We start from the raw sequence: 461,373 nt of genomic DNA on the forward strand, positions 1-461,373 counted from the left end.
CTGGATCTGCTTGACCCCGGCGAGCGCCTCGGACCAGAGCTCCCCGAAACCGGCGACCAGCTGCCTGCCCACCAGCGCCAGGGATCCTGCGATCAGGCCGATGAAGCCCAGCACGGTGACGGCCACAGCCAGCCCGGACGGCAGCCTGTTTTTCTTGAGCCATCGCACCACCGGGCTCAGGAGCCCGGCGAGCAAGGCAGCCACCATGACCGGAATGATAAGGAAGCTGATCCTGCTCAGCAGCCAGACCAGCGCACCTCCCACCAGGAGGATCAGTCCCAGGCGCCAGGCCCAGGACGCCGCGATCCGCACGCCGTAGGGTATGTCGCGGTCCAGTTCACGGTCCGCAAGGACCCGCAGGGGCTGGTTCAATGCAGGCAGTTGCTGGCTTGGGGAAGGGCTGGGGGAGGTAACGGCATCCTCTGCTGGCGTCATAGCATAATACTTCCCCAGCCGGGGCTTATTCGGAAACCGCTACCCTTCGCTGCCCGGAGTGTAGTCAATCCCCCATTCGATGGTGAAGGACTCACCCGGGTTCAGCCAGCGCAGGCCGTCCCCGGAGTTGAAGGCGTTGGCCGGCCCGGTCATGGGTTCAACGGCCACCGCGCGGCTGCGTCCGGGATACTCGGTGCTGACGAAGACGTGGACGTATTGGCAGGCTTCGTCCTGCCAGAGGCTCACGTTCCTGCCGTCCTTCCCCGCGAGCGTGTGGCGGGCTTTCCCTGCTTCGAAGTGCAGGCCTGTCAGCGCGACGTCCACGGCGAGGGCCGCGATGTTCTGCCCGGCCCGGAAATCGGTCTCGCCCTGGACGGCTGCCGTGCTGCGCGGGATGAGGCGCTCGTCAGCCACCAGGCGCGTGTCGGCAGCAACGGTCAGCACCAGGTCCTCGACGGGCGTGTCACCCAGCCGCAGGTAAGGGTGGGCGCCCAGGACGAAGGGTGCCGGCTCCTTGGCATCGTTGAGCAGGGTCTGGCGGACCACCAGCCCCAGGTCATCCCCGAGCTGGTACTGCACGCGGTGCCGCGCCAGGAAGGGGTACCCGTGCTGCGGAAAGATGGTGGCCTCCAAGGTAACCGAGTGCTCTGACTCGTCCACTAGGGCATAGGCGGAATTGCGGAGCAGCCCGTGGCTGGCGTTGTTCCTGGCCACCTCGGTGATGTCCAGCTGCTGCTTTTTCCCGTTCAGGAACCACTTGCCGTCCTCCACGCGGTTGGCCCACGGCGCCAACGTAATGCCGGCAGCGCCGGGTGCGATCTGGTCGTCACGGTAGGTTTCCGTCAGGAGCGTTCCTCCCCTGCTGAAAGACCGCAGGCCGGCGGCAAGTTCGGTGACCACGGCCAGGGCATCGCCGCGGCGGAGCTCATACTGCCTGCCGGTGGCATAGCTCCGCAGGCCAGGCTCGCTGTTGGATTCATGGGGATAACTGGAAGTCATGGGCAACACCGTACCCCGGCCGGACACGTGCCCGCAGCAGGCTCGATGTTATATTTTGTTGTTAACTATTCTTTTTTGATCGAACGTGTCACACTTTTTTCATGACAGCTATCACGAGCACCATGCTCTCCGACGGCAGGGAGCTCATCTATTTCGATGACGCCGGGACTCCCAAGCCGCGAGCCGCCGAATTCACCACCGACCACCGGGGACTTCCCCCGAGGGGGGAACCGGGCGAGGTCCGCTACGACGCACTGACGGATGAGTGGGTTGCCGTCGCCGCGCACCGGCAGACCCGAACGCACCTCCCGCCGGCGGACCAGTGCCCGATCTGCCCCACCACCCCCAGCAACCCCTCTGAAATCCCGGCTTCGGACTACGACGTGGTGGTGTTTGAAAACCGTTTCCCCTCACTTGGCCCCGCGCTGGGCCCGATACCGGGCGAGGCATCGTGGGGTACCAAGGGTCCTGCGTACGGACGCTGCGAGGTAGTGGCGTTCACGCCCGCCCACACCGGATCATTCAGCGAACTGGGCGAAGAGCGGTCCCGTACCGTCATCGAGGCCTGGGCGCAGCGAACGCAGGCCCTGAGCGAGCTGCCCGGAATCAAGCAGGTCTTCCCCTTCGAAAACCGTGGGGCGGACATTGGAGTAACGCTCCACCACCCCCACGGACAGATCTACGCCTACCCTTACATCACCCCCCGCGCGGGCGTCCTCGGCGCCGCAGCACGAAGGTTCTACGATGCCCAGGGCGGCGGCGACACCCTCACCGGCTCACTGCTGCGTTCCGAGCGTGAGGACGGAAGCAGGATGGTCCTGGAAGGGGAGAACTTCAGCGCGTATGTTCCCTTTGCCGCCCGCTGGCCGCTCGAAATCCACCTGGTGCCCCACCGCCAGGTCCCCGACCTCGCGGCGCTGAGCGGCGAGGAGAAGGACGAACTCGCGTGCGTCTACCTCGATCTGCTCCGGCGGGTGGACGGCCTCTACCCCACGCCAACCCCGTACATTTCGGCCTGGCACCAGGCTCCCCTGGATCCGGTCCTGCGGCCCGCCGGCTACCTCCACCTCCAGCTGACCTCCCCGCGGAGGGCGGCCGATAAGCTGAAGTATCTGGCAGGATCGGAGGCTGCCATGGGCGCCTTCATCAATGACACCACCCCGGAAAGCGTCGCGGAGCGGCTGCGCGCGGTGACCCTTCCGCTTTCCACCACCCCCGCCGCCGCAGCGGCCGCACCCGAAGGAGCGCACGCGTGAACCTCGCACCGGATCCCCTGGCCACGGGCGCGCCTGCCGGGACCCAGGACCTTGCAGCACGGTTTTCGCGGGAATTCGGCGGCGCTCCGGACGGAATCTGGCAAGCGCCGGGCCGCGTAAACCTGATCGGCGAGCACACGGACTACAACGAGGGTTTCGTCCTGCCCTTCGCCATCGACCGCACCGCCCGGGTGGCCGTCAGGGTCCGCCCCGATTCCTCCGTGCGCCTGCTCTCCACCTACGGCGACCAAGGCATGGTAAGCACCACGCTGGATTCCCTGGAGCCGGGCTCCGCCAAAGGATGGACCAAATACCCGCTCGGCGTGATGTGGGCCCTGCAACAGCGAGGCATCGCTGTCCCGGGCGTTGACCTGCTGCTGGACTCGGATGTCCCCCTCGGAGCCGGACTGTCCTCCTCCCACGCGATTGAATGTGCGGTCATCTCGGCACTGAACGATCTGACCGGGGCCGGGCTCGAAGCCCGCGAAATGGTGCTGGCCACACAGCGTGCCGAGAATGAGTTCGTCGGCGCTCCCACGGGGATCATGGACCAGTCCGCCTCGCTCCGCGGTTCGGAAGGCCACGCGGTCTTCCTCGACTGCCGCGACCAGAACGTGCGCCTGGTTCCCTTCGAGACAGGGCCGGCGGACCTGGTGATGCTCGTGATCGACACCAAGGTCTCGCACTCGCATGCCGACGGCGGCTACGCCTCCCGGCGGGCATCCTGCGAACTCGGCGCGGAGGTGCTGGGGGTCAAGGCGCTCCGTGACGTGCAGGTGGGCGATCTGGAGGAAGCCGGCGGCCTCCTGGATGACGTCACGTTCCGGCGCGTCCGCCACGTGGTCACGGAAAACGATCGCGTACTCCAGACTGTGGAGCTCCTGGCAAGCCAAGGGCCAGCGGCCATTGGTCCCCTGCTGGATGCCAGCCACACGTCCATGCGGGACGACTTCGAGATCTCCTGCCCCGAGCTGGACCTGGCAGTGGACGCTTCCCGCGCCGGCGGCGCCATCGGTGCACGGATGACCGGGGGCGGATTCGGCGGGGCGACCATAGCGCTCACCCCGGTGGCCCTGGAGCAAAAGGTGCGTGACGCCGTCGCCACTGCTTTCGCGGATGCCGGCTTCAAGGCGCCAGACATCTTCGCAGTCTCGCCCGCGGCGGGAGCGCGGCGGATTGCCTAGCGCCGGCCCCAGTACGGTTAACTGCTGAGGGCCCCACCATACGGTGGGGCCCTCAGCTATTGGGAAGGTCCGACGGCGGTTGCCGCCTTGTGCGCTACTCTTCCCCGCGCAGGATGGACAGCAGGCGGATGATCTCCACGTAGAGCCATACCAGCGTGACCGTCAGGCCGAATGCGGCCGTCCAGGAGAAGCGCTGGGGAGCGCCATTGCGGACGCCCTCCTCGATGCTGGTGAAGTCCATGACCAGGGAGAATGCCGCGAGGCCGATGGCCAGGATGCCGATGGCGACGCCGATGATGCCGCTGCGCAGCCCGAAGGGTTCCGATGTCAGGCCGGTCATCATCATGACGAGGTTCACGACGGAGAAGAGGGCGTAGCCAACCAAAGCGATCATGAAGAACTTCATGGCCTTCGGGGTGGCGCGCACCTTGCCGCTCTTGAACAGGAGCAGCGTCACCGTGAACACGGACAGCGTGCCGAGCACAGCCTGAAGCCCCACTCCCGGGTACATGGTGTCCAGGACCCGGGTGAGGCCGCCGAGGAAGAGGCCTTCAAGGCCTGCGTAGGCAAGAATCAGTGCCGGCGACGGCTGCTTCTTGAAAGTGTTGACCAGGGCAAGCACGAAGCCGCCCAGCGCGCCAACGATCATCAGGAGCGAAGCCAGGCCCATGCTGACGAACATTGTCACCGCGGCACCGGCGAGCAGCACTCCGAGGCAGGCGGCGGTCTTGACGATGACGTCGTCGAAGGTCATCCTGCCGGTGTCCGCCGGGCCCGCAGCGGGCTGGCTGTACATCTGCTGCAGCTGCTCAGTGGTCATGTTCTGTGGCTGGCCGTATGCCTGCTGGCCGTAGGGTGCCTGCCCGTACGGCTGCTGGCCATAGGGCGCGTGTCCGTAGGGAGCCTGCGGGACAGGCGGTGCCTGGGTGGCTCCACGGAAGCTTTTTCCGTTGAAGATCGGGTTGCCGCCAAGTGCCATTGCTGGATTCCTCCATAGGGATGTGTTGAAACCTTAAGGTTTACGGTACCAATTCTCACGTAATTGCACCCGTGAAAGTTCCCCGCCCCCGTCAGGACGGCGGAGTTGTTATCCGATCGCTACCATCGGCGCCTGAACCTCGGCATTTCCCGCAACATCCGCGCTGTACCATAAGCCAAGCAGGGTGACGGAACTCACACACGTGCGGTGCCGCGCCAGATTGGCACCATCCCCTCCCTGCATCCGTTCGCAACGGCTGCAAAGGCGCAGCCGAGACCGCCCCCCAAGTGGAGGTTTTTCAATTTGAGAAGTACACCCCAAGGCCGGCCGGCCGGAGGACGCCGTGGGTTGCTGAGGTTAATGGGAGCCGTAAGCGCCTCCATCCTGGCAATCCTTCTCGTGGCAGCACCGGCATCGCAGGCCACTTCCCCGGCTCCGACACCATCCCCGTCGAACCAGACATTCCAAAACAACATCAGTGGATTTCTCCGCGATGACACCCGCGCACCCCTGGCGGATGTGACCATCACGGCCAAGAAGGACGGCTTCACCGGTACGGCCAAGTCGTCCGCGAACGGATCCTGGAACATCGGCGTCCCCGATCAGGGCACGTACACGGTGGAACTGGACGAATCGACCCTTCCCGAGGGCATCAAGCTGGCTGATGGCCAGGAGAATCCGCGCCAGGTGACCTTCAGCCAGACCTCAAACCTGTCTGTGATCTTCGCCTTCGGCAAGGGCATCGTGGTGCAGCAGCAGGACTTCGGCCAAAACCTGCTCAACCGCCTCGTGGCCGGCCTGAGCTTCGGCCTTCTCCTTGCCCTCGCCTCAGTTGGCCTGTCCCTGATTTTCGGCACCACCGGGCTCACCAACTTCGCCCACGGCGAGATGGTCACCCTTGGAGCGGTGCTGGTGTTTGCCTTTAACGCCATCGGTCTTCCCTTCTGGCTGGCCCTGATCCTGTCCCTGTTGGGCGGTGGCCTGTTCGGATATGCCCAGGACCGGGGCCTGTGGCGGCCGCTGCGCCGGCGCGGCACCGGCCTGGTGCCCATGATGATCGTCAGCATCGGACTTGCACTTGCCGTCCGGTACGTCATCCAGTTCTACTTCGGCGGTGCCACCCAGCAGCTGCCGTTCGCACAGAGCCCCGAAATCCAGCTGGGCCCGGTTTCCATCTCGCCCAACAACCTCTGGTCCCTCGGGATCAGCGCGGTGGTGATCGCCCTGATCGGCATCGTGCTGCTGAAGACCAGGCTGGGCAAGGCAACCCGTGCGGTAGCCGACAACCCGGCCCTTGCGGCCGCCTCGGGCATCGACGTCGACTCCGTCATCCGGATTGTCTGGATCACCGGCGGCATGCTGGCCTCCCTGGGTGGGATCCTCTGGGCGTACTACCGTCCCGGAGTCACCTTCGACATGGGCTCGGCCATCCTCCTGCTGATCTTCGCCGGCGTCACCCTGGGCGGCCTCGGCACGGTCTTCGGCGCCCTGATCGGTTCCATCATCGTGGGCATCTTCGTGGAGCTGACCACCGTGTTCGGCCTTGCCGCTGACCTTAAGTACGTGGGTGCCCTGTTCATCATGATCGTTGTCCTATTGTTCCGGCCGCAGGGAATCCTGGGCCGGCGCGAGCGCGTGGGTTAGGAGACAGCCATGGATTTTGGATTCATTCTTGCCAGCGCTGCAAGTGAAATTTTCAGCCCGACGACGGCCGCATACGCCCTGGCCGCCCTCGGGCTCGCCGTGCACTTCGGCTACTCCGGCCTGCTGAACTTCGGCCAGGCCGGCTTCATGGCGGTGGGAGCCTACGGCTTCGCCATCTCCACCCTCACCTTCGGTGTCCCGTTCTTCGTGGGACTGCTGATCGCCATCATTGCCTCCGCAATTTTTGCGCTGCTTCTCGGCATTCCCACCCTGCGGCTCCGGGCAGACTACCTCGCCATCGTGACCATTGCAGCGGCGGAAATCGTCCGGTACATCGTGACCACCAACCAGCTCACCTCGGTGACCGGATCGGCCAACGGGCTGGCGGCCTTCGAAGGCGGGTTCTACGCAATGAACCCGTTCCCTGAGGGCTCCTATTTCGGCATGAACAACCGCGACTTCTTCATCCGCGTGGTGGGCTGGGCACTGGTGGCCCTCTGCTGCACCCTGGTGTGGCTGCTGATGCGCAGCCCCTGGGGACGCGTCCTCAAGGGCATCCGCGAAGACGAGAACGCGGTCCGGTCCCTGGGCAAGAACGTCTATGCCTACAAGATGCAGGCACTCATTATCGGCGGCGTCCTTGGCGCACTCGCCGGCATGATCTTCACCCTCCCCCGCGGAGCGGTGCAGCCGGCCAACTACGGCACTGAGCTGACGTTCTTCCTCTACACCTGCCTCCTGCTGGGAGGCCTGGGCACCGTGCTCGGACCGGTCATCGGCGCGATGATCTTCTGGGTCGTGCTGTCACTGACCCAAGGCATCCTCTACGGCCTGATCGAGTCAGGGGCCATCACGTGGCTGAACACGGTCCAGGCCGGCCAGCTGCGCTACATCCTGGTTGGCGTCGCCCTGATGCTGCTGATGATCTTCAGGCCCCAGGGCGTCTTTGGAAACAAGAAGGAGCTGGCGTTCGCATGAGCATGCACAGCGAAGAACCCACACCGGCCGGTACGGGCGAGTTGGACTACATGACCGACACCCGGCCCATCGCGGCCGGAGAAGTGGGGCCCGGCTGCAAAAAGCGCGACCCCATCGTGGTGGCGGAAAACGTGACCCGCAGCTTCGGCGGCATCAATGCGGTGGACGTCGAGTACCTCGAAATCCCCCGCCACAAGATCACGGCGCTCATCGGCCCCAACGGCGCAGGCAAGACCACCCTCTTCAACCTGCTCACCGGCTTTGACACACCCAATACCGGTAAGTGGCAGTTCGAAGGCAAGAGCCTCGCCGGAGTGTCTCCCTACAAGGTGGCGCGGATGGGCATGGTGCGCACCTTCCAGCTCACCAAGGTCATGGGCAAGCTGACCGTGATGGAAAACATGCGCCTCGGTGCGGCAAACCAGCCCGGCGAGCGGCTGTCCAAGGCGCTGTTCAAAGGCATGTGGGGCGGCCGGGAGAAACAAATCACCGGCGAAGCCGACGTGCTGCTGGAGAAGTTCAAGCTCGACGCCAAGAAGGACGACTACGCGGCGTCGCTGTCCGGCGGCCAGCGCAAGCTCCTGGAGATGGCCAGGTCCCTCATGGTGCGGCCCAAGCTGGTGATGCTTGACGAACCCATGGCAGGCGTCAACCCGGCCCTGACACAGTCGCTGCTGGACCACATCAAGAACCTCAAAGCCGAAGGCATGACAGTCCTGTTCGTGGAACACGACATGCATATGGTCCGCCACATCGCAGACTGGGTTGTGGTCATGGCCGAGGGAAAGGTGGTCGCGGAAGGCCCGCCAGGCGAAGTGATGAAGAACCCTGCCGTCATCGACGCCTACCTGGGTGCACACCACGACGTCGACCTCGGTGACTCCGAAGGCCTCAAGGAGCTTGCAGCCGAACTTGTTGCGGACGAGGAATCGATCGTCGGAACGGAAAATGCGGGCATCATCTCGCTCGACGTTGTGGCCAAGGAGGCGGACGAGGACCGCCCGGGCGGGGCCCGGGGCCGCCACGGCAGCACGGACACAGGCAACACAGGGAAGGACAGCCAATGAGCAGCACCAGCGCGGCACCGGCCGCACACCCGGTCATTGACGGGGATTCGGTGGTCAAGGTCACCGACCTTGTGGCGGGATACCTGCCGGGAGTCAATATCCTCAACGGCTGCAGCATCGAGGCCCGCAAAGGCGAACTGATCGGCATCATCGGCCCCAACGGCGCCGGCAAGTCCACCCTCCTGAAGGCGATGTTCGGCCTGGTGAAGGTCCATTCGGGCACGGTGGTGGTCCGCGGCCAGGACATCACCGGGCTGAAGGCGAACAAGCTGGTGTCCCGCGGGGTGGGCTTCGTCCCGCAAACCAACAATGTGTTCGCCACGCTGACCATCGAGGAAAACCTGCAGATGGGCATGTTCCAGCGGCCCAAGGATTTCGCCGAACGGTTCGACTTCGTGGCCGGCCTGTTCCCGGAACTGGGCAAGCGGCGCGCGCAGCGGGCCGGCTCGCTCTCCGGCGGCGAACGCCAGATGGTGGCCATGGGCCGTGCCCTGATGATGGACCCGGCCGTGCTGCTGCTTGATGAGCCCTCCGCGGGCCTCTCCCCCGTCAAGCAGGACGAGACCTTCCTGCGTGTCCATGAGATCAACCGCGCAGGGGTCTCGGTGATCATGGTGGAACAGAACGCCCGGCGCTGCCTGCAGATCTGCGACCGCGCCTACGTCCTGGACCAGGGCCGGGACGCCTACACCGGCACCGGCCGCGAGCTGATGAAGGACCCCAAAGTCATCCAGCTCTACCTCGGGACGCTGGCCGACACCGTCGAATAGCACCACCGCGCAAAGGAGCCCCCGTCCTCTTGGACGGGGGCTCCTTTGTGTATCAGGCGGGGCTGTTAGAGCTTGCCGAACTCTTCCTTGACTGCCTTGTACTTGTTGTCATCCTGGTACTCGTAGATGCCGATGTAGGCTTCCGTCGGGTCACCGGCGTCAGAGAACGTCACCGGGCCGGACTGGCCGTCATAGTCCGCATCCTTGCCCGCACGGATCAGCGTGACGCAGGAGGCGTAGGACGTGCACTTCTCGCCGCCTTGAGAGACTTCCTTGAGCTTGGCTGCAATATCCACGCCCTTGGTGCTCTTCGCCGACTCGGCTGCCAGCGCGATCAGGTTGACGGCATCGTAGGATTCACCGGCGTAGCTGTAGTCCTTCAGGGCGGGGTCGATGGCCAGCAACTTCTTCTTGAAGTTCTCCTGGGCGAAGGTGCCCGGGATGGTGCCCCGCGCGCCCTTCAGGGTGCCCGCCTGGAAGTCCTTGCTGTAGTCGGAGGTGTTGCCGTCCACCAGGAACATCTGGGTGGGCTTGACGCCCTTGCCCGTCATCAGCGGGACGATGCTCTTGGCCTGGTCAAAGGTGATCAGGGCGATGGCATCGGGCTTGGCGGCAATGACCTTGTCCACCTGGCTGCTGAACTGGGTATCGCCCTCATTGAAGAGCTCCTCCGCCACAACCTGGCCGCCGGCCGATTCAAAGGCCGACTTGATGTTCTTGGCCAGCCCGGTTCCGTACGCGTCATTGAGGACGATCATGCCCACGGTCTGCGCGCCGCAGGTGGCCATGTAGTTGCCGAGCACTTTGCCCTGGAGAACGTCGGAGGGCGCTGTACGCCAGTACAGGCCCTTGTCATCCCACGTGGTGAAGTCCGGGGAGGTGTTGGCCGGTGAGAACTGGATGACACCGGCGCCGGTGATCTGGTTGATGACCGTCTTGGATACACCGGAGGACGCTGCACCGATGATGGCACTGACCCCCTGGCCCAGCAACGCGGACGTGGACTGCGTGGCGATGTCGGTCTTGGTGTCACCGGAGTCGCGGTGGATTACTTCGACCGGCTTGCCCAGGACGCCGCCCGCCTTGTTGACTTCCTCGATGCCAAGGTTGACGCCGGCGATTTCGGGCGGGCCGAGGAAGGCCAGCGAGCCGGTGGTGGGAAGGAGCGAGCCAATCCGCAGCGGGGTTTCAGTAGTGGCGGTTGACGGCGGCACCGAGGGGGTGTCGGCAGCCTGGCTGGCGGCCGCGCCTCCGCCGCCCTCAGCTGCCGGACACGCGATTCCTGCCGCAGATCCGGTGGCGGAAGATTCGGTTGCCGTGGGTGTGGACGAACCGCCGCATGCCGTTGCCATGAAGGCAACGCCGATGCCAAGCGCTGTCAGCTTGGCAACACGGGTTCCCGCCTGGGGGAATAAAGTCATTTACGAGCTCCTCGATCTAAAGGTGCGAACGGCCTTTGACACGAAAAAACCAGGTGTTCCTGATTTAGTTTCAAGCTAATGCATATACACGGGGAAGATAAGTGACTGAGGTCACATCCTTATAACAGTAGTTGCATATGTGGAATTAAACGCCGGAAGCCGCCCGCTGCGTGCGGACGGCTTCCGTTTCTTGGGCCCTTGGCCTGCTTTTGTACCCCAGGTGGGACTCGAACCCACAACACGCGGATTTTAAGTCCGCTGCCTCTGCCAATTGGGCTACTGGGGCGCCCGGTCAATGGTATCCCGTCAGACGCGCCTGAATGGTTCGGCGTACCGGAGGGTGCCGTGGACTCCACCCGGCCAGAGCGCGAGCGGCAGCAGCTGGAAGTGGTCTCCCCACGATTCCTCGGGCGGCAGGACCCCCAGCGACGTGGCCGGGACAAAACCAAACCGGGAGTAATACGCGGGGCTGCCAAGGAGGGCGATGCCGCTCTCCCCGGCAGCGTTCGCCCGGCTGATGGTCTCCTTCATGAGCGCCGAACCAATACCGTGCCGCTGGAGCCGCGGCGTGACCCCGAGGGGCCCCAGGCCCAGCAGCGGGTGGTCGCCCACCCAGCCCCGGGTGCTGATGACGTGGCCCACCACTTTGCCGTCCTGGACCGCCACCACACTGAACTCCGGCAGGTACTCCTCCGACTCGAAAAGCCCGCGCAGTACCCGCACCTCCACCGGCTCACCCTCCACGGGCAACCCCGTGACCGGCGAGACGGCGAAGGCATCAGCCGTGAGGGCCAGGATCGCTTCCCGGTCCTCCGGCGTTTCGTCGCGCAGCACCAGCTCCGACGGCGGCGCCGGCCGGCTCCGCGCGGAAAGCTCGGCAAGGACCTCCAGGGCCCGGGGCGCATCCGCCACCGGCACCAGCAGGTGGTCATGGTGGAAGCCGGCCAGCACGTTGCAGCTGATCCTTGCCTCGGTGAGCGCCTTGCTGACGGCGGCGGTGAGGCCTACAGCCTCCAGGGCGGAATGCACCTGCAGGGTGATCCACGCACCCACGAAGTCGTAGGGCAGGCCTTCCCTGTCCGCCACCGCCCGGGGCAGCACCACCGTCAGGCCTTCCGCCTCGCGGACTGCCGCCTCGATGCCCTCCACCAGCGCCTTCCCGTAGGGCCACAGCACGTAGACGTATTCGCCGTCGCGCTGTACCGGATGCATCCCGGCCAACAGTGCCTCGAGGTTTTTTTCGCCAGTCATGGTGCCAGTCTAGAAGCCGGGCAACGCCGTCGGCGGGAAGTGCGGCCGGCCCGGACACATCCTGCGGGGCCCACGCAAACGGCGGCTGCCCCCTGGAAGGGGACAGCCGCCGTCGGACGTTGCAGCGCAGGGCGCGGCGCAGGCGCTATTTGGCCTTGGCCGAAACGGTTTCCTTGGCTTCGGCAGCGGCAGGTGCCGTCGCCGTGGAACCGGATCCGGCGGGCACAGCGGCGGGCTCCGGAGCGGGTGCCGGAGCCGGCGCAGCCGCCGGCTTGGGTGCCGGGGCGGCTGCTGCCACGAAGGCGCCCCGGGGGTTGTCCAGGTCCATGAGCTGGGTGGTGTCGCGGCCGGCAAAGAAGGCGATGACCCAGTTCAGGATCACGCGGAACTTGCGCTCGAACGTGGGCATGGCGAGGCCGTGGTAGCCGCGGTGCGCAAGCCACGCGAGGCCGCCCTTGAGGCCGATGCTGCCAACCAGGTTGATGTTGGCGACGCCCTTCCACTCACCGAAGCCGGCTACAGCGCCCAGGTTCTTGTGCTTGTAGTCCTTGAGCGGCTTGTCCCAGCGGGAAGCCCACAGGTTCTTGGCGAGGCGCTTGGCCTGGCGGAGGGCGTGCTGGGCGTTGGGGACGCAGGTGCCGTCCGGGAGGCCCTTGCCGGTGAGGTCCGGAACAGCCGCGACGTCGCCGGCGGCCCAGGCGTTCTCGATGATGCCTTCGTCACCGGCGATGCGGAGGTCCGGCAGGACGCGGACGCGGCCGCGGGGCTCGAGCGGGAAATCGGTGGAGCGGACCATGGGGTTGGCCTGCACGCCGGCGGTCCACACGAGGGTGTCCGCTTCGAACTCCTGGGCCGGGGACTTGTCCGGAAGGTTGATGAGCTTGAGGGTGCCTTCGGCACTGTCCAGCGAGGTGTTCAGGAGCACCTCGATGCCGCGGCTGCGGAGGTGCTCCACAACCCACTCAGCCTGCTTGGCGGTGACCTCGGGCATGATCCGGCCCATGGCCTCAACCAGGACGAAGCGGACTTCCTCCTGCTTGATGCGCGGGTTGTTCCGGACGGCGGCCCGGGCGAGGTCCTCCATCTCGGTGATGCATTCGATGCCGGCAAAGCCGCCGCCGACCACCACGAAGGTGAGGGCCTTGGCGCGGGCAGCGGGATCGGTCATGGTGGAGGCCAGTTCGATGCGCTCCAGGACCTTGTTGCGGAGGGCAACCGCTTCCTCGATGGTCTTCAGGCCGATGCCCTTGTCCGCGAGTCCCTTGATGGGGAACGTACGCGTGATGGCGCCGGCCGCCAGGACGACGTCGAAGTACGGAACCTCGAAGGGAGCCCCGCCGTCGGCGGGAGCCACAACCGCGGTGCGGTTCTCGTGGTCGATCGAGGTAACGCGGCCCTGGATCAGTTCGGTCTGCTGGAGGTGCTTGCGGTGGGAGACCACAGCGTGGCGGGCCTCGATGTTTCCGCCGGCTACCTCAGGGAGGAAGGGCTGGTAGGTCATGTAGGGCAGTGGATCCACGAGGGTGACGATGCCACCGGCATTCGCGATCTTCTTCTGCAGTTTGAGTGCTACGTACAGGCCGACGTACCCGCCGCCGACGACGAGTACCCTGGGACGGTCCTGGAGCTCTGGGGTGGTTGCCATGGGTTTAAGAATACAACAGTTTGTGAAAATCTTCACTAACTGGGAGTTCGGCCCGTAATCTCGGGTTTTCCGCGGGATTCCACCCTTTGGACAGCCCCCGTTTCCGCTTCTTCACTGAGCAGGGCGGGGTTCCTGGCGGCCCGGCGCAGCTGGACCGCGGCGGCCGCGATGATCGCCACGAACAGCACGGCAAAGCCAATGACGACGGCGGCGCCGATGGCACTGTCACGCTTCGAGGGCGCCTCAGCTGCAGGCACCGTTGCTTCGGGCAGCGTGGGGACCGCGCTGGGAACGTCGGTGGTGGGCAGCGGCGCGGGAGAAGCCAGGTTTCCCCTGCGGTGGACCCGGATCCATTCGGCGATGGACCCGAGCGGGTTGCCGGTGACTTCCGGGACATCGTCCTTCAGCGCCGCCTCGGCGTTCAGCACGCCAAAGCCGTACAGCGGATCCTTCCCCGGCGCCCCGGCATCCTTGGCCGTGGACACAATCCTGTTGATCACCTGCTCTGCGCTCATGGCCGGCCACTTGGAGCGGATCAGTGCCGCCACGCCGGAAACAATGGGGGCACTGCCGGACGTTCCGGCCCATTCGGCGTAGCCACCGCCCGGAAGGCCGCCCAGCAGGTTCTCCGCCGGGGCGGCCACGCCGATACTGATGCCCTGGGAGGAGGCGTCAACGCTGGCCACGCCTTTGCGGTCCAGGCCGGCGACCGTGAGGACGCCGGGGATGGTGGCCGGAGCCCCCACCTGGATGTTGCCGCCCACCCGGTTTCCGGCAGCCGCAACGATGACCACGTCCTTCTGCTCGGCGTAAAGGAACGCCGCATCCCAGCTCTGGGGCCACTGCGGAGTAGTGCTGCCGAGCGAGATATTGATGACCTTTGCCCCGTTGTCCACCGCCCAGCGGACAGCTTCCGGGATCTGGTCCTGGTCGCTCTTGCCGGAGGGGTTGGTGGAACCCAGCCACGTGGAGACGGAGAGGAGCTGCGCCTCGGGTGCCACGCCTACGATTCCTTCCGGGGGCAGGCCGGCCGGGCCGGGCGCCGGGCTGGGGCTGGGGCTGGCACTGGCCGGCTGGTGTCCGCGTCCGGCAAGCATCGTGGCCACCAGGGTGCCGTGTTCCGGCTTCACGCCCACGCTTTTCTGTCCGTCCGGCTGGCCCGAGCCGGAGGCGTCGTAGCCGCCGATTACGGCGCCCTTCAGGTCAGGGTGCTGCGCGTCAATGCCGCTGTCGATGATGGCCACCTTGACCCCCGCACCCTTGGAAACTTCCCAGGCCTTGGTGATGCCGGACTCAGGAAGCCAGTACTGCTTGTCCCGCCATTCGTCCGCGTGCGCTGCGGGAGCGGCGAAAAGGCCGGTACCCAGGCAGCAGGCAGCCAGGAGCAGGGCAAGCAGCGCTGCGGCGGCACGGCGAAGCGGGGGCGTCGCCCGTGGAATGAAGTAGTGCATCCGCTCAGCCGATGCTCAGGGCGATGCCGTCGAGGATGTCGTGCTCACTGGCGGTAGCTGTGGCGACGCGGCCGCCGGTCAGCTCCCCCAGCTGTTCCAGGATGCGCCGCCACACCAGCCCTCCGGCACCGATCACGTCGACCCGCCCGGGGTGCATGTAGGGCAGCGCGGCCCGCTCCGACCTGGTCATCTCCAGAAGGCCGGTGGAGGCCGCCCGGACGGTTTCCAGGGGCAGTTCGGTGCCGTGGATTGCAGCCGGCGAGTACTCGGCCAGTCCGAGCGCGTGTGCGGTGATGGTGGTGATGGACCCGGCAACACCGACGACGGCGGTGGCGCGTTCCAGCGGCACGTCGCGGCGGGCGCGGGCGATGGCTGCGTCCACGTCCGCTTCGGCGTCCGCTATCTGTTGGGCAGTGGGGGGATCGTCCTGGAGGTGCCGCTCAGTTAGGCGGACGCAACCGATATCCACGGACTTTGCGGCCGTGACCCCGGCAGCCGTACCCAGGACGAACTCGGTGCTGCCGCCGCCCAGGTCCACCACCAGCACCTCGTGCCCGTCCAGGATGGGCAGCACGCTGCTGGCTCCGGCAAAGGACAAGGCGGCTTCCTCGTCGCCGGAGATCACTTCGGGCTCCACGCCAAGCAGGTCGCGGATCCCGTCCACGAAGACCTGCCGGTTGCGTGCGTCGCGGCTGGCCGAGGTTGCAACAAAACGGACCCTGGCGGCGCCATGGTCGCGGATGAGCGCAGCATAGTCAGCGGTTGCCGCAAACGTGCGCTCCAGCGCCTCCGGTGCCAGCTCGCCCGTTGCGTCCACCCCCTGGCCCAGCCGCACCACGCGCATTTCCCGCACCACGTCCTTGAGCGAGGTAGTGCCGTTGGTCCGTTCAACGTCGGCAATCAGGAGGCGGATGGAGTTGGTGCCGCAGTCAATGGCCGCAACGCGTGTCACTCCGCGGCTCCAGCCGTGTCGGCGGATTTCCGCACCGGGGCCGGCCGGCCCACGATGTCCGGCAGGCCCTGGGGCCCGTGGCGGCTCAGGTCCCTGGACGGTGCCTCGCCCGTGGTGTCCCAGGCGCCGTCGCAGTAGCACCTGTCCGCGGTCCACCATTCGGTGATGCCGGCCAGCGCCTGGTCCCCGAGCGGGTTGACCCCGGGCCCGGCGGCCAGGGAGTGCCCCACCAGGACGTGCAGGCATTTGACGCGCGTGGGCATGCCTCCGGCGGAGATTCCGTCAATCTCGGGGACAGCCCCGATGCCGGACCGCTCCCCGATGGCGTCGCGGGCCGCGAGGTAGTCTTCGTGTGCTGCGCGGTAGGCCGCGGACAGTTCTTCATCACCGGCCAGCTGTTCATTCATCTCGTTCATGACGCCTGCGGCTTCGAGCCGCGACACCGCTGAGGTGATGACCGGGTGTGTCAGGTAAAAGGTGGTGGGAAACGGAGTCCCGTTGCTGAGCCGGGGAGCCGTGGCGGCCACGAGCGGATTGCCGCAGACGCAGCGGGCAGGAATTTCCACCACATCACGGACCGGCCGTCCCAGCTGGCGGCTCAGGACTTCAAGATCGTGCGCTGATGGTTGGCGGGATTCGTCCCGGGCGGCTGCCGTGTTGTGTTCCACTGTGGCGGGCCGTCCTTCCTGTTGCGGTTCAGTCTGTAGCCGCGCGCGTGATGGACTCCCACAGGGAATCCACCCACGGCAGATCGGCGGGGTCTTGTGTTGCTGCACCGGCCTGGCTGCTGGTTTCTCCGGCCGGCAGATCGCTGCCGAAGACCCAGTAGCCGGTTTCTCCCGGCATAACCATGTTAATGCGGTCGCGGGCCTGCTGCTTCACGTAGTTGGGGTCCTGCCAGCGGGACACCTGCTGCCGCAGGGTGTCGCCTTCCGCCTGGCGGGCAGCGATATCGGCATTCAGCGCGTCAATCTCGGCCTTCTTGTCGAAGAAGATCTTCACTGTGGGCGCAAGCATGATGGTGATGGCAATCATCACCACGGCCAGCGCCAGCATCCGCCCGGAGAACGCCTTGGCCGGTACCGGCTGCTGGTCTTCGTCGTCTGCGGGAGCCGCCGGGCCTGCCTTGCCGTCGGTGGCGCTGCTGCCCTTGCGGCGGGCCTGTTCAGGCCCCTTGCGGGAGGCCTGGTCCCGGCGCCCGGCTGCGGTGCCGGCCGGTTGTGCGCCGGCCGCGTCTCCTGCCGTCGTGTCCTTGCCCGGGCCGAAGTCCGCGAGGATGACGTCCGCGCCCTCGGGGGCTTCCTTTGCGGCGCGGGATGGGGCGACCTTGGGAACTTTGGGACGGCGGGTAGCCATGACACTCCTGAAACGCGCAGCCTGCCTGGGCCGCCACTATCTGGGCTGAAACAAATGCTGCCGAAACAACAACGGTGGCTATGGTCTTTCAACCATAGCCACCGTTGTTTGCTTTACGCGGCTACTAGCCCTTGAAACGCGGGAACGCGCTGCGGCCTGCGTAGCGGGCGGCGTCGTCGAGTTCCTCTTCGATGCGCAGCAGCTGGTTGTACTTGGCCACGCGCTCGGAGCGGGCGGGGGCGCCGGTCTTGATCTGGCCGGCGTTGGTGGCCACCGAGATGTCGGCGATGGTGGTGTCCTCGGTTTCGCCGGAGCGGTGCGAGGTGATGGTGGTGTAGCCGGCACGCTGGGCCAGGCTGACGGCGTCGAGCGTCTCGGTCAGGGAACCGATCTGGTTGACCTTCACCAGGAGAGAGTTGGCGGTCTTGGTGTCGATGCCGCGCTGCAGGATGGAGGGGTTGGTGACGAAGAGGTCGTCGCCCACCAGCTGCACCTTGTCGCCGATGGAGTCGGTGAGGGTCTTCCAGCCGTCCCAGTCGTTCTCGTCCAGCGGGTCCTCGATGGAGACCAGCGGGTAGTCCGCCACGAGTTCGGCGTAGTAGGCGCTCATCTCGGCGGAGGTCAGGGACTTGCCTTCGAACTGGTAGGCGCCGTCGGTGAAGAACTCCGAGGAGGCCACGTCCAGGGCCAGCGCGATGTCCTTGCCCGGGGTGTAGCCGGCGTTCTTGATGGCTTCCTGGATCAGGTCCAGTGCTGCACGGTTGGACGGCAGGTTCGGCGCGAAGCCGCCTTCGTCGCCCAGGCCGGTAGCGAGGCCCTTTTCCTTCAGGACGGACTTGAGCGCGTGGTAGACCTCAACGCCCCAGCGGAGGCCCTCGGAGAAGGTTTCGGCACCCAGCGGCACAACCATGAATTCCTGGATATCGACGTCGGAATCCGCGTGGGAGCCGCCGTTGAGGATGTTCATGAGCGGCACGGGCAGGACGTGCGCGTTCGGTCCGCCGAGGTACTTGTAGAGGGGCAGGTCCGCGGAGGCGGCGGCTGCGTTGGCAACGGCCAGGGAAACGCCCAGGATGGCGTTGGCGCCCAGCTTGCCCTTGTTCGGGGTACCGTCCAGGTCCAGCATGGCCTGGTCGATGCTGCGCTGGTCGGTGGCGTCGAAGCCGGTCAGGGCCGGAGCGATCTGGTCGATGATCGCGTCCACGGCCTTCTGGACGCCCTTGCCGAGGTAACGGCCCTTGTCGCCGTCGCGCAGTTCAACAGCCTCGTGCTCACCGGTGGAAGCACCGGAGGGAACTGCGGCGCGGCCGATCTGGCCGTCGGAGAGCAGTACCTCAACTTCTACGGTCGGGTTGCCACGGGAATCGAGGATCTCGCGGGCGTGGATGGCATCGATAAGCGCCATGAATTTTGCTCCTTATGGGCGATTAACGGGGGGATCTTGCAGAAAGACTCGACGTACTCGTCACAGACCAGCGTAGTCGAGAGTGGTCCGGGTTACGGAAAACTATCCACCCCCGGACGTCATGATGGTGCGGCTAACTTTGTTGGTGCTGCTGCGGGACGTGCTGCTGGTAGTTCCGCACGGCCCCGCGGAGGGCGCGCTCAGCGTCGAATCCGTTGGCGTGTGCGGCGCGTACGACGGCGAGCAGCAGCTCGCCGAGTTCTTCTTCCGTTTCCGGGATGGGAGCCTGTGCAGGCAGTTCGACGCCTGCCCTTGCCGCGCGGTCGATGGACTTCTGCGCACTCGCGAGCGCCGGCAGGGCCAGCGGGATCCCTTCGAACGGATCCTGCCGCTCCGGCCGCTCCGCCCGCTTCACCGCATCCCACTTCTGCACGATCTCCTCGACCGTTGCGGGAAAGCTGTCCTGCAGTGAGCCGTCCGGGCGGAACACGTGCGGGTTGCGGCGGACCATCTTGGCACCCAGGCCGCGCGCGACGTCGTCGAACGTGAAGGCGCCGCGTTCCTCAGCGAGGCGGGCGTGCAGGACCACCTGAAGCAGGACGTCGCCCAGCTCGCCCTGGAGCTCGACGTCGAAATCCTTCTCCGCCGGCACGCCGGCCTCGATGGTCTCGGCCACCTCGAACGCCTCTTCCAGCAGGTATTCCACCAGGGAGGCGTGCGTCAGGGCGCCCATCCACGGGCAGTGTTCCCGCAGTTGCGCTATGACCGCCACCAGTCCTTCGGCGGGAGTTTCAGCCAAGGTTCGCGTAGGTGTCGTTGATGTACTCCACCAGGGCTTCCTTCTCCTCGAGCGGCAGGAAGGCAGCCTCGGCCGCGTTGAGCGTCAGCTCCAGCAGGTCATCGAGGTCGTAGTCGAAGGTTTCCACCAGCAGTTCGAACTCGTCGGTCAGGGTGACACCGCTCATCAGCCGGTTGTCGGTGTTGATGGTGACGTTGAAGCCGAGCTGGTAGAGCATGTCCAGGGGATGGCTTTCGATGCCCTCGCCGAACCCGGCAATCGCACCGGTCTGGAGGTTGGAAGAGGGGCAGATTTCCAGGGCGATGCCGCGGTCGCGGATCCAGCTGGAAAGGTCGCCCAGGGTGACCAGGCCAATCGTGTCCTCTGCATCGTCGTCGAACTCCACCATGATGTCCTCGGCAATCCGGACGCCGTGTCCCAGCCGCAGGGCGCGGCCGTCCACCAGGGCGGACTGGATGCTGTCCAGCCCGGCGGCCTCGCCGGCGTGCACGGTGGCCGGGAAGTTCTGCTGGGCCAGGTAGGTGAAGGCGTCCCGGAAACGGGAAGGCAGGAAGCCGTCCTCGGCTCCGGCGATGTCGAAGCCGACGGCGCCCTTGTTGCGGTGGCGGACGGCGAGTTCAGCGATCTCCTGCCCGCGGTCCGCGTGGCGCATGGCGGTGATGAGCTGGCCCACCTGGATCTCGCGTCCGCTCTCCCCTACGGCTTCGACGCCGGCTTCGAGTCCCTCCTGCACGGCCTCCACCGCCTGGTCCAGCGTGAGGCCCTTCTGGAGGTGCTGCTCGGGCGCCCACCGGACTTCGCCGTACACCACGCCGTCGTCAGCGAGGTCCTCAACGAACTCCTTGGCCACCCGGAACAGGCCTTCGTGGGTCTGCATGACGGCAACGGTGTGGTCAAAAGTTTCCAAGTAGCGGACCAGCGAGCCGGAGTTGGCAGACTCCCGGAACCATTCGCCCAGCGCCACGGGATCGGTGGAAGGCAGCGTGTGGCCAACGGCCTCGGCCAGTTCGATGATGGTGGCCGGACGCAGTCCTCCGTCCAGGTGGTCGTGGAGGGAGACCTTCGGCAGGTTCTTCAGGTCGAAATCGATGGCAGGGGCAGCGTCAACAATGGGCTCAGTCACCTTCCCACCTTAGGGTGGGCGGGAGTTCAAAGCCAGCCGCTAATTAGCGGCTGGCTTGCCGTCCCGGGCCGCCGGAGCGAGGATGGCCGAGCTGCCGTTACCGGGGCCCCGGGCGCCGGAGGGACCGCCGTCAAGCCACTCATCAACCTCTTCGGCGTCGTTGCGGGCAAGGTGCTTGTGCCACCAGCGCAGGACGTGGTCGATGAGGATGCCGAGCACGATGGCGAAGACCACGGCTATGCCCGCGCTGAGCAGCGGATTGTGGTGGAGCCAGGGGAACGAACTGGCCAGCAGGCCGATGCCAATCGAATAGCCCACCCACGTGATGCAGGCGAAGGCATCCAGCAGGAAGAAGCGCCGGTGGGCGAAGCCCGTGCTGCCGGCCACGTAGTTGACGGCCACCCGGCCCCACGGAATGTAGCGGGCAGTAAAGATCAGCACGGCGCCGCGCTTTTCGAGCTCGTAGCGGGCCCAGCCGAAGGCTTTCTGGACCTTGGGGCGGCGCATCCACTTCCACCGGTCCAGGCCAATCCGCCGTCCGAGCATAAACGCCATATTGTCCCCGGCAATGGCCCCAACCAGGGCTGTCAGGCCGAGGATCCAAAGATTGGGCTCCCCGCTGTGCCGGGAAAAGGCCGCCAGTGCCACGATCAGGGTCTCGCTGGGGACCACCATCGCGAAGCCGTCAACGAAGAAGAACACGAGCAGTATCGGGTAAATCCACCACTGACCAGCTGCATGGAGCACGGCCTCATTAATAAACTCCACGCGGGTCTTGCTCCTATGCAAAATGGCATAGCCGTAAGTGGCGCAGCCAAAGCGGAAATCGTTCCTAAGTGTCCCATGGCCAAGGCGCGATTCGCTACGCCCTGGCCTTCCTGGAACAACGCTTCAACTACGCTTCCGGTTCCTTCATCCGTTCCACCATCGGAGGTCGGCGACGGAGGCGGTTGATGCCCAGGTCCACAAGGATCCCCAGCGCCACGGCGCAGATGATGGCGATGGCGGCGCCCAAAAGGTGGTTGTCCTCGAACCACTGCCCGAAAAACAGCCCGATCCCCACGGAGTAGCCGGCCCAGAGGGTCGCGGACAGAACGGTGAGGCCGATGAAACGCACGTGGGGATAATGCGTGAAGCCCGCTGTCAGGTTCACTGCCACCCTCCCGATCGGAACGAACCTCGCCACGAGGATGAGCGAGGCCGGACGCTTCCGCAGTTCCCTGCCCGCCCACCGGAAGGCGCTCTGCATCCGGGGGTTACGCATCCACCCCCATCTCCTGGTGCCCACCTTGCGGCCGATCAGATAGGCAATGTTGTCCCCCGAGAATGCCCCCAGTGCAGCCACCAGCATCAGGACCCAGGGGTTGGGGACGTCCGCGGTGGCGGCAACGGCGGCGAGGCCCACCACCACCGACTCGCTGGGGATGGGCGGAAAGAAGCCGTCAATGACGCAGCAGGCCAGCACCAGGACCAGCACCCAGGGCTGCCCGGCTGCGGCGAGGATGAAGTCATTGATGGCCTGCATGGATCCCTATGCTATTCGGTCGATGATCAGCCGCTGCGCCGGCCGAGATCCCTCGGGCGCAATGACCACTGCGTGCTCCAGCGCCTCCTTCGCCCGCGCGAACCGTTCCGGGGTGTCCGTGAGCAGCGTCATCAGGGGCTCGCCGGCCCGGACCACGGCGCCGGGCTTGGCGTGCATCCGGACCCCGGCACCGGCCTGCACGGCGTCCTCCTTGCGGGCACGGCCGGCGCCCAGGCGCCAGGCTGCAACACCGACGGCCAGGGCATCAAGTTCCACGAGCACGCCGTCCGCCGGGGCGTAGACCACCTCGGACTCCCGGGCCGCCGGAAGCTTGGCCCGCGGATCGCCGCCCTGGGCTTCGATCATGCGGTTCCAGACATCCATGGCGCGGCCGTCCTTGAGGGCGGCGGCCGGATCTGCGTCGTTCACTCCCGCCGAGGCCAGCATTTCCTCGGCGAGCCTGACGGTCAGCTCCACCACGTCCTCCGGGCCGCCGCCGGCAAGCACCTCCAAGGATTCTTCGACCTCGATGGCGTTGCCCGCGGTCAGTCCCAGCGGGGTATCCATGTTGGTGAGCAGTGCCACGGTGTTCACTCCTGCGTCCTTGCCCAGCGCCACCATGGTCTCGGCAAGCTCCCGGGCCCTGGCCTCATCCTTCATGAAGGCGCCGCTGCCCACCTTCACGTCCAAGACCAGGGAGCCGGTCCCTTCCGCGATTTTCTTGCTCATGATGGAGGAGGCAATCAAGGGAATGGCTTCAACCGTGCCCGTGACGTCCCGCAGTGCGTACAGCTTCCGGTCCGCCGGGGCCAGGCCGGCGCCAGCGGCGCAGATCACCGCGCCCACGTCCTGGAGCTGGGCCAGGATTTCCTCATTGCTGAGGGAGGCACGCCAGCCAGGGATGGATTCAAGCTTGTCCAGGGTGCCGCCGGTGTGGCCAAGGCCCCGGCCGGAGAGCTGCGGTACGGCGACCCCGAAAACCGCAACCAACGGCGCGAGCGGCAGGGTGATCTTGTCCCCCACGCCCCCCGTGGAATGCTTGTCAGACGTGTACTTCAGGCCGCCGTCAGGCCGGCGAAGGCTGGAGAAGTCCATGCGTTCGCCGGACGCGATCATCGCAGCGGTCCACCGGGCGATCTCGGTGCGGTCCATGCCGTTGAGCAGGATGGCCATGTTCAGGGCTGCCATCTGTTCGTCCGCGATGGCGCCGCGGGTGTAAGCATCGATGGTCCAGTCGATCTGTTCCGGGCTGAGGGTGCCCTTGTCCCGCTTTACGCGGATGATGTCGACGGCGTCGAAGGGTTCGGCAATGTTGTCCACTGCGCGGGTCTCTGTCACCTTGTCAGTCATTATGTTTCCTTCAGGTGTTCGGGACCGAAGGCGTCAGGCAACACCTGGTCCATGGACTTGATGCCCTGGGTCGTCATGAGCTCCATGTCCGGGGCGCGGAACTCGTACAGCAGCTGGCGGCAGCGTCCACAGGGCATGAGGATGTTGCCGCTGCCGTCCACGCAGTAGAAGGCGCGGAGCAGCCCGCCGCCGGTCATGTGCAGGTTGCCCACCAGCGCGCACTCGGCGCAGAGGGTAAGGCCGTAGCTGGCGTTCTCTACATTGCAGCCGCTGACAATACGGCCGTCGTGGGTCAGTGCCGCCGCTCCCACCGGGAACTTCGAGTAGGGAACGTAGGCGTGGCGCATGGCGGCGACGGCGGATGCCTCCAGCGCGGCCCAGTCAACCGGCCGCGCGGCGCCCGCAGTGCTGTCCACGACGTCAGCCCTTGACATAGGGGATGCCGCTGGCCGCCGGTCCCCGGGATTTGCCCACCAGCCCGGCCACTGCGAGGACCGTCACCAGGTACGGGAGCATGGCCATGAACTGGCTTGGAACGGGCGTGCCGATGATCGTGACGATGCTCTGGAGGTTGTCCGCGAAACCGAACAGGAGCGCTGCGAAGAAGGCTCCGATCGGGTTCCACCGGCCAAAGATCAGGGCTGCCAGGGCGATGAAGCCGCGGCCGCCGGAGATCTCCTTGGTGAAGCTGTCGATGGCCACCAGGGTGAAGAAGGAGCCGCCGATGCCGGCCACGGCGCCGCCAAGGGTGACGTTCCAGAACCGGGTGGCATTCACGTTGATGCCCAGGGTGTCCGCGGCCTGCGGGTGTTCGCCCACGGCGCGCACCCGGAGGCCCCAACGTGTCTTGAACAGGCCCACCCAGACCACCAGGACGGCGATGTACATGAGGTAGCCAACCAGGGACTGCCGGAAGAGGATGGGGCCGATCACGGGGATGCTGGACAGGACGGGGATTTCGATGATGTCCAGCCCCGGGGGCGAGTTGAACTGCGCCTTGTTGGCCTGCATCACCGTGCTGAACAGAAACCCGGTCACACCCGAAACCAGCACATTCAGGACCACGCCGACGATGATCTGGTTCACCAGGTACTTGATGCTGAAGAGTGCCAGCACCATGGACACCACTGCACCGGCCACGGCAGCAGCCAGCAGCCCGATGAAGGGGTTCTGCGTCATGCTGGCCACAATGGCGGCGGTGAACGCACCGCCCAGCAGTTGGCCCTCAATGGCGATGTTTACCACGCCCACCCGTTCGCAGAGGACGCCGGACAGTGATCCGAACACCAGCGGAACGGCGAGGGTCACCGAGCCGGCGATGAGGCCGGCCAGCGAAATGTTCGGGGTGCGGGCGCCGCCCACCACCCAGATGAGGAAGGCGGCCGTAAACAGGACGATGAAGGTCACCGTCAGCCAGCCCGGGGCCGGCATGTCCTTGGTCTTGAGGTACACCGCATAGGCGGCGAGCCCCAGCAGGAGGACGGACAGCACGATGCCGCCGGCAGCCGCGTTGACCGCCAGGGCCGGCAGCTGGAAGAAGTCTTCCCCTGTGGAGATGCCGAAGCTGGCCGTCTGGTTGGGGGCCATCAGGCCGAAGAACACCAGGGCGATCAGGCCGAAGGCCGTGAGCATCGCCGGCGTCCGCCAGCTGACGGGTTTGCCGGAGAGGGCGGAACCTGCCTTCGCTGAGGCGTCCTCCGGCTGCGGTTTTCCGGAGCGGGGCGAGGAAACTGTTGTGCTCATGCTGCACCTCCGGTGGTTGCTGCCTTACGGGACTTGCCGGCTTTGGCCGGCTTCCTGCGCCGCGGGTTGAGGCCGAATACGGCCCTGACGAGGGGCGGTGCTGCAATGAAAAGCACGATCAGGGACTGGACCACCAGGACGATGTCGATGGGCGTGCCGGTCTGGATCTGCATCTGGACCGCCCCGGCCCGGAAGGCGCCGAACAGCAGGCCGGCTGCGAAGGTGCCCCACGGCGTCGAACGCCCCAGCAGGGCCACTGTGATGGCGTCGAAGCCATAGGTGGCGGCAACGCCGTCGGTAAGGACCTTCTCCGTGCCCGCCACCTGGGCGACGCCGGACATGCCCGCCAGCCCGCCGGCGAGTGCCATCACCAGGATGGTGGAGCGGGACACGTTGATGCCCGCTGTCTGCGCCGCCTTGGGGTTTGCGCCTACTGCGCGGAATTCGAAGCCCACGGTGGAGCGGTTGAGGAGCCACCAGACCAGGACGGTGGTGGCTATGGCCAGGAGGAAGCCGAGGTGGAGCCGGTACTGGGTGCCGAAGATCTGCGGGTAGACAGCGGTAGGGTCCAGGATGGGCGAGATGGGGTTCGACTCCCCCGGCCGCTGGAACGCCGGAGTGTTCAGCAGGTACCGCAGGAAGTACAGCGCGATGTAGTTGAACATGATGGTCAGGATGACTTCGTGGGCCCCCGTGCGGGCCTTGAGGAGGCCGACGAGCCCGCCCCAGAAGGCGCCGCCGATGATGCCTGCCGCCAGGACCAGGAGCAGGTGCAGGCCCACGGGAAGGTCGAGCGCGAAACCCACCCAGGCGGCCAGGATGCCGGCCACGATGATCTGGCCCTGGGCGCCGATGTTGAACAGCCCCGCGCGGAAGGCCAGCGCTACGCCCAGGCCGGCCGTGATGAGCGGGGTGGCGATGGTGAGGGTCTCCATGAACGGCGCGAACTGGGCCGCAACGCTGTTGCCGCGGGGGTTGAAGACCGAACCCTGGAACAGGGCGATGTAGGAACGCGTGGCCGCGTTCCAGACGGCGGACAGGAAGTCAGTGGGCCGTGCGAAGAAGTACGTGGAGGTGGTGGCCACCTGCTTGTCGGTGCTGGCGATCAGCAGCCCGCCGATGATGAGGGCCAGCAGGACCGCCAGGACGGAGACCATGCCGCTGCCGGTGAAGATTTTGCGCAGCAGGGTGTCGGGACCGCCGGGGATCTTTCCGCTTTGGGCGGTGGCCGGAACGGCGGATGGTTCCATGACCCCGCCGGCAGTATCAACGGCCACGACGGCGGCCGTCCGCTCGTCCGGGACAGCGGACTCCTGCGCCTCGGGGCCAGGCTCGCCGGCCGCGTGCTTGGGGGGATGCGTGTCAGACATGGTCGCCTCCTTCGGCGTCGGATACGGAAGCCGTGGTGGCGGCGGGATCCTGTTCACTGCCTGTCGGGGCCGTGTGTTCCTCCGGCGGGATGCCCGCCATCATGAGGCCCAGGACGTCGCGGCTGGTTCCGGCCGGAACCACGCCCACCAGTTTGCCCTTGTAGAGCACGGCGATCCTGTCGGCCAGTTCCATCACTTCGTCAAGTTCGGTGGAGACGATCATGACGGGCGTGCCCTGGTCGCGTTCAGCCACGATCCGCTTGTGCAGGAATTCGATGGACCCCACGTCCACGCCGCGGGTGGGCTGGGAGGCGATGAACAGGCGCAGCGGACGGGACAGCTCGCGGGCCATCACTACCTTCTGCTGGTTGCCGCCGGAAAGCGTTCCGGCGGCAAGGGCTCCTGAAGGGGTCCGGACGTCAAACTCTTCGATCCGGGAGGTTGCGTTTTCCAGCACCTTGGCAGGGCTCATGCTGATGCCCTTTGCGAAGGGGGCCTGATCGTACCGGTCCAGGATCAGGTTCTCGGCAATCGAAAAAGTGCCGATAAGGCCGTCAACGGAGCGGTCCTCGGGCACGAAGCCCACTCCTGCGTTCAGGACCTCTTTGACGCTGCGGCCCACGAGCTCCTGCCCGTCCAGCAGGATGGAGCCGTGGACCCGCTCCTGCAGGCCGAGGATCGCCTCCGTCAGCTCGGTTTGGCCGTTCCCCTGGACGCCGGCAATTGCAAGGATCTCTCCCCTGGCTATCTCAAAACTCAGGCCGTCCACGACGTGCTGGCCGTTGGGAGCGATGACGGTAAGGTCCCGGACCTCGAACGTCTTTTCCTTCGGCCGGGCCGGTGCTTTATCCAGTTTGAGGTTGACGGCACGGCCCACCATCATGGAGGCCAGTTCGGTAGTGGACGCAGCGGGGTCAGCCGTCCCCACCACCTTGCCGCGGCGGATCACCGTAATGGTGTCCGAGACTGCTTTCACTTCCCGCAGCTTGTGGGATATGAAGACGATGGACGTTCCGCCGGACTTGAGCTGGCGCATGATGTCCAGCAGTTCGTCCGTTTCCTGCGGTGTCAGGACGGCGGTGGGTTCGTCCAGGATGAGGACCCTGGCATTGCGGACCAGCGCCTTGATGATTTCCACCCGCTGCTGGACGCCCACCGGCAGGTCCTCCACCAGCGCGTCCGGGTCCACGTCGAAGCCGTACTGGTCCGAGATCTCCTTGATCCGGCGGCGCGTTTCGTCGAGGTTGAGGAAGCCCGCGGCCTTGGTGGGCTCGGCGCCCAACGCCACGTTCTCGGCGACCGTGAAGACGGGAACCAGCATGAAGTGCTGGTGCACCATCCCGATGCCCGCCGCCATGGCGTCTCCCGGTCCGCGGAAGGAAACTGGCGTGCCGTCAACCAGGATCTCGCCCTCAGACGGTTCGTAGAGCCCGTACAGCACATTCATGAGGGTGGATTTTCCGGCCCCGTTCTCACCCAGCAGGCAGTGGATCTGTCCGGATTCCACCACCACGTTGATGTGGTCGTTCGCCACCAGGGTGCCAAAGCGTTTTGTGATCCCTCGGAGTTCAAGTTTCAAAACTCTGACCAATCTCGAAGCGTCCAGTGATCGACCGGACGGGATATGTGGCTGCAGCACCAAGCCTAGTGGGTGCAGTCATGGGAAAGGCAGGCTGCGGCCAGGTGGGGGCAGCCAGCAAAAAAGCGCCACCGCCCGGCCAGTCGGTTACCGGCCGGGGGTGGCGCTCAGGCGGGGTCAGGCCTTGGGGCTTGCCGCGGACTCGACCTTCAGTTTCCCGTCGATGATGTCCTTCTTGATCTGGTCCAGCTCGGACTTCAGTTCGGCCGGGACCTGGGAGTCGAGGTCGTGGAACGGGGCCAGCTGGACGCCCTCGTTGGCCAGGGTGCCAACGTACGGCGTGTTGCTGAACTTGCCTTCCTTGTCCTCCTTGACGACTGCCTCCACGGCGTCGCCCATCTGCTTCATGACCGAGGACAGCATGATGTCCTTGTAGTCAGGTGCCGTGAGGAACCCGTCGGAGTCCACCCAGATCAGCTTGACGTCCTTGCCTGCCGCCTTGGCTTCCTTGAGCGCAGAGCCTGCACCCTTGCCTACCGGACCGGCCACGGGCATCACGATGTCCGCGCCCTGGTCCAGGAAGTTCTGGGTGAGCTGCTTGCCGACGTCCTGCTTCTCGAAGTCACCGGTGAAGCTGCCGTCCTGGGCTTCCTTGTTCCAGCCAAGGAGCTTGACGTCCTTGCCCTTCTTTTCGTTGTAGTACTTCACGCCGTCCGCATAGCCGTCCATGAAGATGGTGACGGTGGGAAGCTTGATGCCGCCGAAGGTGGCAACCGTTCCGGTCTTGGTGGTCCCTGCAGCGAGGTAGCCGGCAAGGAAGGCTGCCTGGGCGGTGTCGTAGATGATCGGCTTGACGTTGCTGATGGGCGTCGCGTAGCCGAAGTCGATGATGGCGAAGTGGCTGTCCGGGTTGGCCGTTGCCTGCGCCTTGGTGGCGTCGCCGAGCAGGAAGCCCACGGTGACGGTGAGGTCGCAGCCGGCCGTAACCATCGCCCTGAGGTTGGGTTCGAAGTCGTTGTTGGTCTTTGACTCCACCTGGTTGACCTTGATGCCCAGGTCCTTCTCGGCCTTCTTGAGACCCTCGTAGGAGGACTGGTTGAAGGACTGGTCATCGAACCCGCCGGAGTCGGAAACGATGCAGCCGGTGTAGTCGCTGGCTCCTGCAGTTGAGGTGCTTCCGGCTTCCGGGGCTGCGCCACAGGCGGTCAACACGAGCGCCGAAGCACCTAGGGTAGCCACGCCGGCCATTGAACCGCGCTTGAAACTTGCACGCAGTGATTCCTTCAATTTTCCTCCAGGATGAAGAGAGTGGCGCTACGGCTCGAATTCAATGAGTGTCCGTTTCTACACTGAAATTCTGTTGTCACTGAGGGCACGCAGCACTGCGCCGGAGCGCACTGATGGCACTCACTTTAGTGGCCTGCGCCACGTCCCGTAGCACAGCCGCAGGGTATCCCGAAGATTGTTTACAAGTTGTTACCAACCAGTAGGGGCACCGCCTGTTAGCGGCACCCCTATCGGTTGGCCATGGCGGCCGCAGGTCGCGGCGCCTGGCTAAAGGCGCACCAGCATCTTTCCGGTGTTGGCCCCGTCCAGGAGGTCCATGAACGCCTGCGGGGCGTTTTCCAGCCCGTCCACGATCGTCTCGTCATAGCGGACCGTGCCGTCAGCCAGCCAGCCCGCCATCTTTTCGGCGAACTCCGCGGCGTGTTGCCGCTGGCCGCCCACCAGGAACCCCTTAAGCGTGAGCTGCTTGCCGATGGCCAGCATCAGGTTGCGGGGCGCAGGCGTCGGTTCGGTGGAGTTGTATTGGGCTATGGCCCCGCACATCGCCACCCGCCCGCCAACGTTGAGGACGGCCAGTGCGGCCTCGAGGTGTTCTCCGCCCACATTGTCGAAGTAGACATCAATGCCGCCGAGGCCGGCGGCCTGTTCCAGCTGGCCGCGCACAGGCCCGTCGTGGTAGTCGAAGGCGGCGTCGAAGCCCAGCTCCAGGAGCCGTGCCACCTTGGCCGGGGAACCTGCCGAGCCGATGACGCGGGAAGCGCCCATCGCCTTCGCGATCTGGCCTACGAGCGAACCGACTGCCCCTGCGGCGCCGGAGACGAAGACGGCATCTCCCGGAGCGAACCGGGCAACCTTGAGCAGCCCGGCATAGGCGGTAAGGCCGGTCATGCCCAGGGCGCCGAGGAACGCGGACGCCGGGGCAAGTGTGGTGCGGGCAGGCGTGGCGGCCGCGGCGTCCACCACCGCATAGTCCCGCCAGCCGAGTGAATGCACGACGACGTCCCCCTCCTTTCGCTCATCGGAACGGGACGCGATCACCTCACCCACCGCGCCGCCGTCGAGCGCCTTGCCCAGGGCGAACGGCGCTGAATAGGACTTCACGTCATTCATGCGGCCGCGCATGTAGGGGTCCACGGAGATGAACAGGTTGCGCACCAGGACCTGTCCGTCACCAAGTTCAGGCAGCGGGGACTCGGCCAGCCGGAAGTTATCCGGGGTTGGCCGCCCTACCGGGCGGGAGGCGAGTTGGATTTCGCGGGTGCTGGCGGGCAAGGTTCCGGCGCTCATGCGGCGAACTCCAGAATCCTGATGTCCACACTGATGTTGCCGCGGGTGGCGTTGGAGTAGGGGCAGATCTCGTGAGCCTTGGCCACCAGCGCCTCGGCGGCTGCCAGGTCCAGGGCAGGGAGCGCCACCTCCAGTTCAGCGGCGAGTCCGAACCCGGCGCCGTCCAGCTGGCCCAGGTGCACCTTGGCCGCGACGGCGGAATCCGTCAGGTCGGCCTGCTCCTTGCGGCCCACCAATCGGAGTGCTGAGTGGAAGCACGCGGCGTAGCCCGCCGCGAAGAGCTGCTCGGGATTGGTGCCCTGGCCCGTTCCGCCCAGCTCCACGGGGCTGGACAGGGTAACGTCCAGCCTCCCGTCGTTCGTCCGCGCATTGCCGTCGCGGCCTTCGCCCGAAGCGAGTGCCTCGGCAGTGTATAGAGGTTTCACGGGTGGTATCCGTCCTGTAGGGGTTGAATAAGTTCTTTTGACTGAACTGTCAGTTCGCCTTGTGGAGGGCGTCCGTCAGCCGGTCCAGCGTGTTGCGCAGCTGATCCAGTTCCTCGGCAGTAAGTCCCGCGGCCTGGGCGAGGCGCTGCGGGATGGCGCCCGCTTTGCCGCTAAGCTTCCGCCCGGCGGAGGTGAGATGGATGGCGACACGGCGCTCATCCTCGCCAGACCGGCGCCGCTCACACAGGCCAAGGGCTTCCAGCCGCTTCAGCAACGGCGACAAGGTGCCGGAGTCCAGTCCGAGCTCCTCGCCGATCTCCTTCACGCCGCGCGGTTCGTTTTCCCACAGCACCAGCATCACCAGGTACTGCGGATAGGTCAGGCCCAGGTCCTCGAGGACCGGGCGGTATACGGCGGTGGCAGCCCGGGAGGCGGAATAGAGCGCAAAGCAGACCTGGTGGTTTAGCCGGGGTGCGTCAGTCATGACAGAAACGATAGTACACAAGTAAGTTGCGCACAACTTACTTGTTCCGGCCCGAAAGTGGTCTTGGGGGTGTGCCCGACGCAATCGGGCACACCCCGTTTCCCGGAATTAGATGTCGCGGATGGTGCGCAGCGCGGCTGCAGTGAGAACGCGGATTCCCAGTCCCAGGGCCCGCTCGTCCACGATGTAGTCCCCGCGGTGCAGGTCGTATTCCTCGCCGCCGGGAGTCTTGGTGCCCAAGCGCATCATGGCTCCGGGAAGTTCGGCAAGGAACCACGCGAAGTCCTCCCCGCCCATGGACTGCGGGGTCAGGACCACGGCGCTTTCCCCGATTTCGGCGCGTGCGGCCGCTTCGATGATGGCCGTCTCATGCTCCGAGTTCACTACCGGCGGCACTCCCCTGGTGTGCTCCAGCCGCACGTCCACGCCATAGGGCGCGGCCACCTGGTGGACCACCTCGTCCAGGAGTTCGCCGGCTTCGTGCCACGCGTCGCGGTCCAGGCACCGCATGGTTCCCGCCATGTAGCCGGTGCCGGGAATGGCGTTGGGTGCCGAACCCGCGGAGATCTGCCCCCACACCACGGACACCCCGCTGCGGACATCCAGCCGGCGCGAGAGCACCGCGGGCACGCTCACTGCGATCTGTGCCAGCGCAAAGACGAGTTCTTCCGTCAGGTGCGGACGGGACGTGTGCCCGCCGCGGCCGGACAGCTCGATCCGGATGGTGTCGGAGGCTGAGGTGATGGCGCCGATGCGCGTCCCGATCTTGCCCACGTCGATCCGGGGATCACAGTGCAGGGCCAGGATCCTCGGCACGCCGTCCAGGACGCCCTGCTCGATGCAGGCATGGGCCCCGCCGGGCATGGTTTCCTCAGCCGGCTGGAAGATGATGCGGACAGTGGCGCCGAGCGGCTCGTCCTGGTGCATCCGGTGCAGCACCAGGGCGATGCCCAGCATGGTGGTGGTGTGGACGTCGTGGCCGCAGGCGTGGGTGACGCCGTGGTTCTTCGAGGCGAACGGCAGGCCGGTCTCCTCGATGATGGGCAGGGCATCGATGTCACCGCGCAGTGCCGTGGCAATGGGCCCCTCCCCCACGTCCACCGTGAGGCCGGTGCCCTCCAGGCGGCGCGGCGTGAGGCCGGCAGCTTCAAGCCGCTCGGCGAGCTTGTCCGTGGTGCGGAATTCCTTGAAGGAGAGTTCCGGGTGTGCGTGGAGGTCCCTGCGGAAGTCGATCAGTTCCGGCAGGAGCGGCTCGAGCCACGGAGCCACCAGGGCGGTGGGCTCGGCTTCAGTAGTGTAATTGCGCACTGTTTCACTCTAGCGAGGGTGTCGGCATTAGCGGCCATCACGGTCGCCGCGTTACATCAGAGGACGTCGGTATCCCCGCTGGCTTTGAGGGCGTCGACGGCGGCCTTGACCCGCTGGGAGTTGGCCATGGTGGTCACCAGCAGCGCGTCCGGCGTGTCCACGATGACAACATCCTGGATTCCGATCAGGGCGATCACGCGCTTGGTGTCGGTGACCACCACGCCGCTGGAGTTTTCCGTGAAGACGCGCGCGCCTTCCCCCAGCACAGTGACGTCGTCAACTTCCTTGGCACTGTTGAGCCGGCCCACGGAGGCGAAGTCGCCGACGTCGTCCCAGCGGAAGGAGCCAGGCACGACGGCGACGTCCCCGGCTTCGGCGGCAGGCTCGGCCACCGCGTAGTCAATGGCGATCTTCGGCAGGGTGGGCCAGACGCGGGCGGTGACCTCGTCCCGCTCGGGAGTGTCCCAGGCCCGTGCGATTTCCTGCAGGCCGCCGAACAGTTCGGGCTGGTTGGCTTCCAGGTGCTTGAGCAGCAGCGCCACGGGCGCCACGAACATGCCGGCGTTCCATACGTAATTGCCGCTGTCCACGTACTGCTGGGCCACCTGCTCGTCCGGCTTCTCGACGAACTCCACCACGTCCTGGGCGCTCGGAGCACCGTCGATGTGAAGGGCCTGGCCGGAGCGGATGTAGCCGAACCCCGTGGACGGGTGGGTGGGCTTGATGCCGATGGTCACGATCTTGCCGGCAGCCGCAGTGTGGATTGCCTCGCGGACTGCCTCCTGGAAGAGGTGGTCCGGGCTGATCACCTGGTCCGCAGCGAAGGAACCCATGATCGTGTCGGGGTCGCGCTCGTGGAGGATCGCGGCGGCAAGGCCGATCGCTGCCGCGGAATCCTTTGGCTCGGACTCGAGGACGAGATCCGAATCCTCGAGTTCCGGAAGCTGGCGGCACACCGCATCGCGGTGGGCCTTCCCGGTAACCACCAGCACCTTGCTTCCGGCAAGCGGGTGCAGCCGGTCATAGGTGGCACGCAACAGGGTGCTGCCGGAGCCGGTGAGGTCGTGCAGGAATTTGGGAGCTGCGGCGCGTGACAGGGGCCAGAGGCGGGTCCCCACGCCGCCGGCCGGGATCACCGCGATGAAGCGGTCAAGGGGTGATGCCGGGCTTGTCACTTTGTCTGTACTCATCACCGCCTACTTTAGCGGAACGGGCAATGCACCCTCCGTCAAGCGGTTCAGGCCCCTGCCGGACGGCAAATTGGCAGCCATGCCCGGCACTGGCCGCGGCGAGTGTGTCCTTTGTCTCAAAATTTCGCGGGATCCGCGCCACTGCTGGTCACCAAGGAACTCCTAAATTGAATAAGCTGTCAGCGAAGCCTAGATTTAGGCCTGAGCTACGAGTGCTCTCGCAGCAGGCGTTCCCCCCGCGTGGATCTCATGCCAGCGCCGCTGTGTTGCAGGGAGGTTTATCAGTGCCGACAAAACCAGCTGGCACCTTGTACCGCGGCCGTGAAGGCATGTGGTCTTGGGTAGGACACCGCATTACCGGTGTAGTGATCTTTTTCTTCTTGTTGGTCCACGTTTTGGACACCTCCTTGGTGCGCGTGTCTCCAGAGGCCTACACCACCGTGATCGGTGCCTACAAGAACCCCCTCATGGCCCTGGGTGAGACGGGCCTTGTTGCCGCCATTGTCTTCCACGCCTTCAACGGCCTGCGGATCATCGCGGTTGACTTCTGGAAGAAGGGCGCCAAGTACCAGCGGCAGATGCTGTGGGCAGTCCTTGCACTCTGGCTTGTCACCATGGTCGCCTTCTCCATCCGCCACCTGTCCCTCGCCCTCGGAGGTCACTAAGCCATGAGTGCAACCATCGAAAGTCCGCGCAGCGGGCGGATCGCCCCGCAGTACCGCCGTCACGGCGGGAGCAAGGGCAACTTCGAGATGCTCGCATGGCTCTTCATGCGGCTCTCCGGCGTGGTCCTTGTGGTCCTGATCTTCGGGCACCTCTTTGTGAACCTCCTGGTGGGCGAGGGCATCCACGCCATCGACTTCGGTTTTGTGGCCGGCAAGTGGGCCGACCCGTTCTGGCAGTTCTGGGACCTCGCCATGCTGTGGCTGGCCATGCTGCACGGAACCAACGGCGTCCGCACCATCATTAACGACTACGCCGAAAAGGACTCAACCCGCCGCTGGCTGAAGACGGTCCTCTACTCGGCCACCGTCGTCATCATCGTCCTGGGCACCCTGGTGATCTTCACCTTCGACCCTTGCCCCGTCGTCGACGGCGTGCCCCTGCCTGGCGGATTCTGCCCTGCCTAGCACCGGCACCACCCCGGGCCCGCGGGTACAACCGCGGGCCCTGTTTTGCGGCGCAGGCCACGCCGGCCCGTTGTTTTATAGCGAATTTTGAGAGAAAGAGCATCTGGTATGCAGGTCCATAAGTACGACGTCGTCATCGTCGGTGCCGGTGGCGCTGGCATGCGCGCCGCGATCGAATCAGGTCAGCGCGCGCGCACAGCAGTACTGACCAAGCTCTACCCCACCCGCTCGCACACCGGTGCGGCGCAGGGTGGCATGTGTGCGGCCCTTGCCAACGTCGAAGAAGACAACTGGGAATGGCACACGTTCGACACCATTAAGGGCGGCGACTACCTGGTTGACCAGGACGCCGCTGAGGTCATGGCGAAGGAAGCCATCGACGCCGTGCTTGACCTCGAAAAGATGGGCCTGCCGTTCAACCGCACGCCCGAAGGCCGGATTGACCAGCGCCGGTTCGGCGGGCACACCCGCGACCACGGCAAGGCCCCTGTCCGCCGCGCCTGCTACGCCGCGGACCGCACCGGCCACATGATCCTGCAGACCCTCTACCAGAACTGCGTCAAGCACAACGTTGAGTTCTACAACGAGTACTACGTCCTGGACCTGCTGACGGTCGAAGAGGATGCTGTCCGCGCGGACGGTACGCCCTACAAGCAGAAGCGCGTTGCCGGCGTCGTCTCCTACGACCTCGCCTCGGGCGAACTGCACGTCTTCCAGGCCAAGTCCGTGGTGTTCGCCTCCGGCGGCGCAGGCAAGGTCTTCAAGACCACCTCCAACGCGCATACCCTGACCGGCGACGGCATGGGCATCGCCTTCCGCCGGGGCATCCCCCTGGAGGACATGGAGTTCTTCCAGTTCCACCCGACCGGCCTGGCCGGCCTGGGCATCCTCCTTTCCGAGGCTGCCCGCGGTGAGGGAGCCATCCTGCGCAACTCCGAGGGTGAGCGCTTCATGGAGCGTTACGCCCCCACCATCAAGGACCTGGCGCCCCGCGACATCGTGGCACGCTCCATGGCCAACGAGGTCCGTGAGGGCCGGGGCTGCGGCCCGAACAAGGACTACGTCCTCCTGGACCTGACGCACCTCGAGCCCGCGCACATCGATGCCAAGCTCCCGGACATCACCGAGTTCGCCCGCACCTACCTGGGTGTGGAGCCGTACACGGAGCCCGTCCCCGTGTTCCCCACCGCGCACTACGCCATGGGCGGCATTCCCACCAACATCACCACCGAGGTCCTGCAGGACAACGACACCGTGGTCCCGGGCCTGTACGCAGCCGGTGAAGTTGCGTGCGTGTCCGTTCACGGCTCCAACCGCCTCGGCACCAACTCGCTGCTGGACATCAACGTGTTCGGCAAGCGTGCCGGCATCGCCGCGGCAGAATACGCCAAGACGGCTGACTTCGTGGAACTGCCCGAGAACCCGCTGGCGTACACCACCGAACTGCTGGATATAGCCCGCAACGGCAGCGGTGACGAGAAGGTGGCTGTGATCCGCAAGGAACTCCAGGACACCATGGACGCCAACATGCAGGTGTTCCGCACGGCGGAGACGCTGAACCAGGTCCTCCGCGACATCGCTTCCTTCGAGGAGCGGTACAGGCGCATCAACGTCCAGGACAAGGGCAAGCGCTTCAACCTGGACCTGCTTGAGGCCGTTGAGCTCGGCTTCCTGCTGGAACTGGCCAAGGTCATGACCGTGGCCGCCCTGCACCGTGAGGAATCCCGCGGCGGACACTTCCGCGAGGACTTCCCCGAGCGTGACGACGAGAAATTCATGAAGCACTCCATGGCGTACAAGGATGACCACGCGCCGGCGGACGGATCGGCTGAGTCAATTGCCGGCATCCGCCTGGCCACCAAGCCGGTCGTCTTTACCCGCTACGAGCCGATGGTGAGGAAGTACTAAAGATGACCGCTGAAATCGCTGAGCCAGCCTCAAAGATTGAACTGCCTGCCGGCGTCGGCGGTGGCGGCGAGATCCCCACGTTCGATGTGCACCTGCGCGTCCGCCGGTACAACCCGGAGGTTTCCGAGGAAGCCACGTGGGACGATTTCCACCTGACCATGTACGGCACGGACCGTGTCCTGGACGCCCTGCACAAGGTCAAGTGGGAAACGGACGGCACGCTGTCCTTCCGCCGCTCCTGCGCCCACGGTGTGTGCGGCTCCGATGCCATGCGCATCAACGGCCGCAACCGCCTGGCCTGCAAGACGCTCCTCAAGGACCTGGACACGTCCAAGCCCATCACGGTGGAGCCCATCAAGGGCCTGCCGGTGGAAAAGGACCTCATCGTGGACATGGAACCGTTCTTCCAGTCCTACCGCGAGGTCATGCCGTTCCTCATCAACAAGGGCCACGAACCCACCCGGGAACGCCTGCAGTCCGCCGAGGACCGTGAGCGCTTTGACGACACCACCAAGTGCATCCTCTGCGCCGCGTGCACGTCCTCCTGCCCCGTGTTCTGGACCGACGGGCAGTACTTCGGCCCCGCCGCGATCGTCAACGCACACCGCTTCATCTTCGATTCCCGCGATGACGCCGGCGACATGCGCCTGGAGATCCTCAACGACAAGGAAGGCGTGTGGCGCTGCCGCACCACCTTCAACTGCTCGGAGGCATGCCCCCGCGGCATCCAGGTGACCCAGGCAATCGCCGAGGTCAAGCAGGCCATTCTCTCCCGCAAGATCTGACAAAGGATTTAGCTGACGACGGCGCCGTCCCCCACTTAGGGGGAGGGCGCCGTCGTTGTTTACAGGTTTAGACGCACAGCAGAAAGGGGACGCGGTGTCCCGCTCCGAAAAAGTAACCTTTGAAGGCTCAACCGGCGAGATGCTCTCGGGAATCATCGACGTTCCGGAGGGGCCCGTCAAGGGCTGGGGAGTGTTCTCCCACGGTTTCACGCTGGGAAAGGACAGCCCGTCCGCGTCCCGGATGTGCAAGGCACTGGCGGACAGCGGGGTTGGCATGCTCCGGTTCGACAACCTTGGCCTGGGCGGCTCCGCGGGAGAATGGTCCGCCGGCTCCTTCAGCCACAAGGTGGCGGACACTGTGAAGGCCGCGGAGTTCATGCGCAGCGAAGGGAAGCCGATTTCCCTGTTGGTGGGCCATTCCTTCGGCGGCGCCGCGGTCCTGGCGGCGGCCCGGGAAATTCCAGAGCTCGACGCCGTCGCTACCGTGGGTGCGCCGTTTTCACCGAAGCACGTGGCACATGTCTTCGACGCGGCTTTGGACAAGATCCTGAGTGAAGGCAGCGCCGAAGTGGACCTCGGCGGAAAGCGGGTGGAGATCCGCAAGCACTTCGTGGAAGACCTGGAGAATGCCGACCTGACGGACTGCATCAAACAGCTTCACAAGCCGCTGATGGTGCTCCACTCCCCCACGGACAACACCGTGGGAATCGAAAATGCCAGCACCATCTTCCAGACGGCCCGGCATCCAAGGAACTTTGTGTCGCTCGAAGGCAGCGACCACCTGCTGACCGGCAAAGGCCAGGCAGCCAGGGCCGCGCGCATCATTGCTGCCTGGGCCGACCAGTACCTCGACGCCGGGCAGTAGCCGGGAAGCCCGCATCAGGATGCACGGGCACCTTCCCGGGCTGCACCTGGCGGGCACCCCACGTGCCCTTGTCATGGCCGGCGGAGGTGCCGTGCAGGTCCGCCTCCCGAATCGCGGCCCAGCCGGCTGAGACCAGGTAGACCTGGCTCACCAAGTTGAACCAGATCAGCAGGCCGATGATGATCGCGAACGGCGCCAGGATGGGATTGCGCCCTGCCCCGGCCAGCAGTTCGGTGCTGAAGATCTGCAATGTGGTGGTGCCCAGTGCCGCCAGGATGGTGCCTTCCAGCAGGGCCCGGCGCTCCAGCTTCAGGCTCCCCGCGAGCCGGAACATGATGAGCGCGGTAGCCCAGTTCAGGACCAGCGGGACAGCGATCTTGATCGACGTGGTCAGCGGACCGGCAACAGCATCATCGAGCCGCAGGAAGTCGGAAACCCAGCCGGCGGCGGTTCCAAACACCAGGGAAGCTCCGGCGCTGATCACCAGGGCCACGCCCAGTAGCAGCAACGTGCCTGCATCCCGGAGTTTCATGAGTATGGGGTTGACCAGCAGCGGTGGCAGCTCCAGCACGCCGCGCAGCCCGTCCCGGAGGCCGGCGATCCAGCCCAGGGACGTGATGACCGTGACCACGGCACCGATCAGCGCCGTCCAGCCGAGACCGTCCGGGTTCAGCAGGTCCTGGGGGTCAACCAGGCCATTGCCCCCGTTTAGCTTCAAGAGTCCCGGCGCGCTTTGGGCGACGCTGCTGATGATCGTGTCCAGGAGTGCCGGCTGTCCGCGCAGGACCAGGCCGGCAATGGAGAAGCCGGTGGTGAGGAGGCCGGTGATGGAGAAGAACATGTTGAAGCCGATGCCGGCGCTCATCAGCGGGCCGTGCTGAAGTGTGTAGTGCCGGAAGGCGCGCATGGGACGAAGGGCGTTAAGGCGGGCCAGAAGCCACTGGACCATGGCCATCAGGCCTGCCAGGGGCCCGTTGCCGGCCCTCCGTGCCTTGTTCCACGCCATCTGCTTCTGGATGACCGCGAGCTTCAAATGGGCGTGGTCTGTGGGAAGGGGCTGCCGTTCGGGCTGCCTCGCCTGGTGCCGCAACGGGGTCCGTGAGTCAGGCGCCGCCGTCGTTGTCAGTTTGGGTCCCAAAATCCAGCTCTTCCCGTAGCTGCCAGATGCCGTTGGCATCGTGCTCGTAAAGTCCCATGCTAACCACGGGGAAGGTGGCTCTGTAGTTCCGCAGCACCGTTTCGGCTTCGTCGAGGCTTTCCGGGGCCACATCATGGGCGATGGTGACGTGCGGGTGGTAGGCAAACGGCAACTCGCGGTGCAGGGGACCCTGCTGGAGCTTTTCGTGCAAGTCGACGCAGTCTTCGAAGCCGTCCTCAACGTTGATGAACACCACCGGCGAGACCGGACGGAAAGTTCCCGTTCCCGCGATGGTGACGGTGAAGGGCCGCTGCCGGCGGGCGACGTCCCTCACGTGCTCGCGGGTGGCCTCCCAATCCTTCGTAGGGGTAGTGGTCACCAGGGTGATGTGGGCCGGAACCACGTCCGCGAGGGGATCACCGAAGGACGCCCGCCAACGCTGCAGCTCCGCCGCGACGTCGGCCGGAAAGCCAAGGATGACGCCGACGCTGATGTCCTCCGTCCGGGATGGGCGGGCATGCGGCGCAACGCGACGATCTGCTGGGTCTCCGTGGGGGTTGGCTGCTGTCCCCGCCGTCCGGCGGGGGGAACGGGTGCCTTCCCTAGCGGTGACTTTGCTGGAGGACATAGCGCTAGTGGACTCCGGCGAGGCTGAGGGACGGAAGGAAACCCATGCGCTCGTACACCTGGGCGAGGGTCACTGAGGCAATTTCCCGGGCGCGCTCTGCCCCGTGTGCGAGCAGCCGGTCCAGCTCGGCCGGATCCGCCATCAGCTCGTTGGTGCGGTTCCGCAGGGGCGTGATGAAGTCCACCATTACCTCCGCAAGGTCCACTTTAAGATGGCCGTACATCTTGCCCTGGTACTCGGCTTCGAGCTCGGCCACCGTTTTTCCGGTCAAGGAAGAGTAAATAGTGAGCAGGTTGGAGACGCCGGGTTTCTCCTCCGGGTCAAACCGGATTTCAGTTCCGGCATCCGTCACTGCCGATTTGATGCGCTTGGCCGCGATCTTCGGGTCCTCCAGGAGCTGGATGATCCCGTTAGGTGATTCCCCGGTCTTGGACATCTTGGCGCTGGGGTTCTGCAGGTCGTAGATCTTGGCGCTTTCCTTGACGATGGTCGCCTCGGGAACGGTGAAGGTGGGACCAAAGCGGGTATTGAAGCGCTGCGCCAGGTTCCGGGTGAGCTCCAGGTGCTGCCGCTGGTCCTCGCCTACCGGCACCAGGTCCGTCTGGTACAGCAGGATGTCCGCAGCCATGAGGGTGGGATAGGCAAAAAGCCCCAGGGTGGCGGCGTCGGCGCCGGACTTCTGGGTCTTGTCCTTGAACTGGGTCATGCGCGAGGCTTCGCCGAAACCGGTGATGCAGTTCAATGCCCAGGCCAGCTGCGCATGTTCGGGCACGTGGGACTGGACGAAAAAGATGCTCTTGTCCGGATCGATGCCCGCTGCGATGTACTGCGCGGCAACGATCCGGGTGCGCTTGGCCAGCTCGGCCGGATCGAAGTCCACGGTGATGGCGTGCAGGTCCGGGATGAAGAAGACGGCGTCGTACTCAGCCTGCATGTCCACCCAGTTGCGGACGGCGCCGATGTAGTTGCCCAGGTGCAGGGAATCGGCCGTGGGCTTGGCGCCGGAGAGGATGCGCTTCTTTGCGGCTGGCGAAGTTGGGGTAGTCATGTGGGAGGAAACCTTCGGGGCTTAGAGCTGGTAATCCACTACCAGCGGGGCATGGTCGGAGAAGCGGGTATCCCACGACGCCGCACGGTCCACCACCGCTGAGATCGCGGAGGCGGCCAGCGCCGGGGTGGCCAGGTGGTAGTCGATGCGCCAGCCGGTGTCATTGTCAAAGGCCTTGCCGCGCTGCGACCACCAGGTGTATGGCCCGTCAACCGGTCCAGCCAGGTTGCGGTGCACGTCATGCCAGCCGATTTCCTCGCCGAAGAACCTGTCAAAGTACGCGCGTTCTTCCGGCAGGTGGCCCGCCCTCTTGACGTTGGCTTTTGAGTTGCGGATGTCCAGCGGCGTGTGGGCCACGTTAAGGTCGCCCACCACCAGGGCGTGGTCGCTGTGCTTGGTCAGTTCCGGGAGCCTGGTGCTCATGACCTCCAGGAACCTGAATTTGTCATCCTGCTTCGCCGTGCCCACCTCGCCGGAGTGGACGTAGGCACTGGCCACGGTGAGCTGCACGGGTTCTCCCGCCGCATCCCGTAAGCGGAAGTCGGCCTCAACCCAGCGCCCGGCGGTGGCGAAGTAGTCGTCACCGATGCCGTTGCGGGTTTCCAGCGGCTCCTCACGCGATGCGATAGCGACGCCGGCCCGGCCCTTGGCCTCAGCCTCGGCGTGCAGGATGTGCCAGCCTTCGCCCAGCAGCTGGCGCACGATGGCGTCAGGGGCGCGGACTTCCTGCAGGCAGAGGATGTCCACTCCGCGCGGCTCCAGCCATGCCGCCATGCCGTTCTTGAAGGCAGCCCGGAGGCCGTTGACGTTGACGGATGCGATGCGAAGGTGGTCCTTGTTCAATGCCGAGCTCACCCGCTCCACTCTAGTCGATGATGGTTCCGGTGACCGGCTCTCCACTGCCGCCCGAGGACTTGATCATGTCCCTGGCGTTGGTGGCCGTGATCTCAATGGTTTCGAGTGCCCGGTGGATGGTGTCCTGGTTGGCGGCGGCACCCTTGGCGCGCTCCTCCTCCACCACGCGGACCTGGACCTGGACAATCTTGAATGAGTGGTCCAGCTTGAGGTCGCGGACCTCCTCAGCCTGGCTGCGCTCGGCAACAACCCGGGTTCCACCCTGGTCTGCTGCGGCGTAGGGGCCGCGCCCTGCAGCGGACGTGAACGCGTTCTGGGCTTCGCTGAGCTTGGCGCCGGCCCTCTTTGCCGCCTTCTGGATGCTGAACACCACAAAGCAGGCCAGCGCGAGCCAGAAGGCTGCGATGACCGCAACAACCCAGCCCACGACGTCGTTCTGGTTGGCGGCGAAGATCACGGCCACAACGAACGCGGTGACCAGGACCATCAGTCCCGGGCCGCTGATGCGGAACATGGAGAATCCGCCCCTGGCGGGTTTGGAGGATGATTTGGAGCTGCCCAGAGATTGCATGCACCCATTCTCTCAAACCCCCGGGTGTGCTCCTGCCGGCTTCCACCTCCGGCGAACAGCGCCCTTCCCTCCCAACTAGGTAGCGCCAAGTGTCGTTTTGAACCCCCAAAACGACACTTAGCGCTACCTAGTTGGGGGGGCTACCTCAGGAAGAGCTGGCGCAGGCGGACCGTGGTGAGCAGCATGCCGACGGCGGTCATCACCAGGTAGTAGCCGATGTGGACGGGGGTGGCAGCGGTGAAGGCGCCCACGCTGATCTGGCGCAGCAGTTCGACGCCGTGCCAGAGCGGCATGGCCTGGATGAGCCACTGGATGGGCTGCGGGTAGACGCTCAGCGGGTAGAAGGTGGCGCTGAACAGGAACATGGGCAGCATCACGAAGTTGATCCAATCCATCTGCTGGAAGGTCTTCAGGAAACTGGTGATCCCCATCCCGATGCTCGCGAAGCCGAAGGCGATCAGCACGGAGGCAGGCACCATCAGGAGCGCCCAGGGTGTGGTGATCAATCCCATGACCCCCATCACCGCCGTGAAACCCATGGCGTAGAGCAGGCCGCGCAGGAGCGCCAGGAAGATCTCCCCGAGGGCAACGTCCAGCGGCCCCAGCGAGGTGTACAGCATGCCCTGGTACAGCTTCGCGAAGTTCATTTTGAAGAACACGTTCCAGGTGGAGTCGTAGACCGCGCCGTTCATCGCCGAGACTGCCAGCAGGGCCGGGGCAATGTATGCGGCGTAGCTGATCTCCCCGCCGCCTGGGCCCTGGACGGAGCCCACGATTGCGCCGAGCCCCACCCCCATGGAGATGAGGAACAGGACCGGCTCGAAGAACCCGGAGAGCATCACCAGCCAGTTTGTGCTCCGGGTGGCCAGCAGGCCGCGCGAAATGACGGCCCTGGCGTTGCGCGAATACAGCGGCCCGAACGTCCTGCTACGGGCCTGGTCCGGCGCGCTTTTCACTGGCAGCCCGGCGCTCACCTGCCCATCCTTGCCGCGAACTGCCGCCGGGTCAGGAACCAGCCCAGCGCCGCCGGGGCCACGAGCACCACCGCGTGGAGGACGGTGAGCAGCGGCGGCTGCTGGTACCCGTAGCTGAACACCCGTCCCAGTTCGGTGCCATGCCAGATGGGCGAGATCCAGCCCACCCAGCGCACCGCCAGGGGAAGGCTGTCCAGCGGAAAGAAGGTCCCGGAGAACAGGAAGAGCGGCATCACGATAAACCGCATCACCAGCGCAAACTGGCCCTTGTCCTCGGTGATGGAGGCCGAGTACGCCATCAGCGGCAGGCCAAAGGAAAGGCCCGCGAGCGTTGCCACCAGGATGGTGGCCCAGCCCCAGCCGCCGGGCGCGGCACCGAAGAGGACAACAGCGGCGAAGTAGACGGCGGACTGCAGCAGGAGGCGCAGGGTCACCGCCATGATGTGGCCCGCCGCAATCTGCTGGGGAGTCAGCGGCGAGGCGTGCGGCCCGTAGTAGGTGCGGCGCCATTTGAACCCGTCCATCACGGGGAACGTGAACTCGTTGGTGGCCGTCATCACGGACGCGGACACCAGCAGCGCCGGGGCCACAAAGGTCACGTAGCCCACTCCCCCGAAGGCCTCCGCGCCCTGCGCGTCTACAAGGGTGGCCAGGCCCACGCCCATGGCAAACAGGTACGCCACCGGGTGGCCCACGCTGTACATGATGATGGACCAGCCGTAGCCCTTCATCACCCGCAGCACCTGCTCTGCGTAATAGAACGCGCCCCACCGCCGCGCCCTGGCAGCCGCAATGTCCGGGCTGTGGGCCCGCAACGCCTCCCTTGCCGTGCCGTCAGTCAACTAGGCTTCTGCCCGTCAACCGCAGGAACACGTCCTCCAGCGAGGACCTCCGCACCAGTGATGTCAGCGGCCGCAGGCCGCGGGACGCCACCTGCTCAAGGGTGGACTCGCCGTCGTGCGCGTAAATCAGCACCCGGTCCGGGAGGACCTCCAGCCGCTCCCCGATGCCCTGCAGCTCCGAGGCGATCGTGGTGTTCCGCTCGGATCCGAACCGCAGCTCAACCACCTCGCGGGTGGAGTGCTCGCGGATCAGCTGCGCGGGCGATCCCTCAGCCATGATCCTGCCCTTGTCCACCACGATCAGCCGGTCGCAAAGCTGCTCGGCCTCGTCCATGTAGTGGGTTGTCAGGATAAGGGTGACGCCCTGTTCCTTGAGCCGGAACAGGCGGTCCCAGAGGATGTGCCGGGCCTGCGGATCCAGGCCGGTGGTGGGCTCGTCCAGCAAAAGGATCCGGGGTTCGTTGATCAACGAACGCGCGATGGTCAGCCGCCGCTTCATACCGCCGGACAGCGCGTCCACTTTGGATTTCGCCTTGTCCGTCAGCTGCGCGAATTCCAGCAGTTCGTCGGCCTTCGGCTTCAGGTAGCTCATGGGCAGGCCGAAGTAGCGCCCGTAGACCAGCAGGTTGTCCCGGACCCGGAGCTCCTCATCCAGGTTGTCCTGCTGCGGCACCACGCCCAGGTGCGCCCGCACTTCGGGCCCGTGCGAGTCCGGGTCGAGGCCCAGGATGCGGAGGTTTCCGGAGGTGCGCCGGGTGACGCCGCCGATCATTTTCATGGTGGTGGATTTGCCGGCACCGTTCGGGCCCAGCAGGCCAAAGGACTCCCCCGCCGCGACGCTGAAGGAGATTCCGTCCACGGCGGCCACGTCGCCGTAGGTCTTGGTCAGGTTCTCTGCCGTAATGACCGTACGGTGGTCTTCGCTTCGCGGCCCGGCGGCAGGCTGGGCAGGGCCGACTGCTGCGCCCGGCGGCACGGCGGCTTTGTTGTGCACCCTCCGCAGACTAGTGGAGCTGCGGCGCAGGTGGAAGGGGAGTGCCACTTCTGCGCTTAAAAGTCCGACGGCGGCACGGCCGCTTCCGTGTGAAAGGTGCCGTGCCGCCGTCGTGCTTTGCTGTTTTGGCCTGGTGCTAGGCGCTTCCCGGGCCGCTCTTCTGTGCCACCTGGCGTTCCGCGGCTTCCACCACGTTCGTCATCAGCAGCGCCACGGTCATGGGACCGACGCCTCCGGGGTTCGGTGAAATCCAGCCGGCCACCTCGGCCACGGCGGGGTCGATATCACCGTAAACCCGGCTCTTGCCGGTCTCGGGATCGGTTTCCCGGGTGACGCCCACGTCCAGCACGGCCGCGCCGGGCTTCACGTCGGAGGCCTTGACGATGTGCTTGGCACCGGCCGCGCCCACAATGACGTCCGCCTGCCGCAGCAGTTCCGGGAGGTTCTCGGTTCCCGTGTGCGTCAGCGTCACCGTGGCGTTGACGGCGCGCCGGGTGAGCAGCAGCCCGATCGAGCGGCCGATGGTGACGCCGCGGCCCACCACCACAACATGTTTGCCTTTGAGGCTGTAGCCGTTGCGCTCCAGGAGCTCGATCACGCCGCGGGGCGTGCACGGCAGCGGCGAGGTGATCTCCCCGTTGACGTTGAGCACCAGCTTGCCAAGGTTGGTGGGGTGCAGGCCGTCGGCATCCTTGGCGGGGTCGATGCGCTCCAGGATCGCATCGGTGTCCAGGTGCTTGGGCAGCGGCAGCTGGACGATGTATCCGTGGCAGGCGGGGTCCGCATTGAGTTCGTCAATGAGGGCCTCGACCTGCTCCTGGGTGGCATCGGCCGGCAGCTCGCGCTGGATCGAGTTCATCCCGATTTCCGCGGACTGCTTGTGCTTCATGGACACGTACAGCTGCGAGGCCGGATCCGCTCCCACGAGGACGGTTGCGATGCCGGGCGTTACGCCCTTGGCCTTGAGTGCGGCCACGCGTTCGGCCAGCTCGGCCTTGATGGCGGCGGCGGCAAGCTTGCCGTCAAGGACCTTTGCGGTCTGGGTGGTTTCAGTCATGGGTCACCACTGCTCGTGCTGCGGGTACAGCGGGAAGTCGGCGGCCAGCTTGTCCACGCGCGCCTGCAGGGACTCGACGTCGGCACCGGTGCCGGCCTTCAGGGCGGTGGCGATGATCTCGGCAACCTCGGTGAACTCGGCGGCGCCGAATCCGCGGGTGGCCAGTGCCGGGGTGCCGATGCGCAGGCCGGAGGTGACCATCGGGGGGCGGGGGTCGAACGGAACGGCGTTGCGGTTCACGGTGATGCCCACCGAGTGCAGGAGGTCTTCGGCCTGCTGTCCGTCCAGCTGGGAGTTGCGGAGGTCGACAAGGACCAGGTGCACGTCAGTGCCGCCGGTCAGGACGGAGACGCCGGCGTCGGCGACGTCCGCCTGGTTGAGGCGGTCGGCGATGATCCTGGCGCCTTCCAGGACGCGCTCCTGGCGCTCCTTGAATTCCTCGGTGCCGGCGATCTTGAAGGCCACGGCCTTGGCTGCGATCACGTGCATCAGCGGGCCGCCCTGCTGGCCCGGGAAGACGCTGGAGTTGAGCTTCTTGGCCCACTCCTGCTTGGCCAGGATCACGCCGGAGCGCGGCCCGGCGAGGGTCTTGTGCACTGTGGAGGTGACGACGTCGGAGTGCGGAACCGGGCTCGGGTGCAGTCCGGCGGCAACCAGGCCGGCGAAGTGGGCCATGTCGGTCCAGAGAAGGGCCCCGACCTCGTCGGCGATGGAGCGGAAGGCAGCGAAGTCCAGGTGGCGCGGATAGGCGGACCAGCCGGCGATGATGACCTGCGGCTTCTCGGCGATGGCCTGTTCGCGGAGCTTGTCCATGTCGATGCGGAAGTTGTCTTCCTCAACCTGGTAGGCAGCAACTTTGTACAGCTTGCCGGAGAAGTTCAGCTTCATGCCGTGGGTCAGGTGGCCGCCGTGCGCCAGGGACAGGCCCAGGATCTTGTCGCCGGGAGTGATCATGGCGGACAGGGCCGCGGCGTTGGCCTGGGCGCCTGAGTGCGGCTGGACGTTTGCGTACTCGGCGCCGAACAGGGCCTTGACCCTGTCGATGGCCAGCTGCTCGGCAATGTCCACGTATTCGCAGCCGCCGTAGTAGCGGCGGCCCGGGTAGCCCTCGGCATACTTGTTCGTGAGGACGGAGCCCTGGGCTTCCATGACGGCGCGGGGGGCGAAGTTCTCGGAGGCGATCATTTCCAGGGTGCCGCGCTGGCGGCCGAGCTCCTGGTCAAGGACTGCTGCGATTTCGGGGTCGAGCTCGGCCAGCGGCTGGTTGCTGACGGCGGTAGTGGAGGTGGCTGTAGTCACGAAAGAACTCCTGGCTAGGCGTACGGGCACTGCTAAGGTCAGGCTACCGGCTGGCGCACCTTCACACCGCACTGATGACAGCGCGCTGGAAGCTGCAGGCATGGTGCTGCAGTACTGACGCAGGTGCAGCCCCAAATCCGGCAAGACATGACCCTCGGCCCAGGCGTACGATCCGTGGTCTTCGTGATTGCCGCTCCCTGGTGGTTAGCCACCCAACGCCAGTTGCGACCCTCTCAGCGTACCAAACCCGGGCGCCGCAGCGCGGGTAGGCTTGTACGCGTGAGTGAAGAGCAGCTGAACCAAGCCTACGTAGTTACCCTGTCCTGCCCGGACCGTCCCGGAATTGTCCACGCGGTGGCCGGCGCCCTGCTGGTGGCGGGCTGCAATATTACGGATTCGCAGCAGTACGGCAGCCCTGCCACGGGCAACTTCTTCATGCGGGTAGAGGTGACGACGGCGGCGGCCAAGTCCGAGCTGCGCGCTGCCCTTGAGCCGGTGGCCGAGGCGTTCGGGATGCAGTGGAGCCTCAACACCGTGGGCCAGAAAGTGCGCACCCTGGTCATGGCCAGTACCTCTGCCCACTGCCTCAACGACCTCCTGTTCCAGCAGCGCTCCGGGACGCTGCCCATCGAGATCCCCGCCATCGTTTCCAACCACCAGGACCTTGCCGGGCTCGCTGAGTTCTACGGCATCCCGTTCCACTACATCCCGGTCACCCCGGACACCAAGGCCCAGGCGGAGGACAAACTCCGCGCCATCATGGCCGAGCACGACATCGAGCTGACCGTCCTGGCCCGTTACATGCAGATCCTCTCCGATGAGCTCTGCACGGAGCTGACCGGCAAGGCCATCAACATCCACCACTCCTTCCTGCCGTCCTTCAAGGGTGCCAAGCCCTACCACCAGGCGCATGCCCGCGGTGTGAAGCTCATCGGCGCCACCGCCCACTACGTGACAGCGGCGCTGGACGAGGGTCCCATCATCGAGCAGGAAGTCATCCGGGTGGACCACGCGCGGACGCCGGAACAGTTCGTGCAGATGGGCAGGGACGTCGAAGGCCGCACCCTGGTCCAGGCGGTGCAGTGGCACGCAGAGCACCGCGTGCTCCTGGACGGCAACCGGACCGTCGTCTTTAACTGACGGCCGTCTTAAAGAAGGCGGGGAGGCGGGATGGATCCAGCCACTACGGATGCCGAGCGGCGCCTCGCCGACTTCTACAACCGCCGTGCAGCCTCCGGGGCTGACTACCCGCCGTCGCATAGCCGTGTGGAGCAACGCGACCGCTTTATTGCCCTGCTGAAGTCCGAAGGGCGGCATTCCGTCCTGGAAGTGGGGACCGGGACCGGGCTCGACGGCCTGAAGTTCGTTGAGGCCGGCATCCACTACACGGGCGTGGACCTCGCCGAAGGGCAGGTCCGCCGGGCCAGGGCGCGGGGCCTTGACGTCTCGGTGGCCAGCGTCCGGGCCCTGCCGTTCCCCAGCGGCGCCTTCCCTGCCCTGTGGACCATGAGCACGCTGCTGCACATTCCCGCCAGCGAGATCGATGCCGTCCTGGCCGAGCTGGTGCGGGTCGCCGCGCCCGGCGCCCCGATCGCCGTCGGCCTCTGGTCCGGTGAGGATGAAGAGGTGCTGAATCCGGAGGACGACGACGGCGAGCCCCGCTTTTTCAGCCGCCGCAGCGACGCCACGGTCCGGGAAGTCTTTGGCCGCCACGGCAGGGTCGAGGACTTTGTCACGTGGCCGGAGGGAACAGGCGCCGAGTCCGGCCCCGGCGCCGGGCACTGGACGCAGCACTACCAGTTCCTGGTCCTGCGCACCCCTCACCGCAGGTAACCCCGAACCCAACCAGGTAGCGCCAAGTGTCGTTTTGAGGTTTCAAAACGGACACTTGGCGCTACCTGGTTGGGGTGGGGCGTAGGTGTCCTAGGCTTGGCGCATGGCTCCTCTTTACCCTTTCGCCGGAAACACCCCGGCTGTCCACGATTCCGCCTTTGTCGCACCCACGGCGTCGATCATCGGCAACGCCACCCTCGCCCGGGATTCCAGCGCCTTTTACGGCGTCTCCGTGCGGGCTGACACCGCCGTCATCACCGTGGGCGAGGGCAGCAACCTGCAGGACAATGTGGTGCTGCACGCGGACCCAGGCTTCCCCTGCACGGTGGGCGAACGCGTCAGCGTGGGGCACGCCGCCGTCGTCCATGGCTGCACTGTGGAGGACGACTGCCTGATCGGCATGGGCGCAACAGTGCTCAACGGCGCAGTGATCGGCGCCGGCTCGCTGGTAGCGGCCGGCGCCGTGGTGCTCGAAGGCACCGTTGTCCCGCCCCGCTCGCTCGTGGCGGGCGTTCCGGGAAAGGTCCGCCGGGAACTCACCGACGAAGAGTACGACGGCGTCCGGGCCAACGCCGCACGCTACGTTGAACTGGCCCGGGCCCACCGGGAGCTGCACGCTTAATCGAGGCTGATCGGCCCGATCGCGTCCAGCAGCTCGCCCGGACCCGGGTTGCCCGGCGCTGACGAGCCGCCCAGGTGGTTCACCACGCCCCACACGGCGTTAAGGCCGGTGGTCACGGCGCCTTCCGCCCAGCCGGCGGTGAAGGAGACGTCGTCGCCGGCCAGGAAGATCCCGCGCTGGGAGGCCGGCAGCGCGTCCTGCTTGAAGTGGGTGAACAGCCGCTGCTGGTACCGGTAATGGCCGGGCAGGTTTGCCTTGAAGGCGCCCATGAAGTTGGGGTCGGCCTCCCAGGACACCGTAATGGGCTGGCCCACGATGTGGCCGGCAATGTCCACGCCCGGGTAGATCTGCTCGAGCGAGTGCAGCATCAGTTCCACGCGTTCGTCAGCGTCCAGCGCCAGCCACTTCAGTGCGTCGTCGTTCCACGTGTAGGAGAGCAGGATGACGGCGGGCTTGTCCGGGCCGTTGTCCAACAGGTAGGTGGCGCGGTTGAGCCGGTCGGTCAGCGTCATGGACAAGACCTCGTTGCCGGTGTCCGGGTCGATGTCCTTCCAGAACGGCCGGTCCACCATGACGAACGTCTTGGAGGACTGCATGTAGTGCGAGCGTTCGATCGCTGTCCACAGTTCGGCGGGGAACAGCGCCTCCTCGGTGTGGATGCGCGTGGACAGCAGCCAGGACTGGCATGTGGCCACCACTGCGGGGTAGGTGGCTTCGCGGCCCCACCGTTCGCGGATCCGCAGGTTGCCGTCGGCGTCGCGGCTGATCCGGCCGACTGCGCCGCGGGGCGAACCGGAGTGCAGGGAGGCCAGGGACGTTCCGTCCGGCCAGTGCACCATGCCCGACGGCGCGTGCTGCCACAGTGCCTCGGGCAGCCTCTGCGCTCCGCCGCTGATGAGGCGGTGCTGGTCGTCCGCGTCGGTGTAGACCACGCGGAGGATCTCCAGGATGGAGTTCGGGAAGTCGGTGTCCCATCCGCCGGTGCCGAAACCCACCTGGCCGAAGGCCTCCCGGTGTGCGAAGCCCGCCTCCTTGAAGGACTCGCTGGCCGCGATGAAGCCGTAGAAGGTCTGTTCGTCCATCAGCGGCAGCAGGCCGTTCCAGAGTTCCTTGATCCGGGCCGTGTCGCGGGCTCGGATGGCTTCCTGCATCTCGACGAACTTGGCGCCGTCGTTGACGGCGGCCTTCCAGGCGTCCGCCACTTCCCTGAAGAACGGCGGCAGGTCGCCGGGCTTTTCCGCATAGTGCTTCTTGCCGGCCAGCTCAATCACGGTGCTGGACGTGGCCGGGGACAGCGGGTTGGGGAACTCCTGGGTGTCCAGCCCCAGCAGGTCCACGTAGTGGTAGAACGCCTTGCCGGATTCCGGGAACCGCATGCCGCCGAGGTCCGCCACCACTCCGGGCGCCGCGGGGAATGAGGCGGTGCGGAGGCGCCCGCCGATCTGGTCCGCTTCATAGACCACCGGCCGCAGTCCGAGCTTCATGAGCTCGTAGGCGGCGACCAGGCCGGACAGGCCCGCCCCGATGACGGCCACCTCGGTCCCCAGCAGTTCAGGTGGAACAGAGCCCAGGCCGTCCGGGTGGGCCAGGTAATGGTCGTAGCTGAACGGAAAGTCCGGGTTCAGCATGGTGACGGGGCCGGCGGCGGCACCGTCTGCCGTAGGGCCGGCGGCCCGGGTGGCCGTGGTGCTGGACGGATCTGAGGCCGGCAGTTCGGTGGCGGTGGTCATGGAAGTTCTGCCTTTGACGGTTCGGGGGTGGGCTGTGGTGAAAGTTGCGGTCCGGCAAGTCCACGGTATTCCTCGTTGCTGAGGGCCGCCAGCCGCGAGTTCCGCCGGCCGTAGCCGAAGTAGGCGGCAGCGCCCACCAGCATCCAGAGGGCAAAGACCACCCAGGTGTCTGCGCCGAGGTTGGCCATCAGGTAGGCGCACATGGCGGCCCCGAGGATGGGCGTGAGCGGGAAGAGCGGCACGCGGAAGGTCCGCTCCAGCTCCGGCCGGGTACGGCGGAGGTAGACGACGGCGACGTTCACCAGTGCGAAGGCGAACAGGGTGCCGATGCTGGTGGCGTCCGCGAGCGCGCCGAGCGGCACAAGGCCGGCAGTGAGCGCGACGGCGATGCCCACCAGGAGCGTGCCGGCAACGGGGGTGCCGGTGCGGCGGGAAACGCGGCCGAAGATTTTCGGAATGAGGCCGTCGCGGGCCATCGACAGCAGGATGCGCGTCTGCCCGTACAGCACGGTGAGGACGATGCTGGCGATGGCCAGGACGGCGCCCACCGCGAAGACCAGGGCAATCCACGGCTGGCCTGTGGTTTCCTCAAGGATCTTCACCAGGGCGGCCTCGGTCCCGTCGAACCAGCCCCACGGCCGTGCGCCGATGGCGGCAACCGCAACCAGGACGTAGATGGTGGTGACGATCAGCATGGAGAGCATGATGGCGCGGGGCAGGTCGCGCTTGGGGTCGCGGGCTTCTTCGCCTGCGGTGGAGGCGGCATCGAACCCGATGTAGGAGAAGAACACCCGGGAGGCGGCGGCTGAGACGCCGGCTGCGCCCATCGGCAGCAGCGGCTCGAAGTTTCCGGCGTTGAACGCAGTGAAGGCTACGACGCAGAAGAACAGCAGGATGCCCACCTTCACCACCACGATGGACGTGTTGATCCAGGCGCTCTCCTTCGCGCCGCGGACCAGGAGGATCGTTGCGAGCACCACGATGACCATGGCCGGGACGTTGACCAGGCCGCCGTCCCCGGGCGGCTGGGACACCGCGTCCGGGAGGACGGAACCGAACACCGCCAGCGCTTCATTCACATACTGCCCCGCGCCCACGGCGACTGCGGCGACGGACACCGCGTACTCCAGCACCAGGCACCAGCCGCAGATCCACGCCATCCCCTCGCCCATGGTGGCGTAGGTATAGGAGTAGCTGGAGCCTGCCACCGGGACCATCCCTGCCATCTCGGCATACGAAACAGCGGACAGCAGCGCTGCCAGGCCGGCGATCGCGAAGGAAATCCAGATGGCGGGCCCGGCCAGCGGAACGGATTCGCCCAGGATCACCAGGATGCCGGTGCCAAGGGTTGCGCCCACGGAGATCATGGTCAGCTGAAGCACCCCGAAACTGCGGACCAGGCGGGGGCCGCCGTCGTTGCTTGCCGCCTCGCTGACCATCTGGGCGATGGGTTTGCGGCGCAGCAGTTGCGCGGCCAGGGTCGGGCGGCCGCTTGTTCCGCTGCTGCCGGCCGGTGCGTGACCGGAGAGTGTAGGCACAGTCATCGTTGACGTCCGTTCGTGTCGGTGAATGGTTGAACTGGTTTCCCCTCCCCCAGCGTAGGGTTGTGAGGAGCATCTCAACGATGTGCAAAGTGACCTATAGTCTTCATTCATGAGACGCAATGCACCATCCGCCAGTGACCGCCCGGACCAGCTGGACGCCGTAACGCTGGAACGGTTCCTGGCAGCCCTGCCGCGCGAAGTGGTGGTGCTGAACGACGCCGGCAACGGGCAGGCACCGCTGCGCTGGGTGGAACCCAGCGAACTGGAGGACCCCACGCCGTACCTGCTCGACGGCGAATTCGTCCTCACGGCCGGACTGCCCTTCCGTGAGGGCGGCGGCAGCGGCCCCGCGAGGGCGGATGAGTACGTCCGGCGGCTCGTGGCTGCCGGGGTTGCGGCCCTGGGCTTCGGCCTGGAGCCGTATTACGACGCCGTACCCGCCCACGTGGTGGCGGCCTGCCGGCAGCACGGGCTCACCCTCGTGGAGGTCCCGGCCACCGTTCCCTTCGCCGCCCTGGGCCTTGAGTTTTCCAAGCTCCTCGAATCCGGCAACGCGCAGGTGTTCCGCCAGTTGGCGGAGACCAACCGGCACCTCATGAGGGCGGTCCTTTCCGCCCGGCCGGAACACGAGCTGCTGGCGGCGCTGATCCAGCGTGTTCCCGTATGGGCCGTCCTTGTGGGCACGGACGGGAGGGTGCGCGCCCGGGCGGGGGCCGCCGTCGGGCTCTCCCAGCTGCAGCCGCTGCTCAAGCGGCTCCTCAGCGGCAGCGGCCCCCGCGTGGAGACGGAAACACTGGAAACGTCCGAAGGATCTACCTTGGTGTTCGGCCACCCGCTCCGGAGCACCAGGGACGCCACGCTCGGCAGCCTGGTGCTGGGCACGGGCAGGCCGCTCACCCCGGCGCAGAACAATGTGGTGTCCTCCGTGGTGGGCCTGCTGGAGTTGCTCGTGCGGCAGCGGACCAGCGGCTCCCTGGCCCCCAGCCAGCTGGCCACAGCCCTGCTCCTCCACCCGGAGAGCCTGTCCGACGGCAACAGCCGCGGGCTGGGCAGCCTTCAGGACTTGCTGGCCCAAAGCGTCTCGGGAACCAGGCAAGGCCAGGTCCGGGTGGTCCAGGGGGTCCGGGCACAGGCCGCTGCCGCCCCTGCAGCCGACGGGCCGGTGCGGGAGCTGCTCCAATGGCGCAGGCTGTTCGACACCAAAATGGTGGAGCTCACCGATTATGGGTTCACGGCCGTGACGCGGCTCAAAGTGGACGAGCCACTGCTGTCCGAGGTGGAACAGCTGGGCTGGCGGCTGGTGGTGGGTGAACCCACGGGGCTGCCAGGCCTCGCCGACGCGTACCGGAGGGCCAGCGCCCTGCGCCCGCGCGTGGCGGCGGCAGGAAGGAGCCTCAGGGAAGAGGAGCTGACGTGGTCCGTTACCGGCCTGCTGGGCAGCGATGCGGGCGCCCTGCTGGCCGCGCGCATTCTCGCGCCCGTCCTGGAGCTCGACGCCGAACGCCGGGCCTCGCAGCTACGGCTCCTTCGGTCCTGGCTGGCCGCCCACGGAAGCTGGGACGCCACCGCCAAGGACCTTGGGCTGCACCGGAACAGCGTGCGCCGCCAGATCAATGCCGTGGCGGAGCTGCTGGGCATGGATCTGGGGCAGGCCCAGGCCAGGGCCGAGCTGTGGATCGCGCTGCAGTACGCGGAGGACGCTGCACCGGACGGCCCGGTGCGGGACAGCGCGTAGCTGTGGGCCCGGTTCAGAGGCACCAGGACCGGTAGACGTCCGGGCGGCGCTCATCCAGGTACGGAACGGCCCGGCGCTCACGGGCGGCGGCGCCAGGATCCACCTCGGCGTAAAGAAGCTGCGGCTCCCCGCCTGCCTCCGCCAGCAGCCCGCCGTCGGGCCCTGCAACAACGCTGCCGCCGAGGAACCTGCACCCGTCCTCCTCCCCGGAGTGGTTGGCGTAGGCGATGGTCAGCTGGCTCTCGAGTGCCCGCGCACGGAGCAGGACCTGCGGGACGTCGTCGAAGCCGTGCGCCAGCGCGGTGGGGACCAGCAGCAGCTCCGCCCCGCCCACGGCCGCGGCCCGCACGGACTCCGGAAATTCGACGTCGTAGCAGATCACCATCGAGGTGGGTATCCCGTTGAAATCCACCACACCGGGCCGTTCCCCGGCGGGGCTGAAGGCCGCCCGCTCGTCGGGGCCGAACAGGTGCACCTTGCCATAGCTGAGCAGGTTGTTGCCCCTTGCGTCCACAAGGGTGGCGCCGATCTGCCAGTCCCCCTGCCCGGAGAGGCGGGGAAGGCTGTAGACCAGTGCGATGCCGTTGTCGCGTGCGATCCCGGCCAGCCGCTCCTGGAGCGCCGGCAGGAGGGAAGGCTCCAGTTCCGTGCGCACCCGGCGCGGGGCATAGCCCACGGGGAAGAGCTCAGGGGTGACCAGGACTGCCGCCCCACGGGCAGCCGCATCCCGGGCGGCAGCGGCGATCGTGCGGCAGTTGGCCTCAATGTCGAGGACCTTGGAGTTAGCCTGCAGAACTGCCAGCAGCACTGGCCCACCTTCCATATCCGGGGCCTCCGGGTGGGGCCCTCTGTCCAGAGTAGCGAGGCCTCAGCCGTGCCCCCAGGACTGTTTGCACCCTCCAGCACCCATCGGAGGGCGGATTGACTTACCCGTCCATAAAGGGATCAAATCCATCCGATGCGTTAACTTCTTGACTACAAGACTGGGGATAGGGCAATCTTCTTAGCATGTCCGCAATCCCGCGCTCAACGAGGAGCAAGCCCAAGAATCCCGGCTCCCAATCCGCCCTGCGGCAGCTGAACCAACAACGGATCATTGAAACCCTGATGGTCGGCCCCGCCACGCAGGCCGAACTTGCCCGGCAGACAGGCCTCTCCACGGCGACGGTTTCCAACATCGTCAAGATCATGCTGGATTCCGGCCTGGCATCGGCGGAACCTACCACCAGTTCCGGCCGCCGCGCACTGAACGTCCGGCTGAACAGCAACGGTGCCGTGGCCGTAGGCATCGACTTCGGGCGACGGCACCTCCGCGTGGTCCTGGCCTCGCTCAGTTACCACGTGATCGCGGAGGAATCCGTGATGCTTCCCCTTGGCCACCAGGCCGAAGAAGGGGTCCAGGCGGCAATGGCCCTGTTGGAGAAACTGCTGCGGGAAAGCGGTGTCGAACGCACGGCCGTGGTGGGTGCCGGCGTCGGAATTCCCGGTCCCATCGACCGGCGCACCGGGACGGTGGCGCAGGGGGCCATCCTGCCGGAATGGGTGGGCATCAACATCCTCCAATACCTTGAAGAAACGCTAAAAATCCCGGTTTTTGTTGACAACGACGCCAATCTGGGCGCCTGGTCAGAGGTGACCTGGGGGCACCATTCGGGGGTCAGTAACCTGCTGTTCCTCAAGATCGGATCCGGCATCGGTGCCGGACTTATCCTCAACGGCGCCCCCTACTACGGGAACGTGGGAATCACCGGCGAAATTGGCCACGCCACCATCCACGAACAGGGATTGGTGTGCCGCTGCGGCAACCGCGGATGCCTGGAAACCATCGCCTCCACCACCACCATGATCGAACTCCTCAGCCGCGGTGAAGACCGGCCGCTGACGCCCGCGGACATCGTTCGCAAGGCCCTGGCACGGGACTCCGCCACGCTCCGGGTGATCGACGATGCAGGCCTCGCCGTAGGCCGCGCCCTGGGCAACGTGGCCAACCTGATCAACCCGGAAGTGATAGTGGTGGGAGGCCCGCTGGCAGGCCTCGGCGACATTCTCCTGGACCCGATCAGGCGGGGTCTCATCAGGCACGCGGTGCCTGTCATCGGCGAGACCACAACCCTTGCCATGTCCTCCCTGGGGGACCGGGCGGAAGCGCTCGGGGCGGCCGCCCTGGTGTTCCAGCATGCCGGAATCCGCAAGACGTAGACCGTTTCGTTATGCCCGGTTTGCGTTAAAGACTTGACGACAACAGCAGTGATCCAGTTTACTTTTGGATCAGACGGCCCTGCGCTTTGCCGGCCGGACAAAGAAGTCATTGCATTGGAGGGTTAGGGTTCATGACGTCCCAGACCACGCAAACGGAACCGATCATCCTTGAGATGCGGTCCATCACCAAGGAATTCCCCGGCGTTAAAGCGTTGGACAACGTGAGCCTGCGCGTGAAGGCCGGGGAAATCCACGCCATCTGCGGCGAAAACGGCGCCGGCAAATCCACCCTGATGAAGGTCCTCTCCGGCGTCTACCCGTACGGCAGCTACGACGGCGACATCGTCTACCAGGGCCAGGTGCAGCAGTTCCGGGACATCCGGGCCAGCGAACATGCCGGCATCGTGATCATCCACCAGGAACTCGCGCTGATCCCGGAACTGTCCATTATGGAGAACATCTTCCTGGGCAACGAGCCCACCAAGCGCGGCGTCATCGACTGGGCAGAAGCGCGGCTTCGTTCCCTTGACCTGCTGGCCCGCGTGGGCCTGCGGGAGGACCCGGAAACGCCCATCAAGGAAATCGGCGTAGGCAAGCAGCAGCTGGTGGAAATCGCCAAGGCCCTGAACAAGTCCGTGAAGATCCTCATCCTGGACGAGCCCACGGCCGCTTTGAACGAGTCTGATTCCCAGCACCTGCTGGACCTGATGCTGGGCCTGAAAGCCAAGGGCATCACCAGCATCATCATTTCCCACAAGCTCAACGAGATCGAGCAGATCGCCGATGAGATCACCATCATCCGTGACGGCAAGTCCATCGAAACGCTGAACGTGAAGGCCGACGGCGTGGACGAGGACCGCATCATCAAGGGCATGGTGGGCCGCGCGCTCGAATCCCGGTTCCCGGACCACACGCCCAAAATCGGCGACGTGTTCTTCGAGGTCAAGGACTGGACCGTTGCACATCCCAATGTGCAGGACCGGCTGGTCTGCAAGAACTCAAGCTTCTTCGTCCGCCGCGGCGAGATCGTGGGGTTCGCCGGCCTGATGGGCGCGGGCCGCACCGAACTCGCCCGCTCCGTTTTCGGCCGTTCCTACGGCCGCTTCATCAGCGGCCACATCTACAAGGACGGAAAGGAAATCACCCTTAAGTCCGTCCGGCAGGCCATCGATGCCGGGCTGGGCTACGTCACCGAAGACCGCAAGTCGCTGGGACTGAACCTGCTGGACGACATCAAGACCACCACCGTGTCGGCCAACCTTCGCAAGATCAGCCGTAATTTCGTAGTGGACCCGAACCAGGAATTCACCGTGGCGGAGCAGTACCGCAAGTCGCTGCGCACCAAGACTCCGTCGGTGGAGGAAGGAGTCGCGAAACTTTCCGGCGGCAACCAGCAGAAGGTGGTCCTCGCCAAGTGGATGTTCACCGACCCCGACCTCCTGATCCTGGACGAACCCACCCGCGGCATCGACGTTGGCGCCAAGTACGAGATCTACGGCATCATCCAGCAACTGGCCAACCAGGGCAAGGGAGTCATCGTGATCTCCTCGGAACTCCCGGAACTCCTTGGCCTGTCAGACCGCATCTACACCATTTTCGAAGGCGCCATCACAGGTGTCCTGAACAAAGACGAGGCCAGCCAGGAAAGCCTGATGAAACTGATGACCTCCGCCCGTAAAGCCGCCTGATCCCCTGGATCATCCCAGAACCTTCCGGACACAAGGACTGACACCATGAACGCCCTCAAAAAGCTGTTTGGCGGAAACACCCGTCAATTCGGCATGATCTTCGCCCTGGTGGCACTGATCGTCTTCTTCCAGATCGCCACCGAAGGCCGGACCCTCACCCCCGGCAACGTCATCAACCTCTTCAACGGCAACTCCTACATCCTGATCCTGGCCATCGGCATGGTCCTGGTGATCATCGCCGGCCACATCGATCTTTCGGTGGGCTCCGTGGCTGCGTTTGTCGGCGTCACCGTAGCCCTGGCCATCCGCGACTGGGGCATCCCCTGGTACGCCGGCGTGCTGCTTGGCCTGGTACTGGGCGCGGTGATCGGCGCCTGGCAAGGCTGGTGGACCGCCTACGTGGGCATTCCGGCCTTCATCGTGACCCTGGCAGGCATGCTCCTGTTCCGCGGCTTCAACCAGTTTGTGGGCAAGTCCAACACCATTCCGGTCCCCGCCGATTTCCAGTACCTCGGCTCCGGCTACCTCCCCGAGGTGGGCCCCAACTTCGGCTACAACAACCTCACCCTGCTGCTGGGCATCGCGGCCGTCGCATTCGTAGTGTGGGGCGAGCTCCGCTCCCGGGCCCGGGCCAAGGCACTCGGCGCCGAAGTACCCGAAATGTGGGTCATGGCCCTCAAGCTGGTCCTGATCTGCGGCGCCATCCTCTACGCCACGTACCTGTTCGCCACGGGCCGTCCCGGCACTTCGTTCCCCATCCCGGGCCTGATCCTGGCCGTACTGGTACTGCTGTACGGCTTCATCTCCTCCCGCACCATCCTGGGCCGCCATGTCTATGCCGTGGGTGGCAACCGGCATGCTGCCGAGCTCTCAGGTGTCCAGTCCAAGAAGGTCAACTTCCTGGTCATGATGAACATGTCCATCCTCGCCGGACTGGCCGGCATGATCTTCGTGGGCCGCTCCACCGCTTCAGGACCGTTCGACGGCGTCGGCTGGGAACTTGACGCGATCGCCGCCGTTTTCATCGGCGGCGCCGCGGTGACGGGCGGCGTGGGCACCGTCGTCGGCTCCATCATTGGTGGCCTGGTCATGGCTGTACTGAACAACGGCCTCCAACTGCTCGGCGTCGGCGCGGACCTCACCCAGATCATCAAGGGGCTGGTGCTCCTGATCGCCGTCGCTTTCGACGTCTACAACAAGAGCCAGGGCAAGAAGTCCATCATTGGCCTGCTGATGAGGGGCGGCCGTCCCTCCGGCGGCGGCCCCAGCACCCCTCTCCAGCCCGACGAAACCACCTCCACCAAGGAAGCGATCGCCAGGGAAGCCTAGCAATTAAGCCTGAACAGCGTTACACCACTAAAAGAAAGAGAACCAACAATGCGAATGATTGGCAAAGCAGGGAAGGCAGCAGCAGTAGCTGCCATTGCAGCACTGGCGCTGACAGGCTGCGGACGGTCTGAAACCCCGACAGGCGGCGGCACCGCAGGCGCCGGCGGCTTCGAACAGAATTCCTCCATCGGTGTCGCGCTCCCGCAGAAAACCAGTGAAAACTGGGTCCTCGCCGAGAAGTTGTTCAATGACGGCCTTAACGGTGCCGGGTTCAAGGCTGACGTCCAGTTCGCCAACGGCGGCGTGTCCGAACAGCAGAACCAGATCAGCGCCATGGTCACCAAGGGCGCCAAGGTGATCATCGTGGGAGCCATCGACGGCTCGCAGCTGGGCACCCAGCTGAAGCAGGCCAAAGACGCCGGCGCCACGATCATCGCCTACGACCGCCTGTTGCTGAACACCGAGAACGTGGACTACTACGTGGCCTACGACAACTTCAAGGTTGGCGAGCTCCAGGGCCAGGCGCTGCTGGAAGGCCTCAAGGCGAAGAAGCCCTCGGGCCCGTACAACATCGAACTGTTCGCCGGCTCCCCCGACGATGCCAACGCGAAGGTCTTCTTCGACGGCGCCATGAGCGTCCTGAAGCCCAAGATCGACGACGGCACCCTCAAGGTGCTCTCCGGCCAGACCACCTTCGAGCAGGCAGTGACCCAGGGCTGGAAGGCTGAAAACGCCCAGCGCCGCGCTGACACGCTGCTTACCGGCAGCTACGGCAGCGCGTCCCTGGACGGCGTCCTTTCCCCGAATGACACCTTGGCCCGCGCAGTCCTGACTGCCGTCAAGGGCGCCGGCAAACCGCTTCCGGTGGTGACCGGACAGGACTCCGAGGTTGAATCCGTCAAGTCCATCATGGCCGGCGAGCAGTACTCCACGATCAACAAGGACACCCGCAAGCTCGTTGAACACGCCATCACCATGGTGAAGGACCTCCAGGCAGGCAAGACGCCTGAGATCAACGACAAGGACTCCTACAAGAACGGCGTCAAGACCGTTCCCGCATACCTGCTGGAACCGGTCATCGTCACGGCCGCCAACGTGAAGAGCGCCTACGTCGGCGATCCGGTCCTGGAACCGATCACCAAGTAAGCAACCTTTTTGCAGGAAAGCCCGGCCTCCACACGTTGGAGGCCGGGCTTTCCTGTGCCACAAGGGATACGGCTTCGTGGCACGCTCATAACAGCCGCTGACGGAGGAGCCAGTGCGCAGCCGGAGTGCCGTGCCCGCCACCCGCGAACCCCTTATCACTTTCCGCAGGTCATAGCGGATCCCTCCAGCACTGCAATGAGAGGATGGGCACCATGAGTGCGCCCATCGCGAAGCCGTGGTTGTTCAGCCAGCCAGACCAGGATCCCCGTTCCGCCACCGGAGCCCCCCTCCGCTGGGGAATCATCGCCACCGGCGGCATTGCCCGCTCCGTGTCCCAGGACCTGGCCTTGCTCGCAGATGCCGAACTGTATGCCGTCAGCTCGAGGGCCCAGGATACGGCCGACGCCTTTGCGGTTGCATATGACTTCGCGAAGGCCTACGGCGAGGACGGCGGTGTGCCCGGATACCAGCGGCTGCTCGCAGATGAGGAGGTGGACGTTGTCTACGTGGCGACGCCCCACGCGCAGCACTACGAAATGGTGCTTGCGGCGCTTAACGCCGGTAAGCACGTCCTGTGCGAAAAAGCCTTCACCATCAACGCCCGCGAGGCAGCCGAACTCATCGACCTCGCCCGAAGCCGCAAGCTTTTCCTCATGGAGGCTGTCTGGAGCCGCTTCCTGCCGAGCATGCAGCGGGCCTTTGAGATCGCAGCGTCCGGAGAGCTCGGCGAAGTCCACTGGGTAACCGCGGACCTTGGCTTTCCGGCCCCCTACTCCCCCACATCCAGGCTGTGGGCCAGGCAGGACGGAGGCGGAGCGCTGCTGGACATTACGGTTTATCCGCTGCTCTGGGCCCTGGGCACCCTCGGTTTTCCGCAGACGGTTAGCGCCACCGGCTTCATTAACGACGACGGCGTGGATGCCCAGAACGCCCTGACGCTGGGCTACAACCACGGAGCGCAGGTGCAGCTTACGTCCTCATTGTTGGCCCACGGTCCCCGGACCGCCACAGTTGCGGGCAGCCTCGGCTTCCTCCAGAGCGTGGGCTCCATCAATAACCCCGGGGAACTGACGGTGTCCACAGGTTGGGACGAGCGCCGGACCGAAGCTTTTGATGTGGTGGGCCGAGGGTACGCATACGAACTGCGTGAAGTAACCCGCTGCATCCAGCAGGGCTTGACCGAGAGCCCGGTCATGCCACTGGAGGACACGTTGAACACCATGCGGCTCTTTGACGGGGTCCGCGCGCAGCTCGGCGTCAGCTATCCAAATGACCGGCACTGACCAGCGCACACCGGGAACCCTTTGATCGCCGCGTCAACTCTGTGACCGGGCCGCGACCGTCTGTGATTCCTTCGACCTGAGGTTTTCGATTTTGTCGAGTTGTTTTAGCAGCCCCTAGACTTCCTGCAACATTCGGTCTTAGGCTATAGCCACTCGAATGCAATCAGTACTGGGGGTGGTACGCATGGCTGGTGATCGCTCGCCGTTGCGTGCCCTTCGGCCGGTGTTCCTTGCCGGTGCTGCCGCCCTCACGTGGCTGACGTTTTCGGCATCCACGGCTTCGGCCGATACCCTTTCGGACGCAACTACGCTGTTGGGGGGCGTCACCGGTTCAGTTTCGTCGGTGACGGAAAAGCTGCCTGTTGCTCCCGCACCCGCCACGCCCAAACCTGAGCCGGTTTCCTCACCGGGGCTGCTGACGCCCCTCGTGGGAGACGCCTCGGGCCTTGCAGACCAGCTGGTTTACTCGGTACCCGTTGTAAACCATGTGGTGCCGGCCGAGGCGGTATCGGTCATCTCCGTTCCTATTGCTCAGGCAGCCGACGCCGCGGCGGCGGAATTGACGGAGGCAGTAATTTCACCTGTCGCCGAGGCGCTGCCGGTGCTTGATCCTGTGCTGCAGCCTGTTTTGGACTTGGTAACAGGCTCGGCACCGCTGGCCGTTGAGCTTCCCGACCTGCCCCTCGTGAGCGGCGACGGGGAAAGTCCCGCCAGCGCCGGAACTGTCCCGGCAGGCGTCGAAGCTGCCTCCACGGCGCCTACGTCGGCCATTCCGTTTGTTGAGGCTGCTTTTGCTACTGGTGCCGCGCCTGTTGGTGGGGTTGCCCCTGCTTCTTCAGCGTCGTGGACGTCTGTTGACCGCCCCGATTCTGCCCAGGATCAGCCGACGGCGGACCCCTCGCCCGCCCCTTCCCAGGCTCCGGCCGTACCCGCTTCGGGCACGGGAAGCAGCGCGGCCTCCGTGGGATCGTACGGTGCGGCGGCCTGGTTAAGCGCCTTCAATTTTGACACTTCAGCGCCCGGCGCCATCCGCGCCGCGGATATTTCTGATCACGCTCCTGCACCGGTGTCCTTCGACCCCGGTTCCCGTCCTGACTAGTTGAGACCCGTCTGCCCTCTCGAGGCAGAACACGGACAACGCGGGTTGCTGTCCAAGCAGCCCGACACCTCAACTTCTTTCAGGAGACATCATCATGAGTGCGAACCTTCGCAGGGGGCTGCTTGGCACCCTCTTCGCCGGCGGGCTATTAGCCCTCGGCTGCACCGCGGCGAACGCCGCGGACACCACCAGCGGATCGGATCTCTCCGCATCCGCCCTTATCTCGGCGGCGGCCGCTGATTCGGCGTCGTTGGACCTGCTGGGTGGCCCAACGCCGTCCGATTCAACGGCCGTCGCCGCGGTCGTGGACGCGGCAGTCAACCTTGGAACGGTCACCGGAACCGACAACGGCACCACAACCGATCTCACTGCGGCAGCCGCCGTCGACCTTGGCACCGGCACCAACGGCACCGGCACAACCACCACCGATGTGGTTGTCGCCGCGGACGCAAGCCTGGGACTCGGAAACACCGCAACGGCCGACTCAACCACCGCGGACGTGGCCCTCGCCGCCGACGCAGCCCTCGGCCTCGGAACAGTCACCGAAACCGGCAACGGCACCGCAGACCTCACCGCGGCAGCCGCCGTTAACCTCGGCACCGGCACCACCGGCACGGATACGGCCGCAACCGATCTGGCCGTCGCTGCGGATGCCGTCGTCGTCCTCGGCACCGGCACAACCACTGCCGACGCGGCCCTCGCCGCAGAAGCAAGCCTGGGACTCGGAAACACCGCAACGGCCGGCTCAACCACCGCAGACGTGGCCCTCGCCGCCGACGCAGCCCTCGGCCTCGGAACAGACACCGAAACCGGCAACGGCACCGCGGACCTCACCGCGGACCTCACCGCGGCAGCCGCCGTCGACCTTGGCACCGGAACCACCGGCACGGATACGGCCGCAACCGATCTGGCCGTCGCTGCGGATGCCCTCGTCGACCTCGGCACCGGCACCAACGGCTCCGGCACAACCACTGCTGACGCGGTTGTGGCCGCAGACGCGGCCCTCGGCCTCGGAAACACCGCACCCGCCGACTCAACCACCGCGGATGTGGCCCTCGCCGCAGAAGCAGTCCTGGGCCTTGGAACAGTCACCGAAACCGGCAACGGCTCCGCGGACCTCACCGCTGCAGCCGCCGTCAGCCTCGGCCTCGGCACCACCGGCACGGATACGGCCGCTGCCGATCTGGCCGTCGCTGCGGATGCCCTCGTCGACCTCGGCACCGGCAACACCGGCACCACCGGCGGGCTCGCCGCCGCCATTGACGCAGCCGTGGACCTCGGCCTTGGCGGCAACAGCACTGAAGGCACCAGCGGTGGCCTCGACACCGTAGTGGATGCCGTCGTCGGCCTTGGCACCGGCGCCACCGGCGGAGCTGATGCCGTCATCGGCCTCGGCATCGACCTTGGACTGGGCGGTGGCAGCACCCCCGGAACTGACAACCCGGGCACCGTAGATCCCGGGACCGACGGCAACACCGGAGGCGCCGGCACCATAGACCCCGGCACCAGCACCCCCTCCACTGACACGGGCACGGGTACGGGCACGGGCACGGGTACGGGTACGGACAACGGAACCGGTGCCGGCACCTCCAACACCGATGGTTTCCCGGCAGCCCCTGCTGCCGGCTCCACGGCAGTTGGCGGCGTCATCGCCGTCGACACCGCAGCGGGCAGCACCGGTCTCCGCAGCGTCCCGGCCCAGGGCAGCGCCACCGCCCTGGCAAAGACGGGCGTGGACACCTCACTGGTCCCCCTCGCCCTGCTGCTCCTCGTGGCAGGACTCCTGATGTTCCGTAAGCGGAAAGTGTCCTGACCTGAACGCTCTGACGGTGCCTGCGCCACGCGCCTGAAGCGGCAGCAGCGAGCAGGCTGAGGGAAAGGAGGTGCGACAGGAAAGAACGCAAGACCTTACACAACATGTCTTCAGCACACATGTCCTTGTGACCGATGGTCCGGCAGCGAAAGGCTCGTCTTTCGCTGCCGGGCCGTCGGTGTGCCCTGCCGTGAAGCACGGCATTATCCCCGGCTGAACCAGCGCGCCCGTATAATTTGACGTACGAGAGTGCCGCAGCGCACCGGGAGGAACGGGACATGGTGGCGGAATCGCCTAGCTCCATCAAGAATGAAGTGGTTGGCGGACGTTATCGGTTGGGTGAGGTTATTGGCCGCGGCGGTATGTCATCGGTTTACTGTGCCCGGGACGAAAATCTGGGCCGGGACGTAGCACTCAAGCTCTTCGCACCGCAGGCCCCCGACGCCGACGAACTGAAACGCCAGGAAGCAGAAATCCGGCTTCTTGCCACACTGAACCACCCGGGACTGGTGACACTTTTCGACGCCGGGATCGATACCCGGATACCGGACGAACCGCGCCCGTTCCTGACCATGGAACTCGTGGAAGGCCAGGACCTCAGAAGCCGGATCCGGCACAGCACGGTTCCCCTTGATGAGTTGGCCGTCATCGGCGCGGGGATCGCCGACGCACTGGCCTACGTCCACGGACTCGGCATCATCCACCGGGACATCAAGCCCGGCAACATCCTGCTGGTTCAGATACGTCCCGGCGAACCCCTGCGGCCAAAGCTCACCGACTTCGGCATCGCACGGATTGTTGATTCAACCCGGCTGACCGCCACGGGAACCATGGTGGGCACCGCTGCCTACCTCAGTCCCGAGCAGGCACTGGGCCAGCCCCTTGCGCCGTCGACGGACATCTATTCGCTGGGCCTGGTGCTGCTCGAATGCATCAAGGGAACCGTGGAGTATCCTGGCAGCGCGGTGGAATCTGCCGTTGCACGGCTTCACCGCGCACCGGAAATTCCCGGGGACCTGCCATCAGAATGGGCTGACCTCATCCGGTCCATGACCGCCATAGAACCGCTTGAACGGCCGCATGCCGCGGACATCGAAACTGCCCTGCGGCAGGCCTTGGTTTCGCCCGCGTCAACGCCCGGGGAAATTGCGCCCGAAACCACGCGGGTACTGCCTGCCATGCCATTCCGCCCTCCCTCCATTACCGCCGAAGAATCGGTGGAGGAGATTCTGGAGGCCGCAGGGCCCGGTGCTGCCGGGGACCGGGAACGGGCCGGGGCAATGGACGCCCTGAACCGGGACCGCGCGAAAGGCATAAAGCCCAGGACCAAGCGGTTCTGGCTGGCAGCCATCCTTGGCCTTGTGGTGATTGTGGCCGCTATAGCGGCAGGGATCTTGACCTTGTCCACTCAGTCCACACCCGACGTCGTGCCCTATCCCACGGTGACCGGGGTCCTCGGCGAGCATCTGGAGCAACTCCAGAAGAGCGTGGAGCCGTGACGTTTCCTTCGGACCGCGGACGCCAGTCTGTGCTGGGATTTTCCGCGGTCCTGCTGGCTGCCGGACTGCTGAGCGGCTGCGGCACAGCGGATACGGGGCTTCAGCGTTCAGCCGCACGGCAACTGAAGGCCCGCGTGCTTGAAGTGACGCAGGCTTCGTCGCAGGACAACCCCGCCGCCGCACTGAAGGCACTCGAGGGGCTCGAGGCTGAGTTGGAAGCGGCACAGACCGGGGGCCGGATTTCGGAAGAACGGCGCCGGAGCATCACCACGATCGCCGCGGCCGTCCGGGCAGACCTTAATGATGCCGTTGCGGCGGCTGCAGCAGACAAGGCAGCGGCAGAGGAGCAGGCCGCCAAGGAAACACAGGCCGCCGAGACCCGAGCGCCCGCCGTCGAAACTCCTGCACCGGCTCCTGTACCCGAAACCAGCACCGGCAAGAAGGACAACGAGGGCAAGGGAAAGGGAAACGGCTGACGCGGAGGGTACTTGGCGCTGCCCGAGGACAACGGCTCAAGCCGCTCCGTGGGCGGCAGCGGCACCCGGCAGCGCCGCGGCCTTACCGGTGATCTGGTTCAGGACCGCGGCGAGCGCGGCCCAGGTACTGTTGCCGCACCGGGTACGGGCGTAGGCGCGCACGCGGACATCCGGGGAACTCAGCGGAACAAGGGCGACGCCGGCCCGCGGTTCCCGGTCGGCAGGCAGCAGCCCCACGCCCATCCCGGCCAGGATGAGGTCCTCAACCAGCTCGAGGCTGTCGGCCTGATGCCTCACCCGCGGCTCAAAGTCCCCCATCGATGCGAGCAGCCGGAGGACTTCCTCGTCCGCCCTGTTCCGTGAGTTGCCGATCCAGTCGCGGTCCCGGAAGGCCGCTAGGACCTCCGGAGCGGTGCCGGCAACGGGTGCCGCTGCCTCGGGGACGCCGAGGCTCCAGGGTGTGCTCCACAAGTGGATGGAATCGAAGGCGGCGCCGGTGCTGTCCGGGGCAAGGTTGTAGTCGTACGTCAAAGCCAGATCCACTGAATCGGCAGCAAGCAGCGCCAGGGCTTCGGCAGGCTCGTGCTCCCGGACTTCGAGTTTGACGCCAGGGTGGGTGACGGCGAGCTCCCCGACGATGGGCATCAGGATCTTACGGACAGCCGTGACGAAGCCGGCAACCCGGACTGTTCCGGCTGGCTCGGCACCCGGGTCGAGCTCGGCAGTGGCCGCATCCACCGCCGCCAGGATGGTCACCGCGTGATCGGCGAGCCGCCGCCCGGCAGGGGTGAGGCGCACGCGCCGGCCGGCGGGTTCGAGCAGCGCGGTGCCTGTTTCCCGCGCCAGCGCCGCGATCTGCTGGGAGACGGTCGACGTCGTCGTGCCCAGTGAGTCTGCCACGTTCCGCATGGAGCCCTGCCGGGCCAGTTCAAGCAGGACTTCCAAGCGACGCGTCTCCATACAGTTATTGTCCATATTTTATGGACAATATGTGAAGAATTATCACGTGGACGTAGACGTTTTACGTACGGTCTACTGGCTCCATGCCATTTTCACAACAACACTTCAACGGTGTGCGCTCCGGAACAGCAATGGCCGGCGCCGCCATGTGCTGCGTCCAGCTGGGCCTGGCCGCTTCAGTAGGCCTGTCCGACCGCCTCGGCTCCGACGGCGTGGCGTGGCTGCGCCTCATCTGGGCCGCTCTGATCCTGGTGGCCTTCACCCGACCGTGGCGCTCCCGGTTCAGCCGGCGGGGCCTGGTCACGTGCATCCTGCTCGGCCTGGTGACGGCGGGCATGACGCTGATGTACATGGCCGCCGCCGTCCGGATTCCGCTCGGCACCGCCACCGCCCTGGAGTTCCTGGGTCCCCTCTCCGTCGCAGTCCTCCGCGGACGCAAGGCGGGACGCTGGTGGGCGCTTGTTGCCGCTGCCGGCGTGGCCGCCCTGACCGAACCGTGGCACGGCGGGACAGACCCCGCCGGTGTCCTCTTTGCCTTGGGCGCCGCCGCATGCTGGGCAGGCTATATCCTCCTGACCCAGCGGGCCGGTGATGAAGTCAACGGCCTCCAGGCACTGGCAGTTTCCATGCCGGTGGCCGCAGTGGCAACCACGCTGCTTGTCGGGCCGGCTCCACTGGCGCATCTTGACTGGCCGCTGCTCCTGGTGGGAGCAGGCCTGTCCCTGCTGATGCCGGTGATCCCCTTCAGCCTCGAACTGCTCGCCCTGCGCCGCCTGAAGGCCTCCGCATTCGGAACACTGATGAGCCTGGAGCCGGCCATCGCCGTGGTGATTGGATTCCTGGTCCTGGGCCAGCTGCCCGGGCCGGCCGCCTTCCTGGGCATCGGGCTGGTCGTCGCGGCAGGCATCGGGGTGACGCTTCAGGCAGGCAGGGAAAGGCCGGCGGACATTGGAGTGATGGACGACGGCGGGCCGGTAGCGGCGAAGGGGGCGGCGTCCCGCTCCTGACCAAGCGACGCAAAAGGGGCGGCGTCCCGGAAGTTGAACATTTCAACTCCGGGGCGCCGCCCCTTTCGCAGTGCTGGTTCCAGGTGGGCTAGCTCAGCGTGGCGAGAACCTTGTTGAGCGTGGCGGACGGACGCATCACGGCCGAAACCTTGGCCTCGTCCGGGTGGTAGTAGCCGCCGATGTCCACCGGCGAGCCCTGGACCTCGGCCAGTTCGCCAACAATTGTTTCCTCCTTCGAGGAAAGCTCTCCGGCGATGGAACTGAAGGAGGCGGCCAGGTCGGCGTCGTCCGTCTGCTTGGCCAGTTCCTCGGCCCAGTAGCGGGCCAGGAAGTAGTGGCTGCCGCGGTTGTCCAGCTCGCCGGCACGGCGGCTGGGCGACTTGTTCTCCAGCAGGAAGGTTCCGGTGGCGCGGTCCAGTGTGTCGGCCAGGACCTGGGCGCGCTTGTTGTCCGTGGTGGTGGCCAGGTGCTCGAAGCTGACGGCCAGGGCCAGGAACTCACCCAGGCTGTCCCACCGGAGGTGGTTTTCCTTGAGCAGCTGCTGGACGTGCTTCGGGGCGGAGCCGCCGGCGCCGGTTTCGAAGAGCCCGCCGCCGTTCATCAGCGGAACAACGGAGAGCATCTTGGCGCTGGTGCCCAGCTCCAGGATGGGGAACAGGTCCGTGAGGTAGTCGCGCAGGACGTTGCCGGACACTGAGATGGTGTCCTCGCCCTTGCGGATGCGCTCCAGGGTGAAGGCGATGGCCTTGACCGGGGACATGATCTGGATGTCCAGGCCCTCGGTGTCGTGCTCCTTCAGGTACTCGTTGACCTTGGCGATGAGGTTGGCGTCGTGGGCACGCTCTTCGTCCAGCCAGAACACGGCGGGGGTCTGGGAGGCGCGGGCGCGGGTGACGGCCAGCTTGACCCAGTCGCGGATGGGCAGGTCCTTCGTCTGGCAGGCGCGCCAGATGTCGCCTTCGGAAACCTGGTGCTCAATCAGGACGTTTCCGGAACCGTCAACGATCTGGACGGTGCCGGCTTCCTGGATTTCGAAGGTCTTGTCGTGGCTGCCGTATTCCTCGGCGGCCTGTGCCATGAGGCCCACGTTCGGGACGGTGCCCATGGTGGTGGGGTCGTAGGCGCCGTTGGCGCGGCAGTCATCGATGACCACCTGGTAGATGCCGGCGTAGGAGCTGTCCGGCAGGACGGCCAGGGTGTCGGCTTCCTTGCCGTCCGGGCCCCACATGTGGCCGGAGCTGCGGATCATGGCGGGCATGGAGGCGTCCACGATGACGTCGCTGGGGACGTTCAGGGTGGTGATTCCCTTGTCCGAGTCCACCATGGCCAGGGCGGGGCCCTCTTCGAGGCCCTTCTTGATGAGGGCCTGCACGCCTTCGCGGACGTCCTCTGGCAGGTCCTCGAGGCTGCTCAGGATGGCGGCCAGGCCGTTGTTGGGGCTGATGCCGGCGGCGGAGAGCTGCTTGCCGTAGGTCTCGAAGAGTTCGGAGAAGTAGGCCTTGACCACGTGGCCGAAGATGATGGGGTCCGAAACCTTCATCATGGTGGCCTTGAGGTGGGCGGAGAACAGCACGCCCTCTTCCTTGGCGCGGGCAACCTGTGCCTTCAGGAATTCGTCCAGGGCGGCGGCGCGCATCACGGTGCCGTCGATGACCTCTCCGGCCAGGACCGGGAATGCCTTCTTCAGGACCTTCACGGAGCCGTCTTCCCGCACGAGCTGGATGGCGATGGTGCCCTCGGACCCGATGACAACCGACTTCTCGTTGGAGCGGAAGTCGTCCTGGCCCATGGTGGCCACATTGGTCTTGGAATCCGGGGTCCAGGCGCCCATGGAGTGCGGGTTCTGGCGGGCGTAGTTCTTGACGGACAGCGGTGCGCGGCGGTCCGAGTTGCCTTCGCGCAGGACCGGGTTCACGGCGGAGCCCTTGATCTTGTCGTAGCGCGAGCGGATGGCCGTTTCCTCGTCCGAGGACGGGTTGTCCGGGTAGTCCGGAAGGGCGTAGCCCTGGCCCTGCAGTTCGGCGATGGCTGCCTTCAGCTGCGGGATGGAGGCGCTGATGTTGGGCAGCTTGATGATGTTGGCTTCCGGCGTCTTCGCCAGCTCGCCGAGTTCAGCAAGGGCGTCACCGATCTGCTGCTCGGGGGTCAGGTAGTCACCGAAGACGGCGATGATGCGGCCGGCGAGCGAAATGTCGCGGGTCTCCACCTCCACACCTGCTGTCGAGGCGAACGCCTCGATGATGGGCAGGAACGAATAGGTAGCCAGCATCGGCGCTTCGTCGGTGTGGGTGTAGATAATCTTGGACATGCGCGGGCGTCTCCCTGTGGGTCGGCTTGGTTGTGAAAAATTCGGTCTATTTCACCATGTACAACTTACCCGAGCGCGCGAATTTCAACCCTACCGGAGCCCCTGCGTTACCCTCACGGTGAGCAGGATTACAGCGATGGAGAACCTACGACGCCGGGACGCACCAAGGGACCGGCCGCCGTCGCGCATTTCATGCCGCACCTGTCCGCCGCTGCGGGCGGCGGCCATACGTGATACGTCACTACTATTTACAAACTTGTCATGTAGCGATAAATTCGCAGGGTCACTCTGGGGCCTTCGGGGCCTTTCCACGTTCAGACAGGACAACAATGACACGCACCAGGTCCCTTGCTTCCGGCCTCCTGAGCCTCTCTGCTGCCGCCGTTCTGGCACTTACCTCTGCTGGCGGGGCCACCGCTGCACCGACCGCAACCGAGGATAACAAGAATCCCTCCGTGACCAGTGCGATCCTTGATACCAGCGGCGTGGCAGATTACTGGACGGCTGACCGGATGCGCAGCGCGGTCCCCGGAGATGTCCTGGCCGGCAAGGCCCTGGAACGGGGCAACCGGTCAAGCACCGACGTTGTGGAGAAGGGCAAGGACACCACGGTCAAGGCCACCAAGGGCAAACCCACCATCGCCCAGAGTGAGGCGCCGGTAAAACACATCGGCAAGGTCTTCTTCAGCATGGGCGGCTCCAACTACGTCTGCTCGGGCAATGCCGTTTCGTCGGGGAACAACAGCACCGTGGCCACCGCCGGCCACTGCGTGAATGAGGGGCCGGGCGCGAACGCCACCAACTTCATCTTTGTTCCTGCGTATGAGAACGGCGCGGCACCCTACGGCAAATGGACTGCCAAGGCCCTCTACTCCCCCACTGCGTGGAGCCGGGACGGGAACATGGCCTACGACACGGGCTTCGCCGTCATGAGCCCCTTGAACGGCAAGACCCTTACTGCCGTGGTGGGCGGGTCCGGCGTTGCCTTCAACCAGGCGTACGGCCTCACTTATAAGTCCTTCGGCTACCCGGCGGCAGCCCCATTCAACGGCGAGACCCTCAAGAGCTGCGCCGGCACGGCAACACGAGATACCATCAACCCCCAGTTTGGAACCCAGGGCATCCGCTGCGACATGACCGGCGGTTCCTCCGGCGGGCCCTGGTTCATAGGCACCAGCTCCGATGGCATACAGAACTCCATCAACAGCTACGGCTACAACCGCTCCGCTGTCATGTACGGCCCATACTGGGGAGCCGTTATCCAGGCGACTTACGCCAGTGCATCAGCATCCTAAGGACATTCCCGGCCGCGATTCCGTCAGCCACGTCGAGCTGAACCAGACTCACGAGGAGGTCCTCGAGTACTGGACAGAGGAACGGATGGCGGAAGCCAAGCCCCGGGAGCTGCGGCTTCCGGGAGAGGGTCCGCGTCTCAAGCAGGGGGACGCGGACACCGGTAAACCGGAGTCCGGGCCTTCTGACTGACACAGCCAGGAAATACTGACGGCGCCCGTCCCCTTCGCGGGGCGGGCGCCCTCGTCGTTAACTCATCGACTGCTCCGTAGGTGTCGTATTCACCCGGCAAAACGACACCTACGGAGCACTCGATTGGGGATCAGTGGAAGAAGTGCCGGGCGCCGGTGAAGTACATGGTGATCCCTGCGGCGTTGGCCGCCGCGATGACTTCCTCGTCCCGGACGGAACCGCCGGGCTGGACCACGGCGCGGACGCCGGCGTCGATCAGGATCTGCAGGCCATCAGCGAACGGGAAGAACGCGTCGGAAGCTGCAACGGCGCCGCGGGCACGCTGGGGTGCGCCGGCACCGCCGGTGTTGGTGGCACCCCCGGGTGCGTCGCTCCCGCCGGCACTGCCGGACTCCACCTCCACGCCCAGCGTGTTGGCCCGCTCCACGGCCAGGCGGCAGGAGTCCAGGCGGTTGACCTGGCCCATGCCGATACCGACGGCGGCGCCGTTCGAGGCGAGCAGGATGGCGTTGGACTTGGCGGCGCGGCAGGCCGTCCAGGCGAACGCAAGGTCCGCAAGGGTTTTCTCATCGGCGGCGTCACCGGCGGCGAGGGTCCAGTTGGCCGGGTTGTCGCCCTCGGCGTCCACCTTGTCGCTGACCTGGACCAGCATGCCGCCGGAGACCTGGCGGAACTCCGTGGGGTAGCGGCCGTAGCCTTCCGGCAGGGTAAGCAGCCGGATGTTCTTCTTCTTGGACAAAATTTCCACAGCTTCGGGTTCGAAGCCCGGAGCGATGACGACCTCGGTGAAGATGTCCTTGACGGTGTTGGCCATTCCAGCGGTGATGGTGCGGTTGGCCGCGATCACGCCGCCGAACGCGGAAACCGGATCACAGGCGTGGGCCTTGGCATGGGCGTCGGCGATGGGGTCGGCGGCATCTGCGGAACCGACGGCCACGCCGCACGGGTTGGCGTGCTTGATGATGGCTACGGCCGGTTCGCTGAAGTCGTAGGCGGCGCGGAGGGCGGCGTCGGCGTCAACGAAGTTGTTGTAGCTCATGGCCTTGCCGTGCAGCTGGTCGGCCTGGGCGATGCCCACGGGCGCGGCCTTGTCCACGTACAGGGCAGCCTGCTGGTGCGGGTTCTCGCCGTAGCGCAGCACCTCGGAGCGCTCCAGCGAAAGGCCGGCGTAGGCGGGCCAGTCGATGACGCCGTCGCCGTCCTCGTCCAGGAACTGGCTCGCCGTCCAGGTGGCCACGGCGTTGTCGTAGGACGCGGTGTGGGCGAACGCCTTGGCGGCCAGCCGCCGTCGCGTCTTCAGGTCAAAGCCGCCTTCAGCGGCCGCTGTGACCACCTGGCCGTAGAAGGACGGGTCCACCACAATGGCGACGGCGGCATGGTTCTTCGCAGCAGAGCGCACCATGGCGGGGCCGCCGATGTCGATCTGTTCGACGACGTCGTCCTGGGCCGCGCCGGACTTCACGGTCTCCACGAACGGGTAGAGGTTCACCACCACCAGGTCGAAGGGCTCGATCTCCATCCGGGTGAGCGTGTCCATGTGGGCTGCCACGCGGCGGTCAGCCAGGATGCCGCCGTGGACGCGCGGATGCAGCGTCTTGACCCGGCCGTCCAGCATCTCCGGGGAGCCGGTGACCTCCTCGACCTCCTGGACGGGAATGCCCGCCGCGGCGATCTTCTTGGCGGTGGACCCGGTGGATACAAGCTTGACTCCCGCTGCGTGCAGGCCCTGGGCGAGCTCCTCCAGACCGGTCTTGTCGTAAACCGAGATCAGCGCCCGGCGGATGGGAACACGGTCGATGGATACGCGCTCATGCTGCGTGAAGCTCACAAATGTCTCCGTCTTATCTCGCGGAACAACGCCGCGGTTGGTGGGGATAGGGCCCAGTTTATCCCGAAGCGGAGGTTGCCCCGCGAGTCGGGCTGAGTGTGAACGCCGGTGCGCCCGGCTAGAGTTTTCCCAGGAGGCTGCGATGAATACTTACACCACTGTGCCGAGCGGCGAACAGGTGGTCCAGGAACTGCCCTGGCGATGGAAAGTCCAGGGCAGGATCTTTCTGATCGGCGGCCTCGGCTTCATGTTCGATGCGTGGGACGTGACGCTGAACGGCATCCTGATCCCGTTGCTCTCAACGCACTGGGCCCTCACCCCGGGTGAAGTGGCATGGGTGGGCACATCGAACCTGATTGGCATGGCCCTGGGCGCGTTCGTGTGGGGCACCATCGCTGACACGATCGGGCGCAAGAAAGCCTTCACGGCCACGCTGCTGATCTTTTCGCTCTTTACCGTGCTTGGCGCGTTCTCCCCCGACTTCATCTGGTTCTGCGTGTTCCGGTTCATGGCCGGTTTCGGCCTGGGCGGCTGCATCCCCGTGGACTATGCCCTGGTGGGTGAGTTCACTCCTCGCAAGCAACGCGGGCGCGTCCTGACGGCCATGGACGGCTGGTGGCCGGTGGGCGCAGCCCTGGCGGGCTTCGTCTCCGCCGCACTGGTAGCCGCTTTCGGCGACTGGCGGCTGACCATGCTGGTGATGGTCCTGCCTGCCCTGTTGGTGTTCTGGGTCCGGCGCAGCGTGCCGGAGTCCCCGCTGTTCCTGATCCGAAAGGGCAGGCGGGAGGAAGCAGCCAACGTCATCGACGGCCTGGTGGCCGCGACCGGAGCGGAGGCCCGCGCCTACAGCCTGCCCGATGCCCAGGAGGTGCCACGGTTGTCGGCCGGCAGCGCCTGGCACCAGCTGCGCCTCGTGTGGCAGTACAACTGGAAGATCACGGCCGCGGCCTGGTCCCTGTTCTTCAGCATCCTGCTGGTGTACTACCTGTCCCTGACGTGGATGCCGCGGATCCTCATCGGCGCCGGCTTTGCCGAGTACAAGGCGTTTGTCACCACGGCGTCCATGGCGGCGGTGGGGCTTTTGGGCGTGATCGTGGCGGCCCTGCTGGTGGAGCGGGTTGGCCGCAAGTGGATCCTGGCAATCACCGGTCCGCTGTCCGCATTGACCCTGGTGATCGTGGCGATCGTGGTGGACATCCCCACGGCGGCCGTGTTCTGGCTGCTGGTGTTCGGGTTCGTGGTTCAGGTGGCCATTCCGGTGCTCTACGCCTACGTTTCCGAGCTCTACCCCACGGAACTGCGCGGCACCGGCTTCGGCTGGGCATCCACATTTTCACGGCTGGGCGCCGGGTTCGGGCCGTTGATCTTCGCCAACTACTTCTGGCCCGAACTGGGCCTGGCCACGAGCTTCGCTTTGGCCGGCGGGCTGGTGCTGCTGGCCGTGCTCTGGATGGCGTTCTTATCCCCCGAGACCAAACAGCGCCGCCTCGAATAACGCCCCCGCCTCGCCCAACTAGGTAGCGCCAAGTGTCGTTTTGAGCCCTCGTAACGACACTTGGCGCTACCTAGTTTTCATTCTTGGGGTACCAGCCCCGGCTCAGGAGTGCTGAACGGATTTTGGCCGTCGCCGGCCGGGCATCCCTCTCCATGTGCCGCTTCGAAATCCTCACCAGAATCCAGCCTGCCCGGACGAAGTCCTCCTCGCGGGTGATGTCCCTGATGATTTGGCCGGCCTCGGAGTGCCCGTCGCCGTCGTATTCCACCGCCACCTTCTGTTCCGGATAACCCAGGTCAGGTTGGCGAACGACGCCGGCTCCCAGTTCCGTGGGCAGGTTCAGCAGAGGCTCGGGCAGGCCCGCGTCCTCGAGCGCCAGCCGCAGCCTGGTCTCAGGGGCCGAGTCAGATCCCACCCGTGCACGCTCAAGGGCAACCCGCGCCTTCCTTATGCCCGGTGTTCCCTTGTGCCGGTCAAGCATGTCCTCGAGGGCCTCCCGGGTTGCATAGGGCTCGGACCTGCCCTCGAAGCCGGTCCGCGGAATGCGAAGCAAGTGGTCTGCAACCACGGTCAGCTCCTCGATGCTCATCTTGCGGGCGCAATCCAACCATGTCCTCACCCGGGAAGTGACCAGCAGTCCGGCAAGATTTTCGATCTCGTCCGCAAAGAACTGCCCGCGGTGTCCCTTCACACCGGGCCGACGCATGATGGCAACGGTGTCAGGTCGCGAGATGTGCAGCAGTGGCTCATCACTGCCCGGGAGGAAGCCTGGAAATTCCCAAAGGAGAAAGGCCGAGGCGTGCGACGCGGCGGCAAACTCAGTGACCAAAGTATAGGGACGGATGCGGGGGGCGAGGCGTGATGCATCGTCCCCGTCCGGCACCCGGACTCCCCGGCTTGGCCAGAGCAAACCAGGGTGGCGTAGGCGTCGGCGGCTGATTCCGGCGTCGACCGCTTCCTGGAAAGTAAAAGGGAGGGACGCCAACTGGTCGGGTAATTGACTCGGTACCTTCATCCGCCCATCGTGGCAGGCGGGGCGGGATGCCGCAGAGGTTATCCACAGGCCCGCCCGCCCATGCCCAACTAGGTAGCGCTAAGTGTCGTTATGAGCGCACAAAACGACACTTAGCGCTACCTAGTTGGGTGGGGAGGAGGGGTCAGGGGCGGCCGCGGCCAAGGCGGCCAGGGTAGACACCAGGAGCCGGCGTTCCACCACCTTGATGCGTTCGTGCAGGGTCTCCTCCGTGTCCGATTCCTCGATGGCCACGGCTTCCTGCGCAATGATGGGGCCGGTGTCCACGCCGGCGTCGGCCCAGTGCACCGTGCAGCCGGTGACCTTCACGCCGTAGGCCAGCGCGTCCCGCACGCCATGGGCACCCGGGAAGGCGGGGAGCAACGCGGGGTGCGTGTTGAGGTACCTGCCGTTAAAAGCCTCGATGAACTCCGGGCTGACGATCCGCATGAACCCCGAGGAGACCACCACGTCCGGCTCAAACCCTGCCACGGCCTCCGTCAACGCCGCGTTCCAGTGCGCCCGGTCCCGGTACGCCTTGAAGTCCACCACAAACGTGGGAATGCCGGCGGCGGCGGACCGTTCCACCCCGTACGTGCCCGGGCGGTCGGCCCCCACGGCAGCGATTTCCACGTCCAGATCCCCTGCCTTGACTGCGTCGATGACGGCCTGGAGGTTGGACCCGGTACCGGAGACGAGGACTACGATGCGCATGGCTCTAGCTTATGGGCAGGCTCGCGTAGGCTGGAAAACATGAACACCACACCGGGACCGGCTGGGCAGCAGCGGGCCAAACCGCGGCTCAGCGAGGCGGCCAAGGCCTCGCTCGCCAAGACCCACACCCTGTTCCGGATGTTCGTCGTCTCGGTGCTGGGCTCCTTCTTCGTCTACCAGCTGGACGTCACTTACCTGTGGCTGACGGGCGTCCTGACGGCCGCCAGCATCACGTTGGGAATCGTCCTGCTGGTGCGGGCGGCGCGCTTGAAGGAATCGAAACTGGTCCTGGTGGGCACCATCTCCGGCCTGGTGGTGTCCGCAATCATGGTGCTGCTGATCCTTGTCACGGCGGTGTTCTTCGACGAAGTCCGCGAATACCAGGCGTGTGTTGGCCGTGCGCTCACGGACAAGGCCCAGTCCGCATGCCGGATCCAGCTGCAGGATTCGCTGCCCCGGCAGATTCCCTAGCCGGGCCACGAGCGGCGGCAGCCTAGGAAACCAGCTCCTCTTCCCGTTCCTTTGCGGCGTGCTCACGTTCCAGCCATGGTCCGGCGGCGTATCCGATGACGACGCCGGCACCCACCTCCGCGGCCAGCCAGACTCCCGTCCAGAACGGGTCCGGCCCGATGTCCGTCAGGCGTCCAATTCCGGCTGACCCGCGGGCCAGCCAGGCCAGCCCAAAAGCCTGCAGCCCGGCGGCCACCCCGGTCAGCACCCCGAGCACCAGGGTGGAAAGGCTGGCCGTGAACCAGCGCGCACGGATCTTGATGGCCAGCCACTCGTCAAAATGGTTTTCACCCTCCCGCAGGAACCACCAGCCGGCCAGGACCCCGGCCAGCACCGGGACGATCAGGGCAACGAAGGCGTAGTCCAGGGGCCCGGAGGGAATGGCGGCCAGCACCGGGATGGAAGGCAGCGGTCCGACGGCAGTCCCCAGCGGGCCCACCTGGGAACCGGCGCCCATGGCAAAGCCTGCCCCGGATGTCCAGGCCAGGGCAAAGACCGCGAGGTTGGGCAGGAACCCAAGCTGCGCGATGGTCAGGGCGGCACCGCCGACTGCACCGGCGTCGAGCGCTTCATAGACGGCGACCACCAGGTTCCAGTGAATAAACAGGTCAACGGCCAGCAGCACCGCCGCCAGGGCAAGCGCCGAAACAGCTGCGACGAACCCTGCCTTCGCGGCGGAACCGAGATAGGAGCCGGCCCACCGCGAATGCTGGCTGGTGCGGGAGATCCAGTCCACTGCGTCGACGCCGATCAGCCGGCTCCAGGAACCGGCCTCGCGCCGCGCGCCGACCACCATGCCGAGCGCATAGGGAACAAGGGGTATGAACATGGCGTGCCAGGGATTGATGGCGACGTCGGGCGTGCGGCAGACGAAGCCGGTGGCTGTGCCGAAGGCGGCGTAGACAACCCATGAACCGAGCAGGGCCTGCCAAAGCTGGTCCGTGTAGGAGGCGCGGGCCAGGCGCCGGCCGGCCCGCCAGGCAAGCAGGAACGGCAGCAGGGTCAGGCCCAATGGGATGAGCGAAAGGACCCCGGAATTCCCGTTGGCCGCGGCGTTCGGACCCGCGGCAGTGAGTCCCAGCGGCACACCGTGGACCAGCAGCCAGGACTGCCCGGCCAGTCGGGCCAGGACATCGAAGGCACTGTCATGGAAACCGGCGGTTGCCCAGACGGCGATGATCGGGGCGATCACAACCAGTGCCGAAATGACGGCTGCCTGTGCCGTTTCAAGGGCGCCCTGCAGCCACAAGGGCATGGGAAGGCCACGGTCTCCGGTCTGGTCAGCACGCAGTTTCATCGTGCCCCATGGTGTCACGGCCAGCCCGCCCGGGCCGGGAACGACAGGCTCAACCGCCTGATCATGAGGAAACTTCAGGGGCGCCCGCACCGGCGCTTTTCAGAGGCGTCCGCCGTAAGATTTAACTGTCCACAACGAGTGGATTGGAGGAGAAAATGACTACCGCATCCCCACATGCACACGGCGTTCACTTTGGCCGGGCAGACGTCCAAAACGCGGGCATGGGAGTGGGAATTGTTTTGATGCTGGTGGGTATCCTGGGGTTCATCCCCGGCGTCACCACCCAATACAGCGAACTGTTGTTCCTCGGACCGGCGTCACACGCCATGTTCCTTGGACTGTTCCAAGTATCCATGCTGCTTAACATCGTGCAGCTGGCCATCGGCGCTACCGGCTGGGCAATGTCCCGCACCGAACATGGGGCACGGAACTTCCTCCTGGGAGCAGGCGCACTGTACATGGTCCTTGCCGTCTACGGCCTGATTGTCGGCGTGGGTTCAGCGGCGAACTTCCTCTCGCTGAACATGCTGGACAACTGGACCCACCTGGCACTGGGCGCAGTGATGATTGTTGCCGGCTGGCTGTTCTCGAGGAACCGGGCCGGCAGGACATAACCCGGAATCCGTAAGCCGGGAAACAGGAGCCGCGAATGAAAGAAGAACCTAAGTTCTGACGATATTCGTCCTACTGGCTGGTGCAGTCGCCGCCCTGAGCGGGGGCTGCACCAGCGTTTTAACCGGTTCGGCATGCAGAAACGACGCCGGGAGTCCCCAAGGAGGACTCCCGGCGTCGTTCGCTGTGCTGTTGCCTCGGCGCCGGTCCGTTCAGCGGCGCTTCAGCCTCCGCACTGCCTCGCTAGCGGCGCCCGTCCCGGTCGACGCCGTCAGCGTCGATGTGCTCCTTGCGGACTTCCTCATTGACCGTCACGTCGTCGTGGACAACGTCCTTGTCGAGGCGGACCCGCTCGACGGGAACGGCTTCCTTCTGAACCACGGGGCGTTCCTCATGCAGGACCACCTCATGCTCTTCCTCGCTGATGTCCGGTCCGCTGAGGGCCGAACCCCTGTTGGCATCTGTGATGGGCTCGCGTTCAAGCCGGACTTCTTCACGCTGCACGGGAACGGTCTTGGTGACGTTTTCCGTGGTGACGTATTTCCGCAGCCGTGCCCGGCCCGTGGTTTCCCGCTCGGTCCCGACGTGGAGCCTCTCCTCGGAGCGCGTCATGGCGTCATCCGTGGTGGGGCCTGAGGTGTCGTGGCCCACGGTGCCGCGGTCAGCGCGGCGGTCCGAATCGATACCTGCCGTGGGAGTGCCTGCGTTCAGGTCGGCGTCGCCCTGCAGGTCCACATCGTTTTGGGACTCGGAGTAGGTCCGGGCGCCGCGCTCATAGTATGTGTAGAGCCGGTCCTCTTCCTCGGGGGTGAGGTGGCCGTCCACGTCCACCCGCGGGGCGTCCTTGACGTGCTCCTTGCTGTAGGGCACCACCAGGTCGTCGCCCTGGCTGTGCGCACCCTCGACGGGCACGAAGGACTGGGAGGTGCCAAAAAGGCCGGTCTTGGCGGTGACCCAGGTGGGCTCGCCGGTGTCGTCGTCCGCGTAAAGCTGGCCGATGGAGCCGATCTTCTCGCCATCGGAGCCGATTACGTTGCCGCCCTTGGTGAGCAGGTTCTCAATATTTTCCCGGTTGAGCATGACGTCTCCTTGGATGTGTCGTTGCGCTGGGCTTAGCTAACCAATGGATGTACCGGCACGGCGTTCCCGTGGCGCGGCCTCCGCCCCGACTGCTTGAGGCTTCGCGTTAGCTGCCCCCATACCGTAAGCATGCTTAGCATCAAAAGGGAAGTCTACTTAGTAATTTTTTCGAAACGCGGCGGTTCCTGTTCACCCAGCCTTTTCCTGCGGGTAACGCTTTCTCCCCCGCCATTTCAAGCCCCCAGCCCATCGTGGAGGGGTGAGGATCGCAATTGTTGCTGAATCATTCCTGCCGCTGATGAACGGGGTCACCCATTCCATCCTGAGGGTGCTGGACCATCTCCAGGACCGGGGCGACGACGTCCTGGTCATCGCGCCCTCCGCGCAGGACGCCGAAGCGCCGGACCACGTCAAGGGCGCAGAGATCCACCGGCTGCCGGCGGTTCCGCTGGCCGGCTACACAAACGTCCGGGTGGCGATGGGCGGTGTGTACCGGGTCAAGCGAATCCTTGCCGACTACGCACCGGACGTCGTCCATCTGGCTTCGCCGTTCGTCCTGGGCTGGCGTGCCGTCCAGGCCGCCCACCAGCTGGGCATCCCCACCGTGGCGATCTACCAGACCGAGGTTCCCAGCTACGCGGGAAGGTACGGGGTCCCGTTCCTGGAAAACTGGGCGTGGAACCGGGTGGAGAACATCCATTTGCTCGCCTCCCGCACCCTGGTGCCGTCAACGTTCGCGCTGAACCAGTTGCGCGGCCGCGGCATTCCACGGGTGCGGATGTGGCGGCGCGGGGTGGACACTGCCAGGTTTTCACCGGAAAAGCGAGACGACGGGTGGCGGGCCGGGGTGGCTCCCGGCGGCAGGCGGATCATCGGCTACGTGGGCAGGCTCGCCATGGAGAAGCAGGTGGAGGACCTCGCGGCCCTGGCCGGCGTCCCGAACACCAGGCTGGTCATCGTGGGCGACGGACCGCAGCGTGCGGCGCTGGAGGAAGCCTTACCGGACGCGGTCTTCACCGGGTTCCTGGGCGGCGAAGAATTGGCACGCGCCGTTGCGTCCTTCGACCTCTTCGTCCACCCGGGTGAGTTCGAGACCTTCTGCCAGACCATCCAGGAGGCCATGGCATCGGGCGTGCCGGTGGTGGCCACCGGCCGCGGGGGCCCGCTGGACCTGGTGGAGAACTCGCGGACGGGCTGGCTCTACGAGCCCGGCGACCTGTCCGCCATGCGGAGCCAGGTTCTCGACCTGATGGGCGACGACGCCAAGCGCCGCGCGTTCGCCGCCGCGGCGCATGCCTCCGTGCAGGACAGGACCTGGCCTGCCCTCTGCGCCCAACTGGTCCGCCACTACGAAGACGCCATTGCCGGAGTCCCGGTTTCCCTGGGCTCTGGCACCACCGAAGGAGCAGCATTGTGAAAATCTCCGTGATTGGCTGCGGTTACCTCGGCGCCGTGCATGCCGCCACCCTCGCTTCCATGGGCCACACCGTGGTGGGGATCGACGTCGATCCCGGCAAGGTGGAGCAGCTGGCGCGCGGTGCCGCCCCCTTCCACGAACCGGGCCTGGACGAACTGCTGCGGGACGGCCGGCAAACCGGCCGGCTCACCTTTTCCACCAGCGCCGCCGCTGCGAAGGACGCGCAAGTGCACTTCCTGTGCGTGGGCACCCCGCAGGACAAAACGTCCGACGCCGCCGACCTCACCTTCCTGGTCTCCGCCACCGAAGCCCTGCTGCCGCACCTGGCGGCGGGCGCCGTCGTCGTCGGCAAATCCACCGTCCCCGTGGGCACGGTGCAGATGCTCCGCGGCGCACTGGCCCCCCGGCCGGACGTGCTGCTCGCCTGGAACCCGGAATTCCTCCGGCAGGGAACCGCGGTGAAGGACTCGCTGGTGCCGGACCGGCTGGTCTACGGGGTCGACGGCGGGCGCGCAGCCGCCTTCCACAGCGGCACCGGCGCGCCGCTCGGGGAGACAGCGGCCCTGGACACCGTCTACGAACCGCTCCTCCGGGCAGGCATTCCCCGCCTGGTCTGCAACTTTGCCACTGCAGAGCTCATCAAGTCGGCCGCCAACGCCTACTTGGCCACCAAAATCAGCTTCATCAATGCGGTGTCCGAACTGTGCGACGCCTCGGGCGCGGACGTGGCGGAACTCAGCGAAGCGATGGGGATGGACCCGCGCATCGGCGGACGGTACCTGCATGCCGGACTCGGGTTTGGGGGCGGCTGCCTGCCCAAAGACATCCGCAGCTTCCGGGCGCAGGCCGCGGACCTGGGTGTCACGGCCGTGGCCGACTGGATGCGCCTCGTTGATTCGGTCAACCTGGGCCAGCGCGAACGGACGGTCGGCCTGGCCGCCGAACTCTGCGGCGGCAGCGTCGCCGGCCGCTCCATCACCGTGCTGGGCGCTTCCTTCAAACCGGACACCGACGACATCCGGGACTCCCCCGCCCTGGACGTGGCCGACCGGCTGGCCGCGGCCGGGGCGCACGTCACGGTCACGGATCCCAAGGCGGTGAACCACGCCTGGCGGCGGTACCCGCGCCTGCGGTTCGAGGCCGCCGCCGGGCGGGCGCTCGAAGGCGCCGAGCTGGTCCTGCTGCTCACGGAGTGGGATGAATACCGGCGGCTGTCCCCTGAGGCTGCGGGTGCGGCCGTACGACGGCGGGTGGTGCTGGACGCGCGCAACGTGCTGGACGCGGCGGAATGGCAGGCCCACGGCTGGGTAGTGCGCGGCCTGGGCACCAGGGGCGCCGACGTGCCGGCTGTGGAGAGGGCCCTTCCCCGGGTTTAGTCCAGCAGGCCCAGCTCGGCGAAGGCGAGGGCCACGCCGTTGCCGGCCGGGCCGGCCGTAAACCGGTCGGCAACGGCCAGCACGGCAGGGTGCCCGCCTTCCACGGCGATCCCCACCCCGGCGTATTCAAGCATTTCAATGTCGTTGGCGCTGTCGCCGATAGCCACGATGTCCGCCCGGTCAAGGCCCAGATGCTCCTCCACCACCTGGATCCCCACCGCCTTGTGGGTCCCGGCCATGAAGATCTCCCCGGCACGGTCCCCCAGTGCGGAGAGGGAGCTGGGGATGAGCCCCACCTGCGGACCGAGAAGGTCCACCAGCTGCTGCAGGGGCACATCAGAATCGAAACAGGAGATCTTGGCGTAGGAGATGGCGCGGAGGTCGTCGCTGTACTGCATGGGTCCCAGGATGTCCTCAAGGGGATCCACATCGGTCCCGAGGACGCCGTCATGCTGCGGGCGGTCGGCAAAAATGGGCCCAAGCACCTCCCTCAGCCGCTGGTCCACGCCCGTGCGGCCGTGAAGGGATTCCGGGGCTTCGAGGATGTAGGCCACGTCATGGGCATCCAGGGCGTCAACGATGCGGCCGGCCAGGTCCTGGTCGAAGCGCGTGTCCTTGAGGACCTGGCCGTCCAGCTCCACCCTGGCGCCGGCGCCGGTGATGGTCCCGTCAAAACCAGCTTCAAGGATGTGGGCGGGGACCATGGCCAGCGGCCGGCCGGTGCACACAAAGACGAGGTGTCCCAGCCGGCGTGCGGTGCGGACTGCCTCCACATGGGCGTCCGGAGCGAGCCCATGGTCTGCGTAAGTGCCGTCGATATCGAGGAACACGGCACGCGGCCGGACGGTCTGCTGGCTGCACATGCGGGAGCTCCTTGGTAGATGGCGGGGTCACCCAATCCTATCGATACGGGAAAACTGACAGTCATCCCGTGACAATCAAACCCTTGCAGAGCAGTAAGCACACTGATTGAATTATGGAACCGGAAATGGGGGCCCGGCACAACTTACCGATTAAGGAGTGGCAACATGGGTATTCTCGGATTTCTCATTTTGGGCCTGATCGCCGGCGCCATCGCAAAGGCCATCTTGCCTGGCCGCCAAGGCGGAGGCTGGGTGGTCACCCTGGTCCTCGGCGTTGTCGGCGCCCTTTTGGGCGGCTGGATCGGCTCGCTGATTTTCGGCGGCGGACTGGCTGAATTCTTCGATCTCCGCACCTGGCTGCTGGCAATTCTTGGTTCAGTCATCGTGCTCCTGGTTTACGGTGCGGTTGCCAACCGCAGCGGCCGCCGGGTGTAGCCCAACATATTCCTCAACAGGAAAATAGCGCCGCCCCTCCGAGGGGGCGGCGCTATTTGCGTTCCCGGGGAACCCGGCAACCGGGCCGCACACAGGGCGCCGGCCGGCCTGTAACCGATTCCTGCTGTTCCGCCACCAATTCAGCATTCGCGCTTTATGATGTGCGAGGGGGGTGGCGCAATGACTGATGACTGGAGCCACAGAAAAAATCCGGCAGCACTGATGTTCGGCACGGTCCTGGACGCCAGCCCGGACGCTCTCCTGGCCATTGCGGCCGACGGCAGCATCACTATGGCCAACGCCGCCGCCGGGAGGATGTTCGGGTACGCCAGCGGGGACCTGGCCGGGCGGGACCACCGGACGCTCCTGGCCGAGGGCTTCCGCGGCGAGGTGGCGCAGCTTCTCGCCAGGCTCCTTGCCGGGCCCCGGGAACACCTCCCGCCGCGCGAAATCTACGGGGTGCGCAGGGATGGGACGGAGTTCCCCGCTGAAGCAGCGGGTTCCCTGGTGCCGGGATCCGACGACGTCGTTCCCGCCGGGCCGCTACTGCTGCTGTCCGTCCGGGGTACTTCCCACCGCCAAGACGCGGATGCGGACCTGCGGGAGGCGATGTCCCTGCTGACCGCCACGCTGGAGTCAACCGCGGACGGCATCCTGGTGATGAGCTCCGCCGGCCACGTGGCCGGTTTCAACGACCAGTTCCTCTCCATGTGGGGTATCCCGCCGGAGCTTATGGCGGGCGACAGCGAGGAACCGGTGATGGAGCTGGTCATGGCCCAGATCGCGGATCCGGTTGCCTTCACTGCCCGGCTCGCAGAGCTGGCGGACAGCCCTTCGGCGGAGAGCCATGATGTGGTGGACCTGACGGACGGCCGGACCTTCGAACGGTATTCGCGGCCCCAGCGGGTGGGCAATGACGTGGTCGGCCGGGTGTGGAGCTTCCGGGATGTGACGCCGCGGCGGAAGGCCCAGGAGCAGGCTCATCAGGCCATGGTGGATTTGGCGGCCCAGGCCGAGAAACTGCGCACGATGGCGTTCCAGGACCCCCTCACGGGACTGGCCAACAGGGCAGTGTTCAATGATGCACTGGCCGGTTCCGTGGAGGAGCCCCGGCTGAAGACAGTGGACGTCCTGCTCCTGGACCTGGACGACTTCAAGGAAGTCAATGACATCCTTGGGCACCAGGCCGGCGATGAGATGCTCATCGAGGTGTCCCGCAGGCTCCGCGGCTGCGCCCCGACTGCCGACGTCGTCGCCCGGCTGGGCGGTGACGAATTCGTGGTCCTGCTGACAGCCTGCCCGGACGCCGATGCCATTGCCGAATGCATTGTCCGGTGCCTGAACGTCCCGGTCACCATCCAGGGCACGGTCCTGCGGCCCAGTCTCAGCCTGGGGCTCGCCTCAATGGCCCGGGACAATGTGGGCGCCTCCGAGCTCCTGCGCCAGGCCGACATCGCCATGTACGCGGCGAAAGCCGCAGGCAAGAACCGATTCCTGCGCTTCCACCCGGACATGATGACTGCCCTGGTGCAAAGGACCTACATGGAGGGCGGGCTGCAGCTCGCCGTAGCCCGGAGCGAGATCTCGGTGGATTTCCAGCCCATCGTTTCCCACCGCATGGACCAGGTGGTCACGTTTGAGGCGCTGGCGAGGTGGGACTGCGACGGCACCCGCGTCCCGCCGTCGGTCTTCATCCCGCTGGCGGAACGCACGGGACTGATTAACGAGATCGGTGCCGAAGTGATGGCACGGGGCATGGCGGAGCTGGCACCCTGGCTGAGCCGGGACCCGTCCCGGTCGCTCGCCGTGAACGTCTCCGGCGTCCAGCTCCAGGACCCGGGTTTCGCGCAGACGGTCCTGGGGCTCGCGGAGGCCAAGGGCGTTGCCGCCTACCAGCTCGTCCTGGAGGTCACCGAGAGCGTGTTCTTCGACGCTGACTGCACCCTGATCAAACAGCTCAGCACCCTGCGGGACGCGGGCGCAAGGGTTGCCCTGGACGACTTCGGCACCGGCTATTCCTCGCTGGGCAGGCTTCAGGACCTGCCGGTGGACACTGTGAAGATCGACAGGACGTTCGTGTCCATGGTGCATACCGGCAATGAGCGGCTTCCCATCCTCAGCTCAATGATCAACATGGCCCACAGCCTTGGCCTGACTGTCACCGCGGAAGGTGTGGAAACGGCAGCGCAGGCGGACTACCTCACGGCACTGGAATGCGACACGCTCCAGGGGTACCTGTTCTCGCTGCCGCAGCCCGGCCCGCGGCTGGAGCAGGCGCTGCAGCACGCGGAGGAAGCCCTCAATGCCCTCAAGGGGCGGTAGCGCCGCCCCGGACAGGAGCGCCTTCCGCCCTGAGGGGATAGCATGGGAGGGCGTCTCCCGCCCAGGTCTCGGGCGGGCTCCGGTCTCGGTTTTTTCAGGGGTAAAGGCCTTCGGAGTACGGGCGCACACAGGGGGAGGTTCCGCGTGTCTCAGACTGGTCTCCCGCAGCGGCGGTCCGCCGGCGGCAGCAGCATGGCGCCGCTAAAATGGCCGGCGCTGTGCACGGCCGCAGCCTTGGCTGCGCTCGGGCTGTTCCTTGCCGTGAACAGCGGATCTCCGGCCGCCCTCGTGACCGGTGACTTCCTGATCCTCGCAGCTTCCCTGCTTGCCGGAGCAAGCTGCACCCGCGCCGCGCTGCGCGGGGGCGTCAATGCCAGGGCCTGGACCTTCATGGCTGTCGCGGCCTTTTTGTGGGCCGCCGGAATGGCCCTTTACGCCTTCTACGGCCTCGCGAACAACCACGTATATCCGTTCCCCTCCCTGGCGGATGCCCTGTTCATCGGTTACTCGGTGCCCGCAGTCGCGGCTCTTTTTGCCTTCAGGAGGCGCAGCGGCAACCACGCGGTGGCGCTGTACCGGGCGGTCATGGACGCTGCGGTGATTGCCGGTTCCGTCCTGGTGGTCAGCTGGTACATGGTGCTTGGGCAGGCCTTCGAGGCCGAGGGCGATCCGCTGGCGCGGCTCATCGGGATGGCCTACCCCGTGGCGGACCTGGTGATTACGTCCCTGGTGCTGGTCCTTGCCATGCGTCGCCAGCCGGGCGAGCGGCGGCCGTGGCTGTTCCTGGGGAGCGGCCTGCTGGTACTGGCCGTGACGGACAGCATCTACGTGCGGATGACGTTCGACGGCGTTACCGGCACCACCGGGTCGCCCCTCGCCCTGGGATGGATCATCGCCTTCCTCCTGATCGCCCTTGCCCCGCTGGCACCGTACGAGGAAAGCGCGGGGACGGACCGGACTGGCTACACCCTCGCCCTGGAGTTGCTGCCGTACGTCCCGCTCCTCATGGCGGTGGTGCTGTTCGCGGAGCCCCACATGGACGAACTCGAGCCGTTCCTGCTGGTGGTGGGCGCTGCCGTGCTGGTGTTTGTCCTGGTCCGGCAGGTGCTGATCATTTTTGAGAACATCACCCTCACCACGCGGCTGGAGGACGAGGTGGCCGTCCGCACAAAGGAGCTCGAAGCGGCCCGGGAGGCAGCGATGGAGTCCAGCCGCCTGAAGTCGGAGTTCCTGGCCACCATGAGCCATGAAATCCGTACCCCCATGAACGGCGTGGTGGGCCTGACAGCCCTGTTGCTGGAGACCCGGCTGGACCAGACCCAGAAGCAGTACGCGGAAGGCGTCAAGAGCGCGGGTGAGGCATTGCTGGCCCTGATCAACGACATCCTCGATTTCTCCAAGCTGGAGGCCGGCAAGGTTGACCTGGAGTCGCGTCCCTTTGATCCGCGCACGTTGGTGGAGGAGGTGGCCGGGCTCCTGGCGGAACCGGCACAGGCCAAGAGCCTGGAGCTGATCGCCTACTGCGAGCCGGACGTCCCGGTACGGCTGGTGGGTGACTCCGGCCGGATCCGGCAGGTCCTCCTTAATCTTGCCTCCAACGCGGTGAAATTCACGGCGTCGGGCGAGGTGTCCATCAGAGTCACAACGGAGAACCCCGGAGCGGCACCCGGAAGCACCGCCATGGCGTGCTTCGAGGTGCGTGACACCGGCATCGGGATCCACCCTTCCCAGCACCGCAGGCTTTTCCAGTCGTTCTCCCAGGCCGATGCCTCCACCACCCGGAGATACGGCGGTACCGGGCTGGGCCTTGCCATCTGCCGCCGCCTGGCCGATGCGATGGATGGCGAGATTGCCGTGGAGAGCGCTCCGGGGAAGGGCAGCACCTTCCGGTTCCGGCTGCCCTTGCCAGTGGCGCCGCCGTCCACGGACCCGGTTCCGGCGGCCGGCTTCCTGAGCGGCCTTCGGGTTTTGGTGGTGGATGACAACGCCACCAACAGGCTGGTCCTCGAATCCCAGTTGCGCGGCTGGCTGCTGCAACCGGAAGTATTCCCCGATGCGGCCTCAGCCTTGGTGCGTGCCCGCGAGGCGCACACCGCCGGGAACCCGTTCCACCTGGCGGTCCTGGACTTGTGCATGCCGGGCATGGACGGGCTGGCGCTGGCGCGGCGCCTGAAGGCCGAACCCGGACTGGCGGACATCGAATTGATTGTGCTCACGTCCACCATGCAGGTCAACGCGGCCGAGATCACGGATGCCGGGGTGCGCGAATGGCTCATGAAGCCGGTCCGGAGCTCGGAGTTCTACAACCGGCTGGTCCGGCTCATGTCCACGCACGAGCCTTCCGTTCCGGCCGCCGGTTCAGCACAGCCGGCGCCGGTGGCGGACGGGCCGTCGAAGGGACGCATCCTGGTGGTGGAGGACAACGAGGTGAACCAGCTCGTCGCCCGCGCAACGGTCAGCGGGCTCGGCTATGCCGTGGACGTGGTGTCCAACGGCGCCGAGGCCCTCAGCGCCACGGCGGATTCCAGGTACTCGGCCGTGCTGATGGACTGCCACATGCCGGTGATGGACGGTTTCGAGGCAACGCGGCAGATCCGCGGCAGGGCGGGCACCCATACCCGCCTGCCGATCATTGCCATGACGGCGGGGGCGCTGGACGGCGACCGGGAACGCTGCCTGGCAGCCGGCATGGACGACTACCTCGCCAAGCCCGTTGATGCCGCCGCGCTGGAAGCCACGCTGGCACGCTGGGTTCCGGAACCCGAGCCCCGGCCGGTCCCCCAACCTGCCCCGCACCCGCTTGCCGTCACCGGGGTCCGGGCTCCTGCCGCCCCCGAAGCCACTCCGGTCCTGGACCAGGACAGGCTTGCCATCCTGCGGGACCTGGGGCCCGGCGACGGCCTGGGCCTGCTGCCCGAGGCGGCGGCCGCGTTCAGGCGGGCGGTCCCCGGACGCCTCGCGGCTCTGAACGCAGCAGTAACCGACGGCGACGGGCCCGCACTTGCCAGTGCGGCTCACGCGCTGAAGGGGGCGGCTGCCAATATCGGGGCGGCACAAGTAGCAGGGACCTGTGCAGAACTCGAACGGATAGGTCGCAGCGGAAGGGACGGAGACGGCCCGGTACTGATCCGCCGTCTCGAGGCGGAACTGCGGCTGCTGGACGCAGGACTGGACGCGGCGTTGAAGGCGGCAACGTGAAGGTGCTGGTGGCTGACGACGATCCGGGATCGCTGATGGTGGCAAGGGCCGCCGTCGAGCGTTCCGGGCATGACTGCCTGGCAGCCGCCGACGGCGACCAGGCCTGGGCCCTGTACCTGGAGCACCAACCCGATGTGGTGGTAACGGACAGGGTGATGCCTGGAATGGACGGGTTGGCCTTGTGCCGGGCCATCCGGGAGCGCGAGGAGGACCTTTACACCTACGTCGTCCTGCTGACGTCGCAGGGGTCCCGCGAGGACATCCTGGCCGGGCTCAAGGCCGGGGCAGACGATTACGTCACCAAGCCGTTGGACCCTTTTGTGCTGCAGGCCCGGCTGCTGGTGGCGCTGCGCGTCACCACCCTCCATGCGGACCTGGCGCATTACCGCAGGGTCCTTGCCCGGCAGGCGCGCACAGATCCGCTGACAGGCCTGCACAACCGGCTGAAGCTCTCGGAGGATCTGGAACAGCTCCACCAGTGGAGCGTTCGGTACGGGGAAAGGTACAGCCTGGCCATGTGCGATGTGGACAACTTCAAGACCTATAACGACCTGTACGGCCACCCTGCAGGAGACCAGGCCCTGCGGGCGGTGGCGGAAGCGCTGCTCGGCTCCGTTCGCAAGAGCGACGGCGTGTACCGCTTCGGCGGGGAGGAGTTCCTGCTGGTCCTGCCCAAGCAGTCGGTATCCGGCGCGAAGACACTCATGGAGCGGGCACTGGATGCTGTTCGGAACCTGGCGATCGAGCACGCCGGCGATCCGTCCGGCCAACTGCGGCTCAGTGCGGGGATCTCCGCGTTCACGGCAGAGCACCGGGTGGATGCGGTTACCCTCCTGGGCGAGGCCGATGCGGCCCTGTATGCGGCCAAGGCCCGGGGGCGTAACCGGGTGGAACTGGCCCGGCAGTCCGGCTAGGCAGCTTTCTTGGAGCCAGGCTTCTGCTGGACCGGCGTCTGCTGTATTGGGCGCTGCTGTCCCGGCTGGTCCTGAACCGGCTGGTCCTGAACCGGCACGGGCTGGGCGGCAGATCCTTCTTCGGCTGGAACATCCGGCTCCGATGCCGGCGCAGCTTCAATGGCGCCCGATGCTTCAGCTGCGCCCGATGCTTCAGTTGTGCTGTTGCGCCGCCAGCGCCGGACCAGGTCGACGGCGGCCGCTGCGCCGGCGAGAGGGGTGAGCACCGCAGCCATGTAGACAAACAGCATCCAGGTGAGCGTTGTCAGCGGCGGCTGGTTGTTGTTCAGGAGGGACAGCCCGCCCAAGAGTCCCACGGCCCAGAAGAGCAGGACGGCAGTAAGGACTGCACCGGCCGGGAAATACTGGTTGGTCACGATTTTTTTCAGGGTTTCCATGCACTTCCTCCTGCCTGGCCGGGGTCGCGGCAACGGCCGCTCACCACAAGTATGGGGCCCGGAATCGGCGAAACCGCGCAAGACGCCGCGGCGAGTGACGAACGTAACTGGAGCGGCCGGCGTCGTGCATTCCAGCAGGGATCTTCCGCGTGGCGGGAGGGCGCACTAGCGTGGTGCCTGTCCACTCGAAAGCCACTCTGGAGGTCCCCATGCGCAAAGTCACTGCCGGCTTGTTCCACTCAGTGGACGGGGTGGTCTCCGATCCGTACAAGTTCCAGTTCGACAGCTTCGACGACGAGCTGGGAGCCGGCCTGACCACCATGATGGAAACAGTGGAGACGGTGGTGCTGGGCCGGGTCAGCTACCAGGAGTGGGCCGCCTACTGGCCAAACGCGTCCGTGGACGAGGACTTCGCCGCGTTCATCAACCCGGTGGAGAAGTTCGTGGCGTCCCGGACGCTGGCGGCGCCGCTGGAATGGCAGAACTCGCAGCTGATGGACGCGCCGCTGGAGGAGTTCGTGGCGGGGTTGAAGGAGCGCGACGGCGGCGAGATAGCCGTGTGCGGCAGCATTTCGGTGACCCGTCAGCTGCTGTTCGCCGGGCTGCTGGACTCGCTGACCCTCATGACCCACCCGGTGATCGCGGGAACCGGCCGGCGCCTGTTCCAGGACGGCGACCCCGCCACCCGGCTGGTACTGCAGGACGCGTCCCGGACCAGCAAAGGCAACGTGATCAGCACCTACGGGCGGCTCGGGGCGTAGGCCCTACTATCCGCACCGGGACTGTGAAAGGGTTTGAATATGGATGAAGAAGCCAACAATCCTGATGACGAGGTAGTCCCCGGTACCGGCGTCAACGACCACGCCTGGGAACGGGAGCACCGGCATCCCACCCCTGAACAGGCCCGGTCCATCGGCTACCGGCGCAGGGATGCCGAAGCGAAACTTGAGCAGCACCAGCAGGAGGCCCGGGAGAAGGCGGCACACGCGGAGGAAGAGGGCACCGAGGACACGAAGGACTGACCCGACTGGTTACGACACCGGCGCCAGGACCATGAGTCAGGACCACGGGGCCGGGTCCACGGCGCTCTCCGGGGTTGACGGATACCGGTCTGCTGGGTGGCCAGCGCCCGGTGGGACTCCGGTGTGGTGTGCGCCCTGCAGCACCTCGTTGACCGCCTGCGTTATGGTGAGGCTTCTTCCGCCAGCCCAGGCAAGGCCGAAGCGGATCGGGCCGGCTTCCGCCCGGACTCTTGCAATGATGGCTGCTACGCGTTTCCCTTCCTCCGCGTCCAGGGGCCGTACGTGATCCGTACGGTAAGCGTCAGCTGCCGCAAGCAACCTGATGGCGAACTCCAGGCGGTTCTGCCGGGCATAAACTCCGGCCAATGATTCAAGAAATGCAACGAGGTTGCCGTGGGCACCAAGTTCCAGCGACGCGTTGACAGCCTCCAGCAGAAGCCGTTCCGCTGCCTCGTAGTCGCCTTCCTGTTCGTTGCAGTCCGCAAGATTGATGAGCACCACACCCAGCAGCGACCGGTCACTGAGTGGCCGGCCGAGCTCTACGCACTGCCGGGACAACTCCAGTGCCCGCGCCCGCTCGCCAGCGTAGAAGGCCATGCGGGACAGGAGAATTAGTGCGTACAGTCGGGTGCGGTGGCTGGCAGATGGAGAGGACAACGCTTCCGCAGCAAGCCGCTCTGCGGCGACACTGTCTCCAAGGTATGCAGACTGAACGGCAAGGCACATGGTCGTCCAGGCGCTGGCAGAAGCGTTTGCGGTCTCGCGGAACGCGTTTAGCGCCAAGCCATGAAGGGTGGCCGCCTTGGCATAGCATCCCAAAGCCCAGCTCAAGGTAGCGGCCCCGCTTAGTGCCGGGCCTCGAAGCTCCGGTGGAGCATCCGGCACTGCCTCTACCAGCGCAACTGCAGTCCGCTGCTGTTCGGCAAAGTCTCCGGTGAGCTCCCAGTAGTGCCAGAGCTGACCCACAAGGCGAAAGGCCAGTTCCGTTGAACCATGCGGTGCTGCCGCCCACAGCAGTGCCGCACGGAGGTCGAGCGCATCGGAGTGCAGCGTCCGGAAAGCGTCCACCTGGTCCCGGCCCCACAACCGCGGGCATACGGCCTCGGCCAAGGCAACGTAGTGCTCGGCGTGCCGGCGCCGCACTTCAGGCTCTGCTGGAAGCAGCGCCAGCCGGTCGCGGGCAAACTCGCGGATGGACTGCAGCAGGGACACACGCCGCCGTCCTGACTGGTCCGTGTAGCGCCGCAGCAGGCTCTGGTCCGCGAGCGCGGACAGCAGTTCCTGCGTGGATGGCGCATCGGAGGGGACGGGGCCGCGCACAGCGTCGATCGCGGCCAGGGTTGGATCGCTGGCGAAAACACCGAGTTGGCACAAAAGCACGCGTTCCGCATCCGCCAGTAGTTGATAACTCCACTCCATCGTGGCTGTGAGGGTCCGCTGCCGGTCCGGAAGATCCTGGAAACTGGCCGGCAACGCAGCCAGGCTGACCTCCAGGTCGGCGAGGAGATCGTGTTCGCTGAGCTGCCGCAGCTGGGCCGCCGCCAGTTCGATGGCCAAGGGCAGGCCGTCCAGCCGGTGGCACAGGCGTGTTAACACAAGTGCGTTTCCGGGATCCACGGTGAAATGCGGGCGGACGGCCCTGCCCCGGCTCAGGAGCAGCTTCATAGCGGGCACCTCCCGCAGCTGCGCCGGCGGCAGGGGCGGGTCGAGGGGCGGCAGTTCAAGCGGCTCAAGCTCAAACTCGTACTCGGGACGCAACCCCAGCCGCCTCCGGCTGGTGGTAAGGATCCGGAGTTCGGGAGCTGCGGTGAGCAGGTCCAGCACCACCGGCCATGCGCCTTCCAGATGCTCGAAGTTGTCCAGGACCAGGAGCAGGGTTCGGGCTTGGAGAAACCGGGATGCGATTCTCAACGGGTCTTCGCCGGCTGGAGCCTCCAGTCCGAGTGCCGCCGTGATGGCACCCGGAACCTGCTCAGCCTGGGTGAGCGGGGACAGGTTGACCCAGCCCGCGCCGTCAGCCATGTGCTCGCCCAGGCGGCTGGCAGCCGCCATGGCGAGGCGGGTCTTCCCTGCCCCGCCCGCCCCCGTGACGGTGACAAGCCGGCACCCCTCGGAGCGGTAGAGCGAGCAAACCTCCCCCAGTTCAGCATCCCGGCCCACCATGGGGGTGAGTGCGGCAGGCAGGTTGTCGAGGCGCTGCCTGGTGCGGCGGTTTTCGTTGGCGGTGGGCGGCGCAAGGGAGGCATCCTGCCGCAGCACCTGGGATTCGAGCTCCTGCAGGCGCACGCCGGGATCAATGCCCAGCTCCGCCGCAAAGGTCTTCCGCGCCGTCCGGCATGCGGCCAGGGCGTCTGCCTGCCGGTCGGAGCGGTACAAGGCGAGCACCAGCGACGCCCACAGGCGTTCCCGGAACGGATGCTGCGATACTAGCCGCTGGAGCTCCCCCACCACGTTGGCATGCCGGCCCAGGGCCAGTTCCACGTCGAAGAGGTCCTGGCACGTGTCCAGCCGGGCCTCCTCCACCTCTTCCAGGTCCGGGACCAGCAGCTCAATGTCGGCCAGGTCAGGAAACGCAGGGCACTCGAACAGGTCCAGGGCCTGGCGCAGGCGGACCGCGCCGCCGGCAAGTTGTCCCGCTCCCACCTCATGCTCGCCGGCGGCAAGGTGCGCGCGGAACTGCAGCAGGTCGAGTTCGTCGTCGGCAACAGCCAGGAGGTAGCCGCCGGGCCTGCTGGCCAGGCGGCGCGAGGCAACCCCCTTGGGGCGGTTAGGCTCCAGCAAGTTCCTCAGGTTCGCCACGTAGACCTGGAGTTGCGGTCCGGGATGCGCCGGCGGATGGCCTTCCCACACAGCTTCAGCCAAAAAGTCAGCTGCTACTACCGAGTTTGCGCGCAGTGCGAGGCATTCGAGGACAATCCGCAGGTTGCGGCTGCTGACGGGAACCTGGACGCCGTCGGCAATCACCTGCAACGGACCCAGGGCCCTGATCCACAAAGCGCTCATCGGCAAGCCCCCTACTGACCGGCCACGGAAGCGGGACACTCCCGATCCTGTGGACTCCTCGACCAGCGGCCCCTAGCGCCCGCCATGCCACATGATGAGCCCCCTGGGGAACTGCATCAACCCCATCATGCTCCCGGGCACCCGGAGGGTCCATAGCTTGCGCCGTGATTAAGGCTCCCTTAAGCGCCCGGAGTCAGCCTGTACTTGCACGATCTGGTACACCTGAAAGGAAAATCCCATGAAAACCACCAGCATTGTTCGAAGCCTTGCCGCGTCCAGCCTGGCAGTCGGCGCCCTGGTGGCGTCGACGCAAGCCGCACATGCAGACGGCGCCATGACGTTTTTGGCCGGTGAGGCCTGTGACTTCAGCCTTGAATGGGCATGGTCTGGCGGCAACCTCACGACCAAGGAGTTCAAGGACGAAAATGGAAACCCTGTTCGAGTCCTGACGGCCGGTAAGGGCACGGTGAACACCTACACCAACCTGGGACCCGGCCCCGGCGAGGGCGAATCCATTTCCATCCGCACTGATGGCTCAGTAGCCCAAACGGTCTTTAACCGGGACGGCAGCTACACCGTTACAGCCACGGGCCACAACGGCCTCATCCTGTACCCCGGCGATGTGCCGGCGGGACCTTCCACTGTCCAGTACGTCGGCAAAATCGTCTACACGGTAGGAACAAACGGCGTGTGGACCCTGGTCAGTACCTCTGGAACCGCCGTCGACGTCTGCGCGGCACTGGCCGGCTGACTGCTAGGCCAGGTTCAGCTCCAGCATCCGGCCAATGATCCGGGCGCCTTCCGGGAAGGCGCCCGGATTCGTGCCGGAGTAGTTGAGCCGGACGAAAGGACCCGCAGGCTCAGCCGGGAACCACTCGTCGCCAGGGGCAATGATGACCCCTGCGGCTTCGCAGTCCCGGGTCAGGCGCGCCAGGTCCGTCCCGTCCGGAAGCCGCAACCACAGGTGAAGCCCGCCTCTCGGCACCTGCTCAAGGTGCGCCTGGGGGATGTGCTCCCGCACGCTGGTGACCAGCAGGTCCCTGCGGGATTCAAGCTGGTGGCGCAGGCTGCGCAGGTGCGTCTGCCACCCTGGCTGCGTGACGACGTCGAGCGCTGCGGCCTGCAGCAGTCCGCTGACGTACATCGATTCGGCGGCACGGTCCGCAAGGATGCGCTCCCGCGCCGGCCCGCGGGCAATAAGGGCCGCCACCCGGATGGAAGTGGACACGCTCTTGGTCAGCGAGCGCAGGTAGACGACGTGCCCGGAATCGTCGCGGGAAGCCACAGGCACGGGGCTGGAGGTGATGCCGAAGTCGTGTGCCCAGTCGTCCTCCACCAGGAACGCGCCCTTCGCGCGGACCACGTCCAGGACCTCGTCGCGCCGTTCCGGAGTCCACTGCGCGCCGGTGGGATTTGAATAGTTGGGCTGTGCGTAGAAAACCCGGGCGCCAGACTCGTCAAAGGCGCGGGCAAGCTCCCCGGCGTCCGGCCCTTCCGGGCCGCTGGGCACCGGGACAACGCGGACGCCCGCCTGCGCGGCCGCGAGGATGGCGCCCCAGTAGGACGGCGACTCCATCAGCAACGGCTGCCCCCTGCCCACCAGCGCGCTGAAGACGGAGCTCAGCCCGCTCTGGCTCCCGGGGAGTACGACGACGTCGCTTGGGTTCGGCGGCGAAATTCCGGCCGGCGTCGACGCGCCGAGCTCGTGGGCGAACCACGACTGCAGCTCCGGCAGGCCGGCCGCGGGCGGCCTGGACAGTGCCGCGTCACCGCGGGAGGCACGCGTAAGGGCTGCCCGCACCAGCCGCTCGGGGAGGAGCTCGCGGGCAGGATAGCCGGAGTGGAAGGCGATGGCCCCGAGCGGCACGTCCCGCATGGTGGAGGAGGCCGGCGGCAGCGCCACCAGCGGCGAGCGGAGCGCCGCCGTCTGCCAGCCGTAGTCGGACGGGCGCGCCATCCGGGCAGCCCGCACGAACGTCCCCACACCGGGGCGGCTCTCAATGAGGCCCTGCGCCGCGAGGGTCTGCAGGGCCTTCTGAACGGTGACCGGGCTGGCCTGGTACTCGGCCACCAGGGAACGGGTGGACGGCAGTTTCGCTCCCGGCGCGGCTGCGGACAGCCAGGATTTCAGGTGCGCCGCTATCCGCGAACTGCTATCGTTGTTCATGAAAGACAATAGTAGCGCTACTCATTCTTCCGGCACAGCGATACTGAGCCCGCAGCCATCCGGACTGCTGCTCGGCCTGGTTGGCGTGGCAGCCTTTTCGTTCACCGTACCGTTCACGAAGGTTGCCGTTGCCGGCCTGTCCCCGCTGTTCATAGGCTCCGGCCGGGCCGTGGTGGCGGGAGTCCTGGCGGCGTCCGCCCTGGCACTTAGCCGGCAACTGCTCCCCCGCGGGACGCAGTGGGTGCGCCTGGCGGTGGTTGCGGCCGGCGTCGTGATCGGCTTCCCGCTACTGACCTCCTTTGCCCTGACCAGCACCCCGGCAGGCCACGGCGCCGTGGTCATCGCCCTCCTCCCTGCGGCAACGGCCACGGCCGCCGTTATCCGCGGGCGGGAACGCCCGCCGCTTGCTTTCTGGCTGGTCAGCGGCCTCGGCGCCTTCGCGGTCATCGCCTTCGCGTCCCTGCAGTCCGCCGGCCTGGGTGTCCTGCACTGGACGGACCTGTTGCTCCTCGGCTCGGTGGTGGCTGCGGCTGTGGGCTACGCAGAGGGCGGCCTGCTGGCCCGCGAACTGGGATCCTGGCAGACCATTTCCTGGGCGCTGGTCCTCGCTTTGCCGCTGATGCTGGCCCTGGCCGCCGTCTCCGCCATCCAGCAGCCGCCGTCCGCAACCCCGGCGCAGTGGGCCGCCTTCGCGTACCTCGCCGTGGTGAGCATGTTCCTGGGCTTCTTCGCCTGGTACCGGGGCCTGGCCATCGGCCCCATCGCCCGCGTCAGCCAGATCCAGCTCATCCAGCCCGTGCTCACCATCTGCTGGGCGGCGCTCCTGCTGGGCGAAGCCCTGACATGGTCCACGGTCCTCGGCGGGCTGGCGGTCATCCTGTGCGCCGGGGCCGCCGTCCGGGTGCGGCTCAGGCCCGCGGCCGCCCACATTGCCGCCCTCCCCGGCCCCGTCCTCCAGCCAGCAAAGGATTAGCCATGTATGTTCCAGCCCACTTTGCCGCGGTCCCCGACACCGTCCAGGACCTCCTCACCCGCCCGGGAGCAGCGAACCTCGTCACCATGACCCCGCACGGCCTCATCGCCACGCTCCTGCCCTTCGTTTACGATCCCGACGCCGGCGAGCACGGCGCGTTGCAGGGGCACGTTGCGCGGACCAACACGCAGTGGTCCCAACCCGCCGTCGGGGACGCGCTGGCCATCATCCAGGGTGCGGACGCCTACGTTTCCCCGTCCTGGTACGCGTCCAAGGCCGAGCACGGACGCGTTGTGCCCACCTGGAACTACACCACGGCGCACGTGTACGGACGGCTGGTGATCCACGACGACCCTGCATGGCTGGACCGGCAGGTCCGGCGCCTCACCGGTGTGCACGAGGCCGGCTTTGACCACCCGTGGAGCGTGGATGACGCGCCTGGCCGGTACATCGCCGGGCAACTGCGGGCCATCGTGGGCGTCGAACTGGTCATCACCCGGATCGAGGCCAAGGCCAAGCTGAGCCAGAACCGGCCCGAAGCGGACGTGGACGGCGTAGTTGCGGGGCTTACTGCCCGAGGCCAGTCAGAGGCCGCGGCGGATGTAGAGCGCGCCCGCTGACGCAAATGCGTGACTTTTGGGCGCTGCAAGGAGCCAAGGCCCCGAAAGCACGCGGGCTCCGCCTACGGGAAACCCAAAAGTCACGCATTTCCGGCCCAGCCGGGCGGCCGTGGGCCTCTCAGGCAGCCACGAGCTCCTCGCTCTGCTCCCACAGGCCGCGCGCCAGTTCGGCGTCGTAGGCCTGGGGATTGGCCTTGGCCAGGGCGCGCTTGTAGTAGTACGCACCGGAGATCCAGTCCTTGCCCGCGGTGCCGTTGACCAGCCAGAGCAGGGTGTCTGCGCCCTGGTCCGGCGTGAGCATGAAGCGGTTCAGCAGCGTCTTGTAGGCGTGCCGGAACGGGCTGCTGGACTCGGCGGCGAAGTTGGTGCGGACCACGCCGGGGTGGAATGCCGCCGTCGTGATTCCCTGCTCGCCGAAGCGGCGGTGCAGCTCGGAGGTGAAGAGGATGTTGGCGAGCTTACCGGTGCCGTAGGCGCGGTTGGTGGAGTAGCCGTGCTCAGCCGTGAGGTCGAACAGGTCCAGCTTGCCGAAGTTGTTGGCGCCGCTGGAGGTGTTGATGACTTTGGCGTTGCTGGCAACCAGGGTGTCCATCAGCAGCGTGGTGAGCAGGAACGGCGCCAGGTGGTTGACCTGGAACGTGGATTCGTTGCCGTCCACGGTGAGGGTGCGCTTGCCCATGATGCCGCCGGCGTTGTTGGCCAGGACGTCGATGCGCGGGTAGTCGGACTTCAGCTGGGCGGCGAGGGTGCGGACCTGAGCGAGCTCCGCGAAGTCACTGACAAAGTAGTCGGTGTCCAGTTCCTTGGCCATGGCGCGGGTCTTCTCCGCGGAACGGCCGACGACGACCACCTGCTCCCCTGCCTTGGCCAGCGTCCGGGCGGCTGCTGCGCCGATGCCGTCGCTGGCGCCGGTGATCACGATGGTGCGAGGAGTCAAGGGGTGTCCTTTGGTTGGGGAAGTCGCGGCGCCCTGGCTGGGCGTGTTGCCTACCGGCACAACGACGGCGGCGCGGCAGGTGTTCCCCGGCGCGGATAAGAGGGCATATCCTGCACAGACCAGCCAGCTGAACCCGGGGGGAAAGCCATGGAGATGCCCAAAGCGTCAGACGCGGACAAGGAGCGCTTCCGGTCCCTGGTGCCGGACGGCCCCGGCGTGGTGGTGAAGCCGATGTTCGGCAACCTCGGTGCGTTCGTCAACGGCAACATGTTCGCCGGCCTGTTTGGCTCCACCGTCGGGATCAAGCTCTCGCCGGAGGACAGGCAGCAGCTCGAAGGCGGGGAGCGGACCGTCCCCTTCGGCCCGGCGGAGCGGCCCATGGGCGGCTACACGGGATTACCGGAAGTCTGGAACGAGGAAGGCGACGGCGACGACGCCCGTGCCAGGGCGTGGATCCACAAGGCCTTCGAGTACGTGGCGGGGCTGCCGCCGAAGGAGCCGAAGGCCGCGAAGTCCCAGGCAGGCAAGTAGCCGGTGGGCGGGTTCGAGGGGCCCGTACCAGGCAAGACAGTTTTGTCACGCGGTTAACCAGTCATTCATGCCGTCCTCAGCACCCGTCCAACCGGCCTCCCTACGGTGGGACGCATGGACAACATCTCACGCAGATCCCTCATTTCCGCCGGCCTCGGGGCCGGCCTCGTCGCCGCCCTGCCGGGTGCCGCAGTCGCCGTTTCAACAGCGGACGACGCCGGCCTCCGCACCGATCCGTTCATGCTGGGCATTGCCTCCGGCGAGCCGTGGCCGGACGGCTTCGTGATCTGGACCCGCCTGGCATTGGACCCCCTGGCCGAGGACGGCCTGGGCGGCATGCCCTCCCGCCAGGTCCCGGTGGCCTGGGAGGTGGCCGAGGACGAGGGCATGCGCACTGTGGTAGCCCGCGGCGTCGAACAGGCCGGAATCGAAACCGCCCACTCGGTGCACGTGGAACTGAAGGGCCTCAAGCCGGGCCGCGAATACTTCTACCGGTTCCGCAGCGGCCGCCACATCAGCGCAACCGGCCGAACCCTGACCGCCCCGGCGCTGCACGAGACGCCTGCCGCCCTGGCCATGGCGTTTGCCAGCTGCTCCCAGTACGAGCACGGCTACTTCACCGCCTACACGCGCCTTGCCGAGGACCACCCGGACCTGGTGCTGCACCTGGGCGACTACCTGTACGAGTACAAGAAGGGGAGCTACGTGATCGGCGGCGGCAATCCGCGCGACCACCAGGGCCCCGAGACTGTGAGCCTCGCCGGCTACCGCCAGCGGCACGCCCAGTACAAGTCCGACGCCGACCTGCAGGCAGCGCACGCGATCGCGCCGTGGCTTGTGGTGTGGGATGACCACGAGGTGGACAACAACTGGGCGGACGAGGTCCCCGAGAACCGCGACCCCAACCAGATGAACGACACCACGGAGCGTTTCCGGCAGCGGCGGGCCGCCGCGTTCCAGGCGTACTACGAGAACATGCCGCTGCGGGCCTCGTCCGTGCCGGCCGGGTTCGACATGAAGATCTACCGCACCATCCAGTGGGGCCAGCTCGCCAATTTCCACATGATGGACACCCGGCAGTACCGCGACGACCAGCTCGCCGGCGACGGCTGGAAGAAGAACGTGGCCGAGCGCCTGGCCGAGAACCGCACCATCACCGGTGCCGAGCAGGAGACATGGCTGCTGGACGGCTTCCGGAACTCCACCCAGCGCTGGGACATCCTGGGCCAGCAGGTCTTCTTCGCCGAGCGTGACCGCGCCCAGGCGCCGGAGATCGACGACGTCTCGATGGACGGCTGGGACGGGTACGCCGCATCCCGCCGCCGCATCACCCAAGGCTGGGTGGACGCCAACGTGCGCAACGCCGTCGTACTCACCGGCGACGTGCACCGCAACTGGGCCAACGACCTCAAGGTGGACTACAAGGACCCGGCCTCGCCCGTGGTGGGCTCGGAACTGGTGTGCACATCCATCACCTCCACCGGCAATGGCACCGGCTCCACCACGGAACCCACCATGGCGTGGAACCCGCACCTGAAGTTCTACAACGACAACCGCGGCTACGTGAACACCAGGATCACCAGGGACGCCATGACGGCGGACTTCCGGACGCTGGACTATGTCACGACGCCGGGCGCCCCCGTTTCGACGAAGGCCTCGTTCGCGATCCAGGACGGCGTGCCCGGGCTGCAGGCGCGCGGTTAGGCTCGAAAACCGGTTCCAGCGGAAGGTCCGGCCGGCACACCGGCCGGACCTTCCGGTGCCGGGTGTTCCGCTGCCGGAGGCTACGGGGCGACGACTTTCACGAGTTCTGACCGGCTTCCAGACTGCAGGTCCTCGGTGAGGACCAGCGCAGCGACCTCCGGGCAGTAGTACTTGTGCTCCCGGGCATTCTTTTCAAGGGGCGACCAGTCGTAAACCTTGACGCAGCCGGTGTAGGTCCGGGCCTTCGTGGAGACGGTCTCGCCGGTGGCCGCCGTGTCCCGCATATCTTCGGCATAGCCCGCGTAGAATTCCTGCCGGTAGGAATCCCCCACGCGCTGCTCGGCTTTCATCCAGATCCCCGCTTGTGCCCCGTCTTTCCCGTGGAGAAAGCTGCCGGAGTGGTTGATCAGAATCCCGTTCCAGAAGTTGTTCACGTCCTCGCCGAAATACCACACGTCGCCGTTTTTGTGCTGCGCCAAATAATCCCGGGTTTCCTCCACGAGCTGCCCGTTCTTGAATTCCTTGTCCAGGTAAATGACGGTCTCAACGCCCTCGATGGTCTTGGTCTCCTGCAGGATTTCGATTTCGATCGTCTCGGTGACCTTCCCCTGCTCAACGGTTTCATAGGTCAATTTCTTGCCCACCGGAAGGGCAAAGTATTTGTTCGTGATCTTGGTGCTGAAATCTGCGGGGTTGACCCGGGGGGTGTACTCGGCGGCCCTGCTCTTCCTGGTGCTTTCAGTGACGAAAAGTGCCACTCCTGCCGCTACGAGCAGCACGACGAGGACGGCCAGGAAAATCTTGGTTGGTTGATTCATGACCTTTCCCACTCCTTCTGAGTAGAAATTCCTATTGGGGTCCGAGCACCTTTGCTTGCCCATGGCCATAGGAGAAAGTTAGTGCAGTCCGTCGCCAACCTGAACCCCTTCGGCTACCCCTTACCAAGCAGGGTGAATCATCGAAAGCTGGGTATCTCCGGCACGCACTTAAAAAGCAAGTAGCGCCAGGTGTCGTTTTGGGGTTTCAAAACGACACCTGGCGCTACTTAGTTGGGGAGGGGCGCCATAGTTCGGCAGGCTAACCCGCCAGGCCTGCCACCAGGAAGATCACTGCGGCGATGGCAAAGCCCATCACGCCGATGAGGGTCTCCATGACGGTCCAGGTCTTCAGGGTGGTCTTGACGTCCATGCCGAAGAAGCGGCCCACCAGCCAGAACCCGGAGTCGTTGACGTGGGAGACCACCACGGAACCGGCGGCCACGGCAATCACCAGGGCGGCAACCTGCATCCCGTTCAGCCCCGCCAGGGCAACAGCGGGGGCGATCAGGCCGGCGGTGGTGGTCAGCGCCACGGTGGCCGAACCCTGGGCGATGCGCAGGATGGCGGAGATCAGGAAGCCTGCGAGGATGAGCGGGATGCCCAGGTCGCCCAGGACGTCGGCCAGTGCCTGGCCAATGCCGGAGGTGCGCAGTACGCCGCCGAACATGCCGCCGGCGCCGGTGATCAGGATGACGGAGCAGACCGGGCCCAGGGATGATTCGAGCAGCTTCTCGAGCGCACCCGCGTCCCTGCCCCGCCTGGCGCCGAGCACGAACATGGCCACCAGCACGGCGATCAGCAGTGCCACCGGAGTTTCGCCGAGGGTGCGCAGGACCTGGTACCACTGCTCCTTCTTGACGCCTTCGGCGAGTACACCGGAGGTAGCCAGGGTGTTCAGCCCGGTGTTCATGAAGATCAGGAGCAGCGGCAGGAGCAGCAGGCCCACGATGGTGCGGAAGCGCGGCGGGTGCGACTCGGCTTCGGCGGTGGCGTGGCCCAGGATTTCCGGCACGGGCAGGACCAGCTTCTTGCCGGTGTAGAGGCCGTACAGGTAGGCGGTGACGTACCAGGTGGGGATGGCGACGATGAGGCCGGCGATGGTCACCAGGCCGATGTTGGCGTCGAAGAAGGCCGCTGCGGACACCGGGCCCGGGTGCGGCGGCAGGAAGATGTGCATCACGGAAAATGCGCCGGCGGCGGGCAGGCCGTAGCGGAGCACTCCCCCGCCCAGGCGGTGGGCCACCGCGAAGACCACGGGCAGCATGACAACCAGGCCGGCGTCGAAGAAGATGGGGAAGCCGAAGATCAGCGAGGCCAGGCCCAGGGCGAACGGGGCGCGCTTTTCGCCGAAGACGCCGATGAGGTAGTCGGCCAGCACCTTGGCGCCGCCGCTGGTTTCGACGATGCGGCCGAGCATCGCGCCCAGGCCCACCAGGAGTGCCACCGTGCCGAGCGTGGTGCCGAAGCCGTTGATCAGCACCGGGACCACCTGGCTGGCGGGGATGCCGGTGGCGAAGGCAGTGGCGAGGCTGATCAGGATCAGCGCGACCAGGGCGTGCATGCGCAGCCTGATGATCAGGAACAGCAGGACGAGGATCGCTGCGGCGGCGATGAGCAGCAGCGGCCCTGCGCCCAGTGTTTGGGTCCATCCTTCGATGGTCATGGTTCTCCTTTGAAGCAGGATTTGTTGGGGGTCAGGGGTGGTCAGGACGCGCTGGGCGCCTGGCCGGAGGAAAGGTGAAGGGCCTGCACGACGGCGGCGACCAGCTGCCCGGGTGACTGCGCGATGTCCAGGCGGAGGCTGCCGGCGTCGAGCTCTTCCTGGCTGAGCGCCTCGAGGGTGGCCAGCTGGCTCGGCAGCAGGGCGGGCGGCATGAAGTGGCCCTCCCGGCCCTGCATGCGCCGGCTGATCAGGTCCGCGCCGCCGTCGAGGTGGAGGAAGATGACGCGTCCCTCCGCTTCGGACAGGAGCTGACGGTAGCTTTTCTTCAGGGCGGAGCAGGTGATGACCGTGCTGCAGCCGGCCTGGGCCTGGGCGCTCATCCAGGCCTGGATTTCCCGGAGCCACGGCCAGCGGTCCTCGTCCTGCAGCGGGATGCCCTGGGTCATCTTGGCGATGTTCGCGTCCGGGTGGAACTCGTCCGCTTCGGCGCAGGCCCATCCCAGCTGTCCGGACAGGGCCGCCGCCAGGGTGGTTTTGCCGGACCCGGCGACGCCCATCACCACAAGATGCGTGGGGGGATTCTGCATGTTCATACCTCCGGAGAAGACGTCTTTGGCTTTCGAAGAAGCTCGCTGCGTGCCCGTCGTTACGTGGGCTACGCCATAAGGTATCACCTTTGAGGCTAATAAATACTATCTTTGCGTGTCACAGGTCATACCTTACTGTTTTTGTTCGCTATTCTGGAGGTGCGCTCCGGCGCGGAGAGAGGCGGAAAATATGTCGACGGCGACAGGTGCGGGCGCGGATGATGCGCACGACGGCGGGGCCTCCCCCGCAATGCACGAGCGCGTTTTGGAGGCGGTCGGCGTCGCCATCGCCTCCGCAAAGCTGGCCCCGGGCAGCAGGCTCACCCTGGAAGGCCTACAGCAGGAGTACGGAATTTCCCGCACCGTTGCGCGGGACACCATGAAGGTGTTGGAGTCGATGAACCTGGTCTATTCGCGGCGGCGGGTTGGCATCGTGGTGCAGGAGCGCCGGTGCTGGAACGTCTTCGACCCCAAGCTGGTGCGCTGGCGGCTTGCCTCGGACCGGCGCGACGTCCAGTACAGCAGCCTCACGGAGCTGCGCATCGCCGTCGAGCCCATTGCCGCCGCAGGCGCCGCCCGCCGTGCCAGCGCCGCGGAACGGGCACAGCTTGTTGCCCTTGCGGCGGAGCTGCGGCGGCTGGGTGAGGCCGGCGACCTCCAGGGGTTCCTGGCGGCCGATATCGAGTTCCACCAGCTGCTGCTGCGAAGCTGCGGAAACGAGATGTTCCAGGCACTCGAGGGCATGGTGGCGGAAGTGCTCACCAGCCGGACGCAGCAGGGGCTGATGCCGTTCAAGCCCCGGAACGAGGCGCTGCAGGCGCATGAGGACGTGGCTGCAGCCGTGGCGGCCGGGGACACGGCGGTGGCGGAATCAGCAATGCACCACATCCTGGACGAGGTCCGGAACGCGATGGGGCTGCACTAGCGCCCCGGCGCCTCATCAAAGCCCTTCCCGGACACCGCGATCCTGAGTAGCCTTCAAAGTAGGGCTTACGCAAGGGGCCTTCAGCGCCATCCAGGAGATCTGCGAGGTGGAACGATGACCACTACCGGACATTCAGGTGAAGGGCTCGCCGCTACCGCTGCGCCGGCCGTGGTACCCCGGCGCAAGGGCAGCATCGTGGTCAACTGGCTCACCACCACGGACCACAAGACCATCGGGTACATGTACCTGATCACGTCCTTTGCGTTCTTCTGCATGGGCGGCGTGATGGCGCTGCTCATCCGGGCGGAACTGTTCGAGCCCGGCATGCAGGTGCTGCAGACGAAGGAGCAGTACAACCAGCTGTTCACCATGCACGGCATCATCATGCTGCTGATGTTTGCCACCCCGCTCTTCGCGGGCTTCGCGAACGTGATCATGCCGCTGCAGATCGGCGCGCCGGACGTCGCGTTCCCGCGGCTGAACGCGCTGGCATTCTGGTTCTTCCTCTTCGGTTCCACCATTGCGGTGTCCGGCTTCATCACCCCGCAGGGCGCGGCATCGTTTGGCTGGTTCGCTTACGCGCCGCTGTCCGATACCACCTTCAGTCCCGGCATCGGCGGGGACCTGTGGGTGTTCGGCCTGGCGCTGTCCGGTTTCGGCACCATCCTGGGTGCGGTCAACTTCATCACCACCATCATCTGCATGCGCGCCCCCGGCCTGACCATGTGGCGGATGCCGATCTTCACCTGGAATACCCTGGTGACGGCCATCCTGGTCATCATGGCCTTCCCGCCGCTGGCAGCAGCACTGTTCGCCCTCGGCGCGGACCGCCGCTTCGGAGCCCACATCTACGATCCGGAAAACGGCGGCGCCGTCCTCTGGCAGCACCTGTTCTGGTTCTTCGGCCACCCCGAGGTGTACATCATCGCGCTGCCGTTCTTCGGCATCGTTTCGGAGATCTTCCCGGTCTTCAGCCGCAAACCGATCTTCGGCTACAAGGGCCTGGTCTACGCCACCATCTCCATCGCCGCGCTGTCCATGACGGTGTGGGCACACCACATGTACGTCACCGGATCCGTGCTGCTGCCGTTCTTCGCGTTCATGACCATGCTGATCGCAGTCCCCACCGGCGTGAAGTTCTTCAACTGGATCGGCACCATGTGGGGCGGTTCGCTGACCTTCGAAACCCCGATGCTCTGGAGCATCGGCTTCCTGATCACCTTCCTGTTCGGCGGCCTGACCGGCATCATCCTGGCGTCCCCGCCGCTGGACTTCCACGTCTCGGACTCCTACTTCGTGGTGGCGCACTTCCACTACGTGGTGTTCGGCACCGTGGTGTTCGCGATGTTCGCCGGCTTCTACTTCTGGTGGCCCAAATTCACCGGCACCATGCTCAATGAACGCCTGGGCAAGATCCACTTCTGGATGCTGCTCGTTGGCTTCCACGGGACGTTCCTCATCCAGCACTGGCTGGGCGTCATGGGAATGCCCCGCCGGTATGCGGACTACCTGGTGGAGGACAACTTCACCTTGATGAACCAGTTCTCCACCTTCAGTTCCTTCCTGTTGGGCGCCTCCCTGATCCCGTTCTTCTGGAACGTCTACATCACCTGGCGGGCGGGCAAGAAGGTCACCGTGGACGATCCCTGGGGCTTCGGCGCCTCGCTGGAATGGGCCACGTCCTGCCCGCCGCCTCGGCACAACTTCACGTCCCTGCCCCGGATCCGTTCCGAGCGGCCGGCCCTGGACCTGCACCACCCCGAGATCCGGGTCCGCGAACATGAGCCGGTCCACAGCGCGGCGGCGGCAGCCCTGGGCGCGGCGGACATCGGTGAAAAGGACGTTCGGGAGCCGAACCCGGACAAGTAGCGGGCGGGCCGGTCCGCTGCTAAATGCAGCTGGGCTGGTAGGCCGGATCCGCCGGCCCTGACGCCCTGCCCAGGGCATGGGCGACGATCTGGTGCACCACGGGGTCGTTCGGCGTCTGGTCGTGCTCAAACACATCCGCCGGGCACTTGTCCTGGATGGTGATGTTGGTGACCTGCCGCGCCGGGCCGGAGAGGAACTGGCTGTTGTAGGGAATCACCACCTCGTCGTAGACGGTGGAGATCACGGTGTAGGACGGTCCGGCCACGGTGTCACCGATGGAGTTGAGTTCCTGCATGAACGGCGAACCTGCCTGCTGGTCGGCGCAGGCAGCGCAGCCGAGAGCCGTGTAGTTCGGGTCGGCCACGACGTCCGGCGGCGGAAGGATCACGCCTTCCGTGCCGTGGTTCGAGGGGGCGATTCCGACGAGCTGGTTGACGTTCTTGGCGCCGCCGAGGAAGCCCATGTAGTAGCGGGGCATCATGCCGCCCTGGCTGTGGCCCACGAGGTCCACCTTCTTTGCGCCGGTGGCTGCGCGGACAGCGTCGACAAACGGGGCGAGTTCCTTCGCGGAATCGGCTACCGGCGCGGTGGCGTAGACGCCGTTCGTCTCCCCGTAGTTGAGCGCAAAGACGCAGTACCCGGCGCTCTTGAGGTACGGCGAGAGGGTGGACCAGTTTTTTGCCATGCTTTCAAAGGTCCCGGGGACCAGGATGACAGGGTAGGGGTGCTCGGCGGACGGCTTGCAGGACCAGTCGTTGGCGCCGGGCGGGGATATTTCGACGACGTCCGCGTGGGCGGGTGCCGCGGTGAGGGAACCGGCGAGGACGGCGGTCGCGGCCAGGGACAGTGCCTTTTTGAGCAGTGACATAGAAACCTCTTCGTTTGCGTGTCAGCGGATGGGCCGGGCAGGAACCGGAGCCTGTGCTGCGGGCCAGGTTCCTCCCGGGGCTCTTCAAATGCTAGGCAGGACCGGGCGGCGGCGGCGGATTCTGCACAAACGTGCGGCCAGGACCGCCAGCCATTTGCGCCGGGTGCGGCGGCGGATTTGAAGGTTACTCCACATCGTTGTTACTGGTCAGTAGCCAGATTGTGGCCCCGGACCGGCGGCGCATCACCGTTCACTGCCGCTGCACATCCGTGCACGGACAGCCGTGGCTGTCAGCTCGCAGGACCGCCCGGAGAATGCCGGTCAGCGTCCCTGACCGCGATGAAGAACTTCACGCCGCCGTCGGTCAGCATTTGCCGGTGGAAAAGGTGGTCGCCGCGATCGAACACGCGCAGGCACATGAGGCTCCACAGCACACGCCGGTAGATGTCGGTGACCCACTCCTCGGGGATGCCGTGGCCGGACGGGGTAACGAATCCGGCGTCCTCCAGGGCCAGGCTGATCACATCCCTTTCAAGGAGCCGCGGCGGCGCAATGCCACTGAGGTACCAGTGTGTGTAGAGGCGCATGGCCAGCCGTACGGCGTCGTGCTTCGGATTGGCGATCACGTCCACCATGTAGTCCCACAAGTCGCCCGGCCGTTCGAGCGCCCGCCGGCCGCGGGGTGTGAGCACCAGCCTGCCTTTGAGCTTCCGTACCAGCTTCCACGCCAGGACATGCTCCCGGAGTTCACGGACCGGCAAGACATTCGCTTCACGGTTTCCCTTGCCCAGGACGGCTCCGTCCCAGCCGATTTCCTCCACGGCGCGCGCCACCAGGAAGGGTTTCAGGTACCCGTCCTTCGTCAGTTCCAGGCCATCAACCTCGGCATTCTCCAGGAACCAGCGCACGGGCTTCAGCACCGCATCGCGCTCGCCGTCAGTGAGCGGCTGCGGCCACCACTGGAGGCTGAGGATCCGCAGCCGGCGGTTGGCAGCGTCCACGTCGAAGCGGGTGGCGTCGAACCTCTGGCCAAACTCCCCGGTGGTCTCGAAGACCCATCTCCCGGCATCGCCATGCTCCGGATGGTGCCGGTCCGCGAGGATGCGGACCAGGTTGGCATATCCCTCCGGCCCGCCGGAATCCTCCACGGGACCACGGTTGGCGCCGCCCAGGCACTGGAGCTCGCCGTACGCCAGTTCCGCCGGCCCGAGCAACTCCACCTGGTGAGTCCAGCCGTCGCCGAAGTCGTACTCGTACTCGCAGGCCGTGCCCGGCTTCCGGGGATCCAACAGGTCCGAAAGGACGACGGCGGAGGCCGCCTCTGCGCCCGAGTCCTCCGTTGCGCCGCGGGGCCCTGCAACCACGCGCTGGTTCCCGCGGGGATCTACGCATCTGACGGCGTAAACGTGGCGGTCCTCCCAGCCGAAGGCCGCCTGCACGGCAAGATGGAATTCTTCCACTGTCAGGGCGGCGGGAACCCGCAGTCGGCGCCAGATCTCTGGCTCGGAGTCCTCAATGCTGATGCGGAGTTCAAAGGCGGGGACGCGTGCGGCGGACTGCATAGGGTCATCTTTCCAGAGCCGCAGGAGGTCCTGCATCGCTGATCTGGCAGCACAGCCGGGTTAAGCAAAAGCAGGGCCGGTCAGTGACCGGCCCTGCTTTTTCAAAATTCGAAACCCGAAGGCCCCAGATTCCCTAATGGATTAGAGTGCCTGGATGTTGGTGGCCTGGGGACCCTTGGGGCCCTGCTCGGTGTCGAAGGAAACCTTCTGGTTCTCTTCGAGGGAGCGGAAGCCGTTGGAGTTGATCGCAGAGTAGTGTGCGAAAACATCCTGTGAAGAGTCATCGGGGGAAATGAAGCCGAAGCCCTTTTCAGCGTTAAACCATTTGACGGTACCAGTAGCCATTATTTTTGTCCTTCGTGAAGGTGGAGGGAAAGTCCCGACTTTCGGGCCCTCCGGTGTGGGGTGTTCAAAACCGCTACTTCAGAAGAACGCGGACTTTCGACCGCGCGTACTGCCTGAACTACCAACTGCATAAACACAACAACAGGAACAACACTACAGGAGATTTGGAGCAGCACTTACCACGGCGCCCATCCGGGCATATCCTGCCAGCAGATCCAGTCCGCATCCTGACCTGCGGGAGCAAACCATGGAGATACCGCAACGGGTGAACACCCTGGTGATCGGAGCCGGGCAGGCCGGCCTGGCCACCAGCTACTGGCTGGCGCGGCACGGCGTGGAGCACCAGGTGCTGGAGCGGCGGGATGCCCTGGGCGGGGCATGGCAGGACCGCTGGGATTCGTTCTACCTGAACACGCCCAACTTCTCCTTCATGTTGCCGGGCCTGACCTACGACGGTCCCGAGCCTGACGCTTTCCTTCCCCGTGACGCCGTCATCGGCCTGTTCCGTGATTATGCCCAGCGGATTGCCGCGCCGGTGCTGCTGGACACGGAAGCCACCCGGATCGGCCGGGCTGACGGCGGATTCAGCGTGGAAACCACCGGCGGGCAGTTCGCGGCACAGAACGTCGTGCTGGCCAACGGGGCCTTCCAGCTGCCGCGCATCCCGGCGGCGTCGGCCGGCCTTCCCCCGCATGTGCTCCAGCTGCACAGCCACGACTACCGCAATCCGCAGCAGCTGCCGGGCGGTGCCGTGCTGGTGGTGGGCACCGGACAGTCCGGCGGGCAGATCACCGAGGACCTGCTGGCCGCCGGCCGGGAGGTGCACCTGGCCGTCTCAACTTGCCCCGAGGCGCCGCGCCGGTACCGGGGCCAGGACGTCTTCCACTGGATCCTGCAGGTCAACCTGCACGGCCCCGAGTACGGCATCAACGGTTTCCAGGTGGACCAGCTCCCCTCCCCCGCGGCGCGTTTCCTGTGCAATCCGCTGGTTTCCGGCAACGACGGCGGCCACAGCATCCGCGTGCGGGAACTGGGCCGCCGCGGCGTCCGGCTCCACGGCCGCTTTGAGGGAATCGACGACGGCGTCTTGGCCTTCAGCGACGACCTCCCCGAACGCCTGGCGATGGTTGAGGCAGGGTTCGGCCAGCGCCTGAAGCTGATGGCGGACGCCTACATCGCGGCGGCCGGCATTGATGCGCCGGCCCCGGAAACGCCGCGGACCGATTCATGGCTCCCCCCGGAATCCGGGGCACGGCTGGACCTGGACGCCGAAGGCATCACGGCGGTCATCTGGGCCACCGGGTACGGCCTGGACTTCAGCTTCCTGGACATCCCCGTGCTGGATGAGTGGAACTACCCCCGGCACTCCCGGGGCGTCACGGACGTCACCGGCCTGTACGCCGTCGGACTGCCCTGGCTGACGAGGCACGCCTCGGCCACCCTGGCACTGGTGGGCGACGACGCCAAATACGTGGCCGGCCACATCGCCGGCCTGGGCGGCTGAAGCCGTGCGGAAGCACCCCTTGCCAACGGCCGCCCCCGGCGTAGGGTTCCTTCCATGAAACCGATTCGGGTCATCCTGCTCCCGGGCTCCGTCCTCCCCGCCGATGAGGCCTACGGCCCGCTGATTGAAGCCCTGGGGCCCGATGTGCAGGCTGTCGCCAAGGACCTGGAGCTCTATGCGGACGACGAACCTCCCCCCGGCTGGAGCCTGGACACCGAGATCGACGGCGTGCTGCGGGAGGCCGATGCCCGGGGGTGGGACACCTTCCACCTTCTCGGGTACTCCGGCGGCGGCGCTGCTGCCCTGGCTTTTGCCGCAAAACATCCTGACAGGCTGCTCAGCCTGGCGCTGCTGGAACCCGCCTGGGCCGGGAACTGGGATTGGAGCCCCGCCCACACCGAACTCTGGAAACAGTACGAGCGGCTGGAAACGCTCCCGCCCGAGCAGTTCATGCCCGCCTTCATGAGGCTGGGAGTGAGGCACGACGTCGTCCTTCCGCCGCCGCAGCCCGGTCCCCCGCCGCCGTGGATGGCCAAGCGGCCCGCGGGTATCAAGGCGTTCCTGCGGACCTTCAAGAGCTACGACCTGGACAGGGCCCGTTTGGCCGCCTTTAAACCGCCCGTGTTCTTCGCACTGGGGGGCCTGAGCAACCCCGACGACTACGGCGAGATTGCCGCCCGGCTGGCACGGGTGTTCTTCCCTGACTTCCATCTGGAGGTGTTCCCCAAGCGCCACCACTTCGATCCTCCCCACCGGATCGAGCCCAAGCGTCTGGCTGAGTTGCTCCGGCGGCACTGGGAGAAGGCGGAAAAGAGCCTGGGCAGGCTTTAGGAAAGCCCTCCCGGGCACACTCCGGGCTCAAGCGCGCATGCGTTGGCGCCGCCGGGGGCGAACACGGAGACGGCGGCGCGGGCGTACCCGGACCGGCGCACTGAACCTGAAGGCGCGGCGGGAGAGGTGGTGGGAGTCCGGGCGGCGGCGGACGGCCACCGGCCCGGCGGGCAGCTTCTGGGCGGCGCGGGAGAAGAACCACCGCTTGGCGATCTCCACCAGCACCAGGTACACCGCGATCATGCCGAGCAGGGCCAGGAAGAACGGGACCGGCAGCGGGTCGAAGCCCAGCAGGCCCTGCAGCGGCGAGAGCGGCAGGTAGACGCCGAGCGCCACAACGCCCAGCGAGGCCGCGACCAGGCCGGCGGACGGCCGGCTGCGGAGGAACGGGACGCGGCGGGTCCTGATGGCGAAGATGATGAGGGTCTGGGTTGCGATCGACTCGATGAACCAGCCCGCCCGGAACTCCCCCGGCACGGCGTCGAATGCGAACAGCATCAGGGCGAAGGTGGCGAAGTCAAAGAGCGAGCTGATGGGCCCGAAGAGGAACATGAAACGCCGGATGAAGGCGATGTTCCAGTGCGACGGCGCCCGGAGCTGCTCCCGGTCCACACGGTCGCCCGGGATGGCGAGCTGGCCGGCGTCGTAGAGCAGGTTGTTGAGCAGGATCTGGCCGGGCAGCATGGGCAGGAAGCTCAGCACCACGGAGGCCGTGGCGGCGCTGAACATGTTGCCGAAGTTGCTGGAGGTTCCCATCAGCACGTACTTGATGGTGTTCGCGAAGATCCGCCGCCCCTCCATCACCCCTTCGGCCAGGACGCCGAGGTCCTTGTCCAGCAGCACGACGTCCGCGGCGTCCTTGGCGACGTCGGTGGCACTGTCCACGGAGATGCCGATGTCCGCCTTGTGCAGGGCCAGGGCGTCGTTGACGCCGTCCCCCATGAACCCGACGGAGCCGCCGCTCTGGCGCAGCAACGTGATGATGCGCGCCTTCTGCTCGGGGGAAACGCGGGCGAAGATGGTGGCGGTCCGGGCGGACGCGGCGAGGGCGGCGTCGGACAGCGCATCGACCTCGGCGCCGGTCAGCGTCCCGCCGGACAGGACGCCGACTTCAGCACAGACCTTTTCTGCCACCTTGGCGTTGTCCCCCGTGGCGATCTTCACCGAAATGCCCAGCGCCTCAAGCCGGTCAAGGGACTCCCTGGCCTTGGCCTTGGGCTTGTCCAAAAAGACCAGGAATCCGGCCAGTGACAGGCTGTGCTCGTCCGCCGGGCTGATTGCTGCCACGCCCGCAGCCGCCCGGGTGGCCACGGCGACAACCCGGGAGCCGGCGTCGAACTGTTCGTCCAGCATCGCCTGCACGGCGGGCGGGGTCGGGCCGCACAGGGCGAGGACGTCCTCCGGGGCCCCCTTGGTGACCAGGCGCGGGCGGCCGCCCGCCTCCCGCACCAGCACGGTGGTGCGGCGGCGCTGGTGGTCGAAGCCGATCAGGTCCAGCCGCTCGAAGCGGGCCGCATCGAAGGCGGCCGCGCCGGGGCTGTCCCACAGGGCCGCGTCCAGCGGGTTCTGCCCGGCGGAGGAGAGCTTGGCCTCGGCGTAGTCCGCCTCGGTGGCCAGCAGGCCCAGGGTGAGCAGGCCGCCGTCGGACGTCTCCGGGGCAACAGGCAGCATGCCGGTGAAGCTGATCCGCCCCTCCGTCAGGGTGCCGGTCTTGTCCGTGACCAGGATGTCCATGTCGCCCAGGTCCTCGATGCACACCAGGCGTTTGACCAGCACCTTCCGCCTGGCCAGCTGGCGCGTGCCGGTGGCCAGGGACGTGCTGACGACGGCGGGGAGCAGCTGCGGCGTGATGCCCACCGCGATGGCCAGCGAAAAGAGGAGCGATTCGATGAGCGGACGCTGCAGCAGCAGGTTGGCGATGAAGATCAGGGTGGTCAGCACGATGGCCACCTGCAGCAGCAGGAAGGAGAACCGCTTGAGCCCGAGCTGGAATTCGGTCTGCGGCTGCCGTTCGCCCAGGCCCAGGGCGATCCGGCCGAACTCGGCGCGGCCGCCGGTGGCCACCACCACGCCGGTGCAGCTGCCGGACTGGATGACGGTGCCCATGAACACGCAGGAGGCGAGGTCTGCCAGGGCGGCGCCGGCGGGCACCGGCGCGGGGTCCTTCGCGGCGGGAAGGGACTCCCCGGTGAGGATACTTTCGTCGCACAGGAGTCCGCTGGCCGTGAGGAGGCGGATGTCGGCGGGAATGATGGCGCCCAGGGAGAGGTGGACGACGTCGCCCGGCACCAGTGCGGTGACGTCCACTTCCCTGGTTGTTCCGCCGCGGAGCACCACCGCACGGTGCGTCACGCGGTCGTGCAGGGCCTCGGACGCCCGTTCGGCGCGGAATTCGTTGGTGAAGCCCAGGCCCACGCTGACCAGCAGGATCACGCCAATGACGATTGAATTGGTGGCATCGCCCAGGAACAGCGACAGCCCGGCGGTGATGAGCAGCAGGATCAGGATGGGGCTGGCGAACTGGCGCCCCAGCACGGCCCAGCCATTGGCGCGGTGGGTGCGCACGGCGTTGGGCCCGAGTTCCGCCAGGCGGCGTGCCGCCTCGTCCCCGGCCAGGCCCGCGGGGCTGGAGCCCAGCTGCTCCAGCACCTGCTGGGCTGCCAGGGCCGCCGCATCGCTGATGGGGAGCTGGAGCGGGCTGCGCAGCCGGACGTTCAGGTCAGTCATGCAGGACTACGCGGGGAAGCCGAAGCAGGGGTAGAAATCCTCCACGCCCGGCCGGGCCACTTCAATGCAGCGGGACTTCACCTGTTCCAGGAGCGCGCCGGTGTCCGTGCCGGAAGCGGCGACGCCGCCGACCGCCACTGACACCCCTGCCGTGGCGGTGCGCCGGAGGTTGTTGTCCGTGGAGTTGACGTTGCCCTCGCCGGGGTAGTTGTTGTGGACGTTCGTGGTCTGGTGCTCGAGCGGGCCCGTTCCGGTCCACGTTGCCGAGAGCCTGATGGTGACGGGATTGCCGTTGCCGTCCGTGCCCGGGATGTCAGTGCTGATGGAGGCGGCGGTCAGCCTTGGGTCAACCACCAGGGGCGCCATGTTCTGGCCGTCTGCCTGGAACAGCACCGCACCGCCCCCGGCGGCTGCGCTGACGCCGGATGCCTGGGCGCAGGTGTCGGTGACGCGGACAAACACTGCCGTGAGGCCCTGCTTGTTCACGGGGCCGGGCTGGCCGGCGTACATCGCCGTGCTTGAGGAGACGAAGATCTCGGTCTGCTCGCAGCCAACCGTGCTGACCACCACGGCGGCGCCGTGGGCGGACGAGATGGTGTGGTAGATGTTGGGCGGAGCCGCTCCGGCCGGTGTTGCGCCCGCAGCCACCATGGCCGCCGTGGACAGTCCCATGAGCAAGCGTTTCATGACAGCTCCTTAGTCCGCTTGCCCCCATTAAAGCCCCGGTGGCGGCAGCTCCAGTACGGGCTTTAGGCCCGGTTGCCGGGGTTACGGCTGGCGGACCGCCAGGTCGGCGTTGACGCGGCCGTGCGCCCAGTATGTTTCAGAGCCGGCCTTCATCTCGGCTGTTGATTCGACGTTAAAGCGGACTGAAGCGTTGGTGGCGCCGGCATGGGACTTCCACGCAAGGGCGGCCACCGCGGCAACGATGGGCGCGGCCATCGAGGTGCCGCTGCCGATGTCGTAACCGAGGGAGCGTCCGTACTGCCTCGCGATGGCGAATTTGTGGTTGGGGAAGGTGGAGTAGACGCTGACTCCCGGTGCTGCGACGTCCACCCAGGCTCCGTAGGTTGAGAATGAGGCCTTGGCGTCCTTGTTGTCGGTAGCTCCGACGGCGATGACGTTGGCATAGGCGCCGGGGTACATCATGGTTGTGTTGCCCCCGTTGCCGGCGGCGGCAACGAGCACCACGCCATCGCGCCAGGCGTTATTGACGGCGGTCTCGAGAGTGGTGGTCGCCCCCACGGCAAGGCTCATGTTAATCACCTTCGCACCGCTGCTGACCGCCCAGTTGATGCCGTTCGCGAGGCCTGAGCTGGATCCCATCCCGGTATCGTTGAGGACTTTGCCGGCCAGGATGGTGCAGCCCGGGCAAACGCCGGCGACGCCTATGGAGTTCTCCGACGTGGCGGCAACGATCCCGGCAACGTGCGTGCCGTGGCCGTAATTGTCCTCGTTGTTTCGTGCAGTGGTGAAGTTGGCCCGTGCAACGACCTTCGGGTTGATGTCCGGGTTGTCGGTTGCGACGCCGGAATCGAGGACGGCAACGCCTATCCCGCTGCCGGTGGTGACAGTCCACGCTTCCACGGCGTCCACGTCGGCGTCGGCGTATTTTGGGTCACCGCTGACAGTCACGGTGCCGGCGGTGTTGGTGAACGACTGGCCATCGTTTTGCAGGGCCTATTGGCGCGGAAAGTATTGATCGTTCGTGGCGGGCCTGACGATCTTGTCCGGCTCGGCGTACTCCACTATAGGATTCCGGCTGAGGGCTTCAATAAGTTGAAGTTCCTTCCCCTCCGGCACCTTTATTAGCCGGGCACCGGTGCTGCCGATTTCAGGGCCGTAGCTGAGGCCGTGCCCGCGCAGGGCGCCCGCCGCGGCGCCATCGTCACGGAATTTCACCATGATCTGGCCCGCGACGAATGAAGGCTCGGCGGCTGCGTTGCCCTGGGCCGCAAAAGCAATTCCGCTTATTCCCATGATTGCCGCCACGAATCCGGCGATGCCTGCTTTTTTCATGGGGTTATCTTGCTCCGATCACCACCGGCTGGATAGTGCCCGGGACAAATCTTTTTTAGCGCGCACCCATCCGTAATGCGATACAGCCCGAATTGCTGGCATAACCCTTTGGGCCGGCCGGTAAACATAACCGGCTAACCCATGAACCCCATATCGCATTCAGGAGAACACCATGGCAACACACACGCACACAGGCACGGCAACCCGCACCAACGTGCAAAAGGCATCACTGGCCGTAGGCGCAGTATTCCTGCTGGTCGGCGTCCTGGGCTTCGTTCCCGGCATCACGGCCAACTTCGAACAGCTGCACTTCGCCGGCAGCCATTCCGAGGCCATGCTGCTGGGCCTCTTCCAGGTCTCGGCCCTGCACAATATCGTCCACCTGCTCTTCGGCGCAGCCGGCATCGCCCTGGCCCGGACCGCCGGCGGCGCCCGTTCCTTCCTGCTCTACGGCGGCATCATCTACCTGGTCCTCTTCGTCTACGGCCTGGTGGTCCCCCAGGACTCCGCCGGCAACTTCGTCCCGCTGAACAGCTTCGACAACGTCCTGCACCTGCTGCTCGGCGTCGGCATGGTGGCCCTGGCCCTGGTGCTCACCAAGGGGCACAGCAAGGCCCGCGCTTAACGGCAGTTTCCGGCGGCAGCCCCGCCCCGCACAAAACGGCAATGCCCCTGTCCGCAGCCTCCCGCTGCGGCCGGGGGCATTGCCGTCCGCGCTCCCGGGCGCTACTTGAGGCTGAGCACCTCGTCGATGGGGCGGCCGTTGACGAACACCTGGGCACTCGTGGCCCCGGACGCAGCCATGGCGGTGTACACCAGCTGGCCCTTCGCACGCGGGATGTCGCACACGCCGCCCAGCATGAACTGCCCGGTGAGCCAGATGGTGATCGTGCTTCCGTTCAGCTCACCGCCCAGATAGCTGATGTTCGACTGGTACAGGACGTTCACCAGCCCCGACATCCCGACGTCGCGGCTCTTGTTCGCCAACAGCGCGCCGATGCTGGGGCCCACCTGGTCGGTGAAGCGCACGGGCGCGGTGGTGGTGGCGACAAGGCTGTCGCCGCAGCCGATCCTGGGTCCGGAGACGCCGTTGTCGTCCACCGCCACGTAGTAGATGGTCAGCGGCGCCACCTGTTCCGGGAGTCCGGTAGGGCTTGGTTCCGCCGTCGCCGGCGGGCTCGCGGGAACGGACGACGGCGGCGCTGTCGCCGTGGGGGACGCGGCCACCGGCGCGCTGGCCTCCGAGGTGGGGCTCGCCGTCGCGCTTGAAGCGGAGGGGCTCGGGGAGGCGGAGGTGCTGGTAGGCGCCGGGGACGGAGGGCCAAAACAGCCTGTGAGCATGAAAAGCGCGGAGAACCCCAGAACGCTGAGTGCCGACAGCCTCGGCCTGGCCATGTTGCCCCCTTGGGTGTGGACCCCGGTTTTTCGGGGAGCCACTTTCAAGCTACGCCTGAGGCTTCACCGTGGAACAGGGACTTAGGTCCGGGCCGGCGCGGAACGGCCGGCACAGGGTTGTTGTGCCCATCGCCGGATGCTGTGAAAGTGTGGAAGCATTCGGTGGGGCCGTTCCAGGTGCCCATGACAGCAGTTGGGGGCAAAATGGCGGGTCGGGCACAATCACGGCGGCACCTGCTGGCATCTGGTTTGATGCTGGGGACGCTTGCCGCGGCCGGCTGCGCGGCCCCCGACGGACCTGCCACCAAGACAAGCAGCGCCCCGCCGGTCACCAGCGCACCGGCATCCGTCGCGGACACTTTCCCCAGGTATGACTCCCTGCGGGCAGAGCTGATCGCCGCCTTGGAAGAGAAGCTGCCCGGCATCACCTGGGCCCGGGACAAGCCGGCCGCCCTGTCGCGGTTGGACGACGGCCGGTGCATGCTGTACCCGCAGACGATGAAAAGCAGTGCGGACGTGGTGGAACCCTCGAACCATTTCGCAGACATTTTCTCCGCTGGCGACCCCGTCCTGGCCAGGCACGGCTTCCCTGCCTTTGGCGGGACAGACGATGTCCCTGGCGGCTGGGTGGTGGCGCGCAGCACTGATGCGGCCGGCGCCACCCTGACCATCGAGTCGAAGAGCCCGGCCTACCTGCGCATCAGCGTGCCGGTGAACTCCGCGACCTGCGATCCGGCCGAGCTTCCCCAGAGCTGAGGGAAGTTCTGCCCATCGCACCAGTGGCCGCAGCAGGCCTAGGATGGCGCTGGTACGGCGTCGAAACGAGGGGGGACGGACGAATGCCCGGGTTTTACGGCGCAGACTTTGAACAGTTAAGGGCGCTGGCCAAGTCGATGTCCCAGCAGTCCGAAAAGATGGCCTCGCTGTCCGCGGAACTGGGCCACCTGCTTTCCAGCGTTCGCTGGGACGGGCGTGACGCCACGGTGTTCCGTGCGGCCTGGGATGCCGGGCACGGGCCCATCCTGAAGCGTGTGGCGGCGGACCTGCAGAGCCAGGCGCAGGACTTGTTTCGCGACGCGGACGAGCAGGCAAGAGCCAGTGCCGGTACAGGCGGAGGCGCGGCGACACCTGATGGTTCGGGGACGCCGGACTCCAACCCTCCCGGGGACCCGGGGCCGCTGGACCCCGACCGCCCCGACGTGGATGTGCCGGGCGATGTCCGCGAGGATCCGGATGCCGGCGATCCGGCCGACATCAGGCAGGGACAGATCGGTGACTGCTGGCTCCTGGCGGGGATGGGGTCGGTGGCCCAGATGCTTGAACGTGAAGGCAAGGTTGATGAGTTCCTGGCTGAACACCTGCGGCCGGTGGGTGATCCGCCCACGCACTGGGTGGTGACCCTGTACCAGGACGGCGAGCCCGTGGAGGTAACGGTTGAGGCCAAGTCCACCGAGGGCGGCGTCAGGGGTGCCGACGGTGCGCCCAACTGGCTGTCCATCTACGAACGCGCTGCCGCGGAACAGCGTGGCGGTTCCTACGAGGATATCGACGGAGGGTTCAGCGATGAGGCCATGGAGCTGATGACCGGCAAGTCCGCTGACCGGGACGGCGAGATGGACCTGGCGGGAATCGAGGACAAGCTCGGTGAGGGCCAGGCGGTGTCCGTGGGCAGCCAGGACGTCAAGGACGATGACTTCGACTGGTTCTGGGAGTCCGATGAGGTCAGCCGCACCGATGTGGTGCCCAACCATGCGTACATTGTGGTGGATGTGAAAACCAACGGTGACGGTGAAAAGGTGGTGGTCCTGGCCAACCCGTGGGGACCGTCGGGCGGCTACATGGCGGGCGATGACGACCAGAAGTCGGGCACCTTGGAATTGACCGAAGACGAGTACAAGGAAAACTTTGACTCGGTGTACTCAGTGGATCTGAAGTGAGGATGGCCGTGGAAGAGCTTGTTACAGTCCGGCAGGGCATGCAGCCCAACTTCGGCGGTGTGCTCGTGGGAATCGTGAAGATCGGGTTCACCGGCGGCGCCCCTGCCATCCAGGTCTGGATCCGCGCCGGGGGGCAGGAACGCAAGCAGGCTTTCCGTGAAGGGCAGTCGGTGGCCCTGCCGGGCGCGGGCACCCTCCGGTTCGATTCCATCCGGCCTGCTGACGGGGAGCGCACAGCGTCGGCGGACCTCACCTACGCCGCCTGAGCACAGCCGCCCGGGCGGAAACTGTCAGTAGGGTCCAAGGCCCGCCGCAGAGCCCCTTTCCCGCCATTGTGGCGGCGGCAGGGCGGGCGATACGATGCTCCCGGGGAGAGGTCCTGGTCTCGCGTGAGCACCGTTAGGGGACCATCCAGTGACCGACTTCTTCACCATGCAGCCCGGCGAAACCGCAGCACCCCTGCCGCCGGGGCCGGTCCTCTGCACCGGGACTGCGGCAATGCGGCGCATCCACCGTTTTTTCCTCTGGGCTTACGACGAGGCACCCGGCCTGGTGCGGTCCGTGGCGCGCGGCGATACCGGCCGGGCAGCGTACGTGGGTGAGGTGCTCGGCAACTTCGACAAGGTGCTCCACGTCCACCATGAGGGTGAAGACCTGCTCATGTACCCGCAGCTGGCGGAACGGGCACCGGCCTGCGCCCTGCACGTGGGGCTGATGCTCGAGCAGCACAAGCAGGTCACGCAGCGGCTTGAGGGCATTGAACCTGTCCGCCTGCGCTGGATGCAGAAGGCGGACGCGGAGGCGGGCGAGGAACTCGCCGGCCTTTACGAGGACCTCTCGTCCGTCCTCAAGGTGCACCTGCGGCGCGAGGTCACCGAGGTGATGCCCGTCGTGGACCGGGTGATGGACCAGAAGGAGATGGAAGGGGTGGGCCAGCACGGGATCGAGCAGTTCGACAAGAAGTTCATGGTGGCCTACCTCGGCATGGTGCTGGCCACCAATCCTCCCCAGGACCGGAAGGAACTGTTCAGGGAGATTCCACTGCCGGTCCGGCTTGCCTACCGCCTGGTCGGGCGCCGGATGTACCGCCGGCAGTATTCCACGCTCTTCCCTGGGCGCCCGATTCCCGAGACGCTCTGAAAGACAGCCATGGTGTTCCTCCGCTAGTCGGCTTCCTCATCGTTTGCGGTGGTCTCGACCCAGTCGATGGCCTCGTCAGGGAAATAGTGCCCCGGGGTTTCGCCCTGGCCGGCCCACCATGAATCGTCGCCGGCAGGTCCGCCGGCCTGGGCAATTTCGGCCACCACTGCCGGGGGCACCACGTCGCCGTTGTTTTCGATCAGCCACTCCTGCGTGGATGGCTGCAGCTTTGCCCACCACTGTTCGATGCCCATGACTGAAGTCTCCCACGCCAGCAGGACTCTGGAAGGGCCCGGTGAGATTCATTTTGGCGGTTTTGGCGGCGGACGCGGCCGGGGCTGCTCCTGTAAACTCCTTACGGCCACAACGTGCGGTTTCCTGAGCGGAGTCCAAGCGTCGGGAAAGGCCCCGGGCTCAGCCGGGTGTACAGGGGGGAAGCAGATTCATGCCATTGTCGAAACGACTCTTGGGCGCGTTTGGCGCCTTTGTGCTGGCGGCCGCTGTTCTGCCTGCAGCCGCGCCGGCTGTTGCGGCACCCTCTGCGGCCGCGTTCGAGCCGCAAAGTCCCGGCGGCAGCGAACGGTACCTGGTCAGCTTCGCCCCGGGCGCCGACGTCGCCAATGAGGCCCAGGGCCTACGCTCCCAAGGGGTGGCCGTGGGAAAAACCTTCTCTGCCGCGGTACGGGGTGCAGTCATCACAGCCACCCCGGGGCAGGCAGCTGCCCTCGCCCGTTCACCCCGGATCTCCGCTATCGCCCCGGATGCGCCCGTTTCCCTGTCCGAGACCCAGCAGTCGCCGCCATGGGGGTTGGACAGGATCGACCAAAAGGCGCTCCCGCTCTCCGGCACCTTCGCGCCGCCGTCCTCCGGGGCCGGCGTCAACGCCTACGTCATCGATACCGGCGTGTTCGCCGCACACACTGATTTTGGCGGACGGGTGACTGCGGGCTGGACCGCCGTTGCTGACGGCCTGGGCAGCGGTGACTGCAACGGCCACGGCACGCACGTGGCCGGCACCATCGCCGGGAAAACGTTCGGGGTGGCGAAGGCAGCCACCATCGTTCCGGTTCGTGTCCTCGACTGCCAAGGCTCCGGCTATGATTCGGACGTCGTCGCCGGTCTTGACTGGATAGCCTCCCACCATGCCGCGGGCACACCCGCCGTCGCCAACCTCAGCCTTGGCAGCGGCGCCAACAGCGTGGTGGACGCGGCCGTCCGCGGAGTCATTAGCGACGGCGTCACAACAGTTGTGGCTGCCGGCAACACCTCGATAGATGCCTGCACCCGGTCACCGGCACGGGTGCCCGAGGCGCTGACTGTCGCAGCCAGCGATTCCTCGGACCGCCAGGCGTGGTTTTCAAACTATGGAAGCTGTGTTGACCTGTATGCGCCCGGCGTCGGCATCCTGTCGGCCGGGCACACCTCGACGACGGCTACGGCCACCATGAACGGCACGTCCATGGCGGCCCCGCACGTTGCGGGTGCAGCTGCGGTTGCCCTGTCCCAGAACCCCGGGCAGACGCCGGCCGGGATCTCCGCCGAACTGACTTCAGCCGCCGCCGCGGGTGTTATCACCGGCGCGTCACCGGGCACCCCCAACCGTCTGGTCAACACGGGGCGTGAGGCGTGGCTGCCGGCTCCTGTTGCGGCAGAACGGGACTTTACCGGAGACGGCCTGCCCGACCTGCTGGCCAGGGACACCAACGGCACCCTCTGGACCTACCCCGGCACCGGCAACGGCCTCTTCGGCTGGCGCATCAAAGTCGGCGACGGCTGGAACGTCATGACCGCCATCAGCGCCGCCGGAGACCTCACCGGCGACGGCAAACCCGACCTCGTAGCCCGCGACACCAGCGGCACCCTCTGGACCTACCCTGGCACCGGCAACGGCCTCTTCGGCTGGCGCATCAAAGTCGGCGACGGCTGGAACGTCATGACCGCCATCAGCGCCGCCGGAGACCTCACCGGCGACGGCAAACCCGACCTCGTAGCCCGCGACACCAGCGGCACCCTCTGGACCTACCCTGGCACCGGCAACGGCCTCTTCGGCTGGCGCATCAAAGTCGGCGACGGCTGGAACGTCATGACCGCCATCAGCGCCGCCGGCGACCTCACCGGCGACGGCAAACCCGACCTCGTAGCCCGCGACACCAGCGGCACCCTCTGGACCTACCCTGGCACCGGCAACGGCCTCTTCGGCTGGCGCATCAACGTCGGCCCCGGCTGGAACGTCATGACCGCCATCAGCGCCGCCGGCGACCTCACCGGCGACGGCAAACCCGACCTCATCGCCCGCGACAGCGACGGCACCCTCTGGACCTACCCTGGCACCGGCAACGGCCTCTTCGGCTGGCGCATCAACGTCGGCCCCGGCTGGAACGTCATGACCGCCATCAGCGCCGCCGGCGACCTCACCGGCGACGGCAAACCCGACCTCATCGCCCGCGACAGCGACGGCACCCTCTGGACCTACCCTGGCACCGGCAACGGCCTCTTCGGCTGGCGCATCAACGTCGGCCCCGGCTGGAACGTCATGACCGCCATCAGCGCCGCCGGCGACCTCACCGGCGACGGCAAACCCGACCTCATCGCCCGCGACAGCGACGGCACCCTCTGGACCTACCCTGGCACCGGCAACGGCCTCTTCGGCTGGCGCATCAACGTCGGCCCCGGCTGGAACGTCATGACCGCCATCAGCGCCGCCGGCGACCTCACCGGCGACGGCAAACCCGACCTCACCGCCCGCGACACCAGCGGCACCCTCTGGACCTACCCCGGCACCGGCAACGGCCTCTTCGGCTGGCGCATCAACGTCGGCCCCGGCTGGAACGTCATGACCGCCATCAGCTAGCCAGCGGGCTTGATGAACCGGCGCACACGGTGGCCCCTATTTGGGTGCGGAACGCGTCCCTGAGTCCGTGCCCGGCCCCCGTGTTGCAATGAAGTTCCAGTCGAAGGAACCGTCATGGCGCAGTGTCAGCCGAAGGAACCCGTGGGTGTCGCTGAACCGGTTCTCGATATACCGCGGACTGCTGGTGAAGGGGCGGAGTCCAATGCCGCCAGTGGAAACCTGGAACGCCGTCATCCCGTCATCGACGCATTCGTCCCTGTTGTTCACCGGGCATGACCGCTCGTAGTTGTGCTGTGACCCCGACAGTGTCAGGCGCACCCGGTGCTTCCACATCACGTCGATCCACGGCTTGTGGTCAGCAGCCCGGTTGTGCTCGGACGTGTTCGACGTGAAGTAGGGCTCGTGGTGCACCACCGCCAGGTGCTGCCCAGCCGCCTTCGCAGCGGCGAGATCCTTGTCCAGCCACCTTGTCATCGCCCGGGCCTGTGCTGGGTTGTACCGCCAGTGCGCTGAGGACAGGAACGCGAAGTGCCAGTTCCCGAAGTCCTTCGAGTACGCCTCCCCGTTCTCGATGCGCCCACGCTCCCCGTTGACCGCGGCCTTCTCCGGAGCCCCCGGGCACTGGCCGTTCATGAAGTTGTCGAGGTCCTCATTGCGGCCGGGTTCCCAGTCATGGTTGGGGGCCGAAACCCAGTACAGCTTGGGCATCGTGCCACTCCACAGGGTCGCCCAGTAGTTCACGTAATCGTCGCAATAGGCGGTGTCGTACTGGAAGTCACCCAGACCCAGGAACGCGTCGATCTGGTTGTCCTGCACAAGCTGGCTTATCGCAGCAGCGTTCCGGCCGGACGGGCTGTCAGGGTCAGTGTTCCCTGCGTCGTTCATGTCGCCTACGGCAGCGATCCGGACATCAGGCGCAGGGGGCGCAAACCCGTTGGGAGGCCCCGGGGGTATCGGAGGGCCGGCGCAGCCCGCCGTGGACACCATCAGGACGGCCGCGGCAATCGCAGCCGCACTGCGAAAGGGTCTGCGACGACGGCGTGGTGACTGCATCCGATAACCCCCTGGAGAGGCCGAACCGGAGGTCAGCGTCCCCAGGAAGAAGCCGGGACCCGCCGGCAGTCTTGATATTCCTAAGTGCTGGACCGGCTGTCAAGGGCGCGCACTGCCATGGAAAATCTCAGCGCACGGCGTTGGTAGCGGAGCAACGGCCGACCCGTTGACGGAAGGGTTAATCCAACGTTAGGTTTTACCCACTGCGCGCTGGGGTGCCCGACCAAGATAGGGAAGGACCCCAAAATGAACCGTATGATCCGCCTCGTCCTCGCCTCCGGCGCTGGCCTGGCTCTCGCCCTCACCGCCTCGCCGGCCGTGGCCGCGCCGCCGTCTGACTCCCGCAGCAACCCCGCCCAGGTGGAACACGTCGAATACAGCTTCCCCAACGGTTCATCGTATGAGTACCGCGGCGCGACGCGCGTCACCGATGAGGGGTACTACACCACAAACACCCGCGATCAGATGACAGTGCAAAGCGACGGGGGCACTGTGTCGACGTTTGACTACAAAACGCACTACATGCTGAACGACAAGGTGACAAAAATGAACAGTTCGAGCACCTTTACCGAGGACGGCGACACCTGCCGCAGCGGTTCCCAGACCGTCACCACCAACGGGGAGACGCGCACGCACAACTCGCAGTCGAGCTGCTAGCACGCGGGTCCGCACGAGTTCGAAAATGACCTGGCCGGGCGGGTTTAGTGCAGCGGCTCTGCGGACTCCATGGCCGTGAGCCGGGAAGCGAGTCCGGTGAGCCCGGAGATGGTTGCCGGCCGGGAGTAGAGATACCCCTGGGCGTGGGTGCATCCGAGGCGCCGCAGGTGATCGCGCTGGGCGGCAGTTTCGACGCCTTCGGCCGTGGTGGCCAGCCCGAGTGCGTGGGCCAGCCCGACGACGGCGCCGACGATGGCGGTGTCCTCGGCGTCGGTGCCAAGGCCGGCCACGAAGGACCTGTCGATCTTGACCACATCCACCGGGAAGCGCTTCAGGTTGGTCAGCGAGGAATAGCCCGTGCCGAAGTCATCCAGCGCGATCCGGATGCCCATGGCCCGCAGCTGCCAGACGGTGGAGATGTTGCTGCTGTTGCTGTCCAGCAGGGCGGACTCAGTGATCTCAACGCACAGTGCGCCGGGCGGAAGCCCGGCCTCGCGAAGGGCACGCGCCACGACGTTCACCATGCCGGGTCTGCTGAGTTCAACGGCGCTGACATTGACAGATACGTGCTGCGGAGCGCGTCCGGGATCTTTGCGCTGCCATGCCGCGACCTGGCGGCAGGCTTCGGGGATCATCCAGCGCCCCAGGGGAACGATCAGCCCGGTTGTTTCCGCCACGTCCAGGAACTCGGCCGGCGCGAGCAGGCCCCGGTCCGGATGGTCCCAGCGCACGAGCGCCTCCACGGAGGCAAGGCTTCCGTCGGCCAGGCCAATGACGGGCTGGAAGAGAACGCGCAGTTCGCCGTTTTCAATTCCCTGCCGCAGTTCCTTCTCGGTGCGCAGCCGGTTGTCACGGATGGCGCGCAGGTTCCTGTCGTAGAACACGTACCGGCCCCGGCCTGCTTCCTTGGCCCGGTACATGGCGATGTCGGCGTTTTGCAGCAGGTCGGCCGCGGTGCTGTCCCGGCCGGACAACGCTATGCCGATGCTGGCGCTGGTCCGGAAGACGTCGCGGTCGATTTCGTACTGCCGCTCCAGCCCGTCCAGCAGGCGGCGGGCCGTGGCTTCAGCTGCGGCCCGGTCCTGGACGTCTTCGCAGAGCACCACGAATTCGTCTCCTGCCAGGCGGGCCACGGTATCGTCTCCGCGCCCCATGGAGCGCAGCCGCCGGCCTACTTCGATGAGGAGGAGATCGCCGGCGGCATGTCCCAACGTGTCGTTGACGGCCTTGAAGCCGTCCACGTCCACGAAGAAGACGGCCACATGCGTGCTGCGGTCCTGGGTCCGCGAAAGGGCATGGCTGATCCTGTCCATCAGCAGCACCCGGTTGGGCAGGCCCGTCAGGCCGTCATGCATTGCCTGCCGGGTGAGCAGCTGTTCAGCTTCGCGGCGGCCCGTGATGTCCTCGAACTGGGCAACCAGGTACAGGGGCACGCCACGGTCATCGGCCACCACCGCGCTTGTCATGGACGTCCAGACGATGGCGCCGCCGGCGTGGAGGAAACGCCGGGAAGCGGTGTACTCAGTGACTTCTCCGCGCAGCATCTGTGCCAGCCGGTGCCGGGCCGCGGACCGGTCCTCCGGCACGATGAAATCCAGGACACTGCCGGGCTCCACGTCCGAGGGCGTGCGCCCCAGGAGGGCGTAGAAGGCGGAGTTGGCCCGCAGCACCTTGCCCGCCTCTCCGGGGTCCAGGCTGAGGAGTGCGATGCCGATCGGGGCGTGCTCAAAGGCAAGCCGGAAACGTTTCTCACTGAGTTCAAGCTCTGCGGCGCCCTGCCGGCGCACAGCATTCAGCTCCGCTTCGGCTTCAAGTTCCGCCAGGCGCTGCCGCTCGATCAGGTCCTCGAAAATCGCCGGTCCCGCCAGCATGGATGCGTACGCCCGGCGCAGCGTCCAGTAGTAGACGCCCACTCCCGCCGTTGTCACCTCCCACAACGCGTCATGCCAGGAGATGCCCTCCCTGGAGGCGTGGCCCTCGAGGACGTCCAGCCCCAGGAAAGGCAGCAGCGGATGGACAGCGTGGAGGCCGTGCCCGACGGAGCAGGTAAAGAAGATTGCTGCCGTAGCAGTCCCCAGCCGGTTCCGGCGCACCTGCCCGGACCGGGCCAAGGGCACAATGATCGCCACCGAAATCGCCAGGTAAGAGACAGCCACCACCGTATTGGCCGCCGACGAGAGCCACCACCAGTCCACCCGCATCCCCCTGCGCCTAGACGGAACACGTGCGTATTCGGTTCCGTGGATCACTTGATACTGGATGGGTGGCAGCTTTTCGTCAACCATGGCGCTCGGCAAGGGCGTGGTCGCACAGAATTAACGCCCTGCCCGCACAGGCAGCAGCACCGCGCTTGTCCAACACACGCGTCCGACGTTGCACTAGGCTGGAATCCCCCGTACCGACTCCGGATCCACCCCAGACAAGCGAGGCATATCGTGCACCAGGACGCCGCCCGGTTCCTGTCCCAACCGGTGGCCGCCCAGCCCGGCGCTCCCCTGCGCGTCGCGGTGTACTCACGGATCGCCGCAGCCATCCGCAACGGCCTGCTCACGCCCGGGTCCATGATCCCCACCGAAACCGAACTCGGCACTGACATGAAGGTCAGCCGCACCGTGGTCCGCGAGGCCCTCATGCTGCTCGAGGAGGACGGTCTCATCAGGGCGCGGCGCGGCGTCGGGCGTTTCGTCTCGGACACGCTCCCCCGCATCGGCATCGAGCGCATCCAGCCGTTCGAGGACGTCCTCGGCAGCCCCGGCCAGCAGGTGGAGGTCAAGCGCACCCAGGTGGTCCGGCAGGCCGCCTCAGAATTCGTCGCCCCCGGCATCGGCGTCGAGCCCGGCACCGACTGCTGGCTTTGGGAATCGGTCCTGATCCGCGACGGCGAGGCGATCGCCCACCTGCAGGAAAACGTCACCGCCCAGCCGGTCAGCGTCGGCAAGGGCGCCGCCGCGCCCCTTGAGATAGAGGACGACGGCGGCGCCACCTTGCTTGCCGCGCTCAACAACCAGCTGGGCCGGCTGGCCGGGCCGGGCGAGTGCCAGATCAGCCTCAGCCAGGTGGGACCCAGCCGGGCGAAGCTGCTGGACCTGCGCCCGTCGGACCCGGTGCTGGTCCTGACGCAGTACGTGCGGAACGGCAACCGGCCCTTCTATCTGGCCAAGTGCCTGGTCTCGGCCCGGGCCGGCCACCTCTCGGTGATGCAGCAGTTCCAGTCCTGACTGACGCGTCACTCAAGGCTGTGCCAGCATGCAGGCCCCCCTTATGGCCCGGCTACCAGAATTTCCCCAATGGCGTCCTCGCAACCGGGGACGTGGGTGCCGGCGTGAACCTGCGCGAACCGGCTCACAACCTGGCCCGAATTATCGAAACCGTAGGCGTCAGCAGCATCCTTAACCTCATTGATGATGGCGGGAACGGCACCGGGACCGTCTGCCACGGCATGATCTGAAATGCCAAGTCCCGTGCAGGCAGCGTGTGCGTCGGCGATCTCGGCCGATGCCGGAACGGCGCCTGCAAAAAGAACAACGAATACGGCGGCGGCCACGGCAGCGGAAGAGCGTTTCACATTCATGGGTATCTCCTGAAAATAGGGCTTCGACGAAGCCCTATTTCCACGGCGGTGAGGATATAGAACCCCGCCAGTGAGGCCATTGTGCGCTTGCAGGGTGAACCCCGCAAGAGGCCATGGCGCCGCCCGGTTCCTGTCCCGGCCGGTGGCCTCTCAGCCCAGCCGGTCGGCGTCGGCAGCGGGGCCGCCGCGCCCCTTGAGATAGAGGACGACGGCGGCGCCACCTTGCGTCAAGCCGTGATTAGCGGAACCTCCACCCAGGCCTCTTTTGCAGCGGATTCGACAATCGCGTCGTCAATGAGGGCTGTCTGGTAGCCGTCTGCGAAATTGGGGCTCACGCTTCCGCCTTCCGCAATGGCTTTGAAGAAATCGTAGGCTTCGATGATCTTCGTTTCCCCGTAGCCGATGCCAAGGGCCGGAATGGGCCAGAGGCCTTCTCCGTAGGGATGGGCCGGGCCGGTGTAAACGGTGCGGAATCCGCGGCGGTCCCCTTGATCGGAGGCGAAGCAGACCTGGAGTTCATCGCGTCGTTCGTAGTTGAAGACGATGCTTCCTTCGGTTCCGTGGATTTCGAAGGTGATGTAGTTGTTCCGTCCATACGCATTGCGTGTCGCCTCAAGGGACCCCACGGCGCCGTTGGCGAAGCGGATCATCGTCATCACCTCATCGTCCACGTCAACTTCGCCACGCGGGCCCTCGCCGCCCCGCACCGTTCCGAGTGCGTCGGCACCGCCCGCTTGGAGCGGCCGCTCAGGAATCCACGTGGACAGGAGGGAATTGACGGCGCTGAACTCCCCCACAAGGTACCGGGCCATGTCAATGACGTGGGTGGCAATGTCACCAAGGGCGCCCGAACCTGCGATCGACTTCTGGAAACGCCAGGACAACGGGGAATTGGGGTCCGCACTCCAGTCCTGCAGGTAGGTACCCCGGAAGCTGAGGATGCGGCCGATGGAGCCTTCCTCAATGTATTTCTTGGCCAGCGCGACGGCGGGAGTGCGCCGGTAGTTGAAGGCGACCATGTGGACGATGTCGGTGTTCTTCACCGCGTCGTACATGGCTTTTGATTCTTCGCCTGTACGCGCCAGCGGCTTCTCGCAGATGATGTGCTTGCCTGCTTCGGCCGCGGCTATCGCAATTTCGGCGTGGAGGTGGTTGGGCGTGGCAATGTCTACGACGTCGATGTCCGGATCGTCGATGATGCTGCGCCAGTCCGAGGTGGAGTTCTCGAAGCCGAAGCGGCGGGCCGCTTCGGCAGCCAGTTCGGGGTTGGCCTCGGCGATGACCTTGCGGACCGGGAGGGCCGGGGCCGGCCAAAAGAACATGGGCATGGCGGCGTAAGCCAAGGAATGGGCTTTGCCCATGAAGCCGCCTCCGATGAGGCCGACATTAAGGTGCTGCATGTGAATCGTGTTCCTTTCGGAAAAGTCGGGAGTCGCCTGCGGTGGCTCTCCCTGGTGGTCAGGAGGGTCAGAGGAGTTTCTCGAGGTACTTCTTGCTGATCTCGGCGGCCTCCCGGGGATCCCCGTCGTAGCCGTCGAGTTCGACCATGAGCCAGCTGTCATATCCGCTTTCCCGGATTGCTGCGAGGATGTCCGGGAAGTCGAGTTCCCCCTCGCCCAGGGGGAGGAAGGAAAAGGGGTCTTGCCGGAGGTCCTTAAGGTGGACATGCCGGATCCGGTCGGGGTACTTCCGGATGACAGCTGCCGGATCTGCGCCGCCGGCCGCAAGATGGGCCGTGTCTGGGCAGAAACCGATCCGCGTGAGCGGCATGAGCTTGTCCAGCTCGTCCGGGCTCTCCACGATGGTGGTCAGGTGCGGATGGTAGCTCGCCGAGAGCCCGAAGCTTTCGGCGATGTCCGTGACGCTGTCGAGTGCCTTGCCGAGCCGGCGGTAGTCCTCTTCGGTGGTTCCGGCCGCGCGGCGTGCTCCCCCTCCAACCACCAGGCGTTCTGCACCGAAGTCTGCGGCCAACTCGGCAGCCCGGTGAATCCGGTGCAACTCGTCCGGAAGGATGTCGGCATAGATGAAGTTGGCGCCCGTGTACACGCTTGCCAGGGATACCCCGGAACTGGCGAGGATTTCTTTGAGCTCCTCGGGCTTTTCCGCGTATTCCGCGAGGTTTCCGTCGAACATCTCAACGCCCTCGTAGCCGACGGATGCGATGTCCCGGACGGCGTCCTTCATGGACCCGTGGGTCAGGTAAAAGAGGTCCTTGACGCTTGTCACGCCTTGGGCGTGGCCCACGACGCCACCCCAGGTGATGGAACAGTAACCAAGTTTCATTGCTTCTGCCTTTCAGGAGCCGAAGAAGGGTTGGGAGTCATGTGTGCTACTTCTTCCGGGCCATAGCGACGGCCAGGATGATGATTGCGCCGCGGACAACCTGCTGCTGGCTGCTGTCGAGCCCGGCGAGGATCAGTCCGTTGTTGATCAGGCCGATCAGCAGGGCGCCGAAGAGTGTGCCGATGATGGAGCCGAACCCGCCGAAGAGGCTGGTTCCACCCAGGATGACGGCAGCGATGGCAGAGAGTTCGTCTCCTGATCCCCACTGGAACCGTCCGGACTGGAGGCGGCCGGCGTAGAGCATGCCGGCGACGCTTGCCGCCATGGCCGAGATAAGGAGCACCTGGAATTTGATGCGCTTGGTGTTGATGCCGGTGAACTCTGCAGCGTTGCGGTTGCCTCCTGTAGCCAGGACCTGGCGGCCGAACCTGGTGCGGTTCAGCACGACGGCGCCGATGGCCACGAAGATGGCGCTCCAGACCACCAAGCCCGGAATTGGACCGAAGTTGCCGGATCCAAACAGCATGTTGAACGTGTCGTTCAGGATGGGCTGCGGCGCCGACGCGGTGATCCACTGGGCGACGCCGACCGCTATCCCCAGCATGCCGAGCGTCACCAGGAAGGACGGGATGCCGAGGAGGCTGACAAGCGCACCGTTGACGGATCCGACCACGAGCCCGACGGCGAGGCCCGCGAGGATGCCGGGAACCAGTCCCCACTGGGACAGTGCCATCGCGGTGCAGACACTGGAGAGGCCGGCCACAGATCCGACGCTCAGGTCGATCTCGGCGCATGCGATCACGTAGGTCATGCCCACGGCGATGACGGTGATAGTGGCGGTCTGCCGGAAGATGTTCAGCAGGTTGTTCGGCGACAGGAAGCCCTGGTCGCGCAGCAGAATGGCGAAGAAAAGGAAGACGACGACGAAGCCGATGTAGATGACGTAGCGCCGCCAGTCGAGTTCTTTCAGGACGGTGCCGAAATTGCGGGCCGCGGTGTCCCGGGGCGCGATGGTGTTTGCCTTGCTCACTGTTCAGACTCCCTGGACTGCAAGTTGGAGATACTCCTCGTCAGCGATCTCGCTGCGGGGAATGTCGCGGATGATGGAGCCGTCCCTGAGGACGAGGACGCGGTCGCTGACCGCGAGTAGTTCGGGGTACTCGGAGGAGATGACGATGACGGCTTTGCCGGCACTCGCCAGCTCACGGATCATGTCCAAAATTTCGCTTTTAGTGCCGATGTCCACGCCGGCCGTGGGCTCGTCCAGGATCAGGATGTCCGGATCGGTGCCCAGCCACTTGGCGATGACCACCTTCTGCTGGTTGCCGCCCGAGAGGAGCCGCACCGGGCGGTTGGGGTGGGCCACCTTGACTGCGAACCTCTTGATCAGTGACGAGGACAACTCCTTGCCCTTGGCGCCGTCCAGGAGGGGCCCCCGCTGGATCTGTCCGAGCAGCGGCAGCAGCAGGTTGTCCTGGACGGAATGCTCCAGCACGAGGCCTTGTGCCCTGCGGTCCTCCGGAATGAGGGCGATCCCGGCATTGATGGCCTGCTGGGGCGTGGCAAGGGTGACCTTTTTGCCCCGCAGGAGGACTTCCCCGCTGTCCACCTTGTCAATGCCGAAGAGGGCACGGGCGAGCTCGGTGCGTCCGCTTCCCATCAGCCCTGCCAGTCCGAGGATCTCGCCGGGCCGGAGCGTAAAGGAAACGTCCCGCACCCGGTGCCCGGCATTAAGCCCCCGCACCTCAAGCAAGGGCGCGCCGTCGTGCACCACATGGTCCCGCGCACGATAGGAAAGCTGGCCCTCGATCTTCTTGCCCACGATGCCTTCCACGATCTGTTCGGGAGTGACGTCGGTCAGCGGCGCGGTAAGGAGGTGGCGGCCGTCGCGGAGGATGGTGATCCGGTCAGCGAGCCTGTACACCTCGTCCATTCGGTGCGAGATGTAGATGATCGAGATGCCGCGCTGCTTGAGGCGGTCAATCAGTTCGAAGAGCGCTTCGGACTCGTGCCGGGCCAGGCTGGCAGTGGGTTCGTCCATGATCAGCACTTGGGCGTTTTGGGCGAGGGCCTTGGCAATCTCGGTCAGCTGCCAGTAGGCAGTCCCGAGCCGGGAGACCTCCGCGCGGGGGTCGACGTCGACCTCCATCTCAGCGAAGACCTCCCTGGCCCGTTTCACCGCGGTGCGGTCGTCAATGAGCCCGCCCCTGCCGAGCGGTTCGGCAGCCAGGAAGATGTTCTGGGCAACGGTCAGGCTCGGTACGAGGCTGAATTCCTGGAAGACCATCCCGATCCCGGCAGCCTTCGCGTCCTGGATCGAGTTAATCGCGGCTGGCTCCCCGCCTATGAAGATCTCGCCTGCGTCTGCCTGGTACACGCCCTGAAGGATCTTCATGAGCGTGGACTTCCCGGCGCCGTTCCCGCCTGCGAGTGCGTGGACCTCACCCTTTCGGACGTCGAAGCCGACGTCCTTCAGCACGGAAACGCCGTTGAAGCCCTTGGAGATCGAGCGCATTTCGACGACATTGTCTGTGGTGTTCATTGTTGCCCTTTCGGCGCGGCGCGGGGTGGAACCCCGCGCCGTCGGGTCTGGCTACTGCTTGTAGGAGTCCTGGATATCCTTCGGAGCGTCCTCGTGGTAGACCTGCTGCCAGGCTTCCAGGACGTTGGAGTGGTCAACCGGGAGGGCGCTCAGCGCCACATAGGCGGGCGCTTGCTTGCCGATGAGCGCACCTGCGGCCAGCCGGGCTTCCGTGACACCCTGGTCGAACGGCACCTGCGCTCCCAGGCCGACGACGAGTTCGTCCTTGGCCAAGGCGATGGCGACATTCTTGCCGAGGTCCTCCGTGGCGATCTTCAGGTCCGGACGGCCTGCGGCACGGGCTGCAGCCATGACACCCTCTGCCGGGACGTCCCACACCGCCCAGATGCCGGCGAGGTCAGGGTACTTGCTCAGCATGGCGTTCGCGGCAGCCTGGGCGTCCCCGGCGAAGTCCGGACCGGCGATGCCCTTTTCCTCGACGATCTGGATCTCCGGGTATTCCTTCGTGATCGTTTCCTTGAATCCGTCGTAGCGCTGCTTGGTCACGAAGAAGTCGGCCTGGTGGAAGACGAGCCCGATCTTGCCCTTGCCACCGAGCGCTTTGGCCATCTGGTGTGCGGAGACGACGCCGTTGCCGTAGTTGTCCGCGGAAACAACAGAGACGTAGTCCTTGCCGGCGGTCAGTCCCTGGGGGACGTTGTCCATGAAGACCAGCTTTGTACCGGCGTCGGCGGCTTTCTTGTACGCGGAGGCGGTGGCCACGGGGTCCGTGGGGATGGAAACGATGATGTCCGGATCCTGCGTCATGACGGTCTCGATGTCCGAGACCTGCTTGTCCGGCTTGAAGTTCGCGTCGGTTGTGGCGATGACCTTGATGCCGAGCTTCTCAAATTCGCTCTTAAGTCCGTTCACCTGGGCCGTGGCCCAGTCATTGCCGCCATAGTGCATCACGATTGCCGCTTTGGCGCTGAGTCCCTTGACCTTTTCGATCTCTTCGGGTGTCAGATCCGCGACGGACGCGGGCGAGGGCGCCTCGCCGTTGGGGCCCTTGCTCAGGACCTGCCCCTTGATCTTGTCGAGGGCCTGCTGGGCCTTTTCGGACACGCCGGCGTCGGGGGCGTTTGATGTGGCCGTTGTTGAACCGCTGCAGGAAGCGACGGAAAGTGACAGGGCTGCGGCCAGGGCCACGATGGGAAGCCTGCGGATCATCATTGTTCTCCAGTGCTTTGAGTGGATGGATGGGGTGGATGCCTGGGATGGATCAGGCGAGTGCTACGGCCAGGGCAGGGGGAACCGGCGAGAGGACGAGCCCGCCGGCGGCCGAGGCCGTGCGAAGGGCGGCGGCTTTGTCTGAAGCTTTCAGGAGCGCCTTTGCATGCTCTTTGTCGACGAAAAGACCCAGGGAACAGGGCCCGTGATGGGCTTGGACCCACCGCACCGCCTCGCCCGCAGCTTTGGCCATTTCCCCGCCGTTTTCGGCCAGCGGACCGTCAATGGTGGACACCGACGCGGGCGTGCCCGAGTTGTCGACGGAGACCACCAGGCTGGCCCAGAGGAGGTTGCCATCGAAGATTCCGACGACGGCCGAGGAACCGGCGGAGACGAAGGTGCGGACAGCGGCTGCGAGATCGTTAGGCGCTGTATCCTCCAGGAGCACTTCCAAATTTGCCCACTGGGCGTGGTCGACATTTCGAAGCCCAGTGCGGGGATCGAGCGCGAGTGCGTGGACGATGCTGTCAGCCATCCCGCTCCTTCCTCATTGAATGTGCCATCTCCGTAAGCGTTTACGAACTTACCGTGAACGTTTACGGAATCATCGTAAACGTTTACGGAGAGGGGTGTCAACCATCACATGCGGGAAGGTACCGGCCTGCGGAGAGTCGGGACGGACATAAGATTGAAAACGCACGGAACCCATTGGTTCGGTCCGGGAGGTTCAAGACAGGAGAGAACGTGGCAGGCACGGCGGTTCCCCGTGAGGCGAACGAGAAGCTACCGGATGCACCGCTGCGCCGGAAGCCCACAATCAACGATGTGGCCCAGGCCGCCGGAGTCTCTTTCGGAACAGTCTCGCGGGTACTCAACGACGCGCCGGACGTGAGCGCGGCTACGCGCCAGCGGGTTCTGCAGGTCATCAAGGACATCGGGTACCGCCGGAACCGGGCAGCCACCGCGCTGGTCACCAGCCGGTCCACTTCCATCGGCATCCTCTCGGACGGCTCTCCGCGGTTCGGCCCGGTGGGGACGCTCATGGCCCTTGAGAATGTCGCCCGCAAGAAGGGCTACGCCACAACCGTCATCAGTGTCGAACAACCCGACGAAGAGTCCGTGCAGGCGGCCCTGGACACCCTGGACGATACCGGCGTGGGGGGAATCATTGTCATTGCGCCTCTGGTGGAGATGGCAGCGGCCGTCTGGAATGCGTCATTCCGGGTGCCGGTGGAGATGATCGCTGCCGGAGCATCATCAACTCCCAACGTCTTCACCTATTCGGAAAACCAGGAACTCGGGGCGCGGCTGGCCACCCAGCACCTTATCGACCTGGGCCACACGGATATCGCCCACCTCGCCGGCTCCATGGACTGGTTCGACGGACGGGTGCGCAAGCGCGGCTGGGAGGCTGCGCTCCGTGACGCCGGGCTCAAGCCCGGGCTGTGCCTGGAGGGTGACTGGAGCCCCCGGTGGGCCTACGAGACCGGGCTCCGGCTCGTCCGGGAAGACAAGGTCCCCCAGGCCATCTTCGCCGCCAGCGACCACACCGCCCTGGGGGTCATACGTGCCTTCGCCGAAAACGGCGTCCGCGTCCCGGAAGATGTCAGCATCGTAGGCTTCGACGATATTGAAGGGTCGGACTACTTCCTGCCGCCCCTGACCACCGTGCGCCAGGACTTCAACGCCCTGGCGCTTATGAGCATGGAAGTGCTTCTTGGTGCGATGGAAGGACGGGACGTGGACCGTACGCCAATCGCACCGACCCTTGTTGTGCGTAACAGCTCCATCCACGCTGCCTCCCACAGCCGAAATGTGCCGCCTCTACCCGCCTCATAACGCCGGTGCCGGCGCGGCGGAGGCGAGTGCCGCCGTCGTGCGTTCAGCACCTGCGCCGAAAGGGAAGGCGAGCAGCGTCTCCACCAGGTGCGGCGCGAAGTCCTCCTCCAGCGCGAGGACCACACGGCACCGCGCGTCCGTCACCGGCGGGTAGCCCGCGTACAGCCCGCGCAGGTCGCAGACGGTCTGCCCGCGGGACGGCCCGTCGGAGGTGTCGACGGCGGCCCGCACCACGGGTGCCAGGGCAGGCTTGACGGCCCCGACGGCGAGCGCCGCCGCCAGAGGATCGTGCATCGCGGAGCAGGGCCGGCCGTAGATGCCCTCGTAGAACCGGAAGTAGTAGCCCAGCATCTCCCCCAGCGCCCGCGGCACCGCAGCGGAGGACGCCAGCAGCGCCTGCCGGTGCGGCTCCTCCAGCACCGAGGCCATGGTCACGTCCAGCGGCACCAGGGTCACGTCCCAGTCCGCGGCCAGCACCAAAGCGGCGGCCTCGGGGTCGTGCCAGATGTTCGCCTCGGCCACGGGCGTGATGTTCCCCGGCGCCAGCGCGGCCCCGCCCATCACCGTCACGGACTCCACCAGGGACGGCAGCGCAGGTTCCAGCCGCAGCGCCTCGGCGATGTTGGTCAGCGGGCCGATCGCCAGCACGCGCAGCGCGCCCGGATGGGAACGCGCCAGCCGGACCAGCATCTCCGCCGCGGACTCCGCGGCCAGCGGGGCACCGGAAGGCGCCAGGGAAACCTCCCCGATCCCGTTCTCCCCGTGAACCCACGGCGCCCCGCCGGCAAACGAGCCAACCAGCGGATCATGGGCGCCCAGAGCCACGGGGATGTGCGCGGCGCCGGCGAGCGCCAGCAGGTCAAGGGTGTTGCGGGCGCCGGCGGCGGCACTGACGTTGCCGCTGACGGCCCCGATGCCCACCACCTCTGCCGCGGGGGCGGCGAGGAGGTAGGCCAGGGCGAGGGCGTCGTCGATGCCGGTGTCGCAGTCCAGGTAAATAGGGGCAGTCACAATAGATTCCTTCGAATGGGATAAGGGGTCAGACGGTCTCGCCCTTGGGGGCGGCGACGAAGAGGCTGGTGATGAACGCGGCGGCGGTGATGCCCACCGAGATCCAGAGGGCGGTGGCGTACCCGGCGGCCGTGGCCTGCGCGGCGAACGGCGCCACGAGGACGACGCCGAGGCTCGCCCCGATGCCGAACGAGGCGCCGTTGATGCCGGGCAGCGCGGCCGGGGCCTCCTTGGGTGAGAGCAGCACCGAGAGCCCGTTGATGGCGGTGAGGAAGAAGCCGTTGTAGAAGATGCCCAGGGCCGCGACGGCCACCAGCACCGCCACCTGGCTGTCGGAGAACGCGGCGGCAGCGACGGCGCAGGCGAGGCTCAGCCCCGTGCCAAACCGGAGGGTCCTGATCCAGCCCCGGCGGTCGGCCAGCCAGCCGGCCAAAGGCGCGGCGAACACGCCGATCAGCGCGGCCGGGGTGAGGAACAGCAAAGCCGAGATGGAGGCACTGAGCCCGAAGCCGCCGTCGGGATCCTGGCTCAGCAGCACCACGGTGAAATTGATGATGGCGAAGATGCCGGCCAGGGTGAGGACGGTGGTGGCGATGACCGGCCACACCTGGCGGGAGCGCAGGTGGTGGACGGCGATCAGCGGGTGGCTGCGGCGCTTCTCGATCATCCAGAACGCGGCGAAGGAGGCGACAGTGCCGGCGAGCAGGGCCAGCGTGCCCGGCGCGGTCCAGCCCGCGGCGGATCCGCCGGAGACGAAATAGGTGGTGAACACCAGGAACAGGGAGAGGGACCCGGCGCCCCACCAGTCCATGGCGCCGCGCACGCCCTGCGGCCGGCCGGCCGGGACAATCCGGATGATGCAGCCGGCGGCGACGGCGGTGAGGACCAGGACGACGACGAAAATGGACCGGAAGCCGAGGGTCTCGGCCATGAGCCCGCCCACGTAGCCGTCCACGCCGCCCACTCCCCCATTGATGGCGGCGATGATGCCCACGGAGGTGCCGAAGAGTTTCGCATGCAGGTTTTCGCTGAGCACGATGTAGGCGAGGGCGAAGACCGCGCTGGAGACGCCCTGCAGGAACCGGCCGGTGACCAGCAGTTCAAGCGTGGGGGCGGTGATGCAGAGGACGGTACCGGCGCCCATGATCCCCAGGACCAGGAGCAGGGCGGCGCGGCGGCCGATGAAGTCGCTCCAGCGGCCGATGACCGGCCCGGCGATGGCGCCGGCCAGGAAGAACATGGACTGGACGGGGGCGGCGCTGTCCGCGCCCTGGCCGAACTCGGCGGCGATCTGCGGCAGCGCCGGGGTGACCATGCTGGCGTTGAGCTGGAAGGACAGCACGCCCAGCAGCAGGGTGGAGATCAGCAGCGCGGCGCGGCGGCCGGCGGCTTTCGGCGGGTCCGCGGGAAGTACGACGGCGGCGCCGCCCTGGGCGGGAGGCGCGGCTGCCGCGGGGGTTGGGGTGTTCACATCAAACTCCTTTGTTCGAGCAGAAGGGATCTTCTTTCATGGCGATTCGAGTTGTTATACAACCATGTATGACTCACAAGTACAACCATGCGCTACACTTTTTCGAAACCCCCGCCGCTTCCGGCCCTCCCCCTGAGAGAGTTTTCCCATGAACACAACACGACCTGCCGTCACCGTGGTCGGCAGCATCAACCTGGACCTGATCGCCACCGCCGAACGGCTTCCCACCGCGGGCGAGACCATCGGCGGCGCCGTGCTCTCCGAGCAGCCCGGCGGCAAGGGCGCCAACCAGGCCGCGGCAGCGGCGCGGCTGGGCGGCAGCGCGCGCATGGTCGGCGCCGTGGGCATTGACGCCCAGGGGCAGCGGATGCTGGACGCCCTGGCGGGTGCCGGCGTCGACACCGCCGGCGTGGCCGTCCTTCCCGGGGCCACCGGGACGGCGCTGATCGTGGTGGACCGCGACGGCGAAAACCAGATCGTGGTGTGCCCGGGCGCCAACTCGCACCTGTCGCTGGACGGGGTGGAGTTCGGCCCGGAGGAGACGGTGCTGTGCCAGCTGGAGGTGGGCCTGCCCGTGGTGCTGGAGGCCGCGCGGAAGACTCCCGGGTATTTCGTGCTGAACGCCGCTCCGGCCATGGACCTGCCGGCGGAACTGCTGGAGCGCTGCGACCTGGTAATCGTCAACGAGAGCGAATACACCCTGATCCCCGCCCTCGCCTCGGCCAAACTGGTGGCCGTGACGTACGGCGGGGACGGCTCGGCAATGTTCCAGCACGGCCGGAAGGTGGCCGAGGCTCCTTCCGTTGCGGTCACAGTGGCGAACACCGTGGGTGCCGGGGACGCGTTCTGCGCCGCCCTGGTCCTGGCGCTGCGCCAGGGGCTGGACTATTCGCGGGCGCTTGCCGTGGCGAACGCGGTGGGCGGGGATGCCGTGGGCGATCCTTCATCGCAGCCGGATTTGGCACGGCTGGGCCACTACGTGGAGCGGACTGCCCCAACCGGCGGCACGCGGTGAGCGTCGCACTCCGGCGGGCGGCGCCGTCGGACTTCCCGGAGGTCCGGCGCATTACGCGCGACGCCTACCTCCGGGCCGGGCATTTCGCCGCGGACCACCCGTACATGGGTGTGCTGGAGGATGTGGATCACCGCGCCGAGCATGCGCAGATATGGGTGGCGGAGACTGCGGGCCGGGTGGTGGCGGCGGTGACGCTGACGTTCGCCGGCCAGCCGTACAGCGAGATCGCCGCCGACGGGGAGCTGGAGTTCCAGATGCTGGCGGTGGACCCGGCGCACCAGGGCGGCGGCGTGGGCCGCGCCGTGGTCCGCGGGATCGTGGAGCACGCCCGGCAGCTGCCCGGCATCGGGGCGATCAGCATCACGAGCGCCACGTTTATGGAACGCGCACACGCTCTCTACGAGTCGCTGGGCTTCCGGCGGGCGCCCGAGCGCGACTGGTACGTGCCGGGCGAGGACGTGCTGCTGTGGGTGTTCACGCTCCAACTCGTGGAGGCAACGGTCCCTCTTCGGGAGATCCAGCCCTCCCGTTAGCTGCAGCCGGGCCCGCCGTGGGCAATGGTTCCTGAGACCCTTCGAAATTCACTTGCGCATTTCGCGCATAAGTAGTTGCGCTAAACGCGCATCTGACTCTATGATCCTTATCATGGTCGAAGCCGGGTGGCTCTCGATCCCCCTCTCCCCCGACAACAATGAGGTTGCAACATGCATGTCCCGATCAAGGCCACCATGGAAAAAGTTCCTGGCGGCATGATGCTGATCCCCCTTCTCATCGGCGCCGTCCTTGCCACCTTCGCGCCGGACTCCGCCAAGTTTTTCGGTTCGTTCACGGGGGCCCTCTTCACCGGCGGCACCACCATCCTGGCCGTGTTCTATGTCTGCATGGGTGCAAGCATCGACATCAAGGCCACCCCGTACATCCTGAAAAAGGGCGGTGTCCTTTTTGGCGCCAAGGTCCTGTTCGCGGTCATCATCGGCGTCATTGCCGGCAGATTCATGAGCGAACTTCCCATTGAGGGCGGGCTGCTTGCAGGCTTGTCCGTCCTCGCCATCCTGGCAGCCCTCAATGACACCAACGGCGGCCTGTACATGGCGCTCATGGGCCAGTACGGCAAGCCGAAGGACGTTGCCGCCTACTCCGTCATGACGCTCGAATCCGGTCCCTTCCTGACGATGCTGACGCTGGGCGTCGCAGGCCTGTCCGCCTTCCCGTGGCAGGCCCTGGTGGGCGCCATCATCCCCCTGCTCCTTGGCGTCCTGCTGGGCACCCTTGACCCGGCCATGCGGAAGTTCCTGTCCTCCGCGGCCCCCGTTCTTATTCCGTTCTTCGCCCTGGCCCTTGGCTTCGGCCTGAACCTCGAAAAGGTACTCAGCGCCGGCCTGCTGGGCATCGCGCTTGGCTTGTTCGTGCTGATCGCCGGCGGCGCTGTGCTCTTCTTCGCCGACAAGCTGAGCGGAGGCACCGGCCTTGCCGGTCTCGCCGCTGCCACCACCGCAGGCAACGCCGCAACTGTTCCCATGCTGGTGGCTGCGGCCAACCCTGCCTACCTTCCCGCCGCCGGACCCGCCACCGTCCTGGTTGCCGCTTCCGTCGTCGTGACCGCCATCGGCTGCCCCATCATCGTTGCCTGGTACGCCAAGCGCCTTAAAGCTAAGGAAGCCGCAGCAGCACCTGAGGTTGCGCACGCAGTATGAACACCACCACGCGCTGGGCCATCATCGCCGACGACCTGACGGGCGCGGCAGATGCTGCCGCGGCCTACGGTCCCACGCACACCAGCTCGGTAATGCTCGACGTCGGCAGCACCTGGCCGGAGGCGGAGATCCTTTCGATCAACACAGAGAGCCGCTACCTGGCGGCGGAGGAGGCGGCCGCGGCCGTCACCTCCGCCGCCGGGCGTGCCCTGAATCAGGGCCGGCGGGTCTTCAAGAAGATCGACTCGCTGCTTCGGGGCAATGTGGGCGCGGAGGTCGCGGCAGCACTGGCAACGGCTACCCAGGGCCGCGGCAGGGGCCTCGCCATTGTGGCTCCCGCCTTCCCGGCCACGGGCAGGACAACGCTGCGCGGCATTGTCCACGTGGGTGGCAGGCAGAACATCGAAGGCCGCTTCGGCGGCGTCGTCGGCGGCGCACTTGCCGCGGGCGGCCTCACCGTCGAGGTGCTGGCCGGGGAAGCCGGACGCACGCCGGAGGAACTGGCGGCGCACCTGCGCGACGTGCAGGAACGCGGGATTGACGCCGTCGTACTGGACGCCTCCTCGGACCAGGACCTGCAAGCCATCGCGGCCGCTGCGGACCTGCTGGACTTCCCCGCGCTCCTGGTGGGCTCCGGCGGGCTGGCGGCGCACATCGCTTCGCGCGAAGAAGGATCTGCGCGGAATGCGCAGGTGCGGCACGTCGGCCGGACCCTGACGGTGATCGGCAGCTACTCCAGCCTTGCCCGGCAGCAAACCGAGGCGCTGGTGGCCGCCGGCGCCGAGCACATCACGCTGGACCACACCGCCCTGGAGGGGCCAGCGGTTGCACGGCACGTCGCAGAGGCAATGACCCGGAACGACGTGGTGCTGACGCCGGACCCGATGGGGACGGTGGACAAGGCGCAGGCGCTTGTGGTGGCGGAGGCCCTGGCCCGCGCCACGGCAGGGGGCATCGGGCACTGCGACGCCCTCGTCATGACGGGCGGCGAAACGGCCACGGCGGTTCTGAAGGCCCTCGGCGCGGGAAGCTTCACCGTCCTCGGGGAGATCGAGCCCGGCGTCGTGATGAGCCTGCTGCCCGAGCCCCTCCCCCTGCTGGTCACCAAGGCCGGCGCGTTCGGAGACGCCGGTACGCTGGCCCGAACCATCCAATTTCTCACCGGCACTACAACTGAAATGAGTATCAAATAATGGGACGCCCGATTGTGGCCATCACCATGGGCGATGCCGCCGGCATTGGCCCGGAAATCATCGTCAAGGCCCTGGCCGACGCGGAAGTCCGGTCAAAGGCCCGCATGCTGGTCATCGGCGACCTCCGCCGGCTGCAGCTCGCCGCGGACATAGTCGCCAGCCCGCTGACACTGCGCAAGGTCTCCGAACCGTCGGAGGCGTTGTTCGCCGAAGGCACTATCGACGTGCTCGACATCGACTGCATTCCGGAGGACCTCGCATGGGGTGAGCTCTCCGCCGCAGCCGGCCACGGTTCGTTCCTCTTCATCGAAAAGGCCGTCGCCCTGGCCATGGACCGCCAGGTGGATGCCATCTGCACCGGGCCGCTGAACAAGGCAGCCCTCCACGCCGCCGGCCACAAGTACCCCGGCCACACCGAGCTCCTCGCCGAACTGACCGGCACCGAGGAAGTCTCCATGATGCTGACCGCCCCCAAGATGCGCGTCATCCACGTCACCACGCACATCGGCCTGATCGATGCGATTGCCAAGATCAATGGCGACTTGGTCTACCGGACCATCAAGCGCGGCTACGAACTGCTGCAGGCCTCCGGCATCGAAAACCCGCGGATCGCGGTGTGCGCCATCAACCCGCATGCCGGCGAAAACGGCCTGTTCGGCTACGGCGAAGAGGCGGAGAAGATCCAGCCGGGCATCGAGAAGGCGCAGGCGGAAGGAATCGACGCCTTCGGCCCGCTCCCGGCCGACACCCTGTTCTTCCTGGCCGGCCGCGGCGACTTCGACCTGGTGGTGGCCCAGTACCACGACCAGGGCCACGGCCCGGTGAAGGTCCTTGGCCTGGAGAACGGCGTGAACATCACCGTGGGCCTGCCCGTGGTGCGCACGTCCGTTGACCACGGCACGGCCTTCGATATCGCGGGCAAGAACATCGCGGACCACGAGTCCCTGCTTGAAGCATTGCGGCAGGCAGTGGACCTTGCGCCGGCTCGCGAGGAAGCTCGCTAAGAACCTGCAAGAGACAAACGGCCGGTCAGCGTAGAATTGCTGACCGGCCGTTTCGGTGCTTGAGACAGCCAAACCCCCTGGGCCCGTCCAATGGCTGGGACTGTTGAAACCACGGGCCGGAATAGCATGGGTACCACTGCCACGGGAAGGAAACCGGGAATGCTGAGCGCAAACGCGCGGCGCGAGGAGATCTACCACCTTGCCGTGACCACCGGCCTGGCCTCCGTGGAGGAACTGTCCGCCCGGTTCGAGGTGACGGCCTCCACCATCCGCCGGGACCTGGCGCTGCTGAACGGGCAGGGCCGGCTGGCCCGCACCTATGGCGGCGCCATGGCCCTGGGCGCGCACCCCGAGGCGTCGCTTCGGCAGCGCACCGGCGAGGCGTTCGAGCAGAAGCACGCCATCGCCCGGTGGGCGGCGGCCGTGATCAGGCCCGGCGAGAACATCCTGCTCGACGCCGGCTCCACCGTAGGCGCACTTGCGCACGAACTGCGCGGGTTCGAGAAGCTGTCCGTCACCACCCCGGGCATCAACACCCTGCAGGAACTGGCCGATTCCGAGGGCATCGAGGTGGACTGCCTGGGCGGCCGGCTCCGCAGCGTTTCGCAAAGTTTTGTGGGGCCGCTGGCCGAGGCGGCGCTGGAGCGGATGAGCTTTGACCGGGTGTTCCTGGGCGCCGACGCCGTCACCGCCGAGGACGGCATCTGCGAAGCCGACCACGCCCAGACCCGGCTCAAGGAACTCATGGCCAGGCGCGGCCGCGAAGTCTACGTGCTGGCGGACTCGTCCAAGCTCGGACTCCGGCCGTTCCACGCGTGGGCGCGGCTGGCTTTGCCCTGGACCCTGGTGACGGACGACGGCGCCGACCCCGCCCAGGTGCAGAAGTTCCGGGAGGCGGGGGTTGCGGTTGAGGTGGCTGACGTCAGCGTCGACGGCCCAACTAAGTAGCGCTAAGTGTCGTTATCAGGGGTCATAACGACACTTAGCGCTACTTAGTTGGGTGGAACCGATTACTGCGGGGCGGGCTGGCTGCTGTCATACCCCAGCGCACGGCTGGCTTCCATTCCTGCACGGGCAACCACCGGCCCCAGCCGCTCGACGTCGGCAGGCCCGATCCGCTGGGTCGGGAATCCCAGGCCGATGGCGCACGCGAGCCGTCCGGCGTGGTCGAAGACGGGCGCGCTGATGGAACCCACGTCCTCGTTCCGTTCCCCGAACGCCGCATAGAACCCCTGCTCCTTCGCCACCGCCGCCTGCTGCCGCAGGAGCTCCAGGGAGGCCGGCGTGTCGGGGGTAAAGCGGTCCAGGCCGTGCTCGTCCAGGGCGCCCCAGGCCTCGGGGTCGAACGCCAGGAAAATCTTCCCCGGGGCTCCGGCATGCAGCGGCATCACCATGCCCACCATGAACGGGCGCATCACCACGTGCCGGGTCTCGGCCACGGCAACGATGGTCCGGAACGCGCCGTCGCGGACGTACAGGCACGCCGTTTCGCCGGTCTCATCGCGCAGCTGCTGCAGGACCGGCTTCACCAGCCGGACCACGTCCAGCCCGAACGTCCCGGGGGTAGCCCAGCGGACCAGCCCGATGCCGATCCGGTAACGGTCGCCGTCGCGGTCCAGGAAGCCCTCCCGCAGCATGTTCTGCACCAGGCGCTGGCAGGTGCTGGACGGCAATCCGGTCTTCCGGATGATCTGCTGCAGCGTGGGCTCCGGCTCCTGCACCGAAAAACAATCCAGGATCTCCGCCACCTTGTGCAGGACCAGCAGGGGTGAGGCCCCGGCACCCGCTTCCGTTGCCACTGTCTTCAAATTTCCCTTCAGTACTTTTCCTCGAACAGCCTCCAGCTTAGTGAGCAGGAAGCAGGACCTGGGATGTGACCCGTTTGACATTAGACGCGAGCAACCCACATCATGGGATCAGAACCCACTCTATGGGTTGCACGCAAAATCCCCATCACAACGACGTGGAGAAACCATGAGCACCCCCGACATCACCTGCGAAACCGCTCCCGAGCCCAAGCGCCCCGGGACCAGCCGGGTGGGACTGATCGTCCCCAGCTCCAACACCACCATGGAGACCGAACTGCCTGAACTGTTCCGGCGCCAGGCCGAAGCGACCGGCCACAAGTACACGTTCCACTCGGCCCGCGCCGGCATGAAGAAGGTCACCCGGGAAGAGCTGCTGGCCATGGTGGGCAAGGCGGCCGGCTGCGCCGAAGCAGTATCCGACGCGGACGTGGACGTCATCGCCTACGCCTGCCTCGTTGCCGTCATGGCCCAGGGCCCCGAAGCCCACGAGGGCTCGGAGAAAGTCATCGCAGATGCCGCCGCCGGCAACGGGCACCCTGCCCCGGTGACCAGCAGCGCCGGCGCCCTGGTGCGCACCCTGCAGGAAATCGGTGCCGGCAAGGTGGCCATGATTACCCCCTACATGAAGCCGCTCACCAAGATGGTGGTGGACTACATCGAAGGCTCCGGCATCACGGTGCTGGACGCCATCAGCCTCGAGGTGGCGGACAACCTTGAGGTCGGCTGCCTTGACCCGCAGAACCTGCCCGCGCTTGCCCGCAGCCTGCAGCGCGAAGGCGCGGACGCCGTCGTACTCTCCGCCTGTGTCCAGATGCCGTCGCTGGCTGCGGTCCAGGCCGTGGAGGACGAGCTCGGACTGCCGGTCATCACGGCGGCCACGGCCACCACGTACGAGATCCTCAAGGCGCTCGGCCACCGGCCCGCCATCACGGGAGCCGGCAGCCTGCTGTCCGGCGCCGGCGTCCTCACTCCTGCGAATTCCTAGGCGGCCGGCACCATGTCTCTTTCAATCATCGCGTTCCTGGTCCTGGTGGCGGCCTTCGCCATCGGTTCCTTCACCAAGATCAATGCCGGCCTGCTGGCCACCGTTGCCGCGTTCGGCGTCGGCACCCTCCTTGCAGGCATGTCCATCAAGGACGTCATCGGGCAGTTCCCCGCCGGGCTCTTCTTCATCCTGGTAGGCGCCACCCTGCTCTTCGCCATTGTTCGGATCAACGGCACCATCGACCTGCTGGCCTACTGGGCTGAACGGCTCGCCGGCGACCGGAAGATCCTGGTCCCCATCCTGATGTTCCTGCTGACGGCCGCCCTGGCTTCGGCCGGCGCGTTCACCCCTGCCGCCATCGCCATCGTGGCCCCGGTGGGCCTGGCGCTGGGCATGCGGTTCGGCATCAGCACCCTGGCCATGGGACTGGTCATCGTCCAGGGCGCCAATGCCGGCGCCTTCTCCCCGGTCAACCCCTTCGGCGTGCTGGCCAACAAGATGCTGGACGGCGCCGGAGCCTCAGACGGTTCCTTCAAGCTCTACGCCTACTGCTTCGTCTTCAATGCCATCCTGGCCGCCATTGCCTACGTCCTGGTCCAGGCCATCATGAAGCGCCGCATGGCCAAGGCGGAGGCGCGCCTCCAGGCCGGTGAGACCGGCGGTGCAAAGCACGACGGCGGCGCTGCCGCTCCCGCTGTCAGCAGCGCTTCAGCTCCCTCCGGGTCCGGAACGGCTGTTCTCACCGCCCCGGCGCAGACCGTGGTGGCCGCCGGAACCAAGACCCGCCCCGAGAAGGTGGCCGCAACACCCATGCGCATCCTCACCCTGGTGGGCATCGCCTCGCTGCTGGTGCTCACCACTGTCCTGGGCATTGACGTCGGCGTCGCTTCGCTGGTCATAGCCGCAGTGCTGATCGTCCTGGACTCGAACGTGCAGAAGCCGGCAGTGGAGAGCATGCCGTGGTCCGCGATCATCCTGGTGACCGGCATCGTCACCTACGTGGGCATGCTCGAAAAGATGGGTGCGCTGAAGGAACTGCAGGAAGGCATCGCCGGCCTGGGCAACAGCTCCCTGGCCGCCCTGATCACCAGCTATGTGGTGGCCATCGTCTCGGCCTTCGCCTCCACCACCGGCACCCTGGGCGTCATCAGCCCGGTGGTCGCACCCATCGCCATGGATCCATTGCTCACGCCCATCGGGGTGGTGACGGCCATCGCCATCAGCTCCTCGGTGGTCGACGTGAGCCCGATGTCCACCAGCGGCGCCCTGCTGATGGCGAGCGCCCAGCCCAAGGACGAGCGGATGTTCTTCCGGGCGCTGCTGCTCTGGGCCATCGCAATGATCGGCGTGGTGCCGCTCCTCGTGTGGTTCGTGTTCGTCCAGTTGGGCCTCGGCTGATCACCGTCCATCTGAAGGGGAAGGGGTGTCCTGCGTGGCAGGGCATCCCTTCCCCTTCTTTACGCGGCCTCGCTTCGTTTGACGCGGCCTGGCTTCCGCCGGTTTCAGTCCTTCGGGCGGAACGGCCCCGGCCAGTCCTTGAGCCGGATCCGTTTGAGTTCCTGGACGGCGCTCTGCGTGCCCCACTCGTCCAGCCCCAGCCGGGACAGCGGCTCCAGCAGGTCAATCCGAGGGTGGCTTCCCTCCAGCACCTCGTCACTCACCGCTGCGTGCGTCACTTCGCCGAAAACCAGCGTGGAGTCCCCCATCGGCAGGACGGAATGGAGGCGGCATTCGAGCACCGCCAGCGATTCCTTGACCCGCGGCGCAGCCACGGTGAGGCTCGGCTCCCGGGTGAGGCCGGCGGCGTCAAACTCACTGACATCGGGCGGAAAATTGGTGCCGGTGGCGTTGACCTCCTCCAGCAGCGCTGCCGGGGCGAGGTTCACCACGAATTCTTTGGACTCGGTGATGTTGCGGAGCGAATCCTTCTCCCCCACCGAGGTGAACTGCACGATGGGCGGATTCGTGGACGCCACGGTGAAGAACGAGTGCGGGGCCAGGTTGTCAACGCCCTCCGGCGAGACGCTCGATACCCAGGCGATGGGCCGGGGCACCACCACCGCAGTGAGCAGCCGGTAGAAATCACCGGCGGACATGGTTGCGGGATCGAAATCAGTGCGCATACTGCCAGACTAGCGGTCAGGGAAGCTTGGGAAGGAGAGAGGACATGACGTTCCAGCCATACCGTTCACCGTCAACCGGGTGCGGGGTGCGCGCCGTCCTCTTCGACACCTTCGGCACGGTGGTGGACTGGCGCACCGGCGTCGCCCGGCAAGCGGCCGCCTTCGCCGCAACAGTTGGACAGGATCTCGACGCCGAGGCGTTCGCCGATGACTGGCGCGCCCTCTACCAGCCGGCAATGGAGGCGATCCGCACCGGATCCCGCGAATTCGCCACCCTGGACACACTCCACCGCGAAAACCTGGACCAGGTGCTCCGCCATCACGGCTTCGATCCGGACCGGCTGGACGCAGGAACCCTGGAGGAGTTGAACACGTCCTGGCACCGTCTGCCCCCATGGCCGGACAGCGTGGAAGGCCTGGCCGCCGTCCGCCGCAGCTACATCGTGGGTCCCCTCTCCAATGGCAACACCTCGCTGTTACTGGACATGGCCAGAAACGCCGGCCTTCCATGGGACGTGATCATCGGCTCGGACATGACGCGCACCTACAAGCCGCTGCCCGCGGCCTACCTTCGGACTGCGGAGTTCCTGGATCTCACACCGGGTGCCGTGATGCTCGTGGCCGCCCACAACAACGACCTGCGTGCTGCCCGTGAAGCCGGTCTGGCGACTGCGTTCATCGCCCGCCCCACCGAATACGGCCCCGGCCAGGCTGCGGATCTGAAGCCGGAGAGCGACTGGGACCTCTCGGCGTCGAGCATTCCGGAGCTGGCGGACCGGCTCAGAGCCTGAACCGGCTCAAACTGCTGAAGGGTTGCCGGTCTAGATCCGGGCCGGATCAGGCATCAAGCCGCTTGCGCAGGAGGCAGAACTCGTTGCCCTCAGGGTCTGCCAGGACGTGCCATGGCTCGTCGCCTGTCTGCCCGACGTCGGCCGGGCGGGCCCCGAGGGCAAGCAGGCGTTCCAGCTCGGCGTCCTGGTCCCGGTCGACGGGGTTGACGTCGATGTGCAGGGGGAGGCGACCGGTCCGCGGATTGCTGCTCGGGCTCAGGATGATGGTGGGCTGCAGGCCGCCGAACCCGGCGTCCGGCGGGCCGATCTCGATGGCACCGTCCTCCCGGCCGAGCTCGACATAGCCGAGGACATCGTTCCAGAACCCTGCCAGGAGTTCCGGATTGGCGCAGTTGAGGACCAGTTCGCTGATACGGGAGACCATGACCCCCAGTGTACGGAGGCCCTGGCCGCTGCGGGTGTTCGCGCTCCAACTCGTGGAGGCTGGCGTCCTCTCTTAGGCAGGTGGTTTGACCCTCCCCTTAGCGGCGGCCACGTCCGTAAAATGGACCATGGTGGTAATTTTCTCCGCGATCGGGCTGCTGTTGTGGATTGCCGTCCTGTTCGCCGCGATGGTCCTGTGCGGCATCATCTGGACGGGCTGCAAGCTGATTCTCTGGGCGATGGACCTGAAGCCCCTGCTCGCCGGGCCCGGAACCCGGCCAAAAGCGTTGGCCAGGCCAGCCGTGGGCAACGCACGGATGGTGGCGCGCGCACCCTCCCCGCCGAAGGTCCCCCGCGTCCAGGACCGGCCGCCGGCACAAGCGCAGCCCGCGTCCGGGATCTGGCCAAAATGGAGCCCGTCGCACAGGCTCTACAAGGCCCGCGAGTTGTCCCTGTGGCAGGAGCAGTTCGACGCCCTGGACTCCCGCAGCTAGGGGTCCGGTTTTCAGCCAGCCGGTTTCCCGGCGGATCCTCCGGCGCGGCCTCTGCGCCGGAGGACGAGCCGTGCGGTGACGGCTGCAATCAGGCCGGCGAGGGTCACCAGCTGCACTTCGTCAAAGGACAACCCGTCAATGTTCGGCTGCAGCTCCTCCTCGGTGGCCCAGCCGAACCAGACTTCGCTGACCAGGATCCCCGCCACGAAATAGGCCAGGGCCGAATAGAGCCAGAGCCAGCGGGCCACGTGCCAGCCCACGATCAGCTGCGCCACCAGGCCAAAGGCCAGCCCCATGGCCGCCAGCAGCGCCAGTCCGGCTATTCCCAAGTCCCAGCTGCTCATGCCAGCCACCTCCCTGCGTCCTCTCCTGCCACTAGCCTCCCCGGCCGGAGCACTGACGGTAAGGGGCGAAGGTCACCGGTGGTGCCGGATCCTGCCGCACGCCCGGGAGACACCCTGCAAACGGACGACGGCGGGTTGAGTCCCGGTGGGTACGCTACTTCTACAACGAGTGAAACCCCTGAACGAAACGGACGGACACCCATGCACGCCGTGCTTGAGTACACCTATGAGGACAACTATCTTCAGACCCGCGAAAAATACCGCTCGGACCACCTCAGGGCGGCGTGGGAAGCAGTGGGACGCGGCAAGCTTCTGCTGGGCGGGGCCGTTGGGGAAGGGCCCTTCAGCGGGTTGCTGATCTTCACAGGCGAGGACGCACTGGAGGAGGCAAGGGCTTTTGCAGCCGCCGATCCGTACGTCACCGCCGGAGTGGTGACGTCGTGGACCGCCCGGCCGTGGACAACGGTGGTGGGAAAAGAGGCGGCCACACCCGTCCGCCCCTGAGCCACATCAGCGCAGCGTCACCGCACGCAGGACCGGGCTACTCGGCGATGTCCTCGGCCCACAGGTCCGGGTTCTCGGTCTGGAAGGTGCGCATCATGTCCACGCAGCGCTGATCATCCAGGACCACCACCTCCACCCCGCGTGACCGCAGGAGCTCCAGCTCGCCGTCGAACGTGCGTGCTTCGCCCACCACCACGCGGGGGATCTTGAACTGGATGATGGTCCCGGCGCACATGGCACACGGGGCCAGGGTGGTGTAGAGCGTGGTGTCCCGGTAGCTCCTCTGCCGGCCGGCGGCGCGGAGCGCGGACATTTCTCCGTGTGCGATCGGGTCGTCCTGTTGGACGCGTTCGTTGTGCCCGCTGGCAATCACCACGCCGTCCCTGGCGAGCGCCGCGCCGATGGGGATGCCGCCCTCGGCCAGGCCTTTTTGGGCGGCCTGGTAGGCGGCTTCGAAGGCGGGGAGGTCGGTGCTGTCCGGTTCCGGCGCGGCGGACCGGTGCTGCTCGCGGGTCATGGCGTCATTGTTGCACGCGGCTGCGTCCCTTTCGGTGATGCAGCAGTTCCAGTCCTAGGACTTGACTTCCTCATTTGCAGCGACGGACTCGGCAATACGCTTGATTGCTGCGAGCGTTTTCGGAATGCCGTCCAGCGCCTGCCGGGTGCGGTCGGCGATCTGGGCGTCAGCCTCATCGCCGTACTTCTCCTCGAACATGGCTATTCCCTCCGGCAGGAATTCCCAGGACTCGCTCAGGATGGTTCCGTCGTCTGCCGGGGTGAGGGCGAAGCCCCAGCGGACAAACCTGCCGCCCACCACCCAGGCGAACTCGCGGCCGCGCTCGGCAGCCACCACCTGCGAGCGGGTCTCCCAGGACCGGTGCGGGAGCTCGTTACGGCCGGTGAACCAGGCACCGGGCCGGCCGGCGCTGTCCTCGTCGTCCCACCAGCACGACGTGCAAACCGGGCTCCACTCACCGGTGCGGGTGATGTCGGAGACCAGGTCGTACAGCGCCTCTGCTGATGCCTTGACCGTGACCGACTCCTGGTGGTGGCGGATGCTGTTCTGATTCATGGGTCCATCCTTACAGACAGTCACTTCTTCTGCCGCCGGCTGCCGCCGTGCCAGTCCTCCTGCTGACCGACTGCACCGGAGGTGACCCCGAGGGCCGGAAGCTGCGGCCGCTCCCGCAGGCTTCGCTTGAGCTCCGCGAAACCAGGGAACCGTGCCAGCCCCACCACGTGGTCCCACAGCTCGCCGGCCGACTGGTCGTCCGGCAGCCGGCTGATCACCGGCCCGAAGAAGGCCACGCCGGCGGGTGGTTCGAAGTGGATAATGGGCGTGCCCACGTCCTTGCCCGTCAGCCCCAGCGCCTCATCCGTCTCCTGCCGGATCTCCCAGTCCCAGGAGTCGTCGTCGAGCGCCTCCGCAAGCTCCAGGGGCAGGCCGGCCTGGGCGAGGACCGGCTCCACGAACTCCCGCGTCCCCCGTTCCTCACGCACCTCGGCCTCGCTGCGCTGGCCGGCCGTGTCCGGGGCAGCTTCGAAGATGTGGGTCCCGAACGCCTCGTACAGCCGGGCGATCGACTCGCGGCCATGCTCCGCCCGTGTCCGGGCCGCCACCCTCAGGAGCCGGAGCCCGGCCGTGTGTCCGGCCTCGTACTCAGGCGGGAACTGCGCGTCGTAGTCAACGTGGGCGTTGATCAGGCGCAACGAAATGAACCGCCAGTCCACGGTGTACTCGCGCTGCGCCTGCACCTGCCGCACCCACTTGCTTGTCATCCAGGCGAAGGGGCAGACCGGGTCGAAATAGAAGTTGATGTCGGCATTCACGCGTCCACCCTTGCACCTGTTTGTGACCTGCGTCTAATCGCCACGGGACGTCCTTTTGTACGCGGCCGAGCAAAACCCCGCAAGCCCTTGGTAACGGGTCCTCCACCGGGGTGCTGACCTCCCGGGCGAAACGCACTGGAGGCCGGGGCCGGGAGCCACGTGCGTCTCCTCCCGCCAAGAGTGGACGCGGAACCTCGGCAAAAACTGAGCTAAACCTGGGACACCGCCCGGCGTCCGGCCTATAGGATTCCCTAGTCATCCGGGGCCACGGGCCTCCGGCGAACTGAAAATTGGGGGTAATCAATGCCGGAACTCGGCCGTATCTACTGGACCCGGCAGGGGCTTCGCCTGGCGTACTCAGCGGTGATGGTTTGGCTCGCTGTCGCGGTGATGTCGGCGCTCATGTCGAAGACAACACCGGCCACCGGAGCGGGGCCGTCCGCCGCCGCGGGGGTTCTGCGCGGCATGGTGGAGAACGTCGTCGCCGCAGTTGCACTCCCCGGTGTGGCCGCCGTCGTCCTGGCTATTGCCGCTGCCGTCATCACCCGCCGGGACGTCCGGCGCCGGGATCCGGTGCGCCGTTTCACTCGCCAGCAGCGCCGTGAAGGGATGGCCCGGGCTGGCGGTGTGTGTGAACTGGAAGTCGGCTTCGGGCGCCGTTGCGGCCGACCGGCCGAGCACGGCGACCACTTTTACCCGTGGTCCAAGGGCGGCTCCACCAGCCTGCAGAACTTCGTCGCAGCCTGTGCCAGATGCAACCGCGCCAAGCGTGCCAGAATCCCGTCGCCGGGCCAGCAGCAACGGATGGAACGACGACGGCGGGAGTACCTGCCGCCGTCGGCCTCCCTCAGCGTGGGCGAACGGCAGCCCGTGCCCTGAGGCAGTGTCTTGAACTGAAACTTGCGGTCAGTCGGCTTCCGCTGCGTTGAATGGCGCCGGGTTACCGCTCGCCGTCTCCAGCCTTCGCGAGCGTGAAAATGCCATACCGCATCGCGCCGGTGCGGTATGCAAGGATCAGGCGGGGAATGCCCAGAAAGGAGTTGCGGTTGCGTGCGCCCAGGGCCAGGCGGCGGGTCTCGCGGTCGGTGAGCAAGGCCTTCATGAGCCGGCGAGCGCAGATCGGCCAGGTCCGGGCGACGCGGCGGCTGACATCCTCAAAGCCGATGAGTTCAAAGCCCGCCGCCGTTGCCATCGCCTCATACTCCTCGCGCGTGCCCATCGAGGGCAGGCGCCCCTCCCGGCAGATCGGCTCGAGCAGGTGGCGGACCTTCCAGCCGCTGGCATCGGTCCCGGCGAGCCAGGCGCAGATGACGAGGCGGCCGCCGGGCGACAGCACGCGGTGCGCCTCGGCGAAGAACCTGGGCTTGTCCACCATGTGCTCGCTCGACTCGATCGCCCATGCCGCATCCACCGAGGCGTCGGCCAGCCCGTTGGCGAGCCAGTCCCGGACCTGGATATCAACGCCGGGTTCGGGATGCGCATTGGCGTAGCGGTCCTGCTCGGCGGACAGCGTGAAGCCGGTGACGCGGACCCCGCGGGTCAGAGCGAGCCGCCGTGCGGTGGAGCCGTAGCCGCAGCCGATGTCGACGCACGCCTGTCCCGGTATGAGTCCCAGCCGGTCGCCGACCGTGTCCACCAGCGCCTCGACGGCCTCGCCGGGCGTCTCGCGGCCCGTCGCCCACAGCCCGTGATGGACATGCTCGCCCCACACCCGGCGATAGATGGGATCGAGCTCGTCGTAGTGATCCGCCACCGCCACGGCGTTCTGGGAGATATCGGGGACGATCACGCCCTGACCCTACAACGGCGCTCCGCAGCGAAGGAAGGGCGGGGACGACGGCGGCACTTGCTTGAGTTCTAGCGGTCGTCGTTCCTGACGGCCGCCCGCCCGCCAGCCCTACAGAAGCACCAGCACCTTCACCGCCGTGTCCTCTCACGCTTGGGCAGGCCCGGTAGGGACTTTTGATCGTGGAAATGAGCGAGGATTCGGGAAAGGGTGCATTAAATGAGAGAGCGTGAGGGTGACGACGGCGGCCTGCCGGTGGTTGAGCCCGTCGGCTTCCGGCAGGCTCAACCACCGCCGCTTCAACCCGCCGGCCGTCAGCGGATGTGGTGCGACGGCTGCAGTGCGTGCACCGGCGTGGCCAGCCCTTCCAGCCGGGCCACCGACTTCTTCACCATGCAGCCCGGCGAGACCGCTGACCCGTTGCCGCCGGGGCCCGTTTTGTGCACCGGGGCCGCGGGCATGCGAGCATTCACCGATTCTTCTTGTGGCGTTTGGCGAGGCGCCAGGGTGTTCAGGGTGCGCTCCTGCTGCACGCTGCCGTGGCGTCGAACCCTTACCGTCTTGTTGCGGGTCTCGCCGGGTGTTCCGATGCCGGGCGCGCGCTACCGCTGCTTCGCGTCTAAGACCTAATCTCTGAAGCGGCCTAACTACCGCGGCTTTGCCATCGGCTTTCGCAACTTCATCGCCATCAGGCTGAACGCGCCGACTCAGAACCCCGGCTGCACCCTCGACGGAAGCTCTCCCTTATGGAAGTAATAGGTAAGTAAAAATGGGTTTGACTTAAGTAAACAGATACTCTAAACTTATCTCATAAGGAGGTAAGCCTCCGATGACAGAAGGAGAATACGATGCCCGACATCACTGTTCCAGTCCCTGACGACCGTACTGCGGAGTTCTACCAGTTCTTCGGACTTTGGCTCGCAGGGTCTCTGACCCTCCCCGATGGAGGTTCGCAGAGTCTCCCAGAGGCTTCCGGAGACTCGAGCAAGCGCCGGAACTGGACCGGCTCGGACGATGACCGGGAGGACGCTAGGAAGCTTTGGTCCAAGATGACCAGCCGCGCGAAAGGCTTCTACAACCTCCTGATCGACGCCCCGGGAACCAAGTTCACGGGGAATCAGATCGCGAAGGAACTGAGCATCTCCAACGGTGCGAATGGCGTCGCCGGTGTGCTCGCCTGGCCGGGTCGGTACTGCCTTAACATGAACCGTAACCTGCCTCAGCATTGGAAGGACGGCGAGGTTGGTTCTCCGTCCGTGTACTGGATGGACGCTGACGTCGCGGCGCTGTTTGCAGCTGTGCGGTCTGACCTCGACGGCTGAGGCTGGCTAATCACGCTGTTGCCTCTCCGCTAGTACTCAAGTCGGCAAGCCCGATACTCCCTAATACACCGCCTTCCCCGCGTGCAGTGATGCGGAGGAAGGGTACGCTTGCACACGCTTTGCACTAGAGCTCGCCACAGAAGGGATCCCAGCCATGACAGATCAGATTCGCAAGCACCAAATGCACTATGACCCAGAGGTGAAAGGAGTCTGGAGCGGATTCGGCAGCGACCTGAACCCGGCGTGCCGCCAACGTGAGCAGATCGTGGTCACTAGCGTTGCTGAGGCGGTGGACTGCCTGAAGTGCGTTCACATTATGAAGCGGCCGTCTACCTGAGTCGGAAATTCCTAGGACATAGATGCCCACATGGGTGCTGTAGCCATGCCGGCCTACGGAGGCATGCCTTGCAGTGCCAAGTGTTCGGTGAAACCACATGGCTCAATTGCCTGTACTCGGCGATCGGCAGCGTCGAGTGTGAAGGGGCTCGCCACCGACACCCGGCCCATTGGATCGCGCGGCACCTCGGGACCCGAGGAGACGATCAATGGCCGCATCGAACACCTCCGCGGCTCGGCTCTCGGCTTCCGCAATCCAACCAACCACATCGCCAAGACCCGGCGAATTCAGCCCAGGCCACACCCCTGATTGAAGCCGCTAATCTTGGTGGACGATCTACTGATATTACGGAGAAAACTATGTCTGCAAAACTGGACAAGGCGGCCGCCTTGCTGAAGAACGGCGGAGCCAAGGCCAAAGCCAATGGCGCAAAGCTGCACTCGCTCGCCACGGATCCAGAAATGCAGGCAAAAGTAAGAAAATTAGCCTGCGAAGGCATGCGGGTATACAGGGCAGTTACGAGTCCAGAAGCCAAGCAAGCGTACCGACAGGCAGCGCAAATCCTTGACAAAGCCCGGAGGAAAAGTCCCCGACTCTAGCAGGCAGGCGCCTTGCTTGGCATGCGAGGAAGCATGGGCGCAGCAGCAGTTATCTAACCAGAGATTCAGGCAGGCGCCTCCACCTTCATTTACGCTCAGACTCTGGGCCGCCGCGTAGGACTTCCAAGCGTTTTGCTGAGCCACCGTGTGACAGAATGCCGATGTGATCGAATCATCTAAGGAAATCGGAATCCATGTCTCCGGAGGCGCAGCTGTCGTCGCAGGAGACCCCGATCTGATCGGAGCCCTCCTCGCCCGCTTGGACGTGGACGTAACGCAGATACAGTCGGCCGGCAGGGGAACTTTAGACCTAGTCGCTCAAGCCTCTGGGCTCGGGACGGTCTTGACCTCGATGGACGGAAGCTGGGTGCAACTCACCCCCGAGTCGCACCAACGACTCCTCGAGTTGGCGAAATTCAATCTTCCTCAGGGCGACGTATTCAGCGGGGTGCTCCGCGGAGCGAAGGGTCAAATCGATTCTTTTGCGCAGTTCACATCCGGCGGAATGAACCCGCTTATGATGTCCAACCTGGCGACCCTGACCGCGACTATGGCACTTCGCAGCGCTGTCGCGCAGCTAGAGGAACTGGCCCAGGCCATGGACGTGAAGCTGGATCGCCTCCTTGACGACAATAGGGCCCGGGCACTAGGCGATGTCCAGGGCCTCACTCAGGTACTCCTCCGCGCATTCGAGCTGTACGAGGAGACCGGCAAGATCACTGAAACTGCCTGGTCTCAAGTCGCAGGCCATGCAACGGCACTTGCGCAAGCCAGTTCGCATGCCTTGGCACAGATAGAGCTCCTGACGCGGTCCCTGGATGTTCGTTCTACGGCCGAAAAGGCCAGGGCGGCTGAGGCAATTGCCAGTAAAGAACTGCGTTCATGGCTCGTGATTCTAGCCGCGTGCCAGGCGAACCAGCAGCGCCTCGAAACGCTTGAGTTGGTTCATTTGCGTCAACGTGATCCAGAAGCGGTCGAGGCACATGCCGCGTCAATTCAAGGATCCGTTGCCAGACGGGAGGAAGCAGCGGCAAGCCGTTTGCAGTCGTTGCAGGATGCGTTGACCTCCGCGGCCAACATCAGCGATTTTAATCGTGTTCGAAGCCCCCAGAAGAGTCGTTCGCTTCTGGACTCCGCTGAAACCGCTGTCCGCCTGATCGGCCTATTCGCGCAAATTTACGGGCTGGAAGGGCTGCTTGAAGGAAAGGTTGAACGCGAGACGTGGCGCAAGTCGCTCTCCGATTTCGCCAAAACTTCTACAACGGTCGTTTCGTCCGCCGCCAAGGCAGTCCCGGTTGGGATCGCAAAGGTGGGCGGTGATGCGGTGATCCGTGCAGCGAGCCAAATCGAATCGAAGCGATCGCCGAGGGAAACTAAGCCCGAACTTTCTGAGGAAAAGTCGGAAGAGAGCACTGCAGAGAGTTCCCTCTGAGGCGGGCTCGTCTTACTTTGGCCTGGCTGGCGGCATCGCAGGTTAGACGGCATTGTGAAAGTGGCTTACGGACTGGGCCGTCGCTCTGAAGGGGCCCCACTCAAAACGGCCCGGTCCATGGCGCAGCGGTTACATCTATGGAACTCCGGCCGCCGATTCCGCCGCTGCCAAGGCCAGGGAAAACCTATCAACTGCAAGCTTGTAATCAGCCGGACTCCCAGCGGTTCTTTCTTGGTCGGCGGCATGCCTGGCGCTGTTCATGGCAGCGGTTGTCGGGAGGGAAGTGTCAGACATCGCAGGGTAATCGAACTGCAACTGCGGGTCCAACTCTTATTTGAGCCACCGCCGGTTCAGCAGATCGTGACGGTCGGCAGTCCTTCCGTGTTCCTTCACATCCACCAGGGAAAGATGCGCCAGCATCGCGGCGTCCGTGTTTGTAGCAAGGGACATTGTCCTGACTGCCTCACGCTGGCGGCCAAGAGCTTCTTCAGTCCCCAGGGCCAACGGGGTGACACCCTTCTGAACGAACTCGACGTTGAACTGGTAGGCCCGGATTTCCGCCGGCGTCATGAAGTCCAGGTCGCCGGGAGATTTCCTCGCCAGCTCTCTGGCGCCGTATGGGCTCGCCACGCTGCTCCGAGGAACCGGGTAGAAGTACTTTCCGCCGACAAACCCGCCGACGGCTGCAACCCAGAACAGCCAGTCAGGAGAATCTACCGACACTGCCCCGAAAGCTGCACCCAGTGTGCACGCTATATGGCCACGTGTCAGCAGGATCTTGGTGCGGCCGAGCCGGTAGACACGGCGGGGACGATCCAGTTGCTTCTCATGGAATGCTTTGAGCCTGACAGCCCATTCACTGGCGTTGCTCACCAGTCACGCTCCTCAGTCATGGTGACGGCAACACTGCCGTCGACGCGGACCCCGGCGACATGCTGCTGCTCGGCCTAGCCGCGCTCAACCCGAACACCGATGTAGGAGATGACCGGTACGCCCCCCTCAAGATACCTTTTCGGGGATAGTACGGAGCTCCGTAGGCTCGTCGGAGGCACTCTTGTGATTGCGGCATCAATGGCGACGCTCCGCCGTCGCCATTTCCAAAACGGACGACGCCGGCCTCCGCACCGATCCATTCCTGCTCGGAATCGGTTGAGGACGCGAGGCCCAGCTGGCCAACTTCCACAACGCCGTGGTCGTCGCCGTTGACCTGCACCGCAACGGGGCCGATGACGTCGAGGCGGGCTAACCAGGACCGGGCGATCCCGTGACGGCCTGGAACGCGCGCCTGAAGTTCTACAACGACAACCTCGGCTACGTGAACGCTCGCATCTACGAAGGAGGCGATGAGTTTAGGCTGACGTTCTTGTGGTGGTCGAAGTGGCCCTGATCAGAGCCGAAACGTCGAGGTTCTTCAGCCGGTCTACACAAAAGCGATCGCTTCTAAAGGTCGTCAACGAATTTGAGCAGGCCTTTCAGAATTTCATCTCGGAATTGAGTATCAGACCTGTCGACAAGGCTAGTCGCGACCATGTGGTAGCCACCTTCCCTCACTTGATACCAAGTTGGAACCTTTCGCAGGACCCACGTCCGTGTTGCGTTGTAGAGCGTTCCCTTAGTGTCGACTACAAACCGGCGGGTGGCATCGGTTCCCAGCGTGAACGACCATCCTTCACCGACACCGGCGGTGAACACCCATGGATGCCTGGTCTGGTCAGCACTGACGATGTCCTCCCTCTCAATTTTCCGGTTTCGACAAACCTGAACGAACACTTGCAGCGCGTCGGCGAGCACCGGATCTTCCATCATCAAAACCTACCTCTGAGATTCGCAATCTTGCCGCTGCGAGTGTCAGCCAGCCCCTCGGCTTTATCGCTCGCTTGAGCTAAACGGCTAGGTGCACCAATTCCCCGCGCAGTTCCAGGAGTTCTGTGTCCACCCCGTACTGCAGCCCTTCATTCAGCCGTGCCGTGACGCCGGCAGTCAGCCGTTTCCCACCGAACACCCGGATAGTGTCCCGGTGCAGCTCGGCGACCGAGATGCCGCCGGATGTCCGGACGATTTCGACCATGGCGTTGCGGAGCTCCACTACGCTGATGTGTTCCGGCTTACGCGCGGTCTCGGGACCGCTCGGGCGGAAGTCTTCCCATGCATCCCTGTCGACAGTGGCGTCCCACACGAAGCCGTCAGCATCGCGCTGATGAACCTTCCGGTCCAGCAGCCGGAGCACCGAGTTCATCCGCTGCGTATTCACCTTGTTGAGATTGAACGCGGCGCACGTCAGTTTCGCCAACCGCTCCACATGGATCGGCCCTTCAGCGTCAACGATTGAACGCATTGCCTCCCGGACGGCGGCGGCGGCCCGCTGAGACCCCAGGTTATCCAAGACGTCGACCGGCCCAAAGCTCCTGACAGCCCACGGCTTATAGCCAGCCCGGGTCTCTTTCAACGCAGCGTCTGCTGGCTGCCGCGGCTCAGACGCTTTGAGGAAAAGACCCGCGCCCCCAACAACCCGGTCTGCTGCCGGTTCTTCAGCATGAGGGCGGGCGTGGACATCAACTGACTCGACCGGACGCTCTTCCGCAACAGATACAAGTTCGAACGAATTCTTGGAAGAAGATGTTTCGGCCGCCTTCGTGAAAGCAGCCTCCAGCTTGTCCAGCACGGCATTCCGATCGTTGATCCACGCCGGAAGCCAAACCCTCTCAACAGCTGGCCAACGCATCATCCGGGTCAGCACGTCGCCGGGAAGTCCGTCGCGGTCTCCAGCTGTCCGGCGTGCTGCCCAGGCCGGACTGTCCAGCAATACGGCCATCAGTGGCCGGTCCGGCCTGTCGGAAGCGGCAAGACTGATGTCCACTTTGAAGTCCGACAGGCCCACATCTGTAGCCACCAGGAAGCCGCGGTCCCGCAACGCGTCCGCAATGTCTTCACGGTGGAGATCTACCGCAGCAGTGCGGCGCCCATCGTATGGCAGCGCACCCGTCCCTTGCTCAGCGAGGTCCAGATAAGACCGCAGGTGCTTGATACCCACGGAACTCGTCTCCTCGGCTCGCAGCTCGGAAGGGCTGAAGCTGGAGAACACGATGACCTGCCGGCGTGCACGAGTCACTGCGACGTTGAGCCGCCGTTCGCCTCCGGCACGGTTCAGTGGTCCAAAGTTCAACGGCAGGTAGCCCTTGTCGTTTTTACTGAACCCCGTCGAAAAGAGGATGACGTCCCGCTCATCGCCTTGGACGTTTTCCAGGTTCTTGACGAACAGGCCTTCCGGATCTTCATCGAGGGCTTTGATGATCCGCGTGTCGTCTGTGTCGCGGAGCAGCCCTTCGATCAAGGCCCGCTGCTGCAGGTTGAAGGTGACAACGCCAACCGAGGGCGAATCATAGTCGCCGTTGAAGCGCCTCCGCACTTCCTGCACGACGGCGGCCGCCTCCACCGGGTTTGTACGAAGCACCTTGGAGGGACCCGAGCGGTGGAACTGGCCGTTGACCCGGACGAAGTTCACGCCGTGCCCACCGAGTCCCGGATCCGGGGCCCCGTGGGAGGGACCGGGGAACGACGAAAGCTTGCTTTCGTAGTACTGCTGGTTACTGAAAGCAATCAGTGATTCATCCTGGCTCCGGTAATGCCATGAAAGCCACTGCCGCGGCACACGGGCCTCGACGCATTCGGAAAGGATTGATTCCATGTCCTCGACGGCGGTAATTTCGCTCTCCACTGCGTCCAGGGAATCGCTTGAAGTTTCGGCAAACGAGGTTGGCGGCATTTGCTTGCTGTCGCCGACAACCACCACGGAGGCGCCGCGTCCCATGGCACCTACCGCGTCAGCCACTCGGATCTGTGAGGCTTCATCGAAGACGACGATGTCGAACAGGTCGGCCCGTGCCGGGAAGAACCGCGCCACGGAGTCCGGGCTGACAAGCGTGCAGGGCATGATCTGCGTGATGAGGTCGGTATAACTTTCCATTAGCTTGCGGACTGTGAGGCCACCACGTTGCCTGGTCAGCTGACGCTGCAGCTCCCCCATGCGTCCTGACGTCGACGACGACGAGACGCGCCGGGAGTTTACGACCCCGGCGGCCAGGTTCCGTTTCAGCAGCTCGCGTACCAGTGCGGCTCGGGTGGTGAACCGGTCGATGGTCCGTTCGTGGGAATGGGCGTCAAAATCGTCCAGGCCGGTCGCGTTTTTCCGTTCATCCAAGGAGCTCTCTGCAAGCCCCCGTTCGAAGGCTGCAGCGGCGTCGTCGGCTTCCAGCGCCCCGTCTAGGATTGCTGACCGGGCATGGTGGAGGCCAACGGAACTGAGCGTCTCCACGTGGCGCAGGAGGTCGACCCAACGGTCCAGGCTGCGGGATCCTGTGCCGTCCAAGGCGCGTCCTGCGCGGGTTCTGGTCCACACTTCCAAGAACGTGGCGGCTCCTGTCCACCGTTCAAGCTCAGCACGGTCGACGGCGGGAATTTCCGTTAGCGCTTCCCACGCCGCTGCCAGCTCGTAAAGCCAAGCGATTACGTTTTCATGTACCGGTGGAGCGGCTTCGAGGAAAGCGCGCATCTGGGTCTGGAACGGTACTTCGCTGATTGAATTGGGCTGCACGGCCTGCGCTGCCCAACGCAGCCAGCTCAGGCGGTTGTTCAGAGCCTGTTGGTCCGACTCAGTCAGCGGGTTCCAGCCTGGCGGAACGGCCACACCGGGAAGGCCTTGGGCCTCTGCTCTAAGTCTGTAGATCTGTTGCTGGGCATTCGCGAGGTCCTGCAAGAGCGGCACAAGTTCCTTGTGCCGAATAGTGGTCCCCGGATGCAGAACGCTGTCGAGCTCAGCCGCCACAGCAAGCAGCCTCGTTTTCCGCCCGAAGAAGCCGCTGGCAGCCGCTTCTTCCGCGCGCCTGAGTATCTCCGGCAAAGGGAGGTCCATGGCTTCCGGCCGTGCTTTATCCAGACCCGGATGATTTACCGCCGCGAACGCTGCCACCACGTTTTCAAGGTGCTGCGCCCCGGCTGACCACTCACCCGCTCGAACGGCGTCTAGCGTCTCAACCGGCACAGTTCGGTCTTCAAGCAGCGCAGCAAGAACATGAAGCTCGGAGGGCGAGGTTGCTGAAGATACAACGTCGGACAGTCCCTCAACGGAAGCAACGGCGTCGAGCGCTTCGTCGATCCGGCGGCCCTCCCGCGTGATCCGAACGGCGTCAGCTGGATCCGGCGGTGCTGTGACGAACCGCCAGGGATGGTTCTCAGTGGGGCGTGCGTGATCTGTGTATTCAGGCAGTTCGCGAAGAGCTGCTCGCACACGTTCAAGGACTGCTTCGTTGGCAGCGGAGGTGAACGTCGTACTGAGCGGAAGCAGGGGGTCGTTCGGGTCGAAAGTCAGCGTCTTGGTTCGGGCGCTGTACAGCGAGAGACGGGCGCCATTTTCTTCATGCAGCCGGCTGGCGTAGCGGATGAGGCTGCGACGCGCGGAGGCCAGATCTGTGGAAGCCGTGTCAAGCTGTTGCCGGTCCGCGTCCAATCGGAGCTCCAGCGCGTGCTTGATCTGAGCGCGCACCATCGCTGGCTTGCTGCCCTTATCGTGAAGGTCAAGGGAGAACGGGCCCATGCCCACTTCCTCAAGCCGCTTCTGAACCACGTCAAGGGCTGCCCGTTTTTCCGCGACAAACAGGACACGCTTGCCCTCGACGATCGCGCGGGTGAGCAGATTGGTGATGGTCTGGGATTTACCTGTGCCCGGAGGTCCTTCCAGGACGAACGTCTGACCGGCGACGGCGGACGCGACCGCCTGCAGCTGGGTCGAGTCTGCGGGAATGGGACACTTCGCTGCAAGAGCGTCGAGATCCGTTTCCTCGCCTGCTTTCACCGGCTCATGAAAAAGCTCCGTCGGGCTGTTGATGAGGTGGTCCACCAGGCGGTTTTTTCCGAACTGTTCCCAGTTCTCGTCCAGATCCTTCCAGAGCCTGAACTTGGCGAACTGCAGCATCGACAGGTCCACGGTGTTCTCCACGCGGAAGGCCAAACCCTTGGCAGAGACCGCTTCCCTGACAGCATGGAAGGCGGCGTCCAGGTCGATGCCCGACCCGTCCTCGGCCGGTTCAGCCAGGCCGGGAATTTTGAGCCCGTGTGCCTGCGAGAGCTTCTCCAGCAGACAATAGTTGGGCGTAGATTGTCCGGTCTCGTCTAGTGCGACCCGATACAGCCCCTGCCTTCCGGCAGAGGCCAGGTTCACAGGCACCAGAACCAGCGGCGAGCGCAGTGTGCGGCCATCGAGTTCCCAAAGAAGGCTGCCGAGGGCAAGGTAGAGGTTATTGGCGCCGGTCTCCTCCAGCTGCGTTTTGGCTTTGTACGCCAGCCCACGCATCTTGGAGTTGTAAGCGTCCTCGGAGACCTCGGCGAAAACTGCCTTCTTCGAACTCAGCAGGGCAATCAGTTCGTCCTGAGGAAGATCCCTGCCGAAGCGGATACCCCGTTCCTGGTGGATGGCGCTCAGCTGGTTCGACGGAAGGAGGCTGACGGGAGTGCCGTTGTTGATGAGATCCTCAAACCGGCCCATCCACGTGCTGGGAACTGCGAGCGGGAACCGGGCTGTGTCGGTGAAGTTGATCAGGCGGTTGCGGAGGCTGAGATCCAGCAGGGCGTTCTTCCACTGAGTGACGCGGGGTGGAATGCTCGACGTCGAGCGGCCGGGCGCCGCTCCCCGTCCCCGTTTTTCGGGTGCTACTGGCGCAGCTTTGGCTTCCGGCACATAGTTGGTGACTACGGACGCACCGGTCTCGTTGGTTGTCCGCGCGGGCAGTGGGTAGATACCATCCAAGCGCGCACGCCGGACGTCGGTGACGGCTTGAATCTTGTCATGACCTGTTTCGATGTACTCGGCTTCAAGGCTGCTCCGCAGCATTGCCGGCGTGATCGGATGGCTGCCCGTGAGCATTGTGGTCTCCACCAAGCCTACGAAGCCGCGCTGGACGAGACTCACGAGTTCCAGGACATCGTCTGATGCCGCCGTCGGCAACGTCCTGTCTTCGCGCCAGTATCCGAGGAAGGCATGGCCGTCCACGACCCACAGGAGCGGCGCGATACCGCATGATTCCAGCGCTGCCGCCATCACCACAGCGGTATCGAGGCACGTGCCCAGCCGGCCTTCAAGAACTTGGGCTGGTGTGCGCACCTGCTGTCCCTGCAGGCCCCAGCTGGCAGGCGGCATGCTGTAGCGGATGTCGCGGTTGCTGGCTGCCTGAGCCAGAGCGAAGACGATTTCGTCTACGCGCTCGGCGTCTTCGGTGTAGCCGTCCAGGCTGCTCCTGCCCGTACCTTTTCCCAAGATATCCGCCGCTTCGGAGACGAGCGGGACTATCGCCGGATGATGCGGCTGGACGAACGCTGCCAGGAACTCATAGGAGACGAGTCCTTTGCCTGCGATCCAGAGCTGAGCCGGCAGTAGCTGGAGGCCCACTTCGGCCTTGCCGATTTCGGCGGCTTCTACACCCGTGGCGGCGGACTCAATAGTTACCACTACGCGCCCGCGTTGCTGATCACTCAGCTCATACATGGTCGTGGCGGACACGTGCACGTCTACATCGTCAAGGACCATGGCCTGGCCTGCCGCAAGATCGACGTATTGCTGGAAGTCTTCCGAAATCTTGCCTGCGCTTGAATGGACATTGATGCGGACTACGGCTCCGCGGATCTCAACACCGGGATTGGTGATCTTGATCTGCCGCACGAACTTGAAGCCGTTGTGCACCATGGCGTAGCTGAGGGACTCCGCCGCCGTGATCTCGACGCTCACCGTATGCTGCAGGATCTTGTTGTCCGCCACATCGAGTGGCAAGACAGACCCCTCTTCACCGCCGCCGGTGACCGGATCCGCGACTTCGGGGACCACCACAGTCTCGTCACGCTTTGTGAATTCATCGCGTAATGCAGCGAGCTCTGACGCCGCATCTTCAAGTTCCAATTGTTTGGCCAGCCGGCGGGCAGTATCCAGCGCCCGGTACGTGTCCGCATCGTCGAAGGCCTCATTGTGCGCCCAGAGGTTACGCACCTGGCGCAATTCGGACGCGTGACTACGAGCATCGTGTCCAAGGTTGAAGGGATAACCCAGCGAGCCCAGAGCCTCAGTCATGACCCGCAGTTGCACGCTCAGATCCGTAGGCGAGTAGCTGTTCGCCGTTCTGCCAGCGTTGGCGTCCTTGTGTTTAAGAATCTTTGTCCACGGAACTCCCGGGGCAACGCTTTCGAGAGAGGAAGCGATGTAAGGCTCAAGGCCTATTGCAAGCGTTTCCAGAGCACGACCAACATACTCTCGGTTAGAGAGGCCCATCTCTATTCCCCATTCTTTGGCATGCACTCCGCCATCAGTTCACAGTAGTGCGCCGTGGGATTTCTCCCAACCTTTTGGTAAGAATTAGCCCACCTTCATGAAGGCTAAACGGAGACACCGACAATTTGCTTGACTCTTCAGCAGAGGGAACCCCATCGTTCCGCTGCACCGGATGGCTTTGAACCTGAGTTTCCATCAGCGCGTACACGCTGCGGATGGTGCGGTGCACGGTCCAGGTGGCGGGATCACCGCTGGGAATGTCCGACGGCGGCCTCGCCGCCAGCCATCGTAGCGCCTCCTACAGGTGCACCAGCACCTTCACCGCCATGTTCTTATGGGTTAACCAGAGTGTTGAAGCCCTGTTCCACCAGGTCCACCACTGCGATCCAGCCACTGATGAATGGCTTGAGGTTCATCTTGCCCTCCTGCACCATTTTGATCACGGCGCGGTGGTCCTGTATGTAGCAGATGGTGCCGCGCAGGTCGATCTTCTTGAGCGCCACCTTCTGCATGTCCACGGTGGACTGCATCACCCCACGTGGCTAGGTTTACCGCTACTCCCCGGGCCCGACGGCGTGGAGCATGGTGTCCAGCACCGCGTTCACGCCGGCGTATTCGGACGCGACATCGGCCCGCCCCGCCGGTCAGTTACAGCACCGGCGCCGGGACGTTCGATGATCAGGCTATGCCAACGCGTGGCAGGCCAGTGATCGCAGTGTGCGCGGTCCGCGACGAGAAACATCCCAGCGCACGCGCTCGTGGAGCTGATCATTTAGGTCGGGTTGAAGCCGGTGCTGTGGATAGAATACGCGGGTGAAAGCGCCTCAGATGGTTATAGACCTCGATAGGAAATCTCGGGTGGTCCTCCGAGAGGGACGCCTCGTCGACCGCAGGGGTGCTGAGGTCACTGTTCTTTGGAGTGACGGGTCAACCGAAGATGTCAGACTCGGTGCTGATGGGGACCACATACTATTTGCCACCGCTACTGGTGGGCTACGGCACCGAAAGTATGTCGATCCGATTGGCACATTAGAGCTCGTGCGTTCGTCGCCTGCACAGGCTTTCGCGTTCGCCCTTCTCGACTCATCGAATCCGCTGTCGAGCAAAGACCTCATCGCGCGCGTCGCGGAGGTCTTCACCGGGGATGTCAGCGCCCTGTGGAAGCAGGCTCGCTTGACCTTCGAGACGAACGAGAATGTCAAGGCATCGGGTAAGGGGGCTAGCCGCAAGTATGTCTGGGTGGGGCAGGCTCCGCTCGATGCAGTTTCGACCGACATAGCCGCCCACATTGGCGAACGGACAGCCACGGACGAGAACACCGTGACGGTGGAACCCGAGGCCGGTAGCGCCGAGCGACGCGCTGACGCTGCTCCGCAAGTGGCCGATGGCGTTATCGGCGGGCCCGTGAACTCAGAAACTAACAACAAGGGCCGAGGCAGCGCACACAGTGCTGAGGACGGGCAAATACACCCGGCTGTCGAACTCGTCCGCGCGACTTCAGTCTCAGGCCAACTGCCTGAGAACTGGGCTGAGCTACTGGGCAGTGCCCTGCGTAATCCCTTGGCAGCTGGGCTCGCTGTAGAGTCGCTGTCCGATGATGCGCTTCAAGCGGCCGTTCCGGCGCTCGGTCGAGCTGCTTTGATCCTGCAGGCCGTGCCGAGGGACAGCAAGACGATCAACGCAATTGATCCGGTGCGATTGGCGGGACCCGAGAGTGCGGCCGCTCTGATAGATGCGGCGGACACCGAGTTGCGCGGTCTTGAGCCGGCGAATGCCAGAGCGCAGGAGCTGCGGCACGCCAAGGACTTCCTGATTCGGAGGCTGTTGAACTCGCCCTCGGTTGGTCTCCTCCGCCTGAACACTGTCCTTCGTGCCACCCGCGAGATGGAATCGCCGAAAGATGCTGCCAAGAAGGGTGAGTGGGTCGCTGAGGTTCTGGCGACCGTCATAGGCGCGATGGATGAGGGCTCCTGGAAGAATCTCTCGCTCCAGGACAAGTCGGCGGTGGCCCGGCGGCTCACCTCCGTTCCGCTGGATGCGACCGGCTCGAGAGCACGTGTGCTGGGTTGGATTTGGCGCAATCATCCAGCAGATCTCGCCGACGACATGTGGTGGCGGGGCGTGGAGTTTGATGATCTGGCCGCGGTCGCCACCACCCCCCTGGCCAGCGCGCTCGAGAGCGACGCCATAGCGTCCGCCGTAGTCAAGCCCATGGTGGTCAAGAGGCTCACGTCAGCCACCACGAGGCGTCAGCTGCTCACCTCGCTCGCCGCCCCCACTGCGCTTGCTCGCCTCATGGATGAAAGCGACGTTGACCGAGCGTTCGACCGAGTCTTGAGGGAGGACACTGTCGGCCAGGCATGGCTCGTGCGCCTCAGAAATGAGACACGGGTAGCCGAGCTTACTCACCAAATAGAGGCTCTCACTCACCAGGCGAGGGAAATGTCGGAACTGCTCGGCAACGCCCAGGAAGCCGTGCGGTTGCGTGATGACCGGCTGCACCGCATGGAGGCACGACTCGGCGAGGCCGCCGCGAGCACCAACGAGCTTCGCGAATCTCAGTCGCGCCAGATCCGGATTGATGTCATGCGCGCCCTTGCGGAGCTCTGCGCGTACGTCGACGGGGCAGCCGACAGTCAGTCCGCTCAGCGCGTCCGCGAGCGGGTCCGGCGGATGGCCGCCCGTGAGGGACTGACTCCGTCGGGTGTCCCAGGCCGGACGGAGCCCTATGATCCACAGCGCCACGATGTCATCGGGGAACCGCCACAGCCCAAGACACCAGTGACTGTCACGGGTATCGGATATACATGGGGCGAGGGGGCCGATGAGATAGTTCTCGTGCGCGCGCTCGTTGAACGAACAAATTAGGAGTTGGAGTGACTCGAGAGCAGTTTCTGGGTATCGACTTTGGCACGAGCACGACACTGATCGCGGAGAGCCTGCCGGCGGGCAGGCCGACGGTGGTCCCAATCGGTCACGCCGAATCGTGGATGCCCTCCGCTGCTGCGGTCAGCGGTGACGCCTTGGTGGTCGGCGAGGACGCACTGACTCACAATCCCGCCGCGCTGATCACTTCTGTCAAGCGCTGCATTACAGGACGCGCGGTAGTCGCGCGAAGCGCCGACGGTTCCGTCGAACGCGACGCCGACGAGGTCATAGGCGCGGTCCTTCGCGAGATCGCAAACCGTGCCCGCGCTGATCGCCTCCCCATTTCCGATAAAGGAGTCACTCGACTCGGCTGCCCTGCAATGTGGGACGCGGATCAGCGTGAAAGGTTGCTCGGCCTCGCCGAGACGGCGGGCTTCAACGTCGGCCCCTCGACCCTGATTGATGAGCCGATCGCCGCTGGACTGAACTGGATCGGCCACCGAACGGAACAGAGGGAGTACTTCGACGAAGAGCGCGTGCTCGTGTTCGACATGGGCGGAGGAACGCTCGACGTCGCCGTCCTTGACGTCACGACCGGCCCGCTCCGGGATCCCGAAATCTACGTCCTCGCCTCAGACGGCCTCAATGAGGCCGGTAACGTGCTCGACGAAACGATCGCCGCTGACCTGGAGATCGCTCTCCGCGACCAAGGGATCGAGCTCGTGGCGTTGCCCGACGCTGATCTCGCGAGGGCTTATCTGATGCGCGCAGCAGCTGAGGCGAAGGTTGACCTCTCGACAAACCAGGAGACGCAGGTGCATGTCGGCTATCAGGCCGGCAACCTGCCGAGCCTGCACTACACCCGCGAGCAGCTGGAGGATGCCATGCGTCCGCAACTGGAACGCGCCTGGTCCCTGATCCTCTCGACCCTGCGCGCGTCATACCTGACCCGTAACGAAGGTGCGGTCACATCTGCCCTGCGCCAGATTTCGGAAGAGAGCCTCACCTCAAACGTTCATCACGTTCTCCTTGCCGGGGGCATGAGCCGCGCGTCGGCGGTGGAGAAGTTCCTTAGCAGGAAGCTACCCACCGCCAGGATCCACACCCTCCCCGGCAGGAACGGTGCCCAGGAGGCGATCGTTGCGGGGCTTGCCGAGAACACTTCCTACGACCAGGTGAATCTGCATCGTCCCGCCTTCGACTTCGTGCTCGAGTTCTCGGCGGGAGGCGGGGAACTGACCCGGGTACCGCTCTACCGAGCACACACGAAGCTCTACGAATGGTGGCAAGCACTGAGCCGGGACCGGGTCAGGTACGAGTGGCCAGACGGTGCCACCGCGGTCAATCGCGATTCAGCTCGATCATTGCCCGCACTTGGCTACGGCCGCCTCGCCGTCTATGCGATGGACGGGACGCCGGTCGATCTGCGGCACAACGAGACCGACGTGCCTGGGTTGAAGGTTGCCTTCGGGCATGATGGTGTCCGTTTCGACCTGTCCACGGAGGGGCACGTCAATATCACCGATGGCCGTGGAACGAGTCAGTCATTCCGCGTCACGCGCTGGCCTGTGCTCACGGGGGGATTCGCCCGCCTTGCCCTTCCTGTCCAGGCGCCGGACTGGCAGCCAATGGAACGCCGTGACTGGGACGTCAAGTAGCAGGACCGACGAGCTCAATCACTGCGACCGTCCTGCGGCTCATCGAGAAGGCCCGTTTCTCCTCCAGCTCGGCCTCAAGCTGCTCAAGATCCTGACCGAGGTTGCGGATGCGACCTTCTGCCATCCGGATGACCCTCTGATCGCGTTCCCGCTCCATAACGACGTCCAACGTGGCTCTCGCCTTAAGGATCTTGACCTCAAGACTCGCCTTGCGCGCGTCGAGGCGGGCCCCTACCATCGCCTCGTTGTCCAAACGCCTGCGTGACTCCTCCTCACGGTGCCGAGCCCAGCTGACCTCCCTTAGCGATATGAGGAAGGGCTCCATCGGCGTTGGCGTCGCTCCAGTAGCGTCCTCCAGCGATCCACTCGCCACGGCCTCCAGCAACTGAACGCCGATGTCCGGCGCAACGGCCCCGGTCTGGATATCGATCGCCGTTGACCACAATTCCTTGGTCGGCCTCACTCCGGTCGACGCTACCAAGTCCACCGTGACGGCATAGCGAGTGCCAGGCGGCAGCGTTGCAAGCCTGCCTATGCCATACCGATGCAACCCGAGCCTGTCTTGTTCCAGTTGGTGCAGTGCCACATCAACGATGGGATGCCGGACAGATAAGAGTTCCACGTCTCGCGTGCTTGCCAGATCGGCGTCGAAGGTCACTTCGATTGGTTCTCCGTTGCTGATACGGCCTTGGAACAGTATCGCTGACCGCCGGCTCGCTCCCTGAGTGCCTCGAAAGCGATAGATGAGGTCGGAGAGCTCATTATTTCCCCGTAGTAGCAGGATGCCGGGATGCTCCGACTTCTCGAGCTTGCCTCCAGTGGCTCGCAGTATGTGCTCAATGAGGGTGCGCACTTCTGTCGTTCCGACATACCGCCCGTCCGTTGGCCCTGATTCTGAGAGGCCTTCCACCTGCATCTCATCAATCGTGGACAGAGTGGCGCGCTCCTCATTCAGCCGCCGAAGGTTCGCCGCCCTCGTCTCGATGGCCGTTGCGATTTCCTCCGCTCGCTGCCTTCGCTGGGAATCGTCTAGTCGCGGATCAAGGATTTGGTTAGCTAGGTCACGGAAGTCGTCCCTGAGGATGGGCTCGAGGTCTCCAATTGAGTTCTGAAATACGCCGATTCGGGTGTATAGGCGTTCCAAGATGTCGGACTCGATCGTCCCCGGCACATGCATGTTGAGGATAAGGACCTTCTCGTGCTTTTGGCCGAACCGGTCAAGGCGCCCGATTCGCTGTTCGACTCGCATGGGGTTCCAGGGCAGGTCATAGTTCACCAGTACGTTGCAGAACTCGAAGTCCAGACCCTCCGAGGCCACCTCGCTCGCAATGAGGAAGTCGAATTTCCCATCCCGAAAGGCATCGATGATCGGCTGGCGATCCGCCATGTGGATACCGCCGTGGAGCTGCTGGACCCGGAAGTCTGAACTCAGCCGTTCTGCCAAGTACGCGATGGTCCCCCGAAAGGTGGAGAAGATGAGTGCCTGACGCAAGCCTTGTTCGCGCAAGTGCGTGAGCTGCTGCAGCAGGGCTTCAAACTTTGAGTCCTCGCCATGCCACTCGAAGGATGTCCGGTCCTCGCGCATTTCCGCCAGGTCCTCTTCGCCGCATTCCTCGTCGTAATCTTCCACCGAGCGCGCGAAGTGGTCTGCGTTGGCAGAGAGTCGTGCCTGCATGGCGGGCAGGCAGCTCGCAACCTGTCGTAGCGGCATCTGCATGGCGAAGCCGGGTGGCGTTCCGTGCGCGCGAGCCCGGGACATGAAGTGGTCAACGACGCGGTCGTAGAAGCCCTTCTCGTCCGGCGACCAGTTGACGACTACCTGATGGGGTTCGCGCACTGCCTTGGCGTCAGGTACATCCACCTTGCGGGTCCTCGAGAGGACGCCACTCAAGGTGTTCAGCTCGGAAACGAGGCGTTTGACTTCGGCCCTTTGGCCCGCTTCCAGGGGTGCAGCATTGTCAAGAAGCTCCTCTAGGCGGGCGAAGTCCGGGCGGTTCGAGACGGCGCGGCCCAAGGGCAGTTTCTCGATCGACCGCAGATGGTGGCGCAGTTCTGAGCCGGAGGAGCCGTGAGAGATGCCGCGCTCGATTGCGTTGAGGTGCTGATTCGGCTCGAGCTGCATATGGAAGATTTGGGAGTCCTGGTACATGCCGTCGTCGAGCAGAGTCAGCAGGTTGTACAGGTCGTCAGAGCGCAGGTTGATGGGGGTGGCCGATAGGAACAACAGGTGATCCGCCCAATCGGACAGCAACCCGCCTAGCAGGTTCGACCTCGTGCCGGCATTGCGCAACACATGGGCCTCGTCGACGATGACCAGATCAAATCGCGGTCGGATCCGGGTCAGCTGCTCCAGCACGTCGCTGGCAGTGCGGAGGGACTCCACCGAGATGATCGCGTGGATTTCCGGGTCTCGACCGGCGAGGAGATCTTCGGCAAGGTCAGCCAGCTTGCCAGGCTTGATGACCTCGAGGTCACGGTCGAAACGCCGGCTCATCTCCATGCGCCATTTGTGAGTCAAGGAGGAAGGCGTGACCACAAGCGTGCGACGAAGCGGTGACCTCTGCTCCAGCTCGCTCCACACCAATCCCGCCTCGATGGTCTTTCCGAGACCCACCTCGTCCGCCAGAAGTAGCCGCCCCGTCGGAGAGTTAAGGATCTTGAGCGCAGGGATGAACTGGTAGGCACGAAAGACCGTTTTTGTCGCTCGGTAGGAGTACAGGGTGTTCGAGAGCGGCTCGCGCAACTTCGTCCACGTCAGAGTCATTGCAATCTCCCTTGCCGAAGCGGGGGCCGAGGTTACCCAGAAGGCAGGATCGCGTGGGTCTCCATCCAACTTCTGGAGGGATTCTGGCGCGACATGCTGAACCTCCCCGTCGACACTCACTTCAATCACGTAGCCAGCGCCCGTTCGAGTTACCCGCCGCACCCGACCAATGCGATTTGACCCGAGCACCTTCACGACGTCCTCGGGCGCAAACGAACTTGTGCCCATGAAGGGCTGACCGTCCTCCCACTGCTCAACCAGGTCCTCTCGGGCCTCCGCGAGGTGACGCATCCCTCCGTCTGCAGTGAATCGATGGCGGGCGGTTGCATGTGGCCTTTCTTGGCCCTCTCCACGGATGACAAAGGCCTCCCATCGACCCTTGCGGTAAACCCCGTACACACCGTTGAAGAGATTGCCGCCGGAATATTCGGGCGGGAGCTGACGGACTTCGGCGTCGAGCGCCTCCAACTCTTCGACTTCCAGCCTCGTTAGTTCACCTCTAACGAGGACCCGCTGGGCTTCGATCTCTTTCAGCAAAGCAAGCCCGGATTTCAGCCCTCGATAGACCAAGTCATCCATCGACATCAGACGCAGACCTCCCTGTAGGAATCTGTCCCGAGTTTGGTTGACCCTCGGGGAGTTGTTGGTAATCGGGCCGCTTCTGCGGCTGCCTAGATCATTTCAGACTCAACGGGGTGAGGATGTTGAGGAGATCGGTGTCGTCGTCTGATCGGCAATTTCCATGCAGTCATCTTCCTGCAGACCACTGAAAGCAATTTCGACACTGTCTTGTCTAAAGGAACATCTCCACCGCGTGGTGTGCCACGGACGATCAGCGTGTGACCCTCCTGCGGCTCGCTGACTACACAGTCGTGCCCTGAAGATCCCTTTCGGCTATAGAGGACTCCATCAGGCTGACGCCGCCGTTGGTAATCGATACCAGACCCCGCACAGTAGCCAACTCGATAGCCTTGTTGAAATGAGCAGAGAGCCCCTTCGTAGCTTTAGTGCGCCCGAAGGTCCTAAGCACTAGACGACGAAGTTCTTGAGCGGGAATCGCACCTTTTCGTTTCAGAATGTCAGTTGCTGCGTTGGCAATTTCGAGCGGGCTGATTTGCGTAAAAACTCTCGCATCGCCGAGTGAACTTGTGCGGTAGATCTTCCACTCGTGCGGATCTGTGTCTGCTGGCCAGACGAACTTCTCTTTATCTGTGAAACACGCGGAGCCGTTGATCTGAGCAACGATCTTCTTAGCACGAGCGTCGTGGACTTTTCCCAGGCCGTAGGTATATCCGACGAGTTTGGTGAGTCGGTCCCGGTGGATCGGACCCTCTAGATCCACGATCTCCTCGATGGTGGACCGAACCGATTCCTTGGCAGTTTTCTTCGGCAAGTTATCCAAGGTCTCAACGTTGCCCGTGACCACGATCTCCCACGGCTCAAACGCCGTCCGTACACCGCTGAAGCGTTCAAATGGTGCTTCCTGCTGTTTGGCTGGCTCTTGCTCCTCAGCCGATTCCGGTTTCTCAACAACGTCGGTCGCGTCGACGGGTTCGTCCTCGTCCATGTCGGATTCAGCACTAGGCTCCGCCACGAGCTCTTTAATCACTGAGCCGCGGAGAGTTGCCGCAGAACCAGCAGCTTCCTTGTCCCCAATATGAGTCAAGACGATAAACACAGTATCGGTAGCCCTCATGGCTTCCATCGCCGAGAACGTGTCCCCATGAGCCCACCGGTTGCGAATCAACCGGAGCTCGTTCCCATAAATGCTCATCAGTCTCTGGGGATCGTTGGCACTGAACGGGTAGCCCAAAGCGCCCAAGCGCTCAGTGATAATCCGCAATTGCGGTTGAACATCTGTGTGGCTGTAAACCTTTGGCGATTTCCCTTTGATTTTGTCAAGCTGGTGCAGCACGTCCGTCCAGTGCAACTCAGACTCCAGGTGAGGGGCCAGCACCTTTTCGATATGCAAGTTCAAGCTTTTGGACAGCAATTGCAGGGCTGATTGGACGACTGCTTCATTCGACGACACTAGTTGGAGCCTCTCGATAGCGAACTGAATATGGCTGGACCGACGGGGACTTCATGCACCTAGGGCTGGATTCATGCCCGAGGCCAGACCTGACATATTAGCGAAGTAATCTCCGCCGACCGGGCACAAATATCGTTCTCTGACCATTCGTCAGGGTGTTCATCAACTATCGCCTTGTTGATAGCCAAGATGCTGAACTTGTTCAGCATGGACCGTTTGCCCCTGCCGGCATCAACGCCTGTGGGGGCGACGTTTCTCGCCTCTTCGTCGGTCCAGGGGCGGTTGGAGAGCGCACTGTTGAGGGGTTGGGTAGTCAGCGTCAAATTGCCTAACGTATGGATGAGCTGATCGCGTTCCTGCTCGGCACCGGGTTCGAGCCGCAGAGAGGCCCGCCAGTGGGTACGCCATCCTCTTGGCATGATGTGTTCTACTTCCAGCCTGTCTGGAAGACTGACGTCCTCCAAGCGCCGATCACGCAACTTGGACTCCACGGCCGCGAGGATGACTCGTAAGCGGGACTGCCGGACATTCCCGTACAGTCTCACCGAGGGCAGTTCCGCCAACATCTGGCGATCCGTCGGCCATTCGCGAGAATCTGCACTTTGGTCTGCGAGAAAGTCTCTGACGGAGGCACCAGAGTTCTGGGTAGCAGCTGTGTCCAGCTCCTTGAGCAGGGTGACCATCATCTTGTTCACATCTTTGGTCGTTCGGCGCAAAAGCGTCCGGCGAACCACCCAGCTTTCAAGACTCGCCAACGCCGTCTCAACTTGGTCTCGCGGAACGTTGTGATTATCCGAGACGAACCACAGGAGCAAAGGGGTTGTAGCACCGAGTTCGAGGGCTTCGATAACCCTGCGATAGAACCTGCCCTCCGCCGTTTGGTCACCGATCTCCGCAAACGACCTAAACGTATCGGCGTCCCGTCGTAGCGCTTGGACAAACTGGGTTGCGGCATCGGCTTCGAGCATTCGCGACTTGGCATGCTCGCGGAATCTTTTAAAGACTAGTTCTGTGGGCACTTCTTCCTGGGTCCGCATTGTCAACCAGTACTGAAGGAAAATATCGATTCTGGATCTCAGGAGCCGACCTTGGTTAATCTGCTCGCGCCACCACTCCTCATCGAACTCGAGCCAATATTTCTCTGCCCAGAGGTCTACGTCCGCGCCCAGAGTTTCACCCTGTTGGAACATCCAATTCTTCACTAGGTCGGCCGCTAGCAGCGGAGTACCGCGATCATTAAGGGTCTCAAAAATTAGCTGATCATCATCCAAAACGCTAAGGTTGATAGCTACGACGAACAACCTGTCGCTCAAGACAGCGGTTAGTGCAGACAGCCGCTCAGTTGCGTTTTCGGTTCGCTCGTCGTTTCTTGACCACTCGCGGATCTCTTCCTGAAAGAACGCGTGCGCCTGCTGAATTCTGTGTCCTGCCTCCCAATCGTGACACGACGCGTCCATGGCGGCAGCGAAGGCCTCCCTGTCGGCCCGCGACGGCCACAACTTGAATCGTCGGTTCGTGCCGCGAAAGCGCTTTGAATCATTTACAACTAGTTCCTGCAATGCCTCGGCGTCATCGGCATCCCCCATCTCCTCAACCACCAACTGAGCCGCGTCGAGCAGCAATTGCAATGTAGTCATCCTCTGCTGACCATCGATGACCGAGGATCGAGCCAGGTCACCCGCGACGTTGGATATCTCCTTGATGACTACCGCGCCCAGAAAGTGGGGGCTTACTTTTTCGAGCTCATCTTCATCCGGCATGGCATCCAGATAAGACTCCGCCACCCGTCGAACATCAGCCCAAAGAGGCGACCACTGGTCTTCTTCTGTCCAGACGTATGGCCGTTGGAAGGCGGGGATTTCATATTGCACCTTTGAGTCAAACAAGGCGCGGGGCGTAACTGCATCAGCTCGCATCCTCGGTCTCCTTTCCAAAGCCCGTCGGCAGAACCAGAGTCCAGCAGACCAGGTGCACATCGTCAATGTCGATAAGTTCGAGCGGGGTGGGAGCTAAGGGCACAGTAAGCCCAAGAGTTTCGACGGCCAATTTCAGCCTGTCCACCTTCTGGGCATCCGTTAAATGGTTACCGCGGAGGACACCGCGGATCTCCCGTCTGATTCTCTCTGCATACTGTCCGCGCAGCTTCTTGATGAGGGTGTCTTGAGCCTCCCCCAAGTGCCCACCGTGGCTCGCCACCAGGTTTGCCGCGTCCCTAAGAGCCTTGTCGATCTGTGGTGAAAGATTTGCCGGATCGGTTTGGTACATCCACGAGTCGAAGACGTGCTGCTTGGCGGCCTCCCACGCCGAGTATGCCGCGAGCCGCATTTCAGGAGACATCTCGGCACCGTCGAGTTGTTGTCGAGGGTCCGCCGCATTCAAGCACCCCGCTGTGTCGTCGGAGACGATCGGTGCGCCGTCGGCGTGCAGAAGCACGGCCAGTGACGTATCAAGCGGAACCATCCTGAACCACGGTTCCTCATGATCAGCAATCTTCGCGCAGAATACGATCGCCGGTTGCGCACGATCTCGATGCAGGAGTGCGCCCGAGCCCCAGGGCAGACCGAGCACGTCACCCGCGGTCTCCTGGTGTTCCATCGCGGCGCGGAGCCGGTACCTGTACTCCTCACCGGACACGGACAACGCACCATCATCATTGAAAAGCATGGCGTCCTCGGCCCGGAGCCGTTCGATGGTCTCACGGTTCTCTGTGATGACGCGTTCAACCGCTTCGACGTCGGGCAGTACGGCGGAAATACCAACGGCAGCGGCCGCTTGCTTCAGTTTTCGTTGAAGCAGTTCTTCAAGCTTCAGCATCTTGTCGAGTCCCACTGATGGGAAGAAGCAACGCAGGGTGATCGACTTATGCGGTGAGCCGATTCGGTCGATTCGCCCGTGCCGCTGGACGAGGCGCATTGGGTTCCACGGCAGGTCGTAGTTCACGATGTGGCCGGCCTGCTGGAGGTTCACACCCTCCGCAAGAACATCCGTGGCCACGAGGATGTCAAAAAGGTCGTCATCCCCAGCCTTGCCGGCTGTTGCAGGGGCGAAGTGCGCGATGGCGTGTGTTTTAGACCCGCTGTCCGAACCGCTGACGCGAATGACCCGCCCTGCGTAATCGGCGAGGCGCGGATCGCTGGCCGTGAGTTTCTCGAGAGCCTCGGCGACGTACGCGGCAGTGTCCGCGAAGTAGGTGAAGATGAGTACCTTGCGTCTGTTGCGTGTGTCTTGGGTGCCAGTCCCCCTGAGTTTTGCCTGCTCCGCAATATCCGCCAGCTCGTCCGCGAGAGCCAAGATCTTGGGATCATCGTCCGCCGTTACGCCGCGGACTTCGGCGCGGAGTTCCTCTAGGAGTTTGATGTCGGAAGCGACGGCGCTGCTCAGCTTCTCGACGTCGTAGCCTGCAGCATGCTGCTTGAAATCGTCGTCAACCCCGTCAATCACGGATTCGATGTCGTCTGTGTCGGCTGCTACCCACTCCTTCAGCGCGTCTCCGGACAGCACGTAGCCTGCTTCGAGGGCTGAGAGGAAGTGCCGATGCGAGGCAATCATGGTCCCGAGGGTCCGCGCGAATGCTTCGCCGCTGGACTCGAAGCGTTTGAGCATTGCAGATCGCAGAAGCCCGGCATTCTGGCGCTGGTAACTCTCGACGCTGCTCCCCGCCAGGAACCGAGATGGCACGTAGCGAGCCATCGACAGCACCGTGCCCGGCTCTTCAAGGGCGACACCCGTGGTTTCCAGGTCATCTTCTGATGTCTCGGTGGCTCCCAGCGCGGCCGCCAGCTTGTCGAGGAAACCGGGGAGAGATTTTTCGAGATCGTAGTCGACCCGCTGCACCTTGGGCGTGGGAAAGGTGATGACAGTCGAGTGACCATTAAAATCGACAGCGTCGCCAGCATAGTGCTGCTTGACGAATCGTCTCGTCCGCCTGACCGCCACCGCGTCCAACACCGAAAAGAGCTGCTGCGGGGAAAGCTCGTCGGGATCCATGGCCATGGCAGCGCCGAAGTACTTCCCCAGGCTCGGAATTCCGATATCAGTGAAGGCTGCGTCGCTCGGGGCAAAATAGCTGATGAGGTTGTATAGGTCGAGCAGAGAGTTGTTGACCGGGGTTGCAGTCAACATCACGAGGTCCTTGGGTGCCCCGCCCCCCAGAAGTGCGCGCATTGCTTCTGATTTGAGGGCGTTGGCGTTGCGGAGCCCGTGCGCTTCGTCGACAACCACCATGGCGTAATCGTTCGGATCAATCCCCGCATTGCCGAGGGCCAGTTCGTCGAAAGAGACAACTTTGGCCGGGATGTTCTTTGACTCGAGAAAGGGACGCCATGTTGTGTCCCGTAGCGTTGCGGGCGCGACAACGAGGACTTTTTGGCGTCGTTCAAAAGTCGCCTTGAAGATCAGTTCGCCTGCAAGGTACGTCTTACCCAGGCCAACTTCGTCCGCAATGATGACACCGCCGCGCGTCTCGAGGATCCGTTCTGCACGCCACACGCCGTCTGTTTGAAAACGGGTCAGGCCGAGGTTTGATTTGTCTTCTTGGCCGGCGGGGAACTCTGTGCCGTATTTTTCCCAGAGCATACGAAGGAACACGGTAAGGGGAGAATGAGCGTCCCAGCGGCCGGAGTAAATCCCGGCGAGGTCGAAGGGCTGCGCCATCTCCCATTGTTCGTCGAACCAGTCGACAACCTTGCCGATGATGTGTCCCGAGTCGTGGCCAAGATTCAGCTCATTGTTCCTGGCGAGGCCTGCGTAGGTAAAATTGGATGAACCGGCGAGCACTCCTTCAGGCTGGCCGCCGTCGCGTTGGACAATGAATGCCTTTCCGTGCAGAAAACCCTTTTCATACCTACGAACTTGAACATCCGGATGAGTAGAAAGCCATTGGACGAGCCTTTGTGCGGTCGCGTCGGCTTCGATTGTGAACCCCAATAGGTCCCGGTCCTCCGCCAGTGCGCGAGCGTGGGCATCCAGCGCCTCTCGTAGTCTGGGATCGTTCCGTCTCGATGGTCGATCTACCTTCCGCCGAAGTGCATTGCGTTGGACATAGGCCTCGGGCTCGGCTCCGAGAAGAAGTCTGACAGGACCAGTCTGCTCCAGCTCGGGCGCCAGCAAATTGAAACCACCAGGATTGAAATAAGCCGTCGAAATGGAGATGCGTGGAAGCTCGGCTAGCTGCTCACGAGCCTCTCGGAGAACGTCGACGACAGCGTCGGCGACCCGCTCGGGCGGAGTAGCGTCCGGCCGGTTTGTGGCAAACTCTTGATCCGGGTTCACGCCTGGTCCTTCCAACTGTCGAAGTGGCGCAGAACCGCGTTCAAGCGCTCGGTGTAGTTCCAGCCACGGTGGAAGGTCTCGAAGATGTGGACGACGTCGTCACGGTCCAGTCCGTACAAGAGGCTAACCAGGGCATCCAGCTCGGCGACCAGCTCTTCCTTTTCTATCTGTGACGTCACCGATCCCACGGGGACGCCGGCTGACGCCGCCCAAGCGGAAAAGCGATCGTCTACGGCGGCCAATCGAGCCGCGTTCTCGATAACCCTTGGCGTCAGCGCGGACGTTTCATCAAACTTCGGGACTGGGAACGAGTTGAGCAGGTGAATATTCAAGGAAAGCTCGACGAACCGCCGCGCGTACCAGTCGAACGGGATGCTGGACATGATACCCAGCGTCCAAGCATCAAGCTTCGGTTCCGCTTTGGGGGCATAAAGCCACGGAGCCTTGTTGGTGAGGACTACTTCACCGGGAATCAAGGCAACCAGAACGGTCCGAGAATTGGTCGCATTTGTTATATCGCGGAAGACGAGTCGCGGTCGGTGCATGGGTAAAGTTGTGGCATCAGCTACCCAAGCCGGATCGGCACCGTAAAAAGCAGTGCGCTTGTTTCGGACCTGGTTCAGACGTTTTCGCTGAAGGGCAACCTCAACAACATGCGGATCCGCCCACGCGTAGTAAGTACCGGTGTCCGGGTTCCAGATATCGAAGCTCCTGCCGGTGAAAACCGGTATAGACCCCGGCCGACGCTCCCCGCCATCAAATGTTTTCCTGTCATTCGTCGCATGAAACTCAGTTACGGCTCTGTATCCGGATTGAAGATCAAATCGATCCGATGATCGGAGCTTACGGAAGGTCGCAGCCGACTCACTCGTTGGAAACAGAGGAAAAGCATAGTTCTTAGTCCAACTGGCAAACTCCTCAGCTCCAATTTCCTGCAAATCTTCGGCGTATTGCTCGAATTCGTCCAAGGAGTAGAACGGACCGCCAAAGCGGACGCCAACCTCTGATGGCCCCTTTCGCGTGACGGCCAGGACAACGGAGTAGCGTCCTTCTACCTCGTCGAAGACCCAGTTTTTAGAGTTCGTCAGTACCAAGATACGGTCAAAGGAACCCTCCGTAAGGACTTCTTTCCGCCACAGCGCAGACCCGTCGGCCTGCAGTGCGGTTCGGGGAAGAACGACCCCAGTTCGCCCGCGCGTGCGGAGAAGCTGCCATTGTCGCCAGCAGAAAACTCGGTACAAGTCCAAGTCGCCAGTCCCCAAGCCCGGGAAAGGGCCCGCCATGAGCACAGGTCGCATGGCATTGGCCGTAGCGCGCTCCTTCTCATATTGCACCACCATAGCCGGACGTTCAGTTCTGAGCTCCGCAATCATCTTCTTCTGCTGAGCAGGCGGTTTGCCCTTAAGACCCTTAATTTCACGATTCCAAAACTTTATTTCTTCGGCTTGAAGTTCTTCCCATGGGGGGTTACCCAGAAGAACATCGAAACCCGAGTCATCACGCATGAACACTTCAGGAAACTGGGCGGCAAAATGAACGGGTCTTAGCTCACCTAGTCGTTTCGCGATATCGCTCTGCTGGGCACGGGCCGAGATACTATGCGGATCTGCTTCGTTGGAGAGCCATCCGAGCCTGACGGCCACTGCGGCGTCCAACAGCTGTCTGGCCGGCTCGGCCTTCTCCAACGCCTCCGCGTACAACGCATGAGCTTCATTTGCCTCATCGATGGTCGCCTCCGCGACCAAGCCGAGTCTTGTGAGGTGAACTTTTGCAAGCGCGACAGATGACTCCAGCTGATCCGCGAACAGACTGTACTGCCCGGGCACACGTTGAGGCTCAAAGATCCCCAGCCCTTCTTCGAGGGTCCCAATACCCGTAAGGCTATTTCCCGCGACCAAAGAGTGGTCGAGAGAAGACATCGGAAGTCCAGGAACGAATGTATGGATCCACAACGCAACCCGAGCGAGCTCCACCGCAATTTCGTTGATATCAACGCCGTAGATGCACCGCTTTGCAATCTGGCGCCGGAGAAGTGACGCTCGTTCGATTTCGTGCAGTCCGGCGTGTGCGCCGAGGCTCTCCTTAGCTGACTGACCAAGCTTGTCCAACTCTTGATCAACCATCGGAATCGGGTGCTCCACCAGGAAGGCGGACATGATTGATTCCATGTGATCCACTGCGGCAACGAGGAAGTGACCCGACCCCATGGCGATATCCGCAACACGGAAGTCAAAGAACAGCGCTGCCGCGCCGGCGTCGTCGTTTGCCTTCAAAAGCTCGCGTACGCGGTCGAGGTGCTCACGCAGAGTGGGTTCCAGAGCCGTTCGAAGAAGGTGGTCCACCGCAAAGGGCTTGGTGAAATAGGAGCCGGTGGTCTTCCTAGCACCGGACGAGTTGTGGAGATACACCTGCCCAGCTTCGACAACCGTGGCCTGTCCGTCCGCCGCGGGAATGTACGACCCGTTCTTGTCGACGATGAGATTCGACTCTGCGAGTGAAAGTGAGGACTCCAACAGGCCCTCGTAGATCGTGCCGAATTCTCGGACGCTCAAGTCCCGGAAGTCAACGGGGCCGAGCTCATGGCCGTCCACCAGCAAGGCGGCCAGGGCGGGACCAAATTCCCCGTTGGTGAGCCGCAAATCGGAGAGTCGGCTCCCGGAGACGCGGGCAACGGCGTCGTCCCGGAACAATCCTCCGTTGTATGCCGGCACACCAAGATCGTCGTTACCCGAGTCAATAGCTGCCCAGACGGCAACCTGGTCGTCCCACAGGTCGGTGGCGTGATGGTCGAATGTCAGGGCCCCCTCGGACATCCTCGAGGAAAGAACTTGGGCCAGCTGCTTCAGCGACTTGGCGTTATACCTGGCGTCCGTCCGGTACGGCAACAGATCGCCGTCCTCGGCGTAGGCAATGAACAGCAGCCGGAACAGGACGATCATGCTGTGGTGGTAGGCATCTTCCAGCTGCGCAGGGGTCTTGGCATCGAGACGGCGGGCTACGGCTTGGGCGAGCACGGGAACGACATGTTCATAGACGCGCTGCCGCAGACGGTCACCGACTGAACTCGCGTGTTCAGTGGAGGACACCAGGAGGGTGCCGACAGAACCGCCGACTGAGAGAGCCTCCGGAGAGAACAGGAGAGGGAGGTACGCTCCCTCGTCCTTACCGAGCAGTGCCAGATCAACTTGGGTGAATGTCTCGGTCTCGCCCTTGCGGCCGACACCTACGCCGGGATCTGTCGAATAGAGCCGCAAAACTGAGTCATTGGCGACGACTACCCATTTGAGGCCCCGTTTCTTTGCCTCTGTGAGGCCGTGTGCCACGGGCGAGGCGGAGTTGAAGCGGCTTGAAGTTCTTTCGAACGTCTCGTTACTCTGCAGCAGAATTGCCACCGCGGTGAGGGTTTCCCCGCTCTTGAGCAGCGTTCCTGTCGAGCCGATCTCCTCGGTCGCCCATCCCAGGGCTTTGAGCAGATCTCTTCCAGATTTAGTCCGCGCGGATTCAGCTCGTCGGTTCGCTTCGGCCCAGCCCCCGAGTTTAGGGGCGTTTTTCGTCAGCGCGTAGGTCGAAAAGAGGCCGGAGTTCCAAAGCCCATGGTGCTCGCTGTCGAGACTCGACAACCGCTCCTGAATGGCACGCGCGGCCTGGATGGAGTCGCCAGAGTTCAACCCTAAGCGCGCGATCGCCTCGGCCACTTCCAAATCCAATTCCGGCACGAAAGCTGCGTCTTCCCCCAAACCATAGACGGAAGCCTTCACACCCTTCGAACTGGGATATGCCGCAACGAGAAGAACAGGTGCAGCACGGCGGTTCCACCGGGCCTTCCAAAGGTGCTCCACGGCGGCCTTCGTAGGTTTGGAAGATGTTTGGGCGAGCAGGACCTCCAGCGCGTCGGCACCGTTGCCAAGGAACACCAAATCAGGAATGACGCTGCTGCCGCCAGGAAGCTGCCACTCCACGGTTCGCTCATGTTCAGAAAGAAACGACTCCAGTGCCGCTTCCAATTGTGCTTGCTCGACGCTCATTTGATTCCCCATACTTTTGTCCACAAACATATTCATTCTGGCCGTATATCCGGCACCTACCGAGCTCAAGATTAGCTCGGCACTGGCCGTTCGAGGGATCATCGACGCCGGTGAGCCGCACCCACAAACCGAGTGCGATCGTAGCCGGCCCCCTATGGCCGGGGATCTCACCGAGGCCTGTTAGATTCTTCCTCGCACCCAGCACGCCATAGGGCCCCAGAAGCTGCTTGAAATTACTCGCGTTCGCCAGAATTTCGACAGGACGACTTGCGAGGCACACAATCCGGGTGGGACGGCTAACCCGCCGGGCGGTTTACTACTCAACAGACCGGCGAAACTCGTCATAGTGCAGGGCTAATATTCCGGTTATTTTCGCCTTCCGGGGCACTAATAGTTCCGTGCCATGCAATGCGACATAGCCCGGCACATGCATGAGATGAATGGAGAATTCAACGCGCCAGGATTTCGGGTTCACGGAAAGTAGCTTCCGATCGAACAGCGAGTGTAGATCCCGCCTCAGCAGCAACCCGGCGTTGAAGTCGTGCAATCCGTGCTTAGAGTAACTCACAAGGTGGGCAGCTTCGAGACCTGCGTGAGCGTTCGGCCCTGAGATCGCACAGTTCTCCCCGTACATCGCCATCAACTTGGCGCGAAAGCCTGCTTGACCCACTCGCGCCCTGACAATTGCCTCAGAGAAGCCTCCGGGGAGTTCAAGTTCAGTGGGCGCTAGACCCCTTTCGAGCTGACGGATGCCAGTTCCGAGCGACGTTTGATCCAGCGCGTCCACGAACAATTCCCAGTCCAGATAACGCAGACTCAGCTGTTCCTTCGGATTAACGCAGGCCGCCCGAAGTGCTCCACCGGGCAAAAGCCCCTGCAAATCGATCCACGCCGCGGCATGGTTGGACCGATAGGCAGTCACTTCTTTGTATGTCTCGTCCGGTTTATCAAATTCGTGGAAGCACGTGTGGCACCGCCATCTAGGGGATTTCGTGGATCGAGCTTTAAAGGTCTGTCCTGCACACCCGGGGCAGTGAAAGTAAACGTTTGTGCGCTGTTCGATGTCTATAGAGTCAATCCTTGATGCACCCAACAAAACAAACTTGTTCCACAGAACGACGATATCCCCGACTTTCGGGAGCGCATGACGCGGCACTGTCGAGTCCCAAGAGTAATGCTGCGCAGGCAGATCGTCATATCCCCCGTTCCCACCATGAACGCGCTGATCACCCGCCGCTAAGATCAACCAGGCGTTCACAGGAAGTAACCCGTGATCGTTGCCGTTTCCTCAGGTCCGAACCTTATGCGCCAAGTTTCGACTGTCATCAACTCCCCATTTACGGCTCCCAAAAGGAGCGTGCGGCCTGACCATAATCGGCACTTTATAGTATGGGCTTTTTGCACCACGACCTGACATACCACGGCGAATTTCTGAGCGGACTTCCTGAAGCCCTCAAGATGAGGGGTCGTTTAGTGATGAAACGACGGTAGGACTTAGGAGGCTAGTGTCCAGCCGTCCTCGGGACGTTCCGCTCGGTACAATCCTTTGGCGTTGACAGCCCAATTTGGCACCCAATTGTTGAGGTCCCGGAGAATCTCAACAATGGGCGTGTCATGTTAGGCGTCCACCAACGTCCGGTCAAGCCGCTCACTGATCGAGTCGAGGGCATCCCGCATCTGTTCCGAGGAGAGCCCGACGAGCTCGCGGTAGCCCGTCATGAGAATTACCTCTTTCATGAATTCACGGATGTAGTCCTCCCGCGAATAGGCCGCATCCTTCATGAAATGTTCTAGGAGAGCAAACCGCAGCTCCGGCATCATCCCACTGTCACGGTCAAAGATGGCGAGGAAGCGGTCCTCCTTTTCCATGGCGACCTTCGTGTACGCAAAGGGATCATCCGTTGCTTTTGACAGCGGCCGCTGACGACCTGGATCGTGGGTCAAGTTGGCAACCCACCACAACCTCGAAATAGAGTTCCTTACGAGCTCTGCACGGCCACCCCGCGGCATCAGCCACCGGTCAAGCACTCGATTTTGCCATTTCTCCCGGTCGAGAGACCACCTGTGGGACGTGTAGTCGAAGAAAGTCACAGTGCTCAGGTAGGTCCAGAGCCGGCGGTCGGATGCTTCGACCGGTGTCATGTCGCCCAGATAGCAAAAGACATCGATCGCGTTCTGAGCTTCGAAACCAGATGGAAGCCCATTTCCTGAACGGTCGTACCGAAGCTCCGGCACCTCGCTGTGGAATTTCCATTCCACCTCAAACCTGGAGTCGGCGTCGTCGGCTATAACTGAAATCGCGTGGACAAAGTCCACGGCACTCTCGGCTTCCCGGAGGCGGAGAATATGACGGTCCACCGCAGTTTCGTTGAAAAGCGTGAGAAGGTTGTTCTCGCTCATCAGTATTCCTCTCTATCCAAAGATTCCTCGCGGACGGCTCGCCCAATGGGATCCTCAAGAATTGCTTGTGCCTGCTCAACTACGGACTTGTTGTCGACTTTGTGCTTCTCGATCAGCTTTGAAAGGGCTTTATGCCAAGCACGCTCTTCTGCGAGGTCTTCCGGCTGCGCTTCGTGCTTCATGTAAGTGAGCGTGCCCATCAGGGCGGGAAGCATTACCGCTGCGATTTGAAAGTCAGGCCTCGACCGTAGGGCAACGAAGTCCCGGAAGGTTGCTGATGCGATCCAAACTACAACGTGATTCTGGTTAGAGAATTCCAGCTGGATACCGGAACGAAGTTGTTCGTCCTCCTTGAACTCGAAGCAAGACTCAAGCGGGGGTTGCATCGGGTCATAGAGTTTGCGGGCCTGCACCGTAGTGTACCCACCCAATGCCAAGACATCACCCGGTTGGATGCTGAAGGACGTGTCGCCGTAGTCCTCATTCTGCTTTGATAGCCGGTATTCAGGGATTGCGGCAGCTGCAACAATCTGCAACTCAAGATTCACGGGTCCATCAATCTCGTCCTGCGGTATCGCGACAATGTACTTTTTCGTCCGGGCCAGCTCCTGGGTCAGGTGAGGCATCACTTGACCCAGGCGAAAAGTCTCGGCGCAGCGCCATTTCATAACAAGATTGGCTTGTCCGTCTGCCAGAAGCTGGCGTAGATCCTCATCCGTCAGCAGCACCTCAAATTCGAACTGCATGGACTCGACAAGACTCATCATGCGGGTGTTAGCCATGCTGAATTCAGAGTCGACGTCGTCGCTTCGGTCCAAAACGGGATAAGGATATGAACCCCGGGTTCTAGCCATTCTTCACTCCTAGGCGATACCGGCCACCGTGTCCAAACGTGACCTGCAGATTAATTTTCTGGTTTCGGTCCAGCTTGAGTCCCCTGATCGTGGAGCCTTGGACGTCGAGTTCATGCATTCCGCTGGCAGTTCGCATCATGACCTTCTCAATTGGCACGTCGTACACGTCTGCGTTGCCAGCACCGTACGCTGAGAGTTCCAAATCTCCGTTGACATCTTCGAGGGCGGTGACGACAACAGTGCTTTGCCCGTCAGTATGTTCTGCAAAGCTCCGGAACTTTATGGTCCGGGGGAGAATACGGCTTCGGCCATCGCCAAGCACACCGCCGGAATCGGTGTCTTTGCGGTCACCATCTCCCGATGATGCAGACCCTGCCTTGTTTCCTCGCCGCCCCTCGGTTTCGGAGTCGCCATCGGCGGCTCCGTACTGCGAAACGGGAACACTTACTGCCCCTTGGTCACGCCAATCCAGATGATCGAGTTTCTCTGGACGGCCCAGACGGCGCGGGGATTCCTTTTCCGACGGAACACGATCAGACGAGCGGGTGCCCCCGATGCCTTTACCCTCCTCGGCTCCAAGGTCAATGGGCAGAAACTTTGCCAGGCCCTTGATCGATGCAGATTTCCCAAGTTTCTGGGGGATCATCCTCATGAGCTCTTCCCGAATGAACTTTCGGATTTCTCGGACTGCAGCTCCGTCTGAACGCGGGCCTCGGTCGTTCCAGCGGTCGTGAGTCGGCGGCTCGATTTCCCTTAGGCGGCTGTTCCCTGCGTCGTTTGCGCATATGAATATTGCGGCGTATGGGACATGAATCGTGTGGTTCAAGACGTCCACCTTCATTAAAGGTTTTCGCATGACCTGGGTTCCCAGCTTCTTCTCTAATGTGTCGTCCACGAACAGATAGAGCTCGACTTCGCCAACAGTTTTCAGGGTCGCGACGACAGGCTCGGATTCGGTGAGCGCGCGGTAGAAAGGCCTAGCTGACCGCACCAGGTGGTCGTCGGCGTCTATTGCCCCAGAGAGCGTTTCCGAATTCAGAATCCATTCGTGACCTTCGGTGCGGCCTTTCACGACAAGAGCTCCGCGGTGAATGGCGACCATGAAGTTCTCAACGGCAGCGCGCTTGACGTCTGCCAGCCCAGAATCTCGGCCGGCCTCTCGATAGTCAAAGATGAAAAGGTCCGTGCCATCCACCGACCGGGCGGGAAAGTGCCCGAAGGGCGCGGGATTACGCAAGTACTTGAAGTCATTCTCCAGCAGCGAAGTGTAGTATCCGGTGCCTTGGCGCCATTCGTTGTTGTTGTCCCGATGACTGGCCAGCTTGCTGATAGCTGCGAAGACAATGTGGTCCTCGTCAAAGGGCTTTGAAGTATAGGCAACGGTCCGCATCTTTGAGGCAAGGGGGCCCACGGCCGAGCCAATGCCAAATGATCCGCCCCGTGAGCCCTCGCTTGAGGACGCCCCCGTGCTCCGAGTTAAGGTGCTCAAGGGCGTGAGCGGGGTGTCTTTGGATTCGCTTCCCGTAAGACCCTTCGTTCCATAGTCTCCGATCCGAAGGACTGGAACCACGTCCGATTCGACCGAGTGGAGGGCCTCCGCTAAGTACTTCCGCCCTTGTAGGTCTTGGCTTGCTGCGAGAGCGGCTGCAATCGAATCTCGGAGTGTTTTGATTCCCGGGATTTCGTCAGTAGCTACCGCGCGCAGATCGAACTCTACGGTGACGCAGGATGAGTGCGCGGATTTCGCATCCATGGAGTTCTGGATGATCTCACGGGTTAGAGACTGTTCAAGGTCCTTGTTGGTGAAATACTCGCCCGAAGGATCGTTCGGACCTTGGTAGCCGGCGCGACCGGCTGCCTCAAAGTAGAAATCGTATTCCTGTGTGTCTGTCATGTTCAGAACTCAATCCTCCGTTGCCGTGACTTGTGCGCAAATTTCGAGCGGCAGTCCTTCAGCTCTGCCTCAATGGCGGCGAAAAGCTTCTGCACTTCTGTATCGCTGTATTCGTAGTTGCGTTGATTGGAGAGGTTGCCCAAGAGGGCGATCTCCTTGAGCACTCTGTCCCCCCTAGCGGCCGCCAACCTCCGAAACTTTTCGTTCTTCGTCTCGCCTGACATCTAGATTCTTTCCCTAGGAAGTCAATTCCATCTCAGTGTAAAAGAAAGTCACAATCTTGTCTACATATCCGGAATATAGTCTCTATGGGCAATCTTGGCGGCGCGCGGTAGACGACAAGCGCCCCTTGCAGCCTGCTCATTGTGAGCACCTGATGCCCACATGTGGCGTCATGAGGTCGCCGGACAATGCCAGAAGGAGCCGGGGCGCCGGCGGCATTCACGCAAGCGGCCCGGAAGGGAGCCAGAAGGTTCCAAGGAAATGTCACTGGTGGGTGCGAGCGTTGCTTGTGACCGATCTACGAACAGCCGAACCGAGTTGTTAGCTTGAAGTTAAGCAGCACCTCAAGCGGCAGAGCCATCGGCGTGGCGCCGTATCCGCGGGTCATCTATACGACAGAATGTCGGGTGAACAACCCAGATAGGACATCATGGACAACGCAAATATTCTCCTGGCCCAAGCCCGTGCTAGATACACACAGCGACAGCTTGCTGAGCAACTGCACGTCTCGCATCGGACCGTCGCTCGCTGGGAGAATGGCGAGACGCCGTGTCCCACAATGCTTGCGCCTGCCCTGAAGGAGCTACTGGGGGTCCGGCCGGCCTCCAGGGCTCAAGACTTTACGTTTATCGATCTTTTTGCCGGCATTGGTGGGATACGTAAGGGATTCGAGGCCCACGGCGGACGATGCGTCCTCACCAGTGAGTGGAACACTTATGCTCAGAAAACCTACTTGGCCAACTTTCCGGATGACCAAGAGGATGCTCATACTTTTGTCGGCGACATCCAGCCCTTTCCAGCGCGCGACGTACCCGACCACGACGTCCTGCTGGGTGGATTCCCGTGCCAACCGTTCTCCATTGCCGGCGTGAGCAAAAAGAACTCCCTTGGCCGGCTACATGGCTTCGAAGACGCAACCCAAGGCACGCTCTTCTTCGATGTAGCTAGGATCATCAACGAAAAACGCCCTGCCGCGTTCATGCTGGAAAACGTTAAGAATCTCCGTTCACACGACAAAGGCCGAACGTTCGCTGTGATCATGGAGACCCTGCAGGAGGAACTTGGTTACGAAGTCCACTACAGAGTCATTGACGGCATAGGCTTCACCCCACAGCATCGGGAACGCATCATCATAGTCGGTTTTCGCGAACCCACTGATTTCACTTGGGATGATCTTGAGCTCCCTCCAGTTGGCCCAAAGTTGCACACGATTCTGCACCGGACAGACGGTTCAGAACCGGTTCTCGAGTGGGACGGCGACCGATACTTCGATCATGACAATTGCGAAGTCCAGCCCAAGTTCACTCTCACTCCGAATCTCTGGGCCTACCTTCAGGCATACGCGGCAAAGCACAAAGCCGCAGGGAACGGGTTCGGATACGGCTTGGTCCACCCCTTCGGTACGACCAGGACGTTGTCAGCGAGATATTACAAAGATGGCTCCGAAATTCTCGTGTCCCAGGACGGCAACCGGCCGCGCCGACTGACCCCACGAGAATGCGCAAGACTCATGGGCTATGAGGACACTTTCCGGATTCCGGTTAGTGATACTCAGGCATACAAGCAATTTGGAAACAGCGTCGTGACACCGGTCATGCGCGAGGTTGCGCGAATCATGACTCCTCACGTGCACCAGATCGTAGAAGCGTCGACCGCGGGCGAGAGCTTGTCCGCCTGAACCTGTAGACGATGTAGCGTGGCGCGAAGTTCCTCTCGGCGCCACGCTACATTGTTGCCTAAGTAGGTATTTGGGCATCGAACATTTCTCGGGGGTATGACGTGGACTTCAGTAATTTGGCTGATCATTTTGAGGGTGTCGCTGCTAAAGTTCTCAGCACGGTCGAGACCGTGGGAAGAAGCTCCAACCAGCACGAGCTCGACGGCGTCAAGGCGCTGCAGAGTCTGTTCGGACGGCCTGCGAAAAAGTTGTCGATCCCCACACGCTTCTTCCACGTCAGCGATGAGATGGAGGAGCCTGTCGCCGAGGACGGGTCTCTAACCTATTACGACGCTCGAATCAACACACCTAATCGGTCCGAATACCGGCTCTACTACCCGGCGTCAGTCGATGCCATGAAAATGGCCCAAGCCGGTGACGTAGTCTTTATTGCAAAACGCAAGGATGGCAGCGCCCTCTTCATCGTCGCGCCAGGCAACTCCACTGTTGCCGCCCAGCTCGACTGGCTCTTCGGCACCGCCGTGCTAGAGCACTCTGGCTTTTCCGTTCGTTCCGGTATGGAAGCCGACAGGCTTCCCCTAACAGCCATGTATCTGCTCGACACACTCGGTGTTTCGTTAGAACCGCTTAATGACGACTGGCTAAACCTTGTGTTGGACCGATTTGGTCCAAGGTTCCCAACCTCAGCCGAGTTCGGTGCATTCGCTCGTTCCACTCTTCCGGAACTTCGGCCCAACGATGATCCAGATGGGGTCCTCATGGCTTGGCTGGAGCGGGAGGAACTCCTCTTCCGAACATTGGAGCGCCATCTGGCTGCCGACACGTTGGAAAACCTCTACAGCGAAGGACGCGTGGATCTGGACCGATTCATCGAGGTCTCCCTCTCGTTGCACAACCGCAGGAAGAGCCGAGCGGGCCGAAGTTTGGAAAACCATCTTATCGCCCTCTTCGCCGCAATGGACCTCCGCCACAGCTTCAACCCGATGACGGAACAACGTATACGTCCCGACTTCATATTTCCCAGCATCGATGAGTACCGTAACCCGAGATTTCCCGATGGGGATCTAACCATGCTGGGCGTCAAGACCAGCTGTAAGGATCGCTGGCGTCAGGTCCTCAGTGAGGCCAACCGAGTTCCCGAGAAGCACTTGCTCACATTGGAAAGCCCAATCAGCGTTGCCCAGACGGATGAAATGCGCGACCATCGGATCCAGCTGGTCATACCCCGCCCCCTGCACGAACCTTTTAAACCGCAGCAACAACATTTCCTGATGAGCCTGGCCGATTTCGCAGCATTGGCTCGGGAACGTGAGAGACGGGGACCAACGCAGCTGGCACTCCTGTGAAGGTCATGGTTGCCAACGGATGCACCAGATGCAGCCGCCAAAGCGAGCACGTTCTGGCCGAAGGTCAACGGTCGGGGTGGCGCTCCCGAGCAGCGCGCCGCCGGTTGCAAGCTGAACGCTCGGCCCTGGTTGCGTGAGTTCCTGAACAACCGTAGTGAGTTCGGCTATCTCCTCTTCGGCTGGCTTTGTCGCCAGACGATTCTTCGAGTAGTTGTTCGGTGACGGCAAGAACGGCCGTGTACAGGCGACTGCCTCGGGACTGGTTACGACTTTGAAGACCTTTGTAGCAGAATCCCGAGTGCCTCGGATGACCCTTTGCCGCATGTCTCGCGTGTGCCCCACTGTTCTCTCCTATGACTAGGGATGCGTGCTAAATGGCAGCCTACAAGCAGACAGGTGCTCCGGTCCGCACGCGTGCAAATCAACCCTGCCTCATATGGATTTTTTCGGGCGAGCACCCGTCCCCCTCCCTAGGAGGCGCCGTGCACGTTAGGCAGCAGCCCGCGCCCACAACCGTGACGGCCTCCCCCGCGTCCCGTCAGACATCTGACCCGTCCCGGTCAGCTTCGGCTCCATAAACCGGCGGAACGTGTCGCGCATCAACGGTGTGCCCGCCACCACCTCATGCAGTTCCCGCAGCTCCTTTAGCGTGAAAGGTTCATCCAGCAGCGCCCCAGGATCCGGCGCCTCCGCATAGGCAGCACGCAGCCACTCCACCGCATTCGCCACAATGTCCGCGTGTCCATAAGGCAGCCCGGCGATCAGCTCCGGTTCCCCGGTCACGGAAGCCAGCCGGACGCCGTCGGACGTCAATGCCTCCTCCAAAGCCGCCAGCGGCACAACGTCCACGTGCGCCACCGACAGGACCCAGCCGCGGTCATCGCGGCCGGGCTCGTCGAACACCTGCAGCTGCCGCGGCACCCGCCCGGAAATCCCTGCCTTCTCCCGCAGGCACCGCAGCACCGCGTCCGCCAGGGTCTCGCGCTCACGCAGGAAGGTTCCCGGCAGCGCCCACTTCCCGTGCTGGTGGTCCTCCGCGCGGCGCACCAGCAGCACGCACACGCTGCCCTCCGAAACGGTCAGCACCGCGGTATCGACTGCCACCGACGGCCGCGGGTAGTCGAGCAGGGAGGGGCCTGGGCTGTTCTTGGAGTCCTTCACACAACCATTTATCGCAGTATTGCGCTAAAGAAGCAACCCGTGCATACTGGAACCAATTAGCGCAGAAATGCGATAAATCAACTGGAGGTTCCCATGAAAGTCCCGCAGCTTCACGTCGGCGCCGGCAGCAGCCTCGGCCCGCTCAGCATCTTCCCCGTCTGGACCTCCGCCCCCGGAAGCCTCGGCATCAGCACCGGCACCCACGCCGACGTCGCCGTCACCGAACTCGCCGGCGGCGCCCAGGTGTCCCGCCTCACCGTCACCAACAACGGCCCGCACCCGGCACTGCTGCTGGAAGGCGAGCTGCTCGAAGGCGGCCAGCAGCACCGGACCTGCGCCCGCGACGTCGTCCTCGGCCCGGGCGAAACCCGCGACATCGATACGTTCTGCGTCGAGGCCGGCCGCTGGGAGGACGGGCAAACCAGCCACCGCCGGCAGGCACGGCGCGCTCCGCTGAACGTCTGGTCCGAGCTGGCCAACGGCATGAACGGGCAGCGGGGAGGGAACCGGCAGGACCGGATCTGGGAACGGGTCCGCCGCTTCGACGCCGCCCGGGGCGTCTCCGCCACCAGCTCCCTCCTCCAGCACCTGGACTGGTTCAAGGACGACAAAGAGGAACGCAACCGGTTCAGCGCCGCGGACGCGCCGGCCCCGCTGGAGGGCCAGCGCGGCGTGGTGATCAGCCTGGCCCGGCAGCCTCTGCTCCTGGAGGTGTTCGGCACCAGCACGCTGTTCCGCCGCCACTACCGGCAGCTGGTCGAGTCTGCCCTGCTGGACCTTGAGCTCCTGCCGCCCCAGGCGCTGGCCTCCGGGCCGATGCCCGGCCAGCGCGCCCGCGACTTCGCAGCCCGGGTCCAGGCGATGGACTTCGGCACGTTCGACGGCGACGCCGCGGGCGTCGAGGTACGGCACCACGGCTCCCTCCGGAGCCGCAACGTCACCCGCGCCGCCGGAGCGGTCACCGCCGCCGGCATCGCCGTCGCACTCCCCCAGCGCCGCCCGCAGCTGGCCCACCTGACCGGCTGGAACACCCAACACCCCCTGATGGAGATGGCATGAAACTGAACCCCCTACAGAATGACCGCGCGGCCGGCGTCCTCGTCGCCCTGGCCGCCGGCGACGCCCTCGGCGCCGGCTACGAGTTCGGTGCACCGCTGCCGGACGGCGCCGAAGTGACCATGAAGGGCGGCGGCCCGTTCGGGTTCGCGCCGGCCGAGTGGACCGACGACACCTCCATGGCCATCCCGATCGCCGAGGCCCTTTTGGAGTCCGCATCCGACGGCGGCCCCTCCTCCCCCGCGGCGCTCACCGTGGTGGTCCGGGCATGGACTGCCTGGGCCACTGATGCGAAGGACGTGGGGGCGCAGACGAGCGCCGTCATCGCCGCTGCACGGAGGCTGGCTGCCGCTGCTGGCCGCGAGGTTGAGGCCGCGGACTTCACTGCCGCGGCCGCTGACTTCCACGCCCGGACCGGCCGCAGCGCCGGCAACGGGTCGCTGATGCGCACTGCTCCGCTTGCGTTGGCTTACCTGGACCGGGAGCCCTCTGAACTGATGGCTGCCGCGGGTGAGCTGAGCGCCCTAACCCACGCCGATGCTGATGCCCGGGAGGCGTGTGGGCTGTGGTGCGTGGCGATCCGCCATGCAGTTCTCACCGGGCTGCTCGATGTCCGGGCAGGGCTGCCGCTGCTGTCCGCCGGACGGGCTTCCGTGTGGCTGGAGCGGATTGATGTCGCTGAGCGGTCCCGGCCCCGCGGCTTCACCCGCAACGGCTGGGTGGTGGAGGCGTTCCAGGGGGCGTGGAGCGCCATCCACTATGCGGGCCGTTCAGCTGTTGGCCCGGCCCACCTTCGGGCTGCTTTGGAGGATGCGGTGCGCGGCGGACGCGACACGGACACGGTGGCCGCGATCGCCGGCGGCCTGCTGGGAGCGGCCTACGGTTACACCGCGGTGCCTTTCGAGTGGCGTCAGCGGCTTCACGGATGGCCGGGACTGCGGGCCCGTGACCTGATGTTGCTGGGCATGGAGCTGGGCCGCGCCGAGGGCCTGCGGCCTCTGTCCTGGCCGCGGGCTGAACGGCACGACTACAGCATGTGGGGCCGCACCGACGCGCTGGTCCGGCATCCGCACGACGACGGCGTATGGCTGGGCGGCGTCGGCTCGCTTCAGCGGGTGGCTGAGCTGGGCATAGACGCGGTGGTGTCGCTCTGCCGGCTGGGCACGCTGGACGTGCCGGGCGTGGAGCCCGAGAACCATGCCACCTTCTGGGTGGTCGACTCCTCTGTTGAAGGCGACAACGCACACGTGGCCTTTGTCCTCGGGGAGGCGGCGGCCGCCGTCGAACGCTACCGCGCGGAGGGCAAGACTCTGCTGCTGCACTGTGTCCGGGCGGAGTCCCGGACGCCGACTGTGGCTGCTTTGTATGGTGCCCGCCTTTCTCAAATTTCTCCGCTGGAGGCGCTCGAGGACGTGCGGCGGGTACTGCCTAGTGCGCGGCCAAATCCTCTCTTCATGCAGGTGTTGACAGAAGCCGAAACCATCACCGACACGGCGGCCGGCGGTGCCACGCGCGCAGGTGCCCAATAATGTCCGAGGCTGCTGATAGGAATATGACCATGACAACAACTCCTGAACTCAGCCGGGAGCAGCGCGACGCCGCCATGGTTGAGCGCTACGCGGACGGCGAGACGCTGGACGCCATCGGCCAGAGCTTCGGCATTACCCGTGAGCGCGTCCGGCAGGTGATCGCCAAGGTGGGCGGTACGAACGCCGAAGAGTCCCGCAAGAACCGGATCGCGGCACGGGAGGCGGCTACACGCGCCGGGCATGAAGCCTTCCTGGCGGAGTACGGGGACCTCGCCCGCCAGATGGCCAAGCGTGGCGTGACCCGGCCCGATGCCGTGGTGAAGCTCCAGGCGCTGTACCCGGCGATCGACGTTGATCTGGCCGAAGAAGCCCTGAAGGGATCGTCCATTCTTTTCTCCAAGGCCCAGGTCGACGACATCTTCTCCCAAGAGGCGCTGGCTGCCGGGATCTGGTTCCTGCTGGGATCCGACCGGAATCTTGCGCCCGACCGTGAGTGGGCGGTTGTGAACCTGGACCTGTCCCTCATGAGTGAGCTGCGCGCCGCCCTGGAGTCCGCCGAAGCGTCGCCGGATGACGTGGCGACCATCCTGGGAGTTATTGGCGCCGCGCAGAAGCATTTATCGGAGGACCCGGCCGTCAGCATCACCGGCGCCCGTTACCAGGAGCTCCGCGACGAACTCGTTGTGGCCTTCGGCCTGGTCTCCCGGCAGGGAGCTTTCCCTTGGCCGCCTACTCGGCAAACCGTAATGAAGCGGTTCGGCGGCTGGAACGAGGCCTTGGAGGCTATGGGGATCGGGACCACTAAGCAGGGCCGATCCAAAGGACTGCTGAAGTTCACCCGCGAAGACTATGACTCTGCCGTACGGGACTATTGCGTCTACGCGTCGGCAGCGGAAACGAATGCGACGTTTGCCGGCTACGACGAGTGGGTAAAGCAGGAACTGACCGCAGGTCGCTCCCGCCCCTCCGGGGCTTCCGTGAGGAACATCTACGGCACTTGGGCGAACGCAATCCGCAGTGTACAGGAGTAGGCGGTCGACTTGGGGGAAGTGGACAGGGAAAACGTCAGCCAAGGCACAGGCCTCCCTTCCGAATTGCTGACCGGTCCGATCACTCATGCTTACCGCAGAGGTGATCCACTTCGTCTGATCGCAGCCAAGCATGGAACGGAGCTGCCAGCCCTTTACTCGCGGCTAGCTAGGGAGATTGGCGATGAAGACGAACTGGCGAGAATGCGCAGTACCCGGTCAAGGACTGCCGCAACCATGGAAGTCCTTGACAAGGAATCACACCTCATCTGGCGTTTAGTTGACTCCGGATTCTCAGTAGACGAAATTCCAACGGTACTAGGCGCTCTGGCAACATGCACCGAAGTGGACTCGGCGATCATGACCGAATTGCTCCAGTCCTTGGGACCCCGGGACCTCCGGCTTTGCCTCGACATGCCGGCACCGGAGACCCCCCGGCTGAGTGACAGCCTCAGCCTGATGTACGTCATCGGCAAGCATTACCGAATCGAACCGGACTATCAGCTGACACTGGGTCAAATTCCTTTGGACGAACTTGCCGAGCTGAGGCGGCTGAGTAGGGCCAACTGTCCCCCAAGGCGATTGGCTGAGGTCCTGGCAGTCGCTGAGACCACCAAGCTCGCCATCCGGGCACGAGCTGTCACATCCTTGTCGGTTGCGGATTACGCTCTAGCAGCAAAGGCTTTTGCAAGGCGATTCAACGGCTACATTATCGACGAATCGGCCACGTGGCCTGTCCCATCCTCGGACCTGATTCGCCGCCTGGGCGTCGGGTTCTGGGACCAAGCACTGAGGACAGTGGCATTGAACCCGGTACGGGCGGCTGACCGTTTTCAAGAAGAGGACTTCCCTCGGGCTCTTGAGGATTTCGGCAAAGAAGTTGCCCGTGGCGGCTTTCCGCCAAGCCCAGAAAACTATGACCGATGGCTTATCGCGGAAATAGCTCTACGCAGAGACCGGCCATCCGTTCTGGAGCTTCTCAAGCGCTATGGCCGCTGGGATGCAGCCCTCAGTGAAATTCTGGGCGTACCCAGCGACAACGGGCTCGGGGCTTCTACCAAGGGAGACGTTGATGACGTGGAGTTGCTCTTCGCGCTGCCTGATTCATCTCATGAAGCAGCATGGGTACGAGCCGGCGAATACCTTTGCGAACTTCTCGCACGCCTACCCCGCCGAAGGTCACTACATATCGAGTACGCGGAAATAGGGACTGGGACCTTTCGGCCTTATGCACGCGCCGGGCGCACAGCGAAAGGAATATGGTGTGAGATTTCACCGGAGCAGACCCACGCCAACGGAGCAGACCCTGTCGACACGGACCATTTGCACTACGAAGACTGGGCTGAACCGGACGATGACTCTCCGCACTGGCGGAAACAAGAGATGCCTTTCCAGGATTCAGGCCACCAGATTCTGGATGCCTTGCGGTACGGCTGGCATTGCCTCGACCCTTGGCAACTACGGTGGAGCACCCGACAGCCGATCAGCGGGCAGGGACGGAACAACGGAGTGACCATCGAAGATGCTCTGGCCGGCGATGTCCAGTCGTTGCGGAACGCCGGATAAGACCGATGAGATTTTGGACGCTCATTGCCGAGCTTGACTCTTACTACGACTATTGGGGGGCACACGATGACGGAACCAGATTCCAATACATCAATCAACGCTGAACGAGGGAACCCAACTGACCAGGCCGTGGCTTCATACGTTGCCGGTGACCCGCTGCGATGCATAGCCGCCTCACTGCAAATGGACAGCTACCAAGTCTTGCGTCTGCTGAGCACCCGCATAGCCGACAACGGGGAAAAGCAGCGGTCAAAAGCGCTCCGGAACCGTTGCTCCATTACCGCTGAAGTCCTTGGCGGGGAAATGGAACGGACCGAGCGGCTTTTGAGCGCTGGAATTGAGTCCGTGGACGTGCCCAAGGTTCTGGTGGCTTTTGGGGTGCCGCTAGATGTTGAGATCGCTGTCGAGTTGCTCCGGAGTCTTGAAATCTTCGAAGACATCTACCTCCGGGTGTCCCATGTCAGGAGCGACCATGTTCCGGTGGTGCGCTCAATCGAAATGCTCAGCTTGCTCTACATCATCGGACGGCATCGCGGCGTGGAGCCTGATTACCGCTTCGCGCTCGGGAAGATGCCGCTGCCGGGCATTGCAGAATTCCGTGAGCTTCAAACGGGGCGACTCCCTGCGTCTGAGATAGCCGAAGTGATTGCCACGGTTGAGAAAACAGCCGAGGCAATTAGAACGGGGAACGCGGCCGGAATTTCCTATTCGGAGTTCAGGGATACGACCTCACTGTTGGCAGAGGAAACAGATTATGGCGGACTTGGGTGGCTAGTTCCGGCTCGCGTTATTCGTGATCGGGTAGGCAGAGGGTCATGGTCGGTAACTCTTGAGGCCGCTGGCCTGGCGGCCCCAAGCCAGCAAGAACGATTCGAGCGGATTAACTATGAAGAGGCAGCACAAGATTTCTTGAACATGTACCGCTATTTCGGGTCGCCGAAGGACGTGGCCAGTTATGACAGTTGGGTGATCGCCGAAGCAGCTGCTGGACGCGACCGCCCGTCGGTGATCGCCATTCGCCGCCATTTCGGCGCCTGGGAGTCGGTGATCGGGGCGGCGATGCCCCCAGAAGTCGGCGTGGACGAGTTCGCCGGGCTCGTAGCGATGTGCAGGACCCAGAACGATGTGGAATACGACTGGGCCCGTGCGGGCGAACTGGTCAGCGAAGTGCTGGCCAACATGCCATGGAACTCATTTCTGAGCATCGACTACGGTGACGAAACTGACGGACCGAAGCGGCCTTACGCTCAGGCAAACCCGAGTGCAGACGGTGTTTGGTGCGAGATCGTGTCAGAAGAGTTCCTTTCCGCGAACCAGTGGCCGATTGACACCGACTATCTCATCAGGAACGGCTGGTCCGCGCCCGATGAGGAAGTGCCCAACTGGCACAAGCAGGGCATCGCGCCCCTTGAAGCCGGGCACCAGTTAATGGAGGGCCTTACGTACGGCCGGGACTGCCGTGATCCGCAGAAGGTCCGCTGGCACAGCGCAGAATTCCCCGGCGGTCCGGGACCCGGTGGTGGCCTCATCCTGGACTTTGCAGCTAGCGGCGTGAATCGAGACGTGCGGAGGGCAAGTTGATGCTTAGGCGACGGCTCGAATGAATTGTCTCGGGCTGGATCTACTCTGAAACCAGCCGGCCGGACACCGGGAAAGAAAGGAGCGTGACCGTGCCCAAACGTCGTCGCCATCGCCAGCCCGCTGACTTTTCGAGTGAGCTGAAGAGCACTGCAGAGGCACCCGCTACTGTCCTGTCAGATCTGGAACCAGACGATTTGGCAACTCTCCTGCTGGAACGGTCACGTGTGCGTCCTGTTGTAGTTATTTCCCGATTTGCCGAGGAAGATAAACCTCGTCTTGACGGCGATAGTATCGCCCGGGAATTGAAAGGTGTTGCCGACGTCGTAGTCGTAACCAACGGAACGTTCACCTATGACCTCGAAAAGCTGATGCCGGCAGACACGCAGATCTTTGGCAGTGCCGCCAGAGTCTATCCCCCGGGGCTGAAATGGACGGAAAACCCTTACAGAAGCCCGCTTCGACTAGTACAAAGCCGGGCTGACGTCGAGGCCGTGACCGCGCAAATTATCCGGGACGCCGAGGATCTCGCCTTCTCCGGCGGTTGGAAAACTGCGAGCCCCGCCAGTAGATCAGACACGCAGGAGTCCGGTCTAGTGAAAAGTATTGCCCCTGACGGCACAAGGGCGGTTCTGGAACTCAGTAATGGCCTGCAGGTTTTCCTACCTGCGGAGTCCACCGGGCTTGAAGTCCCGCTGCATTGGATCCTTCGGGAGGGCATGACGATTTCGGGCGCCTTCGATACCGCGAAGAGGATCTTTTCCATCGCTCCTATCCAACCGCCTGTCCCAGGCGCGGACCATGCCGACGGTGCCTTGGTACCTGCCCTCGTCCAGTCAGTTGGGGCGCAATCCGCCGACCTTTCCCTGGTTCCCGGTCACTCGCACACCCTGATTCTCAGCAGCATCTCCTCAAATGAGCTGGATTCAGTGGCTGACCTCCTGACGGAGGGCGAAGTTGTCGCCGTCAGGCTCCATCGGAGCAACGGGCACATAGCGCTGTCGATGCTCGACGTAGATGACACTGAACCTGTGCTGAGCGCTCCGCAGCTGGTGCCGGGTGGAGGGCCCTGGCTGGTCCCCGGCCGTGATCTTCTGCGGAACACGCCCGAGGCGTCGAGCACCAAAGTCACCGATAAGGTACTTGAGACGCGAAACGCGAGTCCGGTCTCGGGGGCAACAGCACTGAAAACGACGGAACTGGCGCTTGCCGCCGAACGCGGCAAGCGGGAACAACTTGAAACAGAGCTCAATGAACTGAGGTCTGCCAACCATCGGCACCAAGTGCACGAAGCCGAGCTGAGTGCTGACGTTATGCTCAGCCGTCAACAGACCGTCGAAATCGCTGATTTGCAGCAGGAAAGAGATCGCCTCCGCCGTGACCTCGCCGCTGCTAATACGCATCTCTCGGACCTGAGAAAGAAGCTACGCGGAGTCCGCAAGGAGGAAGCAACTGCAGAACGTGTGTTCCTGGACCCGGCAGAAGACTTCGACTTCAGACTCAACTTAACGTGGGCGGTGCAGATTCCCGCTGCCGACAAGAATCGGCTAGCGCTGGGCCCTTACCGGCTCGGCGAAGACTTCCTGCAGACGCTCCACGAGCAGCCGCAAGAAAAGCAGAGGAAGGCTCTTAAAGCCATTGTTGACCTCCTAGTTAAGGATCCAGCACGGCTTGGCTTGCGCGAAGCCCACCAGCTGAGAACACACGCCTCGGGAGGATCAGAAGCAGTCACCCGCAACAACGGCCAAGACGTTTGTTGGCGACTCTATATCGAACAGAACGTGCCAGCAGCAAGACGCCTCCACTATTGGAAATGCGCCGATGGAGTTATCGAACTCTCTAGGGTGGCTGTGCATGACGAAACCCAGGCGTAAGTTCCGGATCTGTGCTGGCCGTAACTGTCCGACCCCGAATTGGTCCCACGACACCAGCGGCTCAATGCAGAGCAGACCGAACAGGTCATGGCTGCCCTACGTTCCCTCCACTTAAGTGGGCCGAGGAGGCACGAATCGTGCCTTTGCGAGGCTCGGGGCGCCCGAGGGTCTGACCTCGTCCACATCCAACCGGCACCCGTGCAGTAACAGCGAACGGGCGAACTCAGGTCAACAACCCCACTTGGAAGGATTCCAGGTGGGGCCTGGGTGCCGTACTGTTCTCGCATGGACGAGGAGGCTTGGATTGTTCCCCCAAAAGCCACAGATATTGATGGTTCTGATCCGTTCGTTGGCGTTGATGCCACCGTCGCCGACTTTTGGAAATTCGCCTTGAGTGACCTACGGATGAACAATGCCCGGGGTTACCTCGCTGAGTTCCTTGTAGCGAAGGCTCTCGGGCTACAAAGCGTTCGCCGGGTTGAATGGGACGCCTACGACCTATTGCTGGATGGGATTCGTGTCGAGGTGAAGTCATCGGCTTACTTGCAGGCGTGGGAACAGCCCCGCCCCAGCCGGATCGCCTTCGGAGGGCTGCAGGGGACCCGGTACCACCCTCGTCACGGATACGATCCGGCAGGAAAGCAACTAAACGCGAATGTATATGTCTTTTGCGTACAAACTGCGAAGCGGCACGAGGACTACAACCCGCTGGACCTGGACCAATGGTCCTTCTACATCGTCAAGCGCAGCGCCCTGCAACGCCTCGGCTATAGCAGCATAGGTCTGGACACCGTCAGGACCCTCTCAAATGGGGAAACAGCTTGGTCAGATTTACGTGGTGCCGTGCTCGAGGCAGCACAAGGTGAAGATTTCACGGACACCCCTTGGTGGTCGGAATAACCAGAGACACATCGGCGATGAAGAATGCGAATTAGGCAGCCCGGCTAACGCTGAACCAAGGGACAGCCGGCAGTCGCGACCGGGGTCCACACCACAGCCCCTCTCCAAGATGGTTTTGCCGCGTCCCCGTGGAAGCCGCACACTTGAGCTGGACCATCCGGACGTCTCCCGGACAGTTCTGTCCGCCCAACTTGGCCATATTGCTTCGGCCCCTTCGGGACGGACCAAACTCTGCGGCCAACGGCCGCAGTTCTTACGCTGCATTAGGAAGATGGAACGTGCCATGGAAATGCTGAGTGGTGTCAGCGTCGATACATTCAAGAATCTCGTATGGCTCGCTGCCTTTATTGTCGGCGCTTTGTTTGTCATCGGCAGCCCAGTGTCTTCTCCACTGAAGATCGCCGCAAGGACCGTTAGTGCCCTGCTTGCGGCAACGGTGTCATTCGCTGCCGCCAATCTGGCAGTGGTGTTTTACATCCTTGCGCACCTCACTGACCCGCGCTGGTCTGTCGGGAAGGATCCAACACTTGACAGTCCCCAGCTGTCTGCCGGGCCGTTCTTCCAGCCAATCACCGATACTTTGAATGACATCCTGGGCAGCCTGACGGGAAGCCTGAACAATGCCATCGCATTGAAGAATGCATTCCTGACCATGCCGGACTTCATCATTGCGGCTGGCTGGGCTTTCCTGTTGCTGTTGCCGCTGGTGATCGCAGTTCGAATCACTGCTTGGTTCATCGAAAAAGAGCAGGTTCGGCAGATTGACCGGAATACGCGCGATCTGGCTGATATCCGCGCCCAGTTTGGACTTGCCGCTTTCAAAGACACCGCAAAGTGGCGCTCCTGACATCGGGAAATTTGACCTGTCCGTGTCGCCATGGTGAATCAGTCCCGCCCAGCTAACGTTGGATCAGCGCAAAACCGGGGAGCCGGTTTATCAATATGGGGGCGGCAATGAGGTGCATTCCGGAAGAACCGGAGTTCGGCGATGGACACCACGCGGAGAAGGCCGTCTGGACCGCCCTGCGGAACAGCCTCCCCGACGACTGCGTCCTGGCCCACTCGGTGCACGTCCGCGACGGCCGGAACGAATACGAAATTGACCTGCTGGTCCTCTGGCCTAATGTCGGCATGGCTGCGATCGAGGTCAAGGGCGGTCAGGTCAGCATCACGGACGGGCAGTGGTACCAGTCGGACCGCACCCAGAGACGCAGGATCCAAAGCCCCGTGGCGCAGTCCCAGAGCTCACTCCACGCCCTCAAGAACTGGCTGGAGAACCAGCTCGGTGCGCGCCTGAGCAGCCGCTGCGTCTACATGGTCAGCCTGCCCTACACCGACGTGCCGCGGGACTGGACCATGGCAGGCTGCCCGCGGTCGCTCATCCTCGACCAGACCGGCAGCAAGTCCCCCGCCGACCTCGTCCGCCAAGCCATCGAAAACGAAGGCGGCGGCGCCTCCCCGCTGGCCCCGGCCTTCCTGGAACGCATCGTCCGCAGGCTGGGCGGAAACCTGGACACCGCCGTCGTACCTTCCACCACCTCGCAGGAGGACGAAGCAGAGCAGGACCACCTCACGGAACGCCAGTCCGTGCTGCTCCAGGCAACGCGCTCACTCAACAGGGTCCGTTTCACCGGCGGCGCGGGCAGCGGAAAGACGTGGCTCGACGTCGAGAAGGCCAAGCTGCTCAGCAAGCAGGGCAAACGCGTAGGCCTCTTCTGCTACAACAAAGGCCTCGGGCAATACCTCCAGGACCGCGTCGGGACATGGAAGCGGCAAGCCAAGCCGGTGTTCACGGGCGAGTTCCACGAATACGTGCGCGGGCTGGGAGTCCCGGACGGCTCGGGGCAGGACTATTTCGACGTCGAGATGCCCCGCCTCCTGAAGGAGCTGGCAGCCGGACTGGAGCCGCACGAGCGGCTGGACGCCGTCGTCGTCGATGAAGCGCAGGACTTCGCGCCCCTGTGGTGGGACGCCCTTCTCGCGTGCACCAGCGACCCGGACGCGGGTGAGGTATACGCGTTCATGGACGACCGGCAGGACGTCTACCAGCGCTGGGGAGGCGCGACGGCGGACCTCACCAGCGGGCCGATGGCCACCTTCGTGCCCATCCACATCGACGATAACCTCCGGAATACCGTCAAGATCGCTGAGACGTTCAAGCCATTCGCCGGCGAATACTTCAAGCCCCGCGGAAGCACGGGCCTGCCCGTCCGGTTCGTGGACTGCCCAACCGAGGATGCGCTCGAGATCGCCGGGGACTGCCTGGATTCGCTGATCGACGAGGGCTGGGCGAACAACCAAATCGCGCTTCTCACCACCAAGGACCGCCACCCCATCCATTTGGACTACTTTAAGCGCGGCGCCACGGAAGAGTACTGGCGGGACTTCCACGCCAACGACGGTGAGTTCTACGGCCATGTGCTGGGTTTCAAGGGCCTGGAACGGTCTGTTGTTGTTCTTTGCGTGAACGGTTTCAAGGACATGGACCGGGCCCGGGAACAGCTCTACGTCGGGCTGTCCCGGGCACGCAGCCTACTGGTGGTTGTGGGTGATTCCGGGCTGCTGGAGGAGGCCGGCGGACGCGAACTCAAGCTCGCGCTGTCCCGGAGCCAGGCATGGAAGCCTGTGCTGGAAGACGGTTAGTGGCGCTGCTCACCTAAATTGTCGTTGCCCCGCAATACTCTTCAGGCACCAGATCAGAACCGTCCAATGGGGGATGAAAATGCCAGAACTAGCTGACGCCGGGTCCCACCCGGTCGCGACGCTTCCGCGGGTGCCCGTACAGGCTGAACCCGCGGCGGTGCCTGCCTCCTACGACTACGCCTTTCTGTATCCGTGGCAGCAGGAGGCGCTGAGGGCCTGGCACTCGAATGCGCGCCGCGGCGTGGTGGAAGCCGTGACCGGTTCCGGCAAGACGCGCGTTGGGATCGCCGCCGCTTTCGAAGCAGTGCGGCAGGGCATCAAAGTCCTGATCCTGGTGCCAACAGCCGAGCTGCAGCGCCAATGGCTGGTCTCCCTGCGCCGGGACCTGCCCGCCGCACGGCGCGGCGCCCTTGGCGACGGCCGGTCCGATTCCCTCGATGACGTGGACATCCTCGTCGCCATCGTTCACTCCGCGTCGAACCGGGAGACCCTCCGCTCGCACAAGGCCGGACTGATCATCGCTGATGAGTGCCACCGTTATGCAGCACCCATGTTCACCGGCGCTCTGCAGGAAGGGTACGCCTGGCGGCTTGGACTGACAGCCACGTTCGAAAGGGCGGACGGTGAGCACGAGAACCTCCTGACGCCCTACTTCGGCGGCGTCATCTACAACCTCTGGTACGACCGGGCGCTGAAGGACCAGGTCATCGCCCCGTTCGACATCGCTTTGGTCGGCGTTGATCTGACGCCGTCGGAACAGAATGACTATGACGAGTTCTCGATGGTGATGGTGGAGGCGGCGCGGAACCTGGAGACGTACGCCGGCATCCCGCGGCGGCCCTTCCCCCAGTTCATCACTGCCGTGGCCGCGCTGGCCGCTTCGGATTCGCCCAGCCGGGAAGCAACCATCGCGCGCAGGTACATGCGGGCAATGTCCTCGCGGCTCACCCTGCTGGCGGAAGCGAAGACAAAGTACCTGGCGCTGGCAGCTCTGAAGGGAACGGTTGATGGGTCCCGCGGGACCTTGGTCTTCACGCAGACCCAGGACTCAGCCCGGCGGGCACAGGAGCTGTATACGTCCCTCGGATCGACGGCGTCGGCCGTGTTCAGCGGCATGGCCAAGGACGACCGCCGGCAGGGCCTGGAGGATTTCCGCACCGGCGCATCACAGGTACTCACCGCGCCGCGGCTCCTCGATGAAGGCATCGACGTCCCGGAGGCCGACCTCGGGATCATCGTTGCAGCCAACCGCAGCCAGCGGCAGATGGTGCAGCGGCTGGGCCGCGTTATCCGCAAGAAGGCCGACGGGCGGCCCGGCCGCCTGGTTGTCCTCTACTCCAAGGGCACGGTGGAGGATCCGGACGTCCAGGGTGAGGAGTTCCTGGGCAAGGTCCTGCCCTTCGCCCGCAACGTGGGGTTCTTCGACATCAGGACGGACCAGGACGGGTTGCAGGAGTTCCTCCGCCAGGCCGAACCTGAAGAGGCCTCGGGCCCGAGCCTGGTGAGCCGACGGCGGGTACGCCCGGGGATGGCGCTGGACCGGAGATCGGCAGTGATCTGGAGTCGGCGGTGGAGCCTCCCGTGGAGGAGGACGACGAGAGCGCGCCTACGTCGTTTGATCTTGAAGACTCCGGCTGGGTTGAGGAACTCAGGGGCCTCGAGGGCTTCAGCGACGACGGGGTATCGGACTACCTCCAGCGGGCAGGCCGCGCGGACCTGCTGACAGCCGAGCAGGAAGTGGAGCTCGCCAAGGACATCGAGGCCGGCCTTTACGCCGCCCACCTGCTGGCGGAAGGCCCTGCCCGCGGGCGCCGCGAAACCCGGGAGCTCCGGATGATCGCCCAGATGGGCCAGCGGGCTGCAGACGCGTTGCTCGAGGCGAACCTCCGGCTGGTGGTGTCCATCGCAAAGAAGTACGTGTATCAGGGCATGGACCTGTTGGACCTGATTCAGGAGGGAAATATCGGCTTGCACCGGGCCGTGTGCAAGTTCGACTACACCCTGGGTTACAAGTTCTCCACCTACGCGACGTGGTGGATACGGCAGGCTGTCACCCGGGCGCTGGCCGACCAGGCTCGGGTCATCCGGCTCCCGGTCCACATGGTGGAGCAGATCCACAAAGTGCAGGCAATTCAGCGTGAAGCGGCCCGGAAGGGGCTCGAATACAACCTTGAGGAACTCGGCAAGCTCACGGATCAGTCGACTGCAAAAGTGGAGTATCTTCTGGCGCTGGACCAGCCCGTACGTTCGCTGGACTACCTCGCGCCGGACGGCAAGGGGGGCCTCGAGCCGCTGGCGGACCAGCTCCTCGATCCCTGGCACGTGGATGTCTTTGACCAGATCGCCAAGGAACAGCTGACGGCACAGGTGCATGCGGTCCTGGACACGCTGACTGAACGGGAGGCCGGAGTCATTGCGATGCGTTTCGGCCTGGACGACGGCGAAGAAAAGACCCTCGACGCCATCGGCAAGGCCTACGGCGTCACGCGCGAGCGCATCCGCCAGATCGAGTCGAAGACCATGGCTCTGCTCAGAGAACCAGAACGATCCCAGTCCCTACGCGAGTACAACTATGGTGGTGTTGCATGACCTGCACGATTTTCCCTTCGGTGAGTCTCGCTTTGGCCGAGCTGGAAGCATTGATCAGCCATGCCCAGGCCGCCGATCCGCTGACTCCCGTCACCATCCTGGTGCCTTCCCATGCCGCGGGCCTGGACGTGACCCGTTACCTGGGCAGGACCCTCAACGGGGGCGCCGGGAGTGTGGGGGTCAGGGCGTTCACACTCAGGGACCTCGCAACCGAACTTATCGCCGACGACGACGCTGTGAACGGGCGACGTCCCCTTCTTCCCGTCCTCCGGCTTGGAGCCGTGAGCCGGGTCCTGCTGGACGAACCAGGGCTTTTCAAGGATGTCGCCGACCAGCCCTCGACCGCCCGTGCGATAGCCCGGACAGCCGAGCTCCTCGACGCGGTTCCGGATCCCACCGACCCGGAACTGGCCGAGCTCATGCAGGAAGTGCTCCGGCTTCACGGGGCCGCAAAGGAGGCTCTGGGCCGGCGGTGGTTCACGGACCATGAGGCTTTTACCCTTGCCAGCAACAAGCTCGGGACCAAGACCGTGACGCAGCGGCTCGGCACCATTATCGGATTCATGCTCGGTACAGAAAACCGTCCCGGCGAGGCAATCTTCAGAGCGAGCCTCGACGGGGCCGGAATGCAGCATCTCACGGCGGCCGGCTCGGCAGAGAATGGCGTAACACTTCTGACAGCGTCCGACGCCGACGATGAAGCCCGCGCCGTGGTGCGCCTCGTCGTCGAGCGGCTTGCAGCAGGGACCCCAGGACACCGTATCGGAATATTCCACTCGGCATCCCAGCCCTACGCCGCGCTGCTCACCCAGCGCCTCAGCCAGGCCGGAGTCACTTTCGTCGGACCATCAGCCTACCGGCTCATGGACTCGCCCCTGGCACGCGGCCTCCTTCAGTTGCTGAAACTGGACCCGCAGGATCTCGACGAACGCGCCATCCTGAAAATCCATGCGGAGGGTGCCTTCTCCTGGCATGAGCAGAAACTGCCCAGTAGCGCAGCATGTGAAAGGTTCTATGCAAATCCACCCGCCGAAGAGGATTATGCAGGAGCAGACACCTCCGCCCACGCGGACTACCTTGAAAAGTTCCGGATTTTCCAGTCCTTCAAAGAGGCCCTTGCGGCACGGATAAGCCAGGTCCTAGCTTCTGCCTCATGGAATGACGCCTCCGCGTCGCTGATCTCACTTCTTGAGGACTTCATGGGTCCCAGGGGCGCTGGCGAACGTGCGGAGAAAAGCGCTGCCCGCGACGCGCTGGTCGAAGCCGCCTCGGATCTCCGGCATCTGGACCTTGTCGGCCCTTTGCCCCGCCCGGCGCTCCTACAAAGCGCCCTGGAAGACGGCGTAGCCTCAAAAGGCCGCTGGACCGGGAAAAGCGGCACGGGGATTGTCGTGGGCAGTTTCGCTGATGCGGTCGCCAGGGACCTTGATGTCGTCTTTCTTATGGGGGTTGCGGAAGGGCTTGCCCCAGCACGGACACGGGAGAACCCTCTGCTTCCGGACAGCGCCCGTGCCATGCTGGGCGGGAGTCTCCCAACGGTGGAGCAACGTGCCGAAGCCAGCAAGGAGCAGTTCTTTGCTGCCCTCGCTACAGGATCGGAACGGTTCATTACCAGCCCCCGCGGGGACCTGCGCGGCTCCGGGAGCTACGAAGTGTCACGCTGGATCAACCGCAAGCCTGAGCCACAGAACCAGCTGCGGTCCTTCGCCCACGGCATCGAGAACGGCGCACCCGCCTCCGACGCGCTGCCCCCCACAGCCCAGGAATGGCGGCTGCGTCGTATCCTTACTGCCGAGGAGCGCACCTCCGTATTGGAAGAGGACAGGGCGCTGCAGCATGCGCTGGCTGCAACCCGCGACAGGCGGGATGGCATTTTCTCCAGGTTCAACGGCAACCTCGGTGCATTTGCGGGGATCATCGCGGACCCCGAAAAGCCACTGTCCCCCACCCGACTTGAGGAATGGGTCACCAGCCCGTTCAGCTACTTCATGAAACACGTCCTGAAAGTCAGCATCTTGGAGGACTCGGCACTCGAAGTGCAGATTTCGCCGCAGCAACGGGGCAACCTAGTTCACCGAGTGCTGGAAGACTACGTCCGCAGCATCACGAAAGACGGCCTTCCGCCGTCGTCGGACCGCCTTATGGAGTTGGCAGACTCCGCTTTTGAGGACGTCGCAAATCCGGCATGGCTCAGCCACGTGTGGGACCGCAATCAGGCCATGCTCCGCCAAGACCTAAAGCGTGTGCTGGCGGACGACCAAGACAGCTTTACCGAAGGCTGGAAGTATCTCGCCGAAGAGGCGACCTTCGGGCCCGAGGACACGGACAGCCACCCGCCTGTTGAACTGACTCTCGACGACGGCACTACGGTTCGCTTCCGGGGAAAGGTGGACCGGATTGACCAGCATTCCGATGGCAGTGTCCGGGTGATCGACTACAAGACAGGCAAGTCGAAAGATTATGAGCCGCTCGCGAAGCACCCGACTGCCGCTGGCACTCGGTACCAGCTTCCCGTCTACGGACTGTTTGCCCGGACCCTCCGCGACAATTCGTCCCATGTCGCAGCGGAATACTGGTTCATCTCGAAAGCAGGCGGTTTCAAGAAAATCGGCTACACCGTGACTGACGAGGTTGTGGATCAACTGCGCGCGGATGTGGGTCTCATCATTACTGCGCTGCGGAACGGAGTCTTCCCGCCACGGCCCGAGTCCGACCGATACGTCAACTTCACCACCATGATGGGCGCCCAAGAGCTTGGCCAGCAATGGCTTAAGCTTCAAAACGCCCCCGAACTGCAGCCCTATGCCCAGCTCCTGAAGGCGGAGAAATGAACCCGGAACTCATGGAACTCACAGACCAGACCGACCGAACACTGATCGAGCAGGGGCTCGAAGCGAACATCTTCGTTGAAGCGGGTGCAGGCAGCGGCAAGACGCATGAACTCGTCGAGCGCATCTGCGCGATGGTTGACGCCGGCGTCGAACTCAAGAGCGTGGCAGCCATCACCTTCACCGAAAAGGCAGCAGGTGAGCTCCGGGAACGGGTCCGCTGGCAGCTAACGGATGCCAGCCCCACAGACCTGCGCCGGCGGGCGCTCGACCAGCTGGATACGGCTCCCATTGGCACCATTCACTCCTTTGCAGCACGCATCATCAGCGAACATCCCATCGAGGCTGGAGTCCCTCCCCTGATCACCGTGGTGGATGAATTGCGGTCCCAGATTGCGTTCACGCGGCGGTGGGAAGATGCCCGCCAGAAACTGTTCGCCGACTCGTCCATGGACGACGCACTCCGTATACTCCTCGCCGTCGGCGTTTCGCTGGATCACCTGCAAAACGTTGCGGCTGACTTGGACGCCAACTGGGACCGGCTGGAAAGCCATCCTCCCCGGAGGCGCCATATTCCGGCCGTTGACCTTGGCCCGCTTCTCAGGCAAACTTCCGATGTCCTTGCACATGCCGACCACTGCTCTGACCCTGCGGACAAACTGCTGACCGCCTTCGAACACATTAAGAGCTGGCACGGACGCCTTTCTGAGGCAGAATCCGGCGAACTTGGCCTGGTCCTCGAACTGCTGCACGCTGTCCCACAATCCGGCTTCAGCGGAGGGCAAAAGGGCAACTGGTCCATCAACGTCGCCGATGTGCGGAGCTCCTGCAAAGACCTGGCACAGCAGGCGATAGCCCTGCGCAACAGCTTTGTGCAGCCCGCCGTTGAAACCGTTACCGCCGCCATGGCCGAGGTCCTTCTTCAAGCGGCCCGCGAACGCCAGCGCAGTGGCGAGCTTGAGTACCACGATCTCCTCATCCACGCCCGGGACCTCCTTGTAGGCCAGGACAAGCAGGCTGTCCATGCTGCCCTGCATGATCGCTACCGCTGCATCATGCTGGACGAATTCCAGGACACGGACCCTATCCAGGCTGAACTGGCCACTCGGATTGCCGCTAGTGAGGTTTGTGGGCCCGACGGCTGGGAGCAGCTCAGCGTACCGCCAGGCCGGCTGTTTACGGTCGGGGATCCGAAGCAGTCCATCTACCGCTTCCGCAGGGCCGACATCGCCACCTACCTCGCGGCACAGCAGCGCTTTTCAGAAGACACGAATTCCAAGACCGCTTCTCTCCAGACCAACTTCCGGTCCACGGGAAAACTGCTTGAGTGGATCAACGGCACATTCGGCGAGCTCATCACGGCGAACGGCACGGTCCAGCCGGAATACCGCGCCTTGGCGCCCGATCCCCAGCGTCCCGAGTGGAGCGATGAACACGGCCCGGCCGTCTCAATCATTGGTCGCGGTGGTGCACAGGCCGACGAAGCGCGAAAGGTCTCGGCCGATGCCATGCGCCGGCAGGAAGCTGCAGATGTTGCCGCAGCTATCAGAGTCGCGACGGGCACGGCAGGGCTGCCGGCGTGGCAGAAGCAAAGCAAGCGGTCCCAAGGCTTTAGGTGCTCACCGGTTGAGCTGAAGGACATTTGTGTCCTGATCCCCACCCGGACAGCCCTCGCCGCCCTCGAGGATGCATTGGACGATGCCGGCATTGAGTACCGGGCCGAGGCTTCGTCTTTGGTTTACTCCACGCAGGAGGTGACCGATCTGCTGCTCGCGATGCGGGCAATCTCCAATACCGCGGATGAGGCGGCACTTGTGCTGTCCCTGCGGTCGGCGATGTTCGGGTGCGGTGATGATGAACTGTTCGAGTGGAAGCGGGCTGGAGGCCGCTGGAACCTCTTTGCGGAGGCGCCCGATGCGCTTGAAAATTCCACCGTCGCACACGCCATCGCTTATCTTGCCGCCCTGTGCCGGGAGATAGAGGTGATGACACCGGCCGAAATTATGGAGCACCTCGCCGCTGACCGACGTATGCTCGAGGCAGCCATTGATGCGCCGCGCTACCGGGACGTCTGGCGACGGCTACGCTTTGTCATCGATCAAGCACGGGCTTGGACGGAGGCCACCCACGGCAGCCTGCGCGATTACCTGGTGTGGGCGGCCTTGCAGCAGGAGGAAAACTCACGGGTCAAAGAAGCTGTAGTGCCGGAAACGGACGTCCAGGCCGTCAGGATCATGACCATCCATGCTTCTAAAGGGCTCGAGTTCCCAATGGTGATTCTCGCCGGTACAGGCTCCGGACCCAACAACCAGAAGGCGGCAGCCCTTTGGGATCAGAGCTCACAAGTACAGGTGCATTTCATCGGCGACATACGATCCGCAGGATACGGAACCGCTGAGGACATCGAAAAGGACTTCGATGATGCAGAACGGCGCCGCCTGCTTTACGTTGCATGCACCCGCGCGGAAAGCCACCTTGTGGTTTCCCACTACGTGAACGCCAGGAATAGTCTCGGCCAGTTCCTCAAAGAGGCAGCCGACGCTGTTCCGGCGCCAGATCTTCGTGTTCCAGAGGACATGCCGCTCCAGGCGAGGACAGCCCACGAAGTCCAGCCCGTCAAAGCGTTTGAAGAGTGGCGGCAGCAACGGGATCTTTGGCAGAAGAATTCGGCCCTCGTGTCGTCCACCTCCGTCACGGCAATTGCCAAAGGAGGTGACGACTTGGCCGCGTTTGAGATCGACAGGATCCCGCATTTTGTGAGCATTGACGAGGATGGCTCGCTGCCGTCCTCGGCAGCGTCCGGCGGGGAACATGGCAAGGAATTCGGTACGGCTCTTCACCGGCTGCTCGAGCTGAGTGACCTGCGAGAGAGCGAGAACCTCGAAGTGCTCGCCGAAAGGATCGCCAGCGCATCCAGCCTGGCAGATCCCGCTGGCCTGGCTGAACGTGCCCGTTCTGCACTACGCAGCACGCCTGTACTGCGTGCGGCTGACCGGGAGCACTGGCTTGAGCTTCCCGTGGTCACACCCCACAACGGAATGACTCTCGAGGGCATCATTGACCTGATGTACCGCGAGGACGACGAAACCCTGGTCATCGCCGACTTCAAGACTGACATCAGTGTCACGCAGGAGACCCTGGCGGCTTACTGGCGCCAGCTGTCGACCTATGCCGGCATGGTGGAGGGCATCACCGGTCAAAAAGTGAGTGAACTGGTCTTGATCTTCTGCCGAACCGGAGATGCTGAAATCCGCCGTCAGGCACGGCACACCAAAGCACAGGCCGAGTCGTAAAGTGACGAGTGCCGTCTACCACCAGCGGTGGCGGCACTCGTCATTTTGGCAAGCCCACTTGGCTATGCCACTTTCAACTTTGCCGGTAGCAAAGTAGAAGCGGTCTTCGGGCACAATGACGCAGCCGGCAAATTCCGCTTTCGGATATTGCTCGATGACGTCAGGCATAACCATTCCGTAGATGATGCGCCAGGATTCGTGCCCGCACACCGGGCAGCGTCTTGTCACAGCTGATTTCTTTGCTTTTCCCTTTTCAGTCATAGCGGAAACCTAGCCGCAGTGACGGACATTCTGACAAGTTACAAGAATTTCCTATGCATAAGCGTTTTTTGTAACCCAAGAACTTCCGTCACCTGCTCAGTCGTGTAGGTGGTGTCCACTTGCTGGCTGGATCTCCTATCAGGTTAATCTCGGGCTTACGTCTCCCAGTTCTTGGGACTTCGCCACAGAGTGCGCGACCGCTGGATAGCAGTTCCCAGTCCGTCTTCGCCCTTTGACTGACAGGAAATTCCGACAAGTCGAGTGCACCCCCGTCCGGCAGCCTTCAGTTTCCGCTGAGGAACCCACTAATCTCGTCGTGGAGCCTAGGGTCGGCGGGTTCGAGGCCGTCAAGCACGTCATGGATACTCACGGTCGACTGACGGACTTCTTTGACGCCGGGCCACGTAAGGAACAATCGCGAGTAGTCCGCTTGGCTCGACTCGACGGTCCGGGTCCAGCTCGGATCCTGTTCGTTGGCGAACCATGCTGACGGCCCGAACTTGAGTTGGAGCCGCGACTGGCCCAAGTCGTTCGATTCATCTTTCACGTCGATGTTGATCGTCCACTGGTATATCCCCGCGAATCTCGCGTTGACTCCCTGCACAAACCCCTCACCGCGCGTCGCGTTGAGTTGGCGTCTGAGCGGTCCCTCACTGAAGGCACTGAGGCGCCCCTTGGCTCGCTGAAGGAGGTCGCGGCCCTCGCCAAACCGTTCCTTCGCCTGAACGGCAAGATCTTCAGCAAAGCGTTCAGCGGCTACATCTTGGGGCTGCAATTGGTACCTGCGAACCTCTCCGGTGTTACACATGGCAACAACGAAGTTGAGCACTTCCTGATCACCCACGCGACCCCTGCCCCTAACGAACTTACGGTGCAACTGCTCGATGAACGCATAGGCATCGGGATTTTTCCGCTGGTAAGCCCTGTCGCCACCGACGTGTTCCAGCAGTCTCTCAGCTAACTTGCCATACGTGAGGACCGCGGCGTCCTCCCACCCCAGGGTCTGCAGGGACACATCCTCATCGCGACACAAAAGAGCGACGACGCCACGCTTGCCGTCCCGGACGCTGAACGCAAGGTAACCGCTGTAACTGTGACCATGACCGTCAGAGGTGAAGTAGTTCTCGATGACGATGACCGCATCTTCGCTCTCAAGGACAAGGTCGGCGATGTCCGCTCCCGCCCCGCCCACCGAGGTGTCCACCTCCTGACGCACCAAGTAGCTGCCATGCGGGAGGGGTTCGCTCCCCATCGAAACCCGGTTCAACTCGTCGATAAAGATCCGCAGAAAACGGTCGCCCAGGTTGTGCGTCTGCTCGGGGTCCAACAACCATCTGAATACATTCGAGATCTGCTTCTCGTGGAGTCCGTGATGCATGACGTCAAAGATGTTAAAACCCAGTTTGAGGGACCTGCCCAGCACTGGCAGGAGCCCAGTTACCAAGTCATCTGACAAGACATCGTCCCCCTAGCATCGACGTGAAGGCCAAATGGAAGACGAGGCCACTGGCTAAAGACTAAAACAGCACTGCCTCCTGGTGGTCGAGGTCCACGTGAAACCTGCCCGTGCCGCCCGGTACAACCGCGTGATGGGATGCAGGCATGGCTGGCGAACGGAAGGGCAACGGACTCCGTGGCCGGCTGGCAATCTATGCTAGCGGCTAGGGAGCCGGCTCCGGCTTGGGAGAACATGCTTTTGACAGGGCACTGGAAGATCCGAAGTGGCTCCAAGCACGGCTGGACGAAGCACTTGCAGGCAATCCCATGAGGGCGAAGGCGGCTGCGCGTTCAGCGATAGACCATGCAGGACTGGAAGTTCGCTGGCAGACGGTCGAGACCAGAGCGGAGGCCCTTCAGCTGGAGGCTCAGCTGATAAACGAGTACAGGCATCAGCTCTGGAACCGTTGACCGCCACGGTTTGAGGCGCATCTCACCGTTTCGCCGCTAACCTCGAGAGTGCAGGACTTTGTTGATCCGAAGCCAGCACACGGAAGATGTGCTGAATTTTGATCTGAAGAGAGGTCTACATGGACACGAATGTTAAGAACCTTCAGGAAGTATTTCAGGCTGGCCAACGTATCCTCGTGCCGCTCTTTCAACGACCTTACGTGTGGAATGAAGAAAAACAATGGGCTCCATTATGGGAAGACATTGAAAGACTGGCTGGCCGTGTTTCAGCCGAAGGCGACGGCGTTGAACCCCACTTTATGGGCGCAGTCGTTCTGCAAAAGGTCTCAGGAGCCGCAGCGGTCCAAACGCGATCAGTCATAGACGGGCAGCAGCGCCTAACTACGCTCCAATTAATCTTTCACGCGGCATTCCGCGCTATCGGTGAGTACGGCATTCAAGAAGCCGAGTACCTCAGAGCTCATTTTCGAAACAGTGAGACCTTCCTAGGCCCGGCTGACCGGTACAAATTGACCCCAACGACCCGAGACCAGCAAGAATATCTAGCAATCATCACGACCGGAGAAGTAGAACCGGGGTCGGTAACTGCTGGTCCACATGGTCTATTGACGGCAGCGCATTCCTTTTTCTTACATCAGATTCGCTCTTGGCTTGAGCGTGGAAACGCGATCGAACGCGCAAAAACTCTCACGCGAACTCTAATCCACAAACTGACTCTCGTGGCTATCGAGCTCGAGCATAATGAAGACTCGCAGCAAATTTTTGAGACATTGAATGCCCGCGGCACGCCCCTGACCGGCGCCGACCTCATCAAAAATTTCGTCTTTCAGCGGTTGGATCTGGACCAGCCCGAGACTGAATCGATGTACCAGAAGTACTGGGCCCACTTCGAAACCGCCTTCTGGGAAAAGGAAGTTAGCGTCGGACGCGTCTCATCCCCCCGAATCTCGCTCTACCTAAGCCAGTGGCTCATCGCCCAAACTGGCTCTGAAGTACCAACCGGCGAGGTCTTTCGTAAGTTCAAGCAGTTTGCGGATCAAAAGGCGGGCCCAGCGACTTTGGACATGCTTTCTCACATCGACGCGTGTGCGGTGGACTACAGGTCCTGGAGCGAAGCAGCAGACGATAAATCCAGCGATCTGAACCGAATGGAACTTTTTGCCTACAGGACCTCGGTGTTGGGAACACAAAGTGCTGGCCCGCTCCTCATATGGGCATTAGACGCTCGGAAAGCCCCGATTCCCCAGGTGCAGCTGACTCGATTTCTAGTTTCCTTGGAAAGTTGGCTCGTCAGACGTGCGCTTATGAGGTCCGGGAATGCGGGCATCGGTCAATTTGTGGCGGCGCTGATCACACGGCTCGAGGAATCCTCCCGCGACTTTGCTGGAGACGTACTCACCGACCTACTTACGGAATCAAGCGCACCAAATCTGGCTTGGCCATCTGACAAAGACCTTAAAGCCGAGCTCCTTGAGGCTCCCGTCTACAAGAGATTCAGGAGATCACTCCTGCAGATGGTGCTTGAGTCAGTGGAAGATCATCTCAGAGGCTACGGGACATCGAGGACGTCCTTCACTGAGGGTATGGTCCGCCGAGGAGTGCACTCTATCGAACACCTCTTGCCGCAGAGCTGGCGGCGCAACTGGAGCGTCGGTGACGACGTCCTACGGCAGATGGAACGGGACAAGCACATTCACCGGCTTGGCAACTTGACCTTAGTGGCAGGCGGCTTGAACAGCAGGGTTTCCAACGGCCCCTGGGCTGGCCCTGACGGCAAGCTACAAGCACTGAATGAGCACAGCGTTTTGCTTTTGAACCAGCAGCTCGGCCTCCTAGGCGCCGACGGGTGGGATGAAGAGGCGATTGATAAAAGGACCTCCGCCTTACTTCAAGACATTTTTAGTATCTGGCCAGTACCCGAGCGAGCCCTTGGCATAAGCCAGGGCGAGTTTCGGGGTGACGTCGTCCACGATGTGTCTGTAGCCGACCTGATAAAGGCAGGCTTGCTCACGCCTGGGCAAGAAATCTACACCCGAGGTACAGAAGCGTCTGAATCAGCCACCATTCTGGCGAATGGCTCCATATTGGTACTCGGAGTTCCATTTGAAACGCCGTCCGGAGCGGCGAAGCGAATAACAGGACGCGCCACCAATGGTTGGACGTTCTGGGTGGTCGACCGGGAGCGCGGGATAACACTTGCCACCCTTCGCAGCCGCCTAGAGAAGTCACGCGTTGACCCAAGGGATTAGCAGCAGTCCTCGCAGAGCATGCTTCGCACTGCAACGGGCGCGCCCGGCCAAAGCGGAGTATTCAGTCGAATAAGCACCGGCTGCTTGGCATCCTCCGAGGCCTCACCAGGCTCAACCTTGCGGGAACGGTGGTTCACCCAGTTGGCCACCGCCAGCAGCGCCACGAGCGCGAAGGTGCTCAGGAGCTGGGGAAGGGAATCCTCGCCAATGAAGCCCACCGTGAGGATCGCCGCGAGAATGACCGGGCCAACCACAGTCAGCCACAGGAAGATCCGTCCCCGCGCCCGGGGACCGTTCGTGGCCGACTGCCGGATCACGTCCAGCGCCCGTGCCCTTTTACGTCCCGCGGGCCGCGAAGGCGGTAGTGGGCCAGATACGTTGGTGCGGCTTCACCGCCACGATGGCGGCACTCGGGATTCTGGCACGCCCACTTGGCTCTGCCGCTTTCAACTTCGCCCGTGGCGTGTTAGAAACGCTCTTTGGGGACGATTACGCAGCCGGCAAATTCGGCTTTGGGGTTCTGATCAGCTGTGTCGGGCATGACCATGCCGTAGATAATGCGCCAAGATTCGTGGCCGCAAACAGGACACTTCCTCGACGCAGTCTTTCGCTTGGTATTTCCATTCTCTGCCATCCCGGGAACGTGACCTCGGCCGCGGACATTCTGCCGAATTACAAAATTCTTTAGGGCCCGGCATCGCTACATAGGACAGGAGCAGCAACCCAGTGACCACCCTTGGACAGTTGCAACAAACTCTTGGTCCCCGGCGCCGCCGTCCTAACGTCCGACGGCGGCCGCTGGCCAGGTCCGCCGGCCACGCCTGATTGTCCCGGGACTATCGGCGAGGCTAGCGGCGAACCAGCCGCCACAGGGACGTGACCTCGGCCGCGCGAGCCTCGAACAGGGGATCGTCGCGGTCCGATGCCTTCGGGTGCGTTGGCTTGGTGTCGAGCCGCTCCACCACCTTCAGCCCGGCCGCCTTGATGGCGGTCAGCAGATCGTCACGCGACCGCAGGCCAAGGTGCTCGGCCAGGTCGGAGAGGACCAGCCAGCCCTCACCGCCCGGCTCCAGATGGTCGGGAAGTTCGTTCAGGAAGCGGAACAGCATCCTGCTCCCGGGGTCGTAGACCGCGCTGTCCAGGCTGGAATGCGGCGTGGCAGGGATCCACGGCGGGTTGCACACGATCAGCGGCGCCCGGCCCGGCGGGAACATGTCGGTCAGGACCGCCTCAGCACGGTCCGCAACACCGAGGTTCCGGAAATTCTCGGCTGCGCAGGCGACGGCGCGCGGCTCATTGTCCGTCGCCACCACGCGGCGGACGCCGCGGTTGGCGAGGACGGCAGCGAGCACCCCGGTGCCGGTTCCGACGTCGAACGCCAGCGTCTCAGTGGGCAGCGCGGCGGCCGCCACGAGATCCACATACTCGCTCCGGGTGGGGAAGAACGTGCCATAGTGCGGGTGGATGCGGCCCTGCAGGGCATCGACGTAGACGCCGTTCCGCCGCCACTCGTGGGCGCCAATGGCCCCAACCAGCTCATGCAGCGACACCACGGACGGTTCGCCGATGCCACCGTACGCCTCGGCGGCGGCCTCCCGGATGTCCGGGGCGCGGCGCAGCGGCACCACCGGGCCCGGATCAAGGGGAATCAGCAGCAGACCGAGAATGCGGGCACGGTGCGAGGCGGACTGGCGGTGCCGGTAGAACCTCTCGGCACCGGTTCCGGAGGTCCCTTTCTTACCGCCACCTACCCGCCGGTCCAGGGCGTTGAGGAGCTGCCGCCCGTTATGGAAGTCACCGCGCCAGAGCATCGCGATCCCCTGAGACGCCATCCGGTACGCCTCATCGGCCGTAAGGGAATCGTCCACCACTTCGACCCGCGCCGGCGCCGGCCTGCCGTTCGCCGACCGCCAGCTCGCGGTCATGCTGGTCCCGGCCTCAGCCCAGATCACAACGGCCGGCTCATCCGCCTCAGCAGCGCGCACGGGATTGGGGACCGGCGTCGGGATTACCGCGGGTACTGGCGGGTCAATGCTGATGAAGGATCCATTCTAAAAATCCGGGAGCCGGCCGGGGTGACGATTGCGGCGGCGGTTCGACGACGTCCAAGGCTGCGGCCCAGCTTCCAGACCCCTCATCCGGCTGCGCGCCGGGCTTGGTCGATGGCCGCCGGGGCCCTTGAACTAGATACTCAGGATACAGGTGTGCTGCGGCCGCCGGATCCCCTCCTCCCGACACCCAACGCGAGGCCCGGGCAGCTACAGTCCCGGGCTCCGCGTTGACCATCAGTTGCTTCGGGCGGGTGCTACTTCATTTCCGCTGGATCCTCGAGCTCCCAGTCCTTAACATCTGCCAGAGGAGCGAAGACGGAAGGATCGAGGTCGTCGAATTCCAGGTTGTTCCGGACAAGATGCGGCCAGTTCCGGTTGGCCAGTGCGGCTTTGCCCAGCGCAATGACGTCCGCTGAGCCTCCTGCCAGCATGGACACGGCCATGTCCGGATCGTCGAGGTTGCCGTTGGCAATCACGGGCAGGCCCGAGTACTTCTTCGCCAGGGCAGCCAGGCTTTCCTCCGCATCCTTGAACGCGGGCTCGGTGGCGCGGTATTCAGTCGTGTGGACAAAATCGATGCCAGTCGCGCCCAGCGTGCCGAAAATGACTTCGGCCTCTTCCACTCCCCCGCTCCACTTGTGGTCAGTGTCGCTGACCTTGGCCTGCGAGATTCGGATCCCCACCGTCATGCCCGGGCCAACTGCCTCGCGGACGTCGTGGCAGATTTCAGCGGCAAGCCGCACCCTGTTTTCCGGTGAACCGCCGTAGTGGTCACCGCGCCGGTTCAGGTAGTCCGTGAGGAACTGGTCCAGCAGGTACCCGTTGGCACCATGGATCTCAACGCCGTCGAAGCCGGCCTGCTGCGCGTGCAGCGCGGCTGTCACGAAGCCATCCCGCACCTCTTTCATCTGGGACAAGGTGATCTCGGAAGGAACGGGATACGGGCCCTCGCCGCGGTAGAACCCCAACTGCTCCCCCTTGGGCGCCACCGCGGATGGTCCCACCGAGGAGGCAACAAACCGATTCCCCTGGCTTTGCGCCCCCGCATGCATCAGCTGCGCGAAGATCTTTGAACCCGCCCCGTGGACGCCGTCGACGACTTTCGCCCACGACCGGGCCTGCTCCTCCGTAGCGATGCCCGGCTGGAAGTGGTAGCCCTGGCTGTGGGCGGTGTCCGGATAAATGCCTTCCGTGATCAGCAGCCCGAAGCCGCCGCGCGCGAACGTCCGGTAATAGGAAGCCATTCTCTCCGTGGCGTGCCCGTCCTCGGTTGCGCTGATCCTTGTCATGGGAGCCAGCGCAACCCGGTTGTCCAGTTCCATGGAACCGATCCGGATGGGCGACCATAGCGGGGTGTAGTCAGTCATTCAAAGTCTCCTTGGAAGTATTAATTGCGGCCGGGTCCGGCAGCATTCCCGCCGCAATCGCGGGCAGGCCCGCATTGGCCGGATCAGCTGCGTACGCCTTCCGGCGCCTGAGCAGGCGGCCGAGGACCGTCGGGTCGGTAAAGCAGCCGAGCACAGCGGACCACAGGTTTTCGAGGGTTGCGCACTGCCTGGAAACCCCGGAAGGACCGGTCATCAGCCAGCCGTCCTTGAGTGCAGTCACCTTCGGGGCTCCCGGGAGGCCAGTGCAGACGGCGTTGACCGTGGCTGCCACGATCAGATGCTGGCGCATGGTCCGCACCGGCCCCAAGGCAGGGTCGGCGACAGTTGTCCTCCCGCAGGCACCACACATGTCGTTCCCCTTTCGTTACGGCATGACATCGCCGGAGTTGGGCCCCAGCGTCTGTCCCACAAACAGGTTTCCGCCCGGATCGCTGGCCAGCAGCACGGCCGTCGGAGCCACTTCCGCCGGCGTGCCGAAGCGCCGGAGCGGCAGCTCGGCCCGTTTCGCGGCCTTCCAGCTTTCGGAGATGCCCTCCACCAGGGGCGTCTCGATGGGGCCCGGGGCGATGCAGTTGACCAGGACGTTGTCCGCCGCCGTTTCCAGGGCAAGGGCCTTGGAGAAACCGACCACGCCGGCCTTGGCCGCACTGTAATGGGTCAGCCCCACACCGCCCTTGATGGCCAGCTGGGAAGCGATGTTGATGATGCGGCCCCACTTCCGCTGCCGCATCTCCCCCACTACCTCCCGGCAGCACAGGAACACACCTGTCAGATCCACCGTGAGGGTCTCGTTCCACATCGCCAGGGACATGTCCTCCAGCGGGGACTCCGTCAGCAGGCCCGCGCTGTTGACCAGGACGTCGATGCCGCCCAGCCTCTCCCGTGCCTCGGCGAAGGCTGCCCGCACGCTGGCTTCATCCGCAACGTCCACGCGGACCGTGCCGTCCCCTCCGGCCCGGTCCAGCACGGCCACCCTGTCCCCGTTGGCCAGGAAGGCCTCGGCGATGGCCTTGCCGATCCCGCTGGAACCGCCGGTAACCACCACCCCGCGGCCGTTCCCTGGTTGAGCGTTCCCGGAGGCCTGGTCAGCAGCATGGGTCGATGTGTTCATGGTGTCCTTTCCTTCTCAGGCGCGCCGTCAGGCGCGCATCTTGACGGTGAGTCCGCCGTCAACCACCAGGGCCTGCCCCGTGATGTAGCGGGACTCATCGGAAGTGAGGAACCCGATGACGCTGGCAACTTCCTCCGGCTTTCCCACCCGGCCCCACGGAATGTCCTTGCCGGCCCGCCGCAGCCCCTCCGGGCCCAATGAATTCACCGGGTCCAGTGACTGCGGGGTCTCGATGAGGCCCGGGATCACCGCGTTGGCGCGGATCTGCCGCGGGCCGAGCTCCACGGCCACGCTGCGGACCAGGCCCAGGACGCCGGCCTTGGCGGCCGCATAATGGGCGTGCTCCTCCCAGCCGTAGACCCCGCCGGCGATCGAGGAAACCGCAACCAGCGCGCCGCCGTCGGTCATTCTCTCCGCCCCGGCACGCAGCGTGCGCAGCACACCGGTGAGGTCCACGTTGAGCATGTCGTGCCAGCGCTCGTCCGTCATCTCCCCCAGCGGGGAGTTGCGGAGGATTCCGGCGTTGGCGACGGCGTAGTCCAGCCGTCCGTACTCGTCCACGGCCCGCTGGGCCAGGGCGTCCACGGACGCGGTGGTGCGGACGTCCACTTCGTGGATCACCGCTTCGCCGCTGGCTTCCTTGACCAGGCGGAGTGTCTCCTCCGGGTCGTGCGGATCGCCGGGGAAGGTGCCAATTACTGACACCACTCCCTGGCGGGCGTAGTGGACGGCGAGGGCGCGGCCGATGCCGCTCGCAGCGCCGGTGATGATGGCGACTTTGTTAGGGGACGTCATGGGGGTGGTCCTCCAGCAGGGCTTCAGCGGGGGGCTTGGCGGCAATCATCAGCAGCCCGGAGAACAGTGTTCCCGCGGCACCGACCCACAACGCGGCGGACCCGGTTCCGGCCGCGGCTGCTGCAGCGGTGAACAGTGCGCCGCCGAGGATCACGCCGGGCTGGCTCATGGCACCGATGAAGGAGGTTCCGGTGGCCCGGCAGCTCACCGGGTAGCACTCGGCCATAAAGTACTGGATGGCCGCATACGGGCCCACCAGGAAGAACAGCCCGGCGCCGTAGGTCAGGATGATCATGAACGGGCTGGTGGCGATCGGGCTGAGCATGATGGTGAAGGAGATGCCGGAGAGGATCCAGCCGCCGATGATGGTCCGCTTGCGGCCGATCTTGTCCCCCAGCCAGCCGTGGAAGACGTAACCGAAGTAGGCCAGCATGTTGATGACGATCAGCATCCAGAAAGCGTCGGAGAGTTCAACGCCCTTGGCATTCTTCAAGACTGAGCTACCCAGGATGCTGAAGATCATGATTCCGAAGAAGTTGAAGATCCAGGCCAGGGAAAACACGATGGTGTTCCGGCGCAGGTGGGGTTCCCAGATGCGCTTCAGCGGGGCCGCAGAGGAGTGCTCCACGCCGTAGGACCGGGCGAGGGCGTGCGCTTCCTCGGTCTGGCCACTCTTTTCAAGCTGGGTCAGTTTGTGATGCAGCTCGAACTGCGGGGTTTCCTTCAGCTTTTTGGCGATGAGCCACACGATGATGGCGGCCGGAACAGTAGCCACGAGATACAGCGCACGCCACCCCAGCGACGGAAGGAACGCCAAAGCCAACGCGCTGGCAAGCAGGAACCCCAGCGGCCAACCGCCCTGGATGAAGGAGTAATGGAACCCCGGCCGCTTACGCTTATCAGCCACTTCAGTGACTTGGTAAACCTCGTTCATGTAGGTGGCGTTCACCGCCTGCTCGGAGAAGCCAAGCCCGCCGAACGAACGGATGATAATCACCATCAGGTTGCTCAGGATCGGAATACCGGTGGGGATAAGTGCGGTCAGGCCGGAAACAACCGCCGTTCCGCCGATGGTGACCATCATGCCTTTACGGCGTCCCAAGCGGTCAATAACCGGTCCGATGCCAAAGCAGACAATGGCTGTACCAACAGCGATCCACGTGTTGATGGCATAGGACTCAGTTTCGGTCCAGCCAAACTCCTCCTGCATTGCGGGCAAAAGCGTGCCGAAAAGGCCGTAGTCAAAGACAGCGACAGTCCATGCCAGCAAGGCGAGAACAGTGGCAGTAGTGGTGTGCCGCTTGCTGAAAACCGGGAACCGGCGCTTCTCGCCCGGTTGAGGCTGGGAAAGATCAACGTCCGTCTGTTGCGTTGTCATGAGTTGTTGTCCTTTCGGGGGCTGCGGGCGAGGAACGAATCGGCAATCTGGTCGAAGGTCAGCCAGCTCACGCCCTCATGGGAGTTGATGTGTTCAATCAGCCGCTCGAGCATGAGCAGCACTTGGGGGCGCCCGGAGACGTCCGGGTGGATGGTCATGGTGAAGACGGCCTGGTCCATTTCCCTGTAGACCCAGTCGAACTGGTCCCGCCACATCTGTTCGATGTCGCGGGGACTGACGAACCCGTGCGAGTTGGGTGCTGCCTTGATGAACATCATGGGAGGCAGGTCATCCAGGTACCAGTTGGCCGGTATCTCCACCAGGTCCGTTTCCTCGCCTCGCACCAGGGGCTCCATCCATGTTTCGGCGTCCTTGGTGTAGTCGATCTTTTTCCACGAATCGCCCACGCGGACGTAATACGGTTCGAAATCGCGGTGCATCAGGGAGTGGTCATACTTGATGCCGCGTTCAAGGAGGATTTCGTTCGTCACGGGCGAGAATTCCCACCACGGTGCGACGTAGCCTGTGGGCCGGCGCCCGGAAACCTTCTCGATCAGTTCGATTGAGCGGTCCAGGATGGCGGTCTCCTGTTCCCGGGTCATGGCGATCGGGTTTTCGTGCGAGTACCCGTGGACGCCGATCTCGTGCCCGGCATCCACGATCATCTGCGTCAGTTCCGGGAAGGTCTCGATCGAGTGGCCCGGCACGAACCAGGTTGCCGGAAGGTTGTACTTCTCGAACAACCGGATCAGCCGGGGTCCCCCGACTTCGCCGCTGAACAGGCCCCGGGAGATGTCACACGGGGAGTCCTCGCCTCCATAGGAACCGAGCATGCCCGCCACTGCATCAACGTCCACGCCGAAGGCAACTTGAATGTCCTTAGCCATTAGATTTTCCTTTCAATTCGGATAAAACGGGGGTGTTCGTGGGTGTCAGTCGGAAGGTTCAGGAGGCCTCCCTCGTTGGGTGAAGATTTCGGTGATCCGCTCCCGGTCGGGGTTGATCCTGAGCAGGAGGCTGAGCAAGATCAGCGACTGTGACGGACGGAGGTGGCCGGATCCGATGGCCCCCGCGATGCGGAGGTCTTCACCGCCCCCGCCGGCGCCGTAAATCGGGACCACGGGTCCGGCATCCACGCGGGTGCTGGTAACCACCACGACGCCGGATGCCACCGCGGCGGCGACTTCGGAGCAGAGGCCGGGGTTGGCATTGCCGCTTCCGGTCCCTTGCAGGATGATGCCCGCCGCTCCCGCTTCAAGGGCGGCGTGCATCAGAGTGGAGTCGGCACCGGGGTAGGCCGCAACGACGTCCACCCGGGGGGAACCGTTGACCGGCCAGGGCAGCGGCAGGGCCTCAAGCCTGCTGACGCTGCCCTCTAGCGCAACTTTCCCCTGGTCTGACACCTGGCCGAGTACCCCAAAATCGGGGTTCGAAAAAGCACTGAGCCGAACAGTTTGGCTTTTCCGGACCCCGGCGGCAGGGAAGATGGTGCCCGCGAACTGCACCATGACGCCTTTTCGCCTTCCTTCCTTCGATCCCGCGACGGCGATGGCGCGGGCCAGGTTGTCCGGACCGTCGGGGGCCGCAGAGTCAGCGGCCCGCTGCGAGCCGGTGAAGACAACCGGCCGCTCGTCGCTGTGGGTCAGGTCCGCAAGGTAGGCGGTTTCCTCCATGGTGTCCGTCCCATGGGTCACCACCACGCCCAGAACGTTGGGGTCCTCAAGGACTTCCTTAATGGTGGCGCAGATCCTCAGCATGTCTTCGAATGTCAGGAGGTAGGACCCCTTCTGGAACACATCCAGCACCCGCACGGGGTGGGATACGGGGGAGCCTAGTGCTTTGAACACCTGCTCGCCGGTATCGGAGGCGACGGCGCCGCCGGCATGGGAAGAACGGGACGAGATGGTGCCTCCAGTGGCCAGCAGCACGACGTGGGAGTCGGTAACAGTCATTTTCAGCTCCGGTGGTTTTCTTTGAGGTCTGCAACCCAATCGATTGGGTTATCTTCCACGGAAAGGCTCATGTGCGTGGACAAGGAGTTCGGCATCAAGGATGGCGGCGCCGGGAGGGGTTTTTGGTCAACTACCCAAACGTTTGGGTGACGTTGAAAACGACTATAGGATGTGAAGCGGGTCACGTCAAGGGCCGCCTGTATCATCCGGGGCGGAAAGACCTGGGCTACAGTGACCCAGTTGGGGCAGGAGAGGGACATGGAAGAAAAGGCAGACGGCAGCCGCACTGTCACGCTGAAGGATCTGGCCAGGGAGTTGGGCGTCCATCCTTCGACCGTGTCCAGGGTCCTGCATTCGGGCTCGGATGTGGCGAAAGGCGCCGCTTCCGCCGCGACTGCCGAGCGCGTCCGGGAACTGGCCCGCAAGCTCGGCTACTCCCCTGATCCCCAGGCCGCCAGCCTGCGGACCCGGCGCACTAAACTGCTCGGTGTCATCGTGCCGCGTCTTTCGGACCTGGTCCTGGCCATTATGTATGAGGGCATCGATGAGGCGACAGCGGAGGTCGGCTACTCCGCGTTCGTGATGAACTCGCGCGACGATCCTGAAGAACAGCGGCGGAAGATAGACCTCATGCTCGCCCGCCGGGTTGACGGCCTGATTATCGGTGATGCCCACCTTGACGGCAGCCTCCTGCAGGAGTTGACCGACCGGAAGGTACCGTTCGTACTGATGAACCGCAGGGTCCCGGGCTACCCTTCTGCCACCTGCGACGACGTGGTGGGCGGCGAACTGGTGGCCGCGCACCTGTGGGAGATGGGCCACCGGAAGGTGGCGGTGATTGCGGGCGAGCCATACGCGAGCACCGCCGTCGACCGGACCGCCGGTTTCCTGGACCGCTGGCATTCCCTGGGCGGGACCATCTCCGACGACGACGTGGTGTGGTCAAGGTTCGACACGGCCGGCGGCCGGGAGGCCGCCGAAAAGATCCTCGCCCGCGGCAAGCAGCGCCCCACCGCCCTGTTCGCCGTCAACGACTTCGCAGCCATTGGAGCGATGGGAGCCCTGCGCTCCCACGGCCTCACCGTGGGAATGGACGTTGCCGTGGTGGGATACAACGACACCTCCCTGGCCGCAGAACTTCCCATTCCGCTAACCTCGGTCCACTCTCCCATGGCGGACATCGGACGGACCGCGGTGCAGCTCATGCAACGTGTGCTCAGGGGCGAAAAACCCGAGCCTGCGAGGCTGACGCCCACACTGTACGTGCGGGAGAGCAGCGCCGCCCGGGTACCGGCGGAAGCGCCCGCCCACTAGCTCCCGCCCGCCACGATCTTCAACGCCAGCAGGCAGGTGGCGCGGACTTCGCCGTCACCGAGGTCGAGCCGGAGCATCTCCTCGATCTTGCGGAGCCTGTAGGTGAGGGTATTGCGGTGGATGAAAAGCTCCCCGCAGGCCTCGCGCGTATTCCCGCTGTGCCGCAGGTACACCTCAAGCGTTTCGCGCAAGGCCGGGCCGCCGTCGGACATCAACGGGGCCAGGAGGCGCCGCGCCATCGCCACAAGCCCCGGCCCGGGCAGGCCCTCCACCACGCCCGCAAGGTCTGCAACGGGTGCCTGATGGAGACCCGGTTCGCCCACCCTGCGGCGGGCCAGCTGCAGCACCAGCGGCAGTTCGCCCAGGCTCCCGCACTCGGAGACGACGGCGGACAGCTCCAGCGCGTCCTGAAATGACTTCCGGACCGCGTCCATGAGGTCCATGCCGGCCTCGCTGCGCTGCACCAGCAGGGTGGTGAGGCCGGCCTCTTCCATGAACCGCACTGTCCTGTATTCAGCCTGCAGGCCAACCCGCACCCGCCAGGCGATCGTCCTCAGTTTGACCGGCGCAACCTCCCCCGCGCCGCCGATCAGCACCGCGCCCCACTCGCCGTCCGGCTCGAACCCGGCCTCCACGGCGTAGCGCTCCAGGGCCGGCGTCGGCGTTCCCCTCGCCTCGTACAGCCCCTCCATGAAGCGTGCGGCCTCACGCGAATGCAGGGGCGACCGCGAACCAAGGGTGTAGCTCAGCTGCATGGCAATGACCGCAGCCACCGGCCCCAGCAGAGGCTGCAGCACCACGCTGCTCTTGATTCCCTCGATGGCCAGCTTGAACCGGAGGGATCCGCCGCTCGGCAGGCTCAGGGTTGTCCGGGCCGTCCCGCCCCCTGCTGTTCCCGCAGACATGAGTTCAAAACCGTTATGGTCCAGGACCGCCACCCGCGCATTGATGGCGGTGGCCACCCGCTCCAGTACCTGCGCCAGGGAATGGCCGCCCGCTGCCAGCCTTGTGCACTCATCCGCGAGCTCCCATCCGGTACGCAGCTCGGCATAACGTTCGGCCGCAATGAGCTGGTCCACATGCCTCATCACCAGGACAAACGGCACCTCCGGCGGCAGTTCAAGCAGCGGAAGGCCATGGGCTTCACAGGCCTGCACCAGGCCTGCAGGCAGTTCGCGGTGCGCCGCGCCCAAGCCGAAAACCAGCCCTGACACGGGCACGGACATCAGGCGTTCAACGTAGGCATCCCAGATGCGGTAGTCCTTGACGTTGAGGCCCATCCCGTTGGTCAGCAGCAGGGCGTTGACGCTGAGGAAGGGGGTAGGGTCCATGTGCTCCGAGGGCGCGCACCAGGCGATGGGGCGGGCGAGTCGTCCCGGACCGCCCGGTGCGGCAAGGCGGATGTTCAATGCGGGGTCTGCTAGGAGATCGGCAACACGCATGGGAAATTCCTCCTGGTTAGTGCAAGAAGCATAATCTGGCTGCCCACATTCGGCGATCCGCCCAATTCCGGCACGGTCACCGCCTCTGTACCGTTGCCTGCATGCAAAAAAACGTGATGGAAACCACGGCTGCCCAGGTACTCCTGAATTCGGACATGGGCGAAGGCTTCGGATTGCACGAGTTCGGAAACGACGCTGCGCTCATGGAGATTATCGACGTCGCCAATGTCGCCTGCGGATATCACGCCGGCGACCCGGATGTGATGAACCGGACCGTGGCCCTTGCCGCCGAACACGGGGTGGCCGTCGGAGCGCATCCCGGACTCCCTGATCCCATGGGTTTCGGCCGCCGCCGCATGGTCCTCACCCCCGGGGAGGTTGAATCGATCATCCTGTACCAGACGGGGGCCTTGACTGCATTCCTGGTGAAGAACGGCCTGTCCCTGAACCACATCAAACCCCACGGAGCCCTCTACGGCATGCTCGCCGGAGACGAAGTCCTCATGCAGGCGGCCGCAGGCACGGCGAAGCAGTTCGGTGTTCCGTTCTACGGCCTCGCGGGCACAGCCCACGAATCGGTGTGCCGGGCCATGGGCGTGGAGTTCGTTGCGGAACTGTACGTTGACCTCAACTACGGTCCGGCGGGCGAGCTCCTCATCCAGCGCCGGCCCGCGCCCACGGACCCGGCCGCCGCGGCGGAACGCGTCAGCCGCGCAGTGGCAGGCGGGCCGGTCCCCGCGGTCGACGGCACTCCGCTGAACATCACGTTCCAGAGCATTTGTGTCCATTCCGATGCCCCGAATGCCGTCGCCGTCGCCACTGCCGTGCGGAACGCCCTCAACTCATCCCGCCCCACCCACTCCTGAAAGCGAGCAGCACATGGCCACGATCGTTTCACCCCTTCCCGGAGTCTTCTACCGCAAGCCCGGACCGGGCAAACCGCCCTTCGCCAATGAAGGCGACACCATCGAAGTCGGGCAGACCATCGGCATCGTGGAAATCATGAAGCAGTTCACCGAGATCCAGTCCGATGTCGCCGGGACCCTTGAATCCTTCGAGGTCAACGAGGGCGACATGGTCAACCCGGGCGACTCCATCGTCGTCATCCGGGAAGGATAAGGGCGCCCATGAAACTGTTCATCGCAAACCGCGGCGAGATCGCCGTACGGATCGCCAGGACCGCCCGGGAGATGGGCATCGAGACTGTCTTGGGGGTCAGCGAGCCCGATGCGGAATCGCTGGCGGCCCGGACAGCGGACCACTACGTGGTGGTTGGTCCGGCCCAGGCGGCGGCCAGCTACCTGAACCAAGACGCCCTCGTCGCCGCAGCCCGGGAACAGGGGTGCGACGCCGTGCACCCGGGCTACGGCTTCCTCTCGGAGAACGCCGACTTTGCCCGGAAAGTGGCGGACGCCGGCCTGACCTGGGTTGGCCCCAGCGCTGACACCATCGCCATGATGGGCAACAAGTCCCTGGCACGGGAGTCTGCAGCCAAGGCCGGCGTCCCCGTGCTCCGGGGATCTGACGGTCCCCTGGACCCGGAGGCAGACGCCCTGGAAATTGCGCGCGGCATCGGGTATCCGCTGGTGGTAAAGGCTTCCGCCGGCGGCGGCGGCAGGGGCATCCGCTTCGTGCACGACGAAAGCGAACTCCTGGCGACCATCGAAATGGCACGCGGCGAAGCCGGTGCTGTTTTCGGCGATGCCACTGTCTACCTGGAGCGGTTCGTGGAGCATGCCCGCCACGTTGAGGTGCAGGTCCTCGGTGACGGGACCAATTTCATCCACCTTGGTGACCGCGACTGCTCCATGCAGCGCCGTTCCCAGAAGGTGCTGGAGGAAGCCCCTGCCCCGGACCTTCCGGAGACCGTCCGCACCACCATCCGGGAGTCTTCCGTGGCTCTTGCCCGCGAGTGCGGCTACCACGGAGCGGGGACGGTGGAGTTCCTGTACGACCCCGCCAACCACGAGGCCGCGTTCATTGAGATGAACACGCGCATCCAGGTGGAGCACCCCATCACCGAGCAGATTACGGGCGTAGACCTGGTCCGCGAGCAGCTGCTGATTGCCTCCACCGGATCCATGTCCATTTCCCAGGACGATGTGCACTTCACCGGCCATGCCATCGAATGCCGCATCAACGCGGAAGACCCCAACCACCAGTTCTTCCCCAGCCCGGGGGTCATCCGGTCCCTGCAATGGCCATCGGGCGAGGGAATCCGGGTGGACACCGGCGTGGAGGCAGGCTCGGTTGTGAGCCCCTACTACGACTCCCTCCTGGCCAAGCTGATCGTCCATGCCCCCGACCGGGACGCCGCCATCGCAGCTACCCTGGCGGCTTTGGAGGCAACCCGCATTGAGGGGGTCAAGACCACCGTCCCCGTCCACAAGGCGCTGCTGGCGCGGCCTGAATTTGCCGACGTCAGCCATCACTCCAAGTTCATTGAAACCGCAGCCGACCTGATGGGGGCAAAATGACCACCGAAGCCGCCGTCCTCCCGGGTGCGCGCTACACCTGGGGCGGGGACGAATTCCTGTTCGTGGAAGTCTCCGAGGCCATGAGCCTGCCCGCCAACTTCAAGGTGATGACCATTGCCGGCAGGCTGTCCGAGGCCCACCTTGAGGGAATCGTGGATATCTGTCCTGCCAACGCCTCACTGCTGGTGCGTTTTGATCCTGACGTCCTGCCGCCGCAGGAACTGGAAAATGCCGTCCGCGACATCGAGCGGGATTTGATGAGCCACCAGGAGCGGCCCCTGGAAACCAGGATTATTGAGGTTCCGGTCTGGTACGAGGATCCCTTCACCGCCGAAGTGGCGCAGCGGTTCCGGGAAGGCTTCCACCAGGAGCCTGAGGGCAGCGACATCGACTACGCCGCCAGGGTCAACCACCTGAAGGACGCCGCGGAGTTTATCCAGCGTCACCACGAACAGCCGTGGCTGGTTTCCATGGTTGGCTTCGTGGCCGGGCTGCCGTTCCTGTTCCAACTGGTAGACCGTGACAAGCAGCTGGAAGTCCCCAAGTATCTGAGCCCCCGTACCGACACCCCCAAGCTGACCGTCGGGCACGGCGGATGCTTCGGCTGCATCTACTCCGTACGGGGCGCGGGCGGGTACCAGATGTTTGGCGTAGCGGCTGCGCCCATCTTCGATCCCTCGCAGGAACTGGCGGACTTCAAGGATTTCATGGTGTTTTTCCGCCCGGGAGACATCGTGAAATTCAAGCCCGTCACTGAAGCTGAGTACAACGCAATCCAGGCGGAGATTACCGCCGGAACCTTCCGCTACCGGCAGGCCCCCGTGACCTTCGAACTGTCAAAGGCACTGGCCGATCCCGAAGGCTACAACCGTCAGCTCATGGAGGCCCTCAATGGCATTTGAAATTGTGAACCCCGGCCTGGCCACTACCGTGCAGGACCAAGGGCGGACGGGCCATTACAACGTGGGCATCCCCCAAAGCGGTTCCATGGACCAGTACTCCGCTGAACTCGGAAACGCCCTGGTGGGAAACACTGCACGGGAAGCCGTTCTGGAGTGCACCTACCTCGGCCCCGTCCTGACCACCGGCGGCGACGCCATCATCGCCGTCACCGGCGCTCCGGTGGAGGTAAAGGTCAACGGGGAGGCACGGCCCCAGTGGAGCCGCCTGCTGCTCAAGGCCGGAGATCAGCTCTCCTTCGGGGTCATCCAAGGCGGCACCCGCTACTACATCGCCGTGCAGGGCGGCATCGACGTCCCGGAGGTGCTCGGAAGCCGGTCCACGTACAGCCTCGGCGGGATCGGGGGGTTCAAGGGCCGGAAGCTAGAGGCGGGCGACGTCGTACCCGTGGGCGCTCCCCTCAACGACGGGAAGCTCCCCCACGGAGAGAGTCTCCCGGAGGAATTCCGGCCCGACTATGCCAAGGAGCAGGAAGTCCGGATCGTGCTGGGCTTGTACGACCACCGGCTCACCGATGAGGGCCTGGGAAATCTGCTGAACGAAGAGTGGAAGGTGACTCCGGTGGCTGACCGGATGGGACTGCGCTACTCCGGTCCGGGCGTGACATGGAAGGAGCGGAAACAGCCCTTCGGCGCCGGTTCGGACCCCTCCAACATCGTGGACGCCGGCTACGCCGTGGGATCCATCCAGATCCCTGGCGGCACGCAGCCCATCATCCTGCACCGCGATGCCGTTTCCGGCGGCGGATACGCGATGGTGGGCACGGTAATCAGCGCAGACATGGATCTGGTTGCCAGGGCCGCCCCCGGCACGGCGACACGATTCGTCGCTGTCAGCCTGGACGACGCCCTGGAAGCCCGCCGGGAACTTGCGGAACGCCGCAACAAGGCGTGGGCGGCACTGGGCGCCAGCCGCTGACAGGCGGAGGCGGGTCCCAACCATTCCCGGACCCGCCTCTGCTGATTCGGTAATTGTCTGACGCCGAGAGCGCCGCCTCCAGCCCAAGGTCCACTTCGCCGACCCTCATCGGGTCCACCAGCACGTTCCGCTCCACCGAGACGGGCGGTGCCTGACACGCGGCCACGTACGCTGTCCCCCGCATCTCCGATCGGTACAGAAGGGCGCGCCCGGCCAAAGCCGGACGCGCCCTTCGTGCGCTCTGAACCCGCGAACGGGCCAAAGCGGATTATTCAGTCGACAAGCACCGGCTGCTTGGCGTCCTCCGACGCTTCAACAGGCGCAACCTTACGGTTCCGCTGGTTCACCCAGCACCCAACCGCCAGCAGCGCAACGAGCGCGAACGTGCTCAGGAGCTGGGGACGGGAATCCTCGCCGATGAAACCCACCGTGAAGATCGCCGCGAGGATGACCAGGCCAAGCACAGTCAGCCACGGGAAGCCGGGCATCCGCAGTGGAAGCTCCGTCCCCTCGCGGTCGGCGCGGAGGCGCAGTGCGAGCTGGGCCAGGAGCGCCGACGTCCACACGAGCAGGCAGGTGGAGCCCACGATGTTGAGCAGGACGCCCAGCACCATCTCGGGGAAAACCAGCTCCAGCACCACCGTGACAACGCCGAAGGCGACGCTCGCCAGCACCGCGGCCACCGGGACCCGCCCCTTGGACACGGAAGCAAGCAGCCGCGGCGCTTCGCCCCGCTCGGCCAGGGAGTACGCCATCCGGGAGGCGCCGTAGAGGTTGGCGTTGAGCGCGGAGAGCAGCGCTGCGACGGCCACCAGGGTGATGGCGGTGGCCGCACCGGGCATGCCGGCGGCCTCCAGCACGGCGGCGAACGGGCTCTTCAGCCCCGCCGAACCCACGGGAACCACCGCAGCGATGATGAAGATGGCACCGATGTAGAACACCAGGATGCGCCACAGCACCGTGCGGACGGCTTTCTTCACGCTGCGGGCCGGCTCGGCGGTCTCGGCTGCGGCCACGGACACAATCTCGGTGCCGCCGAACGCGAACGCCACCACGAACAGTGCCGTGGCAATCCCGGCGAACCCGTTGGTCGCGAAGCCGTCGCCCATGAAGTTGGAAAGGCCCGGCGACTGCACGCCCGGCAGCCAGCCGAAGAGCAGCGCAAAGCCCACCAGCAGGAACCCGACAATCGCCGCCACCTTGAGCAGGGCGAACCAGAACTCGAACTCGCCGAAGTTCTTGACGCTGGTCAGGTTCACGGCGGTGAGCACCACGATGAACACGAAGGCCATCAGCCACACCGGCAGCGCCGGGAAGATGGTTGCCAACAGCCCTGCCGCACCGAGCGCTTCGGCCGCGATCACCACCACGAGCTGCAGCCACCAGAGCCAGCCGACGGTGGCACCGGCGACCGGCCCGTAGGCCTTGGCGGTGTAGACGGAGAAGGCGCCGCTGTCCGGGTTGGCCGCGGCCATCTCGCCGAGGGCCCACATCACCAGGATGATGAGGGTGCCGGCCACGAGGTAGGAGATCAGCACCGCCGGACCGGCGGCCTGGATGCCTGCGCCGGAGCCGATGAAAAGGCCCGCGCCGATGGCGCTTCCGAGCCCCATCATGGTGAGCTGGCGGGGTTTGAGGGCGGCGCCGAGGGCGCGCGCAGACGTCTTTGTCTGTTGTTCCATGGGGATTCCTCTGGTTGTGGGTGGAACTGTTGGGGATAAAACTTCAGGCTGCGTGGGCTTCGAGGATCCGGAGCACGCGGTCGTTGGAGGCGGGGTCGGCCACGGTGATCCGCACGCCGTCGCCCTGGTACGCCCGGACCAGGATGCCCGCGCAGTCGAACGCGTCCACGAGCCTGGCGCGGAGGTCCTCATCGGCACGGATCCACAGGAAGTTGCCCTGGCTCGGCTGCAGTTTCCAGCCCTGGGCCGCGAGTGCCGCGGCCATCCGTGCGCGCTCCCGCTTGACGGCGGCCACCCGCGCTTCCATCTCCTCCCCCGCGTCCAGCGACGCGACGGCTGCCTTCTGCGCCAGCGCGCTCACGGCGAAGGGCAGGGCGGTCCGGCGCAAACCGTCGGCGATTGCCGCCGTCGTAATCGCATAGCCGACGCGCAGGCCGGCGAGGCCGTAAGCCTTGGAGAAGGTGCGCAGGATGCAGACGTTCGGGTACCGGCGGTAGAGCGCCAGGGAATCGGGGCCGCTGCCGGCTTCAGCGTACTCGACGTAGGCCTCGTCGATCACCACCAGGACACTGGACGGCACAGTCTGCAGGAAGGCCTCAATGCGGTCATGGCTGATCGGCACCCCGGTGGGGTTGTTGGGCGTGCAGAGCAGGATGACCCTGGTGCGGTCAGTGACGGCTGCGGCCATGGCTTCGAGGTCGTGGCCCTCGGCGTCGTCCAGCGGAATGCGGACCGGCCGGGCGCCTGCCAGCTCCACCAGGATGGGGTACGCCTCGAAGGAGCGCCAGGCGAACACCACTTCATCCCCGGCGTCGCACAGTCCGGTGATGATCTGCTGGAGGACGCCCACGCTGCCGGGACCCACAGCCACTTCCTCCGCGGTGACGCCGAGGTGCCGGGCGAGCCGTTCGCGGAGTTCGACGGCGGCCATGTCCGGGTAGCGGTTCATCCTGCCGGCCGCTTCGGCCACCGCGGTGACGGCTGCGGGCAGCGGGTCGTAGTGGCTTTCATTGCTGGCGAGGGCTGCGGTGTCCACGCCGGCACCGCGGCGGCCCGGCACGTAGGACGGAAGGCCGGCGACGGCGCCGCGAAGGGTGGGCAGCGCTGCCTCGGGACCGGCCACAAGCTGATTACTGGTCATGAGGTCCGATCATGGGAGTGACCCGGGCCACATTGCAAGATACCCTCTAACCATTGGGACTTCTGCTCAACTTCTACTGTGTGTGGTGAAAATATGACCATCGCGAACTCTCGCACCCTGGATTCCCTCGACGGCAGGATCATCCTGGCCCTGGACAAGGATCCCGAAGCCAGCGCCCTGGCACTCTCGCGCACGCTCGGCGTCGCCCGGAACACGGTCCACGCCCGGCTGGCGCGGCTGGAGCGCAGCGGCGCGCTCCGCTCCTTCAGCCGCCGGCTGGACCCCGCCGCGCTCGGCTACGACCTGATGGCCTTCCTGTCGCTCTCGATCAGCCAGACCCGGACAGGCTCGGTGGAGAGCGGGCTCGAGGCGATCCCGGAGGTCATCGAGGTCCATGCCACCACCGGGGACGCGGACCTCGTGGCCAAGGTGGTGGCCCGCGACACCGGCGACCTCTACCGCATCACCAACCAGATCCTGGAGATCGAAGGGGTCCAGCGCACCAGCACGGCCATCTCCATCCTGGAACTCATGCCGCCCCGCTACGACGGCCTCATCAGCCGCCTGTCGGAACAGGAGGCACGCCCCTCGGACTGACCCTCAGGGTGGCGTCACAACTGGGCAGATTGTCACTGCCAGCGCCTCCTGCTGCCAAAAGTCCCAGCAGGATCCATCGGTATTGCAAACATGAGACGCAGGCCACACGATGCCTGCATGACTACTCTCACCGTCTCCGGCCGCGTGGCGCAGGTCCTCAGCAGCTATGTCAGCGATGTGTTCGGCGTGATGGGCAACGGCAACGTCTACTTCCTGGACGCCGCGGAGAAGCAGGGCCTCCGCTTCTCCCCCGTCCGGCACGAGGGCGCCGCCGTCGCCGCCGCGGACGCGTACTACCGGACGTCGGGACGGCTCGCCGCGGGCACCACCACCTACGGCCCCGGGTACACCAACGCGCTCACCGCCCTCGCGGAGGCGGTCCAGGCGCAGATCCCCGTGGTGCTGGTCACCGGGGATGCACCCACCATCGGCGCCCGGCCCTGGGACGTGGACCAGGCGGCCATCGCTGCGGGCCTCGGCGCGGCCACTTTCACCGTCACCCGCGACGCCGCGGGAGCCGTCACCCGGCAGGCGGTGGAATACGCATTCACCCGGCGCACCGCCGTCGTGCTTGCCATTCCCTACGACCTCGCGGCACTCGAGGCCGCGGACGAGGACCTTCCGGAACCGGCGGCGCCAAAGGTGACAGACGACGTCGACGGCGGCCTTGGGCGGGCAGCCCGCCTGCTCGCCGGTGCCAGGCGGCCGCTGATCCTGGCGGGCCGGGGTGCGCACCTCGCCGGTGCCGGCCCGGAGCTCCGGGAGCTCGCCGACCGGCTCGGCGCACTGACCGCCGGCACCGCCCTGGCGCTCAACCTCCTCAACGGCGAGGGGTACCTGGGCGTCGCCGGCGGCTTCGGCACCGACACCGCGGCCGGCCTCATGGGCGAGGCCGACGTGGTCCTGGTGGCCGGGGCCAGCCTGAGCCCGTTCACCATGCGGTTCGGGCACCTGATCGGCCCGGACAGCACCGTCATCCAGATCGACGCCGGCCTGCAGCCCACGCACCCCCGGGTGGACCTGTTCGTCAGCGCGGACGCGAAGGCTGCTGCTTCGCGCCTCCTGGCGCTCCTCGACGGCGGGACTGCGGCGGAAGCCTGGCGCGCGGAAGCCCGCCGTCGGCTGGCCGAGGGTCCGGGGCACCACCCGGGCTCCGCGGAAACCTCGGACGGCCGGCTGGACCCGAGGTCCCTTGCCAACGCGCTGGATGGCGTGCTGCCGGAGCGCCGCACGGTGGTCCAGGACGGCGGGCACTTCGTCGGCTGGGCACCCATGTACTGGAACATCCCGCGGCCCCAGGACCTGGTGATGGTGGGGACCGCCTACCAGACCATCGGGCTGGGACTGGCGAGCGCCGTCGGGGCAGCGCGCGCCCTGGAGGACGGCCGCACCCTCGTGCTGGCCTCCGGCGACGGCGGGTTCCTGATGGGCCTGTCCGACCTCGAATCGCTGATCGGTGCAGCCTGCAGCGCCATCGTGGTGATCTACAATGACGCCGCCTACGGGGCCGAAATCCACCAGTACGGCTCCCAGGGCCTGACCGAAAAGCCGATGCTGATCCCCGAGGTGGACTTCAGCGGGATTGCCCGCGCTTTGGGTGCCGAGTCGGCGATCATCCGCTCGTTGGCCGATCTGTCCGCGCTCCAGGAGTGGATCGACGCCGGCGGCAGGGGAACCTTCGTGGCGGACTGCCGGATCACGTCCACCGTCCGGGCGCCGTGGCTGAGCGAATGGATGCAGGCCTCGCAGGCCGCGAAGGCGGCGGTGGCGGGGTAACGGCCAGGTCCCCTCCACATCGGGGGTGGGCTCGGATGCCTGGTGTTGTTCACCCAGTCGGATGCATGGCGATTAGTTAGCCCTGAGGCTCCTCGGCCCGTGACTTATCATCGTCTGCACCGGGCTTGTCGTGAACCTTCTTCGGGAGCTTGCCCTCGACGTCAGCGGGGACGGGAGGGTCCTTCTCGTCATCAGTAGACATAGTCCAAGCCTAAGCCGCCCCCGTTTGGCGACCCACATACGAAAAACTGACGGCCACCCTTTCATCCGGGTGGCCGCCAGTTTCAGTGCCTGCTGGGTGCTACTGCTCCGCTTCCGCGGCAGCCGCCTTGACGGCGTCCTTCTCGGCGCGCAGAGCCTTGGCGTCGTGCTGTTCCTCTGCTTTTTCCTGGTGGATGACCACTGCGAAGAGCTTCTCCATCTCCTTGGCCACGCCGGCCGCTGACGCCGGGTTCTGGCCGGTCACCAGCCGGTCGTCCACAACAACCTTTTCCTCAAAGACATCAGCGAAGACGTGGGTGGCGCCCTGCTCCTCAAGCCGGTCTGCCAGGAAGAACGGAATGACCTTGTCCTTGCCTGCAGCGACTTCCTCGTCGTTGGTGAAGGCGGCCACCTTGCGGCCCTCGACGAGGCGAAGCCCGTTCTCCAGTTCCACGTTCAGCAGGCCGGCCGGTCCGTGGCAGACAGCGCCCACCAAACCGCCGTTGTTGTAAACGCTGGCCACCAGGTTCTGCAGGCCTTCGCTGTCCGGGAAGTCCCACATGGTGCCGTGGCCGCCCACGAGATAGACGGCGTCGTACTGTTCCGGATCCACGACGTCGACGCGGGCAGTGTTGTAGAGGCCGGCGCGCGTGGTCTCATCCTCCGTGAAGGCAACCTGGATGGGATCTTTTGTGTCCACCTCGTCGCGCGGGGGCTGGCCGCCCTGGATGGACGCAAAGTCGACGAAATGCCCGGAATCCTTGAACACCTTCCAGGGATGCGCAGCCTCAGCCACGTTGTAACCGGTCTTCTCTCCCGTATCGCCGATCTCGGAAACGCTGGTCAGTACCATGAGGATTTTCTTCATGAAATGCTCCTATCGTCCAACTCCCCACCCTACGCCCAGCCCGATCCGCGGCGTCCGGAGGCGCTTCAGGGCTGGCCTGTGGGGACGAGCCGGTAAGCGAACCGGCTGTCCAGGCCACCTGGTCCCAGCGCGAGGTCGGCCCCCTCGGTGGGCAGCACCACCGGCGCCTTGAACACGCTCCCGCCGCAAGGGACCTGCACGGGGGCGAGGACTTCCGCCCCCTTCCAGGTGGAGACGGACAAGTCGGCTACCGGCAGTCCGGCACAGACCAGGTGCAGTTCAAACTGGCCCGGTGGGGCCGACAGGCTGGCCGTGGTGGTTGTGTTCCCGCTGCTGGTTCCCCGCAGCTCTCCGGGCAGAGGCGGTTGCAGCTGCTGTGCTGCCCAGTCTGAAAGGTCTTCGAGCTCCGAAAGCCTGCGGTCAGGGTTGGCCTGCACCTTGACGCCCGTTGCGGCGGGTCTGCCCGTGGGCGGCACCGCGCTGATGGTGAGGGGCCCGCCGTCGTGCCTGACAAAGCGGTCCAGCCTGGAGGTGCACTCAAAGCCGGTCGCCTCCGGGACGCCGTCAGGCTTCACCAAGGTGAGCTTGGCCCCATAAACCCCTGCGCAGGCGCCGGTGACCAGATAGTCTCCGGGCGCCAGGTCAAGGGACAGCTTCCCCGCGGGTTCAGCCGCTGACGGCATGCCCGGGTCCGTGGGGGAAGCCTCGAGCAAACGGGCCACTTCGTTGACGTTCTCCTTGAAGGACGCGGCCGACGGCGTTGCGGGCGGCGGGGATGAAGGCACCGGCGGCTCGTCCGGGCCGCTGTACTCACACCCCGCCAGCGACATGGCCAGAACGGCCGCAGCCATGGACATTCTTATGCGCCGTGCCGGCGTCCCCCCATGAGACATGACCCCGAGTCTACGGGCCTGGCGCCTGGCGGAAGCGGCCGGGAGGCGCAGCGCGAGGGGGCCGGCAGCAGCTGTCAGCCGAAATACCGTCCCCTGCCTTACGGCCCGTTACGCCCGCTTCCGGGGCCGCAAGAGCCGGACTCCGGGCGCCGTGGAGCCGCAGCCCCAACAGCCCAGTGCTGAAAGCGTCAGACGCGTTCCGGGAAGGACTCCACCTTCGCGGGATCCCGCTCCACCAGGTCCCCCAGGACGGCATCCACCCGGCTGAGGAGCTCCGGGTCAAGGCGCACCCCCGCCGCGGTGACGTTGTCCCGGAGCTGCTCCGGCCGTGAGGCGCCCACAATGGCGGACGAGACATTCTGGTTCTGCAGGACCCAGGCCACGGCAAATGCCGCCATGGACAGGCCGGCCTCTTCCGCCAGCGGCTTGAGCTCCTGGACCCGCTCCAGCACCTCCTCCTGCATGTACCGGTGCTCGGTCTTGGCCCCGCCGTCGTCCGTGGTGAAGCGTGACGCCGCGGGTCCGCCCTGTCCTGGAAGGTACTTGCCTGTGAGGACACCCTGGGCGATGGGTGACCAGACAATCTGGGACAGCCCCAGTTCCTCGCTCACGGGCACGATTTCGGGCTCTATGACCCGCCACAGCATGTTGTACTGCGGCTGGCTGGAGACCAGCTGGATGCCGAGCTCCCGGGCGAGCTTTGCGCCGCGGCGGATCTCGTCCACCGTCCACTCCGAAACGCCGATGTAGTGGGCCTTGCCTGCACGGACAATGTCGGCGAAGGCCTGCATGGTCTCTTCGAGCGGAGTCTCGTAGTCGTACCGGTGGGCCTGGTAGAGGTCCACGTAGTCCGTGCGGAGCCGGCGCAGCGAGCCGTTGATGGACTCCATGATGTGCTTCCGGGACAGCCCGCGATCGTTCTTGCCCTCCCCCGTGGGGAAATAGACCTTGGTGAAGAGCTCCAGGCCCTCGCGCCGGGTCCCCTTGAGCGCCTCACCCAGTGCCGTCTCGGCGCGGGTTCCGGCATAGGCGTCCGCCGTGTCGAACGTGGTGATGCCTAGGTCAAGGGCGGTGCGGACGCACTCGGTGGCTGCGTCCTGGTCAATCTGTTCGCCGTGCGTGGTCCAGTTGCCGTAGGCGATGGCACTGACGTACATGCCTGAGTTTCCAAGCTTGCGGTATTCCATGGTTTTCCTCCCGTAGGGGTCAGTTCTGGCTGGAAAGGGCCGCCCGGCGAAGGCGCCGGGGCGGTGCGGTGGTGTGGCGGACCAAGAGGCGGGGCTCGATGGTGCCTGCGGAAGCGGGGGCGCCGGACAGGGCGGCGAGGACGGCCCCGGCCGCCAGGCTGCCCTGTTCGGAAACGCCGTGGTCCATGGTGGTGAGCCCAACGGCACCGGCGAGCTCGTGGTTGTCGTATCCCACCACGGAGAAGTCGCCCGGGACGTCCATTCCCGCCCCGCGAAGGGTGGCGAGCGCTCCGAAGGCGAGCTCATCCGACGCAGCGACCAGCGCCGTCGGCGGTTCCGCCGCGGTGAGCAGCCCCGCCATGGCCGCCGCTCCGGCGTCCACCGTGTTCTCGACGGCGAGCACCATCGCCGGATCAGCCTGCAGCCCCGCTTCGGCAAGCGCTTCCTGGTAGCCGAGAAGCCGCTCGGCCGGCGGCACCCCGCCGAGCGGTGAGCCTTCCTCCTGCCGGATGCCGAGGAAGGCAATCCGTTCGTGCCCGAGGTTCAGCAGGTGCCTGGCCGCCGCGCGCCCGCCGGCCCTGTCCTCCACCCGGACCGATGACGCTCCGGCCCGCTCGGAACCGACAAGGGCAACAGCCAGCCCCTGGGCCTGGAGCGCCGCGAGCTCGGCGGGGGCCAGCTGGAGGGCGATCACGAGGGCAGCGTCAGCACGGCCGTGGAGCCGGGGGCCGGCAAAGAACTTCTCCCGCAGGTCCGGCGTGGACAGCTCCACCAGGAGCACGTCATAGCCCTCCCGGCTCAGCACCCGTCCGGCTGCCGCGATGACCTCCGCGAAGAACCACTTGCTGAGCAGGGGCACGACGACGGCGACAGTCCGGGTGCGTCCGGTCGCCAGCCTTGAGGCGCTGGGCGAGATGGCGTAGCCGAGTGCTTCCGCAGCTTCCTGCACGCGCTTGCGGGTGGCAGCCGAGATTCCCGGGACGTCCCTCAGCGCACGCGAAACCGTTGAAATGGAGACGCCTGCGCGTTCCGCTACCCGCTCTACTGTTGTTGACACGCCTTCCACGGTAGCCAATGCAGCATCATCTTCGCAAGCGCTTGCAAACACGCCACGCGGCGCCACGGTGGCGCGTCATCAATCTCCGCCGATTCCGAGAGCCAGCACTCACTGTGATAATCCGGTAGCCATGTCTTCTTTATCCGAGTCCGCCGCGCCCGCATCCGCCGCCGAGGAACGCAGCGCCCGCGTGGCCGTCACCCTCTTTCCCCTTCTCATCCTGGCCGGAGGCGCCGTGGCACTTGCCGCGCCGACGGCTTTCACAGGCCTGGGCCCCTGGATCAACCCCCTTCTGGGGGTCATCATGTTCGGCATGGGGCTGACGCTGACGCCGCCCGACTTCGCCGTCATCGCCAAGCGGCCCGTTCCCGTGGTGATCGGCGTGGTGGCGCAGTACGCCATCATGCCGTTCCTTGGCTGGCTGGTCGCGGCGGCACTCGGCCTGCCCCCCGCGCTGGCGGCAGGCGTCATCCTGGTGGGCTGCTGCCCCGGCGGCACTGCCTCCAACGTGGTGTCCTACCTGGCCAAGGGGGACGTGGCCCTGTCCGTGGCGATGACCACAGTGTCCACGCTGTTAGCCCCCCTGCTCACCCCGGTGCTGGCCCTGTGGCTGGCCGGACAGTACATGCCGGTCGACGCCGGCTCCATGGCCTGGTCCATCGTCCAGATCGTGCTGTTCCCCGTGCTGCTGGGACTGCTGATCCGGCTCTTCCTGCCGCGCCTGGTCAACAAATCGCTGCCCGCCCTGCCCTGGATCTCGGTCCTCGCCATCACCGTCGTGGTGGTCGCAGTGGTGGCCGGAAGCGCCAAGGCGATCTTCTCGGCCGGGCTCCTGGTTCTTGTGGCTGTCATCCTGCACAACGGGCTGGGATACGCCCTGGGTTACGCCGCCGCCCGCTTGTTCCGGCTGACGGTTCCGTCCCGGCGCACCACCGCTATTGAGGTCGGCATGCAGAACTCGGGCCTTGCCGCAGGCCTGGCACGGCAGTACCTGACTCCCGAATCGGCCCTGCCCGGCGCCATTTTCTCGGTATGGCACAACGTTTCCGGCGCTGTACTGGCCGCCTACTGGCGCCGCCGAGGCACCGTTGCCGCACGCGACAGGGATGCGGCTCCCGTGGTGATCGCGGAGTAACAGAAACCACGCCCTCACCGCGCGGCGTCCGTGCCGCTGCCGGGAATCACCGACGCACGAACCGTCAACGTTCGCCCTGGCCGCCACCGTCGCGATCAGCGAGGCCGCAGCGCCCTGGCCGTTTCACGTCACCGTCGGCTTCCCGGGCCGCTCCTTGTGCTCCGCCCGGGCAATCTCGAAGCTGCTTTCGAACGGCAGCGTGTCCACGTCCAGGAGCGGGTTGTTGTCCTGCGTCGCCACAAGCTTCCGGGCCGCCTCCTCCGACTCCACGCTGGGCATGGACCCGGGCAGGTGCCGCCGGGCCGATTCGGGCAGGAAGCGGATGGCCACGGCAGCCACCGCGGCCACGGCCATGAGGTAGTACGCAATTGCCATGTCGTCGCCGGTCAGCTGGATCAGGGACGCGATGATGAACGGGGCCGTTCCGCCGAAGATGGCCACCGCCAGGTTGTAGGCGATGCCCATGGCGGAATAGCGGTGCTCGGTGGGAAAGAGCGCGGGCAGCGCCGACGCGAGGTTCGGCACCGAAAACGCCACCGGGAAGGCGATCAGGGCCAGGCCCAGCAACGTCATAGGGAGGCTGCCCGCCGCTATCGCCAGGAACGCGGGAACCGCGAACGCCACGGTGCTGAAGGCCCCGATCCACAGCACGGGACGGCGGCCGATCCGGTCCGAGAGCAGCCCCGTGAACGGGATGCACAACGCCATGGCCACCAGCACAGGGATGGTCAGCAGCGTCCCCTCCACCTCGCTGTAGCCCTTGTTGCTGGTCAGGTACGTGGGCATGTAGGACGTGAGGGCGTAGGCCACCGTGTTGGCTGCCGCCGCCAGGATCATGGCCAGCAGGATCGGCCGCCAGTGGGCCTTCAGGATCCCGATCGGGCCCACGGGGCGGAGGTCCTCCCCCGTCTCGGGGTGCTTGGCTGCCACGGCTTCGGCTTCCAGCGTGGCTTTGAAGGCGGCCGACTCCTCGATCTTCATCCGGAAGTAGACAGCGACGGCGCCCAGCGGACCGGCCACCAGGAACGGGATCCGCCAGCCCCACGCCTCCATCTGCTCCTGGCCCAGCGCCAGCTGGAGGAGGGACACCACCAGCCCGCCCGCCGCGAAACCCAGGTAGCTGCCCATATCCAGGAAACTGACGTAGAAACCGCGGCGGCGGTCCGGTGAGTGCTCGCACACGAACGTGGTGGCGCCGGAGTATTCGCCGCCGGTGGAAAAGCCCTGCACCAACTTGAGGACCACCAGCAGCACCGCCGCCCAGATGCCCAGCACCGCGTACCCGGGCAGCAGGCCGACGGCGAACGTCGCGGCCGCCATGAGCATCAGTGTCATGGCCAGCACCTTCTGGCGGCCCATCTTGTCGCCCAGCCAGCCGAAAAAGATCCCGCCCAGCGGCCGGGCGATGAACGTGGCGCCAAAGGTCCCCAGCAGGAACAGGTTCTGCACGGCCCTGTCCGCCTCAGGCAGGAACACCGGCCCCATGGTGGTGATGAGGTAGCCGAACACGCCCACGTCGTACCATTCCATCGTGTTGCCCACGATGGTCCCGCCGAGCGCCTTCCGCAGCGTGCGGGGGTTGACGACGTTGACGTCGGATACCTGCAGCCGCCGCTGCCGCCCTCTGTGCTCTGTCATGGCCCGCTCACCGCCGCCTCGCTCGATTAGCTGGGCATACGTCGTCGTTCTTCCGGCCCGCCTGGCCGGCACGAGCCCAACACTTTCGATCATCCTGCCGCTGCACCCACCAGGGCAACAACGGTTGCGCTTTTGGGAGAAGTACGACGGCGGCACGCACTGTGAGGGCGCGGGCGTGTGTTCCGCTCGGGCGGGCCCTGTGTGGCCCCGCCAGGTCTGCTGGGTTGGCCCAGTCCAGCGCCGGCCGACCAAATTGTCGTACCCCCGTTAGACGATATTCCTGTGGAAGACGGAGCGGGAACCGGGACGGGAGTGGAGGCTATCCATGCCACCGTTGCTGCGCTCGCCGCGCTTGATGCCGAGGACGCCGCCCTCGCTTCTGCCGGAGCCTCAGGTACCGCGGGGGACGGAGTCGATGTATTGCAGCGGGCGTACGAAATCCGGCTCGAGCGGATGGGGCTGGAGAAGAAGCTGGAGTCCCAGGCCTCGGCGCGGAAGGTGCGGTCCGTCGCCGAAGCGATGGACCTGCAGCGCGCCATGACCCCGCCGGGCGCGCCCCTGCATGACCGGACCTATACCGAGATCTCGACTGTTGAGGAAATCGCCGGGATCCTCACCATCAGCTCCGGTGCCGCGTCCGCGTTCGTCACCCAGTCCCGGCAGGTGTGTGCAATGCCGCCGCTCATGGACGCCCTTTCCGCCGGCAGCCTCTCCTGGCAGCAGGCCCGGATTTTTACCGACGAAACTGAGTGTTTGGACCACGCCGCCGCAGCCGCGCTGGTGGAGCACTTCCTCGACCCCGACGCACCCAACCCGGCCCGGGGTTGCCCCGCCTCGGAACTGGTGCCGGCCCGGTTACGGGCAAAGGTGCGGGGCTGGCGGGAACGCCACCACCCGGAGTCGATCGAGAAGCGCCACCGCAAGGGCGTGGCCGATCGGCGCGTGGAATTCACGCCGGACCGTGACGGGATGGCCTGGATCGCTGCGTACCTGCCCGCCGACCAAGCCCTGGCGATCTGGAACGACCTCACCGCAACCGCCCGAAGCCTCCAAGGCCCCAACGAGCCCCGCACCCTCACCCAACTCCGGCCCGACATCCTCACCCACCGGCTCCTCACCTACCGCGGCGCCATAGCCCCGGGGCCCACCGGGACCGGTGACGTCTCGGGCGAGGCGCCGGAGGACATGATCGGCCTGGCCACAGTCGTCGGCTCCGACGAACCCGCAACAGACCTGGGCATTAGCGACCATCCCGGCAGCCACGGCAACCGGGCACCGGCAGAACCGGACCCCACCGCGCCCGGCACCCTCGAAAGCACGCCCAAACCCGCCCTGGACACGGATGCCGCGAAGGTCCCCACTCCCCGCGCCGACGTGCTTGTGACCGTTCCGTTCTTCGCCCTTCTCGGACTCACCGACGAACCCGCCGTGCTGGACGGCTACGGCCCCATCCCCGCCTCGATGGCCCGCCAGCTCCTCTCCGAGGGTGCCGAGTCGTTCCGCCGCGTCCTGCTTGACCCGAGCGACGGAACACCACTGGAGATCGGCCGCACCAGTTATCGACTCACTAAAGCCATGAGGAAAGCGCTGCATCTTCGGGACGGCAAATGCGCTTTCCCCGGCTGCAGCAACAACGCCCTCGACAACGAAATCGACCACCTCAAGGCCTGGCAACACGGCGGAACCACCGGAATCAGCAACCTGGCACAGGTCTGCCCAAAACATCACCGGCTCAAACACAACAGCGGCTGGGAACCGACGCCGGCTGCCAAGGACGAACCACCCGGCTGGACCTCACCCACAGGGCAGCACTACCAAGCCGAACAACCCGACCGCGAACCACCACAATGGCCGCCGGGCATCCTGCCACTGGAAAACAGTGCCCCGGAAACCAGCCCGACGAAATCTTGTGGGTCGAAGATCAGCGCATCCGAAACCAGTCCAGCACACACCAGTGCGCTGGAAGGGCTGCTGCTCCAGCTCTTGTCCGGATGATGGGCCACGTGTTCAAGGTGCCCTCACCATGTGCTGACCGGGACGGGGCCGGAGGACGCATCGGACTGGCCTTCCGGGAGCGGAACGGCGCCTCTCGTCCGGACGTTGACGTGGTATGAGAAGGCGCGTTGTCATACCGGCTGTGGCGCTCGTGGCTGTCATCGCGGTTGCTGTAGGACTGTACCTGTTCCAGCCCTGGCGCATCTTCACCAGCTCAACCGTGATCGAGGATGTTCCGGCAGTTGCCACGCCTGCGCCTGCGTCCCAGGGTCCCTCCCTAACGCCGTCAACCCCCGCCGCGCCCGTCGCGCTTCCGCGTGAACTGGCAGCAGGCCCGCTCATCAGCCATGAGCACGCCAGCTCGGGAACGGTGCGGATCCTCGAGCTTCCCGACGGGAGCCGGATCCTCCGGTTCGAAGGCCTCGATACTTCCGATGGTCCGGACCTGCGGGTGTGGCTCAGCAATGCCCCGGTGGTGGAGGGATTCGCTGGCTGGTATGTCTTCGACGACGGCGCGTACCTCGACCTCGGGGCACTCAAAGCCAACAAGGGCGACCAGAACTATGAGATCCCGGCCGGGACGGTGCTGAGCGACTATGGCTCGGTCAGCATCTGGTGCGCCCGTTTCGCCGTGTCATTTGCCGCCGCCGAGCTGAACCCGTAGACACGTCTCGCTCTGGCCGGACAGCATTGTCTTCCGCATGGCCAGGCTCTACCGTGAAGGGACTGCCAGCTGAAGCAGGTGCAGCCATGCGGACAATGTCCAGGTCACCGTGCTGCCTCCTCTTGTGCCTCCTGGTGGCCGTCGCAGGCGCCGCCCCGCCAACAGCCGCCATCGCGACAGGTGCCGCCACGGAAACCGCCGAACCCCAACATGCCTACGCGGCGGTGGACGCCTTCCTGCTTGACCAGCTCGAAACCCTCGGCATTCCCGGTGCCGCGATCGCCGTCGTGCGTGACGGCAGGCAGGTGCACTCCGCCGCCTTCGGCAAGGCGGACCCGGCCGGACGGCCGATGAGCCCCCAGACGCCGGTGCTGCTGGCCTCCACCAGCAAGTCCCTGACGGCCATCGCGGTGATGCAGCAGGTGGAGGCCGGTCGGCTGCGGCTGGATGAGCCCGTGCGGACCTACCTGCCCTGGTTCACGCTGGACGATCCCCGGTCCCCGGCCATCACGGTCCGGCACCTGCTCCACCAGACCAGCGGCATGTCCTCGAGGGACACGGCCTTCGAGGCGTCCCTCAGCCAGGAGCCGGAAGCCCTCGAGGCATCAGTCCGTGCGATGGCCGGATCCCCGCTGGCCGGCGAACCGGGGCAGCGTTTCCACTACGCCAGTGCCAACTACAACGTGCTGGGCCTCCTGGTGCAGACCGTCGCCAACCAGCCCTTCGGGGAGTACCTGCAGCAGCACGTCTTCGGACCGCTGGGCATGGTGCACAGCCATACGACGGCGGCTGCTGCCCGGCAGGACAATGCGGCCGAGGGCTATGCCCGCTGGTTCAGTACCGTCTGGGTCCGGACCGACGTCCCGGCGCCCGCCGCGGGAATGCCCTCCAGCACCCTGTACGCCTCGGCCGAGGACCTGGGCCGCGAGCTGATGGCACTGCTCGACGGCGGGCGCTACGGGAGCGCGCGCGTCCTCGAGCCTGGAAGCGTGGCGGCGATGTTCGTACCCCGCACCTCCGTGGACGCATCGAAGGGCTACGGCATGGGCTGGTACACCCGGCCGCTCGTGGAATCCGTTGGCCCGGCTGCCGACGGTGCCGCGGCCAGGGGCGTGCCGCTGCTGCTGGAGCACCAGGGGGAATGGGGCAACAGCCACACCTACCTGGCCATGGTCCCGGAGTCCCGTCTGGGCGTGGCCCTGGTCATCAATGGCAACGACACCGCCGCCCCGTCCCGGCTCAAGGCCATCGACACGAACATCCTGCGGATCCTCCACGGGCACTCCCCCGTGCCCGCCGTGGTTTTCGAGGACTGGCTGCAGCAGTCCAGCTGGGCCGTCTCGCTGGGCCTGCTGCTGGCGGAACTGCTGAGCCTGTGGCTGTCCCTCTCGGTGATTTTCCGACGGCGGTTCGCGCGCCGTGGCCGGCAGGGTCCCCTGGCGTGGGCCGCCGCCGCGCTGGCACTGGATGCCTTTGCCCTCTGGCTGTGCCTCGTCTACGCGCCCGCCCGGTTCGATACCGACCTGCTGGTCATCATCCGCCAGTTCCCGGACGTCGGCGTTTCGCTGGTGCCGGTGCTGGGACTCGCCATCCTGTGGCCTGTTCCGCGGACCGTCTGCCTGCTCTCCAGGGTGCTGCGCCGCGCCCCGCGCGGCGTACCCTGAAGCCATGAAAGCCGGCGTCAGTTCCGTGCGCACCCTGGCGGGACGCGTGAAGGCCGTCTACGAAAACCTTCCGCTGCCGCCGGCCGTCGTGGCCGCGATCGCCCTCGATGCCTTCCTTGCCAGGCTCCGTCCGCTGCCGCTTCCCGGCCCCCGTTCCGTCCACAGAGCGGCAGGTGCGGGCCTGGTGGTCGCCGGCGCCGGCCTCAATGCCTGGGCCCTGGCCGAACGCCGGCGGCGCTCCGCCGGCCCGTTTGACCTGGAGCACCCGGAGGACCTGGTGGTCACCGGCCCGTATGCCGTCACCCGCCACCCGATGTACGTGGGCTGGTGGCTCATCCAGCTCGGCGCGGGAACCATGGCCGGGTCAGCCTGGGTCCTCGCGCTGCTGCCGGCCGAGCTGCTGGTGGAGCACCGGTTTGTCCTGGACGAGGAGGCCACGCTCGCCGGGCTGTTCCCGGAGTCCTACCCGGACTACGCGGAAAAGGTGCCACGCTACCTCGGGCTCCCCCGCATGTAGGTTCGTTTCGGCTGGAACCCAGGCGCCGCCGTCGTACGCCGCCACACAACGCCAAACTATGGATGGCGGCAGGGGCCGTGTTGGGACATGATCTGAAGATGAGCCGCTCCGGAAACGCCCGATCCCGGTGGCTCCCGCCAGCCCTGCGCGGCTACAAAACCGAGTGGCTGCGGCACGACCTGGTGGCAGGCCTCGCGCTCTTCGCGATCCTGGTCCCCGCGGGCATGGCGTACGCCCAGGCCGCCGGCCTGCCGCCGGTGACGGGCCTCTACGCGACGGTGGTGCCGCTGATTGTCTACGCGGCAGTGGGGCCGTCGCGCGTGCTGGTGCTGGGGCCGGATTCCGCGCTCGCCCCGATGATCGTTGCGGCGCTGGTTCCCCTGGCCGCGGACAACGACCAGAAATCCGTGGCCCTGGCCGGCCTCCTGGCCATCCTGATCGGCCTCATCCTGCTATGCGGTTCGGCCCTGCGGCTGGGCATCATCACGGGACTGCTGTCCAAGCCCATCCGGCTGGGCTACCTCAACGGCATCGCCCTGCTGGTGGCGGTGTCCCAGCTTCCCACCCTCCTGGGGATCTCCGTGGAGGACGGCACGCCCTGGGAAAAACTGCTGGCCGCAACGCCGAAGGTGCTTGCCGGCGAAACCAACATGGCGGCGCTGCTGCTGGGCCTGGCCTCGCTGGCGCTCATCTGGGTTCCCCGCCGGCTGAGCTGGAAGGTACCGGGCGTGCTCATCGCGGTGGTGGTGTCCTGCCTCGCCGTGGCCGTGCTGGGACTCCAGGAGCGCGTCAAAGTCACCGGCGCCCTCCCGCAGGGGCTCCCCGCGCCGGCCCTCGGCGGAATCGGCTGGGCCGACGTCCTGGCGCTGCTGCCGGCCGCCGCCGCCATTGCCCTCATCGTCTTCGTTGATACCGGAACCCTGTCCCAGTCCCTGGCCGCGGCAGGGGACCGCAGGGTCTCCGGCAACCATGAAATGGCCGCCCTGGGTGCGGCGAACGCGGCCAGCGGGCTGCTGGGCGGCTTCCCGATCTCGGCCAGCGCGTCCCGCACGCCGGTGGCCGTGGAGGCCGGGGCGAAATCCCAGCTCACGGGCGTGGCAGGTGCCGTCCTGGTGCTCGGCTTCATGCTGGCGGCGCCCGGCGTCACCGAGTTCCTGCCGGCCGCCACCCTGGCCGCCATTGTCATCGCGGCAGCCGCAGCACTGGCCGACCCCGCCGGCGTGCGGCGGCTGATCGGCATGAGCCGCAGTGAATCCCTGGTGATGCTGGCGGCGTTCCTGGGGGTCACCATCCTGGGGGTCCTCCCGGGCATCGCCGTGGCTGTGGGCCTGGCAATCCTGGACTTCCTGCGGCGGGCCTGGGACCCCTACCGCGCCGAGCTGGTGGACGTGCCCGGGGTGCCGGGATACCACGACGTGAGCCGCCATCCGGACGGCGAACGCGTCCCCGGCATGCTGATCCTGCGCTTCGACGCACCGCTGTTTTTTGGCAACGGTTCGCTGCTGGGGTCTTTCGTGCGCACCAAGCTCGACCAGGCGCCGCCCGGCATCGAACGCGTGGTGCTGGCGGCAGAGCCGGTGACGGGAATCGACACCACGGCACTGGACGAGCTGGTGCAGCTGGACGAATGGCTGGAACGGCACGGCGTGGACCTGGTGTTCGCCGAGCTCAAAGGCCCGGTCAAGGACAGGCTGGTGCAGTACGGCGTGGGCTCCCGCTTCTCGCCCGGACACTTCTACCCGACCGTGAGCGAAGCCGTGCGGGCGTTCCAGCGGGAGGGCGGGGGAACCTAGGAGTCCTCAGCCGCGCACCTGCATGTCCACCCATACGAGGCGGTGGTCGCTGCCCGGGAACGGATAGGCGCCGGTCAGCCGTGACAGGGGGTCGGCCTGGGTGGGCCAGAACACGCCGGAATCGAGGACCCGGATCCTGCGTGAGGGCAGCACGTAGTCAGCCCGCAAGTTTCCCGGGGCGGTGTCGGCGAAGTCGGCAGTGTCGTAGCGGGGGTCACCCTTGTGGGCGGCATTGGCTCCGCCCTGCAGGGCCGCGGCCTCCACGGCGCCATCGGAGGCCGGCAGCGGGTCCACGATCTGCTTGGAATCAAGGAGCTGGTTGACCGCGCCGTCCACGGAGTCGCCGTCGAGCGGGTCGGCATTCTGGTCGCCGACGATGACGAACGGTTCGTTCGGCAGGAGCCCCCGCTTTCCGCCCTCATCATCCACGATGTATGCCGATTTGCCCGGGGTGACGTAGTCAGCCCAGAACCGGATCTCTTCGTGGTTGCGGCGGCCGTTCCGGTCCTCGGGGCCGTCAAAGGTTGGCGGTGTGGGGTGCGAGGCAAGCACGTGCACCGTTTCGCCGCCCACCTTCACCGGAACGTCCCAGTGCGACTTGCTCGACAGGCGCACCACCTCGAGTTCCTCCGGCGAATACCAGTCGGCAGGTTCGGGTGTCGCCGGGTTGTCCGGCAGGAGCGCACCCGGCATGTCCTTCCAGAGGAAGTTCTGGAACGTCCTCACGTTTTCCGTGTCGATGGGGTACTTCGACAGGATGGCCATGCCGTACTGGCCCTCGAATGCGCCGAAGCCGAAGGCGTCGTCACCGCCGCCGACCCTGCCGTTGTTGTTGAGGTCGAACCCGCTCGGGATCCCGGTGTTCGACGGCGCCACGTAGGCGTAGGGGTAGTCCACGGGATCAGCCCCGCCCTGGCCTGCCGCCAGGTAGTTGTCGCGGAACAGATCGGCGGCCCGCATGTTGGGCACGTAGTCGAACTCGTTCAGCAGGATGACGTCCGGGTTCGCACGCTGGATGACCTCGGCGACGGTGCGTGCCTGCGGGTCGTCCGGAGTGCTCAGGTCGGCCTCGAGTTCGCCGGCGCTTGCCCGGTTCAGCGACAGGTTGTAGGTGGCCACCCGCAGGTCCTCCGCATGGTCCTTTGAGGGCTCGGCGGCGGCCGGAGTCCCGGCGGTACCAACGGCGAGGCTACCGACGACGGCAGCGATGACGGCAGCGGTGAGGGGGCGTCTAGTGGACACGGGACTCCTTGGCAGCGATGAGGCGGTACGAACAACGGTGCGTTCAACCTATGCCGCCAACATGACCACGGGGAGTACGCCGGGCGAACGGAAACTTGCGCCGGCGGCACCCAGCCGGCGGCCGCCGTCGTAAGTGGACGTCGGCGGCCGCAGGCCAAAGTGCCGGCCTCCCCTACTGTCCGGCCTCCCCTACTGTCCCGGGGCCCGGTACGACGGGGTCTTCTTGGCTGCCTCGTCGATGTCTTCCACGGTGAGGAGCGGCTTCAGGCGGACGTTGACGCTCCCTGTGGAATTGACGATCAGTGACAGTGCTGCGGCACTGGCGTCGTCCGGCGCCTCGAAAACGCCAAGGACGTCGTAGTAGCCAAACGCGTAGTAGAAGCTCTCCAGCGAACCGCCTATGGACTTGAGGGCCTCGGCCAGGGCCTCACGCCGCTTGGTGCCCCCTTCCTTCATGAGCCCCTTGATTCCCTCGCCCATGTACGTTGCTTCAAACAGATACTTCGGCATCGCTTTTCCCTTCTACATTCCCATCCCGGTTGTCGCCGAGGGAGCAAGTGCCACACCGAGTGCAATGGCAGCCAGCGCCACCGCAACGGACCAGTTGGCCAGCCGCTTCCACGGCAGCATCTTCTCCCCCGCGATGAAGGCCCCGATCAGGGCCATCCATCCGACGCTCATCGCGCCAAGCGCGAACAGCGCCGTCATCAGCGCCCAGCAGCAGGCCACACACCAGGCGCCGTGCTCCACGCCCATCCGGACGGCACCCGCGTAGCCCGGCCGCATCCGGTGCAGGATAAAGTCCATCGGGGACCGGCATTTCATCAGGCTGACGTTTTTTGCCGGGGTGAACTGATAAACCGCCGCCATCATGATGACTCCGGCCGCAATGTAGCGCCCGCCCTGGTCAGCAGCGAAAACCCCTGGCACCGCCGCGGCCGCCCACGCATAGAGCCCATACGCCACCAGGCCAAAGGCCGTCCATGATGCGAGGTACCCGGCCACGAAGGCGGCAGTGGACCCTGCCGGAGCGTACTGTCCGCCCTGCCGTCGGTGCCGCTGGATCCGGTGGTATGCCACCACCATCGGTGCCACGGACGGGAACATCATGGCTGCGAGCATCACCACCCACGTCACGGTGAAGAAGCCCACCGGCCCCGGGGCCGTCCAGATACCCATGTCCATCCCGGTCAGCTGCGTGGACGCCAATATCCAGCTGGCAGCGGCGAGGAACAGCAGGACAGCCACGAGGACTGCCTCCCGCGGATCGACACGGGAGGCTTTCGCCACCGTCTGACCGGTTACGCTCCTGAACAGCTTCCTGCGTTCCACCGGCCGGCCGTTCAGACCCGGCCCTTGGGGGCACCCTCCGCCATCTCACTGGCGAACGTGAAGTCGGACGTTTCGCCGTAGACGCCGTCGAAGTCGATACCGAAAAGGTCCACGTGCCCGGGCCCCTTTCCGATCCGGAACTCAGGCGCAAAGCCGTACATCGCGTTCTTCATTGTGGTCACGCCGCCGTCGGGTCCGGGCAGCGGCTCGAACGTGAACTGAGCCTTGTCCGAGACTGAACCGGAGGGCCGCTCACCGTCCGTGAACGTGACTGTGGCGCGTTCCAGTCCCAGCCACTCGCCGTACAGGCCGGCAAAGTCGCCGAAGGGTCCCCCGGCCTGGCCGCGAAGGATGGTTTCCAGGGCGCTCACCTGGTCGTCGGATGCGGACTGGTCGACGACGGCACCCACCTTCCAGCCGCCCCCTGTCAGATTCGTGGGGAACAAGGCCACGAAGGCGAAGTCGACGCCGGAAAGGTCCGTGGCGTCATGGCTCCCCGTTGCGATATGGAAGACATTCAGGTTGCGGCACTCGCCCCCGGGCCCGGTGGGCACGCCGTCCACGGGGCATGGACACACCAGCTGGCACGTGCAGTTTCCAGCGTATGTTCCAGACATTTCCCAAGACACAGCATCCTCCTCACCTGGCGCCAGCGCCGTGCAGAGGTGGCCCGGACCGGCGCCTCGTTCCGTGGAAACGGGGTGAATGACCCCGTTAACGCAGACGCTATTCCTCCGGCTGCGGGCAGTCAATATGCCGAAATACCCAATGTCAGGAGCCCTTGGAGCGGCGGGCCAAGGCCGTTCGGCCCTAGCGATGTCCGGCGGCTCGGCCCACGCTGGATCAGGAAGGCATGGGGGCAAAACGCCCGCGGGTCCTGCGTCGAGCCTTTACCGAGCCGGGGCTCCGGGCACCTCCAGGAATGTCCGTTGCACGACCACGGCTCACCCGGCAAGGAGGCGCAGCCATGACGTACATCAGCGATCTGGGCGACGTGGGGCGCGGCGATGTTGCCGTGGCCGGCGGCAAGGCCGTGGGGCTCGGCGGCCTCATCCAGGCCGGGTTGCCGGTCCCGCCGGGGTTTGTCCTGACCACCGCCGCGTACTCGGAGTTCGTCACGGCGAACACCCTCGGCGCGGCCATCCAGGACCTGGCCGCCCTGCCACCGCAGGCTTCGCCGCAGGACTACGAAACCGCCTCGGAGCGGATCCGCGGCCTGTTCCGGAACGGCACCATGCCGGCCGGGATCGCGGCCAGGCTCGGCGCCGCCTACGAGCGCCTGGGCGGCGGGGACACCGCAGTGTCGGTGCGGTCCTCCGCCACCGCCGAGGACCTCGAATCGGCCAGTTTCGCCGGGCAGCAGGAAAGCTACCTGAACGTCCGCGGCACGGCGGCACTGACGGAGGCCGTCATCAACTGCTGGGCCTCCCTCTGGACGGCGCGCGCCATGGCCTACCGCGCCCGCGAAGGCGTGCGGCCCGACCAGGTGCGCCTCGCCGTCGTGGTCCAGCAGATGGTGGAGGCCGAGGCCGCCGGGGTGATGTTCACCGCCAACCCCGCAAACGGGCGGCGCGACCAGGCGGTGATCAGCGCCGCGTGGGGGCTGGGCGAGGCCGTGGTCAGCGGGACGGTCACCACGGACGACCTCGTGGTGGACGCCGGGACCGGCGCGGTGGTGTCGCGGCAGACGGCGGACAAGGAAATCATGACCGTCTCCGTGGAGGACGGAACCCGGGAGGAACCGGTGGCGGCTGCCCGCCGTCGTGCGCCCGTCCTGGACGACCAGGAGGCGGCCGAACTGGCCCGCTACGGACAGCGGATCGCGGAACATTTCGGGGTGCCGCAGGACATCGAGTGGGCGCGGGCCGGCGGCCGGTTCTACCTGCTGCAGTCCCGCCCCATCACGGCCCTGCCCGACCCCGCCGCGGAAACCCCGGAGACCTGGCCGCTGCCGTATCCGAAGGGCCTCTACTTCCGCGCGAGCATCGTGGAACAGCTCCCCGACCCGCTCTCCCCGCTCTTCGCCGACCTGATTGACGGCTCGGTATCGCGCTCACTGCGGGCCCTCATGGCGGAAGCGACCGGCAAGGACGTCCTCCGCGAGGGCGACATTCACCTGCCCACCATCAACGGCTACGCCTATTACTACTACCGCACCTCCGGCATGTGGCGCCTGACGGGCAGGCTGTTCACGGCACTGGGCGCGCTGGCCCGCGGCAAAGGGCACATGGGCATTGCGGGCTGGCGCGAATACTCGCATCCGCGCTACGAACGGGTGATCAAGGACTGGTCCGTGACGCCGCCGGCCGACCTCCCCGGGGAGGAACTGCTGGCGGGGGCGCAGGCCCTCCTGGACGCCGGAACCGTGTACTACACCGCCGTTCAGTCCATCATTCCGCTCGCCACCATGAGCGAAATCTCCTTCCGGGCCTTCTACGACAAGGTCCTCCGGCGCGACGGCGATCCGCCGGCCCAGACCTTCCTCCTGGGCTTCGACAGCGAGCCCATCCGGGCGGAGAAGTCCCTGTACGACCTGGCCGGCTGGGCCCGCAGCGATCCCGGACTGGCAGCGGCCCTGCTGGAACGGCCGACGGCGGTGCTCGCCGAGTGCCAGCGCACCGGCTCCGCGCCCGAGGGTGTGGACGACGTCCTGTGGCAGGAATGGCGGTTCACGTTCAGGGAGCACCTGGACCGGTTTGGCCACGCCGTCTACAACCTGGATTTCGCCACCCCGGTGCCGGCCGACGATCCCTCCGCCCAGCTGGAGACCGTGAAGTTCTACCTGCGCGGGCAAGGCACCGACCCGCACGAGCGGCAGCAGCTGCTGACCGAGCGCCGGGAAGAACTGACCAAGCAGATGGAAGGCAGGCTGGGACCGCGCCGCCGGGCCGTGTTCCGCCGGCTGCTGGGGTGGGCGCAGGAGACCGCGCCCATCCGTGAGGACGCGCTGGCCGACGTCGGACTCGCCTGGCCGCTGCTGCGGCGGATGCTGCTGGAACTGGGCCGGCGCCTGGTGGACTCCGGTGTTATCGCCGCGCCGGACGACGTGTTCTGGCTGCGGTTCCAGGAACTGCGGAGCGCCGTCGAGTTCGGCCTCGCCGAACCGGAAGCCCGCGGGGGCGCTGCAATTGCCGGGGCCGGACGGCCCGTGCGCGCCGCTGCCGTGGAGGAGCGCAGGATGCTGTGGCGGGGCCAGGTGAAGGCTGCCGCGCCGCAGATGCTGCCGGAGCGCCGGTGGATGGACAAAGCCTTCGGTTCCATGATGCCGGCAGGCTCCCAGCACCAGCCCGGTGATGTGATCAAGGGTGCCGGGGCGAGCTCCGGCCGGGTCAGCGCGCCGGCCCGCGTGCTGAGGGGTCCGCAGGATTTCGCCCTCATGCAGCCCGGCGAGGTGCTGGTGGCCCGCATCACCACGCCCGCGTGGACGCCGCTGTTCGCGATGGCCTCCGGCGTGGTGACGGACGTCGGCGGCCCGCTCAGCCACAGCTCCATCGTGGCCCGCGAGTACGGCATCCCTGCCGTCCTCGGCACCGGGGTTGCCACGCAGCGGCTTGCCGGCGGCCCGCGGGTCAGCGTGGACGGGGACGCGGGGACGGTCGTGATCGAGGACCATGCCGGTCCGGGGGTTCCCCGGGGCTGAGCGGTTACTCCCCCATGCCGGGATGCACGGGAACAAAATCGACTTTGTTGCCGGAGTTCTGCCGGCCGGCGGACGTCCTCGAGAACCCCCGCGCGTCGAGGCCGTTCTTCGCGCGGAATTCCGCAAGGGCTGCGTCGTAGGCATTGTTGAGGGTCTGCCCTGAGAACTCACCGGTGCTGCCGTCGGTGAAGGCGATCCTGATGCGGACGCTGTTGGGGTAGTGCCGGTTCATCCGGATGAAGCCGTCTGCGTCCTGCTGGAGAGTAATCAAGGGAATCCGCTTTCGTGGTGGGTGCAGCTTCCAGTCTGGCGCAGATTCACTCCGCGCAGGTACCGGCCATGCAGTAAAGAGTGGCTGGGAGGCGCATAGTTGAAGAATGACAGGTCCTTACACCCGGGGCGATTCCTTCACCAGCGAGGCCTCCCGGAAACACATCAGGCGGGCGCTCGGAGACTACGGGGCAACGGACGTTCTTTTCACCCAACGCGGGAACCATAGTGCCATTGCCTTCAAGGGCGGCGGGCGGCAATTCCGGATTGTCCTGCCGCTGTTGCAGTCCGAAGGCCCCCTGGTTATCCGCGGGGACATCGCCGACGGCCCGCTTCACGAGGCGAACGCAAAGGTCCTCGAACGCGCCAACCGCAAGTCCTGGCATGCCCTGGCACTGGCCATCGACGCCAAACTCGCGGCGGCGGCGGCAGGCATTGCCACCCTTGAATCCGAATTCCTGGCCCACGTGGTTCTGCCGGGAAACAAGACCGTGCTCGACGAGCTCGGCCCCGTCATCGACTCTGCCTACCGGTCCGGCCGGCGTCCGTCCTTCGGCGGTCCAGCACACGCTTAGGGCAACCGCCCTGATCCGTCAGATCGTGGAGAGGGCGCCCTTGGCGCTTTCCACCAGGACATGGGTCCCCGCCTGGACATAGACCACTTCGCCGTCAATCTGGCAGGGTACGGCGTCCCGCGTCGTGAAGGCGTAACTGCTGACGCTGGGCTGGTGCCCAAGCCCCAGCGTGACGGCCCGAAGGGTCATGAGTGCCATCCTCATAAGCCCGGCATGGGGCAGCGTCACCACCTCGAACCGGCCATCGTCCGGGGAGTGCGACTCGCTGACCGTTCCATATTTGGCCATGCGCGAGACGTTGGCCAGGATCAGGCTGTCGAACTTCGCGGTGGCGCCGTCGGCCCGCACCAGCTCAAACGGTCTCAGGCCCGAAAGCGTCCGGGCAACGGAGATGAGTTCCAGGACTTTCCCTTTTCCACCCTTTTCGATCCCGATGGCCATCAGCGGCGTGAGCCCGAACCCCACATAGGAGTGCGCGTACCGGACCTGCTCCCGGTGCATCCCCCGGAAGGTCACGCGCAACAGGTCGATGCGGCGGACGCTGCCCTCACGGATGGCCTCGGTGAGCGGCCGGACCTGCATGCTCCTGTGGTGATCGTTGGCGTTGCCTGCCGGGAGCACAGTGCACACCGCCTTGCTGGCGGGCACGTCCATCACCCCGTTGACCACCTCGTTATAACCGCCGTCGCCGCTGACCGAGACGATGAGCGGTTCTCCGCTTCCGGCCGCTGACCGTGCCAGGTCCCGGGCGTGCCCCGCGAACTCCGTGGGCAGCAGGACCACCTGCAGGCCCGGAAGGTTCGTGGCAAGCTCCTCCTGCAGTGAATCGATCCGCGCGGCCATCCCGGCCCTCGTCGGATTGAAAATGAGGACGACCCGGTCAAAGGCCGGTGCCCGGTCGTCAGCCATCGTGCCCATCCTCCGGTGCCCTTTGTTGCCTTGGTGCGGTCAGCTCCAGCCTATCCGTGGATACCCCCGTCCTGAAGTTGACCGTGCCGCCGTCGTCCGCGGGGCCCTGCCGGACAGCCCCCGGACTGGCCCGGGCAACAGCTACCCCTCGCAGGCCACCCCGTCGGAATCCCCGTCGAGCCCGGACCTGTAGCCTGGCGAACCGGCGTACAGAGGGGCCGCTCCGGCAGCCACCACCTCGGCGCAGTTGGCGTAGTAGACCGCGGCAGGAGCGGCGGGTTCGACGGCGGCGGGCGCCACCTGCCCGGGGCACCCGGCAAGGATGCCCGCGATTGCGTCGTGCTCGGCCTGCGTCACCCACAGGCTGTACCGTGCCTTCACCGAAACCTGCCGGGCGACGTACTCGCACCGGAAGCCCTTGTTCGCGGGCAGCCAGGTGGCGGCGTCGCCGTCGCCCTTTTGCTGGTTGGTGGGGCCGTCCGTTGCCTGCAGGTTCAGCGGATCGTTGGCGAACGCCGTCCGCTGCTCCGTGGTCAGCTGCTGCGCGCCCTTCTGCCAGGCGTCGCTGAGCGCCACCACGTGGTCGATCTGCACGGCACTGCTGGTGGTGGTGCCGCGGACGAAGCTGATGGTTGTGCCGGTGTACGGGTCCGCCAGGATGCCGGTCTTGACCGTGCAGGGGACGCTGGTGGTGTAGGTGACCTCGCTCAGGTCCCGCCGCAGGATGTCGTTCCGGGTATCGCAGCCGTTCTGGTCCACGTCCGCCCACGTCGGGCCAAACAGTGCCCGCTCGTATCCGGTCTTGGGCGCGCGGCCCTTCACGGGGAGGGTGGCCAGCAGGTCCGCTGCCTCAACGGCGGCCGACGGCCCGGCCGCCTGTGTTGCGGTGCTGTCCAGGGTGTCGGCAGCTGCCGGGGCACCCCCGGTGAGCAGGGCAAGGACGGCGGCAAGTACGACGGCGGCCGCCGTGCGGGTGCCGGACGCAGGCATGGTTTCAGGCAAGGACGTGGTGATGGACATGCGGTTCCCCAGGTTGTGTGCACGATAGGTTCCGGCGCACAGGCATCATGGCCGTGTTTTGCGCCGAGGAAGAGCCTATGGCCCGCTGTGAACCGGAAAGGTGCGTTTTGGTGGAACTGGGGAAATTCTTAAGGACTCCTGCGCCAACCCTGCGCCGCGGCCGGCGCGGGGCTGGCGCCATTCCTCACCCGAACAGCGCAGCCACCCGGGTCAGGGTCTGGTAGATCCCGTAGGCCAGCGGGACGCCCACCAGTGCCCAGGCGATGGCGAGTTTGCCGACCGATACTTTGGCGGGCGCCTGCGCGCCGGGGGTGTGTGCAGTGCTCATCTCAGGCCTCCATGGCAGGTTCGTGTGCCCGTCCGCGGTCTGGGCGGGGTTCGTGGAATCGTGCGTCCACCGGCTTGACCATCAGGTTGGCCAGGAAGCCGACCACCAGCAGCGCCACCATGGTCAGCAGCGCCGGCTGGTAGGACGCGGCGTCCAACTGGCCAGGCTTGCCCTGGGCATCCAGGAACGCGTTGACGATCAGCGGCCCGGCCACTCCGGCGGCGGACCAGGCGGTCAGCAGCCGGCCGTGGATGGCCCCCACCTGGAAAGTCCCGAAGAGGTCCCGCAGGTAGGCCGGAACGGTGGCGAAGCCGCCGCCGTAGAACGAAATGATGACGAAGGCGAGCGCCACGTAGAGGAACGTGGTGCTGGACCCGGCCAGCGCCAGCACCGTGTACAGGACGGCGCCGACGCCGAGGTAGACCATGTAGATGCGCTTGCGGCCGGTGACGTCGGAGGTGGCGGACCAGGCGAAACGCCCCGCCATGTTACCGATGGACAGGAGCCCCACGAAGCCGGCGGCGACGGCGGCACTCACCAGGGACACGCCGTCGGACTGGCGGAAGAAGTCCTGGATCATGGGCGCGGCCTGCTCCAGGATGCCGATGCCCGCGGTGACGTTGCAGAACAGCGCGATCCACAGCAGCCAGAACTGGCGCGTCTTCACGGCATTCTTCGCCGAGACGTTCTCCGTGGTGACCAGCTTGGCGGCCTTGACCTTGGCGGGGTCGAACCCTGCCGGTTTCCATCCGTCGGCGGGGACCTTGATGGTGAAAGCGCCGAAGAGCATGTACGCAAGGTAGACGACGGCGAGGGTCAGGAACAGCTTGCCCACGGCATCGCCGCTGGCCACCCAGTCCTTGGCGCCGGAGTTGGGATCGTACATCTTGAGCAGCGCCGTGGAGACGGGGCTGGCGATCAGCGCGCCGCCGCCGAAGCCCATGATGGCCATGCCGGTGGCGAGGCCGGGCCGGTCCGGGAACCACTTGATCAGGGTGGACACGGGCGAGATGTAGCCGATGCCCAGGCCGATGCCGCCGATGAAGCCGTAACCGAGGTACACGAGCCACAGCTGGTGGGTGAAGATGCCGAGCGAGCCGATCAGGAAGCCGCCGGCCCAGAACATGGCCGAGGTGAACATCGCCTTGCGCGGGCCGTTCTTGTCCACCCACGTGCCCATGATCGCGGCCGAGAGGCCCAGCATCACGATGGCGATGGAGAAGATCACGCCGATCTCGGTCAGGCTGGCGCCGAAGTGCTTGACCAGGGCGGTCTTGTACACGCTTGTGGCGTAGGCCTGCCCGATGCAGAGGTGGACCGCGAGCGCGGCGGGGGGCACCAGCCAGCGGTTGAATCCCGGCGGGGCAACAGTTCGTTCTCGGTCCAGCCAGCCCATAGATGTTCCCTTTGCTTGTTCGACGACGTCGATGTCTGTTCGCTGCCGCAGCGCATACCCCTCCAGAGGCGAAAGTCCCTCTTATGGCGCTGTGGCCTCCGGCAATCATGAGGCAAATCGTCAGCAAACGTATGATTCTTGCGCCGAGCGGCGGCAAATCCGCGGTGAGCGGCGGCCGGCTTTGTGCCCGCCGGTTGCGCCGGGACAGCGGGAGGCGGGTTCCGGGCGGCAGCAGCTTCACCGAAGCCGCCGCCCCGCCCCTACCGGTCCGTTTTGACCACCGTGAACAGCACCGCCGAGTCCTCCTCGGCCTCAAGGCTGTGCAGCCCATTCGGGACAATCAGGAGATCCCCGGCCTTGCCCTGCCAGGCTTCACCACCGGACTTCAGCCAGACCGATCCCCTGATCACGTAGACCGTGGCCTCGCCGGGATTCTGGTGCTCGCTCAGCTGCGTGCCGGCACGGAAGGCCATGACCGTCTGGCGCAGCTTTTTCTCATGTCCGCCGAACGCCGTGTCCGCCGCCCGCCCGCTGGGAGCCGCCACCGCTGCTTCGAGCTGCTGGCGGGCCAGGGCATCAATCGATATCTTCTGCATGCGGACACCGTACCCACCGCGGAGAGGCAGTGCCAGAGGCCAGCGTCCCGAGCTCCGCCTGAGGAAGCTCGTCCGCCAACTTGCCCTACAGCTTTGGGATGAGGACCGGGGTGTTTTTCTTGTAGGCCTCGTACTCGGGCTCGCCGCCCCATTTCCGGTCGGCCTTCTTCTCCAGCAGCGGGATGCCGCTGCCCTTGATCAGGAGCAGCGCCACGAAGAGCGGAGACAGCAGGGCCAGCCATTGCCAGCCCTGCAGTACCGGAACGGCGATCAGGAGCACGCCGGTCCAGAGCACAATCTCGCCGAAGTAGTTGGGGTGCCGGGACTTCGACCACAGGCCGGTGGAGATGAAGCGGCCCTTATTGGCCGGATCAGCCTTGAACCGGCCCTTCTGGTTGTCCGCCACAGCCTCGATGCCGAAGCCACCAGCCCACACCAGGAAGCCCGCCAGCGCCCACCCGTCGAGCGCCACCCGGGCGACGGATGTAATGGCAATCCAAGCAGCAGCCGCGGTGAGGACCACCCACAGCCCCTGCACTGTCCAGGTGTTCAGGAACCGGATGAACGATGGCTTGATCTCATCGAAGCGGTCATCCTTGCCGTGCTTGCTGACGCGGCGGAACAGGAAGCTCCCCAGCCTTACGGCCCACGCCACCACCATGCCCGCCAGCAGCAGCCCCCGCGCGTCCACACCCGGGGTCAGCACAACCAGGAGCACGGTGATGGAGATGTAGGTCAGGGCGCCGGTGAGGTCGTAGTACTTCTCGGTCTGCGCCTTGAACGCCGGGATAAAGGCCAGCCACTGGATAAGGAACGCCGCCGCCACGCCCAGCGCAAAGAGGGGGAACCCGCCCACGGTGGCACCACCCTGGCTGCCGGCGAAGGCGACAAGGGCCCCCACCAGCACCGCGACCACAAAAATGATGAGCGCCTTACGGTCCGAATCCTTCATCAGGGCATTCCTTTCCCAAGCCGGGACGGCAGCCACGCGGTCCCGGCGCACTCCGCTTCTTCAAACTGATTTGATTACAAGGTTATCTAATTACTATATAGACTAGCGAAGATGGGAGGAACCATGAGCACACCGTCCTACCATCCGGCCGCCGTCGCCCTCCAAGCTGTTCTGGCGCTGGCCAACGAGACCGAACGCGAAGTGGCGGACAGGTTGGGGCTCAACCTCACCGACTACCGCGCCCTCTCCACACTGTCCCAGTCCGGACCCATGACGGTGGGAAACCTCGCTGTGAAGCTGGGCGCCACGGCCGCCACCACCACCGCGATCGTCAGCCGGCTGCAAAGCCGCGGCTACGCGGAACGCCTCCGCGGCGAAGGGGACCGCCGCCATGTCCACGTCAGTGCCACCGCCGCCGCCTCCCGGGACATCATGAACCTGATGCGGCCCCTCATGGATGCCACCAACCGGCACCTCGAATCCCTGCCTGCCGCCCAGCAGGACGCCGTGGCCGGGTTCCTCCACACCGCCCGGCACCTCATGCAGAACCACCTGAATACCCTTTCGACAAAGGACACCGCTTGAGAGAGTTCTCCACCCCGCTGCTGGTTGAACCGTCCAGCCACCGGAACGCCACGGAGCTGCTGATGCAGCGGTTCAGGACGTCCCCGGACCATGTTGCCTTCGAGGTGCGGGCCCCGGAGGGTGCCATCACGGATCCGTGGCGCCAGGTGACCACGCGGCAGTTCGTCGAGGAGGTGCGCGCCCTGGCCAAGGGCCTCATCGCCGCCGGCCTGCAGCCCGGCGAGTCCCTCGCCATCATGTCGCCCACCCGGTATGAATGGGCAGTGGCGGACATGGCAGCGTGGTTCGCCGCCGCCGTCGTGGTCCCCGTCTATGAAACCTCCGCCCTGCCCCAGGTGGCCGCGGTCCTCGACGACGCCGCCGTGCGCCTGGCCGTCGCCGGCACCGCCGGGCACGCCCTCCTGTTGGAACAGGGCTTTGAACAGGCCGGGCGGACAAACCTGGGCGTCTGGACCATGGACGCACGTCCCGGCGCGGACCTTGCCGAGCTGAAACTGCGCGGCGCCGCCATCCCGGACAGCACCGTTGAGGAGCGGCGCCTGCTGCCGGACCTGAACGCGGTGGCCACCATCGTCTACACCTCCGGCACCACCGCCGCGCCCAAGGGCGCCCTGATCACCCACGGCAACTTCGTGGGCCAGGTGCTCAACGTGGGCGCCGCCTATACGGGCGTGGTCCGCGAAGGCGGCAACACCGTCATCTTCCTGCCCATGGCCCACGTGCTGGCCCGCGGCCTGCAGCTGATCTGCCTGGCCAACGGCATGCGCATCGCCCACCTGTCCGATCCCAAGGACGTGGTGCCCGCCCTCGGGGTCCTGAAGCCCACCTTCCTGGTGGTGGTCCCCCGCGTGCTGCAGAAAATCCAGGCGTCCGCTGCCGGCGCAGCGGCCCGGAAACGCCTTGGGCGGGTATGGGCTGCGGCGCAGCAGACCGCTGTGGAGTGGGGCCGGTTCGCTGAAGCGCACGACGCCGACCCGTCCTTGCGCGCCCCGTTCGGCCTGCGTGCGCGGCACGCAGTGTTCGACCGCGCGTTCTACGCCCGGCTCCGCGCTTTGATGGGTGGCCGTTTGGACTACCTGCTGTCCGGCGCCGCCGCACTGGACGCCGAGCTGTCCCTGTTCTTCCGTGGCCTTGGCCTGCCCGTCATCGAGGGCTACGGCCTCACGGAGACCACCGCGCCGCTGACCGGGAATATGCCGGACGCCATCGCCGCCGGCACGGTGGGCGTCCCGATGCCGGGAACCACCGTGCGCATCTCGGACCGCGGCGAGGTGCTGGCCCGCGGCGTGGGCGTGTTCGCCGGCTACCGCAGGCCGGCGGACAACCAGGATGCGTTCACGGACGGGTACTTCCACACAGGAGACCTCGGCGAGCTCGACGAGCTGGGACGGCTCACCCTCAAGGGCAGGATCAAGGACGTGATTGTCACCGCCGGCGGGAAGACCATCACCCCCGCCATCTGGGAAGGCTATGTGGAGGGCGATCCGCTGGTGGCCCACGCCGTCATGGTGGGCGAGGGCAAACCGTACCTGGGCGGGCTGGTGCTGCTGGACCCCGAGTCCGTCACGGCGTGGGCCGAGCGCGAGGGCATCGCCGATCTCGCCGGGCTGCGGATCCCGGACGACGGCGGTGCCGTCCGGATCGAGGACGCGCGCCTCCTCAGCACCGTCGGCAAAGCAGTCAGTGCCGCCAACGCCAAACTGGCCCGCTCCGAGCAGGTGCGCAAGTTCGTGCTGCTCCTGGCAGACCTCAGCGAGGCCAACGGAATGGTCACGCCCACCATGAAACTCAAACGCACCGCGTTCACCGAACGCGCCCGCCACATCGTGGAGAACCTCTACGCCGAGTCAAGGAGCCAGGCATGAACACCCGGACCAAGAGATGGCTGCTGTCCTACGCGGTCACCGCCGTGATCTTCGCTGTGCTGGACCTCGTCTGGATCAGCTTCGTGGCGAGCAACCTCTACCAAAGCCAGATCGGCCACCTGATTGCCCCCAGGCCCAACCCTGCCGGCGCCGTTGCCTTCTACCTCATCTTCGTGGCCGGCATGGTGCACTACGGCGTCCGGCCAAACGACGCACACGCAACGATGCGGCAGCGGGTCACGGGCGCGGCGCTGTTCGGCTTCTTCACCTACGCCACCTGGGCGCTGACCGCGTTCGCCGTGCTGAAGGACTTCCCCGCCGTCGTCGCCGTGACGGACATCCTTTGGGGCGCCGCGGCCTGCAGCCTGGTCACCTGGCTGACGGCCACCGTCCTGCGCAGGTTCCTCGCGAAGAACCGCGCGTCCTAGCCTGCGTTCGGCCGGGCAGTCCGCACTGTCATCAGGACCTGGACAGGCGGACTGCCGTCAGCTTGTATTCGGGACATCCGGTCACCTCGTCCTCCACCCTGGAGGTGAGGCTATTGACCGATGCGCCGGGGAAATGGAAGCCGGCGAACACCTGGCCCGGTTCCACCTCGTCCGTGATCCTGGCCTGAAGGACCGCCGTCCCGTGCCTGCTGCCCAGCCGGACCGGATCGCCGTCGTTCAGTCCCAGGGCGGCGGCATCCCCGGGCTCGATGTCCACCGTCTCGTCTGCGCTCAGGCGCAGGTTGCCGGTCCGCCGGGTCATACTTCCGGAGTTATAGTGCTCCCCCCTGCGCCCGGTGATCAGCAGGAACGGAAACTCGGCGTCGCATTGTTCGCCCGGGGGCAGGTAGTTCCTCGCTGCCAGGTGGGCCAACCCGTCCGGGGTAGCAAACCTCTCCTGGTACAACCGGGGGGTTCCCGCCGAGTCGGCGGACCCGCACGGCCAGTGCAGAGGCCCTTCGCGGTCCAGGCGGGGGTGCGAGATACCGCCAAACAGCGGCGCCACGGCAGCGCATTCGGCCATGGCTTCAGCCGGTGTGGCGCAGCCAAGGTCCGCGCCCATCCTGCCTGCAACCGCATGCAGCACCGCAAAGTCGGTGCGGACACCGGCCGGGGGCTCCACTGCCTGCCTTACCCGCTGGAAACGCCTGTCGAAGTTGACGAATGTGCCGTCCTTTTCCAGCCAGGCGGCCACGGGGAAGACGACGTCGGCCGCGGCGGCCGTCGCGGAGAGGAACAGGTCGTTGCAGATCACCAGCGGGCACGCCTCCAGGGCCGTCCGCACGGCCGTGCTGTCAGGGTCCGTGGTGAGAACGTCCTCGCCTATGACCCACAACGCCTGCAGCGACCCTGCCCGGGCGGCATCGAACATCTGCGGGATCCTGAGCCCTGGCAGGGGCGGCACATCGACCCGCCAGGTCCCGGCGCACCGGGCCCTGGCCGCAGGGTCCAGGACCTTCTGGTAACCCGGCAGCAGGTCCGGCAGGGCGCCCATGTCGGACGCGCCCTGAACGTTGTTCTGGCCGCGCAGCGGGTTCACCCCTCCTCCTGCACCCGGGCCCACGGCGCCCCGCAGGAGGGCAAGGTTGGACAGCGTCCGGACACCGTCCGTGCCGTGGAGGTGTTCCGTCACGCCCAGGCCGTAAAAGATGGCCGGCGCCAGCGCCTGCCCGTACAAAAGGGCCGCCTGCACGAGGTCGTCCGCCGGGACACCGGAAATCGCGGCCACCCGCTCCGGCGGGTAGTCTTCCAACAGCCCAAACAGTTCCTCGTAGCCGGTGGTGTGGAGGTCCAGGAAGGCGGTGTCCACCAGGCCCTCCCTGACCAGGACGTGCGCGAGGCCGTTGAACACGGCCACATTGGTCCCCGGCCTGGGCCTGAGGTGGACGTCGGCGTACCGGGCCAGCGAGGTACGCCGCGGATCCACCACCACCAGGCGGGCGCCGTCCATGCCGCGCTGGAAGATGCGGGACCCCACCACCGGGTGGGCCGCCGTCGGGTTCGCCCCCACCAGGAGGACCGCATCGCACCGCTCCAAATCGTCGAACGGGTTCGTCCCGCCGCCCAGCCCGAACGTAGCGGCCAGGCCGGCCGCGGAAGGGGCATGGCAGAGCCGGGAACAGTTGTCCACGTTGTTGGTCCCCATGACGGTCCGGGCGAATTTCTGGGCCAGGTAGTTCTCCTCGTTGGTGGCCCGGGCAGAGGAAATCAGGGCAAATCCGTCTGGTTGTCCGTCCCGGATGCTGCCGAGGCGTGCCGCCACGAACCCGACTGCCTCTGTCCAGGTTGCCGGGGTCAGCGTTCCGTTACGGCGGATCAGCGGGGTGGTGAGCCGGTCTGCGGAACCGAGGAAGCCGTGGGCAAACCGCCCTTTGACGCAGGCGTGGCCGCGATTGACCGAGCCGTCCCCGGCGGGCTTGACGGTCATGATGGTGTTGCCGCGCGTCGAGACTTCCAGGCTGCAGCCCACGCCGCAGTAGCCGCAGGTGGTCAGGGTCTGCCGCTCAAGCGGCAACAGATTGAGCAGCCCCGGTTCGGACAGGGCTCCGGTGGGGCAGGTGTCCACGCACGCCCCGCAGGAGACGCAATCGGATTCCGCCCAGGGACCGCCTGTACCCGGCGCCACCACGGTTCCGGCCCCGCGGCCAACGAGCGTCAGCGCGAACGTACCCTGGATTTCTGCACAGGCACGGACGCACCGGCCGCAGGCAATGCAGAGATCACGGTCAAGCTTGACGTAGGGGTGCGAATGGTCGACGCCCCGCTCCGGCGGCAGGACAACTCCGGACGGAGCAGCCACCCCGTACTCGGCGCATTGGCGGACCAGTTCGCTGCGGTCGGCTGGAATGTCCAGCGCCCGGGGAGGCAACCCGGCGACGATAGCCTGCAGCGCAGCACGCCGGACTTCGCGGGAGGCCTCGACGTCAATGCGCAGGCCGTCCTCGGCCGGGGTGCTGCAGGCGGCGGCCAGACCCCTGCCGTTGACGTCCACCAGGCACGTCCGGCAGGACGCCACCGTGCTGAGCCGGTCGTCGTGGCACAAAGCGGGGAGGGCGAGGCCCGCCGCACGCACCGCCTCAAGCAGGGTGGCTCCGGACGGCACCTCGACGGCCGTGCCATCAATGAACAGTTTCACTCCGGCCACCCGGCAAGTCCGTAGACGCGGGCGAGGCTCCGTACCGCGGCCGGCACGCGGCGGCCGAAGGCGCACAGGCTGCCCGCCGCCATGGTGCCCAGCACTTCGCGGCGCTCATGTTCTACTGCAGGACCATCCGGCAGCGCCGCGAGGGCACGGCCGCGCCAGGCCCCCACCCGGCAGGGCGAGCACTGCCCGCAACTCTCCTCCGCGGCGAACTGCCACAGGTTCTCCAGCACCTGCCCGCCAGTGACCCTGTCATCAAAGGCGACGATTCCCGCGTGGCCCAGCGCGGCCCCGCGCGTGGCCAGGGCCGTGTTACTCAGCGGCAGGTCAAGGTCCCCTGGGCCCAGGAAGCCTCCCAGCGGTCCCCCGATCTGCAGGGCGCGCAGTATCCGGCCATCGCGCAGCCCGCCCCCGAGAACCTCCACGATCCGCCGCACCGGCGTGCCGATCTCCACCTCATATGCGCCGGGCCGGAGGAAACGCTCGGACAGGCAAGCGAGCACGGTGCCGGACTCATCCGCAGTCCCCAGCGCGGCGTAGGCGGCTCCGCCGTGCTGCACGATCCACGGGACCGCACTCAAGGTTTCAACGTTGTTGACCACAGTGGGGCGGCCGCCGAGTCCGCGCGCGGTGGGAAACGGCGGCCGCGGACGTACGGTCCCGCGCAGGCCTTCGAGCCCGTTGAGCAGCGCCGTCTCCTCCCCCGAGACGTAGGACCCGGCGCCTTCAGCCACGTGGAACTCCAGGCTGGACCCGCTGCCCGCCGCATCCGGGCCGAGAAGTCCTGCGCTGCGCGCTTCAGCCACTGCCTCCCGCAGCCGGGCGGCAGCGTGCGGGTACTCGGAACGGACAAACACGATTCCCGTGGCGGCGCCGACGGCGAAGCACGCCAAGGCGAGGCCCTCAAGCACCCGGTGCGGATCCTGTTCCATCAGGAGGCGGTCGGCGTAGGAACCCGGATCGCCCTCGTCCCCGTTGGCCACCACCACTCGCGGCGCAGGGTGCTCAAGCGCTGCCCGCCATTTCGCGGCGGCGCGGAATCCGGCTCCGCCCCGGCCCCGAAGCTGCGCGGCGTCGACCTCGGCCAGGACATCGCCGGGTGCTGCTGCGGCGGCGACGCCCGGCCAGACGGACCAGGGCGGCGATGCTCCGAGCAGTCCCGCGGTCACCACAGGGACCCGGGCATCGCTGCCCACCGGAATGGGTGGGGCCTCCGGCGGCACCGACCCACGCAACTGCGCTGCCAGCCCGGGCCCCGCATGCGGGACCACGCCATCCAGGGCTGCGGGACCGGAGAAGCAGTAGCCCAGGCAGCGCACTGCCTGAAGCGAGACGGATCCATCCCCGCTGCAGGTGCCGCTCTGCACCCCGAGCGCCTCTTCCACCTCGGAAACGTGCGTGCCGCCGGTGGCAGCGAAACAGGCCGCCGCAGTGCAGACCCGCACATGCCGGGACCCGCGGGGAGCTGCGAAATCGGCGAAGAAGGATGCCGGCCCCTCGACCGCTGCCGCAGGCAGGTTGAGCGTCCGGGCTATGTCCCTGGGGGTGCTGCCGGAGTTCCGGAGGGCGTCCGGGACTTCATTCACTGGCCGGCCGAAACGGGTGGCGTACCGGCGGAACGGATCGTCATTGTTCCGGTCCCTCCGGCCATCCATTGCTGCGCCCGGGCGCGCGGGGCTGGGCTCCTGCATGTCTCCAACCATGGCCGCTCCGGCCTGGGCGGGGAAAGGGCCGAAAGTCCCTCGGGGAGGAGTTCAGCTGGCGGGACTTTCCCCACGGTTCCGCCTGGCAGGACGCCCTGCGCCGCTACGGCCGGAAGCGTAACCCGCACGGCACCATTCGATAGTGTCTGAGCATGGACGTGGATACGCTGCTCAATTTCCTGTTGGTCCTTTTCTTCGTGCTGCTGGGCGGGGTGTTCGCGGGGACGGAAATGGCGCTGGTGTCCCTCCGCGAGAGCCAGGTGCGCCGGATGGAGAAATCGGGGAAGCGCGGGGCCCGGATCGCTGCCCTGGCCGGCAACCCCAATCGTTTCCTCTCCACCGTGCAGATCGGCGTGACCCTGTCCGGCTTCTTCTCGGCCGCCTACGGCGCGTCCACCATCGCGCCCGACGTCGAGCCCCTCCTCGAGGGAATCGGGTTCGGCGCCGCGGCCGAACCTGCTGCGTTCATCGGCATGACGCTGCTGGTGGCCTACCTGTCCCTGGTGCTCGGCGAACTGGTGCCCAAGCGCCTGGCGATGCAAAGCGCCGTCGGCTTCACCAAGGTCCTTGCCCCGCCGCTGGGGGTCCTCTCCGAGGTCATGCGCCCCGCCGTCTGGCTCCTGTCCGTCTCCACGGACGCCGTGGTCCGGCTCTTCGGCGGCGATCCGCACGCCAGGCAGGAGAGCGTCAGCTCCGAAGAACTCTGGGACATGGTGGCCGAGAGCGAGGAACTGGAGGAACACAGCCGGAGCATCCTCAGCGACGTCTTCGGGGCCGGGGACCGCTCGCTGCAGGAAGTGATGCGGCCGCGCACCGACGTGACTTTCATCGACGGCAACCTCACCATCGCGGCCGTGCGCAGCATGGTCCGGGACGGCCCGTTTTCACGGTATCCGGTCATCGACCGAACGCCCGACGACGTCCTGGGCTTCATCCACGTCCGTGACCTCATGCCCCGGGACGGGAAGTACGACGACGGGCTGGTGCGTGACATCGTGCGGGAGATCCTTCCGCTGCCCGGCACCAACAAGGTGCTGCCCTCACTGTCGCGGATGCGCAGGCTGGGCCAGCACATCGCGCTGGTGGTGGACGAATACGGCGGCACGGACGGCATCGTCACCCTGGAGGACCTGGTGGAGGAACTCGTGGGCGAGATCTACGACGAGTACGACACCGGGGCCGAACCCGAGGACCGCGTCACCAGGACCAACGGGGCGGTGGACGTGGACGGCGGGCTGATCCTGCAGGAGTTCGAATCGGCCGCCGGCATCGAACTGCCGGAAGGGCACTACGAGACGGTGGCCGGGTTCGTCATTGACCGGCTGGGCCGCCTCCCCCGCGTCGGCGACAAGGTGGAGGTGGCCGGCCACGTGCTGACCGTGACGGCGATGGACCGGCTCCGCATCTCCCGCATCCGCGTCACTCCCGCCGGTGGGTAGCCGGGCGTAGACTGGAGCCGCCACGGACGGTGCGCGGAAGCATTGTCAGTAGTATTTCCGGCTGTCGTGCTGGGGCGGTCGGTCCCCGGAGTCCAGGTGCCCGGTCCACGTTTGGGTCCGGTGATCGTACTTTCCGCATCGCGTGCACCGCCGGCGGAAGGTCCCCTTGGGTTCCTCTTCAAGTAACCAGTGATGTCCCAGGTTCAGCTTGCAGAGCAGTTTCGTAAGCATGATGAAATCCATCTCAAAAGGCACGGTAGGAACCGGGCCGGAACCACCGGAGCCGGCTAAATTCTACGCGCCTGGGGACGGCGCATCCACTGTAATTTCATTGGCAGCACCGCCTCACGCCGCCAGCCGGCCACCACCGGGACCTCCAGGCGTTCCTTTGCGTGGTCCCGGTGGCATAAGGCCCGGCCTCATGCCGTAAGGTCCCTGCGGCGGAGGGAGAAGGCCGCCAGTCCAGTCCCAAGCGCGGCAACGGCAACCAGGCCCAGCGCCCCGGCCTGGTTGAAGGGCTCCACCGGCATGGCAGAGGAGTGCCGGAACGGGCTGGCATCCTGCAGCCACAGCGGCAGGCCGAACAGCTCCCCGAACTCTCCCAGGACAAGCCCCGCTGCCAGCCACCCCCACCCCAGGAGGATGCTGAGCCGGGGCGCCAACGCGACGGCCGCCGCGGCGGTTGCCAGGAACACCAGAGCCGCGGGAACGTAAGCCAGGGCCGCAGGAACCAGCGACCACGCCGGACCGCCGGCGGCACCTGACATGCCAAGGCCGACGGCGGCAGCGGCGCCTGCCGTGGCGGTGACGCCGGTTGCGGAGGCCGCAGCGATCAGCACGTTCGCGCCGAGCCAGCGGGTCCGGGAGGCCGGCGTGGCCAGCAGCAGTTCAGCCCTGCCCTCGGACTCCTCAGCCCGCATCCTGAGCACTGCCTGGATGCCTGCAGCCGCTGCGAACACTCCGGCGATGCCCAACAGGGCGGTCACGAACACGTCGATGAGCCCGGCCCGGCCGCCCGGGACAAGCCGGTCAATGAGTTCCTTGATGGGAGCCATGCCGGACACGGTCTCGGATACCAGGGGGCCAAGGGCCCCTGCAACGGCACCCAGGGCCGCCGCACCGACGCACCAGCCGGCCAGCGTAGAACGCTGCAGGCGCCAGGCCAGGCCAACAAATGATGTGCCTCCCACACCCGCACGCTCCCTGCCGTTGCGCTGGATCAGCAGGCTGGCGCCCACGTCCCGCCGTTGCCGAATCACCAAGGCGACAGTTCCCAGGGCCACGGCGGCAGCGAGCGGCACCAGCAACATGGACGGATCCGGGCTCGTGAACGGCCGCGAGCGCTGGCCCCAGCCGATGGGCGACAGCAGCGACGGCCAGGCACTTGACACGTGGAGCAGTCCACAGCCGGCGTCCCCAGTGCGTCGCCCAGGCCGCGCAGCAGGTACGCCGCACCCACCAGGCCCGCCGCGGCACCGTTCGCGCTCCTGCCCGAGGGCAGCACTTGGGCGGCCACGGCGGCGAGGCCCACAAAGCAGGCACCGACTGTTCCGACGGCGGCCCCGGCCCCCGCGGCGCCGCCTCCAGGCAGTCCGGCAGCGATGAATCCGGCGGCGACGAAGACAGCCAGCACCAGGTTCGCGACGGCGCCCAGCACAAGCGTTGCCATCAGGGACGCTGCCCGCGGGGCGGGGACGGACCCCAAGAGTTCAGCCCGTCCGAGTTCCTCGTCCGAACGGGTATGGCGCACCACCAGGAACGTGCTCATCAGGCTGGCCAGGACCGCGGTGAAGGCGTAGGCCGTGAAGAAAACCACCGGACCGGTGCCGGTCCCGTCAGGCAGGCCGCGGAGGAACAGGAACGCGGGATTCGATGCCGCCACAGTAAGGATGGCCGCCTGCGATGACTCAGCACCGAACTGCGTTGCCACGGCAGCCGAGGTGGCAACGCCGAGCAGCGAAATGCCCAGGATCCAGACCGGTAACGCCACCCTGTCCCGCCTGGCCTGGAACAGGACCAGCCGCAGCACGCCGTTCATTACCGCACCTCGCTGCTGCGGCCCTTGCCGGCGCTGTTTCCCCCGCTGTCGCCGTCGCTGTAGTGCCGCAGGAACAGGGATTCCAGGGACGGCGGCGCCACGGAGAGGCCGGTGACCCCCGGTTCCGCAATGGCCGCCAGCACGGCGCCCAGATCCGAGGAATCGGCGTCGAACTCCGCTGCGCCGTCACTGATGCTCAGCCCGTGAGCTCCGGGCACGGCAGCCAGCCGCACACCGTCGGACAGTCCCGTTACGCGGAAATGCGTACGCTGCAGGTGCCTGAGTTCGCCCAGGGTGCCCGTTTCCACGGCCACGCCGGACCGGATGATGGTCAACCGGTCACACAGCTGCTCCACCTCGCTGAGGATGTGGCTGGACAGCAGCACCGTGGCGCCGTCCCCTGTCACCCGTTCGATCTGGCGGCGAAACACGGCATCCATCACCGGGTCCAGGCCGGCGCTCGGCTCGTCCAGCAAGTACAACCGCGCCGGGCGGGCAAACGCTGCAATCAGGGCGACCTTCTGCCGGTTGCCCCTCGAATAGGTCCGGGCCTTCTTCCGGGGGTCGAACTCAAACTCCTCAACGAGCTCACGGCGCAGATTCTCGTCCGCGCCGCCGCGCAATCCGGTGAGCAGGTCAATGACTTCCCCGCCCGAAAGGTTCGGCCACAGGCTCACATCGCCCGGAACATAGGCGACGTCCCGGTGCACCGCCTCCGGATCGGCCCAGGGATCGAGCCCGAATACGCGAACCGAGCCTGCTGTGGGACGGATGAGCCCCAGCAGTATCCTCAGCGTGGTGGATTTGCCAGCCCCGTTGGGGCCGAGGAACCCGTGGACCTCCCCCGCTGCCACGCTCAGGTTGAGGCCGTCCAGTGCCTTGGTCCTGCCAAAGTGCTTCGCAAGACCGCGGGCTTCGATGACAGGTTGTGCTGTATCCATGAGCCGTCTGCTCCTCGGGTCCGTCACGCGAACGCCCAAGGCGGCGCCGGGGCGTTCCGAAGGCGTTTGCCTACGGGCCGACCAGGCTTCCCGGCTCTCCGTTCCTCAGCATACAAGCGTCCCGCCCCCCGGAGAAGACCGCCCGCGATCCCGCTTGCGGGCGTAGACTGGCGCCACCACTCGAGGCGGAGGCAAAGGCTATGAAAAGCATCCGGGAGCAGGCCTCCGACGTTGAACACCATGCCGAACTTGGACCCGGGGAGGACGAACGGTTCTCCGGCTACGGCGTGATGGGGCTGCCGTTCAGTTCCGGCCACGTCCTGGCCATGCGCCGATTCCCCGTCACCAGTGTTGGGCCCGGCTACCGGTCAGTCTGGCTGCGCCGGCCGTCCGGTTCCTGGACCATCTACGCCGACGCCCCGCCCCAGGTTTCCTGCGCCCGCTACTTCGGTGCTGCACTGGAATCGGCGGTCCAGTGCCCCATCGAGGTCGCCTGGACGGGCGATGCCGCCTTCAGCGTGCGCATCGCCGGAGACGTGGGCCTGGCGTGGGACGTGGAACTGGAATCCAGTCCCGTTACGCGCGCAATGACGGCGGCACTGACCGCACTGCCGGGCCAGGCTCTGGAGAACACATCAGTCCTGAAGGTCATGGGCGCCGCCTCAGGCCCGTTGCTGGGGGCGGGGCGGCTCGGCCTGACCGGCTCCGTTCCCAACCGCCAGGGTTTCCGCGCCAAACCCCGCCGGATGTGGTTTGTCTCCCGGAGCACTGCCGCACTTGCCGGGGAAGACCTCGGCGCCCCGCAACCCCTGCGCGTCCAGACCCGCCTGGGCGATTTCCTGATCCCCCAACGCGGCATTTTCCTGATCGGCGCGTCGTCCTTCGACCGGTTCGACCCCGCCCGGCATCTTCCGGACACGGCCCGGCAGTAGAGTCTCCACCGCGCAAGCACTTCTCCTCGGTACGGCCTCACGCCGCCAGCCTGGCCACCAGTTCGCCGCGGCTGCCCACGCCCACTTTCTCGTAGAGCGACTTCAGGTGGTCATGCACCGTGTGCGGGGAAATGAACAGGTGCCGGGCGATGTCCGCCGTCGGACTTCCGGACAGCACCTCCAGGCAGACCTCCCGCTCCCGCGCCGTGACGCCGTGCGCCGCGAGCAGCAGGGTGGCGACGTCGTGCGTGGTGGCTGGTTCCACGGTGACCACCATCTGCTGGGGGTCGTCCCCGGTGATCAGGCGGCTGGCCTGCAGCACCACCCAGCTGTTCCCGGCGTCCCGCATCCTGGCCCGGGCCGTCCCGGACCTCGAGGCGTGGGCCTGGGCCACCACTGAGTGCAGCGTCATCGTGAAGCGGCCCGGCGCGGCGTCCTCCACCTCAGCCAGCCAGGCTGCGGCGGCGGACGTGGCCGCGCGCAGCTCGCCGTGCAGCCCGGCCAGGACAATCACGGGCCCGACGGCGGCCGGCCCCGGCGGGTGCGCCGCTCGCACGGCGATCCGGGTAGCCGCCGCCAGCGTGGCGGTCACGGCCCCGAGGAATTCGACTTCGCGGTCAGTGAAATCATGTCCGCCGTCCCGAAAAATGCTGCCGACTCCCCAGCACGCCTCGTCCACACGGAAGGCGGCCCGCAGTTCGTGCTCCAGGCCCTGGGGCTTGAGCAGGTCGTTGATCCGGACACTCCGGACCACCTCGCGGTGCGGCGCATCGGACATCCGGGCGATGGGCCGCGGGCGGCGCAGCAGCTCGGCGAAGTTGTTCGGTTCGGTGCCGGTGTATTCGCTTTCGGCGAAGCGGGCCGAGTACTCCTCGTACTCCCGCACCCCAACCGGCCACGGCTTCCAGTTGGTAACAGAGGTCATCACGAGGGAATCGGGGTCCACGCCGGCCCAGCAACCCTGCTCGAACGGCACCGCCCGCTGCACGACGGCGAGCGCCGATTCATAAAGGTCGGCCAGGCTCATCCCGCCGGCGGCCAGGGCGGCGATCTCCCGCCGGGCACGCTCGGCACGCTCCTCCCACATAGGTCAAGTATCCGCCCGCCAGGTCGCGGCGCAATCCCCCAAAGTGGGGGTTCCCCAAGCTCCCCTGAACCCTCGGCGAGGGGATCGCGGCCGGTGGTGCCGGCGTCGTACTTTTTCCTCATGAACGCCGTATCCCAGCTGTTCGCGGTGCTGGCCGCGCTGATCTACATCGCGGTGTTCCCGCTGGAGAGCTTCCTGATGCACCGACCGGGGGCACAAAAGTTCCTGAGCACCCCGCCGCGGAACGTTCCGGCCGTGATGATGTGGGCCATCCCCACCGGGTTCCGCAACCTGGTGATCGGCCTGGGAGTCCTGGCCGGGGTGGCGGCTGTGAACATGGGCTACCCGGTGGTGGGCTACACCCTGGTGGTCTACTGCTGCCTGAACATGGTGCTGACCGCTCCGGCCATGTTCCTGGCGGACATGATGGGCCACTATCCGAAGAAGGGCGACAGTATCCCGGGAACCCTCGGCGCCACCGTGCCGGCCCTGATAGCCCTGGTTGCGCTGCCGTTCTGAAGCCGTTCGATCGGCAACAGCCTTCGGGCGCCAACAAATAGTTACATTGATTGGGAGGTCCACACATGGGACAGGCACGCGAAGTCACTGACCGCCTCACCGCGGCCATGGGATCAAAAGACAAAGAGGCGCTGGCGCGCTGTTACGCCGCCGACGCCGTGGCCTACACCCCGGACAAGGGGGAACTCCGCGGACGTGATGCCATCACCAGCCACCTCTTCGCCTACTGGGAGGCCATGGAGGACGTCCGGTACGAGCACACGGCCAAGTACGAGGCCGGGGACGTGGCGATCAATGAGGGCGTCGTCGTGGGAACCAACACCGGGCCGCTGCGCATGCCGTCCGGCGAAACCCTGCCGGCCACGGGCAGGAGGCTCCGGATCAGGAGCTGCGACGTCACAACGGTCAAGGACGGGGAAATCACCTCCCACCACTTCTACTTCGACCAGCTGGAGTTCCTGGGACAGCTCGGACTGATGCGCGAGCTCACCTCGCAGTGAAGGAGGACGGAGCTTAAAAGACGGAGGGGGGCGCCCAGCCGCCCCCCTCCGTGTTTTGTTCCGGGTTTACGGATCCGTGAAGATCCAGAGGCCACTGTCCCGGTCGCTGCCCAGGACGTAGGTCATGCCGTCCTCACCAACAAACGTTTCCACTCCCCAGAAGTCGTTTCCTGCCTCATCCAAGTAGCCGCCGACTTCCACCAGTTCGCAGGTGGTGTTGTCGGCAGGGTCGCTGCACTGGATCTGGATGGCCCGGAGGCCGCCGGAGTAGTACGAGAGGTAGGCCAGGGACGGATCCTGCGGGTCCACGGCTACCTCGTGAACACTGAGGTCCCCGTATTTGAGCGCGTAAGCGGGATCGTGGGCTTCGGGGATGGCGAACGTGTCCAGCTCCTGCAGGGTGGTTGCGTCCAGGAGGTGGACATAGCCCCAGCCGTCAAAGACGGACCCCACTTCAATGTCCGCCCCGACGGTGCCGATGGGAAGGGCTTCGGGGTAGGTCCACGGCGCATCCAGCGGTGCCAGCTCGAAGAGCCGGTGGAATGCCGCGTGGGTGGTGCAGACGGCAACGATCTCGTCCACGAAGGCGCCTGACCCGCAGAACGGCTCAGTTGTGGCAGCCTCACCCGTGTGGTGGTTGACGAAAAGCACGGCGTCCCAGCCCGCAAGGGCTGCTTGATGGGCCTTCTCCCCCGGGAAGCACGCTCCCTCCGGGGCACTGGGGTCACCGACCGGACCTCGTTGGAGCACCAGGGTGGTTTCCTCCCCGGGTGCCAGCGATTCCAGGTATCCCGGGATGCTCTCCGGGGTGGGAACGGCTGCTGAGCCGGGGCAGGCGTAGCCGCCATACACTACAGGACCATTCAGGGTCAGGTCCGGCAGGACGGCAGGTGCCTGGCCCCCGGAAACAATCACCGAGGGGTAAGTGCCCTGGTGGGCTCCGCTGGTGATCTTGAAATCGTCCGTGCGGTAGGGGGCGAAGTCCTCATCCGTACTGATGATGAACCGGTTGTCCGCCGTGAACTCCGCCTGGTGCGCGTTGCCCTCAGGGGTGAGGGACACCCCCAGGGATTCAAGGAGCTCGGGGTCCACTGCCGCGAATTCCGAGTCCCCAAGGAATACCGCGTTGGCGGGATCATCAACGTTCAGGAGAACGTATCCGCCGTCCCAATAGGAAAGCAGCATGATGAAATGGCCGTTGATTTCCTTGACCACCATGTCATGAAGGAAAGAATCGGTCAGCCCCAGGTCGGGCTGATTCACGTCAAAGGCATTCAGGTCGTATTCCGCGACCAGGCGCGGACGGTGCGGGTTGGTGATGTCAAGGATGTCCACGTCCGTGAACTCCTCATTGTCGGTCATCACCACATAGGCCTTGTCCCCTGCATCCCACGCAAAGGCGCTGTGGATCTCATTGGAATCACGGCTGCCCGGCGCGCGGTCACCGAAGTTCTCGGACAGCTTCTTCGGGTTGAGCGGGTCTGTCACATCAAAGAGCGAAACGCCGCCTTTGGCGTTCTTTCCGCAGGCCTCGTTGTTCACCACAAGGACTTCACCGGTGAAGCTTGGGGTGCTGATTTCGACGACCTGCAGGCCTTCGCCGGGGCGGGTGTCCTGGTGGGATGGGATGAACCCCACCTGTTTCGGTGCCGCTCCGGCCGTGCCCTGGTCTACGCCCGTGATGTCCACGATGTAGACGCCGGCATCCGGGCTGGTCTGTCCGCCCGTTTCCGGCCCCGCACAGTCAGGCTCGCCCCAGTTGGCGAGGAAGGCGGTGTTTCCGTCCGGCGAGACACTCACATCTGCGATCAGGTCAGGGGTGTTGGTCAGGCGGACCACATCCACCAGGTCAATCTTCCCGAATTCCCCGGTCCCGACGAGGTGCCCTTCGTCCATGCCGTGCTGGCCGTCCGGGTGGGCCGTGGCGCCCGAGAGACCGAACGTTGATAGCGCCAGGGTACTTAGTGCTGCAAAAACAACCAATCTACTGCGTTGTGGCATGCCTTGCCTCCAGCTGAATTTTTTCTTTGGCCCCCAATGGCGCTCAGCCTAAACCTGGAATTATTCCAATGTCTAGGGAATTTTCAGCTTTCTTTCAGGTTCATCAACTACAAGACCGGAAAGGCTGGTGCGAGTCGCCTACGGTCATGGCCATGAAAGCGCTGTCAACTGACACGATGGCAAACGAAAGCCGTGGATACCTCCAAGAACGAAGGTATCCACGGCATTCAGCACATTGAACTTGCGCGGTAGCGGCTACTCGCAGGCAACTCCGTTGGAATTGCGGTCCAGGGCCGCCCGGAAGCCAGGCTGGTTGGCATAGAGGGGCGCTGCGCTCGCCGCCCTAACGGCATCGCAGTTCTGGTAGTAGACAGACGACGGCGCCGGTGCAGCAGGTGCCGGAGCCGGTGCGGGCTTTGCAGCCTGCTGGGCAGCCTGTGCAGCTGCCGCGGCTTCAGCCGCCTTCTGTGCCGCGGCCTGTTCGGCGGCCAATTGTGCGGCGGTCTGGTCCGCTGCGGCCTTACCGGCCGCGGCCTTCTCTGCAGCCGCCTTTTCAGCAGCGGCTTTCTCAGCCGCAGCCTTCTCAGCTGCTGCCTTCTCCGCCGCCAGCTTTTCAAGGGACGTGACGCCGAGGTTAACGGTGGAGCCCTTGGGCGCACTTGAACCGTCCGCGGAGTCCTGGGAGGTCACCTGCCAGTTCTTCTTCAGGATGATCGACTTGCCGTCGATGGTGTCCACAGCCTCAACCTTGAGCCCGAGTCCTTCCAGCTGCTCGGTGGCCTTATCCAGGGGCAGGCCAATAACGCTCGGAACAGTGACTGCCTCTGCAACCGCCGCAACAGCCGTCGCGGTTTTTGCCGGCTGCACGGCCTCCTGCTTGCCGCCGCAACCGGTCAGCATTAATCCGGTCAGCACAACTAATGTCAGCGTCTGTTTCATTTTTCCCCCTAGGAAATGTTGGTGATGGTGATGCGGAAAGATCGGGGATGCGGGCGGGTCAGCCCTCGCAGGCTACGCCGTCGGAATCTCGGTCCAGCCCGGCCCGGTAGCCCGCCTGCCCGGCGAAGAGCGGTGCTGCACCGGCAGCCCTGGCCGCGGCACAGTTGGCGTAGTAAGCGGCCGCGGGCGCCGGAGCGGCAGGGGCGGGCACCACAGGCGGGGCCGGAGCAGGTGCCGGCGCAACCGGGGCCGGAGCAATAGGGGCCGGCGGCGCCACAGCAGGTGCGGGCGCCGGAGTGGCAGGTGCCTCCTGGTTTGTGGGCGCCAACTGGCCCGGGCAGTCGGCCAGGATCCTGGCCATCGCGTCGTGCTCGGCCTTGGTGACCCACAGGCTATAGGTAGCCTTCACTGAAATCTGCCGGGAGACGTATTCGCAGCGGAAGCCCTTGTTCGGCGGCAGCCAGGTGGCCGCGTCGCCGTCGCCCTTTTTCATGTTGGTGGGGCCGTCCGTGGACTGGAGGTTCAGCGGATCGTTGGCGAAGGCGGTCCGCTGTTCAGTGGTGAGCTGCTGGGCGCCCTTCTGCCACGCATCGCTGAGCGCAACAACATGGTCGATCTGCACCTTGCTGCTGGTCCCGCTCCCCCGCAGGAAACTGATGGTGGTGCCCGTGTACGGGTCCACCAGCGTCCCCGACTGCACCTTGCAGGGCACGCTGTTGGTGTAGGTGAGGCCCGTGAGGTCCCGCTTGAGCATGTCATTGCGGGTGTCGCAGCCGTTGCGGTCAACGTCCAGCCACGCCTGCCCGAACAGCGCCCGGTCATACCCCGTTTTGGGCGCCCGGCCCTTGATGGGAAGGGTAGCCAACAGGTCGATCGCCCTGGTGGCGAACGCGGGCTGCGTCCTTGGAGCCGCCACGGCCGCGGCCTGCGGCATCAGGTCCGTGGTTTCGGGATCAAGCGGTGCGCCCGTTTCCTGGACGGACGACGGCGCCGGCGTTGCTTTGGCGGTTGCGCCCGCCGCAGCGGCGGCTGGCGAAGTTGTGGTTTCCGGCGAGGCGGCCTTCAGGCCGGCAGGGCCCGCGCAGCCGACGAGGACCGGAAGGACCAGCAGGGCGCTGATCCCAGCGACGGTGAAGGTGAAGGCGCGTGGCGGCAATGTTTCCCCATTAAATAAAGGCCCGGCAATAAGCCGGGCCTTTTGCTTAGCCAAAACTGGTTATGGAAAGAACCTATTTCCCCGAACCGCAGAGGACGCCGAAACTGGGGAGAACCTGCGTTAACTTTGATCAAGGCTTGATGGTTGTTGCGGCACGGAGGATTCGGGGCGTAACAATCGCTGCGTCGTGCGGCCAACCTGGTGATGAACAGGCAGGGCTCAGCCCGCGCGGGCACCGTGCTCACGCGGGCTTGTGGCTGCTGCTATGCGCGCTGGGCGATATTGAGGATGTTCCCCTCGCTGTCGAGGAACCACGCGCCCTTCCCAAATGAGTCAGTGGCAACGCCGTTCTCTGTCTTCAGTCCGGGGAAGTCATAGTCTTCAAAGACAACGCCGCGGCCCCGCAACTCCTCCATGTCGCGCTCGAGGTTGTCCGTCTCCCACCCCATCTGGGTGTTCTTGGCCGTGCCCGCATTTTCCGTCTGGTACACAAGGAAGCTTGTTCCCTTGCCGCAGCGGTACACCAGGTTGTCCTCCACTGTCTCGGAAGGCTCCAGCCCCAGCTTGTCCCGATAGAAATCCTTGGCCCTGTTAATGTCCTTTGCGGGAAGGACAGCCATGATTGCCGAATCTTTGAGCATGGTGATTTCCTTTGTGCATTCTTGTATTGGCGGCGGTTGCTCTCCCCCGGGCGCGGACCCGAACCACCAAGTCCGGGAACGCAGGGCCGCCCGTCGCGCCTGTTTCCGGGGCGGCCACCTGGGACTCTGCGTGCCCCGCCAGCCGTCATTGGCGCGAGGGTCCCCGAAGCCTATGTGGCCATTATGGAACCGAAATGTGCCTACGGAAATAGGGGATTGCTACTGCCCCCGCACCTGTTTCAGGCCCTTGGTGTATGCGGCCTGTCCCACGTGCTGGAGGCAGTCCGCCAGGGTGCTCACCAACCGCACGCCAAGGGTGACGGGCGGGTCCCACCGGGTATCCACGACGCGGTCAAGGTCCCGGTCCCCGAGGTCCTGAAGGAACTCCACGGTCCGCCGGTGGACGGCGTCGTAGTACTCCAGCAGCAGTTCCGGCTCAGCCTGCACCGAATCCACCTGCTCCGTGGAATGGCCGTAGCCGGTGTCGCGGGGGTCCAGCGGAAGGTTGAAGCGGCCCACGAAGTCCTGGGCGGTCCAGGCCTGTTCGCGGCCGGCGACGTCCGCCACCTGCGCGTCCTCCACGCGGCTGAGGTGCCAAATCAGCCAGGCAATCGAGTTGCCGGTGCCGGCCGGCCGCCAGGCAAGCGTCCCGCCGTCGAGCCCTTCAAGGATGGCCTCCACGTTCTCGCGGATCCGGCCGAAGGCGTCCAGCAGCAGTTCGTTGGTTTTCACAGGTCCCTCCCGGTATGTGTCCCCTAGACGCTAGCTTCGCACGTGCCGTTCACCATGCGTTAGGCACCCCGATGCCCGGGCTTCCTACCCTCGCAGGTGACGGCGGCCGGAACCCGGCCGCAACAATGCAGAGAGGCAGCGATGACCATCAAACTCAACCAGCCCAACTTCAGCAGGCGGGCGGCCCTCGCGGCAGCCGGAACCCTGGGCGCACTCGGCATGACCGCGGCGGCCGGAACCGGAGCCAACGCCGCACCGGGAACGAAGGCCCCCAAGCCCGCCCTCGCGTTCCGCCCGGACGGCCGGTTCAAGGTGATCCAGTTCAACGACACCCAGGACGACGAGCAGACGGACCGCCGCACCATCGAGCTCATGGACCGCACGCTGGATGCCGAAAAGCCTGACTTCGTGGTGATCAACGGGGACGTGATCAACGGCGGCTGCGACACCGAACTCGAGGTCAAGCAGGCCCTGAACCACGTGGTCCAGCCGATGGAACGCCGGCAGATCCCGTGGGCCGTCACGTTCGGCAACCACGACGAGGACTCGGTGGCGAGGACCGGCATGACCGAAGCCAGGATGCTGCAGTTCCTGCAGAGCTACGCATTCAACGTCAACGGCGACTCCACCGATGGCCTCACCGGCACGTCCAACTCGCTGCTGCTGGTGCAGTCTTCGAAATCCAAGGACCCAGCCTTCGGCCTCTGGCTGATCGACACCGGCCGCTACGCCCCGGACACCATCAACGGCCAGGACTTCGAGGGCTACCCGGACTGGGACTGGGTCCGCATGGACCAGGTGGCCTGGTACCGCAACCTCTCCATCGCCACCGAGCAGAAGTACGGCAGGAAGATCCCCTCCCTGATGTGGGGCCACATCGCCCTGCACGAACACCGCAGCATGTGGTTCGCCAGCATCGATTCCCGGACGGACGCGGACCACCAGCGGGCGGTGAAGAAGCACGGCATCGTGGGCGAGCGGAACGAGGACGAGTGCCCCGGCCCCTTCAACTCCGGGCTGTTCAACGCCTTCCTGGAACGCGGGGACGTCCGCGGCTACTTCGTGGGCCACGACCACGTCAACACCTACGTGGGCAACTACTACGGCGTGGAACTCGGCTACGCCCCCGGGACGGGGTTCGGCGCCTACGGGCTGCCGGGCGCCGACCGGAACCGGCTCCGCGGCGCGCGCGTCTTCGAGCTGGATGAGAACCACGCGGGGATCTACAAGGAGACCCGCCTGGTGTTCGCCAAAGACCTGGGCATCGACCTGACCGCGAACGACCAGCCGATCACTCCCCTGCCCTTGGACCCCGCGCAGCTCTAGGCGCTACTTCCGGATCTCCGCCAGCCGCAGCCGGACCATCTCCTCCACCACTTCCTCGGGGACGGGATGGTCCGGCGTGAACCGGACAGTACCCTTGGACAGCGAGAAGCCCGCCAGCTTGGGCGCGACGGCGTCCACCACCTCGGGCGAGAACGGAAAGATGGACAGGTGCTTGGCTGCCGCCACCACGCCGATCAGCGGTTTGCCGTCCACCTTCAGTGCCGGCATCCCGTAGCTGCGGCCTTCGTCGGCCTCCGGGACCACGCGCCGCGCCGCCGCAATGACACGCTGCAGGCAGCCGCGCTCCGGCTCGTCCAACGCGGCAAGGGAATCGTCTACGTCACCCATGCGGCCATCCTAGCCCCGCAGGGATGTACGACGGCGGACGGCAGTTCCAGCTCCATGGCAGCTCCCTGCGCCGCGGACTGGCGCAGTGAGGCCCGGCGTCGGTGCGCAGGAGCAGTCCGTGCGCAGTGAACCCGGGCCTTGTTGCGCAGCCCCGTGGCGCCGGGCGTCCCCGCTACTTCTTTGCGGCGAGGATCGCCTTCCGGACGGCTGCGCCCACAGCGCTGATGACCGGGACGAGGCACATCAGGGCAACCACGGTGTTCGGCCGGAAAGCCACCTGCCCGCCGGCGTTCCGGTAGACGCCGAGCGGCAGCACCATCCCGCCACCCCCGCCACCGGAGGCTCCGTCCTGCCCGGCCTCCCCGCCGCCGCCGAACCCGAAGGACACCAGCGCCACGGGAATGACCTCTTCCCCGCCCAGCTGGACGGGCGCACCATAGGCCTTGGAGACGCCAACGTTCTTGAATGCTTCAATCAGGGACGAAAATGTATCAGCCATGGCCCCACCCTACGAGCGCTGCCCAGCCAGTAACAGTCCTGTCAGGAGTTCAAGGATGACCTACCGGAAGGATCCACGCGTTGACCAGTACATCGGCGCACTCCCGCCCTGGCAGCAGGCCGTCTGCCTGAAGGTGCGGGACCTCGTCCATGCTGCCGACCCTGGCGTCGAGGAGACTATCAAGCGCACGGTCCAGCCGTACTTCGTGCTGCAGGGCAACATTTGCGCCCTCCTCGCCACCAAAGACCACGTCAATGTTTTCCTGTACGACGGCGGGCTCACCCCGGACCCGCACAACATCATCACGGGCGGCCACGGCAACAAGACGGGCCGGATGATTTCCTACTACGCGGACGATCCAATCAACGAGGATGCCCTGCTGGAGATGTTCCGGGCAATCATCGAAACCAACCGCGCGGGCGGCTGGCGGAAAATCAAGGGTAGCCAGTAGTTCCAGGCCCAGCTGCCGGCTGCCAGGAGATCCTCAGCCCTGAACGCGCTGGCGGTAGTTCCTCGGCGTCTCCCCTGCGTCGTTCAGGAAGTGGCGGTTGAAGTTGGAAAGGTTGGAGAACCCCACTTCGTAGCAGATCTCCGAGATGGCCTTGTCGCTGTGCTCCAGCAGCCGGCGGGCATGTGCAAGCCGGAGCTTGCGCACCAGGTCACTGAAGTTTTGGCCGGTAGCGCGCTTGAAGTATTTGGAGAAGGTGGGCTCGGACATGCCCACCAGCCCGGCGGCCTCGGACATCTTCACGCTGCCGGCATGGTTGGTGAAGACGTACTCGAGCACGATGTCCACCACGGCGGCGGCCTGGCCATCCAGCTGCGGCCGGAACCATTCGTCCGCGAGGTATCGCCGTTCTTCCTGCGGAGCCCGCGCCAGCACCACAAAGAGGTCCAGCAGGTGGCGCAACCGCACCAGCCCCGTGCTGGCACCCATCGCTTCTATGGCGGCGGCCGCGTTCTCCGCCGAGGGCCCCAGGAATTCGATCCCCCGCCGGGACTGCTCCAGCAGTGGCTTCACCTCAGCCATCTCCGGGACCAGCGAAGCCGTCTGCTCAACCCATTTGCCGTCGAACTGGATCACGGCATCCCGGTTCTCCAGCACCTCGCCGGGTTCAAGGTCGCTGACCCAGTCGTGCGGCAGCCCCGATCCGACAAGGGACACGTGGCCGGCTTCGAACGTGCCGATATGGTCGCCCACGATGAACTTTCCGGTGCCCTTGCGGATGAGGTGGATCTCGTACTCGGGGTGGTAGTTCCACCGCGCCACCGGGCTGGGGTAGCTGTGTTCCACCCACCGGACGGAGTGGTTGGGATCGGGCGGGATGATCTCCCGGTTGGCCCGCATTCCGAGCAGCCTCTCGGCCAGCCGGGCCGCAGCTCCGTCGGCTGTGTCCGTGGCAGTCATGTGTTTCTCCGCACCCGTAGTGGTTATGAATTCTGGACAAGGTCCAGGGACCTTTCCCCAGAGTAGCGCCTAATGCGGCGACCTGCTGCGGAAAATTAGTATCAGAAATCGGCAACCACGGCGCTAGTTGTGCCCCACGCGACCGGCCTAATCTTGAGGAACATCAGCGGCACATCGGCTTCCCGATCTCACGCCGCGCCACGGTCAGGCATCCCGACGCAGCAGTCGGATGTGGTGACTGCGCACCCCCTGAAGAACAAAGGAGTCCTCAATGCGCCCAAAAATGCGCACTGCCACGCTGGCTGCCGGTGCCTTGTGCATCGCACTCTCCGCATCGGCCTGCTCCGGTGCCGGCGGCGGCACTGCTGCCGGTGACCAGAACAGCATCAATGTCCTGATGGTGAACAATCCCCAGATGGAGGACCTGCAGAAGCTCACTGCAGACAACTTCACCAAGGACACCGGGATCAAGGTCAACTACACGATCCTTCCGGAGAACGACGTCCGGGCCAAGATCAGCCAGGAGTTCTCCAGCCAGGCCGGCCAGTACGATGTGGCGTCCCTGTCCAACTATGAGATCCCGTTCTACTCCGCCAACAAGTGGCTGGCCCCGCTGGACAGTGTGGCCAAGGACGCCGAATTCAACCAGGACGACATTCTTCCCGCCTACACGGCGTCCCTGACGGGCAAGGACGGCAAGCTCTACGGCGAACCCTTCTACGGCGAGTCGTCCTTCCTGATGTACCGCAAGGACATCCTTGAGGCCAAGGGCCTGACGATGCCGGAGAAGCCCACCTGGGACCAGGTGGCCGAGCTCGCCGCCCAGGCCGACGGCGCCGCGCCGGGAATGAAGGGCATCTGCCTCCGCGGCCAGCCCGGCTGGGGCCAGGTTTTCGCGCCGCTGACCACCGTGGTGAACACCTTCGGCGGCACCTGGTTCGACAAGGACTGGAACGCCAAAGTCAATGCTCCCGAATTCACCGAGGCCACCAAGTTCTACGTGGACCTGGTCAAGAAGCACGGTGAAGCCGGCGCGGCCCAGGCCGGGTTCACCGAGTGCCTGAACAACATGAGCCAGTCCAAGGTGGCCATGTGGTACGACGCCACCTCTGCAGCGGGCGCCCTCGAAGCGGAGGGTTCGCCGGTGAAGGGCAAGATCGGCTACGCCCAGGCCCCGGTCAAGAAGACCGACTCCTCGGGCTGGCTGTGGACCTGGTCCTGGGGTGTGCAGGCTGCGTCCAAGAAGCAGGACGCCGCAGGCAAGTTCATCGCCTGGGCCAGCTCGAAGAAGTATGAAGAACTGGTCGCCTCGAAGCTGGGATGGGCCAAGGTTCCGTCCGGCAAGCGCATCTCCACCTACGAGAACGCCGAGTTCCAGAAGGCCGCACCGTTCTTCAAGGCCGAACGCTCCGCCATTGAGAACGCCGACCCGAAGAACCCGGGTGTGCAGGAACGTCCGGTGGTTGGCATCCAGTTCGTCGGCATCCCCGAGTTCGCCGACCTTGGCACCACAGTCTCCCAGGGCGTCAGCTCGGCGATAGCCGGACAGGGCACCGTGGAGGACGCACTGGCCAAGGGCCAGGAAGCCGCCCAGAAAATCGGCGACAAGTACAAGAAGTAACCACCCACCAATCGGTCCTGTGGCCCGCCTTGCCGGCGGGTCGCAGGACCGCAGGAGAACATGATGACTTCCGCAACAGCGCGCGTCGCCCGTTCAGGGCACAGCGCCCCCAAACCTTCCAAAGACGCCAGGGCCCGTGAACGCGCCACGGCGTGGGCACGGCGCGCGCCGCTGCTGCCGGCCCTGGTCTTCCTCATTATCGTCACGCAGCTTCCCTTTGCCGCCACCCTGATCATTTCCTTCCTGAACTGGAACAGCCTCCGCCCGGACCAGACGGGATTCGCGGGTTTCAGCAACTACGTGGAGGTCCTCACCAACGCGGACCTGCGCCAGGCCATCTTCACCACCATCGTCCTCACCGTCTCGGTGGTCCTGGCCAGCCTGGTCATGGGTCTGGTCCTGGCCCTGCTCCTGGACAAGAAGTTCATTGGCCGCGGGCTTGCCCGCACCCTGCTGATCGCACCGTTCCTGGTGGTTCCCGTAGCTGCTGCCCTCGTCTGGAAGCACGCCCTGCTGAACCCGACGTACGGCCTGATCAACGGCATCCTGACCTGGATCTGGTCCCTTTTCGGCAGCAGCACCCCGCCACAGCCGGACCTCCTGTCCCAGGCACCCCTGACCGCCGTCATCCTCTCGCTGGTGTGGCAGTGGACGCCGTTCATGATGCTCATCCTGCTCGCCGGGCTGCAGTCCCGGCCCATGGACACCGTGGAAGCGGCGCAGATGGACGGGGCCAGCCCCTGGGAAATCTTCCGCCACCTGACCCTGCCGCACCTGCGCCAGTACCTGGAGCTGGGCGGCCTGCTCGGCGCCATCTACATCGTGCAGAACTTCGACGCCGTCTTCACGCTCACCTCGGGCGGCCTGGGCACGGCCAACCTGCCGTACTCCATCTACCAGACCTTCTACTTCGCCAATGAATACGGTCTGGCCTCCGCAACAGGGGTCGTGGTGGTCATCGGCACCATCATCGTGGCCACCTTCGCCCTCCGGACCGTCTTTTCACTCTTCAAGAAGGAGGCAGCACGATGAGCACCCTCACTCCTGCCGAACCCCGCAAGCCGGGCCTCGCCCGTTCAACACCGCCCACCGACCCGAACACCGGGTCCGGCCGCCGCGGATTCGGAAGATCCGGCCGGGGCAAGTCCCGGATGGACCCGACGCGCAACAACACCGCCGCCGGCATCGCCGCCTGGCTGCTGGCCCTGCTGTTCGTGGCCCCGGTCCTCTGGATGATCCTGACCTCCTTCCACTCCGAAACGGATGCCGCCACCAACCCGCCGTCCATCGGCGCACCACTGACCCTTGATGCCTACGCGGAATTCTTCGGCGCCAGCTCCGGGGTCAGCCCCTGGCCGCCGCTGATCAACTCAGCCACCGCGTCCGTCCTGTCCACCGTGCTGGTGCTGGTCCTGGCCATCCCGGCCGCGTACGCCCTCTCGATCAGGCCGATCAAGAAGTGGACGGACGTAATGTTCTTCTTCCTTTCCACCAAGATGCTGCCCATCGTCGCCGCGGTCCTGCCGCTGTTCCTGTTCGCCAAAACCATCGGCGGGCTGGACAACATCTGGTTCCTGGTCCTGATGTACACCTCCATGAACCTGCCCATCGCTGTCTGGATGATGCGGTCCTTCCTCGCCGAAGTCCCGGTGGAAATGCTCGAAGCCTCCCAGATCGACGGAGCCGGCCTGCTCCTGACCCTCCGCGCCGTCGTCGCCCCGGTCGCGATGCCGGGGATCGCCGCCACCGCCCTGATCTGCTTCATCTTCAGCTGGAACGAACTGCTCCTCGCCCGGGTCCTCACCGGCGTCATGGCCGGAACAGCCCCGGTCTTCCTCACCGGCTTCGTCTCCAGCCAGGGCCTCTTCCTCGCCAAGGTGTGCGCGGCCGCCGTCGTCATCTCCCTGCCCGTGCTTTTTGCGGGGTTCGCCGCCCAGGACAAGCTCGTCCAGGGACTCTCCCTCGGCGCCGTGAAATAACAGGCCGTGAGATAAACCAGCCCGCCCAACACTCAGAAGGATCACTCCGATGACCACAACAACCACCCAGTCCCCGGCCACCAGCTCCGGCCTGCCGGCCACCATGCGCGCGTCCATCCTCAAGCGCCAGGGCGAGATGGCCATGGAAACCCTGCCCCTCCCGCAGCTCGACGCCGACCAGGTCCTGGTCCAGGTCGCCGCCGTCGGCGTCTGCGGCAGCGACGTCCACTACTACGAGCACGGCCGGATCGGCCCCTACGTGGTGGACCACCCGCTCATCCTCGGCCACGAACTCTCCGGCCGGATCTCCGCCGTCGGATCCGCCGTTGACCCCGCCCGCATCGGCAAGCGCGTCGCCGTCGAGCCCCAGCGCCCCTGCCGCACGTGCAAGCAGTGCAAGGCCGGCCGCTACAACCTCTGCCCGGACATCGAGTTCTACGCCACCCCGCCCGTTGACGGCGCCTTCGCCGAATACGTCACCATCCAGTCCGACTTCGCCTACGACATCCCGGACAGCGTCAGCGACGAGGCTGCCGCCCTCATCGAGCCGCTCTCCGTAGGGCTCTGGGCCTGCGAACGCGCACAAATCAAGCCCGGCAGCCGGGTCCTGATCGCCGGCGCCGGGCCCATCGGCATCATCGCCGCCCAGGCCGCCCGCGCGTACGGCGCCACCGAGATCTACATCTCCGACATCGCCGAGGACCGGCTCGCCTTCGCCCTCGAACACGGCGCCACCCACGCGCTCAACGCAAAGACGGACAGCGTGGAAGGGCTCGACGTCGACGCGTTCATTGACGCGTCCGGCGCACCGCAGGCGGTCCGCGCCGGGATCAAGGCCGTGGCCCCTGCAGGCAGAGTCATCCTGGTCGGCCTGGGCGCGGACGACGTCGAACTCCCCGTCTCCTACATCCAGAACCGCGAGATCTGGCTCTCCGGCGTGTTCCGCTACACCAACACCTGGCCGCTGGCCATCCAGCTGATCGCGGACGGCAAGGTGGACCTGGACATCCTGGTCACCGGCAGGTTTCCACTCGCGGACTCCGAGAACGCGCTCAAGGCGGGCAAGCAGCCCGGCCAGCTCAAAGCCGTTGTCTACCCGGGCCGCTGACCATGATCACCGTCATCGGCGAGTCGCTCGTTGACATCATTGAGGCCCCCGGCCGGGGCTCCGCGCAGCAGGTGCACCCGGGCGGGAGCCCGCTCAACGTCGCGGTAGGGTGCGCGCGGCTGGGCCTGGGGACCAGGCTGGTCACGCACTATGGCGACGACGCGCACGGGAAGCTGATCGCTGACCACCTGCGCACCAACAATGTTGAACCGATCGTGGGAGGTTCCCTGCCGACGTCGTCCGCGCTGGCGTCCCTGGACGCTACCGGCGCAGCCGAGTACACGTTCAACATCAGCTGGGACGTCAACGGGGCCTCCATCCCGGCCCTTGCCGCGGTGCAGGGTTCGCTGCATGTCCACACCGGATCCATCGCCACGGTCCTGGCACCCGGCAACAAGGCCGTCCGGGGCCTGGCCGAAGCGGCACGCCCGCACGCGACGGTGAGTTTCGATCCCAACTGCCGGCCGGCCATCAGCGGGAATGTTGAAGCCGCACGCCGTGAAGCCGAGGACTTTGTGGCCGCCAGTGACATCGTCAAAGCCAGCGACGAGGACCTGCGCTGGCTCTACCCCGGCAGGACCTTGGACGAGTCCCTTGCCGCGTGGCTGGCGCTGGGACCGGCACTGGTTGCGCTGACGCGCGGCGCGGACGGACCGGTGGTCCTGACCCGGCAGGGGCGCGTGGAGATGCCCGGCGAAACGGTCGCCGTGGCGGACACCGTGGGGGCGGGCGACTCCTTCATGGCCGCCCTGATCGCCGGCCTGGCGCAACGGGACGCGCTCGGTGCCGCCAACAGGCCGCGCCTGCGGAGCCTCTCCCCCGAAGACCTGGATGCCCTGGCGGCCTACGCGAACAGGGCCGCCGCCATCACGTGTTCCCGGCCGGGGGCCAACCCGCCCACGTCAGCCGAGCTGGGTTCCCTGTCCGGAAAGCCGGCCGGAACACCGCCCGGCCTGCCCGCCCCTGCGGAAGGCTAGCCCCATGACTGCACTTCAAACCCGGACCCTTACCGGACTGCCTGCATCCCTGGCCGTCCCCGCCTACGACCGGGCCTCGCTGACGGCGGGAATCGTCCACTTCGGCGTGGGCGGCTTCCACCGCGCCCACCAGGCCATGTACCTGGACCGGCTGATGAACGAGGGCAAGGCCCTCGACTGGGCCATCTGCGGCGTGGGGGTCCTGCCCGGTGATGCCCGCATGAAACAGGTCATGGACAGCCAGGACTGCCTCTACACCCTGGTGGTCAAGAACCCGGACGGGACCCGGGAAGGGCGGGTCATCGGCTCGATCATCGAGTACCTGTTCGCCCCTGACGATCCCGAGTCCGTCATCGAGAAGATGGCGTCCGGCGCCGTCCGGATCGTTTCACTCACAATCACCGAGGGCGGGTACAACTTCCACCACGTCACCGGCGAGTTCGACGCCGGCAACCCCGACGTGGTCCACGACCTCCAGCCGGGGGCAGCACCCCGGACGACCTTCGGCCTCATCACCGAAGCCCTGGCCCGCCGTCGTGCCCGCGGCCTGGTCCCCTTCACGGTGATGTCCTGCGACAACATCCAGGGCAACGGCGACGTGGCGCGGAAGATGTTCACTGCCTTCGCCGTGCTCAAGGACCCGGACCTCGGCGCCTGGATCACCGCGAACGTTCCCTTCCCCAACAGCATGGTGGACCGGATCACGCCCGTCACCGCCGACGCTGACCGCGCCGCCGTTTCGGCGGAGTTCGGCGTCGAGGATGCGTGGCCCGTGGTGTGCGAGCCGTTTGAGCAGTGGGTCCTCGAGGACACGTTCAGCCTTGGACGTCCCCCGTTTGAGGACGCCGGGGTCCAGCTCGTGGCGGATGTTGAACCGTACGAACTGATGAAACTCCGCCTCCTCAACGCCAGCCACCAGGGCATGTGCTACTTCGGCCACCTGGCCGGCTACCGCTACGCCCACGAAGCTGCCCAGGACCCGCTGTTCGCAAAGTTCCTGCTCGACTACATGGACAAGGAGGCCACCCCCACCCTGGAGCCGGTGCCCGGCGTGGACCTCGCCCACTACAAACACACCCTCATCGAACGCTTCACCAACGAACACGTCCGGGACACCCTTGCCCGCCTCTGTGCGGAAAGCTCGGACCGGATCCCCAAATGGCTGCTGCCGGTCATCCGCATCAACCTTGATCGGGGCGGGGAAATCCGCCGGTCCGCCGCCATCGTTGCCAGCTGGGCCCGCTATGCCGAAGGCGCCGACGAGCAGGGCAACCCGATTGACGTCGTCGACCGCCTCAGGGACAAGCTGATGGCCTCAGCCGCCCGGCAGCGGCAGGAACCGCTGGCCTTCATCTCGGACCGGGAGGTCTTTGGCGACCTGGCCGGCAACCAGGAATTCATCGCCGCGTATACCCGGGCGCTGACAAGCCTCCACAACGCCGGTTCACGGGCCACACTTGAAGCATTGGCAGGCCAGTAGGGCAGGGGGCAAGCCTCGGTGGACCTGTTATGCCGTCATCGAACTTCCTGAACGCGGCGGCCGGGGACGGTCAGCCCGCAGCGTCCACCGGCTCCTGAACGTCCTGTACAACCTCATTCCGCCGCAGGAACCACGGCTTGAACGGCGGATCGAAGCGGGCAAACCGCGGCGGCCCCACCGGCGTCAGGCCGGCAAGGGTCAGTGCCGCCTGCAGGCCGCTGTTGCGCCGTTCGAACGCGGCCGCTGACCCGCTGCCGGAGAAGCGCAGCACTGCGGCAAGGGAACCGGGCACGGCCCGCACCGTCACGGCGGGGTCGGCGGGAACGGGCGCGGTTTCAGCTGTCACGCCGGCAGGAAGCACAAAAGCCACCACATACTCGGCAGGTCCACCCCTTCCTGCCAGGGAACCGGACTGAAGCACCGGGGCGGTCATAGCCAGCTTCTGCGGCGATCCGGGCTCCTGGATAACCGGGGCGGTCATGGCCAGCTTCCCGCGGGTTGAATTGCTCCCGCTGATGTAGTTGAACAAGCGCCGGAAGGCGATGTTTCCGGCACGGTCAAAGGTGGCGGCCACCTTGGTTTCGGCCACGACGTACCCGGGATAGCGGCGCAGTTCGAAGTGCGGATAGCGCCGGACCAGCTCGTAGGGCTGCTGTTCTGTCATGGTCCACCAGAGCCTACGCCAGCCCTGGCGGAAGCCGCCATACCCGGCGACGGCTTGCCGCCTCTTCCAAATGGGAGCATACTTATTAGCAGGACTAATTAGCATTGCTAAGCATTTTGGGGAGGCTCACGGACGTGACCACAGCCAAGAACGAGAGCATTACCGGGGAGACCGGCCCGGACACCCTGGCCATTGACCTCCGGACCGCCGTGATGCGCACCTCGCGGCGGCTCCGCGTCGAGGCAACCGGCGACGTCATCACGCCGGGCCAGTACACGGTGCTGGCATTACTCAACGGCAGCGGACCCAGCACCCTCCGCGAACTGGCCACCAGCGAGCACGTGCAGGCCCCGTCCATGACCCGGATCGTCAACGCCCTCGCCGAACTGGGCTTCGTCTCCAGGGCGGCAAACCCCGACGACGGCCGCCAGGTCCACATCGACATCACCGACGCCGGCCGGGCCGTCCTTGAAGAGGCCCGGAACCAGCGGACCGCGTGGCTCGCGCAACGCGTGGCCGGGCTCAGCGAGGAAGACCGGCTGGTCCTGAGCCGGGCCGCACGCATCATGCAGGAGATGAGCGGCAGATGAGCGCCATGTTCCGTGCGCTGGAAAACCGCAACTACCGGATCTGGGCGAGCGGCGCGCTGGTGTCCAACATCGGGACCTGGATGCAGCGGGTGGCGCAGGACTGGCTGGTCCTGACCGTCCTCACCGACTACTCCGGCGCCGCCGTCGGCATCACCACCGGCCTGCAGTTCCTCCCCATGCTGCTGCTCGGCCCGTACGGCGGAGTGCTGGCGGACCGCTACCGAAAGAGGGTGATCCTGCTGTGGACGCAGGTGGCCATGGGCCTGACCGGGCTGGTGCTCGGGCTCCTGGTGGTGACCGGCGCCGCGGAGCTGTGGCACGCCTATCTGGCCGCCCTGTGCCTGGGAATAGCCAGCGCCATCGATGCGCCGTCACGCCAGTCCTTCGTGTCAGAACTCGTGGGGCGGGACAACATTTCCAACGCCGTTGCACTGAACTCCGCGTCCTTCAACACAGCCCGGCTGACGGGCCCTGCCATTGCCGGGGTACTCATTGCCTGGGTGGGCACGGGACCGGTCTTCCTCCTGAACGCAGCCAGCTTCGCCGCCGTCATTGTTTCCCTCTTCCGGATCCGGACCGCAGAACTCGTGCCCGCCGCCCCGGCAACACGGAGCAGGCACCAGGTGGCGGAAGGCGTCCGCTACGTGCGCAACCGGCCGGACCTGGTGCTGATCATGGTCCTGGTAGGCATCCTGGGGGCATTCGGAATGAACTTTCCCATCATCAACGCACTGATGGCCACTACTGAGTTCGGCGCCGGCCCGGGCGAATTCGGGCTTCTTGGTTCCATCATGGCGGTGGGTACGCTGGGCGGCGCGCTGCTTGCGGCACGCCGGGCCGGGCCGCGGCTGCGGTTCCTGCTGGGCGGTGCGCTGGGGCTCGGCGCGTTTACCCTCCTGGGGAGTGTGTCGCCGTCGTTCTGGCTGTATGCGGCCGTCCTGGTCCCGATCGGGCTGGCGTCCATCACGTTCCTGAACAGCTGCAACACCAGCATCCAGCTCTCCGTGGAGCCCCGCTTCCGTGGGCGCGTGCTGGCACTCTACCTGGCGGTCCTGCAGGGCGGCACCGCCGTGGGCGCGCCCCTGATGGGCTGGATCGGCACGGAGTTCGGCGCACGCTGGTCCGTGGCCGCCGGCGGTGTCATCGTGCTGCTGGCCGCGGCCTCCGGCGTGATCGTGGCCAGCCGGAGGAGCAGCCTGGGCGTGCGCGACCACCTGCGGATGGTGTTCCGGAGGAAGCGCCAGCACGCTGCATAGAACACGCTGTATAGAAACCGCACAGGCCACGCAGTAACGGCACAGTAACGCCTGGAGCGTTTAATGCCGGTGTACGCAACTACCCTGCAAGGTTGGGCCCTCCCCGCCGGAGATCCCGGCACCCAACCCAAGGCTGGAAGTTCGGCATACAGAGACAGTGATGGTGCGAGATGCACTCCTACAGCCGCCGCCACCCTATCGCCCTTGTCTGGGCGCTGGTCCTGTCGCTGCTTCTGTCCGCCTGCATGTCGACAGAGGACAGGAGTGGCCCGGCAGCCAGCAGCCCTGCCGCCTCGTCCAGCGAAAGCAGGCAGGATGCATCGCCGTCGGATCGGCCCGCCGAAGAAACGGCCGGCGGCGGCGCCAGCCGGGGACCGGACGGATCCGGCGGTTCGGGCTCTGATAATTCAAGCTCTGATGCTTCAGGCTCCGGTCCTGACAGCGGGCAAAGCCTGCCGCAAGGCCAGGACCCGGCACCGGCTCAACAGCCGCCGCCCGTGCCACGCCAGCCGCAGGGGCCCGGTCCGGCGCAGCCACCCGGTCCACCCGCCCCTGCCCAGCCACCGGCACCCGCTCCGCAGGCTCCCGCCCAACCGCCCGCGCCGCCGCCCGGTCCGCCCGCCGCTGCCCAGCCGCCAGCCCCCGAGACCGTGGTGCTCGACTGGCTGCCGATAGGCCCGGTCGGCAGGGGGGATCCGATTTGGTATGTGCGCTTGAAGGACTTGAATTGTGAGTCGGTTCCCGGCTTCTCCGAACCCTTCAATACCGTGGAAGAGGCAGCACGGACGCTTTGCTTCGGCCTGAAGGGTGACCAGGCTGCCTGGGAGGCGGGCGTTCCTGCCCTGTCGACGTCCTCGCCTGACTGCTGGTCTGAAGCCGCGCAGCAGATCCTCAGCAATATCGCTGCCGTCCGGATACAAAAGCCGGATGCCATCATTGAGCTTGCCCCCCGCCCCGGGACCGCCTGCGTTCCGAAACTCAAAGCCGTGCAGGATGATGCGGGCGACAGCCAGCCCTTCCAAGTCTGCGCAGGGGACGTGCTCATCCTGGACGGAAGCGTCACCGGCCTCCCCGCCGGCACCGTCCGTTCAGTCAACGTTGGCACCACCACGGCACTGGTCAGCCAGCGCCAGAGCTTCACGGACACCAACTTCCCGTTTGAGTTCTACTTCCTGGCACCGCCACTGGCTGAAGGGCAACCCACCACCGCCGAAGTGAGTATTGCCGACGCCGACTGGCAGGTCCAGGGATCCGCTTCCTTCGAGTACGCCGCGGACCAGAGTACGTGCCCGGCGCCGGGCGCCGCACCGTGACGGAGGGCGACGGAGACGGGCGTTCCTCATGGTCCCGCGCCGTCGGAGTTATTTCCGCCATCGGCCCGCCGGTTACGGTTGCCACGGCGCTGCTGTTCTACTTCGGCTGGGCACGCGCCGATGCACAGGCGGCGTACATGGGCCTCAACGTCAGCCTCTTCGGGTACACAGTGCAGGACTACCTGCTCATCAGCATCAACGCGCTCTTCCTGCCGCTGGTCTGCATCCTTGCCGCCAGCGTTGCCTGGCTGGCGCTTGACCGCTTGCTGCGCCGCCGGATCGAGGAGGACCGCGGACGCGCCGTCATCCTCCGGGCCGCAGGCATCGGCGCCCTGGTCAGTGGGCTTGTGGTCGGAGTCAGCCTGGTGCTGGCGGTGGTTGATCGCACCCGGACGGCGCTCTTCTCGCCGTATCTGATGGCCCTGGGCGTACTGGTGGCCACCTGGTGCGTCCACCTCCGCCGCCTGGGCCGGAACAGCCGGGTGCCGGCCCTGAGCGCCGAGCAGCGGGCGGTGGAAACCACGCTGATCTTGAGCATCGTGACGCTGCTGCTTTTCTGGGGCACGGCCGACTATGCGCAGGCGCTGGGCCGGCGGCTGGCCGTGGACTACGAGCAGGGCGTCCAGTTCATGCCCCGGGCGGAGGTGTATTCGCCCAAGCCGCTGGGCATCGGCTCCGGCGCGGTCACCGAAGTGAAGGTGGGCAACGGCGAAGCTCCGCTCTACCGGTACGACGGGCTGCGCCTGCTGGTGCTGAGCGGCGGACGTTTCTTTTTCCTGCACGACGGCTGGGCGCCGCGGGACGGAACGGTCATCGTCCTGCCGGACGACAACTCGGTCCGCATCGAATTCCGGAGATAGCCCCACCAACAAGCCCGCGGCCGCCCCTCAACAGGCAACACGGGGTCGCTTTTGGCCTAATAACGGTCAATTATTCGGCTGGGAGTGACCCCGCGTTGCAGTAAACCGCAGAACCTAGCTCCGGGACGGGCCGCCCAGCACCACGTTGACCGGCTCCTTACCCTCCAGCATCAGCCCGATCTGCTGCTTGATCAGCCGGACCATCCGCGGGAACATCGCCGAGCTGGCCCCGCCGACATGCGGGGTAATCAGCACGCCGGGCGAGGTCCAGAGGGGATGGTCAGCGGGCAGCGGTTCGGGGTCCGTCACGTCCAGCGCAGCACGCAAACGGCCCGACGACGTCTCCGCCAGCAGCGCATCCGTGTCCGCCACCGGCCCGCGGGCCACGTTCACCAGCAGCGCCCCGTCAGGCATTGCTGCCAGGAACTTTGCGTCCACCAGCTGCTTTGTCTGCTCGCTGAGGGGCACGCTGACCACCACGATGTCGTGCAGGGGCAGCTGCTCATACAGTGAGTCGATCCCGAGGATCTTTCCGCCGGCGTCCTCGCGTTCACGGCTCGCCATCCGGGTCACCTGCGTTTCGAAGGGCAGGAGCCGGGCCTCGATGGCCTTGCCCACTCCCCCGTAGCCCACCAGCAGCACCCGGCGGTCGGCCAGGCTGGGCCGCTGCCTGTTGTCCCAGGTCCCGGTGGCCTGGTTCCGTGCAAAGTCGGCCATGCCGCGCTGGCTGGCAATCATCATGCCCAGGGCAAGTTCCGCCGTCGACGTTTCATGGACGCCTGCCGCGTTGGCGAAAAGGCAACCCGCGGGCAGGACGTCCGCCACGCCGTCGTAACCGATGGACTGGCTCTGGACCAGGCCGATCTCCACGGACTTCAGCGCAGCCAGCACCTCCGGCCCGCGCATGTAGGGCGGCACCACGATGTCCAAACGCCCGGCGGGGGCAGGGCCGGAAAAGTCCCATACGAAGAATTCGACGCCGGCAGCCGGCTCCAGTGCGTCCACCAGTTTCTGGTCGGGCAGGGCAATCCGCAGCGGCGCGGTCATGCCGCCACCACGAGCTTGACGTTCGCCGCACGCAGCGCCGATTCGATTTCCCGCGGCGGGGGCGCGTCCGTCACCAGGACATCCGCGGCGTCGAAGGCCGCCAGCCGGGCCAGCGCGTACCGCAGCATCTTCTGGTGTGTTGCCACCACTACCACCTGTTCCGCAGAGTTCATGAGTGCGATCTTAGTGGCGCGTTCCACGTCACGCTCAATGTAAAACGCCTCGTCGTGGATTCCGCTGACGCCAATGAACGCGGTCCTGGCGCGCAGCCCGGCCGCAGCGCTGACGGTCATGGGGCCGTTGAATGCCTGGCTGTCTAGCAGCAGTTCCCCGCCGAGGCAGATGGTCCGTGCCGAGGTCAGCTGCAGGCACCGCTGGATGGCCGGGGCCGAGTGGGTAATGATTGTCCCCTTGAACGCGGCGGGCAGCTCCTGCGCGATCTGGTACGTGGTGGTGCCGGCGTCCAGGATGATCGCGTCCCGCTCCCCGATCATGGATACGCAGGCGCGGGCCACGCGAAGCTTGGCTTCGGCATCCTCACGGACCCGGGCAGCGAAGTCCGCGTTCTGGCCCTGCCCATGGATGGCGCTCACGCCGCCGTGCACCACCCGGACCAGGCCCAGTTTGGACAATACCCGCGTGTCCCGGCGCACCGTCATGTCCGAGACCGCGAAGGTCTCGGCCAGATCGGTGGTGGAAATGAACCCGCGCCGGCCCAGCTCGTCCAGGATGGTGCGCTGGCGGGGCGTCAGCGGCGCATCCCCACGTGCAATGCTCATAACCCCTTCTTTCTGACCATGCGCCGGACACCAGGCTCGGCGGAGTGTTGCAATTCCAACACCAACTTACCTAGTGTCGTACCCCGGCACCGGCATTCGTAAGCTCCACGGGGCGTCCTTCCGCGATTGAACGTTCGGCCGCAAGGCCCATCCGGACCGACTGCAGCCCGTCGGCAACCGTAACTTCCACCGGCCCCTCGCCGAGGATCGCCTTCCGGTACCCAAGGTGCTCGTAGTACGTGGAGCCGTGGTGCGCGCCCGCGGCCAGTACTGCCTCATCCACCGGGACCTCGTGCTTTTCAGGGCCCAGCGGCGAGCGCGGGCTGAACTCCACGGTGGCCTCCGCCTCGTCACCGGGGATCCAGTGGTTGGCTGCCACCGGGATGAGCGTCTCGATCTTGGCGGCATCCCCCACGATGGAGATCCGTTCCTGGAACTTGGACCCCTCGGCGAACATGGACAGCTCCAGCATGGCGCGGCGGCCGCCCTTGAAGTCCACGATCACGTAGGCATTGTCGATCATGTCCGACACGCGGCCGTCGTAGACCTCGTCCATATGGTTCACGTCGTGGCCGCCGCTGGCGTAGACCCTGACCGGCTCATCCTGCAGGATCAGCCGCATCAAATCGAAGAAGTGGCAGCACTTCTCCACCAGGGTTCCGCCGGTCCGCTCCGCGAAGCGGTTCCAGGCATCCACCTTGTGCAGGAACGGGAAGCGGTGCTCCACGATGGAGAGCATGTAGATGTTGCCGAGCTTGCCGTTGTGCGCAGCCTGGATGACTTCCTGCACCGGCGGCATGTAGCGGTATTCCATCGCGACCCACACGGGCGCCGGGTAGCCGGCGGCCAGCGCCTCGAGTTCATCGGCCTGCGCGGCGGTGGTGCACACCGGCTTCTCCACGAGCACGGGCAGGTTGGTTCCGCTGGCGAAGATGTCTTTCAGGATGCCCAGGTGCGTGTCGTTGGGGCTGGCGATCACGAGTGCATCCACCAGGCCGGAGGCCAGCAGTTCCTGATGGGAGGGAAACGTCTCCACCCCGTACCCGATCTCCGCAACAGTCTCCTCCAGGGAGGACTGCTGGGGATCGGACACTGCGGTGATCCGGCTTCCGGGGATCAGGGCGAGGTTCCGGACGTGTTCGCGGGCCATGTGGCCTGCGCCGATGAGGCCGTATCGGATGGTCCGGACCGGTTCCGCAGAAGGCAATGACATGAGCTGCTCCGTTTCTCTACGTTGAGTTTTTGGGGGGACCGCGGCGTTGCATCCCAAACAGAACTATACAGAAAGTGTTGTTATTCCAACATAGCGTGTGTATATTTCTTCAGTACCAGCCGGAACTACAACGAGGTGGAACGTGCCCCAACCGTCAACTGGAACCCTGCTCTTCGTAGGGTGCGCCACACTTGACTCCATCGCTTTGGTGGAGGACTACCCTGCTGCGGACAGCCGCACCGTTGCCGCGGATTTCGCGACCGCGGGCGGCGGTCCGGCCGCCACCGCAGCCGTGGCAGCAGCCCGCGCCGGAGCTGCAACAGCCTTCGCCGGGGTCCTCGGCACCGACGAGGAAGGCGACCGCATCATCGCCGGTCTGCAGGCAGAAGGCGTTGACACCTCCGCCGTCATCCGCGACCCGGACGTCAAAACAGGGGCCAGCGTGATCGTGGTCAGCAAGGCTTCCGAAAGCCGGGCCATCGTCACCCGTCCGGTGCCGCCGGTCAGCTTTCCGGCCGGCAGCCGCTTCCATGAACTGCTGCAGTCGGCAGCCTGGGTCCACGTGGACCACCTGGGCTGGAACGCCGTCGCCTCCGGCACACGCGGGGACCTTGGCACCCTAAGGATCAGCGTGGATGCCGGCAACCCCATCCCGTCCTTCAATCCCAAGGGCGTCGCACTGTACGTCCCCACCATCGAACGGCTCCGCGCAGAGTACGGCGAGCAGCTTTCCGCCGCGGCGCTCCTTCAAAGAGCGGTCGACGACGGCGCCTCCGCCGTCGTCGCCACCGCCGGCTCGGAGGGGGCCTGGGTCAAGGACGGCAACGGCGACCCGGTCCACGTGCCCGCCACCCCGGCCAACATCGTCTCCACCCTGGGCGCCGGCGACGTCTACCACGGCGCCCTCCTGGCCGCCGTCGCCGCCGGGCTGCCGCTGGTGGAGGCTGCAGCCTTTGCCGGCCGCACCGCCTCCGCGTCCTGCCAGGGACTGGACGGCCGCTCCGCCATCCCCCACCAGACCATCACTCCTGTCCTCGCCACCAACCTGCCCGCCTAACCCAACGCCCAGCTGAAAGAAGCAGCCCATGAGCCCCACAGACCTCTCACCCCTCCAGCGCCCGTCAGGCGCCTTCGCGATGCTCGCCGTGGACCAGCGCGAAGCCATGCGCAACATGTTCGCCGAGCACACTGACCAGCCCGTCACGGACCAGGACCTCCAGGACTTCAAGCTCCAGGCCGCCAAAATCCTCACCCCCTACGCCTCGGGCGTCCTGATCGACCGGCAGTTCGCCCTCGACCAGGCCATCGAGGACAACGTGGTGGACCCCGGCTGCGGGCTGATCGCCTCGGCGGACCACTTCGAATCCGCACACGGCGAACTGGTGGGCGAGGTAACCATTGACCGCCTGGTGGACCCGCACAAGTACAAGGCCCTGGGCGTGAAGGCCCTCAAGCTCCTGGTCCTCTACCGCCCGGACGAGCCCGCCGACGGCCGGGTGGAAATGGTCCGCGAATTCGTGGAACGGTGCCAGTCCGCCGGCCTCATCAGCATTATCGAGCCCGTCTCCCGCAAGCCGCTGGCCGGCGGAGACTTTGACTGGAACGCCGGCATCCTCGCCGCCGCCAAGGAGCTTGGCAGCCTGGGCGCTGACCTGTACAAGGCCGAAGTCCCGTTCCACGGCCAGGCTTCCGAGGCAGAGGTCCGGGCCGCGTGCGCCGAGCTGACCAATGCCATCGACGGCCCCTGGGTGGTGCTCTCCTCCGGTGTCCCCGAGGACGTCTTCCCGGAGGCGGTCCGGTGGGCCTGCCTGGAAGGTGCCAGCGGCTTCCTCTCCGGACGCGCTGTCTGGGCGTCCTGCATCGGCGCGCCCGACGTCGTCGAATCCCTGTCCACTGACGCCGTCCGGCGGCTGCAGCGCCTCTGCGCCGTGGTGGACGACGTGGTCACCGCCCAAAGGGCCAACGCCTAAGCACCCGGGGAGCCAAAGCGTCGTGACCGTGGCAACCCTTTCCGCAGTCAAGTAAACAAGGCACAGCAAACACTCAACGAGGAGATTATTGTGAGTCAGATTTCACGCAGGCAGGCCATCGCTGTTCTCGGAGCCCTGGGCTTCGGCGCCACGGCGGCAGCATGTGCCGGGCCCGGCGGTTCCACTGCACCCGGCGGCGCCACCGGCCCTGCCGCGCCCTCCACCGGAGCCGTCACCGGCAAGGTGTCCTTCGCCCACTGGCGCGGCGAGGACAAGGCGGTGTTCGACGAACTGATCAAGCGCTTCGCTGCCATGCACGAGGGCGTAGAGGTTGCCCAGGACATTTCCACGTCCAACGACTACAACGCCCAGGCCCTGCAGAAACTCCGCGGCGGCTCCATCGGTGACGCCTTTGCCACCTTCCGCGGCGCCCAGTTCAAGAACTTCACCGACGCCGGCATCTACACGGACCTGAAGGGCAGCAAGGCTGTTTCCAACTACCAGGAAGGCCTGCTCTCCGCCGGCAAGTCCGGGGAGAGCCAGCTGGGCCTGCCCTACCAGGTGGTTTTCCCCATGCCCATGGCCAACGTTGACCTGTTCGACAAGGCCGGCGCCGAGCTTGCCCCGAAGGACTGGGATTCCTTCCTGGCCATGTGCGACAAACTGGCCGCGGCCGGCGTCATTCCCATCTCCTGGCCGGGCGGCGATGTTGGAAACGGCGGCCAGCTGTTCAACAACATGATCGCCAACAACGCCCCCGTGGACGACATGTGCGCCCAGATCGAGCAGGGCAAGCTGAAGGTCACTGACGACTGGTTCATCAAGATGCTCAACCAGTACAAGGACCTGGTCCCCTACCTACAGCCCAACGCCACGGGCACCGCCGTGGAGCCGGCCCAGAACCTGTTCTCGCAGGGGAAGGCCGCCATGCTGGCCACCGGCTCCTACCACATCGCCGCCGTCCGCGGCCTGGGCGCCCAGTTCCCCATCGAACTGGTGTTCCCCAACACCTCGGACGGCAACAGCAAGTACGAGGGCGTCTACAACGCCACGTTCATCCTGGGCGTGAACTCTGCGAGCAAGAACCAGGCCGCGGCGGCCGCCTGGATCGACTTCCTCTCCGAGCCGGAGAACGCCGGCTACTACGCCAACAAGACGGCCCAGCACGTGTCCGTGAACAATGTGGACTACACCAACCCGGACCTCAAGCGGCTGAGCCCGTGGCTGGACAAGAAGACGGCGCTGGCGGCGCGGTTCCAGTTCCAGAACCTCGACGTCCGCAACGCCGTGGAAGCCAGCGCCACCGCCGTCATCTCCGGCACCAGCCCGGAGCAGGCAGCGGAGGCCGCCCAGAAGATTGTTGATGAACGGCTATGAGCATCCATCCCGGGACGGCGCCCACACGGAAGGCGCCGGACAACCACACGGAAACTGACGACGCGAAGAAGCGGCGCCGCTCGCCCACGCGGGTGAATCCGGCACTATACCTGTTCCCGCTTCCCGCGGTGGCCGTCATCGCCTTCTTCCTGGTGATGCCCACCCTGCAGGCCTTCCAGTACGCCATCACGGACTGGAACGGCTTCTCGGCGGCGTTCAACTACGTGGGCCTGGACAACTTCATCCGGGCTTTCACCAAGGACTCGCTGTTCACCAACGCGCTGACGAACAACCTCAAGTTCGTGCTGCTGGTGGTGATCGCGCAGACGCTGTTCTCGCTGATCCTGGCGCTGCTGCTGACGAAGAACTCCCGGGGAAGCGTCCTGCTCCGCGCGCTGTTCTTCTTCCCCACCATCCTGTCCTCGGTCTCGGTGGCCTTCATCTGGAAGTTCATCTACGACCCCAACTTCGGCCTGGCCAACTCGGTCCTGGGCGGCGTGGGCCTGGAATCACTCCAGAGCTCCTACCTCGGCAACGACGCCCAGGCCCTGTACTGGGTGGCCGTGACGCAGGTGTGGTTCCACTCCGGGCAGATGATGGTGGTCTACATCGCCGGCCTGCAGGCCATCCCGCGGGAACTTTACGAGGCGGCCGAGATGGACGGTGCCAACAAGTGGCAGCAGTTCAAGTCCATCACCTGGCCGTTCGTGGCACCGGCAACATCCATTGTGGTGGCCTACACCACGGTGCAGTCGTTCAAGGCCTTCGACCTGATCCTCGGCATCGCGGGCAACCCGCCCAAGCAGTCCCTGGACATCCTCTCCACGCGCATCTACAGCACCTTTGCCAACTCGGAGTTCGGCTACGCCGCTGCCCAGTCGATCATCTTCATGGCGATGATCGCCCTGGTCACCTGGCTGCAGCGCCGCCTGCTCCGCCTCACCCCGAAGGGGGAATGACAGCATGCTCGCGTCAATAACCCGCCGCGGAATCCTCGCGATCTACGCGGTCATCATCATCGTTCCGCTGACCGTGGTGGGGTTCGGCAGCTTCAAGTCCACCCAGGAACTGTTCGCCGGACCGTTCAGCCTGCCGCAGTCCCTCTCCCCCGCCAACTACGCGGAAGTGATCGGCGGCCAGGATCTCGGGTCCTCGTTCTGGAACAGCGTGATTGTCACCGCCATCTCCGTTCCGCTCACCCTGTTCCTTGCCAGCCTGGCCGGCTACGCCGTCTCCCGGCTCCGCGGCTTCATGTCCTGGGCCATCTTCGGCTTCCTTGTCCTGGGCATGGCCATCCCCGCCCAGGCGAACATGGTGCCGCTGTACGTGCTGTTCGGGCGGCTGGGTCTCCTGGACAGCCTGGCCGGCCTGGTGGTGGCGAACCTGGTGTCCACCCTGCCCATTGCCGTCTTCATCCTGGGCGGGTTCATGCGGACCCTGCCCAAGGAACTCTACGAGGCATCCTCGATCGACGGCACGGGCCCCTGGCGGACCTACGTCTCGATCGCCCTGCCGCTGTCCGCCCCGTCCATCGCCGCGGCCGCCATCTTCCTGTTCGTGATCCACTGGAACGAACTGCTGTACCCGCTGCTGTTCATCCAGTCACCCGGCAACCGCACCCTGCCGCTGGCACTGCTCAGCTTCCAGGGCGAGTTCCAGACCAACTACCCGCTGCTGTTCGCCGGCGTCATCATGGCCTCCCTTCCCGTGGTGGTGGCCTACGTCTTCCTGCAGCGCTACTTCGTGGCCGGCATCACCGCAGGCGCCAGCAAGGGATGAGCGTCACGACGACGGCGGCCAGCCGCGCCCGCCCCGCCGCAATGGACCCCTTCCAGCCCAATGAAAGGCATCATTCGTGAACCTCAAGTCAGCCCAACACCTCGTCAACGGCACCTGGAACACCGCCGGAACCGCCAAGGACGTGACTGACCCCGGCAACGGCAGCACCGTGGGCGAGGTGGCCTGGGGCACCGGCAAGGATGCCACCAAGGCCGCCGACGCCGCGGCGGAGGCCTTCAGTTCCTGGTCGCGCACCACCGTCCGGAACCGGGCGGACCTGCTCCGCAACGCCGCCGACCTCCTGGCCGAACGCCGCGACGAACTTGCCCACACCCTGGCGCTTGAAGCGGGCAAACGGCTCCCTGAAGCGCAGGGCGAAGTGGACTTCTCCGTGGAATACTTCCGCTGGTTCGCCGAGGAAGCGCGCCGCGCCACCGGCACCGTCAGCCCGCCCGAACTGCAGGGCCGCCGCCACCTGAGCCTCCGCAAACCCATCGGCGTGGCCCTCAGCCTCACGCCCTGGAACTTCCCGGTCTCCATCCAGGCCCGGAAGCTCGCCGCGATGCTGGCCGCCGGCTGCACCGTGGTGGGCAGGGTGTCCGAAAAGGCCCCGCTGGCTGCCACCGGGCTGTTCGAAGTCCTGCACGACGCCGGGTTCCCCGCCGGCGTGGTCAACCTGGTCCACGGCCCCTCCCGCGAGGTCACCGCCGCCCTCATGTCCCACCCCGCGGTCAGGGCCGTCAGCTTCACCGGCTCCACGGGCGTGGGCCGGCAGATCATGGCCTCCGCCTCCGAACGGGTGGTCCGGCCGCTGCTGGAGCTGGGCGGCAACGCGCCCTTCATCGTCTTCGAGGACGCCGACCTTGACGCCGCCGTCGAGGGTGCCGTCCTGGGCCGGCTCCGCAACACCGGGCAGTCCTGCGTGGCCGCCAACCGGTTCCTGGTCCAGGACAGCATCGCCGAGGAGTTCGCCGCCAGGCTGGCCGCGCGCTTTGACGCGATGAGCATCGGCCACGGCGTTCCCGACGGCGGCGGCCAGGTTCCCGACCTCGGTCCCATGATCGACGCCGACCGGGTCACCGCGGTCCAGGCCCTGATCGACGATGCCCTGGAGCGCGGCGCCCGACGCGTCACCCAACGCACCGATGTTCCCGGCCGGGGCTCCTTCCTGGCACCCACCCTGCTGGCGGACGTCCCGGACGACGCACCCCTGGTGACGGAGGAAGTGTTCGGCCCGGCAGCCGGCGTCGTAACCTTCTCCTCGGAGGAGGAAGCCATCAGGAAAGCCAACGCCACGGAAATGGGCCTGGCCGCCTACGTCTGGAGCAGCAGCCCCAGGCGCGGCTGGGACATTCCGGAGCAGCTCGAGGCGGGCATCGTGGGCGTGAACGATCCACTCCCGTCCGTGGCCTTCGCGCCCATGGGCGGCGCCAAGCAGTCAGGGCTGGGCCGGGAAGGATCAAGCCTGGGCCTGGAGGAATTCGAGGAGGTCCAGTACGTGGCCTGGAGGCCCTAGGTGCTGACCACCGGGCTGGTGCTGGGCGCCGTGGTGATGGGAGCCGGGATGCAGCGCATCACCGGAATGGGCTTCGCCCTGGTGGCTGCACCCTTCCTGGTCCTGCTCCTGGGCCCGGTGGAAGGCGTGGTGCTCGTGAACATGTGCGGTGCCGTGACCGCGGGGGCCATCATCTTCCGCGTGGTGCGGGACATTGACTGGAAACGGTACGTTCTGCTCACGGCCTCGGCCCTGCTCGGGATCATCCCCGCGGCCTTCCTGATCCGCCTCGTTCCACCGGCGGTGCTGGAGATCGGCATCGGGGTGATCCTCGCCGTCGGACTGACTGTCCTGCTGGCCCTCAAGTCCGTCACCCTTCCGGCACGGCGGCGCTACCTCTTCACGGCCGGCGGCCTGAGCGGGTTCATGAACACAGCCGCCGGCGTGGGTGGACCGGCGGTCAGCATGTACTCCATCGCCACCCGGTGGCAGCACAAGTCCTTCGCAGCCACCATGCAGCCGTACTTCTTCACCATTGGGACGTTCTCGCTGATCTCCAAGGCACTGACCGCGCCGGCCACATTTCCCGCGCTTCCGTGGGGCATGTGGGTGGCCGTGGGCGTGGCCTGCCTGGGTGGGCTGGTGCTGGGCGACATCGCTTCGAAGTATGTCCCCGCCCGCGCCGCGCAGATACTCCTGATCATCCTGGCCTACCTGGGGGCGGCCGCCACCATCATCCGGGGCGTCCTCGACGCCGTCGGGTAACCCCAACAACTTCGCTTGCACCCGTAACAGAGAGAGGAAACAACATGACGTGGCTGAACAGTGCCGCCCACGCACGCTGGCTCGAGGCGGAAACCGACCGGCTGATCAATTTCGCCGCGGCCTCAAAGGTCCCGACAGGATTCGGCTGGCTCGACAACTACGGCAAGGTGTTCGCCGACAAGCCGACCCACCTCTGGATTACCGCCCGGATGGTCCACAGTTTTTCCGTCGCCGCCCTCATGGGACGGCCGGGTGCCGCAACACTCGTGGACCACGGGATCGCGGCACTCAACGGGGCCCTGCACGATGATGAGTTCGGCGGCTGGTACGCCGAGGTCAACGAAAACGGACCGGTAAACGATACGAAGTCCGGCTACCAGCATTCGTTCGTGCTCCTCGCCGCTGCCAGTGCCGTCGCCGCAGGGCGGCCCGGTGCCCGCGAACTGCTCGACGAGGCGCTCCGGATCGCCGACACGAAATTCTGGGACCACCAGGCCAACATGTGCTTCGACTCGTGGAACCGGGAATTCACCGAAACCGAGGCATACCGGGGCGGAAACGCCAGCATGCATTCGGTCGAGGCCTACCTGATCGTCGCTGACGTGACCGGGGAGAACCGCTGGCTTGAGCGGGCCCTGCACATCGCCGAGGTGCTCATCCACAAATTCGCGCGCAACAACAATTACCGGGTGTTCGAACACTTCGACCCGGAGTGGAACCCCATGCCGGAGTACAACACCGATGACCGGGCCAGCCAGTTCCGCGCCTACGGCGGAACGCCGGGCCACTGGGTTGAGTGGGCGCGCCTGCTCCTCCACCTCCGCGCCGGACTCGAAGCCCGCGGCCTGGACGTTCCGGCCTGGCTCCTGGAAGACGCCCGGGGCCTGTTCGACGCAGCCATCCGTGACGCATGGGAGCCGGACGGCCACCCGGGATTTGTCTACACCGTGGACTGGGAGGGCAAGCCCGTTGTCACCACCCGCATCCGGTGGGTGCCGGCAGAGGCAATCGGGGGCGCGGCCGCCCTCTACATCGCCACGGGCGAGAAGAAGTATGCGGACTGGTACGAGCGGATCTGGGACCACGCCCGCGACTGGTTCATCGACTACGAACACGGGTCCTGGAAGCAGGAGCTCGACGAGAACGGCAATGTCACCTCCACCGTATGGTCCGGCAAGGCGGACATCTATCACCTGTGGCACTGCCTGGTGGTCCCGCGCCTTCCGCTGGCACCCGGTCTGGCTCCGGCAGTTGCGGCGGGCCTGCTGGACGCACGCATCACCGGGACCAGCCAGGACAAGGACCCTGCAGGCCGCTGATTCCTGCGGATGCAGGTGCAGGGCCCCTGCACCTGCCAGGGCGGCAGGTCCGTCCGGCCGGGGTCCCGCACGGACACTGACCTGGGCACCCGGTAGCCGGCTCCGGCGGAAAGCGGATTGCGTCCGGGGACACGCTCCGACGCGCCGGAAACGGCATGGAGCAGGGGCCGCGATCCTGTAAATTTAAGGGAGGAACTGCCCGGCCAGCGAGCCGCGTTCCACCCCTCCCCCTTGAATGGATCCTTCCCCCATGTCCTCCGCCATTCCCGCGCCGGAACCTGCCCGTTTCCCGTACGCCGCGATGGTGGTTTTGGCCACCATCGCCTTCACCGCCATCACCACCGAGCTCCTGCCGTCCGGGCTGCTGCCGCAGATCAGCAGCGGCCTGAACGTGTCCGAGCCGGTTGCGGGCTACCTGGCCGCGGCCTATGCCGCCGTCATTGTGGTCACGGTGGTCCCGGCTGCCCGGCTGCTGGGGAAGATTCCCCGCCATGCGCTGCTGGTGGGGCTCGTCCTGACGTTCGCGCTCAGCAATGCGATGGTGGGACTCGCGCCGGACTTCACCGCCGCCATGATCGCCCGGCTGGTGGGGGGCCTGGCGCACGGCCTGCTCTGGACCACCATGGCCCCGTTCGTCACCAGGGTGGTTCCGGCAGACAAGGTGGGCAAGGCCCTGGCCATTGTCTTCAGCGGCAACAGCCTGGGCCTGGCTATCGGCGCGCCCGTGGGCACGGCGCTGGGCGGGTTCCTCGGCTGGCGCTCGGCGTTCCTGGTGCTGGCAGGGTTCGGACTGGTCCTGACGGTGCTGGCGTTCTTCCTGCTGCCGCGGGTCCAGCGTATTTCCGACGCCGTCCGTCCCTCACTGCGCAAGGCAATCGCCCGGCCCGGAGTCAAGTCGGTGGCCATCGCCTGGCCGCTGCTGGTCCTGGCCCATTTCGCGCTGTTCACCTACATCGCGCCGTTCATCCGCGAGGCAGGCTTCCCCGACTACGCCATCAGCCTCTCGCTCACCGTCCTGGGCGGCTCCGGGCTGCTGGGCATCTGGGTCGCGGGCCTCACCGTGGATTCCCGGCCCCGGCGTTCCCTGCTCATGACGACGGCGGTGATCGCCCTTTCCATGTTCTTCCTCCCTCTCGCGGTGGGCAACTTCCCCGTGGCCCTGGTCCTCATGACGGTCTGGGGTGCGGGACTCGGCGCGATCGGCATTTACAACCAGTCCGCCATCCTGCGGGCCGGGGGCGAGTTCCAGGAAGCCGCGAACGGCCTCACTGTGCTGACCATCCAGCTGGGCATCACGGTGGGCGCCCTGTACGGCTCGGCGGCACTGGTGGTGGGCGGGCCGCTGCTGGTTCCCGTCGCCGCGGCGCTGCCGGTGGTGGCGGCGTGGATCATCGCCCTTGCAGGGAAGACGCACGCGTATCCGCCCGGACCGCGGGAGCGGGTGTGGCTGGAGCCCCGCCCCGTCCGTTCGGAGGAGGTTCCCGTGGCGGAAACCAGTGCACCGCCGTCGCGCCCCCGTCCCTAACCCCCATCGATTGCTCCGTACCGGCCGTTTTCACCGCTCATAACGACATTTGCGGAGCAATCGATGGCGGGTGGACCCAGCGCGCCGGCCCGGCGTCCCGCGTTAACCTCCCCTCCAACTCCGCGCACCCGAACCGCAACCTGCCCCTCCTAGCGTTGACGGGTCACCGGCGGAAACGCCGGCCCCGTCATCCAGGAGGAACCACCACATGCGCAAAGTCCTGACGTCCGCGGCAGCCGCCGCCCTCATCGCCGCCGCGTTCGCTTCGGCAGGTCCCGCCGCCGCCGCCCCGGACACCGACGCCGGAGCGGCGGCGCAGGCAGCAACGGCCCCGAAGGTAAACGAACGCAACGGCTCCTTCGACCTGCAGTCCCACCGCGGCGGCCGCGGCGAATGGACCGAGGAGTCCCTGGCCGCGTTCACGAATTCCCTGGCGCTGGGCGTGACCACCCTCGAGCTGGACACGCACCTCACCGAGGACGGCAACGTGATCGTCTGGCACGACGACACCATCCAGGCCACCAAATGCATCGACACCGCGCCGGCCACCGCCGGCGACCCCGAATTCCCCTACGTGGGCGACCGCGTGGCCGAACTGTCCCTGGCCCAGGTCAAGACGCTGAACTGCGGCTACGCGCAGCTGGCCGGCTACCCGGAGCAGGATGTGGTCGAGGGCAACCGGATCGCCGAGCTCAAGGACGTCTACCAGCTGGTGCGTGACGCGGGCGCCGAGAAGGTCCGCTTGAACGTGGAGACCAAGGTGGAGGGCAGCCAGATCGGCGGCGCCGGCATGGAATCCCTCACGCGCGCCGTGGTGGCCGAAATCCAGGCCTCCGGCATGGCGGACCGCACCACCCTGCAGTCCTTTGACTGGTCTTCCCTCAACCTCACCCGGGAAATCGCGCCCGAGCTCACGCTGGTGGCGCTCTCCAGCGGAGACGCCTGGATGGGTGTGGGCCAGCCCGGCGCCAGCCCCAACCTGGGCGGCATCGACATCGACGACTACGACGGCTCCCTTGCCAAGGCGGCGGCCGCCCAGGGGTATGACGTCATTTCCCCCGCGTTCCGCTCCGTCACCCCTGAGATGATCGCCGAAGCCCACGGGCTGGGCCTCCCCGTGATCCCCTGGACCGTGAACACCACCGCGGACATGGAACGCCTGATGGACCTGGGTGTGGACGGCATCATCACCGACTACCCCACCCGCCTGCGCACCCTCATGGAAGAGCGCGGCCTGAAGCTGCCCAAGGCCTACTCGCTGCAGGGCTGATTTCCGGACAATGCCCGACGGCGGCTGCCGGACATCCGCGCAGGAGTCCGGCAGCCGCCGTCGTGCCTTTGCACCACGCCGGGGCGGAGGCGGATTTCGGCCCCGGGCCCGACGTTGGTAGAGGTTAAAGGATGCAAGACCTACTCAATCCCGCCATGCCCTTCATTGCCGTCACCCTGGCAGTGGCCGCAGGCCTGGTCCTGTCCTGGCTGCTGCGCAAGCTCGTCCTGCGCCTCAACCGCAAGCGTCCGGAACTGCAGGCCACGTCCCGGGTTGCCCGCCAGCCGCTGCGCCTGGCACTGTGCCTGATCGGCGTCCGCACCGCGCTGGGACTCACGGCAGCCGGCGAAAGCTGGCACGGCGCCGTCGACCACCTGCTGCTGATATCCCTCATCGGCTCCCTCGCCTGGCTGGCCGTGGCCGTACTGCTGATCATCGAGGCGGTGGTCCTGGGCCGGTACAGCGTGGACGTTGCGGACAACCGGCGCGCGCGGCGGCTCCGGACGCAGATGATCCTGGCCCGGCGGATCGGTGTTGCGCTGGTGGTGGTGCTTGCCGCCGGTTCGGTGATGCTCACGTTCCCGGCCATCCAGGCCCTCGGCGCCGGGCTGCTGGCCTCCGCCGGGGTCATCTCGATCGTCGCCGGCCTCGCAGCGCAGACTTCCCTGGTGAACGTCTTCGCCGGCATGCAGCTGGCCTTCACGGACGCCATCCGCGTGGACGATGTTGTGGTGGTGCAGAAGGAGTGGGGCCGGATCGAGGAAATCACCCTCACCTACGTGGTGGTCCACATCTGGGACGACCGCCGCCTGATCCTCCCGTCCACCTACTTCACCACCACGCCGTTCGAGAACTGGACCCGGCGCCAGTCCGAGGTGATGGGCACCGTGGAGTTCGACCTCGACTGGCGCGCCCCCGTGGAGGACATGCGCGCCGAGCTGCGGTCCGTCCTCGCCGGCACGGACCTGTGGGACGAGCGCGTGGGCATCCTGCAGATCACCGACGCCACCGGCGGGTTCGTCCGGGTGCGCATCCTGGTCAGCGCCGCGGACAGCGCCGCGCTCTTCGACCTGCGCTGCCTCATCCGCGAGGCCATGGTCACCTTCCTGCAGCAGGGCCATCCGGAAGCGCTCCCCCAGCAGCGCTGGACCGAGGCAGCGTCCGACGGCGGCACCTCCGCCCGCCGCCGGCAGCCGTTGCGGGGGCTGGGTACGTCCAGCCCGGACGGCGCCCGGACGGCCGCGGATCCGCACGAATCACAGCTGTTCACCGGCTCGATCGAGGCCGTGCAGCGCTCGCGTGCCTTCACCGGCCCCGGCGAGGATGTCTTCCAGGACCGGGACCAGACCCTGGCCGCACGGAACTAGGAAAGCCCTTGATATGTGACCAAATGGTCACATATCATTGTTCCCATGGATGCCGTGTTCAAGGCACTCGCAGACCCCACCCGGCGGGAGCTCCTTGACGAGCTGTTCCGCGAGGACGGGCAGACCCTCGGCGCCCTCGAAAGACGCTTCGACATGAGCCGGTTCGGGATCGCCAAGCACCTCAGGATCCTGGAGGAAGCCGGACTGGTGGTGGCCCGCCGTCGGGGGCGTGAAAAGCTGCATTTCCTGAACCCGGTGCCCATCCGGCTCCTCCACGACCGCTGGGTGAGCAAATATGCAGAACCATGGGCCGCTGGCCTCAGCGACCTCAAATCCAGATTGGAAAGTCCCATGGAAAAAATCTTCGAAATCTACATCAAGACCACGCCGGAACGGCTCTGGGAAGCCATCACCAACAGCGAGATCCGCAGCAAGTACCAGTTCGGGAACACCATCGAAACGGACTGGACCCCTGGCGGCAGCTTCACGATGAACAACGTCAAGGCGGGTGCTCCGCTGGGTGAGGGCGAGAACCTGGAGGTGGACCCGCCCCGCCGGCTGGTCCAAACCATGCGTGCCCTCTGGGGTGAGGACGTCAAGGCCGAGGGAACCTCGAAGATCACGTGGGACATCGAGCAGGTGGGCGATTCCTGCCGCCTGACCGTCACCCACAGCGACCTCCGCGAAGGCGCCAACGAGCAGCTCTACGGCGGCTGGCCGATGATCCTCTCCGGCCTGAAGACCTGGCTGGAGACCGGCGAGAAACTGACCACGCCCGGCTCGCTCATGTACACCTAGGACGGCCACCCCAACTAGGTGCGGGGTGCGGGGCGCTGCCGCCACAGCAGGCTCACGCCGAACGTCACCGCGCACAGGACCAGCATCGCGAGGACCATCCGGGCCCAGCTTTCCTGATCCACGCCGCCGCCCGCGAAGACGCCGATCATCACCGTGGCGGTGATGGCGCCCACATACCGGCAGGTCTGGTAGATGCCCGCCGCAACGCCGCGCTCCTGCGGCCCGATGGAAACGAACATGCCCTGGTTGGTGGCGATGCCCACCGTTCCGTACGGGACGCCCATCAGGGCAGTCAGCACCACCACCAGCGGAATCACCAGCGTGCCGGTCAGCAGCCACATCAGCGCGGCCGCCGCGGTGAGGATGACGACGCCGGCAATCAGCACCCGCCGCACGCCGAACCTTCCCATCGCACGGACCGCCCAGGGCGTGGCCAGGACGGACAGGCCCGCCAGCGGCAGCATCAGGAGGCCCACAACGCCGGGATCGTAGCCGCCGGCTTCCTGGAGGAGCTGGGGAAGGCCGAAAAAGACAAAGTAGTACACGCTGCTGAACACCGCGAAGGCCAGGTAGATAAGCATCAGGGGTTTGTTGCGTCCCAGCAGCCTCAGGTCAAGGAAGGGGCGGTCGAAGCGCAGCTCGCGCCAGGCGAAAAGTGCTGCGATGACCGTTCCGGCGGCCAGCATCCACCAGCGGTAGGCAGGAAAGACGTTCAGTGCCGCCATCATCACCAGCAGCAGCGCGGCCACGAATCCCAGGATCCCGGGGATGTCCGAGTCGCGCAGCAGCTGCGCGACGCTGCCGCGCTCCCGGGCCTTGTCGCTGGGTGCCGCCTGGCGGACGATCAACAGTGCGGCCAGCGCCAGCGGGACGTTGAGCAGGAACAGGGCTTCCCAGCCAACGAGGCTGACCAGCAGTCCACCAACGACGGGGCCCACCGCAGCGGCCGAGGTGTTCACCATCTGAAGCCGGCCAAGAGGACGCGCCGGCTCCACATTGGCCCGGTGCGCAATGGCCCCCACCATCACCACAGCGCTGGGGTACGCGGTGGCCGTACCGAGCGCCATCACCGCACGGGCCACGCAGAGCAGGGCGAAGTTCGGGGCAAACGGCGCCAGCGCACACGTCACCGCGACCAAAGCCATGCCGAGCATGAACATCCGCCGCGGGCCGAACCGGTCCGCCAGCCTGCCCATCACGGGCTGGCCTGCCGCGGACGCGAGGTAGAAGGACGTGACCACCCAGGTGACGGCGGCGACGTCGAGCCCGAAGTCCGCGCGGAGCACCACCAGGGCAACGGCGATCATGGAGGAGTTGAGGGGGTTCAGTGCCGTGCCCAGGCTGAGGCCGGCGACGGCCAGGGCAGTCCGGGGTTTGTTGCTCACGGAAACAGTCTGGCGCACACGGTGCAGGCGGCGCGAGTTGATGGACTATCCGCCCTGGTTCCCGGCCTGCACCGGGGGGAACAAAGCTTCCTCAACCAGTCCTGTCAGTTCGCGGATGGTGTCGGCCTGTCCGGCAGCTTCCCCTCCTTCCGCATTCTCGGTGTAGATCACCAGCGCAAAGGATGAGCCGCGGTAATCCAGGACCGCGGCATCGTGCAGGTGCCGGTCGAACTCCCCGTACTTGTGGAACACCTCGATTCCGGCCTGGGAGCCGGCGGGGATCAGGTCCTCGTTGTTCGTGTCCTGCATATAGCCGAGCAGTTCCGCCGTATTTTCCGCGTTCAGCAGGTCCCCGGCGTAAAGCTGTTTGAGGACACTGGCCATCGCGGCAGGAGTCAGGAGGTTCTCCTCGGGATCGTAAGTAACCCCGATCGAGGCGGCGTAGGCGATCAGCTCCGGGTAGCCCACGGCATCCATCAGGAGCAGCCAGGAATCGTTGTTGCTTTGGTTCACCATCGCTTCAAGCTGGAACGCCGCGTCGTAGTCCCCCAGGGGGTCGTCGAGGCGCGCCTCGCCCTTCTCCACCAAGCGGTAGTAGGCCGCTGCCGTGATGATCTTCGCCGTGCTCGCCGCGTTGAAGGCCTCCTGGTCCCCGAAGGTCAGGGCTGCACCACCGGAAACGTCCGCCAGGGCCACCCCGATCCGGTAGCCGGCCTTTTCCGTCAGGAGTGAGTCGATGCGGTCCTGCAGGGAATCCGGGGCGGCGGCAACAGGCTCCGCGGGCGCGGCCGCCGGGACCGATCCCTCCAACCCGTCAAGCGGCACCGAACGCTGGACGGCCAGGACAAAGGTGGCGGCAATCACGAGCGCCACGGCACAAAACAGCACCGCAAGCCTTCGCCTTCCCGCCCCGCGGCGGCTCGGACGGGAGTCCGGAACGGACGAAAACTTCTTCTGGTCCACCGACATAGGGGCTCCTGTCTCCTTCAACAACCCGGTCTGCATCACGCGGCCCCAGCGCACGCGATGCGATATTGATTAGACCATTGAAGGTTGGGAGCGGCCTGATAAGCCGCAGGCGCGCCATGTCCCGCACCCCTTTGTGGACATGGCACCCGCGTCCGCGCAGGTGCGATGTCCGTCAGCGGGTGCGGGCAGCCAATGCGGCGTCCAGGAACTCCAGGTGCGCGGGAGCAACACGCACTGTGTGATCCGCGTAGTCAGGATGCTTGGCGAGGAATTTCTTGATGTAGGGGCACACCGGGACGATGCCCATTCCGGCGCTGACCGTGGCACCCAGCGCGGCGGTGGCGAGCTGGCCCGCCAGTCCCTGGCCGCCGTACTCCTCGTTGATCACCGTGTGATAGAAAATCCGCTGCGGCGCGGCGCCGCCGTCGTAATCCTTGTATGCGGCTTTGCCGATCACGTTGCCGGCGTCGAGGATTTCGAAGCGCCCGCGGCCGGGGTTGTGGCGGACGGTGATGTCGCTCAAGGGGAATCTCCTTCTGTGCGGTGTGTCCTTCAGCTAACCACAGCCGAGGGACACTTGTTCCCGCACCCTTCCCTTGCCCGGACCCACCGTCCGCCAGTCCGGGTTAACTCAGGTAGCCGTTCGGGTTGAGGACGTACTTGGTTGCTGCACCGGCGTCGAACTCCGCGTAGCCCTGCGGCGCCTCCTCAAGCGTGATCGCCTTGGCGTTCACGTTCTTGGCGATGTTCACCTTGTCGTTCAGGATGGCCATCATCAGCTGCCGGTTGTACTTCATCACCGGACACTGGCCCGTGGTGAAGCTCAGCGACTTGGCCCACCCGGTACCCAGGCTCAGGCTGAGGGAACCCTTCTTGGCTGCCTCATCAATGCCGCCCGGATCACCCGTCACGTACAGCCCCGGGATGCCCAGCGCACCGCCGGCAGCGGTGATGTCCATCAGCGAGTTCAGCACGGTGGCCGGCGCTTCTTCGGCATCCTTGCCGTGTCCGTGGCCCCTCGCCTCGAAGCCCACCGCGTCCACGCCGCAGTCCACTTCCGGCACGCCAAGGATCTGCTCGATCTGCTCCGCCGGGCCTCCCTTGGTGAGGTCCACCGTTTCGCAGCCGAAGCTGCGCGCCCGCGCCAGCCTGTCCTCGTTCAGGTCGCCAACAATCACGACGGCGGCGCCCAGCAGGTGCGCGCTGGTGGCCGCTGCCAGGCCCACGGGACCGGCCCCCGCAATGTACACCGTGGAACCAACCCCCACACCGGCACTCACGGCGCCGTGGAATCCCGTGGGGAAGATATCCGAAAGCATGGCCAGGTCCATGATTTTCTCCATGGCCCGGTCCTTGTCCGGGAACTTCAGCAGGTTCCAGTCGGCGTACGGCACCAGCACGTAGTTGGCCTGGCCGCCCACCCAGCCGCCCATGTCCACGTATCCGTAGGCGCTGCCCGGGCGGTCCGGGTTTACGTTCAGGCAAATGCCCGTCTTGCGCTCCTTACAGTTCCGGCACCGGCCGCAGGCAATGTTGAACGGCACAGAGCAGAGGTCCCCGACCTTGATGAATTCAACGTCACGGCCCACCTCCACCACTTCGCCTGTGATCTCATGCCCCAGCACCAGGTCCGGCGGTGCCGTGGTGCGGCCGCGCACCATGTGCTGGTCCGAACCACAGATATTGGTGGCCACGGTCTTGAGGATTACGCCATGGTTGACGGCGCGCCCGACGTTTGCCGGGTTGACGCCCGGCCCGTCCTTGAGTTCGAACGTTGGGTAGTCGATATCAATCAGTTCGACTTTTCCCGGCCCCTTGTAGGCAACGGCTTTGTTCCCTGTCATCTTTTTCTCCTGTTATCCCACGGATGGCCCGGTGGGGCGGCCGTGATTCATGAGTGGTGATGCGCACCCCGCCGGACAGGCACCGTCCAGCATCTGCTGGCAGCTCATGAAACAGTTGCCGGAGGGCATCCTCGAGGTGGGGTGCGCCCAGTCTAAGCACGGGTGGGCCGTCATATCTAGAGGTAGTAAGCCCGGCTGTCTACCCGTTGATGAATTGGGGGTTGCGCCGGCTGGAACCAATGACTTCCGCGGCGAAGCCTTGTAGTCTCGGCACGGAGGACGATCCAACGATCGCAAGCGACCGAAAAACCAAGGAGCGGACATGCCAGCCAACGAGGACGAAATGCAGATCCTGGACCAATGGAGCAACCGGCTGGCCCAGGCGCTGCAGATCCTGGACCTGAAAGTGGACCACGAACTGCTCCTGGACCTGGCCCGGAAATCGGCCGGGTCTGTCACCCACGCCGCAGCCCCGGTGACCACCTTCATGGTGGGCTACGCGGCTGGGCTGCAGGCCGGAACCGGCAGCGCAGGCAACCGCGGGAACGCGGCTGCCGCGGTGGCCAAAGCCGCGGACACCGCCCTCCAGCTGTGCGAGGACGGGCACGACGGCGGGCCCGCCCGCAAAGGCTGGGCGGACACCGCGCAGTAGTCGCGCCGCTTTTTCCGCGGCTTATCCCGCGGCCGTTGGCTCCTCACGGAAGGCGGCAACGGGCTCAAGACGGACGATCACGGCTTTGGAGACGGGCGTCTGGCTGCCCTCCGCGACGCTCTCCAGCGGCACCAGCACGTTGGCTTCCGGATAGTAGGCGGCAGCACACCCGCGGGCGGACGGGTAGGACACCAGCCGGTAGTTGCGGAGGACCCGCTCTGCGTTGTCCCCGTACACGCCGCGCACGTCCACGTGCTGCCCGTCTTCAAGCCCCAGTTCGGCAAGGTCCGCCGGGTTCACGAACACCACTTCGCGGCCCTTCTTGATGCCGCGGTAGCGGTCGTTGTGGCCGTAGATGGTGGTGTTGAACTGGTCGTGCGAGCGCATGCTCTGCAGGATCAGGGTGCCCGCCGGCCGCTCCACATGCTCGAGCTCGTTGACGGTCAGCATGGCCTTGCCGGTGGGGGTGTTGAACGTTCGGGAGTCGCGGGGACCGTTCGGCAGGACGAAGCCGCCGTCCTGCCTGACCTTCCGGTTGTAGTCCTCGCAGCCCACCACCACATGGGAGATGTGCTCGCGGATCAGGTCGTAGTTCTTTTGGAAGCCCGCCCAGTCCGCCGCGATCCGGTCCCCCAGCACCCGCTGCGCCATCCGGCAGACGATGGCCACCTCCGAGAGCAGGCCGGGCGCCACGGGTTCAACCGTGCCGTGGGAGGCGTGGACGGCGCAGACGGTGTCCTCCACGGACACGAACTGCGGGCCGGACTCCTGCCGGTCAATCTCGGTCCGCCCGAGCGTGGGCAGGATCAAGGCCTCGGCGCCCGTGACCGCGTGGGAGCGGTTGAGCTTGGTGGAAACGTGGACGGACAGTTCGGTGCCTTCCATCGCCGCCTCGGCAGCCCGGGTGTCGGACATGGCGCCCACGAAGTTGCCGCCCATGGCGATGAAGACCTTGATCCCGCCGTCGCGCATCTGCCGGATGGTCTCCACCGCATCCGCGCCATGCGTCCGCGGCGGTTCGAAGCTGAATTCCTTCCCCAAGGCGTCCAGGAATGCCGGCGGCATCTGTTCCCAGATCCCCATGGTCCGGTCGCCCTGGACGTTGCTGTGCCCCCGGATCGGGGAGGCGCCGGCGCCGGGCTTGCCGATGTTGCCGCGCAGCAGCAGCAGGTTGATGATTTCCTTGATGGTGGCCACGCCCTTCTTCTGCTGCGTGATGCCCATCGCCCAGGTGATGATCACCTTCTCCGCGGCCAGGTACCGGGCCGCGAGCTCGTCGATTTCCTCAGTCCGCAGGCCCGTGGCCTCAAGGACGGCGGCCTCGTCCAGTTCAGCAAGGTGCGCCCGGAGTTCCTCGAGGCCGTCGCAGTGCTCCTCGAGGAACTGGTGGTCAAGCACCGTCCCCGGATGAGCGGCTTCGGCATCGAGGACGCGTTTGGAAACGGCCTGCAGCAGCGCCATGTCGCCGCCGATCCGCACCTGCAGGAACTGGTCCGCCAGGTCGGTGCCGCGGCCGATGATCCCCTTCACCGTCTGCGGGTTCTTGTAGCGCATCAGCCCGGCCTCGGGCAGCGGGTTGACCGCCACGATCCGGGCACCGGCCTCCTTCGCTTCTTCGAGGGCGGTGAGCATCCGGGGGTGGTTGGTGCCCGGGTTCTGGCCCATGATGATGATCAGCTCGGCCTTGGCGAAGTCGTCATAGGAAACCGTGGCTTTGCCGATGCCGATGGTCTGGCCCATGGCCCAGCCCGAGGACTCGTGGCACATGTTGGAGCAGTCCGGCAGGTTGTTGGTGCCGTATCCGCGGATGAACAGCTGGTACAGGAAGGCTGCCTCGTTCGAGGTCCGGCCGCTGGTGTAGAAGGCTGCCTGGTCGGGGCTGGGCAGCGAATTCAGCTTGTCCGCAATGATCCCGAACGCTTCGTCCCAGCCCACGGGCCGGTAGTGGTCTTCGCCTGCAGGCTTGTACACAGGCTCCGTCAGGCGCCCCTGCATGCCCAGCCAGTACTCGGACCGCTCCCGCAGCTCGCTGACCGGATGCTCCCCCCAGAATTCGGACCCGATCACCACCGGGGTGGCCTCCCAGGTCACTGCTTTGGCGCCGTTTTCGCAGAATTCGAACGTCTTGCGGTGGCCCGGGTCCGGCCAGGCGCAGCTCATGCAGTCGAACCCGTCCTTCTGGTTCAGCGCCAGCAGGGTCTTCCGCGACCGGTCCAGGCCCATGTGCTTGAGCGCCGGCTGCATGGAATGGTAGACGCCGGGCACGCCGGCAGCCCACGTTTTCGGGTGGCCGCTGACTTCAATCTCAGACTCGTCAGCCTCATCGACTTCGGGGTTTTTGCGCGTCACTGCTGGTTCTCCTCGCATTAAGCCGGTACCTGCCACCCTCCGGATGTTCGGGGGTCCGGGCTCTTTCCACACTTGTTCAGGGGAACCGGGAAGTCAAGGAAAACGGCCTCTTGTCCGGGACCACCCTCCGCGAAGGACGGACGACGGCGCTTCCCGGCCGCGATAGGCTGGTCACCTCGGCTGAAGCAAGCGGCCGCGGGAACCACTCTGCGGAGCGCCTTTCATGTCCGACGAACTTGCCCTGTCCGCCCTCGCGGCGTCCTCCTTTTCCCTGCCCCACCTGCGGGACGGCCAGCTGGCCGGCATGGCCGCGCTGGCCGGCGGCCGTGACGTCCTTGCGGTGATGCCCACCGGCTACGGAAAATCTGCGATCTACCAGGTCGCTGCCCTGTTCCTCCACAACAAGACCCGGCGGCCCGCCGTCGTGGTCTCCCCTCTCATCGCCCTGCAGGAGGACCAGCTCGACGGACTGGCCGCGGACCTGGGGGCGGGCGCCGCCGTCGCCGTCAATTCGTCCCGCAGCGATTCGGAGGTGGAGGCCGCGTGGCACGCGGTGGAAACCGGCAAGGCCGCGTTCCTGTTCCTCGCCCCGGAGCAGCTGGCCAAGCAAAAGACGGTGGACCGCATCGCCGCCCTGGACATCACGCTGTTCGTCGTGGACGAGGCCCACTGCGTCTCCTCCTGGGGCCACGATTTCCGCCCCGACTACCTCAGCCTGGGCAGCGTCCGTGAACGGCTGGGCAATCCCCCCGTTGCGGCCCTCACCGCCACCGCCTCGCCCCCGGTCCGGGACGAGATCGTGGAGCGGCTGCGCATGAAGGACCCGCTGGTCCTGGTGCACGGCTTCGACCGGCCCAACATCAGCCTGGACGTCGTCCGGCACCATGAGGACAAGGGCAAGCGCCAGTCCGTGATGCAACAGGTGGCGGCGATGGCACGGGACGGGCAGGGCCTCCTCTACGCCGCCACCCGCAAAGACACCGAAAAGTACGCAGCCAAGCTGGGGAACGAGGGGCTGCGCGCGGAGGCGTACCACGCCGGCCGCTCCGCCGCGGACCGCGAGCGCATCCACGAACAGTTCCTGGACGACCAACTGGACGTCGTGGTGGCCACCACAGCGTTCGGCATGGGAATCGACAAACCCAATGTGCGCTTCGTGGTCCACGCGGACATTCCCGAGTCGCTGGATTCCTACTACCAGGAGATAGGCCGGGCCGGGCGTGACGGTGAGCCCGCTGCGGCCGTGCTGCACTACCGCTCAGAGGATCTGGGCCTGCGGAAATTCTTCGCAACCCACTCCGCCGATCCCGAGGCGCTCCTGGCCCTGCTGAAGGTCCTCAAGTCAGCGGGCGCGCCTGCCCCCAGGTCTTCCCTTGCCGAACTCACGGGTTTGCCGGCCCGCCGCATCACCTCGCTGGTGAACCAGCTGGAGGAAACCGGCGCTGTCACGTCCGGCAGGCGCGGCGTCCGGCTCGCCTCCACGGCGAAGCTGCCCGCCCTGGTGGGCGGCGTCGTCGAACTCGCCGAAGCCCGGCAGCGCGTGGACCAGTCCCGGCTCACCATGATGCGCGGCTACGCCGAGACGGACCGCTGCCGGCGGCAATTCCTGCTGGCCTACTTTGGCGAGGACCTGCCGGAGCCGTGCGGCAACTGCGACGCGTGCGCCGATGCTGCCGCGAAGAAGCCGGCCCTTCATTCAGCGGACGACGGCGGCAGGGCTTCGGGCGATCAGGCGGAGGAGCGGTTCCCGCTCCAGTCCGCCGTGGTCCATAAGGAGTGGGGTCCGGGGCTGGTGATGCGGCACGAGGATGACGTGATGACCGTCCTGTTTGAACAGGAGGGCTACAAAACCCTCTCGCGGACCGCCGTGATGGAACACGAACTCCTGAAGCCCGCGTAGGTAGGTAGGCTGGGAAGAGACCCCAACGAAAGGCCCGCCGCGTGGAAGTACCTTCTTATGTCTGGACCCTGACCGTCATTGGGATCGTAGGCCTGCTGGCCTTCGACTTCTTCTTCCACGTCCGCAAGGCACACACTCCCTCGCTCAAGGAATCTGCCTTCTGGTCAGCCCTCTACGTGGGCATCGCGCTGCTTTTCGGGCTCGGCGTGCTGCTGTTCGGCGGACCCACCATGGGCACCGAATACTTTGCCGGGTACATCACGGAGAAGGCGCTGTCCGTGGACAACCTCTTCGTGTTCCTCATCATCATGGCCAGCTTCCGGGTGCCCCGCGCGGACCAGCAGAAGGTGCTGCTGTTCGGCATCGTCTTTTCCCTGATCGCCCGCACGGCATTCATTTTCCTCGGCGCGGCACTGATCAACAGCTTCGCCTGGGTGTTCTACATCTTCGGGCTGATCCTGCTCATCACCGCCGGGAACCTGCTCAAGCCGGACAGCCACGACGACGACTCCGACGGCCTGGTGGTCCGGCTCGCCAAGAAGCTCCTGCCGGCGTCGGAACACTACGACGGCGACAAGCTCTTCACCGTGCAGGACGGCAAGCGCGTCCTCACCCCGATGCTCCTGGTGATGGTGGCGATCGGCGGCACGGACATCCTGTTTGCGCTGGACTCCATCCCGGCAATTTTCGGCCTGACGCAGAACGTATTCATCGTGTTCACGGCCACGGCGTTCTCCCTGATGGGCCTGCGGCAGCTGTTCTTCCTGATCGACGGGCTGCTGGACCGCCTGATCTTCCTTTCCTACGGCCTGGCCGTCATCCTGGGGTTCATCGGCGTGAAGCTCATCCTGCACGCCCTGCACGAGAACACCCTGCCGTTCATCAACGACGGCGAGCACGTGAACGTGGTGGAGGTCAGCACGGGCGTGTCCCTGAGCGTGATCCTGGGCGTCCTGGTGGTCACCGTCCTGGCATCCATTTTCAGCCCCAAGGGCAAGGCCAAGAACGCCGTTTCCGGTGCCAGGCGGCATGCCGTTGAATACCTGGACCTGAACTACGAGACGGACATGAACGAGCGGGACAAGATCTTCGCCGCAATGTGCCGCGAGGAGGACCAGATCCGCAAGCTCCCGGAGAAGTACAAGCGCCTCATCCGGAACGAAACCGAGTTCATGGACCTGCTGCGCTCCGCCCATGCCGAGCATGACAAAGCCCAGGTGCGGGCGGCCGCGGAGGGCTGACCGCCCACCCAACTAGGTAGCGCCAAGTGTCGTTTTGGGGGCTCAAAACGACACTTGGCGCTACCTAGTTTCGGGGCCCGGCTGTTTGTCGGTGCCTCTTGCTAGCTTTGATTCAGGGCCAGGGGAATCCTCCTCCGGCCCGCCGATGACGGCCCGGCTGTCGATGGGGAGGCTCCGTGTTCCTGCTTGAAGCTGCTGCGGCCGGCGCGCCGCCGGACCTGGTGTTTTCCGCCAGCGACCTTGTGGCCGCCAGCGAGTGTGAGTACCGCACGCTCCGGGTCCTGGACGAGAAACTGGGCCGCTCCCCCAAGGCGGTCTTTCCCGCAGACGAAATGCAGGTCCGCGCCGGCGAACTGGGCGACCGGCACGAGCAAACCGTCCTGGCCAGCCTGCTTGCCAAGTACGGCGAATGGGATGCCGGCCGGGGTGCGGGCGTGTACTCCCTTGATCGTGGCCGGAACGGCCGCGGGGAGCTGCAGGCCAAGCATGCCGAAACAGAGCTCGCCCTGCGGTCCGGGGCGGACGTGGTCTTCCAGGCCACGTTCTTTGACGGCGAGTTCCTGGGCTACGCGGACTTCCTGGTCAACGAAGCCGCGGGCACCGGAAACCCCGGGCGCTATGAGGTCTGGGACACCAAACTCGCCCGGCACGCCAAGGTGGGCGCGCTGCTGCAGCTTGCGGCGTACGGGGACCAGCTGCTGGGGATGGGCATTGAGCCCTCACCGGTGGTCACGCTGGTGCTGGGCACGCGCATAGGTGAGGACTGGCTCCGCAGCAGCCATTCGCTTCCGGACCTGCTGCCTGTTTTCCGCGAACGGCGGCGCCGTTTCCGCGAACTGGTTGCGCACCACAGGGAGGCTGACGCCACGGTGCAGTGGCAGCAGCCGGGAATCGTCCACTGCGGCCGGTGCGATTACTGCGCCGAGCAGGTGCAGCTGCACCGGGACCTCCTGATGGTGGCAGGGATGTCGGTGGTGCAGCGAAAGAAACTGCACGCCGCCGGCATCACCACTATCGACGAACTTGCGGCAATGCCTGCCGGAGACGCCCGGAATTCCGTGGCCCGGCTCCGGTCGCAGGCCCGAATGCAGCTGGGGCTGGACGCCGTCACGGGCTCCCGGACGTTCACCAAGGACGGCAAGCCGCACACAGTCGCGTTCACTGTCCTGCCCGGGAACACCATCGGGTCACTGCCGCCTCCCAGCCCCGGGGACATCTTCTTCGACTTCGAGGGAGACCCCCTCTGGCAGGATCCCGCCACCGGAGCCTGGGGCATCGAATACCTGTTCGGAGTGGTCGAGGCACCGGCTCCAGGCCACCACGGCGACCCGGTGTTCCGCCCGTTCTGGGCGCACTCCAGGTCCGGGGAGCGCCGCGCCTTCCTGGATTTCCTTGGCTACGTGGAGGAACGCCGGGCACGGTATCCGGACATGCACGTCTACCACTACGCACCGTACGAAAAGACGGCACTCCGCAACCTCTCGCTGGCGCACCAGGCCGGAGAGGAGACAGTGGACAACTGGCTCCGGGAAGGGCTGCTGGTGGATCTTTACGCCACTGTCCGGCATTCGCTGCGCATTTCCGAGCCCTCCTACTCCATCAAGAAACTGGAGCCGCTCTATATGGGCAACAACCTGCGCTCGGGGGACGTGAAGGACGCGGGGGCCTCGGTGGTGGCCTACGCCGCCTATTGCGCGGCCCGCGATGCCGGGAACATGGCGGAAGCGGACAAGGTCCTGGCGTCCATCTCGGACTACAACCGTTACGACTGCCTGTCCACGCTCCGGCTCCGGGACTGGCTGCGCGAGGTGGGGGCGCAGGCCGCTGCGGCCCCAGCATCCCCGGAACGCCAGGGCGCAGCCGAAGGGCAGGGCGCAGCCGAAGGGCAGGGCGCAGCCGAAGGGCAGGGCGCTGCCGAACGACGGCCAGCGCCGGAACAGCGGCCTGTCCCCGAGGAAAGTCCGGCGGAGGCCCCGCTGCGCGAGTACTTGGCAGATCTTCCGGACAACCGCCCCTGGACCGACGACGAACGCGCCATCGCGATGGTGGCCGCCGCCACCGGCTACCACCGCCGCGAGCGCAAACAGTTCTGGTGGCAGCACTTCGACCGCGTGGAAGCACCGCTTGAGAACTGGGCGGACCAACGGAACGTGTTCGTGGTGTCCTCGGCCGAGGTCACCTCCGACTGGGCGCTGGTCAAGCCCCGGGAGCGTATGCGGACACGGGTACTCCGGCTCCGCGGCACCATGACTGAGGGGTCCGATTTCCGCGCAGACTCCACCTGGTGCCGGCTCTACGACGCACCGCCGCCGGAGGGCATGGCCGCCCCGGACGCTGCTCCCGGAGCACGCGCCTACGCCTTCGGGACCAGGATCCGCGAGCTTGCTCCGGCGCCTGACAACCCGGAGCACACCATCATCACCATCGCCGAGCGCGAGTCGGGGAAGGTTGCCGCCTACCCGCACCTGCCCGTGGCCCTCACCGAGGACCAGCCGCTGGCCACCGCGAGCATCGAAGCTGCGATCGCGGAGATCGCCACCACCGTCGGAGCGTCCGTTCCTTCGCTCCCGGCGCAACCCGGGCTGGACATCCTGCGCAAGCAGCCCCCGCGGTTCAGCACCCTGGCCGGGCCCGTGGACGTGCCCCACAACACCGATGGCACCGCGGACTATGCTGCGGCCATCACGGCGTCCCTCCGGGACCTTGACCGTTCCTACCTTGCCGTGCAGGGGCCGCCGGGCACGGGAAAGACGTACGTCGGGGCCCACGTCATCGGCCGGCTGGTGAAAGAAGGCTGGAAGATCGGCGTGGTGGGCCAGTCGCACAACGTGGTGGAGAACCTGCTCTGCTGCGCCATTGCCGCCGGCGGCGTTGACCCGGCGGCGGTAGCCAAGAAGCTGGCGTCCCCGCACGATGTTCCCTGGAAGTCCGGCAGGGACGGCGACGTCGCCCGACTGCTTGCGTCCTCCGGCGGCTGCGTGGTGGGCGGAACCGCGTGGACCATGACCGGCAAGGAAGTCCCCGCCGGTTCCCTGGATCTGCTGGTGATCGATGAAGCCGGGCAGTTCTCGCTGGCCAACACCCTTGCCGTTTCCCGGGCCGCCAAGCGGCTGCTCCTGCTCGGCGATCCGCAGCAGCTGCCACAGGTCACCCAGGGCGCGCACCCGGAGCCCGTGGACGAGTCCGCCCTGGGCTGGCTGGCCGCGGGACACGCCACCCTGCCTGCCAGCCTTGGCTACTTCCTGGCCGACAGCTGGCGGATGCACCCGGAACTGTGCCGCGCAGTTTCCGGGCTCAGCTACGAAGGAAAGCTGCAGTTCGCCCCGGCAGCATCGCAGCGGAAACTCGAGGAGCTGCCACCCGGCGTCGAAACCGTGTTCGTGGAGCACACCGGCAACGCCACAGCGTCCAGGGAAGAGGCGGCGGAGGTGGTCCGCCAGGCACGGCGGCACCTTGGGCTGAAATGGACGCCGGGGGCGCAGGGCGAGGCACGGCCCCTCGACCAGCAGGACCTGCTGGTGGTGGCCGCCTACAACGCCCAGGTCCACCTGGTCCGGAAAGCCCTGGAGGAAGCCGGGCTGCCGGATGTCCGGGTGGGGACCGTGGACAAGTTCCAGGGCCAGGAAGCGCCCGTTGTACTCGTATCCATGGCCTGCTCCGCCGTGGCCGAGGCGCCGCGGGGAGCTGAGTTCCTGCTTAACAGGAACCGGATCAATGTGGCCGTGTCACGCGGGCAATGGCGGGCCGTGATCATCCGCTCCCCCGAGCTCACCAGCTACATGCCGCACAAGCCCGCAGCGCTGGAAGAGCTGGGCGCCTTCATCGGCCTCAGCCCGCGGGATTGAGCCGATTGAGCACGGAATTGAGCACGGAGCTGTAGGGCTCAGCGCGCCCGGAAGCTGCGGAAGTTACCCTCAGCCGCGGAGATGGAGTCCTCCACGCGCTCCACACGCCCGGGGGTGCGTTCGGAATTCAGCCAGGTCCGGAGCTCGTTGATTTTCCACTGGGGTCCCTCGGCAATCAGGCCGACCGAGCCGTCGGCAAGGTTCTTCACCTCGCCGGTGAGGCCAAGCTCTTCCGCTTTGCCCATGGTCCGGTAGCGGAAGCCCACCCCCTGGACCGCCCCAAAAACCCGGGCCGTCAGCCGCACCGAACCCGCCTCGGATGACGCGGCTCCGTCGAATGACGCGGCTGCGTCGGATGAGGCGGCTCCCTCAGAAGGATCGGGTACCCCGGATGACGGACCTGCGTGCCGTGCCATGGTGCCTCCCCTCCGTCAGTGCCGTCCCCTCCCAACTAGGTAGCAGTAAGTGTCGTTTTGAGCGTCCAAAACGACACTTGGCGCTACCTAGTTGGGAGGGCGGCACGGGAGTTAGTTGATGGTGATGTCGCGCGTGCTGTGGTTGTAGCGGATGGTGACCGGACCGCCGGCGTGGTGCAGCTCGTGGTTGGGGCCGTCGAACACGCCGAACGCGCCGTAGTTCTCATCCCAGGACCGGTTGAGGGCGATCTTGAAGGTGTAGAAGCCGGCGGGCAGTTCGGTGCTCTTCTTCCAGAGCTGGTCCAGGAAGTCGAACTCCATCTGGGCTTCGTCGTACTGCGGTGCCCAGTTCTCCGGAGCACCCAGGATGGTGTTGAAGTCGCCGGCTACAGCCACCGCTTCGGGCTGCGGGTGCGTCTCAACATCCGCGTCCTCGAACGGCTCCGCTGCCACGGGTGCAGCGGTTTCAGTTGCCTTGGCCGGCGCCTTGCGGGTGCGCACGGCTTTGACCACGGGCTCGACGGCGTCCTCGAGCACCTTGGCTGCCTTGCCCACGGCGGCGGCGGCCTTCTTTGCCGGGGTCTTCTTGGCGGGAGCCTTCTTGGCGTCGGCGGCCACGGCTGCCGGGGCTGCCGTTTCGGGGACCGCGGTGGTCCTGCGCACGAAGCCCTCGGGAGCAGTGGGAACCTGGACATCGGCAGGCACTGGAGTGCCGGCGTCGAGCGCGGTGGCAAAGGACACGGCGTCCGGGAAGGCAACCGTTGCGCGCATGCCTTCGTCAGTGATGGTCCAGCCGGAGCGGCCCTTGACCAGCCAGCCGGCCTTGACCAGCTTTGCGGTGGCCGAGGTGAGCGTCTTGTGGCCGCGGGGAATCCCGCCGCTGAGCAGTTCGGCCTCGTGCTCGTTGAACGGCACGCGTGCCGTAGCCTCCGCGAGGACTTGCCCCGCGTTCAGTGCATCGCCTGACCACACGCCTTCGGTCAGGACATCCAGCACGGTCTTGAGGCGAAGGAAGGTGTTTTCTGCGGTGGACTTGGCCATGGTTCCCCTTTATAAAAGCGATCGGTCATAGGCATCTTGCCAATTGCCGGTTAAATCGCGCGACTTGAAATGGTTAACAATGCGTGTCGTGACCGACTATTAAGCGGACATCCCAACAAATGAGGCTGAGGTCTCGGGAAACGGGCTGACTGCACAACCCTTGAGCGCTGACATGGGTGCGACATTGCACTTCCCAGACACGCCTGCGGCACCTATATTAGCCGGATTCACCAGCGGCTGTTGCCTGGGACACGTTAGGCGCCCGCCACTTCGCCGCTGTTCAGTTCCTCCAGCAGTTCCGCCTTCCGTTCCTCGGAGGCGAAGGACGAATGGATCGAGTTCGCTGCCAGCCGGGCCTTGTCGAAATCGGACAGCTCAAACACCGCCCCCAGCTGGGCGAAGTTGTCGTCCACATAGCCGCCAAAGTACGCGGGATCGTCCGAGTTGACGGACACGTTCAGGCCGGCCGCGAGCATTGCGGGCAGCGGGTGCTCGGCAAGGGTGTCCACGGCCCGGAGCCGGACGTTGGACAGCGGGCAGACGGTGAGCGGAATCCGCGCATCCACCAGGCGCTCCACCAGGTCCGGATCCTCCATGCAGCGGATGCCGTGGTCAATGCGTTCCACGCCCAGGATGTCCAGGGCTTCGATGATGTACGACGGCGGTCCCTCCTCGCCGGCGTGCGCCGTCAGCCGCAGGCCTGCCTCGCGTGCCTTGTCATAGAGCCGCTCGAATTTCGACGGCGGATTGCCCACCTCGGCGGAATCCAGGCCGACGGCGGCAATGGGTGCGTTCATGGCCAGCAGGCTGTCCAGCACTTCCAGTGCCGACTCCTCGGACAGATCGCGCAGGAACGCAGCGATCAGCAGGGTGGAAATCCCGAAGTCCTCCTGCGACGTCGCCAGTACGGAAGCCACACCGTTGACGCAGGTCTGCAGGGAAATCCCGCGCGAGAGGTGGGCCTGCGGGTCCATCATGATTTCGGCGTGCCGGACTCCGGCAGCAGCAGCCCGCTCCAGGTAGGCCCGGGTCATGTCGGCGAAGTCCTGTTCGGTCTGCAGCACCGCCATGTTCGCGTAGTACAGGTCCAGGAAGGACTGCAGGTCCGTGAACTCGTACCTTTCCCGGAGTTCGTCCAGGCCTGCGTACGGCAGGACGATGCCGTTTCTCTCTGCGAGCGCGAAGATCAGCTCGGGCTGGAGGGTTCCCTCGATGTGAAGGTGCAGCTCGGCCACCGGAAGGATCCTGGCGGGGACTTCAAGCTCTGCTGCGTCCAGTTCTGTTTCGGGCACGGCAGTGCCGCCGGCAAAGTTATCCATCGGGTCAGGATAATGCCCAGCGCCGGAATCACCACTAGAGTCGAACCAATGCAGAACGCTAAGCACGCTGATGACCTGCAGTACCCGGCTCCCTCCCCTTCCGCTGACGGTTTTGTCCGGGTCCGGGGAGCCCGGGAAAACAATCTCCGGAACGTTGACGTGGACGTCCCGCGCGACGCGATCGTGGCGTTCACCGGCGTCTCAGGCTCCGGCAAGTCCTCGCTGGCGTTCGGCACCATCTACGCCGAGGCCCAGCGGCGCTACTTCGAGTCCGTCGCCCCGTACGCCCGCCGCCTGATCCAGCAGGGGCACAACCCCAAGGTGGAGATGATCAGCGGGCTTCCGCCCGCCGTCGCCCTGCAACAGCGCCGCGGCGCTCCCAGCAGCCGGTCCACCGTGGGAACCGTCACCACGCTCTCCAACTCCCTGCGCATGCTGTTCTCGCGGGCGGGCACGTACCCCGCCGGCAGCTCGCAGCTGGACTCGGATGCCTTCTCCCCCAACACGGCCGCCGGCGCCTGCCGGGAATGCCACGGCCTGGGCGTCGCGCACACCGTCACCGAGTCCTCGCTGGTCCCGGACCCGTCACTCAGCATCCGCGACGGCGCCATCGCCGCCTGGCCAGGCGCCTGGCAGGGAAAAAACCTCCGGGACATCCTCACCCACCTGGGCTACGACGTCGACATCCCCTGGCGCAGGCTGCCCAGGAAACACCGCGACTGGATCCTTTTCACGGAGGAGCAGCCGGTGGTGGAGGTGACTCCGCAGCGCGACCGGGTGGCCAAACCGTACAAGGGGCGGTTCTGGAGCGCCAGGAGCTACGTCCTCCATACGCTGGCCGACTCGCAGAGCGCCTCCATGCGCGACCGCGTGCTGGCCTACATGGAGTCCGGGCCGTGCCCCCGCTGTTCCGGGACGGGGCTGGTGCCCGAGGCCCTGGCCGTCACGTTTGCGGGCAGGACCATCGCGGAACTGAACGGGCTCCCCATGGTGGAGCTGGCCGAGGTTGTCCGTCCCACCGCTGGACTGGACGACGCCGGCACGGCCTCCCGCAGGCAGCTGTCCGGAGAGTCGAATGAGGTAGCGGTGGCCATCACCCGGGACCTGCTGCAGCGGATCACGGTCCTGCTGGACCTCGGGCTCGGTTACCTGGCGCTCGGCCGGGCCACCCCCACCCTGTCGCCGGGCGAGATGCAGCGGCTCAGGATCGCCACACAGCTGCGGTCGGGCCTGTTCGGTGTGATCTACGTGCTGGATGAGCCCTCCGCCGGGCTTCATCCGGCCGACGCCGAGCCGCTGCTGGAAGTGCTGGAGCAGCTGAAATCGTCCGGCAACTCGGTATTCGTGGTGGAACACAACATGGACGTGGTCCGCAGGGCCGACTGGCTGGTGGACGTGGGCCCGCGGGCCGGCGAAGGCGGCGGCGAGGTGCTGTACAGCGGACCGGTTGACGGCCTCGCCGCAATCGAGGCGTCAGTGACCAGGCCTTTCCTGTTCGACGACGGCGGCTCCGTCCCGCACGGCGGTTCCAGTTCGGGCGGGGCCAGGGAGCCGGAGGAATGGCTGGAGCTGAAGAACATCACCCGGCACAACCTGCGCGGGCTGGATGCCGAGTTCCCGCTGGGCGTGCTGACGGCAGTCACCGGGGTGTCCGGCTCCGGCAAGTCCACTCTTGTGGGCAAAGTCCTGGGCGAGGCTGTCGGCTCCGGGCTCAGGACCCCGGTGGAGCAGGGCGGGGCCGCGGAGCCCCTGGAGCTGGGAAGCGTCCTGGGCGGCCACCGCATTGACCGCCTGGTGACTGTGGACCAGAAGCCCATCGGCCGGACCCCGCGTTCCAACCTGGCCACCTACACCGGGCTTTTCGACGCCGTCCGCAAGGAATTCGCCGCCACGGAGCAGGCCAAGGCCCGCGGCTTCGGCGCCGGGAGGTTCTCCTTCAACGTGGCTGGCGGGCGCTGCGAAACCTGCCAGGGCGAGGGGTTCGTCGCCGTCGAACTGCTCTTCCTGCCCGGCAGTTACGGCCCGTGCCCGGAGTGCGCGGGGTCCCGCTACAACCCCGAAACGCTTGAGGTGCTGTACCGGGGCCTGAACGTCGCCGAGGTTCTGGCCATGACGGTGGACGCCGCCTCCGATTTCCTGGCCGGCATCCCTGCTGCCGCGAGGAGCCTCAAAAGCCTGAGGGACGTGGGCCTCGGCTATTTGCGGCTGGGACAGCCGGCCACCGAGCTCTCCGGCGGCGAGGCGCAGCGCATCAAGCTCGCTACCGAACTGCAACGGGCACAGCGCGGCCACAGCCTCTACCTCCTCGATGAACCGACCACCGGACTGCATCCTGCCGACGTGCAGCTGCTGATGACCCAGCTCCACGGCCTGGTGGATGCCGGAAACTCGGTGGTGGTGGTCGAGCACGACATGGCAGTGGTGGCGGGGGCAGATTGGGTGATCGACCTTGGACCGTCAGGAGGGGACAAGGGCGGGCAGATCATGGCGGCCGGGACGCCTGCCGCCGTGGCGCGTTCCACCCGCAGCCGCACCGCTTCCTACCTGGCCGCCGCGCTCGGTCAGGCAACCACCAGCCAACACCCAGGAAAATCTCGATTTGATAACGCCCCGGTGATGTCCTAGCGTGAAAAGCATGCCCGCTGCTGGCGGGCCAAGGAATGCCCGGTGCTGCCTCCACCACAACTGCCCAGCAGGCAGACACCGAAAGTGACCTCTATTCGTCAGGGGCGGGCAGTGGCGCGATGATCTCCGGGGACGGAAGCAGCGCAGGTGGCCTTCAGGAGCATCACCATCATGAAAAACACCAAATTCCGTACTGCCGCACGCCGCGGGGCCACTGTAGCCGCCATCTCCGCGGCAGGCCTGGCGCTCTCGGCGACGGCGGCCAGCGCCACCACCAGCACCTCCACCTGGGACGCCTTGGCTCAGTGTGAGAGCGGCGGCAACTGGGCCACCAACACCGGAAACGGCTACTCCGGCGGCCTGCAGTTCAGCCCCTCCACCTGGGCTGCCTACGGAGGCACCGGTTCAGCCGCGGACGCGAGCCGCGAGCAGCAGATCGCCGTAGCCGAGCAGGTCCAGGCCTCGCAGGGCTGGGGCGCCTGGCCGTCCTGCGCCGCACAGCTGGGCCTGAGCGGCGGCGCCACCGGGGCAGTCCAGGCAACGCCTGTCCAGAGCGCTCCGGTCCAGGCCGCGCAAACCGCTCCGGTTCAAAGCGCGCCCGTGGCCCAGGCGCCGGTGGCAAAGCATGCCACAACAGTGGCCCTCAGCGGCGAGACCTACACGCTGCAGGCCGGCGACACCCTGAGCATCGTGGCCCAGAAGCTTGGCGTCGAGGGCGGCTGGCAGCACCTTGCCGACGCCAACACGGACACCATTTCTGATCCCAACCTCGTATTCGAGGGGCAGGTCCTCCAGCTCCCCGCGTAGTGGCTGCATGGGCTCTGCGGCTTGTCGCCGCGGGGCCAGTCACGGCGAGGCGCCAGCCCCCAGGGGCACCCCAGACAGGTCGGCGATAGACAAATTCCGTTGACCAAAAAACGACGCCGGCACGCCCCCATAAGGGACGTGCCGGCGTCGTTCTTTAATTCTTACAGGCACCGCCTGGGCAGGTCAGCTGGCGGCCGGCAGCTCCCGCACGATCCGTACCTTCCAGGCGGAGTCGTCGCTGGTGTCCAGCAGGGCGACGGTGCCGTGGGCCAGGTTGAGGGCGACGCGCTTTGCGGCGAGCAGTTCCAGGTAGAGGTGCTCGTTCATGCGCGCAGGGGTGTCGATCATGTATTTCACGGCGTCGCGCACCTTGCGGTAGTTGGCGCTGCGTTCGCGGTGCATGTGCAGCTCCAGGGCGGAGCGCTGCTTGAGCCGCGGCTCGTGGCGGTTCAGCCACGAAACAGCCGCGTGTACGGCCACCACGAGGGTGAGCGACACGGCGTAGATCCACCAGCCGCTGGAGAGCAGGAACAGCGGCAGGTTCCCGATGGCTACGATGGCGATCACCACGCGGAGGGCGGCAATCCGGCGCATGGTCCGGGCGACCGCAGCCATGCCGTCGCGGAAGCGGTGCTGCTCTTTGCGCGCTGCGGCAGGATCGATGGTGAACTCGTCGAGGACCAGGATGCCCTTTGCTTCCGGACTTAGCATCTGACCGTAGCGGGGCACGAAGGCTGGAGTGGTTCCGGTGGTTTTTTCAACTGTTGATGTCATGAGTGAGCTTCCAAAACGCTGGGGTGGTTGCGGTGATCTTAGTGCCTGGAGGCCCCCGGCGTATGCATGCGTCCACGATGTGAACATCCAGGACCTCCCCATGTGGCCCGTGGCACTGCAATTGGCACATCCGCCAGGTGCCGTCAGACTGAAGAGATGCAAACCTTCCTTCCGTACCCCGATTTCCGGCAGAGCGCCGCCGCCCTGGACACCGCCAGGCTGGGCAAGCAGCGCGTCGAGGCGCTGCAGACGCTTCGATCCCTGGTGCTTCCGGGATACGGCTGGCAGACCCACCCGGCCATCCGGATGTGGATGGGCTACGTGCCGGCCCTCACCATGTACGGCCTGGCAATGGTGGATGAGTGGACCAAGCGCGGCCACCCCGACAACACCCGGGCGAACATCACCGAGTTCGCACCGCAGGCCGCCCACCCGGACTATGCGGCGAAGATTCCGATGCCGCCGTGGCTTGGGGATGCTGACTTCCATCTCAGCCACCGCTCCAAGCTGGTGCGCAAGGAACCGAAGTTCTACAGCTCAGTGTTCGCCGATGCCATCCCCGAGATGGACTACATCTGGCCGGAGCCCAAGCATGAGTTCCTGCCGCAGGAGCCCGAGGGCGACATTCTGTGGATCCTCCGTTCACCGCACCACGACGTCGACCCCCAGACGCTGAACACGGTGGCGCTTCCGCCGGTGAGCCGGAGCTCCGCGGCCGCAGCGGCGGCGGTTCTTGGCGACGATGACTACTCCCCTGTCTTCCTGGACGACGGATCCCGCCGTCCTTCCCGGCAGCCCCGGAAGGCGCCGCCCAGGCAGCTGGTCAAGAAGCCAACCCGCAAGCGCCTCGCACAGGAGGAAGCGTTCTCGACGTTGCCGGGCAAAACCCCGGTGGCCGTTCCGTTCGAGCACGGCGCGAAGTTCGCGGTCGGACAGGTGGTGGGCCGGCCCATCACGCTGGAGGACGGCCGGTTCGGCAGGAATTTCACCGTTACTGAAATCATTGACCGCACCGCCTTTGCCTACCCGGCCCTTCTCCAGGACCCGCGCGTGTTCTTCCCGGTTGAGGCGCCGTAAAGAATGACCATCCTTTTAGCCGGCTGCGGTGACCTGGGGACCGAAGCCGGGCTGCGGTTCCACGCCCTTGGCCACCGCGTTGTGGGCTGGCGCCGTACCCCCGCCAAACTGCCGGCCGCCATCGAAGGTGTTGCGGCGGACCTGAGCGCACCCGGCCTGCCGTGCGTCCCGGCGGACACCACCGCCGTCGTCATAGCGGTAGCTGCCGACTCGCCAACGGAGGAGGCCTACCGGGCCGCCTATGCGGACGGTCTCACCCATGTGCTTGATGCCCTGGAACGCGACGGCGTGAGGCCGCAGCGGGTGCTCTTCGTTTCCTCCACGGCGGTTTACGGCGACGCCGGGGGCGGCTGGGTGGATGAAAATACGCCTCCCCGCCCCGGCGGGTTTTCCGGCCGCGTCCTGCTGGAAGCGGAGCAGCTGCTGCAGGCAGCATTCAGCGGAACGGCGACCACGGCGACGTCCCTCCGGCTGGGCGGCATTTACGGACCTGGCCGCACCCGCCTGATCGACCAAGTCCGGGGCGGCACCGCCGTGGTCCCGGAAGATGCCAGGTACACCAACCGCATCCATCGCGACGACGCCGCTGCCGCCATCGTGCACCTGGCCACCATGCCTCCAGAACCGGCCCCTGTCTACGTCGGCGTGGACAACGACCCCGCCGATCTGGGGACGGTGCTGCGCTTCCTCGCCGCGGAACTGGGGCTTGCGGAGCCGCCCGTGGGTGATGCCGGGCCCGCACGAGGCGGCAACAAGCGCTGCCGCAACGACCTGCTGCGCAGCACGGGGTTCGAATTCGCGTTCCCCTCTTTCCGGGAGGGCTACCGGGACATCCTCGCCGGCAACGGGGTACGCCACCCATAGATTGCGGCCGCACACCGGCGCCAGCGCTTAGGCTGGCAGCTTGGGCCTCGGGCACATAGGAAGGCGTACACCATGGATTTTCGGCACATCATTGAAACGGTCGGCGAATTTGTCGATTTTGCGGGGGTGGCCGTGATGGTGGTCGGGGCGCTCATCTCCATCCCCCTCGCGCTTCGCGGCCACCAGCCCCGCAGACTGCCCGCCGGCGCCGAAAAGCTGACTCTGTACCGCTCTTACCGGCAGCTGCTGGGCAGGTCCATCCTCCTGGGCCTTGAACTGCTGGTGGCCGCCGACATCATCCGCACGGTCGCCGTCACCCCAACCTTCGAAAGTGTCGGCGTTCTCGCCGTCATCGTTCTGATCCGGACGTTCCTCAGTTTCTCGCTGGAGCTGGAAATCACCGGGCGCTGGCCGTGGCAGAAGGAGTCCCGGGAGGCCCGCGATCCTGCGGGCGCCGCCGCCGAATAAGCGCCAGCGTGAACGGCCGGCCGCCTCCGGTAGGCTTCGCACGTGGACACCCATCCAAGCGCCGCCGGCCTCTGGCCCACCCCGCCTGAGCTGCCACTGCCCCGCATCATGGACCAGCGGTGGGCCGACGCCATCTTCCTTCACTGGCGCCTCCCGGAAAACGTAGCTGCCCGATTCATGCCCCCTGGAGTGCAGCCGGACGTCTTCGACGGCAGTTCGTGGGTGGGGCTTATCGGTTTCCGCATGAAGAACGCCGGATTTGGACACGGCCCCCGGATCCCGTATCTGGGCAGCTTCAATGAAGTCAATGTGCGCCTCTACTCGCGGGAACCCGACGGAACCCGGGGCGTGGTCTTCCTGAGCTTGGACGCGGACCGGCTGCCAGTGGTTTTGGCGGCCCGGGCAGCGGGAATTCCCTACGTGTGGTCGCGGATCCGGTATTCGCAGGCGGAGCCGGACTCGCCGGACAATGACGCCCCCGGCTTTTCGGTCAGGCGCTTCGGGCAAGGGGCACGGAGCAGTTTCGCCGTCGTACCCCGGCCCGGTGCCGCCGTCGACGACCCGTTATCGGTCTTTCTGACGGCGAGGTTTGGCATGCACGGCATGTTCCGGGGCCGGAGCATCTACATTCCCAACACCCACGAGCCATGGCCGCTGTGCTCTGCCACGCTGCACCATGTGAAGGATGAACTGATTGCTTCAGCGGGTATCAGGGTGAGCGGGCCGCCTGAATCTGTCCTGTTTTCGCCTGGCGTGCGGACCCAGTTCGGACGGCCAAGGCTGGTGGGGAGCCCCGGCCAGCCTACGGGCACTTAGGCGTCCTGCCAGCCCCGGCCTTCGCTGAACGTGGCAACGAGCGTTCCAACTCCGGCCTGCAGGGAATTGGACGGGTCAAAGTAGAGGGAACCTTCAGAGGCCCGGCTGTGCAGGATCAGCTGCTCAGCCTCAAGCTTCGCTTCGGGAACGGTGGCAGCGACGATGCCGGTCCTGGCCGGGAGTTCCGGGGCGTGCACCACCTCCGCATCGGTCTCCGACAACGGAATAGTGGTCCCGGGGTTGATCTCATCATAGGGAAACTCAAACTCGGCTTCGTCGGGCGCGGCGGGAATCGTGTACTCCAGGAAATAAGTCATGAAGCAACCTTTGCAGAAACCCCCTGCCGCCGAAAGTCGGCCGAGGCCGAGCCGCTCCGGACGTGTCTTCCCACGTCAACCGACCGCTACCCTCGCCTGACCGTCACGGAAGCGGCTACTTGTCCAGGCCGGCCTTCCGCAGCGCCTCAGCCATGGCCGTGTTGACAGGGGCTTCCTTCCTAACAGGCGCCGGGGCCGCGGACGAGCGGGCCGGCGATGGCATATTCCGTGCGGGATTTCCGCCCTTCTCCCTGCCGCGTCCCTGGGTTCGTGAACTGTTGCCGGCGCGCCTCGAGCCCGCCCCTCCAACGGAGGGTTCGTCGTCGAGCCTCAGGGTCAGCGAAATCCGCTTCCGGTCAGGATCCGCCTCCAGCACCTTCACCCGCACCACCTGGCCGGACTTAACCACTTCCCGCGGATCGGAAACAAAGCGGTTGGCCATCGCCGAGACGTGGACCAGGCCATCCTGGTGGACGCCCACATCCACGAACGCGCCGAACGCAGCAACATTGGTCACCGTTCCTTCCAGCACCATTCCGGGCTTGAGGTCTGAGATCTTCTCGATTCCCTCGGAGAATGTCGCGGCCGCAAACGCGGGACGCGGGTCCCGGCCGGGCTTGTCCAGCTCGGACAGAATGTCCTGCACCGTGGGCAGACCGAACGTATCGTCCACGAAGTCGCGCGGGTCCAGGGAGGAGGCCGGCGCGGAACCGGCGGCAGCCCGGATCTTACGCGCCACCGCGTAGGACTCCGGATGCACACTGGATGCGTCCAGCGGCTCCGCTCCCCCGGTGATCCGGAGGAAGCCGGCGCACTGCTCGAACGCCTTGGCACCGAGCCGCGGCACCTTTTTCAGGTCCGTGCGCTTGGCGAAGGGGCCGTGCTCGTTCCGGTAGGCCACAATGTTTTCGCTCAGCAAGGGCCCGACGCCGGCCACCCGGCTGAGCAGCGCGGGCGAGGCGGTGTTGACGTCCACGCCGACGGCGTTCACGCAGTCCTCCACCACGGCGTCCAGGCTGCGGTCCAGTTTCGAGGCCGTCACGTCATGCTGGTACTGGCCCACACCGATGGACTTCGGGTCGATTTTCACCAGCTCGGCGAGCGGGTCCTGGAGACGGCGGGCAATGGAGACCGCACCGCGAAGGGACACATCCATCCCCGGCAGTTCAGCAGCGGCCAGGGCCGAGGCCGAATAGACGGACGCACCCGCTTCGGACACCACCAGCTTCTGCGGCTTCCGGTCCACTTCCGGCAGCCGCTTGATCAGCTCGGCCGCGAGTTTGTCCGTTTCCCGCGACGCCGTGCCGTTGCCAATGGCGATAAGTTCGACGGCGTGCTGCCGCGCCAGCCGCACCAGGGTTGCCAATGCTTCGTCCCACTTCCGGGCGGGCGCATGCGGGTAGACGGTGTCGGTGGCCACCACCTTGCCGGTGCCGTCCACCACAGCCACTTTGACGCCGGTGCGCAGTCCCGGGTCCAGCCCGAGCGTGGCCCGGTTCCCCGCCGGGGCGGCCAGCAGCACGTCGCGCAGGTTGGCCGCGAAGACCCGGACGGCCTCATCCTCGGCGGCAGCGAACATTTTGCCGCGGAGATCCGCGGTCAGCCGGGACAGCACCCGGGACCGCCACGCCACCTGCGCAGTCTGGACCAGCCACGCGTCGGCGGGACGGCCACGGTCGGTGACCCCGAGGCACCTGGCCACCGCGGCCTCGTACCGCGAGCGCGCGGCGGCCAGGCCGTCGTCGTCCGCTGGATCTGCCTCGGCAAGGTCGAGCTCAAGGACGCCGTCCTTCTCGCCGCGGAGCAATGCGAGGACGCGGTGGGAAGGCATCCCGGCGGGCGCCTGGGCGAACTCGAAGTAGTCGGCGAACTTCTGGCCGTCGACTTCCTTCCCCTTCTTCACGCGGGACACCATGCGGCCCTGCGTCCACAGCCGCTCGCGCAGGGTGGCCGCGAGGTCAGGGTCCTGGGCCACCCTCTCAACAAGGATCGCGCGTGCCCCGGCGAGGGCCGCAGCCGCGTCGGCGATGGCGTGCCCGGAGTTGAGGTACTTGGCGGCCTCGCGTTCCGGGTCCAGGTCCGGCCGTTTGAGCAGGGCATCCGCCAGGGGCTCCAGGCCGGCTTCCCGCGCAATCTGTGCCTTCGTCCGCCGCTTGGACTTGAACGGCAGGTAAATGTCTTCAAGCCTGGACTTCGTGTCCGCGGCGAGGATGGCCTTCGCCAGCTCGGGAGTCAGCTGGCCCTGCGCTTCGATCGCGTCGAGCACCGAACGACGGCGGTCGGCAAGTTCGCGGAGGTAGCGGAGCCGTTCGTCGAGCTCGCGGAGCTGGGTATCGTCGAGCGTCCCCGTGGCCTCCTTGCGGTAGCGGGCGATGAACGGCACTGTGGATCCGCCGTCGAGCAGTTCAACAGCCGCCTTCACCTGCCAGGCCTTGACACCCAGCTCTGCGGCTATCTGCGAGTAGATGGCATCGTCCGGTTTCGTGGACGGGGAGGGAGCGGACGGGGCCTGCGGCAGTTGAGTCACCAGAACATCTTGCCTTACGGGCTTGCCCGGCTCCACTGCCGATTCAGCAGCAGGCTTACCGGCACGGCCCGCAAAGGTATTCCGCTCCCGCCCGCAAAGTGCTGTAGTGGAGGTGCCGTCACAAGCGCCCAATGCTCGAGGAAGAGGCCACCATGCGGGAACTGCTTATCGTCTTTCAGGAGGGGTTCGAGGAGGCCAACATCACCGTGACGGTCAACGGCAAACAAGCACGGCGGGACCTCGGTGTGTCCACCAACCCGATTCTGGGCATTGCCAACGAGGTGTCCGTGGAGCTGCCGGCGAAGGGCGCGCAGGTGGGCGTGGAGGTGACCAACCGGGGGCTTAAGGCGATCACAAAGGTCACCGGCAAGCCTAAAAGCGTGCTGGTTTCGATCGAGGACGGCCGGCTGGTGATGAGGGAAGGAACCGGCCGGGAGGCCGTGCTTTAGCGGCATGCGCTTGCCGAAAATCAGGCCTAGCAAAAGTCCATTCGATGGAGTAGCATCTGATCACCGCCGGCATCCCTGAGGGCCCGGCGGGCCAAATTAACAGTGTGATCCGGAGGCCGTCGGATGGCCTTCGGCGCCAGCTGCCGGGACAGCACACCGCGCAGCCAGCAACGGCGGCACCCAAAGCCGGGTGCCGCCGTCGTCGTTAAGCCTTGTTCTAGTTCTGGTAGGCGGGGTAGTCCGTGTATCCCTGAGCACCGTCGGCGTAGAACGTGGACGGGTCCGGCTCGTTCAGCGGGAGGCTTTCCTTCCAGCGGCGGGCAAGGTCCGGGTTGGCGATGGCGGGGCGGCCCACCACCACGGCGTCGGCGAGACCGTCTGCCACCAGGGACGCGGCCTCATCCCGGGTGGTGATCACGCCGAATCCGGTGTTCACCAGGAAGGTCCCGCCGAAGCGGGCACGGAGATCCTGGACCAGCTCCCCGGACGGCTCGTGGTGCAGGATGCTCAGGTAGGCAAGGTTGAGCGGTGCGATGCTGTCCACGAGCACCTCATACGTGGCACGAACGTCGGCGGCATCAGTTTCAGCGATGCCCTGCACGTTGTGCTCGGGGGAGATGCGGATGCCCACGCGGTTGGCGCCAACGGCGGCCACCACGGCGTTCACGGTTTCGATGACGAACCGGGCACGGTTCTCGGGCGAGCCGCCGTAGCTGTCGTCGCGAACATTGGAGTTGGGCGCCAGGAATTCGTGCAGCAGGTAGCCGTTGGCCGAGTGCAGTTCGACGCCGTCGAAGCCGGCCTCGATGGCGTTGAGCGACGCGTTCACGAACTCCTGGATCACCATGGGCAGCTCATCCGTGGTGAGCGCATGCGGCACCGGGTAGGGCTGCTTGCCAAGGGGCGTGCGGACTTCGCCTTCGATGGCGACGGCACTGGGAGCCACCAGCGCGAGCCCGCCGGTGATGTCCGGGTGCGAGACGCGGCCGCCGTGCATGATCTGTGCGAACATGCGGCCTCCTTCGGCGTGAACGGCGTCGGTGACCTTCTTCCAGCCGGCAACCTGTTCTTCGGTGACGATGCCCGGCTGGCCGGCGTAGGATCGGCCGGCGGGCGTGGGGAACGTTCCTTCGCTGACGATGAGGCCAAGGGACGCGCGCTGGCGGTAATGCTCGACGACGAGCGGGCCGGGGACGCCTTCCTCACCTGCGCGGAGCCGCGTCAGGGGCGCCATGACCAGCCGGTTGGGGAGTTCAAGTTCGCCGAGGGTGAGAGGGGAAAACAGCATGCGCAGTTCCTTTCGAAGGCTGAAGACGTACTGTCCTTGCCAACCGGGAACCACCCGCGGCTATTCCGGTTGCGATGGGAATCACAGCAGGTTCGCGGGCAACGCTTGCCTTGCTGACCCCCTACCGCGGCGCGCCCGGGCAGCCCTGGCCCTGGGGATTGGCGTTGCAGTCGTCGGCGTAGTTTCGGGTGAGCGAGCGCCACACGCTGATGGTCTGGGCAGGAGCGTTGAACTGGCCCTGGCCGGGAATCGGCAGGGGCGGCCCGGCGTTGACCGAGTACGTTCCCTGGAAGGTGGTGGTCAGCACTACCTGGAAGTCCCCCGTGGCTCCGTAGGCGTGGCTCGTCCGGGTCTTCTCGCCCCAGCGGTCCTGCGGCAATGGTCCGCCCATTGACGGCTGGGGACCGAACACGGTGCCGTCCCCGTAGTTCCAGGTGTACTGGACCGGGGTGGCGACAATGTGCACCTCCTGCCCGAACATGGTGACGTCGAATTGCTGTTCAGCTGCCTCCGCGTAGAAGTTGGTTTCGGCACCCCTCAGCGTGTGGGGACTCGGTTGGGCCACCACGGTCCCGGCGTTGACCGGAAGGCTTTGGAACTGCCGTTGGATGTCGGCAGCGATCCTGGGCAGCAAGTCCTCGGGTCTGGCGTCGAATAGGCACGTAGGGCCGGAGTGATGAGCCCAAACAGCGCCGGGTACACCTCGGGGCCGGGAGAGCCAGGTGACGGGAATGCCTTCCTTACCCCCGGGACCGTTTTTGCACTCAAGCTGCCGCGCGAGGCAGGGCGTGTCGAAGTCTCCCCCACCGAGGTGGCATTGGAGTTCGTACTTGTACTCGTTGGGGTCCGTGTTGACACTGCCGGGTTCAGCACGACGAAATTCGCCAGTATCAGGATCAGTTATCCAAGTATCCGCCCCCATTTGAAGCCCAGTGTCTACAAAGCCTCCACCGATCCGTGGCTTTGGATCCGCCCCGTCTTCCGCGTGGGCAGTCAACAAAGACGTCGTCAGAAGCAACACACAGCAGGCGAGAATTGTGAGGATCTTGCCTATGTAACCCATGGCTAACGGATCAACCCTAGGTCGTTGACCACCCATCCTTCATCGGCGTACTTCATTACTGCGACGCTTCCCGCATTCGTTGCGGGGGTCTTTTCTTGATATGGGCTCCCGTCTTGGTTGTGGATGACCAGTTCCTTCTGTAGTACTTGAAGGACCACCTGCGTAGAGCCGTCAGTGGCAGGCTTCGCGGTTGCCACCGGAATTTCTATTTGACCGCCAGAAATCCACTTGTTTTCAGCCCAAGCAGCGTCGATGTCATCCACGAGGCCCTGGCAGAATGCGCACTCAGGTTTAGAAAACTTGGATAACGCGCGAGTGTCACCCGTCTCATATGCGTAGCCCAGAATTGAGAACCAATACTTCGCAAACGCCTCAGCGCCCTCCTTCGTCTCTGTCTTTGCCACCTCGGGCAGCACGGGGACTGGGACGTTTTGGGCCGGCCCGGATGCGTCAGCCGGCTTGTACACGGCGGTGGGGGTCGGGGCCGGGGTGGCCGAAGGGCTGGACGTCGGCGAGCCCGTCGGCGCGGAGGACAACGCGCCGGGGTCTGCGGGGGCGCCACCCGCGCAGCCGGCGAGTGTCAGCCCCGCTGCAACGATGAACGCGGCGGCACTGGACCGGGCTCGCCAGGACGTAGGGACGTTCTGTGATGTCATGGGCCGCTAATCCCCCAGTAGTTTCAAGACGGCTTGCTCCGGACAATGACTTAAGGGTAGCCCAGGTCACAATTCAGCGATCAAACTTATCCACAGCTGCCCCGCCACGAGTTTTACCACCACCAACAGCCCGGGGAAAAGTCATAAAGAAAGCCGGCACATAGGAACCGGCTTTCCCTATTGCAGCGAATAGCTACTTCTGTGGCGGCAGCACCAGCTCCCCTGTCTTGTCCGTGGACAACGCGAGCGAAGAAACATACTGCGGGCCGCCGTCGGCAGCGTCTTTCGCGGAACGGACCATGTCAGGGCGCTCGAACTCGATGCCGGTCACGTGGCACAGGAGCCTGGCGTCGCTAGGGTTCCCGTCGGCGTCGAACATCGGCAGGTCGATGCCGTCGTCGGTGCGGCGCAGGTAGTACCGTCCGCGGGTGGCCAGCGCCAGCACCGGCGGAAGGACCAGGGCAAGGCCTACCGCAAAGATCGGCGAAAACGGCTGGATCGCGGAGCCAAAGGCACCAAAGAACACGGCAATCGAAATTCCGGCGGAGGCGAGCATCGACACAAAGCCCACCGGATTCACGGCGTACAGCATGCCGCGGCGGAACTCAGGAACCTTGGGTGAAATCTTCAGCAGGTACTTGTTGATGGCGATGTCGGACGCCACCGTGACCACCCAGGCCATGGCGCAGTTGGCGTAGAAGCCGAGGATGGTGTTGAGGAAGTCGAACATGTTGGCTTCCATCAGAACCAGGGCAATGGCCAGGTTGACCACCACGAACACCATGCGGCCGGGGTACGTCTTGGTGATTCGCGTGAACGAGTTGGTCCACGCCAGGGAGCCCGAATACGCGTTGGTGACATTGATCTTGATCTGGGAGATGACCACCAGCACCACGGCGAGCGTCATGGCCAGCCAGGCCGGCATCATCTCCCGGTAGACGCCCAGGAACTGGTGCACCGGCTCGTTGGCAGTCGCAGAGGCTGCGGGATCCAGCGTGGCGATGAGGTAGATGGCAATGAACAGGCCAACAATCTGCTTGACCGCCCCGAAAATCACCCAGCCCGGCCCCGCCAGGATAACGGCGCGCCACCACGCCCCCTTGTTTGCTTCAGTGCGCGGCGGCATGAAGCGCAGGTAGTCGATCTGCTCGGCAATCTGCGCCATCAGGGACAGGCACACGCCGGCAGCCAGCATGACGGACGCAAGGTTCGGGCCGCCGTCGCCCGATTCCCCTGTGTAGGCGAAGAAGGTGTCGATGCTCTCCGGGTGCGAGACCAGCAGGTACCCCACCGGCACCACCATGAGGAGCAGCCACAGCGGGGTGGTCCACACCTGCAGCTTGGCCAGGGTGTTCATCCCGTAGATCACCAGCGGAATGATGATCACGGTGGATGCCGCGTACCCCAGCCACTGGGGAATCCCCAGTCCCACCTCCAGGCCCTGGGCCATGATGGAGCCTTCGAGGGCGAAGAAGATGAAGGTGAACGTCGCGAAGATGACGTTGGTGACCACAGACCCGTAATAGCCGAAGCCCGAACCGCGGGTAATGAGGTCCAGGTCGATGTTGTAGCGTGCCGCGTAATAGGCCAGCGGGAAGCCGGTGGCGAAGATGATCACGGCGGCCACCAGGATGCCGAAAATGGCGTTGACAGTGCCGTACGCGATGCCGATGTTCGCGCCGATGGAGAAGTCCGCCAGGTAGGCGATGCCGCCCAGAGCACTGGTGGCCACCACGCCGGCACTCCACTTCCGGTAGGAGCGCGGCGCGAACCGGAGCGTGTAGTCCTCGAGGCTTTCCTTGGTGGCGTTCAGCGCCGCAGCGTTGGCCGCCGGGCTGGCTGCGGGAGCGCTTCCGACGACGGCGGCGCCGGGCTGTGCCGGCGGTTCCAGCAGTTGCGTTGTTTCTTTGTCGTTGCTCATGATGTGCTTCGCTTTCGTTGCTAAAGGGCCTGATGCGACGCTATCCAGCAAGATCGACAGGCCGGTCACCGCATTGTTTCGGCAGCGTTAAGCATTTGACCGCCCCTGTTAACAACCTCGGCCGCCCCGCATTGTTGCCCTGCCACAAAAACGGGGAGCAGCCACCGAATTACCGTCGTCTAGGAGGCCCCGCCCAAAACAAAGGACTGCAATGATGACTCAGCCATTCCACGCGGAATACCCCATCCTCGAGACCGCCCGGCGGCAGGTCCTGGAGGGCGGAACCGGCCTCTCGGAAGCGCAGCTGGTGGAGGTTCTCCGGCTTCCCGACCACGCAGTCCCGGCCGCCCTGGAGCTTGCCCACCAGGTCCGCCTCCGGCACTGCGGAGAGGCGGTGGAGGTGGAAGGCATCATCTCGATCAAGACCGGCGGCTGCCCGGAGGACTGCCACTTCTGCAGCCAGTCCGGACTCTTCGACAGCCCGGTCCGCGGCGTCTGGCTGGACATCCCGGAGCTGGTCAAGGCCGCCAAGGAAACCGCGGCCACCGGGGCCACCGAGTTCTGCATCGTGGCAGCTGTCCGGGGGCCGGACATCAAGCTCATGAACCAGATCAAGTTCGCCATCGACCGCATCAACGAGGAAGTGGACATCAACATCGCCTGCTCCCTCGGCATGCTCACCCAGCGCCAGGTGGACCAGCTGGCCGGCTGGGGCGTGCACCGCTACAACCACAACCTTGAAACAGCACGCAGCTACTTCCCCCAGGTGGTCACCACCCACAGCTACGAGGAGCGGCTGGAGACGTGCGCCATGGTCAAGGACGCCGGAATGGAACTGTGCTGCGGAGCGCTGATCGGCATGGGCGAAACACTTGAGCAGCGGGCCGAGCTGGCGGCCCAGCTGGCCGCGTTGGAGCCGCATGAGGTCCCCCTGAACTTCCTTAATCCCAGGCCCGGAACCCCTTTGGAAAACCAGCAGATCATGGACGGCAAGGACGCCCTCCGGGCCATCGCTGCTTTCCGCCTCGCCATGCCCCGCACGGTCCTGCGGTACGCCGGCGGCCGCGAGTTGACCCTCGGCGACCTGGGCACCCGCGAGGGACTCCTGGGCGGTATCAACGCGGTCATCGTCGGCAACTACCTGACCACCCTGGGCCGCCCGGCAGCCGCCGACCTCAACCTCCTGGTGGACCTCAACATGCCCATCAAGGAACTCCAGAAGACCTTATGAGCACCCCGCCGAACGATCCTGCCGGCGCGAATTTCTGCGCCCTCTGCGGCAAGCCCCTCAGGAAGGCAACGTCCGACGGCGGCGGCACCCCGCCGTCGGACGCCCGCCCGGGCCGCGCCCTCCACCAGGTGTGTGCCGCGCGGCTGCAGCTGGAACCGCCACGCTACTGCCCGGAGTGCGGGCGCCGCCTGAAAGTGCAGGTCTCGCCCCTAGCCTGGCGGGCAACCTGCTCCCGGCACGGAACGGCCACCTCATCACCAGGAGTAAATTCATCAAACCTCTGGAATATTTCTACATAACGTAGAAGAATGGCTGCATGATGTTTGAACATGCAGATGGACAACCCGTGCTGGAACTCGACGACGAGCAGTCCTGGCGGCTGTTGGAGGGAACCAAGCACGGACGGCTCGTGGTATCGGTTGCCGGTGAACCGGACATCTTCCCGGTCAACTACGTCACCTCCGCACGGAAGCTTTACCTGAGGACGGCGCCGGGCAACAAACTTGCCCAGCTCACCATTAACTCCTCTGTCCTCTTCGAAACGGACGGCATCCTCTCCGAGGAGGCATGGTCCGTGGTGCTGCGCGGAAAGGCACGCGTACTGAGCAACTCCGCGGAACTGGCGGCGGTGGAGGAACTGGGCCTGAAAACCTGGGTTCCCACGCTGAAGGACTTCTACGTGGAAATTGAACCCACGTCCGTCAGCGGCCGCCACTTCCAGTTCGGCGAACAGCCCGAACGGGAAATCTAGGAGCTCCTGGATTCTGAGCATGGCGGACAAGCTCACCCCCGAGCAGCGCAGCTGGAACATGTCCCGGATCCGGGGCAAGAACACCAAGCCCGAGCTGCTGGTGCGCAGGCTCCTCCATGCCAAGGGCTACCGGTACCGGCTGCACGGCAGGTCCGGGAGCACCCGCCTGCCCGGAAACCCGGACCTGGTCTTCGCCGGCCGCCGCAAAGTCATCTTCATCAACGGCTGCTTCTGGCACTTCCATGAATGCCGGGCCGGTCAGCATGCGCCGAAGGCCAACGCGGAATTCTGGGCCGCCAAACGCACCAGGACCCGCGACCGGGATGCCAGCCAGCGCCGCCTGCTCGAGGAGGCCGGCTGGGACGTCCTGACGGTGTGGGAGTGCGAGCTCAAAGACAGTTCGGCCCTCGAGGCGGAGCTGGTGCAGTTCCTGGAAACCCGCCGATGACCCCTCACCAGGCACCGTTGCCAGCGCCCTCCGCGCTTAGCTCCGACGCGCCAGCAGGGCAGCCCTGAAGCCGGTCCGGCCGGGCAGGAAAGGTAGGACATCAGGTCCGTGTTCCAGGCCGCTTCGGAACAACTGCAGTCCCATCAAGAAACGCACAATTCTCTTCGGGAAAACCTGCCCCGCCAAGGCAACAGACCTAACCTGATGTGACATCCGAGCCCCACTTAGACGCCACCTCCAGGAATGGACCGCACCCGCCGAAAGGACCGCCATGAGCGCCGCCGATGATGCCCCCCGGCCCTTGGTGGACCAGTCCGTTCTCGACCGGCTCCGCGAAGAACTCGAAGAGGATGAGGGATACTGCAGGGTCTTTGTGGGGAACTTTATCGAGTTCCTGCCGCAACGCATTGGGCGGCTCCGCCTTGCCCTGACCACCGGCGACCTGGAAGGTTCAGTGGACGCGGTCCTGAGCCTGAAGACCGCCAGCCAGATGGTGGGTGCGGAGCGGCTGGCCTGCCTGGCCATGGAACTGGAGGGCGAAATCCGTACCGAGGCCAGCAAGGCTGACGTGGCCGTCCTCCTGCCCCGGCTGGCCGTCGCCTTCCTGCGGCCGATCAACCATTGCAGCCGGCAGACGACGCACCGCCTTCAGGCTCAGTGCGCTTCCGGCGCGAGCCGGTAGCCAACTCCCCGGACGGTTTGCAGCCACCGCGGTTTCTGGGGCGAGTCGCCCAGCTTCTTCCGCAGGTTCCCCATGTGCACCTCGACGGACCGTTCGTCGGCCTCGCTGATGTAACTGCCGACGTCGTAATCCTCGTCCCGCAGCCGCCGCACCAGGTCCGATTTGGTCCGCACGGTCCGCCCCGCTTCCAGGAGCGCGTGCAGGAGTTCGAATTCCGTGCGGGTCAGGTTCATTTCCTTGCCGTCAACAACCACGGTCCGGGACGAGTAGCTGAGTTCCAGCCCGTTGTGGCTGAAGTTGCCGCGCTCGGGATGGGCTCCCGCTTCGGCCGGGTTGTCCCCGGACAGCGCGTCGGCAGGGTCCGGGACGGAACGGGGACGGCGCATCATCGCTGCGATGCGTGCACGCAGCTCCCTGGGCCGGAACGGTTTGGTGAGGTAATCATCGGCCCCGGACTCCAGTCCGATCAGGGTGTCCAGTTCCTCGGTGCGGGCCGTGAGCATCACGATGTAGGCATCGGAGAATTCACGGATCTGCCGGGAAACCTCGAAGCCGTCGATGTCAGGCAACCCAAGGTCCAGGGTGATAACGTCCGGGCTGAGGTTCTTGGCGATCAGGACGCCTTCTGCCCCGCTGCTGGCAACGCTCACCTCGAAACCGGCCTGTGACAGCACCGTGCGTACCAGTTCCCGGATGTCGTGGTCATCCTCGATGACCAGTCCCACTCGTGCATCACTCATAGCGCCCCCTCAGCAGCCGACGTCAGAAGTATAGCTGGCTGCCGATATCCTGCTGGTATGGCTCCACTCACCCCGCTCCCCTACGTGTGCACGCCATGACCGCCCCGGTGGCGTGGGCTTCGGGTAAGTTGAGGTTCTTCCGGCGGCCCTTTCACGAGTACAGCCTGACCCAGCGGGTGGGGCTGAGCCAGATGCCGCTGTTCATCACCACATTGTTGACGGTGTTCCTGGTGTGGGCCTTCTTCCCGGGCACCATGGACAATCCGCTCTTTGCCGCCTTCGTGATCTCCCAGCTGGCCATCATGGGCCTTTGCTACGTGGTTCCCTGGGAGCGGCTGCCCTACACGAGCTTCCTGGCCATTCCGCTGCTGGACTTTGTCTCCATCGGGGTGGGCCGGCAGGGCGGGCAGGAGAGCCTGGCGGGCATCAGCCTGCTGGCCGTTTTCCCGGTGATTTGGCTGTGCGCGTCCGGATACCATCCCCGGGCCGCGCTGTGGCTGTCCTTCCTGGGGCCGCTGGCCATCATCTGGGTTCCGCTGCTGCTGAAGGGGGACTTTACGCCCCAGGACCTGGCCCGCTCTTTGCTGCTTCCTGTGATAGCGCTCGGAATCGGCGCGTCCGTGAGTGTCCTGACCCTCAGCATGATGCGGCAGCAGGAGGAACTTGAGGAAAAGGACGCCCAGCTGCAGGCCAACCTTCGGACCAGCCAGCGCCAGGAGGCATTGCTGAATGCCGTCCTGGAAACTGTCCACCTGGGCGTCCTCGCGGTGGATGCGGACGGGCACGATGTCCTGATGAACAGGAAGCAGCGGGCAAACCACGAACTGGCCCGGCCCAAGGACATAGCCGACCCGAACGAGTCCCAGCTGCTGGTGTTCGGGGCGGACCGGAAAACGCTGGTTCCCGTGGAGGAACGTCCGGTGCGCCGCGCCGTCCTGGGCGAAACCTTTACGGATTACCTGGTGTGGCTGGGTTCGGGCAGCGACCAGCGCGCCGTCGTGACCACCGCACGGGCCATGAAGGACGACGACGGCGCTTTCGCCGGCTCGGTGGTCGCGTTCAGCGACGTGACGGACCTGGTGAACGCCCTGACGGCGAAGGACGAGTTCGTCGCCAGCGTCTCCCACGAGTTCCGGACGCCGCTGACCTCCATCCTGGGCTACGTGGAACTCCTGCTGGCTGACGAACCGGCGAAGGCGCAGCGGGAGATGCTCGAGGTCATCCGCCGGAACTCCGAGCGGCTCCTGACCCTGGTCTCGGACCTGCTGTCCAGCCGCAACGGGCAGCTGATCGTCACGCCGGAGGCCGTGAATGTCGCCGAGCTGGTGCGGTCCAGCGTCTCCTCGGCCACGCCCCGGGCGGCAGCGGCGGGAGTGGTGCTGCAGGCGCAGACCCCCGAGCGGCTTGAGGCCCACGTGGACGGCGCCCGGATCTCCCAGGTCCTGGACAACCTGGTGTCCAACGCCATCAAGTACTCCCCGGACGGCGGCAGCGTGCTGGTCTCCCTGGAGCAGGAGGACGGGCATCTGGCCTGCCGGATCACCGACACCGGCATGGGCATGAGCCCCGAGGACGCCTCCGAGGTTTTCGCCAAGTTCTTCCGCTCCAGCACGGTCCGCCGGACGGCCATCCCCGGCGTCGGCCTCGGCCTCCCGATCAGCAAGGCGATCATCGAGGCCCATGGCGGAACCATCGGTGTGGACAGCACCCTCGGCGAGGGGACCACCTTTACGTTCCGGGTTCCGGTGTAACCTGTTCGGCACCTGTTGAAACCCGGACCACCTCGCCCCAGGACTGGCGCGCGAGTTCACGGACGGACGCGAGGATTTCCGACGGCGGCCTGGACAGGTCCAGCGGGAATTCCACGATGTCGATGTCCGTATTGAGGATGCGGCGGAGCTTCATTTCCCCGGCCCCGGCGTAGACCAGCCATGCGGTGGGCACCGCCAGCGCGGTGCAGTGGGCCAGCATCTGGTAGTGGTCCGCCGTCAGGGAAGCACCCGTATCCGAAGCCGCGGTGTACTTGGCGTTGTAGACCACCACCGGCCGGCCGCCGAGCAGGTGGACGGCGTCCGGGCGCACCGACAGCCGGTCAGCGTCATGCACCGCCTCGCTCAGGAGCGCATTGAAGCGGAGCCGGAGCTCGCCCGGGTAGGCGGACATCGCTTCCCGCAGCGCCGTGCCCACAAAATCCTCAAACACCTGGGCCATGTCCACCACGAACGAGGCCGTCTGCTGCTTGCCCTCCCCGGCTTCCGCGGAGGCGTTGCGCAGGATCAGCTCCGCCAGGCGCAGGACCGCGTGGTAGCGGACGTTCATCCTGGTGGCTTTCCACCGGGGCAGCGGTGCTCCTGCCGGGAGGCGCGTAACGGCGTCGAGCTTTCCCTTGAGCTGGCGCAGCCGGCTCAGCACCTCGGGGCGGACGCGCGGCACCTGGCCCATCCGTTCCAGCGCGGCGCGCAGGATCCGGTTCTCGGCAATGTCCTCGGTGAACTCGTCGTAGGACACCTCCAGGGGCACCAGCATGCCGGGCCGCCGGGAAATCTGGTCCGAAATCCTGATCCGTCCCTTGACCGTCCGGAGCGATTCATCCACGGTGAGATAGCCCTGCAGGACGCCGCGTCCCAGGGCACGTTCGGCCAGTTGCGCCAGCGACTCCGCCAGCGCGCTCCACAGCTCCCGGTCCTCCACGGCTGAGACCGAATCGGGGCGGAAGCCCTGCTCGCCGGCGTAGCTGAGCAGGAACAGGAGCCGGCTGAGCCCCAGCCGGTCCTTGGGACGCACGTCGAGCTGCACCGTGGCCGTGCGCACCGAACCCACCTTGCCCACCGGCTCGATCCGGTACAGCCCAAGGCCCATGGGTGATGCCTTGGCCAGGCCGCTGGAATTCAGGAAGGACGCGCTGGCCGGGTCCAGCCGCTCCACGATGCCGCGGGACAGTTCATCCAGCACCAGGTGCCGGACAGACGTGCCGGGGTCAGCGGGCCGCAAGGCGTCCCAGCAGCTGGTCCAGCCCGAAGCGCTCCTCCAGCTGCGCCCGGGTCAGCTGGCCGTGGTAGTGCTCCTCCAGCAGCGGCATGAGCTCGTACTTCCAGATCCGGCGGAGCCCGGCGGGGGTCTGGGCGGCGGGCTTCATGAAGTAGGACGGGCCAATCATCAGGTCCCGGTCCCACTCGTCGATCGCACTGTTCAGGGCATCCAGCAGCAGCGCCGGCGTGAGGTCGAGCTGCCGGGCCTGGAGGAACCGCAGCAGGGAGCCCTTCACAGGCTCGGTCTGCGGGTGCAGCTCGATGAAGGAGAACCGGCGGCGGATGGCGGCGTCCATCATGGCGATGGAACGGTCTGCCGTGTTCATGGTGCCGATGATGTAGAGGTTGTCCGGCAGCGTGAACGGCTCGTTGGGGCTGTACTGCAGGTAGATCCGGTCGTCCCGGTATTCCAGCAGGAAGTACAGTTCGCCGAACACCTTGGCCAGGTTGGCGCGGTTCATCTCGTCGATGATCAGGAAGTACGGCTTGTTTTCGTTGCCGGGCTTCGCCGCTTCCTCCGCGAGCCGGCGCAGCGGCCCTGCCACCAGCTTGAAGGAGACCTGGCCTTCGTCGGTCTTGTCCGGCCGGTATCCCTCGAAGAAGTCCTCATACGCGTAGGAGGGGTGGAACTGGACCAGTTTGACCCGCTCGTCCGTGGTGTCATCCGCCAGTTCGGCGGCGAGGTGCTTGGCCAGGTAGGTCTTGCCGGTCCCCGGCGGCCCATACAGGACCAGCTGGCGGTTCTCCTCCAGCAGCTCGGCGATCTCCTGGAGCGGCTCGAGCTCCATGTGCAGCGAGTCGGCGAACTCGCGGGTCAGCGGGCGGAAGCCCTCCTGGACGGGAGGCACGACGGCGGCAGCTTCAGCATCGCCGTCGGGCTCTGTTTCCGCTTCGGCCGGCAGGAGCGCCTGCAGCGCCTGCACCACCTTGGTAACGTCCACGACGATTCCGGCGGTGGCCAGCTGCCGCTGGACGTGCCGCGGCAGGCTGGTGGTGGTGTGTCCCTCGTCGAACCAGCGGACCTTGCGGCGCAGGCGCCGGTTGTCGTCGTTGTGTTCGGGCTCCCCGAGCACCACCCCCAGGCTCACGGTGCCGGCGTGCTGGTACAGCACCAGGTCCCCCGGCTTCATGACCGTCAGGAAGGCAAAGACAGCAGTCTTGGTGTCCTCCCGCTCCACGTAGCCGAGGTGCTTGTAGTCCTCGTCCACGGCGTGCTGGACCAGCCCTGCGGTAACGCCGGGGTCCAGCAGGCGGAGATGTTCGACGTCGAGGGTCGCCTTCTCCTCGCCCTGCCAGGCTGTGAGGAGCTCGGTGTTGTCGCTGTGCGTGCGCAGCAGCCAGGCCCGCCGGCCGGGGTCGCCCACCTTGCGCCACTGGCTGACGAGCTGGCGGGAGTACCAGTCGATGCGCTGGCCGGCCTGCTCGTCAAGGTGAAGGCGGATGCGGTGGATGTCAGCGGTGACGTCCTCTTCGGCGTCCCCCTTCGCGCCGCCCACCAGCGAGGCGAAGGCGTCCCGGATCTCCTGCCGCTCCACGTCCGCCACCACGGGCTCGAAGTAGCTGGGACAGGTGAGGAACTCGATGCTGCGGCGGATGGCGGGCTGGTCGCCCGGTGTGGCGGCCGCCAGCCGGTGGAACTCGAGCGGGTCCTGCAGGGCTGCCGCGATGGACGCCGTGGGCTGCTGGTCCACGTGCTGCACAAACCGGCACAGCCATTTCAGGTGGTCCCAGATGGTCCAGTTGAACTCCGCCGTCCGGTCCCTGATGACACCATGGTCCGTCATGCCCTCGTAAAGCTCCTCCGGAAGCTCCAGCGGGGGCTCCAGCCAGGAGGCGGCCTCGGCCACGCGGGCGCGCTTGACCTTCAGTGACTTCACCTCATGGGCCAGCGGGAGGGACTGCAGGAACAACAGTTCGACGGCCAGTTGCTTCGCTTCCCGCGAGGCCCCCTCCAGGTTCTGCCGGAGGTTGGTCATCATGGGGGCCTTGGGGTCCGGCGTCCCGCGTTCCAGCCGTTCCAGAAGCTCAGCGGCCGCATCGGCCGTCCAGGTCAGTGTGCGGCCATCAAGGGCGGACGGTTTCCCCAGCAGCCCCGGGCCCAAAACGAACCAGGCTGCGTCCTCAATCTCCTTTGATATGCCGAGGGCGCGGGTCATGGCAGCAGTGGAGGCGGGGGTCATGGATTCAAATTTACAGGGTCAAGCTGGACGGGCGCTCAACGGACTGTGAACGGCCGTCCCCGCTTGGCTCCCTACATGGCCTTGACGGGCTTCTTCCGGCCGAAAATGAAGTAGCCCATGGGACCGATGAAGTTGATGAAGGACGCCGCCCGCCACGCCGCCTTGGGACCGTTGATCAGCGCAGCAGGGCGCTTGGAGATGTCCCGCTGCGCTGCCACCAGAAGCGACACCTGAGCGATGCCCACCAAAATGGTGCCGGCCTTGGCAGACGGAGGCATGTCCTTCCAGGTCTTTTTCTGTGCCATGTTCTCTGCTCCTTGGTTGGGGTTTCAGTTTCCGGTGCGGGCCACCGCTGCGCAATGGGTGGCGGTACCCTGCGCGCCCGCAGTCCGGCTCAGGCCGTGAACGGAGCCAACCGTTCCTTCTGTTCAGGGGTAAGCCGCTGGACCCGGCCTGTGGCCTCGTCCACGAACGCCAGGTGGCTGCTCGCCTTCACGCAGTCCTCCCTGGTGACCGGATCCTGGACCAGGTAGTGGATATCGAAGCTGGCCCCCTTGACGGCCCCGATCCACACCAGGACCACGGCCGGAACGTTGCGGTATTCAAGGGTCCTGACGTACCGGATCTTGTGGTCCACCACCAGGGCCATGGTTCCGTCCGGGACATCGTTGAACAGTGAGACGTGGGGTTCGATGCCGGGCAGCCCCGCGCCCCGGGGCGGGCCGAAGGCCGCGATCCGGGCTTCCTCCAGCATCCGGACGATCTGGACGTTGTTGATGTGCCCGTACGCGTCCATGTCACCCCAGCGCATGGGCACCAGGACCTCGATCCGGCGGCCGCCCGCGGATTCTGGCTGCGCCGGGGTGGCCTGCTGCGCGGGCGCCTCCTGCGTGCTCAACTGTGCACCGCCGTCGAATCGTCCACGGGGACGTCCTCCGCGTCCGCTCCGGCGAACTGGGACCTGTACAGGCGGTAGTACGCGCCCTGCGCGGCGAGGAGGGCCTTGTGGTTGCCCTGTTCCACGATCTTGCCGTTTTCCATGACCAGGATGGTATCCGCATCGCGGATCGTGGAGAGCCGGTGCGCAATGACGAAGCTGGTGCGGTCCGTGCGCAGGGCCGCCATCGCCTTTTGGACCAGCAGCTCGGTGCGGGTGTCAACGGAGCTCGTGGCTTCGTCGAGGATCAGCAGTGAGGGGTTCGCGACGAAGGCGCGGGCAATGGTGATCAGCTGCTTCTCGCCGGCGCTGACATTGTTGCCTTCCTCGTCGATCACGGTGTTGTAGCCCTCGGGCAGGGCCCGCACGAAGCGGTCCACGAAGGTTGCCTTGGCGGCCGCCATCACCTGCTCCTCGGTGGCCTCAAGGTTTCCGTAGCGGATGTTGTCGTAGATGGAGCCGCCGAACAGCCAGGCATCCTGCAGCACCATGCCGACCTTGGACCGGAGCTCGGAGCGGCTGAGGTGGGTGATGTCCACGCCGTCCAGCATGATGGACCCGGCATTGAGCTCGTAGAACCGCATCACCAGGTTCACCAGGGTTGTCTTTCCCGCCCCGGTGGGCCCGACGATGGCCACGGTGTTTCCCGGCTCGGCAGTAAAGGACAGGTTCTCGATGAGTTGCTTGTCCTCGGTGTAGCTGAAGGTGACGTTCTTGAAGTCGACGTGGCCGTCGGTCCTGGCCGGCAGGTGCTCGGTGGCGGTCTCCGTGTCCTGCTCGTCTGCGTCCAGGAACTCGAAGGCCCGCTCGGCGGACGCCACCCCGGACTGCAGCATGTTGGCCATGCCGGCCATCTGGCCCAGCGGCTGCGTGAACTCCCGCGAGTACTGGATGAACGCGGTGGCATCGCCCAGGGACATGGAACCCGAAGCAACCCGGAGGCCGCCCACGACGGCGATGCCCACATAACTGAGGTAGGAAACGAACTGCATCACGGGGAAGATGATGCCGGACACGAACTGTGCCCCGAAGCTGGCCTTGTACAGGGCCTCGTTGCGTTCCTCGAACCGTTCCAGCATGTCCGCGTCCCGGCCGAAGACCCGCACCAGGTCGTGGCCGGAGAATGATTCCTCGATCTGCCCGTTGAGGGCTCCTGTGTTCTTCCACTGGGCTGCGAAGAGCTTCTGGCTGCGCACCCCGATCATGCCTGCCGCGACGCCGGAAAGCGGCAACGCAACCAGGGCGATCACGGCCAACTGCCAGGACACGACGAACATCATGATCACGATGCCCGCCACCGTCAGCAGCGAGTTGACCAGCTGGGCGAAGGCCTGCTGGAGCGCCTGCTGGATGTTGTCGACGTCGTTCGTCACCCGGGAGAGCACGTCGCCGCGCTGGCGGGTATCGAAGTAGTTCAGCGGCAGCCGGTTCAGCTTCTTCTCCGTATCATCGCGGAGCCGCCGGATTACCTTCATCACGATGCGGTTGAGCACATAGCCCTGCAGCCAAAGGAAGATGTTGGCCACGAAGTACATCAGCAGGACCACCGCGATGAGCAGGGTGAGCTTGTCGAAGTCGATGCCGGCGCCGGGCACCAGTTCCATCCGGGACACCATGTCCGCGAAGTTGTCCTGGCCCTGCCGGCGCAGCCCGTCCACAAACTGTTCCTTGCTGACGCCCGGCGGAAGCTGCTTGCCTACCACGCCGGCGAAGATCACGTCCATGGCCTGGCCCAGGATCTTGGGGGCGATGACGTTGAGGACCACGGCGATTACCACCATGCCCACCACCACGTAGATCCCCAGGGCTTCCGGCTTCAGCAGCCCCATCAACCGCTTGGCGGACGGCCAGAAGTGCTCGGCCTTCTTGGCGGGGATCCCGCCGAACATGTCCCCGTCCGATTCGGAAGGAGTGTACTCCTCCTCAACGAAGTCGTCGTCCTCGACGGGTGCGGCCGCCTGCCCGGCGTCGAGCTCGTCCTGGGCTGACGCTGTTCCCCGACTGTCCGTGGAGTCCTTCTTGGGGGCGCTCATGCCATTTCCTCCACGCTCAGCTGGGATTCAACGATTTCCTGGTAGGTGGGCGAGGTTTCCAGGAGTTCCTCATGCGTCCCACGGTCAACGATCCGCCCGTTGTCCAGCACCAGGATCTGGTCGGCCTCGGTAATGGTGGAGATCCGCTGGGCCACGATGATTACCGTGGCATCCGAGGTGGTGCGTTTGAGGGCGGCACGGAGCCGGGCGTCCGTGGCAACATCCAGGGCGGAAAAGGAATCGTCGAAGAGGTACACCCGGGGTTTGGTAACGAGTGCCCTGGCGATGCACAGGCGCTGGCGCTGGCCGCCGGAGACGTTGGTGCCGCCCTGGGCGATGCGCGAGCCGAGCCCGTTCTTCTTGGCGCGGACAAACTCATCGCCCTGCGCCACGCCCAGGGCCTCCCACAGTTCCTGGTCCGTGGCTTCGGTCTTTCCGAACCGCAGGTTGTGCCCGATGGTGCCGGAGAAGAGGTAGGGCCGCTGGGGCACCAGGGCAACGCGTTTGGTGATCTCCGCCCGGTCCATTCTGTCCACGGGAACACCGTCCAGCAGCACCTCCCCTTCCACAGGGTCGTAGAGCCGCGGCAGGAGGGACAGGAGCGAGGTTTTGCCGGCCCCGGTGGAACCGATAATGGCGAGGGTCTGCCCGGGACGCGCCGTGAAGCTGATGTTGCTCAGCACGGGCGATTCAGCGCCCGGGTAGGCGAAGGTGACGTTCCGGTACTCGACGACGCCGCTCAGCATGGCGGGCGCCTCCGGACGTTCCAGATCGTGGATGGAGGGTTCGACGTCGAGCACTTCACCGATGCGGTCTGCGCATACGGAGGCGCGCGGAATCATCATCGCCATGAAGGTGCCCATCATGACGGCCATCAGGATCTGGAGCAGGTACTGCAGGAAGGCGGTGAGGGCGCCCACCTGCATCTCGCCGGAGTCCACCCGCTGCCCGCCGAACCACAGCACGGCGGCGGTGGACAGGTGCAGGATCATGCTGATGGCGGGGAACATCAGGACAAACAGGGAACCGATCTTCAGCGAGACGTCCGTCAGTTCCTTATTGGCCTCGCCGAAGCGCCCGGTTTCATAGGGTTCGCGCACAAAGGCCCGGACAACCCGGATGCCAATGATCTGTTCCCGCAGCACGGCGTTGATGCGGTCGATCTTCTTCTGCATGGACCGGAACAGCGGAATGAGCCGGACCACCAGGTAGCCCACCACCACGGTCAGGAGGGGCACCGAAACCCACACCAGCCAGGACAGGTTGAGGTCCTCGCGCAGCGCCATGATGATGCCGCCCACGCACATGATGGGGGTGGCCACCATGAAGTTCAGTCCCATCAGGACGAGCATCTGGACCTGCTGGACATCGTTGGTCCCGCGGGTGATGAGCGTGGGGGCACCAAAGGCGTTGACGTCCCTGGCCGAGAAACTGGTGACCTTGCGGAACACGCCGCGCCGGAGGTCGCGGCCCATGGCCATGGCGACTTTGGACCCAAAGTAGACACCGGCGATGGCGGTGCCCACCTGGACGAAGGCCACCAGCAGCATCACGGCGCCGGTGCGCCAGATGAAGTCCGTGTCCCCGCGGGAAACCCCTTCGTCAATGATCTGGGCGTTCAGGCTGGGCAGGTACAGCGCCGCCATGGTGGACGCCAGCTGAAACACAATGACGGCCACAATGTACGGCATGTACGGCCTGGAAAACCGTCGTATCAGAGTCAGGAGCATGCCCATGGGTCCTTAGGATGGGTTCGAAGAATGGGTTCGGAAAAGCACGAGGCTTAAGTAGTAGCAGCCGGGGCTGACATCCTTGGCTTTCCCACTCTACGAAACTCCTCCCCGCGGTGAAACAGGCCCCGCAAAAGATCATCCGTGGGGATTACTGCCTGCATTACCTGCCCGCCGGGGCGGGCTCCGCCGTCGTGCTTTCCTGCTCCCGCGCCGGCTCCGGCGCCGGCTGGATGTCCACGGTCCGCCGCAGCGGCTTTTCCTTGATGAACAGCACGGACACCAGGGCGACGACGGCCACGGCGGCTGAAATCAGGAACACTTCCGCGGTGGCGTCACCGTAGGCGGCCCGCATGATGTCACGGACGGGTTCCGGCATGTGCGCCAGGTCCATGCTGGAGCCCGCTGCGCCGCCCTGGACGGGGATGCCGGCCGCCGCCAGTCCCCGGGTGGCCAGTTCGCTGACCCTGTTGGCCAGGATGGCGCCCAGGACGGAGACGCCAATGGCACCGCCCACGGACCGGAAGAACGCCACGGAGGCGCTGGCCGTTCCAATGTCCGCAGCGCGGACCGTGTTCTGCACTGCCAGCACGAGGTTTTGCATCAGCATGCCCAGGCCAAGGCCCAGCACCGCGGTGAAGATTCCGGCGTGCCAGAGCTCCGTGGTGTGGTCCATGGTGCCTGCCAGTCCCAGCCCGCCGATCAGGAAGACGGATCCCGCGATCAGGTAGCCCTTCCACTTTCCGGTGCGGCTGATCAGGAGTCCGGAAGCCACTGAACCCGCCAGGTTGCCCGCGATCATGGGCAAGGTAAGGAGTCCGGCCTCCGTGGGGGTGGCGCCGCGGGCCACTTGGAAGTACTGCCCCAGGAAGGTTGAGGAGCCGAACATCGCGATACCCACGGCTACGGAGGCGAGGATGGCAAGGGCCGTGGTGCGTTCGGAGATGATCTTGAGCGGGATGATCGGCTGCTCCACCTTGGATTCCACCAGGACCAGCAGCGCCAGCAGGATGATTCCGCCGCCGACCATGAGGGCGGACTCCCAGGAGATCCAGTCGTAGTACGCGGGGTTGCCGGCGAAGGAGACCCAGATCAGCAGCAGGCTTACCCCGGAGGTGAGCAGGACGGAACCGAGCCAGTCGATCTTGGCGGGCCGGCGGACATGGCTGATCTTGAGGGTGACCTGCAGGAGGATCAGGGCGACGACGGCGAGCGGCACGCACACGAAGAAGGTCCAGCGCCAGCCCAGCGGGCTGTCCACGATGAAACCGCCCAGCAACGGTCCCCCGGCGGTGCCCACTGCCATGACCGCGCCCATGTAACCGGAGTATTTCCCGCGGTTCCGCGGTGGGATCATGGTGCCGATGATGGCCTGGGCCAATGCCGTCAGGCCGCCCATGGCTACGCCCTGGATGACCCGCGCACCCAGCAGCAGCGGGATGGTTTCGGAGAGGCCTGCCATGACGGAACCTGCAACGAAGATGATGATGCTGAGCTGGACCAGGAGCTTCTTGTTGAAGAGGTCAGCCAGCTTGCCCCAGATGGGCGTGGTGGCGGCGTTGGCCAGCAGCGCTGCGGTGATCACCCAGGCGAAGTCGGTCTGGGTTCCGTGCAGGTCGGACATGATGGTCGGCAGGGCGTTGGCCACGATCGTGCTGCTGAGAATCGCCGTGAAGAAGGCGGCCAGGAGGCCGGTGAGCGCTTCCATGATCTGGCGGTGGGACATTTCGGGCGGTGCGGCGGGTGCACTCAACATGGTGACCCGGGCGGCTGTGGTTGCCATAGGTTTTGCTCCTAGGGGGTGGTGATGGTGCCGGCCGCCGTTGCCCGGGCTGATTTCTTGAGTGATTCGGTGAGTTTGTGCAGGGTTTTCGCCGTGTTGCCGGCGTCCTCCTCGCTCCAGTCCCGCAGGTAGTCCTGCAGGGCTGCCGTCCGCTGCTCCTCGATGCTCCGGAGCCTGTCCGCTCCCAGGGGCGTGAGGGCAACCAACTGTGCCCGTCCGTCGTCGGGGTCCTGCCTGCGGACCACCAGGCCGTGCTCCTCCAGGTCCGCGATGTGGCGGCTGAGGACCGGCGCGCTGACTCCCAGCCGCTCGGCCAGGCTCGTGGCGCGCGACTCCCCCTCCCCCACGAACCGGAGGACGCCCTGGAGTGCGACTCCGGTCTCCTGCCCGCGGACTGCGGCAGTGGCGATGCAACGCACCGCGCGCTGGAGATCGAAGATCTGGTAGACGAGATCGGCCGCCGTATCCGGTGCAACTGCCATTGCTACAGACACTCCTTACTTGTTTGCCTGAAGCAACTATATACCCATTTGGTTGCTTCAGGAAACTAAAGGGCGGATAGTGGGAAAACGAAGGGCCCCGGCTCCTTGCGGAGGCCGGGACCCTTTTCCTGCGTATTCGGTTGAGTGGGCCCTATGCGGGGAGATGGGTTGGGGCGAACATCTTCAGGAGCGTTTCCACCACGACGACGTTGGGCCCGTCACCGGCGAAGCCCGCCTTGAGCGCCTCCCCCACGTCCTCCGGCGCCACTTTTGTGGCCGGCACGCCGAAGGCTTCGGCGAGTTTGACGAAGTCCGGGCGGGCCAGCTCGGTGGCGGTTGCCTTGCCGAAGGCGCCCACCATGTATTCGCGCAGGATGCCGTAGCCGCCGTCGTCCACGATCAGCCAGGTGACCGGCACGTTGTGCTGCTTCGCCGTGGCCAGTTCCGCGATGGAGTACATGGACGAGCCGTCGCCGGAGACGGCGAGCACCCGGCCCGGCTTGCCGACTGTTTCCAGCCCCACGGCGGCGCCGATCGCCGCCGGGAAGCCGTAGCCCAGGCCGCCGGCGCCTTGGGCGGAGTGGAACTGGCCCTCCCGGGCGTCCCAGCAGCTCCAGCCCCAGTAGGCGGCGATGGTCATGTCCCAGAAGGTCTGCATGTCCGCCGGGACCGCTTCCCGGATGTCGGCCATGAACTTCAGCTCCTTGGCAAGGTCCTGGGATTCCAGGCGCGCCCGGACTTTCGCCAGGGATTCCTTGACCAGGTCCTCCGGAGAGGTGCCGTGCCAGTTGGGCCTGGAATGCGCAGGCTCCACCTCCAGCGCCTCGTCCAGGGCAGCCAGTGCCTGCCCAGCGTCCGCGCGGATGCCCAGCCCGGGCCGGTTGGACTCCAGGACCCGGGGTTCGGCGTCGATCTGGATGATCCTGCCGCGCGGCTCGAAAGTGAAGTAGTTGGACGTGACCTCGCCCAGCGAGGAGCCGATCACCACCAGCACGTCGGCGTCCTCGAGCAGATCGGTCATGTAGCGGTCCTCGATCCAGGACTGCAGCGAGAGCTCGTGGTTCCAGGGGAATGCGCCGTTGCCGCCCGGGGTGCAGATCACGGGGGCACGCAGTTTCTCCGCAATGGAGAGCAGCGACTTCTCAGCCCGGCCCCGGCGGGTACCGCCGCCGGCAATGATGGCCGGGCGCTCGGCGGCCTGCAGCCATTTCACCGCTTCGCGGACCAGCTCCACCCGCGGCGGATTGTCCGCCGCTTCGGCGAGCGCGTCCTCCACCGGCGGCACCATGATCGGATCGAGCAGGACGTTCTGCGGAATCTCGAGCCACACCGGCCCCTGGGGCGAGGAAATTGCCTCGGTCCAGGCGTCCTGGATGGCCGACGGGATGCCGGACGCGTGCTGGATCAGCCGCTGGCTCTTCGTCACGTTCGCGGCCGACGCCTTCTGGTCATCGAGCTGGTGCAGCATGCCCTTGCGCCGGGCGCCCAGGCCTTCCAGCGGAATCTGGCTCGCCACCACCACCATCGGCACCCCTGTGGCATAGGCCTCCTGCAGCCCGGCCAGCGACGTCAGCGCGCCCGGGCCGGTGGAGAGGAACAGGACGCCCACTTCACCGGTGGCCCGCGAGTACCCGTCCGCAGCGAAGGCGCTGTTGTTCTCCACCCGAGAGGAAACGAACTGCAGGTTGCCCCGGCCCATCGCATCAAACAGTCCCAGCGCATGCTGCCCGGGGATGCCAAACACCGTTTTCGCGCCCAGGGCTTCCAGTGTCTCGACGACGAGGTCCCCGCCGTTGCGGGCACCCGTAACCGGACCCTTCGCTGCCGGCACCGCCGCCTTGCCCGGATCGTGCTCGACCATCCCCGCTACTCCTTGCCCGCCGGTGCGAAGCCTGCCGGCCGGCGGACCTCCTGGCCGAGCGCCTGGGCGGCGTAGCCCGTCGCTGAGCCGAAACGGTCGCCTTCCACGGCGTTGTCTGCCATCAGCGTGACAAGCTCGTAGGCAACGTGGCTGGCGGCGACGCCGGTGATCTCGGCGTGGTCGTAGGCCGGGGCCACCTCCACGACGTCGGCGCCCACCAGGTTCATTCCGCGGAAGCCGCGGATGATTTCCAGCAGCTCCCTGCTGGTGATGCCGCCGGCTTCGGGCGTGCCGGTGCCGGGAGCATGGGCAGGGTCCAGGACGTCGATGTCCACCGAGATGTACAACGGGCGGTTGCCGATCCGGTCCCGGACCTTGGCCACGGTTTCCAGGACGCCCTGGTAGTAGACGTCGGCGGAGGTGACGATGCCGAACCCGAACCGGTGGTCGTCGTCGAGATCCTTCTTGCCGTACAGCGGGCCGCGGGTGCCGATGTGGCTGATGGCTTCCGTGTCCAGGATGCCCTCCTCGACGGCCCGGCGGAACGGGGTGCCGTGGGTGTATTCGGCGCCGAAGTAGGTGTCCCAGGTGTCCAGGTGCGCGTCGAAGTGCAGCATCGCCACCGGTCCCCCGGCCCGCTCAGCCGCCGCGCGGAGGAGCGGCAGGGCAATCGTATGGTCACCGCCGAGGGTCACCAGCCTGCTGCCTCCGGCCGTGAGGTCCAAAGCGTTCTGCTGGATGGTCTCGATGGCTTCGTTGATGTTGAACGGGTTGACCGCCATGTCCCCGGCGTCGGCAACCTGGATGTTCTCGAAGGGGCTCACGTCCCACGCCGGGTTGTACGGGCGGAGCAGGCGGCTGGCTTCCCGGACGTGATTGGCGCCGAAGCGGGCTCCCGGACGGTAGGACACGCCCGAATCGAACGGCACGCCCACCACGGTGACGTCGGCCTTGGCCACCTGGTCCAGCCGCGGCAGCCGCGCATAGGTGGCAGCACCCGCGTAGCGAGGGATGCGGGATGAATCAATGGGGCCTAGGTTGCCGTTGGCTTCGATGCGCAGCTCTTCCACTGGAGGCCTCTCCTTCGAGGAGTTGAGGGACTGTTGTGACTGCCATCATACACCCGGGTTTTCCTATGTGCACCGCATGTTTACAGAGCCTCACCCGTCTGAGTAGCGCTAAGTGTCGTTTTGAACGCTCAAAACGACACTTAGCGCTACCTAGTTGTGGGGTTAACGGCTGGCGGCGGGAACCAGGACCCAGAGCACCTCAACCTGCTTGTCCGTGGGGTTGATCCAGGTGTGCGGCTCACGGCCCGGGAAGGTGACCGTGTCTCCGGGGCCGAGGTCGTATTCCTCGTTGGTGAGGATCAGGCGGATCCTCCCCTTGATCACATGGAGAACGTCAACGTCGCAGTCCACGGCATAGAGCTCGGACTCACCGCGCCCGTGCGGTTCAATGCAGGCCTGGATGATCTGGATGCGCCGCTCCGAGCGGGCGGTGAGGAGCCGCTCCACGATGCCTTCGCCGCCGAGGGAAATCCTTGGCCCTTCGTTGCGTTTGGTCAGGTGTGTTTCCGGGGCCGCGAACAGGTCGCCGATCGAAATCGACAGCACCTGGCAAAGTGTCACGAGCGAGGCGACGGACGGCGACGTCAGGTCCCGCTCAACCCGGCTGAGGAATCCCTTGGTCAGGCCCGTAGCGTCGGCCACCTGCTCTATGGTGAGCCGCTGGGACTGCCGGGCCGCACGGATCCTGGAACCGATGGCTACCGGAACGTTGCTCGGCTCAACTGGCAGTGCCTTCATCTACGAACCTTTCATGGCCGGCCGTCCGGCTCCGCTCTGGAGCAATCCTAATGGCCAGCCCTGCCTGTGACGCGCCCCTTGCGTGCGCGCCGCGGCGACGCCAAACCTCCCTTGACTGTTACCACCATCACAGCCTAACTTGAGACAACCATTGTTGCCTATAGGGCAATAGCCCGGAACCTCCCCCATCTCCGCAGCAGCTGCCCGGCTCCCCGGTGCCCGGACTGCAGCCCCGCTGCCAACACGCTCCAAGGAGCCAACATGGACCTAAGTGTCATCAACATCGCCATCGTGGTGGTGTACCTGCTCGCGATGCTGGCCTTCGGCTGGTGGGGCAAGTCCCGCACCAGGAACAACAGCGACTTCCTGGTTGCCGGCCGCCGCCTCGGCCCCTTCCTCTATACAGGCACCATGGCCGCCGTCGTCCTGGGCGGGGCCTCAACGGTCGGCGGTGTAGGCCTCGGCTACAAGTTCGGCATCTCCGGCATGTGGCTGGTAGTGGCTATCGGCGCCGGCGTCCTGCTGCTGAGCCTGCTCTTCGCCGGGACCATCCAGAAGCTGAAGATCTACACGGTCTCCCAGATGCTCACCCTGCGCTACGGCAGCAGGGCCACCGAAGCCTCGGGCATCGTGATGCTCGCTTACACGCTGATGCTGTGCGCCACATCCACCGGCGCCTATGCCACCATTTTCGTGGTGCTCTTCGACTGGGACCGGGCTATGGCCATCGCCGTCGGCGGCGCCATCGTGCTGGTCTATTCCACAATCGGCGGCATGTGGTCCATCACCCTGGCGGACCAGGTGCAGTTCATCATCAAGACCGTAGGCATCTTCTTCCTGATGTTGCCGTTCACCCTGAATGCTGCGGGCGGCTTTGAAGGCATCCGCAGCCGCGTGGATGAAAGCTTCTTCCAGATTGACGGCATCGGCGTCCAGACCATCATCACTTACTTCGTCGTCTACACTCTGGGCCTGCTGATCGGCCAGGACATCTGGCAGCGGGTCTTCACGGCGAAGACCCCCACTGTGGCCCGGTGGGGCGGCGCCACTGCAGGCATCTACTGCATCCTCTATGGTGTTGCCGGCGCGTTGATCGGCATGGCCGCAAGCGTGGCCCTCTCCGACATTGAGATCGCCGCGAAGGACGATGTCTATGCCGAGGTGGCACAGACCCTGCTGCCGGTAGGCATCGGCGGACTTGTCCTGGCGGCAGCCGTGGCCGCAATGATGTCAACGGCTTCCGGCGCCCTCATTGCCGCTGCAACCGTGGCCCGCGCAGATGTCCTGCCTTTCGTCGCCAGCTGGTTCGGCAAGACCATCAACACCGAAGACACGGACAACCCGGAGCACGACGTCAAAGCGAACCGCACGTGGGTCCTCGCCCTTGGCATCGTGGCCATCGTCATCGCCATCATCACCAAGGACGTGGTGGCAGCCCTGACCATCGCCTACGACATCCTGGTGGGCGGCCTCCTCGTGGCAATCCTGGGCGGCCTGGTCTGGAAGCGCGGCACTGGCCTGGCCGCCGCGGCCTCCATGGCAGTAGGGTCCGTGGTGACCCTGGGCACCATGATCATCCTTGAAGTCAACGCCAAGGCGCCGCTTGACGGCATCTACGCCAACGAGCCCATCTACTACGGCCTCCTGGCCTCAGCGGTGGTCTACATTGCGGTGTCCCTGCTGACCAGGCCCACCGACCCCCAGGTCATGCGCAACTGGCAGCGCCGGGTGGCCGGGCAGGACAGCGAAGAGGCGCCGGTTCCCACCGCCGTCCGCTAGGTCCGGCGGGCCGGCTGCCAGGCCCGCTCCGGGGCGCCGGCACCAGGCAAACGACGACGGCGGCACCTCCTGTCGCGTTCCAGCGAAGGAGGTGCCGCCGTCGTCAGTCCTACTCGGCTTCGCGGACCTCGTCGGGGTCCTCCAGGGGGACCACCCGGTCCTCTGCGTCGATCACGACAGGAGGCACCTGGACCACAGGTTCCTCCTCGTCCAGGAGATCGTCCTCGGTGTCCCAGTCGTCCTCATCTACCGGTGCATCCTCGGCGTAGTCGTAGGCAGGATCCGCCTCCACGGCATCAAGGTGCGGCATGTCCGGGTGCTGTCCGGTGGTGCCCATGATTGAACCTCCGTTTGTTCGCCTGACGTGCTCTTTCAGTGAGGGCGCGGGCCGCGCCACACTTTCATCACAGCACCGCCCGGCATACGGGTCAATAGCGCATGAAACCGGCTGGCGGGACCCGCGGAAGCGGCACCGAATTTAAGGCGGACCGAAATGTCCGAGGGAGGATTACCTGCCAAAAATCCGCGGATTTTCGCAGTAAGCTGGCACTGCAATGGGGCCGAACCATGCCCCATCCAGCCCAGGAGTGTCCGTGTCTCCGCACGCCCAGAACAACCGAAACGCCGCGCCCCGGCCGTCGTCCCTCCCGGCCGCACCGGAAGGATCCGGGCCGAACCGGCAGTCCGGGCCGTCGCCGTCGGACGTTAAACGCTGGCGGCAATACCTCGCGGACGAGCGCGCCGAGGCCGCTGTTTACCGGGACCTGGCGCAGAGCCGCCAGGGTGAGGAACGTGAAATCCTCCTGGCCCTGGCCGAGGCCGAAGGCCGCCATGAAGCACACTGGCTGGGCCTGCTCGGGGACCGCGCGGGCAAGCCCCGGCGCGCATCCCTCCGCAGCCGGCTGCTGGGTTTCCTGGCCCGGCACTTCGGCTCTGTGTTCGTGCTGGCGCTGGCCCAGCGGGCCGAAGGCCGCTCCCCGTACGCCAAGGACCCCAACGCCACGGATGCCATGGCGGCCGATGAGCAGATCCACGAGGAAGTGGTCCGCGGACTGGCCACACGGGGGCGCAACCGCCTGGCCGGAACTTTCCGGGCAGCGGTGTTCGGCGCCAATGACGGCCTGGTCAGCAACCTGTCCCTGGTGATGGGCATGGCCGCTTCCGGCGTGGCCAGCAGCGTGGTGCTGCTGAGCGGCATTGCCGGCCTCCTGGCCGGCGCCATGTCCATGGGCGCCGGTGAGTTCATTTCCGTCCGTTCCCAGCGTGAACTGCTGGCGGCAACCCGGCCCACGCAGGTCACGCTGGTAGCCGCTCCCAAACTGGACCTTGAGCACAACGAACTGCTCCTGGTGTACCTGGCCAGGGGCATGACCCAGGAAGCCGCGGAACACCGGGTGGCCGAGCGCACCGGCCTGCTGCCCTGTGACTGCGATCCCAGCTTGTCGCTGCAGCCGGAACTGCCCGACGTCGATGACCAGCATGAGGCGGTGGGCACCGCGTGGGGCGCGGCCCTGTCCAGCTTCTGCTTCTTCGCGTCCGGCGCCATCGTACCCATCCTGCCGTTTGTGGTCGGCCTGACAGGTGTGCCGGCGCTGGTGGTTGCGGGCGCCCTGGTGGGCCTGGCCCTGCTGGTCACCGGCGCCACCGTTGGGCTGCTGTCCGGCACGTCACCCCTGACGCGCGGGCTGCGCCAGCTTGCCATTGGGCTGGGCGCCGCGGCAGTCACCTACCTGTTGGGGCTGGTCTTCGGCACCGTGGTGGGTTAGCGGTGGCATGCTAATGGGCGCAGCCTAGTGGAGGACCGCCGCGAGGGGTCCCGCCATGCGCGGGCCAGGGTCCGCCGAGGCGCACGCGGGATAGCCAGGCTCCTGGTCATCGCCGCACTGTCCGCAGTGGCAGTTTTTGGTGCGGCCCTGGCAGTCAGCGATCCGCGCTTCAAGGAACTGCTGGATGTCCGCATCGGCCCGGGAACCGGCCAACCAGGCGGACAGTCCGGGGAGTCCAGCGGCCAGCAGGACACCCACCCCACGGGACATGCCGGCCAGGCACCCCCGGCTGAGGGCCGGACGAAGACGCCGCCTCCGGGATTGGAGGAGTCGGACGCCCCGCTGGCCGCCGCCAGCCCGCCCCCGCCGGGCGGCGATTCCTACCGCTTCCTCGCAGTCAACGGGGACGGCAGCCCCGTGGGGTATTCCCCCTGCAGGCCGCTGCACTATGTGGTCAATGACGAGCTGGCACCGGCCGGCGCCCAGCAGCTCATCATGGAGGCCATCACCACCATCTCGGCCGCCACGGGCATCCAGTTCATCTATGACGGAACCACCCGGGAACAGCCATCCCCGCAACGGCCGCCCTACCAGCCGGAGGCCTACGGCGAGCGCTGGGCACCGCTGCTCATCGCCTGGACAACCCCGGACGCGGCCCCGCAGCTGAAGGGCAAGGTAATCGGCACCGGAGGCAGCACCCACTTCAGTTACGACGACGGCCCCAAGGCCTTTGTGACCGGCGGCCTGGACCTGGACTCACCGCAGATCGCCAATGAGCTCCTTAACCCGGACGGCCACCTCTATGCCAGGGCCGTGATCCTCCACGAGCTCAGCCATGTCATGGGACTTGACCATGTGGAGGACCCCACGCAACTGATGTACCCGGAAATCGGCACACCCGAGGGGTTGTCCGCCGGAGACCTCAACGGGCTCTTTGAGCTGGGCAAGGCCCAGTGCCGCAAGGACCTCTGACCAGCCGGACCCGCATGCCGGCCGGGCCTCAGGCGGCCTGCCCGGGCCCCAACTGGCTTCGCAGCACCTCCACCGCATCCTGCACCGAGTCCACCAGGAAGATGTGGTCTTCCATCACCCGGCCGGCAGCCAGGCTGCGGAGCATGGGCCATGCGGGGTACTGGTGCTCCCAGTGGTGCCTGCCCACCAGCACCATGGGCGTGATCTTTTCCCGCGCGCCGTAGTAGTTCTCGCAGGCGTCCTGGAAGATTTCCTGCACCGTGCCCGCGGCCCCGGGAAGGAAGACGATGCCTCCCTTGCACAGCTCCAGCAGGATGGCTTCCCTGATGGCGTTGGCAAAGTATTTGGCGATGTGCGTGGCGAAATAGTTGGGCGGCTCGTGCCCGTAAAACCACGTGGGGATGCCGAGCGACGGCGTCCCGCCGGGAAAGCGTTCGACGACGGCGGCGGCGGCACGCGCCCACGCGGACACCGAGGGACGGAACCCGGGGACGGAGGCGAGCGTGTCCAGCGCCGCCTGCACCTCGGCGTCGGACGCCTCGCTGAGGTACGCTCCCATGTTCGCCGCCTCCATGGCCCCCGGCCCTCCGCCTGTGGCAACGACGCGACCGTCCTGTGCCAGCAGCCGGCCCAGCAGGGCGGCCTGGGCAAAACCGGTGCTGCCACGCTGCGCGGCGTGTCCGCCCATCACGCCAACCATGGCGCGGCCCTGCCAGGGCCCCGTCCTGGCCAGCTCGTCCAGGGCGTCGCCGATGGCATGGTCATGAAGTGCCGAAGCAAGGGTGGCGTCCAGCCGGTGCCGCTGGCCATCATGGATGCTCCATTGATAGATCCGGGCATCCGGCAGCTGCTCATACGGGGAGTGCGGCAGCCCGGAGTAAAGCTCCTGGGGCGTATAGAGGGTGGCCCGGTAGGGGTTGAACGGTACCGTCTCAAGCCGTGGAAAGATCAGCGCACCCCGTTGCCGGAGAAGGTCCTCCGTGCCGTCATCGAACGTGCAGCCGAGGAAGATGGCACCCTCCACGTGCATGCCTTCCAGCGCTGCGGTCCTCCCCCGAAGGTCCAGGGACTGTGCATGCCAGCCGTGCATGTCCAGGGCCCCTGCGCTGACCAGCCGGTCGAAGCTTTCCAGGTCCTGGACTTCGAGGTTGTGCGGGTGGGGGCCCAGGTTTCCGGAGAGGTTCACGGTCTAAACCTAAAGCAATACGGGGTCAGATTCCGCCTCTCCGGAGCACCGGAATGGGCTGAATCTGACCCCGCGTTGGTGGAGGTGCTAGGCGGGAATCCGGACGGGTTCGCCGTGGCGGAAGTGCGGGGGCGGGAGGGGACGCGATGCCAGCATGGTGCGCCAGACTTCGGTGTCGTGGATCAGGGCATGGAGCAGGGCGTTGATGGCGAACGCCAGCATCTGGCCCGTGACGATCATGAGTTCGTTGATGATAGCCATGGGCGAGGTCGCCGCGATGCTGGATGCCAGGGGCGGTCGGCGATTGTTTTTGCAGCAGCATTGTTGCCACTCAGATTCTCCCGAGGACTGGAATAGCGGTCAGGAATGCGATGCCTGCACCAGCCTTAGAGCGCTCTACGATATCTAAAGTTCTGATGTCAGTACATAATTCTCTTTGACGATTTCCTGCCGTTCCCGGCCAATCCCTTGACCCTTGGGAAGCGCCTGCTAGGATCGGAGGAGGAAAAAGTATGTCCTATCAAGCGAACATATAGTGGCAAAGCGGCCGTCCATGCCCCACCCGGGTGAAGGCGCCCCGCAACAGGAACGTAAGGGAAGTACCGTGGCGAACAACCTGGGTCTCAGCATCGACCGCTCCTCCCCCGTCCCGCTCTACCACCAGGTGGTGCAGGGCATAGAAGCGGCCATCTTCAGCGGGGTCCTGGAACCCGGCAGCCGGCTCGACAACGAGATCGACCTGGCGGCACAGCTAAACCTTTCCCGTCCCACGATGCGCAAGGCCATGGACGAACTTGTCCGGTCCGGCCTGCTGGTGCGCAAACGCGGCGTGGGAACCCAGGTGGTTTCCAGCCAGGTGCGCCGTCCGCTCGAGCTCTCCAGCCTCTACGACGACCTCACCAATAACGGCAAGAAGCCGACCACGGACGTCCTGAGCTTCTCCCATGTGGAGGCGGACGACGCCACCTTGGCCACGCTGCAGCTCCCTGCCGGTTCGAAGGTCTACCACTTCACCAGGCTGCGCAAGGTGGGGGGCAAACCGCTGGCGCTCATGGAGAACTGGGTCCGTGATGACATCACCGACATGGATGAAGCCATGCTGGCCGGGGAAGGCCTGTACGCCATCCTGCGCCGCGGCGGCGTGAACTTCCGCCTCGCCAACCAGCGCATCGGCGCCGTGGTGGCCAACGACTACCAGGCCTCCCTCCTGGACACTGCGCCCGGATCCGCGCTGGTCACCATGGAGCGTACTGCCACGGATGACACCGGCCGGCGCGTGGAAACCGGCCACCACGTGTACCGGGGTGATTCCTACAGCTTTGAAATGACACTCGTACAGCGCTAACGCAAGGAGCCAACTCCATGACCAACTGGGTCTACCCCCTGGGCACCGCCGCCGACGGCAAATGGGACGTCTCGATCGGGACCTCCGATTCCTCCCTTGCCGTGGACGGCTGGGCACACACCGGACTGAAGGTGGGCACCCTCGCCGCCGGGGCCGACGTCGTCCTTCCCGCCGCCGCTGAGGAGCGCATTGTGGTGCCCCTTAATGGATCCTTTACCGTCACGGTGGACGGCATCGAGTACCAGCTGGAAGGCCGTGCCTCGGTGTTCCACGGCCCCAGCGACGTTCTCTACTCCGGCACGGGGCGGGGGGTCACCATCAGCTCGGCCGACGGCGGCCGGGTGGCAGTTGCCACCGCACCCGCCAAGGACTCGTACCCCACCCGCCTGGTGACTGCCGCCGAGACCCCGGTGGAACTGCGCGGGGCGGGCAACTGCTCCCGCCAGGTCCACAACTTCGGCACGCCCGCCGCCCTGGAAGCTGACCGGTTCATCGTCTGCGAGGTCCTTACTCCCGCCGGAAACTGGTCCTCGTACCCGCCTCACAAGCATGACGAGGAAAAGGACGGCGAGACGCACCTGGAGGAGATCTACTACTTCGAGACGCGGGTCGCCGCCGGCTCGGCTGCCCCGGCCGACGCCGATGCCATCGGCTACCAGCGCGTCTACGCCTCCGATGAGCGCCCCATCGACGTGTCCGCCGAGGTCCGCACCGGCGACGTTGTCCTGGTTCCTTACGGCTGGCACGGTCCGGCGATGGCTGCACCGGGCTACGACCTGTACTACCTGAACGTGATGGCCGGACCGGGACCGGTGCGGGAATGGCTTATCAGCGACGATCCCCACCACGGCTGGGTGCGCCAGACGTGGGACGGGCAGGACATCGACCCCCGGCTGCCGTTCGGAGCGTAGTGCGCAGGGGCGCAGGACTGCCAATGGCATAGTGGAGACTTGTGAAGCAGACTTCCCCCGCCCGCTCCGTGACCATGGAGGACGTGGCACGTGAGGCAGGGGTGAGCCGCGCGCTCGTCTCCCTGGTGATGCGCGATTCCCCCAAAGTCTCGGCCGCCAAGCGGACGGCGGTGCTGGAAAGCGCCGCCGCCCTGGGCTACTCCCCCAACCGGCTTGCCAGCCGCCTCGCGAGCCACCGCACCAACACCCTGGGCGTCCTCTTCCTTGACCTGCACAACTCGGTCTTCGCAGACATTTACGACGGCATTGCCGAGGGCCTCGCCGGCAGCGGCAACCAGGTGATGGTCGCCGTCGGCTCCGCTGATCCCGGCACCGAACTGGAAGCCGTGAAGAACTTCGTGGACCTCCGCGTGGACGGGGTCATCCTGGCCGGCTACACCGGCTTGGCCGGTGAACTGGAGGCCGCCCTGCGCGGGACGGCCGCCGTCGTCATCACCAGGGAATTAAAGGTCGACGGCGTCGATTCAGTCCTGACGGATGACTTCCGCTCCGGAGCGCTCGCCGTGGAGCATCTGCACGGGCTGGGGCACCGGCGGATCGCCCACGTGGATATCTCCGACTGGCTGCCGTACACCGACCGCCGCGAAGGCTACCTGCACGCGATGAAGCAGTTCGGCCTTGAGCCGATGCTGGTGCACAGCGACATGACCGAGCGCGGCGGGCGCAACGTCATGGAACGCTTCCTGGCTTCCGGCGCCGTGCTGCCCACCGCGATCTTTGCCCACAACGACCTCACGGCCATCGGCATCATGGAGGCCCTGGCTACGCACGGGCTGAGGGTCCCGGACGATGTGGCGATCGTGGGCTGCGACAACATCGAGCTGGCCGCCTCGCCCCTCATTGGACTGACGTCCATCGACCAGCACGCCGGGGAACTCGGCCGGGTGGCGGCGCAGGTCATGCTGGACCGGCTTGCTGGTTCCGCCGGCCCTTCCGTCACGCGCAAGCTCGAACCGGCCCTGGTGGTCCGGAGCTCCTCAAATCCCGGCGCGGGACCCTAGCCACCCACGGCAAGGTCCCGCACCAGGAGTTTCAGCGCACGCCCGCCGTGGCTTGTTCCACCCTCACCGGGACACCGCTGGCCAGCGATTCCTGGGCGGCGTCCGCCACCCGGGAGGCGGCCACGGCGTCCTCCGGTGTGCAGGGGTTGTCACGCTGGCCAAGGACAAGCTCAACGAACGCGGCCATTTCGGACCGGTAGGCCTGGTCAAAGCGCTCGGCGAAGGTCCTGTGCGGCTCACCGGACGGGAACCCCACGCCGGGCTCGGCCGACGCCATGGCGGTTTTTTCATCCAGGCCCACCGTCAGCGATCCCTTGGAACCCTGGATTTCCAGGCGGACGTCGTGGCCGGCCCCGTTGTAACGCGTCGCTGAGACGGTACCCACGGTGCCGTCGTCGAACGTCACGAGCGCGAGCGCTGTGTCCACGTCCCCCACAGCGCCGATGGCCGGGTCCCCGTTGTTGGAGCCCTTCGCGTACACCTCAACGATCTCCCGGCCCGTCAGCCAGCGGAGGATGTCAAAATCGTGGACGGAGCAGTCGCGGAACAGGCCGCCTGAGGTGGCCAGGAACTCCACAGGAGGCGGTGCCATGTCACAGGTGACGGCCCGCAGCGAGTGGATCCAGCCCAGTTCGCCGGCCTGGTATGCCCGCCTGGCTTCCAGGTAGCCGGCATCAAGGCGGCGCTGGTGGCCGATCTGGACCACACCGTGCTTGCTGCGGATGTAATCCAGCACGGGCAGGGCATCCGCCACATTCATTGCCACCGGTTTCTCGCAAAATACCGGGATGCCCGCGTCCACGCCCGCCTTGATCAGCCCGGGATGGGTGGCGGTGCCTGTGGCCACCACCAGGCCATCGATGCCGGAGGCAAGGAGGGCTTCGACGGACGGAAGAAACTCGGCGCCCAGGCCGGCTGCCACCGTCCGCGCGTGCTCTTCGGCCACGTCCGTTAGCCGGAGCCTGACGTTGATGCCCTTGGGGTTCAGCACCCCGTTGAGGCCCGCGATGTTGCCGGCGTGCATCACGCCGATCCGGCCCACGCCTACCAGGCCAAGGGTTACATCCTTCATTGTTTTTCCTCTGCATAGACGGTAAAGGCGGTCCGGAAGGCGTCGAGGGCTGCGGCACTGCCGTCCCTGGCCCACGCCTCCATGCCCACTGTGCCGTGGTAGCCGGCATCGGCGAGGGCCCGGGCAACGGCTGCGTAGTTGATTTCTCCGGTTCCGGGCTCGCAGCGGCCGGGCACATCCGCAACCTGGACTTCACCGATGTGCGGCAGGGCCGATCTCACGAGTTCGATGAGGTTCCCCTCCCCCAGCTGCGCGTGGTACAGGTCCAGCATCAGTTTGGCGTTCGGGTGTCCGGCCGCCTCCACCAGTGCGAGGGTGTCCTTGGCCCGTGCCAGCGGGATGCCGGGGTGGTCAAGGATGGTATTCAGGTTCTCCAGGCAGAACGTCACACCGTGTTTTTCGCCCAGGGCGCCAAGCCGCTGCAGGGTTCTGGCGCCCGTGGCCCACATGCGGCCGGTGGAGCGGTACACCGGGCGGGCGGCGCGGCCTTCCACCAGTTCAGCCGGGTGCACCACCATGCGGCTGACGCCCAGTTCGAGGGCGGTGGGGATCAGCGATTCAGCCGTCCGCACCACCTCATCGGCCGTGTCCGGGTCCACCAGGCTGCCCGATACGTAGCCCGTCATGGAGGAGAAGACCGCCCCGGTAGCCTTCAGCGCCTGGATGTCCTTTCCGCGCGAGTCCCAGAGTTCGACGTCGAATCCCGCCTCGTGGATCCTGCGCACCCGTTCCACAAACGGCAGGTCCAGGAAGACCATCTCGGCGCATACTGCCAGGCGCATCAGACGGCTGCCTTCCCGGCGACGGTAACAGGGGCGCCGCTCTTGACGGACTCGATGCAGGCCAGCGCCATTGCCAGGGCGCGGCGGGCGTCGGCAGCGCCCGGCGTCAGGGTGAAACCGGACGACGGCGATGGCACGCCGCCGTCGCGCCCGGCACGGACCGCCTCGGCGAAGTCCGCCAGTTCGTCCGTGTAGGCCTGGCGGAAGAGTTCGACGTTGAGCCGCGGGGTGTCCGCGGACAGCCCCTCTGCGGTGTAGCGGCGGGCGGCCGTCTCCGTGGCCCGGCCGGCCTGGACCATGCCCTTGGAGCCGAAGACTTCGCCGCGGATGTCGTACCCGTACAGCGCACTGAAGTTCGCCTCGGCCACCGCCAACGCACCGTTGCTGTACCTGATCGTCACCACCGCTGTATCCAGGAACCCCTGGTCACGGAGCGAGGGCTCCACGAGCGCATCGGCCACCGCGTAAACCTCCACGGGTTCGGCCCCTTCGTTGAACCAGTTGAGGGTGTCGAAGTCGTGGATGAGGGTTTCGAGGAAGATGGTCCAGGCCGGGACCCTGGCGGCATGGGGGATGCTTCCGTTCCCCGGATCACGGGTCAGCGAGCGCAGGAGTTGCGGGGTCCCGGCAATGCCCGCGGCGAGGTCCTTCTTTGCTGCCTGGAAATCTTCGGCGTAACGGCGGTTGAATCCGATCTGGAAGTGCACGCCGGCAGCGTCAACGGCTGCCAAGGCGGCGTCGAGTTCCGCCAGCCCCTGGCCGCCCGGCTTCTCGCAGAAAACGTGTTTCCCGGCGGCGGCCGCCTGGGTGATAAGTGCCGAGTGGAACCGTGCCGGGCTGGCGATGATCACGGCGTCAACCTCCGGATCCGCGAAGATGTCGTCGGCGCTGGCCGTGACCTTGGTGGTGCCCAGTTCCAGGGCAAGGCTCCGGGCGGACTCGATGTTGGGGTCGGCAATGGCCGCCAGGACCGCGCCGGGGACGCGGCGCGCAACGCTGTCGGCGTGGAATGCGCCCATCCAGCCGGAGCCGATGAGCCCTATCCGTACCGGTACCGGGACTGCCGTGGGGTTCTGGGTGATGTAAGCCAAGGGCTCATCCTTTCGGGTGTGTGAAGAGACGGTTATGCGGGGGTTCATTCGCCCGGAAAGCTAATGCCGAGCCGGCGCCGGATTTCGTCGGCGGCTTCCATGGTTCGGATGGAGGCCGCGAGTGGACGCTGGGGGCTTTCTGCCTGTCCGGCCGCGATGCAACGGGCCACTGCTGCGGCTTCGAAATGCAGGCCCTCGAAGTGCCCGCCCGCCGGCTCGCTGTAGCGCCGCCGTGTCCCGTCGGGGAAACGCAGCTCGAAACCGCCGGGCATGTTGAATGGTCCGTCCATGGTCAGTGTTGCCTGGGAGCCGACAATGGTGGCAGCCGTGGGGGTGAAATTATGCAGCTGCGTGTTCATGACTGCCTGGCTGCCGCCCGGGAAGTGCATGATCGCCGAAAGCTGCGCGTTAACCCCGGACTCGTGCTGCTGGCCAATGACATGCATCTGCTCCGGGGAGCCCAGGATTTCGGTGATAAGCGCCAAGGGATAGGTCCCGAGGTCCAGCAGCGGACCCCCGGCCAGCGCTGGATCAAAGATGCGGTGGCTGCGGTCGAAGTACTCGCCGTATTCCGCCAGCACAGTGGTCACGGCCCCCAGCGTCCCGGCTTCGAGGATCTGCCGGATGACGTCGAATTTTGGCAGGAAGAAACTCCACATCGCCTCGGCGGCGAAAACGCCGGCGGACCCGGCCCGCGCGGCGATGTCCCGTGCCTGGTCCGCATTGAGCCCTATGGGTTTTTCGATCAGGACGTGTTTGCCTGCTTCGAGCGCGAGCAGGGCTGCGCTGTGGTGGAAATTGTGCGGTGTGGCGACATAAACAATGTCGATATCGGGAGCCGCTGCGAGCTCCTCGTAACTTCCGTACGCGGCCGGCACGCCAAACTTCCCGGCAAACTCTTTGGAGCGGGCCACGGAGCGGGAGCCGACGGCGGCAATCACCTGGCGGGAATGCGCCTGCACTGACTCCGTGAACCGCTCTGCAATCCACCCGGGCCCCATGATTCCCCAACGCAGGGAGGGTGCGTCCTTCGAATCCGGGACGCGTGATGCCGGCATGACGGGAACGGCCATCAGTAGATTACTTTCGTGAAGGCTCCGTCACTGTGCAGCGACCGGATCATGGCCTGGGCAACCTGCGATGCCCGCAGGCCGTCTTCTCCGGTGGCGAGCGGTGCGGGCTCGCCCCTTTCGAGGGCGGAAATCCAGGCCTGGAGCTGCAGCCGGTAGGCGTCGGCGAAACGCGGGCGCCAGTCAGCAGGGATTTCGGCCGTGCGGTGGCCCTCGCGCTGGACCACCAGGGCTGCGGGTTCGGGCAGGGCAGCGGTGCCACCCTCGGAAACAACTTCGCACCTGGTGGTATAGCCGTACTGCGCGTTCAGGAACAGTTCCAGGGTCGTCAGGGTTCCGTCGGCCGTCCGGAGGAGCATCACGGCAGGGTCCTGCAGTTCTCCGGGACTGTGCCGGGAGCTGCGCCCCGCCTGCCATGCAACTTCGGTGATGGGCGAGTCCAGCAGCCAGGGGATGATATCGAACTCGTGGATGGCCGAATTGGTGATGGCCGTTTCCGAGCTGGTGCCGGGGCCCGAGGCTACCGTGCGGCTGGTGCAGTGGACAATCAGGGGTTCGCCGTGGCTCCGAAGCCGCGTGGATTCGCGGAGGGCGGCGTAGCCGGGATCGAAGCGCCTCATAAAGCCCATGGACAGCAGCCTGGCACCGGTCGCCGCGACGATGTCCGCCTCAGCTTCCACAACGTCAAGGCTCTCCAGGAGCGTCGGGGCCAGCGGCTTTTCACAAAGCACGGGCGTCATCGCTTCGAAGCATTCCAGCACCAGTCCGGCGTGGGTGGAGTCGTGCGAAGCGATAACGACGGCGTCCACCTCGCTGGAGTTGATCAGCTCCGAGGGGTCCGTCGTGGTCCGGGCCGACGGCGGCGCAGCAGCAGCTGCGCGTCCGGCGTCGAGGTCTGCCACGAAGGTGACTTCCGCACCGTTGACGGTGGCGGAAAGGTTCCTGATATGGTCTGCGCCCATAATGCCGGCGCCAATGACGCCCACCCGGATCGGCATGCTGTTTCCTGTCTAATGTTCAGTGCGCACACGAATGGCAGAGCGAGGGGGCCCATCGGGCATTTGCCGTCGGGCCCCCGGCGGGGTGCTACACGTGCCGCGGGCTGCTTTCCTTGGCAGATTCCGCGATTTCAGTGACGTCGGCAACCTCAGCCTGGACTTCCTTGACGATGTCGCCGTGGCCTCCGAGCTGTTCGAGCTCGTGGGCAAGTTCGGCAAGTTCCGCGCCGCCGGCCATTTGGGCGGTGAGCTCGTCCAGGGTGATGTCCTTTTTGTCGTAGTAGCCGATGGATTTGCCCCGCTTGAGCAGGAGGAACCGGTCGCCCACGGGGAAGGCGTGGTGCGGGTTGTGGGTGATGAAGATGACCCCAAGGCCCCGGTCCCTCGCCTGGAGGATATAGCGCAAAACTACGCCCGACTGCTTGACGCCCAGGGCCGCCGTCGGCTCGTCCAGGATCAGGACCTTGGCTCCGAAGTACACTGCCCGGGCAATGGCCACACACTGGCGCTCGCCGCCCGAAAGCTGACCGATGGGCTGCTCCACATCGCGCAGGTCGATGCCCATGTCGGCGAGCTCTTTCTTGGTGATGTCCTTCATCTTCTGGACATCGAGGCTCTTGAACGGGCCGAACCCGGTGGTGAGCTCCGAGCCGAGGAAGAAGTTCCGCCAGATGGGCATCAGGGAAACCACCGCGAGGTCCTGGTAGACCGTCGCGATGCCGACATCGAGGGCATCGCGGGGGGAACTGAATTTCCGTTCGTCACCCATGACGTACAGTGAGCCTTCGTCGTGCTGGTGCAGGCCCGCGATGATCTTGATCAGCGTGGACTTACCGGCACCGTTGTCTCCCAGAACGCACGTGACGCGGCCGTTGTCCACGGCCATGGTGACGTCACGAAGGGCAATGATGTTGCCGTAGTGCTTGCCTACACCTTCCAGGGAGAGCAAATGAACCGGGGTGTGCGTCAGCGGATCCTTTTCGTTCTTGAGCAGGGTCTGCTGGTCGATTGCTTTGGCGTTCATTTTCTTCGCCCCTTACTTCAGTTCCGCGCGGCGCTTGACGATGAGGTTGACGATGGTAGCCAGCAGAAGCATCAGGCCGAGGAAGAACTTGAACCAGTCCGGGTTCCACTGCGCGTAGACAATGCCCTTGTTGGCCATGCCAAAGATGAAGGCACCGATCGCACCTCCCACGGCTGAACCGTAGCCACCGGTGAGGAGGCAGCCGCCGATCACGGCGGCGATGATGTAGAGGAATTCGTTGCCCACGCCCTCGCCCGACTGCACTGCGTCGAAGGCGAACAGGTTGTGCATGCCGAGGATCCAACCGCAGAACCCGACCGCCATGAACAGCCCGATCTTGGTCTTCGTCACGGGCACGCCCACGGCGCGTGCGGAGTCGGCGTTGCCGCCCACTGCGAAGATCCAGTTGCCCACCTTGGTGCGCAGCAGTACCCAGGATGCGATGGCAACCAGGATGATCCAGAAGAACACGGTGATTTTGACTTCAACGCCACCGATGCTGATCGACGAGGCGAACACGGCACGGGCCGATTCGAAGCCGTCCAGCTTGGAAATGGACGGCGAGGACACGCTGCCGCCAATAAGCCTGGTCAATGCCAGGTTTAGGCCGGTAAGCATCAGGAACGTCGCGAGGGTGACGATGAAGCTGGGAAGCTTGGTCTTGATCAGGATCCAGCCGTTGATGAACCCGATGGCCAGCGAGACTGCGAGCGCCAAGGCAACGCCTACCCACGCGTTCATGGAGAAATTCCAGCTGAAAAGGGATGCGGTCAGCGCTGATGAGATCACGGCCACGCCGGTGGAAAGGTCAAATTCGCCGCCTATCATCAGCAGCGACACACCGACGGCCATGATCCCGATGGTGGAGCTGCCGTAAAGAATGGTTGCCAGGGCGTTGGGCTGGGTGAAGGTCGAAGAAACCAGCGCGAAGAAAACGAACAGGACCACTGCTCCTACGAGAGCGCCAACTTCAGGGCGGCCCAGGAGCTTCTGGAACGGGTTCCGTTGTCCGACTCGCTCATCGCCGCGCGGCCCGGCTGCTGCGGCTGGTGCCGGAGGCAGGGTTGCTGTATTTGCCATTGGAAGAACTCCTTGTTGGTCAGGCCGTGCGGCGGATACCCTCCGCACGGCCTGAGTCCTGGATCTAGCGGACGCCCTGCTGGGCGAATTTGAGGACGTCTGAAGCGTTCGACTTATCGACAATGGTCGGGCCGGTCAGGACAGGCTGTCCACCGCCGAGCTTGAAGCCGCCGCGCTTTGCCTGCCACAGGGAATCAATCGACATGTAGCCCTGGAGCCACGGCTGCTGGTCCACGGTGAAGATCACGGCACCATCCACGATCTTCTGCGCGAGATCTGCGTTCAGGTCGAAGCTGGCAACCTTCGAAGAGCTGCCGGCATCCGCGACGGACTTGAGCAGCGTCAGGGTGATCGGTGCGCCCAGGCCAATGATGACGTCGGCATCCTTGGCGGCCTGGAGCTTCGCTGTGGCGGTGGACTGGACTGCGGTCATGTCTTTGCCGTCGACGTACAGGATCTCCGCTCCCGGAACTTTGGCCTTGACGCCTGCGCAGCGTGCTTCCAGACCAACGTGGCCCTGCTGCTGAATTACGCATACGGGGTGCTTGAAGCCCTCGGCGGCCAACCGGGTCCCCACGGCCTCGCCGGCGAGTTTCTCGTTGGACCCGAAGTGGGTAAATGCGCCGAGCTGTGACGAGATGCTCTCGCCTGCATTGAGGCTCACCACCGGGATGCCGGCATCAGTGGCCTTCTTCAGGACGTCCTTCAGGGCATCCGGGGTGGCGAGGGTGACGGCGATGCCATCGACCTTCTGGTCGATTGCCTGCTGGACGAGCTGCGCCTGGCGACCGGCTTCAGGATCGCTGGTGTAGAGGAGCTCAACGTTGTCTTTAGCCGATGCTTCCTCCGCCCCCTTGCGGACGATGTCCCAGAAGGTGTCGCCTGCTGCTGCATGGGTGATCAGGGCCACCTTGATGCGGGCGGTGGTTGCCACCTGCCCCGAGGAGCCGGAGTTTGCAGTGTCTGCCGACTTGCCTCCGCCGCTGGAGCAAGCGCTCAGTGCCAGCATCGGAACGACGGCCGCCACGAGGGTCGCCTTCCGCCAGGAAAACTTCTTCACGATATATCTCCTTTGATAAGGGTTGCGGCCCTGCCTCTCTGCAGGAACTCGAGGCCCTCTACAGAGATCATGGGTGATCGGGATCACTCATGTCAAGACTTTGTCCTGACATTAGTATGTTTTTACTTCAAAGAAGATGGTTGGGCGCTTGAGGACGGCGCAGTGGCTGTAGTCGAGCGGACCATCAGGGCAGGATCGATCAGGGTCCGCTGAGGTACGGCGGCAGGATCCTCAAGCCTGGCCAGCAGACGGCGCGCGACCTCAATACCCACAAGATCACTGCGATTATCCACGGAGGTGATGTCCAGGTACCGCGACTTGGCCAGTTGTGAGTTGTCGTATCCGATGACGGAAATCTCATGCGGGACCGACAGTCCGCGGACCCTGATGGCCCCGAGGGCGCCCACTGCCATGGTGTCGTTTGCTGCAAAAATGGCAGTCGTGTCCGGATGGTGCTCCAGCAGCCAGCGTGCCGATTCGTAACCGTCCTCTTCAGACGTGCCCCCTGCCTCCCCGACGACGCAAACCTCGACACCAGCCTCCCGGAGATGCCCAGTAAAGCCGGCCCTTCGGTGGGCAGCGGCACCACCGGACCCGGACAGGTGCCCGATCCTGGTGTGTCCGAGGTCCAATAGGTGGGCGGCGGCCATGGCGCCCCCGGCGTCGTCATCATTCGTTACCAGGTCCATGCCCTCAGGCACCCCGTTTCGCCAGCCTGCCACGATAGTGGGCACCCCCGCACCGGTCAGCATGGACAAAGTGGGCTCGGCAGCAATTACCAGGCCATCAACGTGCATGGCCAGCAGTCCGTCCACAGCCTCGCTGATACGGTTTGCGCCAGGGCGGGAATCGGCCAGCATCACCTGGTAGCCACCCTCCGTCAGCACGGATTCCATACCCCGCAGCAGATCGACAAACCAAAGGTTCCGGTAGTCATCTATGACAAGTCCTATGCTCTTTGTCCGGCTGCTGGCTAGCGTCGTGGCTGCCCGGCTGGGACGGTAGCCAAGTTCCGAGATCGCCGCCTGCACTGCATTGCGGCGCTTCTCGCTAACGCGCACCGGATTCTGCAGCACCAGCGAAACCAGCGATGGCGAGACTCCCGCATGCTTGGCCACGTCATAGATGGTGGGGCGCCGGTTTTTGAGGCGATCACGCGTCATGGAAATGCCTTTCTTCTCTCGGTTGAGAATATCCCGGCGAACAATTGACAGGACATATGGACATGGATACGCTCAAGGTCAGCGTAAAAATTGTAGCGCTACAAAATGCCGCTGGCGATTCCGCTGCGGCTGAATTTCAAAGGAGAAATCAATGGCTGAAAGCCTCGGTGTAGCAGTCATCGGCGCAGGCATGGCAGGCAAGGCGCACGCTGCCGCGTACCGGACGGCATCCGCCCTGTACAGCCCGACGCTTCCTCCGGTGCGCCTGGTTTCCATCGGCGACGTCAATGCTGAATTCGGTTCCCTGGCCGCCCGCCGATTCGGGTACGAGCGTAACGACACCTCATGGCAGGCAATCGCTGAAGCCGATGACATCGACGTGGTCAGCGTGGTCATCGCCAATTCCCTCCACCGCGAGGTTGTTGAGGGTTTGCTGGCCGCCGGCAAGCACGTGCTGTGCGAAAAGCCCCTGAGTGATTCGATGGACGATGCCCGCGCAATGGCCGACGCCGCCCGAAATGCGTCCAGCATCGCCCGCATTGGCTTCACCTTCCGCCGTACACCGGGCATCGCCTACATTCGCAACCTCATCCGGAACGGGGTTCTCGGCAACGTCCTGCATTTCAGCGGCCGGTACTGGACCGACTATGGCTTCAGCCCCTTCGCCCCCATGAGCTGGCGGTACAAGGGTGGCGCAGGTTCAGGTGCCCTTGCCGACGTCGGGTCCCATCTGGCTTACGTCTCTGAGTTCCTCTGCGGCGATATTCAATCCATCTCCGGCGGACAGCTCAGCACCGTCATCGGCAAGCGTCCGCTGCCGCTGGCCGCAGTGATGGGCCATGACCACGTGGCCGTCAGCGACACCTTCGAAGCCGTCGAGAACGACGACTACGCAGCCTTCAACGCAGAGTTTGCCGTCGGCGCGGGAAGCTTCGAAGTCTCCCGCGTTGCCGCCGGCCACGCCAACAGCCTGCAGTTCGAGGTGTTTTGCGAAAACGGCGCCGCCAAGTTCGACCAGCGCCGGCCGTCCGAGATCCAGCTCTTCCTCAACGACGACTCCGGCAACGAAAACGGCTACCGGCAGGTCATCCTCGGCCCAGGCCACCCCTACATCGCCGGCGGCCTCGCCATGGACGCCCCGGAAGTGGGCTTCGGTCAAAACGATGCGTTCGGCTACCAGGCACGGGCATTCCTCGAAGAGGTTGCCGGCATCAGCGAAGCAGAGTCCCTCCCCCGGTGTGCCACCTTCGACGAGGGCGTCCGCAACATGGAACTGCTCGGCGCCGTCACCGAGTCCGCCCTCAACAACGGAAAGAAGATTTCGCTATGAAACTGGGTGTCTATAACGCGATCCTGCATGACCGGCCCCTTCCCGAGGCATTGAAGGTCATCGCCGACCTCGGCCTCACCGGGATCGAAATCAACACCGGCGGGTTCCTGCCTGCGGTCCACGTGCCCGCCATGGACCAGATCCTGGAAAGTGACGCAGCCCGCGATGACTTCCTGGCGATCTTCGAGGGTACCGGGGTGTCAATCGCCGGCCTGAACTGCAACGGCAACCCCCTGCATCCCAAGCGCGAGATCGGCGAGAAGCATGCCGAAGACATCCGCCGTTCCATTCGCCTCGCGCACCGCCTTGGGCAGAACCGGGTGGTCACAATGTCAGGGTTGCCCGGCGGAGAGCCCGGCGCCACCGTCACCAACTGGATCGTCAACGCCTGGAACTCAGCCGCCCTGGACGTTCTGGACTACCAGTGGGGCGTGGCTGCCAGATTCTGGAAGGAAACAGACCAACTGGCCCGGGAGTACGGTGTGAAGGTTGCCCTGGAGCTGCACCCGCAGAACCTGGTCTTCAACCCGGCCGACGTGCATAAGCTCGTGGAGCTGACCGGAGCGACACACATCGGTGTGGAACTGGACGCCTCCCACCTGTTCTGGCAGCAGATGGACCCCATAACCGTTGTCCGCGAATTGGGGCCGCTGGTCTTCCAGGCCGCGGCGAAGGATGTACGGATCAACAAAGAAACCGCCGCACTCTACGGTGTTTTGGACAACCGGTTCCGACGGCTCTCCCCGGAAGAACACCGGACGAACCTCGGCGGCGACGAGTGGGCTAACGAATGGCCCAGGCCTGCAGCTTGGGACTTTGTCGCGCTGGGCAAGGGGCACGACACCGCCTACTGGGCCGAGTTCCTCCGCGCCCTCCACGACGTCGACCCGAACATGCTCGTCAACATCGAACACGAAGATGTCGAACTGGGCCGTATCGAAGGGCTGGAAGTTGCGGCCAGGGTTCTCCTGGACGCAGACGCAGCGCTCTCGGCATCGTTGAAACTGACGGCCTGATCGCACAACAAACCCGCACAGCAGGAGGGGTGGCGCACAGCGCCGCTCCTCCTGCTGTCTTTCTGCTGTCTTTCCCGGCGGGGTTGTCCTGAATGTCGGCCATAAGCGGCGGCGTGTCGCCGATATCCTGGCTTTGGCCCGCTTCCAAAACGTGAAAAGCGCCCGACGCCAGCCGGCGTCGGGCGCTTCTTTTGGCACGGAGTGTGCCTTGCGTTGGAGGGATTAGGCGTTCATGCCGGAACGCTCTTTGAAGAGGTGTTCGAGCTCCTCAAGCGACTTGTCCTTCGTTTCCGGTACCACCCGCTTGACCCACGCGATCGCGCAGATCTGCAGTGCCACGAAGATGAGGAAGGTAGCCGATACTCCGATCCACGAAACCATCTGCGGGAAGAAGAAGCCGATGAGAAAGTTGACCATCCACAAGACAAAAACGCAGATTCCCATGGCGACGCCGCGGACATGCATCGGGAAGATCTCGGACATGGTCAGCCAGGTCACGGTGCCGATGCAGCCCTGCATAGAGGCCAGGAACGTCACCATGAACAGCAATACCAGGTAGCCGCGAAGGGTGCTTTCCGGCAGGGCCAGAGAGATCATCGCGATGGCCAGCAGGGATGTGGCTGTGCCGCAAAGTCCCACAATTAGCATGGGTTTGCGAGGCACACGCGACATCAGGTACATGCCTATAACGACGGCCACTACGGAGGTGATGCCGTTGAGAACGTTTGCGATCAGTGCGCCCTGGTCGCCGAATCCTGATGAAGACAGGATGGACGTTCCGTAGTACATGATCGCGTTGACGCCGCTGATCTGGTTAATGATCGCCATGCCGAGACCCACCACGAAGATCCTGCGGATCCAGGGAACGGTAAGGTCCTTGACCGTTCCGAGTCTGGCCTGGTAGTCCTCGCGGGCCGCCTGCCGCACTTCGTCGAACTCCGCCGACACGTCCCCGGCAGCGCGGGTGGAGCGCAATACTTCCAGAACAGCACCGAACCGGCCGGCAGACGCCAGCCAGCGCGGGCTTTCCGGCAGGACCAGCATCCCAAACCACAGCACCACAGCCGGCAACGTAGCGATCACGAGCATCCACCGCCAAATGTTGGCCTCTTCCGGGAAGGCGTTGCCCAGGACGGCATTGAACGTGAAGGCGATGAACTGGCCTGTGACGATCATCAGTTCGTTCTGCGTGACGATGCGGCCACGCTGGGCCGCCGGCGACATCTCCGCAAGGTACACGGGCACGATTACCGACGCGCCGCCCACGGCGAGCCCCAGCAGGGTCCTGGCCGCTATCAGTAGTTCAGTGCTGGGCGAGATGGTGCAGAAGATGGTGGCGACGACGAAGATCAGCGCCAGCCCCATGATGGTTCTGCGTCTGCCGAAACGGTCAGACAGACGGCCGGCACTGATGGCGCCAAAGGCTGCACCGAACAGGAGCGTCGATGTCACGAGTCCTTCGGTCAGCGGTGTAAGGCCAAGGTCGCGCTGCATGAATGGGAGGGCGCCGTTGATGACTCCGGTGTCGTAGCCAAAAAGCAGGCCGCCGAAGGTGGAGAACAGCGCCACCTTCCGCATGAACTTTTTCGGATCGGATTGATAGGCCTTTGCAGGTGCTCCTCCGCCGATAGCCGCGTCCGGGGCTTCGGGCTCCGTTAAGATTCCTTTGCTGTGTTCCATCCGCGTTTCCACTACTTCGCCTTGGCGATGTAGGCCTTCATCGTCTCCAGCTGGTACCGGGAAACCTCATCAGCCTTCTCGTCCTCCGCAAAAACGCTGGAGACCATTACAGTGTCATCCCGGTCCAGGAAGCCGATTTCCTTGAGTCCGCCGAAGAATTCATCCCAGTTCACGTCGCCGTCACCGATCTTCAGGTGCTGGTGCACGCGGACGGGATTGCCCGGCGGGTTGGTGATGTACCGAAGCCCGTGCGAGGCGTGGTGGTTCATGGTGTCGGCGACATGGACCAGCCGCAGCTTGTCCCCCGCTGCCCGCATGATGTCCAGTGGAGCGTTCTTCATGTGGAAGCTGTGCGAGGCGACGTAGACCAGGCCTACGTTCTTTGAGTTCAGCCCCCTGATCACCCGGATCGCTGCCAGGCCTTCCTCCACAAAGTCGTCCGGGTGCGGGTCGATCAGCAGGTCGAGGCCCTCGCGTTCAATGATCGGCAGGAGTTCCTCCATGGAACGGTAGAAGGCCCGCTCGGACTCCTCGGCCTTCTCCGGCCTTCCGCTGAACTCCGTGTTGATGGTGCCGACGCCGAGGTCGACCGTGATCTGGATGACCCGCTTCCAGTAGCGGACTGCTGCTTCGCGGGCATCCTCGTCCGGTCCTGACCATCGGAGGACCGGCAGCACGGACGCAATCTCAATCCCCGCGTCCCGGCAGGCCTTGCTGAGCTGACCCACCAGTTCGTCATCGGCCTTGGGGTGGTTGTAGAAGGGGATGAAGTCCGCGTGCGGGGTCATCTGCATGTACTTGTAGCCGAGGTCCGCAACCACCTTTGGGAACTCGAGCAGGCTGTGCGAGTGGTGGAAGGGCGTAGGGTCAAGTGCGATTTTCACGAAAAAACACTCCGTTGTGGATCGGTAAAGGGTTGGAGACGGAAAAGGGGACGGATCGCTCCATCCCCTTTCTGTCCTACTTGTAGAGGTCCGGCTTGGGGGCAAGCTTCACGGCCACCTTTTCGCCGTTCTTCTGCGCCTCGACGCCTGCTTCACAGCAGGCTGCGGTGGCGTAACCGTCCCAGGCCGTGGGACCGCCGATCTCGCCCTTAAGTGCCGCGTCCACCCATGACTGGATTTCGACGTCGTATGCCGCACCGAAACGCTCCTCGAAGCCGGGGGTGACGTTGCCGCCCCAGTGGCCGGCGCTCCGGGTGTAGGGACCCTTGTCTCCTCCGATGCTGACGATGCCCTCTTCGAAGGAAGCCTGGGTGGCCACTTCGTAGCCGAACTTGGCATTCACGTAGATTTCGACGTCGGCCAGGACACCCGACTCGGTCTCGAGCAGGACGTGCTGGGGGTCGTGCTGGCCCGCGGGCGCGTTCTTGGTCGCCTTGCCCAGGCGGACCTGGACGCTGGTGATCTCCTCGCCAGTGAAGTACCTGATGGCGTCGAACTCGTGCACAACGGAGTCGTTGATCAGCATCTCATTGGTGAAGCCGGCCGGCGTGGTGGGGTTGCGGTGCTGGTGGTGCAGCATCAGCAGTTCACCCAGTTCGTGGTTCCGGATGATCTGGCCAAGGGCTGCATATTCGGCGTCGAACCGGCGCATGAAGCCGACCTGGATGCGCTTGTGCCCCAGTGCAACCTCGGCCTGGACGATCTTCCAGGAGGACTCGGCATCCGGGGTCAGCGGCTTCTCGCAAAGGATGGGGATGTCCTTGGCAACGGCCTTGAGCAGGATGTCCTCGTGCAGGAAACCAGGGGTGGCAATGAGTACTGCATTGACGTCGCCGTTGTTGAGCGCTTCCTCGGCGTCAGCAAGGGCAACGGCTCCCGGAATGCCTTCAACGGCCGCCTGGGCACGGGCCAGGTCAACGTCGACGACGGCGGCAACCTCGGCACCGTGGATGCGGGTGTTGAGCCGCTGGATGTGGTCGGCGCCCATGCGCCCGGCGCCGATGACGGCGACGCGGAGGTTTTGAGTCATTGTTTCGTCCTTCTGTGTCTGTAACGGATGCGGGCTGTCTTGTTGTCAGTTGACGGTGGTTCGGGAACCGCAGGACAGCAGGTAGTTGCGGGTGCGCTTGGCGATCGGCATGGGCACGTCGAAGTCCACCGGGTACATGTCCTGCTCCACGATGCCGAAGATGGGGCGGTTGAGGCCCTCGACCGCTTCGATTACGGCGCGGAGGTCGGGCAGGCCGTTCGGCGGCTCGGTCATAACGCCTGCCAGGTTGGCGGCAGCCCAGGTCATGTTTTCCTCGTTGACCTTCTTGAGGATCTCCGGGTTGATCTGCTTCAGGTGCAGGTAGCCGATCCGGTCCGGGTAGTTCTTGATGAGCTCCAGGCTTGATGCGCCGCAGTACTCGGCATGGCCCGTATCCAGGCAAAGGTTCACATACTTCGGGTCAGTCGCAGCCAGCAAGGTTTCGATGTCCTCCTGGGCTCCCACGTGGGAATCCGCGTGGGAGTGGAACTGCTGCTTCAGGCCGAAGTCCTCCAGGAGCGTCTTGCCCAGGCGGTTGTGGCCCTCGAAGAGGTCGCCCCAGGCCTTGTCGTTCAGGGTGCCGCTTTCCACTGCCTCGCCGGTAACGTCGTCGCGCCACATGGCAGGGATGACCACGATGTGCTCGCCGCCCATGGCTGCAGTCAGTTCGGCAACCTTCCGGGCGGGCTCCCACGCGGTTTCCCACTGGTCCAGTCCGCGGTGGAAAGCGGTGAACACAGTACCGGCGGAGATCTTGAGGTCGCGCTGCTTGAGCTCCTCGGCCAGCCGCGCGGGGTCGGTGGGAAGGTACCCGTAAGGGCCCAGTTCGATCCACTTGTAGCCGGATTCGGCAACCTCGTCGAGGAACCGTTCCCACGGCGTCTGCTTGGGGTCGTCCGGGAACCAGACGCCCCAGGAGTCCGGCGCCGTGCCGATGATCAGTTTGTTCTCAGTCATTGTGCGTTCCTCCTCATCGATTGCTCCGCAGGTGTCTTTTTGGACGCTCAAAACGGCGGGTACGGAGCAGTCGATGGTGGTTGTCGGGGTGGGGACTAGTTGGACGGGAAGTTGTAGGAGGCGCCGGAGGCGTGGTGGGTTTCGGGCCAGCGTGAGGTGACCACTTTGCCGCGGGTGTAGAAGGAGACGCCCTCGGGGCCGTAGATGTGCTTGTCGCCAAAGAGGGATGCCTTCCAGCCGCCGAAGGAGTGGTAAGCCACGGGAACGGGCAGGGGCACGTTGATGCCGATCATGCCGACGGTCACCGAGCGCTGGAACTTGCGGGCTGCGGCGCCGGAGGAGGTGAAGATGGCGGTGCCGTTGCCGTACGGGTTGGCGTTGATGAGGTTGATGCCGTCCTCGAGGCTGTCAACGCGGACCACGACGAGGACCGGTCCGAAGATTTCCTCGGTGTAGGCGGTCATTTCGGTCCTGACGTGGTCGATGACGGTGGGGCCCACCCAGAAGCCGTCCTCGTGGCCGGGGACCACGAGGTCGCGGCCGTCAACGACCATGGCGGCGCCGGCCTGTTCGGCTTCGGTGACGATCCGGACGATGCGTTCCTTGGAAGCGGGGGTGATCACCGGGCCCATTTCGGCGTCGGGCTCGGTGCCGTTGTTGACCTTCACGGCCAGGGCGCGTTCTTCGACCTTCTTGACGATCAGGTCGGCTGCGTCCGCGACGGCGACGGCGACGGAGATGGCCATGCAGCGTTCGCCGGCGGAGCCGAACGCGGCGGCGGCGAGGTGGTCCGCGGCGTTGTCCAGGTCGGCGTCGGGCATGACGATGGCGTGGTTCTTCGCCCCGCCCAGGGCCTGGACGCGCTTGCCGTGCTTGGTGGCAGTCTCGTGGACGTACTGGGCGATCGGGGTGGAGCCGACGAAGGAGATGCCGTCCACGTCCGGGTGGGTCAGGAGCCCGTCCACGGTTTCCTTGTCGCCGTGCAGGACCTGGAACACGCCGTCGGGCAGGCCGGCCTGCTTCCAGAGCTTGGCCAGGAGCATGGAGGCGGAGGGGTCGCGTTCGGAGGGCTTGAGGATGAACGCGTTGCCGGTGGCGATCGCCATCGGGGCCATCCACAGCGGGACCATCACCGGGAAGTTGAACGGGGTGATGCCGGCGACCACGCCAAGGGGTTCGCGGAAGTTGAAGACGTCGATGCCGGTGGACACCTGGTCCGAGTAGTCGCCCTTGAGCAGGGTGGGGATGCCGCACGCGTATTCGATGACTTCCAGGCCGCGGCCGATCTCGCCCTTGGCGTCGGAGAGGACCTTGCCGTGCTCGGCCGTGATCAGCTGGGCGAGCTCATCGATGTGTGAGGCGACGAGCTCGCGGAACTTGAACAGCACGGCGGTGCGCTTGGCCAGGGAGATGTCGCCCCAGGTATCGGCGGCCTTGCGGGCGGCCGCAACGGTGGCGTTTAGGTCCGCCCGGTTCGCCAGCCGCAGCTCTGCGCTGACCTGGCCGGTGGCCGGGTTGTAGACGTTGGTGGTGCGGTCGCCCTCGCCGGCGGTCTCGGCGCCGTTGATGAAGTGGTTGATGACAGTGGTGGTCGTCGTTGACATGTGTGGACTTCCTTGGTCTGTGGCTGTGCCGGGGTGGAGTGTCAGCCGAGCAGTTTGCGCTGGCGGGCTTTGTGGTCGGTGTAGGTCTGGTAGGCCGCTTTCGTCGAGTCCAGTTCTGATACCTGGGAGACGGGAACGTCCCACCAGGACTCGGAGGACGGGGCGTCCAGCAGCGGGTCGGATTCGACGTGGATCAGGATGGGGCCGCCGCGTTCCGGGGCGGCCTTGGCGTCGCGGATGGCCTGTTCGAGTTCGGCGATGACCTTCTCCCCCGGTTCGATCCGGATGACCTTCACGCCCAGGGACTCGGCGTTCAGGGCCAGGTCCACGGGCAGGGTCTCGCCTTCGTCGAAGCTGTGCTGTTCTTCGTCCAGGGCCCGGTACTGGGTGCCGAAACGCTGTGAGCCGAGCATCTCGGAGAGCGAGCCGATGGAGGCGTAGCCGTGGTTCTGGATCAGCACCACGATCAGTTTGATGCGTTCGGCGACGGCGGTGACCAGTTCGGTGTGCATCATCAGGTAGGAGCCGTCCCCCACCATGACGACGACGTCGCGCCGGGTTCCGCCTTTGGCGGCTTCCGCCAGCGCCGCGCGCTTGACGCCGAGGCCGCCCGGGATTTCGTAGCCCATGCAGGAGTACGCGTATTCCACGTGGTAGCCGAACGGGTCCCGGACCCGCCACATCTTGTGCAGGTCACCGGGCAGGGAACCGGCCGCACAGATCACAACATCCTGCGCGTCCATGGCCCGGGAGGTTGCGCCGATGATCTCGTTCTGCGCCGGCAGCGGGGTATAGCGCGTGTCGAAGGCCTCGTCCACGGTGGCGTCCCAGCGCTTCTTCTCAGCCTTGATTTTCTGTTCCAGGTCCGCACCCACCCGGTAGCCACCCAAAGCTGCGTTGAGCTTCACCAGTGCCTTGCGGGCGTCGGCCACGATCGGCAGCGTGGTGCCGTGCTTGTACGCGTCGATCGGGGCGACGTTGATGTTGACGAACCGTACGTCCGGGTTCTGGAAGGCCGTGCGGGACGCGGTGGTGAAGTCCTCGTACCGGGTGCCGATGCCGATGATCAGGTCCGCCTCGGCAGCGATGGCGTTCGCCGCCGTCGTCCCCGTGGAACCAATCGCCCCCAGGGAGAACGTGTGGTCCCAGGGCAGGACGCCGACGCCCGCCTGCGTGTTGCCCACCGGGATGCCCGTCAGCTCCACGAGCTTCGCGAGTTCGTCGTTGGCGTAGGCGTACAGGACGCCGCCGCCGGCGATGATCAGCGGGCGCTTCGCGGCACGGATCGCCGCTGCGGCGCGGGCGATGTCGTCGTCGTCCGCGTCCGGGCGGCGGATCCGCCACTCCCGCTCGGCCAGGAACTCCGCAGGCACGTCAAACGCCTCGGCCTGGACATCCTGCGGCAGCGAAATGGTCACCGCGCCGGTCTCTGCCGGGTCCGTCAGGACGCGCAGGCCGTGGTGGAACGCGGAGAACAGCTGCTCCGGCCGGGTCACCCGGTCAAAGAACTTGGACAGCGGCCGGAACGCATCGTTCACGGTCAGGTCGTACGCGTAAGGCTGCTCCAGCTGCTGCAGCACCGGATCCGCGGCACGGGTGGCGAACGTGTCGGACGGCAGCAGCAGCACCGGCAGCCGGTTCGTGGTGGCCAGGGCGGCACCGGTCAGCAGGTTCGAGGAACCCGGACCGATCGAGGTGCTGACCGCGAAGGTCTGTCGGCGGCGGGTGTGCCGGGCATACCCCACGGCCTGGTGCACCTGGGCCTGCTCGTTCCGGCCCTGGTAGTAGGGCATGATGGCCGGGTCCAGCTGCTGGTACTGCTTCAGCGCCTGGCCCACACCGGCCACGTTCCCGTGCCCGAAGATGCCAAAGGTCCCCGGAATCAGCCGCTCGCGGTACTCAACGCCGCCAACGGAGTCCACCGTGTACTGCTTGGAAAGGTATTCCACCACGGCCTGGGCGACCGTCATTCTGCGCGTTGCAGTTCCTGATGTTGTTCCCATGGGGAGGCTACTCCGATACTTCTTCGGTTCGGTTTGGGGTGGTGTGGTTCAGCAGCGAGGCGGCGGTGGCAACGGCGCCGGAAACATCGCCGTCGGCCGGGTACAGGAGGGTCCGTCCCACTGTGAGACCCTGCACCCCGGGCAGCGCGAGGGCTGCCTGCCAGCTTGCGAAGACCTCGTCCTGGCTGCTGTCCGGGTCCCCGCCCAGCAGGACGGTGGGCATGGTGGTAGCTGCCATGACCCGTTCCATGTTTGCAACAACGGGAAGCTTCATCCACGTGTAGGCACTGGTGGAGCCCAGACCCTCGGCGATGGCGATGGACTTGATCACGGCGTCCGTTGAGAGGTCGTTCCGGACGCGGCCGTTTTCCCGGACCGACAGGAACGGCTCCACCATGGCGGTCAGCTTACGCTCGGCAAGCGAATCGATGGCCTTGGCCGTTGCCTCGAGGGTGACGACCGTATCCGGGTCCCCCAGGCAGATGCGCGTCAGCATCTTGCCGCCATCGGCACCAAGAGCTTCCAGGGCAGCAGCCGTGTGCCCGGTGAAACGGTCATCGAATTCGTTGACCAGGCCCGCGAGCCCGCCGCGGTTCATCGAGCCAAAAACGAGTTTTCCGTCCAGCGCACCCAGCAGGAGCAGGTCGTCCATGATGTCCGGCGAGGCAAGCACACCGTCCACGGCCGGGTTGGCCAGCGCAATCTGCAGCCGGTCCAGCAACTGCCGGCGGTCTGCCATGGCCACGGGATCCGAACCGACGGCGAGGGCGCCGCGCGCGGGGTGGTCCGCAGCCACAATGAAGTTCTGCTTGCCGTATTTCAGGCCGGGGTGGCGGCGCCGCGCCTTCGCGGCCCGGGCTATGGCGTCCGGGTCTTCAAGCCGGATGGTGCTCAAGTGGGCATAACGGCGGGGGTCGTCGTCCAGGGCATTGTTCGAGGCGAGGGGGGTGAGGGTCACAGCGCTGCTCCTTCGGTGGCAAACTGACCAGGAACCAGGCGGCCGCGTTCGGCAAGCAGCGAGGTGACCTCCTCCGGCGTCGGCATCGCGTCGGCGCAGGAAAGCCGGGACGCGACGATCGCACCTGCGGCGTTGGCATAATCCAGGACCCGGGCAAGCGGCCAGCCCGAGAGCAGGCCGTGGCAGAAGGCGCCGCCGAAGGAATCGCCGGCACCCAGGCCGTTGACGGTTTCCACCGGTACCGGCGCAGAAACAACACGCTCCGTGCGGGTCTTGGCCATCACACCCTCGGCGCCAAGCTTCACGACGGCAATCTCAACACCGGCTGCCAGCAGCCGGTCAGCCTGCTCATCAGGCGTCCCCTCCCCAACGGCCACCGCGCATTCCTTGTCGTTGCCAATGGCCACGGTCACGTGCGGCAGGATCCGGCCGATCTGTTCCCGGGCTTCCTCTTCGGAGGCCCAGAACATGGGCCGATAGTCCAGGTCCAGGATGGTGAACTGGCCTTCCTTGAGGCCGGCGCGCGGGCGGGCCTCATGAGCGGCAATGTGCGCGCTTCGGCTGGGCTCCTGGCACAGGCCGGTCACGGTGGACCAGAAGATCCGCGCGTCGCGGATAGCGTCCAGGTCAAGCTCTTCGGCCTTGATCTGCAGATCCGGGGCGGTAGGGAAACGCCCGTAAAAGTAGAGCGGGAACTCGTCCGTAGCCGGCTTGATCGCACAGAACGTCACCGCGGTGGGCCATTCCCTGACCGGGGTGACGAAGGCGTCGTCAACGTTGAACTTCTTCAGTTCCCTGTGGAGGTACTTGCCGAAAGCGTCGTCACCGGTACGGGTAATCACCCCGGTCCGGCGGCCATGCCGGGCGGCCGCTACCGCAACGTTCGACGGCGATCCGCCGAGGTACTTGCCGAAGGACGTCACGTCCTCCAGGTCCACCCCAATGTCGTTCGGGTAGATATCAACGCTGATGCGCCCGATCGTGAGCAGTTCGTGGGTCACGGTGTTTGCGGACCTTTCTAGTTTGAACTCTTACCTCAAACAGCTAGAGCTCCGGTGCCTGGCTGGCCCCTCCATGAGCGGGGTCACACCCACTACTTTGCCCTAGAATCAATGTCCTGTCAAAGGTTTGTACTGACATGTTTACAAGTTGCCATAGCGGCAGTTTTGGGCTCCCCAGGGGGAGCCGGAAGGGTCCCGCGAGCAGAAGACGACGCCCTACTTCCGGGGTACAGCCAGCTCGCCGGTAACGTACTGGGCGCGGCCAAAGCCGAAGGACCAGTCGCCGGCGGTGTTCTCCACGTAGCCAATGAACACGTCCTCGCCGGCGATCCCCACCCCAGCGAGCTTGTCCGCCACGGCGGCAAAGAGGCGCTGCTTTGCCTCCTGCGACCGTCCGCCCTGGGTGAAGATCTGGATCATCACCACACCACTTGTCCGCTCAAAACCGAGTCCGGCATCCTGGGCAAAGATCTGCCCGGCGGGATGCTCGGTGAGGATGTGGAAGTAGTCGCGCTCCGGGATGCCGTATTCAGCAAGGATGGTGTCGTGGATTCCCCGGCTCAACTGCTGCAGGTCCTCCCGGCTGCGGCCCAGATTTACATCGATACGAACGAGTGGCACTGTCTCTCCTTTGAAAGTTTGTACTGACATACTAACAAAGTTGTTCAAGCTGCGGCAAGAGCGCCTCTGGGGATCTTGAACAGCCGCCGGAACAGGCATAGACTTAAACAACCTCAAGGTTGATAAAAGAAAAGGTTGAATAAGGAAGGGACCTGATGAACTCCGAAAGCGCAGCCTTGGACTCGGCCTTCATGGCCTTGGCCGATCCCGTGCGGCGGAGCATCATCGCCCGGCTCAGCCGGGGCCAGGCCACCGTGAACGAACTGGCGGAACCGTTTGAGATCTCCAAGCAGGCGGTCTCAAAACATATCCAGGTACTCGAGCAGGCGGGACTGGTCACCCGGACCAGGGATGCGCAGCGCCGGCCCGTCCACCTGAACCCTGCGCGGCTTGAGGCGCTGACAGCCTGGATCGACCAGTACAGGCTGGTCCGCGAAGGGCAGTTCCGGAGCCTCGACGCCGTACTTAGATCAAATGCTGCGGCCAGCAGCGATCCATCTCCAAGGAGTCATCATGAGTAATTCCCTGAAACTCAGCGTTCCTGAGGGCGTCCCCTTCATCGACTACGAGCGCGAGTTTGATTTCCCCGTCGCGGACGTCTTCCGGGCCCACAAGGAACCGGACCTGATCGTCCAGTGGCTGGGCCCGCGGGGCTACAAGATGGAAATCGACCACTACGATTTCCGGACCGGCGGCAGCTACAGCTACCTGCACACCGGGCCCGAAGGGGTGCCCTACGAGTTCAGGGGCATCTTCCACACGGTCCGCGAGAACGAATTCGCCATCCAGACCTTTGAGTTCGGCGGCTACCCGGACGTGGTGAGCCTGGAATTCATGACCTTCGAGGACCTCGGCAATGGACGGTGCCGCCTGCGGGGCCACTCCGTCTACCCAAGCCAGGAGGCGCGGGACGGGATGGCCCAGTCAGGAATGGAAGGCGGCATGAGCGAGGGCTACGAGCGGCTGGACGAACTCCTCAGCGGAGCCAAGGTCTGACAGGCAAAAAGTACGACGACGGGAGGTCACCTTTCGCTGGGAAAGGCGACCGTTCGCCGTCGTACGTTAAGTCGCACGTTAAACAGCAACGCGGGGTCACTCCGCGCCCAATCCAGGGGATGGATCGGGCCGGGAGTGACCCCGCGTTGTTTGTTACTGGGAGTTAGAGCGCTGCGTAGACTTCGCGCAGCAGCTTGGCGGTTTCGGACGGCGTCTTGCCGACCTTCACGCCAGCGGCTTCCAGGGCTTCCTTCTTGGCCTGGGCGGTTCCGGCGGAACCGGAAACGATGGCCCCGGCGTGGCCCATGGTCTTGCCTTCGGGAGCGGTGAAGCCTGCAACGTAGCCGACGACCGGCTTGGTGACGTTGGCCTTGATGAAGTCGGCTGCACGCTCTTCGGCGTCGCCGCCGATTTCGCCGATCATCACGATCGCCTTGGTCTCGGGGTCAGCCTCGAACGCGGCCAGGGCGTCAATGTGCGTGGTGCCGATGATGGGGTCGCCGCCGATGCCGATGGCGGTGGAGAAGCCCAGGTCCCGCAGTTCGTACATCATCTGGTAGGTCAGGGTTCCGGACTTGGAAACCAGGCCGATGGGACCCTTGCCCGTGATGTTGGCCGGGGTAATGCCGACCAGCGCCTCGCCGGGGGTGATGATGCCGGGGCAGTTCGGTCCGATGATGCGGGTGACCTGGTTGCCGTCGGCGTCCACCTTGGACTGGGCCAGCGCCCAGAACTCGGCGGAGTCCTGGACCGGCACGCCTTCGGTGATCACAACGACCAGGCCGATGCCGGCCTCGATGGCTTCGACCACGGCGCTCTTGGTGAACGCCGGCGGCACGAAGACGATGGAGACATCAGCGCCGGTTTCCGCCATGGCTTCCTTGACGGTGCCGAAGACGGTGATTTCCTTGTCGCCGTGCAGGACGGTGGTGCCGGCCTTGCGGGCGTTGACGCCGCCCACGATGTTGGTGCCGGCCTTGAGCATCAGGGCGGTGTGCTTGGTGCCTTCGCCGCCGGTGATGCCCTGGACGATGACCTTGGAGTCCTTGTTCAGATAGATAGACATGGTGCGTCCCTTTACTTAGCTGCGTTGGCGAGCTCGGCTGCCTTGTCGGCGCCCTCGTCCATGGTTGCGGCCAGGGTAACCAGCGGGTGGTTCGCCTCGACCAGGATGCGGCGGCCTTCCTCAACGTTGTTGCCGTCAAGGCGGACTACCAGCGGCTTGTTCGCGGAGTGGCCCAGTTCGGCCAATGCACCGACGATGCCCTTGGCTACCGCGTCACAGGCGGTGATGCCGCCGAAGACGTTCACGAAGACGGACTTGACCTGCTCATCGCCGAGGATGACGTCCAGGCCGGCGGCCATGACCTCTGCGGATGCTCCACCACCGATGTCCAGGAAGTTGGCGGGCTTCACGTTGCCGTGGTTCTCCCCGGCGTAGGCGACGACGTCCAGGGTGGACATCACCAGGCCTGCACCGTTGCCGATGATGCCCACTTCGCCGTCGAGCTTGACGTAGTTGAGGTCCTGCGCCTTTGCCTTGGCCTCAAGCGGGTCAGCAGCGTCCTTGTCCTCGAGGAGGGCGTGCTTTGCGTGGCGGAACTCGGCGTTCTCGTCGAGCGAGACCTTGCCGTCGAGGGCGACGATTTCGCCGGCGCCGGTCTTGACCAGCGGGTTGACCTCCACCAGGGTGGCGTCTTCCTTCTTGAAGACGTCCCAGAGCTTGAGGATCACTGCGGCGACCTTGCCGCGGAGTTCCTCAGCGAAGCCTGCGGCTGCGACGATTTCGTCGGCCTTTGCCTGGTCGATGCCCACGGCGGGGTCGATGGCGATCTTGGCGAGCGCCTCGGGGCGTTCGACGGCGAGCTGTTCGATTTCCATGCCGCCCTCAACCGAGCACATGGCCAGGTAGTTGCGGTTGGCCCGGTCCAGCAGGACGGAGAAGTAGTACTCCTCGGCAATGTCCGCACCCTGGGCAATCATCACCTTTTTGACGGTGTGGCCCTTGATGTCCATGCCCAGGATGTTGGTGGCGTGTTCAAGTGCCTCATCCGCGGACTTTGCCACCTTGACGCCGCCGGCCTTGCCGCGGCCGCCAGCCTTGACCTGTGCTTTAACGACAGTAACGCCGCCGATCTTCTCGGCAGCTGCCTTTGCTTCTTCTGGGGTGTACGCCACGATGCCAGCAAGCACGGGTACACCGTGCGCCTCGAACATATCGCGCGCCTGGTATTCAAACAGGTCCACGGTTTAGTGTCCTTCTACGTCGAAGTAGTTTCTGTACAGTCGGACACCATCGCAAGACGATGACCGGGCTGCGGAATTGCACGCACCGGCGGCCTGTCGGAAACGAGCCACGCGGCGTGATGCTCCACTGGGAACTCTAGTCCTTTGGGAGGACCGGCCCGTCCCAGACTACCCCTTATGTGAGTAAGGACACTATTCTATGAAGCGTAGAAAAACCCCGGAATTACGGGGTTTTTGAGGCCCCTGCCGTCGCCGCCGGGGGGCTTGCGGCCGGTCCTGCGATCAGTTCGTAATGATCCGGCGACACGAAGAAACCGACCCCTGCGGACACGTTTCCGCACGCTACGCCGCCGTTATAGGCAGAGCAGCGCAGCCCGTTGCGTTCGAGGATTTTCCCGTCCGCCAGGACAGTCAGCTGCGCCAGCGGTCCTGCCTTGCTGCCCCGGGGGCCGTACGCTGCCTCCATTTGTGTGACGCCGGAACGGCACTCGCCATACGTTGCGGCGTCAGGCGTCAGCAGCGCAACGCCGCCCAGGTAGCCGAGGTTCGTTGCCGCACAGTCGTCTGCCACGTCTTCCGTTTGCGGCTTGGGGTACCTGGCCAGTTCGCAGTGGGCCACCGGCACAATGGCCAGCTTGTTGTTTTCGCTGTCGCTGAAGCTGTTCTGCTCATAAGGGAGGTTGATGTGCGGCCCGCGGGCAGCCGTGAGGGAGCATGCCACAGTTCGGTCTTCCGTGATGAACGAAACAACGCCATCAGCTCCGCCGGAGTAGTCCTCCGGGTCAACCAGCGCTGCCTGCTCCAGCTGTTGCATTGGTGGCAGCGGCGGCGGTGCTACATACCCGCGGTCTTCCACCGTCACCGCGCACCCTGTGGCACCCAGCAGGAAAAGGGCGGCGAGCATCCCCCAAACAGTCCGTCGCATGGGCTCCATTATGCTTCACCGCGGCCTTCATTCTGCCCGCAGGCCGGCCGCCTTTTCTACGACGCCGGCAGCAACAGCGGCGGGATCCCCGGCGGCAAACTGGTCACGCATGTTCCCTGCCCGGGCCCGCCAGGCAGGATCCGAGAGAATTTCGCGCACTGCTTTGGCGATCCGGGATGGTCTGGGCCGTTCGGTTTTCAGGCTGATACCAACGCCCGCATACTCCACCCGGGCGTTGACGTCGCTCTTGCCCTCGTTGATTCCGGACACCACCATGGGCACTCCCTTGGACAGGCTGAGCTGCACTCCGCCAAAGCCGCCGTTGGTAATGAAGACGTCCGTGAAATCCAGGACATTCGCGAAATCCACGAAATCGCGGACAACAATGTTGGGCTGCGGGTAGCGGGACTTGAGGGCTTCTGTTCCACGCCCACCGGTGGCAACGATCACCAAAGCGTCCATGTCCTTTACCGCCTCCAGCGCCGGAACAATGAGCTTGTCCTGGTCCACGTTGTCCACCGTTCCCTGGGTCACCAGCAACGTGCGCGGGTACTGCGGCCACGGGTCCGCCACCTGCGCCTCATCACCGGATGCCTGCGCTGCAGTTCCCGGCAGCCTGTAGGGCAGGAGTGCCCCCACATAATGCACCGCGGGATTCCTGTTCCGCCGCGGGAAGTCCAGCGCTTCCGGCCCGGTCTGGATCACTGCCTTTGAAGTCTTGTAGGGCTCGTCCGTCAGCCGACCGCGCTTCGGGACGTTCTGGCCGTAAACGGCAAGCTGGCGGCGGTAGCTGAGGCCGGCGGGCCGGAGAATCACCTTATCGGACAGGACGCCCGCGGCGGCCTGGACGGATCTCTCCACCGCGTTGCGAGGGGGCTTGAAACCGAAGAAGAGCGGGGGTACCTGCGGGTCGCTTTCCATGTTGGGAATGGCAACGAAGTTCACCAGCGGTTTACCCATCAGGTGCGAGACGAGGCGGTGGACAAACATGGAGCTGTCAACCACGGCCACGTCAAAGGAGAAGTCCTGTTCCAGTTCGCGGATGTCCTCGAAGAAGTTGCTGACGTTGCTGGCGAAGATCTTTTCCCCGTCGAACCCGATAGCCCGCGGGCCTTTGAGCTTGGCGCGTTCGGGGTACAGCTCGAACAGGTTGTCCGCCCGGTGCTCAATGGCCCGCTTGAAAGGCATGAGCGGAACGTCCAGTTCCCGGAGTTTTTGGCTGAAGACAGGACCGGTGTACCACGCGACTTCATGGCCGCGTTCTTTGAGGCATACGGCAACACCCGTCATGGGATTGAAATGCCCGTCTATTGCCTGGCTGGCGAAAAGGATTTTCATTGGACCTGCTCCGACTGGTCCTGCGGCTGCTGCGGGACGGTCCCTGAACCTTAGCCCTGGGCCCCGGCACCGGCAAGGGGTATGGTTCCTTGCCCGTGAAGGGGTGAGCGGCCTATGCGACTGTCAGGCATCGAGCTTTGTCAGCGGGGCGTAGCGCAGCAGCAGCCGCTTCTCGCCGACGTCGAACTTCACCTTGGCCACTGTCTTGTCCCCCGCTCCCTCAAGCGCCAGGACTGTTCCGTTGCCGAAGCTGGTGTGGTTGACCTTGTCCCCAACGCTGACCGCCACAATTTCCTTTTGCGGCTGAACGCGGTTCCGCGCGATGGCGGCGGGAACATCCGCATTGAAGCCGGCCGAGGCATCAGCCGACGCACCGCGCGCGGTTCCCGCGCCCCAGAAGGACCCGCTGTAGCGGTTGGAGCCGATGGAACCGCTGCTCCCCCAGCCGCCCTGCCTGCTGGTCCCCTCGCGCTTCCACTCCAGGAGTTCGGCGGGAATCTCCTCGAGGAACTGGCTGGCAGGGTTGTACTGGCTCTGCCCCCACATGCTGCGGACCTCGGAGCGGGTGACATAGAGCCGTTTCCGCGCGCGGGTTAGGCCCACATAGGCAAGCCGGCGTTCCTCGGCCAGTTCCTTGGGGTCCGTGGCTGAGCGCTGATGCGGAAACAGTCCGTGTTCCATGCCGGTCAGGAACACCACCGGGAACTCGAGGCCCTTCGCGGTGTGCAGTGTCATCAGCGTGACTACGCCCAGCCGTTTGGCTTCCGCCACGGCGGCATCAATGTCTGCTCCCGGCGCGTCAGGGATCTGGTCTGCGTCTGCCACCAGCGAGACCTGTTCCAGGAAGGCGCCCAGCGACCCTTCCGGGTTCTCCTGCTCATACTCACGGACGACGGCGACGAGTTCCGCCAGGTTTTCCACCCGCGACTCGTCCTGCGGGTCAGTGCTGGAGCGCAGCGCGGCAAGGTAGCCGGTCTGCTCCAGGACTGCCTCCAATGCCGCTGCGGCGCCTGAACCGGCAGCCACCTCGGCGAGGTCATCCAGCAGCTTCACAAAACCGAGGACGGCGTTCACGGACCGGGTTGCCATTCCCGGAGCCTGGTCAGCACGGCGTGCAGCGTCCATAAAGGAGGTCCGCTCGCGCTGGGCCAGTGCCGCTACGGCGCCTTCGGCCCGGTCACCGATGCCCCTTTTCGGTTCGTTAAGCACCCGGCGGAGGTTGACGTCGTCGTCCGGGTTGACCAGGACGCGCAGGTAGGCGAGGGCGTCCTTGATCTCCTTGCGCTCGTAGAAGCGCGTGCCGCCCACCACCTTGTAGGGCAGGCCCACGCGGACCAGGACGTCTTCGATGGAGCGGGACTGGGCATTGGTGCGGTAGAAAATGGCGACATCGCCGGGACGGAGGTTGTCTTCGTCCTGGAGCCGGTCAATCTCCTTGGCAATGAACTGGGCTTCGTCGTGCTCGTTCTCGCCCACATAACCGATGATTTTGTGGCCGTCCCCCTCCGCCGTCCACAGCCGCTTCTCGGGACGGTTCGGGTTCCTTGAGATGACGGAGTTCGCTGCGCTGAGAATGTTCTGGGTGGAACGGTAATTCTGCTCCAGCTTGATGGTCCGGGCCTCGGGATAGTCCTTTTCGAACTCGACGATGTTGCGGATGTCGGCGCCGCGGAATGCGTAGATGGACTGATCGGAATCACCCACGACCGTCAGCTCTGACGCACCCGGACCTTCCCCCACGATTTCCCGGACCAGCGCGTACTGGGCATGGTTGGTGTCCTGGTATTCGTCCACAAGCACATGCCTGAACCGGCGCCGGTAGGACTCAGCAAGCGCGGGGAAAGCCCGGAACATGTAGACGGTCTCCGCGATGAGGTCGTCAAAGTCCATGGCATTCGCCTGGCGCAGCCGCTGGGTATAGCCCTTGAAGACATCGGCTACGGCCTGCTCGAAAGGATCGTTGTAGTTCGCGGCAGAGGCGTACGAGTCAGCATCGATGAGTTCGTTCTTCAAGGCGGAAATCTTGTGCTGGATGGCCTTGGGCGCGAACTTCTTGGGATCCAGGTCCAGGGCTTTGGATACTTGGGTGACGAGCCGGAGCGAGTCCGCGGAGTCGTAGATGGAGAAGTTCGACTTCAGGCCGACATTTGCCGCCTCCTGCCGAAGGATGCGGACGCAGGAAGAATGGAACGTGGAAATCCACATGATCTTGGCACGTCCGCCCACGAGCTTTTCGATGCGTTCCCGCATTTCCGCCGCGGCCTTGTTCGTGAAGGTGATGGCCAGGATTTCGCCGTGGTGGGCACGTCCGGTGGCGATCAGGTAGGCGATCCTGTTGCTAAGCACACGGGTCTTACCCGAACCGGCGCCGGCCACGATCAGCAGGGCGGGCCCGACGTGTTTGACCGCTTCTTCCTGCTGCGGGTTCAACCCCTCCAGGAGCTGGGCTGCATCCGGCCTGCGATTGCCGTGGCGATGCCCCTCCCCGTGCTGACCATCAGGCTCGTGGTTGCTGCCCGCAAGGCCCGCACCTGGCCGGTTCTCCCAGGGCGCAGAACCGCCAGGACCAGCCGCCGTAGCGCCGTCAGGGCGCGACTTGGTGCGGGAAGCCGCTGCGGAAGCGGCCTTGAACGGTCCGTCAGAGTACGGGTCAAACAACATATCCATGGTGCCTACAAGTCTAGGCGGTGGGGCCGACACCCAGTTCCAGGCTGTGGATTACGGGGCTTTATCCACATAGCGCTGAGGGGTGCATGCCATGCCTGGGCTGTGGCATGCCCCTAGGCCACCGAACCTGACGCGAGGGCCGCACGCAACTCGCGTACCGCCGTCGCGCCTCCTGCCATGAACCATTCCAGCCCGTTCACGCGCACGGTGTCCACAGCACCTCCGGCAGCCCGCACGATCGCTTTGCCGGGCAGCCAGTCCCATTCCGGGCAGCTGTGCTGGAACCAGCAGCCGATCTGCCCATCCGCTACCCTGCCAAGGTCGCAGGAGCCGGAGCCGAGCATCCGCAGGGCAGCGGCCGATGTTGCCGCCGCATGCCAGGGCATGGCGCACAGGGGGTCCATCAGCCAGCTGGGGTGGATATAGGTGGCCGCCCCCAGCTCGGCAACGGCGGTCGCGTTCCGCTCTCCCCTGTTGTCGTGGAAAACCGTCAGCTGTTCGCCGTTCAGGGTGGCGGGGTGCGACCGTCCACCCAGCCAGAGCTTGTCCTCCTCCGGCTGGAAGATGGCGCCCAGCACCACGTCGGACTGGTCTTTCAGGGCGATGGCCGAGCACCAGTATGTGGAGCCGTGCAGGAAGTTGTAGGTGCCGTCCACGGGATCAATCACCCAGGTGCGGCCGCTGCTGCCCTGCACGGACGCGCCTTCCTCACCCAGGATGCCGTCCTGGGGCCGGCAGCGCTGCAGCTGCTCCAGGACATAGGCTTCCGCTGCATGGTCGGCCGCTGTCACGACATCCGAGATGGACGTCTTCTGCTGCGACTGCAGGCCTGCCATCCGCATCAGGAGCGCCAATTGGCCGGCCTCGCGCACCAAGGCGGCCGCAAGCTGATAGTCGTCAAGTGAAGGGTCAAGTTCAACAGCGCTGTGCCGGCCAATGGTCATGGCTTCAGTTTATGGGGCGCGATAATGGTGCCATGGCCAAGACACCTGCCCAGCGGATCAAGAAGCACGGTTCCAGGGCGGCGGTACCCCAGCACCACCTCCCGCCCGTGGTGAACCCCACCACGGCCCGTACCCCGCAAAAAGCCCAAAGCAACAGCAACCTCATCCTCATCGCGGGCGTCGTGGCCAGCCTGTTCCTTTTCTGGTACCTGCACCTGCTGACCCTGGACCAGCTCCGGCAACTCTCCGGCGGCCTGGCCATGCCGGACTCCCTCATTGGAGGTTTCGACCCCTCCTACGTCGGCACGCTGCAGGCCGCCATGGACGCGGACGCCCGCGGTCAGCTCAACTACGTGCACAAGACGGCGGGCACCCTGTTTCCGCTGATCTTCGGGTTCACGTGGCTGCTGCTGATCGGCACGAACGTTGCCCGGAAGGCGCTGCGCTGGGCGCTTTGGGCTCTCCCGCTGCTCTTCGTCGTGGTGCGGCTCTGGGCAAACGTGGCTATCGACGGCATGCTGGGAGGAGAAACACCCGACGCCGGCCAGGTTGCCCTTGCATCCGGCCTCACCGTTGCCGGCTGGGTCCTGCTGGTCCTGAACCTGCTCGCGGGCGCTGCCGCAGTCGTCCTCGGTACCCGGAAGCCGAAGGCAGCTAGCTGACCGCAGCCCGGGCCCGGACCTCCTTGCGGTGCCGGTGCACGCGGTGCGCAATCACCAAGCCTGCGGTGGCCATGCCCACCGTGACCGGGTAGCCCATCAGCCGTTCCAGCGTGCCCGGCTCCGGCACGTCCATGCGCGTCAGCCCGCCGGTTACCAAAGCAGCGGAGGAAACAGCGCCGCAGGCCAGGATGAACCAGGCGAAAGCGGTCTTCCGCAGCCAAAGGACGCCCAGCACCAACAGGGCGGCCGCCCCGGTGAGGAAGTACACCACAGCGCCCACGAGGTGCCAGCTGGAGCCCGCATCCTCCGGCACCAGTCCCACGATTACAGTCCCGGCCCCGGCCGCCCCGGTCAGGATCCGCACCCAGACAGCCGCCATCCAGGGCCGCCGCCGCGGCAGTGCCCATAGATCCGCCCGGGCCGCCACGCACAGCAGCCCGGAGGTCAGCAAAACAGCACCCAGCAGCATCCCCAGGCCCTGGACCACGAACGAGGCGTTCATCAGCCAGTTCAGCGGGGAACACACCTGGCGGCCGTCATAAATTCCGCAGTTCAGTGCCCCGAGGTCGCTGATATAGCCGGTCCGGAGGTCGTAGGCGGCGGGTCCTGCCCACGCTCCGATCACTGCCGCCTCTGCCGCGAAATATTGCAGCACGCTCAGGACGGACCACGCGCCGATGTACTGCCGTGTGGAGGTGGTGTCCGGAATGAAGGCGAAGGCTGGGGCGGCGGACGGCGCTGAACTCATGCCTTGAGCGTAGTACGGCCCCGCACCTTGTATGCTTGTATCCGTGTCCGGCCGGACTGGCCCGCCGATCCTACGGACGCAAGCCCTCGTAGCTCAGTGGATAGAGCACGGCTCTCCTAAAGCCGGTGTCGTTGGTTCGATTCCAATCGAGGGCACTTGAACGATCCTTCCCCGGAGTTCCAGCTTCGCGCCTACCTCCTTGGCACCAACGGGCCCGGCCGCGCCGCAGAGGCGGGACGGTGGGCCGTCCAGCGGGACCTGCTGGACCGCGCGGAGGGCACCCGCGGCACCTTTTCCGGCGTCGTGCATTTTGCTCCCACGGACGACGACGGCCTGGCCCTTCGCGAGGAAGGCACCATGCGCTGGCCGTCCTTTACAGGCCCCGCTTCCCGCGAATACCTGCTGAAAAGCACAGCCCGCCCGGACGCACTGGACGTTTTCTTCCCGGACGGCCGACCCTTCCACACCATGAGCTTCACCCCGGAGGCGAACCTGGACCAGCACTGGTGCGATCCCGACACCTACCGCGTCGCCTACACCTACGGGGACGCCAACAGCTTCAGCTACACGTGGGACGTGAAGGGCCCAAAGAAGGACCTGCTGCTGGCCTCGCATCTGGTCCGGATCCCGGGCGTTGCCGCATGAAGGACCGCATTGTGGTCTCCGCCGTCTGCGTGTTCGACGACGCCGGCCGGCTCCTCACGGTGAGGAAGCGCGGCACGGCAATGTTCATGCACCCGGGCGGGAAGCCGGAGGCCGGCGAAACAGCTGTCCAGGCGGCAGCCCGGGAGCTGGCTGAAGAAGTTGGCATCGTCCTCGACCCACGTGATCTGCAGCTGATGGGCGTCTGGATTGCCGATGCCGCGAACGAGGCCGCCACTGATATTGAAGCCACCGTCTTCACTGCGCCGGGCACGTGGTCGGCCCGCCCCTCGGCGGAGATCGAAGAAATCCGCTGGCTGGACCTGGCTGCCCTGGGCAGCGGCACGGAACCCGTCGAAGACCTGGCACCGCTGCTGACGGACCACATCCTGCCCGAGCTCGCCGCCAGGCCGGGCAGCGCTCCCTTGGGAGCCTAGAACTCCGGAACTGCTTCCTGGGCTACTGCCGTGGCCTCGTTGAACTGCGTCCGGTAAAGCTCGGCGTACCGCCCTTCGGCAGCAAGCAGTTCGGTGTGGGTCCCGCGTTCCACGATCCGGCCGTCCTCCACTACCAGGATGGCGTCCGCGGCCCGGACCGTGGACAGTCGGTGCGCAATCACGACGGCGGTGCGCCCCTCGAGCGCGGCCCCCAGGGCCGCCTGCACGGCCGCTTCGTTGGTGGAGTCAAGGGCAGCCGTTGCTTCATCGAGGATGACCACCCGCGGCTGGGCGATAAGCAGCCGCGCAATGGTGAGGCGCTGCCGTTCACCGCCCGAAAGCCGGTAGCCGCGCTCCCCCACCACGGTGTCCAGCCCGTCCGGCAGGGAACGGATCATGGTTTCCAGCCTGGCCTGCCGGATGGCCTCCCACATGTCCGCTTCCGTGGCATCCGGCCTGGCAAGCCGAAGGTTGGAGGCGATGGATTCGTGGAAGAGGTGGCCGTCCTGCGTGACCATGCCCAAGGTCTGCCGCATGGAGTCGAAGGTCAGGTCGCGGACATCCACCCCGGCGCCCCGCTCCACGCCGCCGAAACGGACGGCGCCGGAATCCACATCGTAGAGCCGGGCCAGCAGCTGCGCGATGGTCGACTTGCCGGCGCCGGAGGAGCCCACCAGCGCCACGGTCTGCCCGGGCTCCACCCGGAAACTGATACCGTGCAGGACTTCCTCCCCGCCGCGGGTGTCAAGGATGGAGACGTCTTCGAGTGAAGCCAGTGAGACCTTGTCCGCAGAGGGGTAGGAGAAGCGGACGTTGTCGAACTCCACCGAGAGCGGGCCGCGCGGCGATTCCACCGCATCCGGCTTTTCCCGGATGAGCGGCCTGAGGTCCAGGATCTCGAACACGCGCTCAAAGCTGACCAGGGCGCTCATGATTTCCACCCGGGCATTGGAGAGTGCGGTCAGCGGGGCGTAGAGCCGGGTAAGCAGCAAAGCCAGCACAACAACGTCGCCTGCGGCGAGTTGGCCTCCGAGCGCCAGCCATCCGCCCAGGCCGTAGACCAGGGCGAGAGCCAGTGCGGAGACCAGGGTCAGTGCCGTGACAAAGGTGAACTGGAGCATGGCCGTGCGGACGCCGATGTCCCGCACCCGGCCGGCCCGGAGGGCGAATTCACGGGATTCTTCGTCCGGGCGGCCGAAGAGCTTTACCAGCGTGGCGCCGGGGGCGGAGAAACGCTCCGTCATCTGCGTGCCCATGGTGGCGTTGTGTTCGGCGGCCTCGCGGCGCAGCTCCGCCAGCCTGGAACCCATCCGGCGGGCCGGGATCAGGAAGATCGGAAGCAGGATCATGGCCAGCACAGTCACCAGCCAGGACTTGTTCAGCATCACCACCAGCGTCAAGGCCAGCGCCACCACGTTGCTGACCACGCCGGAGAGCGTGCCGGCGAAAGCCGACTGCGCGCCGATCACATCGTTGTTGAGGCGACTGACCAGCGCGCCGGTGCGGGTACGCGTGAAGAACGCTATCGGCATCTTCTGCACGTGGTCGAATACCTTGGTGCGCAGGTCCAGGATCACGCCCTCACCGATCGAAGAGGACAGCCAGCGCGTCACCAGTCCAAGCCCGGCTTCTGCCACGGCTGCGACCGCGATCAGCACCGCCAGCCATATCACCGTTCCGGCGTCCGCCTTCGCGATGATCGCGTCGACCACCTGGCCTGCGAGCACGGGTGTGGCCACCGCAAGGACCGCCATCACGATGGACAGCAGCACGAAGGCGGTGAGCTTTCCGCGATGCGGCCGGGCGAAGCCGAACACGCGCTTGAGGAGCTCCTTGGAGAACGGCTTGGAGCCGTTCGTAGCGCGGGCGATGTTGTAGAGGGAGCTCCAGGCCACCCGGTCCATACTCATTTTCTGGTGCCTTTCGGGGCGCTGGCGCCCGGCATTTCCGTAATGACGCCGTTATCCACATTCCAACGTACATCCAGCCGCACGTTTTCCAGGAGCCGCCGGTCGTGGGTCACCAAAAGCAGGGCACCATCGTAGCTTTCCAGGGCCTCCTCCAGCTGCTCGATGGCGGGAAGGTCAAGGTGGTTGGTGGGCTCGTCCAGGACCAGGAGGTTCACGCCGCGGGCCTGCAGCAGCGCGAGCGCGGCCCGGGTCCGCTCGCCCGGCGACAGGGAGTCGACGGTCCGGGACGTGTGGTCCGCCCTTAGGCCGAACTTGGCAAGCAGGGTGCGGACCTCGGCCGCGGTCAGATCCACCAGGACTGCCTCGACGGCGTCAGCCAGGGTCAGGTTGCCGGCCAGCAGCCCGCGGGCCTGGTCAATCTCGCCAATGGCCACGGAGGCCCCCATGGCGGCACTGCCGGAATCGGGCTCGATGCCGCCCAGCAGCAGCCGCAGCAGGGTGGACTTCCCGGCACCGTTGGGTCCGGTAATGCCAATCCGCTCCCCCGCGTTGAGCTGGAGGTTGACGGGTCCCAGGGTGAAGCCGCCCTGCCGGACCACGGCATCGCGGAGCGTCGCAACCACGGAACTGGAGCGGGGTGCCTTGCCGATGGAGAACTGGAGCTGCCATTCTTTCCGCGGCTCTTCCACCACATCCAGCCTTGCAATGCGGGACTCCATCTGCCGCACTTTCTGGGCCTGCTTCTCTGAAGACTCGGTGCTGGCGGCGCGGCGGATCTTGTCATTGTCCGGGCTCTTTTTCATGGCATTCCGGACGCCCTGGGAGCTCCATTCACGCTGGGTCCGGGCCCGGGACACCAGGTCGGCCTTGGTGGCCGCAAACTCCTCGTACTTTTCGCGGGCGTGCCGCCGGGCAACGGCGCGTTCCTCGAGGAAGGCGTCATAGCCGCCGTCGTAGACTGCCACGGCATTCTGCGCCAGGTCCAGTTCCACCACCGTGGTGACACAGCGGGCCAGGAACTCGCGGTCGTGGCTCACCAGCACAGCACCGCCCCGCAGGCCTTTGACGAAGTCCTCGAGCTTGTCGAGGCCCTCCAGGTCAAGGTCATTGGTGGGTTCATCCAGCAGCACCACGTCAAACCGGCTCAGGAGCAGCGCAGCCAGCGCAACCCGCGCGGCCTGCCCGCCGGAAAGGGCCGTCATGGCCGCATCCGGGCCGGTCTCCAGCCCAAGGTCCGCCAATACCGCTGGAAGCCGGTCGTCCAGGTCGGCCGCACCCGAAGCCATCCACCGGTCGAAAGCCAGTGCATAGGCATCATCGGCTCCCGGGGCACCTGCTCCGAGCGCCTCCGCCGTGGCTTCCATGTCGGCCGTGGCCTGTGCACAACCCGTGCGCCGCGCAATGTACCCCGCAACGGTTTCACCCGGCACCCGTTCATGCTCCTGGGGAAGCCACCCCACGAAAGCGTCGGCAGGGGCAAGACTGACCGAGCCGTCCTGCGGCTCGTCCACGCCCGCCAGAAGCCGGAGCAGCGTCGACTTCCCGGCTCCGTTGGCACCCACCACGCCCACTACGTCCCCGGGCGCGACGGTCAGGGAAAGCCCGGAGAAAAGCTGCCGGTGGTCATGACCGCCGGAAACGTCCTTGGCTACAAGGGTTGCAGTCATTGATCCATCCTTTCGCCGCTGTTGCGCAGCGTGTTTTCTGCCTAAAACCGGCCGGCAGGGCCATGCCGATTGCCCGGGAGGAAGGTGCGCGGGCCGCAGGACATGAAAGAACCCGCTGGTCCGGACTTGGGGGGTGTACGGACCAACGGGCTCGACCATCAAGCATAGTCGAAACGGCTGCGCGGGTAAAACCGGGACTCAAGGGGCAGGCTAAAATCAACGAAACACCCGTTCTGCAGAGAGCCCTCCATGACCATCCCCGCCAAGGCGTTCCAGCGCTGGCTGCAAGGCATTGCGCCGGACGCCAGCACGGCAGATGTCTGCAGGATCTCCGGGATCAAGCGGACCACGCTCGCCCAGCAGCTGGTCCGCGGGAAAGTCGCCGTGGGCACTGTCGTGAGCATCAGCCGCGCCTACGGCGTCAATCCTGTTGCGGCCCTCGCCACCTTCGAGGCCTACCGGGACCTGGCCGGTCCCCTGCCTCCGCCCACCCGGTGTGAACTGGTGAGCCAGATTTCCACGGCCGACCTCCTGCAGGCACTGCTGGCGCGGCCGGCGATGGAAGCAGCCGCCCCCGGGAAGGAGCCCCTGCCGCTCTCTGCGGCGCCGCACTCCACGTCGGTCAAGAACTGGGTTGATGCAATCGACGACGGCGAACTGCGGCACCGCGTATCGGCTGCCACGGGGGTTGCGCCCCAGAACTACTCTGCCCAGCTGACCGCGAACCGGCTGTCCCCTGAACTGGCCATAGCCACGTCCCTCGCCGCGGGCGTCGGACCCACAGGCGGGCTGGTGGCTACCGGCCTCATCACGGAGGAAGAGGCCGGTTGGCCGGCCGGCGCCCGGCAGCGGGCCTTGGACAGCCTGTCCGACGGCGACCTCACCGCCTTGGCCGGCGACAGGCTGCAGGCACTGGGCAAGGTACTGCGGCGCCAGGAGCAAGACCAGGCGCAGACCGAAAAGATCTGGGAGAACCTGGGATGATCGAAATTCTTCAGTGGTCCACCCTTGCCATCTGCGGCCTTGTTGCGGCTGCCCGCCTCCCCAGCGCCCTGCGCGGCGAGAACAGGTCGCTCTTCTATATCTTCGCCCTGATGACCGCAGCCATCCTCTTGAGCATCGAGGCGCCGTACGTAGCCATCGACCAGGCGTTGGGCGGCATCAACCTTGCCAACCTGCTGCTGCGCTTCATCATCTTTGCCGCCATCTATTTCATCGGGATACGCGTCACGCGCGGCTTCGGTGCTGAAGGCGCGTACCGGCTCATCACGGGAAAGGCCGGCATGATGGTGCTGGCGGTCGTTTCGCTGGTGATGACAGCGGTGTTCTTCCTTATGGACACCACCGGTTCATCGGCGGGACTGTCGGCACCGTCGGTCAGAAACCAGCACAACGCCATCTTGGCCCAGTACTACGGTGCCGCCGGCCGCGCCTACCCCGCATATGTAGGCCTCGTCCTGCTGCCCGCCATGGTGCGGGCAGTCCGGAGCCGGCTGCCGGTGCTGGTGCGGGTGGCAGCCGCCCTTCTTGCCCTGGGCGGCGTGGCGATTGGCCTCAGCCTGCTGTTTCCCTTGGTGCCTCCGGGATGGGGCGCCATCATGTTCGTGGTCAACTACACCGCCGTGCTGTGTTACGTGGTTGGGCTGGCGCTGATCTGGGCGGCGCGGGTGCGCAGCGGCAGGCCTTTGTCCACCAAAAGGACATATACCGAAAAGTAACAAAGCGGGCTTTCACAAAAACATTAGAATGTGAAACAATCATGAATGTGTGAAGGTGGAGCGCATGGCGTTTGCGAACGGGGATATTTCTTGAACGCTTGCGTTCCGGGGGCCTTCGCATGCATTGGGGGGATGAGTGGTGGCGGGACGTTGGGGACCGCCCCCACTCAGCCTATTTAACGCTGTTTTCGGGGCGCCAAGCCCCCCGCCCCTCATGCTCATTTAGGGGCCGGGCGAGTCTCCCTGGCAAGCCTGAGGGTCACCAGCTGGAACGGTCGCAAAACCAGATCCGCTCCGTCCCGGCACGTTTCCACTCCGGGTGCGGGGACCGGGCGCTCCAGCAAGTCGACGGCAGTGACGCGCCGCACCGGAAAGTTCGCCGTGAGCTTCCCCGCAGAGCGCTCGCCCAGTGACTCGTACAGGCGGACAACCACATCGCCGGACCCGTCCTCGGCCAGCTTGACCGCTTCAATGACGAGCGCAGGATTCGTCACGGAGAAGAGCGGTTCCACCGGCGAAGCGCCGTGGACCAGCCGGGGCACGAGGTTGGTTCGGTAGCCTTCCTCCACGGCATCGGCAATACCGGCTCCCGGACGGATGGTGACGGTGAGTTCATGAAGCCCGCGGTCGGCGTCGGGATCCGGGAACTTCGGGGCGCGCAGCAGTGAGAGCCGCACGGTAGTGGTGGTGCCGCCGTCGGACTCCCTGATGCTCCGCGTGACATCGTGCCCGTAGGTGGAGGAGTTGGAAATGGCCACGCCATACCCCGGCTCGGCCACGTGGATCCACCGGTGTGCGCAGATTTCGAACTTTGCCGTTTCCCAGGACGTATTGGTGTGCGTGGGCCGGAAGACGTGGCCGAACTGCGTCTCCGCCGCAGACCTCTCCGCCCGGACATCCAGGGCGAACCCGAGCTTGAGCAGCTTTTCGCGTTCCTGCCAGTCCACGGATGTGGTGATGGAAAGGGACGGGCTGCCGGCCGCAAGGCTGATGTGCTGCGTAACGGGGGACGCGCCGGCAAGCCGCTCCACCGTGACGACAGCCTCTGCCCCTTCCCGGCTCAACCGCACGGATGCCGCCTGGGTCAGCGGCGTGACGTTGCGCCGGTAGAACCCGTCGATGTCCCAGGCGTCCCATTCGTTGGGCGTGTCCCGGTGCAGTTCGAGGAGGTTGCCGCGCTGGCCCGGCGCAATGGCTTCGCGGCCGGTGGCATGATCCACCAATGACGTGAGAAGCCCGCTACCGTCCAGCACCGCGCGGATGACGCCGTTGTCCAGGATGTAGCCGCCGTCATGGGCCTTGGCATGGACCTCTCCGGCCGGCGCGGCAGGTTCGCCCGCAGCCAGGGCGGGAACGCCGGCCCTGGCATGCGGCGCTGCGTTCAGCAGGAAGGTCCGCTCGCCCTTGCCCAGCGTGGCGGCGGCAGCTTGGCTGATGATTGCTTCAAGGGCTTCACCGATTGCCTGGTAGTTGCGCTCGGCATCCTGGTGCACCCAGGCAATGGCGCTGCCCGGAAGGATGTCATGGAACTGCTGCAGCAGCACCAGCTGCCACAGCCGCTTGAGCTCAGCGGCCGGGTAGGCGTATCCGCCGCTGGCACGGACCGCGGCCGTGGTGCACCACAGTTCGGCCTCCCGCAGCAGGTGCTCACTGCGCCTGTTGCCCTTCTTTGTCCTGGCCTGGCTGGTGTAGGTTCCGCGGTGCAGTTCGAGGTACATCTCGCCAACCCAGACAGGCAGGACGGGGTAGTCTTCCTCCGCCTGCGTGAAAAAGCTCTCGGCCGAGCCGATCCGGACCTTGGGCGAGCCTTCCAGGTTGGCGGCGCGCGACGCTGCCGCCAGCATTTCCCGCGTTGGTCCGCCACCGCCGTCGCCGTAGCCGAACGGCACCAGGGACACGGTGCCGCGCCCATGGTCCCGGTAGTTGCGTTCCGCGTGTGCCAGTTCGCGGCCGGTCAGCTCCGAGTTGTAGGTGTCTACCGGCGGGAAGTGGGTGAAGAGCCTGGTGCCGTCAATGCCCTCCCAGTTGAAGGTGTGGTGGGGAAACTTGTTGGTTTGGTTCCAGGAGATCTTCTGGGTCAGGAACCAGCGGCTGCCGGCAGACTTGACGATCTGCGGCAGCGCAGCAGAATAGCCAAATGAATCAGGCAGCCAGGCTTCGTGGCACTCAACGCCGAATTCCGCCATGAAGAAGCCCTTGCCCTCCACGAACTGGCGTGCCATGGCCTCACCGCCGGGCATATTGGTGTCCGACTCGACCCACATTCCGCCCACGGGGACAAACTGGCCAGAGCGGACCTTCTCGCGGATACGGCTGAACAGTTCAGGGTAGAGCTCCTTGATCCAGGCCAGCTGCTGCGCCGAGGAGCAGGAGAACACAAAGTCCGGATTTTCATCCATCAGGGACACCACGTTGGAGAAGGTCCGTGCACACTTGCGGACCGTCTCGCGCACCGGCCAGAGCCAGGCGGAGTCGATGTGCGCGTGGCCGGTGGCCACCAGCTGGTGGGCTGAGGCATAGGCCGGCCGGGCCAGTACTTCGGCAAGTGCTTCACGTCCCGCTGCGGCGGTGCCAGGAACATCGTCCGGGTCCATGACGTCCATCATGCGTTCAAGGGCGCGGAGGATCTCATGCCGCCGCGGCAGTTCCAGGGGCAGTTCCGCCATCAGGCCGGAAAGGGTCCGGATATCCTGCTGGAGTTCCCAGACCGCCTGGTTCAGTTCCGCAATGGCGATGTTCCCCAGCCGGTACTGCGGCGCCGTCCCGGCCGTGGACTTGTCACCGTACGGCATGGGGGCGAAGGTCCAGCCCTGCGCGACGTCCGGGTTCGCGGCGGCTTCCACGTAGAAGTCCACCGCCATGCCGCCACCCAGCAGCTTCAGCGGTATGTACTGGTTCCTGGGCGAGACAGCCTTGATGGTGGTGCCGTCCGGACGCCAGGCCAGGCCTTCGCACTGGAAGCCGGGAATTTCGGTGGTGAAACCGAGGTCCACGAGCACTTCAACAGTGGTGTCCGGCCCGGTGCCCCACGATTCGGGGACTTCGCCCTGGAGCCGGAGCCATTTGGTCCCCCAAGGCTTCCCCCAGGGAGCCCCGTGTTCCTGGGGCTGGAAGTCCTGCCGCATTGCCTCCAGCGCGGGGACTGGCTCATCGGGCGCATCCCAGCTGCTCAGGGTAAGGGGAAGGCTCCGGCCGTAGACCGCCGGGCTAATCCGTTCACGCACGAACCTTTGGAGGCGGACTTCCGTTATCCGGCGGTCGTCATGCAATGTGGGCCCTCTTCAGCGGTTGGGACTGGACCATGCTGTCCATTCGATGGATAAATCTACCCGCTGGTAGCCCGTTTACCAACCCTTTCGGAAAACGCATCCCGGACGCTGACCTGCGCGCAAGTCAAGCTTACGACGGCGGCCGAAGCTTACGACGGCGGCGCCGCGGCCACCGGCCGCCGTATCCTTCCGTCACCGGCATAGATGTTAAGGCTGGTTCCCCTGCTGAAGCCGGCGAGGGTCACTCCGCTGGCCTCGGCGAGTTCGACGGCAAGGCTCGACGGCGCACTGACCGCAGCGAGGACGGGGATTCCGGCGAGCGCAGCCTTTTGGACCAGCTCGAAGGATGCCCGGCCGGAGACTTGGAGCACGGTGCCGCGAAGCGGCAGCAAACCTTCCCTCAGGGCCCACCCCACAACCTTGTCCACCGCATTGTGCCGCCCCACATCCTCCCGAAGGCACAGAAGCTGGGGGCCGCCGTCGTCCCCTATCTTGAAGAGCCCGGCAGCATGGACGCCGCCGGTGTCATCGAAGAGGCGCTGGGACTCCCGGAGGATGCCCGGAAGCGAGGCAAGCACCTCCGCGGAGACGCTCAGCGGATCCCCGGCGGGGTTGAAGTGCGAGGATTTCCGGACGGATTCTATGGAGTCGGTCCCGCAGATGCCGCATGAACTGGAGGTGTAGACGTGCCGGCCGATGGAAGGAAGCTCCACGTCGGGCCGCAACTGGGCCTCCACCACGTTGAAGGTCTGCACCCCGTTTTCGTCTTCCCCGGCGCAAAAGCGCAGCGAAACGAGCTGCCCGGACTCCCAGATGACGCCCTCTGACACGAGGAACCCGGCCACGAGGTCGAAGTCATCCCCCGGCGTGCGCATGGTTACCGAGTAGGACAGGCTTCCCAGCCGGATTTCCAGCGGCTCTTCCACCGCCAGGACGTCCTCCCGGTACCGGACCGGAAACTCGAGGGCGTTCGGGGAACCGTCCAGCACATACTTGTGCACCTTGCGGCGCTGGGTCACGCGTCCCATATCCCACCGTTCCTGTCCATGTGTCCATCATCGCAACTGCCTTGGGGCGATGCCAGCGTGGCTGCAGCACGTTGGCAGGCCTCAGCCAAGGAGTGCGCTCCAGTCTACGGGGCCGGCCGGCGCCGGTTTGGCGGCCGGCTTGCCCGTCCGTCCGGCAGTGCGCGCCTTCGTCTTGGCGGCGGGCTCGGGCGGCGCCGGGATGGGCGGCCCCCACGGAAGGGCAAAGGCGGGCACCAGCTCTCCCAGCTGCACCCCGTGGGGAGGCACAACCAGAACGCCGTCCGCTGAAGCCAGCCCGCGCATCATGCCCGGGCCGGTGTGCTGGGCGGGAGAGGCCATGCCGTAAAGCAGGCGGAACGGGACCAGGCGTGTGCGCCCGGGTTCGGGGTCGAGGGTGGTTCCGCAGGGAACCTCCTGCACGGCCGGCAGCGTGCGGTGTCCCAGCGCCGCGAGCAGCGGGGCCCCCACCGTGGAAAGTGCCATCATGGCTGCAAGGGGGTTACCCGGCAGTCCAAGCACGAACCGCCCGTCCGGAAGTTCGGCCAGGACGGCCGGGTGTCCGGGACGCATGGCCACGCCGTCAATGATCAGCCGCCCGCCCAGCTCCCGCACGGCCCGGCGAAGGTGGTCGGTGCCGGATTTTCCGGTCCCGCCTGTGGTGATGACGACGTCGGCCGGCAGGTCCGGCGCGCCCGGCACCCCGGGGACCACGTCCTCCAGTGCCGCCAGCCATTCAGCGTACGAATCGCCGATCCGTTGCTGTCCGCCCGGCAGCCCGCCCAGCATGCCCACCACGGCCGGTAGCTGCGGGCCGAAGGTGTCACGCACCTGCCCCGGAACCGGCAGGCCGCTCCCAACCACTTCAGAACCGGTCAGCAGCAGCCGGACCAGGGGCTTTCCCTGGACCACAAGTTCGTCATAACCGGCCAGGGCTGCGAGGGCCAGGTGCGCAGGGTTCAGCACCACGCCGGCCTTGACCAGGATGTCCCCTTCCGAGGCCTCCTCCCCTGCTTTCCTGACATGCTGGCCTGCACGGGGCTCGCCAGGGCGGGCAGTGCCGCCGGTCACCAGGACGGGCAGCCCGTCTTCGTCTTTGTCCAGGCGGGCGCTTTCGCTGCGCAGCACCGCCTTCGCCCCGGGCGGTATGAGTCCCCCCGTGGCAATGGGACTGGCCTGGTGCGGAGCCAGCGGCAAACCTGCATCCACCAGGATCCACGGCCCCGTGCCATTAACGGCCCAGCCGTCCATCGCCGATGACGCATAGTGGGGCATCACCTGCAGGGCCACAATGTCCTGGTCCAGCCTGCGTCCGAGGGCCAGCTCCAGGGGAACAGGGCCGGCGGGGATTGGAGTGCCGGCGTCGAAAGCTGCCTGCCGGGCTTCTTCCCACGTATGGTCGAGGTGCCTCGGCTGCCCGCCCCCGGGAGCATCCGCTGCTTGCTGGGACTCCTTCGTCATTCGCCGGGAGCCCCGGCGGCTTCAGCATCGTAGTCGGCAGCCAGGGAACGGGCCACGGCCAGGGCGGACTCCATGGAAGCAGCATTGGGTGCCCGGCCCGAGCCGGACGCCAGGCCGGCGGCATACCCGGCAATAAACGTCGTCAGGGGCGCGGCCGGACGGACCACCGAGTGGGCGGCCACACCGGCCAAGGCAAGGATGGCGTTGACGTCCACCTGGACGTCCTCCAGTTCATAGGCCTGGAGGAGGGACCTGCACCACTCCTCCAGCGTTTCATCCTGGCTTTTCACGAACGTGCCTCCCTATTTAACTGCGGCTGCGCCGGTCCTGGCCTTTGTCCTGGTTGCCGGCGGCAATCCCTAGTGCGGCGGCATCATCCCAGGTGTCCACGTCTGCCGTGGAACCTGCAGGGACGGTGACAGGCTGCACCTCCAGACTAGCAAGGAGGGAGCGCACGGAGCCGTTAATAAGGGCGCCACGGGACGAGAGCTGCGCCGCCGAGGTTTTTAACGCAGCCGTGCGGTAAAAACCGGCCAGAGGCTGGAGCCGGCCGTCTTCCGCGCGTGCCATGGCGCCGTCTGCGTTCGTCGAAACCATGGCCGCCACCAGTGCCTCCACTGCGTCCCGGACCAGCGGCATGTCACACGCCAGCACCAAAGTGAACTCCGCCTCGTGTCCGTCCCGGGCCAAGGCGTCAAGTCCGGCGGAGATGGCAGCTGCCGGCCCCGCGAACTCCGGCTCTTCCCGGCAGAAAAGCACCCCGGGGACAGAATGTCCGGCGTCCGGGCCCACCACCGCCGTCCGCGCAGCATCCGCTGCAGCGGCCAGGGCGCGCTGGAGGAGGGTGTCATGATGGAAAACCAAGCCCTGTTTCGGCACCCCGCCCAACCGGGAAGACCGGCCGCCGGCCAGGATCACTGCATTGAAGTCCAGCCGCTTCTGTTCCATGCCCCCAGCCTAGCCATCGGCGGCGCTGCGGGCGTGCCGAAGGTTCCGGTCAGGCGGCCCGCTCCGGCAGAAGGAACGGATCCCAGGCTGGAGTGGGCTTCTCAAGTTCCTTGATCTGCCAGATGGTTCCATGCGGTGGCTCCGGGACGAAACGCAGTTTCCAGCCCATTTCCGCCGGCGTATGGTCGCCCTTGACGTTGTTGCAGCGCAGGCAGGCCGCCACCAGGTTCTCCCAGGAGTCCTCGCCGCCCCGGGACTTGGGGTGGACGTGGTCGATGGTGTGGGCCGCTTTACCGCAGTACGCGCATCTGTGGCCGTCGCGCCTGAGCACTCCGCGGCGGCTGACAGCAGTGGCCTGGTTGTACCTCGGCCGGATGTAACGGTTCAGGAGAATCACCGAGGGACGGCCCAGGATTTCCTGCGGTCCCACCACGGGATCATCGCCTTCGGCAACCACGCTGGCCTTGCCCGTGAGCACAAGCACCAGCGCCCGGCGGAAAGTGATCACCGCCAGGGGCTCATACCCAGCATTCAGAACGAGAGTGCGCATGCACGTACCTCTTCACGGCCGCACCCGTCCAGGGGCACGAGGGCCGGCTGCCCTCGGCATGTCCGGGCTATGGATCGACACCACAAGAGTAAACATAGAAGCGCGCGATCGGCTAATCGCCCTTTCCCTGAACGGTCGTGTCGATCCAGTCAGGCGGCGCATACTGAACGGCTGGAGCAGCCGGCAGTTAAAAGGCAAGAACCCTTGCCGTGAGGGCAAGGGTTCTTTTGAGTCCTGGTCGGACCGCCGGAACTGGCGGGTCAGTTCACTCGGATGAACACGGGGCCGGAGCCGACGTTGGCGCTGAAGACCACCGTCTGGTTTCCGTTGTAGCCACCGTGGACGGCCTGGCCGTTGCCTGCGTAGACAGCAATGTGTGCCATGCCGGCACCGCCGTCGGCGTAGTAGATCAGGTCGCCGGGCTGCGCCTCGGCAGCGCTGACGGTGCGACCCAGGGAGAGGTAGCCTGCAGGCCAGTCGTGGAAGTTGATCCCCACTGCTGCCAGGGAGTTCGTGACCAGCATGGTGCAGTCCTGCATAACACCCAGCTGGGCGTATGCAGCCGACAGGATGGCTGCACCCTTGCCGCTGGCGGAAGCAGTGGGAGCGGCGGCCGGGGCCGAGGCCGTGGAAACCTTGGCCGTGACCTTGGGAGCAGCAGGCTGGGCGACGGGGGCCGGCTCGGCCTCCTGGACCTCGACAGGTGCGGGTTCTTCGATAACCGGGGCCGGCGTGGTGGTGACGGCGGGCTTTTCGAAGGTGATGTTGATCGTGGAGGCCGCGGAGATGGGGGCTTCGACGGCGGATTCAACTTCCAGGGTGGAAGCCGGAGCGGAGTCGCGCTGGACGTTGGAGTCGGCAGCGTTCGCCGCGATGCCGCTGGTCAGTACCAGGCCGGAAGCGGCGGCGATGACAGCGGCCTGGCGGCCTACGCCGCCGGCGTTCTCGCCGACAGCCTTGGCGATGATGGCGATTGAGCTGGTTTTGGTGACCTCGGCGCGATGCCGTGCGGTAGCACGAGTAGTCATCAGTTCTCTCTTTCGTTTTCCTCAGGCCGTTGTGGGCACCAAGGGATGTGGACGCGCCGGCATCTTGGGGGTACGCCGGCACGCCCCGAACGGGGATGTGGTGTTAGCGGAAAGCGTGGTGGAGCAAAGAAATAGTTCTTGGACCCGAGGGTCCAAGAACTATTTGCTGATGGTGAAGAACGAAGAGGTGCCGGTGGCGGCTACGGCGTGGAGCAGCGTGCCCTGGGAGGGGTTGAGCGCGCTGACCATCATGCCGTTGCCGACGTAGATGCCGACGTGCGCTCCGCCGTTCTGCATGACCAGGTCGCCGGGCTGCGGGGTGGAGGTGGGGGTCATGGCAGTCCAGGCGTTGACGCGGGGGATGCTGATGCCGGCCTGGGCGTAAACCCACTGGGTGAAGCCGGAGCAGTCCCATCCGGTGACCGGGCTGGTGCCGCCCCAGACGTAGGGGCTGCCAATGCCCGTGTAGGCGATGGCAGCAATGCCTGAGGTGGAAGCGGAAGAGACAGTCTTGGCCAGCTTGTCCGCTGCAGACTCCGAACTCGACGCTGCGCCCGTTTCCGTGGCGGTGGACTGTGGGCGCACCCGCTCCGGCTTCGGGGCGGCAGTGGTCTTGACCACGGGCCGCTCGAACGACACGGTGGCCGTGGGGGCTGCGGTGACTGCCAGGGCAGCCTGCGCGGAGCCGGACTCGGTGGAAGCGGAAACACCAGCGGTGGTGTCCGCTGCGTTGGCGGGCAGGCCCATGCTGAGGATAAGACCGGAAGCTGCGGCGATAACGGCAGCCTGGCGACCTACTGTCCCGGCATTGGCACTAACAGCCTTGGACATAGTGTCCAAGGGGTTGGTACGAACCGTTTGCGCACGGTGGCGCGCAGAATTATTGCGTGAAGACACGAAGGTAGCCTCTCCCAATGCCTGCGAGGTGAGCTGTCGGATTCGGATGGGAGTCACCCGGCCGCGCTGCTTCCAAGGAAGTTTTGCGACTTAACCCCAAGGTCTTAGCCAAAGCCAAGACCAAAATTGGTTCCCCCGCCCCTGCCAGACGATGAAATGCGAACGGACCTTGAGCGGTGGCAGAGTTAGGCAATCCGCACAAGAGCGTCAACTTCGGAAAAGTTGACGCGAGTTAGACGGTACAGCAGTTTTGAGTGAATGTCACATTCAGGTCACGGCAAGTCACGATCATCTGATAGTTCACCGTCACTTGACTACAGCCAGCCAGTCGGATCGACCACTTCGCCGTTGACCTGCACCTCGAAGTGGAGGTGGCAGCCCGTGGAGGCGCCCGTGGTCCCGCTAAGGGCAATTACGTCCCCGCGCGAGACGGTCTGCCCCTCCCTCACGCTGAAGGAGGAGAGGTGGTTGTACGTGGTTTCCAGGCCGTTGCCGTGGTCCACCACAACGCGGTTTCCGCCGCCGAACTGGTGCCAGCCCACGAAGGTCACGGTACCGGTGGCGGCAGCGAAGACCGACGTACCGCACTGGGCCACATAGTCCTGGCCGCGGTGGAAGTCGCCTGAGCCACCGGTGATCGGGCTGACGCGGTAGCCGAAGGGGGACGCTGTGGTCAGCGTGGCCAGTGGAGCGCCGAGGCTTCCTGCCGAGGCAGCACGTGACACCGAGCCGGCGGACTGGGCACTGAGAAGCTGCTTGAGCTTGCCGTCCGGATCCGCCTGGGTGACCACGGCGGAACGGCTGAAATCGATCTGGGCACCGGCCTCGGCTGAGATCTGCGGCTGCGGCGTGACGGCTGAGGCTGCCATCGGAGTAACACCGGGAGCGTCGGTGGCCATCACGGGGCTGGTGGCCGGCACCGTCACGGTCAGCACCAGGCCTGTGGCTGCGAGTGCGATTCCGGCCTTCTGGCCGATTCCGCTCGCAGCAGCGAACTCGGTGACTTGGCGGAAGGGACCACGACGGCGGCGCGCATCACGGTGGGGATCGCGGGGGCGTTCCGTGGTGATGACTTCAACAACCCGCGGCGTCGAAGCGGGCACCGCTGCGCGGCGGCGTCCCCTGGGGGTCTGCATGGACAAGAAGGGTTCCTCTCTGGAAAGCCTGCGAAGTTAGCTGTCGGATTCGGGTCAGAGAGTTCAAAGACCCGGTCCGCCGTAAGCAAGCTTCGGCACAGAGGTATCCACGGAGGATCCTTCACTGGAAGAGGCTTGCTGCTGACGGACTTCACCCCAAGGCAGTCCCCCGGCTGCCGTTTGTGGTTCCCCCGCCTCTGCCAGTAATGACTCGTGCACCTGATCCGCTGGCAGAGCTCGGCTCCAGATCAGGTAACGCTTTAGTATCAACGCTTGGGTTTAACTATAGGGGCAAAAGTCCCAAAGTAACAATTCCGTTATCTTTGCGTAACCGGCACCCGTTGGGGTAGCCGGGAGGCCTCAAGCGGTCCCTAGCGTACGGCCACGAAGACGTGCGCCGCGACTTCCGGCGGCAGCTCCAGGGCCCCTTCGATGCCCGGGACGCGGACCGAAATGTACTCCCCCACCCGCTCCAGCGAGACCGAGGCACCGGGCCGGATTCCGCCTTCATCAAGCTGGACCAACAACTCGGGTTCCACCTGGATCGGCTCTGCCAGGCGGCTGACTGTCACCTCAGACGCCGGGCCGTAGGTCTTCATGGCCTCAAGCAGGCTGACCGCCGCGTCCGCAGCGGCCTGCGCCTCGCCCCCGAGGGCCGCCAATCCCGGGATGGGATTGCCATACGGGGACTCAGTGGGATGGTTCAGCATTTCGTAAATGCGCCGTTCCACCCGTTCGCTCATGACGTGCTCCCAGCGGCAGGCTTCGTCATGGACGTAGGCCCAGTCCAGCCCGATGACATCGGCCAGGAGCCGCTCCGCCAACCTGTGCTTCCGCATGACTTCGGTGGCGCGCTTCCGGCCCACCTCCGTGAGTTCAAGGTGCCGATCTCCGGAGACAACCACCAGGCCGTCCCGTTCCATCCTGCCGATGGTCTGCGACACAGTGGGCCCGGAGTGGCGCAGCCGCTCCGCGATCCGGGCCCGGAGGGCAACGATGTTTTCTTCCTCAAGCTCCAAGATGGTCCGAAGGTACATCTCCGTAGTGTCGATCAGATCCGTCATCCAGCTCAGCTCCTCGAGCGCAGTACCTTGCGTTGTCCCACCGTACCGCCTTCACATGCAGCGTGGTCCGTTGGAAAGCTTAGCCTATTTTGAGTTTGTCCGAATAGTTGACGGCGCGGGCAGGGGCCCTGTCTCAATGTCTGGACTATGACGGTCCCGGTTCCCGCTGAAACAGCTGTTCAGGCAGAATGAGGGAGGGCCCGAGTCACAGTCGCCGCGACTGCCTGGCACCCACATCCGTCCGGACCAACACCCCGTCCACGCCGAAATTGGAGCACCTGTGAGCGAAACCAGCATCACTATTCCCGCCGACCTCCTGCCCAAGGACGGGCGGTTCGGCGCCGGTCCCTCCAAAGTCCGGCAGGAGCAGATCGATGCCTTGTCCGCCGCATCGAAGACCATCCTGGGAACGTCCCACCGGCAGGCACCGGTCAAGAACCTGGTGGGGTCCGTACGCGAAGGCCTGAGCCAGTTCTTCCGTGCCCCGGAAGGCTATGAGGTGGTGCTGGGCGTGGGCGGTTCCACGGCGTTCTGGGACGTCGCCAGCTTCGGCCTGGTGGAGAAGAAGGCGCAGCACCTCTCATTCGGTGAATTCGGCTCGAAATTCGCGGCAGCCACCAACAAGGCACCTTTCCTGGATGCCTCCTCCATCATCAAATCCGAGCCGGGAACCCGCCCTGCTGCGCAGGCTGAGGCGGGCGTTGATGCCTATGCCTGGCCGCAGAACGAGACGTCCACTGGCGTGTCCGCCCCCGTTAAGCGCGTGGCTGGCGCGGATGAGGGCTCACTGGTCCTTATTGACGCGACGTCGGCAGCCGGCGGCCTGGACGTCGACGTGGCGGAGAGCGACGTCTACTATTTCGCCCCGCAGAAAAACTTTGCCTCCGACGGCGGGCTGTGGCTTGGCCTGTTCTCGCCGGCTGCACTGGAGCGCGCGGCCCGGATCAAGTCCACCAGCCGCTGGATCCCGGACTTCCTGGACCTCCAGACGGCCATTGACAACTCCCGCCTGAACCAGACCTACAACACGCCGTCGCTGTCCACCCTGGTGACCCTGGACGCCCAGGTGCAGTGGCTGAACGCGAACGGCGGGCTTGACTTCGCTTCGGCGCGGACTGCAGATTCTGCCGGACGCATCTACAGCTGGGCGGAGTCCTCCGAATTCGCCACGCCGTTCGTCGCCAACCCGGACGAGCGCTCCAACGTAATCGCCACGATTGACTTCGACGATTCAGTGGACGCGGCCGTGGTGGCCAAGGTCCTGCGGGCCAACGGCATCGTGGACACCGAGCCGTACCGGAAGCTGGGCCGCAACCAGCTGCGCATCGCCACGTTTGTGGCCATCGAGCCGTCCGACGTCTCTGCCCTGCTGGCGAGCATCGACTACGTGGTGGGCGAACTGCGCAAGTAGGCCGGCAGCCTTAACGTACGACGGCGCCGCCCGGGATCATCCCGGACGGCGCCGTTCGTGTGTGGTCAGGAAGTCCTTGCTTCGTCGCCGGGCTGTCCACCGTCGCCGGGCTTTTCCTCCCCGGATTCCTGGCCCTGTTCCGGCTCCTGGGCCGGCACCTGCTCCGGCTCCTGCTCGTCCTCGGGTCTGACACGTTCCGCCCACGGCACCCATTCCGGGGCAAGGATCGAATCCTCCGACGGCAGCAGGCCGAGTTCGTTGACGGTGACGACCTTGGAGCGGGAGTTACGGGTGAGCACCGCGTACCACTGCCAGCCCAGGTAACCGGCCAGCTTCGACTCAAACAGATGGGTCACCAGGCGGTCGCCTTCGCTCTTGGCCGCAAGGTGTTGGCCGATCGTAGCCGGTGCCGTGATGCCCTCGATGGCGGTGCGGGCGGTGTCCACGGCTGCAGCCAGGAAGGCATCAGGCTTGCCTGTCCGCCACACCGGAACACCCGCGCGGCGCTTGGACATGGCCTTGGCCCCCGCAGCCGCAGGGTTGGCAGCGGCAGCAGCCCCCGCCGTCGGACCGTCCTGGTCCTGGGCGGCGGCCACCGGCTGTTCAGCTTCCGGGTTCATCGGCGCCTAAACGTCCAGCTCGTCGGCAACCTTACGCAGGGCAGCGGCGATGGCCTTGCCCTTGTTGCCTTCCGGATACTTGCCTGCGGAGAGGGTTCCGGAGAGATTGTCCAGCACGGTCACCAGGTCCTGGACCAGCGGGGCGAGTTCCTTGGCGTTGGGCCGTTTGGCCTTGGCGATCGAGGGCGTCTTGTCCAGGACGCGCAGCCCCAGGGCCTGGGCGCCCTTGCGTCCGTCGGCTACCCCGAATTCAACCCGGGTGCCTGCCTTGAGCTCTGTTACGCCTTCGGGCAGCGACGATTTGGGCAGGAATACCTCCTGGCCGTCTTCGCCTGCGAGGAACCCGAAGCCCTTGTCCTTGTCATACCACTTGACCTTGCCGGTAGGCACGTAATCAACCTTCTTCGTTCTGACGTCTTCTGACACGGCCAGCCGTCACCGCATCCGCACTGCAATGCGGGTTCAAGGTATGGCGGCTGCGGACCGTGTTGGTCTATCCCTCAAGGTTATCCTGCCCACCGCCCTATTGACGCTTTCAACGGCCCAGTGCAACCTTCCGGCTGCCTCCTTCAGCACCATTCACTCCCGGTGCGGCAGGAGGGGTAGCGTTACGTCCATGACACCCTCGCGCTACCGGCGTGCCCTGATGATCATCGCCGCGGCTGTGGCCGTGCTTTCCCTGGTGGCAGTGGGCACCGTGATGGCCCTTGCCTTTGCCGGCTCAGTGGCTCCGGCCTGGGTCACCTATACGGCGCTTTACGGCCTGCCGCTTGCGTTCCTCCTGATGCTGTTCCTGGTTCTGGACAGCGTTGCCGGGCGCCGCCGGGCAGCAAACCCGGACCGGCGGTAACGTTGGACTGATGTCCCTCATTCGCGCATTGAGCAAGGAGCTGGAGGCACGCAGCGACGATTCACTGCGTGCGCTGTTCGATGCGCGGCCGGACCTCATTTCGCCCCCCGTTCCGGACTTCCCCGCCCTTGCCGCGCGGGCAAGTGCCCGGCTCAGCGTGCAGCGGGCACTTGAACGCCTCAACCGTCCGCAGATGCAGGTCCTCGAAACCCTCCACCTGTGCACCAATACGGACACCGGCCACAGCGCGTCCGCCGCGGGACTCCGGAAGATGATTTCCGGGTCTTCGGCAGCCTCGGTGGAGCGGATCCTGCATTCGCTGCAGGAACTTGCGCTGGTGCACCGCGCCGAGCCGCCGCACGGCACCCCGGCATCCGCGGCGAAACACCACTACTACCTCCCGGTGGGTTCGCTGAAGGACGTGGTGGGCATCTATCCCGCCGGGCTGGGCAGGAGCTACACCGAGCTGGTCCGCCTTCAGCCGGCCTTCGCGCAGCGGGCCGTGCAACTGGTGTCCGAACTGCACCGCAGCGGTGTTGCCATCCACGATGCCACCACCCCCATGGAGGCGGCGCTGGCGCTGCAGCACTGGACCTCCTCCCCCGAGGCTCTCCAGAGCATACTGTCCACTGCCCCGGAGCGGACGACGGCGCTGCTCGCCAGGTTCCGGAACTGGGCCATGGGTGCCGTCCCCCAGGCCCAACGGAAGGCCTCAATCGCCACGGAAGGATCCGACGTCGGGCCCGTGGACTGGCTCCTGGCGCGGGGCCTGCTGGTGCCGCTGGACGCGGCGCACGTCGAGCTGCCGCACAGCGTGGGGATCTCGCTGCGCGGCGGTGCGGTGATCGACGATTTCACGTTGTCGCCCCCGGTCCCCCAACTCGGCCGGACCTCAGCGGCGCTGCGCCGGAACGCAGCACTCAGCGCCATCTCGGAGACGCTGCGCCTGGTAAGCGATTTGCTCCACGCTGTAGGGGAGCAACCGCTGGTCACGCTGCGCAGCGGCGGTGTGGGAGTGCGCGAGATGAGGCGCCTTGCCGAACTGCTGCGGATCGACCTGCAGCACGCGGGAATCCTGCTGGAGCTGACCGCACTGGCCGGACTCATCCGCCTGGATGTCGATTCCTCGTCCTGGATCCAGCCTCCGCAGCTGGAATGGCTCGTCCTGCCGCGGCAGGAACAGTGGCTCTGGCTGGTGAACGCCTGGCTGTCCAGCCAGCGCGTGCCGTCCCTGGTGGGCCAGCCCGTCAATGGAACGCGCAGCGTGCCGGCGGCACACCGTTCCGCCTCCGGCAGCACCGTCATCGCGCTGTCAGCCGAAGCGCAGCGGCCTGATGCCCCGGTGGTCCGCAAACGCATCCTGGAGATCCTGGATGAGCTGACTGCCGAGGCAGGCGCCCCGGACGGGACCGCACCAGTACTTGATGCCGCAGCTGTTCTCCAGCGCGCAGAGTGGGCACAGCCCAGGATGGCCAGGCGCTTCAGCTCGATGATCCGCGGCGTGCTCGCCGAAGCCGAGCTCCTTGGACTGGTGGGATCCGGAGCCCTGAGCCAGCTTGGAAGCGCGTTGGCGGAAGACAACCCTGAAGCCGCGCTTGCCATCCTGGGCGAGCACCTGCCGGCAGCTGTCACCCACGTTTTACTGCAGGCCGACCTCACTGCCGTCGCCCCGGGGTACCTGGCCCCCGAACTGACCGGGAAGCTGCTGCTGATGGCTGACGCGGAAGGCCAAGGTCCGGCAACCACCTACCGCTTTTCCGCCGGCTCCATCAAGCGGGCCCTGGACAGCGGACAGGACGCCGCCGGCATCCTGGAGTTCCTCCGTGAGCACTCTGCCACCGCCGTGCCCCAGCCACTCGAATACCTTGTGGAGGACACGGCCTCACGGCACGGAAGATTGCGGGTGGGGGCGGCTGCCAGCTTTATCCAGAGCGAAGACGAAGCCGCGCTCCTGGAGCTTCTCTCCGGGCCGAAGGCGTCCGGCCTGAACCTGGTGAAGATTGCTCCCACCGTCCTGGTTTCCTCGGCGCCACCGCGGGAAACCGCCCAGGTTCTCCGCACCCTGGGGCTCTCCCCCTCCGTGGACGGCGCGGACGAACCGGTGGTCCGGCTCCGGGCAGCCCCGACCCCGCAGGACCACCTGCGCCCTGTCTACACCGCCCCGCGGACGGCGCCGGGGGCTGAGGAGGTGGACGCACAGCTCGCGGTCCTGCGCCAGGTGGGCGCCGCCGTCGGACACCGCGGCGGTTCCGGACACCGGGACGGCGAGGCCGGAACCCAGCTGGGGCTTGAGGCCCTGCAGCGGGCCATCAGGCTCAAGCAGCGGATCAGCATGAACGTGGTGGACGGGCTGGGGAATGCCAGCCTGGAAGTAGTTGTTCCGCTATCAGTAAGCGGCGGACGCGTCCGGGTGTTTGATCCTGCAAAGGAAACAGAACGCGTACTGTCCATCCACCGCATCATCGACATTGAGGCTGCAGAGGAACTGCGCCAGTGAAGGATTTCCCTGCGTGAACGACGGACCCCTGATTGTCCAGAGTGACAAAACCATCCTGCTTGAGGTGGACCATGAACTGGCAACTGAAGCCCGTCATGCCATCGCGCCCTTCGCCGAGCTGGAACGGGCACCGGAGCACATGCACAGTTACCGGCTGACACCGCTGGGGCTCTGGAACGCCCGCGCCGCCGGGCTGGATGCGGAAAAGGTGCTGGACACGCTGCTGAAGTACTCGCGCTTCCCGGTTCCGCATTCGCTGCTGATCGACGTTGAAGAAACCATGTCCAGGTACGGGCGGCTGCGCCTGGAGAAGGACCCGCAGCACGGCCTGGTCATGCGGACGGACGACTACCCCGTCCTGGAGGAAGTGATCCGGGCCAAGAAGATCCAGCCCCTGCTGGGGCCCCGGATCGACGGTGAAACCGTTGTGGTGCACGCCTCCCAGCGGGGGCAGCTCAAGCAGCTCCTGCTGAAGATCGGCTGGCCGGCGGAGGACCTGGCCGGGTATGTGGACGGTACCCCGCACCTGATCGCGCTCAACGAGGATGGCTGGAAGCTGCGGCCGTACCAGCAGATGGCGAGCGACAACTTCTGGTCGGGGGGAAGCGGCGTGGTGGTGCTTCCCTGCGGAGCCGGGAAGACCCTGGTGGGCGCCGCGGCAATGGCTACCGGCTCCACCACAACCCTGATCCTGGTCACGAACACGGTAGCCGCCAGGCAATGGAAGGACGAGCTGCTCAAGCGCACGTCCCTCACCGCGGACGAGATCGGCGAATACTCAGGAGCGGTCAAGGAAGTCCGGCCGGTGACCATCGCCACGTACCAGGTGCTGACCACCAAACGCGGCGGCCTGTACCCGCACCTGGAGCTTGTGGACGGCCACGACTGGGGACTGATCATTTACGACGAGGTGCACCTGCTGCCGGCACCGATTTTCCGGATGACCGCCGACCTCCAGGCACGGCGCCGGCTGGGCCTTACCGCAACCCTGGTGCGCGAGGACGGCCGCGAGGGCGAGGTGTTCAGCCTTATCGGGCCCAAGCGGTACGACGCCCCCTGGAAGGACATTGAGTCCCAGGGCTACATCGCGCCGGCAGACTGTGTGGAAGTCCGGGTCGACCTGCCCAAGGACGAACGGGTTGCCTATGCCATGGCCGATGATGCGGACAAGTACCGGCTTTGCGCCACCTCCGAGTCCAAGACGCACGTAGTGGAACAGCTGGTGGCCCGGCATGCCGGTGAACAGCTGCTGGTCATCGGCCAGTACATCGACCAGCTCGATGACCTCGGCGAGCGCCTGCAGGCGCCGGTGATCAAGGGCGACACCTCCGTGAAGGTACGCCAGAAGCTTTTTGACGACTTCCGGGCCGGGGACATCCAGACGCTCGTGGTTTCCAAGGTGGCCAACTTCTCCATCGACCTTCCGGAAGCATCGGTGGCCATCCAGGTATCGGGTTCGTTCGGCTCGCGGCAGGAGGAGGCGCAGCGCCTGGGCCGGCTCCTGCGGCCCAAGAAGGACGGCAGGGCGGCGCGTTTCTATTCGCTCGTTGCCCGGGACACCCTGGACCAGGAATTCGCGGCGAAGCGCCAGCGGTTCCTGGCGGAACAGGGCTATGCCTACCGGATCATGGATGCCAAGGATGTGGAACAGAATCCCGCCGGGGCCTAAGTCGCCACCTACCGGGTATGTCACGGGATGCCCGCAAACGTGTTGTCCGTGCCGCACCGGCTCGCGTGGCTGAATGCTTCCGATGCCCGTGGTTTCTGCTTCCAATATGCCCGTGTCTTCGCTGCGGCGAGGGCGTAGCGGTAATGGAAGGCGTGCCCGCGGGGGAGTTCGCCCGGGACCCTGACCGCCACGGACGTGTTCACCGGCTAGACCGAGAACCTCGCGGTCCCCAACGGCTCGCACAGGTAGGTGCCCGCCTCCATGGACGGGATCGCAGCGTGGAGCCGCATGTCAGCTTTGATGAACCCTCGGGCAATATTTGGTCAATATCTCTTCCGGACGTTGTCATCCCGTTATCCCCGGGCTACGCTCAGAGCGCTGGGTTACACATTGGTAAAAGGTCCTGAACTCAGATCAGGATGGGCGAAGCCTCATGGCTTTCCCCGTGTATGAGGACGCGTGCATGCGCAGTCGCCCCAGCCGATCCACCCGCGCACCCCCAAGCTATAACACTTGGCTCCGTGCTGCCTGCCCGCTCCGTGCCGCAAAGACGCGACCACCGGAGTAGCCGGCGGGCACCCGACGCGCGGGCGCCATCCGATCAGATTCTTGGAGAGGGATGCTGGGGGACCTCCCGGTGCCGGACCACAGGTCCGCGCCGACCGTCACACCATCCGCCACTCCCAGAAGTGAGTAATTCAATGGAGAATATAACGCGCGCCCGCTTGGGCGCAGGCATGGCTTGTCTGGCTTTGATCCTTACCGGAGTCACGTCGGCTCAGGCCACGCTCTCCGGAGCCCAACTAAACGCTCAGGACGGCAACCTGGTCGTCGACACAGGCGACATCAAAGACTGGGCGAACATCGGCATTGATTGTTCAACGTTGACCGGTGGTTGCGGTCTCGATCTTCCAACCGGCCAGACAGACAATTCATTCGGTACAGGCACGAAGGAAGACACCGCAGTACCGTCCGTCGTCGACGGATCCATCCCCAACAACAAGAGCGACCTGACACGCTTCTACGCCAAGTTCGTGGAAGAATCCAACGGCAGCACGTACGCATACCTCGCGTGGGAGCGGGTCCAGGAACCAAATGGCACTACCAACATGGACTTCGAATTCAACCAGTCGTCTGTGCTGTCCTCCAACGGTGTGACCCCCGTCCGTACGGCCGGCGATGTCCTGATCAAATATGACCTGTCCCAAGGCGGCGTGAATCCGATTCTTGGATTCCACCGGTGGATCACCACCGGTGCCCGGACGCTCTGCGAGGCAGCCAACGCGACCCCCTGCTGGGGCAAAGTCCAGCCATTGACCGGAACTTTCGAGGGTTCAATCAACACCGCTGTGGTTACGGACCCCATCGCACCCAACGCTCCGAGAGATCTGAGTGTCCGGACCTTCGGCGAAGCAGCCATCAACCTGACCGCTGCCGGTATCGTCGGCACGGACCCTTGCCTGCCGTTCAGCAGTGCGTACTTGAAGAGCCGCTCCTCAGATTCATTTACAGCGGCTCTGAAGGACTTCATCGCCCCGATATCCGTCGCCACGTCCAAGTGCGCCGACATTAACGTGCTGAAGACCGACGACGACTCGCCGGCCTCCCCACTGGCCGGTGCCGTCTTCACGCTCTACAACGATGCCGCACCTGTCGGCGGAACCTTTGATCCGGCAACAGACCTGGCCGTAACCCCCGCCACAACCTGCACCACCGGCGCCGACGGCAAGTGCTCGTTCAGCCAGGTTCTCCAAGGCAATTACTGGGTAGTTGAGACCACCACACCAACGGGGCACGACACGGCAGCGCCCCAAGCAGTGACCGTCGTGGGGGGCACGAACGTCAGCCTGACCTTTGTAGACCCGCGCGACTTCAAGATCATCGTGCTCGTCTGCAAGGAAGCCGACAACTCGCTGTACTCAAGCCAGGTCACGGTTGATGGCGTCAACAAGGACTCGCTGGCCACGGCTCCCTCAGGCACCACGGCCGCCCAGCTTTGCAGCCTGGGCGGCGCTGCGTATGACGACAAGAGCTACGGCGGTCACCCCGCGAATGTGGACATCCCGCAGTAGACAGGGAAATCTGGCACCTGACCAGCTGATCACTTTGAAGTGATTCCCAAAGCCAGGGTCCTCCGCACTCCCGTGCAGGGGACCCTGGCGGCGCCACCAACTTTACTGCGCGCCGCGGACGCCCATGCAACATTCACCATGCATCCAGAAAACTCACAGACTCTGGGAGCAGAATGGGAGCATGAACAAGAACGGTCCCGAGGCAAAGCTCCTTGTTGTTGACGATGAACCCAACATCCGCGAGCTGCTGTCCACCTCGCTAAGGTTTGCCGGCTTCGAGGTTGTCTCGGCCGCGAACGGCCGGGACGCCCTGGCGGCTGCCGAAACCCATGCCCCGGACCTGGCCGTGCTGGATGTCATGCTTCCGGACATGGACGGCTTCACCGTCACCCGCCGCCTCCGGGCCTCGGGCAAGCACTTCCCGGTACTGTTCCTGACCGCGAAGGACGATACCGAGGACAAGGTCACAGGCCTCACCGTCGGCGGGGATGACTACGTCACCAAGCCGTTCAGCCTTGACGAGGTGGTGGCCCGTATCCGCGCCGTCCTGCGCCGGACGCAGCCGCTGCTGGATGACGACGCCGTCATCCGCGTCGACGACCTGGAGCTCGACGACGACGCCCACGAAGTGCGGCGCGGCGGCACGGTGATCGAGCTCTCCCCCACCGAGTTCAAGCTGCTCCGGTACCTCATGCTCAACCCCAACCGGGTGCTGTCCAAGTCCCAGATCCTGGACCACGTATGGGAATACAACTTCAACGGTGATGCCTCCATCGTGGAGTCGTACATCTCCTACCTGCGCCGCAAGGTGGACATCGATCCCGACGCTCCCGCCCTGATCCAGACCAAGCGCGGTGTGGGCTACGTGCTTCGGACGGCTGAAAAGCGCTGACCTTGCTGCAGCGATGGAAGTCGGCCTCGCTGAGGACGCAACTGGTGGCCATGATCATGGCGCTGCTGATAGTTGCCCTGACGGTGACCGGAGCGGGAACGCTGGCCCTGCTCCACAGCTACCTGCAGGCACAGGTGGATGACAAACTCACCGCGGCGGTAGACCTGGCCCGGCAGCAGCGGTCCTTCACCCCGCTTCAGGCGCCCAACCCGATGGTTCCCACTGACTACTCACTTATTCTCTTCGCGCCAGGCGAGGAGCCGTATCCGTTCGGCGGCGACCCTGAGAGCCGTCCGGACATCAGCTCCGTCACGGTGCAGCAGGCGCAGGAACGCGGCGCCGTTCCCTATCAGGTGCGCGGTACGGACGGGCAGAACTGGCGGGTGGTGGCCGTGCCGGTGCAGAACAACCAGACCACCGCTGTGGTGGTCATCGGGCTGCCCCTGCAGAGCGTGGACGATGTCCTCAAACATGCCTCCCTGGTGGTGACCGGGGTGGGCCTGCTGACCCTGCTGCTGGCCTCCCTGATCGCGAGCTGGACCGTGTCCCGCTCCTTCCGCCCGCTGGCCCGGGTGGAAAAGACGGCGGCGGCCATTGCCGCCGGTGACCTTTCCCGCCGTGTCGACGTCGAAAATCCCGGCACTGAACTGGGACGGCTCAGCAGGTCGCTTAATGCCATGCTGGCCCACATTGAGACGGCCTTCGCGGCACGTACGGCCTCGGAGGCGAGGATGCGGCGGTTCGCCGCTGACGCCTCCCACGAACTGCGGACCCCGCTTGTCACCATCCGTGGCTTCTCTGAGCTGTACCGGCACGGCGCACTGACCACCGAGGAAGACGTGGCCACAGCCATGGGAAGGATTGAAAGCGAAGCCAAGCGCATGGGCTCAATGGTCGAAGACCTTCTCCTGCTGGCCCGCCTCGACGAGCAGCGGCCGCTGCAGCAGAAGCCCGTGGACCTCCAGCTGCTCGCCCATGACGCCGTGGTGGACACGCAGGCCAGCGACCGCTCGCGGGCGATTTCGCTGACCGGGCTCGACGGCGGACCTGCCGCGGCTGCCCCGGTGCTGGGGGACGAAGCCAAACTCCGACAGGTGGTGGGGAACCTCGTGGGCAATGCCCTGCGTTACACGCCGGAGGGCAGCCCGATCGAACTGGCGGTGGGGGTGCGCGCCAGGGAGGACGGACAGCTGCGCTCGGTCATTGAAGTGCGCGACCATGGACCCGGCATCTCCGAAGAGGACGCCTCCAAGGTCTTTGAGCGCTTCTACCGGGCGGACACCTCACGGACCAGGGAAACGGGCGGAAGCGGACTCGGCCTGGCCATTGTGGCCGCAATTGTAGGGTCCCACGGCGGTTCCGTCCGGGTGGAAAATACCGACGGCGGCGGCGCGACCTTGGTGGTCAGCCTTCCGCACCGTGATGACGCGCTGAATACCGGGGCAGCTGCCGAGGCGGAACAGGCAGCGACGGCGGGGTTGTCCACATATAGCGCCGGACCGTAGCGGCTCCAGGGGCCTGCTCCCTACGCTCGTTATCAGCGGTCCGGACCAGCCGGGCCCCGCAGGCGAAAGCTGCCCCCACAGCGAAAGGCACGGCCATGAGCATCATTTCCGTCGACACCGAACTCCTTCAGCTGAAGTCCGCCAGTGTCCAGGCGACAGTGGACAGGATCAGCGCGGACGTCCAGGCAATGAAACGCGGGCTGGACGAGCTCCAGGGGTCATGGCGGGGCACCGCCGCCACGAATTTCCAGGCGCTCATCACGGAATGGACCATCACGCAGGGACGCGTGGAGGCCTCGTTGGCGTCCATCAACACGGCGCTTGCCTCCGCGGCTGCCACCTACGCACAGGCGGAACAGGGCAACACGCAGCGGTTCAGCTGACCGGGTAGATACCCAGGAGCCGGCTAAGCCTCGGGAGTACCTTGGTGGAACCGCAGCCGCCAGCGGCCGCCGTCCAGCACCCACAGTGAGCTTCTGAGCGTGGTGCCGGAGCGCGCGTAGCTGCGGTACGTCAGCAGGACCGCGTCAGCGCCAATACGGTCCGCGCCAAGTATCTCAATGTCTGTCCGCTCGCCCGGGTCCTCCTCGAGCGCCATCATCATGGCGTCCCGGGTCCACACCCTGCCCGAGCTTCCGATCTCCATGAAATCGGGGTGCAGCAGGACAGCCGTCCGGCCGATGTCCCCCCGCACCAGGGGGCCCAGCAGCTCGCGCTCCAGTTCCTCCACCAAGGCCTCCGGCACGGCGGCACCTGGCTGGGCAGCGGCGTCCGGTCCGCCGAAAGCGCCGTTGTCCAGCTGGCTGAACAGGTCCGGCTCCTCGTAGGCTCCTGGCAAGGTCGCGGCTTCCCGGGGTGCACGGGGGGCGGCCTCCGGCGTATCCTTGGCCGCCGGCGGATGGTGGGCGTGGTGGGCGCCAGGGAAACCGGGCCCGGACCGGGCAGCCACCCCCTGCTGGTAGGCGGTCGCGGCCGCCCTGGCGCGCTCGTCCGCGGCTTCGTTCAAGTCATGCCCGGCATGCCCCTTGACCCATTCGAAGGTGTACTTCCGGCCGGCGAGCTCCCGGTCCAGCTCCTTGAGCAAATCCACGTTGAGGACCGGCTTGCCGTCGGCCTTGCGCCAGCCTTTGCGTTTCCATCCCGGCATCCACTTGGTGATCGAATTGATGACGTACTGGCTGTCGCAGAGGATGTGCAGGTCCTCCTGGGGAAGGTGGGCCGTGGCCCGCAACAGATCCAGGACCGCCATCAGCTCGCCTTGGTTGTTCGTCCCGTGGGGCCATCCTCCGGCGCGCCAGCAATCGTCGTTCACGTACCAGGCCCAGCCGGCCGGACCGGGGTTTCCCAAGGCCGAACCGTCGGCCGCTGCAGTAATTGTCACCGGTCCATCCTCCCAGACCGGCAGGACAAACCGGGCCTTTGCCACCGTACGATGCCGTACCGTACCTCCGCCGCACACGCGCCCTACCCGGGCCGCCAGGCGGATCAGGCCTTGACCTGACGGAAAGCGTTTACCGAAAATGCTTGACGCGGGCAATGGCAGGCAGGCAGAATCGCACTACTGACATGAGAAAGCGTTTTCTCAGCGGCCGGCACTGCCGACAACCCGACGCCAGCGTCCACCCAAGAGAAGCGCCCCGCCATTAGGAAGGCATATCAATGACGATTCCAACCCTCCGCCGGAGAAGGTTCCAGCTCGGCGCAGCAGCCGTCGCCCTTTCCCTCCTTGCCACAGGCTGCGGTTCCTCTTCCGGCTCCGAGGGCAATGAGCAAGTAACCCTGCGCTTCGCCTGGTGGGGGAACGAATACCTCAACGCCCAGACCGAAAAGGTCATCGATGCCTTTGAAGCGGAACACCCGAACATCAGGATTGAGTCCGAGCCGGGCGAATGGGGCAGCTACTGGGACAAGCTGGCCACCAAGACCGCGGCCAACGACGCGCCGGACGTGATCCAGATGGACCAGAAGTACATTGCCGAATACGGCGGCCGCGGGGCGCTCCTGGATCTGTCCAAGCAAAGCGGCATTGATACCTCCAAACTCGACAAGGAAGCCCTGGCCTCGGGCCAGTACGACGGCGCCCAATACGGCCTGAGCACCGGCCGGAACGCCTACGTCATCATGGCCAACACGAAGGTTTTCGAGGCAGCAAACGTTCCGCTTCCGGATGACACCTCATGGACGTGGGACGACTTCATTGAGACTGCAACGAAGATCAGCGCCGCCGGAGACGGCAAGAACTACGGCGCAGCATATGGCAGCAACGAGGCAGACCTGATCATCTGGCTTCGCCAGCATGGGGAGAATCTCTACTCCGAGGACGGCAAGCTCGATTTCGACACTGCAACGGCCGCTTCCTTCTGGGAGCGGCTCAAGGAACAGCGCGACTCCAAGGCAAGCCCGCCGGCCACGGTGGCTACCGAGGACTCCGGCGCGGGCCTGGAAGAAAGCCTCTTCGGCACCAACAGGGTGGGGATGGCATGGTGGTGGACCAACCAGCTCGGATCGCTCGGGTCCACTACCGGCAGCAGCATCAAGATGCTCCGTGCGCCTAGCCTCGACGGTGTTGCCGCTGAGAACGGCATGTACTACAAGCCCACCATGTTCTGGTCCGCTTCCTCACGGTCAAAGCACACCGAAGCCGCCTCAACCTTCATCAACTACCTGGCGAACAGCCCGGAAGCCGGCGCAATCCTGATGACGGACCGCGGCGTGCCCACCAACACGGAGATCGTAAAGGGCATCACACCGTCCCTGAAACCGGCAGACACCACCGTGGTGGGCTTCCTGAAGGACATTGCTCCGGATATGAAGGACGCGCCGCCCGTTCCTCCGGTGGGCGCGGGCAGCGTACAGAACGTCATCAAGCGGTACACCGATGAGGTTCTCTACGACCGCCTGACTCCCCAGGCAGCGGCAGAGGCCTTCAAGAGGGAAGTCGAGGGAATGCTGTCCAGCGCCCGGAAGTAAAAGCCAGGCACTCTCCAGGAACACAAATGCGGCCCCCTCAAGAGAGGGGGCCGCATTCGTTTCCAGCGGGACAAAGCCCGGCAGGAGGGCTTAGAAGCCGCCCATGCCGCCCATGTCGTCGCCGCCGCCCATGGGGGCCGGGTTCTTCTCCGGCTTGTCGGCAACAACAGCTTCGGTAGTGAGGAACAGGCCGGCAATGGAAGCCGCGTTCTGCAGGGCAGAGCGGGTTACCTTGACGGGGTCGTTCACGCCGGCAGCCAGCAGGTCGACGTACTCACCGGTTGCGGCGTTCAGGCCGTGTCCTGCGGGCAGGCCGCGAACCTTGTCAACCACAACGCCCGGCTCCAGGCCGGCGTTGAAGGCGATCTGCTTCAGCGGAGCATCGATGGCAACGCGGACAATGTTGGCACCGGTGGCCTCGTCGCCGGACAGCTGCAGGTTGGCGAATGCCTTGGCACCGGCCTGGATGAGGGCCACGCCGCCACCGGCAACGATGCCTTCTTCAACAGCGGCCTTGGCGTTGCGCACTGCGTCTTCGATGCGGTGCTTGCGCTCCTTGAGCTCAACCTCGGTTGCGGCACCGGCCTTGATCACTGCAACGCCGCCGGCCAGCTTGGCCAGGCGTTCCTGCAGCTTCTCGCGGTCGTAGTCCGAATCGGAGTTCTCGATCTCGGCGCGGATCTGGGACACGCGGCCGGCGATCTGGTCGGCGTCGCCGGCACCTTCAACGATGGTGGTCTCGTCCTTGGTGACCACAACCTTGCGTGCCTTGCCCAGGAGTTCCAGGCCGGCGTTTTCCAGCTTGAGTCCGACTTCCTCGGAGATGACCTGGCCGCCGGTGAGGACGGCAATGTCGGCGAGCTGTGCCTTGCGGCGGTCACCGAAGCCCGGAGCCTTGACGGCAACGGACTTGAAGGTGCCGCGGATCTTGTTGACGATCAGGGTGGCCAGGGCCTCGCCCTCGATGTCCTCGGCGATGATCAGCAGCGGCTTGTTGGACTGCATGACCTTTTCGAGGACAGCAACCAGTTCCTTGACGTTGGAGATCTTGGAGTTGACGATCAGGATGTACGGGTCTTCGAGGACCGTTTCCTGGCGCTCCGCGTCGGTGACGAAGTAGGCGGAGATGTAGCCCTTGTCGAAGCGCATGCCTTCGGTGAGCTCGAGTTCCAGGCCGAAGGTGTTGGATTCCTCGACCGTGATGACGCCTTCCTTGCCCACCTTGTCCAGGGCTTCGGCGATCAGCGCACCGATTTCCTCGTCCCCTGCGGAGATGGATGCCGTAGCGGCAATCTCTTCCTTGGTTTCGATTTCCTTGGCGGAAGCCAGGAGCTCGCGGGTGACGGCTTCGACAGCCTTTTCGATGCCGCGCTTGAGGGACAGCGGGTCGGCACCGGCGGCAACGTTGCGCAGGCCTTCCTTGACCAGGGCCTGGGCCAGAACGGTGGCGGTGGTGGTTCCGTCGCCGGCGACGTCGTCAGTCTTCTTGGCAACTTCCTTGACCAGCTCGGCGCCGATCTTCTCGTAGGGATCGTCCAGCTCGATCTCCTTGGCGATGGAAACACCATCGTTGGTGATCGTGGGGGCGCCCCACTTCTTTTCGAGGACGACGTTGCGTCCACGCGGGCCGAGGGTGACCTTAACGGCGTCGGCGAGGATGTTCAGGCCCCGCTCAAGGCCGCGGCGTGCCTCTTCATCAAATGCAATGATCTTGGCCATAACGGCAGTAGTCCTTTCGGGACAGTCGTTAAGAATGAACCTTCGCTGCAGTGCCCGCGACGGACGACCCTTTGCCGGCGGCCTCTGTATGCCCCCGGGTGCGGGCCTCACTCCAGTGAGGTGTTTCTTCGCTCCTCGCCCGGTGCCGCGCGCCGCCGGCCGGAACCAGCTTTGCTTTAGCAGTCGGTACGTCAGAGTGCTAACTCAATAATTAGCACTCCCCACGGGAGAGTGCAAGCGAATGACGCGCGGAAAGCGCCCTGGCAGGCATCTCTACGCCGAGGGCGATCAGCCGGCGCGGCCTGCAGTTTCACGGCCGGTGGGCGTTGGATTGTTGTCTGCCCCGTAGGTGAACACCGTAAACGTCGCCGAGGTGATGTCACCGTTGGCGTCGAAGGCAACCGGGCCGGATTCGCCGTCGTAATTAATGCCGGTACCGGAGGCCTTCGCCGCCAGGCACTCCTTGTAGCTGGGGCAGGGCGTGCCGGGCACCGTTGCAGTCCCGCCATCCTTGCCGGCGGCAGTCCCGCCTGACACGGCGATGAGGTTCGCTGCAATTGAGCGGCCCGAGTCGTCCTCTGCTTTGGCTGCCGCGAGGGCTGCGAGGGTCACGGCGTCGTACGTTTCCGCGGCGAAGGACACGTCCTTCAGGCCGGGATCGATGCCCAGGAGCCTTTCCTGGAAGGCGGCGGATGGCAGCTCGCCGGGAACAACGGCGCGGGCACCCTCCAGGGCTTTGGTACCCAGCTTGGACGCATACCGGCCGAACGCGCCGTCGCTGAGGATGATCTTCGAGCCGGCCAGGGCGGCGTTGTTGAGTTCAGCCAGGGCGCCCTGCGCGCCGTCGCGGGCCACCAGGATGACGGCGTCGGGTTCCGCCCCGCGGGCGGCGGCAGCGGCGCTTCCCGCTTCACCCGGCTTGAACCCGGCTGTGGCAACCACTTCCAGTCCGGCCTGTTCTGCGGAATCGGCGACGGCGGCGGAGACGTCGCTGCCGTAGGCGCCTTCCTGGAACATCAGGGAGATGGTGGCGGCGCCCGCGTCCTTGGCGAGCTTGGCCAGCACGGGTCCCTGCGCGACGTCGGCGGCCGCCGTCCGGAAGTAGTATCCGCCGCTGGGGATGGTGCTGAGCCCGGCCGCGGTGTTGGCCGGCGAGATCAGCGGCGTCCTGGCCCGGGAGAGGATGTCCACGACGGCCTTGGCGTGGCTGGAGTCGGTGGGGCCGATCACCACGTCCGCCTTGGCCTGGACCAAAGCCTGGGCCTGCGACGCTGCATCCTGGCCGGCTTCAAAGGGCAGCAGCTCCACGGGCCGGCCTTTGTGCCCACCGGCAGCGTTGATCTCTTTGACTGCGAGCTTGGCGGCGGCCGCCTGGGGCGCGTTCAGGAAGCTGCCCTCCCCCGCATTGTCCAGGATGAGGCCTACCCGCAGCGTCCCGTCACCGGAGGCTTCCGTTGTTTCCAGGCGTGCGTTTCCGGTTACCCCGGAACAGGCGGTCAGGGCCAGCGTGCAGCAGAGGGCCGCGGCAAACGCAGGACGGAGGGTCCCGGCGGGGACAATCAGATGCTTCACTCGGCCGGCCGGACGCTTTCCGCCTGTGGGCCCTTCTCGCCTTCGCCGACTTCAAGTTCCACGCGCTGTCCCTCGTCCAGTGCCCGGTAACCTTCGCCTTCGATAGCAGACCAGTGGACAAAGACGTCGTCGCTGGAGCCGTCAACGGTGATGAAGCCGTAGCCCTTTTCCGCGTTGAACCACTTGACGGTTCCTCGTGCCATGGTGACCACTCTTTCCGTAAGGTCCGGGATGCTGCGGGGGTGCCCCGGCGCCGGGCCGTAGCCCGGGATTTACTCTAGCCAATGCGGGTCGGTGCCGCAGGCCCCCGGCGGTGCCGTCGGCAAACGTTATTCAGGCGTAACGCCGGGCCCCGGACCGGGTGTGGCCCAAGGCAGCGCGGCTGATGGAAGAACCCGGCTTACCGGTACCCCGGGCCCAGCACAACCACCAGGGGAACCTGGAAGTCGGTGCTGCTCACCACGGTGGGGACGCCCAGGAGTTCCGCGAGGGCTTCCGCGTTGGCCCGTTGGGCTGGGCCGGAGTAGAAAATGATGGAGCCCTGCTGCGGCGCTCCCGCCCAGTTCCCTACCTGTCCCAGGGGCCAGCCGTCCGCCTGCACGGTTCCGCCTACTCGGCTTGCCAGCCCGGCGGTCCCGGCGGCGTTGTAGACCGCCACAGGCTGGGTTTTGTCTACGGACGCAGCCTGCGCCGTGGGGCGGCTACTGGACCCTGTCCCGGCAGCGGGGACCGTTTCGGATCCGGCGGTTTCAGGCGCGGCGGAGGGCTCAGCGGGGGGAGTGACGGACGCGTCCGGCGCGGCGGAGGGCGTCGACCCCGTTCCGGCCAGCGGTGTTGCTTCGAGGCTCGACGAGGCCTGGCTTGCCGGACCGGCAAACCCCAGCTTGGGCAGGATCAGGAAGGAAACCAGCCCGATGGCCAGGGCAACGCATCCCACCGCCAGGACGGGCCACAGCCGGACCCGTGACGGAGCAGAGGCTGTGCGATGGACACCTTGTCGCGACGCGGTCTCCGGGACCTTGTCGAATTCATCGCGGGCGTATTTGGTCATGGGAAAGAGACATCCTTGTGTGTTGCTGCTGAGGAACCAGCGTGAGCGTCTTATGCGTCGGACCCCAGGCGCCGTGCAGTGCGTGCACGGTGACGCGACGTACGTAGTCTACGCAATCTCTTGACCAGCATGGGGTCATGCGCGAGCGCATCCTCGGTATCGATCAGGGCGTTGAGGAGCTGGTAGTAGTGTGTCGCGGAGAGATCGAAGAGTTCCCTGATGGCCTGTTCCTTGGCACCGGCGTACTTCCACCACTGCCGTTCAAGGGCGAGCATCTGCTGGTCACGCTCGCTCAGGGGGGAATCCCGCAGCGTGAAATCCGGCAGGAGGGCGTTCCGCTGTTCCTGCTCCGGCAGGTGCTCCCGAGCTGGTTCCGCCACGGCGCACTCTCCCTTGCTGGTTACGTAAAATGTCTGACCCCCATGCTACGGACGAATAACACTGTTGTCATTTGTGCCGGGCGGCCTGCCGGACCGGGGCCGGCGGCCGCCCTGCGAGAATGGGACGGTGTTTGAATCAGATGCCCTTTTCGAACTGGCGCAGGATCCGGCGCGCGGGCAGGGTTTCGCCGAACTGGCGCAGCTGCCGCTGAAGGAGCTGATGGCGCCTGACTGGGCAGACGCCTTGGCGGGCGTGGAAAGCGGACTCCGCGGCGTGCTCGCTTTCCTTGCCGACGAAGAGGCGGCCGGGCACACGGTGCTGCCGGCGCCGTCGAACGTCCTGCGGGCTTTCCGCCAGCCCCTCGCGGAGGTGAAAGTCCTGATGGTGGGGCAGGATCCGTACCCCACGCCGGGGCATGCCGTCGGCCTGGCCTTCTCCGTTGATCCGCACGTCCGGCCCATCCCGCGGAGCCTGGCGAACATCTACCGGGAGCTGGAGGCGGATCTGGGAATTCCCGCGAGGGTCCACGGCGACCTTTCCGCCTGGACCGGGCAGGGTGTGCTGCTGCTGAACCGCGTGATGACTGTAAGGGCCGGAGCCGCAGGGTCGCACCGCAGGAAAGGTTGGGAGGAGATTACGACGGCGGCCGTCCAGGCCGTGGCCGGGCGGCGGGCTCCGGACGGGTCACGCCTGCCGCTGGTTGCCGTGCTGTGGGGAAAGGACGCGGAGAGCGTGCGTCCGCTGTTGCCGGGGGTTCCGGCCGTGTCCAGCGCGCATCCCAGCCCCCTGTCCGCGTCCCGCGGCTTCTTCGGTTCGCGGCCGTTCAGCCGCGTCAACGAGCTGCTGCGGGAGCAGGGTGCCCCGGGCGTAACCTGGGAGCTTCCGCCGGTAGCCTAGCTTAGGCTTCCCTTATGAGCATTGTTCCCGCCGCCACCAGCGCCACCAAGAAGAGCCGCCCGCAGGTCAACCTCGCAGTTCTGCGCCGGGAACAGCTCTCGCCCCACATGGTACGGATTGTTGCCGGCGGGGACGGTTTTGCGGACTTCGTCAACAACGGCTTCGTTGACCGGTACGTAAAAATTGTCTTCCCGCAACCGGGCGTCGCCTACCCCTCCCCGCTGGATCTGTGGAGCATCCGCGAGAGCATGCCGCGGGAACAATGGCCTTTCACGCGCACGTACACGCTCCGCTGGGTGGATCCCCTGGCCAGGGAGCTCGCCATCGATTTTGTGGTCCACGGCGACGAAGGGCTGGCAGGACCGTGGGCGGCGAAGGCCCGGCCGGGCGACATTCTGACCTTCACCGGTCCGGGAGGGGCGTACAACCCTGCCCCGGACGCTGACTGGTACCTGTTCGCCGGGGACGAGGCGGCGTTGCCCGCCATTGCGGCGTGCATAGAGTCGTTGCCGGCTGAAGCCGCCGGCCTCGCCTTCCTTGAGGTCGATTCCGACGCCGACATGCAGCAGATTGCCGCCCCCGCAGGAGTGAAGCTCCACTGGCTGTTCCGTCGAGGCGTCCCTGCGGGCGAAAGCGGCCTGCTGGTGCAGGCGGTGGCAGGGGCGGACTGGCCCGCTGGCCGGGTGGACGTTTTTGCCCACGGCGAGCGCGGCTACATGAAGGCGCTGCGTGATGTGCTCTTTGTACAGCGCGGCCTTGAACGCAAGCAGGTGTCCCTGTCCGGTTACTGGGCGAAAGGCCGTGTTGAGGACGATTTCCAGGCGGAGAAGAAATTGCCCGTAGGGCAGATCTGAACAGGAAGATCCAGCCAGGCAGATCCTGGCAGCCGGTCAGCGGCGGCGGGCGCGGCGCCGCTCGTTGCTGGCAAGGCTGCGGGTCAGCGGCCGCGCCAGCGTGTCGCCAAGGACGATCCCGCCGGCCGTTCCCAGGACAATGGCTCCGGCGTTGAGCATCCCGCCGGCACCCAGCAGGATCTCGGCTTCCTCGATGGTGAGCACGTACATGGACCGGAAGATGGTGAGGCCCGGAAGCAGGATCAGCGCTGCGGGCACGGCCACCACCAGCTGGGGGGCACCCATCCTCAGGGCAACGACGCGGGCCAGCAGGCCGATGGCCACTGCGGCCAGGGCGGGAGAGAACCGGTCCCCGATGCCCAGCAGTCCGCCGCCCAGCAGCACGAAGTAGCCGGCCACCCCCACCGCCGCGGTGGGGAGCAGGAGCCGCCAGCTGGTTTGTTCCGTGACCCCGATGGCCATCACCGCCACGGCAACAAGGATGACCAGCACCCACAGGTCGTAGGCCGGCGGAAAGGTCTGCGTCACGTCAATGCGCTGCATGCCGGTCAGTTCCCCGACCACGAAGGCGACGGCGATGCCTGCCACGATGGCTCCAAAGGTGAGCAGCGTGGACAGGAACCGTCCCGCGGCCGTAACAGGGAAGCCGTTGATGGCGTCCTGCACTGAGGACACGAGGCGTCCCGTGGGCAGGAGCAGGAGGATGCCTCCCACCACCACGATGGCCGGCGATGTTGTCAGGCCGAACTGCCAGAGGACCAGCGCCAATTGCGTCACCACAAAAGAGCAGCTGGCCGTTATGAAGAAGTCGGGAACCCGCCACCGGCCCAGCTGGCGGGCCAGCAGGCTCACTCCGATGTTGGCTGCGAACGCTATGGCAGAGGACACCGGTCCGCCGCCCAGCACGGCAACGAATGCCGCTGCGAAAACGCCGAACGCCGCCGTCACCATCCAGCGCGGGAACGGCTTGGGGCTGGTGATGGCCTCGTCCAGGCGTCGGATTGCCTCGTCCCGGCCCACTCCCCCGGCGACGATGTCGGTCACCAGCTGGTGGACCTTGGCCAGGCCGGCGTAGTTGTTGGTCCAGGAGCGGACCACACGCAGCAGTGCGATGGGTGTCTGGTCCTTAGGGGCGTAGTTGATGCCAACGGACTGGTTGGTGATGTCCACCTCGATGTTCTTCAGCCCCAGGGCGGCGGTGACGGCAATGATGCTGGTCTCCACTTCCAGGGCACCCGCACCATAGCGGAACATGGTTTCTGCCAGGTGCAGGGCGAAGTCCAGGGTCTTGCGGGCGGAGGTGTCCACCCCTCCCACCTGGATCGTGGGATTCGCGTAGGGGCTGCCGGTGAGCCTGTCCACGATGCTCAGGGGAGCCGTGGGCGGGTTTTCACCCTGGACCAGGCGACGCAGCATTCTCCTGGCCGCAGCGTTTTGCCGCAGCTGGGAGGGAGTCAGCGGCTCGGTCTTGGGCAGGCCGTCCGTGTTCGGCCTGGCCTTCGGGGATCCGGCGCCGGGGCGCTCGGGTCGCTCAGTCATTGTCCCTCCTCCCGTTGTGGTGGTGTGCAGGCGGCGTCAGGCGGAGCGCTTCAGCGGCAGCTTGCCCAGCACGACGCGTGCGGCGCCTGCTGCCATCCGGGCCAGCTTGTTGGCGTGGAACACGGCGGGCCGGACGGGCAGCACGAAGTCGCCCAGGAGCTGCACCACTTCCCCGCCGAAGCCCTTCTTGAAGGCGTAGCCCCCGTGGCCTTCCTCGTCCTGGCCGGAGATGCCGAACGTCCCGTAGAAGTTGTACCTCGGGTACCCCTTTTCGAGGGCGTGGAGCATCATTCCCCAGTACAGCGAGGTAGCGCCGTTGAAGTAGATGTAGTCCTGCACCGTGCCGCCGATGACGCAGACCACCTCGTCGCCGTAGCAGACGAAGTGGATGGCGGCCACCGTGGCCACGCCCACCGAGTCGGGAAAGCGTTCGATGTCCTTCAGGCTTCGCTCGTAGCTGTCCACCAGGTCCTGGACCACTTTGAGGCGGTTGTTCTTCTTTTTGCTGCCTGTCTCCGCCACCTCCTCGCGCAGTTCATCAGCGGTGGCCGATTCCGCCGCAAGCCGCTCCGTGATGGACTTCCGGTAGGCGGGGATGTCGATCTTGGCCATCATGAGCTTGGTGAACTCAGGCGACGTGGTGCTGAGCAGCTGCTCGTAGTAGGCGCGTTCCCGGTAAACAAAGCCCTTTTCGTCACCGGCCCGGCTCAGGGCGCCGTAGAACTCGTCCAGGGTGTCCAGGGTGGCCTGTTCCAGGAAGACGCCGTTCTTTTCGGCCTTCCGAATGGCCTTCCGGGTCCGATAGCTGGTGCCCATGATCAGTTCTTCCGCGTCCTGGATGCCTTCCAGGTTCTTGATGAACATCCAGTTCACGTTCACGAAGTTCATGGCCAGGCCCTGGTGCCGGAAGCCCAGCCCGCCGAGCTGTGCCACCAGCGGCCTGTTGTCCTCGATCTCGGGATGCTCGGCACCATCGGCGTCACGCGCAATGTACCTGAGGTTCGGGGAGATCCGCAGTTCGGCGGCCTTGCGCTCCGCCGCGCGTTTGCGGAGGAGTCCGACGACGGCACGCACCAGGTCAGGGTCCGTGTAGTCCATCAGGGGTCCCTTGGCGCATTCGCAGACTGTGTACCCCAGCCGGGTGGTGGTGTAGTTCAGTTTCCCTGCTGCAACCAGTTCGCCGTGCTGCCGGACCCCGAAAAGCTCCACCTGCTGTCCTCTGGCGCGCTGGAACCGGGCAAAGTCAACGGACTGGAGAAAGCTGTTCTGCGGGTGCTTCAGCGCGAACTGCTCGAATTCGGCATCGCTGAGCACGGCGAACTGGAGATCGGCGGCGGGGACTGCATTCAAGGAGTTACCTTCTTCACGGATAAGAGGCTTGGCAAATGGCGGGCGGCGGGCGAGGTCGGTCGGGATGGGCAGGGCAGCCGGCGGGGGCGCTCCTGCTCGCGGTCAGTAGAACTGCTGGCCGGTGCGGGCGGTTTCGATCCGGCGGAAGACCTTCTCTGCTCCGTTGACCCAGAGCCGGTGACTCAAGGGCGAGAGAACGTAGTCGTGGCATCCCACGAAGTCGGTGACCGTCTTGGTGAAGCTGGTCTTGAACATGCCCATGCCGTACAGGTTGTGGGTCTTGTCCTTGATCCGGGAAGCCGGCGGGGTCCCGCAGAAGTCGTATTCCGTGCAGCCCAGCTCCTGCATGCGGCGGATGGCGGCCCACTGCACCAGGTGGGAATCACCGTATTGCTTGCGGTTTTGGGTCGAACCGCCGTCCTTATAGGTGGCTTTGGCCCCGTAATTGATGACGAAGGCTCCCACGCTGGGCTTTCCGTCCTCGTAGGTGAAGAAGAAACTGCCCTGGCCCCGGTTGCAGAATTCGTCCCAGAAGGCTGCGTAGTACTCGTAGCTGCGCAGGGGCATGGAGCCCTTGGCCTTGACGGTGTCGGCCATGAGGTCATAAAGGGCCCGGTAGGTTTCCGGGCCGTGTTCTTCGCGGACCACTTCGCAGCCTTCCCGCTCAGCGCGGCGGATGGCGTTGCGGGCGCGGGAGGAGATGGCCTTGAACACTGCCTCTTCCGGTCCGGAGATGTCCAGCAGGGCCGTGGAGTCGTTGGACTGGATGTTGGGTGCCTTGACCAGGCCTGCGTCTTGCAGGTGGGCCTGGGCCTCGTCGGAGTCGACGACGTCCGGCTCGATCTTGATGGTGAAGACGTTGAGCTTCCGGCTACGGACGAAAGCCGCACAGGCTTCCAGCGCTGCTTTCAGGTCATCAGCTGCTGCCAGGTCCGGGCCCTTGATGAGGTACCAAAGCCGGCCGAGCAGCGGGAAACTCTTTTCGAGTACCAGGTTGTAGCTGGCGGTTGCCGCGTTCTCCAGCACCAGGAACCGGACTTTCCAGCCGCTGGCGTTCTTGACTGAGGCATATGCGGCGGACTGCAGCATGTTGCCGCCGTTGGGATTGGCCGTGACGTGCTTGTCCCAGTTTTCAATTTCCTCGGCGGTGGCGAATCGTGCGGTGAATTCTCGCAAGGGGGCCGTGTCCAATCGGTTTCGTGCGCGGTTCGGTACTCGTGTCTGCGTGCGGACATGCAGCCTCAAGTCTAAAGCCTGATGCCGTCCCGGCTTTTCAGCAGCCGGCCCGTGCCTGCCGTGGCCCGTGCCCTTGACTCGGGTGGACCGGTTGGCAAGGGTGGAGGCATGCAGCCGAACCGTGAAGAGTCGTCATCCCCGCCGGATGCAAGCGACCAGCCGTACAGCGCGCGGGTCCAGGCAGCGGTGCTGGCCGGATTCCTGGCGGCATCCTTCCTGGTGGCCGGGCTCGGCGGATTCTCCACCATTGACAACGTGAACGGATGGTACGCCACGGCT

At 65.5% G+C, this 461,373-nt stretch carries 405 protein-coding genes, 2 tRNA genes and 2 riboswitches (2 of these 409 only partly in view); of the genes, 180 read left to right on the forward strand and 227 right to left on the reverse strand.

Going from position 1 to position 461,373, the window contains the following annotated elements; translation table 11 throughout:
* Positions 1-435 carry the 5' portion of an AI-2E family transporter gene (locus U7114_RS00495; protein ID WP_321215723.1) on the reverse strand. 900 nt of this gene lie to the left of the window's left edge, so the window shows 435 of its 1,335 coding nt (coding positions 1-435); the start codon lies at positions 433-435; its stop codon lies beyond the left edge, outside the window.
* Positions 436-474: 39 nt separating this feature from the next.
* Positions 475-1,434, reverse strand: a complete 960-nt coding sequence (locus U7114_RS00500) for an aldose 1-epimerase family protein (RefSeq protein WP_323056229.1) — start codon at positions 1,432-1,434, stop codon at positions 475-477.
* A gap of 101 nt (positions 1,435-1,535) precedes the next feature.
* On the opposite strand from U7114_RS00500, the gene galT reads away from it, so the two are divergent.
* Entirely contained in the window at positions 1,536-2,690 is a 1,155-nt protein-coding gene (gene galT, locus U7114_RS00505) for a galactose-1-phosphate uridylyltransferase (RefSeq protein WP_323056230.1), read from the forward strand.
* On the forward strand, positions 2,687-3,874 hold the full coding sequence (galK, locus tag U7114_RS00510) for a galactokinase (protein WP_323056231.1): 1,188 nt from the start codon (positions 2,687-2,689) through the stop codon (positions 3,872-3,874). Before galT ends, galK begins: the two co-directional genes overlap by 4 nt.
* Before the next feature lie 94 nt (positions 3,875-3,968).
* Here galK and U7114_RS00515 read toward each other — a convergent pair whose 3' ends face one another.
* Entirely contained in the window at positions 3,969-4,853 is an 885-nt protein-coding gene (locus tag U7114_RS00515; RefSeq protein ID WP_157238736.1) for a Bax inhibitor-1/YccA family protein, read from the reverse strand.
* A 360-nt stretch (positions 4,854-5,213) separates the two neighbouring features.
* Between U7114_RS00515 and U7114_RS00520 the strand changes: the two genes are divergently transcribed.
* The 4 genes from U7114_RS00520 to U7114_RS00535 are packed head-to-tail and all read left to right on the forward strand — an operon-like array spanning position 5,214 to position 9,312.
* On the forward strand, positions 5,214-6,497 hold the full coding sequence (locus U7114_RS00520; protein WP_323056232.1) for a branched-chain amino acid ABC transporter permease: 1,284 nt from the start codon (positions 5,214-5,216) through the stop codon (positions 6,495-6,497).
* A 9-nt stretch (positions 6,498-6,506) separates the two neighbouring features.
* Positions 6,507-7,475, forward strand: coding sequence for a branched-chain amino acid ABC transporter permease (locus U7114_RS00525; protein ID WP_157238738.1), 969 nt, complete (start codon positions 6,507-6,509; stop codon positions 7,473-7,475).
* The gene (locus U7114_RS00530) at positions 7,472-8,542 is read left to right on the forward strand and encodes an ABC transporter ATP-binding protein (protein WP_157238739.1); all 1,071 of its coding nucleotides are present in this window, start codon (positions 7,472-7,474) and stop codon (positions 8,540-8,542) included. The genes U7114_RS00525 and U7114_RS00530 overlap by 4 nt, the downstream gene beginning before the upstream one ends.
* The gene (locus U7114_RS00535) at positions 8,539-9,312 is read left to right on the forward strand and encodes an ABC transporter ATP-binding protein (protein ID WP_157238740.1); all 774 of its coding nucleotides are present in this window, start codon (positions 8,539-8,541) and stop codon (positions 9,310-9,312) included. The genes U7114_RS00530 and U7114_RS00535 overlap by 4 nt, the downstream gene beginning before the upstream one ends.
* 65 nt (positions 9,313-9,377) lie before the next feature.
* Here the strand turns inward: U7114_RS00535 and U7114_RS00540 are convergent, their stop codons facing one another.
* The 24 genes from U7114_RS00540 to U7114_RS00655 all read right to left on the reverse strand — a co-directional run bounded on the left by U7114_RS00540 (position 9,378) and on the right by U7114_RS00655 (position 34,263).
* Positions 9,378-10,733 (reverse strand): ABC transporter substrate-binding protein, encoded by a 1,356-nt coding sequence (locus U7114_RS00540; protein WP_157238741.1) that lies wholly within the window; start codon positions 10,731-10,733, stop codon positions 9,378-9,380.
* A gap of 212 nt (positions 10,734-10,945) precedes the next feature.
* A tRNA-Leu gene (locus U7114_RS00545) sits at positions 10,946-11,019 on the reverse strand.
* A gap of 20 nt (positions 11,020-11,039) precedes the next feature.
* Positions 11,040-11,984, reverse strand: coding sequence for an N-acetyltransferase (locus U7114_RS00550; RefSeq protein WP_323056233.1), 945 nt, complete (start codon positions 11,982-11,984; stop codon positions 11,040-11,042).
* A 145-nt stretch (positions 11,985-12,129) separates the two neighbouring features.
* A complete protein-coding gene (locus U7114_RS00555) occupies positions 12,130-13,629 on the reverse strand; it encodes an NAD(P)/FAD-dependent oxidoreductase (protein ID WP_157238743.1) in 1,500 nt (499 codons plus the stop codon).
* 35 nt (positions 13,630-13,664) lie between these two features.
* On the reverse strand, positions 13,665-15,080 hold the full coding sequence (locus tag U7114_RS00560) for a S8 family serine peptidase (RefSeq protein ID WP_323056234.1): 1,416 nt from the start codon (positions 15,078-15,080) through the stop codon (positions 13,665-13,667).
* Positions 15,081-15,084: 4 nt separating this feature from the next.
* The gene (locus tag U7114_RS00565; RefSeq protein WP_321215715.1) at positions 15,085-16,032 is read right to left on the reverse strand and encodes a Ppx/GppA phosphatase family protein; all 948 of its coding nucleotides are present in this window, start codon (positions 16,030-16,032) and stop codon (positions 15,085-15,087) included.
* The gene (locus tag U7114_RS00570) at positions 16,029-16,700 is read right to left on the reverse strand and encodes a DUF501 domain-containing protein (RefSeq protein ID WP_323056235.1); all 672 of its coding nucleotides are present in this window, start codon (positions 16,698-16,700) and stop codon (positions 16,029-16,031) included. The genes U7114_RS00565 and U7114_RS00570 overlap by 4 nt, the downstream gene beginning before the upstream one ends.
* 28 nt (positions 16,701-16,728) lie before the next feature.
* Positions 16,729-17,388, reverse strand: coding sequence for an FtsB family cell division protein (locus U7114_RS00575; RefSeq protein ID WP_157238745.1), 660 nt, complete (start codon positions 17,386-17,388; stop codon positions 16,729-16,731).
* 124 nt (positions 17,389-17,512) lie between these two features.
* Positions 17,513-18,793 (reverse strand): phosphopyruvate hydratase, encoded by a 1,281-nt coding sequence (gene eno, locus U7114_RS00580; protein ID WP_157238746.1) that lies wholly within the window; start codon positions 18,791-18,793, stop codon positions 17,513-17,515.
* A gap of 133 nt (positions 18,794-18,926) precedes the next feature.
* On the reverse strand, positions 18,927-19,526 hold the full coding sequence (locus U7114_RS00585; protein ID WP_323056489.1) for a MazG nucleotide pyrophosphohydrolase domain-containing protein: 600 nt from the start codon (positions 19,524-19,526) through the stop codon (positions 18,927-18,929).
* 58 nt (positions 19,527-19,584) lie between these two features.
* On the reverse strand, positions 19,585-20,715 hold the full coding sequence (locus U7114_RS00590; protein WP_323056236.1) for an adenosine deaminase: 1,131 nt from the start codon (positions 20,713-20,715) through the stop codon (positions 19,585-19,587).
* 39 nt (positions 20,716-20,754) lie between these two features.
* Positions 20,755-21,483: a DedA family protein gene (locus U7114_RS00595; RefSeq protein WP_323056237.1), complete on the reverse strand. Its 729-nt coding sequence runs from the start codon at positions 21,481-21,483 to the stop codon at positions 20,755-20,757.
* A gap of 127 nt (positions 21,484-21,610) precedes the next feature.
* A complete protein-coding gene (locus tag U7114_RS00600) occupies positions 21,611-22,240 on the reverse strand; it encodes a DedA family protein (protein WP_157238748.1) in 630 nt (209 codons plus the stop codon).
* 6 nt (positions 22,241-22,246) lie between these two features.
* Positions 22,247-23,590, reverse strand: coding sequence for a thymidine phosphorylase (locus U7114_RS00605; protein WP_157238749.1), 1,344 nt, complete (start codon positions 23,588-23,590; stop codon positions 22,247-22,249).
* Positions 23,590-24,006, reverse strand: a complete 417-nt coding sequence (locus U7114_RS00610; protein ID WP_323056238.1) for a cytidine deaminase — start codon at positions 24,004-24,006, stop codon at positions 23,590-23,592. The genes U7114_RS00605 and U7114_RS00610 overlap by 1 nt, the downstream gene beginning before the upstream one ends.
* A 4-nt stretch (positions 24,007-24,010) precedes the next feature.
* Positions 24,011-25,333, reverse strand: a complete 1,323-nt coding sequence (locus tag U7114_RS00615; protein WP_323056239.1) for an ABC transporter permease — start codon at positions 25,331-25,333, stop codon at positions 24,011-24,013.
* The gene (locus tag U7114_RS00620; protein WP_157238752.1) at positions 25,330-26,703 is read right to left on the reverse strand and encodes an ABC transporter permease; all 1,374 of its coding nucleotides are present in this window, start codon (positions 26,701-26,703) and stop codon (positions 25,330-25,332) included. The genes U7114_RS00615 and U7114_RS00620 overlap by 4 nt, the downstream gene beginning before the upstream one ends.
* Entirely contained in the window at positions 26,696-28,282 is a 1,587-nt protein-coding gene (locus U7114_RS00625) for an ABC transporter ATP-binding protein (RefSeq protein ID WP_321215710.1), read from the reverse strand. The genes U7114_RS00620 and U7114_RS00625 overlap by 8 nt, the downstream gene beginning before the upstream one ends.
* A 177-nt stretch (positions 28,283-28,459) precedes the next feature.
* Complete coding sequence (locus tag U7114_RS00630; protein ID WP_416235532.1) at positions 28,460-29,569, reverse strand: BMP family lipoprotein; 1,110 nt, start codon at positions 29,567-29,569, stop codon at positions 28,460-28,462.
* Between the two features lie 267 nt (positions 29,570-29,836).
* Positions 29,837-30,856: an NADP-dependent oxidoreductase gene (locus tag U7114_RS00635; protein WP_323056240.1), complete on the reverse strand. Its 1,020-nt coding sequence runs from the start codon at positions 30,854-30,856 to the stop codon at positions 29,837-29,839.
* On the reverse strand, positions 30,853-31,281 hold the full coding sequence (locus U7114_RS00640; protein WP_323056241.1) for an organic hydroperoxide resistance protein: 429 nt from the start codon (positions 31,279-31,281) through the stop codon (positions 30,853-30,855). The genes U7114_RS00635 and U7114_RS00640 overlap by 4 nt, the downstream gene beginning before the upstream one ends.
* Before the next feature lie 49 nt (positions 31,282-31,330).
* The gene (locus U7114_RS00645; RefSeq protein WP_157238755.1) at positions 31,331-31,765 is read right to left on the reverse strand and encodes a MarR family winged helix-turn-helix transcriptional regulator; all 435 of its coding nucleotides are present in this window, start codon (positions 31,763-31,765) and stop codon (positions 31,331-31,333) included.
* Between the two features lie 108 nt (positions 31,766-31,873).
* Positions 31,874-33,073 carry an amidohydrolase gene (locus U7114_RS00650; RefSeq protein ID WP_321215706.1) on the reverse strand — a complete coding sequence of 400 codons (1,200 nt, stop codon included), beginning with the start codon at positions 33,071-33,073 and terminating at the stop codon, positions 31,874-31,876.
* Positions 33,074-33,129: 56 nt separating this feature from the next.
* Positions 33,130-34,263 carry a mannose-1-phosphate guanylyltransferase gene (locus U7114_RS00655; RefSeq protein WP_157238756.1) on the reverse strand — a complete coding sequence of 378 codons (1,134 nt, stop codon included), beginning with the start codon at positions 34,261-34,263 and terminating at the stop codon, positions 33,130-33,132.
* Positions 34,264-34,547: 284 nt separating this feature from the next.
* Here U7114_RS00655 and sdhC point away from each other — a divergent pair, with 284 nt between their 5' ends.
* The 5 genes from sdhC (at position 34,548) to U7114_RS00680 (ending at position 38,951) form a co-directional block, all read left to right on the forward strand.
* Positions 34,548-34,928, forward strand: a complete 381-nt coding sequence (gene sdhC, locus U7114_RS00660; RefSeq protein WP_104997177.1) for a succinate dehydrogenase, cytochrome b556 subunit — start codon at positions 34,548-34,550, stop codon at positions 34,926-34,928.
* 3 nt (positions 34,929-34,931) lie between these two features.
* Positions 34,932-35,393 (forward strand): succinate dehydrogenase hydrophobic membrane anchor subunit, encoded by a 462-nt coding sequence (locus U7114_RS00665; protein ID WP_157238757.1) that lies wholly within the window; start codon positions 34,932-34,934, stop codon positions 35,391-35,393.
* A 108-nt stretch (positions 35,394-35,501) separates the two neighbouring features.
* On the forward strand, positions 35,502-37,301 hold the full coding sequence (gene sdhA / locus U7114_RS00670; protein WP_157238758.1) for a succinate dehydrogenase flavoprotein subunit: 1,800 nt from the start codon (positions 35,502-35,504) through the stop codon (positions 37,299-37,301).
* Positions 37,302-37,303: 2 nt separating this feature from the next.
* Positions 37,304-38,086 (forward strand): succinate dehydrogenase iron-sulfur subunit, encoded by a 783-nt coding sequence (locus U7114_RS00675; RefSeq protein ID WP_104997174.1) that lies wholly within the window; start codon positions 37,304-37,306, stop codon positions 38,084-38,086.
* Positions 38,087-38,180: 94 nt separating this feature from the next.
* Positions 38,181-38,951, forward strand: a complete 771-nt coding sequence (locus tag U7114_RS00680; protein WP_323056242.1) for an alpha/beta hydrolase — start codon at positions 38,181-38,183, stop codon at positions 38,949-38,951.
* On the opposite strand, the gene U7114_RS00685 is transcribed toward U7114_RS00680, so the two are convergent.
* The 10 genes from U7114_RS00685 to glyA all read right to left on the reverse strand — a co-directional run bounded on the left by U7114_RS00685 (position 38,908) and on the right by glyA (position 48,357).
* On the reverse strand, positions 38,908-39,957 hold the full coding sequence (locus U7114_RS00685; protein ID WP_157242630.1) for a YihY/virulence factor BrkB family protein: 1,050 nt from the start codon (positions 39,955-39,957) through the stop codon (positions 38,908-38,910). The genes U7114_RS00680 and U7114_RS00685 overlap by 44 nt on opposite strands.
* Positions 39,958-40,054: 97 nt before the next feature.
* A complete protein-coding gene (locus tag U7114_RS00690) occupies positions 40,055-40,717 on the reverse strand; it encodes a 2'-5' RNA ligase family protein (RefSeq protein ID WP_323056243.1) in 663 nt (220 codons plus the stop codon).
* 4 nt (positions 40,718-40,721) lie between these two features.
* Positions 40,722-41,765, reverse strand: coding sequence for a tryptophan--tRNA ligase (gene trpS / locus U7114_RS00695; RefSeq protein WP_157238760.1), 1,044 nt, complete (start codon positions 41,763-41,765; stop codon positions 40,722-40,724).
* 21 nt (positions 41,766-41,786) lie between these two features.
* Complete coding sequence (locus U7114_RS00700) at positions 41,787-42,620, reverse strand: exodeoxyribonuclease III (RefSeq protein WP_321215704.1); 834 nt, start codon at positions 42,618-42,620, stop codon at positions 41,787-41,789.
* A gap of 10 nt (positions 42,621-42,630) precedes the next feature.
* A complete protein-coding gene (locus U7114_RS00705) occupies positions 42,631-43,191 on the reverse strand; it encodes a hypothetical protein (protein ID WP_157238761.1) in 561 nt (186 codons plus the stop codon).
* 140 nt (positions 43,192-43,331) lie between these two features.
* Positions 43,332-44,165 carry an ABC transporter permease gene (locus U7114_RS00710; protein ID WP_323056244.1) on the reverse strand — a complete coding sequence of 278 codons (834 nt, stop codon included), beginning with the start codon at positions 44,163-44,165 and terminating at the stop codon, positions 43,332-43,334.
* Entirely contained in the window at positions 44,162-45,007 is an 846-nt protein-coding gene (locus tag U7114_RS00715) for an ABC transporter permease (protein WP_157238762.1), read from the reverse strand. Before U7114_RS00715 ends, U7114_RS00710 begins: the two co-directional genes overlap by 4 nt.
* Complete coding sequence (locus tag U7114_RS00720; protein ID WP_370460391.1) at positions 45,000-46,001, reverse strand: ABC transporter ATP-binding protein; 1,002 nt, start codon at positions 45,999-46,001, stop codon at positions 45,000-45,002. The genes U7114_RS00715 and U7114_RS00720 overlap by 8 nt, the downstream gene beginning before the upstream one ends.
* Before the next feature lie 136 nt (positions 46,002-46,137).
* A complete protein-coding gene (locus tag U7114_RS00725) occupies positions 46,138-47,058 on the reverse strand; it encodes a bifunctional methylenetetrahydrofolate dehydrogenase/methenyltetrahydrofolate cyclohydrolase (protein ID WP_157238763.1) in 921 nt (306 codons plus the stop codon).
* 3 nt (positions 47,059-47,061) lie between these two features.
* Entirely contained in the window at positions 47,062-48,357 is a 1,296-nt protein-coding gene (gene glyA / locus U7114_RS00730) for a serine hydroxymethyltransferase (protein ID WP_321215701.1), read from the reverse strand.
* Positions 48,358-48,636: 279 nt separating this feature from the next.
* Between glyA and purU the strand changes: the two genes are divergently transcribed.
* From purU to U7114_RS00745, 3 genes are all read left to right on the forward strand, one after another.
* A complete protein-coding gene (gene purU / locus U7114_RS00735) occupies positions 48,637-49,497 on the forward strand; it encodes a formyltetrahydrofolate deformylase (protein WP_321215700.1) in 861 nt (286 codons plus the stop codon).
* Positions 49,498-49,527: 30 nt separating this feature from the next.
* Positions 49,528-50,190: a class I SAM-dependent methyltransferase gene (locus U7114_RS00740; protein WP_157238764.1), complete on the forward strand. Its 663-nt coding sequence runs from the start codon at positions 49,528-49,530 to the stop codon at positions 50,188-50,190.
* A gap of 103 nt (positions 50,191-50,293) precedes the next feature.
* Positions 50,294-50,812 carry a gamma carbonic anhydrase family protein gene (locus U7114_RS00745; protein WP_157238765.1) on the forward strand — a complete coding sequence of 173 codons (519 nt, stop codon included), beginning with the start codon at positions 50,294-50,296 and terminating at the stop codon, positions 50,810-50,812.
* On the opposite strand, the gene U7114_RS00750 is transcribed toward U7114_RS00745, so the two are convergent.
* Positions 50,809-52,542 carry a flavin monoamine oxidase family protein gene (locus U7114_RS00750; RefSeq protein WP_323056245.1) on the reverse strand — a complete coding sequence of 578 codons (1,734 nt, stop codon included), beginning with the start codon at positions 52,540-52,542 and terminating at the stop codon, positions 50,809-50,811. The two genes, U7114_RS00745 and U7114_RS00750, sit on opposite strands and share 4 nt — an antisense overlap.
* Entirely contained in the window at positions 52,539-54,086 is a 1,548-nt protein-coding gene (locus tag U7114_RS00755) for an amino acid permease (RefSeq protein WP_321215697.1), read from the reverse strand. The genes U7114_RS00750 and U7114_RS00755 overlap by 4 nt, the downstream gene beginning before the upstream one ends.
* A 109-nt stretch (positions 54,087-54,195) precedes the next feature.
* Between U7114_RS00755 and U7114_RS00760 the strand changes: the two genes are divergently transcribed.
* A complete protein-coding gene (locus tag U7114_RS00760; RefSeq protein ID WP_323056246.1) occupies positions 54,196-55,821 on the forward strand; it encodes a PucR family transcriptional regulator in 1,626 nt (541 codons plus the stop codon).
* Between the two features lie 13 nt (positions 55,822-55,834).
* Here the strand turns inward: U7114_RS00760 and U7114_RS00765 are convergent, their stop codons facing one another.
* The gene (locus U7114_RS00765; RefSeq protein WP_323056247.1) at positions 55,835-56,629 is read right to left on the reverse strand and encodes a carbon-nitrogen hydrolase family protein; all 795 of its coding nucleotides are present in this window, start codon (positions 56,627-56,629) and stop codon (positions 55,835-55,837) included.
* Positions 56,630-56,829: 200 nt separating this feature from the next.
* Here U7114_RS00765 and U7114_RS00770 point away from each other — a divergent pair, with 200 nt between their 5' ends.
* The 9 genes from U7114_RS00770 (at position 56,830) to U7114_RS00810 (ending at position 68,353) form a co-directional block, all read left to right on the forward strand.
* Complete coding sequence (locus tag U7114_RS00770; protein WP_157238769.1) at positions 56,830-58,020, forward strand: ROK family transcriptional regulator; 1,191 nt, start codon at positions 56,830-56,832, stop codon at positions 58,018-58,020.
* Between the two features lie 131 nt (positions 58,021-58,151).
* Positions 58,152-59,708, forward strand: a complete 1,557-nt coding sequence (gene mmsA, locus U7114_RS00775; protein WP_157238770.1) for a multiple monosaccharide ABC transporter ATP-binding protein — start codon at positions 58,152-58,154, stop codon at positions 59,706-59,708.
* A gap of 45 nt (positions 59,709-59,753) precedes the next feature.
* Entirely contained in the window at positions 59,754-61,037 is a 1,284-nt protein-coding gene (mmsB, locus tag U7114_RS00780) for a multiple monosaccharide ABC transporter permease (protein WP_157238771.1), read from the forward strand.
* Positions 61,038-61,085: 48 nt separating this feature from the next.
* The gene (locus U7114_RS00785) at positions 61,086-62,183 is read left to right on the forward strand and encodes a sugar-binding protein (protein ID WP_157238772.1); all 1,098 of its coding nucleotides are present in this window, start codon (positions 61,086-61,088) and stop codon (positions 62,181-62,183) included.
* A gap of 212 nt (positions 62,184-62,395) precedes the next feature.
* The gene (locus U7114_RS00790) at positions 62,396-63,466 is read left to right on the forward strand and encodes a Gfo/Idh/MocA family protein (RefSeq protein ID WP_157238773.1); all 1,071 of its coding nucleotides are present in this window, start codon (positions 62,396-62,398) and stop codon (positions 63,464-63,466) included.
* A gap of 184 nt (positions 63,467-63,650) precedes the next feature.
* A complete protein-coding gene (locus U7114_RS00795; RefSeq protein ID WP_157238774.1) occupies positions 63,651-64,565 on the forward strand; it encodes a hypothetical protein in 915 nt (304 codons plus the stop codon).
* A gap of 94 nt (positions 64,566-64,659) precedes the next feature.
* On the forward strand, positions 64,660-66,378 hold the full coding sequence (locus U7114_RS00800) for a hypothetical protein (protein ID WP_323056248.1): 1,719 nt from the start codon (positions 64,660-64,662) through the stop codon (positions 66,376-66,378).
* Positions 66,379-66,656: 278 nt separating this feature from the next.
* Complete coding sequence (locus U7114_RS00805) at positions 66,657-67,877, forward strand: serine/threonine-protein kinase (RefSeq protein WP_323056249.1); 1,221 nt, start codon at positions 66,657-66,659, stop codon at positions 67,875-67,877.
* Positions 67,874-68,353: an FIMAH domain-containing protein gene (locus tag U7114_RS00810; protein WP_323056250.1), complete on the forward strand. Its 480-nt coding sequence runs from the start codon at positions 67,874-67,876 to the stop codon at positions 68,351-68,353. The genes U7114_RS00805 and U7114_RS00810 overlap by 4 nt, the downstream gene beginning before the upstream one ends.
* A 36-nt stretch (positions 68,354-68,389) precedes the next feature.
* On the opposite strand, the gene U7114_RS00815 is transcribed toward U7114_RS00810, so the two are convergent.
* The gene (locus U7114_RS00815) at positions 68,390-69,313 is read right to left on the reverse strand and encodes a LysR family transcriptional regulator (RefSeq protein ID WP_323056251.1); all 924 of its coding nucleotides are present in this window, start codon (positions 69,311-69,313) and stop codon (positions 68,390-68,392) included.
* Between the two features lie 83 nt (positions 69,314-69,396).
* Between U7114_RS00815 and U7114_RS00820 the strand changes: the two genes are divergently transcribed.
* Positions 69,397-70,320, forward strand: a complete 924-nt coding sequence (locus U7114_RS00820; protein WP_323056252.1) for an EamA family transporter — start codon at positions 69,397-69,399, stop codon at positions 70,318-70,320.
* Between the two features lie 88 nt (positions 70,321-70,408).
* On the opposite strand, the gene U7114_RS00825 is transcribed toward U7114_RS00820, so the two are convergent.
* A complete protein-coding gene (locus U7114_RS00825) occupies positions 70,409-72,628 on the reverse strand; it encodes an NADP-dependent isocitrate dehydrogenase (RefSeq protein WP_321215684.1) in 2,220 nt (739 codons plus the stop codon).
* 329 nt (positions 72,629-72,957) lie between these two features.
* Between U7114_RS00825 and U7114_RS00830 the strand changes: the two genes are divergently transcribed.
* Together U7114_RS00830 and U7114_RS00835 are read left to right on the forward strand one after the other, a co-directional pair.
* The gene (locus tag U7114_RS00830) at positions 72,958-73,923 is read left to right on the forward strand and encodes a hypothetical protein (protein WP_323056253.1); all 966 of its coding nucleotides are present in this window, start codon (positions 72,958-72,960) and stop codon (positions 73,921-73,923) included.
* Positions 73,907-74,113 carry a hypothetical protein gene (locus U7114_RS00835; protein WP_323056254.1) on the forward strand — a complete coding sequence of 69 codons (207 nt, stop codon included), beginning with the start codon at positions 73,907-73,909 and terminating at the stop codon, positions 74,111-74,113. The genes U7114_RS00830 and U7114_RS00835 overlap by 17 nt, the downstream gene beginning before the upstream one ends.
* A 130-nt stretch (positions 74,114-74,243) precedes the next feature.
* On the opposite strand, the gene purH is transcribed toward U7114_RS00835, so the two are convergent.
* A complete protein-coding gene (purH, locus tag U7114_RS00840; RefSeq protein WP_321215681.1) occupies positions 74,244-75,941 on the reverse strand; it encodes a bifunctional phosphoribosylaminoimidazolecarboxamide formyltransferase/IMP cyclohydrolase in 1,698 nt (565 codons plus the stop codon).
* 142 nt (positions 75,942-76,083) lie between these two features.
* On the opposite strand from purH, the gene U7114_RS00845 reads away from it, so the two are divergent.
* A complete protein-coding gene (locus U7114_RS00845; RefSeq protein WP_323056255.1) occupies positions 76,084-77,436 on the forward strand; it encodes an MFS transporter in 1,353 nt (450 codons plus the stop codon).
* A gap of 70 nt (positions 77,437-77,506) precedes the next feature.
* Here the strand turns inward: U7114_RS00845 and U7114_RS00850 are convergent, their stop codons facing one another.
* Positions 77,507-78,142 carry a hypothetical protein gene (locus U7114_RS00850; protein WP_323056256.1) on the reverse strand — a complete coding sequence of 212 codons (636 nt, stop codon included), beginning with the start codon at positions 78,140-78,142 and terminating at the stop codon, positions 77,507-77,509.
* Between the two features lie 429 nt (positions 78,143-78,571).
* The gene (gene purN / locus U7114_RS00855) at positions 78,572-79,162 is read right to left on the reverse strand and encodes a phosphoribosylglycinamide formyltransferase (RefSeq protein WP_323056257.1); all 591 of its coding nucleotides are present in this window, start codon (positions 79,160-79,162) and stop codon (positions 78,572-78,574) included.
* A gap of 39 nt (positions 79,163-79,201) precedes the next feature.
* Here purN and U7114_RS00860 point away from each other — a divergent pair, with 39 nt between their 5' ends.
* Positions 79,202-79,633 carry a hypothetical protein gene (locus tag U7114_RS00860; RefSeq protein ID WP_321215678.1) on the forward strand — a complete coding sequence of 144 codons (432 nt, stop codon included), beginning with the start codon at positions 79,202-79,204 and terminating at the stop codon, positions 79,631-79,633.
* A 22-nt stretch (positions 79,634-79,655) separates the two neighbouring features.
* On the opposite strand, the gene U7114_RS00865 is transcribed toward U7114_RS00860, so the two are convergent.
* On the reverse strand, positions 79,656-80,969 hold the full coding sequence (locus U7114_RS00865; protein ID WP_323056258.1) for a DUF6350 family protein: 1,314 nt from the start codon (positions 80,967-80,969) through the stop codon (positions 79,656-79,658).
* Between the two features lie 155 nt (positions 80,970-81,124).
* Between U7114_RS00865 and U7114_RS00870 the strand changes: the two genes are divergently transcribed.
* Positions 81,125-81,583, forward strand: coding sequence for a DUF4383 domain-containing protein (locus tag U7114_RS00870; protein WP_323056259.1), 459 nt, complete (start codon positions 81,125-81,127; stop codon positions 81,581-81,583).
* A gap of 241 nt (positions 81,584-81,824) precedes the next feature.
* On the opposite strand, the gene U7114_RS00875 is transcribed toward U7114_RS00870, so the two are convergent.
* Positions 81,825-82,661, reverse strand: a complete 837-nt coding sequence (locus tag U7114_RS00875; RefSeq protein WP_323056260.1) for a PRC and DUF2382 domain-containing protein — start codon at positions 82,659-82,661, stop codon at positions 81,825-81,827.
* A 259-nt stretch (positions 82,662-82,920) separates the two neighbouring features.
* Between U7114_RS00875 and U7114_RS00880 the strand changes: the two genes are divergently transcribed.
* Together U7114_RS00880 and U7114_RS00885 are read left to right on the forward strand one after the other, a co-directional pair.
* The gene (locus U7114_RS00880; RefSeq protein WP_323056261.1) at positions 82,921-84,078 is read left to right on the forward strand and encodes a glycosyltransferase family 1 protein; all 1,158 of its coding nucleotides are present in this window, start codon (positions 82,921-82,923) and stop codon (positions 84,076-84,078) included.
* Positions 84,075-85,454: a UDP-glucose/GDP-mannose dehydrogenase family protein gene (locus tag U7114_RS00885; protein WP_323056262.1), complete on the forward strand. Its 1,380-nt coding sequence runs from the start codon at positions 84,075-84,077 to the stop codon at positions 85,452-85,454. Before U7114_RS00880 ends, U7114_RS00885 begins: the two co-directional genes overlap by 4 nt.
* Here U7114_RS00885 and U7114_RS00890 read toward each other — a convergent pair.
* Complete coding sequence (locus tag U7114_RS00890) at positions 85,451-86,317, reverse strand: HAD family hydrolase (protein ID WP_323056263.1); 867 nt, start codon at positions 86,315-86,317, stop codon at positions 85,451-85,453. The two genes, U7114_RS00885 and U7114_RS00890, sit on opposite strands and share 4 nt — an antisense overlap.
* A 165-nt stretch (positions 86,318-86,482) precedes the next feature.
* On the opposite strand from U7114_RS00890, the gene U7114_RS00895 reads away from it, so the two are divergent.
* From U7114_RS00895 to U7114_RS00910, 4 genes are all read left to right on the forward strand, one after another.
* Positions 86,483-86,752: a GlsB/YeaQ/YmgE family stress response membrane protein gene (locus U7114_RS00895; protein WP_104997136.1), complete on the forward strand. Its 270-nt coding sequence runs from the start codon at positions 86,483-86,485 to the stop codon at positions 86,750-86,752.
* A gap of 180 nt (positions 86,753-86,932) precedes the next feature.
* Positions 86,933-89,074, forward strand: a complete 2,142-nt coding sequence (locus U7114_RS00900; RefSeq protein WP_323056264.1) for a putative bifunctional diguanylate cyclase/phosphodiesterase — start codon at positions 86,933-86,935, stop codon at positions 89,072-89,074.
* Between the two features lie 144 nt (positions 89,075-89,218).
* Entirely contained in the window at positions 89,219-92,272 is a 3,054-nt protein-coding gene (locus tag U7114_RS00905) for a hybrid sensor histidine kinase/response regulator (RefSeq protein WP_323056265.1), read from the forward strand.
* Positions 92,269-93,186 (forward strand): diguanylate cyclase, encoded by a 918-nt coding sequence (locus U7114_RS00910; protein WP_323056266.1) that lies wholly within the window; start codon positions 92,269-92,271, stop codon positions 93,184-93,186. The genes U7114_RS00905 and U7114_RS00910 overlap by 4 nt, the downstream gene beginning before the upstream one ends.
* Here U7114_RS00910 and U7114_RS00915 read toward each other — a convergent pair.
* On the reverse strand, positions 93,183-93,623 hold the full coding sequence (locus U7114_RS00915; RefSeq protein WP_323056267.1) for a hypothetical protein: 441 nt from the start codon (positions 93,621-93,623) through the stop codon (positions 93,183-93,185). The genes U7114_RS00910 and U7114_RS00915 overlap by 4 nt on opposite strands.
* A gap of 209 nt (positions 93,624-93,832) precedes the next feature.
* On the opposite strand from U7114_RS00915, the gene U7114_RS00920 reads away from it, so the two are divergent.
* Complete coding sequence (locus U7114_RS00920) at positions 93,833-94,384, forward strand: dihydrofolate reductase family protein (protein WP_323056268.1); 552 nt, start codon at positions 93,833-93,835, stop codon at positions 94,382-94,384.
* A gap of 39 nt (positions 94,385-94,423) precedes the next feature.
* Positions 94,424-94,645, forward strand: coding sequence for a hypothetical protein (locus U7114_RS00925; RefSeq protein WP_157238793.1), 222 nt, complete (start codon positions 94,424-94,426; stop codon positions 94,643-94,645).
* Between the two features lie 36 nt (positions 94,646-94,681).
* Here the strand turns inward: U7114_RS00925 and U7114_RS00930 are convergent, their stop codons facing one another.
* A complete protein-coding gene (locus U7114_RS00930; RefSeq protein ID WP_323056269.1) occupies positions 94,682-97,648 on the reverse strand; it encodes a BTAD domain-containing putative transcriptional regulator in 2,967 nt (988 codons plus the stop codon).
* Positions 97,649-97,886: 238 nt separating this feature from the next.
* Between U7114_RS00930 and U7114_RS00935 the strand changes: the two genes are divergently transcribed.
* Entirely contained in the window at positions 97,887-98,399 is a 513-nt protein-coding gene (locus U7114_RS00935) for a hypothetical protein (RefSeq protein WP_323056270.1), read from the forward strand.
* A 3-nt stretch (positions 98,400-98,402) separates the two neighbouring features.
* On the opposite strand, the gene U7114_RS00940 is transcribed toward U7114_RS00935, so the two are convergent.
* Entirely contained in the window at positions 98,403-99,815 is a 1,413-nt protein-coding gene (locus U7114_RS00940; RefSeq protein WP_323056271.1) for a PLP-dependent aminotransferase family protein, read from the reverse strand.
* Here U7114_RS00940 and U7114_RS00945 point away from each other — a divergent pair.
* Positions 99,814-100,788 (forward strand): DMT family transporter, encoded by a 975-nt coding sequence (locus tag U7114_RS00945; RefSeq protein WP_323056272.1) that lies wholly within the window; start codon positions 99,814-99,816, stop codon positions 100,786-100,788. The two genes, U7114_RS00940 and U7114_RS00945, sit on opposite strands and share 2 nt — an antisense overlap.
* Before the next feature lie 2 nt (positions 100,789-100,790).
* Positions 100,791-101,408, forward strand: coding sequence for an FMN-binding negative transcriptional regulator (locus tag U7114_RS00950; protein ID WP_323056273.1), 618 nt, complete (start codon positions 100,791-100,793; stop codon positions 101,406-101,408).
* A 118-nt stretch (positions 101,409-101,526) separates the two neighbouring features.
* Here the strand turns inward: U7114_RS00950 and U7114_RS00955 are convergent, their stop codons facing one another.
* Positions 101,527-102,345: an SDR family NAD(P)-dependent oxidoreductase gene (locus U7114_RS00955; RefSeq protein WP_323056274.1), complete on the reverse strand. Its 819-nt coding sequence runs from the start codon at positions 102,343-102,345 to the stop codon at positions 101,527-101,529.
* Positions 102,346-102,492: 147 nt separating this feature from the next.
* Between U7114_RS00955 and U7114_RS00960 the strand changes: the two genes are divergently transcribed.
* Both U7114_RS00960 and U7114_RS00965 read left to right on the forward strand, forming a co-directional pair.
* The gene (locus U7114_RS00960; RefSeq protein WP_323056275.1) at positions 102,493-102,876 is read left to right on the forward strand and encodes a TfoX/Sxy family protein; all 384 of its coding nucleotides are present in this window, start codon (positions 102,493-102,495) and stop codon (positions 102,874-102,876) included.
* Positions 102,877-102,990: 114 nt separating this feature from the next.
* A complete protein-coding gene (locus U7114_RS00965; RefSeq protein ID WP_323056276.1) occupies positions 102,991-104,580 on the forward strand; it encodes an alkaline phosphatase D family protein in 1,590 nt (529 codons plus the stop codon).
* 80 nt (positions 104,581-104,660) lie between these two features.
* Here the strand turns inward: U7114_RS00965 and U7114_RS00970 are convergent, their stop codons facing one another.
* The 3 genes from U7114_RS00970 to U7114_RS00980 form a co-directional block, all read right to left on the reverse strand.
* The gene (locus U7114_RS00970; protein ID WP_323056277.1) at positions 104,661-105,398 is read right to left on the reverse strand and encodes a hypothetical protein; all 738 of its coding nucleotides are present in this window, start codon (positions 105,396-105,398) and stop codon (positions 104,661-104,663) included.
* Between the two features lie 259 nt (positions 105,399-105,657).
* Positions 105,658-107,061 (reverse strand): GntP family permease, encoded by a 1,404-nt coding sequence (locus U7114_RS00975; protein ID WP_323056278.1) that lies wholly within the window; start codon positions 107,059-107,061, stop codon positions 105,658-105,660.
* Between the two features lie 41 nt (positions 107,062-107,102).
* Complete coding sequence (locus U7114_RS00980; protein ID WP_157238804.1) at positions 107,103-107,648, reverse strand: gluconokinase; 546 nt, start codon at positions 107,646-107,648, stop codon at positions 107,103-107,105.
* Positions 107,649-107,838: 190 nt separating this feature from the next.
* Between U7114_RS00980 and U7114_RS00985 the strand changes: the two genes are divergently transcribed.
* Together U7114_RS00985 and ctaD are read left to right on the forward strand one after the other, a co-directional pair.
* On the forward strand, positions 107,839-108,573 hold the full coding sequence (locus U7114_RS00985; RefSeq protein ID WP_157238805.1) for a FadR/GntR family transcriptional regulator: 735 nt from the start codon (positions 107,839-107,841) through the stop codon (positions 108,571-108,573).
* Positions 108,574-108,687: 114 nt separating this feature from the next.
* Positions 108,688-110,442 carry a cytochrome c oxidase subunit I gene (ctaD, locus tag U7114_RS00990; RefSeq protein WP_323056279.1) on the forward strand — a complete coding sequence of 585 codons (1,755 nt, stop codon included), beginning with the start codon at positions 108,688-108,690 and terminating at the stop codon, positions 110,440-110,442.
* A gap of 19 nt (positions 110,443-110,461) precedes the next feature.
* Here the strand turns inward: ctaD and U7114_RS00995 are convergent, their stop codons facing one another.
* From U7114_RS00995 to U7114_RS01005, 3 genes are all read right to left on the reverse strand, one after another.
* On the reverse strand, positions 110,462-111,310 hold the full coding sequence (locus U7114_RS00995; RefSeq protein ID WP_323056280.1) for an esterase/lipase family protein: 849 nt from the start codon (positions 111,308-111,310) through the stop codon (positions 110,462-110,464).
* A 290-nt stretch (positions 111,311-111,600) separates the two neighbouring features.
* A complete protein-coding gene (locus U7114_RS01000) occupies positions 111,601-112,872 on the reverse strand; it encodes a plasmid pRiA4b ORF-3 family protein (protein WP_323056281.1) in 1,272 nt (423 codons plus the stop codon).
* Positions 112,873-113,013: 141 nt separating this feature from the next.
* The gene (locus U7114_RS01005) at positions 113,014-113,217 is read right to left on the reverse strand and encodes a cold-shock protein (RefSeq protein WP_009372930.1); all 204 of its coding nucleotides are present in this window, start codon (positions 113,215-113,217) and stop codon (positions 113,014-113,016) included.
* 247 nt (positions 113,218-113,464) lie between these two features.
* On the opposite strand from U7114_RS01005, the gene U7114_RS01010 reads away from it, so the two are divergent.
* Positions 113,465-114,721 (forward strand): NAD(P)/FAD-dependent oxidoreductase, encoded by a 1,257-nt coding sequence (locus U7114_RS01010; protein WP_323056282.1) that lies wholly within the window; start codon positions 113,465-113,467, stop codon positions 114,719-114,721.
* Between the two features lie 54 nt (positions 114,722-114,775).
* Positions 114,776-115,552 carry an alpha/beta hydrolase gene (locus U7114_RS01015; RefSeq protein ID WP_323056283.1) on the forward strand — a complete coding sequence of 259 codons (777 nt, stop codon included), beginning with the start codon at positions 114,776-114,778 and terminating at the stop codon, positions 115,550-115,552.
* Between the two features lie 27 nt (positions 115,553-115,579).
* On the opposite strand, the gene mgtA is transcribed toward U7114_RS01015, so the two are convergent.
* From mgtA to U7114_RS01035, 4 genes are all read right to left on the reverse strand, one after another.
* Positions 115,580-118,279, reverse strand: a complete 2,700-nt coding sequence (gene mgtA / locus U7114_RS01020) for a magnesium-translocating P-type ATPase (RefSeq protein WP_323056284.1) — start codon at positions 118,277-118,279, stop codon at positions 115,580-115,582.
* A gap of 6 nt (positions 118,280-118,285) precedes the next feature.
* Positions 118,286-118,966 carry a hypothetical protein gene (locus U7114_RS01025; RefSeq protein ID WP_323056285.1) on the reverse strand — a complete coding sequence of 227 codons (681 nt, stop codon included), beginning with the start codon at positions 118,964-118,966 and terminating at the stop codon, positions 118,286-118,288.
* An 81-nt stretch (positions 118,967-119,047) separates the two neighbouring features.
* Positions 119,048-119,914 carry a S8 family serine peptidase gene (locus tag U7114_RS01030; protein WP_323056286.1) on the reverse strand — a complete coding sequence of 289 codons (867 nt, stop codon included), beginning with the start codon at positions 119,912-119,914 and terminating at the stop codon, positions 119,048-119,050.
* Positions 119,915-119,959: 45 nt separating this feature from the next.
* On the reverse strand, positions 119,960-120,298 hold the full coding sequence (locus U7114_RS01035; protein WP_323056287.1) for a S8 family serine peptidase: 339 nt from the start codon (positions 120,296-120,298) through the stop codon (positions 119,960-119,962).
* 172 nt (positions 120,299-120,470) lie between these two features.
* On the opposite strand from U7114_RS01035, the gene U7114_RS01040 reads away from it, so the two are divergent.
* A complete protein-coding gene (locus U7114_RS01040; protein WP_157238814.1) occupies positions 120,471-120,923 on the forward strand; it encodes a DUF4383 domain-containing protein in 453 nt (150 codons plus the stop codon).
* A 101-nt stretch (positions 120,924-121,024) separates the two neighbouring features.
* Here U7114_RS01040 and U7114_RS01045 read toward each other — a convergent pair whose 3' ends face one another.
* Positions 121,025-121,693 carry a hypothetical protein gene (locus tag U7114_RS01045; RefSeq protein WP_323056288.1) on the reverse strand — a complete coding sequence of 223 codons (669 nt, stop codon included), beginning with the start codon at positions 121,691-121,693 and terminating at the stop codon, positions 121,025-121,027.
* A 183-nt stretch (positions 121,694-121,876) separates the two neighbouring features.
* On the opposite strand from U7114_RS01045, the gene U7114_RS01050 reads away from it, so the two are divergent.
* From U7114_RS01050 to U7114_RS01065, 4 genes are all read left to right on the forward strand, one after another.
* The gene (locus U7114_RS01050) at positions 121,877-122,449 is read left to right on the forward strand and encodes a hypothetical protein (RefSeq protein ID WP_323056289.1); all 573 of its coding nucleotides are present in this window, start codon (positions 121,877-121,879) and stop codon (positions 122,447-122,449) included.
* Positions 122,450-122,532: 83 nt separating this feature from the next.
* Complete coding sequence (locus tag U7114_RS01055) at positions 122,533-123,630, forward strand: C2 family cysteine protease (protein WP_323056290.1); 1,098 nt, start codon at positions 122,533-122,535, stop codon at positions 123,628-123,630.
* An 8-nt stretch (positions 123,631-123,638) separates the two neighbouring features.
* The gene (locus U7114_RS01060) at positions 123,639-123,896 is read left to right on the forward strand and encodes a hypothetical protein (protein WP_323056291.1); all 258 of its coding nucleotides are present in this window, start codon (positions 123,639-123,641) and stop codon (positions 123,894-123,896) included.
* A gap of 148 nt (positions 123,897-124,044) precedes the next feature.
* A complete protein-coding gene (locus U7114_RS01065; RefSeq protein WP_323056292.1) occupies positions 124,045-124,770 on the forward strand; it encodes a hemerythrin domain-containing protein in 726 nt (241 codons plus the stop codon).
* Positions 124,771-124,793: 23 nt separating this feature from the next.
* On the opposite strand, the gene U7114_RS01070 is transcribed toward U7114_RS01065, so the two are convergent.
* Positions 124,794-125,024, reverse strand: coding sequence for a hypothetical protein (locus tag U7114_RS01070; protein ID WP_157238817.1), 231 nt, complete (start codon positions 125,022-125,024; stop codon positions 124,794-124,796).
* Positions 125,025-125,221: 197 nt separating this feature from the next.
* Between U7114_RS01070 and U7114_RS01075 the strand changes: the two genes are divergently transcribed.
* The gene (locus U7114_RS01075) at positions 125,222-127,621 is read left to right on the forward strand and encodes an FG-GAP-like repeat-containing protein (RefSeq protein WP_323056293.1); all 2,400 of its coding nucleotides are present in this window, start codon (positions 125,222-125,224) and stop codon (positions 127,619-127,621) included.
* 36 nt (positions 127,622-127,657) lie between these two features.
* On the opposite strand, the gene U7114_RS01080 is transcribed toward U7114_RS01075, so the two are convergent.
* Positions 127,658-128,506, reverse strand: coding sequence for a hypothetical protein (locus U7114_RS01080; protein WP_323056294.1), 849 nt, complete (start codon positions 128,504-128,506; stop codon positions 127,658-127,660).
* Positions 128,507-128,920: 414 nt separating this feature from the next.
* On the opposite strand from U7114_RS01080, the gene U7114_RS01085 reads away from it, so the two are divergent.
* Positions 128,921-129,331 (forward strand): hypothetical protein, encoded by a 411-nt coding sequence (locus U7114_RS01085; RefSeq protein ID WP_323056295.1) that lies wholly within the window; start codon positions 128,921-128,923, stop codon positions 129,329-129,331.
* A gap of 44 nt (positions 129,332-129,375) precedes the next feature.
* On the opposite strand, the gene U7114_RS01090 is transcribed toward U7114_RS01085, so the two are convergent.
* Complete coding sequence (locus U7114_RS01090) at positions 129,376-131,532, reverse strand: putative bifunctional diguanylate cyclase/phosphodiesterase (protein WP_323056296.1); 2,157 nt, start codon at positions 131,530-131,532, stop codon at positions 129,376-129,378.
* Between the two features lie 234 nt (positions 131,533-131,766).
* Here U7114_RS01090 and U7114_RS01095 point away from each other — a divergent pair, with 234 nt between their 5' ends.
* Positions 131,767-132,549: a GntR family transcriptional regulator gene (locus U7114_RS01095; RefSeq protein WP_104997112.1), complete on the forward strand. Its 783-nt coding sequence runs from the start codon at positions 131,767-131,769 to the stop codon at positions 132,547-132,549.
* Positions 132,550-132,590: 41 nt separating this feature from the next.
* On the opposite strand, the gene U7114_RS01100 is transcribed toward U7114_RS01095, so the two are convergent.
* From U7114_RS01100 to U7114_RS01130, 7 genes are all read right to left on the reverse strand, one after another.
* A complete protein-coding gene (locus U7114_RS01100; RefSeq protein ID WP_323056297.1) occupies positions 132,591-132,902 on the reverse strand; it encodes a hypothetical protein in 312 nt (103 codons plus the stop codon).
* A 227-nt stretch (positions 132,903-133,129) separates the two neighbouring features.
* A complete protein-coding gene (locus tag U7114_RS01105; protein ID WP_323056298.1) occupies positions 133,130-134,302 on the reverse strand; it encodes a Gfo/Idh/MocA family oxidoreductase in 1,173 nt (390 codons plus the stop codon).
* 67 nt (positions 134,303-134,369) lie between these two features.
* Entirely contained in the window at positions 134,370-135,185 is an 816-nt protein-coding gene (locus tag U7114_RS01110; RefSeq protein ID WP_323056299.1) for a sugar phosphate isomerase/epimerase, read from the reverse strand.
* Between the two features lie 46 nt (positions 135,186-135,231).
* On the reverse strand, positions 135,232-136,215 hold the full coding sequence (locus tag U7114_RS01115) for an ABC transporter permease (protein ID WP_321215627.1): 984 nt from the start codon (positions 136,213-136,215) through the stop codon (positions 135,232-135,234).
* Positions 136,216-136,218: 3 nt separating this feature from the next.
* Positions 136,219-137,727: a sugar ABC transporter ATP-binding protein gene (locus tag U7114_RS01120; protein ID WP_323056300.1), complete on the reverse strand. Its 1,509-nt coding sequence runs from the start codon at positions 137,725-137,727 to the stop codon at positions 136,219-136,221.
* A 51-nt stretch (positions 137,728-137,778) separates the two neighbouring features.
* Positions 137,779-138,939, reverse strand: coding sequence for a substrate-binding domain-containing protein (locus U7114_RS01125; RefSeq protein ID WP_323056301.1), 1,161 nt, complete (start codon positions 138,937-138,939; stop codon positions 137,779-137,781).
* A gap of 49 nt (positions 138,940-138,988) precedes the next feature.
* Entirely contained in the window at positions 138,989-139,471 is a 483-nt protein-coding gene (locus tag U7114_RS01130) for a hypothetical protein (protein ID WP_321215624.1), read from the reverse strand.
* Between the two features lie 209 nt (positions 139,472-139,680).
* Here U7114_RS01130 and U7114_RS01135 point away from each other — a divergent pair, with 209 nt between their 5' ends.
* On the forward strand, positions 139,681-140,775 hold the full coding sequence (locus U7114_RS01135) for a LacI family DNA-binding transcriptional regulator (RefSeq protein ID WP_323056302.1): 1,095 nt from the start codon (positions 139,681-139,683) through the stop codon (positions 140,773-140,775).
* Here the strand turns inward: U7114_RS01135 and U7114_RS01140 are convergent.
* Positions 140,770-141,786, reverse strand: a complete 1,017-nt coding sequence (locus U7114_RS01140; RefSeq protein ID WP_323056303.1) for a nucleoside hydrolase — start codon at positions 141,784-141,786, stop codon at positions 140,770-140,772. The genes U7114_RS01135 and U7114_RS01140 overlap by 6 nt on opposite strands.
* 28 nt (positions 141,787-141,814) lie before the next feature.
* Positions 141,815-143,257, reverse strand: coding sequence for an MFS transporter (locus U7114_RS01145; RefSeq protein ID WP_323056304.1), 1,443 nt, complete (start codon positions 143,255-143,257; stop codon positions 141,815-141,817).
* A 148-nt stretch (positions 143,258-143,405) separates the two neighbouring features.
* Between U7114_RS01145 and U7114_RS01150 the strand changes: the two genes are divergently transcribed.
* The 6 genes from U7114_RS01150 to U7114_RS01175 all read left to right on the forward strand — a co-directional run bounded on the left by U7114_RS01150 (position 143,406) and on the right by U7114_RS01175 (position 149,111).
* On the forward strand, positions 143,406-144,272 hold the full coding sequence (locus U7114_RS01150) for a ribokinase (protein WP_323056305.1): 867 nt from the start codon (positions 143,406-143,408) through the stop codon (positions 144,270-144,272).
* On the forward strand, positions 144,269-144,805 hold the full coding sequence (locus U7114_RS01155) for a GNAT family N-acetyltransferase (RefSeq protein WP_323056306.1): 537 nt from the start codon (positions 144,269-144,271) through the stop codon (positions 144,803-144,805). The genes U7114_RS01150 and U7114_RS01155 overlap by 4 nt, the downstream gene beginning before the upstream one ends.
* A 171-nt stretch (positions 144,806-144,976) precedes the next feature.
* A complete protein-coding gene (locus U7114_RS01160) occupies positions 144,977-145,966 on the forward strand; it encodes a 2-keto-3-deoxygluconate permease (protein ID WP_323056307.1) in 990 nt (329 codons plus the stop codon).
* Positions 145,963-147,159, forward strand: a complete 1,197-nt coding sequence (locus tag U7114_RS01165; protein WP_323056308.1) for a four-carbon acid sugar kinase family protein — start codon at positions 145,963-145,965, stop codon at positions 147,157-147,159. The genes U7114_RS01160 and U7114_RS01165 overlap by 4 nt, the downstream gene beginning before the upstream one ends.
* Complete coding sequence (gene pdxA / locus U7114_RS01170) at positions 147,159-148,163, forward strand: 4-hydroxythreonine-4-phosphate dehydrogenase PdxA (protein WP_323056309.1); 1,005 nt, start codon at positions 147,159-147,161, stop codon at positions 148,161-148,163. The genes U7114_RS01165 and pdxA overlap by 1 nt, the downstream gene beginning before the upstream one ends.
* Before the next feature lie 159 nt (positions 148,164-148,322).
* Positions 148,323-149,111, forward strand: coding sequence for a DeoR/GlpR family DNA-binding transcription regulator (locus U7114_RS01175; protein WP_323056310.1), 789 nt, complete (start codon positions 148,323-148,325; stop codon positions 149,109-149,111).
* Positions 149,112-149,173: 62 nt separating this feature from the next.
* On the opposite strand, the gene U7114_RS01180 is transcribed toward U7114_RS01175, so the two are convergent.
* On the reverse strand, positions 149,174-149,962 hold the full coding sequence (locus U7114_RS01180; RefSeq protein WP_323056311.1) for an IclR family transcriptional regulator: 789 nt from the start codon (positions 149,960-149,962) through the stop codon (positions 149,174-149,176).
* A gap of 175 nt (positions 149,963-150,137) precedes the next feature.
* Here U7114_RS01180 and U7114_RS01185 point away from each other — a divergent pair, with 175 nt between their 5' ends.
* On the forward strand, positions 150,138-150,956 hold the full coding sequence (locus U7114_RS01185; protein WP_321215615.1) for an Asp/Glu racemase: 819 nt from the start codon (positions 150,138-150,140) through the stop codon (positions 150,954-150,956).
* A 12-nt stretch (positions 150,957-150,968) separates the two neighbouring features.
* Positions 150,969-152,354 carry an SLC13 family permease gene (locus tag U7114_RS01190; RefSeq protein ID WP_323056312.1) on the forward strand — a complete coding sequence of 462 codons (1,386 nt, stop codon included), beginning with the start codon at positions 150,969-150,971 and terminating at the stop codon, positions 152,352-152,354.
* A gap of 104 nt (positions 152,355-152,458) precedes the next feature.
* Here the strand turns inward: U7114_RS01190 and U7114_RS01195 are convergent, their stop codons facing one another.
* Positions 152,459-153,079, reverse strand: a complete 621-nt coding sequence (locus U7114_RS01195; protein ID WP_323056313.1) for a flavin reductase family protein — start codon at positions 153,077-153,079, stop codon at positions 152,459-152,461.
* A gap of 44 nt (positions 153,080-153,123) precedes the next feature.
* On the opposite strand from U7114_RS01195, the gene U7114_RS01200 reads away from it, so the two are divergent.
* Positions 153,124-153,870, forward strand: coding sequence for a haloacid dehalogenase type II (locus U7114_RS01200; RefSeq protein ID WP_323056314.1), 747 nt, complete (start codon positions 153,124-153,126; stop codon positions 153,868-153,870).
* A gap of 46 nt (positions 153,871-153,916) precedes the next feature.
* Here the strand turns inward: U7114_RS01200 and U7114_RS01205 are convergent, their stop codons facing one another.
* Complete coding sequence (locus tag U7114_RS01205; protein WP_323056315.1) at positions 153,917-154,294, reverse strand: VOC family protein; 378 nt, start codon at positions 154,292-154,294, stop codon at positions 153,917-153,919.
* An 85-nt stretch (positions 154,295-154,379) separates the two neighbouring features.
* On the opposite strand from U7114_RS01205, the gene U7114_RS01210 reads away from it, so the two are divergent.
* Positions 154,380-154,787 carry a hypothetical protein gene (locus tag U7114_RS01210; protein ID WP_323056316.1) on the forward strand — a complete coding sequence of 136 codons (408 nt, stop codon included), beginning with the start codon at positions 154,380-154,382 and terminating at the stop codon, positions 154,785-154,787.
* Positions 154,788-154,798: 11 nt separating this feature from the next.
* Here the strand turns inward: U7114_RS01210 and U7114_RS01215 are convergent, their stop codons facing one another.
* Entirely contained in the window at positions 154,799-155,131 is a 333-nt protein-coding gene (locus tag U7114_RS01215; protein ID WP_323056317.1) for a hypothetical protein, read from the reverse strand.
* 201 nt (positions 155,132-155,332) lie between these two features.
* Here U7114_RS01215 and U7114_RS01220 point away from each other — a divergent pair, with 201 nt between their 5' ends.
* On the forward strand, positions 155,333-155,635 hold the full coding sequence (locus U7114_RS01220) for a YciI-like protein (protein WP_323056318.1): 303 nt from the start codon (positions 155,333-155,335) through the stop codon (positions 155,633-155,635).
* Positions 155,636-155,672: 37 nt separating this feature from the next.
* Here the strand turns inward: U7114_RS01220 and U7114_RS01225 are convergent, their stop codons facing one another.
* Genes U7114_RS01225 through U7114_RS01235 form a run of 3 tightly spaced genes read right to left on the reverse strand, consistent with a single transcriptional unit; the run spans position 155,673 to position 157,465 of the window.
* On the reverse strand, positions 155,673-156,152 hold the full coding sequence (locus U7114_RS01225; protein WP_323056319.1) for a nucleoside deaminase: 480 nt from the start codon (positions 156,150-156,152) through the stop codon (positions 155,673-155,675).
* A 54-nt stretch (positions 156,153-156,206) separates the two neighbouring features.
* Positions 156,207-156,707 carry an SRPBCC family protein gene (locus U7114_RS01230; protein ID WP_323056320.1) on the reverse strand — a complete coding sequence of 167 codons (501 nt, stop codon included), beginning with the start codon at positions 156,705-156,707 and terminating at the stop codon, positions 156,207-156,209.
* Between the two features lie 20 nt (positions 156,708-156,727).
* A complete protein-coding gene (locus U7114_RS01235) occupies positions 156,728-157,465 on the reverse strand; it encodes a hypothetical protein (RefSeq protein WP_323056321.1) in 738 nt (245 codons plus the stop codon).
* Positions 157,466-157,768: 303 nt separating this feature from the next.
* Here U7114_RS01235 and U7114_RS01240 point away from each other — a divergent pair, with 303 nt between their 5' ends.
* Positions 157,769-158,344 (forward strand): HNH endonuclease, encoded by a 576-nt coding sequence (locus tag U7114_RS01240; RefSeq protein WP_323056322.1) that lies wholly within the window; start codon positions 157,769-157,771, stop codon positions 158,342-158,344.
* 61 nt (positions 158,345-158,405) lie between these two features.
* On the opposite strand, the gene U7114_RS01245 is transcribed toward U7114_RS01240, so the two are convergent.
* Together U7114_RS01245 and U7114_RS01250 are read right to left on the reverse strand one after the other, a co-directional pair.
* Positions 158,406-159,254, reverse strand: a complete 849-nt coding sequence (locus U7114_RS01245) for a class I SAM-dependent methyltransferase (protein ID WP_323056323.1) — start codon at positions 159,252-159,254, stop codon at positions 158,406-158,408.
* 311 nt (positions 159,255-159,565) lie between these two features.
* On the reverse strand, positions 159,566-159,724 hold the full coding sequence (locus tag U7114_RS01250; protein ID WP_323056324.1) for a hypothetical protein: 159 nt from the start codon (positions 159,722-159,724) through the stop codon (positions 159,566-159,568).
* 375 nt (positions 159,725-160,099) lie between these two features.
* On the opposite strand from U7114_RS01250, the gene U7114_RS01255 reads away from it, so the two are divergent.
* From U7114_RS01255 to U7114_RS01265, 3 genes are all read left to right on the forward strand, one after another.
* Complete coding sequence (locus tag U7114_RS01255; protein ID WP_323056325.1) at positions 160,100-160,573, forward strand: DUF6416 domain-containing protein; 474 nt, start codon at positions 160,100-160,102, stop codon at positions 160,571-160,573.
* Between the two features lie 696 nt (positions 160,574-161,269).
* On the forward strand, positions 161,270-161,509 hold the full coding sequence (locus U7114_RS01260) for a hypothetical protein (protein ID WP_323056326.1): 240 nt from the start codon (positions 161,270-161,272) through the stop codon (positions 161,507-161,509).
* 163 nt (positions 161,510-161,672) lie between these two features.
* Positions 161,673-162,941 carry a hypothetical protein gene (locus U7114_RS01265; RefSeq protein WP_323056327.1) on the forward strand — a complete coding sequence of 423 codons (1,269 nt, stop codon included), beginning with the start codon at positions 161,673-161,675 and terminating at the stop codon, positions 162,939-162,941.
* A 330-nt stretch (positions 162,942-163,271) separates the two neighbouring features.
* On the opposite strand, the gene U7114_RS01270 is transcribed toward U7114_RS01265, so the two are convergent.
* The 4 genes from U7114_RS01270 to U7114_RS01285 all read right to left on the reverse strand — a co-directional run bounded on the left by U7114_RS01270 (position 163,272) and on the right by U7114_RS01285 (position 171,782).
* Positions 163,272-163,814 carry a hypothetical protein gene (locus U7114_RS01270; RefSeq protein WP_323056328.1) on the reverse strand — a complete coding sequence of 181 codons (543 nt, stop codon included), beginning with the start codon at positions 163,812-163,814 and terminating at the stop codon, positions 163,272-163,274.
* 567 nt (positions 163,815-164,381) lie between these two features.
* Positions 164,382-164,747, reverse strand: a complete 366-nt coding sequence (locus U7114_RS01275; protein ID WP_323056329.1) for a hypothetical protein — start codon at positions 164,745-164,747, stop codon at positions 164,382-164,384.
* A 76-nt stretch (positions 164,748-164,823) separates the two neighbouring features.
* Positions 164,824-171,249, reverse strand: a complete 6,426-nt coding sequence (locus U7114_RS01280; protein WP_323056330.1) for a DUF4011 domain-containing protein — start codon at positions 171,247-171,249, stop codon at positions 164,824-164,826.
* A gap of 332 nt (positions 171,250-171,581) precedes the next feature.
* Positions 171,582-171,782, reverse strand: a complete 201-nt coding sequence (locus U7114_RS01285) for a hypothetical protein (protein WP_323056331.1) — start codon at positions 171,780-171,782, stop codon at positions 171,582-171,584.
* A gap of 280 nt (positions 171,783-172,062) precedes the next feature.
* On the opposite strand from U7114_RS01285, the gene U7114_RS01290 reads away from it, so the two are divergent.
* Together U7114_RS01290 and U7114_RS01295 are read left to right on the forward strand one after the other, a co-directional pair.
* Positions 172,063-174,117 (forward strand): hypothetical protein, encoded by a 2,055-nt coding sequence (locus tag U7114_RS01290; RefSeq protein WP_323056332.1) that lies wholly within the window; start codon positions 172,063-172,065, stop codon positions 174,115-174,117.
* A gap of 8 nt (positions 174,118-174,125) precedes the next feature.
* The gene (locus tag U7114_RS01295; RefSeq protein WP_323056333.1) at positions 174,126-175,775 is read left to right on the forward strand and encodes an Hsp70 family protein; all 1,650 of its coding nucleotides are present in this window, start codon (positions 174,126-174,128) and stop codon (positions 175,773-175,775) included.
* Here the strand turns inward: U7114_RS01295 and U7114_RS01300 are convergent.
* The 10 genes from U7114_RS01300 to U7114_RS01345 all read right to left on the reverse strand — a co-directional run bounded on the left by U7114_RS01300 (position 175,768) and on the right by U7114_RS01345 (position 195,179).
* Positions 175,768-179,124, reverse strand: coding sequence for a helicase-related protein (locus U7114_RS01300; RefSeq protein ID WP_323056334.1), 3,357 nt, complete (start codon positions 179,122-179,124; stop codon positions 175,768-175,770). The genes U7114_RS01295 and U7114_RS01300 overlap by 8 nt on opposite strands.
* A gap of 277 nt (positions 179,125-179,401) precedes the next feature.
* Entirely contained in the window at positions 179,402-180,571 is a 1,170-nt protein-coding gene (locus U7114_RS01305; protein ID WP_323056335.1) for a DUF3320 domain-containing protein, read from the reverse strand.
* A 71-nt stretch (positions 180,572-180,642) separates the two neighbouring features.
* A complete protein-coding gene (locus tag U7114_RS01310) occupies positions 180,643-182,487 on the reverse strand; it encodes a DUF262 domain-containing protein (RefSeq protein ID WP_323056336.1) in 1,845 nt (614 codons plus the stop codon).
* Positions 182,477-185,842 (reverse strand): helicase-related protein, encoded by a 3,366-nt coding sequence (locus U7114_RS01315; protein ID WP_323056337.1) that lies wholly within the window; start codon positions 185,840-185,842, stop codon positions 182,477-182,479. The genes U7114_RS01310 and U7114_RS01315 overlap by 11 nt, the downstream gene beginning before the upstream one ends.
* Positions 185,839-189,867: an Eco57I restriction-modification methylase domain-containing protein gene (locus U7114_RS01320; RefSeq protein ID WP_323056338.1), complete on the reverse strand. Its 4,029-nt coding sequence runs from the start codon at positions 189,865-189,867 to the stop codon at positions 185,839-185,841. The genes U7114_RS01315 and U7114_RS01320 overlap by 4 nt, the downstream gene beginning before the upstream one ends.
* Before the next feature lie 316 nt (positions 189,868-190,183).
* The gene (locus U7114_RS01325) at positions 190,184-191,125 is read right to left on the reverse strand and encodes an HNH endonuclease (RefSeq protein WP_323056339.1); all 942 of its coding nucleotides are present in this window, start codon (positions 191,123-191,125) and stop codon (positions 190,184-190,186) included.
* Between the two features lie 359 nt (positions 191,126-191,484).
* A complete protein-coding gene (locus U7114_RS01330; RefSeq protein WP_323056340.1) occupies positions 191,485-192,267 on the reverse strand; it encodes a DUF6339 family protein in 783 nt (260 codons plus the stop codon).
* The gene (locus U7114_RS01335) at positions 192,267-193,049 is read right to left on the reverse strand and encodes a hypothetical protein (RefSeq protein ID WP_323056341.1); all 783 of its coding nucleotides are present in this window, start codon (positions 193,047-193,049) and stop codon (positions 192,267-192,269) included. Before U7114_RS01335 ends, U7114_RS01330 begins: the two co-directional genes overlap by 1 nt.
* Before the next feature lie 64 nt (positions 193,050-193,113).
* On the reverse strand, positions 193,114-195,015 hold the full coding sequence (locus U7114_RS01340; RefSeq protein WP_323056342.1) for a hypothetical protein: 1,902 nt from the start codon (positions 195,013-195,015) through the stop codon (positions 193,114-193,116).
* A gap of 2 nt (positions 195,016-195,017) precedes the next feature.
* Positions 195,018-195,179, reverse strand: coding sequence for a hypothetical protein (locus U7114_RS01345; RefSeq protein ID WP_323056343.1), 162 nt, complete (start codon positions 195,177-195,179; stop codon positions 195,018-195,020).
* 488 nt (positions 195,180-195,667) lie between these two features.
* Between U7114_RS01345 and dcm the strand changes: the two genes are divergently transcribed.
* Together dcm and U7114_RS01355 are read left to right on the forward strand one after the other, a co-directional pair.
* A complete protein-coding gene (gene dcm / locus U7114_RS01350) occupies positions 195,668-196,915 on the forward strand; it encodes a DNA (cytosine-5-)-methyltransferase (RefSeq protein WP_323056344.1) in 1,248 nt (415 codons plus the stop codon).
* A 101-nt stretch (positions 196,916-197,016) separates the two neighbouring features.
* Positions 197,017-198,261, forward strand: coding sequence for a type II restriction endonuclease (locus U7114_RS01355; protein WP_323056345.1), 1,245 nt, complete (start codon positions 197,017-197,019; stop codon positions 198,259-198,261).
* 489 nt (positions 198,262-198,750) lie between these two features.
* Here the strand turns inward: U7114_RS01355 and U7114_RS01360 are convergent, their stop codons facing one another.
* A complete protein-coding gene (locus tag U7114_RS01360; RefSeq protein ID WP_323056346.1) occupies positions 198,751-199,422 on the reverse strand; it encodes an NUDIX hydrolase in 672 nt (223 codons plus the stop codon).
* 93 nt (positions 199,423-199,515) lie between these two features.
* Between U7114_RS01360 and U7114_RS01365 the strand changes: the two genes are divergently transcribed.
* The 13 genes from U7114_RS01365 to U7114_RS01425 all read left to right on the forward strand — a co-directional run bounded on the left by U7114_RS01365 (position 199,516) and on the right by U7114_RS01425 (position 220,306).
* Entirely contained in the window at positions 199,516-200,481 is a 966-nt protein-coding gene (locus U7114_RS01365; RefSeq protein WP_323056347.1) for an ARPP-1 family domain-containing protein, read from the forward strand.
* On the forward strand, positions 200,478-202,007 hold the full coding sequence (locus U7114_RS01370; RefSeq protein WP_323056348.1) for an ADP-ribosylglycohydrolase family protein: 1,530 nt from the start codon (positions 200,478-200,480) through the stop codon (positions 202,005-202,007). Before U7114_RS01365 ends, U7114_RS01370 begins: the two co-directional genes overlap by 4 nt.
* 29 nt (positions 202,008-202,036) lie before the next feature.
* Positions 202,037-203,038, forward strand: coding sequence for a sigma factor-like helix-turn-helix DNA-binding protein (locus U7114_RS01375; RefSeq protein ID WP_323056349.1), 1,002 nt, complete (start codon positions 202,037-202,039; stop codon positions 203,036-203,038).
* Positions 203,039-203,272: 234 nt separating this feature from the next.
* On the forward strand, positions 203,273-204,601 hold the full coding sequence (locus U7114_RS01380) for a TY-Chap domain-containing protein (RefSeq protein ID WP_323056350.1): 1,329 nt from the start codon (positions 203,273-203,275) through the stop codon (positions 204,599-204,601).
* 66 nt (positions 204,602-204,667) lie between these two features.
* The gene (locus tag U7114_RS01385; protein ID WP_323056351.1) at positions 204,668-206,182 is read left to right on the forward strand and encodes a TY-Chap domain-containing protein; all 1,515 of its coding nucleotides are present in this window, start codon (positions 204,668-204,670) and stop codon (positions 206,180-206,182) included.
* An 89-nt stretch (positions 206,183-206,271) separates the two neighbouring features.
* Entirely contained in the window at positions 206,272-208,053 is a 1,782-nt protein-coding gene (locus U7114_RS01390) for a hypothetical protein (RefSeq protein WP_323056352.1), read from the forward strand.
* Between the two features lie 285 nt (positions 208,054-208,338).
* Complete coding sequence (locus U7114_RS01395; RefSeq protein WP_323056353.1) at positions 208,339-208,953, forward strand: hypothetical protein; 615 nt, start codon at positions 208,339-208,341, stop codon at positions 208,951-208,953.
* Positions 208,954-209,236: 283 nt separating this feature from the next.
* The gene (locus U7114_RS01400; protein WP_323056354.1) at positions 209,237-209,800 is read left to right on the forward strand and encodes a hypothetical protein; all 564 of its coding nucleotides are present in this window, start codon (positions 209,237-209,239) and stop codon (positions 209,798-209,800) included.
* A 107-nt stretch (positions 209,801-209,907) separates the two neighbouring features.
* A complete protein-coding gene (locus U7114_RS01405) occupies positions 209,908-211,596 on the forward strand; it encodes a nuclease-related domain-containing DEAD/DEAH box helicase (protein WP_323056355.1) in 1,689 nt (562 codons plus the stop codon).
* 79 nt (positions 211,597-211,675) lie between these two features.
* Positions 211,676-213,319 (forward strand): DEAD/DEAH box helicase, encoded by a 1,644-nt coding sequence (locus U7114_RS01410; protein WP_323056356.1) that lies wholly within the window; start codon positions 211,676-211,678, stop codon positions 213,317-213,319.
* Positions 213,316-214,185, forward strand: a complete 870-nt coding sequence (locus U7114_RS01415) for a sigma-70 family RNA polymerase sigma factor (protein ID WP_323056491.1) — start codon at positions 213,316-213,318, stop codon at positions 214,183-214,185. Before U7114_RS01410 ends, U7114_RS01415 begins: the two co-directional genes overlap by 4 nt.
* Positions 214,182-217,016, forward strand: a complete 2,835-nt coding sequence (locus tag U7114_RS01420; protein WP_323056357.1) for a PD-(D/E)XK nuclease family protein — start codon at positions 214,182-214,184, stop codon at positions 217,014-217,016. Before U7114_RS01415 ends, U7114_RS01420 begins: the two co-directional genes overlap by 4 nt.
* Positions 217,013-220,306, forward strand: a complete 3,294-nt coding sequence (locus U7114_RS01425) for a UvrD-helicase domain-containing protein (protein ID WP_323056358.1) — start codon at positions 217,013-217,015, stop codon at positions 220,304-220,306. Before U7114_RS01420 ends, U7114_RS01425 begins: the two co-directional genes overlap by 4 nt.
* A 15-nt stretch (positions 220,307-220,321) precedes the next feature.
* Here the strand turns inward: U7114_RS01425 and U7114_RS01430 are convergent, their stop codons facing one another.
* Together U7114_RS01430 and U7114_RS01435 are read right to left on the reverse strand one after the other, a co-directional pair.
* A complete protein-coding gene (locus U7114_RS01430; RefSeq protein ID WP_323056359.1) occupies positions 220,322-220,567 on the reverse strand; it encodes a hypothetical protein in 246 nt (81 codons plus the stop codon).
* A gap of 283 nt (positions 220,568-220,850) precedes the next feature.
* Positions 220,851-222,023: a PD-(D/E)XK nuclease family protein gene (locus U7114_RS01435; protein WP_323056360.1), complete on the reverse strand. Its 1,173-nt coding sequence runs from the start codon at positions 222,021-222,023 to the stop codon at positions 220,851-220,853.
* A 571-nt stretch (positions 222,024-222,594) separates the two neighbouring features.
* On the opposite strand from U7114_RS01435, the gene U7114_RS01440 reads away from it, so the two are divergent.
* Entirely contained in the window at positions 222,595-224,724 is a 2,130-nt protein-coding gene (locus U7114_RS01440) for a GmrSD restriction endonuclease domain-containing protein (protein WP_323056361.1), read from the forward strand.
* Here U7114_RS01440 and U7114_RS01445 read toward each other — a convergent pair.
* From U7114_RS01445 to U7114_RS01485, 9 genes are all read right to left on the reverse strand, one after another.
* Positions 224,721-225,041, reverse strand: a complete 321-nt coding sequence (locus U7114_RS01445; RefSeq protein ID WP_323056362.1) for a hypothetical protein — start codon at positions 225,039-225,041, stop codon at positions 224,721-224,723. The genes U7114_RS01440 and U7114_RS01445 overlap by 4 nt on opposite strands.
* Positions 225,042-225,572: 531 nt before the next feature.
* Positions 225,573-226,649, reverse strand: a complete 1,077-nt coding sequence (locus U7114_RS01450; RefSeq protein WP_323056363.1) for a class I SAM-dependent methyltransferase — start codon at positions 226,647-226,649, stop codon at positions 225,573-225,575.
* 380 nt (positions 226,650-227,029) lie between these two features.
* Entirely contained in the window at positions 227,030-228,142 is a 1,113-nt protein-coding gene (locus U7114_RS01455) for an NADH:flavin oxidoreductase (protein WP_157238863.1), read from the reverse strand.
* Positions 228,135-228,452: a hypothetical protein gene (locus U7114_RS01460; RefSeq protein ID WP_323056364.1), complete on the reverse strand. Its 318-nt coding sequence runs from the start codon at positions 228,450-228,452 to the stop codon at positions 228,135-228,137. The genes U7114_RS01455 and U7114_RS01460 overlap by 8 nt, the downstream gene beginning before the upstream one ends.
* A gap of 75 nt (positions 228,453-228,527) precedes the next feature.
* Positions 228,528-229,274, reverse strand: coding sequence for an SDR family NAD(P)-dependent oxidoreductase (locus U7114_RS01465; RefSeq protein WP_157238865.1), 747 nt, complete (start codon positions 229,272-229,274; stop codon positions 228,528-228,530).
* A gap of 27 nt (positions 229,275-229,301) precedes the next feature.
* Positions 229,302-230,069 (reverse strand): SDR family NAD(P)-dependent oxidoreductase, encoded by a 768-nt coding sequence (locus U7114_RS01470; protein WP_157238866.1) that lies wholly within the window; start codon positions 230,067-230,069, stop codon positions 229,302-229,304.
* Positions 230,056-231,447: an MFS transporter gene (locus U7114_RS01475; protein WP_157238867.1), complete on the reverse strand. Its 1,392-nt coding sequence runs from the start codon at positions 231,445-231,447 to the stop codon at positions 230,056-230,058. Before U7114_RS01475 ends, U7114_RS01470 begins: the two co-directional genes overlap by 14 nt.
* A complete protein-coding gene (locus U7114_RS01480) occupies positions 231,444-232,334 on the reverse strand; it encodes a polysaccharide deacetylase (RefSeq protein ID WP_323056365.1) in 891 nt (296 codons plus the stop codon). Before U7114_RS01480 ends, U7114_RS01475 begins: the two co-directional genes overlap by 4 nt.
* Before the next feature lie 45 nt (positions 232,335-232,379).
* On the reverse strand, positions 232,380-233,399 hold the full coding sequence (locus U7114_RS01485; protein WP_323056366.1) for an asparaginase: 1,020 nt from the start codon (positions 233,397-233,399) through the stop codon (positions 232,380-232,382).
* Positions 233,400-233,657: 258 nt separating this feature from the next.
* Here U7114_RS01485 and U7114_RS01490 point away from each other — a divergent pair, with 258 nt between their 5' ends.
* Complete coding sequence (locus tag U7114_RS01490; protein ID WP_323056367.1) at positions 233,658-234,713, forward strand: LacI family DNA-binding transcriptional regulator; 1,056 nt, start codon at positions 233,658-233,660, stop codon at positions 234,711-234,713.
* On the opposite strand, the gene U7114_RS01495 is transcribed toward U7114_RS01490, so the two are convergent.
* Entirely contained in the window at positions 234,710-236,155 is a 1,446-nt protein-coding gene (locus U7114_RS01495; protein WP_323056368.1) for a PucR family transcriptional regulator, read from the reverse strand. The genes U7114_RS01490 and U7114_RS01495 overlap by 4 nt on opposite strands.
* 101 nt (positions 236,156-236,256) lie before the next feature.
* On the opposite strand from U7114_RS01495, the gene pxpA reads away from it, so the two are divergent.
* Genes pxpA through U7114_RS01520 form a run of 5 tightly spaced genes read left to right on the forward strand, consistent with a single transcriptional unit; the run spans position 236,257 to position 240,510 of the window.
* Entirely contained in the window at positions 236,257-237,021 is a 765-nt protein-coding gene (gene pxpA, locus U7114_RS01500; RefSeq protein WP_323056369.1) for a 5-oxoprolinase subunit PxpA, read from the forward strand.
* Positions 237,022-237,034: 13 nt separating this feature from the next.
* Positions 237,035-237,274: an acetyl-CoA carboxylase gene (locus U7114_RS01505; RefSeq protein ID WP_018770516.1), complete on the forward strand. Its 240-nt coding sequence runs from the start codon at positions 237,035-237,037 to the stop codon at positions 237,272-237,274.
* A gap of 8 nt (positions 237,275-237,282) precedes the next feature.
* Positions 237,283-238,632 (forward strand): acetyl-CoA carboxylase biotin carboxylase subunit, encoded by a 1,350-nt coding sequence (locus U7114_RS01510; RefSeq protein WP_323056370.1) that lies wholly within the window; start codon positions 237,283-237,285, stop codon positions 238,630-238,632.
* Positions 238,629-239,534: an allophanate hydrolase subunit 1 gene (locus U7114_RS01515; protein ID WP_323056371.1), complete on the forward strand. Its 906-nt coding sequence runs from the start codon at positions 238,629-238,631 to the stop codon at positions 239,532-239,534. Before U7114_RS01510 ends, U7114_RS01515 begins: the two co-directional genes overlap by 4 nt.
* Positions 239,524-240,510 carry a biotin-dependent carboxyltransferase family protein gene (locus U7114_RS01520; RefSeq protein ID WP_323056372.1) on the forward strand — a complete coding sequence of 329 codons (987 nt, stop codon included), beginning with the start codon at positions 239,524-239,526 and terminating at the stop codon, positions 240,508-240,510. The genes U7114_RS01515 and U7114_RS01520 overlap by 11 nt, the downstream gene beginning before the upstream one ends.
* Positions 240,511-240,782: 272 nt before the next feature.
* On the opposite strand, the gene U7114_RS01525 is transcribed toward U7114_RS01520, so the two are convergent.
* Together U7114_RS01525 and hisC are read right to left on the reverse strand one after the other, a co-directional pair.
* On the reverse strand, positions 240,783-242,192 hold the full coding sequence (locus tag U7114_RS01525; protein WP_311217528.1) for an amino acid permease: 1,410 nt from the start codon (positions 242,190-242,192) through the stop codon (positions 240,783-240,785).
* Positions 242,193-242,235: 43 nt separating this feature from the next.
* Positions 242,236-243,333, reverse strand: a complete 1,098-nt coding sequence (gene hisC / locus U7114_RS01530) for a histidinol-phosphate transaminase (RefSeq protein WP_323056373.1) — start codon at positions 243,331-243,333, stop codon at positions 242,236-242,238.
* A 93-nt stretch (positions 243,334-243,426) separates the two neighbouring features.
* Here hisC and U7114_RS01535 point away from each other — a divergent pair, with 93 nt between their 5' ends.
* Complete coding sequence (locus U7114_RS01535) at positions 243,427-243,930, forward strand: Lrp/AsnC family transcriptional regulator (protein WP_321215551.1); 504 nt, start codon at positions 243,427-243,429, stop codon at positions 243,928-243,930.
* A gap of 117 nt (positions 243,931-244,047) precedes the next feature.
* The gene (locus U7114_RS01540) at positions 244,048-245,706 is read left to right on the forward strand and encodes a thiamine pyrophosphate-binding protein (RefSeq protein WP_323056374.1); all 1,659 of its coding nucleotides are present in this window, start codon (positions 244,048-244,050) and stop codon (positions 245,704-245,706) included.
* A gap of 76 nt (positions 245,707-245,782) precedes the next feature.
* On the opposite strand, the gene U7114_RS01545 is transcribed toward U7114_RS01540, so the two are convergent.
* The 5 genes from U7114_RS01545 to U7114_RS01565 form a co-directional block, all read right to left on the reverse strand.
* On the reverse strand, positions 245,783-245,908 hold the full coding sequence (locus U7114_RS01545; protein WP_323056375.1) for a hypothetical protein: 126 nt from the start codon (positions 245,906-245,908) through the stop codon (positions 245,783-245,785).
* A 99-nt stretch (positions 245,909-246,007) separates the two neighbouring features.
* Positions 246,008-246,775, reverse strand: a complete 768-nt coding sequence (locus tag U7114_RS01550; protein ID WP_157238909.1) for a type 1 glutamine amidotransferase domain-containing protein — start codon at positions 246,773-246,775, stop codon at positions 246,008-246,010.
* Between the two features lie 65 nt (positions 246,776-246,840).
* Positions 246,841-247,626, reverse strand: a complete 786-nt coding sequence (locus U7114_RS01555; RefSeq protein WP_323056376.1) for a hypothetical protein — start codon at positions 247,624-247,626, stop codon at positions 246,841-246,843.
* A gap of 230 nt (positions 247,627-247,856) precedes the next feature.
* Positions 247,857-248,855 (reverse strand): aldo/keto reductase family protein, encoded by a 999-nt coding sequence (locus U7114_RS01560; protein ID WP_323056377.1) that lies wholly within the window; start codon positions 248,853-248,855, stop codon positions 247,857-247,859.
* A 19-nt stretch (positions 248,856-248,874) separates the two neighbouring features.
* On the reverse strand, positions 248,875-249,912 hold the full coding sequence (locus U7114_RS01565; protein ID WP_323056378.1) for a LacI family DNA-binding transcriptional regulator: 1,038 nt from the start codon (positions 249,910-249,912) through the stop codon (positions 248,875-248,877).
* Positions 249,913-250,042: 130 nt separating this feature from the next.
* On the opposite strand from U7114_RS01565, the gene U7114_RS01570 reads away from it, so the two are divergent.
* Positions 250,043-251,047: a bile acid:sodium symporter family protein gene (locus U7114_RS01570; protein WP_323056379.1), complete on the forward strand. Its 1,005-nt coding sequence runs from the start codon at positions 250,043-250,045 to the stop codon at positions 251,045-251,047.
* Between the two features lie 123 nt (positions 251,048-251,170).
* Here U7114_RS01570 and U7114_RS01575 read toward each other — a convergent pair whose 3' ends face one another.
* Complete coding sequence (locus U7114_RS01575; protein ID WP_323056380.1) at positions 251,171-252,685, reverse strand: MFS transporter; 1,515 nt, start codon at positions 252,683-252,685, stop codon at positions 251,171-251,173.
* A 453-nt stretch (positions 252,686-253,138) separates the two neighbouring features.
* Here U7114_RS01575 and U7114_RS01580 point away from each other — a divergent pair, with 453 nt between their 5' ends.
* The 5 genes from U7114_RS01580 to U7114_RS01600 all read left to right on the forward strand — a co-directional run bounded on the left by U7114_RS01580 (position 253,139) and on the right by U7114_RS01600 (position 259,318).
* Positions 253,139-254,680 (forward strand): DUF222 domain-containing protein, encoded by a 1,542-nt coding sequence (locus U7114_RS01580; RefSeq protein ID WP_416235535.1) that lies wholly within the window; start codon positions 253,139-253,141, stop codon positions 254,678-254,680.
* 142 nt (positions 254,681-254,822) lie between these two features.
* Positions 254,823-255,344: a DM13 domain-containing protein gene (locus U7114_RS01585; protein ID WP_323056382.1), complete on the forward strand. Its 522-nt coding sequence runs from the start codon at positions 254,823-254,825 to the stop codon at positions 255,342-255,344.
* 95 nt (positions 255,345-255,439) lie between these two features.
* Positions 255,440-257,008 (forward strand): serine hydrolase domain-containing protein, encoded by a 1,569-nt coding sequence (locus tag U7114_RS01590; RefSeq protein WP_323056383.1) that lies wholly within the window; start codon positions 255,440-255,442, stop codon positions 257,006-257,008.
* A 4-nt stretch (positions 257,009-257,012) separates the two neighbouring features.
* Positions 257,013-257,525: an isoprenylcysteine carboxylmethyltransferase family protein gene (locus U7114_RS01595; protein ID WP_323056384.1), complete on the forward strand. Its 513-nt coding sequence runs from the start codon at positions 257,013-257,015 to the stop codon at positions 257,523-257,525.
* A gap of 98 nt (positions 257,526-257,623) precedes the next feature.
* Positions 257,624-259,318, forward strand: a complete 1,695-nt coding sequence (locus U7114_RS01600; protein ID WP_323056385.1) for a SulP family inorganic anion transporter — start codon at positions 257,624-257,626, stop codon at positions 259,316-259,318.
* 6 nt (positions 259,319-259,324) lie between these two features.
* Here the strand turns inward: U7114_RS01600 and U7114_RS01605 are convergent, their stop codons facing one another.
* The 4 genes from U7114_RS01605 to U7114_RS01620 all read right to left on the reverse strand — a co-directional run bounded on the left by U7114_RS01605 (position 259,325) and on the right by U7114_RS01620 (position 262,509).
* Entirely contained in the window at positions 259,325-260,560 is a 1,236-nt protein-coding gene (locus tag U7114_RS01605; protein WP_323056386.1) for an endonuclease/exonuclease/phosphatase family protein, read from the reverse strand.
* A 189-nt stretch (positions 260,561-260,749) separates the two neighbouring features.
* Positions 260,750-261,070, reverse strand: a complete 321-nt coding sequence (locus U7114_RS01610; RefSeq protein WP_157238918.1) for a GYD domain-containing protein — start codon at positions 261,068-261,070, stop codon at positions 260,750-260,752.
* A 12-nt stretch (positions 261,071-261,082) separates the two neighbouring features.
* On the reverse strand, positions 261,083-261,850 hold the full coding sequence (locus U7114_RS01615; RefSeq protein ID WP_323056387.1) for a DUF2182 domain-containing protein: 768 nt from the start codon (positions 261,848-261,850) through the stop codon (positions 261,083-261,085).
* Positions 261,851-261,903: 53 nt separating this feature from the next.
* Positions 261,904-262,509 carry a DUF1326 domain-containing protein gene (locus U7114_RS01620; RefSeq protein ID WP_323056388.1) on the reverse strand — a complete coding sequence of 202 codons (606 nt, stop codon included), beginning with the start codon at positions 262,507-262,509 and terminating at the stop codon, positions 261,904-261,906.
* Positions 262,510-262,859: 350 nt separating this feature from the next.
* On the opposite strand from U7114_RS01620, the gene U7114_RS01625 reads away from it, so the two are divergent.
* A complete protein-coding gene (locus tag U7114_RS01625) occupies positions 262,860-265,532 on the forward strand; it encodes a PEP/pyruvate-binding domain-containing protein (protein WP_323056389.1) in 2,673 nt (890 codons plus the stop codon).
* A gap of 4 nt (positions 265,533-265,536) precedes the next feature.
* Here U7114_RS01625 and U7114_RS01630 read toward each other — a convergent pair whose 3' ends face one another.
* Positions 265,537-265,803, reverse strand: coding sequence for a hypothetical protein (locus U7114_RS01630; protein ID WP_323056390.1), 267 nt, complete (start codon positions 265,801-265,803; stop codon positions 265,537-265,539).
* A gap of 106 nt (positions 265,804-265,909) precedes the next feature.
* Here U7114_RS01630 and U7114_RS01635 point away from each other — a divergent pair, with 106 nt between their 5' ends.
* Positions 265,910-266,377 (forward strand): hypothetical protein, encoded by a 468-nt coding sequence (locus U7114_RS01635; protein ID WP_321215517.1) that lies wholly within the window; start codon positions 265,910-265,912, stop codon positions 266,375-266,377.
* 18 nt (positions 266,378-266,395) lie between these two features.
* On the opposite strand, the gene U7114_RS01640 is transcribed toward U7114_RS01635, so the two are convergent.
* The 6 genes from U7114_RS01640 to U7114_RS01665 all read right to left on the reverse strand — a co-directional run bounded on the left by U7114_RS01640 (position 266,396) and on the right by U7114_RS01665 (position 271,578).
* Positions 266,396-267,286: a diacylglycerol/lipid kinase family protein gene (locus tag U7114_RS01640; RefSeq protein ID WP_321215516.1), complete on the reverse strand. Its 891-nt coding sequence runs from the start codon at positions 267,284-267,286 to the stop codon at positions 266,396-266,398.
* Positions 267,287-267,427: 141 nt separating this feature from the next.
* On the reverse strand, positions 267,428-268,306 hold the full coding sequence (locus U7114_RS01645) for a GmrSD restriction endonuclease domain-containing protein (protein WP_323056391.1): 879 nt from the start codon (positions 268,304-268,306) through the stop codon (positions 267,428-267,430).
* A 184-nt stretch (positions 268,307-268,490) separates the two neighbouring features.
* Positions 268,491-268,634, reverse strand: a complete 144-nt coding sequence (locus U7114_RS01650; protein ID WP_199775332.1) for an MFS transporter small subunit — start codon at positions 268,632-268,634, stop codon at positions 268,491-268,493.
* A gap of 1 nt (position 268,635) precedes the next feature.
* Positions 268,636-270,030 carry an OFA family MFS transporter gene (locus tag U7114_RS01655; RefSeq protein ID WP_157238925.1) on the reverse strand — a complete coding sequence of 465 codons (1,395 nt, stop codon included), beginning with the start codon at positions 270,028-270,030 and terminating at the stop codon, positions 268,636-268,638.
* A 260-nt stretch (positions 270,031-270,290) separates the two neighbouring features.
* The gene (locus tag U7114_RS01660) at positions 270,291-270,626 is read right to left on the reverse strand and encodes a cupin domain-containing protein (protein ID WP_157238926.1); all 336 of its coding nucleotides are present in this window, start codon (positions 270,624-270,626) and stop codon (positions 270,291-270,293) included.
* Positions 270,627-270,711: 85 nt separating this feature from the next.
* Complete coding sequence (locus U7114_RS01665; RefSeq protein ID WP_323056392.1) at positions 270,712-271,578, reverse strand: DUF1295 domain-containing protein; 867 nt, start codon at positions 271,576-271,578, stop codon at positions 270,712-270,714.
* Positions 271,579-271,701: 123 nt separating this feature from the next.
* On the opposite strand from U7114_RS01665, the gene U7114_RS01670 reads away from it, so the two are divergent.
* The 3 genes from U7114_RS01670 to U7114_RS01680 are packed head-to-tail and all read left to right on the forward strand — an operon-like array spanning position 271,702 to position 274,456.
* A complete protein-coding gene (locus U7114_RS01670) occupies positions 271,702-272,163 on the forward strand; it encodes a MarR family winged helix-turn-helix transcriptional regulator (protein WP_323056393.1) in 462 nt (153 codons plus the stop codon).
* Entirely contained in the window at positions 272,160-274,028 is a 1,869-nt protein-coding gene (locus U7114_RS01675) for an AMP-dependent synthetase/ligase (protein WP_416235533.1), read from the forward strand. Before U7114_RS01670 ends, U7114_RS01675 begins: the two co-directional genes overlap by 4 nt.
* Positions 274,025-274,456 (forward strand): DUF2177 family protein, encoded by a 432-nt coding sequence (locus U7114_RS01680; protein WP_323056394.1) that lies wholly within the window; start codon positions 274,025-274,027, stop codon positions 274,454-274,456. Before U7114_RS01675 ends, U7114_RS01680 begins: the two co-directional genes overlap by 4 nt.
* 31 nt (positions 274,457-274,487) lie before the next feature.
* Here U7114_RS01680 and fdhF read toward each other — a convergent pair whose 3' ends face one another.
* Together fdhF and U7114_RS01690 are read right to left on the reverse strand one after the other, a co-directional pair.
* On the reverse strand, positions 274,488-277,151 hold the full coding sequence (fdhF, locus tag U7114_RS01685; protein WP_323056395.1) for a formate dehydrogenase subunit alpha: 2,664 nt from the start codon (positions 277,149-277,151) through the stop codon (positions 274,488-274,490).
* Positions 277,148-278,848, reverse strand: a complete 1,701-nt coding sequence (locus U7114_RS01690) for an NAD(P)H-dependent oxidoreductase subunit E (RefSeq protein WP_323056396.1) — start codon at positions 278,846-278,848, stop codon at positions 277,148-277,150. Before U7114_RS01690 ends, fdhF begins: the two co-directional genes overlap by 4 nt.
* Positions 278,849-279,012: 164 nt before the next feature.
* Here U7114_RS01690 and U7114_RS01695 point away from each other — a divergent pair, with 164 nt between their 5' ends.
* The gene (locus U7114_RS01695) at positions 279,013-280,299 is read left to right on the forward strand and encodes a hemolysin family protein (RefSeq protein ID WP_323056397.1); all 1,287 of its coding nucleotides are present in this window, start codon (positions 279,013-279,015) and stop codon (positions 280,297-280,299) included.
* A 45-nt stretch (positions 280,300-280,344) separates the two neighbouring features.
* Here U7114_RS01695 and U7114_RS01700 read toward each other — a convergent pair whose 3' ends face one another.
* The 4 genes from U7114_RS01700 to U7114_RS01715 all read right to left on the reverse strand — a co-directional run bounded on the left by U7114_RS01700 (position 280,345) and on the right by U7114_RS01715 (position 283,278).
* The gene (locus U7114_RS01700; RefSeq protein WP_323056398.1) at positions 280,345-280,542 is read right to left on the reverse strand and encodes a DUF1660 family phage protein; all 198 of its coding nucleotides are present in this window, start codon (positions 280,540-280,542) and stop codon (positions 280,345-280,347) included.
* Between the two features lie 176 nt (positions 280,543-280,718).
* Positions 280,719-281,609 (reverse strand): ABC transporter permease subunit, encoded by an 891-nt coding sequence (locus tag U7114_RS01705; RefSeq protein ID WP_323056399.1) that lies wholly within the window; start codon positions 281,607-281,609, stop codon positions 280,719-280,721.
* On the reverse strand, positions 281,555-282,337 hold the full coding sequence (locus tag U7114_RS01710; RefSeq protein ID WP_323056400.1) for a hypothetical protein: 783 nt from the start codon (positions 282,335-282,337) through the stop codon (positions 281,555-281,557). The genes U7114_RS01705 and U7114_RS01710 overlap by 55 nt, the downstream gene beginning before the upstream one ends.
* Positions 282,337-283,278, reverse strand: a complete 942-nt coding sequence (locus tag U7114_RS01715) for an ABC transporter ATP-binding protein (RefSeq protein ID WP_323056401.1) — start codon at positions 283,276-283,278, stop codon at positions 282,337-282,339. Before U7114_RS01715 ends, U7114_RS01710 begins: the two co-directional genes overlap by 1 nt.
* A 200-nt stretch (positions 283,279-283,478) precedes the next feature.
* Here U7114_RS01715 and U7114_RS01720 point away from each other — a divergent pair, with 200 nt between their 5' ends.
* Positions 283,479-284,210 carry a hypothetical protein gene (locus tag U7114_RS01720; RefSeq protein WP_323056402.1) on the forward strand — a complete coding sequence of 244 codons (732 nt, stop codon included), beginning with the start codon at positions 283,479-283,481 and terminating at the stop codon, positions 284,208-284,210.
* A gap of 37 nt (positions 284,211-284,247) precedes the next feature.
* Here U7114_RS01720 and U7114_RS01725 read toward each other — a convergent pair whose 3' ends face one another.
* On the reverse strand, positions 284,248-285,297 hold the full coding sequence (locus tag U7114_RS01725) for a helix-turn-helix transcriptional regulator (protein ID WP_323056403.1): 1,050 nt from the start codon (positions 285,295-285,297) through the stop codon (positions 284,248-284,250).
* 120 nt (positions 285,298-285,417) lie between these two features.
* Between U7114_RS01725 and U7114_RS01730 the strand changes: the two genes are divergently transcribed.
* A complete protein-coding gene (locus U7114_RS01730) occupies positions 285,418-285,816 on the forward strand; it encodes a DUF1304 domain-containing protein (protein ID WP_323056404.1) in 399 nt (132 codons plus the stop codon).
* Between the two features lie 65 nt (positions 285,817-285,881).
* Positions 285,882-286,316 carry a nuclear transport factor 2 family protein gene (locus U7114_RS01735; protein ID WP_323056405.1) on the forward strand — a complete coding sequence of 145 codons (435 nt, stop codon included), beginning with the start codon at positions 285,882-285,884 and terminating at the stop codon, positions 286,314-286,316.
* 66 nt (positions 286,317-286,382) lie between these two features.
* Here U7114_RS01735 and U7114_RS01740 read toward each other — a convergent pair whose 3' ends face one another.
* From U7114_RS01740 to U7114_RS01760, 5 genes are all read right to left on the reverse strand, one after another.
* A complete protein-coding gene (locus U7114_RS01740; RefSeq protein WP_323056406.1) occupies positions 286,383-288,317 on the reverse strand; it encodes a hypothetical protein in 1,935 nt (644 codons plus the stop codon).
* A gap of 255 nt (positions 288,318-288,572) precedes the next feature.
* Complete coding sequence (locus U7114_RS01745) at positions 288,573-289,256, reverse strand: excalibur calcium-binding domain-containing protein (RefSeq protein WP_323056407.1); 684 nt, start codon at positions 289,254-289,256, stop codon at positions 288,573-288,575.
* Positions 289,257-289,314: 58 nt separating this feature from the next.
* Positions 289,315-290,412: a GmrSD restriction endonuclease domain-containing protein gene (locus tag U7114_RS01750; protein ID WP_323056408.1), complete on the reverse strand. Its 1,098-nt coding sequence runs from the start codon at positions 290,410-290,412 to the stop codon at positions 289,315-289,317.
* A 263-nt stretch (positions 290,413-290,675) separates the two neighbouring features.
* The gene (locus U7114_RS01755; RefSeq protein WP_157238940.1) at positions 290,676-291,053 is read right to left on the reverse strand and encodes a VOC family protein; all 378 of its coding nucleotides are present in this window, start codon (positions 291,051-291,053) and stop codon (positions 290,676-290,678) included.
* Positions 291,054-291,272: 219 nt separating this feature from the next.
* On the reverse strand, positions 291,273-291,785 hold the full coding sequence (locus U7114_RS01760; RefSeq protein WP_323056409.1) for a mycothiol transferase: 513 nt from the start codon (positions 291,783-291,785) through the stop codon (positions 291,273-291,275).
* A gap of 141 nt (positions 291,786-291,926) precedes the next feature.
* Here U7114_RS01760 and U7114_RS01765 point away from each other — a divergent pair, with 141 nt between their 5' ends.
* Positions 291,927-293,111: a metallophosphoesterase family protein gene (locus U7114_RS01765; protein ID WP_157238941.1), complete on the forward strand. Its 1,185-nt coding sequence runs from the start codon at positions 291,927-291,929 to the stop codon at positions 293,109-293,111.
* 3 nt (positions 293,112-293,114) lie between these two features.
* Here the strand turns inward: U7114_RS01765 and U7114_RS01770 are convergent, their stop codons facing one another.
* Complete coding sequence (locus U7114_RS01770) at positions 293,115-293,459, reverse strand: iron chaperone (protein ID WP_323056410.1); 345 nt, start codon at positions 293,457-293,459, stop codon at positions 293,115-293,117.
* A gap of 172 nt (positions 293,460-293,631) precedes the next feature.
* Positions 293,632-293,958 (reverse strand): hypothetical protein, encoded by a 327-nt coding sequence (locus U7114_RS01775; protein ID WP_323056411.1) that lies wholly within the window; start codon positions 293,956-293,958, stop codon positions 293,632-293,634.
* A gap of 55 nt (positions 293,959-294,013) precedes the next feature.
* Here U7114_RS01775 and U7114_RS01780 point away from each other — a divergent pair, with 55 nt between their 5' ends.
* Positions 294,014-294,409 (forward strand): DUF1801 domain-containing protein, encoded by a 396-nt coding sequence (locus tag U7114_RS01780; RefSeq protein ID WP_157238944.1) that lies wholly within the window; start codon positions 294,014-294,016, stop codon positions 294,407-294,409.
* Between the two features lie 33 nt (positions 294,410-294,442).
* Here the strand turns inward: U7114_RS01780 and U7114_RS01785 are convergent, their stop codons facing one another.
* On the reverse strand, positions 294,443-295,366 hold the full coding sequence (locus tag U7114_RS01785; protein WP_321215495.1) for an AraC family transcriptional regulator: 924 nt from the start codon (positions 295,364-295,366) through the stop codon (positions 294,443-294,445).
* Positions 295,367-295,637: 271 nt separating this feature from the next.
* On the opposite strand from U7114_RS01785, the gene U7114_RS01790 reads away from it, so the two are divergent.
* The 6 genes from U7114_RS01790 to U7114_RS01815 all read left to right on the forward strand — a co-directional run bounded on the left by U7114_RS01790 (position 295,638) and on the right by U7114_RS01815 (position 302,531).
* The gene (locus U7114_RS01790) at positions 295,638-296,987 is read left to right on the forward strand and encodes a sugar ABC transporter substrate-binding protein (RefSeq protein WP_321215494.1); all 1,350 of its coding nucleotides are present in this window, start codon (positions 295,638-295,640) and stop codon (positions 296,985-296,987) included.
* A 63-nt stretch (positions 296,988-297,050) separates the two neighbouring features.
* Positions 297,051-298,019: a sugar ABC transporter permease gene (locus U7114_RS01795; RefSeq protein WP_323056412.1), complete on the forward strand. Its 969-nt coding sequence runs from the start codon at positions 297,051-297,053 to the stop codon at positions 298,017-298,019.
* Positions 298,016-298,966: a carbohydrate ABC transporter permease gene (locus U7114_RS01800; RefSeq protein WP_323056413.1), complete on the forward strand. Its 951-nt coding sequence runs from the start codon at positions 298,016-298,018 to the stop codon at positions 298,964-298,966. Before U7114_RS01795 ends, U7114_RS01800 begins: the two co-directional genes overlap by 4 nt.
* Positions 298,967-299,015: 49 nt before the next feature.
* Positions 299,016-300,074, forward strand: coding sequence for an NAD(P)-dependent alcohol dehydrogenase (locus tag U7114_RS01805; RefSeq protein WP_323056414.1), 1,059 nt, complete (start codon positions 299,016-299,018; stop codon positions 300,072-300,074).
* A gap of 2 nt (positions 300,075-300,076) precedes the next feature.
* Complete coding sequence (locus U7114_RS01810) at positions 300,077-301,051, forward strand: carbohydrate kinase (protein WP_323056415.1); 975 nt, start codon at positions 300,077-300,079, stop codon at positions 301,049-301,051.
* Between the two features lie 4 nt (positions 301,052-301,055).
* The gene (locus U7114_RS01815; protein ID WP_323056416.1) at positions 301,056-302,531 is read left to right on the forward strand and encodes a mannitol dehydrogenase family protein; all 1,476 of its coding nucleotides are present in this window, start codon (positions 301,056-301,058) and stop codon (positions 302,529-302,531) included.
* A 70-nt stretch (positions 302,532-302,601) separates the two neighbouring features.
* Here U7114_RS01815 and U7114_RS01820 read toward each other — a convergent pair whose 3' ends face one another.
* On the reverse strand, positions 302,602-303,195 hold the full coding sequence (locus tag U7114_RS01820; protein ID WP_323056417.1) for a heme-binding protein: 594 nt from the start codon (positions 303,193-303,195) through the stop codon (positions 302,602-302,604).
* Between the two features lie 212 nt (positions 303,196-303,407).
* Between U7114_RS01820 and U7114_RS01825 the strand changes: the two genes are divergently transcribed.
* From U7114_RS01825 to U7114_RS01840, 4 genes are all read left to right on the forward strand, one after another.
* On the forward strand, positions 303,408-303,785 hold the full coding sequence (locus tag U7114_RS01825; protein WP_321216220.1) for a MarR family transcriptional regulator: 378 nt from the start codon (positions 303,408-303,410) through the stop codon (positions 303,783-303,785).
* The gene (locus U7114_RS01830; RefSeq protein ID WP_321215487.1) at positions 303,782-305,041 is read left to right on the forward strand and encodes an MFS transporter; all 1,260 of its coding nucleotides are present in this window, start codon (positions 303,782-303,784) and stop codon (positions 305,039-305,041) included. Before U7114_RS01825 ends, U7114_RS01830 begins: the two co-directional genes overlap by 4 nt.
* 713 nt (positions 305,042-305,754) lie before the next feature.
* Complete coding sequence (locus U7114_RS01835; protein WP_323056418.1) at positions 305,755-306,354, forward strand: hypothetical protein; 600 nt, start codon at positions 305,755-305,757, stop codon at positions 306,352-306,354.
* Complete coding sequence (locus tag U7114_RS01840) at positions 306,351-307,214, forward strand: hypothetical protein (RefSeq protein ID WP_323056419.1); 864 nt, start codon at positions 306,351-306,353, stop codon at positions 307,212-307,214. Before U7114_RS01835 ends, U7114_RS01840 begins: the two co-directional genes overlap by 4 nt.
* Before the next feature lie 114 nt (positions 307,215-307,328).
* On the opposite strand, the gene U7114_RS01845 is transcribed toward U7114_RS01840, so the two are convergent.
* The 3 genes from U7114_RS01845 to U7114_RS01855 form a co-directional block, all read right to left on the reverse strand.
* Positions 307,329-308,261 carry a 2-hydroxyacid dehydrogenase gene (locus tag U7114_RS01845; protein ID WP_323056420.1) on the reverse strand — a complete coding sequence of 311 codons (933 nt, stop codon included), beginning with the start codon at positions 308,259-308,261 and terminating at the stop codon, positions 307,329-307,331.
* A complete protein-coding gene (locus U7114_RS01850) occupies positions 308,258-309,040 on the reverse strand; it encodes a DeoR/GlpR family DNA-binding transcription regulator (protein ID WP_157238954.1) in 783 nt (260 codons plus the stop codon). Before U7114_RS01850 ends, U7114_RS01845 begins: the two co-directional genes overlap by 4 nt.
* Before the next feature lie 70 nt (positions 309,041-309,110).
* On the reverse strand, positions 309,111-310,253 hold the full coding sequence (locus tag U7114_RS01855; RefSeq protein ID WP_323056421.1) for a Gfo/Idh/MocA family oxidoreductase: 1,143 nt from the start codon (positions 310,251-310,253) through the stop codon (positions 309,111-309,113).
* Positions 310,254-310,395: 142 nt separating this feature from the next.
* Here U7114_RS01855 and U7114_RS01860 point away from each other — a divergent pair, with 142 nt between their 5' ends.
* From U7114_RS01860 to U7114_RS01915, 12 genes are all read left to right on the forward strand, one after another.
* Positions 310,396-311,310: a PfkB family carbohydrate kinase gene (locus U7114_RS01860; protein ID WP_323056422.1), complete on the forward strand. Its 915-nt coding sequence runs from the start codon at positions 310,396-310,398 to the stop codon at positions 311,308-311,310.
* Positions 311,311-311,338: 28 nt separating this feature from the next.
* Positions 311,339-312,223, forward strand: coding sequence for an aldolase (locus U7114_RS01865; protein ID WP_323056423.1), 885 nt, complete (start codon positions 311,339-311,341; stop codon positions 312,221-312,223).
* A 90-nt stretch (positions 312,224-312,313) separates the two neighbouring features.
* The gene (locus U7114_RS01870; protein WP_323056424.1) at positions 312,314-313,600 is read left to right on the forward strand and encodes an ABC transporter substrate-binding protein; all 1,287 of its coding nucleotides are present in this window, start codon (positions 312,314-312,316) and stop codon (positions 313,598-313,600) included.
* A complete protein-coding gene (locus U7114_RS01875; protein WP_323056425.1) occupies positions 313,597-314,559 on the forward strand; it encodes a sugar ABC transporter permease in 963 nt (320 codons plus the stop codon). Before U7114_RS01870 ends, U7114_RS01875 begins: the two co-directional genes overlap by 4 nt.
* Positions 314,560-314,563: 4 nt before the next feature.
* Positions 314,564-315,379: a carbohydrate ABC transporter permease gene (locus U7114_RS01880; RefSeq protein ID WP_157238958.1), complete on the forward strand. Its 816-nt coding sequence runs from the start codon at positions 314,564-314,566 to the stop codon at positions 315,377-315,379.
* A 76-nt stretch (positions 315,380-315,455) separates the two neighbouring features.
* A complete protein-coding gene (locus U7114_RS01885) occupies positions 315,456-316,895 on the forward strand; it encodes an NAD-dependent succinate-semialdehyde dehydrogenase (RefSeq protein ID WP_323056426.1) in 1,440 nt (479 codons plus the stop codon).
* A complete protein-coding gene (locus U7114_RS01890) occupies positions 316,896-317,639 on the forward strand; it encodes a sulfite exporter TauE/SafE family protein (RefSeq protein ID WP_321215478.1) in 744 nt (247 codons plus the stop codon). It abuts the gene before it with no gap.
* Between the two features lie 44 nt (positions 317,640-317,683).
* Positions 317,684-318,958, forward strand: a complete 1,275-nt coding sequence (locus U7114_RS01895) for an AGE family epimerase/isomerase (RefSeq protein WP_321215477.1) — start codon at positions 317,684-317,686, stop codon at positions 318,956-318,958.
* Positions 318,959-319,208: 250 nt separating this feature from the next.
* Positions 319,209-320,483 (forward strand): MFS transporter, encoded by a 1,275-nt coding sequence (locus U7114_RS01900; protein ID WP_323056427.1) that lies wholly within the window; start codon positions 319,209-319,211, stop codon positions 320,481-320,483.
* A 208-nt stretch (positions 320,484-320,691) separates the two neighbouring features.
* The gene (locus U7114_RS01905) at positions 320,692-321,753 is read left to right on the forward strand and encodes a glycerophosphodiester phosphodiesterase family protein (RefSeq protein WP_323056428.1); all 1,062 of its coding nucleotides are present in this window, start codon (positions 320,692-320,694) and stop codon (positions 321,751-321,753) included.
* A gap of 131 nt (positions 321,754-321,884) precedes the next feature.
* A complete protein-coding gene (locus U7114_RS01910; RefSeq protein ID WP_323056429.1) occupies positions 321,885-323,120 on the forward strand; it encodes a mechanosensitive ion channel family protein in 1,236 nt (411 codons plus the stop codon).
* 45 nt (positions 323,121-323,165) lie between these two features.
* Complete coding sequence (locus U7114_RS01915) at positions 323,166-323,918, forward strand: metalloregulator ArsR/SmtB family transcription factor (protein WP_323056430.1); 753 nt, start codon at positions 323,166-323,168, stop codon at positions 323,916-323,918.
* A gap of 14 nt (positions 323,919-323,932) precedes the next feature.
* Here the strand turns inward: U7114_RS01915 and U7114_RS01920 are convergent, their stop codons facing one another.
* The 4 genes from U7114_RS01920 to fdhA form a co-directional block, all read right to left on the reverse strand.
* On the reverse strand, positions 323,933-325,303 hold the full coding sequence (locus tag U7114_RS01920) for an MFS transporter (protein ID WP_323056431.1): 1,371 nt from the start codon (positions 325,301-325,303) through the stop codon (positions 323,933-323,935).
* A gap of 45 nt (positions 325,304-325,348) precedes the next feature.
* Entirely contained in the window at positions 325,349-326,272 is a 924-nt protein-coding gene (locus U7114_RS01925) for a serine hydrolase (RefSeq protein ID WP_323056432.1), read from the reverse strand.
* A gap of 172 nt (positions 326,273-326,444) precedes the next feature.
* Positions 326,445-326,795: a GNAT family N-acetyltransferase gene (locus U7114_RS01930; RefSeq protein WP_157238964.1), complete on the reverse strand. Its 351-nt coding sequence runs from the start codon at positions 326,793-326,795 to the stop codon at positions 326,445-326,447.
* Positions 326,796-326,898: 103 nt separating this feature from the next.
* Positions 326,899-328,116 carry a formaldehyde dehydrogenase, glutathione-independent gene (gene fdhA / locus U7114_RS01935; protein ID WP_157238965.1) on the reverse strand — a complete coding sequence of 406 codons (1,218 nt, stop codon included), beginning with the start codon at positions 328,114-328,116 and terminating at the stop codon, positions 326,899-326,901.
* A 322-nt stretch (positions 328,117-328,438) separates the two neighbouring features.
* On the opposite strand from fdhA, the gene U7114_RS01940 reads away from it, so the two are divergent.
* Complete coding sequence (locus U7114_RS01940; protein WP_323056433.1) at positions 328,439-328,768, forward strand: DUF6457 domain-containing protein; 330 nt, start codon at positions 328,439-328,441, stop codon at positions 328,766-328,768.
* Between the two features lie 21 nt (positions 328,769-328,789).
* On the opposite strand, the gene U7114_RS01945 is transcribed toward U7114_RS01940, so the two are convergent.
* On the reverse strand, positions 328,790-331,117 hold the full coding sequence (locus tag U7114_RS01945) for an FdhF/YdeP family oxidoreductase (protein WP_323056434.1): 2,328 nt from the start codon (positions 331,115-331,117) through the stop codon (positions 328,790-328,792).
* 223 nt (positions 331,118-331,340) lie between these two features.
* On the opposite strand from U7114_RS01945, the gene U7114_RS01950 reads away from it, so the two are divergent.
* The 3 genes from U7114_RS01950 (at position 331,341) to U7114_RS01960 (ending at position 338,103) form a co-directional block, all read left to right on the forward strand.
* On the forward strand, positions 331,341-333,017 hold the full coding sequence (locus U7114_RS01950) for a RecQ family ATP-dependent DNA helicase (protein ID WP_323056435.1): 1,677 nt from the start codon (positions 331,341-331,343) through the stop codon (positions 333,015-333,017).
* Between the two features lie 41 nt (positions 333,018-333,058).
* The gene (locus U7114_RS01955) at positions 333,059-334,258 is read left to right on the forward strand and encodes a TerC family protein (RefSeq protein ID WP_323056436.1); all 1,200 of its coding nucleotides are present in this window, start codon (positions 333,059-333,061) and stop codon (positions 334,256-334,258) included.
* Positions 334,259-334,434: 176 nt separating this feature from the next.
* Positions 334,435-338,103, forward strand: a complete 3,669-nt coding sequence (locus U7114_RS01960; protein ID WP_323056437.1) for a TM0106 family RecB-like putative nuclease — start codon at positions 334,435-334,437, stop codon at positions 338,101-338,103.
* Positions 338,104-338,141: 38 nt separating this feature from the next.
* On the opposite strand, the gene U7114_RS01965 is transcribed toward U7114_RS01960, so the two are convergent.
* From U7114_RS01965 to U7114_RS01975, 3 genes are all read right to left on the reverse strand, one after another.
* Positions 338,142-338,519, reverse strand: a complete 378-nt coding sequence (locus U7114_RS01965; protein ID WP_323056438.1) for an acylphosphatase — start codon at positions 338,517-338,519, stop codon at positions 338,142-338,144.
* A gap of 111 nt (positions 338,520-338,630) precedes the next feature.
* On the reverse strand, positions 338,631-339,560 hold the full coding sequence (locus tag U7114_RS01970) for a glycosidase (protein WP_321215465.1): 930 nt from the start codon (positions 339,558-339,560) through the stop codon (positions 338,631-338,633).
* A gap of 254 nt (positions 339,561-339,814) precedes the next feature.
* Positions 339,815-340,879, reverse strand: a complete 1,065-nt coding sequence (locus U7114_RS01975) for an adenosine deaminase (RefSeq protein WP_323056439.1) — start codon at positions 340,877-340,879, stop codon at positions 339,815-339,817.
* A gap of 48 nt (positions 340,880-340,927) precedes the next feature.
* Between U7114_RS01975 and U7114_RS01980 the strand changes: the two genes are divergently transcribed.
* Positions 340,928-343,504: an excinuclease ABC subunit UvrA gene (locus U7114_RS01980; RefSeq protein WP_323056440.1), complete on the forward strand. Its 2,577-nt coding sequence runs from the start codon at positions 340,928-340,930 to the stop codon at positions 343,502-343,504.
* A 171-nt stretch (positions 343,505-343,675) separates the two neighbouring features.
* A complete protein-coding gene (locus U7114_RS01985; RefSeq protein WP_323056441.1) occupies positions 343,676-344,311 on the forward strand; it encodes a transglycosylase family protein in 636 nt (211 codons plus the stop codon).
* 183 nt (positions 344,312-344,494) lie between these two features.
* Here the strand turns inward: U7114_RS01985 and U7114_RS01990 are convergent, their stop codons facing one another.
* The gene (locus U7114_RS01990; protein ID WP_157238973.1) at positions 344,495-345,085 is read right to left on the reverse strand and encodes a hypothetical protein; all 591 of its coding nucleotides are present in this window, start codon (positions 345,083-345,085) and stop codon (positions 344,495-344,497) included.
* A gap of 156 nt (positions 345,086-345,241) precedes the next feature.
* Here U7114_RS01990 and U7114_RS01995 point away from each other — a divergent pair, with 156 nt between their 5' ends.
* The 4 genes from U7114_RS01995 to U7114_RS02010 all read left to right on the forward strand — a co-directional run bounded on the left by U7114_RS01995 (position 345,242) and on the right by U7114_RS02010 (position 348,310).
* On the forward strand, positions 345,242-346,162 hold the full coding sequence (locus U7114_RS01995; RefSeq protein ID WP_157238974.1) for an MSMEG_6728 family protein: 921 nt from the start codon (positions 345,242-345,244) through the stop codon (positions 346,160-346,162).
* A 3-nt stretch (positions 346,163-346,165) separates the two neighbouring features.
* A complete protein-coding gene (locus tag U7114_RS02000; protein WP_323056442.1) occupies positions 346,166-347,026 on the forward strand; it encodes an SDR family oxidoreductase in 861 nt (286 codons plus the stop codon).
* Positions 347,027-347,098: 72 nt separating this feature from the next.
* Positions 347,099-347,494 carry a DUF1622 domain-containing protein gene (locus tag U7114_RS02005; RefSeq protein WP_323056443.1) on the forward strand — a complete coding sequence of 132 codons (396 nt, stop codon included), beginning with the start codon at positions 347,099-347,101 and terminating at the stop codon, positions 347,492-347,494.
* Between the two features lie 108 nt (positions 347,495-347,602).
* Positions 347,603-348,310, forward strand: a complete 708-nt coding sequence (locus tag U7114_RS02010; RefSeq protein WP_323056493.1) for a DUF2071 domain-containing protein — start codon at positions 347,603-347,605, stop codon at positions 348,308-348,310.
* On the opposite strand, the gene U7114_RS02015 is transcribed toward U7114_RS02010, so the two are convergent.
* Positions 348,307-348,627: a hypothetical protein gene (locus U7114_RS02015; protein WP_157238977.1), complete on the reverse strand. Its 321-nt coding sequence runs from the start codon at positions 348,625-348,627 to the stop codon at positions 348,307-348,309. The genes U7114_RS02010 and U7114_RS02015 overlap by 4 nt on opposite strands.
* Before the next feature lie 115 nt (positions 348,628-348,742).
* Positions 348,743-351,154: a Tex family protein gene (locus tag U7114_RS02020; protein ID WP_323056444.1), complete on the reverse strand. Its 2,412-nt coding sequence runs from the start codon at positions 351,152-351,154 to the stop codon at positions 348,743-348,745.
* A gap of 131 nt (positions 351,155-351,285) precedes the next feature.
* Between U7114_RS02020 and U7114_RS02025 the strand changes: the two genes are divergently transcribed.
* A complete protein-coding gene (locus U7114_RS02025) occupies positions 351,286-351,603 on the forward strand; it encodes a hypothetical protein (protein WP_157238978.1) in 318 nt (105 codons plus the stop codon).
* Positions 351,604-351,820: 217 nt separating this feature from the next.
* Here the strand turns inward: U7114_RS02025 and U7114_RS02030 are convergent, their stop codons facing one another.
* The 4 genes from U7114_RS02030 to U7114_RS02045 form a co-directional block, all read right to left on the reverse strand.
* Positions 351,821-352,891, reverse strand: a complete 1,071-nt coding sequence (locus U7114_RS02030) for an alkene reductase (RefSeq protein ID WP_157238979.1) — start codon at positions 352,889-352,891, stop codon at positions 351,821-351,823.
* A 121-nt stretch (positions 352,892-353,012) separates the two neighbouring features.
* Positions 353,013-353,525 (reverse strand): hypothetical protein, encoded by a 513-nt coding sequence (locus U7114_RS02035; RefSeq protein ID WP_321215458.1) that lies wholly within the window; start codon positions 353,523-353,525, stop codon positions 353,013-353,015.
* A 431-nt stretch (positions 353,526-353,956) separates the two neighbouring features.
* Entirely contained in the window at positions 353,957-354,610 is a 654-nt protein-coding gene (locus tag U7114_RS02040; RefSeq protein ID WP_321215457.1) for a DUF6318 family protein, read from the reverse strand.
* A 193-nt stretch (positions 354,611-354,803) separates the two neighbouring features.
* On the reverse strand, positions 354,804-356,531 hold the full coding sequence (locus tag U7114_RS02045; RefSeq protein ID WP_321215456.1) for a hypothetical protein: 1,728 nt from the start codon (positions 356,529-356,531) through the stop codon (positions 354,804-354,806).
* A gap of 214 nt (positions 356,532-356,745) precedes the next feature.
* Here U7114_RS02045 and bioB point away from each other — a divergent pair, with 214 nt between their 5' ends.
* From bioB to U7114_RS02065, 4 genes are all read left to right on the forward strand, one after another.
* Entirely contained in the window at positions 356,746-357,762 is a 1,017-nt protein-coding gene (gene bioB, locus U7114_RS02050; protein ID WP_323056445.1) for a biotin synthase BioB, read from the forward strand.
* 316 nt (positions 357,763-358,078) lie between these two features.
* A complete protein-coding gene (locus tag U7114_RS02055; RefSeq protein ID WP_157238983.1) occupies positions 358,079-358,513 on the forward strand; it encodes a pyridoxamine 5'-phosphate oxidase family protein in 435 nt (144 codons plus the stop codon).
* Positions 358,514-358,532: 19 nt separating this feature from the next.
* Positions 358,533-358,961 carry a very short patch repair endonuclease gene (locus U7114_RS02060; protein ID WP_104996940.1) on the forward strand — a complete coding sequence of 143 codons (429 nt, stop codon included), beginning with the start codon at positions 358,533-358,535 and terminating at the stop codon, positions 358,959-358,961.
* 271 nt (positions 358,962-359,232) lie between these two features.
* A complete protein-coding gene (locus U7114_RS02065) occupies positions 359,233-359,643 on the forward strand; it encodes an Hpt domain-containing protein (protein ID WP_157238984.1) in 411 nt (136 codons plus the stop codon).
* Here U7114_RS02065 and U7114_RS02070 read toward each other — a convergent pair.
* Positions 359,616-360,383: a response regulator transcription factor gene (locus tag U7114_RS02070; RefSeq protein WP_323056446.1), complete on the reverse strand. Its 768-nt coding sequence runs from the start codon at positions 360,381-360,383 to the stop codon at positions 359,616-359,618. The two genes, U7114_RS02065 and U7114_RS02070, sit on opposite strands and share 28 nt — an antisense overlap.
* A gap of 95 nt (positions 360,384-360,478) precedes the next feature.
* On the opposite strand from U7114_RS02070, the gene U7114_RS02075 reads away from it, so the two are divergent.
* The gene (locus U7114_RS02075) at positions 360,479-362,134 is read left to right on the forward strand and encodes a sensor histidine kinase (protein WP_321215452.1); all 1,656 of its coding nucleotides are present in this window, start codon (positions 360,479-360,481) and stop codon (positions 362,132-362,134) included.
* Here the strand turns inward: U7114_RS02075 and U7114_RS02080 are convergent.
* From U7114_RS02080 to U7114_RS02130, 11 genes are all read right to left on the reverse strand, one after another.
* A complete protein-coding gene (locus tag U7114_RS02080) occupies positions 362,112-363,374 on the reverse strand; it encodes a 5-methylcytosine restriction system specificity protein McrC (protein ID WP_321215451.1) in 1,263 nt (420 codons plus the stop codon). The genes U7114_RS02075 and U7114_RS02080 overlap by 23 nt on opposite strands.
* Positions 363,361-365,592 (reverse strand): McrB family protein, encoded by a 2,232-nt coding sequence (locus U7114_RS02085; RefSeq protein WP_321215450.1) that lies wholly within the window; start codon positions 365,590-365,592, stop codon positions 363,361-363,363. The genes U7114_RS02080 and U7114_RS02085 overlap by 14 nt, the downstream gene beginning before the upstream one ends.
* A gap of 71 nt (positions 365,593-365,663) precedes the next feature.
* Positions 365,664-365,897: a PLDc N-terminal domain-containing protein gene (locus U7114_RS02090; RefSeq protein WP_321215449.1), complete on the reverse strand. Its 234-nt coding sequence runs from the start codon at positions 365,895-365,897 to the stop codon at positions 365,664-365,666.
* Positions 365,898-365,986: 89 nt separating this feature from the next.
* Positions 365,987-366,403 carry an acyl-CoA thioesterase gene (locus U7114_RS02095; protein ID WP_157242675.1) on the reverse strand — a complete coding sequence of 139 codons (417 nt, stop codon included), beginning with the start codon at positions 366,401-366,403 and terminating at the stop codon, positions 365,987-365,989.
* Between the two features lie 83 nt (positions 366,404-366,486).
* A complete protein-coding gene (locus U7114_RS02100) occupies positions 366,487-368,562 on the reverse strand; it encodes an ABC transporter ATP-binding protein (RefSeq protein WP_321215448.1) in 2,076 nt (691 codons plus the stop codon).
* Positions 368,559-370,292 carry an ABC transporter ATP-binding protein gene (locus U7114_RS02105; protein ID WP_321215447.1) on the reverse strand — a complete coding sequence of 578 codons (1,734 nt, stop codon included), beginning with the start codon at positions 370,290-370,292 and terminating at the stop codon, positions 368,559-368,561. Before U7114_RS02105 ends, U7114_RS02100 begins: the two co-directional genes overlap by 4 nt.
* A gap of 163 nt (positions 370,293-370,455) precedes the next feature.
* Entirely contained in the window at positions 370,456-372,075 is a 1,620-nt protein-coding gene (locus U7114_RS02110; RefSeq protein ID WP_321215446.1) for an MFS transporter, read from the reverse strand.
* A gap of 11 nt (positions 372,076-372,086) precedes the next feature.
* Positions 372,087-372,557, reverse strand: a complete 471-nt coding sequence (locus tag U7114_RS02115) for a MarR family winged helix-turn-helix transcriptional regulator (RefSeq protein ID WP_321215445.1) — start codon at positions 372,555-372,557, stop codon at positions 372,087-372,089.
* A gap of 151 nt (positions 372,558-372,708) precedes the next feature.
* Complete coding sequence (locus tag U7114_RS02120) at positions 372,709-374,418, reverse strand: thiamine pyrophosphate-binding protein (RefSeq protein ID WP_321215444.1); 1,710 nt, start codon at positions 374,416-374,418, stop codon at positions 372,709-372,711.
* A 5-nt stretch (positions 374,419-374,423) separates the two neighbouring features.
* A complete protein-coding gene (gene speB, locus U7114_RS02125; protein ID WP_321215443.1) occupies positions 374,424-375,488 on the reverse strand; it encodes an agmatinase in 1,065 nt (354 codons plus the stop codon).
* Positions 375,489-375,650: 162 nt separating this feature from the next.
* Entirely contained in the window at positions 375,651-376,226 is a 576-nt protein-coding gene (locus tag U7114_RS02130; RefSeq protein ID WP_323056447.1) for a helix-turn-helix domain-containing protein, read from the reverse strand.
* A 261-nt stretch (positions 376,227-376,487) separates the two neighbouring features.
* Between U7114_RS02130 and U7114_RS02135 the strand changes: the two genes are divergently transcribed.
* Positions 376,488-378,005 (forward strand): sodium:solute symporter, encoded by a 1,518-nt coding sequence (locus tag U7114_RS02135; protein ID WP_157238995.1) that lies wholly within the window; start codon positions 376,488-376,490, stop codon positions 378,003-378,005.
* Between the two features lie 109 nt (positions 378,006-378,114).
* On the opposite strand, the gene U7114_RS02140 is transcribed toward U7114_RS02135, so the two are convergent.
* A complete protein-coding gene (locus tag U7114_RS02140) occupies positions 378,115-378,342 on the reverse strand; it encodes a hypothetical protein (RefSeq protein ID WP_157238996.1) in 228 nt (75 codons plus the stop codon).
* Positions 378,343-378,598: 256 nt separating this feature from the next.
* Here U7114_RS02140 and U7114_RS02145 point away from each other — a divergent pair, with 256 nt between their 5' ends.
* Complete coding sequence (locus U7114_RS02145) at positions 378,599-379,771, forward strand: VIT1/CCC1 transporter family protein (protein ID WP_323056448.1); 1,173 nt, start codon at positions 378,599-378,601, stop codon at positions 379,769-379,771.
* A gap of 27 nt (positions 379,772-379,798) precedes the next feature.
* The gene (locus U7114_RS02150) at positions 379,799-380,743 is read left to right on the forward strand and encodes a matrixin family metalloprotease (protein WP_323056449.1); all 945 of its coding nucleotides are present in this window, start codon (positions 379,799-379,801) and stop codon (positions 380,741-380,743) included.
* A 28-nt stretch (positions 380,744-380,771) separates the two neighbouring features.
* Here the strand turns inward: U7114_RS02150 and U7114_RS02155 are convergent, their stop codons facing one another.
* Positions 380,772-381,929, reverse strand: a complete 1,158-nt coding sequence (locus tag U7114_RS02155) for an LOG family protein (protein WP_323056450.1) — start codon at positions 381,927-381,929, stop codon at positions 380,772-380,774.
* 87 nt (positions 381,930-382,016) lie between these two features.
* On the reverse strand, positions 382,017-382,190 hold the full coding sequence (locus tag U7114_RS02160; protein ID WP_323056451.1) for a hypothetical protein: 174 nt from the start codon (positions 382,188-382,190) through the stop codon (positions 382,017-382,019).
* 343 nt (positions 382,191-382,533) lie between these two features.
* Here U7114_RS02160 and U7114_RS02165 point away from each other — a divergent pair, with 343 nt between their 5' ends.
* From U7114_RS02165 to U7114_RS02175, 3 genes are read left to right on the forward strand one after another with little or no spacing between them, the layout of a single operon-like run.
* A complete protein-coding gene (locus U7114_RS02165) occupies positions 382,534-383,274 on the forward strand; it encodes a GntR family transcriptional regulator (RefSeq protein WP_321215437.1) in 741 nt (246 codons plus the stop codon).
* Positions 383,275-383,291: 17 nt separating this feature from the next.
* The gene (iolB, locus tag U7114_RS02170) at positions 383,292-384,185 is read left to right on the forward strand and encodes a 5-deoxy-glucuronate isomerase (protein WP_323056452.1); all 894 of its coding nucleotides are present in this window, start codon (positions 383,292-383,294) and stop codon (positions 384,183-384,185) included.
* 41 nt (positions 384,186-384,226) lie between these two features.
* Positions 384,227-385,246: a LacI family DNA-binding transcriptional regulator gene (locus U7114_RS02175; protein WP_323056453.1), complete on the forward strand. Its 1,020-nt coding sequence runs from the start codon at positions 384,227-384,229 to the stop codon at positions 385,244-385,246.
* A 31-nt stretch (positions 385,247-385,277) separates the two neighbouring features.
* Here U7114_RS02175 and U7114_RS02180 read toward each other — a convergent pair whose 3' ends face one another.
* The 9 genes from U7114_RS02180 to U7114_RS02220 form a co-directional block, all read right to left on the reverse strand.
* Positions 385,278-386,318, reverse strand: a complete 1,041-nt coding sequence (locus U7114_RS02180; RefSeq protein ID WP_323056454.1) for a Gfo/Idh/MocA family oxidoreductase — start codon at positions 386,316-386,318, stop codon at positions 385,278-385,280.
* Positions 386,315-387,100, reverse strand: a complete 786-nt coding sequence (locus U7114_RS02185; RefSeq protein WP_321215434.1) for a TIM barrel protein — start codon at positions 387,098-387,100, stop codon at positions 386,315-386,317. The genes U7114_RS02180 and U7114_RS02185 overlap by 4 nt, the downstream gene beginning before the upstream one ends.
* Positions 387,100-388,191 (reverse strand): Gfo/Idh/MocA family oxidoreductase, encoded by a 1,092-nt coding sequence (locus U7114_RS02190; RefSeq protein WP_323056455.1) that lies wholly within the window; start codon positions 388,189-388,191, stop codon positions 387,100-387,102. Before U7114_RS02190 ends, U7114_RS02185 begins: the two co-directional genes overlap by 1 nt.
* 44 nt (positions 388,192-388,235) lie before the next feature.
* Positions 388,236-389,264 carry a Gfo/Idh/MocA family oxidoreductase gene (locus U7114_RS02195; protein WP_323056456.1) on the reverse strand — a complete coding sequence of 343 codons (1,029 nt, stop codon included), beginning with the start codon at positions 389,262-389,264 and terminating at the stop codon, positions 388,236-388,238.
* Positions 389,264-390,259, reverse strand: a complete 996-nt coding sequence (locus tag U7114_RS02200) for a Gfo/Idh/MocA family oxidoreductase (RefSeq protein ID WP_323056457.1) — start codon at positions 390,257-390,259, stop codon at positions 389,264-389,266. The genes U7114_RS02195 and U7114_RS02200 overlap by 1 nt, the downstream gene beginning before the upstream one ends.
* 88 nt (positions 390,260-390,347) lie before the next feature.
* Complete coding sequence (locus U7114_RS02205) at positions 390,348-391,283, reverse strand: ATP-binding cassette domain-containing protein (protein WP_157239006.1); 936 nt, start codon at positions 391,281-391,283, stop codon at positions 390,348-390,350.
* Positions 391,284-391,295: 12 nt separating this feature from the next.
* Positions 391,296-392,363 (reverse strand): ABC transporter permease, encoded by a 1,068-nt coding sequence (locus U7114_RS02210; protein ID WP_157239007.1) that lies wholly within the window; start codon positions 392,361-392,363, stop codon positions 391,296-391,298.
* Positions 392,364-392,427: 64 nt separating this feature from the next.
* Complete coding sequence (locus U7114_RS02215) at positions 392,428-393,423, reverse strand: substrate-binding domain-containing protein (RefSeq protein ID WP_321215430.1); 996 nt, start codon at positions 393,421-393,423, stop codon at positions 392,428-392,430.
* A gap of 122 nt (positions 393,424-393,545) precedes the next feature.
* Positions 393,546-394,586 (reverse strand): LacI family DNA-binding transcriptional regulator, encoded by a 1,041-nt coding sequence (locus U7114_RS02220; protein WP_323056458.1) that lies wholly within the window; start codon positions 394,584-394,586, stop codon positions 393,546-393,548.
* Positions 394,587-394,737: 151 nt separating this feature from the next.
* Here U7114_RS02220 and U7114_RS02225 point away from each other — a divergent pair, with 151 nt between their 5' ends.
* Together U7114_RS02225 and U7114_RS02230 are read left to right on the forward strand one after the other, a co-directional pair.
* Positions 394,738-395,916, forward strand: a complete 1,179-nt coding sequence (locus U7114_RS02225; protein WP_157239009.1) for a Gfo/Idh/MocA family protein — start codon at positions 394,738-394,740, stop codon at positions 395,914-395,916.
* Entirely contained in the window at positions 395,913-396,932 is a 1,020-nt protein-coding gene (locus tag U7114_RS02230) for a sugar phosphate isomerase/epimerase family protein (protein WP_157239010.1), read from the forward strand. The genes U7114_RS02225 and U7114_RS02230 overlap by 4 nt, the downstream gene beginning before the upstream one ends.
* Positions 396,933-397,154: 222 nt before the next feature.
* On the opposite strand, the gene U7114_RS02235 is transcribed toward U7114_RS02230, so the two are convergent.
* The 9 genes from U7114_RS02235 to U7114_RS02275 form a co-directional block, all read right to left on the reverse strand.
* The gene (locus tag U7114_RS02235; RefSeq protein ID WP_416235534.1) at positions 397,155-398,612 is read right to left on the reverse strand and encodes a sugar porter family MFS transporter; all 1,458 of its coding nucleotides are present in this window, start codon (positions 398,610-398,612) and stop codon (positions 397,155-397,157) included.
* 11 nt (positions 398,613-398,623) lie between these two features.
* Positions 398,624-399,496, reverse strand: a complete 873-nt coding sequence (locus U7114_RS02240; protein ID WP_323056459.1) for a sugar phosphate isomerase/epimerase — start codon at positions 399,494-399,496, stop codon at positions 398,624-398,626.
* A gap of 76 nt (positions 399,497-399,572) precedes the next feature.
* Positions 399,573-400,586, reverse strand: coding sequence for a Gfo/Idh/MocA family oxidoreductase (locus U7114_RS02245; RefSeq protein WP_321215426.1), 1,014 nt, complete (start codon positions 400,584-400,586; stop codon positions 399,573-399,575).
* Positions 400,587-400,631: 45 nt separating this feature from the next.
* Positions 400,632-401,543, reverse strand: a complete 912-nt coding sequence (locus U7114_RS02250; protein ID WP_321215425.1) for a sugar phosphate isomerase/epimerase — start codon at positions 401,541-401,543, stop codon at positions 400,632-400,634.
* 95 nt (positions 401,544-401,638) lie between these two features.
* Positions 401,639-403,147 (reverse strand): CoA-acylating methylmalonate-semialdehyde dehydrogenase, encoded by a 1,509-nt coding sequence (locus U7114_RS02255; RefSeq protein ID WP_157239014.1) that lies wholly within the window; start codon positions 403,145-403,147, stop codon positions 401,639-401,641.
* A 41-nt stretch (positions 403,148-403,188) separates the two neighbouring features.
* Entirely contained in the window at positions 403,189-405,117 is a 1,929-nt protein-coding gene (gene iolD, locus U7114_RS02260) for a 3D-(3,5/4)-trihydroxycyclohexane-1,2-dione acylhydrolase (decyclizing) (RefSeq protein ID WP_157239015.1), read from the reverse strand.
* Between the two features lie 40 nt (positions 405,118-405,157).
* Entirely contained in the window at positions 405,158-406,108 is a 951-nt protein-coding gene (locus tag U7114_RS02265; protein WP_323056460.1) for a deoxyribose-phosphate aldolase, read from the reverse strand.
* Positions 406,105-407,109, reverse strand: a complete 1,005-nt coding sequence (iolC, locus tag U7114_RS02270) for a 5-dehydro-2-deoxygluconokinase (RefSeq protein ID WP_321215423.1) — start codon at positions 407,107-407,109, stop codon at positions 406,105-406,107. The genes U7114_RS02265 and iolC overlap by 4 nt, the downstream gene beginning before the upstream one ends.
* A 216-nt stretch (positions 407,110-407,325) precedes the next feature.
* Complete coding sequence (locus U7114_RS02275; RefSeq protein WP_323056461.1) at positions 407,326-407,730, reverse strand: tautomerase family protein; 405 nt, start codon at positions 407,728-407,730, stop codon at positions 407,326-407,328.
* Between the two features lie 155 nt (positions 407,731-407,885).
* On the opposite strand from U7114_RS02275, the gene U7114_RS02280 reads away from it, so the two are divergent.
* Both U7114_RS02280 and U7114_RS02285 read left to right on the forward strand, forming a co-directional pair.
* On the forward strand, positions 407,886-408,251 hold the full coding sequence (locus tag U7114_RS02280; protein WP_321215421.1) for a metalloregulator ArsR/SmtB family transcription factor: 366 nt from the start codon (positions 407,886-407,888) through the stop codon (positions 408,249-408,251).
* Positions 408,244-408,726: an SRPBCC family protein gene (locus U7114_RS02285; RefSeq protein ID WP_321215420.1), complete on the forward strand. Its 483-nt coding sequence runs from the start codon at positions 408,244-408,246 to the stop codon at positions 408,724-408,726. Before U7114_RS02280 ends, U7114_RS02285 begins: the two co-directional genes overlap by 8 nt.
* 163 nt (positions 408,727-408,889) lie before the next feature.
* Here U7114_RS02285 and sucD read toward each other — a convergent pair whose 3' ends face one another.
* From sucD to U7114_RS02315, 6 genes are all read right to left on the reverse strand, one after another.
* A complete protein-coding gene (sucD, locus tag U7114_RS02290) occupies positions 408,890-409,792 on the reverse strand; it encodes a succinate--CoA ligase subunit alpha (RefSeq protein ID WP_157239019.1) in 903 nt (300 codons plus the stop codon).
* 11 nt (positions 409,793-409,803) lie between these two features.
* On the reverse strand, positions 409,804-410,973 hold the full coding sequence (sucC, locus tag U7114_RS02295; RefSeq protein WP_321215419.1) for an ADP-forming succinate--CoA ligase subunit beta: 1,170 nt from the start codon (positions 410,971-410,973) through the stop codon (positions 409,804-409,806).
* Between the two features lie 223 nt (positions 410,974-411,196).
* Positions 411,197-411,907: a hypothetical protein gene (locus U7114_RS02300; protein ID WP_321215418.1), complete on the reverse strand. Its 711-nt coding sequence runs from the start codon at positions 411,905-411,907 to the stop codon at positions 411,197-411,199.
* Between the two features lie 18 nt (positions 411,908-411,925).
* Positions 411,926-413,236: a glycosyltransferase gene (locus tag U7114_RS02305; RefSeq protein WP_321215417.1), complete on the reverse strand. Its 1,311-nt coding sequence runs from the start codon at positions 413,234-413,236 to the stop codon at positions 411,926-411,928.
* 123 nt (positions 413,237-413,359) lie between these two features.
* Positions 413,360-415,897, reverse strand: coding sequence for a DNA helicase PcrA (gene pcrA / locus U7114_RS02310; protein ID WP_416235536.1), 2,538 nt, complete (start codon positions 415,895-415,897; stop codon positions 413,360-413,362).
* A gap of 119 nt (positions 415,898-416,016) precedes the next feature.
* Complete coding sequence (locus tag U7114_RS02315; protein ID WP_157239022.1) at positions 416,017-416,847, reverse strand: inositol monophosphatase family protein; 831 nt, start codon at positions 416,845-416,847, stop codon at positions 416,017-416,019.
* Between the two features lie 32 nt (positions 416,848-416,879).
* Between U7114_RS02315 and U7114_RS02320 the strand changes: the two genes are divergently transcribed.
* Positions 416,880-417,509 carry a hypothetical protein gene (locus tag U7114_RS02320; protein ID WP_323056463.1) on the forward strand — a complete coding sequence of 210 codons (630 nt, stop codon included), beginning with the start codon at positions 416,880-416,882 and terminating at the stop codon, positions 417,507-417,509.
* Here the strand turns inward: U7114_RS02320 and U7114_RS02325 are convergent.
* A complete protein-coding gene (locus U7114_RS02325; RefSeq protein ID WP_157239024.1) occupies positions 417,502-418,257 on the reverse strand; it encodes a DUF998 domain-containing protein in 756 nt (251 codons plus the stop codon). The genes U7114_RS02320 and U7114_RS02325 overlap by 8 nt on opposite strands.
* Positions 418,258-418,339: 82 nt before the next feature.
* Here U7114_RS02325 and U7114_RS02330 point away from each other — a divergent pair.
* The 3 genes from U7114_RS02330 (at position 418,340) to U7114_RS02340 (ending at position 419,336) form a co-directional block, all read left to right on the forward strand.
* Positions 418,340-418,412, forward strand: a tRNA-Arg gene (locus tag U7114_RS02330).
* 1 nt (position 418,413) lies between these two features.
* A complete protein-coding gene (locus tag U7114_RS02335) occupies positions 418,414-418,902 on the forward strand; it encodes a DUF6314 family protein (protein ID WP_323056464.1) in 489 nt (162 codons plus the stop codon).
* Complete coding sequence (locus U7114_RS02340; RefSeq protein WP_323056465.1) at positions 418,899-419,336, forward strand: NUDIX domain-containing protein; 438 nt, start codon at positions 418,899-418,901, stop codon at positions 419,334-419,336. Before U7114_RS02335 ends, U7114_RS02340 begins: the two co-directional genes overlap by 4 nt.
* On the opposite strand, the gene U7114_RS02345 is transcribed toward U7114_RS02340, so the two are convergent.
* The gene (locus U7114_RS02345; protein WP_323056466.1) at positions 419,333-421,246 is read right to left on the reverse strand and encodes an ABC transporter ATP-binding protein; all 1,914 of its coding nucleotides are present in this window, start codon (positions 421,244-421,246) and stop codon (positions 419,333-419,335) included. The genes U7114_RS02340 and U7114_RS02345 overlap by 4 nt on opposite strands.
* Positions 421,243-422,913: an ABC-F family ATP-binding cassette domain-containing protein gene (locus U7114_RS02350; protein ID WP_321215412.1), complete on the reverse strand. Its 1,671-nt coding sequence runs from the start codon at positions 422,911-422,913 to the stop codon at positions 421,243-421,245. The genes U7114_RS02345 and U7114_RS02350 overlap by 4 nt, the downstream gene beginning before the upstream one ends.
* A 249-nt stretch (positions 422,914-423,162) precedes the next feature.
* Here U7114_RS02350 and U7114_RS02355 point away from each other — a divergent pair, with 249 nt between their 5' ends.
* The gene (locus tag U7114_RS02355; protein ID WP_157239029.1) at positions 423,163-423,897 is read left to right on the forward strand and encodes a hypothetical protein; all 735 of its coding nucleotides are present in this window, start codon (positions 423,163-423,165) and stop codon (positions 423,895-423,897) included.
* Complete coding sequence (locus U7114_RS02360; RefSeq protein ID WP_321215411.1) at positions 423,894-424,631, forward strand: hypothetical protein; 738 nt, start codon at positions 423,894-423,896, stop codon at positions 424,629-424,631. Before U7114_RS02355 ends, U7114_RS02360 begins: the two co-directional genes overlap by 4 nt.
* 218 nt (positions 424,632-424,849) lie before the next feature.
* Here U7114_RS02360 and U7114_RS02365 read toward each other — a convergent pair whose 3' ends face one another.
* The 10 genes from U7114_RS02365 to U7114_RS02410 all read right to left on the reverse strand — a co-directional run bounded on the left by U7114_RS02365 (position 424,850) and on the right by U7114_RS02410 (position 436,009).
* On the reverse strand, positions 424,850-427,900 hold the full coding sequence (locus U7114_RS02365; protein ID WP_321215410.1) for an alpha-mannosidase: 3,051 nt from the start codon (positions 427,898-427,900) through the stop codon (positions 424,850-424,852).
* 149 nt (positions 427,901-428,049) lie between these two features.
* Entirely contained in the window at positions 428,050-428,928 is an 879-nt protein-coding gene (gene fdhD / locus U7114_RS02370) for a formate dehydrogenase accessory sulfurtransferase FdhD (RefSeq protein ID WP_321215409.1), read from the reverse strand.
* Between the two features lie 81 nt (positions 428,929-429,009).
* Complete coding sequence (locus U7114_RS02375) at positions 429,010-430,386, reverse strand: molybdopterin molybdotransferase MoeA (RefSeq protein WP_321215408.1); 1,377 nt, start codon at positions 430,384-430,386, stop codon at positions 429,010-429,012.
* On the reverse strand, positions 430,383-430,676 hold the full coding sequence (locus tag U7114_RS02380) for a DUF6457 domain-containing protein (RefSeq protein WP_199775326.1): 294 nt from the start codon (positions 430,674-430,676) through the stop codon (positions 430,383-430,385). Before U7114_RS02380 ends, U7114_RS02375 begins: the two co-directional genes overlap by 4 nt.
* Before the next feature lie 16 nt (positions 430,677-430,692).
* Complete coding sequence (gene mobA, locus U7114_RS02385; protein WP_321215407.1) at positions 430,693-431,334, reverse strand: molybdenum cofactor guanylyltransferase; 642 nt, start codon at positions 431,332-431,334, stop codon at positions 430,693-430,695.
* 49 nt (positions 431,335-431,383) lie between these two features.
* Positions 431,384-431,884: an HNH endonuclease gene (locus tag U7114_RS02390; RefSeq protein ID WP_104996890.1), complete on the reverse strand. Its 501-nt coding sequence runs from the start codon at positions 431,882-431,884 to the stop codon at positions 431,384-431,386.
* A 260-nt stretch (positions 431,885-432,144) separates the two neighbouring features.
* Entirely contained in the window at positions 432,145-432,912 is a 768-nt protein-coding gene (locus U7114_RS02395) for an NlpC/P60 family protein (protein ID WP_157239034.1), read from the reverse strand.
* A 159-nt stretch (positions 432,913-433,071) separates the two neighbouring features.
* Positions 433,072-433,743, reverse strand: coding sequence for a C40 family peptidase (locus tag U7114_RS02400; protein WP_157239035.1), 672 nt, complete (start codon positions 433,741-433,743; stop codon positions 433,072-433,074).
* Between the two features lie 70 nt (positions 433,744-433,813).
* A riboswitch (cyclic di-AMP (ydaO/yuaA leader) is annotated at positions 433,814-434,011 on the reverse strand.
* Between the two features lie 112 nt (positions 434,012-434,123).
* Positions 434,124-434,945 carry a M23 family metallopeptidase gene (locus tag U7114_RS02405; protein WP_157242685.1) on the reverse strand — a complete coding sequence of 274 codons (822 nt, stop codon included), beginning with the start codon at positions 434,943-434,945 and terminating at the stop codon, positions 434,124-434,126.
* A gap of 10 nt (positions 434,946-434,955) precedes the next feature.
* Positions 434,956-435,198: riboswitch (cyclic di-AMP (ydaO/yuaA leader) on the reverse strand.
* 118 nt (positions 435,199-435,316) lie between these two features.
* A complete protein-coding gene (locus U7114_RS02410) occupies positions 435,317-436,009 on the reverse strand; it encodes a metal-dependent transcriptional regulator (RefSeq protein WP_321215406.1) in 693 nt (230 codons plus the stop codon).
* Between the two features lie 280 nt (positions 436,010-436,289).
* Here U7114_RS02410 and serC point away from each other — a divergent pair, with 280 nt between their 5' ends.
* Positions 436,290-437,420 carry a phosphoserine transaminase gene (serC, locus tag U7114_RS02415; RefSeq protein ID WP_321215405.1) on the forward strand — a complete coding sequence of 377 codons (1,131 nt, stop codon included), beginning with the start codon at positions 436,290-436,292 and terminating at the stop codon, positions 437,418-437,420.
* A 65-nt stretch (positions 437,421-437,485) separates the two neighbouring features.
* Here serC and U7114_RS02420 read toward each other — a convergent pair whose 3' ends face one another.
* On the reverse strand, positions 437,486-438,040 hold the full coding sequence (locus U7114_RS02420; protein WP_157239038.1) for a DUF3027 domain-containing protein: 555 nt from the start codon (positions 438,038-438,040) through the stop codon (positions 437,486-437,488).
* A 6-nt stretch (positions 438,041-438,046) separates the two neighbouring features.
* Positions 438,047-438,430 (reverse strand): cold-shock protein, encoded by a 384-nt coding sequence (locus tag U7114_RS02425; protein WP_104996883.1) that lies wholly within the window; start codon positions 438,428-438,430, stop codon positions 438,047-438,049.
* A gap of 226 nt (positions 438,431-438,656) precedes the next feature.
* On the opposite strand from U7114_RS02425, the gene U7114_RS02430 reads away from it, so the two are divergent.
* The 7 genes from U7114_RS02430 (at position 438,657) to U7114_RS02460 (ending at position 447,908) form a co-directional block, all read left to right on the forward strand.
* A complete protein-coding gene (locus U7114_RS02430) occupies positions 438,657-438,890 on the forward strand; it encodes a hypothetical protein (RefSeq protein ID WP_157239040.1) in 234 nt (77 codons plus the stop codon).
* Positions 438,891-438,900: 10 nt separating this feature from the next.
* Positions 438,901-441,387 carry a helicase-associated domain-containing protein gene (locus U7114_RS02435; RefSeq protein ID WP_157239041.1) on the forward strand — a complete coding sequence of 829 codons (2,487 nt, stop codon included), beginning with the start codon at positions 438,901-438,903 and terminating at the stop codon, positions 441,385-441,387.
* A 13-nt stretch (positions 441,388-441,400) separates the two neighbouring features.
* Entirely contained in the window at positions 441,401-443,056 is a 1,656-nt protein-coding gene (locus tag U7114_RS02440; RefSeq protein ID WP_323056467.1) for a DNA repair helicase XPB, read from the forward strand.
* Positions 443,057-443,793: 737 nt separating this feature from the next.
* A complete protein-coding gene (locus U7114_RS02445) occupies positions 443,794-445,128 on the forward strand; it encodes a prealbumin-like fold domain-containing protein (protein ID WP_157239043.1) in 1,335 nt (444 codons plus the stop codon).
* Positions 445,129-445,309: 181 nt separating this feature from the next.
* On the forward strand, positions 445,310-446,020 hold the full coding sequence (locus U7114_RS02450; RefSeq protein ID WP_139028140.1) for a response regulator transcription factor: 711 nt from the start codon (positions 445,310-445,312) through the stop codon (positions 446,018-446,020).
* Positions 446,021-446,022: 2 nt separating this feature from the next.
* Positions 446,023-447,525: a sensor histidine kinase gene (locus U7114_RS02455; RefSeq protein ID WP_197432420.1), complete on the forward strand. Its 1,503-nt coding sequence runs from the start codon at positions 446,023-446,025 to the stop codon at positions 447,523-447,525.
* A 95-nt stretch (positions 447,526-447,620) separates the two neighbouring features.
* The gene (locus tag U7114_RS02460) at positions 447,621-447,908 is read left to right on the forward strand and encodes a WXG100 family type VII secretion target (protein ID WP_139028136.1); all 288 of its coding nucleotides are present in this window, start codon (positions 447,621-447,623) and stop codon (positions 447,906-447,908) included.
* A 23-nt stretch (positions 447,909-447,931) separates the two neighbouring features.
* On the opposite strand, the gene U7114_RS02465 is transcribed toward U7114_RS02460, so the two are convergent.
* Complete coding sequence (locus U7114_RS02465; protein WP_321215401.1) at positions 447,932-448,906, reverse strand: ribonuclease HI family protein; 975 nt, start codon at positions 448,904-448,906, stop codon at positions 447,932-447,934.
* Between the two features lie 278 nt (positions 448,907-449,184).
* On the opposite strand from U7114_RS02465, the gene U7114_RS02470 reads away from it, so the two are divergent.
* Positions 449,185-450,495, forward strand: a complete 1,311-nt coding sequence (locus tag U7114_RS02470; RefSeq protein ID WP_321215400.1) for an ABC transporter substrate-binding protein — start codon at positions 449,185-449,187, stop codon at positions 450,493-450,495.
* A gap of 90 nt (positions 450,496-450,585) precedes the next feature.
* On the opposite strand, the gene groL is transcribed toward U7114_RS02470, so the two are convergent.
* The 5 genes from groL to U7114_RS02495 form a co-directional block, all read right to left on the reverse strand.
* Positions 450,586-452,214: a chaperonin GroEL gene (gene groL / locus U7114_RS02475; RefSeq protein ID WP_157239045.1), complete on the reverse strand. Its 1,629-nt coding sequence runs from the start codon at positions 452,212-452,214 to the stop codon at positions 450,586-450,588.
* A gap of 288 nt (positions 452,215-452,502) precedes the next feature.
* Positions 452,503-453,786 carry an ABC transporter substrate-binding protein gene (locus U7114_RS02480; RefSeq protein WP_409339706.1) on the reverse strand — a complete coding sequence of 428 codons (1,284 nt, stop codon included), beginning with the start codon at positions 453,784-453,786 and terminating at the stop codon, positions 452,503-452,505.
* Entirely contained in the window at positions 453,783-453,989 is a 207-nt protein-coding gene (locus U7114_RS02485; RefSeq protein WP_157239046.1) for a cold-shock protein, read from the reverse strand. The genes U7114_RS02480 and U7114_RS02485 overlap by 4 nt, the downstream gene beginning before the upstream one ends.
* A gap of 197 nt (positions 453,990-454,186) precedes the next feature.
* Positions 454,187-454,837, reverse strand: coding sequence for a LytR C-terminal domain-containing protein (locus U7114_RS02490; RefSeq protein ID WP_321215399.1), 651 nt, complete (start codon positions 454,835-454,837; stop codon positions 454,187-454,189).
* A gap of 50 nt (positions 454,838-454,887) precedes the next feature.
* Entirely contained in the window at positions 454,888-455,217 is a 330-nt protein-coding gene (locus U7114_RS02495; RefSeq protein WP_321215398.1) for a DUF3263 domain-containing protein, read from the reverse strand.
* Between the two features lie 127 nt (positions 455,218-455,344).
* Here U7114_RS02495 and U7114_RS02500 point away from each other — a divergent pair, with 127 nt between their 5' ends.
* Both U7114_RS02500 and U7114_RS02505 read left to right on the forward strand, forming a co-directional pair.
* On the forward strand, positions 455,345-456,115 hold the full coding sequence (locus tag U7114_RS02500; RefSeq protein ID WP_321215397.1) for a uracil-DNA glycosylase: 771 nt from the start codon (positions 455,345-455,347) through the stop codon (positions 456,113-456,115).
* Positions 456,116-456,129: 14 nt separating this feature from the next.
* Positions 456,130-456,969, forward strand: a complete 840-nt coding sequence (locus U7114_RS02505; protein WP_321215396.1) for a siderophore-interacting protein — start codon at positions 456,130-456,132, stop codon at positions 456,967-456,969.
* 36 nt (positions 456,970-457,005) lie between these two features.
* On the opposite strand, the gene U7114_RS02510 is transcribed toward U7114_RS02505, so the two are convergent.
* From U7114_RS02510 to U7114_RS02520, 3 genes are all read right to left on the reverse strand, one after another.
* Entirely contained in the window at positions 457,006-458,508 is a 1,503-nt protein-coding gene (locus U7114_RS02510) for a threonine/serine exporter family protein (protein WP_323056468.1), read from the reverse strand.
* A gap of 36 nt (positions 458,509-458,544) precedes the next feature.
* Positions 458,545-459,858, reverse strand: a complete 1,314-nt coding sequence (locus U7114_RS02515) for a peptidoglycan bridge formation glycyltransferase FemA/FemB family protein (RefSeq protein WP_323056469.1) — start codon at positions 459,856-459,858, stop codon at positions 458,545-458,547.
* Positions 459,859-459,960: 102 nt separating this feature from the next.
* Entirely contained in the window at positions 459,961-461,034 is a 1,074-nt protein-coding gene (locus tag U7114_RS02520) for a lipid II:glycine glycyltransferase FemX (RefSeq protein ID WP_323056470.1), read from the reverse strand.
* Positions 461,035-461,202: 168 nt separating this feature from the next.
* On the opposite strand from U7114_RS02520, the gene U7114_RS02525 reads away from it, so the two are divergent.
* Positions 461,203-461,373, forward strand: partial view of a TspO/MBR family protein gene (locus U7114_RS02525; RefSeq protein WP_323056471.1) — the beginning only. Its footprint extends 375 nt past the window's final position; only the first 171 of its 546 coding nucleotides appear in the window; it begins with the start codon at positions 461,203-461,205; the stop codon falls past the right edge of the window.

The sequence above is a fragment of the Pseudarthrobacter sp. C1 genome (genome assembly GCF_034720455.1).
Taxonomy (GTDB): domain Bacteria; phylum Actinomycetota; class Actinomycetes; order Actinomycetales; family Micrococcaceae; genus Arthrobacter.

What these genes read in the sequence shown, in the direction of transcription:
- U7114_RS00500 (WP_323056229.1), bottom strand. Translation starts at nt 1,434, where the DNA reads ATGACTTCCAGTTATCCCCATGAATCCAACAGCGAGCCTGGCCTGCGG.
- galT (WP_323056230.1), top strand. Translation starts at nt 1,536, where the DNA reads ATGACAGCTATCACGAGCACCATGCTCTCCGACGGCAGGGAGCTCATC.
- U7114_RS00515 (WP_157238736.1), bottom strand. Translation starts at nt 4,853, where the DNA reads ATGGCACTTGGCGGCAACCCGATCTTCAACGGAAAAAGCTTCCGTGGA.
- U7114_RS00520 (WP_323056232.1), top strand. Translation starts at nt 5,214, where the DNA reads ATGGGAGCCGTAAGCGCCTCCATCCTGGCAATCCTTCTCGTGGCAGCA.
- U7114_RS00525 (WP_157238738.1), top strand. Translation starts at nt 6,507, where the DNA reads ATGGATTTTGGATTCATTCTTGCCAGCGCTGCAAGTGAAATTTTCAGC.
- U7114_RS00530 (WP_157238739.1), top strand. Translation starts at nt 7,472, where the DNA reads ATGAGCATGCACAGCGAAGAACCCACACCGGCCGGTACGGGCGAGTTG.
- U7114_RS00535 (WP_157238740.1), top strand. Translation starts at nt 8,539, where the DNA reads ATGAGCAGCACCAGCGCGGCACCGGCCGCACACCCGGTCATTGACGGG.
- U7114_RS00540 (WP_157238741.1), bottom strand. Translation starts at nt 10,733, where the DNA reads ATGACTTTATTCCCCCAGGCGGGAACCCGTGTTGCCAAGCTGACAGCG.
- U7114_RS00550 (WP_323056233.1), bottom strand. Translation starts at nt 11,984, where the DNA reads ATGACTGGCGAAAAAAACCTCGAGGCACTGTTGGCCGGGATGCATCCG.
- U7114_RS00555 (WP_157238743.1), bottom strand. Translation starts at nt 13,629, where the DNA reads ATGGCAACCACCCCAGAGCTCCAGGACCGTCCCAGGGTACTCGTCGTC.
- U7114_RS00560 (WP_323056234.1), bottom strand. Translation starts at nt 15,080, where the DNA reads ATGCACTACTTCATTCCACGGGCGACGCCCCCGCTTCGCCGTGCCGCC.
- U7114_RS00575 (WP_157238745.1), bottom strand. Translation starts at nt 17,388, where the DNA reads ATGGCTACCCGCCGTCCCAAAGTTCCCAAGGTCGCCCCATCCCGCGCC.
- eno (WP_157238746.1), bottom strand. Translation starts at nt 18,793, where the DNA reads ATGGCGCTTATCGATGCCATCCACGCCCGCGAGATCCTCGATTCCCGT.
- U7114_RS00585 (WP_323056489.1), bottom strand. Translation starts at nt 19,526, where the DNA reads ATGGGCGCCCTGACGCACGCCTCCCTGGTGGAATACCTGCTGGAAGAG.
- U7114_RS00600 (WP_157238748.1), bottom strand. Translation starts at nt 22,240, where the DNA reads ATGCAGGCCATCAATGACTTCATCCTCGCCGCAGCCGGGCAGCCCTGG.
- U7114_RS00605 (WP_157238749.1), bottom strand. Translation starts at nt 23,590, where the DNA reads ATGACTGACAAGGTGACAGAGACCCGCGCAGTGGACAACATTGCCGAA.
- U7114_RS00615 (WP_323056239.1), bottom strand. Translation starts at nt 25,333, where the DNA reads ATGAGCACAACAGTTTCCTCGCCCCGCTCCGGAAAACCGCAGCCGGAG.
- U7114_RS00620 (WP_157238752.1), bottom strand. Translation starts at nt 26,703, where the DNA reads ATGTCTGACACGCATCCCCCCAAGCACGCGGCCGGCGAGCCTGGCCCC.
- U7114_RS00635 (WP_323056240.1), bottom strand. Translation starts at nt 30,856, where the DNA reads ATGAGCGCCGGAACCTTGCCCGCCAGCACCCGCGAAATCCAACTCGCC.
- U7114_RS00645 (WP_157238755.1), bottom strand. Translation starts at nt 31,765, where the DNA reads ATGACTGACGCACCCCGGCTAAACCACCAGGTCTGCTTTGCGCTCTAT.
- U7114_RS00655 (WP_157238756.1), bottom strand. Translation starts at nt 34,263, where the DNA reads ATGAGTACAGACAAAGTGACAAGCCCGGCATCACCCCTTGACCGCTTC.
- U7114_RS00665 (WP_157238757.1), top strand. Translation starts at nt 34,932, where the DNA reads ATGAGTGCAACCATCGAAAGTCCGCGCAGCGGGCGGATCGCCCCGCAG.
- sdhA (WP_157238758.1), top strand. Translation starts at nt 35,502, where the DNA reads ATGCAGGTCCATAAGTACGACGTCGTCATCGTCGGTGCCGGTGGCGCT.
- U7114_RS00675 (WP_104997174.1), top strand. Translation starts at nt 37,304, where the DNA reads ATGACCGCTGAAATCGCTGAGCCAGCCTCAAAGATTGAACTGCCTGCC.
- U7114_RS00685 (WP_157242630.1), bottom strand. Translation starts at nt 39,957, where the DNA reads ATGGCGTGGAACAAGGCACGGAGGGCCGGCAACGGGCCCCTGGCAGGC.
- U7114_RS00690 (WP_323056243.1), bottom strand. Translation starts at nt 40,717, where the DNA reads ATGTCCTCCAGCAAAGTCACCGCTAGGGAAGGCACCCGTTCCCCCCGC.
- trpS (WP_157238760.1), bottom strand. Translation starts at nt 41,765, where the DNA reads ATGACTACCCCAACTTCGCCAGCCGCAAAGAAGCGCATCCTCTCCGGC.
- U7114_RS00705 (WP_157238761.1), bottom strand. Translation starts at nt 43,191, where the DNA reads ATGCAATCTCTGGGCAGCTCCAAATCATCCTCCAAACCCGCCAGGGGC.
- U7114_RS00725 (WP_157238763.1), bottom strand. Translation starts at nt 47,058, where the DNA reads ATGACTGAAACCACCCAGACCGCAAAGGTCCTTGACGGCAAGCTTGCC.
- U7114_RS00740 (WP_157238764.1), top strand. Translation starts at nt 49,528, where the DNA reads ATGGATCCAGCCACTACGGATGCCGAGCGGCGCCTCGCCGACTTCTAC.
- U7114_RS00745 (WP_157238765.1), top strand. Translation starts at nt 50,294, where the DNA reads ATGGCTCCTCTTTACCCTTTCGCCGGAAACACCCCGGCTGTCCACGAT.
- U7114_RS00750 (WP_323056245.1), bottom strand. Translation starts at nt 52,542, where the DNA reads ATGACCACCGCCACCGAACTGCCGGCCTCAGATCCGTCCAGCACCACG.
- U7114_RS00755 (WP_321215697.1), bottom strand. Translation starts at nt 54,086, where the DNA reads ATGACTGTGCCTACACTCTCCGGTCACGCACCGGCCGGCAGCAGCGGA.
- U7114_RS00760 (WP_323056246.1), top strand. Translation starts at nt 54,196, where the DNA reads ATGAGACGCAATGCACCATCCGCCAGTGACCGCCCGGACCAGCTGGAC.
- U7114_RS00770 (WP_157238769.1), top strand. Translation starts at nt 56,830, where the DNA reads ATGTCCGCAATCCCGCGCTCAACGAGGAGCAAGCCCAAGAATCCCGGC.
- mmsA (WP_157238770.1), top strand. Translation starts at nt 58,152, where the DNA reads ATGACGTCCCAGACCACGCAAACGGAACCGATCATCCTTGAGATGCGG.
- mmsB (WP_157238771.1), top strand. Translation starts at nt 59,754, where the DNA reads ATGAACGCCCTCAAAAAGCTGTTTGGCGGAAACACCCGTCAATTCGGC.
- U7114_RS00785 (WP_157238772.1), top strand. Translation starts at nt 61,086, where the DNA reads ATGCGAATGATTGGCAAAGCAGGGAAGGCAGCAGCAGTAGCTGCCATT.
- U7114_RS00790 (WP_157238773.1), top strand. Translation starts at nt 62,396, where the DNA reads ATGAGTGCGCCCATCGCGAAGCCGTGGTTGTTCAGCCAGCCAGACCAG.
- U7114_RS00795 (WP_157238774.1), top strand. Translation starts at nt 63,651, where the DNA reads ATGGCTGGTGATCGCTCGCCGTTGCGTGCCCTTCGGCCGGTGTTCCTT.
- U7114_RS00800 (WP_323056248.1), top strand. Translation starts at nt 64,660, where the DNA reads ATGAGTGCGAACCTTCGCAGGGGGCTGCTTGGCACCCTCTTCGCCGGC.
- U7114_RS00805 (WP_323056249.1), top strand. Translation starts at nt 66,657, where the DNA reads ATGGTGGCGGAATCGCCTAGCTCCATCAAGAATGAAGTGGTTGGCGGA.
- U7114_RS00815 (WP_323056251.1), bottom strand. Translation starts at nt 69,313, where the DNA reads ATGGAGACGCGTCGCTTGGAAGTCCTGCTTGAACTGGCCCGGCAGGGC.
- U7114_RS00820 (WP_323056252.1), top strand. Translation starts at nt 69,397, where the DNA reads ATGCCATTTTCACAACAACACTTCAACGGTGTGCGCTCCGGAACAGCA.
- U7114_RS00825 (WP_321215684.1), bottom strand. Translation starts at nt 72,628, where the DNA reads ATGTCCAAGATTATCTACACCCACACCGACGAAGCGCCGATGCTGGCT.
- U7114_RS00830 (WP_323056253.1), top strand. Translation starts at nt 72,958, where the DNA reads ATGACACGCACCAGGTCCCTTGCTTCCGGCCTCCTGAGCCTCTCTGCT.
- U7114_RS00845 (WP_323056255.1), top strand. Translation starts at nt 76,084, where the DNA reads ATGAATACTTACACCACTGTGCCGAGCGGCGAACAGGTGGTCCAGGAA.
- U7114_RS00850 (WP_323056256.1), bottom strand. Translation starts at nt 78,142, where the DNA reads ATGCGTCGGCCCGGTGTGAAGGGACACCGCGGGCAGTTCTTTGCGGAC.
- purN (WP_323056257.1), bottom strand. Translation starts at nt 79,162, where the DNA reads ATGCGCATCGTAGTCCTCGTCTCCGGTACCGGGTCCAACCTCCAGGCC.
- U7114_RS00860 (WP_321215678.1), top strand. Translation starts at nt 79,202, where the DNA reads ATGAACACCACACCGGGACCGGCTGGGCAGCAGCGGGCCAAACCGCGG.
- U7114_RS00865 (WP_323056258.1), bottom strand. Translation starts at nt 80,969, where the DNA reads ATGAAACTGCGTGCTGACCAGACCGGAGACCGTGGCCTTCCCATGCCC.
- U7114_RS00870 (WP_323056259.1), top strand. Translation starts at nt 81,125, where the DNA reads ATGACTACCGCATCCCCACATGCACACGGCGTTCACTTTGGCCGGGCA.
- U7114_RS00875 (WP_323056260.1), bottom strand. Translation starts at nt 82,661, where the DNA reads ATGCTCAACCGGGAAAATATTGAGAACCTGCTCACCAAGGGCGGCAAC.
- U7114_RS00890 (WP_323056263.1), bottom strand. Translation starts at nt 86,317, where the DNA reads ATGTGCAGCCAGCAGACCGTCCGGCCGCGTGCCGTGTTCCTCGATATC.
- U7114_RS00895 (WP_104997136.1), top strand. Translation starts at nt 86,483, where the DNA reads ATGGGTATTCTCGGATTTCTCATTTTGGGCCTGATCGCCGGCGCCATC.
- U7114_RS00900 (WP_323056264.1), top strand. Translation starts at nt 86,933, where the DNA reads ATGACTGATGACTGGAGCCACAGAAAAAATCCGGCAGCACTGATGTTC.
- U7114_RS00915 (WP_323056267.1), bottom strand. Translation starts at nt 93,623, where the DNA reads ATGGAAACCCTGAAAAAAATCGTGACCAACCAGTATTTCCCGGCCGGT.
- U7114_RS00920 (WP_323056268.1), top strand. Translation starts at nt 93,833, where the DNA reads ATGCGCAAAGTCACTGCCGGCTTGTTCCACTCAGTGGACGGGGTGGTC.
- U7114_RS00925 (WP_157238793.1), top strand. Translation starts at nt 94,424, where the DNA reads ATGGATGAAGAAGCCAACAATCCTGATGACGAGGTAGTCCCCGGTACC.
- U7114_RS00930 (WP_323056269.1), bottom strand. Translation starts at nt 97,648, where the DNA reads ATGAGCGCTTTGTGGATCAGGGCCCTGGGTCCGTTGCAGGTGATTGCC.
- U7114_RS00935 (WP_323056270.1), top strand. Translation starts at nt 97,887, where the DNA reads ATGAAAACCACCAGCATTGTTCGAAGCCTTGCCGCGTCCAGCCTGGCA.
- U7114_RS00945 (WP_323056272.1), top strand. Translation starts at nt 99,814, where the DNA reads ATGAAAGACAATAGTAGCGCTACTCATTCTTCCGGCACAGCGATACTG.
- U7114_RS00940 (WP_323056271.1), bottom strand. Translation starts at nt 99,815, where the DNA reads ATGAACAACGATAGCAGTTCGCGGATAGCGGCGCACCTGAAATCCTGG.
- U7114_RS00950 (WP_323056273.1), top strand. Translation starts at nt 100,791, where the DNA reads ATGTATGTTCCAGCCCACTTTGCCGCGGTCCCCGACACCGTCCAGGAC.
- U7114_RS00960 (WP_323056275.1), top strand. Translation starts at nt 102,493, where the DNA reads ATGGAGATGCCCAAAGCGTCAGACGCGGACAAGGAGCGCTTCCGGTCC.
- U7114_RS00965 (WP_323056276.1), top strand. Translation starts at nt 102,991, where the DNA reads ATGGACAACATCTCACGCAGATCCCTCATTTCCGCCGGCCTCGGGGCC.
- U7114_RS00970 (WP_323056277.1), bottom strand. Translation starts at nt 105,398, where the DNA reads ATGAATCAACCAACCAAGATTTTCCTGGCCGTCCTCGTCGTGCTGCTC.
- U7114_RS00975 (WP_323056278.1), bottom strand. Translation starts at nt 107,061, where the DNA reads ATGACCATCGAAGGATGGACCCAAACACTGGGCGCAGGGCCGCTGCTG.
- U7114_RS00980 (WP_157238804.1), bottom strand. Translation starts at nt 107,648, where the DNA reads ATGCAGAATCCCCCCACGCATCTTGTGGTGATGGGCGTCGCCGGGTCC.
- U7114_RS00985 (WP_157238805.1), top strand. Translation starts at nt 107,839, where the DNA reads ATGTCGACGGCGACAGGTGCGGGCGCGGATGATGCGCACGACGGCGGG.
- ctaD (WP_323056279.1), top strand. Translation starts at nt 108,688, where the DNA reads ATGACCACTACCGGACATTCAGGTGAAGGGCTCGCCGCTACCGCTGCG.
- U7114_RS00995 (WP_323056280.1), bottom strand. Translation starts at nt 111,310, where the DNA reads ATGTCACTGCTCAAAAAGGCACTGTCCCTGGCCGCGACCGCCGTCCTC.
- U7114_RS01000 (WP_323056281.1), bottom strand. Translation starts at nt 112,872, where the DNA reads ATGCAGTCCGCCGCACGCGTCCCCGCCTTTGAACTCCGCATCAGCATT.
- U7114_RS01005 (WP_009372930.1), bottom strand. Translation starts at nt 113,217, where the DNA reads ATGGCTACTGGTACCGTCAAATGGTTTAACGCTGAAAAGGGCTTCGGC.
- U7114_RS01010 (WP_323056282.1), top strand. Translation starts at nt 113,465, where the DNA reads ATGGAGATACCGCAACGGGTGAACACCCTGGTGATCGGAGCCGGGCAG.
- U7114_RS01015 (WP_323056283.1), top strand. Translation starts at nt 114,776, where the DNA reads ATGAAACCGATTCGGGTCATCCTGCTCCCGGGCTCCGTCCTCCCCGCC.
- mgtA (WP_323056284.1), bottom strand. Translation starts at nt 118,279, where the DNA reads ATGACTGACCTGAACGTCCGGCTGCGCAGCCCGCTCCAGCTCCCCATC.
- U7114_RS01025 (WP_323056285.1), bottom strand. Translation starts at nt 118,966, where the DNA reads ATGAAACGCTTGCTCATGGGACTGTCCACGGCGGCCATGGTGGCTGCG.
- U7114_RS01035 (WP_323056287.1), bottom strand. Translation starts at nt 120,298, where the DNA reads ATGAAAAAAGCAGGCATCGCCGGATTCGTGGCGGCAATCATGGGAATA.
- U7114_RS01040 (WP_157238814.1), top strand. Translation starts at nt 120,471, where the DNA reads ATGGCAACACACACGCACACAGGCACGGCAACCCGCACCAACGTGCAA.
- U7114_RS01045 (WP_323056288.1), bottom strand. Translation starts at nt 121,693, where the DNA reads ATGGCCAGGCCGAGGCTGTCGGCACTCAGCGTTCTGGGGTTCTCCGCG.
- U7114_RS01050 (WP_323056289.1), top strand. Translation starts at nt 121,877, where the DNA reads ATGACAGCAGTTGGGGGCAAAATGGCGGGTCGGGCACAATCACGGCGG.
- U7114_RS01055 (WP_323056290.1), top strand. Translation starts at nt 122,533, where the DNA reads ATGCCCGGGTTTTACGGCGCAGACTTTGAACAGTTAAGGGCGCTGGCC.
- U7114_RS01070 (WP_157238817.1), bottom strand. Translation starts at nt 125,024, where the DNA reads ATGGGCATCGAACAGTGGTGGGCAAAGCTGCAGCCATCCACGCAGGAG.
- U7114_RS01080 (WP_323056294.1), bottom strand. Translation starts at nt 128,506, where the DNA reads ATGAACGACGCAGGGAACACTGACCCTGACAGCCCGTCCGGCCGGAAC.
- U7114_RS01085 (WP_323056295.1), top strand. Translation starts at nt 128,921, where the DNA reads ATGAACCGTATGATCCGCCTCGTCCTCGCCTCCGGCGCTGGCCTGGCT.
- U7114_RS01090 (WP_323056296.1), bottom strand. Translation starts at nt 131,532, where the DNA reads ATGCGGGTGGACTGGTGGTGGCTCTCGTCGGCGGCCAATACGGTGGTG.
- U7114_RS01100 (WP_323056297.1), bottom strand. Translation starts at nt 132,902, where the DNA reads ATGAATGTGAAACGCTCTTCCGCTGCCGTGGCCGCCGCCGTATTCGTT.
- U7114_RS01105 (WP_323056298.1), bottom strand. Translation starts at nt 134,302, where the DNA reads ATGCAGCACCTTAATGTCGGCCTCATCGGAGGCGGCTTCATGGGCAAA.
- U7114_RS01110 (WP_323056299.1), bottom strand. Translation starts at nt 135,185, where the DNA reads ATGAAACTTGGTTACTGTTCCATCACCTGGGGTGGCGTCGTGGGCCAC.
- U7114_RS01120 (WP_323056300.1), bottom strand. Translation starts at nt 137,727, where the DNA reads ATGAACACCACAGACAATGTCGTCGAAATGCGCTCGATCTCCAAGGGC.
- U7114_RS01125 (WP_323056301.1), bottom strand. Translation starts at nt 138,939, where the DNA reads ATGATGATCCGCAGGCTTCCCATCGTGGCCCTGGCCGCAGCCCTGTCA.
- U7114_RS01130 (WP_321215624.1), bottom strand. Translation starts at nt 139,471, where the DNA reads ATGGCTGACAGCATCGTCCACGCACTCGCGCTCGATCCCCGCACTGGG.
- U7114_RS01150 (WP_323056305.1), top strand. Translation starts at nt 143,406, where the DNA reads ATGAACACAACACGACCTGCCGTCACCGTGGTCGGCAGCATCAACCTG.
- U7114_RS01160 (WP_323056307.1), top strand. Translation starts at nt 144,977, where the DNA reads ATGCATGTCCCGATCAAGGCCACCATGGAAAAAGTTCCTGGCGGCATG.
- U7114_RS01165 (WP_323056308.1), top strand. Translation starts at nt 145,963, where the DNA reads ATGAACACCACCACGCGCTGGGCCATCATCGCCGACGACCTGACGGGC.
- pdxA (WP_323056309.1), top strand. Translation starts at nt 147,159, where the DNA reads ATGGGACGCCCGATTGTGGCCATCACCATGGGCGATGCCGCCGGCATT.
- U7114_RS01175 (WP_323056310.1), top strand. Translation starts at nt 148,323, where the DNA reads ATGCTGAGCGCAAACGCGCGGCGCGAGGAGATCTACCACCTTGCCGTG.
- U7114_RS01185 (WP_321215615.1), top strand. Translation starts at nt 150,138, where the DNA reads ATGAGCACCCCCGACATCACCTGCGAAACCGCTCCCGAGCCCAAGCGC.
- U7114_RS01190 (WP_323056312.1), top strand. Translation starts at nt 150,969, where the DNA reads ATGTCTCTTTCAATCATCGCGTTCCTGGTCCTGGTGGCGGCCTTCGCC.
- U7114_RS01195 (WP_323056313.1), bottom strand. Translation starts at nt 153,079, where the DNA reads ATGCGCACTGATTTCGATCCCGCAACCATGTCCGCCGGTGATTTCTAC.
- U7114_RS01200 (WP_323056314.1), top strand. Translation starts at nt 153,124, where the DNA reads ATGACGTTCCAGCCATACCGTTCACCGTCAACCGGGTGCGGGGTGCGC.
- U7114_RS01205 (WP_323056315.1), bottom strand. Translation starts at nt 154,294, where the DNA reads ATGGTCTCCCGTATCAGCGAACTGGTCCTCAACTGCGCCAATCCGGAA.
- U7114_RS01215 (WP_323056317.1), bottom strand. Translation starts at nt 155,131, where the DNA reads ATGAGCAGCTGGGACTTGGGAATAGCCGGACTGGCGCTGCTGGCGGCC.
- U7114_RS01220 (WP_323056318.1), top strand. Translation starts at nt 155,333, where the DNA reads ATGCACGCCGTGCTTGAGTACACCTATGAGGACAACTATCTTCAGACC.
- U7114_RS01225 (WP_323056319.1), bottom strand. Translation starts at nt 156,152, where the DNA reads ATGACCCGCGAGCAGCACCGGTCCGCCGCGCCGGAACCGGACAGCACC.
- U7114_RS01230 (WP_323056320.1), bottom strand. Translation starts at nt 156,707, where the DNA reads ATGAATCAGAACAGCATCCGCCACCACCAGGAGTCGGTCACGGTCAAG.
- U7114_RS01240 (WP_323056322.1), top strand. Translation starts at nt 157,769, where the DNA reads ATGCCGGAACTCGGCCGTATCTACTGGACCCGGCAGGGGCTTCGCCTG.
- U7114_RS01255 (WP_323056325.1), top strand. Translation starts at nt 160,100, where the DNA reads ATGCCCGACATCACTGTTCCAGTCCCTGACGACCGTACTGCGGAGTTC.
- U7114_RS01260 (WP_323056326.1), top strand. Translation starts at nt 161,270, where the DNA reads ATGTCTGCAAAACTGGACAAGGCGGCCGCCTTGCTGAAGAACGGCGGA.
- U7114_RS01275 (WP_323056329.1), bottom strand. Translation starts at nt 164,747, where the DNA reads ATGATGGAAGATCCGGTGCTCGCCGACGCGCTGCAAGTGTTCGTTCAG.
- U7114_RS01280 (WP_323056330.1), bottom strand. Translation starts at nt 171,249, where the DNA reads ATGGGCCTCTCTAACCGAGAGTATGTTGGTCGTGCTCTGGAAACGCTT.
- U7114_RS01300 (WP_323056334.1), bottom strand. Translation starts at nt 179,124, where the DNA reads ATGTCGATGGATGACTTGGTCTATCGAGGGCTGAAATCCGGGCTTGCT.
- U7114_RS01310 (WP_323056336.1), bottom strand. Translation starts at nt 182,487, where the DNA reads ATGCGAGCTGATGCAGTTACGCCCCGCGCCTTGTTTGACTCAAAGGTG.
- U7114_RS01320 (WP_323056338.1), bottom strand. Translation starts at nt 189,867, where the DNA reads ATGAGCGTCGAGCAAGCACAATTGGAAGCGGCACTGGAGTCGTTTCTT.
- U7114_RS01330 (WP_323056340.1), bottom strand. Translation starts at nt 192,267, where the DNA reads ATGAGCGAGAACAACCTTCTCACGCTTTTCAACGAAACTGCGGTGGAC.
- U7114_RS01335 (WP_323056341.1), bottom strand. Translation starts at nt 193,049, where the DNA reads ATGGCTAACACCCGCATGATGAGTCTTGTCGAGTCCATGCAGTTCGAA.
- U7114_RS01340 (WP_323056342.1), bottom strand. Translation starts at nt 195,015, where the DNA reads ATGACAGACACACAGGAATACGATTTCTACTTTGAGGCAGCCGGTCGC.
- dcm (WP_323056344.1), top strand. Translation starts at nt 195,668, where the DNA reads ATGGACAACGCAAATATTCTCCTGGCCCAAGCCCGTGCTAGATACACA.
- U7114_RS01365 (WP_323056347.1), top strand. Translation starts at nt 199,516, where the DNA reads ATGAAAGTCCCGCAGCTTCACGTCGGCGCCGGCAGCAGCCTCGGCCCG.
- U7114_RS01370 (WP_323056348.1), top strand. Translation starts at nt 200,478, where the DNA reads ATGAAACTGAACCCCCTACAGAATGACCGCGCGGCCGGCGTCCTCGTC.
- U7114_RS01375 (WP_323056349.1), top strand. Translation starts at nt 202,037, where the DNA reads ATGACAACAACTCCTGAACTCAGCCGGGAGCAGCGCGACGCCGCCATG.
- U7114_RS01380 (WP_323056350.1), top strand. Translation starts at nt 203,273, where the DNA reads ATGGAAGTCCTTGACAAGGAATCACACCTCATCTGGCGTTTAGTTGAC.
- U7114_RS01385 (WP_323056351.1), top strand. Translation starts at nt 204,668, where the DNA reads ATGACGGAACCAGATTCCAATACATCAATCAACGCTGAACGAGGGAAC.
- U7114_RS01395 (WP_323056353.1), top strand. Translation starts at nt 208,339, where the DNA reads ATGGACGAGGAGGCTTGGATTGTTCCCCCAAAAGCCACAGATATTGAT.
- U7114_RS01400 (WP_323056354.1), top strand. Translation starts at nt 209,237, where the DNA reads ATGGAAATGCTGAGTGGTGTCAGCGTCGATACATTCAAGAATCTCGTA.
- U7114_RS01405 (WP_323056355.1), top strand. Translation starts at nt 209,908, where the DNA reads ATGAGGTGCATTCCGGAAGAACCGGAGTTCGGCGATGGACACCACGCG.
- U7114_RS01410 (WP_323056356.1), top strand. Translation starts at nt 211,676, where the DNA reads ATGCCAGAACTAGCTGACGCCGGGTCCCACCCGGTCGCGACGCTTCCG.
- U7114_RS01420 (WP_323056357.1), top strand. Translation starts at nt 214,182, where the DNA reads ATGACCTGCACGATTTTCCCTTCGGTGAGTCTCGCTTTGGCCGAGCTG.
- U7114_RS01425 (WP_323056358.1), top strand. Translation starts at nt 217,013, where the DNA reads ATGAACCCGGAACTCATGGAACTCACAGACCAGACCGACCGAACACTG.
- U7114_RS01430 (WP_323056359.1), bottom strand. Translation starts at nt 220,567, where the DNA reads ATGACTGAAAAGGGAAAAGCAAAGAAATCAGCTGTGACAAGACGCTGC.
- U7114_RS01440 (WP_323056361.1), top strand. Translation starts at nt 222,595, where the DNA reads ATGGACACGAATGTTAAGAACCTTCAGGAAGTATTTCAGGCTGGCCAA.
- U7114_RS01450 (WP_323056363.1), bottom strand. Translation starts at nt 226,649, where the DNA reads ATGACCGCGAGCTGGCGGTCGGCGAACGGCAGGCCGGCGCCGGCGCGG.
- U7114_RS01455 (WP_157238863.1), bottom strand. Translation starts at nt 228,142, where the DNA reads ATGACTGACTACACCCCGCTATGGTCGCCCATCCGGATCGGTTCCATG.
- U7114_RS01460 (WP_323056364.1), bottom strand. Translation starts at nt 228,452, where the DNA reads ATGCGCCAGCATCTGATCGTGGCAGCCACGGTCAACGCCGTCTGCACT.
- U7114_RS01465 (WP_157238865.1), bottom strand. Translation starts at nt 229,274, where the DNA reads ATGAACACATCGACCCATGCTGCTGACCAGGCCTCCGGGAACGCTCAA.
- U7114_RS01470 (WP_157238866.1), bottom strand. Translation starts at nt 230,069, where the DNA reads ATGACGTCCCCTAACAAAGTCGCCATCATCACCGGCGCTGCGAGCGGC.
- U7114_RS01475 (WP_157238867.1), bottom strand. Translation starts at nt 231,447, where the DNA reads ATGACAACGCAACAGACGGACGTTGATCTTTCCCAGCCTCAACCGGGC.
- U7114_RS01480 (WP_323056365.1), bottom strand. Translation starts at nt 232,334, where the DNA reads ATGGCTAAGGACATTCAAGTTGCCTTCGGCGTGGACGTTGATGCAGTG.
- U7114_RS01485 (WP_323056366.1), bottom strand. Translation starts at nt 233,399, where the DNA reads ATGACTGTTACCGACTCCCACGTCGTGCTGCTGGCCACTGGAGGCACC.
- U7114_RS01490 (WP_323056367.1), top strand. Translation starts at nt 233,658, where the DNA reads ATGGAAGAAAAGGCAGACGGCAGCCGCACTGTCACGCTGAAGGATCTG.
- U7114_RS01495 (WP_323056368.1), bottom strand. Translation starts at nt 236,155, where the DNA reads ATGCGTGTTGCCGATCTCCTAGCAGACCCCGCATTGAACATCCGCCTT.
- pxpA (WP_323056369.1), top strand. Translation starts at nt 236,257, where the DNA reads ATGCAAAAAAACGTGATGGAAACCACGGCTGCCCAGGTACTCCTGAAT.
- U7114_RS01505 (WP_018770516.1), top strand. Translation starts at nt 237,035, where the DNA reads ATGGCCACGATCGTTTCACCCCTTCCCGGAGTCTTCTACCGCAAGCCC.
- U7114_RS01510 (WP_323056370.1), top strand. Translation starts at nt 237,283, where the DNA reads ATGAAACTGTTCATCGCAAACCGCGGCGAGATCGCCGTACGGATCGCC.
- U7114_RS01515 (WP_323056371.1), top strand. Translation starts at nt 238,629, where the DNA reads ATGACCACCGAAGCCGCCGTCCTCCCGGGTGCGCGCTACACCTGGGGC.
- U7114_RS01520 (WP_323056372.1), top strand. Translation starts at nt 239,524, where the DNA reads ATGGCATTTGAAATTGTGAACCCCGGCCTGGCCACTACCGTGCAGGAC.
- U7114_RS01525 (WP_311217528.1), bottom strand. Translation starts at nt 242,192, where the DNA reads ATGGAACAACAGACAAAGACGTCTGCGCGCGCCCTCGGCGCCGCCCTC.
- hisC (WP_323056373.1), bottom strand. Translation starts at nt 243,333, where the DNA reads ATGACCAGTAATCAGCTTGTGGCCGGTCCCGAGGCAGCGCTGCCCACC.
- U7114_RS01535 (WP_321215551.1), top strand. Translation starts at nt 243,427, where the DNA reads ATGACCATCGCGAACTCTCGCACCCTGGATTCCCTCGACGGCAGGATC.
- U7114_RS01540 (WP_323056374.1), top strand. Translation starts at nt 244,048, where the DNA reads ATGACTACTCTCACCGTCTCCGGCCGCGTGGCGCAGGTCCTCAGCAGC.
- U7114_RS01545 (WP_323056375.1), bottom strand. Translation starts at nt 245,908, where the DNA reads ATGTCTACTGATGACGAGAAGGACCCTCCCGTCCCCGCTGACGTCGAG.
- U7114_RS01550 (WP_157238909.1), bottom strand. Translation starts at nt 246,775, where the DNA reads ATGAAGAAAATCCTCATGGTACTGACCAGCGTTTCCGAGATCGGCGAT.
- U7114_RS01555 (WP_323056376.1), bottom strand. Translation starts at nt 247,626, where the DNA reads ATGGCTGCGGCCGTTCTGGCCATGTCGCTGGCGGGGTGTGAGTACAGC.
- U7114_RS01560 (WP_323056377.1), bottom strand. Translation starts at nt 248,855, where the DNA reads ATGGAATACCGCAAGCTTGGAAACTCAGGCATGTACGTCAGTGCCATC.
- U7114_RS01570 (WP_323056379.1), top strand. Translation starts at nt 250,043, where the DNA reads ATGTCTTCTTTATCCGAGTCCGCCGCGCCCGCATCCGCCGCCGAGGAA.
- U7114_RS01575 (WP_323056380.1), bottom strand. Translation starts at nt 252,685, where the DNA reads ATGACAGAGCACAGAGGGCGGCAGCGGCGGCTGCAGGTATCCGACGTC.
- U7114_RS01580 (WP_416235535.1), top strand. Translation starts at nt 253,139, where the DNA reads ATGGGGCTGGAGAAGAAGCTGGAGTCCCAGGCCTCGGCGCGGAAGGTG.
- U7114_RS01590 (WP_323056383.1), top strand. Translation starts at nt 255,440, where the DNA reads ATGTCCAGGTCACCGTGCTGCCTCCTCTTGTGCCTCCTGGTGGCCGTC.
- U7114_RS01595 (WP_323056384.1), top strand. Translation starts at nt 257,013, where the DNA reads ATGAAAGCCGGCGTCAGTTCCGTGCGCACCCTGGCGGGACGCGTGAAG.
- U7114_RS01600 (WP_323056385.1), top strand. Translation starts at nt 257,624, where the DNA reads ATGAGCCGCTCCGGAAACGCCCGATCCCGGTGGCTCCCGCCAGCCCTG.
- U7114_RS01610 (WP_157238918.1), bottom strand. Translation starts at nt 261,070, where the DNA reads ATGCCGAAGTATCTGTTTGAAGCAACGTACATGGGCGAGGGAATCAAG.
- U7114_RS01620 (WP_323056388.1), bottom strand. Translation starts at nt 262,509, where the DNA reads ATGTCTGGAACATACGCTGGAAACTGCACGTGCCAGCTGGTGTGTCCA.
- U7114_RS01625 (WP_323056389.1), top strand. Translation starts at nt 262,860, where the DNA reads ATGACGTACATCAGCGATCTGGGCGACGTGGGGCGCGGCGATGTTGCC.
- U7114_RS01635 (WP_321215517.1), top strand. Translation starts at nt 265,910, where the DNA reads ATGACAGGTCCTTACACCCGGGGCGATTCCTTCACCAGCGAGGCCTCC.
- U7114_RS01640 (WP_321215516.1), bottom strand. Translation starts at nt 267,286, where the DNA reads ATGGCTGACGACCGGGCACCGGCCTTTGACCGGGTCGTCCTCATTTTC.
- U7114_RS01645 (WP_323056391.1), bottom strand. Translation starts at nt 268,306, where the DNA reads ATGTCCATCACCACGTCCTTGCCTGAAACCATGCCTGCGTCCGGCACC.
- U7114_RS01650 (WP_199775332.1), bottom strand. Translation starts at nt 268,634, where the DNA reads ATGAGCACTGCACACACCCCCGGCGCGCAGGCGCCCGCCAAAGTATCG.
- U7114_RS01655 (WP_157238925.1), bottom strand. Translation starts at nt 270,030, where the DNA reads ATGGGCTGGCTGGACCGAGAACGAACTGTTGCCCCGCCGGGATTCAAC.
- U7114_RS01660 (WP_157238926.1), bottom strand. Translation starts at nt 270,626, where the DNA reads ATGCAGAAGATATCGATTGATGCCCTGGCCCGCCAGCAGCTCGAAGCA.
- U7114_RS01665 (WP_323056392.1), bottom strand. Translation starts at nt 271,578, where the DNA reads ATGAAGGATTCGGACCGTAAGGCGCTCATCATTTTTGTGGTCGCGGTG.
- U7114_RS01670 (WP_323056393.1), top strand. Translation starts at nt 271,702, where the DNA reads ATGAGCACACCGTCCTACCATCCGGCCGCCGTCGCCCTCCAAGCTGTT.
- U7114_RS01680 (WP_323056394.1), top strand. Translation starts at nt 274,025, where the DNA reads ATGAACACCCGGACCAAGAGATGGCTGCTGTCCTACGCGGTCACCGCC.
- U7114_RS01690 (WP_323056396.1), bottom strand. Translation starts at nt 278,848, where the DNA reads ATGCAGGAGCCCAGCCCCGCGCGCCCGGGCGCAGCAATGGATGGCCGG.
- U7114_RS01695 (WP_323056397.1), top strand. Translation starts at nt 279,013, where the DNA reads ATGGACGTGGATACGCTGCTCAATTTCCTGTTGGTCCTTTTCTTCGTG.
- U7114_RS01700 (WP_323056398.1), bottom strand. Translation starts at nt 280,542, where the DNA reads ATGGATTTCATCATGCTTACGAAACTGCTCTGCAAGCTGAACCTGGGA.
- U7114_RS01705 (WP_323056399.1), bottom strand. Translation starts at nt 281,609, where the DNA reads ATGTTGCTGGTGCCGCTCGCTGCCGCCGTGGCCCTGGGAACTGTCGCC.
- U7114_RS01710 (WP_323056400.1), bottom strand. Translation starts at nt 282,337, where the DNA reads ATGAACGGCGTGCTGCGGCTGGTCCTGTTCCAGGCCAGGCGGGACAGG.
- U7114_RS01715 (WP_323056401.1), bottom strand. Translation starts at nt 283,278, where the DNA reads ATGGATACAGCACAACCTGTCATCGAAGCCCGCGGTCTTGCGAAGCAC.
- U7114_RS01720 (WP_323056402.1), top strand. Translation starts at nt 283,479, where the DNA reads ATGAAAAGCATCCGGGAGCAGGCCTCCGACGTTGAACACCATGCCGAA.
- U7114_RS01725 (WP_323056403.1), bottom strand. Translation starts at nt 285,297, where the DNA reads ATGTGGGAGGAGCGTGCCGAGCGTGCCCGGCGGGAGATCGCCGCCCTG.
- U7114_RS01730 (WP_323056404.1), top strand. Translation starts at nt 285,418, where the DNA reads ATGAACGCCGTATCCCAGCTGTTCGCGGTGCTGGCCGCGCTGATCTAC.
- U7114_RS01735 (WP_323056405.1), top strand. Translation starts at nt 285,882, where the DNA reads ATGGGACAGGCACGCGAAGTCACTGACCGCCTCACCGCGGCCATGGGA.
- U7114_RS01740 (WP_323056406.1), bottom strand. Translation starts at nt 288,317, where the DNA reads ATGCCACAACGCAGTAGATTGGTTGTTTTTGCAGCACTAAGTACCCTG.
- U7114_RS01745 (WP_323056407.1), bottom strand. Translation starts at nt 289,256, where the DNA reads ATGAAACAGACGCTGACATTAGTTGTGCTGACCGGATTAATGCTGACC.
- U7114_RS01755 (WP_157238940.1), bottom strand. Translation starts at nt 291,053, where the DNA reads ATGCTCAAAGATTCGGCAATCATGGCTGTCCTTCCCGCAAAGGACATT.
- U7114_RS01765 (WP_157238941.1), top strand. Translation starts at nt 291,927, where the DNA reads ATGACCATCAAACTCAACCAGCCCAACTTCAGCAGGCGGGCGGCCCTC.
- U7114_RS01770 (WP_323056410.1), bottom strand. Translation starts at nt 293,459, where the DNA reads ATGGGTGACGTAGACGATTCCCTTGCCGCGTTGGACGAGCCGGAGCGC.
- U7114_RS01775 (WP_323056411.1), bottom strand. Translation starts at nt 293,958, where the DNA reads ATGGCTGATACATTTTCGTCCCTGATTGAAGCATTCAAGAACGTTGGC.
- U7114_RS01780 (WP_157238944.1), top strand. Translation starts at nt 294,014, where the DNA reads ATGACCTACCGGAAGGATCCACGCGTTGACCAGTACATCGGCGCACTC.
- U7114_RS01785 (WP_321215495.1), bottom strand. Translation starts at nt 295,366, where the DNA reads ATGACTGCCACGGACACAGCCGACGGAGCTGCGGCCCGGCTGGCCGAG.
- U7114_RS01790 (WP_321215494.1), top strand. Translation starts at nt 295,638, where the DNA reads ATGCGCCCAAAAATGCGCACTGCCACGCTGGCTGCCGGTGCCTTGTGC.
- U7114_RS01795 (WP_323056412.1), top strand. Translation starts at nt 297,051, where the DNA reads ATGACTTCCGCAACAGCGCGCGTCGCCCGTTCAGGGCACAGCGCCCCC.
- U7114_RS01800 (WP_323056413.1), top strand. Translation starts at nt 298,016, where the DNA reads ATGAGCACCCTCACTCCTGCCGAACCCCGCAAGCCGGGCCTCGCCCGT.
- U7114_RS01805 (WP_323056414.1), top strand. Translation starts at nt 299,016, where the DNA reads ATGACCACAACAACCACCCAGTCCCCGGCCACCAGCTCCGGCCTGCCG.
- U7114_RS01810 (WP_323056415.1), top strand. Translation starts at nt 300,077, where the DNA reads ATGATCACCGTCATCGGCGAGTCGCTCGTTGACATCATTGAGGCCCCC.
- U7114_RS01815 (WP_323056416.1), top strand. Translation starts at nt 301,056, where the DNA reads ATGACTGCACTTCAAACCCGGACCCTTACCGGACTGCCTGCATCCCTG.
- U7114_RS01820 (WP_323056417.1), bottom strand. Translation starts at nt 303,195, where the DNA reads ATGACAGAACAGCAGCCCTACGAGCTGGTCCGGCGCTATCCGCACTTC.
- U7114_RS01825 (WP_321216220.1), top strand. Translation starts at nt 303,408, where the DNA reads ATGCGCACCTCGCGGCGGCTCCGCGTCGAGGCAACCGGCGACGTCATC.
- U7114_RS01830 (WP_321215487.1), top strand. Translation starts at nt 303,782, where the DNA reads ATGAGCGCCATGTTCCGTGCGCTGGAAAACCGCAACTACCGGATCTGG.
- U7114_RS01845 (WP_323056420.1), bottom strand. Translation starts at nt 308,261, where the DNA reads ATGACCGCGCCGCTGCGGATTGCCCTGCCCGACCAGAAACTGGTGGAC.
- U7114_RS01850 (WP_157238954.1), bottom strand. Translation starts at nt 309,040, where the DNA reads ATGAGCATTGCACGTGGGGATGCGCCGCTGACGCCCCGCCAGCGCACC.
- U7114_RS01855 (WP_323056421.1), bottom strand. Translation starts at nt 310,253, where the DNA reads ATGTCATTGCCTTCTGCGGAACCGGTCCGGACCATCCGATACGGCCTC.
- U7114_RS01865 (WP_323056423.1), top strand. Translation starts at nt 311,339, where the DNA reads ATGAGCCCCACAGACCTCTCACCCCTCCAGCGCCCGTCAGGCGCCTTC.
- U7114_RS01875 (WP_323056425.1), top strand. Translation starts at nt 313,597, where the DNA reads ATGAGCATCCATCCCGGGACGGCGCCCACACGGAAGGCGCCGGACAAC.
- U7114_RS01880 (WP_157238958.1), top strand. Translation starts at nt 314,564, where the DNA reads ATGCTCGCGTCAATAACCCGCCGCGGAATCCTCGCGATCTACGCGGTC.
- U7114_RS01895 (WP_321215477.1), top strand. Translation starts at nt 317,684, where the DNA reads ATGACGTGGCTGAACAGTGCCGCCCACGCACGCTGGCTCGAGGCGGAA.
- U7114_RS01900 (WP_323056427.1), top strand. Translation starts at nt 319,209, where the DNA reads ATGTCCTCCGCCATTCCCGCGCCGGAACCTGCCCGTTTCCCGTACGCC.
- U7114_RS01905 (WP_323056428.1), top strand. Translation starts at nt 320,692, where the DNA reads ATGCGCAAAGTCCTGACGTCCGCGGCAGCCGCCGCCCTCATCGCCGCC.
- U7114_RS01910 (WP_323056429.1), top strand. Translation starts at nt 321,885, where the DNA reads ATGCAAGACCTACTCAATCCCGCCATGCCCTTCATTGCCGTCACCCTG.
- U7114_RS01915 (WP_323056430.1), top strand. Translation starts at nt 323,166, where the DNA reads ATGGATGCCGTGTTCAAGGCACTCGCAGACCCCACCCGGCGGGAGCTC.
- U7114_RS01925 (WP_323056432.1), bottom strand. Translation starts at nt 326,272, where the DNA reads ATGTCGGTGGACCAGAAGAAGTTTTCGTCCGTTCCGGACTCCCGTCCG.
- fdhA (WP_157238965.1), bottom strand. Translation starts at nt 328,116, where the DNA reads ATGACAGGGAACAAAGCCGTTGCCTACAAGGGGCCGGGAAAAGTCGAA.
- U7114_RS01940 (WP_323056433.1), top strand. Translation starts at nt 328,439, where the DNA reads ATGCCAGCCAACGAGGACGAAATGCAGATCCTGGACCAATGGAGCAAC.
- U7114_RS01950 (WP_323056435.1), top strand. Translation starts at nt 331,341, where the DNA reads ATGTCCGACGAACTTGCCCTGTCCGCCCTCGCGGCGTCCTCCTTTTCC.
- U7114_RS01965 (WP_323056438.1), bottom strand. Translation starts at nt 338,519, where the DNA reads ATGGCACGGCACGCAGGTCCGTCATCCGGGGTACCCGATCCTTCTGAG.
- U7114_RS01970 (WP_321215465.1), bottom strand. Translation starts at nt 339,560, where the DNA reads ATGGCCAAGTCCACCGCAGAAAACACCTTCCTTCGCCTCAAGACCGTG.
- U7114_RS01975 (WP_323056439.1), bottom strand. Translation starts at nt 340,879, where the DNA reads ATGGATAACTTTGCCGGCGGCACTGCCGTGCCCGAAACAGAACTGGAC.
- U7114_RS01980 (WP_323056440.1), top strand. Translation starts at nt 340,928, where the DNA reads ATGCAGAACGCTAAGCACGCTGATGACCTGCAGTACCCGGCTCCCTCC.
- U7114_RS01985 (WP_323056441.1), top strand. Translation starts at nt 343,676, where the DNA reads ATGAAAAACACCAAATTCCGTACTGCCGCACGCCGCGGGGCCACTGTA.
- U7114_RS01990 (WP_157238973.1), bottom strand. Translation starts at nt 345,085, where the DNA reads ATGACATCAACAGTTGAAAAAACCACCGGAACCACTCCAGCCTTCGTG.
- U7114_RS01995 (WP_157238974.1), top strand. Translation starts at nt 345,242, where the DNA reads ATGCAAACCTTCCTTCCGTACCCCGATTTCCGGCAGAGCGCCGCCGCC.
- U7114_RS02000 (WP_323056442.1), top strand. Translation starts at nt 346,166, where the DNA reads ATGACCATCCTTTTAGCCGGCTGCGGTGACCTGGGGACCGAAGCCGGG.
- U7114_RS02005 (WP_323056443.1), top strand. Translation starts at nt 347,099, where the DNA reads ATGGATTTTCGGCACATCATTGAAACGGTCGGCGAATTTGTCGATTTT.
- U7114_RS02010 (WP_323056493.1), top strand. Translation starts at nt 347,603, where the DNA reads ATGGACCAGCGGTGGGCCGACGCCATCTTCCTTCACTGGCGCCTCCCG.
- U7114_RS02015 (WP_157238977.1), bottom strand. Translation starts at nt 348,627, where the DNA reads ATGACTTATTTCCTGGAGTACACGATTCCCGCCGCGCCCGACGAAGCC.
- U7114_RS02025 (WP_157238978.1), top strand. Translation starts at nt 351,286, where the DNA reads ATGCTCGAGGAAGAGGCCACCATGCGGGAACTGCTTATCGTCTTTCAG.
- U7114_RS02030 (WP_157238979.1), bottom strand. Translation starts at nt 352,891, where the DNA reads ATGCTGTTTTCCCCTCTCACCCTCGGCGAACTTGAACTCCCCAACCGG.
- U7114_RS02040 (WP_321215457.1), bottom strand. Translation starts at nt 354,610, where the DNA reads ATGACATCACAGAACGTCCCTACGTCCTGGCGAGCCCGGTCCAGTGCC.
- U7114_RS02045 (WP_321215456.1), bottom strand. Translation starts at nt 356,531, where the DNA reads ATGAGCAACGACAAAGAAACAACGCAACTGCTGGAACCGCCGGCACAG.
- bioB (WP_323056445.1), top strand. Translation starts at nt 356,746, where the DNA reads ATGACTCAGCCATTCCACGCGGAATACCCCATCCTCGAGACCGCCCGG.
- U7114_RS02055 (WP_157238983.1), top strand. Translation starts at nt 358,079, where the DNA reads ATGATGTTTGAACATGCAGATGGACAACCCGTGCTGGAACTCGACGAC.
- U7114_RS02060 (WP_104996940.1), top strand. Translation starts at nt 358,533, where the DNA reads ATGGCGGACAAGCTCACCCCCGAGCAGCGCAGCTGGAACATGTCCCGG.
- U7114_RS02065 (WP_157238984.1), top strand. Translation starts at nt 359,233, where the DNA reads ATGAGCGCCGCCGATGATGCCCCCCGGCCCTTGGTGGACCAGTCCGTT.
- U7114_RS02070 (WP_323056446.1), bottom strand. Translation starts at nt 360,383, where the DNA reads ATGAGTGATGCACGAGTGGGACTGGTCATCGAGGATGACCACGACATC.
- U7114_RS02075 (WP_321215452.1), top strand. Translation starts at nt 360,479, where the DNA reads ATGACCGCCCCGGTGGCGTGGGCTTCGGGTAAGTTGAGGTTCTTCCGG.
- U7114_RS02085 (WP_321215450.1), bottom strand. Translation starts at nt 365,592, where the DNA reads ATGACCCCCGCCTCCACTGCTGCCATGACCCGCGCCCTCGGCATATCA.
- U7114_RS02090 (WP_321215449.1), bottom strand. Translation starts at nt 365,897, where the DNA reads ATGGCACAGAAAAAGACCTGGAAGGACATGCCTCCGTCTGCCAAGGCC.
- U7114_RS02095 (WP_157242675.1), bottom strand. Translation starts at nt 366,403, where the DNA reads ATGCGCTGGGGTGACATGGACGCGTACGGGCACATCAACAACGTCCAG.
- U7114_RS02100 (WP_321215448.1), bottom strand. Translation starts at nt 368,562, where the DNA reads ATGAGCGCCCCCAAGAAGGACTCCACGGACAGTCGGGGAACAGCGTCA.
- U7114_RS02105 (WP_321215447.1), bottom strand. Translation starts at nt 370,292, where the DNA reads ATGCTCCTGACTCTGATACGACGGTTTTCCAGGCCGTACATGCCGTAC.
- U7114_RS02110 (WP_321215446.1), bottom strand. Translation starts at nt 372,075, where the DNA reads ATGGCAACCACAGCCGCCCGGGTCACCATGTTGAGTGCACCCGCCGCA.
- U7114_RS02115 (WP_321215445.1), bottom strand. Translation starts at nt 372,557, where the DNA reads ATGGCAGTTGCACCGGATACGGCGGCCGATCTCGTCTACCAGATCTTC.
- U7114_RS02120 (WP_321215444.1), bottom strand. Translation starts at nt 374,418, where the DNA reads ATGGTCGAGCACGATCCGGGCAAGGCGGCGGTGCCGGCAGCGAAGGGT.
- U7114_RS02130 (WP_323056447.1), bottom strand. Translation starts at nt 376,226, where the DNA reads ATGAAGGCACTGCCAGTTGAGCCGAGCAACGTTCCGGTAGCCATCGGT.
- U7114_RS02135 (WP_157238995.1), top strand. Translation starts at nt 376,488, where the DNA reads ATGGACCTAAGTGTCATCAACATCGCCATCGTGGTGGTGTACCTGCTC.
- U7114_RS02140 (WP_157238996.1), bottom strand. Translation starts at nt 378,342, where the DNA reads ATGGGCACCACCGGACAGCACCCGGACATGCCGCACCTTGATGCCGTG.
- U7114_RS02160 (WP_323056451.1), bottom strand. Translation starts at nt 382,190, where the DNA reads ATGGCTATCATCAACGAACTCATGATCGTCACGGGCCAGATGCTGGCG.
- iolB (WP_323056452.1), top strand. Translation starts at nt 383,292, where the DNA reads ATGACCAACTGGGTCTACCCCCTGGGCACCGCCGCCGACGGCAAATGG.
- U7114_RS02180 (WP_323056454.1), bottom strand. Translation starts at nt 386,318, where the DNA reads ATGAAGGATGTAACCCTTGGCCTGGTAGGCGTGGGCCGGATCGGCGTG.
- U7114_RS02185 (WP_321215434.1), bottom strand. Translation starts at nt 387,100, where the DNA reads ATGCGCCTGGCAGTATGCGCCGAGATGGTCTTCCTGGACCTGCCGTTT.
- U7114_RS02195 (WP_323056456.1), bottom strand. Translation starts at nt 389,264, where the DNA reads ATGGCCGTTCCCGTCATGCCGGCATCACGCGTCCCGGATTCGAAGGAC.
- U7114_RS02200 (WP_323056457.1), bottom strand. Translation starts at nt 390,259, where the DNA reads ATGCCGATCCGGGTGGGCGTCATTGGCGCCGGCATTATGGGCGCAGAC.
- U7114_RS02205 (WP_157239006.1), bottom strand. Translation starts at nt 391,283, where the DNA reads ATGAACGCCAAAGCAATCGACCAGCAGACCCTGCTCAAGAACGAAAAG.
- U7114_RS02210 (WP_157239007.1), bottom strand. Translation starts at nt 392,363, where the DNA reads ATGGCAAATACAGCAACCCTGCCTCCGGCACCAGCCGCAGCAGCCGGG.
- U7114_RS02220 (WP_323056458.1), bottom strand. Translation starts at nt 394,586, where the DNA reads ATGACGCGTGATCGCCTCAAAAACCGGCGCCCCACCATCTATGACGTG.
- U7114_RS02225 (WP_157239009.1), top strand. Translation starts at nt 394,738, where the DNA reads ATGGCTGAAAGCCTCGGTGTAGCAGTCATCGGCGCAGGCATGGCAGGC.
- U7114_RS02230 (WP_157239010.1), top strand. Translation starts at nt 395,913, where the DNA reads ATGAAACTGGGTGTCTATAACGCGATCCTGCATGACCGGCCCCTTCCC.
- U7114_RS02235 (WP_416235534.1), bottom strand. Translation starts at nt 398,612, where the DNA reads ATGGAACACAGCAAAGGAATCTTAACGGAGCCCGAAGCCCCGGACGCG.
- U7114_RS02245 (WP_321215426.1), bottom strand. Translation starts at nt 400,586, where the DNA reads ATGACTCAAAACCTCCGCGTCGCCGTCATCGGCGCCGGGCGCATGGGC.
- U7114_RS02250 (WP_321215425.1), bottom strand. Translation starts at nt 401,543, where the DNA reads ATGACTGAGAACAAACTGATCATCGGCACGGCGCCGGACTCCTGGGGC.
- U7114_RS02255 (WP_157239014.1), bottom strand. Translation starts at nt 403,147, where the DNA reads ATGTCAACGACGACCACCACTGTCATCAACCACTTCATCAACGGCGCC.
- iolD (WP_157239015.1), bottom strand. Translation starts at nt 405,117, where the DNA reads ATGACGGTCGCCCAGGCCGTGGTGGAATACCTTTCCAAGCAGTACACG.
- U7114_RS02280 (WP_321215421.1), top strand. Translation starts at nt 407,886, where the DNA reads ATGAACTCCGAAAGCGCAGCCTTGGACTCGGCCTTCATGGCCTTGGCC.
- U7114_RS02285 (WP_321215420.1), top strand. Translation starts at nt 408,244, where the DNA reads ATGAGTAATTCCCTGAAACTCAGCGTTCCTGAGGGCGTCCCCTTCATC.
- sucD (WP_157239019.1), bottom strand. Translation starts at nt 409,792, where the DNA reads ATGTCTATCTATCTGAACAAGGACTCCAAGGTCATCGTCCAGGGCATC.
- U7114_RS02300 (WP_321215418.1), bottom strand. Translation starts at nt 411,907, where the DNA reads ATGGAGCCCATGCGACGGACTGTTTGGGGGATGCTCGCCGCCCTTTTC.
- U7114_RS02305 (WP_321215417.1), bottom strand. Translation starts at nt 413,236, where the DNA reads ATGAAAATCCTTTTCGCCAGCCAGGCAATAGACGGGCATTTCAATCCC.
- pcrA (WP_416235536.1), bottom strand. Translation starts at nt 415,897, where the DNA reads ATGTTGTTTGACCCGTACTCTGACGGACCGTTCAAGGCCGCTTCCGCA.
- U7114_RS02315 (WP_157239022.1), bottom strand. Translation starts at nt 416,847, where the DNA reads ATGACCATTGGCCGGCACAGCGCTGTTGAACTTGACCCTTCACTTGAC.
- U7114_RS02320 (WP_323056463.1), top strand. Translation starts at nt 416,880, where the DNA reads ATGGCCAAGACACCTGCCCAGCGGATCAAGAAGCACGGTTCCAGGGCG.
- U7114_RS02325 (WP_157239024.1), bottom strand. Translation starts at nt 418,257, where the DNA reads ATGAGTTCAGCGCCGTCCGCCGCCCCAGCCTTCGCCTTCATTCCGGAC.
- U7114_RS02340 (WP_323056465.1), top strand. Translation starts at nt 418,899, where the DNA reads ATGAAGGACCGCATTGTGGTCTCCGCCGTCTGCGTGTTCGACGACGCC.
- U7114_RS02345 (WP_323056466.1), bottom strand. Translation starts at nt 421,246, where the DNA reads ATGAGTATGGACCGGGTGGCCTGGAGCTCCCTCTACAACATCGCCCGC.
- U7114_RS02350 (WP_321215412.1), bottom strand. Translation starts at nt 422,913, where the DNA reads ATGACTGCAACCCTTGTAGCCAAGGACGTTTCCGGCGGTCATGACCAC.
- U7114_RS02355 (WP_157239029.1), top strand. Translation starts at nt 423,163, where the DNA reads ATGACCATCCCCGCCAAGGCGTTCCAGCGCTGGCTGCAAGGCATTGCG.
- U7114_RS02360 (WP_321215411.1), top strand. Translation starts at nt 423,894, where the DNA reads ATGATCGAAATTCTTCAGTGGTCCACCCTTGCCATCTGCGGCCTTGTT.
- fdhD (WP_321215409.1), bottom strand. Translation starts at nt 428,928, where the DNA reads ATGGGACGCGTGACCCAGCGCCGCAAGGTGCACAAGTATGTGCTGGAC.
- U7114_RS02375 (WP_321215408.1), bottom strand. Translation starts at nt 430,386, where the DNA reads ATGACGAAGGAGTCCCAGCAAGCAGCGGATGCTCCCGGGGGCGGGCAG.
- mobA (WP_321215407.1), bottom strand. Translation starts at nt 431,334, where the DNA reads ATGGAACAGAAGCGGCTGGACTTCAATGCAGTGATCCTGGCCGGCGGC.
- U7114_RS02390 (WP_104996890.1), bottom strand. Translation starts at nt 431,884, where the DNA reads ATGCGCACTCTCGTTCTGAATGCTGGGTATGAGCCCCTGGCGGTGATC.
- U7114_RS02395 (WP_157239034.1), bottom strand. Translation starts at nt 432,912, where the DNA reads ATGACTACTCGTGCTACCGCACGGCATCGCGCCGAGGTCACCAAAACC.
- U7114_RS02400 (WP_157239035.1), bottom strand. Translation starts at nt 433,743, where the DNA reads ATGTCCAAGGCTGTTAGTGCCAATGCCGGGACAGTAGGTCGCCAGGCT.
- U7114_RS02405 (WP_157242685.1), bottom strand. Translation starts at nt 434,945, where the DNA reads ATGCAGACCCCCAGGGGACGCCGCCGCGCAGCGGTGCCCGCTTCGACG.
- U7114_RS02410 (WP_321215406.1), bottom strand. Translation starts at nt 436,009, where the DNA reads ATGACGGATCTGATCGACACTACGGAGATGTACCTTCGGACCATCTTG.
- U7114_RS02420 (WP_157239038.1), bottom strand. Translation starts at nt 438,040, where the DNA reads ATGAACCCGGAAGCTGAACAGCCGGTGGCCGCCGCCCAGGACCAGGAC.
- U7114_RS02430 (WP_157239040.1), top strand. Translation starts at nt 438,657, where the DNA reads ATGACACCCTCGCGCTACCGGCGTGCCCTGATGATCATCGCCGCGGCT.
- U7114_RS02435 (WP_157239041.1), top strand. Translation starts at nt 438,901, where the DNA reads ATGTCCCTCATTCGCGCATTGAGCAAGGAGCTGGAGGCACGCAGCGAC.
- U7114_RS02445 (WP_157239043.1), top strand. Translation starts at nt 443,794, where the DNA reads ATGGCTTGTCTGGCTTTGATCCTTACCGGAGTCACGTCGGCTCAGGCC.
- U7114_RS02450 (WP_139028140.1), top strand. Translation starts at nt 445,310, where the DNA reads ATGAACAAGAACGGTCCCGAGGCAAAGCTCCTTGTTGTTGACGATGAA.
- U7114_RS02460 (WP_139028136.1), top strand. Translation starts at nt 447,621, where the DNA reads ATGAGCATCATTTCCGTCGACACCGAACTCCTTCAGCTGAAGTCCGCC.
- U7114_RS02470 (WP_321215400.1), top strand. Translation starts at nt 449,185, where the DNA reads ATGACGATTCCAACCCTCCGCCGGAGAAGGTTCCAGCTCGGCGCAGCA.
- groL (WP_157239045.1), bottom strand. Translation starts at nt 452,214, where the DNA reads ATGGCCAAGATCATTGCATTTGATGAAGAGGCACGCCGCGGCCTTGAG.
- U7114_RS02485 (WP_157239046.1), bottom strand. Translation starts at nt 453,989, where the DNA reads ATGGCACGAGGAACCGTCAAGTGGTTCAACGCGGAAAAGGGCTACGGC.
- U7114_RS02490 (WP_321215399.1), bottom strand. Translation starts at nt 454,837, where the DNA reads ATGACCAAATACGCCCGCGATGAATTCGACAAGGTCCCGGAGACCGCG.
- U7114_RS02505 (WP_321215396.1), top strand. Translation starts at nt 456,130, where the DNA reads ATGAGCATTGTTCCCGCCGCCACCAGCGCCACCAAGAAGAGCCGCCCG.
- U7114_RS02510 (WP_323056468.1), bottom strand. Translation starts at nt 458,508, where the DNA reads ATGACTGAGCGACCCGAGCGCCCCGGCGCCGGATCCCCGAAGGCCAGG.